At 70.8% G+C, this 461,373-nt stretch carries 350 protein-coding genes and 1 riboswitch; of the genes, 159 read left to right on the forward strand and 191 right to left on the reverse strand.

From position 1 onward, the window contains the following. Positions 1-298 precede the first annotated feature (298 nt). On the reverse strand, positions 299-673 hold the full coding sequence (locus J2847_RS04620) for a hypothetical protein (RefSeq protein WP_209777343.1): 375 nt from the start codon (positions 671-673) through the stop codon (positions 299-301). A gap of 19 nt (positions 674-692) precedes the next feature. On the opposite strand from J2847_RS04620, the gene J2847_RS34510 reads away from it, so the two are divergent. Continuing rightward, positions 693-824 (forward strand): response regulator, encoded by a 132-nt coding sequence (locus J2847_RS34510; RefSeq protein ID WP_267912491.1) that lies wholly within the window; start codon positions 693-695, stop codon positions 822-824. Between the two features lie 197 nt (positions 825-1,021). After that, positions 1,022-2,692 (forward strand): methyl-accepting chemotaxis protein, encoded by a 1,671-nt coding sequence (locus J2847_RS04625; protein ID WP_209777345.1) that lies wholly within the window; start codon positions 1,022-1,024, stop codon positions 2,690-2,692. 147 nt (positions 2,693-2,839) lie between these two features. Here J2847_RS04625 and J2847_RS04630 read toward each other — a convergent pair whose 3' ends face one another. The 4 genes from J2847_RS04630 to J2847_RS04645 all read right to left on the reverse strand — a co-directional run bounded on the left by J2847_RS04630 (position 2,840) and on the right by J2847_RS04645 (position 12,520). After that, complete coding sequence (locus tag J2847_RS04630; RefSeq protein ID WP_209777347.1) at positions 2,840-5,008, reverse strand: methyl-accepting chemotaxis protein; 2,169 nt, start codon at positions 5,006-5,008, stop codon at positions 2,840-2,842. Between the two features lie 440 nt (positions 5,009-5,448). After that, complete coding sequence (locus tag J2847_RS04635; RefSeq protein ID WP_233474291.1) at positions 5,449-8,814, reverse strand: PAS domain S-box protein; 3,366 nt, start codon at positions 8,812-8,814, stop codon at positions 5,449-5,451. 67 nt (positions 8,815-8,881) lie between these two features. Further along, positions 8,882-9,928 carry an HD domain-containing phosphohydrolase gene (locus J2847_RS04640; protein WP_209777348.1) on the reverse strand — a complete coding sequence of 349 codons (1,047 nt, stop codon included), beginning with the start codon at positions 9,926-9,928 and terminating at the stop codon, positions 8,882-8,884. A 210-nt stretch (positions 9,929-10,138) separates the two neighbouring features. Further along, positions 10,139-12,520 carry a hybrid sensor histidine kinase/response regulator gene (locus tag J2847_RS04645; protein ID WP_209777350.1) on the reverse strand — a complete coding sequence of 794 codons (2,382 nt, stop codon included), beginning with the start codon at positions 12,518-12,520 and terminating at the stop codon, positions 10,139-10,141. An 849-nt stretch (positions 12,521-13,369) separates the two neighbouring features. On the opposite strand from J2847_RS04645, the gene J2847_RS04650 reads away from it, so the two are divergent. From J2847_RS04650 to J2847_RS04660, 3 genes are all read left to right on the forward strand, one after another. Further along, positions 13,370-13,741: a VOC family protein gene (locus J2847_RS04650; RefSeq protein WP_209777352.1), complete on the forward strand. Its 372-nt coding sequence runs from the start codon at positions 13,370-13,372 to the stop codon at positions 13,739-13,741. 28 nt (positions 13,742-13,769) lie between these two features. Next, on the forward strand, positions 13,770-14,207 hold the full coding sequence (locus tag J2847_RS04655) for an EVE domain-containing protein (protein WP_209777353.1): 438 nt from the start codon (positions 13,770-13,772) through the stop codon (positions 14,205-14,207). Positions 14,208-14,323: 116 nt separating this feature from the next. Continuing rightward, positions 14,324-15,013, forward strand: a complete 690-nt coding sequence (locus tag J2847_RS04660; RefSeq protein ID WP_209777355.1) for a helix-turn-helix transcriptional regulator — start codon at positions 14,324-14,326, stop codon at positions 15,011-15,013. A gap of 111 nt (positions 15,014-15,124) precedes the next feature. Here J2847_RS04660 and J2847_RS04665 read toward each other — a convergent pair whose 3' ends face one another. Next, positions 15,125-16,453 carry a bacteriohemerythrin gene (locus tag J2847_RS04665; protein ID WP_209777357.1) on the reverse strand — a complete coding sequence of 443 codons (1,329 nt, stop codon included), beginning with the start codon at positions 16,451-16,453 and terminating at the stop codon, positions 15,125-15,127. 374 nt (positions 16,454-16,827) lie between these two features. Here J2847_RS04665 and J2847_RS04670 point away from each other — a divergent pair, with 374 nt between their 5' ends. The 11 genes from J2847_RS04670 (at position 16,828) to J2847_RS04720 (ending at position 32,655) form a co-directional block, all read left to right on the forward strand. After that, entirely contained in the window at positions 16,828-17,535 is a 708-nt protein-coding gene (locus J2847_RS04670; RefSeq protein ID WP_209777358.1) for a Crp/Fnr family transcriptional regulator, read from the forward strand. Positions 17,536-17,650: 115 nt separating this feature from the next. Then, a complete protein-coding gene (gene ccoG, locus J2847_RS04675; protein WP_209777360.1) occupies positions 17,651-19,117 on the forward strand; it encodes a cytochrome c oxidase accessory protein CcoG in 1,467 nt (488 codons plus the stop codon). A gap of 238 nt (positions 19,118-19,355) precedes the next feature. Beyond that, positions 19,356-19,667 carry a PepSY domain-containing protein gene (locus J2847_RS04680; RefSeq protein WP_209777362.1) on the forward strand — a complete coding sequence of 104 codons (312 nt, stop codon included), beginning with the start codon at positions 19,356-19,358 and terminating at the stop codon, positions 19,665-19,667. 423 nt (positions 19,668-20,090) lie between these two features. After that, complete coding sequence (locus J2847_RS04685) at positions 20,091-20,618, forward strand: hypothetical protein (protein ID WP_209777363.1); 528 nt, start codon at positions 20,091-20,093, stop codon at positions 20,616-20,618. 22 nt (positions 20,619-20,640) lie between these two features. Continuing rightward, complete coding sequence (locus J2847_RS04690) at positions 20,641-21,756, forward strand: TRAFAC clade GTPase domain-containing protein (RefSeq protein WP_209777364.1); 1,116 nt, start codon at positions 20,641-20,643, stop codon at positions 21,754-21,756. A 33-nt stretch (positions 21,757-21,789) separates the two neighbouring features. Continuing rightward, positions 21,790-23,589, forward strand: coding sequence for a hypothetical protein (locus J2847_RS04695; protein ID WP_209777366.1), 1,800 nt, complete (start codon positions 21,790-21,792; stop codon positions 23,587-23,589). Beyond that, complete coding sequence (locus tag J2847_RS04700; protein WP_209777368.1) at positions 23,586-25,688, forward strand: hypothetical protein; 2,103 nt, start codon at positions 23,586-23,588, stop codon at positions 25,686-25,688. The genes J2847_RS04695 and J2847_RS04700 overlap by 4 nt, the downstream gene beginning before the upstream one ends. A 20-nt stretch (positions 25,689-25,708) precedes the next feature. Beyond that, on the forward strand, positions 25,709-29,074 hold the full coding sequence (locus J2847_RS04705; RefSeq protein ID WP_209777369.1) for an ATP-binding protein: 3,366 nt from the start codon (positions 25,709-25,711) through the stop codon (positions 29,072-29,074). Between the two features lie 2,150 nt (positions 29,075-31,224). Continuing rightward, positions 31,225-31,683: an EndoU domain-containing protein gene (locus J2847_RS34775; RefSeq protein WP_325169330.1), complete on the forward strand. Its 459-nt coding sequence runs from the start codon at positions 31,225-31,227 to the stop codon at positions 31,681-31,683. An 8-nt stretch (positions 31,684-31,691) separates the two neighbouring features. Next, positions 31,692-32,051 (forward strand): hypothetical protein, encoded by a 360-nt coding sequence (locus J2847_RS04715; RefSeq protein WP_209777372.1) that lies wholly within the window; start codon positions 31,692-31,694, stop codon positions 32,049-32,051. A gap of 34 nt (positions 32,052-32,085) precedes the next feature. After that, positions 32,086-32,655 carry a hypothetical protein gene (locus tag J2847_RS04720; RefSeq protein ID WP_085554385.1) on the forward strand — a complete coding sequence of 190 codons (570 nt, stop codon included), beginning with the start codon at positions 32,086-32,088 and terminating at the stop codon, positions 32,653-32,655. Between the two features lie 6 nt (positions 32,656-32,661). Here the strand turns inward: J2847_RS04720 and J2847_RS04725 are convergent, their stop codons facing one another. The 7 genes from J2847_RS04725 to J2847_RS04755 all read right to left on the reverse strand — a co-directional run bounded on the left by J2847_RS04725 (position 32,662) and on the right by J2847_RS04755 (position 42,054). Continuing rightward, positions 32,662-34,110, reverse strand: a complete 1,449-nt coding sequence (locus J2847_RS04725; RefSeq protein ID WP_209777374.1) for a S41 family peptidase — start codon at positions 34,108-34,110, stop codon at positions 32,662-32,664. Positions 34,111-34,180: 70 nt separating this feature from the next. Further along, positions 34,181-34,714: a hypothetical protein gene (locus tag J2847_RS04730; protein WP_209777376.1), complete on the reverse strand. Its 534-nt coding sequence runs from the start codon at positions 34,712-34,714 to the stop codon at positions 34,181-34,183. A 49-nt stretch (positions 34,715-34,763) separates the two neighbouring features. After that, positions 34,764-35,408 (reverse strand): hypothetical protein, encoded by a 645-nt coding sequence (locus tag J2847_RS04735; RefSeq protein WP_209777377.1) that lies wholly within the window; start codon positions 35,406-35,408, stop codon positions 34,764-34,766. Between the two features lie 28 nt (positions 35,409-35,436). Continuing rightward, on the reverse strand, positions 35,437-37,335 hold the full coding sequence (locus J2847_RS04740; protein WP_209777379.1) for a formylglycine-generating enzyme family protein: 1,899 nt from the start codon (positions 37,333-37,335) through the stop codon (positions 35,437-35,439). A gap of 3 nt (positions 37,336-37,338) precedes the next feature. Continuing rightward, positions 37,339-39,234, reverse strand: a complete 1,896-nt coding sequence (locus tag J2847_RS04745; RefSeq protein ID WP_209777380.1) for an FtsX-like permease family protein — start codon at positions 39,232-39,234, stop codon at positions 37,339-37,341. Then, positions 39,231-39,968, reverse strand: coding sequence for an ABC transporter ATP-binding protein (locus J2847_RS04750; protein ID WP_209777382.1), 738 nt, complete (start codon positions 39,966-39,968; stop codon positions 39,231-39,233). The genes J2847_RS04745 and J2847_RS04750 overlap by 4 nt, the downstream gene beginning before the upstream one ends. A gap of 76 nt (positions 39,969-40,044) precedes the next feature. Continuing rightward, positions 40,045-42,054: a vWA domain-containing protein gene (locus J2847_RS04755; protein WP_209777384.1), complete on the reverse strand. Its 2,010-nt coding sequence runs from the start codon at positions 42,052-42,054 to the stop codon at positions 40,045-40,047. 457 nt (positions 42,055-42,511) lie between these two features. Between J2847_RS04755 and J2847_RS04760 the strand changes: the two genes are divergently transcribed. After that, complete coding sequence (locus J2847_RS04760) at positions 42,512-43,819, forward strand: formylglycine-generating enzyme family protein (protein ID WP_209777385.1); 1,308 nt, start codon at positions 42,512-42,514, stop codon at positions 43,817-43,819. Here J2847_RS04760 and J2847_RS04765 read toward each other — a convergent pair. Further along, positions 43,784-44,563, reverse strand: a complete 780-nt coding sequence (locus J2847_RS04765) for a hypothetical protein (RefSeq protein WP_209777387.1) — start codon at positions 44,561-44,563, stop codon at positions 43,784-43,786. The two genes, J2847_RS04760 and J2847_RS04765, sit on opposite strands and share 36 nt — an antisense overlap. Positions 44,564-44,964: 401 nt before the next feature. On the opposite strand from J2847_RS04765, the gene J2847_RS04770 reads away from it, so the two are divergent. From J2847_RS04770 to J2847_RS04830, 13 genes are all read left to right on the forward strand, one after another. Next, positions 44,965-46,662: a protein phosphatase 2C domain-containing protein gene (locus J2847_RS04770; protein WP_209777389.1), complete on the forward strand. Its 1,698-nt coding sequence runs from the start codon at positions 44,965-44,967 to the stop codon at positions 46,660-46,662. A gap of 80 nt (positions 46,663-46,742) precedes the next feature. Continuing rightward, positions 46,743-47,378, forward strand: coding sequence for a VWA domain-containing protein (locus J2847_RS04775; protein ID WP_209777390.1), 636 nt, complete (start codon positions 46,743-46,745; stop codon positions 47,376-47,378). A 48-nt stretch (positions 47,379-47,426) separates the two neighbouring features. Continuing rightward, complete coding sequence (locus tag J2847_RS04780; protein ID WP_209777392.1) at positions 47,427-48,752, forward strand: protein kinase family protein; 1,326 nt, start codon at positions 47,427-47,429, stop codon at positions 48,750-48,752. A gap of 283 nt (positions 48,753-49,035) precedes the next feature. Continuing rightward, entirely contained in the window at positions 49,036-54,066 is a 5,031-nt protein-coding gene (locus J2847_RS04785; RefSeq protein ID WP_233474292.1) for an AAA family ATPase, read from the forward strand. After that, positions 54,063-55,619 (forward strand): response regulator, encoded by a 1,557-nt coding sequence (locus tag J2847_RS04790; RefSeq protein ID WP_209777396.1) that lies wholly within the window; start codon positions 54,063-54,065, stop codon positions 55,617-55,619. Before J2847_RS04785 ends, J2847_RS04790 begins: the two co-directional genes overlap by 4 nt. Continuing rightward, positions 55,616-56,266: a response regulator transcription factor gene (locus tag J2847_RS04795; RefSeq protein ID WP_209777397.1), complete on the forward strand. Its 651-nt coding sequence runs from the start codon at positions 55,616-55,618 to the stop codon at positions 56,264-56,266. Before J2847_RS04790 ends, J2847_RS04795 begins: the two co-directional genes overlap by 4 nt. A gap of 148 nt (positions 56,267-56,414) precedes the next feature. After that, the gene (locus J2847_RS04800; protein ID WP_209777399.1) at positions 56,415-57,383 is read left to right on the forward strand and encodes a helix-turn-helix transcriptional regulator; all 969 of its coding nucleotides are present in this window, start codon (positions 56,415-56,417) and stop codon (positions 57,381-57,383) included. A 132-nt stretch (positions 57,384-57,515) separates the two neighbouring features. After that, positions 57,516-58,352, forward strand: a complete 837-nt coding sequence (locus J2847_RS04805) for an alpha/beta fold hydrolase (RefSeq protein ID WP_209777401.1) — start codon at positions 57,516-57,518, stop codon at positions 58,350-58,352. Positions 58,353-58,419: 67 nt separating this feature from the next. Beyond that, positions 58,420-59,106 (forward strand): hydrolase, encoded by a 687-nt coding sequence (locus tag J2847_RS04810; RefSeq protein WP_209777402.1) that lies wholly within the window; start codon positions 58,420-58,422, stop codon positions 59,104-59,106. Between the two features lie 106 nt (positions 59,107-59,212). Then, complete coding sequence (locus tag J2847_RS04815) at positions 59,213-59,497, forward strand: XapX domain-containing protein (RefSeq protein ID WP_209777404.1); 285 nt, start codon at positions 59,213-59,215, stop codon at positions 59,495-59,497. Positions 59,498-59,610: 113 nt separating this feature from the next. Further along, entirely contained in the window at positions 59,611-61,467 is a 1,857-nt protein-coding gene (locus tag J2847_RS04820; protein ID WP_233474293.1) for an amidohydrolase, read from the forward strand. 28 nt (positions 61,468-61,495) lie between these two features. Then, entirely contained in the window at positions 61,496-61,957 is a 462-nt protein-coding gene (locus J2847_RS04825; protein WP_209777407.1) for a DoxX family protein, read from the forward strand. After that, positions 61,954-63,579, forward strand: coding sequence for an MFS transporter (locus tag J2847_RS04830; RefSeq protein ID WP_209777409.1), 1,626 nt, complete (start codon positions 61,954-61,956; stop codon positions 63,577-63,579). Before J2847_RS04825 ends, J2847_RS04830 begins: the two co-directional genes overlap by 4 nt. Positions 63,580-63,601: 22 nt before the next feature. Here J2847_RS04830 and J2847_RS04835 read toward each other — a convergent pair whose 3' ends face one another. The 4 genes from J2847_RS04835 to J2847_RS34515 all read right to left on the reverse strand — a co-directional run bounded on the left by J2847_RS04835 (position 63,602) and on the right by J2847_RS34515 (position 89,531). After that, positions 63,602-65,242, reverse strand: a complete 1,641-nt coding sequence (locus tag J2847_RS04835; protein WP_209777410.1) for a cyclic peptide export ABC transporter — start codon at positions 65,240-65,242, stop codon at positions 63,602-63,604. 67 nt (positions 65,243-65,309) lie between these two features. Then, positions 65,310-72,812 (reverse strand): non-ribosomal peptide synthetase, encoded by a 7,503-nt coding sequence (locus J2847_RS04840; protein ID WP_209777412.1) that lies wholly within the window; start codon positions 72,810-72,812, stop codon positions 65,310-65,312. Positions 72,813-72,885: 73 nt separating this feature from the next. Then, positions 72,886-74,817 carry an asparagine synthase (glutamine-hydrolyzing) gene (asnB, locus tag J2847_RS04845; protein ID WP_209777414.1) on the reverse strand — a complete coding sequence of 644 codons (1,932 nt, stop codon included), beginning with the start codon at positions 74,815-74,817 and terminating at the stop codon, positions 72,886-72,888. 5 nt (positions 74,818-74,822) lie between these two features. Next, the gene (locus J2847_RS34515) at positions 74,823-89,531 is read right to left on the reverse strand and encodes a non-ribosomal peptide synthetase/type I polyketide synthase (protein ID WP_209777416.1); all 14,709 of its coding nucleotides are present in this window, start codon (positions 89,529-89,531) and stop codon (positions 74,823-74,825) included. Positions 89,532-90,439: 908 nt separating this feature from the next. On the opposite strand from J2847_RS34515, the gene J2847_RS04855 reads away from it, so the two are divergent. The 6 genes from J2847_RS04855 (at position 90,440) to J2847_RS04880 (ending at position 101,638) form a co-directional block, all read left to right on the forward strand. Continuing rightward, the gene (locus tag J2847_RS04855) at positions 90,440-93,724 is read left to right on the forward strand and encodes a serine hydrolase (protein WP_209777418.1); all 3,285 of its coding nucleotides are present in this window, start codon (positions 90,440-90,442) and stop codon (positions 93,722-93,724) included. Positions 93,725-93,850: 126 nt separating this feature from the next. Continuing rightward, a complete protein-coding gene (locus J2847_RS04860) occupies positions 93,851-94,438 on the forward strand; it encodes a YcjF family protein (protein ID WP_209777419.1) in 588 nt (195 codons plus the stop codon). A gap of 89 nt (positions 94,439-94,527) precedes the next feature. Then, positions 94,528-94,755 carry a hypothetical protein gene (locus tag J2847_RS04865; protein ID WP_209777421.1) on the forward strand — a complete coding sequence of 76 codons (228 nt, stop codon included), beginning with the start codon at positions 94,528-94,530 and terminating at the stop codon, positions 94,753-94,755. Beyond that, the gene (locus tag J2847_RS04870) at positions 94,752-96,230 is read left to right on the forward strand and encodes a prohibitin family protein (protein ID WP_209777422.1); all 1,479 of its coding nucleotides are present in this window, start codon (positions 94,752-94,754) and stop codon (positions 96,228-96,230) included. The genes J2847_RS04865 and J2847_RS04870 overlap by 4 nt, the downstream gene beginning before the upstream one ends. Next, on the forward strand, positions 96,227-97,564 hold the full coding sequence (locus tag J2847_RS04875; RefSeq protein ID WP_209777424.1) for an outer membrane beta-barrel protein: 1,338 nt from the start codon (positions 96,227-96,229) through the stop codon (positions 97,562-97,564). Before J2847_RS04870 ends, J2847_RS04875 begins: the two co-directional genes overlap by 4 nt. Before the next feature lie 48 nt (positions 97,565-97,612). Then, positions 97,613-101,638, forward strand: coding sequence for a non-ribosomal peptide synthetase (locus tag J2847_RS04880; protein WP_209777425.1), 4,026 nt, complete (start codon positions 97,613-97,615; stop codon positions 101,636-101,638). Positions 101,639-101,681: 43 nt separating this feature from the next. Here the strand turns inward: J2847_RS04880 and J2847_RS04885 are convergent, their stop codons facing one another. After that, complete coding sequence (locus tag J2847_RS04885) at positions 101,682-102,650, reverse strand: TauD/TfdA family dioxygenase (RefSeq protein ID WP_209777427.1); 969 nt, start codon at positions 102,648-102,650, stop codon at positions 101,682-101,684. A 279-nt stretch (positions 102,651-102,929) separates the two neighbouring features. Between J2847_RS04885 and J2847_RS04890 the strand changes: the two genes are divergently transcribed. Then, on the forward strand, positions 102,930-104,036 hold the full coding sequence (locus tag J2847_RS04890) for a hypothetical protein (protein WP_209777429.1): 1,107 nt from the start codon (positions 102,930-102,932) through the stop codon (positions 104,034-104,036). A gap of 15 nt (positions 104,037-104,051) precedes the next feature. On the opposite strand, the gene J2847_RS04895 is transcribed toward J2847_RS04890, so the two are convergent. Further along, the gene (locus J2847_RS04895; RefSeq protein WP_233474317.1) at positions 104,052-105,365 is read right to left on the reverse strand and encodes a glycoside hydrolase family 3 N-terminal domain-containing protein; all 1,314 of its coding nucleotides are present in this window, start codon (positions 105,363-105,365) and stop codon (positions 104,052-104,054) included. 5 nt (positions 105,366-105,370) lie between these two features. Continuing rightward, complete coding sequence (gene creD / locus J2847_RS04900; RefSeq protein ID WP_209777433.1) at positions 105,371-106,729, reverse strand: cell envelope integrity protein CreD; 1,359 nt, start codon at positions 106,727-106,729, stop codon at positions 105,371-105,373. 141 nt (positions 106,730-106,870) lie between these two features. On the opposite strand from creD, the gene J2847_RS04905 reads away from it, so the two are divergent. From J2847_RS04905 to J2847_RS34780, 3 genes are all read left to right on the forward strand, one after another. Next, on the forward strand, positions 106,871-107,563 hold the full coding sequence (locus J2847_RS04905; RefSeq protein ID WP_209777434.1) for a response regulator transcription factor: 693 nt from the start codon (positions 106,871-106,873) through the stop codon (positions 107,561-107,563). Next, positions 107,560-109,167, forward strand: coding sequence for a sensor histidine kinase (locus J2847_RS04910; RefSeq protein WP_209777436.1), 1,608 nt, complete (start codon positions 107,560-107,562; stop codon positions 109,165-109,167). Before J2847_RS04905 ends, J2847_RS04910 begins: the two co-directional genes overlap by 4 nt. A 135-nt stretch (positions 109,168-109,302) precedes the next feature. Next, on the forward strand, positions 109,303-112,164 hold the full coding sequence (locus J2847_RS34780; protein ID WP_209777437.1) for an autotransporter domain-containing protein: 2,862 nt from the start codon (positions 109,303-109,305) through the stop codon (positions 112,162-112,164). Between the two features lie 78 nt (positions 112,165-112,242). Here the strand turns inward: J2847_RS34780 and J2847_RS04920 are convergent, their stop codons facing one another. The 11 genes from J2847_RS04920 to J2847_RS04970 all read right to left on the reverse strand — a co-directional run bounded on the left by J2847_RS04920 (position 112,243) and on the right by J2847_RS04970 (position 123,912). Beyond that, positions 112,243-113,658, reverse strand: coding sequence for an FAD-binding oxidoreductase (locus J2847_RS04920; RefSeq protein ID WP_209777439.1), 1,416 nt, complete (start codon positions 113,656-113,658; stop codon positions 112,243-112,245). Between the two features lies 1 nt (position 113,659). After that, positions 113,660-114,382, reverse strand: coding sequence for an ABC transporter ATP-binding protein (locus J2847_RS04925; protein ID WP_233474294.1), 723 nt, complete (start codon positions 114,380-114,382; stop codon positions 113,660-113,662). Next, entirely contained in the window at positions 114,375-115,163 is a 789-nt protein-coding gene (locus tag J2847_RS04930) for an ABC transporter ATP-binding protein (protein WP_209777440.1), read from the reverse strand. The genes J2847_RS04925 and J2847_RS04930 overlap by 8 nt, the downstream gene beginning before the upstream one ends. Further along, positions 115,160-116,167, reverse strand: coding sequence for a branched-chain amino acid ABC transporter permease (locus tag J2847_RS04935; protein WP_209777442.1), 1,008 nt, complete (start codon positions 116,165-116,167; stop codon positions 115,160-115,162). The genes J2847_RS04930 and J2847_RS04935 overlap by 4 nt, the downstream gene beginning before the upstream one ends. Then, a complete protein-coding gene (locus J2847_RS04940; protein ID WP_209777444.1) occupies positions 116,164-117,042 on the reverse strand; it encodes a branched-chain amino acid ABC transporter permease in 879 nt (292 codons plus the stop codon). The genes J2847_RS04935 and J2847_RS04940 overlap by 4 nt, the downstream gene beginning before the upstream one ends. A 222-nt stretch (positions 117,043-117,264) precedes the next feature. Beyond that, a complete protein-coding gene (locus J2847_RS04945) occupies positions 117,265-118,395 on the reverse strand; it encodes an ABC transporter substrate-binding protein (RefSeq protein ID WP_209777445.1) in 1,131 nt (376 codons plus the stop codon). Positions 118,396-118,454: 59 nt separating this feature from the next. Continuing rightward, entirely contained in the window at positions 118,455-119,318 is an 864-nt protein-coding gene (locus J2847_RS04950) for an isocitrate lyase/PEP mutase family protein (protein WP_209777447.1), read from the reverse strand. Next, complete coding sequence (locus J2847_RS04955; protein WP_233474295.1) at positions 119,302-119,850, reverse strand: 3-isopropylmalate dehydratase small subunit; 549 nt, start codon at positions 119,848-119,850, stop codon at positions 119,302-119,304. Before J2847_RS04955 ends, J2847_RS04950 begins: the two co-directional genes overlap by 17 nt. 8 nt (positions 119,851-119,858) lie before the next feature. Continuing rightward, positions 119,859-121,115, reverse strand: a complete 1,257-nt coding sequence (locus J2847_RS04960; protein ID WP_209777448.1) for a 3-isopropylmalate dehydratase large subunit — start codon at positions 121,113-121,115, stop codon at positions 119,859-119,861. A gap of 25 nt (positions 121,116-121,140) precedes the next feature. Further along, positions 121,141-122,739, reverse strand: a complete 1,599-nt coding sequence (locus tag J2847_RS04965; protein ID WP_209777450.1) for an FAD-binding oxidoreductase — start codon at positions 122,737-122,739, stop codon at positions 121,141-121,143. 249 nt (positions 122,740-122,988) lie between these two features. Beyond that, positions 122,989-123,912, reverse strand: a complete 924-nt coding sequence (locus J2847_RS04970; protein WP_209777451.1) for an MBL fold metallo-hydrolase — start codon at positions 123,910-123,912, stop codon at positions 122,989-122,991. Between the two features lie 216 nt (positions 123,913-124,128). Between J2847_RS04970 and J2847_RS04975 the strand changes: the two genes are divergently transcribed. Then, entirely contained in the window at positions 124,129-125,013 is an 885-nt protein-coding gene (locus J2847_RS04975; protein WP_209777453.1) for an IclR family transcriptional regulator, read from the forward strand. 138 nt (positions 125,014-125,151) lie between these two features. On the opposite strand, the gene J2847_RS04980 is transcribed toward J2847_RS04975, so the two are convergent. Continuing rightward, a complete protein-coding gene (locus J2847_RS04980) occupies positions 125,152-125,349 on the reverse strand; it encodes a hypothetical protein (RefSeq protein WP_209777454.1) in 198 nt (65 codons plus the stop codon). Positions 125,350-125,357: 8 nt separating this feature from the next. Further along, positions 125,358-125,546 carry a hypothetical protein gene (locus tag J2847_RS04985; protein WP_209777456.1) on the reverse strand — a complete coding sequence of 63 codons (189 nt, stop codon included), beginning with the start codon at positions 125,544-125,546 and terminating at the stop codon, positions 125,358-125,360. Between the two features lie 139 nt (positions 125,547-125,685). On the opposite strand from J2847_RS04985, the gene J2847_RS04990 reads away from it, so the two are divergent. Next, on the forward strand, positions 125,686-127,074 hold the full coding sequence (locus J2847_RS04990; protein WP_233474296.1) for an MFS transporter: 1,389 nt from the start codon (positions 125,686-125,688) through the stop codon (positions 127,072-127,074). A gap of 61 nt (positions 127,075-127,135) precedes the next feature. Here J2847_RS04990 and J2847_RS04995 read toward each other — a convergent pair whose 3' ends face one another. The 3 genes from J2847_RS04995 to metX form a co-directional block, all read right to left on the reverse strand. After that, the gene (locus J2847_RS04995) at positions 127,136-127,708 is read right to left on the reverse strand and encodes a PRC-barrel domain-containing protein (protein ID WP_209777459.1); all 573 of its coding nucleotides are present in this window, start codon (positions 127,706-127,708) and stop codon (positions 127,136-127,138) included. Positions 127,709-127,815: 107 nt separating this feature from the next. Continuing rightward, entirely contained in the window at positions 127,816-128,418 is a 603-nt protein-coding gene (metW, locus tag J2847_RS05000; RefSeq protein ID WP_325169332.1) for a methionine biosynthesis protein MetW, read from the reverse strand. Positions 128,419-128,432: 14 nt separating this feature from the next. Beyond that, entirely contained in the window at positions 128,433-129,632 is a 1,200-nt protein-coding gene (gene metX, locus J2847_RS05005) for a homoserine O-acetyltransferase MetX (protein WP_209777461.1), read from the reverse strand. A gap of 137 nt (positions 129,633-129,769) precedes the next feature. Between metX and J2847_RS05010 the strand changes: the two genes are divergently transcribed. Beyond that, positions 129,770-130,678 carry a chorismate mutase gene (locus tag J2847_RS05010; protein WP_209777462.1) on the forward strand — a complete coding sequence of 303 codons (909 nt, stop codon included), beginning with the start codon at positions 129,770-129,772 and terminating at the stop codon, positions 130,676-130,678. Between the two features lie 65 nt (positions 130,679-130,743). After that, positions 130,744-131,835, forward strand: coding sequence for a histidinol-phosphate transaminase (hisC, locus tag J2847_RS05015; protein WP_209777464.1), 1,092 nt, complete (start codon positions 130,744-130,746; stop codon positions 131,833-131,835). Between the two features lie 52 nt (positions 131,836-131,887). Here hisC and J2847_RS05020 read toward each other — a convergent pair whose 3' ends face one another. From J2847_RS05020 to fliF, 10 genes are read right to left on the reverse strand one after another with little or no spacing between them, the layout of a single operon-like run. Continuing rightward, positions 131,888-132,241: a hypothetical protein gene (locus tag J2847_RS05020; RefSeq protein ID WP_209777623.1), complete on the reverse strand. Its 354-nt coding sequence runs from the start codon at positions 132,239-132,241 to the stop codon at positions 131,888-131,890. Next, on the reverse strand, positions 132,238-134,124 hold the full coding sequence (locus J2847_RS05025) for a hypothetical protein (RefSeq protein WP_209777624.1): 1,887 nt from the start codon (positions 134,122-134,124) through the stop codon (positions 132,238-132,240). The genes J2847_RS05020 and J2847_RS05025 overlap by 4 nt, the downstream gene beginning before the upstream one ends. A gap of 22 nt (positions 134,125-134,146) precedes the next feature. Then, the gene (locus J2847_RS05030; protein WP_085554330.1) at positions 134,147-134,944 is read right to left on the reverse strand and encodes a MinD/ParA family protein; all 798 of its coding nucleotides are present in this window, start codon (positions 134,942-134,944) and stop codon (positions 134,147-134,149) included. After that, positions 134,941-136,050 (reverse strand): flagellar biosynthesis protein FlhF, encoded by a 1,110-nt coding sequence (locus tag J2847_RS05035; protein ID WP_209777626.1) that lies wholly within the window; start codon positions 136,048-136,050, stop codon positions 134,941-134,943. Before J2847_RS05035 ends, J2847_RS05030 begins: the two co-directional genes overlap by 4 nt. Before the next feature lie 49 nt (positions 136,051-136,099). Continuing rightward, positions 136,100-138,271 (reverse strand): flagellar biosynthesis protein FlhA, encoded by a 2,172-nt coding sequence (flhA, locus tag J2847_RS05040; protein WP_209777627.1) that lies wholly within the window; start codon positions 138,269-138,271, stop codon positions 136,100-136,102. Positions 138,272-138,305: 34 nt separating this feature from the next. Beyond that, a complete protein-coding gene (locus J2847_RS05045; protein ID WP_209777629.1) occupies positions 138,306-139,841 on the reverse strand; it encodes a sigma-54-dependent transcriptional regulator in 1,536 nt (511 codons plus the stop codon). Between the two features lie 4 nt (positions 139,842-139,845). Further along, the gene (locus J2847_RS05050; protein ID WP_209777630.1) at positions 139,846-140,751 is read right to left on the reverse strand and encodes a motility protein A; all 906 of its coding nucleotides are present in this window, start codon (positions 140,749-140,751) and stop codon (positions 139,846-139,848) included. After that, positions 140,751-141,065 (reverse strand): flagellar motor switch protein FliN, encoded by a 315-nt coding sequence (fliN, locus tag J2847_RS05055; protein WP_085554326.1) that lies wholly within the window; start codon positions 141,063-141,065, stop codon positions 140,751-140,753. Before fliN ends, J2847_RS05050 begins: the two co-directional genes overlap by 1 nt. A 34-nt stretch (positions 141,066-141,099) precedes the next feature. Continuing rightward, positions 141,100-141,873: a FliH/SctL family protein gene (locus tag J2847_RS05060; protein ID WP_209777632.1), complete on the reverse strand. Its 774-nt coding sequence runs from the start codon at positions 141,871-141,873 to the stop codon at positions 141,100-141,102. A 41-nt stretch (positions 141,874-141,914) separates the two neighbouring features. Beyond that, complete coding sequence (fliF, locus tag J2847_RS05065; protein ID WP_209777633.1) at positions 141,915-143,576, reverse strand: flagellar basal-body MS-ring/collar protein FliF; 1,662 nt, start codon at positions 143,574-143,576, stop codon at positions 141,915-141,917. A 486-nt stretch (positions 143,577-144,062) separates the two neighbouring features. On the opposite strand from fliF, the gene J2847_RS05070 reads away from it, so the two are divergent. Continuing rightward, positions 144,063-144,581: a helix-turn-helix domain-containing protein gene (locus J2847_RS05070; RefSeq protein WP_209777635.1), complete on the forward strand. Its 519-nt coding sequence runs from the start codon at positions 144,063-144,065 to the stop codon at positions 144,579-144,581. On the opposite strand, the gene J2847_RS05075 is transcribed toward J2847_RS05070, so the two are convergent. Together J2847_RS05075 and J2847_RS05080 are read right to left on the reverse strand one after the other, a co-directional pair. Next, entirely contained in the window at positions 144,572-145,210 is a 639-nt protein-coding gene (locus tag J2847_RS05075) for a hydrolase (RefSeq protein WP_209777636.1), read from the reverse strand. The genes J2847_RS05070 and J2847_RS05075 overlap by 10 nt on opposite strands. A gap of 80 nt (positions 145,211-145,290) precedes the next feature. Continuing rightward, positions 145,291-147,423, reverse strand: a complete 2,133-nt coding sequence (locus J2847_RS05080) for an ATP-binding protein (RefSeq protein WP_325169333.1) — start codon at positions 147,421-147,423, stop codon at positions 145,291-145,293. A gap of 249 nt (positions 147,424-147,672) precedes the next feature. Between J2847_RS05080 and J2847_RS05085 the strand changes: the two genes are divergently transcribed. The 5 genes from J2847_RS05085 (at position 147,673) to J2847_RS05105 (ending at position 152,315) form a co-directional block, all read left to right on the forward strand. Continuing rightward, the gene (locus J2847_RS05085) at positions 147,673-148,107 is read left to right on the forward strand and encodes a response regulator (protein WP_209777638.1); all 435 of its coding nucleotides are present in this window, start codon (positions 147,673-147,675) and stop codon (positions 148,105-148,107) included. A gap of 232 nt (positions 148,108-148,339) precedes the next feature. Then, positions 148,340-148,975, forward strand: a complete 636-nt coding sequence (locus J2847_RS05090) for an exopolysaccharide biosynthesis protein (RefSeq protein ID WP_211114629.1) — start codon at positions 148,340-148,342, stop codon at positions 148,973-148,975. A gap of 25 nt (positions 148,976-149,000) precedes the next feature. After that, on the forward strand, positions 149,001-150,302 hold the full coding sequence (locus J2847_RS05095) for a hemolysin family protein (RefSeq protein ID WP_209777641.1): 1,302 nt from the start codon (positions 149,001-149,003) through the stop codon (positions 150,300-150,302). Between the two features lie 30 nt (positions 150,303-150,332). After that, on the forward strand, positions 150,333-150,785 hold the full coding sequence (locus J2847_RS05100) for a MaoC family dehydratase (RefSeq protein WP_085554318.1): 453 nt from the start codon (positions 150,333-150,335) through the stop codon (positions 150,783-150,785). Positions 150,786-150,974: 189 nt separating this feature from the next. After that, positions 150,975-152,315, forward strand: coding sequence for a DUF1835 domain-containing protein (locus tag J2847_RS05105; protein WP_233474297.1), 1,341 nt, complete (start codon positions 150,975-150,977; stop codon positions 152,313-152,315). 95 nt (positions 152,316-152,410) lie between these two features. Here the strand turns inward: J2847_RS05105 and J2847_RS05110 are convergent, their stop codons facing one another. Further along, positions 152,411-154,042 (reverse strand): alpha/beta fold hydrolase, encoded by a 1,632-nt coding sequence (locus J2847_RS05110; RefSeq protein WP_209777642.1) that lies wholly within the window; start codon positions 154,040-154,042, stop codon positions 152,411-152,413. A gap of 233 nt (positions 154,043-154,275) precedes the next feature. Between J2847_RS05110 and J2847_RS05115 the strand changes: the two genes are divergently transcribed. Further along, complete coding sequence (locus J2847_RS05115) at positions 154,276-155,892, forward strand: class I adenylate-forming enzyme family protein (RefSeq protein ID WP_209777644.1); 1,617 nt, start codon at positions 154,276-154,278, stop codon at positions 155,890-155,892. Between the two features lies 1 nt (position 155,893). Here the strand turns inward: J2847_RS05115 and J2847_RS05120 are convergent, their stop codons facing one another. Next, positions 155,894-156,739: a response regulator transcription factor gene (locus J2847_RS05120; RefSeq protein ID WP_233474298.1), complete on the reverse strand. Its 846-nt coding sequence runs from the start codon at positions 156,737-156,739 to the stop codon at positions 155,894-155,896. A 174-nt stretch (positions 156,740-156,913) separates the two neighbouring features. Beyond that, entirely contained in the window at positions 156,914-157,411 is a 498-nt protein-coding gene (locus tag J2847_RS05125) for a response regulator (protein ID WP_209777646.1), read from the reverse strand. 892 nt (positions 157,412-158,303) lie between these two features. Here J2847_RS05125 and J2847_RS05130 point away from each other — a divergent pair. Together J2847_RS05130 and J2847_RS05135 are read left to right on the forward strand one after the other, a co-directional pair. After that, entirely contained in the window at positions 158,304-159,068 is a 765-nt protein-coding gene (locus tag J2847_RS05130; RefSeq protein WP_209777647.1) for a response regulator transcription factor, read from the forward strand. Between the two features lie 199 nt (positions 159,069-159,267). After that, positions 159,268-160,431 carry a GNAT family N-acetyltransferase gene (locus tag J2847_RS05135; RefSeq protein WP_209777649.1) on the forward strand — a complete coding sequence of 388 codons (1,164 nt, stop codon included), beginning with the start codon at positions 159,268-159,270 and terminating at the stop codon, positions 160,429-160,431. Between the two features lie 98 nt (positions 160,432-160,529). On the opposite strand, the gene J2847_RS05140 is transcribed toward J2847_RS05135, so the two are convergent. The 4 genes from J2847_RS05140 to J2847_RS05155 all read right to left on the reverse strand — a co-directional run bounded on the left by J2847_RS05140 (position 160,530) and on the right by J2847_RS05155 (position 167,681). Then, positions 160,530-162,377: a carbohydrate-binding domain-containing protein gene (locus J2847_RS05140; protein WP_209777650.1), complete on the reverse strand. Its 1,848-nt coding sequence runs from the start codon at positions 162,375-162,377 to the stop codon at positions 160,530-160,532. A 183-nt stretch (positions 162,378-162,560) separates the two neighbouring features. Then, entirely contained in the window at positions 162,561-163,838 is a 1,278-nt protein-coding gene (locus tag J2847_RS05145; RefSeq protein WP_209777652.1) for an O-antigen ligase family protein, read from the reverse strand. Continuing rightward, positions 163,835-165,181 (reverse strand): lipopolysaccharide biosynthesis protein, encoded by a 1,347-nt coding sequence (locus tag J2847_RS05150; RefSeq protein ID WP_209777653.1) that lies wholly within the window; start codon positions 165,179-165,181, stop codon positions 163,835-163,837. The genes J2847_RS05145 and J2847_RS05150 overlap by 4 nt, the downstream gene beginning before the upstream one ends. Before the next feature lie 151 nt (positions 165,182-165,332). Then, positions 165,333-167,681: a hypothetical protein gene (locus J2847_RS05155; protein WP_209777655.1), complete on the reverse strand. Its 2,349-nt coding sequence runs from the start codon at positions 167,679-167,681 to the stop codon at positions 165,333-165,335. A gap of 967 nt (positions 167,682-168,648) precedes the next feature. Here J2847_RS05155 and J2847_RS05160 point away from each other — a divergent pair. The 4 genes from J2847_RS05160 (at position 168,649) to J2847_RS05175 (ending at position 172,821) form a co-directional block, all read left to right on the forward strand. Beyond that, entirely contained in the window at positions 168,649-169,869 is a 1,221-nt protein-coding gene (locus tag J2847_RS05160) for a glycosyltransferase (protein ID WP_209777656.1), read from the forward strand. A 53-nt stretch (positions 169,870-169,922) separates the two neighbouring features. Further along, a complete protein-coding gene (locus tag J2847_RS05165; protein ID WP_209777658.1) occupies positions 169,923-170,624 on the forward strand; it encodes a sugar transferase in 702 nt (233 codons plus the stop codon). A gap of 65 nt (positions 170,625-170,689) precedes the next feature. Next, on the forward strand, positions 170,690-171,970 hold the full coding sequence (locus tag J2847_RS05170) for a GNAT family N-acetyltransferase (protein WP_209777660.1): 1,281 nt from the start codon (positions 170,690-170,692) through the stop codon (positions 171,968-171,970). Between the two features lie 5 nt (positions 171,971-171,975). Continuing rightward, a complete protein-coding gene (locus J2847_RS05175) occupies positions 171,976-172,821 on the forward strand; it encodes a glycoside hydrolase family 16 protein (RefSeq protein WP_209777661.1) in 846 nt (281 codons plus the stop codon). Positions 172,822-172,890: 69 nt separating this feature from the next. Here J2847_RS05175 and J2847_RS05180 read toward each other — a convergent pair whose 3' ends face one another. After that, a complete protein-coding gene (locus J2847_RS05180; protein WP_209777663.1) occupies positions 172,891-173,325 on the reverse strand; it encodes a MarR family winged helix-turn-helix transcriptional regulator in 435 nt (144 codons plus the stop codon). A gap of 476 nt (positions 173,326-173,801) precedes the next feature. Here J2847_RS05180 and J2847_RS05185 point away from each other — a divergent pair, with 476 nt between their 5' ends. The 4 genes from J2847_RS05185 (at position 173,802) to J2847_RS05200 (ending at position 182,826) form a co-directional block, all read left to right on the forward strand. Further along, positions 173,802-175,472, forward strand: a complete 1,671-nt coding sequence (locus J2847_RS05185; RefSeq protein ID WP_209777665.1) for a glucosamine inositolphosphorylceramide transferase family protein — start codon at positions 173,802-173,804, stop codon at positions 175,470-175,472. Next, a complete protein-coding gene (locus J2847_RS05190; protein ID WP_209777667.1) occupies positions 175,469-176,581 on the forward strand; it encodes a glycosyltransferase in 1,113 nt (370 codons plus the stop codon). Before J2847_RS05185 ends, J2847_RS05190 begins: the two co-directional genes overlap by 4 nt. Positions 176,582-176,986: 405 nt before the next feature. Beyond that, positions 176,987-177,778, forward strand: a complete 792-nt coding sequence (locus J2847_RS05195; RefSeq protein WP_209777669.1) for a response regulator transcription factor — start codon at positions 176,987-176,989, stop codon at positions 177,776-177,778. A gap of 203 nt (positions 177,779-177,981) precedes the next feature. Continuing rightward, positions 177,982-182,826: an alpha-2-macroglobulin family protein gene (locus J2847_RS05200; protein WP_209778027.1), complete on the forward strand. Its 4,845-nt coding sequence runs from the start codon at positions 177,982-177,984 to the stop codon at positions 182,824-182,826. Here the strand turns inward: J2847_RS05200 and J2847_RS05205 are convergent. Next, a complete protein-coding gene (locus J2847_RS05205; RefSeq protein ID WP_209777670.1) occupies positions 182,750-183,073 on the reverse strand; it encodes a hypothetical protein in 324 nt (107 codons plus the stop codon). The two genes, J2847_RS05200 and J2847_RS05205, sit on opposite strands and share 77 nt — an antisense overlap. Before the next feature lie 295 nt (positions 183,074-183,368). Between J2847_RS05205 and J2847_RS05210 the strand changes: the two genes are divergently transcribed. The 5 genes from J2847_RS05210 (at position 183,369) to J2847_RS05230 (ending at position 190,177) form a co-directional block, all read left to right on the forward strand. Continuing rightward, a complete protein-coding gene (locus J2847_RS05210; protein WP_209777672.1) occupies positions 183,369-183,824 on the forward strand; it encodes a MerR family transcriptional regulator in 456 nt (151 codons plus the stop codon). After that, positions 183,821-184,957 carry a thiolase family protein gene (locus J2847_RS05215; RefSeq protein ID WP_209777673.1) on the forward strand — a complete coding sequence of 379 codons (1,137 nt, stop codon included), beginning with the start codon at positions 183,821-183,823 and terminating at the stop codon, positions 184,955-184,957. Before J2847_RS05210 ends, J2847_RS05215 begins: the two co-directional genes overlap by 4 nt. Positions 184,958-184,984: 27 nt before the next feature. Next, on the forward strand, positions 184,985-187,321 hold the full coding sequence (locus J2847_RS05220) for a 3-hydroxyacyl-CoA dehydrogenase/enoyl-CoA hydratase family protein (RefSeq protein ID WP_209777675.1): 2,337 nt from the start codon (positions 184,985-184,987) through the stop codon (positions 187,319-187,321). Positions 187,322-187,335: 14 nt separating this feature from the next. Further along, entirely contained in the window at positions 187,336-189,126 is a 1,791-nt protein-coding gene (locus tag J2847_RS05225) for an acyl-CoA dehydrogenase C-terminal domain-containing protein (protein ID WP_209777677.1), read from the forward strand. A gap of 409 nt (positions 189,127-189,535) precedes the next feature. Further along, a complete protein-coding gene (locus J2847_RS05230; RefSeq protein ID WP_209777678.1) occupies positions 189,536-190,177 on the forward strand; it encodes a response regulator in 642 nt (213 codons plus the stop codon). 150 nt (positions 190,178-190,327) lie between these two features. On the opposite strand, the gene J2847_RS05235 is transcribed toward J2847_RS05230, so the two are convergent. From J2847_RS05235 to mutY, 6 genes are all read right to left on the reverse strand, one after another. Next, on the reverse strand, positions 190,328-190,762 hold the full coding sequence (locus tag J2847_RS05235) for a CBS domain-containing protein (protein ID WP_209777679.1): 435 nt from the start codon (positions 190,760-190,762) through the stop codon (positions 190,328-190,330). A gap of 143 nt (positions 190,763-190,905) precedes the next feature. Beyond that, positions 190,906-191,607: an OmpW/AlkL family protein gene (locus tag J2847_RS05240; protein ID WP_209777681.1), complete on the reverse strand. Its 702-nt coding sequence runs from the start codon at positions 191,605-191,607 to the stop codon at positions 190,906-190,908. A 168-nt stretch (positions 191,608-191,775) separates the two neighbouring features. Further along, positions 191,776-192,240, reverse strand: coding sequence for a hypothetical protein (locus J2847_RS05245; protein ID WP_209777682.1), 465 nt, complete (start codon positions 192,238-192,240; stop codon positions 191,776-191,778). 58 nt (positions 192,241-192,298) lie between these two features. After that, positions 192,299-193,438: an NAD(P)/FAD-dependent oxidoreductase gene (locus tag J2847_RS05250; RefSeq protein WP_209777684.1), complete on the reverse strand. Its 1,140-nt coding sequence runs from the start codon at positions 193,436-193,438 to the stop codon at positions 192,299-192,301. Between the two features lie 30 nt (positions 193,439-193,468). Continuing rightward, positions 193,469-194,203, reverse strand: coding sequence for a DUF1194 domain-containing protein (locus J2847_RS05255; RefSeq protein WP_233474299.1), 735 nt, complete (start codon positions 194,201-194,203; stop codon positions 193,469-193,471). A gap of 26 nt (positions 194,204-194,229) precedes the next feature. Further along, a complete protein-coding gene (mutY, locus tag J2847_RS05260) occupies positions 194,230-195,288 on the reverse strand; it encodes an A/G-specific adenine glycosylase (RefSeq protein WP_209777686.1) in 1,059 nt (352 codons plus the stop codon). A gap of 315 nt (positions 195,289-195,603) precedes the next feature. Here mutY and J2847_RS05265 point away from each other — a divergent pair, with 315 nt between their 5' ends. From J2847_RS05265 to smc, 3 genes are all read left to right on the forward strand, one after another. Further along, positions 195,604-196,080, forward strand: coding sequence for a DUF721 domain-containing protein (locus tag J2847_RS05265; RefSeq protein ID WP_085554287.1), 477 nt, complete (start codon positions 195,604-195,606; stop codon positions 196,078-196,080). Between the two features lie 73 nt (positions 196,081-196,153). Continuing rightward, positions 196,154-196,804: a DsbA family protein gene (locus J2847_RS05270; RefSeq protein ID WP_085554286.1), complete on the forward strand. Its 651-nt coding sequence runs from the start codon at positions 196,154-196,156 to the stop codon at positions 196,802-196,804. Between the two features lie 16 nt (positions 196,805-196,820). Next, a complete protein-coding gene (smc, locus tag J2847_RS05275) occupies positions 196,821-200,282 on the forward strand; it encodes a chromosome segregation protein SMC (RefSeq protein ID WP_209777688.1) in 3,462 nt (1,153 codons plus the stop codon). Positions 200,283-200,284: 2 nt separating this feature from the next. On the opposite strand, the gene J2847_RS05280 is transcribed toward smc, so the two are convergent. From J2847_RS05280 to J2847_RS05380, 21 genes are all read right to left on the reverse strand, one after another. Continuing rightward, positions 200,285-201,943: an alpha/beta hydrolase-fold protein gene (locus J2847_RS05280; protein ID WP_233474300.1), complete on the reverse strand. Its 1,659-nt coding sequence runs from the start codon at positions 201,941-201,943 to the stop codon at positions 200,285-200,287. A gap of 19 nt (positions 201,944-201,962) precedes the next feature. Continuing rightward, positions 201,963-209,201, reverse strand: coding sequence for an amino acid adenylation domain-containing protein (locus J2847_RS05285; protein ID WP_209777689.1), 7,239 nt, complete (start codon positions 209,199-209,201; stop codon positions 201,963-201,965). A gap of 39 nt (positions 209,202-209,240) precedes the next feature. Next, the gene (locus J2847_RS05290; RefSeq protein WP_209777691.1) at positions 209,241-209,477 is read right to left on the reverse strand and encodes an MbtH family protein; all 237 of its coding nucleotides are present in this window, start codon (positions 209,475-209,477) and stop codon (positions 209,241-209,243) included. Between the two features lie 46 nt (positions 209,478-209,523). Further along, a complete protein-coding gene (gene dhbA, locus J2847_RS05295) occupies positions 209,524-210,285 on the reverse strand; it encodes a 2,3-dihydro-2,3-dihydroxybenzoate dehydrogenase (RefSeq protein WP_209777692.1) in 762 nt (253 codons plus the stop codon). 14 nt (positions 210,286-210,299) lie between these two features. After that, positions 210,300-211,163: an isochorismatase family protein gene (locus J2847_RS05300; protein WP_209777694.1), complete on the reverse strand. Its 864-nt coding sequence runs from the start codon at positions 211,161-211,163 to the stop codon at positions 210,300-210,302. Positions 211,164-211,193: 30 nt separating this feature from the next. After that, positions 211,194-212,882, reverse strand: a complete 1,689-nt coding sequence (locus J2847_RS05305) for a (2,3-dihydroxybenzoyl)adenylate synthase (RefSeq protein WP_209777696.1) — start codon at positions 212,880-212,882, stop codon at positions 211,194-211,196. Then, a complete protein-coding gene (locus tag J2847_RS05310) occupies positions 212,879-214,090 on the reverse strand; it encodes an isochorismate synthase (RefSeq protein ID WP_209777698.1) in 1,212 nt (403 codons plus the stop codon). Before J2847_RS05310 ends, J2847_RS05305 begins: the two co-directional genes overlap by 4 nt. A gap of 294 nt (positions 214,091-214,384) precedes the next feature. Next, positions 214,385-217,579 (reverse strand): efflux RND transporter permease subunit, encoded by a 3,195-nt coding sequence (locus tag J2847_RS05315; RefSeq protein ID WP_209777699.1) that lies wholly within the window; start codon positions 217,577-217,579, stop codon positions 214,385-214,387. A gap of 12 nt (positions 217,580-217,591) precedes the next feature. Further along, positions 217,592-218,716 carry an efflux RND transporter periplasmic adaptor subunit gene (locus J2847_RS05320; protein WP_209777701.1) on the reverse strand — a complete coding sequence of 375 codons (1,125 nt, stop codon included), beginning with the start codon at positions 218,714-218,716 and terminating at the stop codon, positions 217,592-217,594. 34 nt (positions 218,717-218,750) lie between these two features. Further along, complete coding sequence (gene entS, locus J2847_RS05325; RefSeq protein WP_209777702.1) at positions 218,751-220,037, reverse strand: enterobactin transporter EntS; 1,287 nt, start codon at positions 220,035-220,037, stop codon at positions 218,751-218,753. Positions 220,038-220,171: 134 nt separating this feature from the next. After that, complete coding sequence (locus tag J2847_RS05330; protein ID WP_233474301.1) at positions 220,172-222,175, reverse strand: TonB-dependent receptor domain-containing protein; 2,004 nt, start codon at positions 222,173-222,175, stop codon at positions 220,172-220,174. 285 nt (positions 222,176-222,460) lie between these two features. Continuing rightward, a complete protein-coding gene (locus tag J2847_RS05335) occupies positions 222,461-224,074 on the reverse strand; it encodes a PepSY-associated TM helix domain-containing protein (RefSeq protein WP_209777704.1) in 1,614 nt (537 codons plus the stop codon). Positions 224,075-224,114: 40 nt separating this feature from the next. Then, entirely contained in the window at positions 224,115-224,423 is a 309-nt protein-coding gene (locus tag J2847_RS05340) for a hypothetical protein (protein ID WP_209777706.1), read from the reverse strand. A 3-nt stretch (positions 224,424-224,426) separates the two neighbouring features. Beyond that, the gene (locus J2847_RS05345; RefSeq protein ID WP_209777707.1) at positions 224,427-224,708 is read right to left on the reverse strand and encodes a hypothetical protein; all 282 of its coding nucleotides are present in this window, start codon (positions 224,706-224,708) and stop codon (positions 224,427-224,429) included. 269 nt (positions 224,709-224,977) lie between these two features. Further along, positions 224,978-225,907 carry an SMP-30/gluconolactonase/LRE family protein gene (locus tag J2847_RS05350; protein WP_209777709.1) on the reverse strand — a complete coding sequence of 310 codons (930 nt, stop codon included), beginning with the start codon at positions 225,905-225,907 and terminating at the stop codon, positions 224,978-224,980. Next, positions 225,904-227,433: a tripartite tricarboxylate transporter permease gene (locus J2847_RS05355; RefSeq protein WP_209777710.1), complete on the reverse strand. Its 1,530-nt coding sequence runs from the start codon at positions 227,431-227,433 to the stop codon at positions 225,904-225,906. The genes J2847_RS05350 and J2847_RS05355 overlap by 4 nt, the downstream gene beginning before the upstream one ends. Before the next feature lie 45 nt (positions 227,434-227,478). Beyond that, positions 227,479-227,985 (reverse strand): tripartite tricarboxylate transporter TctB family protein, encoded by a 507-nt coding sequence (locus J2847_RS05360; RefSeq protein ID WP_209777712.1) that lies wholly within the window; start codon positions 227,983-227,985, stop codon positions 227,479-227,481. A gap of 67 nt (positions 227,986-228,052) precedes the next feature. Further along, positions 228,053-229,018: a Bug family tripartite tricarboxylate transporter substrate binding protein gene (locus J2847_RS05365; protein WP_209777714.1), complete on the reverse strand. Its 966-nt coding sequence runs from the start codon at positions 229,016-229,018 to the stop codon at positions 228,053-228,055. A gap of 62 nt (positions 229,019-229,080) precedes the next feature. After that, positions 229,081-229,731 (reverse strand): 2-dehydro-3-deoxy-6-phosphogalactonate aldolase, encoded by a 651-nt coding sequence (locus J2847_RS05370; RefSeq protein WP_209777715.1) that lies wholly within the window; start codon positions 229,729-229,731, stop codon positions 229,081-229,083. Then, positions 229,724-230,746 carry a 2-dehydro-3-deoxygalactonokinase gene (locus J2847_RS05375; RefSeq protein WP_209777717.1) on the reverse strand — a complete coding sequence of 341 codons (1,023 nt, stop codon included), beginning with the start codon at positions 230,744-230,746 and terminating at the stop codon, positions 229,724-229,726. Before J2847_RS05375 ends, J2847_RS05370 begins: the two co-directional genes overlap by 8 nt. Further along, positions 230,710-231,543: an IclR family transcriptional regulator gene (locus tag J2847_RS05380; RefSeq protein ID WP_209777718.1), complete on the reverse strand. Its 834-nt coding sequence runs from the start codon at positions 231,541-231,543 to the stop codon at positions 230,710-230,712. Before J2847_RS05380 ends, J2847_RS05375 begins: the two co-directional genes overlap by 37 nt. A 319-nt stretch (positions 231,544-231,862) precedes the next feature. Between J2847_RS05380 and J2847_RS05385 the strand changes: the two genes are divergently transcribed. Further along, positions 231,863-232,639, forward strand: a complete 777-nt coding sequence (locus J2847_RS05385) for an SDR family NAD(P)-dependent oxidoreductase (RefSeq protein ID WP_209777720.1) — start codon at positions 231,863-231,865, stop codon at positions 232,637-232,639. Positions 232,640-232,702: 63 nt separating this feature from the next. On the opposite strand, the gene J2847_RS05390 is transcribed toward J2847_RS05385, so the two are convergent. The 3 genes from J2847_RS05390 to J2847_RS05400 all read right to left on the reverse strand — a co-directional run bounded on the left by J2847_RS05390 (position 232,703) and on the right by J2847_RS05400 (position 235,658). Beyond that, positions 232,703-233,359: a DUF882 domain-containing protein gene (locus J2847_RS05390; protein ID WP_209777722.1), complete on the reverse strand. Its 657-nt coding sequence runs from the start codon at positions 233,357-233,359 to the stop codon at positions 232,703-232,705. Positions 233,360-233,459: 100 nt separating this feature from the next. Further along, positions 233,460-234,437 (reverse strand): alpha/beta hydrolase fold domain-containing protein, encoded by a 978-nt coding sequence (locus J2847_RS05395; RefSeq protein ID WP_209777723.1) that lies wholly within the window; start codon positions 234,435-234,437, stop codon positions 233,460-233,462. Positions 234,438-234,545: 108 nt separating this feature from the next. Continuing rightward, a complete protein-coding gene (locus J2847_RS05400; protein WP_209777725.1) occupies positions 234,546-235,658 on the reverse strand; it encodes a malate/lactate/ureidoglycolate dehydrogenase in 1,113 nt (370 codons plus the stop codon). A 32-nt stretch (positions 235,659-235,690) separates the two neighbouring features. On the opposite strand from J2847_RS05400, the gene J2847_RS05405 reads away from it, so the two are divergent. Continuing rightward, entirely contained in the window at positions 235,691-236,695 is a 1,005-nt protein-coding gene (locus tag J2847_RS05405) for a C-terminal binding protein (RefSeq protein ID WP_209777726.1), read from the forward strand. Positions 236,696-236,860: 165 nt separating this feature from the next. On the opposite strand, the gene J2847_RS05410 is transcribed toward J2847_RS05405, so the two are convergent. The 23 genes from J2847_RS05410 to J2847_RS05520 all read right to left on the reverse strand — a co-directional run bounded on the left by J2847_RS05410 (position 236,861) and on the right by J2847_RS05520 (position 270,905). Next, positions 236,861-238,108 (reverse strand): threonine synthase, encoded by a 1,248-nt coding sequence (locus J2847_RS05410; protein ID WP_209777728.1) that lies wholly within the window; start codon positions 238,106-238,108, stop codon positions 236,861-236,863. 3 nt (positions 238,109-238,111) lie between these two features. Beyond that, on the reverse strand, positions 238,112-239,023 hold the full coding sequence (locus tag J2847_RS05415; RefSeq protein ID WP_209777730.1) for an ABC transporter permease: 912 nt from the start codon (positions 239,021-239,023) through the stop codon (positions 238,112-238,114). Further along, on the reverse strand, positions 239,020-239,889 hold the full coding sequence (locus J2847_RS05420; protein WP_209777731.1) for an ABC transporter ATP-binding protein: 870 nt from the start codon (positions 239,887-239,889) through the stop codon (positions 239,020-239,022). Before J2847_RS05420 ends, J2847_RS05415 begins: the two co-directional genes overlap by 4 nt. A 4-nt stretch (positions 239,890-239,893) precedes the next feature. Continuing rightward, on the reverse strand, positions 239,894-240,973 hold the full coding sequence (locus tag J2847_RS05425; RefSeq protein WP_209777733.1) for an ABC transporter substrate-binding protein: 1,080 nt from the start codon (positions 240,971-240,973) through the stop codon (positions 239,894-239,896). A 288-nt stretch (positions 240,974-241,261) separates the two neighbouring features. Then, the gene (locus tag J2847_RS05430; RefSeq protein ID WP_209777735.1) at positions 241,262-242,434 is read right to left on the reverse strand and encodes a porin; all 1,173 of its coding nucleotides are present in this window, start codon (positions 242,432-242,434) and stop codon (positions 241,262-241,264) included. A 48-nt stretch (positions 242,435-242,482) separates the two neighbouring features. Next, on the reverse strand, positions 242,483-243,217 hold the full coding sequence (locus J2847_RS05435; RefSeq protein ID WP_209777736.1) for a hypothetical protein: 735 nt from the start codon (positions 243,215-243,217) through the stop codon (positions 242,483-242,485). Further along, positions 243,214-243,627, reverse strand: a complete 414-nt coding sequence (locus tag J2847_RS05440; protein WP_209777738.1) for an SET domain-containing protein — start codon at positions 243,625-243,627, stop codon at positions 243,214-243,216. Before J2847_RS05440 ends, J2847_RS05435 begins: the two co-directional genes overlap by 4 nt. Positions 243,628-243,670: 43 nt before the next feature. Next, the gene (locus tag J2847_RS05445; protein WP_209777740.1) at positions 243,671-244,828 is read right to left on the reverse strand and encodes an SDR family oxidoreductase; all 1,158 of its coding nucleotides are present in this window, start codon (positions 244,826-244,828) and stop codon (positions 243,671-243,673) included. A 55-nt stretch (positions 244,829-244,883) separates the two neighbouring features. Beyond that, positions 244,884-246,554: an ATP-binding cassette domain-containing protein gene (locus tag J2847_RS05450; RefSeq protein ID WP_209777741.1), complete on the reverse strand. Its 1,671-nt coding sequence runs from the start codon at positions 246,552-246,554 to the stop codon at positions 244,884-244,886. A gap of 7 nt (positions 246,555-246,561) precedes the next feature. Continuing rightward, entirely contained in the window at positions 246,562-247,890 is a 1,329-nt protein-coding gene (locus J2847_RS05455) for a prohibitin family protein (RefSeq protein WP_209777743.1), read from the reverse strand. A 1-nt stretch (position 247,891) separates the two neighbouring features. Next, on the reverse strand, positions 247,892-249,604 hold the full coding sequence (locus tag J2847_RS05460) for an ATP-binding cassette domain-containing protein (RefSeq protein ID WP_209777745.1): 1,713 nt from the start codon (positions 249,602-249,604) through the stop codon (positions 247,892-247,894). 7 nt (positions 249,605-249,611) lie between these two features. Then, a complete protein-coding gene (locus tag J2847_RS05465; RefSeq protein ID WP_233474302.1) occupies positions 249,612-250,364 on the reverse strand; it encodes a substrate-binding periplasmic protein in 753 nt (250 codons plus the stop codon). Positions 250,365-250,378: 14 nt separating this feature from the next. Beyond that, on the reverse strand, positions 250,379-250,549 hold the full coding sequence (locus J2847_RS05470; protein WP_179166138.1) for a hypothetical protein: 171 nt from the start codon (positions 250,547-250,549) through the stop codon (positions 250,379-250,381). A 75-nt stretch (positions 250,550-250,624) separates the two neighbouring features. Beyond that, entirely contained in the window at positions 250,625-251,131 is a 507-nt protein-coding gene (locus J2847_RS05475; protein WP_209777746.1) for a YcjF family protein, read from the reverse strand. Between the two features lie 395 nt (positions 251,132-251,526). Further along, positions 251,527-254,844, reverse strand: a complete 3,318-nt coding sequence (locus J2847_RS34520; protein WP_267912492.1) for a type VI secretion system protein — start codon at positions 254,842-254,844, stop codon at positions 251,527-251,529. Next, positions 254,832-255,560, reverse strand: coding sequence for a DotU family type IV/VI secretion system protein (locus J2847_RS05485; RefSeq protein WP_209777748.1), 729 nt, complete (start codon positions 255,558-255,560; stop codon positions 254,832-254,834). The genes J2847_RS34520 and J2847_RS05485 overlap by 13 nt, the downstream gene beginning before the upstream one ends. Next, positions 255,557-256,039 carry a hypothetical protein gene (locus J2847_RS05490; protein ID WP_209777749.1) on the reverse strand — a complete coding sequence of 161 codons (483 nt, stop codon included), beginning with the start codon at positions 256,037-256,039 and terminating at the stop codon, positions 255,557-255,559. Before J2847_RS05490 ends, J2847_RS05485 begins: the two co-directional genes overlap by 4 nt. Before the next feature lie 2 nt (positions 256,040-256,041). Beyond that, positions 256,042-256,449, reverse strand: coding sequence for a hypothetical protein (locus J2847_RS05495; protein WP_209777751.1), 408 nt, complete (start codon positions 256,447-256,449; stop codon positions 256,042-256,044). Between the two features lie 14 nt (positions 256,450-256,463). Then, the gene (locus J2847_RS05500; protein ID WP_209777753.1) at positions 256,464-259,574 is read right to left on the reverse strand and encodes an ABC transporter substrate-binding protein; all 3,111 of its coding nucleotides are present in this window, start codon (positions 259,572-259,574) and stop codon (positions 256,464-256,466) included. Positions 259,575-259,803: 229 nt separating this feature from the next. Then, a complete protein-coding gene (locus J2847_RS05505; RefSeq protein ID WP_209777754.1) occupies positions 259,804-261,180 on the reverse strand; it encodes an HlyD family type I secretion periplasmic adaptor subunit in 1,377 nt (458 codons plus the stop codon). Then, positions 261,177-262,856 (reverse strand): peptidase domain-containing ABC transporter, encoded by a 1,680-nt coding sequence (locus tag J2847_RS05510; protein WP_209777756.1) that lies wholly within the window; start codon positions 262,854-262,856, stop codon positions 261,177-261,179. The genes J2847_RS05505 and J2847_RS05510 overlap by 4 nt, the downstream gene beginning before the upstream one ends. Beyond that, entirely contained in the window at positions 262,853-264,208 is a 1,356-nt protein-coding gene (locus J2847_RS05515) for a TolC family protein (RefSeq protein WP_233474303.1), read from the reverse strand. Before J2847_RS05515 ends, J2847_RS05510 begins: the two co-directional genes overlap by 4 nt. Positions 264,209-264,407: 199 nt before the next feature. Next, positions 264,408-270,905: a hypothetical protein gene (locus tag J2847_RS05520; protein WP_209777757.1), complete on the reverse strand. Its 6,498-nt coding sequence runs from the start codon at positions 270,903-270,905 to the stop codon at positions 264,408-264,410. Positions 270,906-271,090: 185 nt separating this feature from the next. Here J2847_RS05520 and J2847_RS05525 point away from each other — a divergent pair, with 185 nt between their 5' ends. Further along, positions 271,091-271,654, forward strand: coding sequence for an NADPH-dependent FMN reductase (locus J2847_RS05525; RefSeq protein ID WP_209777759.1), 564 nt, complete (start codon positions 271,091-271,093; stop codon positions 271,652-271,654). A gap of 55 nt (positions 271,655-271,709) precedes the next feature. On the opposite strand, the gene J2847_RS05530 is transcribed toward J2847_RS05525, so the two are convergent. The 8 genes from J2847_RS05530 to J2847_RS05565 all read right to left on the reverse strand — a co-directional run bounded on the left by J2847_RS05530 (position 271,710) and on the right by J2847_RS05565 (position 279,472). Next, positions 271,710-272,543: an enoyl-CoA hydratase gene (locus J2847_RS05530; RefSeq protein ID WP_209777760.1), complete on the reverse strand. Its 834-nt coding sequence runs from the start codon at positions 272,541-272,543 to the stop codon at positions 271,710-271,712. Positions 272,544-272,566: 23 nt separating this feature from the next. Then, positions 272,567-273,634 carry an ABC transporter ATP-binding protein gene (locus tag J2847_RS05535; RefSeq protein ID WP_209777762.1) on the reverse strand — a complete coding sequence of 356 codons (1,068 nt, stop codon included), beginning with the start codon at positions 273,632-273,634 and terminating at the stop codon, positions 272,567-272,569. Further along, a complete protein-coding gene (locus tag J2847_RS05540) occupies positions 273,631-275,397 on the reverse strand; it encodes an ABC transporter permease (RefSeq protein WP_209777763.1) in 1,767 nt (588 codons plus the stop codon). The genes J2847_RS05535 and J2847_RS05540 overlap by 4 nt, the downstream gene beginning before the upstream one ends. A gap of 133 nt (positions 275,398-275,530) precedes the next feature. Beyond that, on the reverse strand, positions 275,531-276,586 hold the full coding sequence (locus J2847_RS05545) for an extracellular solute-binding protein (RefSeq protein WP_209777765.1): 1,056 nt from the start codon (positions 276,584-276,586) through the stop codon (positions 275,531-275,533). A 72-nt stretch (positions 276,587-276,658) separates the two neighbouring features. Continuing rightward, positions 276,659-277,423, reverse strand: coding sequence for an SDR family oxidoreductase (locus J2847_RS05550; RefSeq protein WP_209777767.1), 765 nt, complete (start codon positions 277,421-277,423; stop codon positions 276,659-276,661). Beyond that, positions 277,420-277,881 (reverse strand): MaoC family dehydratase, encoded by a 462-nt coding sequence (locus J2847_RS05555; protein ID WP_209777768.1) that lies wholly within the window; start codon positions 277,879-277,881, stop codon positions 277,420-277,422. Before J2847_RS05555 ends, J2847_RS05550 begins: the two co-directional genes overlap by 4 nt. Continuing rightward, complete coding sequence (locus tag J2847_RS05560; RefSeq protein ID WP_209777770.1) at positions 277,878-278,294, reverse strand: Zn-ribbon domain-containing OB-fold protein; 417 nt, start codon at positions 278,292-278,294, stop codon at positions 277,878-277,880. Before J2847_RS05560 ends, J2847_RS05555 begins: the two co-directional genes overlap by 4 nt. An 8-nt stretch (positions 278,295-278,302) precedes the next feature. Next, the gene (locus tag J2847_RS05565) at positions 278,303-279,472 is read right to left on the reverse strand and encodes an acetyl-CoA acetyltransferase (RefSeq protein ID WP_209777772.1); all 1,170 of its coding nucleotides are present in this window, start codon (positions 279,470-279,472) and stop codon (positions 278,303-278,305) included. A 418-nt stretch (positions 279,473-279,890) separates the two neighbouring features. Here J2847_RS05565 and J2847_RS05570 point away from each other — a divergent pair, with 418 nt between their 5' ends. From J2847_RS05570 to J2847_RS05585, 4 genes are all read left to right on the forward strand, one after another. Beyond that, positions 279,891-281,093: a CaiB/BaiF CoA transferase family protein gene (locus J2847_RS05570; RefSeq protein ID WP_233474304.1), complete on the forward strand. Its 1,203-nt coding sequence runs from the start codon at positions 279,891-279,893 to the stop codon at positions 281,091-281,093. A 107-nt stretch (positions 281,094-281,200) separates the two neighbouring features. After that, positions 281,201-282,127 (forward strand): LysR substrate-binding domain-containing protein, encoded by a 927-nt coding sequence (locus J2847_RS05575; RefSeq protein WP_209777775.1) that lies wholly within the window; start codon positions 281,201-281,203, stop codon positions 282,125-282,127. Positions 282,128-282,183: 56 nt separating this feature from the next. Continuing rightward, positions 282,184-283,689, forward strand: coding sequence for a malonate--CoA ligase (locus tag J2847_RS05580; protein WP_209777777.1), 1,506 nt, complete (start codon positions 282,184-282,186; stop codon positions 283,687-283,689). Beyond that, the gene (locus J2847_RS05585) at positions 283,686-284,195 is read left to right on the forward strand and encodes a thioesterase family protein (RefSeq protein WP_209777778.1); all 510 of its coding nucleotides are present in this window, start codon (positions 283,686-283,688) and stop codon (positions 284,193-284,195) included. The genes J2847_RS05580 and J2847_RS05585 overlap by 4 nt, the downstream gene beginning before the upstream one ends. A 54-nt stretch (positions 284,196-284,249) precedes the next feature. Here the strand turns inward: J2847_RS05585 and J2847_RS05590 are convergent, their stop codons facing one another. Together J2847_RS05590 and J2847_RS05595 are read right to left on the reverse strand one after the other, a co-directional pair. Beyond that, positions 284,250-284,993, reverse strand: coding sequence for a CBS domain-containing protein (locus J2847_RS05590; protein WP_209777780.1), 744 nt, complete (start codon positions 284,991-284,993; stop codon positions 284,250-284,252). A 189-nt stretch (positions 284,994-285,182) separates the two neighbouring features. Continuing rightward, positions 285,183-286,502, reverse strand: coding sequence for an MFS transporter (locus J2847_RS05595; protein WP_209777781.1), 1,320 nt, complete (start codon positions 286,500-286,502; stop codon positions 285,183-285,185). Positions 286,503-286,698: 196 nt separating this feature from the next. Between J2847_RS05595 and cyoA the strand changes: the two genes are divergently transcribed. The 7 genes from cyoA to J2847_RS05630 all read left to right on the forward strand — a co-directional run bounded on the left by cyoA (position 286,699) and on the right by J2847_RS05630 (position 293,672). Continuing rightward, complete coding sequence (cyoA, locus tag J2847_RS05600; protein WP_209777783.1) at positions 286,699-287,832, forward strand: ubiquinol oxidase subunit II; 1,134 nt, start codon at positions 286,699-286,701, stop codon at positions 287,830-287,832. Positions 287,833-287,845: 13 nt separating this feature from the next. Then, complete coding sequence (gene cyoB / locus J2847_RS05605) at positions 287,846-289,855, forward strand: cytochrome o ubiquinol oxidase subunit I (protein ID WP_209777785.1); 2,010 nt, start codon at positions 287,846-287,848, stop codon at positions 289,853-289,855. Then, positions 289,852-290,496, forward strand: a complete 645-nt coding sequence (gene cyoC / locus J2847_RS05610; protein WP_209777786.1) for a cytochrome o ubiquinol oxidase subunit III — start codon at positions 289,852-289,854, stop codon at positions 290,494-290,496. Before cyoB ends, cyoC begins: the two co-directional genes overlap by 4 nt. Then, a complete protein-coding gene (cyoD, locus tag J2847_RS05615) occupies positions 290,493-290,912 on the forward strand; it encodes a cytochrome o ubiquinol oxidase subunit IV (protein ID WP_209777788.1) in 420 nt (139 codons plus the stop codon). The genes cyoC and cyoD overlap by 4 nt, the downstream gene beginning before the upstream one ends. A gap of 14 nt (positions 290,913-290,926) precedes the next feature. Beyond that, positions 290,927-291,724, forward strand: coding sequence for an SURF1 family protein (locus J2847_RS05620; RefSeq protein ID WP_209777789.1), 798 nt, complete (start codon positions 290,927-290,929; stop codon positions 291,722-291,724). A gap of 66 nt (positions 291,725-291,790) precedes the next feature. Next, positions 291,791-293,098: an ATP-binding protein gene (locus J2847_RS05625; RefSeq protein ID WP_233474305.1), complete on the forward strand. Its 1,308-nt coding sequence runs from the start codon at positions 291,791-291,793 to the stop codon at positions 293,096-293,098. Further along, a complete protein-coding gene (locus J2847_RS05630) occupies positions 293,088-293,672 on the forward strand; it encodes a response regulator transcription factor (protein WP_411800561.1) in 585 nt (194 codons plus the stop codon). Before J2847_RS05625 ends, J2847_RS05630 begins: the two co-directional genes overlap by 11 nt. Positions 293,673-293,817: 145 nt before the next feature. Here the strand turns inward: J2847_RS05630 and J2847_RS05635 are convergent, their stop codons facing one another. Beyond that, positions 293,818-294,039: a hypothetical protein gene (locus J2847_RS05635; RefSeq protein WP_209777791.1), complete on the reverse strand. Its 222-nt coding sequence runs from the start codon at positions 294,037-294,039 to the stop codon at positions 293,818-293,820. Positions 294,040-294,478: 439 nt separating this feature from the next. Between J2847_RS05635 and J2847_RS05640 the strand changes: the two genes are divergently transcribed. After that, complete coding sequence (locus J2847_RS05640; protein ID WP_233474306.1) at positions 294,479-298,726, forward strand: beta strand repeat-containing protein; 4,248 nt, start codon at positions 294,479-294,481, stop codon at positions 298,724-298,726. Positions 298,727-298,753: 27 nt separating this feature from the next. On the opposite strand, the gene rnk is transcribed toward J2847_RS05640, so the two are convergent. Next, positions 298,754-299,215, reverse strand: coding sequence for a nucleoside diphosphate kinase regulator (rnk, locus tag J2847_RS05645; RefSeq protein WP_209777794.1), 462 nt, complete (start codon positions 299,213-299,215; stop codon positions 298,754-298,756). A 50-nt stretch (positions 299,216-299,265) separates the two neighbouring features. Next, entirely contained in the window at positions 299,266-299,658 is a 393-nt protein-coding gene (locus J2847_RS05650; RefSeq protein ID WP_209777795.1) for a GreA/GreB family elongation factor, read from the reverse strand. A gap of 316 nt (positions 299,659-299,974) precedes the next feature. Here J2847_RS05650 and J2847_RS05655 point away from each other — a divergent pair, with 316 nt between their 5' ends. From J2847_RS05655 to bfr (J2847_RS05700), 10 genes are all read left to right on the forward strand, one after another. Then, positions 299,975-301,234, forward strand: coding sequence for a Glu/Leu/Phe/Val family dehydrogenase (locus tag J2847_RS05655; protein ID WP_085554220.1), 1,260 nt, complete (start codon positions 299,975-299,977; stop codon positions 301,232-301,234). Positions 301,235-301,370: 136 nt separating this feature from the next. Beyond that, the gene (locus tag J2847_RS05660) at positions 301,371-303,029 is read left to right on the forward strand and encodes an ATP-binding protein (RefSeq protein WP_233474307.1); all 1,659 of its coding nucleotides are present in this window, start codon (positions 301,371-301,373) and stop codon (positions 303,027-303,029) included. 19 nt (positions 303,030-303,048) lie between these two features. Further along, positions 303,049-303,678: a response regulator transcription factor gene (locus J2847_RS05665; protein ID WP_209777797.1), complete on the forward strand. Its 630-nt coding sequence runs from the start codon at positions 303,049-303,051 to the stop codon at positions 303,676-303,678. Between the two features lie 134 nt (positions 303,679-303,812). Next, the gene (locus tag J2847_RS05670; RefSeq protein WP_411800562.1) at positions 303,813-304,265 is read left to right on the forward strand and encodes a DUF4126 family protein; all 453 of its coding nucleotides are present in this window, start codon (positions 303,813-303,815) and stop codon (positions 304,263-304,265) included. Continuing rightward, complete coding sequence (locus tag J2847_RS05675) at positions 304,262-305,653, forward strand: FAD-containing oxidoreductase (RefSeq protein WP_209777800.1); 1,392 nt, start codon at positions 304,262-304,264, stop codon at positions 305,651-305,653. Before J2847_RS05670 ends, J2847_RS05675 begins: the two co-directional genes overlap by 4 nt. 104 nt (positions 305,654-305,757) lie before the next feature. Then, entirely contained in the window at positions 305,758-306,636 is an 879-nt protein-coding gene (locus tag J2847_RS05680; protein ID WP_209777802.1) for a heme/hemin ABC transporter substrate-binding protein, read from the forward strand. Further along, positions 306,633-307,682 (forward strand): FecCD family ABC transporter permease, encoded by a 1,050-nt coding sequence (locus tag J2847_RS05685; protein WP_209777803.1) that lies wholly within the window; start codon positions 306,633-306,635, stop codon positions 307,680-307,682. Before J2847_RS05680 ends, J2847_RS05685 begins: the two co-directional genes overlap by 4 nt. Beyond that, complete coding sequence (locus tag J2847_RS05690) at positions 307,679-308,452, forward strand: heme ABC transporter ATP-binding protein (RefSeq protein ID WP_209777805.1); 774 nt, start codon at positions 307,679-307,681, stop codon at positions 308,450-308,452. The genes J2847_RS05685 and J2847_RS05690 overlap by 4 nt, the downstream gene beginning before the upstream one ends. 339 nt (positions 308,453-308,791) lie before the next feature. Next, entirely contained in the window at positions 308,792-309,274 is a 483-nt protein-coding gene (gene bfr, locus J2847_RS05695) for a bacterioferritin (RefSeq protein ID WP_085554216.1), read from the forward strand. Positions 309,275-309,285: 11 nt separating this feature from the next. After that, positions 309,286-309,762, forward strand: coding sequence for a bacterioferritin (gene bfr, locus J2847_RS05700; protein ID WP_209777806.1), 477 nt, complete (start codon positions 309,286-309,288; stop codon positions 309,760-309,762). A gap of 78 nt (positions 309,763-309,840) precedes the next feature. Here the strand turns inward: bfr (J2847_RS05700) and J2847_RS05705 are convergent, their stop codons facing one another. The 15 genes from J2847_RS05705 to J2847_RS05775 all read right to left on the reverse strand — a co-directional run bounded on the left by J2847_RS05705 (position 309,841) and on the right by J2847_RS05775 (position 327,832). After that, positions 309,841-310,257 (reverse strand): nuclear transport factor 2 family protein, encoded by a 417-nt coding sequence (locus tag J2847_RS05705; protein WP_209777808.1) that lies wholly within the window; start codon positions 310,255-310,257, stop codon positions 309,841-309,843. Between the two features lie 136 nt (positions 310,258-310,393). Continuing rightward, positions 310,394-311,425 carry a DUF6925 family protein gene (locus tag J2847_RS05710; RefSeq protein WP_209777810.1) on the reverse strand — a complete coding sequence of 344 codons (1,032 nt, stop codon included), beginning with the start codon at positions 311,423-311,425 and terminating at the stop codon, positions 310,394-310,396. Beyond that, a complete protein-coding gene (locus tag J2847_RS05715) occupies positions 311,422-312,225 on the reverse strand; it encodes an ABC transporter ATP-binding protein (protein ID WP_209777811.1) in 804 nt (267 codons plus the stop codon). Before J2847_RS05715 ends, J2847_RS05710 begins: the two co-directional genes overlap by 4 nt. Beyond that, positions 312,225-313,259, reverse strand: a complete 1,035-nt coding sequence (locus J2847_RS05720) for a FecCD family ABC transporter permease (protein ID WP_209778042.1) — start codon at positions 313,257-313,259, stop codon at positions 312,225-312,227. The genes J2847_RS05715 and J2847_RS05720 overlap by 1 nt, the downstream gene beginning before the upstream one ends. 5 nt (positions 313,260-313,264) lie before the next feature. Continuing rightward, positions 313,265-314,194: an ABC transporter substrate-binding protein gene (locus tag J2847_RS05725; RefSeq protein WP_325169335.1), complete on the reverse strand. Its 930-nt coding sequence runs from the start codon at positions 314,192-314,194 to the stop codon at positions 313,265-313,267. Continuing rightward, entirely contained in the window at positions 314,191-316,116 is a 1,926-nt protein-coding gene (locus J2847_RS05730; RefSeq protein WP_209777813.1) for a TonB-dependent receptor plug domain-containing protein, read from the reverse strand. Before J2847_RS05730 ends, J2847_RS05725 begins: the two co-directional genes overlap by 4 nt. Positions 316,117-316,233: 117 nt before the next feature. Beyond that, positions 316,234-316,458: riboswitch (cobalamin riboswitch) on the reverse strand. A gap of 69 nt (positions 316,459-316,527) precedes the next feature. Continuing rightward, positions 316,528-318,813 carry a methyl-accepting chemotaxis protein gene (locus J2847_RS05735; protein ID WP_209777815.1) on the reverse strand — a complete coding sequence of 762 codons (2,286 nt, stop codon included), beginning with the start codon at positions 318,811-318,813 and terminating at the stop codon, positions 316,528-316,530. Between the two features lie 278 nt (positions 318,814-319,091). Then, entirely contained in the window at positions 319,092-320,138 is a 1,047-nt protein-coding gene (locus J2847_RS05740) for an ABC transporter ATP-binding protein (protein WP_209777816.1), read from the reverse strand. Beyond that, a complete protein-coding gene (locus J2847_RS05745) occupies positions 320,138-321,139 on the reverse strand; it encodes an ABC transporter ATP-binding protein (protein WP_209777818.1) in 1,002 nt (333 codons plus the stop codon). Before J2847_RS05745 ends, J2847_RS05740 begins: the two co-directional genes overlap by 1 nt. 23 nt (positions 321,140-321,162) lie before the next feature. Beyond that, complete coding sequence (locus tag J2847_RS05750; RefSeq protein WP_209777819.1) at positions 321,163-322,221, reverse strand: D-TA family PLP-dependent enzyme; 1,059 nt, start codon at positions 322,219-322,221, stop codon at positions 321,163-321,165. Between the two features lie 64 nt (positions 322,222-322,285). Continuing rightward, a complete protein-coding gene (locus J2847_RS05755; RefSeq protein WP_209777821.1) occupies positions 322,286-322,669 on the reverse strand; it encodes a RidA family protein in 384 nt (127 codons plus the stop codon). Between the two features lie 36 nt (positions 322,670-322,705). Next, entirely contained in the window at positions 322,706-324,328 is a 1,623-nt protein-coding gene (locus J2847_RS05760) for an N-acyl-D-amino-acid deacylase family protein (protein WP_211114632.1), read from the reverse strand. Next, positions 324,328-325,230, reverse strand: a complete 903-nt coding sequence (locus tag J2847_RS05765; protein WP_209777823.1) for an ABC transporter permease — start codon at positions 325,228-325,230, stop codon at positions 324,328-324,330. Before J2847_RS05765 ends, J2847_RS05760 begins: the two co-directional genes overlap by 1 nt. A 39-nt stretch (positions 325,231-325,269) precedes the next feature. Next, on the reverse strand, positions 325,270-326,211 hold the full coding sequence (locus J2847_RS05770; RefSeq protein ID WP_209777825.1) for an ABC transporter permease: 942 nt from the start codon (positions 326,209-326,211) through the stop codon (positions 325,270-325,272). Positions 326,212-326,275: 64 nt separating this feature from the next. Next, positions 326,276-327,832 (reverse strand): ABC transporter substrate-binding protein, encoded by a 1,557-nt coding sequence (locus J2847_RS05775; RefSeq protein ID WP_209777826.1) that lies wholly within the window; start codon positions 327,830-327,832, stop codon positions 326,276-326,278. Positions 327,833-328,086: 254 nt separating this feature from the next. Here J2847_RS05775 and J2847_RS05780 point away from each other — a divergent pair, with 254 nt between their 5' ends. The 12 genes from J2847_RS05780 to J2847_RS05835 all read left to right on the forward strand — a co-directional run bounded on the left by J2847_RS05780 (position 328,087) and on the right by J2847_RS05835 (position 340,187). After that, the gene (locus tag J2847_RS05780) at positions 328,087-328,845 is read left to right on the forward strand and encodes an IclR family transcriptional regulator (RefSeq protein ID WP_233474308.1); all 759 of its coding nucleotides are present in this window, start codon (positions 328,087-328,089) and stop codon (positions 328,843-328,845) included. A 502-nt stretch (positions 328,846-329,347) separates the two neighbouring features. Beyond that, on the forward strand, positions 329,348-330,193 hold the full coding sequence (locus J2847_RS05785; RefSeq protein WP_209777829.1) for an alpha/beta fold hydrolase: 846 nt from the start codon (positions 329,348-329,350) through the stop codon (positions 330,191-330,193). Positions 330,194-330,267: 74 nt separating this feature from the next. Beyond that, complete coding sequence (locus tag J2847_RS05790; RefSeq protein ID WP_209777831.1) at positions 330,268-330,714, forward strand: Zn-ribbon domain-containing OB-fold protein; 447 nt, start codon at positions 330,268-330,270, stop codon at positions 330,712-330,714. Continuing rightward, on the forward strand, positions 330,711-331,856 hold the full coding sequence (locus J2847_RS05795; protein WP_209777832.1) for a thiolase family protein: 1,146 nt from the start codon (positions 330,711-330,713) through the stop codon (positions 331,854-331,856). Before J2847_RS05790 ends, J2847_RS05795 begins: the two co-directional genes overlap by 4 nt. After that, positions 331,856-332,683: an IclR family transcriptional regulator gene (locus J2847_RS05800; RefSeq protein WP_209777834.1), complete on the forward strand. Its 828-nt coding sequence runs from the start codon at positions 331,856-331,858 to the stop codon at positions 332,681-332,683. The genes J2847_RS05795 and J2847_RS05800 overlap by 1 nt, the downstream gene beginning before the upstream one ends. Then, positions 332,680-333,936, forward strand: coding sequence for a CaiB/BaiF CoA transferase family protein (locus J2847_RS05805; protein ID WP_209777835.1), 1,257 nt, complete (start codon positions 332,680-332,682; stop codon positions 333,934-333,936). Before J2847_RS05800 ends, J2847_RS05805 begins: the two co-directional genes overlap by 4 nt. Next, a complete protein-coding gene (locus tag J2847_RS05810) occupies positions 333,926-334,705 on the forward strand; it encodes an SDR family NAD(P)-dependent oxidoreductase (RefSeq protein ID WP_209777837.1) in 780 nt (259 codons plus the stop codon). The genes J2847_RS05805 and J2847_RS05810 overlap by 11 nt, the downstream gene beginning before the upstream one ends. A 72-nt stretch (positions 334,706-334,777) precedes the next feature. Further along, the gene (locus J2847_RS05815; protein ID WP_209777839.1) at positions 334,778-335,533 is read left to right on the forward strand and encodes an SDR family NAD(P)-dependent oxidoreductase; all 756 of its coding nucleotides are present in this window, start codon (positions 334,778-334,780) and stop codon (positions 335,531-335,533) included. A 20-nt stretch (positions 335,534-335,553) separates the two neighbouring features. Continuing rightward, entirely contained in the window at positions 335,554-336,105 is a 552-nt protein-coding gene (locus J2847_RS05820) for a type II 3-dehydroquinate dehydratase (protein ID WP_209777840.1), read from the forward strand. Between the two features lie 50 nt (positions 336,106-336,155). Next, positions 336,156-337,169: a TRAP transporter substrate-binding protein gene (locus J2847_RS05825; RefSeq protein WP_209777842.1), complete on the forward strand. Its 1,014-nt coding sequence runs from the start codon at positions 336,156-336,158 to the stop codon at positions 337,167-337,169. A 268-nt stretch (positions 337,170-337,437) separates the two neighbouring features. After that, entirely contained in the window at positions 337,438-339,324 is a 1,887-nt protein-coding gene (locus J2847_RS05830) for a TRAP transporter large permease (protein WP_233474309.1), read from the forward strand. Continuing rightward, complete coding sequence (locus J2847_RS05835; protein WP_209777844.1) at positions 339,321-340,187, forward strand: MBL fold metallo-hydrolase; 867 nt, start codon at positions 339,321-339,323, stop codon at positions 340,185-340,187. Before J2847_RS05830 ends, J2847_RS05835 begins: the two co-directional genes overlap by 4 nt. Before the next feature lie 72 nt (positions 340,188-340,259). Here J2847_RS05835 and J2847_RS05840 read toward each other — a convergent pair whose 3' ends face one another. The 8 genes from J2847_RS05840 to J2847_RS05875 all read right to left on the reverse strand — a co-directional run bounded on the left by J2847_RS05840 (position 340,260) and on the right by J2847_RS05875 (position 350,302). After that, positions 340,260-340,586: an antibiotic biosynthesis monooxygenase family protein gene (locus J2847_RS05840; protein ID WP_209777845.1), complete on the reverse strand. Its 327-nt coding sequence runs from the start codon at positions 340,584-340,586 to the stop codon at positions 340,260-340,262. Between the two features lie 70 nt (positions 340,587-340,656). Continuing rightward, a complete protein-coding gene (locus J2847_RS05845) occupies positions 340,657-342,678 on the reverse strand; it encodes a response regulator (RefSeq protein WP_209777847.1) in 2,022 nt (673 codons plus the stop codon). Then, the gene (gene cheB / locus J2847_RS05850; protein ID WP_209777848.1) at positions 342,675-343,757 is read right to left on the reverse strand and encodes a chemotaxis-specific protein-glutamate methyltransferase CheB; all 1,083 of its coding nucleotides are present in this window, start codon (positions 343,755-343,757) and stop codon (positions 342,675-342,677) included. Before cheB ends, J2847_RS05845 begins: the two co-directional genes overlap by 4 nt. Then, on the reverse strand, positions 343,736-346,042 hold the full coding sequence (locus J2847_RS05855; RefSeq protein ID WP_209777850.1) for a hybrid sensor histidine kinase/response regulator: 2,307 nt from the start codon (positions 346,040-346,042) through the stop codon (positions 343,736-343,738). The genes cheB and J2847_RS05855 overlap by 22 nt, the downstream gene beginning before the upstream one ends. A gap of 7 nt (positions 346,043-346,049) precedes the next feature. After that, positions 346,050-347,522 carry a HAMP domain-containing methyl-accepting chemotaxis protein gene (locus J2847_RS05860; RefSeq protein ID WP_209777852.1) on the reverse strand — a complete coding sequence of 491 codons (1,473 nt, stop codon included), beginning with the start codon at positions 347,520-347,522 and terminating at the stop codon, positions 346,050-346,052. A 16-nt stretch (positions 347,523-347,538) separates the two neighbouring features. After that, positions 347,539-348,120 carry a chemotaxis protein CheW gene (locus J2847_RS05865; RefSeq protein ID WP_209777854.1) on the reverse strand — a complete coding sequence of 194 codons (582 nt, stop codon included), beginning with the start codon at positions 348,118-348,120 and terminating at the stop codon, positions 347,539-347,541. After that, positions 348,117-349,760 (reverse strand): CheR family methyltransferase, encoded by a 1,644-nt coding sequence (locus J2847_RS05870; protein WP_209777856.1) that lies wholly within the window; start codon positions 349,758-349,760, stop codon positions 348,117-348,119. Before J2847_RS05870 ends, J2847_RS05865 begins: the two co-directional genes overlap by 4 nt. Next, a complete protein-coding gene (locus J2847_RS05875; protein WP_209777857.1) occupies positions 349,757-350,302 on the reverse strand; it encodes a chemotaxis protein CheW in 546 nt (181 codons plus the stop codon). The genes J2847_RS05870 and J2847_RS05875 overlap by 4 nt, the downstream gene beginning before the upstream one ends. A 195-nt stretch (positions 350,303-350,497) precedes the next feature. Here J2847_RS05875 and J2847_RS05880 point away from each other — a divergent pair, with 195 nt between their 5' ends. Genes J2847_RS05880 through J2847_RS05890 form a run of 3 tightly spaced genes read left to right on the forward strand, consistent with a single transcriptional unit; the run spans position 350,498 to position 355,438 of the window. Beyond that, positions 350,498-351,688, forward strand: a complete 1,191-nt coding sequence (locus J2847_RS05880; protein ID WP_209777859.1) for a PAS domain-containing sensor histidine kinase — start codon at positions 350,498-350,500, stop codon at positions 351,686-351,688. Next, on the forward strand, positions 351,666-352,049 hold the full coding sequence (locus J2847_RS05885) for a response regulator (RefSeq protein WP_209777860.1): 384 nt from the start codon (positions 351,666-351,668) through the stop codon (positions 352,047-352,049). Before J2847_RS05880 ends, J2847_RS05885 begins: the two co-directional genes overlap by 23 nt. A gap of 38 nt (positions 352,050-352,087) precedes the next feature. Beyond that, entirely contained in the window at positions 352,088-355,438 is a 3,351-nt protein-coding gene (locus J2847_RS05890; RefSeq protein ID WP_209777862.1) for an EAL domain-containing protein, read from the forward strand. Here the strand turns inward: J2847_RS05890 and dusA are convergent. Continuing rightward, the gene (gene dusA / locus J2847_RS05895) at positions 355,425-356,444 is read right to left on the reverse strand and encodes a tRNA dihydrouridine(20/20a) synthase DusA (RefSeq protein ID WP_209777864.1); all 1,020 of its coding nucleotides are present in this window, start codon (positions 356,442-356,444) and stop codon (positions 355,425-355,427) included. The genes J2847_RS05890 and dusA overlap by 14 nt on opposite strands. Positions 356,445-357,214: 770 nt before the next feature. On the opposite strand from dusA, the gene J2847_RS05900 reads away from it, so the two are divergent. The 7 genes from J2847_RS05900 (at position 357,215) to J2847_RS05930 (ending at position 365,753) form a co-directional block, all read left to right on the forward strand. Further along, complete coding sequence (locus J2847_RS05900) at positions 357,215-358,393, forward strand: ABC transporter substrate-binding protein (protein ID WP_209777866.1); 1,179 nt, start codon at positions 357,215-357,217, stop codon at positions 358,391-358,393. A 40-nt stretch (positions 358,394-358,433) separates the two neighbouring features. Continuing rightward, positions 358,434-359,471: a branched-chain amino acid ABC transporter permease gene (locus J2847_RS05905; RefSeq protein ID WP_209777868.1), complete on the forward strand. Its 1,038-nt coding sequence runs from the start codon at positions 358,434-358,436 to the stop codon at positions 359,469-359,471. Further along, entirely contained in the window at positions 359,468-361,273 is a 1,806-nt protein-coding gene (locus J2847_RS05910) for a branched-chain amino acid ABC transporter ATP-binding protein/permease (RefSeq protein ID WP_233474310.1), read from the forward strand. Before J2847_RS05905 ends, J2847_RS05910 begins: the two co-directional genes overlap by 4 nt. Continuing rightward, a complete protein-coding gene (locus J2847_RS05915) occupies positions 361,270-361,998 on the forward strand; it encodes an ABC transporter ATP-binding protein (RefSeq protein ID WP_209777870.1) in 729 nt (242 codons plus the stop codon). The genes J2847_RS05910 and J2847_RS05915 overlap by 4 nt, the downstream gene beginning before the upstream one ends. An 87-nt stretch (positions 361,999-362,085) precedes the next feature. Then, positions 362,086-362,901 carry a crotonase/enoyl-CoA hydratase family protein gene (locus J2847_RS05920; protein WP_209777872.1) on the forward strand — a complete coding sequence of 272 codons (816 nt, stop codon included), beginning with the start codon at positions 362,086-362,088 and terminating at the stop codon, positions 362,899-362,901. A gap of 159 nt (positions 362,902-363,060) precedes the next feature. Then, complete coding sequence (locus tag J2847_RS05925; protein ID WP_209777873.1) at positions 363,061-364,944, forward strand: feruloyl-CoA synthase; 1,884 nt, start codon at positions 363,061-363,063, stop codon at positions 364,942-364,944. Between the two features lie 47 nt (positions 364,945-364,991). Next, on the forward strand, positions 364,992-365,753 hold the full coding sequence (locus J2847_RS05930; protein ID WP_209777875.1) for an SDR family NAD(P)-dependent oxidoreductase: 762 nt from the start codon (positions 364,992-364,994) through the stop codon (positions 365,751-365,753). Between the two features lie 8 nt (positions 365,754-365,761). Here the strand turns inward: J2847_RS05930 and J2847_RS05935 are convergent, their stop codons facing one another. Next, positions 365,762-366,376, reverse strand: coding sequence for a MarR family winged helix-turn-helix transcriptional regulator (locus J2847_RS05935; RefSeq protein ID WP_209777877.1), 615 nt, complete (start codon positions 366,374-366,376; stop codon positions 365,762-365,764). Positions 366,377-366,542: 166 nt separating this feature from the next. On the opposite strand from J2847_RS05935, the gene J2847_RS05940 reads away from it, so the two are divergent. From J2847_RS05940 to J2847_RS05950, 3 genes are all read left to right on the forward strand, one after another. Beyond that, entirely contained in the window at positions 366,543-368,336 is a 1,794-nt protein-coding gene (locus J2847_RS05940) for an acyl-CoA dehydrogenase (RefSeq protein ID WP_211114633.1), read from the forward strand. 32 nt (positions 368,337-368,368) lie between these two features. After that, the gene (locus J2847_RS05945; protein WP_209777879.1) at positions 368,369-369,238 is read left to right on the forward strand and encodes an amidohydrolase family protein; all 870 of its coding nucleotides are present in this window, start codon (positions 368,369-368,371) and stop codon (positions 369,236-369,238) included. A gap of 153 nt (positions 369,239-369,391) precedes the next feature. Next, positions 369,392-370,093, forward strand: coding sequence for a GntR family transcriptional regulator (locus J2847_RS05950; protein WP_209777881.1), 702 nt, complete (start codon positions 369,392-369,394; stop codon positions 370,091-370,093). A gap of 6 nt (positions 370,094-370,099) precedes the next feature. Here J2847_RS05950 and J2847_RS05955 read toward each other — a convergent pair whose 3' ends face one another. Next, the gene (locus tag J2847_RS05955) at positions 370,100-371,902 is read right to left on the reverse strand and encodes a sigma 54-interacting transcriptional regulator (RefSeq protein WP_209777882.1); all 1,803 of its coding nucleotides are present in this window, start codon (positions 371,900-371,902) and stop codon (positions 370,100-370,102) included. Between the two features lie 352 nt (positions 371,903-372,254). On the opposite strand from J2847_RS05955, the gene J2847_RS05960 reads away from it, so the two are divergent. The 19 genes from J2847_RS05960 (at position 372,255) to J2847_RS06050 (ending at position 391,192) form a co-directional block, all read left to right on the forward strand. Next, positions 372,255-372,494, forward strand: a complete 240-nt coding sequence (locus J2847_RS05960; RefSeq protein WP_209777888.1) for a phenol hydroxylase subunit — start codon at positions 372,255-372,257, stop codon at positions 372,492-372,494. A gap of 80 nt (positions 372,495-372,574) precedes the next feature. Then, positions 372,575-373,585: an aromatic/alkene monooxygenase hydroxylase subunit beta gene (locus J2847_RS05965; protein WP_209777890.1), complete on the forward strand. Its 1,011-nt coding sequence runs from the start codon at positions 372,575-372,577 to the stop codon at positions 373,583-373,585. Between the two features lie 18 nt (positions 373,586-373,603). After that, complete coding sequence (locus J2847_RS05970; RefSeq protein ID WP_209777891.1) at positions 373,604-373,876, forward strand: MmoB/DmpM family protein; 273 nt, start codon at positions 373,604-373,606, stop codon at positions 373,874-373,876. A gap of 45 nt (positions 373,877-373,921) precedes the next feature. Further along, positions 373,922-375,439, forward strand: a complete 1,518-nt coding sequence (locus J2847_RS05975) for an aromatic/alkene/methane monooxygenase hydroxylase/oxygenase subunit alpha (protein ID WP_209777893.1) — start codon at positions 373,922-373,924, stop codon at positions 375,437-375,439. A gap of 40 nt (positions 375,440-375,479) precedes the next feature. Beyond that, positions 375,480-375,848, forward strand: coding sequence for a phenol hydroxylase subunit P4 (locus tag J2847_RS05980; protein ID WP_085554150.1), 369 nt, complete (start codon positions 375,480-375,482; stop codon positions 375,846-375,848). A gap of 28 nt (positions 375,849-375,876) precedes the next feature. After that, positions 375,877-376,941 (forward strand): NADH:ubiquinone reductase (Na(+)-transporting) subunit F, encoded by a 1,065-nt coding sequence (locus J2847_RS05985; protein WP_209777895.1) that lies wholly within the window; start codon positions 375,877-375,879, stop codon positions 376,939-376,941. A gap of 1 nt (position 376,942) precedes the next feature. Continuing rightward, the gene (locus J2847_RS05990; protein ID WP_209777896.1) at positions 376,943-377,341 is read left to right on the forward strand and encodes a 2Fe-2S iron-sulfur cluster binding domain-containing protein; all 399 of its coding nucleotides are present in this window, start codon (positions 376,943-376,945) and stop codon (positions 377,339-377,341) included. Positions 377,342-377,360: 19 nt separating this feature from the next. Beyond that, positions 377,361-378,281: a catechol 2,3-dioxygenase gene (locus J2847_RS05995; RefSeq protein WP_209777898.1), complete on the forward strand. Its 921-nt coding sequence runs from the start codon at positions 377,361-377,363 to the stop codon at positions 378,279-378,281. Positions 378,282-378,303: 22 nt separating this feature from the next. Further along, positions 378,304-378,726 carry a GlcG/HbpS family heme-binding protein gene (locus tag J2847_RS06000; protein ID WP_209777900.1) on the forward strand — a complete coding sequence of 141 codons (423 nt, stop codon included), beginning with the start codon at positions 378,304-378,306 and terminating at the stop codon, positions 378,724-378,726. Positions 378,727-378,766: 40 nt separating this feature from the next. Continuing rightward, positions 378,767-380,293 (forward strand): 2-hydroxymuconic semialdehyde dehydrogenase, encoded by a 1,527-nt coding sequence (locus tag J2847_RS06005; protein ID WP_209777901.1) that lies wholly within the window; start codon positions 378,767-378,769, stop codon positions 380,291-380,293. Between the two features lie 10 nt (positions 380,294-380,303). Beyond that, positions 380,304-381,092: a 2-keto-4-pentenoate hydratase gene (locus J2847_RS06010; RefSeq protein WP_209777903.1), complete on the forward strand. Its 789-nt coding sequence runs from the start codon at positions 380,304-380,306 to the stop codon at positions 381,090-381,092. Between the two features lie 7 nt (positions 381,093-381,099). Then, positions 381,100-382,032 (forward strand): acetaldehyde dehydrogenase (acetylating), encoded by a 933-nt coding sequence (locus J2847_RS06015; RefSeq protein WP_209777905.1) that lies wholly within the window; start codon positions 381,100-381,102, stop codon positions 382,030-382,032. Between the two features lie 14 nt (positions 382,033-382,046). After that, the gene (gene dmpG / locus J2847_RS06020) at positions 382,047-383,072 is read left to right on the forward strand and encodes a 4-hydroxy-2-oxovalerate aldolase (RefSeq protein ID WP_209777907.1); all 1,026 of its coding nucleotides are present in this window, start codon (positions 382,047-382,049) and stop codon (positions 383,070-383,072) included. Continuing rightward, the gene (locus J2847_RS06025) at positions 383,069-383,848 is read left to right on the forward strand and encodes a 2-keto-4-pentenoate hydratase (RefSeq protein ID WP_209777908.1); all 780 of its coding nucleotides are present in this window, start codon (positions 383,069-383,071) and stop codon (positions 383,846-383,848) included. Before dmpG ends, J2847_RS06025 begins: the two co-directional genes overlap by 4 nt. A gap of 4 nt (positions 383,849-383,852) precedes the next feature. After that, a complete protein-coding gene (locus tag J2847_RS06030) occupies positions 383,853-384,047 on the forward strand; it encodes a tautomerase family protein (protein WP_085554142.1) in 195 nt (64 codons plus the stop codon). A 134-nt stretch (positions 384,048-384,181) separates the two neighbouring features. Next, positions 384,182-385,066 carry a SphA family protein gene (locus J2847_RS06035; protein ID WP_209777910.1) on the forward strand — a complete coding sequence of 295 codons (885 nt, stop codon included), beginning with the start codon at positions 384,182-384,184 and terminating at the stop codon, positions 385,064-385,066. Positions 385,067-385,432: 366 nt separating this feature from the next. Next, entirely contained in the window at positions 385,433-386,998 is a 1,566-nt protein-coding gene (locus J2847_RS06040) for an ABC transporter substrate-binding protein (protein ID WP_317852925.1), read from the forward strand. A gap of 60 nt (positions 386,999-387,058) precedes the next feature. Beyond that, entirely contained in the window at positions 387,059-390,733 is a 3,675-nt protein-coding gene (locus J2847_RS06045) for a hybrid sensor histidine kinase/response regulator (RefSeq protein ID WP_209777914.1), read from the forward strand. Between the two features lie 15 nt (positions 390,734-390,748). Next, entirely contained in the window at positions 390,749-391,192 is a 444-nt protein-coding gene (locus J2847_RS06050) for a response regulator (RefSeq protein WP_209777916.1), read from the forward strand. A gap of 68 nt (positions 391,193-391,260) precedes the next feature. On the opposite strand, the gene J2847_RS06055 is transcribed toward J2847_RS06050, so the two are convergent. Together J2847_RS06055 and J2847_RS06060 are read right to left on the reverse strand one after the other, a co-directional pair. Further along, a complete protein-coding gene (locus J2847_RS06055; protein ID WP_085554138.1) occupies positions 391,261-391,512 on the reverse strand; it encodes a DUF4167 domain-containing protein in 252 nt (83 codons plus the stop codon). Positions 391,513-391,820: 308 nt separating this feature from the next. Further along, on the reverse strand, positions 391,821-392,675 hold the full coding sequence (locus J2847_RS06060) for a helix-turn-helix transcriptional regulator (RefSeq protein ID WP_209777918.1): 855 nt from the start codon (positions 392,673-392,675) through the stop codon (positions 391,821-391,823). A 101-nt stretch (positions 392,676-392,776) separates the two neighbouring features. On the opposite strand from J2847_RS06060, the gene J2847_RS06065 reads away from it, so the two are divergent. Together J2847_RS06065 and J2847_RS06070 are read left to right on the forward strand one after the other, a co-directional pair. Further along, positions 392,777-393,664, forward strand: a complete 888-nt coding sequence (locus J2847_RS06065) for an SDR family oxidoreductase (protein ID WP_209777919.1) — start codon at positions 392,777-392,779, stop codon at positions 393,662-393,664. Between the two features lie 268 nt (positions 393,665-393,932). Continuing rightward, positions 393,933-395,693: a methyl-accepting chemotaxis protein gene (locus J2847_RS06070; RefSeq protein ID WP_209777922.1), complete on the forward strand. Its 1,761-nt coding sequence runs from the start codon at positions 393,933-393,935 to the stop codon at positions 395,691-395,693. Positions 395,694-395,879: 186 nt separating this feature from the next. Here the strand turns inward: J2847_RS06070 and J2847_RS06075 are convergent, their stop codons facing one another. The 3 genes from J2847_RS06075 to J2847_RS06085 all read right to left on the reverse strand — a co-directional run bounded on the left by J2847_RS06075 (position 395,880) and on the right by J2847_RS06085 (position 398,946). After that, a complete protein-coding gene (locus tag J2847_RS06075) occupies positions 395,880-397,613 on the reverse strand; it encodes a SulP family inorganic anion transporter (protein ID WP_209777923.1) in 1,734 nt (577 codons plus the stop codon). 31 nt (positions 397,614-397,644) lie between these two features. Beyond that, positions 397,645-397,956: a helix-turn-helix domain-containing protein gene (locus J2847_RS06080; protein ID WP_209777925.1), complete on the reverse strand. Its 312-nt coding sequence runs from the start codon at positions 397,954-397,956 to the stop codon at positions 397,645-397,647. Between the two features lie 66 nt (positions 397,957-398,022). Further along, positions 398,023-398,946 carry a LysR family transcriptional regulator gene (locus J2847_RS06085; RefSeq protein WP_209777927.1) on the reverse strand — a complete coding sequence of 308 codons (924 nt, stop codon included), beginning with the start codon at positions 398,944-398,946 and terminating at the stop codon, positions 398,023-398,025. Positions 398,947-399,070: 124 nt separating this feature from the next. On the opposite strand from J2847_RS06085, the gene J2847_RS06090 reads away from it, so the two are divergent. The 3 genes from J2847_RS06090 (at position 399,071) to mgtA (ending at position 404,245) form a co-directional block, all read left to right on the forward strand. Then, the gene (locus tag J2847_RS06090) at positions 399,071-400,261 is read left to right on the forward strand and encodes a serine hydrolase domain-containing protein (protein ID WP_209777929.1); all 1,191 of its coding nucleotides are present in this window, start codon (positions 399,071-399,073) and stop codon (positions 400,259-400,261) included. Continuing rightward, on the forward strand, positions 400,261-401,460 hold the full coding sequence (locus tag J2847_RS06095) for an MFS transporter (RefSeq protein WP_233474311.1): 1,200 nt from the start codon (positions 400,261-400,263) through the stop codon (positions 401,458-401,460). Before J2847_RS06090 ends, J2847_RS06095 begins: the two co-directional genes overlap by 1 nt. Before the next feature lie 208 nt (positions 401,461-401,668). Continuing rightward, complete coding sequence (gene mgtA / locus J2847_RS06100; RefSeq protein WP_211114634.1) at positions 401,669-404,245, forward strand: magnesium-translocating P-type ATPase; 2,577 nt, start codon at positions 401,669-401,671, stop codon at positions 404,243-404,245. Positions 404,246-404,416: 171 nt separating this feature from the next. Here mgtA and J2847_RS06105 read toward each other — a convergent pair whose 3' ends face one another. The 3 genes from J2847_RS06105 to J2847_RS06115 all read right to left on the reverse strand — a co-directional run bounded on the left by J2847_RS06105 (position 404,417) and on the right by J2847_RS06115 (position 407,627). Next, positions 404,417-405,226 carry a transglutaminase-like domain-containing protein gene (locus tag J2847_RS06105; RefSeq protein WP_209777931.1) on the reverse strand — a complete coding sequence of 270 codons (810 nt, stop codon included), beginning with the start codon at positions 405,224-405,226 and terminating at the stop codon, positions 404,417-404,419. Positions 405,227-405,852: 626 nt separating this feature from the next. Further along, positions 405,853-406,227, reverse strand: a complete 375-nt coding sequence (locus tag J2847_RS06110; protein WP_209777933.1) for a response regulator — start codon at positions 406,225-406,227, stop codon at positions 405,853-405,855. 11 nt (positions 406,228-406,238) lie between these two features. Beyond that, the gene (locus tag J2847_RS06115; RefSeq protein ID WP_209777935.1) at positions 406,239-407,627 is read right to left on the reverse strand and encodes an ATPase domain-containing protein; all 1,389 of its coding nucleotides are present in this window, start codon (positions 407,625-407,627) and stop codon (positions 406,239-406,241) included. 387 nt (positions 407,628-408,014) lie between these two features. Between J2847_RS06115 and J2847_RS06120 the strand changes: the two genes are divergently transcribed. After that, positions 408,015-408,185 (forward strand): hypothetical protein, encoded by a 171-nt coding sequence (locus J2847_RS06120; protein WP_209777936.1) that lies wholly within the window; start codon positions 408,015-408,017, stop codon positions 408,183-408,185. 18 nt (positions 408,186-408,203) lie between these two features. On the opposite strand, the gene J2847_RS06125 is transcribed toward J2847_RS06120, so the two are convergent. From J2847_RS06125 to J2847_RS06225, 21 genes are all read right to left on the reverse strand, one after another. Beyond that, the gene (locus J2847_RS06125) at positions 408,204-409,421 is read right to left on the reverse strand and encodes an acyl-CoA dehydrogenase family protein (RefSeq protein ID WP_209777938.1); all 1,218 of its coding nucleotides are present in this window, start codon (positions 409,419-409,421) and stop codon (positions 408,204-408,206) included. A gap of 33 nt (positions 409,422-409,454) precedes the next feature. Continuing rightward, a complete protein-coding gene (locus J2847_RS06130; protein WP_209777940.1) occupies positions 409,455-410,447 on the reverse strand; it encodes an ABC transporter substrate-binding protein in 993 nt (330 codons plus the stop codon). Between the two features lie 38 nt (positions 410,448-410,485). Then, a complete protein-coding gene (locus J2847_RS06135; RefSeq protein ID WP_209777942.1) occupies positions 410,486-411,271 on the reverse strand; it encodes a class II aldolase/adducin family protein in 786 nt (261 codons plus the stop codon). Positions 411,272-411,298: 27 nt separating this feature from the next. Then, complete coding sequence (locus J2847_RS06140; RefSeq protein ID WP_209777943.1) at positions 411,299-412,258, reverse strand: D-isomer specific 2-hydroxyacid dehydrogenase family protein; 960 nt, start codon at positions 412,256-412,258, stop codon at positions 411,299-411,301. Between the two features lie 7 nt (positions 412,259-412,265). Then, positions 412,266-413,390 (reverse strand): LLM class flavin-dependent oxidoreductase, encoded by a 1,125-nt coding sequence (locus J2847_RS06145; protein WP_209777945.1) that lies wholly within the window; start codon positions 413,388-413,390, stop codon positions 412,266-412,268. A gap of 44 nt (positions 413,391-413,434) precedes the next feature. Further along, complete coding sequence (locus J2847_RS06150; RefSeq protein WP_209777947.1) at positions 413,435-414,472, reverse strand: ABC transporter substrate-binding protein; 1,038 nt, start codon at positions 414,470-414,472, stop codon at positions 413,435-413,437. A 28-nt stretch (positions 414,473-414,500) separates the two neighbouring features. Continuing rightward, positions 414,501-415,352, reverse strand: coding sequence for an ABC transporter ATP-binding protein (locus J2847_RS06155; RefSeq protein ID WP_209777948.1), 852 nt, complete (start codon positions 415,350-415,352; stop codon positions 414,501-414,503). Between the two features lie 6 nt (positions 415,353-415,358). Continuing rightward, positions 415,359-416,165: an ABC transporter permease subunit gene (locus tag J2847_RS06160; protein ID WP_209777950.1), complete on the reverse strand. Its 807-nt coding sequence runs from the start codon at positions 416,163-416,165 to the stop codon at positions 415,359-415,361. Between the two features lie 127 nt (positions 416,166-416,292). After that, the gene (locus tag J2847_RS06165) at positions 416,293-417,201 is read right to left on the reverse strand and encodes a LysR substrate-binding domain-containing protein (protein WP_209777951.1); all 909 of its coding nucleotides are present in this window, start codon (positions 417,199-417,201) and stop codon (positions 416,293-416,295) included. Between the two features lie 18 nt (positions 417,202-417,219). Next, positions 417,220-418,203: an ABC transporter substrate-binding protein gene (locus J2847_RS06170; RefSeq protein WP_209777953.1), complete on the reverse strand. Its 984-nt coding sequence runs from the start codon at positions 418,201-418,203 to the stop codon at positions 417,220-417,222. Then, positions 418,200-419,042, reverse strand: coding sequence for an HAD family hydrolase (locus J2847_RS06175; protein ID WP_209777955.1), 843 nt, complete (start codon positions 419,040-419,042; stop codon positions 418,200-418,202). The genes J2847_RS06170 and J2847_RS06175 overlap by 4 nt, the downstream gene beginning before the upstream one ends. Further along, on the reverse strand, positions 419,039-419,917 hold the full coding sequence (locus J2847_RS06180; RefSeq protein WP_209777956.1) for a TauD/TfdA dioxygenase family protein: 879 nt from the start codon (positions 419,915-419,917) through the stop codon (positions 419,039-419,041). The genes J2847_RS06175 and J2847_RS06180 overlap by 4 nt, the downstream gene beginning before the upstream one ends. 9 nt (positions 419,918-419,926) lie before the next feature. Beyond that, positions 419,927-420,961, reverse strand: a complete 1,035-nt coding sequence (locus J2847_RS06185) for an ABC transporter substrate-binding protein (RefSeq protein ID WP_233474312.1) — start codon at positions 420,959-420,961, stop codon at positions 419,927-419,929. Positions 420,962-420,981: 20 nt separating this feature from the next. Next, entirely contained in the window at positions 420,982-422,589 is a 1,608-nt protein-coding gene (locus J2847_RS06190) for a rhodanese-like domain-containing protein (RefSeq protein WP_209777959.1), read from the reverse strand. Positions 422,590-422,603: 14 nt separating this feature from the next. After that, a complete protein-coding gene (locus J2847_RS06195) occupies positions 422,604-423,233 on the reverse strand; it encodes a cysteine dioxygenase family protein (protein ID WP_209777961.1) in 630 nt (209 codons plus the stop codon). A 12-nt stretch (positions 423,234-423,245) separates the two neighbouring features. Beyond that, positions 423,246-424,040: an ABC transporter ATP-binding protein gene (locus J2847_RS06200; protein WP_233474313.1), complete on the reverse strand. Its 795-nt coding sequence runs from the start codon at positions 424,038-424,040 to the stop codon at positions 423,246-423,248. Then, the gene (locus J2847_RS06205) at positions 424,034-425,086 is read right to left on the reverse strand and encodes an ABC transporter permease (RefSeq protein ID WP_209777963.1); all 1,053 of its coding nucleotides are present in this window, start codon (positions 425,084-425,086) and stop codon (positions 424,034-424,036) included. The genes J2847_RS06200 and J2847_RS06205 overlap by 7 nt, the downstream gene beginning before the upstream one ends. 39 nt (positions 425,087-425,125) lie before the next feature. Continuing rightward, positions 425,126-425,752, reverse strand: a complete 627-nt coding sequence (locus J2847_RS06210) for a malonic semialdehyde reductase (protein WP_209777965.1) — start codon at positions 425,750-425,752, stop codon at positions 425,126-425,128. Between the two features lie 28 nt (positions 425,753-425,780). Beyond that, positions 425,781-427,115: a phenylacetate--CoA ligase family protein gene (locus J2847_RS06215; protein WP_209777966.1), complete on the reverse strand. Its 1,335-nt coding sequence runs from the start codon at positions 427,113-427,115 to the stop codon at positions 425,781-425,783. A gap of 38 nt (positions 427,116-427,153) precedes the next feature. Beyond that, entirely contained in the window at positions 427,154-427,351 is a 198-nt protein-coding gene (locus J2847_RS06220; protein ID WP_209777968.1) for a hypothetical protein, read from the reverse strand. A gap of 264 nt (positions 427,352-427,615) precedes the next feature. Then, positions 427,616-427,822 (reverse strand): hypothetical protein, encoded by a 207-nt coding sequence (locus J2847_RS06225; RefSeq protein WP_209777969.1) that lies wholly within the window; start codon positions 427,820-427,822, stop codon positions 427,616-427,618. A gap of 385 nt (positions 427,823-428,207) precedes the next feature. Here J2847_RS06225 and J2847_RS06230 point away from each other — a divergent pair, with 385 nt between their 5' ends. Genes J2847_RS06230 through J2847_RS06250 form a run of 5 tightly spaced genes read left to right on the forward strand, consistent with a single transcriptional unit; the run spans position 428,208 to position 436,251 of the window. Further along, positions 428,208-429,698: a thymidine phosphorylase family protein gene (locus tag J2847_RS06230; RefSeq protein WP_209777971.1), complete on the forward strand. Its 1,491-nt coding sequence runs from the start codon at positions 428,208-428,210 to the stop codon at positions 429,696-429,698. A 45-nt stretch (positions 429,699-429,743) separates the two neighbouring features. Continuing rightward, entirely contained in the window at positions 429,744-431,357 is a 1,614-nt protein-coding gene (locus J2847_RS06235; RefSeq protein ID WP_209777973.1) for an MBL fold metallo-hydrolase RNA specificity domain-containing protein, read from the forward strand. Next, the gene (locus tag J2847_RS06240) at positions 431,354-432,361 is read left to right on the forward strand and encodes an HlyD family secretion protein (RefSeq protein WP_209777975.1); all 1,008 of its coding nucleotides are present in this window, start codon (positions 431,354-431,356) and stop codon (positions 432,359-432,361) included. The genes J2847_RS06235 and J2847_RS06240 overlap by 4 nt, the downstream gene beginning before the upstream one ends. Beyond that, positions 432,358-435,120 carry a ribosome-associated ATPase/putative transporter RbbA gene (gene rbbA, locus J2847_RS06245; RefSeq protein ID WP_209777976.1) on the forward strand — a complete coding sequence of 921 codons (2,763 nt, stop codon included), beginning with the start codon at positions 432,358-432,360 and terminating at the stop codon, positions 435,118-435,120. The genes J2847_RS06240 and rbbA overlap by 4 nt, the downstream gene beginning before the upstream one ends. A gap of 3 nt (positions 435,121-435,123) precedes the next feature. After that, a complete protein-coding gene (locus tag J2847_RS06250) occupies positions 435,124-436,251 on the forward strand; it encodes an ABC transporter permease (RefSeq protein WP_209777978.1) in 1,128 nt (375 codons plus the stop codon). Here the strand turns inward: J2847_RS06250 and J2847_RS06255 are convergent, their stop codons facing one another. Continuing rightward, positions 436,252-436,905, reverse strand: a complete 654-nt coding sequence (locus tag J2847_RS06255; protein WP_209777980.1) for a BON domain-containing protein — start codon at positions 436,903-436,905, stop codon at positions 436,252-436,254. A 297-nt stretch (positions 436,906-437,202) separates the two neighbouring features. Between J2847_RS06255 and J2847_RS06260 the strand changes: the two genes are divergently transcribed. Both J2847_RS06260 and J2847_RS06265 read left to right on the forward strand, forming a co-directional pair. Further along, a complete protein-coding gene (locus tag J2847_RS06260) occupies positions 437,203-437,514 on the forward strand; it encodes a hypothetical protein (RefSeq protein WP_209777982.1) in 312 nt (103 codons plus the stop codon). Positions 437,515-437,914: 400 nt separating this feature from the next. Next, complete coding sequence (locus J2847_RS06265; RefSeq protein ID WP_209777983.1) at positions 437,915-440,209, forward strand: heavy metal translocating P-type ATPase; 2,295 nt, start codon at positions 437,915-437,917, stop codon at positions 440,207-440,209. A gap of 52 nt (positions 440,210-440,261) precedes the next feature. Here J2847_RS06265 and J2847_RS06270 read toward each other — a convergent pair whose 3' ends face one another. The 8 genes from J2847_RS06270 to J2847_RS06305 all read right to left on the reverse strand — a co-directional run bounded on the left by J2847_RS06270 (position 440,262) and on the right by J2847_RS06305 (position 446,520). Continuing rightward, positions 440,262-440,822 (reverse strand): cytochrome b, encoded by a 561-nt coding sequence (locus J2847_RS06270; protein WP_209777985.1) that lies wholly within the window; start codon positions 440,820-440,822, stop codon positions 440,262-440,264. Between the two features lie 239 nt (positions 440,823-441,061). Further along, complete coding sequence (locus J2847_RS06275; protein ID WP_143268266.1) at positions 441,062-441,295, reverse strand: hypothetical protein; 234 nt, start codon at positions 441,293-441,295, stop codon at positions 441,062-441,064. Positions 441,296-441,545: 250 nt separating this feature from the next. Further along, entirely contained in the window at positions 441,546-442,118 is a 573-nt protein-coding gene (locus J2847_RS06280) for an Hsp20/alpha crystallin family protein (protein ID WP_209777987.1), read from the reverse strand. 311 nt (positions 442,119-442,429) lie between these two features. Next, on the reverse strand, positions 442,430-442,885 hold the full coding sequence (locus J2847_RS06285; protein WP_209777988.1) for a baeRF12 domain-containing protein: 456 nt from the start codon (positions 442,883-442,885) through the stop codon (positions 442,430-442,432). An 85-nt stretch (positions 442,886-442,970) separates the two neighbouring features. Continuing rightward, positions 442,971-443,285, reverse strand: a complete 315-nt coding sequence (locus J2847_RS06290) for a c-type cytochrome (protein WP_209777990.1) — start codon at positions 443,283-443,285, stop codon at positions 442,971-442,973. Between the two features lie 23 nt (positions 443,286-443,308). Continuing rightward, positions 443,309-444,151 carry a Crp/Fnr family transcriptional regulator gene (locus J2847_RS06295; RefSeq protein ID WP_209777992.1) on the reverse strand — a complete coding sequence of 281 codons (843 nt, stop codon included), beginning with the start codon at positions 444,149-444,151 and terminating at the stop codon, positions 443,309-443,311. A 1,071-nt stretch (positions 444,152-445,222) separates the two neighbouring features. Next, positions 445,223-445,555, reverse strand: coding sequence for a DUF5335 family protein (locus tag J2847_RS06300; RefSeq protein ID WP_209777994.1), 333 nt, complete (start codon positions 445,553-445,555; stop codon positions 445,223-445,225). Between the two features lie 107 nt (positions 445,556-445,662). Further along, positions 445,663-446,520 (reverse strand): universal stress protein, encoded by an 858-nt coding sequence (locus J2847_RS06305; protein ID WP_209777995.1) that lies wholly within the window; start codon positions 446,518-446,520, stop codon positions 445,663-445,665. A gap of 442 nt (positions 446,521-446,962) precedes the next feature. Between J2847_RS06305 and J2847_RS06310 the strand changes: the two genes are divergently transcribed. Next, entirely contained in the window at positions 446,963-448,675 is a 1,713-nt protein-coding gene (locus J2847_RS06310) for a sensor histidine kinase (protein WP_209777997.1), read from the forward strand. Between the two features lie 195 nt (positions 448,676-448,870). Here J2847_RS06310 and J2847_RS06315 read toward each other — a convergent pair whose 3' ends face one another. The 3 genes from J2847_RS06315 to J2847_RS06325 all read right to left on the reverse strand — a co-directional run bounded on the left by J2847_RS06315 (position 448,871) and on the right by J2847_RS06325 (position 454,306). Beyond that, positions 448,871-449,710, reverse strand: a complete 840-nt coding sequence (locus tag J2847_RS06315; protein WP_209777999.1) for a universal stress protein — start codon at positions 449,708-449,710, stop codon at positions 448,871-448,873. A 259-nt stretch (positions 449,711-449,969) separates the two neighbouring features. Continuing rightward, the gene (locus J2847_RS06320) at positions 449,970-452,699 is read right to left on the reverse strand and encodes an HAD-IC family P-type ATPase (protein ID WP_209778001.1); all 2,730 of its coding nucleotides are present in this window, start codon (positions 452,697-452,699) and stop codon (positions 449,970-449,972) included. A 713-nt stretch (positions 452,700-453,412) separates the two neighbouring features. Continuing rightward, positions 453,413-454,306, reverse strand: coding sequence for a GntR family transcriptional regulator (locus tag J2847_RS06325; protein ID WP_209778003.1), 894 nt, complete (start codon positions 454,304-454,306; stop codon positions 453,413-453,415). A 201-nt stretch (positions 454,307-454,507) separates the two neighbouring features. Between J2847_RS06325 and J2847_RS06330 the strand changes: the two genes are divergently transcribed. The 7 genes from J2847_RS06330 (at position 454,508) to J2847_RS06360 (ending at position 461,237) form a co-directional block, all read left to right on the forward strand. Next, positions 454,508-455,662 (forward strand): mannitol dehydrogenase family protein, encoded by a 1,155-nt coding sequence (locus tag J2847_RS06330; RefSeq protein WP_209778004.1) that lies wholly within the window; start codon positions 454,508-454,510, stop codon positions 455,660-455,662. Beyond that, positions 455,659-456,342, forward strand: coding sequence for an amino acid ABC transporter permease (locus tag J2847_RS06335; protein WP_209778006.1), 684 nt, complete (start codon positions 455,659-455,661; stop codon positions 456,340-456,342). Before J2847_RS06330 ends, J2847_RS06335 begins: the two co-directional genes overlap by 4 nt. Positions 456,343-456,353: 11 nt before the next feature. Further along, positions 456,354-457,007, forward strand: a complete 654-nt coding sequence (locus J2847_RS06340; RefSeq protein WP_085554084.1) for an amino acid ABC transporter permease — start codon at positions 456,354-456,356, stop codon at positions 457,005-457,007. Positions 457,008-457,038: 31 nt separating this feature from the next. Next, positions 457,039-457,785, forward strand: a complete 747-nt coding sequence (locus J2847_RS06345) for an amino acid ABC transporter ATP-binding protein (protein WP_209778008.1) — start codon at positions 457,039-457,041, stop codon at positions 457,783-457,785. Positions 457,786-457,850: 65 nt separating this feature from the next. After that, positions 457,851-458,636: a transporter substrate-binding domain-containing protein gene (locus tag J2847_RS06350; RefSeq protein ID WP_209778010.1), complete on the forward strand. Its 786-nt coding sequence runs from the start codon at positions 457,851-457,853 to the stop codon at positions 458,634-458,636. Between the two features lie 58 nt (positions 458,637-458,694). Beyond that, positions 458,695-459,705 carry a zinc-binding alcohol dehydrogenase family protein gene (locus J2847_RS06355; RefSeq protein WP_209778012.1) on the forward strand — a complete coding sequence of 337 codons (1,011 nt, stop codon included), beginning with the start codon at positions 458,695-458,697 and terminating at the stop codon, positions 459,703-459,705. An 8-nt stretch (positions 459,706-459,713) separates the two neighbouring features. Beyond that, positions 459,714-461,237: a UxaA family hydrolase gene (locus J2847_RS06360; RefSeq protein ID WP_209778013.1), complete on the forward strand. Its 1,524-nt coding sequence runs from the start codon at positions 459,714-459,716 to the stop codon at positions 461,235-461,237. Positions 461,238-461,373: the final 136 nt, after the last annotated feature.

Genomic DNA, 461,373 nt, shown 5'->3' on the forward strand with positions numbered 1-461,373 from the left:
CGAGAGCTGGCGGTTCAAGAACCGCTCCTGATCCAAAGCCTTCCCCCCGTCCGTTGCCCGGGGGGCCCACAGGACCCTCCCACGCGCGCCGCTGCGTCAGCCAGGGGGGCACTGCGCGGCGCGCGCGGGCCCCTCCCGTGGACTCCCTGGACAACGGGCTTCTGCAACTGGAAGCGTGGCTGGAAATTGGACGCCGATGATGGCTGGTTTTTCGAGGCCGATTGACATCGGGATACCGGGAGGCGCGACCGCCCCCATGCTCATGACCGCCATATCCGCGGCTTGCTAATCTTTGGTGTCACCGTCCGCCGCCGGTGGAGTGCCGGTCGTCGTCGATGACCATTTGTGCCTGTTTCTTGCGCGCGATGCCGGCGCTTGAGAAGTTTGCAGTCCATATCGTCCAATCGGCGACCTGCAACCGTTTCCACAACATCGAGTAGCGGTGCGCGCGTTGGCTGTTGGAGCGAAAGGTCCAAGGCCTTTCCCTCGAAGACGCGGTCACGTGCGCCTTCCAGATGCCAGTGCATCCGCATCCGTGCCGTTTTTCGCCGTCGCGGGCTCCGATCCCCTCGAGGATGCCGCGATGCTCGTCGAACACTCCGGTCAGTCCGGCGTTGGAGCCCACCAGCGGCGCGCCGTGGAATTTCATGCCGACCGCGATCTGATTCTTCATCCGCCTGCTGTTCGCCGAGGTGCTCGCCGGGACCGGCCACGAGGCGATCCAGGCCGCCGACGGCGCCGAGGCCCTGGCCCGCCTGTCCCGCGACGTCGGCGCCATCGTCACCGACGTGATGATGCCGAAGATGACGGGGGCGATTGGGTGACGACGGCGTGCGGCCGTAGGAGGTTGGTGAAGATACCGGTGATCTTCATGAGCGCTTTGCCATTGCCGATGACCGCAACTTCCCCTGCCAGATTTTTCCTGGCAAAATCTTTTACCGCAGACCGGCTGGTGGATGCTGTGCAGCGGTCCCTGGGCAACTGGCCCCAGGAATGAATGTCCCCAACCTCCTGGTGTTGAATGTCCACGATCAAGGCCCGTCTCCTGATTGCACTCGGCGCGATCAGCTTTCTTCTTCTGGCGATCTCGCTGACCGGATGGATTGCGTTGAGCCAGTCCAATCAAGGAATCAGCGATGTCTTCAATCACCGTGTCGTTCCGCTGCGGGATCTGAAGGTCACCTCCGACCTGTACGGCCTGAACATGGTGGACACCGCCCACAAGGTCCGCAACGGCACGCTGACCTGGGAGCAGGGCGTCCAGTCGATCGATCAGGCCGTCGCCGAAATCGGCACGCGGTGGTCGGCCTACATGGGCACCGACATGGCCGACGACGAGAAGCGCCTTGCCGCCGAGGCGAAGCAGCGGATGGACAAGGTTCGCGGAAGCGTCGAGACGCTGCGCGCGCTGTTCCAGACCAAGGACAAGGCGGGCCTCGACCGGTTCGTCTCGACCGAGATGTATCCCAGCTTCGACCCGATCACGGAAGCCATCGGCCGTCTGGTGGAAATCCAGCTCGACGGCGCCAATCTCGATTACACCGCGTCGCAGGAAACCTACGCCCGCTCGCGCTGGATCCTTGGGACCGGGGTGCTTCTCGGCATCGCGGCGATCGCCTTTGCGCTGGTCACGACGCTCGGCCGTGCGATCCGGCCGCTGAACGGCATCGCCGCGCGGATGGAGCGGCTTGCCAAGGGCGATCACGGGATCGATGTCGAGGGAGCGGAGCGTCAGGACGAGGTCGGAACGCTCGCCCGCGCGCTTCAGGTCTTCAAGGAGGCGGCCATCGCCAACCGCCGGCTTGAAGAGGAGCAGCGGCTCGAGCAGCACGCCAAGGAGCAGCGCCAGAAGCGGATCGAGGGCTTCATCACGTCCTTCGATCGGACGGTGTCGAGCGTCCTCGGCGGCGTGGCGTCGGCCTCCACCGAGCTTGGCCGGACGGCCGAGGGCATGGCGTCGCTCGCCAGCCGGACCAACCAGCAGGCCACGGCATCGGCGGCGGCGGCCGAGCAGACCTCGGCCAACGTGCAGACCGTCGCCGCCGCCACCGAGGAGATGGCCGCGTCGATCCAGGAGATCAGCCGCCAGGTCGGCAAGTCCAACGAGATCGCCGCGACGGCGGTCACCCAGGCGCACGCGACGACCGGTACGGTGCGCGGCCTGGCCGAGGCGACCGGGCGCATCAACGCTGTCGTGCAGTTGATCCAGGACATCGCCAGCCAGACCAACCTGCTGGCGCTGAACGCCACCATCGAGGCGGCCCGCGCCGGCGAGGCCGGCAAGGGCTTCGCCGTCGTCGCCAGCGAGGTGAAGGCTTTGGCCAACCAGACGGCCAGGGCGACCGAGGAGATCGCCGCGCAGATCGCGTCGGTGCAGGCGGCCACCCAAAGCACGGTGGGCGCCATCGAGGGGATCGGCGGCACGATCACGACGATGAACGAGATCGCCGCGACCATCGCGGCGGCGATCGAGGAGCAGAACGCCACGACCGGCGAGATCACCCGCAACGTCCAGCAGGCCGCCCTGGGCACCGAGGAGGTCAGCGGCACCATCGCTCAGGTGAACCACGCCGCGACGGAGACCGGCACGGCGGCGACGCAGGTGCTCGGCGCCTCGGGCGAACTGTCGCAGCAGGCGGAGACGCTGCGGCGCGAGGTCGAGACATTCCTCGCCAGCATCCGGGCGGCCTGACCGCCGATCGCCACGCGCGCGGCATCGGCATCGGCATCGGCGACGGTGGTTCGTCCCGCAGGCGGACCGAATTCCAGGGGCAAGCTTCGCGCCGCCGAGCCCGGCGTCCCAGGATGCCGGGGCCGGGCTCGACGGCGCCTGTTCCGATCATGCCGCGGCGCGTTCCGTCTCGGATGCCGCGTTTCCCACCACCTGGGTCAGGACGCGTTGCAGGTCGGTGACGTTGCCGGCCACCTCCACCGTGCCCAGGCTCATCTGCTTTGCCTGCATTCCGGTCTGGATGGCTTCCTGCGAAACGTCGTTGATGCGGAGCGAGACCCCCCGCGCGACGTTGGACGCCTCCAGGATGTTGCGGCTGATCTCCTGGGTGGCCGCCGACTGCTCCTCCATCGCCGCGGCGATGGCGCCGGAGACCTGGTCGATCTGGGCGATGATGCCGCCGGTCTCGCTCACGGCGGCGACCGCCATGCCGGTTATGGCCTGGATTTCCTCGATCTGGCGCGCGATCGTTTCCGTCGACCGGGCGGTCTGGTTGGCGAGTTCCTTCACCTCATGCGCGACCACGGCGAAGCCTCTGCCGGCGTCCCCCGCGTGGGAGGCTTCGATGGTGGCGTTCAAGGCCAGCAGGTTGGTCTGGCTGGCGATGCGGTTGATGATGCCGACCACGTTGCCGACGCGCCCCACCGCATCGGACAGCTTCTGGATCCGTTCCTGGGTGTGTTCGCCGATTTCCACCGCCCGCCGGGTCAGGTTGCTGGAATGCGCGATCTGGGCGGTGATCTCCCGGATGGACACGGAGAGTTCTTCGGTGGCGGACGCCACCGTCTGGGCGCTGTCGAGCGCCTGGCCGGCCGCGGCCGACACATCCTGGGCGGTCGCGACGACGCGTTCCGCCGATTTGGCCATGCCGTCGGCGTCGATGGCCATCGACCCGGTGCGGCGCACCACCCGCAGAACGGCGTTGGCCGCCTCCTGCTCCACCATCTTCGCCATGTCGAGGGTCATCTGACGCTCCTCTTCGGCCTGCCGCTGGCGTTCGGTGCGCTCCTGGTTGGCGTAGGCGAGCTTGGCCTTGACCGCCCGGAGCTGCGACCCGCTGCGCGCGAATTCCAGAATGTCCGGATAAGGCATCGCGGACAGCAGGTCTCCGCGCGCGATGGCGTCCAGATGCCGCTCGACCTGCCGCTGCGGGCGCTGGACGCTCCTGAGGATCAGGGCGCAGGCGGCGGTGGCCATGACGAGGCACAGCAGCAGCAGGCCCGACACCAGAAGGACGCGCCGGTTCAGGTCGTCCGCCTCGGCCTCGAACAGGCTCCTGCCGTGCGGCACCTGCAACGCCGCCAACTCGCCAAGGGTCGCGTGCGCCTCCTCGAAGAGCGAAAGGGCGGTGTCCTGGAGATGGCGCGCGGCCGCCTCGGCCTGTCCGGCCCGCGCCAGCTCCGCGACCCTTTCCAGCCCCTGCGTCTCCAAGGCGCCCGCCTGATCGGCGAGCCGTGCCGCCAGCGATCTTTCCCGGTCCGTTGCCGCCGCGGCTTCGATCGCCCGCGCGTCACTCAGCCAGCTGATGCCGGACCGCATCGGCGAAAGCCGCTGGTCGGGGCCGGTGGCGCCGTCCTGGCGGCGGCCGATGAGCGGCAAGGCCGCCTCCCGCATGTCGTCCTGCATGCGGTCGCGGAGGGTGGCGATCCGGCTGAGCTGGACCACGTCGCCGTCGTAGAGCGAGTGCAGCGTCTGGTTGGCTCCGGACATCCCCGACAGACCGATCCCGCCGATCGCGCCCATGGAGGCCAGCGACAGCACCGAGGCGACGACCAGCTGTCCGCTGACGCTGGCGATCCGGGCCTTCAGGCGGGTGGCCGGACCGCGGCGGACAAGATGCCCGTCCACCAGTTCGTACTCCCCCCGCGTTCCGGAGCGGAGCTGGCGATAGACCTCTTCCGCACGGTCGATCTCCTCGCGTGAGGGTTTGGAGCGGATGGAGATGTAGCCGGTGATGGCGCCGTTCTCCGCGACCGGCGTGACGTTGGCCTTGACCCAGTAATGGTCGCCGTTCTTCGCCCTGTTCTTGACCAGACCCTCCCACGGGCGGCCGGCCTGGATGGTCTTCCACAGATTGCCGAACGCCTCCTGCGGCATGTCGGGATGGCGGACGAGGTTGTGGGGCGAATGGATCAGCTCCTGTTCGGTGAAGCCGCTGATCTCCACGAAGGCTTTGTTGACGAAGGTGATCCGCCCCTTCGTGTCCGTCCTCGACACGAGAAGCGTGTCCGCCGGGAAGTCGACTTCGCTGTTGGTTACCGGAAGGTTTCTGCGCATGGCGTTGGATCCTGGCTTCTTGCGGGGCTGCGTTTCCGCTCTGCCTCCCCAAGAGCAACGAACATGCCACTAGGATTTCTGAGGTCTTTGGCTATTTGGCGTTGTGCATCGCGTCAGAACCATGGAGAATGCATATCTATTTATGCTTATTATTTTTCCCCGACGGATATCGGCACATAAGAGGATTTGCAAAATGCGTTTCCATTTTGGTTTGCATTTTCGAAAACCGCTCTATATCGAATGGGTTCTGTCATTTCCACTTTGCGTTCTGATTGTTTCCAGTTTTTTGGAACAATAATCCAAGTCGGGGGCGGGGCGATACGGGTATGCTTCGAACGTCGATTGTGCATCCCGCTAACTTGTGCTTTCCCTTTCCTTGCGCGCAAGGGCCAACTCATGGAAACGGCGGTCTGTCCATCGCCCGCAACCATGGCGCCCCGTCAGCCCGTGACGGGCGCCGTTCCCTCCAGCGCGTCGAGCGTCCGGGCCAGCAGATCCTCGAGGCCGGCCACGAGCGGCCGCGCCTCCTCCAGGCAGGCGGCCTTCTCGATCTCCGCCGCCACGACGCCGAGACGCCTGGCTCCGACGTTCCAGGCCATGCCTTTCAACGAATGCGCGACACGGCGGTGCTCCACCTCGCCGCCGTCCAGCGCGCGGTGGAGCGTGACGATCTGCTTCCTCGCCGAGGCGGCCAGGCCGTCGATGGCTTCGCGCCACCCTTCCGGGCCCAGCACGCCGGCGATGGATTCGCTCTGCTCCTGATCGATGAGCGATTCCGGGCCGGGCGGGGCGGCCGGCGGCGCCTCCGCCTCCGCTGCCTCCCGCCCGGACAGGGCCGCCGCCATCTCCCGCCACAGGGCGTTTGGGCGGACGGGTTTCGTGACGAAGCCGTTCATGCCGGCGGCCAGGCATTCCGACTGGCTGCTCCTGGACGCCTGGGCCGTCAGCGCGATGATGGGAATCCGGCTGTTCCGGTTCTCCAGGCCGCGGATGCGGCGCGTGGCTTCCAGCCCGTCCATCCCCGGCATCTGGACATCCATCAGCACCAGGTCGATGTCGGTTTCCTCCGCCATGCGGACCGCTTCCCGGCCATCCGACGCGATGAGGACGCTGTGGCCGCCGCGTTGGAGGAGCCGCCTTACGATGTCCCGGTTGACCGGATTGTCGTCCACCGCGAGCACCCGCAAGGGGGGGAGCGCGGGCGGCGGCGCGTCGGCCTGGACGGCCCGGTCCCGGTCCGTCCGTTCCTGCGGCGTGGAAGCCAGACAGGTGATCGAGAAGGTGAACCGGCTTCCCTTGCCGGGCGCGCTGCGGACGCCGATGCCGCCCCCCATCGCGGCGCAGAGTTCCTTGCAGATGGCGAGCCCGAGCCCGGTTCCGCCGTAACGGCGGGTGATGGAGCTGTCGGCCTGGGTGAAGCGGTCGAACAGGGTCGCCGCCGCCTCCGGATGCAGGCCGATGCCGGTGTCCTCCACCTCGAACTCCAGCCTGAACCGCCCGCCCTCCAGATCCCCGCCGCGCCGGACCCTCATGACGACGTGGCCGGCCTCGGTGAATTTGAGGGCGTTGCCCACCAGATTGCAGAGGATTTGCCTCAGCCGCGCGGCGTCGGCCATCACCGCGTCCGGCACGGACGGCGCCAGCTCGACCGACAGCGCGATGCCCTTGTCACGGGCTCCCGGCTCGAACAGCTCGAGAACGGTTTCCAGGACCTGCGCCGGGTCGCAGTCGGCCTCCTCGATCGTGACCCGTCCGGCCTCCAGCTTCGAGAAGTCGAGGATGTCGTCCAGCAGCCGCAGCAGGGTCTCCGCCGAGCGCCGCGCGACGGTGGCGAGATGCCGCTGTTCGGGCGCGAGGTCATCGTCGCCGAGCAGGGCGAGCGTTCCGAGCACGCCGTGCATCGGCGTGCGGATCTCATGGCTGATGGTGGCCAGGAATTGGCTCTTCATGCGGTTGGCGTGCTCGGCGCTGTCGCGGGCCTGACGCAGGTTGTCCTCGATCTGCTTGGTCTGGGTGAGGTCCCTCAGGATGCCGATGAAGCAATCGCGGCCGTCGCTGCGCCAGCTGGACAGAGCAATCTCGACCGGCACGGTGGCGCCGTCCTTCCGCTGGATCGTCAGCTCGCGCTGCTCCATGACCGGCGACTCATGGCCGTCCGCCCGGCAGCGCTTCAGGAGGTCCAGCGGGATGGAGCGGTCGGGCTCCGGCATCAGCAGGGCGATGCTCCGCCCGGACACCTCCTCCTCCCGGTGACCGAAGAGGCGCTCGGCGGACGGGTTGAAGCCGATGATGGAGCCGTCCTGGTCGGTGGTGACGATGGGTTGTCCGACGGCCTCGAACATGGCGCGGTAGCGATGCTCGCTGGCCGCCAGCGACCGCTCGGCCCGGTGCCGCTTGGTGATGTCGGCCCCGGAGCCGCGGTAGCCCCGGAACGTCCCGGCCTCGTCGAACACCGGCTTGCCGCTGACCGACCAGACGCGTGTGCCCCCGGCCGGTTCGGGACAAGCGAACTCGAAATTGCGGAAGGGCCGATGCTCTTCCAGGCAGCGCTGGTGTTCCCGCCAGAACGCCTCGTCGCCCGGCTCGCGCAGGGCGATCTCGTCGCGCCGGCGGCCGAGAAAGGCCGCCTCGTCGGCCTCCCGCCCGTCGATGGGACCGGAAACGCTGGTGAAGCGGAAATCGGCGTCCATCTCCCAGAACCAGTCGGAGGCGGTCTCCGCGATGTCCTTCAGCTTCTGCTTGTTGGCCCGCGACTGCCGGATGGCCTCGTCCAGCGCCCGCTTGATGCGCTCCTGGACCAGGCTGTGCCAGGTGACCAGGCTGGCCAGGACGAGAAGCAGGACCGACGCGCCGCTGGCGCCGAGGACGTAGGCGCGCTGCCGGGTCCAGGTCTCGGCCATGAAGTCGGTTTCGGCGAAACCGGCGGCGACCACCAGCGGATAGGCCGTCAGGGTGCGGTAGCTCATCAGGCGGGTCACGCCGTCGATGGGGCTGGTGGTGCGCAGGAACCCTTCCGGAGCCTCCTGGACCGCCTTGTGGATGGCCGAGGGGGTGAAATCATGGCCGAGCATGCCGTCGGTGAGGATGTTGCGCGCCCGCAGGATGCCGTCGCGTCCGAAGATGACGATCACGCCATGCTCGCCGACATCGAGATCGTCGAAGATCCGGCTGAAATAGAACGGGTCGAGCGAGGCGACGATGATGCCGTCGAACGTGCCGTCCGGAGCGTCGACCCGGCGGCTCAGCTGGATCGACCATTTCCCGGAGGCGCGCCCGAACACCGGGCGGCTGATGAACAGGCCCTTGTGCGTCCCGTCCTTGTGGACGCGGAAATGCTCCCGGTCGGACAGGTTCACCTTGGCCGGCGCCCCCTCGACGCTGGTCTGCACCAGGTCGCCGTTGCGGTCCGCGTGGGCCAGCTGGAGCAGCAGGTCGGACTCCAGGGATGCGCTGCCCATCAGGTCGCGCAGCAGCGTGCCCTCGCTGTGGCGGTGCTGGAGGTCATAACCGACGACGTGGAGGACGCGGTCGGCGCTGGAGATGGCGCGGGTGGTCTGCTCGGCGATGATCCGCGCCAGGTTGGCGGTGTCCCTTTGCGCCCGCTGCATGGCGTCGTGCTGGTCCCGTTCGGACAGCACCCAGGTCGCGCACCAGGTCGAGGCCCCGAGAATCAGGGTGGCCAGCCACACCACCAGGATCAGCGTCCTGGAGCGCGCGGGATCGGTGGTGGAGCCGCTTCCGCCGGTCGCGGCCGTCGGCATCGGCCGGCTGGTCGCCGGGGAGGGAAGGGGGGCTGTGGTCGGCATGGTCGGTGTTCCGGTGGGGGGCGGCGTGTCGCGGACGGGCGAGGGGTGCGTTTTCGGGGCCGTCCGGTCAGGCCCGGGCCAGCAGTTCCGGGGAGGTGTGAAAGGTCTCGACCACGGCACCCCACCGCGCCACGAAGACGGCGACGCAGGAGGGGTCGAAATGGCTGCCGCTGTTGGCGAGCAGGAAGGACCTGGCGTCCTCCAGCGGCCAGGCGGGCTTGTAGGGGCGGGGCGAGGTCAGGGCATCGAACACGTCGGCGACGGCGACGATGCGGGCCGCGAGGGGGATGGCGTGGCCGCCCAGGCCTCTCGGGTAGCCGGAACCGTCGAACTTCTCGTGGTGGGCGTGGGCGATCTCGGCCGCCAAGCTGATCAGCCCGTGCGCGCTGTTGCACAGGATGGAGTGGCCGATGACCGGGTGCTGCCGCATCACCTGCATCTCCGGTTCCGTCAGCCTGCCCGGTTTGAGCAGGATGGAGTCGGGAATGCCGATCTTTCCGATGTCGTGCATCGGGGCCGCCTGGACGAGCGTGCGGCGCTCGTCGGCGTCGAACCCCAGCCCGTCGGCGATCAGGCCGGCGTAGGTGGCCATCCGCTCCAGGTGTCCGCCGGTTTCCGGGTCCCGGAACTCGGCGGCGTGGGCGAGCCGGCCGACCAGCTCCTGGGCCTGCTGGCGCAGCAGGGCGGTGGCGTCGTCGACCTGGACGCGGAGCATCGCCGCCTGGTCCTTCAGCAGGCGCTGTCCGGTGCGCAGCCGCAGGAGATTCTGCGCCCGGACCAGCAACTCGGGAACGATGATGGGCTTGGTCAGGAAGTCCGTGCATCCGCGCTCCAGGGCCGCCACCCGCAACGCGACGGAGGTTTCGGCGGTGATCATCACCACCGGGACGTCGGCCAGATGGCGCTGCTCCCGGATGCGCTCCAGCATCGCGAGCCCATCGAGCTCCGGCATGACCTGGTCGATGAGGATCAGGTCCGGGGTGTTTTCCCGCAACCAGCCGAGGGCCTCCACCGGGCTGGTGACGGCGACGGGCTCGGCGGCGTCGATGCGGCGTATGACGGAACTCGCGATGAGCAGCGCCGTGGCGTCGTCATCGACCAGCAGAACTTTCATGATCGGTCCTCCTTGCGAAGGGATCGCGGGACGGACGCAGATTGCCTCGCTGCCTGAGAGGCGTATGGGTCCTGTCGGCGGTTTGCACGGCACGCGGAGTGCCGCTCCCTGATTGAGCCATCCCACAGCAAGACCCGTGCCAATGGTTGCGGCCATGCGGGGACGGAGGGACGACGGCCGACCGGAACCGCCGGCGGCGGACGGCGGCGGTCAGGAAGCCGGCATGACGTCCCGAGTCTCGCGAACCGCGTCCATCTCGGCCAGCAGGCGGACGTGCTCGCGCGCGACGAGCGCCGCGTCCCCGGACCGACAGGCATGGCACAGCGCCCGCGCGGCCTCGACGATCCGGGCGTAGCCGAACATTCCCGCCGAGCCGATCAGCCGGTGTGACTCCTCGAACAGCGCGTCCGGGTCGGTGTCCGCCGCGGGGAAGGCGGCGCGCGCGCTCTTCAGCCAGTCGAGGAACAGGGATTGCAGTTCGTCGACCTTCTCCTGGCCGATGCTGGACACCATGGCATCCTGCATGCCCCGGTCGATCAGCGACGGCTTCCCCGCGGACTCCGGGGCGTGTCGCTTTTCAAGCCCGTGCTTGACCGTGGAGAGCAGCTCCTTGGGGAGAAAGGGCTTGGCGAGATGCCCGTCCATGCCGGCCGACAGGCAGTCCTCGATGTCGCTCTGGAAGGTGCTCCCGGTCAGCGCCCAGATCGGAACGCGCGCGTAGGCGCCGCCGAGCGCGCGGATGGCCCGAGTCGCCTCGATTCCGTTCATCACCGGCATGTGCGTGTCCATGAGGACGAGATCGAAGTCATGGCGCTGGATCGTCTCGATGGCCTCCCGCCCATCCAGGGCGGCGACCACCCTGTAGCCGCTTCTTTGCAGGATCGTCTGCGTCAGGAAACGGCCGACGCCGTCGTCCTCCACCAGCAGGATCCGTTCCTTCGGCCCCTCCTCCTCCGAAGCCGAGGCCGTGGCGGCCACGGGGCTCCCCGCCGGTTCCTCGGCCTCGTCGAAGGGAATGGCGAGCCAGAAGGTGCTTCCCTGACCCGCAACGCTCTCGAAACCGACGCGCCCCCCCATCCGTTCGGCGAGCAGCTTGCTGATCGACAATCCCAGACCCGTCCCGCCATACTCCCGCGCGATCGCCGGGTTCGCCTGCGCGAAGCGGTTGAACAGCCGCTCCTGCTGGTCGGGAGCGATGCCGATGCCGGTGTCCCGGACCGCGACCTTCAGAAGGATGCGCCCCTCCCCGTCGCGCTCCTGTCCCATCGACAGCCGCACCTCGCCGTTCGTCGTGAACTTCACCGCGTTGCTCAGGAAATTGTTGATCACCTGTTGCAGGCGGGTCGGATCCCCCCGAAGCCAGCGGACCGCGCCGGAGCTTTGGCCGATCGCCAGGGCGAGCCCCTTCGCATCGGCCATCGGCCTTACCAGGGCCATGGATTGTTCCAGGATCGCCAGGACGTCGAAATCGATGGATTCCAGCTCGATGCCGTTGGCCTGGATTTTCGAGTAATCCAGAATGTCGTTGACGATGCCCATCAGCATCCGTCCGGCGCTTCTCTGGCGGGTGACCAGTTCCTTTTGCTGGTCGTCGAGATAGGAGTTGGTCAGGAGTTCGGACAGTCCGATGATTCCGGTCAGCGGCGTGCGCAGCTCGTGGCTGACCATGGCCAGGAGGGCGGATTTCTCGTCGCTCTCACGATGGGCGTCGGCCAGATCGGCCGACAGGTTTTCCGTCGCGGACTCCATGCTGCGGACGTTGCGCCACCCCACCCACAGCCCGAAGGCGATCAGGAGGACAAGCACGCCGCCGCCGCCGAGCAGCAGCCAGCGCATCGAGCGGTAGGAGGCGTCCGCCATGCTCTGCGGAATGCCGATGACCAGATGCCATCCGGTGTCCTCCAGCGGCATGGTCAGGCTGTAGGCCGGGATTCCGTCCTTCGTGACCACCGTTTCCAGGCCGGTGCGGCCCGCCCGGATGTTCTGCACGATGTCGGGCGTGGGAGAGGATCCGACGTAGCGGTCGGCGTTCTCGCTGCGCGCCACGATGGTCATCCGGCGGTCGACCAGCGCCGCCAGCCATCCCTTCGCGGCGATCTCACGCAGGAGGTCGTTGAGTATCCGGGGGCTGAGAACCTCGGAGAGGACATACCGGACATTGCCGCCGCGCAGCACGGGAACCCGGATGGCGAACATGCCATTCGCCAGATCCCCGACCGTCGGCCTGCCCGTCTCCCAGACCCGCGTCAGGCTTTCGGTCTCCCAAATGGACGGCTTCCGTCCCTGCCCCAGCCGAAGGTTGAGAAGCTGCTGATCCCGATCGTTCAGAATGATGGTGTAGACGGACGGCCGTTCCTTCCACGCCAGTTCGGCGGCGGTCCGGAAACCTTCCAGGTCGGCGGCATCCAAGGTCTGCGAAACGGCGATGCCGGACAGATAGGCGAACTCCTGGTCGATGAGCCTCTGCACACGCTCGGACGCCTCCTCCATCTGGGACTTGAGTTGGTCGTGCAGCATCTCGCGCTGGATGTGGGACACGAACGCCAGAAGCAGCAGGACATAGGCGGCCAGGGGAAGGATGGACAGAAGCATCCAGCAACGCTTCACGCATTTCCTTTTCAGGATTCCCCAGAAAGAGCGGCGACCGGCACCGGAAAGCGCTTCTCTGGCTGTGGGCTGGAGCGTCATGATGGGTCCGCAGTCCTCTTTCCTTGCCACCGACCGATTCAGCCTGTCCGGCTGTCCTCGGATAGAGAGTCCGAAACTGTCCAGGGAATGAGGCCCATGGAATTGCCTCTCAAGCGTCGGCCATTAATTCGTACACAAATTAATGAATTTCTTAAAAGAGACCACAGAGGAACCAATTTCCTGACGCAACGCTGAACCAGAGGTGGTGAACCAACATAACAAGGATGCTATAATTTTATTTCAAAATGAGAATCGCTATGAACTTCTATCAATGATGGATGTGTGGATTAGAAGATATCGCGACTGATCTGTTAAATTTCATTAACAATGATCCTTTCCCTTAATTTCCGATAATTTTATCAGCATCGCTATCGATCATTCATTTCTCTATCACATAAACCGAATATTAAAGCAAGACCTTGAGGGAATGCCCTTTGCCGCAGGGCAGGCGCGGTCGCGTCAATACCGACCTTCGTCGAGGGATCCGCGTCCGGGACCGGGAGCGGCGGCGTGGCGGATGGCCTGGGCCGTCTTCGTGCCGGCGCCCGGACGGCTCGCCGTCCCGCTCGCGACCCGTCCCGCCAAGGGTTCCGGACAGGACGGGGCATCGGTCGGGCAGAGCGTGGCGACGCCGGGCCATCCACCATGCTGACAGAAATTGACAGCAGGGGAGGCTACGGTCGGTTTCACCGGACAGGGCGCGCCAAACGCCCCGCCGGCACGAACCCATCAGACAGCCAAAGGAAACGCGCCATGCTGAACGTCGATTTCGTCCTGCTGTACGTCGACAGCCCGACCGCGAGCGTCGCCTTCTACACCGACCTGCTCGGGCGTCCGCCGGTCGAGGCGTCGCCGACCTTCGCGATGTTCGCCATGGACTCCGGCCTGATGCTCGGCTTGTGGGCCCGGCACACCGTCGAGCCCAAGGCCGAGGTTCCGCCGGCCAGCAGCGAGATCGCCTTCGTCGTTCCCGACCCCGACGCCGTCCGCAGCACCTGCGCCGGTTGGGCCGCCCGAGGCCTGCCGATCGTGCAGGAACCCACGGCGATGGATTTCGGCCACACCTTCGTCGCGCTGGACCCCGACGGGCACCGCCTGCGCGTCTTCGCCCCGAACGGTCATTGAGCGGCCCTTGAGCGGCCAGGAAAGGGGAATGCCCATGGGGGTCCGCAATTGGATCGCCGTGGCCTCGGCCGAGCATGTCCGGCTCGGCCGCGCCGCGGGGTTCATGCAGGTCTGCCACGGCAAGGCGGCGCCGTTGCGCCGCCTTGGCCCCGGCGACCGTGTCGCCTACTATTCGCCGTCGGAGGTGTATCGGGGCAAGGACAAGCTCCAGATCTTCACCGCCATCGGTCTGGTGCGGGAGGGGACGCCCTACCAGTTCGACATGGGCGGCGGCTTCGTGCCCTTCCGGCGCGACGTGGACTGGCTGAAGGCGCGGGAAGCGCCGATCCGCCCTCTGCTCGACCGGCTCGACTTCACCGGCGGCACGCGCAACTGGGGCTACCAACTGCGCTTCGGCCTGTTCGAGGTCAGCGATCACGACATGCGGTGCATTGCCCGGACCATGGACGCCACCCTGCCCCCGTGAGCCGGCCGGTGCCGGCACGCCGGAACCGCGCCGCCGAAAACGGCGGGGGGCTCCGGTCGAGACTGGCGCCGCCACCCGGATCCCGGTAGGAATCGCCTGGAAGGGATGTCTCACCCATGTCGCGCGCCGAACGCCTTCTCGACCTCGTTCAGCTTTTGCGGCGGCACCGCCGGCCGGTGAGCGGACGGGCGCTGGCGAACGAGCTTGGCGTCAGTCTGCGGACGCTCTACCGCGACATCGCCGTCCTTCAGGCCCAGGGAGCGCGGATCGAGGGCGAGGCCGGCGTCGGCTACGTCCTCCAGCCCGGTTTCCTGCTGCCGCCGCTGATGTTCTCCGAGGAGGAGATCGAGGCCCTGGTGCTCGGATCGCGCTGGGTGGCCGGACGGACGGACGGGCGGCTCGCCGCCGCCGCCCGCAACGCCCTCGCCAAGATCGCCGCCGTGCTGCCGGTCGAGCTGCGCGACGGTCTCGACGCCTCGACCCTGCTCATCGGGCCGGGAGAGGCGGCCGCGGCGGGCGACGCGGAATTGGCGACGATCCGGCAGGCGATCCGCTCGGAGCGCAAGCTCGTCATTTCGTACCGCGACCGCGACGGGGCGGACAGCCAGCGGGTCATCTGGCCCTTCGCGCTCGGATTCTTCGACCGGGTGCGCGTTGTCGTCGCGTGGTGCGAGCGGCGGCAGGCGATCCGGCATTTCCGCACGGACCGCATCCGGGCTTTGACCGAAACGGAGACGCGCTATCCGCGTCGCCGTCAGGCGCTTTACAAGGCATGGCGCGAAGCCGAGAACATCGCGCCGCAATAGGCCGCGCGGGTCGGCGGGACGATCCGGCGCTTCATCGCGTGGCGCGGGGCGAATGGGCTGGGCCCCGGGGAGAGCGCGGCCTTCGACATCGTTCCGGTCGATCCGGGGCCTTCAGCGCGGCACATACGGCAGATAGGTCATGTCCTCGCCCTGGATGTGGCTGGTCAGCCAGTGGCCGAGGAAGCGGTGAAGCTCCTCGCCCAGGCCGGGGGTGAAGGCGACCATACGGCGTTGCAACCCGCGCACCTCGTCGAGCAGCGCCGCGTGGATCCGCCGGTGGTGGTCGAGGTCGGGGTAGCCGCAGCGCTCCAGCAGCGCCTCCTCCCGCGCGAAATGCAGCGCGGTGTAGCCGAGCAGTTCGTCGAGCACGAACTCCACCGCCGTGCGGTCGCCCTTGTTGTCCTCGTAGGCGATCTGGTTGACCAGCGCCAGCAGCACCCGATGGTCGCTGTCGATCGCCGGGATGCCGGTCTCCATTTCCGCAGTCCATTCGATGGTGCGGGCGCCGGCGCGCGCCTCCACCACCTCCAGCAGGGCCTCGACCACCAGCGGGTCGAAATGCCTGCCCGACTGTTCGCGCAGGTGCGCCGCCACCCGCTCCGCCGGCCAGGGCTCCTTGTAGGGCCGGCGCGAGGACAGGGCGTCGTAGACGTCGGCCGCGCCGACGATGCGGGCGGCCAGCGGGATCGCCTCGCCGGCCAGACCGTTGGGGTAGCCGGTGCCGTCCCAGCGCTCGTGGTGGCATTCGGCGATGGAGGCCGCCAGGCGGAACTGGACGCTGCCGGCCAGCATCGTCTCGGCCTTGCGCAGGATGGCGGCGCCGCTGGCCGCGTGGGTCTCCATCACCGCGCGCTCCTCCGGCGTCAGCCGGCCGGGCTTCAGCAGGATGGTGTCGGGGATCGAAACCTTGCCGACGTCGTGCAGGATGCTGGCGACCCCGACATGGCGCAGGAGATCGTCGTCGATGCTGCCGGGGTAGTCGCCGCGCGCCCACAGCCGCCGGGCGGTCTCGTGGGTCAGGCGGGCGACGCGCAGCACATGCTCGCCGGTCTCGTTGTCGCGGTGCTCGGCGAGGTCGGCCAGCGCCACCAGCGCGATCTTCTGCGACCGCTCCGCGCTGCGCTCGTCGCGGCGCTGGTCGGTGACGTCCTGGGCCGACAGCGTCCAGCCGCCGCCCGCCAGCGGGGCGAGCGCGAAGGCGGCGATCACGCCGCCGGCCGACGCGTGGTCGTGGAACCGCCCCGGCGATGCGCCGTCGCACGGCAGGCCGAGGAAGGCGGTGACGGCGCCCAGACTGGCGCTGCGCCCACGGTCGGCCGCCGGGACCAGCCGTTTCCACAGGGCGTGGAACGCGCCGTTGGCGTGGAGCAGCGCCCCGTCGGGGCCGTAGACCGCCGCCGGCTGGGCCAGCGAATCCAGCAGCGCCGCCACCCCCGTCATGCGCCGCGCCGCACCGGCGCGCGCCCGGCGGCCAGCCGGTCGCGGAGGTTTGTCACGCTTCGGTTCATCACCCTCGGCATGGCGTGGAAAAACCGGAAACCCCGTCGCAAGTGCCATCGCTCATCGTCGCTCCTGAACGATCGTTTTCCGATCGTACCGATCCATGCGGAGCATAGCGGCGCTTTCCGGGAGTCGCCAGAGATTCCCATGGAAAAAATGTGGGAATGCGGGCTCCGGCGGGGGCCGCGCGGCTCCCCTCCTCATCGGGGCCGCCGCTCCGGCCTTCCGGAAAGGCGGCCTTGCCAAGTGCGCGCTTGCCTGGAGGCGCGCGCTGCCGCAGGCTCCGGACCAGCACCACCGCTGGAGACCCTGTCGTGCATCGCTACCGGACGGATGCGGCTTGGCTGGGCACCGCCCGATGCCGGAACTGCGCGATACGGGATCTCGTCCTGTTCGGCGATCTGCGCGATCCCGACTTCGGCCTGATCCAGCTCCCCATCGACGAGCTGAGGATCGAGCCGGGCGCCGCGCTCTACCATGTGGGCGAGGATGGCGGGTCGCTCTACACGATCCGCAGCGGCCTGGTGAAGCTGGTGCAGTTCCTGCCCGACGGGACGCAGCGCATCGTCCGGTTGCTGCGCTGCGGAGCCGTGGCCGGGCTGGAGGTGCTGGTCGGCCGGCCCTACGAGCACACGGCGGTGGTGTTGCAGGAGGCCGAGGTCTGCCAGCTCCCGCGCGCGGTGGTCGAGCGGCTGAGCAAGGAGACGCCGCGCCTCCATGCCCGGCTGATGGAGCGCTGGTACCAGTCGCTTCACCAGGCCGACGACTGGCTGACCGCGCTGTCGACCGGCAGCGCCCGCCGGCGGCTGGCCCGGCTGTTCCTGAAGCTCGCCGCGGATTGCCCAGGCGAGCCCGTCCGGCTGTCCGGCCGCGAGGATCTGGGGGCGATGCTCGGTCTCGGCATGGAAACGGCGAGCCGGACCATCGCCGAGTTCAAGCGCGCCGGACTGGTGCGTGAGACGATGCCGAACGTCTTCGTCTGCGACGGGCCGGCGCTGGAGGCCGTGGACCGGGAGGGATAGGCGGAATCCGGCCTCCGTTCCGCGCGGTTTGCGGATTCGCAAAGGCAGGGGAGCCGCGGCGGCCTAGCGTGGCGGAGAACCCGCAAGGCGGGTCCGACACCAAGGACGAGCGACCATGACCGTTTCCAGCGCCAGCGAGCCGCGCGGCGATGCCGCGCCGCCCGGAGGTTCCCTCTTCGCCGAGCATGCGAAAATCTACCCCAAGTCGGTCAAGGGCACGTTCCGCCGGCTGAAATGGCTGGCGCTGGTCGTTCTGCTGACCATCTACTACGTCCTTCCGTGGCTGCGCTGGGATCGTGGCCCCGGAGCACCGGACCAGGCGGTGCTCGCCGACATCGCGAACCGCCGCCTGTATGTCTTCTTCATCGAGCTGTGGCCGCAGCAAATCTATTACCTGACGGGGCTCCTGATCCTCGGCGCGGTCGGGCTGTTCCTCGCCACGGCGCTGGCGGGCCGCGTCTGGTGCGGCTACGCCTGCCCGCAGACGGTGTGGACCGACCTGTTCCTGTGGGTCGAGCGGCTGATCGAGGGCGACCGCGGTGCCCGCATCCGTTTGGACAAGGCGCCGTGGTCGGCCGCCAAGCTGGCGAGGAAGACGGCCAAGCACACCGTCTGGCTGCTGATCGCGTTCGCCACCGGCGGCGCCTGGGTCTTCTACTTCACCGACGCCCCGACGCTGGTGGGCGACGTGCTTCACGGGCGCCTGTCGTCCGACGCGCTGCCCTTCGCCGCCCTGTTCACCGCGACCACCTACCTGCTGGCTGGCATGGCGCGCGAGCAGGTGTGCGTCTACATGTGCCCGTGGCCGCGCTTCCAGGCGGCGATGGTGGACGAGGACAGCCTGATCGTCACCTACGAGGAGTGGCGCGGCGAGGGGCGCGCGCGTCTGCGCAAGTCCCAGAGCTGGGAGGAGCGCCGGTCCGAGGGGAACGGCGACTGCATCGATTGCGGGGCCTGCGTGCAGGTCTGCCCGACCGGCGTCGACATCCGCCAGGGGCCGCAACTGGCCTGCATCGGCTGCGGTCTGTGCGTCGACGCCTGCGACGACGTCATGGCGCGCATCGGCCGTCCCGGCGGGTTGATCCGTTTCGACACGCTGAACGGGCAGATCGCCCGGAGCGGAGGAGCGACGCCAAGCTTCCGCCCGATCCGGCCCCGCACCATCGTCTACGCCACGATCCTCGTCACCGTCGCCGGCCTGATGATCGCCGGGCTGCTGTTCGGGGCGCGGGTGAACGTCAGCGTGCTGCGCGACCGGGCGCCGCTGTTCGTCTCCCTGTCGAACGGCGAGATCCAGAACGCCTATACGCTGAAGATCCTCAACATGGTCCGTGCCGGCCGGGACTATCGGTTGGAGCTCGTCGGCATTCCCGGTGCCGAGCTGAGCCTTGCCGGTGCGCCGGAGGGCGCTTCGCGCAGCCTTGCCGTTCACGCGGATCCGGACAGCGTCGCCACCCACCGCATCCTCGTCCGTGTCCGCGCGGAGGCGCTGAAGGGGGCGTCGACGCCGGTGGTGTTCGTCGTAACCCCATTGTCCGGAGACGCCGCCGTTCGGCACGAAACCGTCTTTCTTGCTCCCTGAGCCGCCATGGGCGTCCGCCGGACGGCGGTCGCCGGCGGTGCCCAAGCCGGTTGTCCAAGCCGGCTGCGCATGTTGGCGGCCCATCCCGGCGGCCTCCGCCCCGGACGTCGATGATGCGCCCGATGTCCGCGCCCGTTCACCTGAACCGAAGCTGAACGGGCCGTTCAGGGATGGTTCAAACGCGGTGCGGCAGGATCGGCGTCATTGGATGACAACGAACCGCAAGGAAGGACGCATCATGAACGCCGTCAAGCTCGCCACCGCCGCCCTGGCCACCCTCGTCCTCGGCGCGGGCGCCCATGCGCTGGCGCAGACCGCCACGCCGGCCGTCCCCGCACCGACCCAGACGCAGACCGCGTCCGTCGCGGCGCCGATGGCGATTCCGGAGCTGGTCAACCGGCTGTCCGGCCAGGGTTACAGCGACATCAGCGAGATCGAGCGCAAGGGCGACAAGCTCTACGAGGTCAAGGCCCGCGACGCCCAGGGGCGCAAGCTGGAGATGAAGGTGGACGCCCGCACCGCCGAGATTCTGCACAGCGAGCAGGATTGACCGTCGCCGTGCCGCTGTCAGGTCGGGCTGTCGGAGCCCGCCCGGACAGCGGCACCGTTCCGTCGCCTGTTTCCTGATGCCGGCGGACCGGCCCGTGTTGGGCCGCGCAAGGGTCCTTGGCCGATTCCGGTGTGCGCCCCAAGCCATGTCGCGCGGAATGTCCGCGCGCAGGCGAGTCGGTCAAGCCGGCCGGGCCAGGAGCCGGTGGAAGCCTCCGGCAAGGGTACAGTCCTCCCCTCGCCAGGAACCAATCCAGCCTCGGGCATAACATCCACCTGCCAAATTCCGGATAAAATTCATACATTCGAATTCATGAATTCGAATGTATGACTAAGGAAAATATTGAAATTCTTTTCATTGAAGATGAAAAAATTAGTGGATAGCATCCAGATATATTGAGCTTATCCATAGGAGACATCGCGAATGATGCCCGAGGATATCGCACGTCTGGTGCGCGAAGCCTGCTCGGAGATTGCCGAGGGCGTGACATTCGAGGACACCGGGGACGGCGAGGGGATGAGCACCGGCTTCCTGGTCGGGATGGACGGCGGCGAGGGCGACGCGGAGTCGTTCTCCGTGACCTTCGGAATCAACGCGCCGGCCTACGAGGGCACGCAGAACCGGGAGTATCTGACCATCTCGTGGTGGATACCCGGTGAACAGATGCTCTCCGCTTCCCCGCTCGGGGATCCGGCCCTCTTCCCCATGCTGAACGAACTGAACCGTGAACCCGGCATCAAGTGCCGCCTGGATCTCGATGAGAACCGCAACCTGCCGAACGATTTCATCGTCGTCGAAACGGAACTGCTGACCCATCGCCTGGATCGGCGGGCCATCGTCCATTCCCTCGACCGCCTGCTCGACTTCGTCAGCTACCACGCGGCGCAGATGCGCCGCCATCTCACCGCGGAACTCGACGGTTTGCAGACCACGGCGGCCAGCCGCGCCTGATCCTTTGCCGAAAGGGGCCATCATGAGCGCCAAGCAGCCGGCCGGGGCGGCGCCGACGCCGTCCATGTCGCCCGCGCCGCCCGCGTCGCGTCGTGTGCCAAAGGTTGGAATCGTCGGGCACAGCCAGGCGGGGAAAAGCACCTTTCTCGCCGTTCTTCTCGAGGCGCTGGTCCAGCGCGATTACCGTGTCGCCGTCGATCCGGCGAACAGCGCCTATCGCGATGAGCTGACCGGATTCATCAACTTCGGCTTCTTTCCGCCGAAGACCCCGCTCGACGAGAAGCACCGCCGCGTCAGCCTGCATATTTCGAGCGACGTCCACCGCGCCGGTCTGGAGGTCGAGTTCTTCGACCACGCCGGCGAGATCTTCGAACGCGATCCCGACCGTTCGATCGCCGGCTGGTCCGAGAGCCGGCGGCAGGACATCCTGAAGGATCTTCAGGCCTGCACGGGCCTGATCGTGCTGATGGACCTCGAAGCCGACCCGGATCTGCTGCTGCGCACCTTCACCAACACCGTGGTCGACCTGCAGGGGCTGCTGGTCCGGTCGGGCGGGAACGGCCAGTCGCAGCAGAAGCTGGAACTGCCGATCGCCCTGCTGTTCACCAAGGCCGACATGCTCGGCTGGCAGCGCCGCCAGCGCATCCGGGACGCGCAGCGCTGGATCACCGAGCAGAGCCGCTACCGGAAGCTGACCGATCGCGTCAACACCTACTGCGCGAACGCGCATTACTATTTCTGCTCGTCGACGGGCTGGATCGAGGGGCGCCCCAACATCTGCACCGTCGTGCGTCCCCGGCCGCTGCCCGGTTCCAGCGCGAGCCTCAACGTTCCGGAAACCGAGCTGCGCGGCGAGAACATTCCCGATCCGGCGCTGAGCGCGGGGGAGATCGCGCGGGCGGCCACGCAGGACAACAGCACGCGCCTGCGCTTCATGACGGAGCTGCCGGTGTTCAACGACCCGCTCCGGCTGATGGCCGCGTCGGATCTGAAGCGTCGGATCCCGCCCGAAGCCGACCGCCTGGGCGTCCTGACCCTGTTCGGCAGCCAGGGCGACGGCGGACGCCGCAACACCACCGTCACCGCCTGGAACATCGTCGAGCCGGTGTTGTGGGCCGCCGGCCTCGAAGCGCGGTGAGACCGGTCGCGCATCATCGCTGAAGGAGCGTCCATGAAACTCTACGCCATCCTGCCGCTGCTGGCGCTGACCGGCGTGGCGACGCTTCTTCCCGGCCTCGCGCGGGCCGACGAGCTTCTGGTTTCCGGACGCAACGCCGGCGTCGAGGTGGTCGCGGCGGGCGATCCCTGGTGCGCGCGCGTTGTCCGGGTCCAGCTTCGCCTGAACCCCAAAAGCCAGCTGGTGGGGAACGTGGCGCTGCAACAGCGTGTCGTCCAGAATCTCGGCCCGCGGATCGAGGCGGACTGCCCGGTCGCCGAAAGCCTGAGAGCGGAGGCCACCGACCAGCGCGGCGCCCCCCTTCCCGGCGCGGCGGCGCTGACGGCGCAGCGGTCCGGCGGCTGGGCTCCCGTCGTCGGGCCGGCGCCCCCGCCGGCCGCGGCGCCCTCCACGGCGGCGCCCGCAGCCGCAGCCGCGCCCGCCGCGGTCCCCACGCCGCCGCCCTCCGCGCCGCGTCCGGCTGCACCGGACCCCGGACCCGCCCCGTCGGCGCCCCAGGCCGCCGTCGCGGCACCGCCGCCGGTCGCCGCGCCCGCCGATCCCGCCCCCGTCACCTCCTTCGGTCTCGACTTCTGGCTGGAGATCGGCTTCGCGCTTCTGCTCGGCGGTCTGGCCCTGGGGCTGCATCTGGTTTCGACCTCCCAAACCGCGGACGCGTTCCTCGACCAGCCCCAGGCCCTCCGGTCGCTGCGCGAGGTGCTGTTCAGCCAGCGCGGCAAGGCGTCGGACGATGGGCGCAACCTGGTGTTCATTTCGGGCGACGAGATGAGCCAGGAGTTCAAGATCGCCCTGAAGCGCGGGGTCTTTCTCCATGACGGCAACATGCGCCGCTGCTGGATGGCGCATGTGCCGGTCCCGCCGGGCGCCATCGCGCGGGTCGGGGCCGCCGCCGTCTCCGGCTCCCGCATCCTGGACACCAGCCGGCTGATCACCCTGCTGGATGAGAATTTGGGGGCCGAGCTGACGGTTTCGGTCATCGAGCGCGGTGCCCGCTGGCAGGTTCCGTTGCAATCCCCGCTGGAAACCAGGGACGGCTACCGGGTCCGCCTCCATCTCGCCGTCCACAGCTGGGTGCCGGTGCCCGCCGACGATCCGAGGCTCGGCAAGCTGTTCGAGAATTACCGGCACTACCGCAGGCAGGTCGGCACCTGGGGGCTGGAGGCGTTGCAGACGATCTTCTCCACCCGGACCTACGACGAGATCATGCGGAACGGCGACGAGACGCTGGAGCAGATCAACCGCCGCTGGCTTTCGGAGAAGCGGCGGCTGCTGCCCGATCTCGACGGGGTCGTGGAAACCCAGTTCACCGGGCTCGTCGTCAAGCCGCGGCAGGAGGCCGAGGAAACCCGCTTCACCCGGATTTTCAACAAGATCAGCTCGATGGAGCGCATCCTGGACCAGCGAGTGCTCGAATCGAAGGTCCTGCTGGACCGGCTCACCGACCGCACGGTCCAGGCGATCAGCCGCATCGACGCCGCCATGGCCGCGCTGGACGGCCCGGTCGTCAAGGGCAGCGACGGGACGAGCGGCAAGCAGCCCTCCTTTGCCGAGGGCATGGTGGCGAACACCCGGCACATCGCCGGCACCATGACGCAATCGCGCGACGGCGACGCCCTGGTCCGGCTGGTGCGCACACCGTTCCAGACCGCCAGGACGACCTTCGAGCAGGCGGCCGACGAGTACATCGCGGCATGCGCCGACCTCGCCACCGTGGTCCGTGGCGTGCGCCAGGAACAGACGCGAAGCGTCGCCAAGGAAAAGGCCGCCGCCTCCAAGGCCGAGGAGTTCGCATGAGCCGCCCCCTGCCATTCTCCAGGCGGCCGTCCTGGGCGCCATCCTGGCGGGTCGACGCCGCCGTGGTCCGCTTCGCGATGACCGTGGCGCGCCTGCGCCTGTCGGTCCTGACGGTGTTCGCCGCCCTCTACGGCGTGCAGATCGTGCTGTCGGTCAAGGCTCCGGCCGAACTGGTCTGGCTGGCCCCCACGGGGGCGGCGCTGCTCGCCGCATGGGCCTTCCTGTGCTGGCAGGTCGCCCGGCGAAGCTGGCCGCGGATCGTCCATCTGGCCGATGTGATCCAGCCCTTCGGCCTCCGGGCGGCCATTCCGCTGCGGATGCGTCATCTGGCCGGTCTGGTCGCCGTCATGGCGGTTCCCGGCTGGATCGGGCTTCTGGGGGCGATCGTCTTCGCTTCGCTGGTCGTCCATTTCCCCTGGGACGGACGGACCGCCTTCGACAGCTTGCGGGCCTCGCTGAGCGGTCTGGCCGTGCTCTTCGCCGGCTGTGCGCTGATCGGACCGGGCGGGCTGGATCTGGTGCCGTTCCTGTCGGCCGGCGCCGCGCTCGCGGTGGCCGGCGGCCTGTATCTCGTCTCGATCGTGCTGTTCCTCGAGATCAACGACGGGCGCAAACCCGGAGGGGTCCGGATGTTCACCATCGAGCAGAGGTCGCTGGTCGGCGCGGTCCCGCCGCTGGCGCTGCTCGCCTTCCCCGACGCCGGTCTGGCCCTGGTCCTGGCCGGGGGCATGTTCGTGGTGATTCCGCTGGCCGTCCTGCTGGTGAATCTTCTCAGCCTGCGCGGGGCGCGGGCCGACGCACGCCGCAGCCTCGACACCGGGGACATCCGGATGCAGCTCAGGATCGGCGACAGCGAACTGCTGGGCCTGGAGGATGTGGTGCGCGAGAGCGACGGCTATTTCCGTCTCTGCGCCCCGCATTTCGCGCGCGTCGATCCCACCCGGGCCCGTCCGGGCGCCGGGCCGCGCGGGATCATCGGCTGGATCGGCGGAGGCGACGACGGCCCGCTGCCGTCTGCCCTGGGCGACGTGCTGGTCTTCCGCAATCTGGGATGCCGTCCGGGTCCCTTCCTGCGGCTGCACGACGACCGCTGCACCGCGGCGCGGCGGGCACTGATCCAGGCGGCGCCCGATCTCGATCTGCCCGGCCTCGAACAGCTGCGCGACGAGTTCGACGACGAATGGGACGTCCGCCTGATGTCGGCCAGCGTTCCGGCGGCGGTCGGCAAGCTGCCGTGGGAGCAGCATGAGCTGGTGGTGATTCCGGCCGTGTGGGCCGGGACCCTGGTGTACCCGCCCGGCACCGGCCTGCATGACGGCGACGGGCTGCCCTGCCACCTCGACGCCGTCCAGGTGCGGGTGCAGATCCGCCCGGCGATCCTTCGGGCGGCGGCCGATCCCGACGCCGCCGATGCCGCCGGGCGGGAGCTGCTCGCCGCGCTGCTGGCCAACCACCGCCGCATCCTGCCCGGCGTCTACGAGACCATGCACACCTGTCTGGTGCGCGAGCTGCGGAGGTTCGCCCTGCCGCTGCTGTTCGAACACGAGGATCGCGAGGTTCTGGCCGAGGACACGCTGAAGAGCCTGCCGCAGACCCTGACCCGCACCGTGGTGGAGTGCCTGCCGCAGCCGCTCGCCCGGCTGGTGGAGGTGCAGGTCCTGTCGGTCGCCCAGCCGGACACGACCATCCTGTCCGACCAGCAGCGGCAGACGATCGAGCGTCTGCGGACCGTCGAGAGGAACAAGAGCATCGAGCGCTTCCGCAAGCTGAACGATCTGATGTCCGTGATCCGCGAGTATCTCTACAAGAGCTCCCCCGGCGACGGGCGGTTGGCGAAGAGCACCGAGCAGTACAGCCGGCGCCAGGGGATCGTCCTCGACGTCCAGAGGGCGGCCGAGGAATGCCGCGTCACCCTCAACAGCCGCCTCCAGCAGGCGGGGGCCGGACAGGACACCGGGATGACGGACCGGGCGGTCGAGGCGATCACCGAAAGCTACCAGGAATTCCGCGCGTCCTACCTGCAACGCAGCGCCGAGATGGAGCACGCCTTCCAGGGGATCCAGGAAGCGTTCCTCGACAAGAGCGACAGCGCGCACTGACGGCGGGAGCGGGGGCGGCCATGCGGATCATCGAGCCCGGCATCCTGGCCGGTCGCACGCCGGACGCGGGGACACCGGCCGGGCATCCGCCCGGCGGCTGGGATCACTGCCGCTTCCTGACCTACGCCGGCGCGACCAGCGACGCCGACCTGCGGGAGGAGGTGGTGAAGCCGGCCTGCTGGGTTCCCGGCGTCCAGCATGTCGTCTGCGGCCTGGAGGTGCCCCATCTTCCCGAGCCGTTCGCCGGCGCGCTGACCGGCGGATCGCGGGCCGAGATCCTGCGGCAGAACCGCCGCCGTTTCCACGACCAGTTCGGCCGCGTCGTCGGCGCCCTCTACACGCCGGCGGTCTACCGGGCCAACGCCCACGAATGGGACGTCGGTCACCATGTCTTCGACATCCGCCTCCTCAACAGCGCGGTCGGTGCGCGGGACGGGGCGGGCGGCTCCCCGATGGAGAGGCTGGGCAGCGTCGCCCCGACCCAGCTGCGGCTGCTGATCCTGGTGCGGGTCGCGGTGCGCCTGCCGAGCGGTTCCCCGCCGGACGAGGCGCGCCTGCGCGCGCTGGGCCGCGCCGTGGATCTGGCGCGCAAGGCGTGCCGGCAGATCCGCGCGCTGGCTCCGCGCGAGCTGACCCTGCGCGACATCCACTGGGCGTTCGACACGGCCGATTCCGCGCAATGCCCGCCCGGCCCGGCCGCCGGGCGCGACGACAGCGTCCAATGCTGGCTGACGCCGGGGCAGGCCTGGCTCGGCCCGGCGGAGGAGGGGCTGGGCATCGCCGACATCCGGCGGTCCTACGCGTTGAACGTCCCGCTGCCGCCGCTGCGGCGCGACCGCTACATGGAGCAGTTGCAGCCGCCCGCCGGGCGGACGGGCGATGCGCTGTACGCCTTGCCCGTCCCGCTGCCGGCGACCGGCTCCTCGCTGATGGCGACGCTGGCCGCGCTGACCTCGACCAGCCGGCCGGCCGGCCTGTGCCTTCGCCTGCAACCGACGATCAAGACCGATCTGGAGGCGAAGGCGATGCACGAGCGCCTCAAGACCCTGATGGATCTGGGGATCGAGAACGCGGCGACCCGGCATCTGGCGGTCACCCTGCTCCAGGAGGAGCTGTTCCAGGCCGCCATCCAGGTGGCGTCGACCGACGCGGACGCGCTGAACGAGATCGCCGCCAGCTACACCGGCGAGAACAGGCCCGACGGCCCGACCCCGGTTCTGGAAAGCCCGCGGCGCTTCGCCCTGGTCTCGCCGCTGGCCGCGCCGGAACGGGCGGTCGCGGCGTTCAACCTGGGATTCCTGGAGTTCATGCCGTGGGGCGCGGTGTCGAACGAGCTGCACGAGCGGACGTTGCTCGCCGGCAACCGGCCGCCCCCGGCCCCCGGCCTCGCCTTCGTCGGTCAGGCGTTCGCCCTGGAAAACCAGGAGGTTTTCCTGGCGCGCGACGCCGAGTTCGACCCTCGGCTGGCGCGCCAGCGCATGCTGATCACCTTCGACGAGGCGGTCGGGCTGTGGCGGCTGCCCGTGGTGGATCCGGGCGGCCAGGCCGGGGTCGCCAGCCGCCTGCCCAACCCGTTCGAGCAGTTGCCGGAGGAGACGCCGGACGACGGCGACGCCATCAGCATGGGGGTCGTCCAGCACCGCGGGCGGGCGACCGGCCAGCATTTCCGCCTGCCGCTGATCCGGCCGAAGCGTGTCACGCCGAACCTTGCCGGCGTCGGCGACCGCGTGCTGATGGTGGCGGGCTCGCCGGGATCGGGCAAGACGAACTTCTGCCTGTCCTTCCTCGGCCAGCTCTGGGACAACCGCCCGCGCGGCGGTGCCGCGCCGCGCGCCAAGTATCCCTATCTGGTGATCGATCCGACCCGCGGCAACGAGTTCCGCCAAGTGATGCGCTACGCCGGCGACGACCTGCTGATCTTCACCGTCGGCGACGGCCGCTGCTCGGGCTTCCGGTTCAACCCCTTCATCGTGCCGCGCCAGGTCAGCGTGCAGACCCACGTCAGCCGCCTGATGTCGTGCTTCAAGGCCGCCTACCACATGTGGGATCCGCTGCCGGCGATCTTCGAGATGGCCATCAAGCGCGCCTACCAGGGGCGGCGGCGGCCGCTTTGGGACAAGCGCCATCCCGGCGCGCCGTGGCTGGCGGCGGAGGACTTCCCGTCCGGCCCCGGCGAGCCGTTTCCCGATCTGGACGACGTGATCGGCGCCATGGGGCGTGGTGGCAGCGGTGCCCCGGAAGAGGGGCCGGAGCTGTGGAGCGTCGACGGCCGGCCCACCGTGATGCACGAGCAGCGCGGCCTGTGGGGCGGCCAGACCGAGAACGCGGCGACCATCGTCGCCTCGACCTTCCTGCGGCTGGGCAGCCTGCGCGACAGCTTCGGCCACATCCTCGGGGTGGGGCGGGGCGCCGACCCGCTGGTCGACATCGCCAAGCTGCTGGAGCGGCCGGTGGTGCTGGAGATGGGCATGGTGGGCGACAGCCAGGCCCTGTCCCTGATCATGGCCTTCCTGCTGTCCTGCCTGCGCGGCACCATCGAGACCACCGGGCCGGCCCTGCGCGGCGCGGCGCGGGCCGCGGGCGGCGGCTGGCTCAACATGCTGGTCATCGAGGAGGCCCACCTCCTGCTGTCCGCCGAGGGCGGCGGCGGCGGGAAGGACGCGGGCAACTCCAAGGCGCAGGCCGCCGAGGACATCAACAACATGCTCGCCGAGGTCCGCAAGTACGGCCAGGGCGTGATGCTGCTGGACCAGCGGCCGGGGTCGCTGGTGGGCGGCGCGATCGACAACGCCTACGCCATCTGCATGCACCGCCTGAACGAGGAGAAGAGCTTCGCGCAGTTCAGCCAGCTCCTCAACCTCAGCGCCGACCAGCAGCGCTTCGCGCGGACGGAGCTGCGACCCGGCGAGATGATCACGCTGGACCGCCGCAGCGGGCTGCCGGTGCTGGTCCGCCCGCCCGACGAGGGGACCAGCGACGCCAAGCTCGACGACGCGAGCGTGCGCGAAGCGATGCTGGCGCGGCGCGAGGCGGTGCGTCTGGAGCCCGCGCCCCGGCCGGATCCGGGGCCGGCTCTGGGGCCGGCTCCGAACTCCCCGGAGCGTCCGCCCGCGGCGGAACCGGATCTGTCGGCGGCGATCGTCGCGCATGGGCTGGGCGAGCGGTTCGGCAGGCTGCGCGATCAGGTGGCGGGCCTGCCGGATGAACCTCCGGGCGGACGCGGCGCCTGGACCCTCTACGATTCGGCGGGCCGGCTCCGCTGGGAGCTGGGGCGGCATGGTGTGCGGGTCTCCACCCGCGACGTGCTGGCTCTGGCCGTGGCGGCGGCCGGCCGGCCCGACCCGCTGACCGATGCCTTGCTGGCCGCCGTGAAGGAAACCGCCTGATGCGCCCGCGCCCCCCTTCGCCCCGTCCGCCGGCCGCGCGGCCCGCGGCTGTCCGGCCACCGCCGCCACGGCCCCGCGCGCGGCCGGCGGCACGCCCTTCGGCGTCACGTCCGGCGCGCCACGCCCGCGTCACCCGTTCCACGGCACGGCCAGCCGCGGCGCGCCGTCCGCAGGCGCGTCCGGCTGCCGCGCGCAGGACCACGCCGCGGCCCCCGCGGCCCCGCAACTCCCCGGTCCGTGTCCAGGCGCGGCGCGGCCGGACCGTCCGGACCCGGCGGCCGGGTGCGGTGGCGACGCGCCCCCGCCCCCGACCGGCCCGCGCCCGTCCGACCCGCGCCACCCAACCGCGCCGGGCCGGGCCACGCCCGCCCGCGCGGCGCCCGTCCGCCCGTCCCGCGGCGGCGCGAGCCGCCAGACCACCCCGGCCGGCCACTCCGGGCGCTCGTCCGGCCCATGCCCCGGCGCCCCGGCTACGGCGCGAGCGGCAGGCCCGTACCCAGCCCCGCCCCCGCCTGCGCGGTCCCGGCCGGGCGGCGGCCCGGACGACGAACCGGCCGCGCCAGCCCCGGCCACCCGCCGCCCGCCGTCCGGCGGCGGTTCGGCCACCCCCCCGCCCGCCGAGCGGGACGGCTGCCCGTCCGGTCCGGGCACGGTCCGTCCGTCCGTCGCGCAGCCGTCCGGTGGCGGCGCGGCCACCCCGTCCGCCCGCCGTCCGCCGGGTCGATGACAGCCGGGTGCGCGCCACGCAGCGCCCTTCGGTCAGAACGGCCCGCCCACCCGCCCGTCCAGCGGCGCGCCGGCCGCGTCCGGCCCGGCCCAGCGTCTTGCGGCCCAGAGCCATAAGGCCGGGCCCCACACGGCAGCGATCGACGGGGCCGACGGCGCAGCGTGGGCGTGCCCGTCCGCCCCATGCCCGCCCGCCGGCCGGTCGGCCGGCGAGGATCCTTCCCTCGCAAACGCGCCGGGCGGCCACCCGGACGGTCCGCCCGCCGGCCAGCCTGCGGGCTGACCGTCCGCGCCCGGCGACGGCCAAACCCGCCCAGGCCCGCCGGGCCGCGGTCCGTTCCAACCCGGTTGCGCCGCGACGGGGCCAGACGGCGCGTCCACCGCAAGCCGCCGCGCCACGCCGCGCGCCACGGCCGTCGGCGGCGCGTCCTCCCCGGGTGGCGGCGCGCCCGGTGCGGCCGGTGGCCACGCGGGGAGCCGGCGCGCGTCAGGCTCCGCCGCGCGCGCGCCAGGCACGGGGGGCTGGGCAGCGGCCGGCCGTGCTGCGTCCCGCCGCCCGCCGTCCGGCGGCGGCGACCCGCCCGACCCGCGTCAGCCCCCCCCGCGTGCCACCGGCTCGCCCGCCGCGCCCGCCGGGCCGACGTCTCCCCGCGCCGTCGCGGCCGAGGCCGGCCATGGCGCAGCGGGCCCGGCCACCGGCCACGCGGGCGATCCTCGACCGCCCTCTGCGCTCCCGCCAGCCGGGAGCCGCCCGGCCACGCGTGATTCCACCGCGCGCGACCCGAACCCTGGCGCCGCGGCCACGGCGGACCCGCGTCCAGGCGCGGCCGGTTGCCCGGCCGGCGCAGGCACCGCGCCCACGATCCCGGACATTGCCGCTTCGACCGCCGGCCAGCCGTGGCTCCACCGCGCCACGGGTCCGGCAGACCCGGCCGATGCCGCCTCCTCCGGGGGCCCGGCAGGCGACCGCCCGCCCACCCGCCTCGGCCCGCCTGTCCGCCCCGCGAGCGGTCGCGACACGGATGGTCGGCGCTCCCGCCCCGGAGCGCCGGGCGGCGCTGGTCACCCGCCCGCTTCCCCATCCCCGTCTGGCCACCGCGACCGGCCCGCGTCCGCAAACCGCCGCCGGCGTTTCCGCGACACGTCCGGGGCGGGCACGGCCGCCGTTCGGCATGGCCTCTCCGGTGCACGCCACCGATGGGCCGCGCCGTCCGGGCGGCACGGCCCGCCCCGGCTCCGGCGTCAGCGTCGGCCATGCGACGACGGCGCCCCCGGCCGTCCCGCCCCCGACGGCCGGCGGAGGCGGGCCGCGCCCGCCGGGGGGAGGGCCGCCGCGCCCGCCCGGCGGAGGAGAGCCGCCGGAGCCGCCGCGGGGCGGCGGTTCGCCCGGGTTGGGCAGGGCGCCCCCGGCTTCCGGGACATCGGTGCGGGATGGAGCGGCAACGCCCCTTCCGAAGGAGATCGCTTCCTTCTTCCGTGGAATTCCACTGACGCCCGCGCTGGGGCACCATATCCAGCACGCGGAAGTAAGAGGCGAGGGCAACCGGCTCGTCGGATTCCACCACGCTCCCAACGGCGTGATGCCAAGCGGCATCACGACCGTGTCGCGCGAGGCGCCCGACAGGAACGGGGTGTACAGGATCGTCTACACTCATGCCTCGGCTCCCGGCGCCGGTTCCAAGGGGACGACCATGTTTCCCGACCGGATGTCGCATCAGGAGATCATGAATGCCGTCCGTCATGCCCTCGACAACCCGACCCACTGGAATGGAACATCCTACTTCGAAGGCCCGTCCGGTCATGGTTTCACCATAGGCGGCCATATCCGTGACGGCGTGATAGGAACCGCCTTCCCCATTTCCGAGACGCCGTTCAAGACATAGGTTTCACGATGCCCACGGAAAATCGACACAGCAACCTTGTGAACATCGGCGTCGACGACGCGGGAAGACTCGTTCTGTACCCAGCGGAAAAATCTCTGGATAATTTCGCCGATCTTTCTCTCTATATAAAAACTGATCTAAGCAACAGTATGGCTGTCAATATTATTTCGACAGAAATGTGCTCTGTCGAGAATGGATTAAAAGAAAAATCACAATACAGTGGTGATATGTATTATACAGATATATATAAAAATAAAGTCGTTGTCGGAAATCTATTCGAAGATGAACCGATGTTTGCACTGTCGTTTGATGAGATGATGGATATCATCATCGATCTGAAGAATGTCGCTGTTAAGCAGCGACCATGATTCCCCCCTTCGTCCGGCGGAAGGTCACCCGATCATGCTCTACCTTCTCTACATCTACGTGCGCGAGATCCTTGGCCGGAATGTGACGCGGCTGGTGACGTCGGAGCTGATCGTGGCCGTGGCCGTCGGGTTCCTGTACGGGTACGGCGTGCTGACGGCGGATCTGGTCGGGCACAACGTGCCGGTCGCGCGCTTCACCGAACAGGTGCTGGCCCTTGCCGGCATCGGCCTCGGCGCCTGCCTCACCGCCGTGACCATGGCGGTCCGCCTGTCCGACGCCGATTTCGCCGACTATCTCGCGACGGAGGTGCCGTCCGCGTCGGTGAATTTCGACGCCGTGCTGTTCAAGCTGTCCTGGACCGCAGTGGTGAACTGGGCGACGCTGATCCTCAGCACCGGCGTTCTGCTGCTGTCGCCGGGCAGCGCCAGCCTGTTCGATCCCCATCTGGCGGCGGGCTGGAAGATCATCATCGCGCTGCAACTCGCGCTGCTGGTCTACGGGGTCATGCTGCTCTTCGCGACGGTCCTGACCATCAGCGTCCTCGGCATCCAGCGCTGGCGCTGGCGCGAGAGCCGCCAATACGGCCGGGCCGGCGACGAATAGCGGGACTCAGCGGCGGCCCAGCCGGCGGCATTCAAAGAGCGTTCCGCGCGGCCACACGCCGGAAAGCCGGCTGCACAGGGCATCCGCCTCGGCCGCGTCGGCGAAGCCCTCGATCACGACCTGCCGCAGGGCGGAACGGCCGGGAGTGCCGCCGCCCGGCGCCGGAACGATGCGCACCTCGCGCTTCTCCCCCACCGCCAGCAGCGCCGCGCGCACCTGCTCCTGCCGGGTCCGGGCGTTGCCGTCCCTGCCGAAGGCCCCGAAGCCGATCGCCACCCCGTTCCCGGCCGTGCGCCTGGCGCCGCTTTCGGGCGGCGCTCCGACCGGGGCCGCCTTGGCCGGGATTGGTTCCGGCACCGGGTCGCGAGGGAGACCGGCGAGGATGGCCGGCAGGTCGGCGATCAGCGCGTCGGCGTGGCGGCGCTCCGGGGGCGCCGCGTGCGTCGGGGTGATGCCGGCGTGGTGGCAGCGCTCGCGGTTGCGGCCGGTCACCTCGGCGACCGGCAGCGACAGGTCGCCGCCGGTGGCGAGGTCGAAGCGCCGCAGGATCACGCATTTGCCGAAGGTGGTTTCCCCGACCACCGCCGCCCGTCCGCCGGACGCGAGCAGCAGGGCCGCGATCTCCGCCGCGCTCGCCGTCGCCGCGCCGACCAGCACGGTCACCGGCGTGCGCAGCCCGGCGGCCGGGGCCTCCGGATCCTGTCCGGCGATGATGGCGCCGTCGCCGTCGCGGGTTTCCAGATGGCCGAGCGTGTCGCCCGCCGGGAAGAACAGGCCGGCGACCGCGAAGGCCGAGAAGGGGCTGCCGCCGGGGCAGTAGCGCAGGTCGAGAACCACCCGCTTCCCCGGTGCCCGCCGGATCGCCTCGGCCACCTGCCATTCCGTCTCGCCGACGACAAAGGCGTGGATGCGGATGACGATGGCGTCACCGGCCGTCCAGCTCTCCAGCGCCGGTCCCGGCTGGCTGGAAACCGGCAGGGCGACGCGGAACGGCGCCCCCTCCCGCTCGTCGTCCCGCCGCAGCGTGAACTCCACCGGACCGCGCAGCCGTGGATCGCCCAGCCGCTTCACCGCCTCGCCCATCGACCGCACCGGGGTGCCGCCAATCGCCAGCAGGCGCGCCGCTTCCGGCAGGCGACGGATCGCGGCGCGGCGCGGCACCAGAAGCAGGCCGCGGCGGTCCTCGACCAGCGTGACGCCAAGGGAGACCGCCCGGCGCTCCGCCCGTTCCTCCTCCGGCCGAACCATCCCGTCGGAGATGGCGATCAGCGGATCGATCGCCGCCAGCGCCGCCGCGATGCCCCGGTCGAGGCCGTCATGGCCGCGTGGGGGCGGGGAGCGGACGTAATGCTCCTCCAGGAGGGCGCGCACCTCCGCCGGCCGGGATTCGGCGCCGGCCGGCGGGGCCGGGCCGAGGGCGCCAAGAAGAAGCGCGCCGACGACCGCGCCCAGCAAGCGCCGCCGTCTCCGGTCTCCGCCGTCCGGGCACCGGTTCCGGACGCCGGTCAGGGCGGCCATCCCGCGCTCAGGATGTCGGAGCGGAGCGCGGCTTCATCGCCCGCTCGTAGGCTTCGGCCTGCGCCCGCAGGCCGGCGATCTTCCGCTTCGCCTCGTCCAGCTGGCGGCTGCGCTCCGCCGGGTCGAGCGCCGGGTCGGCCTGGACGGCGGCGATCCGCTCCTGGAGCGCCGCGATCTGGCGGTCGAGCTCCGACGCCTGCGCCGCGTTGACCGCCGCACGGTCTTGCAGGCCGCGGATCCGCCGGCGCAACGCCGCGAGGTCGCGGTCGAGCGCCATCGCCTCGCGCGTCAACCTCGCCTTCTCCCCGGCGTGGCGGTCGCGGTCCTGCGCGAGCGACAGGGAGGTCCGCTGCTCCTCCCCCTCCCCCTCCCGGGCCTGCTGCAACTCCGCCCGCTGGGCGGCGACGTTCTCGTCATATTGGCCGGACCACAGGCCCGCCACGCCGCCGACGAACCCGCCGCGGCGGGGATCGTTGGAGACACACCCCGCCGTCAGCAGGGCAAGCCCCGCCACGGCGATCCGAACGCCCATCCGCGCCATCGCGATCCCTCCCGCAAGACAATTCGCAAATCAACGGGCCGAGGCCGGCTCACCCCCGGCTGCCGACGCTGCGAACCCGGGCGGAATAGGCCTGGAGCAGCTTCTTCAACTCGGCCTCCTGCTTGTCCAGTTGGCGCATCTCCCCCTGCCACGCGCTCAGTTCGGCGGCGTTCCTGCCCTTCTCGGCCTGGGCCTTCGCCAGCAGCGCCTTGCTTTCGGCCAGCTTCTTGCCCAACTGCTCGACCTGTTGCTGCGCCGCCTGGTGCTCGCGCTCGGTCTTCGCGCTCAGGTCCCGCTGCGAGGCGAGGATCACGCGGCCCTGCGCGGCGTCGCGCTTCTGCTTGCGGATCTCCTTGTCCAGGCGCGCGATCTCCGCCTTCAGCCGCCCGTTGTAGTCCTTGAGCGCGGCGTGGCGCTGCCGGGCGAGGGTGGTTTCCGCCTTGATCATCTCCTCGGTGTCGACGTAGGCCTGCTTCTCGTCGGCGACCAGGCTGCCGATCAGCACGCCCAGGCCGAGGCCCACCGCCGCGCCGATGGCGGCGCCGTCCCCCCCGCCCGCCAGCAGCCCGATGCCGCCGCCGATCGCGACGCCGATCGCGCCGGCCTCGACCAGGGTCTGGGTACGGTCGCTGGTCTGGCACGCCGTCAGCGACAACGCGACGACGGCGGCGACGCAAAGCCTCGATCTCACCATTGTGCCTCTCCTTGTTCCGTGAAGCCGTTCAGTGCGTTTCCCTGTATTCCCGAGCGAGATTCATGAACTGATTGCGCCAATCGTCCGGCGAAAGGCTTCCGCCGATGATGGAAAGCGCGTGCTGCCGGGTCGCCCGCAGGGAATGGGTCTTGATGGGGTCCGAGATGCCTTTCGACGCGAAATACGCCGCCGCATCGTCATGGGCGTCGTTGATGCAGGCGGCGTCCCGGTCGCTGACGGCGGCCAGTTGCCGGACGACGTCCTCGTAGACGGTGAACTCCGTCTCGAAATCCCGGAGGCTCTGGCCGTTGCGCCGCCCCATGGTGTCGAGGGTTTCCCGCGCGTGATCGTCGAGCGTGACGGCGCCGGAATGGATGGACGCCTCCAGCTCCGTCGCGGCCGTCTCGAAATAGAGCGCTTCCAGCAGGAAGCGGATCTGGTTGTCGGCCACGCTGCTTCCCGCCCGCATCAGCATGCGGCAGAGCTGCTTGTTCTCCTCGGCGATGCGGCGGTGGGCGGCGGCCAGCTTCTGCTCGACCTCCGCCACCAGCGCGTTCGCCCGGTCGCCGCGGGGCGGCGTGTTGGCGGAGGAGCGGAGCGCCTCCTCCGCCACCGCCTGGAGGCTGCGCACCGACAGGCCGAGCGGCGTGACGTCGCGGCAGCCCCTGGTCGCGGTTTCGGCCGCCAGGCTCTCCACCGTACGCACGAACCGGGTGGTCGGCTTGTTGACCGAGCCGACCACCGGCCGGATGCCGGTGAACGGATCCCGCCCCGGTCCGGCGAAGGTCGGCAGGCCCGAGGGTTCCCCCGGGGGATCGCCGGAGGGATTGGCCGGCGGCAGCCACGCGTAGGGGCGGAACTCCGACCGCAGCGCGTAGGTCAGCAGGCTGCTGTCGTTCTGCCAGCTCCCGCCGCGCGCGGTGATCCCCCCGGCCTTGCCCTGGCTCATCTCGGTCAGGAACATGCCGGCCGAGAGTTCCTGGACGTTGCCCAGGATGTCGAAGAAACCGCCGGGGGAGGGCAGGCGGTCGCCGCCGATGCGCCGCACACCGGTCACCAGATCGTCGTCGGCCACGGGGGCGCCCTCCTCGGAGCGGGAGACGGCGTAGCGGTGGAAGTCGGCCGGCTGCTGGTACGGCTGGCTCCGGGAATAGCTGCGGTCGCGCAGCGCCGGCAGCCCGCCGCGCGCCGCGTGCTCCCACTCGATCTCCGTGGGGAGGCGCAGGAAGCCGGGGGCGCCGTCCAGCGTCGCGGCGTTGGCGATGACGGTCAGGCAGGCCCGGTCGGCGTAGCACCAGCTGTTGTAGCGCTCGAAGAGCTGCTGGACCTCGGACAGCGACAGGCCGCGCGCCGGATGGGACAGCGCCAGCGTCCGGTTGGCGGCGAGCTGCCCCCGCGTCCATCCGGCGAGTTGCCGCGCCTCCGGCTGGCCCCGGGCGGCGTCCAGGCCGGCCAGGATGGACCGCAGGCCGGCGTCGATGTCGCCGTCTCCGGCGATCGCGGCGGCCTGACCCAGCGTCAGCTCGTACTTGCCGAGATAGTAGAACCAGTTCTCCGCTCCCTCGCCGGGCGGAAAGGCGCCGGCCACCGGCACCTTCTGCACCGGCGCGAACGGGTCGTTTCCGCTGCCGTTCCCCATCGTGACGAGACGGCCGCGGTCGCACCAGAAATGCGCGCCCGGCACCTCGACGCGACGGAACACCAACTCCAGCCGCCCGCCCGGCATCGGCAGATGCAGCTCCGTCTTCGAGGGAACGGTCGAGGGGCACGGATCGAACATCATCCGGTCGCCGCCGTCGGCCGGCCGGCACGCCAGCGTCTCCGCCGCCGCCTCCGCCGGCTGCGAAGCGGGGGCGGCATGCAGGGGGCGCCCGATCCCCGCCGCGGCCAGGCAGGCCAGGACACCCAGGGCGGCGCGGACGATCATGGCTCAGGCCTCCCGAAGCGCGACGGCCGGATCGATCCGGATCGCGAACAGGCCGGCGACGAACGAACTCGCCGCGGCGACGGTGACGGTGATCACGGACGCGAGCGCCAGATGCCCGGCCGGAAGGTGGCAAAGGCTGCTGCCGGGCGGAAGGCCCAGGGTGAAGCTGGTGTTGATGACGTGGGCCAGGGCGAGGAAGGCCCCCAGCGCCAGCGCGGCGCCCATGCCGGCGATGCCGACGCCCTGGCACATCGGGAAGCAGAACATCGCTCCCTGCCGCATCCCCATCAGGCGCATCATGCCCAGGTCCTTGCGCTTGCGCTGGACCGAGGCGTAGAGGCTGGACACCATGGCCGCGATGCCGCCGGCGATGCCGACGACGGCCACCAGCCAGAACAGCCGGGTCAGGCCGCGGTCCAGCATCGCCACCTTCCGGATCTCGCCGAGTTGAGCCACGGTGTCGATGCCCTCCTCCAGCAGGGCGCGGTGGAGGGGCTCGACGTCGTCGATCGTCGCGGCGTAGAGGCGGAAGCCCCGGTTGCCCGCCTTGGCGAGGACGAGGCCGCGCCGCTCCGGGTCGTAGACGACCCGCCGGTCGACGCCGGTGCGCAGCATGCCGAGCAGATCGGCCGGCACGATCAGGCGGTCGCCGTCGATGCGGCCGGCGACGCGCAGCGGCACGCCGGCCGACCCGCCGGCCGACAGGTTGCCGAACCGCAGCTCGACGGTCCCGGCGTCGCCGATGTCGAGCTCCGACGGGACCAGGGCCTGGGCGATGGATGGGAAGGACACCTCCGCGTTGCGGCTGGAGAAGGCCGGCCATGGCGTGGCCGGCAGGCCGGCGCGCTCCGCCGGTTCGGGGTCGGGCGACAGGCCCACCACGGCGACCGGGTGCCGGTGCGATCCGGCGGCGGAGGTCGCCGTGATCTCCGCCGCGCCGTCGGCCTGGGGCAGGATCAGCGCACCGCGTCCGCGCAGCTGGTCGGCGACGGTGCCGAGGCTGCTCCGCTGCACCGCCCCCGCCGCGACTCGCAGCCGGTAGACCGCTTCGGTCGCCGGCACCGTCAGCCCCAGCTCGGCCGCCAGTTCCGCCCTGTCGATGCGCCCGCCCTCGGTGAAGCCGGTGCCCAGCGTCAGCCGCGCCTCGTCGGCCGGGCTCAGCGGAGCGGGCAGCAGGAGGTAGGCGCGGTCGAAGCTGGGGTAGGGAACGGGCGTCGTGCCCGTCCAGCCACGCTGCGGAACCGCCTTGCCCTCGCGGAAGGTCTCGATGTCCTCGGCGAGGGCGAAGGGAACGTAGAGCCGCTCGATCGGGTCGGCCCGCGGGTCGAGCACGCCGGCCACCGTCAGGGCGGCGCGGACCGTCTCGCCCGCCCGCCGCTCGATCACCATCTCCAGGACGTCGCCGGCCGCCGCCCTCAGCTTTTCCGCCGCCGCGAAGCTCAGCACGCCTTCGCCCTCGGCGGGCGGGCGGGCGCCGTTGGCAGCGATCAGCGGGTCGTTCGCCGTGGTCGGCAGCAGGTCGACGAACTCCTGCCGCTCCAGGCCCGGCCGGCCGAGCAGCACGCTGGAGGCCCCGCGCAGGATGTTGGGGACGACGTAGGCGACGTCCGGGCGTTGCGCCATCCGTTCGAACCACCGGGCGTCGTACTCGCGGCTGCGGAGAGGCTCCAGCCCGCGGAACGCCGGATCCTGGACCAGGCGGGTGCGGTAGGCCTCCACCGTGCCGTGCTTCAGACCGAGCAGCAGCAGGATGGGCGTCATCACCGCGGCGACCGCCAGCGTCATGCAGGCCGTGAGGACCCATTCATGGCGCAGGTCGGCCAGCGCCAGGGCCGGGCCGAGCAGCCACGCGCGCTTGCCGCGCGGTGTCAGGGTGCCGATGCCGACCGCGCCGGTCATGACGGCCGGTCCGCCGGGGCTTCGACGCGGGCGCAGCGCGAGCGGACGACGCCGTCGCCGCCCGCGTCCACCGTGAAGCCGTAGATCCGGTCCGCCCGGCCGCGCACCAACTCGATGTCGTGGGTCACCATGACGACGGTGGTGCCCGATGCGCGGGCGAGCCCTTCGATGTCGGCGACGATCCGGACGGCGCGCGCGCGGTCGACCGCCGCGGTCGGCTCGTCGGCCAGGAAGATGGCCGGGTCGTGGACGAGAGCGCGCAGGATGGCCGCGCGCTGGCGTTCGCCCCCCGACAGCGTCTGCGGCATCTTGGCGAGTTCGCGATCGATGCCGAAGCGCGCGGCCATCTCCCTTACCCGCGCGCGGTCGGGCGGCAGGCCCAGGATGCGCAGCGGCAGCAGGATGTTGTCCTCCACCGTCAGGAACGGCAGCAGGCCGCCGGTCTGAAGGACATAGCCGAACCGGGCGGCGCGCAGGCGGGCCAGCCTGCCGTGGTCCCGCGCCCCCCAGATCCGCCGCAGGTCGCAGGGCGGATCGCCGAGGGTGAAGGCGTCGGACGCGGTCGGGCGCGACACCAGCGCCAGGATGTCGAGCAGCGTGCTCTTTCCGCAGCCGCTCTCGCCGACGATGGCGACGAACTCGCCGCGGTGGGCGTCGAACTGCGGGACATGGAGTTCGAACGCCGTTGTCGACCGTCCGGCCCCGAGGCGCTTGACCAGTCTCCGTAGGGTCAAGGCGGCGGCCGGCGATCGCGTTCGGGCCGCAGGCTCCGGAGTGTCCAGGATGTGCACGGCGAATCCCTTGGCGTGTTTACGGCAGATCGGTCAGGGGGATGGCGTAGACGGCTTCCAGGTCGCTGTGCCTCGGCGAGAGCTTGCGCCAGACCGCGTCGTTGCCGATCAGGCCCTTGTAGATCCGCAGCTTCCCGTCGAGTTCCCGCTCCATGTTCACCTTGTCGTCGACCGACATGCTGGCGTAGCGGCGGGGCGTCAGCCGCTGCGCCCCGGTGCGGTAGGGCAGGGAATCGATCCAGCGCGGCAGCAGGCTGGAATCCACCGTCTCCTCGGTCGCCATCACGCTGCGGGTGACGATCCCCTGCAGTTCCTGGAAGAAGTCGGAGTCCTTCATCTTCGACCGGCGCAGCGCCGTGACCACGCGTTCGATGGCGTTGGTCAGGTCCTCCAGATCCTTCTTCTCGACCAGCAGGCGGACCTCCAGCGCCTTGCGCGACGGATTGGCCATGTCGATGTCGACCGCCCAGCCGGTCAGATCGGTGGGCGGGGACGCGGCGTCGCCGAGATAGGCGACCAGGGCGGCGGCGAAGCTTTCGAGGCCACGGTCCCGGATGCCCGGATCGTTCGCCCCAATTCCCGCCCCAATTCCCGCCCCGGTCCCCCCGGCAGCCGGCATGACCGGCCGGCGCAGCACCGACACGTCCCCCCGGCGCACCTTTTCGATCTCGTCCTTCCACAGGGAGACGATCGCCTGCACCTCGTCGGCGATGGCCGCGCGGTTGGCCGCGGGGTCGCGCGGATTCAGCGTCACGCTGGCGTAGGATGGCATGGCCGGCCCCGGATTCTGCGCCATGGCCTTGAACTGGGCTTCGGCGATCGGATGATCGGCCTCCTGGCCGACCGGCTTGATGTGCAGGGCGTTGACGAAAACCCGCCCCGTGTCGGCCTGCGACCGGACCACCTGGGCGTTGACGTCGCGGTTCTTCGCGGTTCCCTGCTGGTTGCCGCTGGCGTCGCCGAGCAGCAGGACCATGCGCACCGCGTTCTCGCTCCACCGCGAGTTCACCGCCTCGAGCATTCCTTCGAACAGCGTCTCCGGCAGATCGCCACCATCGGCCGCCTGGGCCTGGGGGTCGGTGTCGAGCGTCAGCACCAGCGTCTCGGCGTCGAACAGCCCGGTGGCGGTCCAGTTCTTCACCGTCGTGAAGCGGCAGCCGCCGCACTCCTGCGGCACATCGGTGAAGCCGACCAGCCCGAAGCGCATGGTCGCGTGCCGATCCTTCGCCAGCGCCCGGATCATGCTGGCGACCGCGGCCTTCGCCCCGTCGAGGTAGGGCTGCATGCTGCCCGTCATGTCGAGGACGAACTTGACGTCGACGTTGAGGGTGTCCGCCGCCGTGCCCGCCGTGCTTTCCGGCATCAGGGCGTCGTGCAGCAGGTCGTCGAGATCGGTGCCCGGCGCGAGGCGTCCGGTGTTCAGGTCGGTTTGCGGAATCGCGGCGGCGAGCCTCAGGTAGCGCGCGCTCCGCTCGGCGGCCTGGAAGGATTCGAAGGCGATGACGGGCAGAATGTAGAAGTTGCTCTCGATGTTGATGAACCGCTTTGGTTCCACCATCACCAGCCCGTACTTCTCCTCCAGCTTCGTTTCGGCCGCGTCGACCGCCTGGATGAGGCGGGTCACCGTCCGCGCCCGGTCCGGCGCGCTCATCACCGCCCGCACCCGGTCCAGGCTGTCGAACATCAGGACCGGCGTGCGGGGATCCATGAGGTTGTCGCCGGGGTGGGTGTAGCTGACGATCAGGGCGTGCGGCCATTCGATGGCGTTGCCGGCCTCGATCCAGCCGAAGCTGTCCCGGACGGTGTCGCCGATCCGATACCAGCCCTTGGGATGGATCGGGTCGCTCAGGTCGACCCCGCGGCGGTCGAACACGAACCAGGGATTGAACGGGGGCAGGTTGCCGCGGATGACCTTCGCATCCCGGCTCGGCGATTCGTAGACCGTCGTCAGCGGACGGATCAGAACGCGGGCCGGCAGGTCGCTGCCCCGATTGCGGCAGACCGCCTGCCCCTGCGAACAGACCATCATGGTGTCGGTCGCGGCGCGCCCGGAAACCGGAAACGCGCCGATGAACGCCGCCACCATTCCCAAGAAGGCGAAAAGGGACAGCCTGTTCCATAAGCCCGCGCCGGCCATCGAGTCGTGCTCCCCAATTTGGAACTGACTGAATTCTCTTAAAATTTTTTTTATATCAATATTTGAACGCCTATTTGATAACATTTCCCTGGAAAAATATACAAAACCTATCTTGCAGAGCCCGATATTTAAGTCAAGTTATGTTTTGGAATTCTATAAAAATTCAATGAATACATTTGCATGATTTTGAAGGATGCAATGTTTTTCGTAAGCGGGGAGCGTGGGAATGAGGGCTTGAACTCGGGGAAATTCTGAATTCTTTTCATGTCCAGGCGTATCCGGTTCCTGGGTCTTGCGGCAGGCATGGGGCCGGATCCGGATCGCCCCGATCAACGCGGAACCGCGGCTCATGCCGGATCAGAACGACGCGAACGCTCCCGACGCGGAAAGGGTGATCGACCTCTACCGCTCGGCCATCGCCACGGCGCGGGCGGCAAGGCGTGAGGGCGCGCTGCGTCCGGGGGAGGCGCCCGACGCGGCCTTCGCCTGGACCTCTCCCGCAAGCCGAATCGCACAGGACGCGCCGGCGCGTCCGGCACCCAGGCCGCGCCGGCGGTTTCCCTCCCCCTGGCGCGCGCTTGCCGGCGGCTTGGTGACGGGGGCGTCGTCACGCCGCGCGAGGGTGAACATGGCCGCCACGGCCGTGGTGGCCGTCGCCGTCGTCGCGGCCGCCCTGCTGATTTTCGGCCGCTTCGACGAAACGCCGCTCCGTCCGCTTCCGGCGGGAGCCTTCGCCGATTGCGCGGCATGCCCGCCGCTCCGAACCATCGACGTGCCGCCGGACCGCGCCGCCCCCCCCAAGGCGCCCTTCGCCATCGGGGTCTACGAGGTCACGGTCGGCGAGTGGCGGTCCTGCGTGGCCGCGGGGCGATGCTCCGCCGTTCCCCTCGACCTGTCGGATCTCGGCAGCGACCGGGCGCCGGTGGCGGGGGTGACCATCGCCGAGGTGGACGACTATCTTCGCTACCTGACCGACACCACCTGCCGCCCCTACCGGCTGCCGAGCGACGCCGAATGGGAATACGCCGCCCGTGCCCGGACGGCGAAGGGCGCCTTGGTCAGTTGGCAGACCGGCGACGCCCCTCCCCGGCGGGAGGATTACTGCGCGCAGGCGAACCTCGCGGACCAGACGTTCGACGGCGAGGTGTCCTTCTCCACCGACCGGGCGGAACTCCGTGCGGCGTTCGCGGCGCGTGTCCCACGCGACGGCTTCACCGTGCTGGACTGTGCCGAATCGCCGGCCCGCTGCCGCCACGACACCGGCCGCTACCTCGTCACGGAACGGATTCTGCCGGCCGCCCCCGATCAACGCCGGCCGGGCCTGCTGCCCTGCACGGATGGTCATGCGTCGGTGGCGCCGGTGGGCAGCTTTCCCGCGAACGGTTTCGGGCTGCACGACGTCATCGGCAATGTCTGGGAGATCACCCGCGTCCCGCGGCTCGACGCGTCCTGCGGACTCCACGCCTTGCGCGGCGGGAGCTACATCAACGCGGGGCGGTCCGTCGACCTTGCCTATCGGGCGTGCGGCGTGGATCTCGCCGCCGACTCGAGTCGCCGGCCCTATGTCGGCTTCCGCGTGGTGCGCGAACCCGCCTTCGGCAACGACACGCCGCGCTGCCCGTCAGGCCAGCATCACGTAACAGAAAACGTGGATTGAGATGCAGAGGGCGAGAATCATCGCCGCCATCATCAGGGTTCGATAGACGACGAAGGTCGCCGCGTGGGTGAGGCTGGGAGGCGCCGGGCGGTCCCTCCCGTCCGTGGCGGGCCGTTCCCGGCGCATCCAGCGCAGCGGGGCGTTGGCAATCAGGACGAGCGAGGCGTCGGCAAAGACCATCTTCAGCGACACGGGGACCGTCAGGAACGGCTCCGCCATGCCGGCGATGCTTCCCGGAGCGGCCAGGGCTTGGTTGAGATAGCCGTCGAGAAGCCGGACGCCGACCGCGTAGAAGGCGATCGCGGCCATCACCAGCGAGCTGAACAGGCTGAGCCGCCTTTCATGGAACGCGTCGGCGCTGTCCCGGCAGGCCCGGCACAGCCGCCCATACAGGAGGGTGCGGACGCCGCCCTGCCGCATGGCCTCGCCGAAGGTCGCGGGCGGGGGCGATCCGTCGTCGGGATGCGGAGGGAACGGATGCAGGACGACAAGGAGCAGAATGCAGAGCAGGCCCGACAGGAGGCACAGGACGAGCGCGATGCCCAGGAACGTCGGGTCGTAGACCATGCGGTTGAGCGCCCGGAGGGCGCCCAGAAAGACATCGGGCGGCGCCTTTCCGGATCCATTCAGGATGCCGAGCAGAGTTCTAATCGTGTCATTCCATAAATTTCTATAATCAGTTATAAAATTCAATGATGATTTCAATACATAGAATATCGACGATGCCAACAGGAAAGTCATCATACCGAGTTTTGCGAAGTGTATTATCATTTTCTATTTCCAAGATTATGTGTTCAAGATAATACTATCTTGGTTTATAGGGTCATTAATCGTATTTATTGTATTTCATCACGATTTGTAGCGGTGGTGACGTTGGAAAAATCTTTTCATCCATATGTATGATTTCGTGTAATGTTGACCGTCACTATGGAATGTAATATGCCTCAATGAAGGCGCTCTTTTGCTATTAAAAAACGACAAGTCCTTTGAGGATTTTTCAAGATATTCCCGAGCGCCCATCGGACCGAGCGTTTGGCGGTGAGGCCTCCGGGAGACCAGCGGTGACAGGACCATCGTCGATAAGCACGCCAGCTTCCACGCCGGACACGGATGACCTCTTCGACCTGTTGTGCTGTTACGAAGGCATGGCCGCCGTCCCGGCGGAACGCGCGGATGCGTTGTGGACGGCGGCCAGGCAGGGCACGCCCGTCGAGGTCGAGGTCGAGGTCGAGGCGTCGGGCGGGGCGCTTCTGCTGCCCCGCTGCCGGAACCGCGACCGTGTGCTGCCCCAACCGCCGCTCGCGCTTCGTCTGTACGGGCATGAGGTGGCGGAACTGTCGGGCGGCGTGGCGGGCGGGCCCTTCGCGATCACCTGCTTCGGCCCGGAGCAGGACAAGAGCCGCAACGAGGACGCCGCCCTGTCGGCCGTCATCCGGGGCAAGGACGGCGATGTGTACAGCTTCGCCGCGGTGGCCGACGGCGTCAGCACGCGCACCTTCTGGGCCGAACGCGCCTCCCGGCTGGCCTGTGTCGCCGCCTATCGGGCCACCCGCACCTTCCTCTGGGAGCATGGCTTGAGCGTCGCCGGCGTGCGCGAGCATTTTCCCGGCCATCTGGCCAGGGTGGTGCGCGCGGCCTTGCACAGCGACCGGGACTGGCTGCGGTCGATGCCCGACGTCAGTCCGCCGGACTGGGCGCCGGACCTCTACCGCCGCTACGAGGAACGGGACGATTTCTGGTACAATTCAACACTGCTCGTCACATGCCTGGGCCGGGAGTGCGGCCTTGTCTATTGGGTCGGCGACGGCGCGGTGCTCATCGACAAGACCGCTCCGCAGACCGAGCCGGTGCGCAACCATGCCCTGCGGTCCGACGAAACCCTGGAAATCTCCAGTTTCGTGTCCCTGTCGGCGCCGATGGATTTCGTCGGCGGGCCGATCAACTACACAGTGAACGAGACGAGGGCCAGCGGCATCCGCGTTCTCCTCGGCAGCGACGGCCTCGACCGCACGCTGCAAAGCGGCGAAAGGTTGGGCGAGATCGGCCAATCGATCGCCGGGCGCCCGGACCCGCTTGGGGTCATGCAGGCGCTGTGGCAGGCTCCGGGCGCCGAGAGGGACAATTACAGCCTGGCCTGCGCCTCGTGGCCGCTGGATGCCGGCGGTCCGGGGAAGGACGGTGTCCAGCCACCGCCGGCGCCCGACGAAGCTCTGCACAGGCCCGCGCCGAGGGACGACGGCGGCCGGCCGGAAAGCGGGGACGCCGCCGCGTCCGGGCAGCCCGCCGCACCGTCGCCGGCCAACGCCGCGGAGCGCCACCAGACGGCGGATGCGGCAGGAAACGCCGGTGGGCGGCTCAATTTGGGAGAGGATTTAAAAATCCATGAGATAATATCCGACATAGAAAAGACATTTTTCCAAATATCAAAGATGTTCGATCATGAATTGCCAAACAAAGGGCGAAGTTTTGAATTTAAATTCCGCTGGGTTTTGATGCATAGGTATTTTACGGATAAAATTCATATCGTATGCGATGAAAACAGAGACAGCGATCTGATCGATAGGATAATGAGATCCGTGTACAGGAAATCGACGCCGTCCGTTGTCGATCATCCAAGCAAAAGTGCGGAATACGAGATCACCCAGGAAGGGTGCTACCGGAAGGTCATGTCCTATTTGCGAGGGGAGGCGACCGGCTTGCCGAAGCCGTTCGTTCCCCTTGGGAAGTACAGTCCGGATGTGCTGTGCCGCGAGTTGGAGGCGGCGTTGCGTGGCACGTCCCCACGGTCCGCGACGGCGGGGAACGCCGATCCGGTCAAGGCATCGGCGCGCGATCGATACTGATTCATCTTCATCGGCCCAATCGGCGGCGAATGACGGACGGTTGCCGATCATCGCCGCGCAAGCAACGCAGGAGCATACGGATGCCGGCATTACGGATAACCAGCAAGTCGCCGTGGCACGTCGTCTTCATCATCGACGATTCCGGTTCGATGTCCGGACGTCCATCCAGCGACGTCAACGAGGCCATGGAGACGATGATCGAGGAGATGCGCCTCCTGTCGCAGGGAAAGAAGCCGTATTTCAAGGTTTCGGTCATCGCCTTCGGCTCGAACTGCACGGTCCGGGCGACCGCGCAGTCGGAGGTCGACATCGACCTCGACGGGGTGACCGCGTTCGCCGGGCAGAGCGGATCGACGAACGCGGCGGCCGCGCTGTCGGAAGCGCTCGACATCCTGACGGCGCACGGGGGCGCTCCCACCGACTTCGAGCCGTTCGTCTTCTTCCTGTCCGACGGCGCTCCCGACAATGGTGCGCTGGCGCTGGCGACCGCCGACAAGATCAAGGGGCTCCAGATTCCCGCCGGCACGCCACGGATCGTCAGCATCGGCTTCGGCCAGCCGAACGACCAGTTCATGACCGCGCTGGCGTCCAACCCGGAACTCTACAAGAAGCTGCAAAAGAGCAGCGACATCAAGACCTTCCTGCCGGCCATCGGCACCATGGCGGGAACCGGCACGGGGGCCGACGGCGTGGCCAAGGCGATCATGGAGCTCTGAGGACGTCGCGCGCCGGATGCGCGGCATCCGCTTTGATCGGGGAATTCAATGAGCACATACTCATTCGCGGGCGCTCATCTGAAGAAGTTATACCAGCAGAAATTCTCGGCGACCAACATATCGAGCGGACAGGCCGTCGCGTTCACGGTCTATGACGAGAAACGCGCCCGCGCCAGGACCGGGCTGGAGGCCTACGGTGTTCTTGTCGACTGCCATCACCCGACCATCGGGACGCTGCCGTCCTTTCTGAAGATCTTCAAGCTCGACATCGCCGAACGTCAGGGGCGGACCGACTTCCTGGTCCGCTCCGGACTGGCCAAGAACCATGACTGGCTGTTCCAGGGGGTTCCCTACGCCTGGCTGCCGCGCTGCACCATCAACGGCATGGAGATCATCGGCCATGTCGCCATGCAGATCGGCGCCCGCTATGGCGGCGGCGCCGAGGATTTCGGCCGGCTGAAGGAGCAGGATGCCTGGGACGGCGTTCCCGCCAAGACGCGCCGCACCTACGCCGCGCATCTGTGCTGCGCCGTGGCGGCGCTGGAGACGATGAACATCGTGCACGGCGACCTGTCGTCCGGAAACATCATGATCGGACCGGGACCGGACGGTGAAACGGTGTGTTGCCTGTGCGACTTCGACGGTTTCCACCACCCCTCGGTTCCGCCACTGCCGCGGCTGGTCAACGGGATGCCCTGCCGCCCGCTCGGCACCGCCGGCTATCAGTATCCGGAGCTTCTGCAACGGATCGCCGCCGACCCGGCCGTGAGCGACGCCGGCATCATGGTCGAGACCGACCGGTTCGCGCTCGGCGCCCTGATCTGCGAGATGGTGGTGTGGTCGTCGTCGGTGGCGCGATGGCTGGACCGGTACGAGTTGCTGACGCCCGAGATGATCGTCCGGCAGGCGATCACCGATCTGCCGGACGAGGTCCGCGCGCTCTGGCCGCAGGGGTTCGCCCTGCTCGAGCAGGCCGCCAACGCCGGCGGCATCGCCGACATGCCCAGCCCGGAGGACTGGCTGTCCGTGCTGGGCGTCCATGTCCGTCCGCACCAGCCCTTCCGGAACCGGCCCTATGTCGAGTTCTACCGGCGCCGCGGCAACCGCACGACGCTGGCGGGGAAGGCCATGCTGTCAAAGACGGACAGCGGCGATTTCGCCAGCGTGGCCCCGATCCTGTCGGCGATCCGCTACCAGTTCGCCGACAGGAAGCTGACGCTGAAGGTTGCATGGCCGGAGCCGATCTTCCTGGTCCGGGACCAGCGCAGCCATCAGCTGGGCGGCGGTCCGCGCGACGTCCCGCTGAACGCCAACGACCGCCTGACCTCCAACTTCTGGGAACTGCGCGTCTTCGACGGCCAGCCGCAGGCGTGACGCCGGCCTCCTCGGTCCTGGCCGTCCCGCCCGCGTTCCCGATCTTCGCCGTCGACACCCCCGCGCGCATCGAAGGCGCCATCGCCGCGCTCCGTGGCCTCGCCCGGCCGATGCCGCCGGAGGATTGCGTCGCCTTCGCCGGCCGGCGGCATGGTCGCCGGCCCGTTCCCGTGACGGCGGCCCGACCCCATCTTGCCTCTGTCCGGGAGACGCCCGCCATGCCAGTGTGCGCGCTGCCCCGGTGGGGAAGGGCGGTTGCGTGGGTGCGAGCATGGATCATCCGATGGACTCCGGTCCCGGCGTCACCGTTCTGGGGAGCGATGGCGAGACCCGGCTGATTCGGATGACGCGTCCGGGCCAGCCCTTTCCCCTGCTGGTCCGGGCGGTGGAAGCGGATGGCCGGAGGGCGGCGGGTCCGGCGGCGCTCCTGCGGCGGGAGCATGACCTCGCCGGCCGCCTCGATCCCGCCTGGGCGGTCAAGCCGCTGCATCTGCTCCGCCACCGCGACCCGCCCGTTCTGACGATGGCGGATCCGGGCGGGCAGCCCCTCTGCGCGCTGGCGCTGGCGACGCTGACTCTCCAGCAGCGGCTCGCCCTCGCGGCGCGGATCGTCGAGGCGGTCGTGCCGCTGCATCGGCGCGGGCTGCTGCACCGCGATCTGCGGCCCTTCAACCTGCTGGTCGGCGACGACCGGACGGTGCGCCTGACCGGCTTCGGCCGGGCCGGGGCGCCGTCGGCCACGCCTCAGCAGGACATGGCGGAACTGCCCGCCCAGCCCGCCTACATGGCGCCGGAGCAGACCGGGCGGGTGGACCGGCCGGTCGACCGGCGGAGCGACCTCTACACGCTCGGCGTCACCCTTTACGAGCTGTTCACCGGAACGCTGCCCTTCACGGCGCGCGAGCCGACGGAGTGGGTCCATTGCCATCTGGCCCGCGCGCCCGTACCGCCCGCGCTGGTCGATCCCGCTCTGCCGTCGGCCGTTTCCGACATCCTGCTGCGGCTGCTCGCCAAGACGGCGGAGGACCGCTACCAGAGCGCCGAGGGGCTTCTGCGCGACCTCGCCGAGGCGGCGCGGCTGTGGGAAACCCAGGGCCGCGTCCCGTTCTTCCCGGTCGGCCAGCGCGACCGGCCGGAGGGGCTGGTCCAGCCGCCGGCGCTCCATGGGCGCGACGGGCCGGTGGCCGCCCTGCAAGCGGCCTTCGACCGTGTCGCCGAGCGCGGCCGGATGGGCGTCGTGCTGGTCGCCGGCCGGTCGGGGATCGGGAAATCCTCCGTCGTCCGGTCCCTGCGCGAGCAGGTCGTGCCGCCGCGCGGGCTGTTCGCCGCCGGCAAGTTCGACCAGAGCCGGCGCGACCTTCCCTACGCCAGCCTGGCCGACGCCTTCCGGGCGCTGGTCGACGGCATCCTCGGCCAGCCCGCCTTGCACCGCGACCACTGGCGGCGCGAGCTGCGCGAGGCCGTCGGCGACAACGGGGCGCTGATGACCGCCCTGATCCCCAACCTCGCCGGCCTGATCGGCGAGCCGCCGCCGGTCGCGGCGCTGCCGCCGCAGGAGGCGCAGAACCGCTTCGACCGCCTGTTCCGCCGGGTGCTCCAGGTCTTCGCCCGTCCCGAGCACCCGCTCGTCCTGTTCCTCGACGATTTGCAATGGCTGGACCGCGCCACCCTCGACCTGCTCGACCGCCTGCTTGCCCATGGCGGCCCCGGCCATCTGCTGCTGGTCGGGGCCTACCGCGGCGACGAGGTGGGCGCCGGCCACCCGCTGCTGGGGCTGATCGAGCGGGTGCGGACGGCCGGGCGCGACCTCGACCGCGAGGAGATCGATCTGGCCCCGCTGCCGCCCGCCGACCTGCGGCGGCTGGTCGCCGACAGCCTGGGCGTCGCACCCGACGAGGTGGCGGTGCTCGCCGACGCGCTGCACGGGCGGACGGGCGGCAACCCCTTCTTCGCGGCGCAGCTCCTGATCGCGCTGGAGCGTTCGGGCCACCTGCGCTTCGATCCGGCGGAGGGGCGCTGGGATTGGGACATCGACGCGGTCCGCGCGGCGCGGTCGGGCGACAGCGTCGCCACGCTGATGACCGAACGGCTCGGCCGCTTCCCGCCGGTGACGCGGGATCTGCTGGCCCGCCTCGCCGGGCTCGGGGCGAGCGTCCGGCTCGCCATCCTGGCGCGTGCCGGCGGCCTGCCGGCCGGCGCGGTCGAGCGGGCGCTGGAGCCGGTCGTCGCCGAGGGGCTGCTGCTGCGGACCGGGGAGGGCTACCGTTTCCTCCACGACCGGGTTCAGGAGGGGGCCGGCGCCCTCGTGCCGGAAGCGGAGCGGAGCGCCCTCCATCTTGCCGTCGCCCGCGCCCTGCGTGGCGGCCTCGCCGCCGGCGACGAGTCCGGGGAGGGGCTGTTCGAGCTGGTCGGCCAGTACGACCGCTGTCTTTCCCTGCTCGACGATCCCGGCGAGCGGGAGGAGGTGGCGGCGCTCCATCTGGCCGCCGGGCATCGGGCCAAGGCCGCCAGCGCCCATGGGGCGGCCCTGGCCTACGCGCTGCGCGGCCTGTCCCTGCTCGACGATCCGCCGTGCCCGGACCGGCGGCGCCGGGAGCACCAGGAACGGCTGGGCTTCGCCCTGGAGCGTCTGCGCGCCGAATGCGAGTTCCTGAACGGCGACCTGCCGCTGGCCGAACAGCGCCTCGGCGATCTCGTCGGGCGGGCCGCCACGCTGGCCGACCGCGCGGCGATCACCGCGCTGCTGGTGACCGTCCACACCGCCATCGACCGCAGCGACCGGGCCATCGGCAGCTGCCTGGCCTATCTGCGGGAGGTCGGGACCGACTGGCCGGCGCACCCGTCCGACGATCTGGTGCAGCGGGAGTACCGGCGGCTGCGGGCGGCCATCGGCGACCGGCCGATCGCCTCCCTGGCGGGGCTTCCCGCCGCCGACGATCCGGACAGCCGGGCGACGCTGGACGTGCTGGCCGCCGCGCTGCCGCCCGCCTTCTTCAGCGACCGCAATCTGGTCTGCCTGATCCTGTGCCGCATGGCGAACCTGTCGCTGGAGCGTGGCCGGAGCGACGCCTCCGCCCTCGGCTTCGCCTATCTCGGCATGGTCGCCGGCCCCTGTTTCGGCGACTACGCCGCCGGCTACGCGTTCGGCCGGCTCGGCCTCGACCTTTCGGAGCGGGAGGGGCGGACCCGCTACCGGGCGCGGGTGCTGATGACCTTCGCCTACCACGTCGTGCCCTGGACGCGCGACGTCCGCAGCGAGCGGGCGCTGCTGCTGCGCGCCTTCGACGAGGCGCGCGAGGCCGGCGACGTCACCTACGGCGGTTTCACCAGCGTCACGCTGGTCACCAGCATGCTGGCGGCGGGCGACCCGCTGGCGACGGTGCAGCGGACGGCGGAGACGCGGCTCGCCTATGTCCGGCAGGTCCGCTTCGGGCTGTGCATCGACATCCTGACCACCCAGTTGCGGGCCCTGCGCGCCCTGCGCGGCCTGACCGACGGCCCCGGATCCTTCGACGGTCCGGATTTCGACGGCGCCGCCTTCGAGACCCGGCTGCGCGCCAACCCCAGCCTGGACATCGCCCTCTGCTGGCACTGGATCCGCGTCCTTCAGGTCCGCTGCATCGCCGGCGAGACCGCCGCCGCCGTCGCCGCCGCCGAGCGCGCGGAACGGCTGCTGTGGACCAGCTCCGGCCATCTGGAGATGGCCGAGTTCCATTTCTACGGCGCGCTGGCGCGGGCCGGCCTGCTGGAGAGCGGCGCCCCGGACGGTGGTGTCCCGGACGCCGAGCGCTTGCGCCACGCGGCGGCCCTGGCCGGGCACCGCGAGCCGTTGCGGGCGTGGGCCGCCAACAACCCCGACGGCTTCGAGGCCCGCTTCGCCCTGGTCGAGGCGGAGGCGGCGCGGATCGACGGACGGAGCGAGGAGGCGATGCGCGGCTACGACCGTGCGGTGCGGGCGGCGCGGCGCACCGCCCTGCCGCATGTCGAGGCGCTGGCCAACGAGCGCGCCGCCGCCTTCTACCGCCGAATCGGCCTGCCGACGCTCGAACTGGCCTGCCTGCGGGAGGCCCGCGCCGGCTACGGTCGCTGGGGGGCGACCGCCAAGGTCCGGCAGCTCGACCGGTTGCATCCCGCCCTGGCGGCCGAGCAGGCCGAGGCGGTGCCGGAGCCGCCGCGCACCCTCGACGGGGCCGATCTGGCGGCGTTGCTGGAGACCCTGCGGGCGGTGTCCGACCAGGCGAGCGTCGAGCGGCTCACCACCACCCTTCTGACCCTGGTGCTGGAGCAGGCCGGCGCCAGCCGCGGGCTGCTGATCCTCGCCCGCGACGGTCGGCTGCGGGTGGAGGCGGAGGCGTCGACCGGCCTCGACGGCGTGTCCGTCCGCCTCGTGCAGGAGGACGCCGACCGGCTTGCGCTGCCGCACGCGATGATCCACGCCGCCATCCGCGACCAGGAGACGCTGATCGTCGACGACACGCGGCTGCCCGGCCCCTTCTCGGCGGACCCCTATGTCCGCGACGCCGAGGCGCGCTCCATCCTGTGCATGCCGCTGGTCCGCCAGACGCGGGTCGTCGGGCTGCTCCATCTGGAGAACGCGCTGGCGACCCACGCCTTCACCCGCCGGCGGGTCGACGTGCTGACCCTGCTGGGCGCGCAGGCCGCCGCCTCCCTGGAGACCGCGACGCTGGAGGAGAAGGAGGCGCTGCTGAAGGAGGTCCACCACCGGGTCAAGAACAACCTGCAACTGGTCACCAGCCTGCTGAACCTCCAGGCGAACCGGATCGAGGATCCGGAGGTGGCGGCCCTGTTCGCCGACAGCCGCGACCGGGTCCGCTCGATGGCGCTGGTGCACGAGAATCTGTACCGGCTCGGCAACTTCGCGCGGGTGCCGATGCGGACCCATCTGGAATCGGTGTGCGCCCATCTGCTGCGCGCCTACGCCCCGCGCACCGGGGCGGTCCGGCTGGACCTGGAGCTGGAGGAGCTGACGCTCGACCTCGACCGCGCGGTGCCCTGCGGCCTGATCGTCAACGAACTGGTGTCGAACGCGTTGAAGCACGCCTTTCCGGACGGGCGCGACGGGGTGCTGCGGGTCGCCCTTACCACCGATGGGGAGGTGTGCCGCCTGTCCGTCCGCGACGATGGCGTGGGCTTGCCCGGTGGCCGTGTTCCCGATAGGTTGGGAACCATCGGGCTTCAGCTTGTCGAGGATTTGACCGGTCAATTGCACGGACATTTGCAGCACAATTCCAGGACAGGCGCCGAATTCGTCGTCACCTTCCCTTTGAAGGGCTGGACCCGAGGGCATGAATGAGCGCGGCCCGCATCCTCATCGTTGAAGACGACCGCATCGTCGCGCGCGACATCCAGCAGCAACTCGCCCGGATGGGTCATGAGGTGGTCGGCACGTCGGCCAGCGGGGAGGACGCGATCCGGCTCGCCGGCCGCCACCAGCCGGATCTGGTGCTGATGGACATCCGGCTGGAAGGCGAGATGGACGGGATCGAGGCGGCCCGCCGGATCCGCGACACCCACCGCATCCCGATCGTCTTCCTGACCGCCTACGCCAACGACGAGACCGTGCGGCGCGCCAGCCTGACCGAACCCTTCGGCTATCTGCTGAAGCCGTTCGAGGAGCCGCAGATGCGCACCGTCATCCAGATGGCGCTCTACAAGCACGCGAGCGACGTCAAGCTGCGGATGAGCGAGCGGCGCTACGCCACGACGCTGGCCAGCATCCGCGACGGCGTCATCCTGTGCGACGCCGACGGCCGGGTCGGCTTCATGAACCGGGCGGCCGAGGCGATGACCGGCTGGACGGCGGCGGAGGCGGCCGGGCTGCCGCTCGCCACGGTCTTCGTTGCCGTGGACGAGGAGACCCACGAACCGCTGGAGGATTTCGCCGCGCTGGCCCTGCGCAGCGGCCCGCTCGCCCCGCCGGAGCGCCTGTCCAGGCTGCTGCCCCGCGCCGGGGCGCCGGAGTGCGCCGGAGTGGCGGCGGGCGGCGTGGTGATCGAGGAGCGCTGCTCCGCCGTCATCGACGACCGCGGGCAGGTGGCGGGCGCCATCCTGGTGTTCAGCGACCTGACCCAGCGCCGGCAGATCGCCGAGGCCCTGCGCAGGGCCGAGGCCGACCTCGCCCACATCGGCCGCCTGACCATGATGGGGGAGCTGGCCACGGCCATCGCCCACGAGGTCAACCAGCCGCTGATGGCGATCGTGACCAACGCCGGCACCTGCCTGCAACATCTGTCGAAGGCGCAGCCCGATCTGGCCAAGACCCGCGCCGTGGTCGAGCGGATCGTCCGCGACGCCCAGCGGGCCGGCGACGTCGTCCGCAGCATCCACGCCCTGGCCCGCCGCACCCCGGCCGACCCCGGCTGGGTCGACATGAGCGCGCTGATCGCCGACACGCTGGCGCTGGTGCGGGCGGAACTGCGCCGCGCGCGGATCCGGGTGGAGACCGACCTGATCCAGGGGCCGCCCTGGGTTCACGGCGACCGGGTCCAGCTCCAGCAGCTCCTGCTGAACCTCGTGATGAACGCCATCGAGGCGATGGCCGCGCCGGAGATCGACGACCGGCGGCTGCGCATCACCACCGACGCCGAAGCCGCCGGCCCCGGGGGCGGCCGCATCCGCGTCCGCGTCGAGGACAGCGGCGTCGGGATCGCCGAGGCCGACGCCGAAACCCTCTTCCGGGCGCTCTACACCACCAAGCCCGACGGGCTGGGCATGGGGCTGTCGATCAGCCGGTCCATCGTCGAGCTTCACGGCGGGCGGCTGGCCGCCGGGCCCGCCGTGCCGCGCGGAAGCGTGTTCGAATTCGTGCTGCCCGTGAAACCGCCTGCGACGTCCGGGAGGGAATGATGGGAACGAAGGCCGGGGACGGCGTGACCGTCGTCATCATCGACGACGACGAGGCGGTGCGCGAGGCGCTGGAGGGGTTGCTCGAGTCCGTCGGGCTGCGGGCGCGGAGCTTCGCGTCCGTGCAGCAGTACATCGATCTGGGCCCGGCCATCGACGCCGGCTGCATGGTGCTCGACGTCCGCCTGCCGGGGCGCAGCGGGCTGGATTTCCACGCCGAGCTCGCCCGCTCGCCCTGCCGCCTGCCGGTGATCCTCATCAGCGGCCACGCCGACGTGCCGATGTCGGTGCGCGCCATGAAGGCCGGGGCCTTCGAATTCCTGACCAAGCCGGTCCATCACCAGGAGCTGCTGGACGCCATCCACGCGGCGATGGCGCGCAACCGCGAGCAGCGCGACCGGGAACGCGGCCTCGCCGTCCAGCGCAGCCGTTTCGACAGCCTGACGGCGCGCGAGCGCGAGGTGGCGCTGATGGTGGTGGCCGGCCGGCGCAACAAGCAGATCGCCGGCGACCTCGGCCTCAGCGAGGCGACGGTGAAGCTGCACCGCGGGCAGGCCATGCGCAAGCTGGAGGCGCAGTCGGTCGTGGAGCTGGTGCGCATCGTCGACAGCCTGACGCCGTCCCAAACCCCCTCCCAGGCTCCATCCTAGACCAAGGTCTAGGACGGCTCGCCCCAGGCATGGCGAAACCCAATCTGCGTTCAGTAGTTTTACGCAACGACCATCGCTTACCCTGCGGCATAAGGAAGCAGCCGGCCGCCGGGGCCGGAGGCGTCCGGGCCGGACAGGGGAGGCAACGATGGCGACGGCGATGGCCGCTGGAAGCAATCTCGACCTGGGTTTCATTCCGGCGCCGGCCAAGCCGGAGGTGCTGATCCGGCGGCTCGGACGGGGAGCGGTGGGGATCGCCCGCGTCCGCTGCGACATCGACGGGCTGGGGCCGCTCGACTCCCCGGCGATCGAGGACGCCTTCCTGATCAGCCACCATCTGGCGCATTTCCATTCCGAGATCAGGGTGGACGGCAAGCCGGTGGCGAGGCCGCGCGACATCGCCGGGCTCACCACCATCCACGACTTCCGGCACGACATCGCCTGCCACATGCACAGCGCCTTCGACACGCTGACCTTCCATCTGCCGCGCGTCGTGCTGGAGACGGTCTTCCCGGACGACGGGCCGGAGCGGTTCGAGGATCTCGACATCGAGCCGAGCGGTTGCGTCGCCGACCCGACCATCGCCGCGATGGCGGCGGCCATCCTGCCGGCGCTCGCCGCGCCGGAGCGGATCAGCCTGCTGTTCCTCGACCATGTGAGCTGCGCCCTGGCGACGCACGTCGTCGCCGCCCATGGCCGGCTGTCCGCGGTCCGGACCGGCGGCGCGCTCGCCCCCTGGCAGGAACGGCGGGCCAAGGAGATGATCGCCGCCCGGCTGGACGGGGAGATCAGGCTGGCCGATCTGGCGGCCGAATGCCGGCTGTCGGTCGGGCATTTCGCCCGCGCCTTCCGCCAGACCACCGACACCTCCCCCCACCAATGGCTGTTGCAGCGCCGGGTCGAGCACGCCAAGACGCTGATGCGGGACGGCACGCGGACGCTGGCCGACGTCGCGCTCGCCTGCGGCTTCGCCGACCAGAGCCACTTTTCCCGCACCTTCCGCCGCCTCACCGGCGTCACGCCCCGCGCCTGGCGCCACCGCCACGCGGCGGTGGGCACGAGGGCGGGCACGATGGCGGGCGCCGTTCCGAGGTCGGCGGACAGTCGGCCGGTCTGACCGTCCGGCGCCGTCCGGCCGCCGGAATGCGCGGAACCTTCAAAAGCCGTTCCGAAGAGGCAATCCGCCCGGCCGGCCCCTCGCTAGCATCGCCGCCACGGATCGCGCAACCGAGGCACAAGGAAGCAGGCCATGCTCCAGGGCAGCTACGTGACCACCAGGGACGGTGTTCAGATCCACGTCAAGCAGTGGGGGCCGGACAGCGGCCAGCCGGTCGTCTTCAGCCATGGCTGGCCGTTGTCCGGCGACGCCTTCGAGGACCAGATGCTGTTCCTGGCCCAGCGCGGCTACCGGACGATCGCGCACGACCGGCGCGGCCACGGGCGCTCCTCGCAGCCGGGCTTCGGCAACGACATGGACCATTACGCCGACGACCTCGCGGCCGTCACCGAGGCGCTGAACCTCAAGGGTGCCGTCCATGTCGGCCATTCCACCGGCGGCGGCGAGGTCGCCCGCTACATCGGCCGCCACGGCGTGTCGCGCGTCGCCAAGGCGGTGCTGATCGGCGCCGTCACGCCGATCATGGTGCGGACCGCCTGGAATCCGGACGGCGTGCCGCCGGAGGTGTTCGACGGCATCCGCGCCGGCGTTGCGGCCGACCGCGCCCAATGGTTCAAGGATTTCACCCCGGCCTTCTACGGCTACAACCGCCCCGGCGCCAAGGCGTCGCAGGGCGTGATGGACGCCTTCTGGATGCAGGGGATGCAGGGCGGCCTGCTGGCGCAGTACGAGTGCGTCAAGGCCTTCTCGGAGACCGACCTGCGCGAGGATCTGAGGAAGATGATCGTGCCGACGCTGGTGCTGCACGGCGACGACGACCAGATCGTGCCGCTGGAAACCACCGGCAAGGCCGCCGCCGCCCTGCTGCCCAAGGGCACGCTGACCATCGTTCCCGGCGCCCCGCACGGCCTGTGCACCACCCACAAGGATGTGGTGAACGAGGCGCTGCTCGCCTTCCTCAAGGCCTGAGCGCCCACGCCTCCGCCCGGTTTCCCCAATCCCGACACCCCCAATCTCGACAGCAAGGGACAGAGACATGACCTTCCAGGCCAAGAAGCTGCTGAACGCCGACGACACCGTCTTCCTCTTCATCGACCATCAGCCGCAGATGTCCTTCGGCGTCGTCAACATCGACCGCCAGCAGCTCAAGAACAACACGATCGCCCTGGCCAAGACGGCGAAGCTGTTCGGCGCCACCACCATCCTGACGGCGGTCGAGACCGAGAGCTTCTCCGGCTACATCTGGCCCGAGCTGATGGACGTGCTCCAGCAGACGCCGATCGAGCGCACTTCGATGAACAGCTGGGATTCCGAGGGTCTGGTTGCCGCCATCAAGGCGACCGGCAAGAAGAAGCTGGTCATCGCCGCCCTGTGGACCGAGGCCTGCCTGCTGTTCCCGACGCTGTGCGCGCTGGAGGAGGGCTTCGAGGTCTACATCGTCACCGACGCGTCGGGCGGCACCTCGCAGGAATCGCACGACGCCGCCGTGCGCCGCATGGAGCAGGCCGGCGCCCAGTCGATGACCTCGGTGACCGTGCTGCTGGAGTTGCAGCGCGACTGGGCCAAGCGCGGCACCTACGACGGCGTCATGAACATCGTGCGCGAGCATTTCGGCGCCTACGGCATGGGCGTCGACTACGCCTACACCATGGTCCACAAGGCGCCGCAGCGCGGTGCCTATCCGCACAAGGTCGTCGGCGCCGCCAGCCACGAGCACGCCTGACGGTTTGAAGCCCCTCTCCCCGAGGGAGGGGGGCTTCCCGCTTTTTCAAGCAACGGCTTTCGGCTTCCCCAGCCGGTCGGGTGGCCAAGACCCAGGACGGAACGCCATGATGCCCTATCTCCTTTCCCTGGGCGCCGGCCTGCTGGTCGGCGTCATCTACGCGCTGATCGGGGTGCGCTCGCCGGCCCCGCCGACCATCGCCCTGATCGGGCTGCTCGGCATGCTGGTCGGCGAGCAGATCGTCCCGGTCGCCAAGCGGCTGATCGCCGGCCAGCCGGTGCTCGCCTTCATCCAGGGCGACTGCGCGCGCCACGTCCTTGGCCCGCAGGCCGGGAAGGACGTTCCGGCGGACCAGCGGCCCCCCGGCCATTCTCCAGGGGGCCACGCATGAGCGGGCCGACCCGCCGCCGGGCGATGGCCGGAGCCGCCGCGACCTCCCTGCTTGCCGCCCCTATCCTGTCCTCCCCTCTGATCACCCTCGGATCCCGACCCGGAAGAGCCGCCATGCCGTCCACCGACCTGATTCTCGTCAACGCCAAGGTCACCACGCTCGACCGCGCCAACCCGGTCGCCGAGGCGGTGGCGATCCGCGACGGCCGCTTCCTCGCCGTCGGCAGCGAGGCCGAGGCGCGCGCGGCCGCCCCCGACGCCGCCGTGATCGACGCCAAGGGGCGTCGGCTGATCCCCGGCCTGATCGACAGCCACATCCACGTCATCCGGGGCGGGCTGAACTACAACATGGAGCTGCGCTGGGACGGCGTGCCCTCGCTGGCCGACGCCATGGCGATGCTGCGTCGGCAGGTCGCCAACACGCCGGCCCCGCAATGGGTGCGCGTCGTCGGCGGCTTCACCGAGCACCAGTTCGCCGAGAAGCGCCTGCCGACCATCGAGGAGCTGAACGCCGCCGCCCCCGACACGCCCGTCTTCATCCTGCACCTCTACGACCGCGCCCTGCTGAACGCCGCCGCACTCCGCGCCGTCGGCTACGGCAAGGACACGCCCAACCCGCCGGGCGGCGAGATCGTGCGCGACGCGGCCGGCAACCCGACCGGCCTGCTGCTGGCCCAGCCCAACGCGACGATCCTCTACGCGACGCTGGCCAAGGGGCCGAAGCTGCCGCCCGAGTACCAGGTCAACTCGACCAGGCATTTCATGCGCGAGCTGAACGGGCTGGGCGTCACCAGCGTGATCGACGCCGGCGGCGGCTACCAGAACTACCCCGACGACTACGCGGTCATCGAGAAGCTGCACGCCGACGGCGAGATGACGCTGCGCATCGCCTACAACCTGTTCACCCAGAAGCCGAAGGACGAGCTGTCCGACTTCGCGAGCTGGTCCAAGCAGGTCAAGCCGGGCCACGGCGACGACACCTACCGCCTGAACGGCGCCGGCGAGATGCTGGTCTATTCCGCCGCCGACTTCGAGGATTTCCGTGTCGCGCGGCCCGAGATGCCGCCGAACATGGAGGCCGAGCTTGAGCCGGTCGTCCGCCTGCTCGCCGAGCAGCGCTGGCCGTGGCGGCTGCACGCCACCTACGACGAGACCATCACCCGCGCGCTCGACGTCTTCGAAAAGGTCAACCGCGACGTCCCCCTCCAGGGCCTGAACTGGTTCTTCGACCACGCCGAGACGATCAGCGACCGCAACATCGACCGCATCGCCGCGCTCGGCGGCGGCATCGCCGTGCAGCACCGCATGGCCTACCAGGGCGAGTATTTCGTCGAGCGCTACGGCGCCAAGGCGGCGGAGGCGACGCCGCCGGTGGCGAAGATGCTGGCGGCCGGGGTGCCGGTCGGCGCCGGCACCGACGCGACCCGCGTTGCCAGCTACAACCCGTGGGTCTCGCTGTCCTGGCTGGTCACCGGCAAGACCGTCGGCGGGCTCGGGCTCTACCCGGTCGCCAACCGGCTCGACCGCGAGACGGCGCTGCGGCTGTGGACCGAGGCCAACAGCTGGTTCTCCAACGACCAGGGCAAGAAGGGGCAGATCAAGGCCGGCCAGCTCGCCGACGCGGTGCTGCTCAGCGACGACTACCTGTCGGTGCCGGAGGACCGCATTCCGCACATCCGCTCGGTGCTGACCCTGCTGGGCGGCAAGCCGGTGCACGGCTCGGGCGATTACGGCCCGCTCGCCCCGCCGCTGCCCAAGCCGATGCCCGACTGGTCGCCGGTGGCCACCTTCGGCGGCTATCACCAGCAGCGGGATCCCAAGGTGACGCAGCGGCAAGCGGCGTCCTGCGGCTGTCAGTCCGGCTGCGCGGTGCACGGCCACGACCACGCGGCGGCGCTGGGCGCCAACCTGCCGGTGGCCGACGTCCGCGGCTTCTGGGGCGCCTTCGGCTGCGGCTGCTGGGCGGTGTGACGATGCGGACGGGAAGGGAGGCGCCGCGATGAGCGGAACATTGGGCCGGCTGTCCGGCGATGCAGGCCATGACGGCGCCCCGGCGCCGATCGCCGGGATCCTCGGCTGGCCGGGTCTCGACCTGTTGGCGCGGCTGGCGCTGGCGAGCCCCTACGCGGTCAGCGGCCTCGTGAAGCTGCTCGATTTCGGCGGGGCGACGGCGGAGGCCGCTGGGCTCGGGCTCGGCTCCCCGGCGCTGGTCGCGGCGGCGGTGATCGTCACGCAGCTGGGCGGTAGCGCGCTGTTCCTGACGCGCCGCTGGTGCTGGCTCGGCGCCGGGCTGCTGGCCGGCTTCACGGTGGCGGCGACGCTGATCGCCCACGCCTTCTGGACCTTCGAGGGGCTCGACCGGGCGCGGCAGGCCGCCACCTTCCTGGAGCATCTCGCCATCGTCGGCGGCTTCGCCGCGGCGGCGGCGCTGGTCCACCGGCGGGGGAGGACGACCTCATGACCGCCGACACCGCGCCCGAAGCCGGGACCAAGCCGCCGGCCTCCGCCTTTGCGCCGCTGCGCAACCGGCTGTTCGCCGTACTGTGGATGGCGACGGTGCTCGGCAACGTCGGCACCTTCATGCGCGACGTCGCCAGCGCCTGGCTGGTGCTGGAGCTGTCGGGCTCGCCGGCCATGGTGGCGCTGGTGCAGACGGCGGGGACGCTGCCGATCTTCCTGCTGGCGATCCCCGCCGGCGTGCTGTCGGACATCATGGACCGGCGGCGCATGCTGATCATGATCCAGATCGGGCTGGCCTGCGTCAGCCTGACCCTGGCGCTCCAGGCGGCGACCGGGACGGCCAGCGTCACCTCCATCGTCGGGCTGACCTTCCTCGGCGGCGTCGGCGCCGCGCTGATGGCGCCGGTCTGGCAATCCATCGTGCCGGAGCTGGTGCCGCGCGCCGAGCTGAAGGGGGCGGTCGCCCTCAACAGCCTGGGCGTCAACATCTCGCGCGCCATCGGCCCGGCGGCCGGCGGCGCCATCCTGACCGCCTTCGGGGCGGCGGCCACCTACGGCATGGACGTGGCGAGCTACGCCGTCGTGCTGCTGACGCTGCTGTGGTGGAAGCGGAAGCCCGACGCCCGCGACGACCTGTCGGAGCAGTTCGGCGGCGCGCTGCGCGCCGGGCTGCGCTACGCCCGCGCCAGCCGCGAGTTGCACCGCGTGTTCCTGCGCGCCGGCCTGTTCTTCGCCGCCGCGAGCGCCCTGTGGGCTCTGCTGCCGATCATCGCCGGCCGCATCCTCGGCGGCGGTCCCGGCTTCTACGGCCTGCTGCTGGGCGCGGTGGGGGCCGGCGCCATCGGCGGCGCCGTGCTGCTGCCCCGCCTGCGCGCCCGGTTGGGCCAGGAGGGCATCATGCTGGCCGCCGCCCTCGCCACGGCGGCGGTGATGGGGCTGCTCGCGCTCGCCCCGCCGCGCTGGGCGGCGGTGCCGATCCTGCTGGTCGCCGGCGCCGCCTGGATCGCCGTGCTGACGACGCTGAACGCCACCACCCAGGCGATCCTGCCCAACTGGGTGCGCGGGCGCGGGCTGGCGCTCTATCTGACGGTCTTCAACGGCGCGCTGACCGCCGGCAGCCTCGCCTGGGGCGTGCTGGCGGAGGCCATCGGCGTCCCCGCCACCCTGTGGGCCAGCGCCGTGGCGCTGCTCGCCGTGGCCGCTGTCCTGCGCCGCCACCATCTGCCGTCCGGCGAGGCCGATCTGACCCCGTCGAACCATTGGCCGGAGCCGGCGATCGCCGAGCCGGTTCCCGGCGACCGTGGCCCGGTGCTGATCACCATCGAGTACCGCGTCGCCGCCGCCGATCACGCCGCCTTCCTTAAAGCGCTCCACCGTCTGGCCGAGGGACGGCGGCGCGACGGCGCCTACGCCTGGGGCGTCAGCCAGGATTCCGGCGATCCGGAGCGGGTGCTGGAATGGTTCTTCGTCGAATCCTGGGCGGAGCACCAGCGCCAGCACCGCCGGGTGTCGCGCGCCGACGCCGACCTCCAGGAGGAGACGCGCGCCTTCCACCGTGGCGACACGCCGCCGGCCGTCGCGCATTACCTGGGCTTCCACAAGCCCGGCCGCGAAGCGTCGTGACGGCAAGCCCGGTGCGTTGCGGTCAGTGCGCGACGCCGCCCAGCGGCACCGGGGACAGGCGGCCGTCCTCCATGTGCAGATGGACGTCGGCTGTGTCGAAATACTTGTCGTCGTGGGTGATGGCCAGCACGGTGATGCCGGCCTGCCGCAGGCGGGGCAGGATGACGCGGTAGAACTTCTCGCGGAAGCGCGGATCCTGGTCGGCGGCCCATTCGTCGAAGACGCAGATCGGGCGCTTCTCCAGCAGCGACACGATCAGCGCCAGCCGCTTGCGCTGGCCGCCCGACAGCCGGGTGGTGCTGAACCGCCGGTCGCGCAGGCTGGATTTGTGGCTCATCTCCAGCAGCCTGAACAGCTCGTCGGCCTCGGACTGGTCGATGTCCGGCACGCCGTACAGCTCGGTGAACAGGTGGTTGTCGGAGAAGATGACCGAGAACATGTTGCGGTAGGCCGCCAGATTCTCCGGGCCGATGCGCTCCTCGTCGACGCGCAGGGCGCCGTCCACCGCCGGGTAGAGGCCGATCAGCAGGCGGATGAAGGTGGTCTTGCCCGATCCGTTGCCGCCGGTGATGAACACCACCGTGCCGCGCTCGATGGTCAGGTCGATGGGGCCGACCGCGAAGCCGGAATCGCCGGCCGGGGCGTGGTGGCGGAAGGTCAGGCCGTCCAGCACGATCCGCCGGAAGCCGTGGAAATGGTCGGCCTGCCGGGGATCCCCGTCGCGGTCCACGTCGATGCGCGACAGCCGCTCCTCCAGCTCCAGGATGCTCTCGGCGGCGGTGTTGGCGTTGGAGAAGATGGGCAGCGCGCCGACCACCGTGGAGACCGGGCCGATCATGAACAGGCTGGCGGTGGTGGTCATCACCACCGATTCGACGTGGGACTGGCTGAGGCTCGGCACGACGAACACCATCAGGCCGGTCAGCAGGAAGAAGGTCACCTGCGACATCACGAAGTCGTTGGCGTACAGGGTCTGGGTGCGGATCTTCAGGGTCGCCACGTCGGACGACACATGGGCCACCCGCTGGGCGATCTCCAGCGAGCGGGTGGTGCTCATCTTCACCTCCTTGAAGCCGTCGAGCATGTCGGTGAAGCCCTCCACCAGCTCGTTCTCGCGCGCGAAGGCTTGCCGGAGCTGGGCCTTGACCTCGCCCGAGCGCGCCAGATGGATGGCGGCGCCCAGCGTGGTGAAGGCCGCCGACAGCAGGAAGGCGGCCATCGACAGGGTCAGCATGTACAGCATGGTGAAGAGCACCAGCACCGCCGACTGCACGGCGATGATGATGTTGGGGGCGGCCTGGGAAATCACCTGGGTCTCGCGGCTGAGGCCGGCGTAGATCTCCGAGCGGCCGATCTCCTCGATCTCCAGGAACTCGGCGTGGCGCGCCCGCTCCAGCAGCCGCACCCGCAGCCGGTGGATCAGATGCTCCACCTGATTGCACACATCCACCATCAGCCGCTTCTGGGTGACGACGAAGATGGCGATGGCCAGCGAGAACAGCAGCAGGTTGTGCAGGTTGGACTGCTTGCTCGACACGTTCTGGGCGGCGACGTTGATGGTCGCGAGCACGGCGGCGTTGGCCAGCCCGGAGATCGCCGCCAGCAGCAGGAAGCGGAAGCGCAGGACGTCCGCGTCGCGCCGGAAGAGGGCTAGGAGTTTCATGCGGGCCGGGATCTCCGGAGGAACACGGGAAGGGAAGGGGAAGGGCCGGGAGCGTCCGGCCCCTCTTTCAGTCGGCGTGCAGCAGCGCGTCCAGATCGTCCAGGGACAGCCCCTTGTAGGTGAAGTCCGACGGCGTCGCCTCGCTGCCGCTCCGCGAGACGCAGTGGCGGACGATTTCGGCGAGGGCTTCGAGGAAGCCGTCCAGCAGCCCCTGCGCCGTCTCGCGCCCCACGGCGCTGTCGTAGTCCAGCCCGACCGTCAGCGCCCCGTCCACCACCATGGCGAGGATGTCGAGCGGGTGAGGGCGGCGGACCCGCGCGCCGAGCGCCCGGCCCGGCGCGTCCCAGTCGATGGCGAATCCCCCGCCCGGCTGGCCGGCAGCCGTGACGCCGCCCATCACGCCGCCCATCACGCCAAGGAAGTTGAAACCGATCTGGCCGGCCAGCGGCGCCAGTCCCGGCCCGGCCGGATGGCGGGTCAGCAGGCCGTAGCTCCAGCCCCGGTCGGGCACCTGCCGCAGCGACTCCTTGACCCGCTTGACCAGCGTGCCGATGTCGCCGGCCCCGCCGCCGTCCGTCCCGGAATCGAGCAGGAAGGGGTAATGGGCGGTGAACCAGCCCACCGTGCGGGTCAGGTCGGGAAGCGGAGCGGCGTCGCTGCCGGCGGCTGGCCATTCCCGGCCGTGGGATTCCAGCGTCACCAGCGTGCGCCGGCGGTCCAGCCGGCGGCTCAGCGCCAGCGCCAGCCCGGACAGCAGCAGGTCGTCGGTCCGCGTGCCGTAGGCGCGGTGGGCCGGACCCAGCAGCAGGGCGGTGGTGTCGCGGTCCAGCCGTCCCGAGACGCTCGCCATGTCGGCCATCCGCACCGCCGCGCGGCCGGGCGGCACCACGGCGAGCGGCTCGGGCGGGGCCACCGCATTCCAGTAGGCCAGCGCCCCGCTCCAGCCGGCGCCGCCGGCCATGTCGGCCAACGCCCCCGTGTAGTCGCGGTAGGAGGCGGTCTTGTCGGGAAGCGCCAGCACCGTTCCGGCGAGGGCGGCGGCGTAGGCGGTGTGGACGTCCTCCAGCAGGATGCTCCACGACACGCTGTCCACCACCAGATGGTGGGCGGCCAGCAGCAGCCGGTCGCAGGAGGCGCCGCGCGCCAGCAGGGCGGCGAACAGCGGTCCGCTGTCCAGCCGGAAACCGGCGTGCAGCCGGTCGGCGGCGGCGGCCAGTTCCGTGTCCTCGTCGGCGCCCGGTTCGGCGCCCGGTTCGGCGCCCAGCTCGACCAGCGTCAGGGACGGCCCGCCGTCGGGCGGCAGGATGACCGGGTCGGGCAGGGAAACGCCGTCCGAGGCCGCCGGAAAGACCGTCCGCAGGGCGTCGTGATGGCGCCACAGGCTGTCGAGCGCCTTGCGGAGCGCTTCGGCGTCGAAACCCGCCGTCGCCCGCAGCAGGACGCCCTGGTTGAAGTGATGGCGGTCCTCGTCGACCGTCTCGAAGAACCAGCGCTGGATCGGCGCCAGGGGCACCGGCCCGCTCACCGGCCCCTGGTCGGCGCGCAGCTTCAGCGGCTTCACCACCTGGGCGAACTGGGCGACGCTGGGATTCTGGAAGATGTCGCGGATCTCCGCCCCCAGCTCCAGCCCGCGCAGGCGGGAGACGATCTGGATGGCGCGGATGGAATCGCCGCCCAGCCCGAAGAAATCATCGTCCACGCCGATGTCGCCGCGTTCCAGGATCGCCCGCCACACCTCCAGAACCACCTGTTCCACCGGGGTGGCCGGATCGCGCCTGCTGGCCGCCGCCGGAGCGGCGGGGGCGGGCAGGGCGGCGCGGTCGAGCTTGCCGTTGACCGTCACCGGCAGCGCGTCCAACGGCACCAGATGGGCCGGCACGGCGTGGGAGGGCAGCCGGCGCGACAGATGGCGGCGCACCGCCACCGGTGTCACCGCGTCCACCCGTGGCACCGGACCGGCGGCGAACAGCCGCTCGTAGAAGGGGCTGGCGCGGAAGCCGTCGCCGAAATGGGCGCTGGCCACCCGGAACGGCACCGCCTCGGCGTCCTGGCGCTCGATCCGGCCGGTGACGGTGAAGTCGGGGTTGAGGCCGTTGCCGCATAGGCTGCGGGCCACGGTGAAGCGGACGCGGTCGCCCGGCCGCACCGCGACGCCCGCCTGGTCCAGGGCCTGGTCCAGCGGCAGGTAGACCGGCAGCCAGCTTCCCGGATTGTCGAGGATGTCCACCACATGGTCGGCGTCGACGTGGAGCTGGAGCCAGACCAGCAGGCCGGTGACCGGCCCGGCCCGCTCGATGACCAGCTCCCCGTCGTGGACGGCCTCCAGCGGCACGAGGCCGGTGTGGTCGAGATCCTCGAAGATCCCGGCGGTGGAAAGGATCGCCTCGCGCGGCAGGTTCTTGACGCAGACCCGCAGGTCGAAGGGGCGGCCGACCTCGGCGAAGATCCGCTCCACGTAATGGGCGGCGATGTCGGGGAAGCCGTAGGCGAAGCTGCCCTCCGGCAGGCCGACGGCGGCGATGCGGGTCAGGCTGCGCTGCGGCAGCATCCGCGCCGGATCCTTCAGGAAGCGGCGGGCGCCGTTGATGATCTTCGCCGCCCCCTCCGAGCCGCCGATGGCCCCTACGATCTCGGAGATGCAGAAATCCACCGGTTCCGGCAGCGTGATGGACTGCGCGTCGCCGTGGATCACCTCGATGCGGTCGGACAGGCCCAGCCGCTCGACGGTTTCCCGCGCCTTGCGCGCCGTGCTTTCCAACAGGTCGATGGCGTAGACCTTGCGGGCGCCGGCCTCCAGCGCCAGCCGCGCCAGGATGGCGAAGGGGCCGGTGCCGATGTCCACCACCGTGCGGCCCGGCAGATGGCGGGCGAAGGCGTCGCGGTAGCGGCGGTTGCGGCCCTCGTCGCCGGCCATGCTGGAATAGGCGACGTCGTCGTAGACGAAGAACTCCGCCACCGAGGGCCACAGCTCCACCCGTGCTTCTGGGCAGTAGTAGGCGGCCAGCGCCTGGGAGCCGTCGGCCCGCGTGACGGTGGCGACGGCGGCGTCGCGCACGCCCGGAACGCCGCGGAGCGCCTGCTCGACCTCGCCCAGCTCGATGCGGTGGCCGGACACCTTGACCTGCTCGTCGGCGCGGCCGAGGAAATCCACCGCGCCGTCGGGCCGCCAGCAGGCGAGGTCGCCGGTGCGGTACAGCCGCTCGCTCCAGGGGGCGGTGACGAAGCGGGCGGCGGTCTGCGCCTCGTCGCCCCGGTAGCCGCGGGCGAGGCCGGCGCCGCCCAGATGCACCTCGCCCGGCACGCCGACCGGCACGGCCTGACCCGCCCCGTCCAGGATGTGCAGGCTGGTGTTGGGCAGCGGCCGGCCGATGGGGATGCGGACGAGCGCCGCGTCGGCGCCGCTCACCCGGTGGATGGTGGCGCAGACCGAGGCCTCGGTCGGGCCGTAGGCGTTGAAGGCGCGCAGGCGGTCGGCGTAGTGGGTCAGGTCGGCCACCGGCGCCGCCTCCCCCGCCGTGATCAGCACCTTGAGGGTCGGCATCGCCGCCCGCTCCAGCGCCCGCAGGTAGGTGGGCGGCAGGGTCGCCACGGTGGTGCCGCTGGCCGCCAGGAACTCCAGGAAGCGCGGCACCGATTCGATGACCGCCTTGTCCGGCAGCACGACGGCTCCCCCGGCGAACAGGGCCATGAAGATGTTCGCCAGCGAGGCGTCGAAGGAGGGGGAGGCGAATTGCAGCACCCGGTCCCCGGCCCCCAGCCCGAAGGTCTCGATCTGGCCCAGCGCCATGTTGACGAAGCCGGCATGCTCGACCATCACCGCCTTGGGCTGGCCGGTGGAGCCGGAGGTGAAGATGATGTAGGCCACCTCGTCCGGCGCCACGGCGGGGAGCGGAAGGTCGGGGTCGGTGGCGCCGGGATCCAGGAGCGGAGCCACCGCCAGGGCCGGCGGGCTGCCGGGCGGGAGTGCCACCTCGTCGCCCGGCCGGTCCACCAGCACCAGCCGGCATTCGGCGCGCTCCAGCATGGCGGCGAGCCGGACGGCGGGATAATCGGGGTCGAGCGGCACATAGACCGCGCCGGCCTTCAGGATCGCCAGCAGGGCCACCACCGATTCCACCGAGCGGTTGGCCAGCACCGCCACCCGGTCGCGCGGCTCCACGCCCTGGCTGGCCAGCGTCCGGGCCAGCCGGCCGGTCGCCGCCTCCAGCGCGGCGTGATCCAGGCTGCGGTCGGCGCCCACCAGGGCCGGGCGGCCGGGGTGGCGGGCGGCCACCTCCGACAGCAGGGCGGCCATCGACAGGGATGGACGGTCGGCGGCCGGGCCGGCCGCGAAAGCGGCGATGGCGGCGCGCTCGGGGCCGCTCAGCAGGGGCAGGGTGCCGACCGGTGTGTGGGGGGCCAGCGCCGCCCCCTCGGCCAGCACCGCGAAATGGTCGCAGATCGCCGCGATGCGCGGGGCGTCGAACAGGTCTTGGTTGTAATTGAGATCCAGCACCAGCTCGCCGCCGTCGGTCTGGAAATGGAACACCAGATCGTAGCGGCTGAAGTTCCAGGCGTTCTCCGGCCCGAACGGCCGCGCCGCCGCGCCGTCGAGGGCGAGGTCGATCGCTCCGAAGGTCTGGACCACCACCATCACGTCGAAGACCGGCGAGCGGCTCATGTCGCGGGCGAGGTCCAGCTCGCCGACCAGACTGTCGAAGGGGTAGGACTGGTGGGCCAGCCCGTCGGCCACCGTGCGGCCGACCGCCGCCAGCAGGTCGGCGAAGGGGGTTTCGGGCTCCACCCGGTCGCGCAGGGCCAGGGTGTTGACGAGATAGCCGATCTGCCCGTCGAGGTCGGGGTGGTCGCGCCCGGCGACCGGGCTGCCGACGATGATGTCGCGCTGGCCGCTGTAGCGGTGCAGCAGCGCCTTGGTCAGCGCGGTCAGGGTGGCGAACAGGGTGGCGCCGTGGGCCTCGGCCAGTTCCAGAAGGCGGCCGGTGGCCTCGGCCGGCAGGCGCAGGCGGCGCGTGGTGCCGTTGAAGGTCTGCACCGGCGGTCGCGGCCGGTCGGTGGGCAGCTCCAGCACCGGCAGCGGACCGCCGAGCCGGTCCAGCCAGTAGCGGCGGTCGGCCTCCAGGGCGCCGTCCGCCAGCCGTCCGGCCTGCCACGCCGTCGCGTCGCGCTGTTGGATCGGCAGCGGAGGCAGGCCGGGGTCGCGGCCCTGGGTCAGGGCGGCGTAGACCGTGGCCAGCTCGCGCACCAGCACGCCCAGCGACCAGACGTCGCTGACGATGTGGTGGATGTTGAAGAGGAAGACGTGGCGCGGCGTGCCGTCCCCGGCCCCATTGTCGTCGGGCAGGCGGGCCAGCACGGCGTGGAGCAACGGCCCGCTTTCCAGGTCGAACACATGCTCGCGGTTGCCGGCGGCCAGCCGGTGGGCCTCCTCGTCCGGCCGGGCGTGCCGGCGCAGGTCGATCGTTTCCAGCCGCCAGGGCAGGTCGGCATGCACCACCTGCCGGGCCTGCCCGTCCTCCTCGCGGAAGCTGGTGCGCAGGGAGTCATGGCGGCGGATCAGGGTCCGGAAGGCCTGCTCCAGCGCGGCGGCGTCGACCGGTCCGCGCAGCTCGTAGGCTTCGGGCAGGTTGTAGGCGGTGGGGGCGATGCCCATGCGGTCGAGCCGCCACAGCCGCGCCTGGGCGGGCGAGGCCGGGTGGCTGGGGGCGTCGGGCACGCGCGGGATCGGCTTGGGGGCGGACGGGCCGCTGGCCTTGGCGCGGTCGATCAGGGCGGCGAGTTCGCGGATGGTGGAGTTGGCGAAGAAGTCCTTCAGCGCGACCTCGACGCCGCAGGTCTGGTAGATCTCCAGCACGGCGCGGATCGCCCGCAGGGAATCGCCGCCGAAGGCGTGGAAGCGGGTGGTCACCCCGGCGTCGGCGATGCCGAACAGCCCGTTCCACACGGCGGCCAGCGCCTTCTCGGTGGCGGTTTCCGCCGGGACATAGCCGCTTTCCTGGTAATAGAGCGCTTCCGGCCGCGGCAGGGCCTTGCGGTTCAGCTTGCCGCTGATGGTGGTCGGCAGGTCGGCCAGGGCGATGAGGGTGTGCGGCTGCATGCCGGACGGCAGGATGCGGTCGAGCGCCGCCTTCACCGTGTCCGCCGGCAGCGGGTCGGAGGAGCCGTCGGCGCGCACGTAATAGCCGGCCAGCAGCGGGCGCTGGTCGGCGCCGGCATGGACGGCGCAGGCCGCCTGCGCCACGCCCGGCACCTGCCGCAGGGCGGCCTCGACCTCGGCCAGCTCGATGCGGATGCCGCTGATCTTGACCTGGTTGTCCTGGCGGCCCAGGCATTCGACGGTGCCGTCGGGCAGCAGGCGGCCGAGGTCGCCGGTGCGGTAGATGACGTCCGGCTTGTCGGGGCTGAGGGGGTTCTGGACAAAGGCGGCGGCGGTCAGCTCGGGATCGCCGAGGTAGCCGAGCGAGCGGTAGGGCGTGCGGATGTGGATCTCGCCGATCTCGCCGGCGGCGCAGGCGCGGCCCTGGTTGAGGATCAGCACGGCGGTGTTGGGCAGCGGCTTGCCGATGGGCAGCACGCGGCGCGGGTCGCCGGACAACGCGCCCACCCGGTGGAACAGCTTGGCCAGCGTGGTTTCCGAGGGACCGTAGAGGTTGACCAGCTCCGCCCCGCCGCCGGCCACCGCCCGCCACGCCGCCACGTCGGCGCCCAGCAGCGGCTCGCCGGCGACCAGCAGATGGCGCAGATGGGGGAACGGGGCTTCGGCCGGGGCGCGGTGCTCCAGCTCCCGCACCAGCAGCCGCAGCACGGTGGGCACGCAATGGACCAGGGTCAGGCGGGAGTCCGCCATCCAGTCGACCAGCCGGTGGGGCTGGCCGCGCAGTTCGGGCGCCGGAACGCAGACGGTGCCGCCGGCCATCAGCGGCACCAGCACGTCGCGCAGGCTGACGTCGAAGGTGATCGGGGCCAGCCAGGAGCCGCGCGTCTCCGCCCCGAGCCCGAACTCGGCCAGCTCCCAGCGCAGGAAATGGCTGAGGCCGCGCTGCTGGCCCAGGATGGCCTTGGGCTGGCCGGTCGAGCCGGAGGTGAACATGACGTAGCAGCCGTCGCCCGGCCCCACGGCGACGCCGGGGTTGTGGTCGGGCTGTTCTCCGGCCGGGCCGTCGGCCGCCAGGATGACCGCTTCGGCCCCGGCGGCGGCGAGGCGCGCCTCCAGGGCGGGGCGGTTGGCGGAGTCGGTCACCACCACCCGGCAGCGCGCCTTGTCCAGATAGGCGGCCAGCCGGCGTTCCGGCAGGTCGGGCGGCAGCGGCAGGAAGGCCGCCCCCGCCTTGCCGGTTCCGAGCAGGGCGGCGATGCAGCCGATGCCGGGATCGAGGAACAGCCCGACGATGCCGGCGCCACCGCCGACCGCGCCGCCCGTCACCCCATGCGCCGCCAGCGCATGGGCGACGCGGTTGGCCTGCCGGTTCAGGGCGTCGTAGGTGATGCTTCGCCCGGCGGTCTCGACGGCGACGGCCTGGGGGCGGCTCTCGGCCTGGAACTCGAACTGCTCGAAATAGGCTTGGCGCTGCATCACACGGAAACTCCGTCAGGACTCGTAGGGCCGCCGAGGCGGGGCTGGAATGCGGAAATGCGGGGGAAGGGCCTCACCAGTCGGCCTCCATGTCCGCTCCGGCGTCGGCCGGTTGCGGTTGCGGGGCGGCGGTTCCGCCGAAGGCCGGCAGGTCGAAGGCGTCGAGGAACAGGCCGAAGGTCAGCACCACCATCAGCAGGTCGTCCTCGAAGGTCTGGTTGAGGTCGCGCCCCGGCTCGCGGTGGAGGCGCTTGAGGCGCTCCACCGTGCCGGGGTCGAAATAGCCGTCGCGGCGGATGCGCTCGGGCGACAGCAGTTCCTCCACCAGCGGCACGCCGTGGCGCAGCAGCGCGGCGCTGCTCGGGGCGACGAAGCTGAACTTCTTGCGCTCGACGATCTCCGGCGGCAGGTAGCGGCGGGCCAGCCGCTTCAGCAGGTGCTTTTCCTCGCCGCCATGGACCATCAGGGCGGGGGGGATGCGGCGGGCCACCTCGATCACGCCGATGTCGAGGAAGGGATAGCGGGCCTCCACCCCGTTGGCGAAGGCCACCCGGTCGCCATGGTCGGCCAGCAGATGGTCGGCCATGCGCAGCTTGAAATCGAGGTAGGAGCGCTTGTGGAAGGCGTGCCGCCCGGCCAGCCGGGCGACGTCCACCGGCGGCCGGTCCAGGCAGTCGAAGCCGGGGAAGCGCGCGGCCACGGCCGGGGAATAGAGGGCCCGCTTGATCTCGGCCGCCGCCAGATAGTTCTTCTCGTAGAAGAATCCCGCGTCGCCCCACAGCCGCTGGCGGAGCTGGGATTCCAGCAGGGCGTCGAGGTCGGCGGGGTCGGCGTCCGTCTCCCGGTGCTGGTCCAGCCGGTAGCCGACATAGCCGCCGAACAGCTCGTCGGCCCCCTCGCCGGTCAGCACCACCTTCAGGCCCCGCTCGCGCACCATCCCCGACAGGATCAGCGAGCAGGCGTTGTAGGATTCCCGCAGGGGCGCCTCGGCGTGGCGCACGATGTCGGCGAGATGGGCGTGGATCTGCTCCGGCCCGACGGCGGTCTCGTGGTGGAGGCTGCCCAGCCGCCGGGCCATCAGGCGCTGGTGGGGGCTCTCGTCGATGCGGCCGTCCCGGAAGGTGATGGAGAAGGTCTGGCGCCGCTCGCCCGGCGTCAGGTCGGCGGCGATGGCGGCGATCAGCGAGCTGTCCAGCCCGCCGCTGAGATAGGCGCCGACCGGCACGTCGGCCTGGAGCCGGTAGCGCACCGCCTGCCGCAGGGCGGCGTCCAGCTCCTCCACCCAGGAGTCCGCCGGACGGCTGTCGTCGATGGCGCCGGCCTCGGGATAGTCGAGGTCCCAATAGACCGAGCGCCGGCGCGCGCCGCTGGATTCCACCACCAGCACGGTGCCCGGCTCCAGGCTCTCCACCCCCTCGAACAGGGTGCGCGGGCTGACCGGGCCGGGGAAGGTCAGGATCTGGTCCAGCCCGGTCAGGTCCACCCGACGCGGCACCGCCGGATGGCGCAGCAGCGCCTTGATCTCCGACCCGAAGACCAGCCCCTCGGCGGTGTCGGCGAGGAACAGGGGAGCGATGCCGACATGGTCGCGGCCCAGCACCAGCCGGCGGCGGGTGAGGTCGTAGACGGCGAAGGCGAATTGCCCGTTCATGCGGGCGGCGAACTCCGGCCCGTATTCCTGGTAGAGGGCCGGCAGCACCTCGGTGTCGGCGCGGGTGCGGAAGCGGTGGCCGCGCCGCTCAAGCTCGGCGCGAAGCTCCCCGTGGTTGTAGATCTCGCCGTTGCACACGGAGACCACGGTGCCGTCGGCGCTGAAGACCGGCTGGTTGCCCGCCGCCAGATCGACGATGGCCAGCCGGCGGAAGCCCAGGCCGATGCCGGGGGCGGTGAAGAAGCCCTCGTCGTCGGGGCCGCGATGGACCAGCGCCTCGGCCATGGCCGCCAGTCGGTGGCGGGCCACCGGTTCCGGATTGCCGGGGGTGAAGAGTCCGAGAATTCCGCACATCGGCGTTACCACGCGTCCATCAGTTCGTCGTCGCCGCTGCCGTCGGGGAGGGCGGTGGCGGGCTGGGCTTGGTTGGGCGACGCCGTCGCGTCCCCGCCGCCCAGCGTTGCCAGGGTGGCGCCGGGGTCGGCCACGGCGCGGTGGGCCAGCGCGACGAACGCCCCGGCCAGCCGCTCGGCGGTCTGCGGGTCGAACAGGTCGGCGGCGTATTCCAGGGCCAGCTCGATCTCGGGCCGGTCCTCGAACATGAAGTTGAGGTCGTACTTGGCGCTGACGCTGACGTCGCGGATCGGCCGGGCGGTGATTTCCGGCAGCTCCAGCCGCAGGGGCTCGTTGTTCTGGAGGATCACCAGCACGTCGAACAGGGGCTGGCGGCCGGGCAGGCGCGGCGGGTCCAGCTCCTCGACCAGCCGGTCGAAGGGGTAGGACTGGTGGGTGAAGGCGTCCAGCGCCAGCGCCCGCTCGGCCGCCAGCAGGCCGGCGAAGCTCTGGCCGGGCGACAGGCCGAGGCGCAGGGGCAGCAGGTTCAGGTGGAAGCCGATCAGCCCCTCCAACTCGACCTGGGTGCGTCCGGCCACCGGGGTGCCCAGCACGATGTCGCCGTCGCCGGAGACCAGATGGAGCTGCGCGCGCACCAGCGCCGCGAGCACGACGAACAGGGTGGTGTCGTGGGCGCGGGCGAGCGCGTTGAGGGCGGCGGTCAGCGGGCGGTCGAGCCGGGCGTGGACGATGGCCCCGTCGCCGCCGGCCCGTTCCGGACGCGGCCGGTCGGTGGGCAGGGCCAGCACCGGCACGCGGTCCTCGAACAGCCCGAGCCAGAAGCGCCGCGCCGCCGCCAGCCCCGGCCCGGCGGCCTCGGCCGTCTGCCAGGCGGCGTAGTCCTTGTACTGGAGGGGCAGCGGCGGCAGGGTCGCGGCCAGGGCGGCCCCGGTGCGGGCGGGGTCGGCCAGGGCGGCGCGGTACAGCGCCTCCAGCTCGCGCAGCATCACCGTCACCGACCAGCCGTCCGACACCACATGGTGCATGTTCAGCAGCAGGGCGTGGCTGTGGCGCCCCTCCGGCTCCCGGGGCAGCTCCACCACCCGCACCCGCAGGAGCGGGCCGGTGCCGAGGTCGAAGACATGGCGCAGCTCGGCCTTGAGGGCGTCGTCGATGACCGCGTCGGTGCCGGCGCCGCCGTCCCGGCTGCGGTCCTCCGTCTCCAGGATGAAGCCGTTGGGCGGCGGGTCGATCACCTGACGGGCTTGGCCGTGCCGGGTGACGAAGCGGGTGCGCAGCACCTCGTGGCGGACCACCAGCGCTTCGAAGGCATGGGCCAGGGCGTCGAGCCGCAGGGGACCGTCCAGGAGGAAGCCGCCCACCATGTTGTAGCTGACCAAGTCCGGCTCCATCGACTGGAGCAGGCACAGGCGGCGCTGGGCGAAGGACAGCGGATAGCCGTCGGCGGAAGCGGCCGGCGGCGGGGCGGGGGCGATGCGCCGGTCCTCTTCCGTGCCGCGCGCGGCCAGCAGGTCGGCCAGGGCGCCCAGCGTCTGGGCGCTGAAGAAGTCCTTCAGGGTCAGCGGGCGGTCGAGCTGGCGGCGGATGCGGACGACCGCCTGGTTGGCCTTGAGGCTGTGGCCGCCCAGCTCGAAGAAATTGTCGCGCAGCCCGACGCGCCCGACGCCCAGCACCTCGCGCCAGATGGCGGCGACCGTCCGCTGCACGGGGGTTCGCGGTTCGTCGGCGACCCCGCCCCCGCCGCCGGCCAGCGGGCGTCCGGCCGCCGCCAGGGCGGCGCGGTCGATCTTGCCGTTGGCGGTCAGCGGGATCGCCTCCACGCCCAGCAGGCGCGAGGGCACCATGTAGTCGGGCAGCTTGTCGGAGAGGTGGTGGACGATGTCCTCCCGCGACAGAACGCTTCCCGGTTCGGCCGCCAGATAGGCCGACAGGCTGTCGCCGTCGGGAAGCACCACGGCGTCGCGGATGCCGGCATGGGCCAGCAGCTGGCGCTCGATCTCGCCCAGCTCGATGCGGAAGCCGCGGATCTTCACCTGATGGTCCAGGCGCCCCAGATAGACCAGCTCGCCATCCTCCGTCATCCGCCCCAGATCGCCCGAGCGGTAGAGCCGCTGGCCGGGCAGGGCCGGGTGCTCGATGAAGCGTTCGGCGGTCAGTTCGGGACGGTTCAGGTAGCCGCGCGCCACCCCGTGGCCCGTCACCAGGATCTCGCCGGTGACGCCCACCGGCAGCGGCCGCAGGGCCGGATCCACCAGCAGGACGCCGTAGGAGGGCAGCGGCGCGCCGATGACGCTGCGGCCGGCGGCGATCTCGTCGGCCCCGATGGTCTTGAACGTGACGTGCACGGTGGTCTCGGTGATGCCGTACATGTTGACCAGCCGGGTCTCCGGATGGCGGCGGTGCCAGTCGGCCAGCCGGGCGGGCTGGAGCGCCTCGCCGCCGAAGATCACCTCGCGCAGGCGGAGAGCCGGATCGGGGTGGGCGAGCGCGGCGTCGATCAGGCTGTGGAAGGCGGTGGGGGTCTGGTTCAGCACCGTCACCCCCTCGCGCGACAGGCAGTCCAGGAAGGCGGCGGCGTCCTGGGCGACGCGCTTGGGTACCACCACCAGCCGGCCGCCATGGAGCAGCGCCCCGTACATCTCCCACACCGAGAAGTCGAAGCAGGGGGAGTGGAACAGGGTCCACACATCCTCCGGCCCGAAGGCGAAGGGATGGCGGTCGTGGAACATCAGCTGCACGAGGTTGCGGTGCTCGACCATCACGCCCTTCGGCACCCCGGTGGAGCCGGAGGTGTAGATGACGTAGGCGAGATTCTCCGGCCCGGCGGCCGGGGCGGGGTTGTCCCCGGAAGCATTGTCCCCGGGACCCTCCGGCTGGTCCACCAGCAGGACCGGCCGGCCGAAGCGGGCGGCCTCCCCGGCGTGGGCGGCGTCGGTGACGATCACCTCCGCGCCGGAATCCCCGACCATGAAGCGCACGCGCTCGGCCGGATAGTCCGGGTCCATCGGCACATAGGCCCCGCCGGCCTTGAGGATGCCCAGGAAGGCGACCGGCAGCGCGATCGTGCGATCCAGATAGACGCCCGCCAGACGGTCCGGGCCGACGCCGTGGGCGCGCAGCGCGCGCGCCAGCCGGTTGGCCTGGGCGTTGAGGGCCGCGTAGGTCAGGGACCGGTCGCCGTCGGTGACGGCGATGCGGTCGCCGTGGCGCTCCGCCGCCGCCTCGAAGGCGGTCTGGATGGTGAGGTGGCGGGGGTAGCCGGCCACCTGGGCGGCGCGGGTCAGCAGCGACTCCCGTTCGCCCTCCACCATCAGGTCGAGGTCGGCCAGCGGCGTTTCGGGCGCGGCCGTCGCCGTCACCGCCAGCCGGCGGAAGCGTTCCAGGATGCGCCGGGCGCCGGCATCGTCGAACAGGTCGCGGTTGTAGACCAGGGTGGCGTCCAGCGTTCCGCCGTCGGCGTCGCGCAGGCTCAGCACCAGATCGTACTTGCCCCAGCCCAGGCCGGTGTCGACGATCCGCCCCCCGGCCGCCGCGAGCGCGGGCGCGCCGCCGGCGTCGTGGTGGAACAGCACGTCGAACAGGGCGGTCCGGCTCATGTCGTTCTTCGGCTTGATGGCCAGGACCACATGGTCGAAGGGCATGGCGGCGTGGGCCTCGGCCGCCCGCCGCCGACCGGCCGACTGGCGCAGCAGGTCGGCGAAGCCGGGGGCGGCGTCGAGGTCGGCGCGCAGGGTCAGCAGGTTGGCGTGGGGGCCGGCGGTCAGGTCGCCGGCCGGCTCGAACGGTTCGCCGATCACCACGTCGGCCTGTCCCGACAGACGGTGCAGCAGTCCCAGCCACAGAGCCCGCAGCGCGTCGGTGACGCTGAACGCGGCGGTGGCGCCGTCCCCCAGCCGCCGGGCCAGGGCGGCGATGGCGCTGGTGGTGACGGCATCGAGGGTCAGGGCCGTCCGGCCGGCGGTGTAGGTGTGGATGGCCGGACGCGGCCGGTCGGTGGGCAGCACCAGGGCCGTCAGCCCGTCCAGGCTGGCGCGCCAGAAGGCGCTGTCGGCCTCGCGGCTCTCCGCGGCGGCGGCGGGTTCGGCGAGCGCGGGCAGGACGGCGCCGGGATTGGCGCACAGGGCCGCCAACTCGTCGAGCAGGCGGTGCAGCGCGCGCTTGTCGGCCACGGCGTGGTGGGCGGTCAGGGCCAGGAACACCGCCCCGCCGTCCTCCACGCACAAGCTGGCGCGGACCAGGGGCGCGCGGGACAGATCGAAGGGTTCCCGGCTGGCCGTCTCGACCGCCTCCAGGCCGCCGCCGGCCGGGGCGGCGATGCGGGCGAGCGGCAGGGCGGCGTTCTCCGCCACCCGCAGCACCGGCCGCTCGCCTTCGGCGGCGATCTCGGTGGCGAGGGCGGTGCGCAGGGCCGGATGGCGGGCCGCCAGCCGGGCCAGGGCCGTCTCCAACCGGGCGGGATCGGGTGCGGCGGTCAGCCGGGCGACCACCGGCATGTTGTAGTAGGTCGGCCCCTGCGGGTAGAGGACGCCGCGCTCGAAGCGGTCGACGAACCACAGCCGCTCCTGGTGGGGCGACGGTTCGGCGGCCACCACCCCCGTGTTCGCCGGCCCCGTCACCGCCAACCCGGCGGCCGCCAGTTCGATCAGCGGCCGTTCGGGTTCGGCGGCGGCGGCGGTCAGCAGGGCGGCGAAGCCGACCATCAGCCGCTCGATGCGGGCGCGGTCGAACAGGTTGGTGTTGTAGGCCGCCTTGATGGCGATGCCGTCGGGGCGGTCGGTGACGTAGAGGGTCAGGTCGAACTGGGCGGTGGCGGTGTCGATCTCCTCGGCCCGCCAGCCGGTGCCCTCCAGCAGGCGGAGGATGCCTTCGCGGTCGTCCATCACCAGGACGATCTCGAACAGCGGGTTGCGGGCCGGGTCGCGGGGCGCGCCCACCGCCTCGACGATGCGGTCGAAGGGGGTGTCGCCATGCTCGAACGCCTCCAGCATGGTGGCGCGGGCGCGGTCCAGCAGGTCGAGGAAGCGGTCGGACGGGGCGACGGCGGTGCGCAGCGGCAGCGTGTTGACGAAGAAGCCGATGGCGTCCTCCAGCGCCGGGTGGTCGCGCCCGGCCCCGACCCCGCCGATCAGCAGGTCGCCGTGGCCGGTGACCCGGTGCAGCAGGCCGTAGAGCCCGGCGGTGACGGCCATGAAGGGGCTGGCGTCGCGGGCGGCGGCCAGCGCCCGCAGGGCGGCGGCGGTTGCCGCCGGCACGGTGACCGTCACCTGGTCGCCGTCGTAGGTCTTGACCGGCGGGCGCGGGCGGTCGGCCGGCAGTTCCAGGACCGGCGGCGCGCCGTCCAGGCGCTGGCGCCAGAAGGGCAGGTGGGTGTCCTGCCGCTCCGCCTGCCAGGCGGCGCAGTCGCGGTACTGGACCGGCAGTTCGGGCAGCTCGGCCAGGGGGAGGATCGGCCCGCCGTCCCGCTCCTGGCCGTAAAGGGCCAGCAGGTCGCGGATGAAGACACCCACCGACCAGACGTCGCCGATGGCGTGGTGCATCACGGCGACGATCCACGCGCCGGCCCCTTCCTCGCCGGTGAGCAGCGCCACCCGCCACAGGGGCGCCCGGCCCAGATCGAAGGGCGCGGCGACGATGGCGCGGGCGCGGCTTCGGGCCGCGTCTTCGCCGTCCACCTTCTCCACCGTCAGGACCGGAGCCGGGTCCGCCTCGACGATCTGGCGCGGCAGGCCGTCCCGTTCGACCAGGGCGGTGCGCAGGCTTTCATGGCGGCGCGCCAGCCGGTCGAGGGCGCGGCGCAGGGCCGGCTCGTCCACGCCGGTGCCGCTGACCAGGGCGAAGCCGATGTTGTAGGCGGTCAGGCCGGGGTCGATCTGCTCCAGCATCCACAGCCGGGCCTGGGCGTTGGACGGCGCGTAATCCGGCGCCTCGGGCAGGCGGGGGATGGGCGCGGCGTCGTCGGTGGCCCCGGCGGTGAGCAGGCGGGCCAGCCCGGCGACGGTCGGCGCCTCGAAGAAGCGGCGCAGCGGCACCGAGCGGCCGAACTCCCGCGCCACCCGCGCCAGGATGGCCAGCGCCTTGAGACTGTGGCCGCCCAGGTCGAAGAAGCTCTCGGTCACGCCCAGCTCGGTCAGCCCGAGCACCGACGACCAGACGGCGGCGACGCGCGCCTCCTCCGGGGTGCGGGGGGCGACGATCTCGCGACCGCGCACCCGTTCCGCGTCGCCGGCCCGCAGGGCGTCGGCGTCGGCCGGTCCGGCGGGCAGGGCGGCGAAGAAGGACGGGACATGGTCGGCGGGCAGGCGGGCGCGCAGGAAGGCCGCCAGCACCCCGGCCGGCACCTTGCCGTCGGTGAAGGCGGTCAGGCCGGCCTCCTCCAGCACCACCACCGCGCGGGTCACCGCCGGGTGTTCGGCGAGGGCGGCCTCGACGGTGCCGAGGTCGATCCAGCCGCGCGCGCCGCGCAGCAGCCGGCCGGCGCTGCCCAGCACCTCCACCGTGCCGTCGGGGCGAAGGCGGCCCAGCTCGCCGCTGTCCGACCAGCCGCCGCCCATGCGCCGCTCGACCGGCGCCACCACGCCGATGGCCGCCGGGGCGCCGAAGCCGTCGAGGGTGCGAATCCCCGATGCCTCCGCCGCCTGGATCGCCTTCTCGTCGGCCGGCGACAGGGGCAGGGAGCGGAGCGGGGCCTGCGGGTCGGCGGCCGCCCTGTCCAGCAGGGCGACGAGGGAGTCGAACCAGCGGGCGGCGGTGGCGGGTCCGGCCACGGCGGAATCATGGTCGAAATCGAACAGCGCCTCGCCGTTCAGCTCCAGAACGTTGAGGAACAGGTCCATCTTGGGATGGGCCACCGGCGGTGACAGCCAGTCCGCCTCCAGCCCGTCGAAGCCCATCCGCACGCCACGGTCGACGTTGAACAGCACGTTGATCGCCGGCGCCGGCCCGTCGGGCTCGCGGCGGAACAGGCGGCGGATGTCGCGCTGGGCGGCGGTCAGGTCGGCCTTGACCCGCTGGAGCAGGGCGGCGAAGGACTCGCCGGGATCGAGCGTCACCGCCAGCGGCAGCACCGCCGAGGCCGCGCCCACCATGTCGGGCATGCCCGCCTCGGTGTGGCCGGCCACCGGCAGGCCGACGGTGAAGCGGCGCTGGTCGGCCAGCCGGCCCAGCAGCAGGGCGAAGCCGGCGAGCAGGACCATCACCGGGCTGGCGTCCTGCGCCCGCGCCAGCGCCCTGACCCGGCCGTAGAGCGGTCCCGAGGGGCCGGCCGGTTCGCGGCGGTGGATGCGGCCGCCGCGGAAGGACGGGGTGCGGGCGTGGGCATCCTCGCGCGGCAGCAGCACCGGCGGGGCTGACTCGGCTGCCGGGGCCGGAGGCTGTTGCGGCAGGGCGGCGCTCCAGGCGACGAAGGCGTCGAAGGGCTGGGCGGGCGGCAGCGCCGCCGGCCGGCCGTGGCGCTCGGCGGCGTAGAGGGCCGACAGTTCCGACACCATCAGCCCCAGCGACCAGCCGTCGGCGACGATGTGGTGGACGGTCAGGGCCAGCGCATGGTGGCCGTCGCCGCGCCGCAGCAGGGCGGCGCGCAGGAGCGGTCCGGCCTTCAGGTCGAAGGGGCGGCCGAGGTCGGCCGCCAGCCACGCCGTCACCGCCGCCGCGTCCGCCACCGGATGCGCCGGCAGGGGAACCGGGGCCGGCGGGGCGGCGCGCCAACCCTCGCCGTCGAGCGCGGTGGCGCGCAGCGCCGGATGGCGGGCGGCCAGCGCGTCGAGCGCCCGCCGGAGGGCGGCCACGTCCAGCGGTCCGCGCAGATCCAGCGCCACCATCTCGTTGTAGGCCAGGGTGGCCTCCGGCCGGGACTGGATCAGGAACCACATCTCCTGCTGGCCGCGCCCCACCGGCATCGGCGTCCGTTCCAGAGCCGGCGCGCCGGCCGGCGCCGCCATGGCGGAGGCTCCGCTGGCGGGCGCGTGCGCGCGTCCGCCGCCGCGCGGCGGCAGCCAGCCGCCGTCCCGCATCTCCGCCACGCTGCGGCGCACGGCCTCGACGATGAAGGCGATGTCGGCGTCGCTGTGGGCGGTGGACAGGAAGCAGTTGCGCCCCTCCCACACGAAGACGCCGTTCTTCAGCAGATGGTAGTTGAGGATCTCCGTGTCGGCGGCGAAGTCGAAGCGGAACAGCGAGCCGAAATGGACGACGCGCACCGGCACCTCCTCGGCCTCGAACAGGGCGTTGAGGTCGGCGGCCATCGCGGCGGTGCGGGCGTTCAGGGTCTGCTGGAGGCCCGGACCGGCCTCCTTCAGGTGGCGCAGCATGGCCTCGGCCGCGGCCATGGCGAGCGGGTGGTTGTTGAAGGTGCCGGCGACGAAGGCGGTGCGGGCGCTGGGGGCGCTGTCGTCGCCGTAACGCCACAGGCCGCCGTCCACCGCGTCCATGAAGCGCTTCCTGCCGGCCACCACCCCCACCGGCATCCCGCCGCCGACGATCTTGCCGTAGGTGGCGAGGTCGGCGGTGACGCCGAAATGATGCTGCGCCCCGCCGGGATGGATGCGGAAGCCCATGATCATCTCGTCGAAGATCAGGGCGATGTCCTTGTCCGTGGTCAGGGCGCGCAGTTCGTGCAGGAACTCCCTCGGCTGCACCGCCGGGTCGCGGCTCTGCACCGGCTCGACCAGCACGGCGGCCAGTTCCCCGGCGTGGGCGCGGATGACGTCGAGCGCCGCCGGGTCGCCGTAGCGCAGCACGATGACGTCGTCCACCATCCGCTGGGGCGTGCCGTCGGTGACCGGCATGCTGGTCACCCGGCCGCCGTCGGCCCAGCCCACCGCCAGCACCCCGTCGAAGGTGCCGTGGTAGGAGTTGACGAACAGCACGATCTTCGTCCGGCCGGTGACGGCGCGCGCCAGCCGCACCGCCACCATCACCGCCTCGCTGCCGGTGGTGAAGAAGGCGACGCGCTCGGCTCCGGTCATCTCGGCCAGCAGGCGGGCGACCGTGCCGGCCCTGGCGGTCTGCGGCCCCAGCGGCGCGCCGGCCGCCAGCTCCGCCGCCACCGCCTCGCGCACGAAGGGCGGGTTGTGGCCCAGCAGGGTGACGCCGAACCCCATGGTGATGTCGACGTAACGGTTGCCGTCGACGTCCCAGACATAAGCCCCCTCGGCGCGGTCGACGTGCAGGGGGTAGGTCAGTTCCTTCCATTCCGGCCGGAAGCCGATGACGGCGCGGGGGTTGGCGTAGACGTCGCGGTGGCGGTCGGTGTGCTCCTTGGATCCGCTGGTCCGGGCGTTGTAGTCGACGGCGAGCCGGCGGACATGGGCCGCCTGCGCCTCGTTCCAGCCGTCGCGCTTGCCGGGCAGTTTCTTGAAGAGTCCCTTGATCTCCGGGGCGGTGCGCGCGGGGGGCGCGACCGCCGCCGGGGGTGGGGCTGCGGGTGCCGCCGCCGAGGCCGCCGGGGCTGCCGGGGCTGCCGGGGCCGCCGTGGGCGCGCCCTGGAGAACGGCGAGCTGCTGCTGGAACAGCGCGCTCATGGCCTCGATCTGGCGGGACAGCACCCCTTCGACACCCGGAACCGGGGCCGAGGTAGGGGCAGGGGCAGGGGCAGGGGCCGGGGTTGGGGCCACGGCCATGGCCGGAGACGGGGAGGCTCCCGGTTCCGGATGGGCGGGCGGGGGCAGGCGGGTCTCCACCAGCGCCGACAGGGCGTCCAGGGTGGAGCCGTGCTCCAGCACGTCGGCCAGGGCCAGCTCTACGGCGTATTCCCGGCTCAGCGCCTGCTGGAGCTGGACGATCAGCAGGGAATCCAGCCCCAGGCTGAACCAGCTCGCCGAGGGCGCGACCTCCGCCGGGTCGAGGCCGGCGATGCCCTTGAGGATGCCGCGGATCGTCGCGGCGATGCCGTCGCGGCGGGAGGATGTTCCGGTGGGGGTCATGGGGGCTGCCGTTGCGACGATGGCGTTGAGGGTGGGGGCGTTGAGGGTGGGGGCGCTGGAAACGGCAGCCACGGGGGCGCCGGTGCGGACGGTGGGAAGCAGGCGGGTGCGGCCCTGGAACGGATAGGTTGGGGCGGTGGTCCGGCGGCCGGGGCGGGTGGAGAACACCGCCGGCCACGACACCGGAACCCCCAATTCGAACAAGCGGCCCAGGGTCTCGTCCAGGCGCAGCGCGGGATCGGGGCCGCCGGCGCAGGCCAGCCAGGTGGCCTCCGGCAGGCTGGCGGCGGCCAGCGGCGCCAGTCCGGGACGGGCGCCCAGCTCGACGAAGACCGTGGCGGCGTCGACGGGCACGCCCTGGAGCGCCTCGTGGAAGCGCACCGGCGCGCGGGCGTGGCGCGCCCAGTAGGCCGGGTCGGACAGCAGCCCGGCTCCCGCCCGGCCGCCGGTGACGGTGGAGTGGAACGGCACGCGCGGCTCGCCGAGCGGCCGCTCCCGCGCCATCCCTTCCAGGTCCGCCAGGATCGGGTCCATCAGGGGCGAATGGAAGGCGTGGGACACGTCCAGCCGGCTGGTGCGCACGCCCCGGCCTTGCAGGATGGCGACCGCGCGCTCCACCGCCGCGCTTTCTCCAGACAGGGTGACGGAGGCCGGTCCGTTGACCGCGGCGACGCAGCCGACGCCCCCGGCCTGCGCCAGGGCCGCCTCGGCGGTGGCCGGGTCGCAGGCGGCGGCGGCCATGGCGCCGGGCGGCAGGGCCTGCATCAGCGCGCCGCGCCGGGCGGCCATCAGCAGGGCGGTGTCGGGATCGCAGACCCCGGCCACGGCGGCGGCGGCGATCTCGCCGACCGAATGGCCCAGCACCGCCGCAGGGACGACGCCCCAGGAACGCAGCAGCTCGGCCAGCGCCAGCCCGAAGGCCACCACCGCCGGCTGGGTGACGGCGGTGCGGGCCAGATCCCCGGCGGTGCCGGCGAACATCAGCTCGGTCAGCGTCCGGCCCAGCCGGTCGCCCAGCGTCCGCTCGGCCCGCAGAAGGCTGTCGCGGAAGACCGGCTCGCGCTCGAACAGTTCCCGTCCCGCGCCCGGCATCTGGGAGCCCTGGCCGGAAAAGGCGAAGACGACGCGGGGCGCGGGCGAGGCCGGTTCGCGGTTGCGCGGCACGCTGGCGGCCAGCCGGTCCACCAGCGTGCCGGCCTCGCGCCCGGCGACCGACAGGCGGTGGGGGAAGGCGGCCCGGCCAAGGGCGGCGGTGTGGGCGAGATCGTGCAGGCGTTCCGCGTCCGCGCCCCGCAACGCATCCCCGTAGCGGTGGGCCAGGGCCGCCAGATCGTCCTCGGTGCGGGCCGACAGGGCGATCAAGGCCGGCGGGGGCGTGCTACCGGCGACGGGATCGGTGATGGCGGTGCCGGCCGCGGGGGCGGCCTCGACGATCACATGGACGTTGGTGCCGCTCATGCCGAAGGCGCTGACCCCGGCCCGCCGGGGCCGGCCGCCGGGGGTGTCGGGCCAAGGGCGGGCGGCGGCCACGACCTCCACCGGAATCGTCGTCCAGGGGATTCGGGGGTTGGGGGTGCGCAGATGCAGCGAGGCGGGCAGGAGTCCCCGCTCCAGCGCCAGCACCGTCTTGCACAGGGCGGCGATGCCGGCCGCCGCCTCCAGATGGGCGATGTTGCTCTTGACCGAGCCGACCAGCAGCGGCCGGTCGGCCGGGCGCTCCCGGTTCTGGACGCCGGCCAGGGCCATCACCTCCACCGGGTCGCCGAGCGCGGTGCCGGTGCCGTGCGCCTCGACGTAATCGATCCCGCCCGGCTCCAGCCCGGCGTCGGCGAGCGCGGCGCGCAGCACCGCCTGCTGCGCCGCCCCGCTGGGGGCGGTCAGGCCGTTGGAGGCGCCGTCGTGGTTCATGGCGCTGCCGCGGATCACCGCCAGCACCCGGTCGCCGTCGCGCCGGGCGTCGTCCAGCCGCTTCAGCAGCACGGCGCCGCAGCCCTCGCCGCGCGCGTAGCCGTCGGCGGCGGCGTCGAAGCTCTTGCAGCGGCCGTCGGGCGACAGGGCGTTCATCCGCGACAGCCCGACCTGGAGTTCGGGCGCCAGGATCAGGTTGACCCCGGCCGCCAGAGCCAGCCCGCAATCCCCCGCCCGCAGCGCGCGCACCGCCAGATGCACCGCCGCCAGGGACGAGGAGCAGGCGGTGTCCACCGCAAGGTTCGGCCCCGCGAAGCCGTGGAAGAAGGACAGCCGGCCCGAGGCGACGCTGGGCGCCGTGCCGGTGAAGGCGTAGGCGCCGATGCCGTCGAGCGCGCCGCGCGCCTGGGCCTGGGCGTAGTCGGAGCCGCTGATGCCGGTGAACACCCCCACCGGGGCGCCGCGCAGCCCATGGGGATCGATGCCGGCATGCTCGAAAGCCTCCCAGCTCACCGTCAGCAGCAGCCGCTGCTGGGGGTCGAGCGCCTCGGCCTCCACCGGGGTCAGGTTGAAGAAGCGGGCGTCGAAACGGTCGAGCCGGTCGAGATAGGCGCCACGGTCGGTGGTGGCGCCGGCGTTGAGCGCCGCCGGCCAGCGGTCGGCGGGGAAGGGGCCGGTGGCGTCGGACCCCGCCGCCAGCCGCTCCCAGAAGGCGTCGGGACCGTCGGCCCCGCCGGGGAAACGGCAGCCGATGCCGACCACGGCGATCGCCCCATCCCCGGCGCTGGCCGGTGTCGGAACGGGAAGCGGGGTGGAGGACGGCTCCGGCTCCGGTCCGGTGGCCGCATGCCCGCCGTCCAGCGGAACGCCCATCAGATGGCCGGCCAGCCCGGCCAGCGTCGGGTGGTCGAACAGCACCGACACCGGCAGGACCACTTCCAGGGCGTGGTTGACGCGGTTGAGGAACTCGACCAGCCGTAGGGAGGTCAGCCCCTGCTCCATCAGCGGCGCGTCGGGATCGACGGCGCCCGAGGGGGTGAGGCGGGCCGCCAGCGCCGCCAGCGCCGCCAGCAGCGCCGCGCGGTCGCCGGAGGAGCGGGCCTCGCGCAGCGCCGCCCCCCGCTCGCCGGCCAGCCGCCGGAGGGTGGCGATCTGCTCGTCGAAGGCCCCGGCCGCGAAACGTTCCACCAAGTGGAAGCGGCGGACCTTGCCGCTGGTGGTCTTCGGGATCCGGGGCACCGCCAGGCAATGGTCGACGGGGATGCCGATCTTCCGGACCACCTGGTCGCGCACCTGCTCGGCCAGTGGGGCGAAGGCCTCCAGGCTCTTGCGGAACAGGATGCACAGGGCCAGCCCCTCGCGCCCCTCGCCGGGCAGCGGCACCGCGCAGGCCAGCACCATGTTCAGATCCAGCCCCGGCACCTCGGCCGCCACCCGCTCGATGTCCTGGGGGTAGTAGTTGGCGCCGTTGAGGATGACGACGTCCTTGCGCCGCCCGGTGACGACCAGCCGGCCGTCCCGCAGATAGCCCAGGTCCCCGGTGTCGAGCCAGCCGTCCCCGGACAGGACGGCGGCGGTGGCCTCGGGGTTGTTGCGGTAGCCGCGCATGACGCTGGGGCCGCGGATCTGGATGGTGCCGACCACCCCGTCGGGGCAGGGCTCGCCCTGGGCGTCGGCGATGCGCAGGCCCACGGTGGCCACCGGAACGCCGACATCGGCGAAGACGATCCGGTCCAGGCTGCCGGGGGCGTCGTCGGGCCGCACCCGCATGCCCGCCGACACCGTGCGGCGGTCGACCGCGTGGGCGCGCAGGCCGGCTCCCACCGGCGTCAGGCAGACGCACAAGGTGCCCTCGGCCAGCCCGTAGGCCGGCATCATCGCCCCCGGCGCCAGCCCGTAGGGGGCCATGGCGCGCTGGAAGTCGGCGATCAGGTCGCAGGCGATCGGCTCGGCGCCGTTCACCACCACCCGCACGCAGGACAGGTCCCAGCCGCGCGCCGCGCCGCCTTCCCCGCCCAACTCCCCGGCCCCTTCCCCGCCGCCCGCCGGGTCCAGATGCTTGAGCAGGTGGCGGTAGGAGTAGTTGGGGCCGCCCAGGATCGAGGCGCGGAAGTCCGAGGTCTTCTGCATCCAGATCAGCGGGTTGCGGATGAACAGCTTGGTCGGGATCATGGCGTGGTCGAGGGCGAAGACCACCGGCATGATGTGGAACCAGATGATGCCGAAGTCATGGGTCAGCGGCATCCAGTTCAGCAGCCGTCCCTCGGCCCCCACCGGCCCCAGATGGTCCATGATGGCGCGGACGTTGGCCAGCAGGTTGGCGTGCGCCAGGGTCACGCCCTTCGGCGTCCCGGTCGATCCGGAGGAGAACTGGATCAGCGCCACGTCGTCGGCCGCCACCGCCGCCGGCTCGGCCAGCCGTCCGTCCAGCGTGGCGGCCGGAGCGGCGATGATCCGCCCGGCCATGCGGGCCAAGGTGTCCGCGCCGTGTCCGCCGGCCGCCAGCCGCGGTTCGAGGGGCTGGTCGGACAGCAGCCACGGGCTGTCCAGCGCATCCAGCACGTTGAGGATCTTGACCACCCCCTCGTCGTTGGTCGGGGTGGAGACCGGCACGGCGACGATCCGGCCGAGGATGCAGGCCCAGAACACGGCGGTGAACAGTTCCTGGTCGTCGGTGGCCAGGACGAGTTCGTCCCCCTCCCGCACGCCCTGGTCCTGGAGCCGGCCCAGCCAGCGCCGGGCGCGGTCAAGCAGGCCGGCGTAGGGCAGGCGCCGCTCCTCGCTGCTCGACAGGACATAGGTGACGCCACGGCTGGTCGTGGCGCTCTCTTCGAGAGCTGCCGCCAGGGTCGAGGGGATCCGGTTGGGAGTGGAGCAGTCCATCATCGTCAGCGTCTGGGTTGCGGCGGTGCGAGGGGGTGGTCTCGTGCGGAATCTCGGTTGTCGTTAAAAACAACAATGACATGCAAATCATTTTGCCAACGCGCGTGTCTGGTATGAGTATACATGAGTTTCTTTCTGGTGAAAATCTTAGTTTTTCTTCGTAATGCTCAGATAAATATTCGGAATCTAAATCGATGATTCCGGTATTTACCGGGTAATCGGAGAATTATCATTGGGATCGGCGATGAGTTCGTGGATTTTCTGAAAAATATCCTTCGCGAATTGACGGAGGGTTGTCTCTTGATGGGCGGTGTTGGCGGTAAACACGATTGCTGAACGCATCGATCGGCCATCTCGGAGATTGTGGATTCCGCGCTGCGAGCGATCAATGGAGTATTAAAGACAAATTATACTTCTCAATGATTGTGATAATGCGCGCCACTACATTTCCTTTATTCTCTTTGTATAAACCTCGTTTCAGGAATGAGTTTTAAGCAATGAACGGTGAATTTCGAAATTCTCATGGCAATTCATGAATGTTATTGCATCGGTGCGCGCCTATGGATTTATACGATCATCTGCCATTTTAGAAAAGACTCTTGTTGTCATTTCATTGTTGCATGGTATATAGCAAAATCTGCATAGATAACGCGGATATGTCAATGCTAATGGCGGTTGATTTTATAAAGAATCGGTCATTCATTCGTATTCTTTGCCGTTTGGATGAGTAATTGGTTCCAATTCGGCGCGTGTTATTGAAACACATATGAAATATGTTCTGGAGGTGGATGGGGGTTTCTCTCCCAATAAGGCCGCTTCCTGAAAATTCACTGGACGATGGACCACTGCCGAAGCGGCTGGCCGCGTCCATCGGAAAACCTTCACCATCACTTCGGCCGGGGGGCGGTGTCATGGCGTGCAGCAAGGACGAGGTTTGCGAAAGGGGCAGGAGCCGGACAGGGATCCTGCGGGATCTGCTGCTGGCGGGTGTCGCGCTGTGCCCGCTGGTGCTGGGGGCGGCCGAGGGCCGGGCCGCCAGCCGGGAGCAGCTGGGGCCGGTGCTCCAGGCGGTGATCGACATGACCGTGTCCCAGGGCTCCTCGTTGCAGGGCGTGGGCGTGGGGGTGAGCTACGGCAACGGCGAGATCTGGCTGGGGGCCGGCGGCTACCGGGACATCGCCCGGACCCAGCCCCTGCAACCGACCGACCAGTTCCGCATCGGCAGCCACAGCAAGACCTTCACCGGTACGGCGGTCCTCCAGCTGGTGGACCAGGGGGCGATCCGACTCGACGACACGCTGGAGCGCTGGCTGCCCAACACCGGCATCCCGAACAGCGGCGCCATCACGGTGCGCAACCTGCTGAACATGACCAGCGGCATTCCGGATTACCTGATGGCCGCGTCGCTGCGCTATCCGAACATGTCGGTGCTGGCCGAATGGAGCCGCTTCGCCCTCGGCCCCCCCTACGCCACCGCCGACTACACGCCCGAGCAGCTGATCCAGGCGGTGGTCCAGACGCCCGGCCAGACCTATGGCGCGGTCGGGCAGATGAAGTATTCCAACACCAATTTCGCCCTGCTGGGAATGATCGCCCAGAAGGCGTCCTGCGCCACGGCCGGGGGCTGCCGCTCCATCGAGACCCTGGTGAACAGCGGCGTCATCCAGCGGCTTGGCATGGGGAGCACCCTGTTCCCCGTCGACGGGAACTTCACCGGCGTCCCGGTGCAGAACCTCCAGACCGTCATGCCCAGCGACGTGATGCCCGGAATGCCCGCCGGCTCCTACAACGTCACCAACGCCAACCCCAAGGTGCCATGGGCGGCGGGATCGATCCTGTCCACCCCCCTGGACGAGCTGACCTGGATTCGCCAGCTGGCGCTCAACAACCAGAACCTGCTGTCCCAGCAGACCCAGATCGAGCGGCTGACCAGCACGGTGCCCGGCAACGTCGCCTACATTCCGGTGCAGTACGGGCTGGCGATCTACCACATGCCCTCCACCGGAACCGGCACCCAGCTGGTCGGCCACAGCGGCCAGATCGGCGGCTACGTCTCGTCCATCTTCTACGATCCCCTGCTGGACGTCGCGTTCTCCATCAACATGACGGGCTACGCGACCGACGCCGCTCCCTGGTACCCGCTCTACGGCGGCAGCGCCTACGCCGACGCCCTCCAGGGCGGCAACTTCAACACCGTGCCGATCCTGTGGGCGCTGGACCGCAACCTTCAGATCGCCATGCAGGCCCAGGGGAACTGCACCGGCTGGGGAGGGGACGTCACCGCCGCGCCGGCCACCTGCGCCGGCGACAGCGTCCGCACGGCGGCGCTGGACGTGTCGGGTTCCCTGACCGTGCAGCCGTCCGGGCGGGGCATCACCAACGCCGTGATCACCAACATCACGGATCCCATCCCCCAGGTGGCCTTCGTCACCGTGCCGCGCCCCAGCATCGCGTTCTTCGGCAGCGGCATGGCCGGCATCAACCTGAATCCGGGCGCCTCCCTGATCCTCCAGCCCGGCTCGATCATCGAGATGACCGGGGTCAACTCCGCCGCCGTCCTCCTGGGGGGCTACAACACGGTGACCGCCTCCGGCACGGTCAACGCCTATGGGGCGGGCAGCTCCGCCTTCGGGCTTCTCGGCAGCGGCAGCACCCTGAGCATCGGCCCCTCCGCCAATGTGCTGGGCGACGTCCGGCTGGGCCGGGGGACCACCAACACGGTGATCGTGGACGGCGTGGTCGCCGGCAACATCGACATGACGAACACCAACACCCGGTTGCAGGGAAGCGGCCTCATCACCGGCACCGTCGGCGGCGGCGGCCGGGTGGCGCCGGATTACATCGTCGCCGGCGGGCTGGGCGGCGGCACCCTGCCCCAACTGACCGTCGGCTCCTACAACGGAAACAACACGGTGCTGGAGATCCACACCCGGCCGGGTGGGGTCAGCAACCGGCTGGTGGTGGCCGGCACCGCCGATCTGCTGGGCGGCACCCTGGAGCTGAATCCCGACTCGACGCGGCTGGACGGAATCTACACGGTGCTGACCGCCGGCACCGTCCTGAACCGGTTTTCCTTCGTCAACTCCATCGACCGCACCGCGGTGCGCGCCTATTACGGAGCGGGAGAGGTGACGGCGGCGGCGGTCAACGCGGTCAGCTTCGACATGGGCGTGCGCACCGCCAACGCCGGCATCGGCCAGCATCTGGGCGTTCTCCAGGACCGGGCGGCGCTGTTCGGCGGCTCGCCGTTGCAGGTGGCGGCCCGGCCCGGCGGCACCCTGTCGGACGCCGCCGGCTCGGGCATCGAGGGGTTCGTGCCGCGCCGGCCGGTGGAGCTGCGCGGCCCCCGTGGGGTCAACCTGTGGAGCGACGCCTTCTACCACATGGGCCGCTTCGACCAGGCCAACGGGACCGCCGGCATCCGCAGCCACGGCATCGGCCTGGCGCTGGGCGCCGACGTCGAGCTGTCCCGCAGCCTGGGCGTCGGCGCCATGGCCGCCTACCAGACCACGCGGGCCAGGGCGGGCGACGGCAACGACACGGAACTGGATTCCCGGGCCTACTACGCCGGCCTCTACGGCGTGGCGAAGCTGGACGCGGTGACGGTCGACGCCTCGCTCCTGGCCGGCATCGGCGACAACGACACCCGCCGCCCGACCATGGTCCTGGGCTCGGCGATGGCGGCGGCAGGCGATTACCGCGATCTGCGGCTGGCGGCCAAGCTGGGGGTCAGCCGCGAGGTCGACGCCGGTTTCGCCACCCTGGTGCCGCGGCTGGCGGCCTCCTGGTCGCGGGTGCAGGGCGATGGCTACGCCGAGAAGGGGGCGGGCGTCGGGGCGCTGGCGGTGGACAGCACCTCGTCCCAGCTGTTCCGCGCCGAGGCGTCGCTGGGCCTGCGCCGGGTCTTCGATCTCGGCGACGGCGACCTGGGCGGCGGCGGCCTGCTGAGCGAGCTGCGGGTCGGGGTGGCGCGCGACGTCGAACTCGAGGGGCGCACCGAATCGGGCCGGGTCATCGCCTACGACCTCCCCCTCAGCGTGGACGGCTACGCCGAGAACCGCTGGAGCGTCCCGGTGTCGGCCCGGGTCGAGGCCATGGCCGGCGAAACCGTCAGCCTGTTCGGCGCCTATGGCGGCGAATTCTCTTCCCGCTCGGCCAGCCACCGCTTCAACGCCGGCCTGCGGGTCCGCTTCTGAGGCCGTGGCGCGGGGGTCGCGCGGGAAACCATGGACGGCGGGCCGACGCTCCCCGGAGCGGCCGGCCCGCCGTCCGATCTGTGCAAGACCATGAGCGACTGCAACACGAAGGAGCTGGAACACGCCATGACCGAAAATCTGCACACAGACGTCAAGCCCGCCGGGGAGGTCGTTCCCGTCGACCGCCGCGCCAAGGCCGACGAGATCGTCCGCAAGCACGCCATCCTGGCCGCCGGGCTGGGCCTGATCCCCGTTCCGGTGCTGGATCTGGCGGCGATCAGCGGCGCCCAGTACAAGATGATCCGCGAGCTGGCGGATCTCTACGGGGTGCCGGCCTCCAACGACCGGCTGCGGTCGATCGTCACCGCCCTGCTCGGCGGCGGGCTGCCGTTCCTGCTGAGCACCGGGTCGCTGGGCGCCGTCGCCAAGTCGATCCCGGTGGTCGGCACGGTGGTCGGCATCGCGGTGATGCCGTCCCTGGCCGGCGCGGCGACCCTGGCGCTGGGCCGGGTGTTCACCGCCCACTTCCGGGCCGGCGGCAAGCTGCTGGACCTCGATGTGGACGAGTTGCGCGAGCATTTCCACAGGGAGTTCGAGGCGGCCAAAAGCAACCCGGACGACCATGGCGTGCCGGCGTCCCCGGTCGAGGTTCCGGTGGCGCCCGTCGCGGTGACCAAGCCGGCGGCCAAGACGCCGCCGTCCCCCACCGTCTGACCGGCGGCGCGGCAGGGTAAGGAAGAGCCGCCCGCCGCCCCGTGGGGCGCGGGCCGGACTGGCCCATTTTCGGCAAAGGACACGCAGGGATGGCTCATGTCGTCTACATCGCGCTCTGTCTCATGGTCGGTGCCTTCGCCATAGGGCAGCGCGGCGGCTTTTTCCTGTACTTCATCCTGTCGCTCGCGATGTCTCCCCTGGCCGGGCTGCTGATCCTGATCATCGCGACCTCGCGTCTCGACCAGGAACGGCGGTCGATCCTGACCGACCGCCCCCCGTCGGCGCCCCCACTGTCGCAGCAGACCTCCAGACCATGACCGACACCGCCGCCGCCCCGGAGACGTTCCGCGTCCGCTTCGCCCGCATCCCGCCGGTCCGCCGGCTGCGGGACTGGTACCTGCGCCACCGGCGCAACATCCTGCTCGGGGTGCTGATCGCCCTGTTCGTCGCCGTCTACCTCGCCCCGCTGATGGTGGTCAGCGTGCCGCCCGGCCATGCCGGGGTGCTCTACCGCCGCTTCGGCGGCGGCATCGACGTGCGCACGGTGCTTCAGGAAGGGGTGACGCTGATCTGGCCGTGGAACACGGTGACCGTCTACGACGTCCGTCTCCAGTACCGGCGGGAGGAGTACGAGGCCATCGCCCGCGACGGGCTGCACATCAGGATCGCCGTCAGTTTCCGCTACCGTCCCGATCCCGACGCCGTCGCCTACCTGCACAAGGCCGTCGGCCCCGACTACACCAACATCCTGCTGGTCCCGGAGGTCGGCTCCATCACCCGCCGCGAGGTGTCGCGGTATCTGGCGAGCGAGGTCTACGGCCCGCTGCGCAGCCAGATCCAGGACCAGATCTACCGCGGGGTGCTGGACCACACCGACGGCAACCTGATCGGCGGAGTCCGCTTCTCCCAGCGGACCGACCATTACGGCCTGTTCCTGGCGGTGCCCCCGGAGCAGGGCATCCCGCACGACGTTCCCAAGGGGCGGGGCGCGCCGCTCGGCTCCAACGGCGTGGCCGACACCTTCATCGAGCTGAACGACGTGCTGATCAGCGACGTGGTGCTGCCCGAGCGCGTCCGCGCCGCCATCGAGCGCAAGGAGGAGCAGGGACAGCTTGTCCAGGAATACGCCTTCCGCCTGGAGCGCGAGCGCTTCGAGAGCCAGCGCAAGGCCATCGAGGCGGACGGCATCCGCCAGTTCCAGGACAAGGTGCAGGAGGGAATCTCCGACAATTACCTGAAATGGCGCGGGATCGAGGCCACCCTGAAGCTGGCCGCCTCGGCGAACGCCAAGACGGTGGTGATCGGCGGCCAGAACGGCCTGCCGCTGATCCTCAACACCGGCGAGGGCGCCGTGCCGGCGCGGCCGGGGCACCCGCCGGCGACCGTGCCGCCCGAGATCGACAGCAGCGGCCTCGACCTGCCGGACCAGGAGCCGGGGAACCGGGACCCGATGCCGCCGCCCGGCAGCGATCCCCACGCCGACCCGCGCACCGATGTCCGGCCGGGCGCCAAGCTGGCCCTGCGCGGCGATCCGGGCCCGGCACCCGTGGCGGCGACGCCGCTCCGCACCGCCCCGGTCGAACCGGTGCTCTCGCCCCTGATGGGGTTGGAGGGCACCGCCGGTCTGCTCGGCAGCCTGGGCGGCATTCTCGGCACGGTGCTGGGGCCGGGCGAGCGGATCCCCGCCATCCGTCCGGATTCCGTCCGTCCGTCCTCCGTCCAGCCCCCGCCAACGCCGCCGATGGCGCCGCCCACCACCCGTCCGCCCCCCATGGGAGCGACCGATCCATGACCGGCGGCCTGCGGACAGGCCTCCTTTCCGTCCTGCTGGCGGCGCTGGCGGCCGGCGGGGCGGCGGCAGGAACCTTCGTCGAAGGGCCGCCGCCGGAAGCGGGCCAGCCTCCGGCGGTGGCCGTCCGCGACCCCGACGCGCAGCGCGGGGAGGCGACCGGCCGCACCGAAGCCACCCAGCCCCTGGACGTTCCGGACGGCGCCGCGTCCCTGGGCCTGCTGGGCGGGGCGCTCGCCGTGGCCCCGAAGCTGTCGCTGCACTCGGTCTACACCACCAACGCCCTCAAGGATTCCAGCCGCATCGACGGCGTCCGGCTGGTGACCGCGCCGGCCCTCACCCTGCGCACCGGCAAGGATCTGTTCGGGGGCGCCGCCGGAGGGGAGGCGACCGGCTCGGCCCGTCTGACCCGCTATCTGGCCGGCGGCGTGCAGAGCCTGGGGGAGTATCTGGCCGGCGGCTCCGTCTTCGTCCGGCCCGCCGACGGCCTCACGGTCACCGGCGGGATCACCGTCACCCGCCAGCAGCTCAGCCAGGGCAGCCTCAACGCCGTTTCCGGCGCTTCCAGCACCGTGCGGGAGGGAACCAAGTACAGCCTCGGCGTCAGCCACGCGCCCGGTCCGCTGGAAACCAGCCTGCGGCTGTCCCGCGACGAGCGCCGCTACGCCGCCGTCAGCCGCGGCGGGCAGACGATCGACCTGACCGGCCGCGACAACGACGAGACCATCGCCGTCGCCAAGCTGGCCTACAAGGGGGCGACGTCGTTCCAGCCGCACCTGCTGGCCTCGGTCAACCGCAACGTCTATGTCCGGGACACCAGCCGCCAGTTCTACGACCGGGATTCCCGGGGCTGGCAGATCGCCGCCGGCCTCCAGGCCAAGCCGCTCGCGGGGGTGAGCGTCTCCGGCCAGTTGGGGCTGCTGCGCCAGGATTACGACGATCCGCGCTTTTCCCCCGTGGTCGGGCCGGTGGGCAACGCCACCCTTCGCTGGGACATCGCCGCCGACTGGGCGGCGACCCTGGAGTGGAGCCGCATGGCGGCCGAATACGTCTACCCCGGCACGCCGGGAATCTTCGTGTCCGGCTATGGCGGGCGGCTGTCCCACCAATGGTCGTCCGCCCTGCTGCTGGAGGCCCGGCTGGACTCCACCGTGCAGCGGGCCATCCAGCTTCCCGTCACCTACCGCGAACTCACCGCCACCGTCGGCGGTGCCTGGACGCTCGCCCCTTGGGCCGTCCTGGAATTCGGCTACATGTACGACATCCAGTACACCTCCACCGGAGAGGACGAGTACACCGCCCACAGCCTCGGCGCCGGCCTCACCGTCTCGTTCTGAGGCGGTGGGCGGCATCCTTCCCTTCATCCCTGACCGGGTTTTCCGCCAATGATCACGCGCGATGACATCAAGGATATCTACCCCCTGACCCCGTTCCAGGAGGGAATCCTCTATCATGACCTGATCGACCAGGATGCCGTGGCCGGCGAGCCGAGGGCCTATTTCCAGCAGCTGATCTTCCGCATCCGGGGCCCGCTCGACCTGACGGCCTTCGAGGAGGCGTGGCGGCATGTGATCGGCCGTCACGACATCCTGCGCACGGTGTTCCGCACCGGCGGCCGCGACCGGCCGTTGCAGATCGTGCTGAAGCGCGTCGACTTCGCGCTGGAGCGCCAGGACAGGGCCGGCCTGACCCCGGCCGAACGGGACGCCGCCCTGGCCGGCTACGCCGCCGGGCAGCGGCGCCGGCCCTTCGCGCTCGACCGCGCCCCGCTGACGCGGGTGGGCTGCCTGAGCTTCGGTCCCGGCCCCGACGGGCGGGCCGATCATGGGGTGGTGTGGGACTTCCATCACATCCTGGTGGACGGCTGGTGCCTGGGCCTGCTCCAGGACGAGCTGGCCGACGCCTATCAGGCCTTCGCCGCCGGCCGCCGGCCGTCGCCGCGTCCGGCGCTGCAATACGCCAGCTTCGTCCAGTGGGTGGAGGCCCGCCGGGGCGACGGGCGGCTGGCCTTCTGGTCGGACTATCTGGCCGGCTACGAGACGGCGCTCGACCTGCCGGGCCAGCGGCCGGTGCCGCTCCCCGGCCCGCGCGACCCGCGCATCCACCGGCTGCGCCTGGAACCCGGCCTGCTGGCGCGGCTGGGCGAGCTGGGGCGCGAGCAGGGGGTGACCGCCAGCACCCTGGTGCAGACCCTGTGGGGGCTGGTGCTGGCCAAGCACAACAACACCCGCGACGTGGTGTTCGGCAGCGTCGCCTCCACCCGGCCGCCGGAACTGGCGGGCAGCGAGGCGATGGTCGGCCCCTGCATCGGCATGCTGCCGCTGCGCGTCGGCTTCGAGGCGGGCGAGAGCTTCCGTGGCCTGCTCCGCCGCACGCGCGACCGGATGCTGGACTGGCTGGACAACGTCCATTGTCCGCTGGCCGAGATCCAGGCGCGCAGCGGGCTGCGCAACGGCCTGTTCAGCCATTACTTCGTCTTCGAGAACTACCCGCTGGAGGAGCGCTTCAAGGGCGAGGCCCAGGAGCTGGCCCCCGGCGTGACCGTCGGCGACGTGTCGGTGTTCATGGCCAGCCACTATGATTTCCTGATCCGCGCCCTGCCACCGGACGCGGATGGGATGCTGGTGGAGTTCGAATACAACGCCCGCGTCGTCGATCCGGCCGCCGTCGAGGCGATGGCCGGCCGGCTGGGGCTGCTGGCCGAGCGCGCCGCCGGACGGCCGGACGAGCCCATCGACGCGCTGTCGCTGCTCGACGACGCCGAGCGCGCGCTCATCCTCGACCGCTGGAGCCGAGGCGCCGATCCCGTCCGCTTGGCCGCGACGGTGCCGGAGCGGCGCGCCGCGGTGGTGGCGGCCGGCGGCGACCGGCCGGCGGTGCGCGGCCGGCGGGGCGTCCTGTCGCATCGCCAACTCCAGGAGCGGGCCGAGGCGCTGGCCCGCCACCTGCACCACCAGCACGGCGTCGGCGTCGGCAGCGCCGTCGCGATCCACGCCGAGCCGGGCGAGCCGATGCTGCGGGGCATGCTGGCCTGCCTGCTGCTGGGCGCCGCCTTCGTCCCGCTGGATCCGGCCCTGCCGGCGCCCCGCGTCCGCCACATGCTGGCCGACAGCTACGCCGCGGTGATCCTGGCGGCGTCCCCGGCGGCGGTGGAGGCGGTCGCCGGGGCGCTGCCGGTGGTGGTTGTTTCCGAGGGGGATGTCGACGGGAACAAGGCCGGCACCCTGTCCGGCGCGCCGCTGCCGGCGGTGCCGGCGGACGCCCCGGCCTACATCATCTACACCTCGGGCACGACCGGGCTGCCGAAGGGGGTGCGGGTCGGGCAGGCGTCGCTGCTCAACTACGCCGGCTGGCTGAGCCGCGACCTCGGCATCGGTCCGGGAAGCGCCACCGCCCTGGTGACCTCGGCGGCCTTCGATCTCGGCTACACCGGCCTGTTCGGGACGCTGCTGCTGGGCGGTTGCCTGACTCTGCTGGACGAGGACGAGCGGCGCGATCCGGACCGGGTGATGGATGCGGTGGTCGGAGACCGGCTGAGCTTCCTCAAGGCGACGCCGTCCTACCTGAACATGCTGCTGGCCTCGCCGGCCGGCCGGCGCTTCGTCGAGGCCGAGGCGCTGGAACTGGTGCTGCTGGGGGGCGAGCCGCAGAATTTCGACGATCTGGGGCGGCTCCGGGCCTTGCGGCCGGGCTTGCGGATCCTCAACCATTACGGCCCGACCGAGGCCACCATCGGCTGCGTCGCCGGCCCGCTCGACGATCTGGCGGGGGTCTCCGGCGCTCCCCAGCGCATCGGCCGCCCGGTGGCCGGCGCCCGAATCCTGCTGTGCGACCACACTCTGGCCCCGGTGCCGCCGGGAGTGCCCGGCGAACTGGTGGTCGGCGGCCTGCCGCTGGCCCAGGGCTACATGAATCCGACCCCCGCCGACGCCGCCCGCTTCACCACGCTGCCCGCGCTCGGCGGCGCCCCGGTCTACCGCACCGGCGACTTCGCCCTGTGGCAGGCCGACGGCACCATCGTCTTCCTCGGCCGCCGCGACGACCAGATCAAGGTGCGCGGCCATCGCGTCTCGCTGAGCGGGGTCGAGGCGGCCCTGCGCGAGACGCCGGGCGTGAAGGACGCGGTGGTGCTGGCCGAACGCGCCGCCTCCCCCGACCAGGGAACGGAACTGACCGCCTACCTGATCCTCCAGGACGGCGCGGGTGCGGCCAGGCCGACGGCAGCGGGCCTGCGCGCCGATCTGGCCGGACGCCTGCCCGAACCGATGATCCCCGGCCGTTTCGTCACGGTCAGCCGCTTCCCGATGACCGCCAACGGCAAGATCGACCGCGCGGCCCTGGCCGGGCAGCGGCGGACGGACCGGCCGGCGGCCCCGGCCGACGCCGAGGCCGGGACCGCCTCCGCCACCGCCACCGCCACCGAGGAGACCTTGCGGGGCATCTGGCAGGAGATCCTGTTCGTCGAGCGGGTCGGGCTGGACGAGGATTTCTTCGCCCTGGGCGGCCACAGCATCAAGGCGATCCTGATGATCGCCAAGGTCCGCACCGCCCTGAAGAAGAGCTTCACCATCCGCGACCTGTTCGAGAACCCGACCATCCGCCGGCTGGCCGCGCGCCTGGACGCCATCGGCGGCGGGGCGGTCTCCCCGGCGGTCTCGCAGGCGGCGGCCCGGCCGTCGCCGCTGCTGGCGCTCCGCCCGGCCCCGGCGGGCGCTCCGGCGGCGCTGTTCCTGCCGCAGGCGCTTGGCACCGCCACCCTGTACAAGGAACTGGCGGCGGCGCTGTCGGCGGAGGTGGCCTGCTGGGGAGTGCAGTGCCCCGGCTTCGACGGCGACGAGCCCTTCGCCCCGTCCCTCGATGCCCTGGCCCGCGGCTTCGCCGCCCAGGCCGCGACGCTGGCGGGGCCGGGGACGGAGCCGCTGCGGCTGGTCGGCTGGTCCTTCGGCGCCCATCTGGCGGTGGAGACGGCCCGTCACCTGGAAAAGGCGGGACGGGCGGTGCGGCTGGTGCTGATCGACGCCGGGCCGCGCCCGGATGATGCGGGGGAGCCGCCCTTCACCGGCTTCGCCGAGCTGCGCACCCGGCCCTACTGGGGGCGCGTGCTGTCGATCCTGATGGACGGCCTGCCGGCGCAGGATGTGGCGAGGCTGGAGCGGTTGGTGCGTCACAACATCGCCCTGCTGGCGAAGCATGATCCCGCCGCCGACCCGATCGCCGCCGACATCCTGGCCATCGAGGCGATGGACAACCCCCGGCCGGCCGGGATGCATGGCTTCGCCGACCTGACCCGTGGGCGGGTGACGGTGCACCGGCTGCCGGGGGACCATTACTCCCTGTTCCACCCGCCGCATGTCGCCCGCGTCCTGGAGGTGCTGGACACCGCCCTGTCGGCCCGGCGCGTTCCGGCCTGAGCCCGAGGGGGCTCCCCCGGATGTGAGACCGGGGGAGCCGGCGTCAGACCAGGGCGCTGTGGGGATCGCTCATCGCCACCACCACGCGCCGCGCCCCGGTGAAGGGGGTGCGCCCGTGGGAATAGCGCATGTTGTCGATCAGCAGCACATCGCCGGCCAGCCAGGGAAAGGCCAGGGTCTCGGCGGCGAAGGCTTCCCGCACCGCCTCCAGATCCGCCGACGCGATGGGGCCGCCGTCGCCGTGGAAGGCGTTGCGGGGCAGATCGTCCTCGCCGAACATGGCGATCATGGCCTCCTGCAACTCGGCCGGCAGGCTGGAGATGTGGAACAGGTTGGCCTGGTTGAACCACAGCTCCTTGCCGCTGCCGGGATGGAGGGCGGTGCCCTGGCAGACATGGGAGGTGCGCAGGCGGTCGCCGCCCAGCCACGCGAAGTCCATGCCGTTGGCCCGGCAATAGGCCTCCACCTCGCCCGGAACGTCGGTCTGGAACACCGTCTGCCAGGGCAGGTCGACGCCGTGGCCGTAGTTGCGCACGTACAGGACGCCGCGCTCGCGGAAGCGGGCCATGCGTTCGGTTCCGATGCGGGCCGTCACCCGCTCCATGTCGGCCAGCGGCGTCTCGCCGCCGGTCGCCGCCGGCACCACGCACTGGAAGGCCAGCAGCATCGGCCAGTCGCGGTGATAGGCCATCTCGCAATGCTGGGGAATGGTGTGGTTGGCCGGGTATTCGGTGGTGGTGTAGACCTTGCCGTCGACGCGGGTGCGCGGCGTCGACTGGTTGACGTAGGTCAGCAGGTCTTGTGAAAAGAGCGAGAGGAAATCCTCCAGCCCGGCCACCGGCCGCGCCTCGAAGCCGCGCAGCAGCACCGCCCCGCGCTCGGCCAGCAGCGCCCGGATCGCGTCGCGGCGCCCGTCGGCCCAGGCGATCAGGTTGGTTCCGTCCGCCGGCGGCGTGACGACGGCGATGGACGATCCCGCAAACAGATCACTGACGGTCAACCCGCTGCTCATGGCCCGCTCCCATTGGTTGTCGATGGGCGAGTGTTTTTCGGATACTCGGTAATCGTCAAGATTTGTCGCAGTGTATGCGACAATAAATCATTGAATTCTGGGCGGATAAATCTTACGAATACATATGAACTCATGAAAAATGCAAGTATTGATGGCCGCTGTGGCGGCGGGTTCCGACCCCGGCCGGCTGCGGCACCCAGCCCGGCGGCCCATCCGCTTGAAGAGCGTTCCGGGCGCGACCATGGTTGAAGGGGGAGGCGGCGGAGGAACGGATCGGGCATGGCCGGAACGCGTGGAATTGGACGGGACGAGAGCGCGGCGATCCTCGCGGAGGCCCGCCGCATCGTCCTGGACGGCGACCGGGGGGCGCTGGCGCCGCCGGCCTCGCTGGCGGGTCTCGCGGAGGTCCTGGCCGACCGCTTCGATGAGACCTACACGGCCGAGCGCGTCGTCGATCTGCTCGATCCGGCGCATTGGCGTTCGCTGCGGAGGCGTCTCGCCGGCGAGGGCGCCGAGGTCTGGTTGCCGGCGGATGTCGCCGCCCGGCTGAAGGAGATCGCCGACGAGCCCGCCGACGCGATCCGCATTCTGCTGGAGGGCCGGCCGGGCCCGCCCGAGCCGGGCAGCGAGGAGCATTGCCGCAGCCGGCTCTGCGCGCCCCGGATTCGTCTTTCGGATCCCGGCCGCTGGGCATGCGCGGCCTGCGGGCTGGAAGGGGATGTCCAGCGGCCGTTCAACCCGGTGATCCGGGAGCGGCTGGCCGGCGAGCAGGACCGCATCGGCGATCTGCACGCGCTCGCCGCCGGAATCTACGAAACCTGGGGAGCGGGGGAGCGTTTCACCCTGGCGGAGTGCGCGGCGCGCCGTCCGCCCGGCGTCCGGGCCGACCGCGACCGGCTCAAGAGCCTGCTCGCCGATCTGGTGCAGGCCGGGCTGGTCGAGGAGGCGCCCGGCCCGCGCGGCGGTGCCGGCTGCCGGGTTCTCGACGAGCCGCCCGACTGGATCGCCGACGCCCTCGCCGAGCGCCGCGAGCAGCGCGCGGCGGAGGCCCGCTTGCGGGACGACCGGGCCACGGCGATCCGGCGCGCGCTGGAGGAGGGGCTGACCCACACCACGCCCGCAGGCGAGGTTGTCGAGGTCGCGCAGAGCGAGCGCGGGCTGGAACTCCGGTTCCCGGCGATCCCGTCCTGGGAACTCCGGGAGGAGATGAAGCGGCAGGGGCACTGCCGCTGGGACGGCCGCCGGCGCCGCTGGTGCCGGGCGTCGCCGGTCGCCGTCGTCGAGCCCTGGCTGGCGGCGGCGCTCGACGCCGGGGCGACGGTTGCCCCCCTGGGGACGGCGGACCCCGACGCGGAGGATTGGGCGCAGCCGGATTGGCCCGACTGACGCGCCGGTGGAGGATCAGCGCTCCGGCTTCGCCGCCACCTTGGCATCCGCATCCGCATCCGCCGGGGCCTGCGGCAGCCGCGCGCGGCTCGCCGCCAGCATGGCACCGTCCAGTTCGCCACGCTTCCCGGCTTCCAGGGCGCAGGCCATGGCCCGGTAGAACTGGCGGCCGTCGAAGGCCACCAGCAGGTAGTCGACGCCGGCGTTCAGCGCCTCGGCGACCGCCCGGCACAGCCCGTACTGGTAGACCGGCGTCATCACCAGATCGTCGGTGACGATCGGCCCGTCGAAGCCCCAGTCCCGCCGGATCACCCCGTCGATCACCAGCCGCGAATGGGAGGCCGGCCGGTCGGGATCGATGGCGGCGACGATCGCGTGCCCGACCATCAGCAGGGCTTGCGGGTCGTCCGCCAGCAGCTGGCGGAAGGGGCGCCAGTCCGTCTCCTCCAGCTCCGCGCGGGATTCGCGGATGGCGGTCCGGAAATGGTGGGTGTCCCGACCGGCGCGGCCCAGGCCGGGGAAATGCTTGACCGTCGGCCGGACACCGGCCTCCGACAGCCCGGCGGCGTAGGCGGCGGCGATCTCGGCCACCACTTCCGGGTCGTCGGCGATCGCTCGTTGCGTGATCCGGCTGTTGAAGTCCAGCGGATCGCGCGGACGGTCGTGGCGCAGGTCGAGCACCGGCGCGAAGTTGACGGTCACGCCGACCGACGACAGGTCCCGCCCATGGCCGGCCCCCAGGGCGTGGGCGGCGGCGCGGCGCTCGTCGGGCGGCAGGCCGGCCAGCGTGGACAGGGCTGGCCGGTGCGGCAGCCAGGGCGACAGCCGCGACACGATCCCGCCCTCCTGGTCGGCCGTCACCGTCAGGGGCGGCAGTCCGGCGCGCCGCCGGATGTCCTGCAAATGGCGGATCTCCGCGCCCAGCGCCTCGGCGGTGCGGCCGGCCAGATTGCGGCGGGTGACGAAGAGGCCGCCGATCAGCCCGTGGGCGGCCAGCGCCTCGACCTCATCGACCCGCCGGTAGCCGACGATGAAGTGCCGCCCCAGTTCGAGCGCCAGAGGCCCGCGCGCCGCCAGCACCGACGCCTTGCGCGTCTGGAACACGGCTTCCGCGCCGAGGGCGGACAGCGGCACCGCCCCCCACAGCAGGGCGAGCAGGAGGCGGTGGCGGAGCCCACGCTGCGCCCGGCCGCGAAGCTGGACCAGCAGGCCGCACAGCCCGGCCGCCACGATCGCCGGCAGCGACCAGCCGCGCACCGGCACCATGTAGGGGTCGTGGATGTTGGCCCCGGCGAAGGCCAGGACCAAGCCGCCCAGCCACCATGTCATGGTCCTCACGGCCGCTCTCCCCGCCAGTCCACGCGCTGGGTGACCGCCATGATGACCGACAGGGTCAGGAACAGCGCGACAGACCCCGCCAGCAGCGCGTAGCTTTCCAGGCTGAGCAGCACGTAGAGGAAGCCGAACAGGCCGGACAGGACCACGGCGAAGATCAGGGTGGACAGCAGCCGGCGGGTGACGGCGGCGGTGTAGGCCGTCGCCTGGCTCAGGACGAGGCCCGCGCTGATCCAGTAGCCGGCGGCGTAGCCCAGCGGCTCGGCGAAGGACACCAGCAGCAGGGCGAACAGCGTCATCGACAGCCCGAGCAGGCCGTACTGGACGACGTGGATGCGCACCGCCGACAGCAGCTCGAACAGCGCGTAGACGGTGAAGGACAGGACGATGAAGAGCAGCGCGTATTTCGACGCGCGGTTGATCATGCGGTAGGTGGGGACCGCTTCCAGCAGGGTCACGCCGATCGAGGGAAGGCAGTCGGGGTCCGGCGTTTCCGAGAGCCGGACGGTGGACCAGAGCTGCGGCCTCGAGAAATCCAGCATGCGCCAGCGCGCCTCGAACCCGTCGTCGGTCACGGTCGGGTCGGCGGGCAGCACGCTGCCGGTGAAGCTCGGCGTCGGCCAGGGGGCCTTGACGACCGCCGTGGTCTGCCGGCTGTACACGCTCTGCCGGAAGGCTTCGGTTCCGCGCAGCGTCACCGTCGCCTGGAACGGGATCTCGGCGTTCGCGGCGGCGGTGGCCGCCGTCAGCGCCGGGCGGGCGACGAGCGGCGCGTCGCTGCAATCGCCGGCGTGGGGAACCAGCTCGTAGCAGGCCCGCCAGGGGAGCGTCCGGCCGTCCCAGACGATGCGGTCCCCGGCCGTCATGCCCGTCAGCCCCGATGCTTGCAGCAGGACGACCGCGTCCTCCCAGAAGACCGCGCCGCCGGGGCCGGTGATGGCCTCCAGATCGGCGGCGGACGGGATCGCCAGCGTGCCGGTCATGTCCAGGGTCGTGGTGTAGACGATGGCGGAGAACAGGCCGCGCTTCTTCCGTTCGGGGGCCAGCACGGCCTGCGTGGACAGCTCGCGGGGGGCGATCTTCAGGTAGCCGCCGGTCTTGCCGTGGGCCGCCGTGTAGGGCACCGCCAGGACCGGCGCGTGGACGGTCTGGGCCGGGCTCCAGCTCCGCATGATCTCGGCCCGCATCTCGGCCTGCCGTTCCTCGCGCTCGTGGATGATTCCCGCGATCGGCACGCTTGCCAGCAGGGTCGCGAGCAGCAGCCCGGCGACTTGCAGGACCTTCGCGGGCCGGCGGCGTCGGTGCGGGGGGAGCGGAGCGGCGGGCGCCATCGGCGGATCGGGCGGCGCGGTCGTCATGAAGGACTCTCCGGGAGACGGTTGGAGGGGACAGGCCCGCACTGTGCCGCCGTGCCGTGCCGTGGCGATGACGCGGCCTTGCAGGGACGGAGGAAACTCCGTGCAGAACTTGTGCAGGGGATCGGGTAGAGTTGCGCCGCCATGCCCAAGACCCCCAAGATCCTGCTGATCGACGACGATCCCCACATCCGCGACATCGTCCGTTTCGCCCTGATGCGCGAGGGCTTCGCCGTGGTCGAGGCGGAGGACGGCGCGCGCGGGCTGGCGCTGGCCGCCGGCGAGGCTCCCGACCTGATCCTGCTGGACATCGCCATGCCGGAGATGGACGGCACCGAGGTCTGCCGCCGGCTGCGCCGCGACAGCCGGGTTCCCATCATCTTCCTGTCGTCGCGCGACGACGAGATCGACCGCATCCTCGGCTTGGAGCTGGGCGGCGACGACTACGTCACCAAGCCCTTCTCCCCGCGCGAGCTGACGGCGCGGGTCAAGGCGGTGCTGCGCCGCGTGGCGCCGCCCGAGCCGGCGGTTTCCGAGCCGGTTCTCCGCCACAACCGCCTGCGGCTGGAGCCGGAGGGGGTGCGCGCCTTCTGGGACGGGACGGAGGTGACGCTGACCGCCACCGAATTCGGCCTCCTGCGCACGCTGGCCGAGCGTCCGGGCAAGGTGTTCAGCCGTGACGCCTTGATGGACGGCGCCTACGCGACCGAGCGCTACGTCGCCGACCGCACCGTCGACAGCCACATCCGCCGGGTCCGCGCCAAGTTCCAGGCGGCGGGCGGCGCGCCGGTCGAGACCGTGCACGGGCTGGGCTACAAGCTGTCGGACTGCCGATGAGGCGGCCGTCCGGGCGGCGCCTGTCCATCGGAACGGTGCTGCTGGTCATGACGCTGGCGGCGCTGGTGCTGCCGCTGAGCGGGCTGTGGATCCTGCGCCTCTACGAGAGCGCCCTGATCCGCCAGACGGAATCGGAACTGATCGCCCAGGCCGGCGTCATCGCCGCCTTCTACCGCGACGGCTGGCGCCGGGCCGGCGGGTGGCCGGAAGGGCTCGGGCCGCCGCTCGACCCGCCCTGGACACGCCCGCCGGGCTTCGAGGCTCCCTGGACGCCCCGCTTCGCCGCGCTGGATCTGGCCGAGGATCCGGTGCTGCCGGCCGCGCCCGACCCGGTTCCGGCGCCCTCCGCGCCGGACCCCGCCGCCGTCGCCGCCGGGGAGTCGCTCGGGCCGATCCTGCGCGAGGCGCAGCGCGTCACCCTGGCGGGGATGCGGGTCACGGACCGCCAGGGAATCGTCGTCGCCAGCACCGGCGAGGAGCTGGGGCTCGCGCTGGACGGGCAGGAGGAGGTCCGCCGCGCCCTGGCCGGCGAGCCGGCCAGCGTGCTGCGCGAGCGCTCGGGCACCCGCGTCGGGCTCGACGGCGTGGCGGTTCCCGACCGCAGCCGGTCGCTGCGGGTCTTCACCGCCCAGCCGGTGCTCGATTCCGGCCGCGTCGTCGGCGTCGTGCTGCTGTCGCGCACGCCGCGCAGCCTTTCGGACACCCTGTACGGCAAGCGCTGGCACCTTGTCGGGATGACGCTGCTGCTGCTGGCGTCGGTGGGGTTGCTGGCGCGGCTGGGCACCGTCGCCATCGCCCGGCCGCTGCGGACCGTCACCGCGCTCGCCAAGCGCACGGCGGACGGCGAGCGCGGCGTGATGGTCCCGCTGCCGCGTCCCGTGGTGCGCGAGGTGGCCGAGCTGTCCGACGCGCTGACCCGGATGGCGGCGACGCTGGAGGAGCGGGCCGACTACATCCGCGACTTCGCCGCCCACGTCTCGCACGAGTTCAAGACCCCCCTCACCACCATCCGGGGCACCGTCGAGCTGTTGCGCGACCATCTCGACAGCATGCCCGCCGCCGAGCGGGACCGTTTCCTCGCCAACATGGATTCCGAGGCCGAGCGGCTGTCCCGGCTGGTCCGCCGCCTGCTCGAACTCGCCCGCGCCGACGTGATGACGGTGGCGGAGGATGCGGCGACCGACGCGGTGCCGGTGGCCGCCCGTCTGGCCGGACGCCACGGCGCCGAGACGTCGCTCCCGGAGTCGCTGCCGGTCGCCATGGGGCTGGAGGCCCTGGAGAGCGTCCTGGCGAACCTGATCGACAACGCGCGGCGCCACGCCGGTCCGGACGCGCGGGTCGCCGTCACGCTGCGCTCCGAGGCGCGGCCCGAGGGGGAGCGGGCGGTCCTGCTGATATCCGACGACGGGCCGGGCGTCTCGCCGGCCAACGCCGAGCGCGTCTTCAACCCCTTCTTCACCACGGCACGCGGCCACGGCGGCACCGGGCTCGGCCTCACCATCACGCGCGGGCTCGTCGAGGCGCATGGCGGAACCATCGCCTTGCTGCCGGCCGAACGCGGCGCCCTGTTCGAGGTCGTGCTGCGCCGCGCCGGTCCTCTGTGATCTTCGGGCCACGCGGTGGCGGTTCCGTGATTCGACGGGAACCACCAAGTGTTGCAGAACGCGGAAATGCGCTACAACGCCGAAGATGCGTTCGACACGCAATCATTTTCAAAATCCAGGGATCGAAACACGCCGATGACCACGCCGGACCTTTTCCTCCGTGGCCGCCTGGGCTGGCTGGGCGGGCTGCTTCTCGGCTCGACCGCCCTGGTCGCGGCAACCGCCGCCGCGCAGACCGCCGCGCACTCCACGGCCGCGGGCTTCGAGGACGCCGAATACCGCGCGGACTGGGGCTTGGCGGCGATGAACGCCTCGACCGCCTACGCGCGGGGCTTCACCGGCAAGGGTGTGCTGGTCGGCGTGGTCGACACCGGCATCGAGGTCACCCATCGTGAATTCGTGGGCAAGCTCGATCCGCGTTGGGCCAACTTCATGCTCAGCGACCTCAACGGCGATCCCGGCGATCCCAAGGATGTGGATGGGCACGGCACCCACGTCGCCGGCACCGTCGGCGCGCGGCGCGACGGCGCCGGCATGATGGGCGTCGCCTTCGATTCGCGCATCCTGGCGCTGCGCGGCATCCCGGCGTCCCCGCCGCTGGAGGAAACGGCGCTTCCCGGAACGCCGTCGGCGACCACGGCGGCCGCCATCGACCGTGCGGTGGCGCTTGGGGCGAGGATCATCAACGCCAGCTACGGCCCGTCCTTCGGCGATTCGCGGGAGGGGGCTCCCCTGCTGTCCACCACCCCGTTCGGACCGGACGACGTGACGGAGTACCAGGCGCTGCTGCGGGCGGTCCGGCAGGGGGTGATCCCGGTCTTCGCCGCCGGCAACGAGTTCGAGGGCCAGCCGATCGTCGCCCGCAACCCGACCAGCGCCGGCCTGCTGCCCTATGTCAGCCCGGCGACCAAGGGAGACGGCGTCTACCAGATCATCAACGCGGACGAGACGCCCAGCGCGGCGACCCATGATTTCAGCGCGCTGAAGGGGAGGCTGGTGGTGGTGGTCGCCACCGACCGCAACAACGTCATCGCCGATTTCAGCAACCGCTGCGGCGTCACCGCCGACTGGTGCGTGGCCGCACCGGGGGTGGACATCAACTCGACGGTCCCGAACGGGGGGTACGACCGGCTCGACGGCACCTCGATGGCCGCGCCCCACGTGGCGGGCGCCTTCGCCGTGCTGGCCGAGGCCTTTCCCGACCTCGCCGCGACCGAGCTGATCAAGACCCTGCTGACCACCACCACCGACCTCGGCGAGCCGGGCACCGACGCGGTCTACGGCCGTGGCCTCGTCGATCTCGGCAAGGCGTCGGGCGGCCCCGGCGAGATCGCGGCGGACGGCTTCCACGCCACGGTGGCGACCCGCGACGTCACCTTCTCCAACGACATCGGCGGGACCGGCGCGCTGCTGAAGGACGGCGGCGCCCGTCTGACCATGACCGGCCGCAACAGCTACGCCGGCGGCACCCGCGTGGCGGCGGGCACGCTGACGCTGAACGGGTCTCTGGCCAGCGCGGTGCGGGTCGATCACGGCGCGCGGCTGTCCGGCAGCGGGACCATTGGCGCCGGTCTCGTCAACGACGGCACCGTGGCGCCGGGCAATTCCATCGGGACGCTGACGGTGCGGGGCGACTATGTCCAGCGGGCCGGCGGCCGGCTGGCGCTGGAGGTGGACGGGACGCGCGGCGACGCGCTCGCCGTGGGGGGCGACGCCGTGCTCGACGGCGCCATCGACGTGGCCATCGTGGACGGTGCGAAGGTCGGGAATCTCGACCTGCGCGTCGTCAGCGCCGCCGGAACCCTGTCCGGCCAGCTCCAGGTCGGTGGCGTGACGCCTTTCCTGCGGGGCAGCGCCCTGTCCGGCGCCCACGACGTCACGCTGTCGCTGCGCCGCGACTTCGCGCTGCCCGCCGACACGGCCAACCAGCGGGCCGTCGCCGGCCATCTGAACGCCTCCTACCTCACCGGCGCGCAGGGCGATCTCGACCGCGTCTTCGAAGCGCTCGACGGGCTGGCCGGCGCGGAGGAGGGGCAGCGGGCGCTCGACAGCCTCTCGGGCCGCGAGCTGGCCTCGCTTGCCGTCGCCGGCCGGCACGCCCAGACGCTGTTCGCGCAACGGATCGGCGACCGGCTGGCCCAGCGCCGCGCCGGCCTGACCGATCCCGCCACCCCGTCGCTCTGGCTGTCGGGCATCGGCGGCCTGTCGAACACCCGGTCCGACGGCAACGGGCCAGCCCTGCGCAGCCGTGCCGCCGGCTTCGCGCTGGGCGGCGATCACGCCGTCACGCCGGATCTCGTCGGCGGCTTCGCGGGCGGCTACACGCGCGGGCGCCTGACCTCCGGGGAGGCGCGCGGCGACACCACGGCGTGGCACGCGGCGGTCTACGGCACGGCGACGCTGGGATCCGCCTTCGTCGACGGGCTGGTCGGCTACAGCCGCGGCGAAACCGACGTCAAGCGGCGGATCGCCGTCGGCGCGCTCGACCGCACCGCCACGGCGTCGCCGGCCTCCGACGGGGTGGGCGCCGCGATCGAGGCCGGGACGGCGCTGGCGTTCGGCGCCGTCACCCTGACGCCCTCGGCCCGGCTCGACTGGCAGCGCGTCGCGGTCGACTCCTTCACCGAGCGGGGGGCGGGTTCCGCCGGCCTCTCGGTGTCGCCGAAGGCGTACGATCTCCTGGCGCCGTCGATCGGCCTGTCGGCGCGCACCAGCCTGGAGGCCGGCGACACGCTGCGGGTGTCGCCGCAGGCCCGTGTCCGCTGGCAGCACAATCTGGGCGACGCGGCGCCCGGCATGAGCGCCGGGCTGGTCGGGGCGCCGGGCGCCGCCTTCGCGGCGGAGGGCAGCCGGCCGGGGCGCGACGTGGGTCTGTTCGGCGTCGGCCTCGACGTCGCGGGGGAGCAGGCCCTGCGCGTCAATGTGGGTTACGACCTGTCGGTGTCCCGCCACCAGACCGGCCACAGCGTGACCGCCGGTTTGAAATACGCGTGGTGACGGGAACGCGCCGCCGGTTCATGGCGGGGCGGGCCGCTTGACCAGCGCGGCCGGCCGGGGGGCTGGGGATGCCGCGCCCTACAGCAGCTTGCCCGGATTGAGGATGCCCTGTGGGTCGAACAGCCGCTTGATTCCGCGCATCAGCGCCATTTCGGCCGGCCCCTTGAGGTCGGCGAGGGACGCGCGCAGGCTCTGGCCGATGCCGTGCTCGGCGCTGATGGTGCCGCCCAGCTCCACGGCGCGGTCATGCACCGCCGCGTTGATCGCGCGGACGATCGGCTCCAGCGGCTCGCCGGAGGTCCGCAGCGCCTCGGGCAGGATCACCACCAGATGGATGTTGCCGTCGCCGATATGGCCGACCGCGACGATCCGGGCGTCGGGCCGCAGCGCCGCGACCGCCGCGCTGGCGCCGGCGACGAAGGCGGGGATTTGCGCGATGGGCACCGCCGTGTCGTGGCCGACGACGATGCCGCTCTTGCGGTTGGCCTCCGACACGCCGTGGCGCAGCTTCCACAGGGCGGCGGCCTGGGTCCCGCTGCGGGCGACCAGCGCGTCGGCGGCGGTGCCGTCCTCCAGCGCGCCGCCCAGAACCTCATCAAGCCGATCGGCCAGCGGCTGGCCGGGCAGCGTGTCGGTCACCTCGGTCAGCAGATACCAGGGCGTGCGCGTCTCCAGCGGGCGGATTGTGCCGGGGACATGGGCGAGCACGGCGGCGAGCTGGCTTTCCGACAGGATCTCCGCCGCGGTGACGCGGTCGCCGAGCGTGGCGCGCAGCCGGGCGAAGACCTCCAGCGCGCCGTCGAGGCCGGGCAGGGCGGCCAGCGCGGTGCCGCTGCTTTTCGGGCGCGGGAACAGCGTCAGCACGGCGGCGGTGACGATGCCGAGCGTGCCCTCCGCCCCGATCAGCAGATGCTTCAGGGCGTAGCCGGTGTTGTCCTTGCGCAGCGGGCGCAGCCCGTTCCACAGCGTGCCGTCGGGCAGCACCGCCTCCAGCCCGAGCACGAGGTCGCGCATCGGGCCGTAGCGCAGCACGGCGGTGCCGCCGGCGTTGGTGGCGATGGCGCCGCCGATCTGGCAGCTCCCCTCGCTGCCGAGACTCATCGGGAACAGCCGGTCGGCCGCCTCGGCCGCCGCCTGGACCTGCGCCAGCGTGCAGCCGGCCTCCACCGTCACGGTGTCGCCGGTGCGGTCGAGCGCGCGGATCCGGTTCATCCGCGTCAGCGACAGCACCAGCGCCGTTCCCGAGGCATCCGGGATGGCGCCGCCGACGACCCCGGTGTTGCCGCCCTGCGGCACCAGCGGGATCCGCCGTTCGGCGCAGAGCCGGACCAGCGCCGCCACCTCCGCCGTGTCGGCCGGGCGGACGACGGCGAGCGCCGCCCCCCGGTAGCGCCCGCGCCAGTCGGCCAGGAAGGGCGCCATGTCGGCGTCGCCAGTCAGGACATGGTCCGGCCCGACGATCGCCCGCAGGCAGGCGATGAGGCTGTCCATCATCTCACAGGCCAAGATAGGCGGTCTTGATGCGCGGGTCGGCCAGCAGGGTGTGGGCGGCCTCCTCCATCACGACGCGGCCGGTCTCCAGCACATAGGCGCGGTCGGCCAGCCGCAGGGCGAGGTCGACCCGCTGCTCGACCAGCAGCACGGTGATGCCGGCGCCATGCAGGTTCCTGATGGTGTCGGCCAGCGTGTCGACCATGATCGGCGCGAGGCCGAGCGACGGCTCGTCCAGCATCAGGCATTTCGGGTTGGCCATCAGGCCGCGCGCGATCGCCACCATCTGCTGCTGGCCGCCGCTCATCGTGCCGGCCTTCTGGGCGTGGCGCTCGGCCAGCACCGGGAAGAGGTCGTAGACCCAGCGCAGCCGCTCGGGGAACCCCATCTCGCCCGGCCGGCCGCGCAGGGCGCCCAGTTCCAGATGCTCCAGCACCGTCATCTCGGGGAACAGCAGCCGGCCTTCCGGGACATGGACGAGGCCGCGCTCGATGATCTGGTGGGGCGCCAGCCGGTCGATGCGCTCGCCCTCGAAGCTGATGCTCCCGCCCGACGCGCGCAGCAGGCCGGAGATCGCCTTCAGCGTCGTCGTCTTGCCGGCGCCGTTGGAGCCGACCAGCGTGACGATCTCGCCCGCCTCGACGCTGAGCGACACGTCATGCACCGCCTCGCGGTGGCCGTAGCTCACTTGCAGCTTTTCAACTTGAAGCATCGGGGGCTTAAGCATCGACCGTCTCCCGTCCCAGATACACGCGGATCACCTCGGGGTCGTTGAGCACCTGGGACGGCGGCCCCTCGGCGATCTTCACCCCGTGGTCGAGCACGAACAGCCGGTCGCAGACGGCGGCGACGACGCGCATGTGGTGCTCGACCAGCAGCACGGTCACGCCGCGCGCCCGGATGCGGCGGATCATCTCGACCAGCCGTTGGCCCTCCTCCGGGTTCATGCCGGCGGCCGGCTCGTCGAGCAGCAGCAGGCGCGGCTGGGCGGCCAGCGCGATGGCGATCTCCAGCCGGCGCTGCTCGCCGTAGGACAGCGCGTCGGCCAGCACGTCGGCCCGGTGGTCGAGGTCGCAGAAGGCGAGGTTCTCCATCGCCCGGCGGTGCAGATCGGCCTCCTCGTTGCGATAGGCCGCGGTGCGGAAGACGGCGGCGCCCCAGCCGGCCTTCGTCGTCCGGTAGGCGGCGCTGCGCACGTTGTCGAGCGTGCTCAGGCTGGGGAAGACGCTGGTGATCTGGAAGGTGCGCGAAACGCCGCGCTGGCCCATGGCGTGCGACGGCAGCCCGGTGCAGTCGGCGCCGTCGAAGCGGATGCGCCCGGCCGACGGCGGCAGCGAGCCGCCCAGCATGTTGAACAGCGTCGTCTTGCCGGCGCCGTTCGGGCCGATCAGCCCGACCACCTCGCCGGCGCGCACCGACAGGTCGACGTCGCGCACCGCCGTCAGGCCGCCGAACACGCGGGTCAGGCCGCTGACCGAGAGGATTTCCGCGTTCATGGCCGTGCTCATTTGGCGCCTCCTTCGGCGTGGCGGGGACCGCGCCAGCGGCTCCACAGGCTGACCAGACCGCCCGGCAGGAAGACCACGGTGCCGGTCAAGAGGGCGGCGAAGACCACCATGCGCAGCGGCCCGGCGACGCGCAGCGATTCCAGCAGGCCGATGTAGACCAGCGCCCCCAGGATCGGCCCGGCGATGGTGCCGCGTCCGCCGACGACGACGACGATGATCAGCGCCGCGACGTTGTGGACGCCCATGATGTCGGGGGTGATGACCTTGATGTAGTGGGCGTAGATGGCGCCGCCGACGCCGGCGATGGCGGTGGCGACGACGAAGCCGAGCAGCTTGGTGTGGAAGACGTTGACGCCGAGCGAGGCGGCCAGCGGCGCGTTCTCGCGCACGGCGATGAAGGCGCGGCCGGTGCGGCTGTTGACCAGCGCATGGCACAGGAAGGCGACGATCAGCACCAGGGCGAGCACGAGGTAGTAGGTCTCGCGCGCCTCGGCGAAGGTGATCGGCCCCAGCGACAGCGGCGGGATGTTGGAGATGCCCATCGGCCCGCGCGTCAGATCCACCCAGTGGTTGGTGACGGTGTAGAGGATCGAGCCGAAGCCGAGCGTCAGGATGGCGAACTGCGGCCCGACGACGCGCAGCGCCGCGTAGCCGATCACCAGACCGAACAGCGCCGCGACGATGCCGGCCAGCGGCAGCCCGATCAGCGGCGGCAGGCCGAGCTGGGTCGACAGGATCGCCGAGGTGTAGGCGCCGACGCCGACGAAGGCGGCGTGGCCGAAGGACAGCTCGCCGAGATAGCCGATGATGATGTTGAGGCTGAGCGCCAGCAGCGCGTACAGCATCCACAGCACCAGCAGATGCTCCAGATAGGCGTTGCCCGCCAGGAAGGGCAGGACGCCCAGCAGCAGCGCGCCGCCCGCGAGCCCCAGCGTGCCGCCGGGAATGCCGCCCGGAACGCCGGCGGCGGTGCCCCCGGTGGGGGCGGTGGTGTGAGTGCTCATCGCAGCCCCCTTGCCGTGCTGAACAGGCCGTTGGGGCGCCACAGCAGGACCGCGATGATCATCGCGTAGCCGATCGCCTCCATGAAGCCGAGGGAAATGTAGCCGCCGCCCAGCGATTCGATGACGCCGAGCAGCAGGCCGGCGAACAGCGCGCCGGTGACGCTGCCGAGCCCGCCCATGATCACCACGATGAAGCCCTTCAGCACCGCCCAGTTGCCGATGGTCGGGAAGATCATCACGGTCGGGCCGACCAGCGCGCCGGAAAGGGCGGCGAGGCCGCAGGCAAGCGCGAAGGTGTAGCTGTGGACCAGCCCGATGTTGATGCCGGTCAGGGCGGCGCCGTCGGGATTCTGCGCGGTCGCCCGCATCATCTTGCCGAAGCGCGAGTAGCGGATGAACAGATAGACCGCCACCAGCACTGCGACGGCGGCGCCGAACACCAGCACGCGCTGCTGGGTCAGGGTGACGGTGCCGATGTCGAGCACCTCGTCGGCGAAGGGGCTCTCGACGTATTTCGGGTCGGCGCCGAACAGCAGCTCGCCGCTGTTGGCGATCAGCAGGGCGAGGCCCAGGCTGGAAAGCAGGATGGTGAACTCGTGGTCGCGGCGCAGCGGCCAGAAGATCAGCTTGTTGGCGGCGACGCCGAGCGCCGCCACCACCACGGCGCCGAGCAGGGCGGCGGTGATGTAGTCCAGCCCCAACAGGGTTCCGGCAAAGTAGGTGAGGTAGGCGCCGAGCATGTAGAACTCGCCATGGGCGAAGTTCACGATGCGCAGCACTCCGAAGACCAGCGTCAGCCCGGTGGCGATGAGCACATAGGCCATCCCGTTGACCAAGCCGTTCGCGATCTGCTGGGCGAAGACGGTGACATCCATGGAGGTGGGAACCTTCCCTTGTCGGGGTGCCGGAGGGACGGAGCGAGAAGCCCTCTCCCGCCCCGGGAGAGGGAGGGGACCCGCCGCGCAGCGGTGGGGAGGGTGAGGGGCTATCGGGGCATGGATTGAAGCCGCACGCCCGATCGCCCCTCACCCTTCCCATGCTCCGCATGGGCCCCTTCCCTCTCCCGGGGCGGGAGAGGGAGACGGCACGGCCGGTCGTCAGTCGCGGACGGCGACGATCTGCTTGCTCTTGACCTGGACGAGGTGGATCGGCTGGGTCGCCTGGCCCTGGTCGGAGAAGCGGACGTTGCCGAGCACGGTCGGGATCTCGTTCGCCTTCAGATAGGCGGCGATCTTGTCGTAGGCGCGCGGATCGCCGCCGGTGCCGGCGATGCCGGCCGCGATGACCTCGACGCCTTGCGCGCCGAGCGCCGCGATGAAGGAGGGCTCGTTCTTGTAGGACTTGCGGTATTCCGCCAGCCACGGCTTCATCGAGGGCTGGCCGTTGTCCTCGACGAAGGGCGAGGCCGAATAGACGCTCTCCAGCGAGTTGCCCGACAGCTCGACCAGCTTCGGGTTCATGTTGCCGGCCGAGGCGATGACCTTGCCGCGGAAGCCGGTCTGCCGGACCTGCCGGTAGATGGTGGCGCCCTGCGAGGTGTTGATCGCCGCCACATAGATGGCGTCCGGGTTCATCGCCTTCAGCTTGGTCAGCGCGGTGGTGAAGTCCGTGTCGGTGCGGTTGTAGAACTCGTGGCCCTTCACCTCGATGCCGCACGCGCCGAGCAGCTTGGTGTAGTTCTCAAGCTCCAGCCGTCCCCAGTCGTCGTTGACGTTCATGAAGGCGACCGACTTCGGCTTGATCTGGTTGCAGATCGCCTTGGAGTAGAAGCTGGACATCATCGCCGATGTGGCGTTGAGGCGGAACAGGTACTTGTGGCCTTCTTCCGTCACCTTGGGGTGCTGCGAGCTGGTCATCACGGTGATGATCTTGTCGCGCGTGACCTCCTTCATCGACAGCGCCACGGCGCTGAACCAGCCGCCGATGATGAAGTCGACGTTGTCCTGCTCGATGGCGCGCTTGGCGGCGCTGACGCCGTCCTCGGGCGAGCCCTTGTCGTCGTAGGTGACCAGCTCCAGCTTGCGGCCGGCGACGCCACCCTTGGCGTTGAGGATGGACACCGCCGCCTGGGCGCCCTCCAGGCCGAGCTGGCCCTCGAAGGCGCCGGTGCCGCTCATCGGCCCGATGAGGGCGATGCGCACCGGCGGCTGCTGGGCCTGGGCGCCGGCCAGGGGAGCGAACAGGGCGAGGGCGGCCGCCGCCGCAATGAGATCGCGCCTTCCGAGCATGGTTTCCTCCGTTGATTGTCGCTTTGTTGAGTCGGGCCAGTGGGATGAGGCCGGCGCGTTCAGGCGCTCTTGAGATACTTCTTCTGCAGCTCTTCGATTTCCGGGAAGCCGATGAAGTCGATGAAGCTGTTGTGGTCGGTGACCGGGCGCGGCAGATCCTTCGTCGAACGCCGCTGCGCCAGAGCCGCCAGATTCTCCTTCAGCGCGGAGGCCACCGTCATCAGCGGCACCAGCGCGTAGGTCGCCATGCCGGCGACCTCCTCGACCTCGGCCGGCGACAGGTCCTTTTCCAGCCAGCCCAGCAGTTGGAGGGACAGCGGCACGCCGACCGCCTCGCGCATCGCGCGCAGCCCGTCGATTGAGCTGAAGCATTTGCTGATCGGCTGGATCATGTCGGCGCCGGCCTCGGCATAGGCGCGGCCGCGCTTCATCGCCTCGGCCGGATCGACGGCGTCGGTGCGGGCGACGATCAGCATGTTGGGATCCCGGCGGGCGGCGACGGCGGCCTGGATCTTGGCCACGCCCTCCTCCAGCGGGATCACCTCGACGCCGCCGACGCAGATCGGGCAGCGCTTGGGCGCCACCTGATCCTCCATGATGACGGCGGAGACGCCGGCCGCCTCGAACTCGCGGATCGTGCGCATCACGTTGATGGCGTTGCCGTAGCCGGTGTCGATGTCGGCGATGACCGGCAGCTTGACCGCCGAGACGACGTTGCGCACCACCGTCAGGTTTTCCGACATGGTGTAGAGCTCGGCGTCCGGCTGGCCGAGGAAGGAGGCGGAGACGCCGAAGCCCGAGGTCATCAGGGCGTCGAAGCCGGCCTGCTCGATGAAGCGGGCCGACAGCGCGTCGTAGGCGCCGGCCGACCAGACGGTCTTCCGCGCGAGAACGCGGTTGCGGAACTCAGGCCCCCTGGACATGCTCGCTTCCTTTCCGTTCGCGTTGTTCAGCAGCTTGGCGTTTCAGGTAGGGGACGAGGCCGCCGGCCTCGATCATCTCGGCGTCCGACTGCGGCGGCGGCTCGAAGGCGATCGTCGTCCCCTGGGTGACGTTGCGGATGGTGTGGGTGGTCCAATCCACCTCCAGCTCGTCCCAGCGTTGGACGAAGCCGAGGATTCCGGGGCAGCTCACCTGCGGGAAGCCCATGCTGATCTCGCCGCGCCAGTAGCCGGGCGAGAAGGATTCCGCGATCACCCCGGCGATGCCGAGATGGCGCATCGCCTTCATCGGCGGGTAGTGCGGGTGGCCGTAGCCGAAGTTGCCGGCCCCGACCAGCAGGTCGCCGGGCTTCACCTTGGCGGCGAAATCCGGGTCGTAGGGCTGCATGGCGAGCTTCGCCAGCTCCTCCACGTCGGTGATCTTGATGTTCTTGACGCCGACGATCTGGTCGACGTCGAAATTGACCTCGTCGAAGATGTAGGCGACGCGGCCGCGCAGGGGGGTCAGCGCCATGGCGGGCCTCACAGGTAGGGGCGCGGATCGGCGATCCGGCCCTCGATGGCGGAGGCCGCGACGACGGCGGCGTTGCACAGGTAGATCTCCGAATCCGGGCTGCCCATGCGGCCGCGCACGTTCAGCGTCCCGGTGGACACCGCGCGCTGGTTGGCGGTCATCGTCGCGATGCGGCCGAAGCAATAGTCGCAGCTCGGCGAGGAGACGAAGGCGCCGGCCTCCACCAGGGTGGAGATCAGCCCCTCGCGCGCCGCCGCCGCCATCAGCTCCTGGCTGGTCGGGATGATGTGCAGCGAGACGCCGCCCTTCACCTGACGGCCGCCGAGGATCCTGGCCGCGACGCGCATGTCCTCCAGCCGGCCGGACGCGCAGGAGCCGAGATAGCCGGCCTGGATGTCGAGCCCGAGGAAGTCGGTCAGGTCGCGGGTGTCGGCCGGGGTCGGCGGCACCACGACGATCGGCTCCAGCGCCGACAGATCAACCTCGTGCACCGCCGAGTACTCGGCGTCCGGGTCGCTCGACACCGGGTCGAGCCTCTTGCGCGCGCGCGGCAGGGCGTAATCGAGCCGCACCGGGTCGGGGTTGACGATGGCGGTCAGCGCCCCGGTGAACATCGCCAGACCGGTGATGGTCTGGAGACCTTCCGTGCTCATCGCCGCCGCCGCCGGCCCGCCGATTTCCAGAACCTGGAAGCGGCAGGAGCTGGGGCCGAGCACGCGGACCAGATGGTGAAACACGTCGCGCGCCATGACGCCGGGCCGCAAAGACCCGTGCAGGTTCACCCGCACGGTGTGCGGCACGCGCAGCGACACGGTGTCGCTGACGAAGGCCTCCAGCACGTTGCGGCGCAGCCCGATGGCGAGCGTGCCGAAGGTGCCCAACTGGCTGACATGGCCATCGAAATGGACGGCGAAGGCGCCGGGCGTCGCGTAGCCGACCTCGCAGGCGACCTGATGGCCGATGCCGCGCCGCTCGAACAGCGGCACATTGTTCTCCGCGCACCAAGTGCGGGTGTTGATGTGCAGCTCCTCTTCCTTGGCGGTGGCGGTCGGCACCATGTGGTCGATGAATATGCCGAAGCGCTCCGGCTCGGCGACCCGCTCGATGCCGAAATCCTCCTTCATGGTCTTGAAGTAGACGTCGGTGTAGCCGGGGAAGTCGTAGGCGAGGACGAAGTCCGGCTTCGCCTTGATGTCCTGGCCGGCGCGGACGGCGGGCAGTCCCGCCGCGCGCGCCAGGATCTTCTCGGTGATGGTGTAGCCCATGGCGGCGGTCTCCGTTCCGGTGCGCTCAGTCGAGGCCGAGTGCGCCGGGGTTCATCAGGCCCTGCGGGTCGACGGCGCGCTTGACGCCGTCGAGCAGCGCCCAGGTCTCGGGCGAAAGGATCTCGCGGAAGGGGTAGTCGCGGGCGACCTGCCAGCTGATGCCGCCAAGCCCGGCGTAGAGTTCCTGGGTGGCGCGGCGCAGTTCCGCCACCGCCTGCCGGGTCGCCGGGTTCGCCTTGCGGTCGCGCCAGGGGCGCACCACCTCCTCGCCCAGGCTGGCGGCGTGCAGCGGGGTGATCTCGTCGTCCCAGTAGAAGGCCGGCTCCAGGAAGAAATCGTTGCCGACCGTCATCGTCATCACCGAATAGATGATGCCGTGCGTCTCCATGAAGGCGCGCTTCTCCGCGAAGAAGGCGTCGTTCGCCTCGATCACCTTGGCGGCGTCGCCGAGCGGAAAGACGGCGTGGATGGGAACCCAGCGCTGGCCGTCGCGCCCCAGCATGCCGCGCACCGGCCCGAAGGGCTTGGAGCGCATCACCTTGGGGACGCTGTTCTCGATCTCGCTGCCATGGCGCTTGCCGATGGCGCGCAGCGTGTCCAGCGAATGGCGCAGCTCGCCGTCGGTGCGCCCCTCCACCACCAGATGGAGGGTGAAGTTGTGGGCCTTGAGGAAGGCGGTGCCGGCGGTCGCCACGCCGAGCGCGTCCTTGGCACCCTGGAGCAGCGACTTGCCGCCCATGGCGAGGTTGCCGAGAGTCTTCAGCCCGTCCGACAGCTTGTTGACGCTGGCCGAATGCTCGATCTTGGTGCGGTCGATGCCGAAGCCTTCCGAGACGCAGCGCGAGCGCGCCATCTCGACCTGGGCCGCGGCCATCGCCTGCATGGTCTGGAAGCCGAAGGACAGGAAGTCCACCTTCTCCGGGCGCGGGTAGAGGCGCAGCGTCGCCGCGACCTTCAGCCCCATCGCCCCGTTGTCGCCGAGGAAGATGCCGGTCAGGTCGGGCCCGCCGAAGCGGTTGAAGGGCTTGGCGCCGACGCGGCCGCCCGATCCGGTGGTGACCTTGCGGCCGTCGGCCAGCACCACGGTGACGCCGAGCACCGTCTCCGCCACCGTGCCGTGGACCCCGGAGCCGAAGAAGGCGCTGTTCTGCGACAGGGCGCCGCCGATGGTGGCGTTGATGCCCGACAGCGGCCCCCAATAGCCCGTGCGCAGGCCGGTGCCCTCCAGCGCCTCGTTCAGCGCCGCCCAGGTGCAGCCGGTCTCGACCGTGACGTATTGGTCGGCGGTGTTCAGCTCGACGACGCGGTTCAGCTTGCGGCCGTCGACGACGATCGAGTTCGGGTGCTTGGGCAGGTAGCCCTTGGTGTAGGACATCCCGCCGCCGCGCGGCACGATGGCGACGCCGGCCTTGGCGGCGGCGGCCACGGCGGCGGCGGCCTCGTCGGCCGTGCGCGGCAGGACGATGGCGAGCGGGGCGACGCCCGGCTGCCAGAAGACGTCGTTGGCGTAGAAGCTGCGGCTCTTCTCGTCGTCCAGCACGGCCTCGGCGCCAAGGGCGGCGCGCAGGTCGTCAAGCAGGGTGGCCGGCAGGGTGGCCGAGCCTTCGAGGGCGGCGATGCTCATCGAAATGTGCCTCTGCGTCAGAGTGTCGAAAAACTCGGGTCGTTGGATCAGCGTGATGACGTGGCGGTGGCAACTTGGCCCTCTCCCCCCGGGGAGAGGGTTGGGTGAGGGGGAGGCATCGCGTGCCGCAAACCGGAAGCTGTGGCTGAGTCGGTCTTTTTCCGCCCTTCCGGCCGTAACGCCCCCTCACCGGGGCCTGCGGCCCCACCCTCTCCCCGGGGAGGAGAGGGTTAAGTTTGCGGACAGCGCTCACACCGTCCCGTTCAGCGGCTCGAAGCGGAAATCCTCGCCGCGGCGGCGCACGAAGCCGGTGTGCGGCGCGCCGAAATGGGCGGGGAAGACCAGCGCCTCGCGGTCGGCCGCGAAGTCCAGCAGGCGGCGGCGCGTCGCCACCGCTTCCGTCTGGTCCTCGCAGAAGCGGCTGTTCCAGTTCGGCCGGGTGATCTGCATCGGCTGGTGCAGGCAGTCGCCGGTGAAGACCGCGGCGTGGCGGTCGGACTCCAATTTGACGAAGAGTTGCCCCGGCGTGTGGCCCGGTGCCAGCTCGACCTCCAGCCCGTCGAGGATGCGGTCGCCGCTCTCGATCAGCTCGACCTGTCCCGCCTCCCACACCGGCATCACGCTGTCCTCCATCACCGGGCCGTTGCCCGGCATGGTGACGAGGCCGCCGGTTGGCGAGCGCCAGTGCGCGAACTCCTTGGCGCCGTAGATGTAGCGGGCGTTGGGGAAGGTCGGCACCCAGCGGCCGTCGACCCACTGCGTGTTCCAGCCGACATGGTCGATGTGCAGGTGGGTGTTGATGACCAGCGTCACCTCCTCGGGGTGCACGCCGGCCTCCTTGAGGCGCTGGAGGTAGGGCTTGTCGAGCATGTGGAAGCGCTCGAAGCCCGGCGTGTCGCGGTGCTTGCCGTTGCCGCAGCCGGTGTCGATCAGGATGACGTGGTCGGCGGTGCGGATGAGCCAGGAATGCATGCTCGACATCAGGCGGCGCGACGCCGGGTCGAGGAAGTTCGGGGCTGCGAGATCGGGATCCGCCTCGAAGATGGCCTCCTCATAGGCCGGGAACAGGAAGGCCGGATCGAAGCCCGGCGTCAGCATCTCCTCGATCCGCGTGACCGTGAAGGCGCCCAGCGAAATGGTGTGGGGGGTCTGGGTGTGGGCGATGGTGGTCATCCGCCTCCCCTCCTGCCGTTTGTTCTGTTTGTTCGCAAAGGAAACCATTTGCCATGAAGAGTGTCAACAGGCAAATATGGTATCACTCTGCAACACCGATGAGCGGAACCGACATTGGGCTTGCACAACGGGGCGCGACGAACGAATGCTACCGGAACGGGATGAAACCGACCGGTTCGGGACCCGGCGGCTCGCCATCCACGAGAGGTTTTGCGTATGGACAAGGATCAGGACGACACCCAGGGCGCCGAGCAGGCCACGGAACAGGGGGCGGAGCAGGGGACGGAAAAGAACGGGCTGAGCGTCCGCGCCGTGTCCCGCGCGCTCGCCGTGCTGCGCAGCTTCTACCAGGAGGGGCCGTCGCTCTCGCTGACCGAGGTCGCGGGGGCGGCGAAGCTCGACAAGGGCACGGCGCGGCGCATCCTGCTGACGCTGGTGCAGGACGGCTTCGCGGTGTTCGACGCGCAGACTCAGAAATACAGCCTCGGGCTGGAGATCCTGAAGCTGGCCGGGGTGGTGCCGGAGCGGCGCGATCTGCGGCAGATCGCCGCCACCGTGCTGTCGCGGCTGGCCAAGGCCACCGGCAGCACGGTCTTCCTGTCGGTCTATCACGACGGCGCCGCCATCTGCCTCGACCAGTTCCACAGCGACCGCTCGGTCGAGGTGCGCTGGTGGATCGTCGGCGGGCAGCTGCCGATGAACTGCGGCGCCGCCCCGCGCGTGCTGCTCGCCTATCTGGAGCAGGAGGAGGTGGCGCGGGTGCTGGCGCGCGGCACCACCCGCCTGACGCCCTACACCACCACCGACCCGGCCGTGCTGCTGGAAGAGCTGGAGACGGTGCGGCAACGCGGCTGGGCGGTGGCGGTGGACGACGTCTACGAGGGCCTGTCGGCCATCGCCATGCCGGTCTTCGACCCCGACGGCGCGCTGGTCGCCTCGGTGAGCCTGACCGGCCTGACGCCGCACATCATCCGCAACGGCCAGCCGGCCTTCCTGGAGGAACTGCGCGGCGCGGTGCGCGACATCTCGGCCAACCTCTACCCTGGTCGGGTGCCGCCCCTGCACCGGGCGGCGCGGGCGCAGTCGGCGCTCGGCGATTGAGACGGCAACGGCCGGAGCGATCGCTCGCTCCGGCCGTCGTATCGCTGCGCGACACTGATTTCGGTGAATGGACTTTGGCCGCTCCGGCCACGCTCCCGGCCCTTTACCGTCCGGCGGGCGAGGGGCGAAGGGTTTCCGTCAGCTCTTGGTCCGGGGATCGTGGGTGTGGTGGATGTCGCGCTCCCCGCCGCCGCCGGAGATGTGGCTGCGCTCGGTGTTGGTCGGCTCGCCGGGGCGGGGGTGCTTCTCGGCGGGGGGCTGCGGCTTGTCGGCGTTCTGCTGGCTGCTGCCGGGGCCGCCGTGATGGCGGTCGGTCGCCTCGTGTCGCTTCGTCATGATGGCTCTCACCGGTCCTGTTGAAGGCCTTGATGGGTGGTGTTCTGGGCGGTGTTGCCCTGACGGTCCTGCTCCTTCAGGTTCGCCGGCGGCGAACGGTTGTCGGCCGCCGTGTCGGCCGGGGCGCTCTCCGGCACGCCGGCCGGACCCTTGTCGCTGCGTCCGGCGGGCGGGACGGGGGGGATGTGCTTGGTCATCGAAGCCGCTCCTGCGGTGGAAGACAGTGCCTCTCCAACAGGGGCTCGACGGGGCGGGTTCCCCGTTCCGCCGCCGCAACGCTTGCATGCGAAGAAATCGGGAGGGTGGAGAATGATCCGCCCCTTATGCTCCCGGCCCATGCCGCACAGCCCATCGCCCGCCCCATCCGCCGCCGTTCCCGCCGCCGACGGCCTTCCGGTTCCGCAGCGTTACTGGGCGATGGCGGCGATGACGGCGGCGCTGGTCATGGCGGTGCTGGACGGCGTGGTCGCCACCATGGCCCTGCCGACGATCCAGCGCGAATTCGCCATCGACGCGGCGCAGTCGATCTGGGTGGTGAACGCCTACCAGATCGCCGTCACCATCTCGCTGTTCCCGCTCGCCTCGCTGGGCGACATCCTGGGCTACCGCCGGGTCTACTGGGGCGGGCTGGCGGTGTTCACCGTGGCGTCGCTGGCCTGCGCGCTGGCGGATTCGCTGCCGCTGCTGACGGCGGCGCGGGTGCTCCAGGGACTCGGCGGCGCCGGCATCATGAGCGTCAGCCTCGCGCTGGTCCGCCATATCTACCCGACGGCCCAGCTCGGGCGCGGGGTGGGCTACAACGCGCTGATCGTCGCGGTGACGACGGCGGCGGGGCCCAGCGTCGCGGCGCTGATCCTTTCCGTCGCCTCCTGGCCCTGGCTGTTCGCCGTCAACGTGCCGATCGGGCTGGCGGCGCTGGTGGTCGCGGCGAAGGCGCTGCCGCACTCGCCGCGCTCTGTCCACAGCTTCGACACGGCGGGCGCCGCGCTGAACGCGCTGACGCTCGGGCTGGCGATCCTCGGCTTCAAGGGGCTGGATGGCAGCCAGCCGCACTGGATGACCGGGCTGGAGCTGGCCGGTGCCCTGGCCTTCGGCGTGGCGCTGGTCCGGCGCGGGCTGTCGCAGGCGGCGCCGCTGCTGCCGGTCGATCTGCTGCGCCGGCCGGTCTTCGCCCTGTCGGTGGTGACGTCGGTCTGCTCCTTCGCGGCGCAGAACATCGCCTTCGTGGCGCTGCCCTTCTTCTTCGAGGACGTGCTGGGGCGCAGCCAGGGCGACACCGGCCTGCTGATGACGCCCTGGCCGGTGGCGGTGGCGCTCGTCGCCCCGCTGGCCGGACGGCTGGCCGACCGCTACGAGCCGAGCCTGCTGAGCGGCGCCGGGCTGGCCCTGTTCGCCGCCGGGCTGGCGTTGATGGGGGCGCTGCCGCCCGACCCGGCCTTCTGGGACGTGGCGTGGCGGATGGCGCTGGCCGGCTTGGGCTTCGGCCTGTTCCAGACGCCCAACAACAAGGTGCTGGTCAGCAGCGCGCCCAAGGAGCGCAGCGGCGGGGCCAGCGGCATCCAGGCGACCGGCCGGCTGCTCGGCCAGACGCTGGGAGCGGCCGCCGTCGGGCTGCTGTTCAGCGGGCTGGGCAAGGCCGACGGCACGGTGTGGTCGATGGCGCTGGGCGCCGGCCTGTGCCTCGTCGCCTGCCTGACCGGCAGCCTGCGCCGCCGCGTCCGCTGAGCGGCGGCGCTTCCGGCCGCCGGCGCCGTTGGATCATTCCCCGCGTATCATTCCCGGCGGATCATTGGCGCCGGATCAGCGTGCGCTGGTCGATGCCGTAGGCGAAGCCCGGCGCCTGGGCGAGTTCGGCGGCGTCCATGTCGAGCGTCGGGGTGCCGTCCTCCATCTTCAGCGCCGTCACCGGCACCGTCACCATCCTGGCTCCCAGCCCCAGCACGTCGTTGGGGGCGAGCACGACACGGGCGATGCGCCCATCCGGCTCCGCCATGGTGAAGTCGAGGATCCGGCCGCCGACCTGACCGTCGCGGGTGCGCAACTCGGTCCCGACCATCGCCTGGGCCTGCGGCGCCGTCAGCGCGTCCGGCGGCAGCGAGGCGACCGGCGGCGACGGGTTCCGCACCTCGTCGGAAGGCGCCGAGCCGCTGACGCCCGACGGCGAGGCCAGCGGGTCGGTGGTCGGCCGGTCGTCGGGGCGCGGCGCGGTCATCAGCGGCGGCGGCGCGGCGGTCCCCGACGGGGCGGCCATCTGGGCGGTGGTGTCCGGGGAGGCCTGCGCGGGGGCCGTCTGGGCCTGGGCGGCTCCCGTCAGTAGCAGGGCGGCGGCGGGCAGGGCGAACAGGAGGGGGCGGGGCATGGAGCGGACCTTCCGGTTGGGAAAAGGCTTTTTCCCTAAACACCGGAAACGGGTCCGGGTTGCCGGCCCGGCCCCCGGCCTCGCGCGATTCCGTTCCCCCGCGCCGCTCAGTCGCGCTTCAGCAGGAAGACGCCCTGTTCGCCCAGCAGGTTGGCGAAGCCCGAATGCGCCCGGCCGGTGACGCGGCCGGCGCGGTCGAGGATGCGGGCCTGCTCGATGCGGATTCCCATCTCCCCGGTCAGCACGACGAAGTCGCGCAACGTGCAGAAATGGATGTTGGGCGTCTCCCACCACTGGTAGCCCAGCTTTTCCGTCACCGGCATCCGCCCGGTCAGCAGAAGCTGGAGCCGGACGCGCCAATAGCCGAAATTGGGCACCGAGACGATGGCGCGCCGGCCGATGCGGCACATCAGCTCCAGCACCTCGCGCGGGTTGCGCATCGCCTGGAGGGTCTGGCCGAGGATCACATAATCGAAGGCGTCGGCCGGGTAGTCCTTCAGGTCGGTCTCGGCGTCGCCCTGGATCACCGACAGGCCCTGCGCCACGCATTGCCGGACGCCGTCCATGCTGAGTTCGATGCCGCGACCGTCGACGTTCTTCGCGTGGGTCAGATAGTCGAGCAACGCGCCGTCGCCGCAGCCGACGTCCAGCACGCGGCTGCCCGGTTCCACCATCTCGGCGATCAGCTTCAGGTCGTCACGGATGTCCACGGTCGATCGAATCCTCAGCGGGCGCGGCGGCGGACGGTCAGGCCGCGATGCTCGGCGCAGCCCTCCAGGAAGCCGTGGATGACCTGATGGAACTCCGGCTCGTCCAGCAGGAAGGCGTCGTGACCCTTGTCGGTCTCGAACTCGACGAAGCTGACGTTGGCGGCGACGGCGTTCAGCGCGTGGACGATGGCCCGCGATTCGGAGGTCGGGAACAGCCAGTCGCTGCTGAAGCTGGCGAGGCAGAAGCGCACCGGCGTGGTCTTGCCCCCCGGCCGGAAGGCGTTGGCCAGCGTTCCGCCCGCGTCGGCGGCGAGGTCGAAATAATCCATCGCGCGGGTGATGTAGAGGTAGGAGTTGGCGTCGAACCGCTCGACGAAGGCCGCCCCCTGGTAGCGCAGGTAGCTCTCCACCTGGAAATCGGCGTCGAAGCCGTAGGTGACTGCCTTGCGGTCCTGGAGGTTGCGCCCGAACTTGCGGTGCAGCGCGGTTTCCGACAGGTAGGTGATGTGCGCCGCCATGCGGGCCACCGCCAGACCGGACTCCGGGCGGGTGCCCTCCAGCAGATAGTTGCCGCCGCGCCATTCGGGGTCGGCCATGATCGCCTGCCGCCCGACCTCGTGGAAGGCGATGTTCTGCGCCGAATGGCGGGCGGCGGTGGCGATGGGGCAGGCCGCGAACACCGATTCGGGGTAGGCGACCGCCCATTGCAGCACCTGCATCCCGCCCATCGAGCCGCCGATCACGCAGAACAGCTGGTCGATGCCGAGATGCTCGACCAGCAGCTTCTGGGCGCGCACCATGTCGCCGATGGTGATGACCGGGAAGGACAGGCCGTAGGGCTGGCCGGTCGCCGGGTTGATGTCCTTCGGGCCGGAGCTGCCCAGGCAGCCGCCCAGCACGTTGGAGCAGATGACGAAATAGCGGTCGGTGTCGACCGGGCGGCCGGGGCCGACCAGCATTTCCCACCAGCCGGGCTTGCCGGTGACCGGATGCTTCTCGATGACGAAATGGTCGCCGGTCAGGGCGTGGCAGATCAGGATCGCGTTGGATCGGTCGGCGTTCAGCGTGCCGTAGGTCTGGTAGGCGATCTCGAACGGGCCCAGCTCGGCGCCGCTGTCCAGCCGCATCGGGGTGGTCACGCCCAGCCGGACCCGCTGGCCGGGCAGGGGATCCGCGTCGGCGGGAACGACGACGGAGGGTTGGGACGCGGGCATGGGCGCTTGGAAGCCTTGGGCGGGACGGGAACCGTATAGCTACGAAGCCGGGCTTCGGAGTGTCAACGTTTTCTTTGATTTTGCGGCGCATGCGGACTACTACTATCCGGCTTTGCCTCCGACGGTTTTGTGAATCGATGTCTCCCGCCCGGACCCCGCTCGACGATTTGCGCCGCGAGATCGACCAGATCGACGACGCGCTCCACGATCTGCTGATGCGCCGCGCCGCGGTGGTCGAGCGCATCGGCGCCGCCAAGGGCGCGCCGGGGCAGGCCATCTATCTGCGTCCGGCGCGCGAGGCCTCGATCCTGCGCCGCCTTATGGCGCGCCACACCGGAACCTTCCCGGCCCAGGTCGTCGTCCGCATGTGGCGGGAGATGATCACGGCGCTGACCCGCATCCAGGGCCCCTTCGCCGTCGCCGTCCACGCACCGGAGGACAAGCGCGGCTTCTGGGACGTCGCCCGCGACCATTACGGCAGCTTCGTGCCGATGACCGCCGTCAACACCCCGGCGGCGGCGTTGCGCGCCGTGTCGGACGGCACGGCGACGGTCGCGGTGGTGCCCTATCCGGCCGAGGACGACAACGACCCCTGGTGGCGCTTCCTGGTCTCGGCCGACGCCAACCGGCCCCGCGTGGTGGCGCGTCTGCCCTTCGGCGGGCGCGGCAACGCCCGTGGCGAGAACCGCGACGCGCTCGCCATCGCCGTGGCGGCGCACGAGCCGACCGGCGACGACCGCACCCTGCTCAGCATCGAGATCGGCGGCGACCTCAGCCGCGGCCGGCTGAAGGACATGCTGGAGGCCTGCGGCCTGCCGCCCGTCGGCTTCTGCTCCTGGCATTCCGGCGGGGGGCATTCCGGTGGGGGGCACGCCGGCGGCGGCCATGGCGGCGGCCATCACGGCGGCCCCTCCATCCATCTGGTGGAGATCGCCGATTTCGTCGATCCCGCCGACCCCCGCCTGACCGCGCTGGTCGAGCGGTCCGGGGACATCCCGGTGCGGGTCAACACCGTCGGCGGCTACGCCGTGCCGCTGCCGCTGTAAGCGCTCCCAAACCCACAACTCCCAAACCAGCCACGCCTCTTTTTGGATTCGGAAGGTTCCACGCCATGACTCAGCCGAACGGCCCGGTGCCGCGTCCGGGGATTCTCGACATCGCCGCTTACGTCGGCGGCGAGCATTCCGGCCACATCCGGCTGGCGTCGAACGAGGGCGCGCTCGGCCCCAGCCCGCGCGCGGTGGAAGCCTACACGAACGCCGCCGCCACGCTGCACCGCTATCCGGACGGCGCGTCGGCCGCCCTGCGCGGCGCCATCGCCAAGCGCTTCAACCTGGACGCCGACCGCGTCGTCTGCGGCGCCGGATCGGACGAGATCATCAGCCTGCTGATCCGCTCCTACGCCGGGCCGGGGGACGAGGTGCTGTATTCGCAGCACGGCTTCCTGATGTACCCGATCGGCGCCAAGTCGGTCGGCGCCACGCCGGTGACGGCGCCGGAGGACGGGCTGACCGCCAGCGTCGATTCGCTGCTGGCCCGCGTCACCCCGCGCACGAAGATCGTCTTCCTCGCCAACCCCAACAACCCGACCGGCACCTACCTGCCGGCGTCGGAGGTGGCGCGGCTGCACGCCGGGCTGCCGGCCAACGTGATCCTGGTGATCGACGCGGCCTACGCCGAATACATGAACCGCGAGGACTACACCGCCGGCGAGGAGCTGGTGGAGCGTTTCCCCAACGTGGTGATGACCCGCACCTTCTCGAAGATCTTCGCGCTGGGCTCGCTGCGCATCGGCTGGGCCTATGGCCCGGCGGGGATCGTCGACGTGCTGAACCGGGTGCGCGGGCCGTTCAACGTCTCGACCGCCGCCCATGTCGCCGGCATCGCCGCGATCGAGGACGTCGATTTCCTGGAGCGTTCGCGCCGCCACAACGAGACGTGGCGGGAGTGGTTCGCGGCCGAGGTCGAAAAGCTCGGCCTGACCGTGCATCCCAGCGTGACCAACTTCATCCTGGTCGATTTCAAGGGGCAGCCCGCCGGCAAGGACGACGCCGAGGCGGCGCGCCAGCTTTTGAAGGCGCGCGGCATTCTGGTCCGCCAGATGCCGGCCTACGGCCTGCCGAGCTGCCTGCGCGTGACCATCGGCACCGAGGCGGAGATGCGCGCGGTGGTCGATGCGCTGAAGGCGTTCCTGGAGGGGTGATGGTCCGTGCGGGGGTGGGGATGTCAGCCGACGCCCCACCGCCTCACAGGCCTCAAATCCGCCGCAGCCGCGCCACCAGCGCCGGGTTGTCCCAGTTGGGCTGGCGGTCCTCGATCACCACGCGGTGCGGGAAGGGCGCGTCGCGTTCCAGGGTGATCTCCACCCAGCGCGGCACCAGCTCGTTGTTCAGATCGTCGAGCACGGCCATCGCCAGCGCCTCCAGCCCGTCGGGAAACCCGGCCGGCTCGCCCAGATAGGCGGTGAAGCCGGCGGGTTCCAGCACCAGCGCGTCCGGCACGAACCGCACCGTCAGCCGCGTTCCCGCCCTCGGCTCGCCGCGCAGCTCCACCAGGAAATCGTGGCGGCTGTCGGGGGAGGGGTGCGTGATCAGCCGCTCGCGCCTCACGCCGACACCCCGAGCGCGCTCTTGCCGGCACGGGTCAGCTTCACCCAGCTCTTGGCCCCCGATTGGAAGGACAGCCCGCCGCTGTAGCCGACCGCGCGGACGCTGTCGGCGAAGACCTGGATCAGCTCCACCCGCAGATCCGGCGGCAGGGGAACATGGCTGCGCAGGATCAGGTCGAAATGGTTGGGCCGCACCAGACCGTCCAGCTGCATCGGCCCGAGGCGGCTCATCTCGACGTCGATCAGGAAGCGGCTGCCGGGCTTGCCCCTCTCCTTGCCGTCGCCGCCCTCCTCCTCGTCGCCCTTCAGCGGGTGGATGTGGAGCTTGATCGGCTTCGGCCCGTTGGCGTCCATCATCGGCAGCGTGTAGGGCCGCCAGTCGCCGGGCATCGGTTCGGCCGCCTCGCGTTTCAGCCCCTCGAACTCCTTGTCGAGGCGGGCCAGCAGGTCGCCGCGGCCGGAGCGTTCCAGGGCCGAGCCGGCCTCGTCGCCCAGCCAGCCGCGCGCGTCGCCGCCGCGCATCGCCGACAGGAAGAAGGTCAGCGCCGCCGTCAGCTTACGGTTCGGCTGCGGCATGGTCGCCAGCATCGAACGGGCCAGCGCCGGGTCGGCCGCCGCCAGCGTCGCCATCAATTGCCGCATCGCCGGCCAGTCGCGCTCGCTCATCGGTCCAAGCTCGCCCCCCGGCAACGGGGCGGCGGCCTGCGCCGCCCGCCGGGCCGCCTGGGCGGGATCGGCGAGCGCAGCCGTGACCTTGGCGCCCTGCGGCAGGCTGGCCTGGACGTTCAGGGCCAGCATGCCCTGCCGGGTCGCCAGCACCGGCTGGCCCTGCGGGGTCGTGCCCGCCACCGTCCCGCGCAGGATCGGCGCGTCGGCGGCGAGGTCGGCCATCGAGTCGGCGACCGGATCGGCCGGCGAAGGCTGGGGCTGGCCGCCGGTCGCGGATTGTCCCTGATCCGGCGTGGGGCCTGCTCCGTTGTCGGGCTGGCCGGGCGGCTTGGGTTGCTGGGGCGGCGGGGTGACGGTGAGGATCCTCAGCGCCACCGTCGCCCCACGCGGCAGGTCGGGGGCTTCCGGGGGTGCCCCCGGATTCGCCGCTTTCAAGCTGGGCGTCTCGGCGCCTGGATGCGCGGCGTCGCCGCCCAGCTCGACCGGAACGTCGAGCATCGGCGCGGTGGGAAGCGGGGAGGCCGCGGGCGCTGATCCGGCCTGGGCCGGTGCCGCGACCGGTGCCGCCGTCGGCGGAGCGGCGGCACCGGTGGCCGGAGCGGGGCTTCCCGCTTGTGGTGCCGCGACGAGGGTGCCTGGAACGGCGGGCTGCACCGGGGGCAGGGCGCCCGCCGGGGGCTGGAGCGGCCTGGTCGCCGTGGCCGAGGCCAGCACCAGCGCCGGCACGACGGTGCCCGGCAGCAGCGCCGGCAGGGCGGGCACGGTCGGCGGTGTCGGGGTCGGCAGGATGACGGCGGGCGCCCCGGCGTTGCCCGGCGCGGGAGCGGCGGGGGCTTGGGCGCCGGTGTTGCCGGTGGTGGCGCCGCCGCTCGCGGTGGTGAGGCTTTGCAGGAGGATCAGCGCGGTCGGCTTGGCCTGGAGCGTCCCGTTGGGCGCCGTCTGGCCCGGAGTGATCTGGAGCGTCACAGGCTTGTCGGCCGGCAACGGGGTCGGGCTGTCGATCCGCACCTCGCCGGCGGAGGTACGGATCCGCGTCAGCCCTTCCGGCGTCTCGCCCAGCACGGTGCCGGTCAGCACCACCGGCCGGGCGATGTCCTGGAGCCGGTCCGGCAGTGCGACGACCGTCGCCTCCCCCACCGGAACCGGCGCCGGAGCGGCGGCCGGTGCCGCAGGGGGAGCGGCCGGCGCGACCGGCGGTGGGATGGCGCCGCCCATCGGCCCCTCCGGCCCGGCCCGCTCAGTTCGAGCTGGCGAGCAGCCGCTGGACGATGGACTGCACGTCGCGGGCGGCGTCGCTGGTCGGCGAGCGGGTCAGCAGCGGGGTCTGGCTGCGGATGGCGTCGCGCACCTTCAGGTCGCGGCGGATGATGCCGGCCAGCGCCGGCTTGTATTTCAGGAAGTTCTGGCAGGCCTTCAGGATGGTGCCGTAGGTCCGCTCGCCGTCCTTCACGCTCTGCGCCATGTTGACGACGATGCGCAGGTCGGCCGACGGGTTGGTGGCGTGGGTCAGCTTGATGAAGGCGTAGGCGTCGGTCAGCGAGGTCGGCTCGTCGGTCGTCACCACCAGCGTCACCCCGGCCGGTCCGGACAGGGTGCGCACCGTGCGGTCGACGCCGGCCCCCATGTCCATCACCACCCGGTCGTAGCTCTTGGCCAGCTCCAGCAGGTCGTTGCGCAGGCCGGACAGGCGCTGGCTCGGCAACTGCGCCAGCGTGCCGGAGCCGGAGCGGCCGGCGATGATGTCGAAGCCGGTGTCGGGGAAGCGCTGCGCCGCCTTGGACAGCGTCACCTCCCCGTTGATGACGGCGCCGAGGTCGTTCCGGGGCGAAAAGCCCAGCTGGATGTCGACGTTGGCGAGGCCGAGGTCGCCGTCGAACAGCAGGGTGTTCAACCCCGCCTTGGTCAGGGCGTGGCTCAGCGTGATCGAGAACCACGTCTTGCCGACGCCGCCCTTTCCGCTGGCCACGGCGATGACGTTGGCGCCGCGCAGCGGGCGAACGTTCTTGAGGGCGGCCGGGAACACCGGATCGGTCATGGCAGGGTCCTCGACGAGGGGGAACTGGCGGCTTTGGCCTTGGTTGCGGTCTTGGCGGGTTTGGCAGCGGGTTTACTGGCAGGCTGGGCGGCGGATCTCGCGGCTGGACGGCCGCGCGGCGCCGGTTCGGGCGCCGTGTCCTCCCCGGCCTCCTCGGGCGGAAGCATCATCCGTGCCAACGCCAGAGGGTTGAGCGGGGTCAACCCCTCCGCCACCTTCGACGACACGCTGGCGTCGCAGAAGGCCATGCGCGCGCGGCTGGCGATGGTCAGCAGGCTGCCCAGACGCCGGGCCATGTCGACCCGCGTCACCAGCATGCGCCGGACGCCGAGCGCCTTGAAGGCCATCGCGATGTCGGCGGCCTCCAGCGCGTCGAGCCCGGCGGGCAGCACCAGCACCGGCTCGACCTCGCCCGCCGACAGCAGCGCGCGCAGATCGTCCATGTCCTCGTGGCTGAAGGGGTTGCGCCCGGCGGTGTCGACCAGCACCAGATCGGTCTTGCGGTGGACCTCGAAGGCGCCGGCCAGCGCGTCGGGATCCTCGACGGTCGCCAGCTTCAGCTTCATCAGCCGGGTGAAGGCGGCGAGCTGGTCGACGCCGCCGGCGCGCACCGTGTCGGTGGTGATGACGCCGACCGAGCGCTTCTTGAAGACGGCGCGGGCGGCCAGCTTGGCGGCGACCAGCGTCTTGCCGGAGCCCGGCGGGCCGACCAGCACCAGCGGCTTGACCGCCGTGCGCCCGTCCGGCAGGGGGGCGAAGGTGTAGAGGGAGTCCAGCGCCGAGCCGAGCGCCAGGCAGGCGTCGTCGGTGTCGAGCCCCGAGGCGGCGTCGATGAGCTGCTCGGCCAGCGCCGCCGGCACGCCGTGGCGGTGCAGGGCGTCGGCCACCACCTCGCCGACGTCGATCTCCGGCTCGGCCGGCTTCACCGGCTGGCGCGCGCGCTCCTGCGCGATCAGGAGATCCTCCTCCTCCACCGCCGCCGTGACGCGGACGCCGCCGCCTTCCTCCTCGCGCGTCGCGACGATGATGGCGTCGTCGCCCAGCGACTGGCGCACCATCCGCATGGCTTCGGACATGGTCTTGGCGTGGAAGGACTTCAGCCTCATGGGCGGAGCCTTCCAGGGTCAGGCGGGTGGCGGCGCGCGGCGTGCATCGTCAGATCTGCCCCAAGGTCTTGATCCGCGCCTTGGGATGGATCTCGTTCTGCGACATGACCACGGTCGCCGGCCGGAACCGCTCGACGATCGAGCGGACGAAGGGACGGATCAGCGGGCTGGTCAGCAGGACGGGGGTCTCGCCCATCATGGCGTGTCGCTCGAAGGTTTGGCGGACCGAGGTGATGAACTGTTGCAGACGGGAGGGGGCCATCGTCAGCTGCCGGTCGTCGCCATCCCCCACCAGCGACTCCGCGAACGCCTGCTCCCAGTCGGGCGACAGGGTGACGAGCGGGATGAATCCCATCTCGTTGGTGTTCACGTCGCAAATCTGCCGGGCAAGGCGGGACCGCACATGCTCGGTGATCTGGGTGATGCTGCGAGTCTGACTGGCCGCTTCCGACACTCCTTCCAGAATGGTTGGAAGATCCCGGATCGAGACGCGTTCGGCAAGGAGATTCTGCAACACCCGTTGCAATCCGCCCACAGTGATCTGATTCGGCACCACATCGGCGATCAGCTTCTGGTGTTCCTTGTCGGTCTCGTCCAGCAGCTTCTGCGTCTCGGTGAAGGACAGCAGCTCCGGCATGTTGTCCTTGATCAGCTCGGTCAGATGGGTGGTGACCACGGTCGAGGGGTCGACCACGGTGTAGCCCTTGAACAGCGCCTCCTCGCGGTAGCCGGGCTCGATCCAGATGGCGGGCAGGCCGAAGGTCGGCTCCACCGTCTGCTCGCCGGGCAGGCTCATGGCGTCGCCGCGCGGGTCCATGACCAGCAGCATGTTGGGCCGGATGTCGCCGCGCCCGGCCTCGATCTCCTTGACGCGGATGATGTAGGTGTTGGGCGGAAGCTGGAGGTTGTCCTGGATGCGCACCGCCGGCATGACGAAGCCGACCTCGCCGGCGATCTGCCGGCGCAGCCCCTTGATCTGGTCGGTCAGCCGGTGGCTGCCGGCCTGCGGCTGGTTGATCAGCGACAGCAGGCCGTAGCCAAGCTCCAGCCGGATCAGGTCGATGGCCAGCGCGGTGGCGATCGGCTCGTCGGCCATCTGGGCGCCGCCCGGACCACCGCCGCCGCCGCTCTGCGCCGCCGCCTCGGCCGCCGCCGCCTCGGCCTCGGCGGCCTCCTTCTTCGCCTGGAGCCGGGGCAGGTACCAGGCGGCGCCGCCGACGGCGGCAACCACCGGCAGCAGGGTCATCATCGGCATGCCGGGCAGCAGGGCCAGCACGCCGACCGCGCCCGCCGCCAGCGCCAGCGCCTGGCTGTGGCCGGTGAGCTGGCCGACGACCGCCTTGTCGGTCGAGCCGCCCATGCCGGCCTTCGACACCAGGAAGCCGGCGGAGATCGAGATGACCAGCGCCGGGATCTGCGAGACGAGGCCGTCGCCGATGGTCAGCTTGGTGAAGGTGTCGAGCGCCGTCATCACCGGCATGTCGTGGCGCAGAACCGCGATGGTCACGCCGCCGATGATGTTGATGAACATGATCATCAGGCCGGCGACCGCGTCGCCCTTCACGAACTTCGACGCGCCGTCCATCGAGCCGAAGAAGGCGCTCTCGTCCTCCAGCTCCTTGCGTCGCGCCCGCGCCGTGCCCTCGTCGATCATGCCGGCCGACAGGTCGGCGTCGATGGCCATCTGCTTGCCGGGCATCGCGTCCAGGGTGAAGCGCGCCGCCACCTCGGCGATGCGGCCCGAGCCGGCGGTGATGACCTTGAAGTTCACGATGGTCAGGATGGCGTAGATGATCACGCCGATGACGAAGTCGCCGCCCATGACGAGGCTGGCGAAGGCCTCGATGACGTGTCCGGCGGCCGACGTCCCTTCATGCCCCTGCGTCAGGATCAGGCGCGTCGAGGCCATGTTCAAGGACAGGCGCAGCAGCGTCGTGATCAGCAGGATCGTCGGGTAGGAGGAGAGCTGGAGCGGCTTCTCGATGAACAGCACCACCATCAGGATCAGGATCGAGATGGTGATGTTCAGCCCGAGCATCAGGTCGAGCATCACCGCCGGCAGCGGCATGATCAGACCGACGACGACGATCAGGATGCCGATCGCCATCACCACGTCGCCGCGCTTCAGCGACGCCTTGATGACGCCGTACATCTCGCCGAACGCGGCCATGTTGCCGGTCGGGCCGGGCGGGCCGCCTGGGTTGTGCTCGGTCAGGGCCATGGGGGTATCCGCCGTTCAGCCGGTGCCGCGCGGGTTACGCCAGGGCCCGCTGGTCGCCGCCGGACCCCTCGCCGGGGGCCGGAACCGTGCTGCCCTCGTCGCCGTACTGCTTGAGCTTGTTGCGCAGCGTGCGGATCGAGATGCCGAGGATGTTCGCGGCGTGGGTGCGGTTGCCCAGGCAGTGGGTCAGCGTCTCCAGGATCAGGTCGCGCTCGACGTCGGCCACCGTGCGGCCGATCAGCCCCTGGAGCGTGCCGCCCCCCCCGGCGCCGGCGCCGTAGGCGCCGCCCCTGGCGCCCTTCGGCCCGTAGCTGGTCGGCAGGGCGGTGGGCGGGGCCACCGTCAGCGGCGTCGGCAGGGCCGGGGGCTGCTGCGGGGCGGCCGGGACCGTGCCGCCGGGGCCGGCGAAGGGGTTGGCGACCGGCGAGTTGGCCGGGATCGAGGAGTGCCCGCCGCCTTCCGGGGCCAGCAGCTGGCTGGTCAGCATGATCGCCTCCGGCCCGACCTCCTCGCCGCGCGACAGCAGGACCGCGCGGTGCATGGTGTTCTCCAGCTCGCGCACGTTGCCGCGCCAATGGTGGGCGCGCAGCATCAGCAGGGCGTCGTCGTTCAGCCGCTTCTCGCCCAGCCCGTTGGCCTCGGCGTATTTCTTCAGGAAATGCGCGGCGATCATCGGGATGTCGGCCGGGCGTTCGCGCAGGGCCGGGATGGCGACGCTGAAGACGTTGAGGCGGAAATACAGATCCTCGCGGAAGTTGCCGGCGCGGACCTCGGCCTCCAGGTTCCGGTTGGAGGTGGCGATCAGGCGGACGTTGACCTTGACCGGCTGCGAGGAGCCGATGCGGTCGATCTCCTTCTCCTGGATCGCGCGCAGCAGCTTGGCCTGGAGGCGCGGGTGCATTTCCGACAGCTCGTCGAGCAGCAGGGTGCCGCCGTTGGCCTCCTCGAACCGGCCGAGCCGGCGGGCGACGGCGCCGGTGAAGGCGCCCTTCTCGTGGCCGAACAGCTCCGATTCCAGCAGGTTCTCCGGGATTGCGGCGCAGTTCACCGCGACGAAGGGCTCGGCCGAGCGGCGGCTCTTGCGGTGGATGTAGCGGGCCATCAGCTCCTTGCCGGTGCCGCTCTCGCCGGTGACGAGGACGGAGGCGTCGCTCGGCGCCACCTGGTCGGCCAGCCGCAGGGTGGCGAGCATCGCCGGATCGGAGCAGACGATGGAGTGGCTTTCCTCGGCCACCGCCTCCAGCACCGCGGCGATCAGCTCGGCGTTGGGCGGCAGCGGCAGATATTCCTTGGCGCCGGCGCGGATGGCGCGCACGGCGGCGGCGGCGTCGGTGCCGATGCCGCAGGCGACGACCGGGATGGTGATCCGTTCGGCCTTCAGGCTGTCGATGAAGGTGGCGATGTCGAGCTTGACGTCGATCATCACCAGATCGGCGCCGGCGGCGGCCCGCAGCGCGGTCAGCGCCCCCTCGATGCTGTCGGTGTGCGACACCTTGGCCCCGCGCTTCATGGCGATCTTGCCGGCGGCGGTGATGTAGCCTTCCAACGTTCCAACGATCAGCAGACGCATAGCCTTACGCTCCCACTCTCGGGGCTTCCCGGTCGAAATACTGGATCCGCTTTCCAGGCGGCAGGACGGCGTTCAGGAGCATCTCCAGACGCCGGGGATTCTCTTGGCGCGCGATGGACACGGCGCCGATGGTGTAGAGGGTCTTGACCAGCGCGTCCTCCTCCGCCGCCCGCTCGACCTTGGCGGCGAGCGGGGCGAGGACGACGTTGCCGAGCACCGCCCCGTAGAAGGTGGTCAGCAGCGCAAGCGCCATCGCCGGGCCGATCGCCGACGGGTCGTTCAGGCTGCCCAGCATCTGCACCAGCCCGACCAGCGTGCCGATCAGACCCATGGCCGGCGCCACCTCCGACGCGCGGCGCAGCACGCCGGCGCTGCGGCCGTGGGCCCCGGCCGACGCCTCGACCTCGCCGGTCAGCATGCGCTCCATCACGTCGGGGGGCAGCCCCTCGGTGATCAGGGTGACGCTGCGGTGCAGGAAGGGTTCGGCCCGCAGTTCCGGCAGGACGTTCCTCAGCGTTTCCGGCCCGGCGCGCCGCGCCGCCTCGGCCAGCAGCAGGACCTGCCGGGCGACGCCCTTGGGGTCGAGCGTCTGGTGGATCAGCACGGCCGCCGCGTTCTTCCAGGCGACGGCGACGTCGCCGAGCGAGAAGGAGGCCGTCGTCACCGCCAGCGTGCCGCCCAGCACGATCATCAGCGAGGGCGGGTCGAGGAAGGCGCGCAAGGAGCCGCCCGCCGTGATGGCGACCAGGATCACGCCCCCCGCCGCCGCCAGCCCGACCAGCGTCGCCACGTCCAGCCCGCCGCGCAGCCGCACGCTGCGCGGCGGGCTGGATGGGGGGGCGGCGGGCGGCTGCTCCGGCCGGGGGGCCGGCCGGCCGCGCTGGGCGGACGTGTCGGAGGCGTTGGCCATCAGCCGCGGTCCGACTTGATGATTTCGGTCATGGTCACGCCGAGCCGGTCCTCCACCACCACCACCTCGCCGCGGGCGACGAGGCGGTTGTTGACGTAGATGTCGATGGCCTCGCCGACCTTGCGGTCCAGCTCCACCACGGCGCCGCGGCCCAGCTTCAGCAGCTGCGCCACCTGCATGGTCGACTTGCCCAGCACCGCCGAGATCTGGACCGGGATGTCGTAGACGGCCTCCAGATCCTTGGCGACCCCGGAGCTGCCGTAATCGTCCTCCCCCGGGTTCAGGTCGTTCAGCGAGAAATTGTCGCTCGGCATATCGGTCTCCGGCCTCCTTGTGTCCAGCCTCCCGTCAGACGGGGGCCGGAGTCTCCAGCATGCGGGCGGCGCAACGCTCCACCTCAACCATCAATTGGGCCGTGTCGCGCTCCATGCCACCCTCCGCCCATTCGATCCGGCAACTTCCGGGTGCGAGCCCCGGATCGCCGAGCACCATCAGCCGGGCGCCGAAGCCGCGCGACGCGATGGTGGCGTCGAGATGCTCGCGCACCAGATCCATGGTGTCGTCGGCGACGCGGATGACCAGCCTCGGCTCGTCGATCAGGTCGGTCAGGCAGGCGCGGACCATCGCCTCGACCTCCATAGCGCCGCCGCGCCGCGTCCATTCGGGCATCAGCTTGCGCACGATGGCGAGCGCCAGATGGACCGGCTGGTCGGCGCGCATGGCGTTGGCCGCCTCGCTCTGCGCCAGCAGATGCGCCACCCCGTTGCCGAGCTGGTCGAGCGCGTTGGCGATGCGGGCGTTGACCTGCTCCTCGATCTCGGACTTGCCGCGCTCGTAGCCGGTGTTCTGGCCGGCGACCAGCCCCTCGCCGAAGCCCTTGCCGTAGCCGGCCGCGGTGCCTTCCGACTTGCCGGCGGCGAAGCCCTCGGCGTGGCCCTGGGCGCGCGCCGCCTCGATCTCGGCCTCGCCGAAGGTTGGGGCGGGGGGCGGTTCCGGTTCCGGCTCCGGTTGGGGGAGCGGATCCTCCACCTCGGGCAGCAGGTCGTCGTCGTCGACATGCGTCATCCGCGGCACGGCGTCCACGTCGAACGACTCGTCGAACAGGAACTTGCGCACGCTCATCGGCGGGCCCTCCGGCCGTCATGGGGAGAGGCGGGCATGACTCAGCTCTCCTGATACAGCCAGTTGCGCAGGATCGACACCGCCTCTTCCGGGTGCTTGTCGACGATTTCGCCGACCTTGCGCAGGGAGGAGGCGCGGACGCGGCCCTCGACGCGGTTGATGTCGATCATCTGCTCCAGCTCCTCGTCGGCCTGGGCGGCCTCCAGCGCCAGATCCTGGGCCAGCGCCCCGGTCGGGGCGGCGAGCGCCGCCGGCATGCCCGCCTGGTCGGTCAACAGGCGATCCATCTCATCCTCCTCCTGCATCTCGGCCTTCTCGAAGGCGCGGGCGATCAGGGGGCGGATGACCAGCAGGATGATGAGGACGGCGACGATGCCGAGCACGACCATCTCCGCGATGCGGAACAGGTCGTCCTTGGCGAGGCCCATGAACAGCTCCTCCGGCTTCTGGATGTCGTCCTCGGGCGACCAGAAGCGCATGTTGACGACCTCCAGCGTGTCGCCGCGCACCGCGTCGAGCCCGACGGCCGAGCGGACGAGCGCCTTGATGCTCTCGACCTCCTGCTCGGTGCGCGGCTGGTAGGCCGGAGGGGCGTCCTTGGAAAGCTGGTAGGTGCCGTCGACCAGCACGGCGACCGACAGGCGGCGGACCTGCCCGGTCTCGCGCACGTGCGACTTCACCGTCTTGGTGATCTCGTAGTTGATCGTCTCCTCGGCGCGGTTCGACTTGTTCGAGGAGAGCGGGCCGGCGTTGTTGCCCGACTGGGCGGTCGGCAGGTTCTGGTCGACCGTCACCGGGGCCAGCGGATCGCGGTCGCTGCTGTCGCTCGATTCGTTGACGGTCTGGGTCGAGCGGACGACCTGGCTTTCCGGGTCGAAAATCTCGGAATTGGTGGTGATGCGGTCGAAATCGAGGTCGGCCGACACCTCCGCCCGCACCTTGCCGTAGCCGAGCGTGCGGCCCAGCAGATCCTCGACGACGCGGGCGAGTCGCGTCTCGTAGGCCTGCTTCTTCTCCTCGGCGTTGGCCATCATGGCGTCGGGCGTGTCGCTGCCGGTGCCGCGCGCCAGCAGCTTGCCCTTGTCGTCGACGATGGAGATGCGGCCGGGGTCGAGGTTGGGCACCGAGGCGGCGATGAGTTGCTGGATCGCCTGGATGTTCTCGCGCGAGAGCTGGGCGCCGGGGCGCAGCTTCAGGAAGACGCTGGCGGTCGCCGGGTTCTGCTGGCGGGCGAACAGCTCGCGCTTGGGCAGCACGAGGTGGACGCGGGCGTTCTGCACCCCGTTCAGGGTCTGCACCGTGCGCGCCATCTCGCCTTCCAGCGCGCGCAGGTGGTTGATGTTCTGCATGAAGCTGGTGGCGCCGAAGCCTTCCGACTTGTCGAAGAGCTCGTAGCCGATCGAGCCGCCCGACGGCAGGCCCTGCGCCGCCATCTTCATGCGGACCGGGCCGACCTGATCGGCGGGCACGGTGATCCGGGTGCCGGTCTTGTCCACCGTGAAGGGGATCTTGGACGCCTCCAGGCTCTTGGCGATGGCCGCCGCCTCGGAGGGCTGGAGTTCGGCGTAGAGAAGCTCCATCTCCGGCGTGGAGAGGCGCGTCGTCAGGTAGACGAAGAATCCGATCAGGAGGAGACCGACGCCGCCGATCGCCGCGAGGCGCGCGGGGCCGAGATTGCGCAGGGTCTGCAAAAGGTTGTTCACGCGCCATCCCCGATCGGGTTCCGTCCCGGCATTCCCACCTCAAACCGTCAGCTTCGCGATTGCGAAGGCAAGGTTTGCAAGTTCCGCGCCGGTCCTGTGCATCAAACAGGCATGCTGCGTCGTCTTGATGAAGAGACGGTTAATTGGCGGCAATTTTTGCCCAGTGCCCGGCAAAACATGCCTAGTGTCCCACAAATGTTGCCGATCGGGCACGGGCCGTCCGGCGATGCCACGTCCGAAAGCGGACGCTGAAAGTCCCCTGCGCGAATCCGGCGTAGGCGTCCCGACCATTGGTCAAGTATCGGGAAATTCCATCCATCCAAACGGAGTAAACGCCTCAGCCCCGGTTGACATCACCCCGGCCGTGACATAGCTGAGTTGTAATTCATGCCCGCATCCGACCAAATCGATTTGTGTCCGGGACGGTCCCGGTGCTTCGGACGACCGGTGCGATGGCAGGCCTCCATTTTGCACAAGGGGAACGCCATGAAAAAGCGTGGTCGCGAGAAGAGGGAAGGGTTGAACGACGTCGATGTCTTCGTCGGCCAGCGCCTGCGGGAGTTGCGCATGCTGGCGGGTCTCAGCCAGAGCGACGTGGCGTCGGCGCTCGGCCTGACCTTTCAGCAGTTGCAGAAATACGAGCGCGGCTTCAACCGCGTGTCCTCCAGCCGGCTGTTCAAGCTCGGGCAGTTCTTCCGGGTGCCGGTGTCGGTCTTCTTCGAGGGGCTGGAAAGCCGGCCGGCGACCGAGGACGCCGAGGCGCAGATCGTCCGCACCGACGATTCCGACACCACGCTGCGCTCGCGCGAGGCGCTGATGCTGGCCCGCTACTACCAGAGCATCCGCGACCCGCAGGTGCGCGGCGCCATCCGCGAGCTGGCCGAGCGTTGCGCCGAGCAGTCGGAAGCCGCCGAGGCCGCCGGCGTCACGGTGGCGCCACCGCCGGAGGCGCGGCGCGGACGCGGACGGCGCGGCGGCGCGCAGAGTTCGGCCGGTCAGGCCTGAGGTCCGGGGCGGGGCTTCCGGCCGCCGGTCTTCCGCTTGGCGGACGGCGGTTGGCCGGCGGGTTCGGCCAGATGCCTGAGCTGCTCGTAGCGTTCCAGGAACAGCGCGCAGGCGCGTTCCGGACCGACGGGTCGGATCGTCTCCGCGGCCGGCGGCGGCAGGTGCCCCCAATCCATCCAGGCGGGGGGCAGCAGGTCGCGCAGCTCGGTCGCCATCGCCACCAGATCGGCCCGCTTGACCTCCGGCAGGTGGGAGCGGAAGCCGAAGCGCCGGGCCAGCGCCGCCTCCAGCGGGGCGAGCTTGCGGTTGATCTCGTCGCGGCCGAGATAGACCTTCAGCGGCGACGGCCAGTCGCCCTGCACGAACTCGATGCTGTCGTGCCACAGCGCCGAATAGGCCAGCGGTTCCGGCACGAGGCGGGACACCATGACGCTGTGCTCGGCCACCGAATAGAAGGCGCTCGTGGCGCCGCACCAGCGCGGCTGGAAGGCGAGCGCGCGCGCGACGTCCTCGACCGGCAGGCCGGTGGCGTCCGGGTTGGCCAGATCGAGCACGAAGCCGGATGCGGTGAGGATCGAGGTGCGGCCGCTGGGCTTCTGGAGAAGGTCGAGCTGAATCGCGCGGGGCATGGGAGCGGAATTTCCAGGAAATCGTGGAGGATGAACGGCTGGAGGCGGGGGAGGGGGCAGGCGCCGACTGAAAGCCCCTCTCAATCGCCGCCACCGGATTCGGGATTCAGGACCATCCGGCTGGTGGCGGCGACCACCGTTTCCAGCACCGGCAGAAGATCCGCGATGGCTTCGGGATCGTCGTGCCGGTCGTTGACCGCCCGCGCGATGGCGGCCATGCGCGGCGTCCCGAAATTCGCCGCGAGGCCGGCCAGGGTGTGCGCGGCCTGCCGGATCTCCTGCGGGCGGTCGCCCTGAAGGGCGGCGCGGATGGCCGACAGTTCCCGCATCGCGGTTTCCGGCAGCATGCGGAGCATGCCGTCCAGGCTGTCGCTGCCCAGCGCCAACCGCAGTTCGGCCTGCTTCACCCGGTCGATCAGCGGCAGGCGCGAATAGCCGCCGCCGTCCGGCACCGGCCGGCCGGGAGCCGGCACGACGCGCCCCTCGCGCGATCCGGTCGCCAGATCGACGATGACGGCGTTCAGGTGCTCCCAATCGATCGGCTTGGTCAGATAGGCGTCGAGGCCGGCGGCGAGATGGCCGTCGCGGTGCTCCGGCAGGGCGTCGGCGGAGACGCCGACGATGGGCGTCCGCGACGCCGGGCCGTCCATCCGCCGGATCGCCCGCGTGGCCGAGCGGCCGTCGAGGATCGGCATCTCCATGTCGAGCAGCACCGCGTCGTAGTCGTTGGCCCGCACCGCGTCCACCGCCGCCTGCCCGTCCGCCACGGCGTCGACCCGATGGCCGATGCGGGTCAGCATCGTGGTGATCAGCATCCGGTTGATGTCGTTGTCCTCGGCCAGCAGCAGGCGCAGGGACACCGGGCTCGTCGGCTGCAACGCCGGCGGGGGGAGGGCGGGGTGGCGGTGGGCGGCGAGTTCGCCGGTCGGCGGCGCCTCCGCCAGCTGGACCTCGATCGTGAAACGGAAGACCGAGCCGCGGCCGGGGGTGCTCGTCACCGCGATGGTGCCGCCCATCGCCTCGACCAGCCGCTTGCAGATCACCAGCCCCAGCCCGGTTCCGCCGTACTTCCGGCTGGTCGAGGCGTCGGCCTGGACGAAGGCGCCGAACAGGCGGGCGCGCTGCTCGTCCGTCATGCCGATGCCGGTGTCCTCCACCTCGAAGCGCAGGGTGAGCGGGCGGCTCGGGTGATGGCCGGAGCCCTGGTCGACGCCGGGCGGGGCGGGCGACCAGACGGCGATCTCGATGCCGCCGCGGTCGGTGAACTTGATGGCGTTCGACACGAGGTTGAACAGCACCTGCCGCAGCCGCGTCGGATCGCCGCGCACATGGCGCGGCGTGTCGTCGGCGATGGAGGCCGACAGGTTCAACCCCTTGGCGGCGGCGCGCACCAGGAAGAGCTGCACCACGTCATCGACCAGGCGCGGCAGCGAGAAGTCGATGGCCTCCAGCGTGAGCTGCCCGGCCTCGATCTTCGAGAAGTCCAGCACGTCGTTCAGGATGCTCAGCAGCGTGTCGGCCGACGAGCGCAGCGTCTTCGCGAAGGCCCGCTGCTGGTCGTTGAGGTCGGTGCCCATCAGCAGGTCGCCCATGCCGATGACGGCGGTCATCGGCGTGCGCAGCTCGTGGCTCATCATCGCCAGGAAGCGCGACTTGGCCCGGCTGGCGTTCTCGGCGGCGATCCGGGCCTCGTCGGCCTCCTCGCGGGCGCGGTCGAGATCCTCGGCCAGGGCGAAGGTCTCGGCGGCGAGCCTGGTGAGCTGGTCCTGGGCGTCGCGCAGCTCGCGTTCGGAACGGTGGCTGCGGGTGACGTCGGAAAAGGAGCCGGCGAACCAGCGCACCCGGCCGTCCGGTCCGAAGATCGGGCGCAGCGACAGCGCGTTCCAGAAGGGCGTGCCGTCCTTGCGCCGGTTGAGGATCTCCACCGACACCGCGCGCCCGGCGGCGATGGCGGCGCGGATTTCCGCCGCCGTCGCCGGGTCGGTGTCCGGCCCCTGGAGGAAGCGGGGGTTGCGGCCGATCACCTCCTCCATCGCGTAGCCGGTCATCTCCAGGAAGGCGCGGTTGCAGTAGACCAGCGGCGTGTCAGGCAGCGTCGGGTCGGCGACGGCGATGCCGGCGCCCGTCGCCTCGACCACGGCGGCCAGCATCTCGGCCGTCGGCGGACACGGCGTGGCGCCGGGCGTCTGGAAGGGGGGGGCGGTGGTCGGCAAGGGGCGGTCCTGGGAGCGGTCCTGACGGCGGCGGCGGGCTGGTGGCCGGGATGCCGACAGGATACGGCGTCGCGGCCGTCAACGCCACCGCCGCCGGTCATCGTTGGCTCGGCGGATCGTTGCAAAACTCCTGGACAACACGTCCGGAGAAGCATTCTGTTAACGTCTGCGCAACGATGCATCACGAGGATCGGTTCGGCCGGGGCTGTTTTCCGGCCTCGGACGATGCACCGCATTTCGGAGAACGGGATGATGCTTGAGGCCGGCAACGGGACCCGCCGCGTTCGGACGATCCACGACCTGGGCGTCCTGCTGATCGAGGACGACGACTTCACGCGCCGCCTGATCTCCCGCCTGCTGCACGACATCAGGCTGCGCGTGGTGTTCGAGGCGGCGGACGGCGTCCAGGCGCTCGACATCCTGCGGAAGAACGGCGACGACGTCGACATCGCCATCTGCGACCTGGAGATGCCGCGCATGGGCGGGCTGGACCTGCTGCACGCCCTGCGCACCGCCACGGGCAACCCGCTGGCCGAGCTTCCGGTGATCGTGCTGACCAGCCACCGCGAGGCGGAGGTGGTGAAGCGCGCCATCGCCTACGGCATCTCCGGCTATCTGGTGAAGCCGGTGTCGAAGGCCGACCTGATCAAGCGCCTGACCTTCACCCTGCAAAAGGGGCAATAGCGCGGAGTCACGGCCGGTGCGCTTGCCGGCCCCCCGAACGGTCGAGGACCTCAACCCGCGCTGGCGCTTTGCCCTGCCATCCTGTAGAAGGGATTCCCTCGCCGTTGCGTTGCGAAAGGTCCATGGGCCCGCATTTCCCGTCTCCCGGCCGCTCCCGCCCGTCTCCACGGCGCCGGGGATCGTCGTGAGCCAAGACCGACCTCCGGGCCGACCTTCGGGCCGATCTCCGGGATTGTCCGACGCCAGCCGTGCCGACCGGGACGCGTCCCACGGCCGCGTTTCCGATCTTCTGAACGAGTTCCTGGCGCGCGACCACGGCCCGCGCATCGCGCTCGGCGACGTGATGGCGCTGCTGGGCGACCGCGCCTTCGGCGCGCTGCTGCTGATCCTGTCCATTCCGAACATCCTGCCGGTGCCCGGCCTGTCCACCGCGACCGGCCTGCCGATGATCCTGATCGGCGCCCAGATGGCCGCCGGGCGGTCCGGCCCCTGGCTGCCGCGGCGCATGGCGGCGGTGACGCTCGACCGCGACGCCTTCCTGGCGGTGATGCGGCGCGCCGAGCCCTGGGCCGGGCGGGTCGAGCGCCATCTGCGCGAGCGGCTGCCGCAACTTGTCGGCGCCACGGCGGAACGGCTGCTCGGGGTCGCGGTGATGATCCTGGCCGGCATCCTGGCCCTGCCCATCGTCTTCGGCAACCAGCCGCCCGCCTTCGCCATCGCCCTGATCGCGCTCGGGCTGATCGAGCGCGACGGCGCCTTCGTCCTGGCCGGCCTGATCGCCGGCCTTCTCGCCATCGCCATCATCGCCGCCGTCCTGCTCGGTCTCGGGCAGGCGGGGACGGTGCTGTGGCAACATCTGTTCGGTTGAGGGAGCGGCCTTCGGGCACGACGCCATGATCTGGGAACTGCTGGTCATCTTCCTGCTGATACTGCTCAACGCCTTCTTCGCCATGTCGGAGATGGCGCTGGTGTCGGCGCGTCGCGCCCGGCTCCAGCAGATGGCCGAAAGCAAGGGCGCCCATGGCGCCCGCGCCGCGCTGGAGCTGTCGGAGGATCCGGGCCGCTTCCTGTCCACCGTGCAGGTCGGCATCAGCCTCACCGGCATCATCGCCGGCGCCTATGGCGGCGCGACGCTGGCGGAGCGTTTCGGCTCGGTGCTCAACGAGGTGCCGTGGATCGCGCCCTACGGCCAGCCGGCCGCCTTCGCGCTGGTCGTCGCGGCGATCACCTACTTCTCGCTGATCATCGGCGAACTGGTGCCCAAGCGCATGGCGCTGGTCGACGCCGAGCGCATCGCCGCCTTCGTCGCCGGCCCGATGCGGGCGCTGTCGCGCATCGCCTCGCCCGTCGTCTGGCTGCTCGGCGTGTCCACCGACACGGTGCTGAAGCTGCTGCGCCTGCCCACCGCCCGCGAGCAGACGGTGACGGAGGAGGAGGTCAAGTCCCTCATCAAGGAGGGCACCCAGACCGGCGTGTTCGAGCCGGCCGAGCGCCAGATGATCGAGGGCGTGCTGCATCTGGCCGACCGCAGCGTGCGCTCGATCATGACGCCGCGCCCCGACCTGATCTGGCTCGACATCAACGACCCCGCCGAATCGGTGGGGCGCGAGATCCGCGAGAGCGGCTATTCGCGCTTTCCCGTCTGCCGTGGCGACGTCGACGAGCTGGAGGGCATCGTCTCGGCCAAGGCGCTGCTCGACCAGTCGCTGAACGGAGTCTCCTTCGACCTGAAGGCGGCGCTGGCGGAACCGCTGGTCGTCCATGACGGCACCCCCGTGCTGCGGCTGCTCGACCTGTTCAAGCAGGCCAGCGTCCACATGGCGGTGGTGGTCGACGAATACGGCAGCGTCGAGGGCATCGTGACGATGACCGACATCCTGGAGGCCATCGCCGGCGAGCTGCCCGAGCACGGCCACGAGGGCGAGGCCTCGGCGGTCCAGCGCGAGGATGGCAGCTGGCTGGTCGACGGCATGACCCCGATCGAGGAGGTCGAGGCGCTGGTCGGCGTGAAGAACATGAAGGGCGAGGGCGATTTCCACACGCTGGCCGGCTTCCTGCTCGACCGGTTCGGGCATGTGCCGACGGCGGCCGAGCATTTCCACTGGAACGGCATCCGCTTCGAGGTGGTGGACATGGACGGGCGCCGCATCGACAAGGTGATGATCCAGCTCAATCCGGAGCTGTCGGAAGGCTGAGGCGGGAACGGGAGAGGGAAGGGAACGGGGATGAGCGGCCGCTATTTCGAGGATTTCCGCGTCGGCGACGTGGTCGAGACCGAGGGAATGACCCTCACCGACAGCCAGATCATGGATTTCGCCCAGCGCTTCGACCCGCAGCCCTTCCATGTCGACGCGGTGGCGGCGGCGGACGGGCCGTTCCAGGGGCTGATCGCCAGCGGCTTCCACACCCTGTCGCTGACCTTCCGCCTGCTGCGCGACACCGGGATCATCACCGGCACCAGCCTGGGCGGGTCGGGGGTGGACGAGCTGCGCTGGCTTCTGCCGGTGCGCCCCGGCGACACGCTGCGCGTCCGGATCGAGGTCGCCGAGACCAGGCCGTCGCGGCGCGGCGACCGTGGAACGGTAAAGCTGGCCTACGCAACGCTGAACCAGCGTGGCGAGACGGTGATGACCTGCTTCATGCACCACATCATCGCCGCGCGGACGGTGGCGGTGTGAGCGGGCACCGCTTGGCGGCTGCCCGGCGGGCTTGACGGATCCGCCCGCGTCCGTACACTCGGGCGCGGGTCTGGTCGGCCCCTCCCGTCCGCGGAAAGGGCTGCGCCCGCGACCACAGAGCCCGAGGCCGAGTTTCCCCTCCCTTTTCTGTCTGTCGGCGGACACGGATGCGCATGAAAAGGGATCCTCATGTCCGACCAGAACCGGCGGCCGGGTTGGCCGTTCCGCCTCGACCTTGAGCAGCAGAGGACGCGCGCCAAGGAACTGCTCCGCGCGCTCCGCGCCGGCGACCCCGAGGCCGTGGCCCGTCTCCGGGAGCATCACCCGAACGCCGCCGCCATCGCCGCCACCATCGCCGCCGCCATCGCCGCCGATGGGCCGCCGCGACTCGCCGACGCCCAGCTCGTCATCGCGCGGGAACTCGGCAGCCCGAGCTGGGCGCGGCTGAAGACGCACATCACGGCCCTGCGACGGGCCCAGGACGCGATCGAACGGACGCTCAACCATGGAGCGCCGCCGCCGGACGCCGGTCCGCGAACCCTGCACCTCCGCTGCGGTTCCGACATCCGGAGCACCCTGGCCGGGGCGGGTTTCGTCGGCGATTTCCTGGAGCATTCCGACCCCTGCGCGTTCGGGCCGGTGCCGGCGGGCGACGGCCTGTCCGCCATCCGCGCACGCTTCATCGTCGAGGCCGACGACGGCCTTTCGGACTGGGTGACGGAGGCGGCCATCGCCGAAAGGATGGAGCGGGAGGAGGCGGGGCTGGCGCGGGCCGCCCGCGACTACGAGCGCGTCGTCCTCTGGTGCGAGCACGACAGCTACGACCAGTTGGCGCTGGCTCGCTGGCTCGCGCGATTCCATGAAACCGGGGCTCCGGCGGTGCTGGAAATGGTCGCGATCAACCATTTTCCCGGCGCCGCGCGCTTCATCGGCCTCGGGCAGTTGCCGCCCGAGGCGATCCGCATGCTGTGGCCGACCCGCCGCCCGGTGGCGGTGCCAGCCCTGGCGGCGGGCTGGCGCGTGTGGAACGCGCTGCGCCGCGACGACCCGTCCGAGCTGGCGGCCATCGCCCGGTCGACTCCGGAGGGCTTGCCGGACATGCCGGGGGCGCTCCGCCGCCATCTCCAGGAGTTGCCCTGGACCGGCGACGGGCTGTCGCTGACCGAACGCATCGTCCTCCAATCGCTCGCGGAGGAGGAACTGACGGTCGGGCAGGCCTTCGCGCGGCTGATGCGCCAGCGGGATCCGCTGCCCTGGCTGGGCGACCTGATGTTCCTGTGGATCGTCCGGACCATGGCGAAGGCCGGGGAGCCGCCGCTGGCGATCCTGGACCAGGGGACGGACCAGCCCTGGCCGCGTTGGCGGCTGGCGATCACGCAGGCGGGGCGGGCGATCCTGCGGGGCGAGCGGGACGGGCTGTCGCTGGCGCCTGCGGTGCGCTGGGTCGGTGGGGTCCGCGTCGCGCCGGGCGTGCCGGGCTGGCGCTGGAACGACGCGGACGCGCGGGTCGAGCGGAGACCGCCGCTCTAAAGTTTCGTGCGTTTAATAAGAAACGCACGAAACTTAGCCTTTTGATGACGAGCGGATTCACGCTCCAAACCGATTCCGGTTTTACGCGATCCACTCTAGCCGCGCAGGAAGGCGTCGTAGGCGCCCAGCGTCTCCGCCATCGCCGTGTCCTCCTGATCGGGATACCAGACCGTCGCCGGGGTTCCGGTGACGACGGTGCCGGCGGGGGCCAGTTCCCTGGCCTCCGCCAGCCCCTCGACCAGCATGTCGGTGGGGCCGGCGCAGATCAGCGTCGGGCGGGTCAGGCGGGGCAGGGCGGCGCGGGTGTCGTAGCGGAAGGCGGCCCGGTAGGAGCGGTCGTAATGCGCGCCGCTCTTCAGCAGGCCGACCACCCAGTCGTGCAGCACCTCCGGGGTGGGAACGCCCAGCGCGCGGCCGGCGGCGCGCTCCTGCCGGTACCACGGCCAGAACAGGAACATGTCGCGCCGCATGTTCCAGGCCTGGAGCAGGTGCAACCCCCAGCGGTCGGGCCGCAGCGGCGGGAAGTAGTTGTCCAGGATGTCGGCGTTGAAGCCCGGTGGAATCAGCACCGGCGCCTCCAGCACGACGCGGCCGACCCGCTCGGGATGGCGGACCGTCAGTTCCAGCGCCACCAGCGCCCCGGTGTGCGTCCCCCACAGGTCGAAGCGGGCGAGCCCCAGCGCGTCGGCCACCGCCAGCGCGTCCTCGGCCAGCGTCTCGATGTCCACCGTCCGCTCGGGCTTGTCCGAATCGCCGTTGCCGAGATAGTCGGGGGCGATGACCTCCCGTCCGCCCGCCAGACCGCGGATCAGCGGCAGCAGCGGCGCCGACGATCCCGGCGCCGACTGGAAGGCGAGCAGCGGCGTGCCTCCCGACGCATCCCCCGGCCCGGCCCGGCGCAGATGCACCCGCCCCTTGGGCGTGTCGGCGTGATCGTGCCAGACCGCCGCTGGCTCCGCGAAGGGCCGGGTGGTGAAGGGTTGGGCGGCGAAAGGTTGGGTCGGCGGCAGCGGTCGGCCGGCCGGCAGCTTGGCCCGGACGGCGGCGAGCAGGGCCGGGATCTCCTCCAGCCCCGTCCGCTGGGGAGCGGAGCCGCCCGTGCGCGCGCGGCGCGGCATCGCCCCGGCGCAGGATGCCCACAGCGCCGCGTAGCGTTCCGGCTTCACGGCGGCGGCGACCACCGTGGCGTCGAGCCCGGCCGCGTCCGGCAGCGGGTCGCCGGTCAGGGAGGGGCGGCGCGGGTCGCGCGGGTCGAGGATGTGGGCGTCGCGCAGATGGGCGCACAGCACGGCGAGGTGGGTGCCGTCGGCACGCGGCGCCAGCGGCGGCGGTTGCAGGCCGCGTTCGGCCCAGGCCTCGGCGGCGTCGGCGTTGGCGAGCAGGACGGCCGCCGGCGGGATGGCGAGGGCGTCGACCAGCGCGACCGCCAGCGGCGCCGTCAGATCGAAGGCCAACAGGGCGCAGGGGCCGATTCCGGCGGTGGTCGCCGCCTCGGCGACGAGCGCCGCCAACCCGTCCACGCCGTCGGCCCAGGCGTTGGCGGAGCCGCCGATGCCCGGCAATTCGACCACCGTGACCGTCCAGCCGGGCAGGCGCCGGGCCAGATCGCCGGCACGGACCGACGCCGCCATGATCAGGCCGGGCAGGACCAGCAGGTCTGGGCCGCTGCCCTCCCGCCACAGGCGCAGCTGTCCGGACGCGGTGGTCACGTAATGGGGCTTCGGCATGTCCTCCCTCCTTCTCGATGGTTTGATTGTCTGGCGGATCGTGTGTCGGCAGGCCGTCCCGGGGTGGCGCTCCGGCTGTTGTTCGATGCCAGGATTGTGCCGTTGTTTGACACTCAGTTCATAGGATGACATAATTTTCGAAAGAGGGACAAGCCCGACGCGCCGGACGACCCTATGCCGATCCGCGCGCGGGCGCCGGAAATTCATGAAAAATCAAAGAGGAGAGACGCAGGATGGCGTGGCCGGACGGTGAGGGCTTTCCCAAGCGGCGCGAATTGCTTTTCGGCACCCGCCTCGTGCCGTGCTACAGCGAACGGCCCGCCACGCTCGACGCGATGCTCCGCGCGGCGGTGGCGCGCGCGCCCGGCAACGAGGCGGTGGTCGATGGCGAACGGCGCTTCACCTATCGGGAGCTGGACGCGCTGGTGACGCGGGCCGCCGGGGCGCTGGTCGCGCGCGGCGGCGGGGCGGGCGACCGCGTGGCGCTGGTCCTGACCAACCGGGCGGAGTTCCTGATCGCGCTGTTGGCGGCGGCGCGCATCGGCCTCGTCTCGGTTCCCGTCAGCGCCCGCGAGCAGCGGCCCGGCATCACCGGCATCCTGGCCGATTGCGGGGCGAAGTTCCTCATCCACGACGCCGCCCTGGCCGACCGCATGCCGGAGGAGGGCGCTGTGCCGTCGCTCGTGCTGCGCCTGTCCGTCGGCGGGGCGGCCGGGGGAGCCGAGCCCTTCGAAAATCTGTTGTGCGAAGCGGAGCGCACCCTGCCGGAGGTCCCGCGGAACGAGGAGGACACCGCCGTCATCCTCTACACCTCCGGCACCACGGGCAAGCCGAAGGGCGCGCTGCTGGCGCACGTCAACATCATCCACTCGGCGATGCATTTCGAGGAGTGCTGGCGGTACCGCGACGGCGAGCGGGCGGTCCTCGCGGTGCCGGCGTCGCACGTCACCGGGCTGGTCGCCGTTCTTCTGGCGATGGTCCGCGTCGCCGGCTGCGTCATCCTGATGCCGGCCTTCGACGCGAACGCGTTCCTGGCGCTGGCCAGCCGCGAGCGGATGACCACCACGGTGCTGGTGCCGGCGATGTACAATCTGGTCCTGCTGCGCGGCGACGTCTCGCGGCACGATCTGACATGCTGGCGGATCGGCGGCTTTGGCGGCGCCCCGATGCCGGAGGCGACGGTCGAGGCGATGGCCGAACGGCTGCCCGACCTGCATCTGTTGAACGCCTACGGCTCGACCGAATGCGCGACGATCATCAGCGTCGTGCCGGTCGGCCGCACGCGGGACGGGCTCGACACCGTGGGGATGTGCGTTCCCTGCGGCGACCTGCGCATCGTCGGCGAGGATGGCCGGGAGTGCCCGGCGGGGGAGACGGGGGAGGTGTGGATCCGCGGGCCGATGACGATCCCCGGCTATTGGAACCGCGAGGACGCGACGCGCGCCGGCTTCGTCGACGGGTATTGGCGGTCCGGCGATCTGGGGGCGCTCGACGCGCGGGGCTGGCTGCGGCTGTTCGACCGCAAGGGCGACGTCATCAATCGGGGCGGCTACAAGATTTACAGCGTCGAGCTGGAGAACGCGCTGGCCCGCCATCCGGACGTCGTCGAGGTGGCGGCCGTCGCCCATCCCGATCCGGTGCTGGGCGAGAAGATCCACGTCTTCGTCACCACCGCCTCGGCGGCGCTGACCGCCGAGGATGTGCGGGTGTTCTGCCGCGCCGCGCTGGCCGAGTACAAGGTGCCCGACCATGTGACGCTGCTTCGGGAGGCTCTGCCGCGCAATGCCAACGGCAAGGTGACGAAACGGGTGCTGCGCGACCGGGTAATGGGCCGGGTGGCGGGAGCGTAGGTCAGGCCGCCTCGGCCTGCAACGCGCCGGCCGTCTCGCTGGTCCAGCGGTAGCCGAAGCCCGGATAGTTGCCGATGCTGTCGAACTCGGCGTCGATGGCGCGGAACTTCTGGCGGATGCGCTTGATGAAGGCGCGGACGTTGGCGCGGAAGCCCTGGCCGCCGTGGCCGGCCATGAAGCCCGGACCATGGACCAGGTCGTAGATCTCGCGGTAGGAGACGTCGGCGTCCGGCCGGGTCGCCATCAGCTTGACCATGTTGAACTCGGTCAGCGTCAGGTCCAGGCGCTGGCCCTTCCACAGGGCGCGGCTCTGGTCGAGCCGCAGCTCCAGGTCGCCGATCACCTGCATCGCCGGCCCGGTTTCGGCCGGCGCGTCGCCGTTGGCGACGGGGCCCCGGGTGCTGTCCATCGCCAGCGCCATGCGGCGCAGCAGGATCGGCAGGCGGCGGGTCTTCTCGACGAAATCGACGGCGCCGTTGGCCAGCGCCATCTCCTCGGCGGCGTCGTGGACCTTGTCGGCGAGGCAGATCACCGGCGCGCTCAGGCCGCGGTCGCGGGCGTCGCGCAGGATCGCGGCGGCGTCGGCGCCGGGGATGTTCCAGTCGAGCAGCACGATGTCGGTCTGGCCGCCGTTGGCGAGATAGTCCAGCGCCGGGCCGCTGCGGTCGAACAGGCGGACGTCGTACCCCTGGTCGGCCAGCGTGGTGCCCAGCGCCTCGCGGAAGCGGTCGTCGGCGTCGACCAGGGCGACGCGGGCGATGGCCTCGGCCATGCGGGCGGTGCTGGTGTTGGCGCTGGCGGCGGCCGGGGCGAAGGAAGAAAGGTCGGTGATGGTGGCGGTCGTCATCGGCTTGCTTCTCGCGTAGGTTGGGGTGGGCGGGGCCGGTGTGGCGCCAGTGCCCGCGTCGGTTGCCCAACAATGCGGCCGTTAAGGTTAATGAGCTTTTAAAGTCACATCCGCTACCACTTCTTTGCAACCAAACAGTCACGGAACAGGCAGCGGACGGGGCGAGCGGCCGTATCAGCCGTCCGGCAAATTCAGCCGCTCGCCCCTGTGCAGACGGCGGATCGCGTCGATCAGGGCAGCCAGGGAGACCGCGACGGACAGGACGCCGCTCAGGCCCGACCGCCGTCCCTCCTCCAGCAGGGGGGGCCGCATCCGCTCGGTCAGCACTGCCACCGGCGGGTGGGGCCGCTCGGCCAGCAGGGCCTCGATCACCCGGCCGATGCGCCCGACGCTCGGGCCGGAACGGCCGATGGCGACCAGCACCACGTCGGCCCGGCCCAGCACCGCGCGCAGGTCGGCGAGCGCCTGCGCGCTCGTCGCGTGCCACGCCGACAGGCCGCTGTCGCTGCCGTTGATGGCCTTGACCAGGCTTTCGCCGAACAGAACCCGGTCGTCGATCACGCCGAGCAGGAGAGGGGCCGACGACGCGTTTCCGTCCCCCCGTCCCGGAGCGTGCCGTGGCGTCGACGGACGGTCGGCGGCCGTCAGGCCGCACAGCATGACACTTTCCACCGACGTCCTGCACACGCGACCGCCCCCTTCTTCCGGATGCCGACCGTCTTCCGTACCGGGAAACCCACGCAGGCGCGCTGGACGCCACCCTGACCCGTCGAGGCTGCTGCGAAACCGATCCTCCCTTTCCCGGCCGTCATCCCCGCGAAGGCGGCGATCCGACCCTGCCCATTGGTTCCGCCTGGAAGGACCCGTCTCCCCGTCTTCGCGGGGATGGCGGAGGGAAAGGCGGATCCCGGTTCCGACGGGGATCGAGGCTGCGGAGCCGGTGCCTGCGCACGCGGGTGGGGACGATGGAGGATTCCTCGTCCGCCCAACTCTTCGTCCGTCCAAGTCTTCCAATGCAATAATACCGCCTTGATTCAAGTAAACTTCCGGACGCTTTCCCGTCAACAGCAACATTCCGCCGATCCGTCGTCAAAGCTGACTAAGCCAATCCCGATGACGGCCATCCGTTTTGACCCCGCTCGATCGCCAGGCATTTTCGGGCAAAGCCGTTCCGGGTTCCGCACGGCACGCCCCCGGTGCCGGGCGGGGCGCGGTCGCCGGCCGTCCCTACGTCGGAATTGGTACGGGCAGCCCCCTTCTCCCTGGCGAGCTTCACCGAACTGTGCATTTACCGCCTAACCTTCCCTCAGTACAGTGACGATGCCAGGGAGTGATCACTCATGATCATCACCGATCATGATAGGGAAGACGGCAGCCGGACAAATCCGCTCAAAGACGAATGGGAGAATCACCAGATCGATTTTCTCTGATCGGACTTTGGGTGGGACGGGAATGTTCCTATCGAAAGGGGATGGCGGGGGCGTCACGGAAGATTCGAGGTATCGCGCCGCAAGGAAAACCATACCGCCGGGGGGCCGGCCACATCGAAGGGAGAAGGGCGACGATGAGCAGCATCAGCATCCATGACGACCCGGCGGCCAGGGCGGGGGGGCTCGGCGGGCCGGCGGCACGGACGAGAACGGACCGCATCCTGGTCGTCCTGGTCGACGAGAACAGCCTGACGCGGGACTGCTTCGCGCTCAGCCTCGGCACGCTTGGCGAGGGGATGACGGTGATTCCGGTGGCGTCGCTGCGGGAGGCCGGCGACCTCATGGCCAGCGGGGAGCGCATCGACGTCGTCCTCTGCCACATCGGCGCCGACCGCGCGCTGGGCGAGGCGCGCACGGCGGCGCTCCGGGAAGACGGCGCCCCGGTCCGCAACACCCCCCTGATCATCATTTCGGACCGCGACGACATCGACCTGATCCTGGAATGCCTCGGCCTTGGGGTGCGCGGCTACATCGTGTCGAGCCTCGGTCTGGGCGTCGCGCTGGAGGCCATCCGGCTGGTGGTGGCGGGCGGCACCTTCGTGCCGGCCTCGTCACTGCACAAGCTCACCCGTTTCGGCGGCCCGCGCGGCGAGCCGGCGGCGTCCGCCCAGGCCAGCATGGAGGGGCTGACGCCGCGCGAGCTGGCGGTGCTGAAATGCCTGCATGAAGGCAAGTCGAACAAGCTCATCGCCTACCAGCTCGGCATGTGCGAGAACACGGCCAAGGCCCATGTCCGCAACATCCTGAAGAAGATGGGCGCCACCAACCGGACGGAGGCCGCCTATCTAGCCCACCGCTGCCTCCTCGACAACGCGCCCCCGGCGGCGGCCCCGGCCTGATCCCCCTGCCGGCGGAGCGGTCCGGGCGGGCGGCGGCCCGCCTCCGCTCTTGCGACTAGTCAGGAATGCGCAGGACTTTTAAAATATTCGCGCGGTGACCACGACCTTTTTTCTTCGGTACACCCATCCGCTTCTTTGGCCGGAGGCGGGGATGTGTCCGATAGTCTCGGGCATCTCCGCCACAGCCGAGGGCCATCCGATGACAGGCTCCAGAATCGACGTGGTCTCGGACATCCGGGGCCTCGCGGCTCTCCGGGACGACTGGAACGACCTCGCGGCGGGCGGAAATCCGCTGCTCCGCCACGAATGCGCGATGGCCTTCACCGAGGCCTACGGCCGCCTCTACGAACCCCGCGCCGTGGTCCTGCGCGACGGGAGCGGCGTCCGCGCCATCGCTCCGCTGGCGGCGCCCCGCCTCACCGGCAGCTCAACCCTGCATCTGATGGGGCAGCCGCTTCACGAGCCCGCCTCCCTGCTGTACCGGGACGGGGCGGCGCTGGAGGAGCTGTTGGCGGCGCTGGTCGGCTGGCGCCGGCCTTTCCTGCTGCACCGGCTGCCGGCCGACCGGCCGGAAACCGGGCTGCTCCAGGCGGGGCCGCCGCGCCTGACCCGCTGCTTCACCCGGACCGGGCTGGACAGCGCCTGGGTGCCGCTCGGCATGCCCTGGGCTGGTTTCGAGGCGGCGATGGCGTCGCGCCACCGCAGCGCCGTCCGCCGGAAATGGAAAGTCGCCGAGAGCCGCGGCGCTGTCGAATTCGAGGCGCTGGCACCCGACGAGGCGCGGGCCGAGGCCGTCCTGCGCGCCTTCTTCCGCATCGAGCATTCCGGCTGGAAGCGCCGCGACGGAACCTCGATCCTGTCGAACCCGCCGATGGAGCGCTTCTTCCTGCTCTACGGCCGGGCGGTGGCCCGGCTCGGCATGCTTCGGATCTTCTTCCTGAAGATCGGCGGGGAAACCGTCGCCGGCCGCGTCGCCGTCGAGCACGGCCGCACCCTGTGGGAGCTGAAGATCGGCTATGACGAGCGCTGGAGCGAGTGTTCGCCGGGCATCCTGCTGACCCACGCGACGCTGCGCTACGGCTGCGAGAACGGCCTCGCCGCCCATGAATTCCTCGGCGTGCTGGAGCGCTGGGAAAACCTGTGGTCGCCGCGATTGCATCGGTACAACGCGCTGCGCGTCTACCCGGCCACCCTGCGTGGCGGCGTCTCCTTCGCCTGCGACCTGACCGAGGTCGCGGTGCGGCGGTCGCGGATCAGGGCCGCCGCCGCCTGCCGAACCGCGCTCGACCGCCTGTCGGCGGCCTGGCCGGGGGCCCGTCCCGGCGCCCGCTTCGCTCCGATGGAGCCGCGCGAGGAGCGTTGAAGGCGGTGGGGGAAGGCGGCGGGAAAAGGCGGGGCGGAATCGAGAGGAAGGCCGGCAGCGGGTGCTGCCGGCCTCAAGTTTCTTCCAATGACCCGTGATCAGGCCGCGTGGGCGAGGTGCGCGGTGTCCAGGTGGCCGAGCGCGTAGGCGCTCAGCTCCGCCGCCGACGCCGTCAGGCCCGTCGCCATGTCGTGGTGGCTGTCGAGCGCCGCCGCCTCGGCCGCCGGCGCCTGCTGGGCGGCGAGGTGGGTCCACATCGCGTCCGACACCGAGGCCGCGGAGGCCATCGCCGCCTTGGCCGCCGGGAAGAAGGACTTGTCGGCGTTCACCACCAGCGTCCCGTCCCACCACATGTCGGCCTGCCCCTTGACGACGTCCTTGCCGTCCAGCGCGTACTTGTCGTAGCTGACGATGCTGTCGGTCGGCGACACCGCCTTGCCGTTGATCGTGATCTTGCTCACCGTCAGGTTGCGGTCCTGGCCGGCGGCCCAGCCGTCGTTGTCGTACTGCACCTGCACCTTGTGCGCCTGGTCGGCGGTCAGGTTGGTGGTGAAGCTGTAGTCCTTGGCCGTCGTGCCGGTGGTGGCCTCGCCGACCTGCTTGCCGTCGACCAGCAGCTTGAAGTGGGCGTTCACGCCGCCCGCCGGGGTGCCGGTGGCGTTGACCGTGATGGTCGAATCGCCGTTCGTCGGCGTGGTGGCCGCGCCGGCCGGGAAGTCGGCCTTGCCGGCGTTGACCACCAGCGTGCCGTTCCACCACAGGTCGGCCTGGCCCTTCACCACGTCCTTGCCGTCCAGCGCCCCCTTGTCGTAGGTCACGGCGCTGTCCGTCGCCTTGTAGACGTGGCCGTTGACGCTGACGGTGTTGACCTTCAGGTTGCGGTCCTGGCCGGCGGCCCAGCCGTCGTTGTCGTACTGCACCTGGATCTTGTGGGCCTGGTCGGGGGTGACGTCGGCGGTGAAGGTGAAGTTCTGCGCCGTCGTGCCGGCCGTGCCCTCGCCGATCTGCTTGCCGTCGACCAGCAGCTTGAAGTGGGCGTTCACGCCGCCCGCCGGGGTGCCGGAGGCGTTGACCACGATGGTCGCCTTGCCGGCCGTCGGGCTGGTCGGCTCGGTCGGGGTGGTGGGCGTCGTCGGCGTGGTGGGGGTGGTCGGAGTCGTCGGGTTGGTGGGCGTGGTCGGGGTGGCGCCCGGCCCGTCATAGCCCTCCTGCGGCGTCACCTCCTTGGCGCTGGGGTCGTAGGAATAGGCGCGGATATAGTCCACCTGCTTGGTCGCGCTCATGGTCGAGGCGGCCGGCTGGATGTCCTTGAACACCGCGAGGTTGGTGATGATGTTGGTCGGGGCCGAGGGCGAGCCCGACGCGCTGGCGACCTTCACGCCGTCGATGTACCAGGTCGTGCCGGTGGGACGGATGTCCACGCCGTAGGTGTGGAAGTCCGTGGTCGGATCGAAGGGCAGGTCGTAGATGCTGCCGCCGCCCGAGCCGGCGTGCGAGGTCAGGTAGATCTTCGACTTGTTGTCCGAGTAGTATTCGTAGGCGTCGGTTTCCTGCCAGGAGTTCACGCCGGGCGCCTGCCAGGTCCAGAAGGCGGGCCAGAAGCCCTTCTCCGCCGGCATCTTGGCGCGTTCCTCGATGTAGCCGTACTGGAAGGTGAAGGACGGCGAGGTGGTCAGCAGCGCCGAGGTCCAGTCGTAATGGGTGCCCGAGGCCGAGGTGTAGGACTCGCGCTTGGCGGTCAGCGACAGAATGCCATCCGAGACGGTGGCGTTCTTCATCTGGTTCCACTCGAGCTGCCGGTTGCCGAGGTTGCCGTGGCCGCCATCCGCTTCGGCGCTGGAGCTGTCGGTCCATTTGGTCGTGTCGACCTTGGTGCCGTTGAACTCGTCGTCGAAGACGAGCTTCCAGGTGCTGCCAGCCGGGGCCTGAGGGGTGAGGTTCGCCATATCACCGAGTCCTTTGCGAAGTCTGTCGTCAAGTGCTGTTTGCTTGAGACAATATCGCCGCGAACTTATCTAAAATGTTGTGATGCATCCGGGAGACAGTTGGGACGCCTCGCGAAGCCTCCAATCCTGGATTTTCCTCGAATTGTCACGGAACGGTTCAGCGTCCGTAAACCAGTGTGGTCCCTACGGGCCGGGCCGCCGGGATGCCGTCCAGCGCGGCAGCAGGAAGACGACGAACCACAGAAGCGTCGCCTGAAGGCGGTTGGTGCCCGCGGTTGGGATGAAGGAGTAGGGGATGGCGATGCTCCACAGGGCGATGATGGTGATCGCCCGGTCGCGCGCCGTCGCCAGGGCGTCGCGCATCAGGGTGCCGTAGAGCGCGACGAAGATCGCGGCGGCCGGAAGCCCGAAGGGGATGGCGATGTCCATCAGGATGTTGTGCGCGCTGTCCACCTTGGCCTCGTACTGGAACAGGTAGGTGAACCAGGGGGCGTAGAAGTCGTGGAAGGCGGTGCTGCCGACGCCGAACAGCGGCGCGTCGCGCAGGATGGCGAGGCCGGTCTCCAGCAGGAAGGTGCGCTCCAGGTTGCTCGGCGTCTCCAGGTCGGAGCCGTAGATGGCGTCCGACGGCATGTAGACGGTTCCGACGATCGGCATCAGCGGCAGGGCCAGCAGCACGGCGACCAGCAGCGCCGTGCAGAGGCGCCGGCCGACGACGCGCCCGCCGATCCGGTCGGCCAGGACCCAGCCGAAGCCGAGCACGATCATCAGCAGCGTCGTGCGCGACAGCGTCACGGCGCAGGAGATCAGCGAGGTGGCGCAGGCGAAGCGCCAGAGCCGCAGCTGCCCGCGCGACATCACCGGGCGCAGCGCCCAGGCGACCAGCAGGCAGGCCGTCGGCGCCGGGGTGATCCATTTGAAGGAATCGGCCGACTCGTTCAGCGAATAGCCGGTGTCGACCCCGCCCAGCTCGGCGAGGCTGATGGTGAAGAAGAACAGCCATTTCGACGCGTACATGCCGACGCACATCTTCATGAAGGGAAGCTGGTCCTCGGCGGTGGCGAACAGGATGATCGGCAGCAGCAGCACCGGAAAGCGGAAGGCGGTCTTGGCGATCCCGTCCGCCCCGGTTCCGGCCATGACGTCGGCGAGCACCGTCCACAGCGCGAGCGCGCCGATCAGCGCCAGCCCGACAGCGTGGAACCGGCGCTGGCGCGGGTCGGCCGGAAGGCCGGCGCGCGCCAGCAGGGCGGCCAGCATGACGAACTCGCCGAACTTGACCGGCGCCACCGTCTCCACGGCCATGGAGACCAGATCGGCCGCCAGCCCGAACAGGAACCAGGAATCGGTCAGGGTCAGGGCGCGCCCCGGCGCCACCGCCGCCCCCGGCCGGGAGGCGGGCACGGCGGCGGCGACCGGCCCGGCCGGGGGCGGCCCGCCGGTCTTCAGCAGGGCGCTCATCCCACGCCCCGCGTGGCCGGGGTCAGCGCCGTCGCCGCCGGGCGGCGGAGCCTCCAGGCGATCGCCGCCAGCGTCGGCAGCAGCACCACGACGGGGTAGGCGGCGACGCCGCCCCAGACGATGCCGGCCGGGCCGAGATGCTCCGCGAGGACAATCTTGGCGGCGACCATCACGACGGTGGCGACGGTCATGATGCGGGCCAGCGCCGGGACGAAGGGGGTGTTGCAGGCGCAGGCGCTGGTCGCCGCGCCCAGCGCGTAGAGCGGCAGCCAGACGGCGCAGGCCAGCATCAGGCCGGCGGGAACGGCGATGCCCGCCCCGACCCAGAAACGCAGGATGTCGTTGCCGAACCCGGCGAGGGCGGCCGCCAGCGGCAGCGCGATCAGCAGCGCCATCGCCAGCGAGCGGCCGAGGATCCGCCACACCTCAGCCACCCGTCCGCCGGCCAGCGGGGCGGCGTAGAGCGGCCAGTAGGGGACCAGCATCATGCCGATCACCGCCTGGAGCGAGGTGACCAGCTTGATGGCGACGCCGCACTGCGCCGCCACCTCGCCGCCCAGCGCGTAGAGCGCGATGATCGCGTCGGTGCCGATGCAGACGAGGGTCGCCACCGAGATGACGAAGAACAGCGCCCCCGAGCGCAGGAAACGCAGCGCCAGCCGGAAATCCGCCGCCTTGGCTGTGGGGGCGATGGCGAGCCGCCCGCGCCGGAAGAACAGGATGGTGTTGACGACGTTGACCACCACCGGCGGCACCGTGATGGCCAGCGTCAGCGCGATCATCCCGCCGCCGGCGACGCAGGCGACGGCGACCGACAGCACCATCAGCCCGGTGGCGACCGTGTCCCAGAAATAGTGGATGTGGCTTTCGTGGCAGGCCAGCCGCATCTTGCCGACCACCCCGACCGGCGCCAGCAGGCCGAGGCAGACGACGGCGATGGTCAACGCCAGCGCCCCCTCCCGCGCGGTGGCGGACTGCTGGACCGGCAGCCACTGGTCGATGGGCAGCGTCGCGTGGGCCAGCAGGCTGCCGGCGACGATCAGCGCGCCGAAGGCGAGCAGGATGGCGTAGGCGGTGGCGATGCAGCGCCGGGCGCCGGATTCGTCCCGCGTCTCGATGGCGAGCCCCAGCCGGTTGACCAGATCGCCGCCGATGCCGAGGTCGATGACGCCGCCGAAGGCCATCAGCCCGGTGACGGCGATCCACAGCCCGAACTCCTCGGCGTCGAGGTGGTTGGCGACCAGCGGGATCGTCAGCGCCGTGCAGGCCGCCTGGGCGATCCTCCCGGTCCCCGCCGTGAGCGCCGTCAGGAAGGGCGTCGGGCGCCGTGCGAAGGGTTTCATTCGGTCCCTCGACCTGTCTTTTGCGGGAAAGTGCGATGCCCTCGGGAGATTCACGCGGAATCCCGAGGCTTGTCCGGGGATGCCCGTGCCTGGCACGGGCATGACGGGTCGGAAGGGCGGGGTGGCCGGTTTCGATCCGGTCACGGCCCCCTCACGACGCGCCGACGCCCGGATGGCTGGCGTAGCCGTAGCTCTGGACCTGCGGCTGGTAGAGCGCCTGCCGGCGCATGTCGACCTGGGTCAGCACCACGCCGATTCCCTGGAGGCCGCTGCTGCGCAGGCTCTTCAGCGCCGCCTGGGCGACGTTCGGCCGCGTGCTGTCCCAGCGCAGCGCCAGGATCATGTGGTCGGCGAGCGGGGCGATGATCCGCGCGTCGGACACGCTCAGCACCGGCGGGGCGTCGAGGACGATCAGGTCGTAGCAGCGCCGGGCCTCCAGGATCAGCCGCTCGAAGTCCAGGCTGCGCAGGATGTCCTCGGGATGGGCGTCGCCGTCGCCGGCCGGGATGAAGTCGAGGCCGGTGTCGGGATCGGTGTGGACCAGCCGCTCGAGGCCGGCGAAGCCGGCCTCGAGCGAGCGCAGGCCGGCGACCGGCCGCGGCGGCCTCGCCGACAGCAGCCGGGCCAGGGTCGGGCGCCGCATGTCGCACTCCACCACCAGCGTGCGGATGCGCGACAGCGCGGCGCCGCGGGCGAAGGAGGCGGCGAAGACCGACTTGCCCTCCCCCGGGATCGAGGAGGTGACGAGCACCACCTTGGGGGCCAGCCCGTCGACGCTCTGCTGGACGCCGGTGCGGATCTGGGCCAGCGATTCGCTGTAGGCGCTGGAGCGGTCGCGCGCCACCAGATCGACCGGCCGGCTGTTGCGGCCGCCGTTCCGCCCGCCGCCGCCCCGCCGGGTGTCCAGCGTCATGCCGAGCACCGGCACGCCGAGCAGGGCCTCGGCGTCGGTTTCCGTCCGGATTCCCGCCCGCCGCCGTTCGAGCAGCAGCGCCAGCAGCCCGGCCAGCACGGCCGAGACGACGACCCCGCCGGCCACCAGCAGCGCGCGCGGCGGGAAGGCGTCCTCCGGCACCGGCGCCTCGGAGACGATCCGCGCGTCGGGCGTCTCGGTGCTCTGCTCGGCCAGCGTCTCGCCGGCGCGGTGCAGGAAGGATTCGTAGAGGCTGCGGTCGGCCGCCGCCCGGCGCTGGAGTTCGCGCAGGGCCACCATGTCCTCCTCGGCGACGCCGGCGTTGGATTGCAGGGCCTTCAGACGCTCGCGCGCGGCGGCCTCGCGGCGGGCGGCGGTGTCGACCTCGCCCTGGGCGTTGCGGATGATGCGCTCGATCTCGTCGGCGATCTTGCCGCGCAGGTCGCGCAGCGCCGCCGTCGCCGCGACCACCTCGGGGTGGTTGCCCATGTAGCGTTCGCGCAGGTTGGCGAGCCGCTGCGTCATCTCGGCCTCGCGCTCGCGCAGGCGCTCGATCAGCGGGGATTTCAGCACGGCCGAGCGCGAGGCGGCGCCGTTCGCGTCCTGGGCGGCGCGCCTCAGCTCGGCAAGCGCCGCCTCCTTGTCCGCCCGGTCGGCGGCGATCTGCGACAGCTCCTTGCCGACGCCGCCGAGCTGCTGGGCCGCCAGCGTCTCGCCGCCGACCTGGAACAGCCCGTGGTCGGCGACGTAGCGCTGGACCGCCATGTCGCTCTCGCGCGCCTGGCGTTCCAGCGCCTCCAGCCCGCCCTCGATGCGGCCGTTGGCGCCGCGGATCAGCGCGCGCTTGAGGTCGAGCTGGTCCTTGATGTAGGCGGCGGCATAGGCGTTGGCGACCGCCGCCGCGAGCGTCGGGTCGGTCGAGCGGTAGCGGATGTGGAAGACGTAGGAGCGGCCGTCGACCAGGATCTGGATCCGCTCCTGAAGGGTCTTCGCCACCCGGTCGAGGAAGACGTCGGCGTCGGGGAAGCCCTCGGGCGCCGCCGCCGCCGGGGCGGGAACGTCGGGCAGCAGGCCGGCCGGCAGCCAGGGCGACAGAGCCGCGCGCAGGCGCGCCGTCTCGTTGCGGAGGCGCAGGCCGATGCCGTCGCCCATCCCGTCGCCGAGCGCGCCGCGTCGCCGCGCCGGATCGAGCCGTTCGGCGACCTTGCGGGCCAGCGCATGGGATTGCAGGACGTCGGTTTCCGACTTCACGACGGCGAGGTCGGGGGGCAGGCTCGACACCACGTTGGCGAACTGGAACACCTGCCCCTTGCGGGGTTCGATCATCACCAGCGCGGTTGCCGTGTAGCGCGACGGCACCAGATCGGCGGCGAGCGCGAAGAGTCCGCTCAGCGCGGCCGTCACGGCGACGATCAGCAGAAGATAGCGGCGGAACGCCAGGGCCACCCACCCCAGCCCGGCGTCTCCCGGCCCGGCGTTCCACGACGCGCCCGTCCGCGCGGGGTTCTGTTCGATCACCAGCTCATGGTCGAAGCTGTTCCTCCTTGCGGAAAGCGGGCGACGTCTCTCGTCCTGACTGATTGCCATGTGAACACCCCTTGTTTCCCCAGCGGATCTCCCAGCGGATGGCCGGTGCGTCCGGCGTCGCCGCTGAAGGCATCCCGGTGGATCGTCGTTCCGACGCCGCACTCGGGAACGCCGGCAGGGCCGGCGTCGCGCGCCCCCGTCCGCCGTCCGGGCGGTTCGGTTCCCGGCATGGCGCACCAAATGATGGGCGTCGGGAAAATGAAATCAGGGCAAATCGGCGAATGCCGACAGAGGGACTGTATCAGCAGGGCGCGCCTGTTTAAAGATTTTGATCTTTTTTCATTTCGGCTACCGCAAAGAGTACGGGCGATCAACGATGCCTACGCCAAGTTTTTCATGGAATTCTCCATCTCATCATTTTGGCTGGATGGGAGTGGGGGAGGTATCGTCCCTTCTGACGAGAGGTGGGAAGCGTCGTCCGATCCGTGGGGGCGGGCATCGTCCTTTGTCGGGCCTGTCGCGGAAACGGCGTCCCTGGCCGGCCCGGCCCCGTCGTCCCGGAACGCGCAACCCGCCCCCGATGCGCTCCGCGTCCCCTTTGGCCTTCGATTGGGTGCCGCCGGCCCTCCGGAATGAGTATTCAAAAAAGACGATGGTGGGGTTCTTTGAAATCAATTCGAATGAACTTCCATAATTCAATAAAATTCTTGTCGGCAATCCGGACGAACGTAGAGTGATTATTGATAAATATGCATGGTCTAAATTATAACACAAATATACGGCGTGACTTCTGGCCGATCGGTACGGGAATCGTTCTTCAAAATAAAAGGACGAAATCCAAGACCAAAGTTACCGGGCAGGATTTTGATCCCCTTTTCGGCCCCGTTTTCGGTCCCATGAACGATGTCCATCCATTCAGCATTCATGGCGATCATTCGGAAGGCTGAAGTGCCGCAATGATGGACTTCGCTTCCTGCCGGAATGCCCGACGTCCGTGGCCGCGCCGTGATGCAAAGGAGGAACAGCGATGACTTATGGTGTGCTGCGCTCCGACTGTCCTCTTCGCGAGGGCGGCGCGCAAACCCATCAGCGTACCGATCCCCAAGGCCGTCCCCGGATACTCCACGTCACCGAGTGCTTTTCGACCGGCGTGCTGACGGCGCTGGCGATGATCTGCAAGGAGCTGCAAGGGGATTTCTCCTTCTCGATCCTGTACGGACGGCGCTGGGAAACCCCGGCGGACTTCGAGGCGATGTTCCCTCCGGAAACCGTCTTCCAGCCCTGGGACGTCTCGCGCAGCCTCAACCCGCTCAAGGACGTGGCGGCGGTCCGCCAGCTCCGCCGCACGGTGCAGGCGCTCGAGCCCGACCTGATCCACGCCCATTCCAGCAAGGCCGGCGCCCTCGTGCGCCTGGCGTTCCCGCGCGGCCGTCCGTCGGTGATCTACACCCCGCACTGCTACGCCTTCCTGCGCGGCGGCCGGGCGCGGCCGTCGAACCGGCTGTTCTGGGCGGTGGAGTGGCTGCTGGGACGCACCGCGCACACCACCGTCGCCGTCGGGCGGACGGAATACGCCTACGCCCGGCAGGTCGCCCGGCGCGCGGCGATGATCCCGAACATGATCGAGCTGGCCCAGTTCGGCGATGGCGCGGGCCGGACCGCTTCGGCGCCGGACGCCGCGCCGTTGCCGGGCCGCCGCCGCACGGTGGTCAGCGTCGGCTCGATCCGCCCGCAGAAGAATTTTCCGCTGTTCTGCGAGGTCGCCGCCCGGCTGGCCGGCGAGGCCGTCGATTTCCTCTGGGTCGGCGCCGGCGAGGTTCCCGCCGGCTGCGCCGTGCCGGACAACGTCGCCATCACCGGCTGGCTGCCGCACGACCGCGTCGCCGGCATCCTGCGGGACGCCGACATCTACATTCAGACCTCGGTGTGGGAGGGGCTGCCCATCTCGGTGCTGGAGGCGATGTCCTGCGGGCTTCCGCTGGTCGTCACCCCGGCGGACGGCAACCGGGAGCTGCTGACCAGCTTCGTCAACGGCTTCGTCTGCGACACGGCGGCCGAGTTCACCGAGGCGATCCGGCTGCTGTGCTGCCACGCGCCGATGATGGAGCGCATGGGGCTGGCGTCCCGGCGGCTGGCCGAGGAGTACGGGGCGGCGCGCGTCGCCATGCGCTGGGTCGATTTCTACACCCACGAGATCGCGGAGCGGGCCGGCCTGCCGCAGGCCGCCCTCCAGGCGCGGCTGCAATAGCGCCGGGCCGGCCGCCACGACCGGGTGCCTGACCACGGACAATGGGGGGAGACATGTCCATAACCCTGCACAACCATCCGCCCCGCCGCTCGGGCCGCCGCCCGGACCGGGCGCGGCGCCGGGAGGCCGCCGGCCCTCCGGCGCTGTACGACAACGCGCTCAAGCGGCTGGTCGACGTCGTCGGGGCGTCGGCGCTGCTGCTGCTGTTCGGCCCCTTGATGATCCTGCTGTGGCTGCTGGTGCGGCGCGACGGCGGGCCGGGCATCTACCGGCAGCCCCGGCTCGGCGCCGAGGGCGTCCCGTTCGACTGCCTGAAGTTCCGCAGCATGTGCGTGGATTCCGAGGCGGCGCTCCAGCGCCAGCTCGCCCGCGATCCCGCCGCCGCCGAGGAGTGGCGGCGGACCCACAAGCTGAGGAACGACCCGCGCGTCACGCGGATCGGCCGTTTCCTGCGGCGCAGCAGCCTGGATGAGCTGCCGCAGATCCTCAACGTGCTGCGCGGCGACATGAGCCTCGTCGGGCCGCGCCCGATCGTCGCCGCCGAGGTGGCGCGCTACGGGCGCTACTTCGCCAGCTACAGGAGCTGCCGGCCGGGCATCACCGGCCTGTGGCAGGTGAGCGGCCGCAGCGACACGCGCTACCGCCGGCGGGTGGCGCTGGACCACGCCTACCGCCGGAAATGGCGGCTGCTCCTGGATGCGCGGATCATCCTGGCGACGCCGATGGTGATGATCCGGGGGTCGGGCGCCTACTGACGTCGAGCGCCTTGGACTCCGGACTTGAGAACCCAACCGCGGACCGAACTTGGCAGGGGGGTGGCATGCTTGGTTTCAAAGCCTCGTCGACGGGACGAACGGCGGCCCTGGGGCTGGCGGCGGAGGGCGCGGCGGCCGCCGCCGCCGCTGGTGAGGCCACTGGTGAGGCCGCCTGGGCGGGCGCGGTCCGCATCCGCTGCTTCGACGCGTGCGAGCCGCTGCGTGAGCGCTGGGAATGGCTGGAGGCGCGGTCGGACGGCTACGCCTTCCAGAGCGTCTTCTGGGTGGCGGCACTGCTGGACACCATCGGCCGCGACCCATCGGTCCGCCCGGTCATCACGCTGGTCACCGATGCGGATGGGAAGGGCGGGGAGGCGCCGGCCCTGATCCTGCCGCTCATGCTGCGCCGGACGCATGGCGTCGCCACCCTGCGCTTTCTCGATTTCGGGGTCACCGACTACAACGCTCCGCTGATCCGCGCCGACGTCGCCTGGAGGCTGTCGCGCGGCGGATTCCCGGATCTGTGGCGCCGCATCCTCGCCGCCATCGGCGCGGCGGCCGGACCGGTCGACGTCGTCCGGCTGGAGAAGATGCCCGAGCGGATCGGCGGCCTGCCCAATCCGCTGCTCCAACTTCCCAGCAGCCCGCAGGACATGAGCTATCAGGCACCGCTGAACGGAGGGTACGACGATTTCCTCAAGCGGCGTTCCCACGGGCTGATGGCGGATTCCCGCGCCAAGCAGCGGCGGCTCTCCCGGCAGGGAGCGGTCGAGTTCCGCATCGTCCGCGACCCGGCCGAGGCCCGGCCGCTCGTCGAGGCGATGATCGCGCAGAAGTCGCGCCGCTACCGGGACACCGGGGCCGAGGACATCTTCCGCAACCCGGCCTGCGCCGCCTTCTACCATGCGCTGGCCGCCGATTGCGGCGAGGGCGGGCGCGGCCATGTCTGCGCCCTGACGGTGGACGGCGAGCCCGTCGCCGTGCATGTCGGCATGGTGGCCGGCGACCGCTTCTATTGGCTGATGCCCGCCTTCGACGGCGACCGCTTCGCGCGCTTCTCGCCGGGGCGGCTGTTGCTGCTCAACCTGATCCGCTGGGCCTGCGACCGCAAGCTGGCGGTCTTCGACTTCACCATCGGCGGCGAGCGCTACAAGCTCGACTGGACCGAGGAGACGATGGCGCTCCACGCGCACGGCGCGGCGCTGACCGCGCGCGGACGGCTGCACGCCTGCGGCTTCACCCTGTGCGTCAACGCGAAGACCGCCCTGCGGACGCGCCATCCCGACGCCTTCCTGGCGCTGAAATCCTTGCAGGCGCGGCTGCTGCGCCGGCCGGTGGCGGAATGAGGCGGGTGGCGACCCTGGCGGCGCTGGCCATCGGCCTGTCGGCGTCGCCGCCGGCGGGACCGGCGGCGGCCCTGCCGGAAACCCGGCCGGGGCAGGCCCCCTGGCGGCTGGTCTTCGCCGACGAGTTCGACGGCGACCGGCTCGACGACGCCCGCTGGGCCACCGCCTACGACCGGCCCGGCGGGATGGCGCGCTCCAACTGGGACAACGGCGAGGCGCAATGGTACCGGCCGGAGAACATCGCCGTCGGCGACGGCCTGCTCCGCCTGGTCGCCCGGCGCGAGGAGACGGCGGATCCGCTCGGCGGTCGCCGCTTCGCCTTCACCTCCGGCATGATCACCAGCAAGCCGTCCTTCTCCTTCCGCTACGGTTACATGGAGGCCCGCATGAAGCTGCCGGCGGGCCGCGGATTCTGGCCGGCCTTCTGGACCTGGCCGCGGAACGAGCAGTGGCCGCCGGAAATCGACGTCATGGAGTTCTACGGCGACGACCGGACCCGCATCCACCTGACCCTGCACGGCCCGGAGGGGGAGAGCGCGTCCACCGTCCTCCTGCCCGACTGGACCGCCGGCTGGCACGTCTTCGCCGTCGACTGGCAGCCGAACCGGGTCACCTGGTACGTCGACGGGCTGGTGCGCAAGACGACCAGCCGGTCGCCCGACCTGCCGATGTACCTGATCGCCAACCTTGCCGTCGCCAATGGCAGGCGGGCGCCGGCCCCGGACGCCGGCACCCCGTTTCCGGCCGATCTGGCGATCGACTACATCCGCGTCTACGCGCGCGGAACCGCCGCGACGGCGGAAAGCCCGGTGGCGGAGAGCCCGGCGGAGAAGCCGGCGGCGACGCCCTGACCGCCCTGACCGGCGCGATTTGACCGGCTTATGGCCTCTGGCCCGGCTTCCGGCGATCAGCGGTGGTCATCAGCGGTGGTCGCGGCGCACCGCCTCGAATCGGTCGAGGAAAGCGGCGAGCCCGCGGGTCAGCCCCTCGATCCGGTCGGGCGGCAGGTCGCGCAGGGCGGCGAAGAGGTCGAGATGCGGATCGTGCCGCAGCGCGTCCGCCCCGCCGGGGGTGATCTCGATCCGCTCGACGGTGTCGTCGTCGCGGTCCGTCCGCAGCTTCAGTAGCCCCTTCTCCATCAGGACGCGCACCGTCCGCGCCACCGTCCCGCGCTGCAGATGCTGGAAGCGGGCGAGGTCGGCGACGGTGTGGGCCTCGGCCGGGGCTTGCCGGAAATAGCGGAGCGCCGCCCATTGCGCGGGGAACAGGCCCTCACGGTGGCCGACGGCGTGGATGGCGCGCGAGGTCTGCTCGATGAGCCGCGCGGTGTTTTCCAACGAAGCCATGTCGATCATGGGGCCTACCGGGTCATTGGCTGAGGAGCTTGCGGCCCGTGGCTCGGAGATTCCGTCTCCGGGGCTCGGTCGATGGCGAGTCGGGCGTGTCCAGATCGGGATCGTGCTCCCATCGTTCTTCCAAGCATAGCACGTGTATATGATGGCAAATCCATCAATTGTTTGCCGATACTTCGGCCTAATCACTTGAGTTGATAAAATATGCATCCTCTAATTATTTATTTTCTGTCGCCATCCTCCGGATTGGTCGCTCCCGTCCGTCATGACGATGGCGGGACCCGTCAATCCGGGTCTGGCACCGGAAAATCCGGGGGCGGCGCATGAGCGGGCGATGCCCGCCTCGACTTCCGGCGATCCGCATTGTCCACTCAACGGTGGTAATGAATATTGCCGGGTATTTGCGGGTTTTCATCATCAGTACCATGAAGCCGACGAGCATTTTGTGAACACCCGGTTTTCTTTGGAGTTCAGCGCCAATGACGGTCAGGATTCTGCTGGTGACCGATGCCGGCGACGTGCGCCGCTGGCATCGGTCCATCGACGAGGAGCTTCGCACGGTCGCCGCTGTGCGGACCGTCGGGCTGCGGATGGAGACCGTTCCGACGGAGCGTCGGCCGGACCCGTGGGCGGCCCTGCCGGCGCGGGCCCTGCCGCGCGCCGTTCCCGACCTGCGTGCGGCGGCGCGGCCGTCCTGGCCGGCCCTGTCGCCGTCCGATCTGGCGGATTTCGGGCCGGCCTCCACCGATCTGGTCATCGATCTGACCGCCGGGCGGCGCGCGACCCCGCCGCCCGGCGTCCCGGTCTGGAGCCTCGTCACCATGGACGGGCGGGCCTTTCCGCGGGGTTTCCCCTTCCTGGAGGAGGCGTACCGGGCCGGAAGCGTCGCGACCATCGTCCTGGCCGAGCGGCGGGGGCCGGGGGAGGCGGACGGGATCGTCGATTCGATCACGCTGTCGCCGACGCGGCGTTCCTACGCCGCCTTTCTGCGCGAGGCGCTGGGCCTGTCCCGCTCGATGCTCACCGCCCGGAGCGCCGGCCGCCCGGCTCCCGCCGCCTTCCCGCGCCGTGCCCCGCCGGCCCCCGCGGAGGGGCGGCGGGAACCCGGCGCCGCCGCTTTGCTGCGCTTCCTCGGTCGCGGCCTCGTCGACCATGTCTGGCACCAACACAAGGACAAGCTGCTGATGGAGGAGTGGAGGATCGGTTATCTCGACCGGCCGATCGGCTCCACCCTGGCCCAGACCGGCATGGCCGACGCCCGGTGGCTCGACGTCGGCCGGCTCGGCGGGTATGCGGCCGACCCGTTCGGGCTGCCCGGCGCCGACGACCGGCTCTATTGCGAGGTCTACAGCTGGGCGACCGGGCGCGGCGTCATCCGCGAGATGGCGGTGTCCGGCGATTCCGGCGCGCTGGGGGCCCTCCAGGACTTCGGCTGCGACGCCCATATGTCCTACCCGTGCCTGTTCGAGGAGGGCGGCGAGCTCTACTGCGTGCCCGAGCAGCTGGAAACGCGCGCCGTCACCCTCTTCCGCCACGACCGCGCCGCCGGGCGGTGGCGCCGCTTCGCCACCCCGCTGACCGGCACCCGCGCCGCCGATCCCGCCTTCTTCGTCTTCGGCGGGCGCTATTGGATCGCCTACACCGACGTGGACATCGACGGTTACAACAACCTGTGCCTGCTGCACGCGGAGTCGCTGGCCGGTCCCTGGCGTCGTCACGACCGCTTTCCGGTGAAGATCGACGTGCGGTCGGCGCGGTCCGCCGGGACCCCCTTCTGGCATGACGGGGCCCTGTACCGCCCGGCGCAGGATTGCAGCCTGACCTATGGCGGGGCCATCGCGCTGAACCGGATCCGCGTCTGCACGCCGGACGCCTACGAGGAGGAGGTGGCGGCGGTTTTGCGCCCGGACCCCGCCGGCCCGGCGCGGCACGGGTTGCACACGCTGTCGCGCTGGGGCGGGCGGACCCTGATCGACGGCAAGCAATACGCGTTCAGCCTGCCGGTGCTCGGCCGGAAGGTGATGAGAAAGCTGTCGGGACGCCTCGCCCGTCCCGTTCCGGCGGTGGCGGGAAAGGGGAGCGGGCCGGGGGTTGGGGGTGCGGGCGAGGGGCCCGCGCCGCAGGCATTCAGCGAACGGGGTGGAGCATGAAGATCCTGTACCTCATCAACTCCTATGCCGACGGCGGCGCCGAGCACGGGCTCGCCACGCTGGTCGAGAACGGGTTCTTCCAGGGGCACGACCTGTCGGTCCTGGCGCTCTGCAAGGGGACCGGCTGGGCCTGCGAGCGGCTCCGCGCCGCGCTGGGGCGCACGCGCGTCGGGTATCTCTACGAGGACGAGGACGTCGGCAACGCCGTCCTTGCCCGTGCCATTCCCCGGCTGGTCGGCGCGCTCATGGACCGTCGGCCCGACGTGCTGTTCCTGTCGCTGCCGCAGGCGAACTTCGCCGGGCGCCTCGCCGCGCTGGCCTTTCCGGCGATGCGGGTCGTCGCCTTCGAGCACACCGTCGATTATCGCCGGCGCAGCGCCGGCCTGCTGATGCGGCTGACGGCCGGCCGCGTGAACGCCGTCTTCTACGACGCCCCCGAAACCTGGGCGTCGATCCGCCGCGCCTACGGCGCCGGGTGGAGCGGCCCGGCGCTCTACGTACCGCTGACGGTGCTGCGCTGCCGCGAGGACGAGCCTTGCCGGCCCGGCCGTGGCGAGCCGGACGGCGGAGTCCTGCGGATTCTCACCACTGGCCGCCTGATCGCCCAGAAGAACCAGGAGAACCTGATCCGGGCGATCCGCCTCGTGGTCGATCGCGGGCACCGCGTCGTCCTCGACATCGCCGGGGAAGGCGAGGAGCGGGGGCGGTTGCAGACGGTGATCCATGAACTGGGCCTCGAACGCCACGTCACCCTGCTTGGTTTCATCCGTGACTGCGCCCCGCTGCGCCGGAGCAGCGACATCTACGTCCAGGTCAGCGTCCGCGAGGGGCTGTGCATCGCCGTGCTGGAGGCGATGGCGGAGGGCATGCTGGTGGTGGCGACGGACGTCGGCGGCATCCGCGATTACGGGGTGGACGGCGAGAACATGATCAAGGCGGCGGGAACCGAGCCGCCGGCGATCGCCGATGCCCTGATCCGCGCCATCGACGGGCTGAAGGACAGTGGCCGCATCCGGGGGAACGCCCTGGACACCATCCAGCACCAGTTCACGGAGGCGGCCATCACCGGCGCATGGTCGACGGCGCAGTCGGCCCTGTGCATGCGTTGACGCTCCACTCCCGCGCCGTTCACATCGTGGCGCGCTGTCAACCGGAGCGCGGTATCCTCCCACCGCAAGTGATCGCTAAGGGAACGGACCGCGTTTCGGCAGTCGGGGCGCAATCGAAGATTAGGGAGATGACTGTGGCATAGCCACAATGGGCCCTGTTCCCTCTTCCCATCTGCCCAGATCAGGTTCCGGAATGACCTGTGTATTTGCCCATATTAGACATCGGAAAGGCCATTGTCGTAATCTATAGTGGCTACGGATATGACGGTGTGTTTCCGGTTTTGCAGGAAGCGGCGAACCGCCACGCGCCAGCCCGGCGACGGCCAAACCTTCCAGAAGAAGGGTTGCCGGTGCGGCGGTGATCGGACGCAAACCCCGTCTGTTCCGAAAGCGAGGGGGAGCCGCATGCAGTCTGACAGGAGAGTCCTCGAGCCGCCCGGCACGCCCGGCGGCCGCGCCCCGGCCATGGCGAACCATGCGGAGGGATCGGCCTACGGTCTGCCGGTCCGGCCCGGCGCGCGGTCGATCCGCGCCCTGCTGCTGGACGGGACGCCGCTGACCCGCGAAAGCCTGTCGATGAGCCTCAGCCTGTGCGACGGCGGGTTGCATGTGGCGACCGCCGCGACGGAGGCGGAGGCGGAGGCGGTGATCGGCGCGGCGCCGCCGCCCGACGTCGTGCTGTGCAACCTGAGCGGCACCGCGCCCGACGATCCGGAGATTCGTGGGCTGCTGGAGCGGCTGCTGGGGCGGCTCGGCGCCATCCCGCTGATCGTGCTGGCCGAGTATGAGGACACCGCCGACGCGCTGGCCCTGTTCCGGCTGGGTGCCCGCGGCTACATCGCCACCAACCTCGGCCTGTCGGTGGTGGTGGAGGCGGTCCGGCTGGTCGGCAATGGCGGAACCTTCATTCCGCCGGCCTTCCTCGGCCGTCTCATGCAGGACCCGCTGCCGGGCTTTCCGCCGGGCGGCGGGGCGGTGGCGCCGTCCGGCCATGAGGCGCCGCCGGGCGATCTGACGCCGCGCCAGATCGCCGTGCTGTCCTGCCTGCGCGAGGGCAAGGCGAACAAGATCATCGCCCACGAACTCGGCATGCGCGAGAGCACGGTGAAGGTCCATGTCCGCAACATCCTGAGGAAGCTCGGCGCCACCAACCGGACCCAGGCGGTCTATCTGACCTTCAACCGCCCGTCCGGCTAGCGGCGGCGTCCAGCCGGCGCGCGGGGCGGATCCGGCGTTCGGGCCGCCTGCTTTTTCCCGACGGCCGCCTCTGCAAAGACATGGCGAAACGACAAGGGGTTGGGCATACTCCGGCCGGTTTTCGATCAGGGTCCGAGCCGACGCCAGGGCTGAACCGCTCCGCGCCGCGCCGGTCCGTTCCGGGGAATTGGGGCTTGTCTCGTATGCTGCGTGCGCTGGCGCCTGTCTGTGCCGTTCTTGTCGCGTCCACCGGGGCCGTTCTTGCCGCCGACCCGCCGGCCGAGCCGGTGCCCTTCGGCGTCGCCGGGGTCGAGGTGGTGGCCGAGCGCGACGCGCCGCAGGCCTGCTTCACCTTCACGGACCGGCTGGAGCGCTCCCGCGCGGTGAGCTTCCGCGATTACGTGGAGGTCCAGCCGCCCGTCGAGGGCGCCGCCGTGGCGCGCGACCGCACGCTGTGCGTCGAGGGGCTCCAGCACGGGCAGAAATACCGCGTCACGCTGCGCGACGGGCTGCCCGGCGCCGACGGCAAGCGGCTGCCGGCCGCCGACGCCCGCGACGTCGAGGTGCCCAACCGCAAGCCGTCGCTGGCCTTCCGCGGCGCCGGCTACATCCTGCCGCGCGTCGGCGGCGAGGGGTTGCCGCTGCGCTCGATCAACCTCGACCGCGCGAAGCTCCAGGTGCTGCGCATCGCCGACCGGGCGCTGGTCGAGAAGATCTATTTCGGCCGCATCACCCAGCAGATGACCGATTACGACATCGGCGAGATCCTCGACCGTTCCGGCCAGGAGGTGTGGCGCGGCGAGATGGGGATCGGCAACCAGCCCAACAAGGCCGTCACCACCGCCTTCCCGATCGACGGGGTGCTGGGCAAGCTGGAGCCGGGCGTCTACGTCGCCGTGGCCGGCGCCGACGAGATCAAGCCGGGCGGCTGGGAGCAGAAGGCGACGCAGTGGTTCGTCGTCTCCGACCTCGGCCTCAACACCATCCTCGGCGAGGATTCGCTGGTCGTCTTCGCCCGTTCCGTCCAGACGGCGGCCCCCGCCGCCGGGGTCGAGCTGCGCCTGGTCGCCCGCAACGGCGCCGAGCTGGGCAAGGTGCAGACCGGTCCGGACGGGCTCGGCCGCTTCGACGTCGCCGCGTTGCGCGCCGCCGGGACCGAGCCGGTGCAGGCGCTGTTCGCCGCGCGCGGCGCCGGCGATTTCGGCGTGCTCGACCTGACCGCCGGCGGACCGGGCCCGGCCGACCAGTCTCCCGGCGGCCCGCCGGCCGCCGGCCAGCCGCCCGGCGCTCCGCCTTCCGGGCAGCCCGCCGCCGCCGCCGCCCGCCCGGCGCCGGGGCAGCCCGACGCCTTCCTCTACACCGAGCGCGGCATCTACCGTCCCGGCGAGGCCGTCCAGGTGACGGCGCTGCTGCGCGACGCCGACGTCAACCCGCCGGCCGCCGCGAAGCCGCTGACCCTGCGCATCCTGCGCCCCGACGGCTTCGAGGCCGAGCGCCGCAGCCTGACCGACGCCGGGGCCGGCGGCTACGCCACCCGCATCGACCTGCCGATGAACGCCTATCCCGGCACCTGGAGCGTCACCGCCCACGCCGAGGGGGAGAGCGGGGCGTCCGGTTCCTCCGGTCTGGGGCCGGTGCTCGGCCGCGCCGAGTTCCTGCTTGAGGATTTCGTCCCGCCGCGCATCGACGTCACGCTTGCCTCGCCGACGCGGGAAATGACGACCGAGGGCGCCGCCACCCTGTCGCTGGACGGGCATTACCTCTACGGCGCCCCCGCCGCCGGGCTGCCGGGCGAGCTGGCGGTCACGCTGCGCGCCGCCGGCAATCCCTATCCGGAGCTGCCGGGCTACCGCTTCGGCCTCGCCCAGGAGGAGGTGAAGCCGGTGCGCAGCGAGCTGCCGGGCTTCATCACCGACGCCGCCGGGTCGGCGACGCTGGCGATCAACCTGCCCAAGCCGCCGGACAGCACCCGTCCGCTGGAGGCGGTGGTGCGCGCCACCCTGTTCGACATCGGCGGGCGTCCGGTCGGCCGCGACCTCGTGCTGCCGGTGCGCCACCAGCCCTTCGCCATCGGCATCAAGCCGCGCTTCGAGGGCGACGGCGTGCCGGAGGGGGCGACCGCCGGGTTCGACGTGATCGCCGTCGGCCCCGACGGCAAGCCGGTCGACCGCGCCGACCTCTCCTACGACCTGTTCGAGGAGGAGTACGATTACGCCTGGTTCGAGGCGAACGGCCGCTGGGACTACAAGGTCACGGTGCGCGACCAGCGGGTGACCGGCGGCACGCTGGCGCTCCAGGCCGCCGCCCCCGGTTCGGTCGAGGCGCCGGTCGCCGCCGGCCGCTACCGGCTGGAGGTGTTCGATTCCAAGACCGGCGTGGCGAGCAGCCTGCGCTTCGCCGCCGGCTGGTGGATGACGCCGACGGCGGGCGACCGCCCCGATCAGGTCGACGTCACCGTGATGATGCCGGCCCACACCGGCGGCGAGACCGCCTGGGTCCATGTCAAGCCGCCCTACCGCAGCCAGGTGCTGGTCGCCGTCGCCGACCGCGCGGTGAAGCACGCGGTCACCCGCGAGATCGGGCCGGAGGGCGCCTTCTTCGAAATTCCGGTCGATTCCGGCTGGACCGGCGGCGCCTATGTGCTGGCGACCGCCTTCTCGACCCCCGATCCGCAGGATCCGGCCTCGGCCAAGGGGCCGCCGCGCCGCGCCGTCGGCCTGTCCTGGCTGGCGATGGACCCGGCCCCGCGCACGCTGGGCGTCCGTCTGGCCGCCCCGGCCGAGAGCGAACCGCGCCGCAACCTGACGGCCGAGGTGACGGTCGAGGGCGTCGCGGCGGGCCAGCCGGCCTTCGTGACGCTGGCGGCGGTCGACGAGTCGGTGTTGCAGCTGACCGACCAGCCCTCCCCCGATCCGGCGGCGCATTACCTCGGCAAGCGCCGGCTCGCCGCCGAACTGCGCGATTCCTACGGCCGCCTGATCGACCCGGCCGGGCTGGACTCCGCCCGCCCGCGCGGCCCGGCGGCTCCCCGCCTGCGCCAGATCGCCGGGCTGGTGCCGCCCAAGTCGGAGCGGGTGGTTTCGCTGTTCTCCGGCATCCTGCCGGTCGGCGCCGACGGCAAGCTGTCGGTTCCCTTCGAGCTGCCCGACTTCCAGGGCCGCCTGCGGCTGATGGCGGTGGCGTGGAGCGGCGGCAAGCTCGGCCGCGCCGACGCCAACGTGCTGGTCCGCGACCCGCTGCTGGCCGACGCCGTGCTGCCGCGCTTCCTGGCGCCCGGCGACTCGGCGCAGGTGCTGGTGACGCTGGACAACCTCAACGGTCCGGCCGGCGACTACCGGGCGGAACTGACCGCCGGGGGGGCGGTGGCGCTCGACAACGGCACGCTGGAGGTGCCGAACCTCGCGCGCGGCAAGCGGGCCGCCGCCGGGCGGGTGCTGACCGCCTCGTCCGTCGGCGCCGGGCACGTCACGCTCGACGTCACCGGTCCGGGGGGCTTGCGCGTCACCCGCCGCTGGGACGTGACGGTGCGCCCGGCCGCGGCGTCGGTGTCGCGCCACAGCTTCGCCGCCTTGGCCACCGACAAGAGCCTGACGCTTCCCGCCGACGCCACCGCCGGGCTGCGGCCGGAGACGGTGGCGGTGGGCGCGCTGGTGGCGCCGCTGCCCGACCTCGACGTTCCGGGCCTGCTCCTCGCGCTCGACCGCGCCGGGGTGGGTGGTGCGGAGCAGACCGCCAGCCGCATTCTGCCGCTGCTGTCGATGAGCGACGTCGCCGCGACGCTGGGCATCGCCCCCGAGGACCGCATCAAGGCCCGCGTCCAGCGCGGCATCGACCGGCTGCTGACCTTCCAGCGTCTGGACGGCGCCTTCGCCGCATGGTCGCCGCGCGGCGACCTCGATCCCTGGTTGACCGCCTACGCGGTCGACGTGCTGGGCCGCGCCAAGGCCGCCGGCTACCGCGTGCCCGACCAGCCCTACCGCAAGGGGCTCGACTGGCTGAAGCAGGCCATCGACAACGCCTGGGTCGAGACCGCCGACCTGCCGGGCCGCGCCTACGCGCTCTATGTTCTGGCGCGGGCGAAGATGACCGACGCCGGGGCGGTGCGCTATTTCCAGGAGACCTACTGGGACCGCTTGCAGACCGATTTCGGCCGCGCCCAGATCGCCGCCGCGACGGCGCTGCTCGGCGACGCTCCCCGCGCCACCGAGGCATTCGCCAAGCTGAGCGGCGCCCGCATGGTCTCCGCCAGCTTGCGCGACCACGGCTCGTCCCTGCGCGACGAGGCCGGGGTCGTCGCCCTGATGGCGGAGAGCCGGGCGGTGGAGCGCGACCGGCTGTTCCAGGCCGCCGACCGGGTCGCCAAGACCTTCGCCGCCGTCCGCACCACCAACCCGCAGGAGCAGGCGTGGCTGTTGCAGGCCGCCAAGGCGCTGATCGACCGCGCCCAGCCGATGAAGCTGGTGGTTGGCGACCAGACGGTGGAGAACGCCAAGCCGCTGTTCCAGCGCATCGATCCGGCGGCCGTGCCGGCGGTGCGGAACGCCGGGGGCGAGGTGCGGCAGACCGTCTCGGTGGTCGGCGTGCCCGAGCAGCCGGCGGGGGCCGACGAGCAGGGGATGACCATCGCCCGCCGCGTCTTCGACATGGCCGGCCGGCCGGTCGATCTCGCCGGGGTGCGCCAGAACGACCTGCTGGTGGTGATCCTGGAGGGCGAGGCCAAGGATCCGCTCGACCATGCGGTGCTGGTCAACGACCCGCTGCCGGCCGGATTCGAGATCGAGAATGTCCGGCTCGCCAACAGCGGCCAGCTCGGCAACCTGTCCTGGCTGGGCGAATTGTCGGCGGCGTCGCATGTCGAGTTCCGCGACGACCGCTTCCTCGCCGCCGTCGACCTGCCCAAGCAGACGCCGCGCTTCCGGCTGGTCTATCTGGTGCGGGCGGTGACGCCGGGCGACTTCGCCCTGCCGGGCGCTACCGTCGAGGATCTCCAGCGCCCCCACCTGTCGGCCCGAACGGCGCCGTCGCGGCTGCGGGTGCTGGGCGAGTAAAGCCCAGCGGGGATGAAGGCGGGGACGGGCGGCGGGTGGCCGTCCCGGTCCCCTCCTCGTCGTCCGGATCGCCCAGCTCGCGCCGGACGGCGCGCCGGTGCGACAGGACGCTCAGCGCCACCGCCACCAGCGCGCAGAGCGCGGTCAGCGCGACGTAGAAGGCCAGCGCCACTCCCACCGTCAGCGTGCCGACCAGCACCATGGCGAGAATCCAGACGCCCAAAGACACGATGGCGCGCGATGACATGGGTTGTCTCCGTTCCCCTGTCCCAACTCCGCTGTGAGCGGGCGGTCCCGATCCCTATTTGAACGTTGACCCGGTTGTGCCGCCCACGCGGACGAGCCTGCCATAGGCACGTCGCGCGCGCGGGCGCGGCATCCTGTCACTGCGCGGGCGCGCCGCACCCGCTCGGCCGGGGGAACGGTTCGGCCGCCGGGCGGAAGGCAGGGGTGGGAACTGGTTGGTGGACTCAACAAGAGCGTTGACAGCATACGGGAGTCACTTTACCTTTACGTAAACGTGAGGCGAGGGGCGGGGCGCGATGCGGATGGAGATCGGCGGCGGAGCGACGGGACGGGGGGCGGACGACCGCTGCCGCTCGATCGGCGAGCTGGCCGAGGAGTTCGGGCTGACCCACCGCACCATCCGCCATTACGAGGAGGAGGGGCTGCTGGCGCCGGCGCGCGACGGCCAGGCCCGTGTCTACGCCCATCGCGACCGTGCCCGGCTGGCGCTGATCTGCCGCGGCAAGCGGCTCGGCTTCAGCCTCGCCGAGATCAAGGATTTCCTGACCCTCTACGACGCCGACGACGCCCAGGTCGAGCAGATGCGCTACGCGCAGGCGCTTGCCCAGGGCCGCATCCAGGCGCTGGAGCGGCAGCTCCAGGACGTCCAGCAGACTCTGCTGGAGTTGCGCACCCTCGACACCCAGATCTCCGAGCATCTGAGCCGCCAAGGCACCACGGAGACGCATCCCATGGAGGAGAAGCACTCATGAAGTCGGTCGTCATCGCAGGCTACGCCCGTTCGCCCTTCGCCTTCGCCCACAAGGGCGAGCTGACCAAGGTCCGCCCCGACGACCTGCTGGCCCGCGTCATCGCGGCGCTGGTCGAGCGCACCGGCCTGAACCCGAAGGATGTCGAGGACGTCGTCGTCGGCTGCTCCTTCCCCGAGGGCGAGCAGGGGCTGAACGTCGCCCGCACCGTCTCCTTCCTGGCCAAGCTGCCGCTGACCGCCGCCGCCACCACGGTGAACCGCTATTGCGGCTCGTCGATGCAGGCGATCCACCAGGCGGCGGGCGCCATCCAGATGGGCGCCGGCGAGGTCTTCGTCTGCGGCGGCGTCGAATCGATGACCCGCGTGCCGATCATGGGCTTCAACCCGATGCCGAACCCGGCCCTGAAGGACGCCTATCCGGAAGCCTACTGCTCGATGGGCGTCACCGCCGAGAACGTCGCCCGCAAGTACGGCATTGCCCGTGCCGACCAGGAGGCGCTGGCCGTCACCTCCCACGCCAAGGCCGCCGAGGCGCAATCCACCGGCCGTCTGTCCGATGAGATCGTCGGCATCCAGACCCCGGCCGGTCTGGTCGAACGCGACGGCTGCATCCGCCCCGGCACCACCGTCGAAGGCTTGAGCGGCCTGAAGCCGGCCTTCACCGCCGACGGCTCGGTCACCGCCGGCACCTCCTCGCCGCTGACCGACGGCGCCTCGGCCGTGCTGGTGACGACGGAGGAATACGCCCGCGCCAACGGCCTGCCGATCCTGGCGAAGATCCGCTCCATCGCGGTGGCCGGCTGCGAGCCGGAGCTGATGGGGCTCGGCCCGGTCCCGGCGACCCGCAAGGCGCTGGCCCGCGCCGGCCTGTCGATCAACGACATCGACCTCATCGAGATCAACGAGGCCTTCTCGTCCCAGGCGATCGCCTGCATGCGCGACCTCGACATCGACCCGGCGACGATCAACCTCGACGGCGGCGCGCTGGCGCTCGGCCACCCGCTGGGGGCCACCGGCGCCCGCATCACCGGCAAGGCGGCGGCGCTGCTGAAGCGCGAGGGCAAGCAGTTCGCGCTGGCCACCCAGTGCATCGGCGGCGGCCAGGGCATCGCCACCATCCTGGAAGCGGTCTGACGGCGGCATAGGGAGGAGACAACGACCATGAAGATCGAACGCGCCGCCGTCATCGGCGCCGGTGTGATGGGTGCCGGCATCGCCGCCCATTTCGCCAACGCCGGCATCCCCGTCGTCCTGCTCGACATCCCGGCCAAGGAGGGCGACCGCAGCGCCATCGCCAAGGGCGCGGTGGCGAAGATGCTGAAGACCGACCCGGCCCCCTTCATGCATCCGAGGAACGCCAAGCTCATCACCACCGGCAACCTCGAGGACGACCTCAACCTGCTGGCCGATGTGGATTGGATCGTCGAGGCGATCATCGAGAATCCGGCGATCAAGGCCGACCTCTACAGGCGCATCGATCCCGTCCGCAAGGAAGGCTCGGTGGTGTCCTCCAACACCTCGACCATCCCGCTCGGCGTGCTGACCGAGGGGCAGAGCGACCGCTTCAAGCAGGACTTCCTGATCACCCACTTCTTCAACCCGCCGCGCTACATGCGGCTGCTGGAGATCGTCGGCGGGCCGCAGACCCGCGCCGACGCGCTGGCGGCGATCGCCGACGTCGGCGACCGCCGGCTCGGCAAGGGCGTCGTCCACTGCAAGGACACGCCGGGCTTCATCGCCAACCGCATCGGCGTGCTGTGGATCCAGGCGGCGGTCAACGCCGCCATCGATCTCGGCCTGACGGTGGAGGAGGCGGACGCCGTCGGCGGCCGTCCGATGGGCATTCCCAAGACCGGCATCTTCGGCCTGATGGATCTGGTCGGGCTCGACCTGATGCCGCACATCGCCAAGAGCATGCTGGCGACCCTGCCGGCCAACGACGCCTACCGTGGCGTGATGCGCGAGCACGCCGTCATCACCAGGATGATCGCCGAGGGCTACACCGGCCGCAAGGGCAAGGGCGGCTTCTACCGCATCAACAAGGCCGGCGGCGGCAAGGTCAAGGAATCGGTGAACTTGCGCACTGGCGACTACGCCCCGTCGGAGAAGGCCCGGCTGGAGAGCGTGTCGTCCGCCGGACGCGACCTGCGCAAGCTGTGCGAGCACCCCGACAAGGGTGGCCAGTTCGCCCGCCGCGTGCTGGCGCAGACGCTGGCCTACGCCGCCAGCCTCGTGCCGGAGATCGCCGACAGCATCGTCGCGGTCGACGAGGGCATGCGGCTCGGCTACGCCTGGAAGCAGGGGCCGTTCGAGTTGATCGACCGCCTCGGCACCGGCTGGTTCGCCGAGCTGTGCAAGGCCGAGGGCATCCCGGTTCCGGCGCTGGTCGAGACCGCCGCCGGCCGGCCCTTCTACCGGGTCGAGGGCGGCAAGCTCCAGCACCTGACGACGGCGGGCGTCTACGACACCGTGGTGCGCCCGGACGGCGTGCTGCTGCTGGCCGACGTCAAGCGCGCCGCCGGCAAGCCGGTGTGGAAGAACGCCTCCGCCAGCCTGTGGGACATCGGCGACGGCGTGCTGTGCTTCGAGTTCACCAGCAAGATGAACGCGCTGGACGGCGACATCATGGCCGCCTACGGCAAGGCCATGAAGCTGATCGGCGACGGCAAGAGCGGGGCCTGGAAGGCGCTGGTCATCCACAACGAGTCCGACAACTTCTCGGTCGGCGCCAATCTGGGCCTCGCCCTGTTCGCGCTGAACATCGGCCTGTGGCCGCAGATCGAGGAGATGGTGGAGGCCGGCCAGCGCACCTACCGCGCGCTGCGCTACGCCCCCTTCCCGGTGGTGGCGGCGCCCAGCGGCATGGCGCTCGGCGGCGGCTGCGAGATCCTGCTGCATTCCGACCATGTCCAGGCCCACGCCGAGACCTATGTCGGCCTCGTCGAGGTCGGCGTCGGGCTAATCCCGGCCTGGGGCGGCTGCACCGAGATGCTGGCCCGCCACGCGAAGAACCCCAAGGCGCCGCGCGGGCCGATGCCCCCCGTCGCCAAGGCGTTCGAGATCATCAGCACCGCCACCGTCGCCAAGTCGGCGGCCGAGGCCAAGGAGCTGCTGTATTTCCGCGCCACCGACGGCATCACCATGAATCGCGACCGCCTGCTGGCCGACGCCAAGGCCAAGGCGCTGCAACTGGCGGAGACCTACACGCCGCCGGAGAAGGACAGCTTCGTGTTGCCCGGTCCGACCGCGCGCGCCGCTTTGGAACTGGCGGTCGAGGGCTTCGCCCTCCAGGGCAAGGTGACGACGCACGACAAGGTGGTCTGCGCCGCGCTGGCCGAAATCCTGAGCGGCGGTCCCGACGCCGACGCCTCCAAGCCGCTCGGCGAGGACGAGCTGCTGGAGCTGGAGCGCAAGGCGTTCATGGATCTGGTGCGGACCAACGGCACCATCGACCGGGTCGAGCACATGCTGACCACCGGCAAGCCGCTGCGGAATTGAGGGGGGATTGAGAGATGCCGATCTACAAGGCTCCGCTTGAGGACGTGCGCTTCGTCCTCGATGAAATCGTCGGGCTGGACAATCTGGCGGCGCTGCCGGGCTACGCCGACGCCACCCCCGAGCTGGTGGGCCAGGTGCTGGAAGAGGGTGCCAAGCTCTGCGAGGAGGTGCTGTTCCCCCTGAACCAGTCGGGCGACGGCGAGGGCTGCCATTTCGAGAACGGCGTCGTTCGCACGCCGAAGGGCTTCAAGGAGGCCTACACCACCTACATCGAGGCCGGCTGGCAAGGGCTGGCCTGCGACCCGGCCTATGGCGGGCAGGGGCTGCCGAAGCTGGTCAACACCATGCTGGAGGAGTTCATCTGCTCCGCCAACCTCAGCTTCGGCATGTACCCCGGCCTGTCGCTCGGCGCCTACAACGCGCTGGCGATGTACGGCTCGGACGAGCTGAAGGCGCGCTTCCTGCCGCGTCTGGTCGACGGCACCTGGTCGGGCACCATGTGCCTGACCGAGCCGCATTGCGGCACCGACCTCGGCATCATCCGCACCAGGGCGGTGCCGGCGGAGGACGGCTCCTACAAGATCACCGGCACCAAGATCTTCATCTCGGCCGGCGAGCATGACCTGACCGAGAACATCCTGCATCTGGTGCTGGCCCGCCTGCCCGACGCCCCGGCCGGGACGCGCGGCATCAGCCTGTTCCTGGTGCCGAAGTTCATGCCCAAGGACGACGGCACGCCGGGCGAGCGCAACGGCGTCGCCTGCGGCTCCATCGAGCACAAGATGGGCATCAAGGCCTCCTCGACCTGCGTCATGAACTTCGAGGACGCCACCGGCTGGCTGGTCGGCGAGCCGCACAAGGGCATGCGCGCCATGTTCGTGATGATGAACGCGGCCCGTCTGGCCGTGGGCATCCAGGGGCTGGGGCTGGCCGAGGTCAGCTACCAGAACGCCGTCAACTACGCCCGCGAGCGGCTCCAGGGCCGTTCGCTGTCGGGGGTGAAGGCGCCGGATAAGCCGGCCGACCCGATCATCGTCCACCCGGACGTGCGCAGGAACCTGCTGACCGCCCGCGCCTACACCGAGGGTGCGCGCGCTCTCGGCGCCCTGGTGGCCTACAAGCTCGACGTCGCCGAGAAGCACGCCGACGCCCGCACCCGCCGCGACGCCGACGAGTTCGTGCAGCTGATGACGCCGATCGCCAAGGCGCTGTTCACCGACATCGGCTTCGAGGCCGGCAACATCGCGGTGCAGGTGCATGGCGGCCACGGCTTCATCTGGGAGACCGGAGTCGAGCAGTATGTCCGCGACGCCCGCATCTGCCAGATCTACGAGGGCACCAACGGCATCCAGGCGCTCGACCTCGTCGGGCGCAAGCTGCCGCAGGACATGGGCCGGCTGCTGCGCCACTTCTTCCACCCGGTCGGCCGCGACATCGAGGCGGCCATGGAGGACGACGAGCTGGGCGAGTTCGTGCTGCCGCTGGCCAAGGGCTTCGCCAAGCTCCAGCAGGCCACCGCGCTGATCGCCCAGAAGGGGCTGAAGGATCCGGAAGAAGCGGGGGCGGCGGCGACCGACTACCTGCGCCTGTTCGGTCTGGTGGCGCTCGGCTGGATGTGGCTGACCATGGTGCGGAAGGCCAAGGCGAAGCTGGCCGCCGGCGAGGGCAACGCCGCTTTCCTGGAGGCCAAGATCAAGACCGCGCGCTTCTACATGACCAAGCTGCTGCCGCAGGTGAACGCGCTGTTCATCACCATCACGGCGGGCGCCGCCCCGCTGATGGAGATGGACGAAGCGGCCTTCTGACCGCCGGTCTCCTTACGGTTTCCAGGGATGCGTTTCCTTCCACCGCCTCCGGCGCCAGCGCGCCGGAGGCGGCTTTTTGTTTGGCTTCCGAATGGTATGGAAAATAAGCGGTTGCCCCTTTTGGCATAAGTTCTAGAATGGTGGTGACACTTTTGTGCCATGGGACAGGCTTCGGCGGGTTGCCTTTTTGCCAATGGGTTAGGCATGTGACAAAAGTTAATTTCTGGTTGTGGATAACTGACGGGGCGTGTTACATCTGATTAGGCATTACGTTCGGCCTGGGCCTGCTATATCCTTTGGATTTTATGAATAGGCGGGTCGAGCAGTTCTTCGCTCTTTTTGTGGCCGTTGCCTGACGTGAAGAGCCTGCCTTCAAAGAGTTGCAAGTGTGTGTGCGGGAGTTTGATCGATGAAGATCCTGATCGGTGACGATCATGTGCTGTTCCGGGAAGGTCTGCGCCGGCTGCTGGAGCAGCTGAAGGAGGGCGCGACCTTCGGGGAAGCGAGCAACTTCGACGAGCTTCTGGCGCTGGCGGGAGCGGGCGAGGCCTATGACCTTGTCCTGACCGACCTGCGCATGCCGGGCTGGCCCGGCTTCAGCGGCATCGAGGCGCTGCGGGAGAAGCAGCCGGGCGCCAAGGTGGTCGTGGTGTCGGCGTCGGAGGCGCACAGCGACGTGCGCGAGGCGCTGGAGAACGGCGCCGCCGGCTACATCCCGAAATCCTCCAGCGTGAAGATCATGCTGAGCGCGCTCGACCTGATCTTCTCGGGCGGCGTCTATGTGCCGGCGACGGTGCTGCGCGAGGGCGCGGAACCGGAAGCCCGCGTGGTCGTGCCGCCGGCCGACCCGCAGCTGGAGCAGCTCCTCACCCAGCGCCAGCGCGAGGTTCTCGACCGGCTGCGCGAGGGCAAGTCGAACAAGCAGATCGCCCATGAACTGGGGCTGTCGGAAGGCACCGTGAAGATCCACATGACCGCGATCTTCAAGTCGCTGGGCGTGCGCAACCGCACCCAGGCGGCGATGGCCTTCCCGCAGTCGCACTCGGCCTGACGGAGCGGCGGCCTTTCCATCGGAGTCCGTCCAAGGGACCATGGAACGGCCCGATCCTCTGACGACACCCTGCCTTTGAATAGGAAACGGCGCCGCCTGTCCCGCTTCAGGGGACGGGCGGTGCCGTTTTCATGCGCGCGGGGCCGCCGTTCAGCCGATTCCCGCGACGAAGCCGCGCAGCGACTCGACCTCGAGCTCGGCGTCGTCGATGCGGGCCTTCACCACGTCGCCGATGCTGATGACGCCGACGATCCGGCCATCCTCCAGGATCGGGATGTGGCGGACGCGGCGGTCGGTCATCACCGCCATCAGGTCGGCCACGGTGTCGGTCGGCTGGCCGGTGATCAGTTCCCGCGTCATCAGATCGGCGGCCGGGCGCGACAGGGCGGCGGCGCCGTCGCGGGCGATGGCGCGCACGATGTCGCGCTCCGACAGGATGCCGGCCGGGTGGCCATCCGGCTCGACGACCAGGACGGCGCCGATCCGATGCTCGGTCAGCAGCTGCGCGATGGCGCCGACGGTGTCGGCCGGTGTGGCGGACACGATGCGATGGCCCTTGCGCTTCAAGACGGCGGCGACGTGCATAGGGTGGGGCCTCCCTCCGGTTTCCCATTGAGAGACCATGGTCCGTCGAAGCCGTGTTGCAAGGGAAGCCGCACAAAAGGAAGGGCCGGCCACCCCGAAAGGGGTAGCCGGCCCGTCTTTCTCAACCCGGCGGGGCGGATCGCTTAGAAGCGGTAGCCGACGCCGATGCCGATCAGCCACGGATCGATCGTGACCTTGGAGTTCACGTCGACGCCGAGGTTGGTCTTGGCCTTCCAATCGGTCTTCAGGAAGATCTTCTTGACGTCGAAGTTCAGCGACCAGTTGCCGGCGATGGCAACGTCGACACCGGCCTGGAGGGCCCAGCCGAAGCGGTTCTCATAGTCGGTGTCGATCACGGCGAGGCCGGCCGAGTTGACGCTGTTGGCGGCCTTCTTGTTGTAGAACAGGGTGTAGTTCAGGCCGGCGCCGACGTAGGGGCTGATGCGCTCCTTCGGCAGGAAGTGGTACTGCACCGTCAGGGTCGGCGGCAGCAGGGACACCTTGCCGGCTTCGACGCTGCCGCCGAGCGCGGGCAGGATGTTGCCCTTGACGCGATGACGGCTGGTGCCGGCGATCAGCTCGGCCGCGATGTTCTCGGTGAAGAAGTAGGTGAAGTCGACTTCCGGGATGTAGTCGTTGCCGATCTTGGCGTCGCCGATGTCGGCGTTGAGCGCCGGGGCGTTCAGCCTGCCCTTCTCCTGCGGGATCACGGCGAGGCCGCGCGCACGGACGACGATGTCGCCGGCCGACTTGCCCTTGAAATCCTGAGCGAGCGACGGGGAAGAGATGGCGACCAGAGCCGAAGTCGCCAGCAGGGCGGCGGCGGCGCGCGACAGGATGCTCATGGGGAGTGCTCCAGGCGAAATGCGTTGTTTCTGATTTGTGGCATCAGCCGATGGAGGTATTACCAGACTCGCCGTGGGGCTACTATGGGTGTCGGGGCAGAGCACAACCGATCCCGCCCCGTTGCAGCAGCTCTGCAACAGTGACGAGTTGTCGCATAGACAATCAAATCAAGGGTTTGAGGGCGCCGAAACGGATGGCGCCTGCGCCAGACAGTTCTGGATGATGGCGTAGCATTGGCCAAGTCGTGTGGCGCCACCCGACGATCCGCCGTAAGTCACGCGCTCCACCACACCGTTGCGCAAACTGAAGGTTGCGTCGCAGTCGAAGCTGTAGACTTCCGATCCATAGGCCGGCCAGCCCCAGCCATAACCGTAATGCGGTCCCCAGCCGGTCCCGTACAACCCGACGCCCGGACTGGGGTAGGAAGCGATGCGGACGCTGCGGTAGGTGAAGAACTCGCGGTTGTCGACCGTCGCCTGCCGGTCGGGAACGCCGGCGCAGGAGAGCAGCGTGGCCTTCGGCATGCCGACCAGCGCGGTCTGCGCCATCAGCGCCTGGTCGGCGGCCGGGTTGGCGCAGGCCGCCAGGGTGCCGACGACGAAGCCCCAGCGCAGCAGATGACGCATCGACATGACGACCCTCCCTTTCGGCACCCGTCCTTTCGGCACCCGCGTCGCCACATGGCGCAGGCTAGCGCAGGCGGGACGGCGACAAATCCCGCTCGGTCACGCCCAGCGCCCGGACGTCGGGCGGCAAACCGCCGCCGGTGGCGAGCGCCGCCGCCGTGCGGCCCATGGCGGGTGCGGTCTGGATGCCGTAGCCGCCCTGGCCGGCCAGCCAGAAGAAGCCTTCGGCCTGACCGTCGAAGCCCACCACCGGCACCCGGTCGGCGACGAAGCTGCGCAGGCCCGCCCAGCTGTGCGCGAGTCGGTGAACGCGGAAACGCGACGCTTGTTCCAGCCGGTCGACGGTTTCGGCGATGTCGATCTCCTCCGGCTGGACGTCGCATGGCGCCACCGGGGTCTCGTCGGCGGGGGAGGCGAGCAGGCGCCCGGCGTCGGGCTTCACGTAGAAGCGCTCGCCGACGTCGCAGACCATCGGCCAGCTGTCCAGCCCGGTCTTGTCGGCGGGATCGGCGAAGACCGGATCGAAGGTGATGGCGGTCCGCCGTTTCGGCACCAGCCCGATCGGCCGCACCCCGGCCAGTTCCGCCAGCGCGTCGGCCCAGGCGCCGGCCGCGTTGACCAGCACCGGCGCCGCAAAGCCGCCAGCCGGCGTGTCGACCACCCACAGCCCGTCGCGCCGGGCCAGCCCCGACACTCCGGCGTCGGTGACGATTCGGCCGCCGCGCGCCTTCAGCCCGCGCAGATAGCCTTGATGAAGGGCGTGGACGTCGATGTCGCGCGCGTCGGGCTCCCACACCGCGCCGACGGCATAGTCGGGGCGCAGGAAGGGGGCCATCGCCAGCGTGCGTTCGCGGTCGAAGCGCTCGACCGAGGGAGTCAGGCTGCGGCCGTCGGCGAACTCCTTCTCCAGCAGGTCGGTCTGGTCGGCGCGGCCGATCAGCAGCACGCCGCGCGGCGTCAGCAGCGGATGGTCGGCGAAGCCGGCGGGGGGCGCCGTGTAGAAGTCCCAGCTCGCCACCGTCATGGCGCGGACGGTGCGATGCCCGTAGGTCTGGGTGTAGAGCGCCGCCGAGCGGCCGGTCGAATGATAGCCCGGCTGCGACTCGCGCTCCAGCACCGTCACCCGGCCATGGGCGGCCAGTTCATAGGCCGCCGACGCGCCGGCCATGCCGGCTCCGATCACCAGGAAATCCGCCCGTTCCACGCTTGCTTGCTCCTCTCGGCCCGGTTCTTCTTATGGGGTGCCCGTGCCCTGCCGGGGCAGGTGGTCGGGCAGCGACACCATTTCAAGGATCAGCTTCTGCCGCAACGCCTCGATGAAGCTGGCGCGGTCCATCGCCGATTTCGCGAAGCTGCCGGGGCCGCCGATGACGTGCTCCTCGAAATACTCCTCCAGCCAGGGGAATTCGTCGAGGATCGCCAGCCCGTTGACGATGACGCCGCGCCTCGTCACGCGGTCGCGCGCCGTCGCCGGGTCGAGGCCGCTGTTGGAGAAGCCGTTGGACACGAGGTCGATGACGCGGCGGGGTGCGTTGCCGCCGCCATCGCCGCCTTGGGCGAACAGCTTGGCCGCCTCCTCGATGGCGCTGCCGATGGCGGTCGAGTCGCCCTGGAAGCCGCGCGGGGTGGCGTCGATGCGGTCGGCGAAGCGCCGGGCGTCCTCGGGGGTCTTCAGCAGCGTCCAGGGGATCAGCACCTTCAGGCTGTGCGGGCCGGAATAGGCGGTCAGCGTCACCAGCGCCCCGCCGGCCGACAGCGCGTCGGCCACCGACGGGTCGCGGAAGGCGGCGGCGTGGCCCTGGAGCTGGAATTCCAGGTCGCCCTGGGTGATCGAGGCCGAGCCGTCGAGCGCCAGCACCAGCGCGACGCCGGCCCCGGATGCCGGCTTCGGGTCCGGTTTCGGTTCGGCGGCGGCGGGGCCGGCCATGAGGGCGAGGGCGGCGAGGACGGCAAGCAGGACGCGCGGCATGGACACCCCGGAGACGGAGACGGACTCTAGGCGTTGGACAGCGCGTGGCGGACCACCTTGACCATCACCGACGGCAGGGCCTGATCGCCCAGCCGGTCGATGGGCACCCACAGCCCGCCGGCCGCCCTCCAGCCTTCGCCGGCCTGGGCGGCGACCACCCCAAGTTCCAGGTGAAAATGGCTGAAAGTGTGGCGGACCACCCCCGGCAGCCGGCGCCAGGGGGCGGGCAGCGGCTGTTCCGCCGACACCGCCGCCTCGTCCGGCGCCTCCGGCCCCCAGCCCGTCGAGGGCACCTCGGTCATGCCGCCGAGCAGCCCGTCCTCGGCCCGGCGGCGCAGCAGCACGGCGCCGTCGGGGTTCAGCAGCCAGTAGGCGACGCCGCGCCGGGTCGGCTTGTCGGCCTTGGCCGCCTTGCGCGGCAGAGTCTCGGCGATGCCGGCGGCCCGCGCGTCGCACAGCCCGGCCCAGGGGCAGAGCATGCATTTGGGCTTGCGCGGGGTGCAGACGGTGGCGCCGAGATCCATCATCGCCTGGGCGAAGTCGCCGGGCCGCTCGTCGGGCGTCAGGGTGGCGGTCAGCCGGCGCAGCGTTGGCTTGGCGTTGGGCATCGGCGTCTCGACCGCGAAGATGCGGGCGACGACGCGCTCGACGTTGCCGTCCACCACCGTCGCCTTGCGGCCGAAGGCGATGGAACTGACCGCCGCGGCGGTGTAGGCGCCGATGCCGGGAAGCTCCAGGAGAACCGCCTCGCTCTCCGGAAAGACGCCGCCGTGGCGTTCGACCACGGCTTGCGCGCATTTGTGCAGGTTGCGCGCCCGCGCGTAGTAGCCGAGCCCGGCCCAGGCGACCAGCAGATCGTCGAGCGGGGCGTCGGCGAGGTCGCGCACCGTCGGCCAGCGTTCGGTGAAATTGCGGAAATAGGGGGCGGCGGCCGGCACCGTGGTCTGCTGGAGCATGATCTCCGACAGCCAGACCCGGTAGGGATCGGCGGTCTCGCCGGGCTTGGCGCGCCAGGGCAGGTCGCGGCGGTGACGGTCGTACCAGGACAGGAGCCGCGCGGCGGCCTCGGCGGAATCACGGATCATGGGGGGAATAGATAGAGCCCTCGCGGCGTCGGGAGAAGGGCGAAGGCGTTCGCTCTACGGGGAGAGGTTGCGACGGTGGGCTTGCTTCAACACGGATTTTGCGGATTTCACGGATGTCTTTTTTCGGGCCGACGGATCGCCGGCGCTCCGTCTGGAGGCATGTTCCGTGAAATCCGTGGCAAATGCGTTCGCCGCTCCGGCGCTTGGTCCCGGTCGGCCGGCGCTGGGAAAGCGCCCCCGCTTGCGCTACGGTGCGGCCACCCCACATGACCCGGCAGGAACGGCGCGGGCACGCCAGAGGAGCATCGGCAGCGAATGAGCGGACCACGGCGCATCGGACAGACGGTGCCGGAGGTGGCGGGCAAGGTGCTGGGCAAGCGCGGGCTGGCCTTCGGCGCGCTGATCACCGACTGGCCGGCCATCGTCGGTCCGCAGCTCTCGCTGCGCACGGCCCCCGACAAGCTGAGCTTCCCGCGCGGCAAGCGCGAGGAGGCGACCCTGCACATCCGCGCGATGGGCGCCATCGCGCTGGAGCTTCAGCACCTGGAGCCGCAGATCATCGAGCGCATCAACAGCTTCTTCGGCTACCGCGCGGTGGCGAGGATCAAGCTGATCCACGCCGCGCTGCCCGCCGCCCCCTCGCCGATGCTGCGCCAGCGCGCGCTGACGATGGACGAGGAGATCTCCGTCACCACGACGCTGGCGGCGGTCGAGGACGAGGAGCTGCGCGCCACGCTGGAACGGTTCGGCCGGTCGCTGCTGGCCCGTCCGGCCAAGCGGCCGGGGCGCTGAGGGCCGCCGGCGCTTGCCGGGGCGGCCGGTCATTGTCTATACATCGACAACATCTGGTAAGGATGAAGGCATCGTGAACCGCAAGATTTTGGGACTCGCCGGGCTTCTCGCCGTTGGGATCACCGCCACGCTGGGCGGGGCCGGGCTGACCGCCGCGCCGGCCTCGGCGCAGGCCGCCGCCCCGCTGCCGCCGCTGGACCAGCTGCTGGCCGAGCGCGTGCTGGGCGATCCGAAGGCCCCGGTGACGATCCTCGACTATTCGTCGATGACCTGCCCGCACTGCGCCGTCTTCCACACCGAGGTGCTGCCGAAGATCAAGGAGGCCTACATCGACACCGGCAAGGTGAAGCTGGTCTTCCGCGACTTCCCCTTCGACAAGGCGGCCTTGAGCGCCAGCATGCTGGCCCATTGCGCCCCGACCGAGCGCTACTTCCCGCTGACCGACGTTCTGTTCAAGAGCCAGGCCCAGTGGGCCCGCGCCGCCGATCCGGCCAAGGCGCTGGCCCAATACGGCAAGCTGGCCGGGATGAGCCAGGAGACCATCGACGCCTGCTTCGCCAACACCCAGCTGGCCGACGGCATCCTGAACAGCCGCATGGTCGGCCAGAACCAGCACAAGGTGGAGGCGACCCCGACCTTCATCCTCAACGACGGCAAGGAGAGGGTCGAGGGCGCGCAGTCCTTCGAGGTCTTCGCCAAGGCCATCGACAAGCTGCTGAAGTAAAAAAGGTCGTTTCCCGGTGCAGTTCACGCGTCTCCGCCTGTCCGGCTTCAAGTCGTTCGTCGATTCCACCGATCTGGTGATCGAACCCGGGATGACCGGCATCGTCGGCCCCAACGGCTGCGGCAAGTCGAACCTGGTGGAGGCGCTGCGCTGGGTGATGGGGGAGACCTCTGCCAAGCGCATGCGCGGCGACGACATGGACGACGTCATCTTCGGTGGCACGTCCAACCGCCCGGCGCGCAACCTGGGCGAGGTGGCGCTGGTCGTCGACAACCGCTCGCGCACCGCGCCCGCCGGCTTCAACGAGCTGGACGAGCTGGAGGTGACGCGGCGGATCGAGCGCGGCTCCGGCTCCGACTACCGCATCAACGGCAAGCTGGTGCGTGCGCGCGACGTCCAGCTTCTCTTCGCCGACAACGCGTCCGGCGCCAACTCCCCGGCACTGGTCAGCCAGGGCAAGGTCGCCCAGATCATCGGCGCCAAGCCGCAGGACCGCCGCAGCCTGCTGGAGGAGGCGGCCGGCATCACCGGCCTGCATTCCCGCCGGCACGAGGCCGAGCTGCGGCTGAAGGCGGCGGAAGGCAACCTGACCCGCCTCGACGACATCATCGGGGCGATGGACACGCAGCTCCAGAGCCTGAAGAAGCAGGCGCGGCAGGCGGCCCGCTACCGCAACCTCTCCGAACACATCCGCAAGGCCGAGGCGGTGCTGTGGCACCTGCGCTGGCTCGCCTCGCAGGCCGACCTCGAACGCGCACACGCCGCCTTCGCCGCCGCCGAGGGCGCGGTGCGCGAGCTGATGCTGTCGGTCAATCATCTCACCACCCGCCGGACCGAGGCGGCCGCCGGCCTGCCCGAGAAGCGCCAGGACGAGGCGCGGGCGGCGGCGGCCCTGCAACGGCTGGTCATCGCCCGCGAGCAGCTCGACGCCGAGGAGCGCCGCGTCGCCGAGCAGCAGCGCGCCCTGCATTCCCGCTTGAATCAGATCGCCGGCGACCTCGGCCGGGAGGAGGCGCTCGCCGCCGACGCCGGGGAGGCGCTGGCCCGTCTGGTGGCCGAGCGCGACCGGCTGACCGAGGCCCAGGCCGACGAGGAGATGCTGGAGGAGGCCGCGCGCGAGGCGCTGGCCGAGGCGCGCGAGGCGGTCGACGGGCTCGACCGTGAATTGACCCGGCTGACCGAAGCGGTCGCCGCCGACGAGGCCCGCCGGGCCGCCACCCAGCGGCAGGCCGGGGAGCTGGAAACGCGCGTCGCCGGTGTCGCCAGGCGGCTGGCCGAGCAGCAGGCCCAGCGCGCCGCCCTGGAGGCCGAGATCGCCGGCCGGCCCGACGTGACCGAGGCCGAACTGGCGGTCGAACTGGCCGAACAGCGCCTCGAGGAGGTCCGCGAGGCGGCGGAAACCGCCGAACGCGCCAAGGCCGACGCCGAGCCGGCCTTGGCCCGCGCCCGCGAGACGCTGTCCCTTGCCGAATCCACCCGCGCCAAGCTGCGCGCCGAGGAGCGCGCGCTGGCCGAGCTGCTGGCCGCCGGGTCGAGCGGCCTGTTTCCGCCTCTGGTCGACGCGGTGACGGTGGACCCTGGGTATGAGGGAGCGCTGGCCGCCGCGCTGGGCGACGCGCTGACCGCGCCGCTCGACGAGGCGGCCCCGGTGCATTGGCGCCATTTCCCGCTGCACGACAGCATGGCCGCCCTGCCGGCCGGGGTCGAGCCGCTGGCCGCCCGCGTCGACGGCCCGGCCGCCGCCGCCCGCGCGCTGGCCCACATCGGCGTGGTCGGCGACGCCGCGACCGGCGCGGCGCTGGCGCCCGCGCTGGCGCCGGGGCAGATCCTGGTCAGCCGCGACGGCGGGGCGTGGCGCTGGGACGGCTTCACCGTCCAGGCCGGGGCGCCGACCGCCGCCGCCGTCCGCCTCAAGCAGCGCAACCGGCTGGCCGAGCTGCGCGGTGAGCTGGACCTGTCCGATGAGCGCGTCGAGGCGGCGCGCGAAACGCTGGACGCCGCCAAGCGCGCCATCGAGGACGCCGTTCTGGCCGACCGCCGCGCCCGCGAAGCGGTGCGCGAGAGTTTCGCCGCCGTCAACGCCGCCCGCGACCGCCACGCCAAGCTGGCGCGCGAGGCCGACGCCGCCGCCTCGCGCCTGTCGGCGCTGGTCGAGGCGATCGAACGGCTCGACGCCGACCTTCTGGAGGCCACCGCCCGGCGCGACGAGGCGCTGGAACTGCTCGACGCGCTGCCCGACGCCCGCGAGGGGCGGGAGCGGGTCAGCGAGCAGCGCACCGTGCTCGCCGAACGCCGCGCCGCGCTCGCCGAGAAGCAGAACGGGCTGGATCGTCTGACCCGCGAGGCGCAGTCCCGCCGCCAGCGTCTGGCGGCCATCGCGGCGGAGGTCGCCTCCTGGGACACGCGCTCGGCCGGGGCCGGCGGGCGGGTGTCGGAACTGCGCGAGCGTGCGGCGGCGGCGGAGACCGAGATCGCCCAGCTCGCCGGCCGTCCGGCGGCGATCGCCGCCGAGCGGCAGGAGCTTCTCGACCGCACCGCCGAGGCCGAGCGCGCCCGCAAGCGCGCCGTCGATGCCTTGGCCGAGGCCGAAGGGCGGCTGGCCGAGAGCGAGAAGGCCCTGCGCGACGCCGAGGCCGGGCTCGCCGATTCCCGCGAGGCCCGCGCCCGCGCCGAGGCGGCGGTGGCGACGGCGATGCAGCAGGCGCAGACCCTGACCGAGCGCATCGCCGAACGGCTGAACTGCGCGCCGCAGGACACCCGCGCCGCCGCCGAGCTGGCCCCCGGCGAGGAGCTGCCCGAGGCGGCCGGCGTCGAGGCCCGGCTCGACAAGCTGACGCGCGAGCGCGAGGCCATGGGGCCGGTCAACCTGCGCGCCGAGATCGAGGCGGCCGAGCTGGAGGCCCAGATCGGCGGCCTGCATGGCGAGCGCGAGGATCTGACCGCCGCCATCGCCCGCCTGCGCCAGGGGATCGCCAGCCTGAACCGCGAGGCGCGCGAACGCCTGGTCGCCAGCTTCGACACGGTGAACCGCAATTTCCAGGATCTGTTCACCCGCCTGTTCGGCGGCGGCAAGGCGCATCTGGAGCTGGTCAACGCCGAGGATCCCCTGAGCGCCGGCCTGGAGATCTACGCCAGCCCGCCGGGCAAGAAGCTTCAGGTGCTCTCGCTGCTGTCGGGTGGCGAGCAGGCCTTGACGGCGCTGTCGCTGCTGTTCGCGGTCTTCCGCTCCAACCCGGCGCCGATCTGCGTGCTCGACGAGGTGGACGCGCCGCTCGACGAGGCGAATGTCGGGCGCTTCTGCGATCTGGTCGAGGACATCGCCCGCCAGGGCGACACGCGCTTCCTGATCATCACCCACCACCGCCTGACCATGGCGCGGGTCGACCGGCTGTTCGGCGTGACGATGGCGGAACGCGGCGTGTCGCAGCTCGTCAGCGTCGACCTGACGGCGGCGGAGGAGCTGCGCGGGGTGGCGTGAGGCTATCGGCCGGCTCCGGCTTTCCCCGATTCCCGGAACGCCCCGTCCCGCCCGAACAGCGCCAGCAGCCCGTCGCCGAGCACGCCGCGCCACGCGTAGTAGTCGTGGCCGGCGGCGTATTCGCGGTAGGCGACGTCGTACCCCTTCGCTTCCAGCACGTCGCGCAGATGGCGCGAGCTTTCCAGGATGCCGAGATCCCCGGCGCTGCCGGATTCGAACAGGCCGGCGCTGAGGAAGAAGCGGACCGGCGCCCGTTTTCCCGTCGCGACCAGCCCGGCGACATGCTCCGGCCGCTCCCGTCGGGTGCCCTCGGGGTGCCACCAGAAGGAACCGGAAATGGACAGCGCGTTGCCGAAACGCTCCGGGTGGGCCAGCGCCGCCGTCGCGGCCGCCAGCCCGCCATAGCTCGACCCCGCCAGCACCGTGCGCTCCGGCCGGGGCGTAAGCCCGGTCCGTTCGGCCAGCCAGGGCAGCAGTTCGTCCGCCAGCATGGCGGCGAAGTCCGGGTTGCCCGGCAGCTCGCGCGCCCGCGTCTCGGCGCTCGGGTTGGCGATGAAGGCCGTCACCACCGGCGGCAGCCGGCCGTCGGCGGTCAAGCGGTCGAGGATGGCGGGAGCCCGCACCCGGTCGCGGTAGTCGGGACCGTCGAACAGCAGCAGCAGGATGGTGTCGGGCCGTGCGGGATCGAAGCCGGCGGTGGTGTGGATCGTCACCTCCCGGCTGTTGCCGAGCCGGCGGCTGTCGAAACGCCGGCTGTCGAAACGCCGGTCGTCCGGGCTGCCGGCTGGCGCCGCGTCGTCCGGAACGCCCGGCTGCGGCGGGGCGGCCGGCAGATCGACGACGGACCAGCGGTTGAAGCGGTCCGGCGCGTCGGACGGCCAGGAGCGCGGGTTCAGCGGGTCGGCCTGGGTCTGCGCCAGGATCGCCTCGCGGCAGGCCCGGCAGCTTGCCGGGAAATCGGGGACGTCGGGTGCGATCTGGTAGGACAGCCGGGTCGAATCCGGGACGACGAAACTCTTGAACCAGACGTCGCTGGTCCCGAGCCGCTCCAGCTGCTCATGGTCGGAACTCGGCCCGCCGAGCAGCCGGACGTTCTGCCGCGCGCCGCGCGCCAGGAAGGTCATCACCAGCGTGCCGGGGCCATGCGGCTCGGTCAGCGGCGTTCCCGTCCGCGCCACGCGCTCCCAGAAAGCGTCCGTCGTTCCTCCCCGCTCCAGCGCCCCGGCCAGGGCGGCGATGGTCGGGCTGTCGAAGACGCGCGGATTCGGGAACTGGCCGTCGCGTCCGATCCGCCGGGTGAGGGTCAGGCTGTAGGCCCCGGCCTCCCGCCCGCTGATGCGGAGCGCCGCGTGGGCCGGCTCGGCGACGAAGCGGAAGCTGGCGCGCCCGGTCGAGCCGCCCAGCAGCAGCCGGAGCGGCCGGCCCCCGGCATCGACCAGCCGGAGATCGACCGGCAGCGGGCCGCTGTCCAGCAGCCCCTCGACATAGTCGCCCTCCGCCAGCGCCAGCGGGTGGGTGCCGCCGTCCGGTGTCCCGGAAAGGGAGGCCGCGACGGGGCTGTCGAGGGCGACGGGGGCTCCCGCCCCGGCGGCGGGAGGGATCAGCCCGAGCATGAGGGCCACCAGGAGGGCGCCGGAGAGGGCGGGGCGTCGTGCGTCCATGATGCGGCGGATCGAGGCATCACGACGCCGCCCGCGCAAGGGGCGGGGCGGGGGCGTCGGCCCTCTCCGCCTCCGCGATCACCCGGTCGAGCAGCGGCCCGACGACGCGCAGCGACGAGGGCGAGATGATGTCCTCGTGCGAGCAATGGTCGAGCCGGTGGACGGCGAGCCGCGCGACCCGGCCGGTCCAGCTCCCCTCCGGGTCGATCTCCGGCGGGATCGACCTCTCGGCGACGAACAGGGTCAGTTCGCCGTCGTAGGCGGGGGTTGTCGCCTTGGACAGCAGGGCCACCGCGTCCTTGTAGTTGTCGAAGATGTGGCCGAACATCTCCGCCTTCTCGCGGCGCAGATCCTCGTCCATCACGTCGGCCATGGCGTCGGCGATGAACTGCTCCTGCTCGCGCTCGGCGCCGAGGTTGGCGTCCTCGCGCCCCAGCCCGCTCCAGTCGTGCGCCTCCGCCGGGTAGGTGTCGAGCAGCCCGAGGAAGGCCACCCGCTCGCCCAGCCGCCGCAGCCGCACCGCGAGGCCGTAAGCGACGGTGCCGCCCAGCGAATAGCCGAGCAGGAAGTAGGGACCTTGCGGCTGCACCGCGCGCAGGATGGCGAGCTGGCGGTCGCACACCTCGTCCATCGTCGCGCTGAGCGCCACCGGGCCGTTCGGCCGGGGCGATTGCAGGCCGATGATCGGCCGGTCGCCCGACAGGTAGCGCGACAGCACGCTGTACTGCCACGCGATGCCGGAGCCGGGATAGACGCAGATCAGCGGCGGACCGGAGCCGTCGCGCAGGTGGATGACCGGCTCGAAGCCGTTGCGGGCGAGGTCGCCGGCCAGCTCCCCCCTGGCCAGATGCGCGGCCAGCCGGGCGACGGTCGGCGTCACCATGATCTGGCCGACGGCGATCTGCCGGCCGAGGTCGCGGCGGATGCGCGCCGCCAGCCGCATCGCCAGCAGCGAATGGCCGCCGATGGCGAAGAAGTCCTCGTCGGCGCCGACCCGCCCGACCTCCAGCAGTTCGGCGAAGATCGCCGCCAGCCGGCTTTCCAGCCCCGGCGCCGGCTCCCGCCCAGCCGACCCGGCGCGGGCCGCGTCGGGCGGGGGCAGCGCCTTGCGGTCGAGCTTGCCGTTGGCCGACAGCGGCAGCGCGTCGAGCCGCACATAGGCGGCCGGCACCATGTGGGCCGGCAGCGCCGTCTCCAGCGCGGCGCGCAGGGCGCCCGTGTCGAGATCCGCTCCGGCGGCGGGGACGACATAGGCGACGAGCTGGCGCTGGTCCATGCCGGGCTTGACGGTGCGTTCCCCACCGAGCGCCACGGCCTGGACGACCGCCTGGGCGATGCCCGGAGTCCCCTCGATGACGCTCTCGATCTCGCCCAGCTCGATGCGTTGGCCGCGTATCTTGACCTGATGGTCGGTGCGGCCGAGATACTCGACCTCGCCGTCGGGCAGCCAGCGGGCCATGTCGCCGGTGCGGTACATGCGGCGCCCGTGGTCGAACGGGTCGGCGACGAAACGCCCGGCGGTCAGGCCGGGCCGCCCGAGATAGCCGATGGCGAGCTGGTCGCCGCACAGATACAGCTCCCCGGCCGCGCCGACCGGCACCGGGCGCAGCCGGTGGTCGAGGATGCGGAGCTGCGTGTTCCACACCGGCCGGCCGATCGGCACGCCGGCCCCCTCGGTCGGCAGGGCGCCGAAGGCCGGACGGTGGGTGACGTCGACGGCGGCCTCGGTCGGGCCGTAGAGGTTGTGGAGTTCCGCCGCGAAGCGCCCGGAGAACTCGCGGGCCAGCGTCTTGCCCAGCGCCTCGCCGCTGCAAAAGACGCGGGTCAGGCTGGCGCAGACCGGGATGGTGTTGGCCGGAGCGTCGGGCCCGAACAGCTCGGTGACGGTCGCGGTGAAGACCGCCAGCATTGAGGGCACGAAATGCATCGTGGTGACGCGGTGTGCGTCGATCAGCCGGACCAGGGCGGCCGGATCGCGGTGGGCGTCGGGCGGCGCCATCACCAGCCGCGCGCCCACCATGTGGGACCAGAAGAATTCCCACACCGAAACGTCGAAGCCGCAGGGTGTCTTTTGCAGGATCACGTCGTCGGCGCCCAGCGGGTACTCGTGCTGCATCCACAGGATGCGGTTGACGATGGCCCCGTGCGAGACCGCCACCCCCTTGGGCCGTCCGGTGGTGCCGGAGGTGTAGATGACGTAGGCCGGGTGCTCCGGCGTCAGCCCGTCGGCCAGCACGGAAAGGTCCGTTTCGGCCTCGTTGTCGGCCAGGGCATCGGCCAGCGCGTCGAACGCCAGCACGGGAACCGTGCCGCCGAACAGCGGGCGGGAGGCCGTGTCGGTCATCAGCGCGCGCGGCTTGGCGTCGTCCAGCATGAAGGCCAGCCGTTCCGCCGGATAGCCGAGGTCGAGCGGCAGATAGGCCGCCCCGGCCTCGATCACCGCCAGCAGCGACAGGCTGAGCCGCGCCGAGCGCGGCAGCCCGACCGCCACCACGTCGCCGGTCCGCACACCCATCGCCCGCAGCCGGCCGGCGAGATGCGTCACCTGCCGCCGCACCTCGCGGAAGGTCAGGCGGTGCGTGTCGTCGATCAGCGCCAAGGCGTCCGGCGTCCGCGCCGCCTGGGCGGCGAGCGCGCCGCGCAGCGTCAGCGGCGGCACCGGCCGCGCGGTGGCGTTGACCGCCGCGACGAGGGTGCGTTCCGCCGCCGTCCACAGCGGCAGGGCGGCGACCGGGGTTTCCGGCCGGGTCGCCAGCGCTTCCAGCACGCCGAGGATCCGCCCGGCGAGAGCGCGGGGATCGGCCACGGCGCCGCGATTCTCGACCAGCAGCGTCAGCTCGCGGCCGGGCAGCACCAGCAGGGCCAGCGGGTAATGGCTGTAGCCCCGGTTGTGGATTCCGGTGATCGCCACCCCGTCGAGGTCGAGGCCGAGATAGTCGCTGTCCGGGTAGTTCTCGACCACCAGCAGGGTGTCGAACAGCGGGCCGCCGCCGGCCAGCGCCTGGATCTCGGCGAGGCCCAGACCGTCATGCTCCATCAGCTCGACATGGCGGTCCTGGATGCCGGCGATCTGCGGCCAGAGCGGGGCGGCGGGGTCGAGGCGGACGCGGACCGGGACGGTGTTCAGCAGCAGCCCCACCTGCTCGGCGATGCCGGCGACGGCGCTGGAGCGACCGGACAGCGGCGTGCCGAACACCACGTCGTCGCGCCCGGCCAGCCCGCTCAGCGCCAGCCCCCACACCGCCTGCATCAGCGCGTTGACGGTCAGGCCGTCGCGGCGGACGCGGGCCAGCAGGGCGTCGGTCAGCGGCGCCGGCAGCGTCACCGCGCATTCCTCGACCGTGGCGGCGGGGGGGGCCCGGTCGAACAGGATGGTCGGCGTCGCGCCGTCGAGCGCCGTCCTCCACACCGCGCGGCTGGGCTCCCGGTCGCGGGCGAGGAGTTGCCCGACCACCGCCGGGTAGCCGACCGCCAGCGGCGGCAGGGGCGTTTCCGGACGGCTGTAGGCGGTCAGCAGGTCGCGCAGGATCAGCGGGGTCGACCAGCCGTCGACGATCAGGTGGTGAATGGCGATCAGCAGCCGGTGGCGCTCGGCGCCGTCGCGGACCAGCACGGCGCCCAGCAGGCCGAGGGCATGGCCGGTCGCCCCGTCGCGGGCCACCAGCTCCGCCTCGATCCGCGCGTGTTCCGCCGCCCGCTCGGCCTCGCCGAGCGCCGAGAGGTCGTGCTCCCGCCACGGCCAGAGCGGCCGGTCGCCACCGGGAAGCATCGGGGGCAGCGCCGGGATCAGGAACAGCGGCTCGTCGCGCCCCTCATGGTCGAACAGCCCGCCGAGCTGCGGATGGCGGCGCAGCACCGCGTCGAGCGCGCTTCGCAGCCGCCCGACGTCCAGCGGCCCGTCGAGGTCGAGCCGGGTGATCGCGTTGTAGACGCTGGCCCCGTCGCCGAGCTGGGTCTGGAACAGCATGCCCTTCTGCAAGGGCAGCAGCGGCACCGCCGCCGCGAGCGCGCCATGACGGGCGGTTAGCGCCGCCAGCTCCTCCGCCGGCAGGGCGAGGGACGGTGCCGCCGCCGGGACGGCCGGGGACATCGGCGTCAGCGCCAGCGCCATGCGCCGGGGCGCGCGGCCGGCGAAGACGTCGCGCGGCCGCAGCAGGAAGCCGTGGGCGCGCAGCTCGCTGCCGAGCGCGATGGCGGTGATGCTGTCGCCGCCCAGCGCGAAGAAGTCGGTCTCGGCCCCGACGGCCGTCCGCTTCAGCACCTTGGCCATCGCCCGGAACAGCAGCGCCTCCGCCGGGGTCGCCGGGGCGGATTCGCCCTGCGACGCCGTGGGGGCGGGCAGGCGGGCCTTGTCCACCTTGCCGTTGACGTTCAACGGGAAGGCGTCGAGCACCACCAGCGCCGAGGGCACCATGTAGTCGGGCAGCGTCTCGCGCAGCCCATGCAGCAGGTCGCGGGACCGGCCGGCCCGCTCCGCCTCCGCCACCCCCGGCACGACGCAATAGCCGACCAGCCGGTGGCTGTCGTTCACCGCCTCGGCCAGCACCAGGGCGCCCTCGACGCCGGGCAGCCGTTGCAGGGCGCCCTCGACCTCCGGGATCTCGATGCGGTAGCCGCGCACCTTGATCTGGTGGTCGGCGCGGCCGATGAAGGCGACCTGACCCTCGCCGGTCCAGCGCACGAGGTCGCCGGTGCGGTACATCCGCTCGCCCGCGCGGAAGGGGTTGGCGACGAAGCGCTGGGCGGTCAGGCCGGGCCGCCCGACATAGCCGGCCGCCAGCCCGGCCCCGGCGATGTACAACTCGCCGACCGCGCCGACGGGGACCGGTTGCAGGTGGCGGTCGAGGATGTGGACGCGGACGTTGCCGACCGGCCGGCCGACGACCGGGCCGTCGGAGGCGTCGACCGGCGCCCGCAGCGTGTCCACCGTGTTCTCGGTCGGGCCGTAGAGGTTGCAGGCCATCAGGTCCGGGTGGCGGCGGAGGTCCGCCCACAGGGCGGGCGAGGCCGCCTCGCCGCCGATCAGGATCAGGGTCGGGTGGTGGCGGCCCGGCGCCATCAGGTCGCAGGCCAGCATCTGGGCGCAGAAGGAGGGCGGCAGGTCGAAGGCGTCGATGCCGCGCCGGCCGGTCTCCTCGGCCAGGGCATAGGCGTCGCGCCGCATCTCCTCGTCGAAGACGTGCAGCTCCTGCCCCAGCAGCATCCAGAAGATCTGGAGCCAGGAGGAATCGAAGGCGAAGGAATGGGTGTGGGCGGCGCGCAGCGCCCGGCCGGGGTGGCGCCGCGCGAAGGCGGCGAGCGCCGGGCCGTAGAGCGTGCCGCTGTGCGACAGCAGCAGGTTCAGCAGCGCGCCATGGGTGTTCATCACCCCCTTCGGCCGCCCGGTCGAGCCGGAGGTGAAGATGATGGTGGCGACGGTCTCCGCCGTCAGCGGTCCCGTCCGCTCCGCCGCCGCGACCGGTGCGCCCGGCAGCGCGGCGCAGGCGGCGAGGATCTCGGGGTCGTCGAGGCACAACGCGCCGAGCCCGTCCGGCAGGCGGTCGGCGACCGCCGTCCAGGAGAGGGCGCAACGCGGGCCGGCGTCCTCGCACATCATGGCGAGCCGCTCGGTCGGGTAGTCGAGGTCGAGCGGCAGATGGGTGGCGCCGCTCGCCAGCACGGCGAGCATGGCGACCACCGCGTCGGCCGAGCGCGGCACCGCCACCGCCACCACGTCGCCGGGGCCGATGCCGTGGGCGATCAGCAGCCGTGCGACGCGCGCGACACGGTGCGACAGTTCGCCGAAGGGAATCGCCGTGTCGTCGAAGACCAGGGCGGTGGCGTCGGGCGTCTCCGCCGCCTGCCGGTTCAGCACATCCACCAGGGTGGCGGGCTGCGACGGCGGGGCGAAGACCGGCCCGGCCGACCAGCCGGCGATGGCGGCGGCCTCGTCGGCGTCGAGCAACGGCAGGCGGGCGGGCGGTTCGGCGCCGGGACGCAAGCCGGCGTCGAGCAGGTGGATCAGGCGGCGGGCGTGGCGGACCAGATCCGCGCGGTCGTAGCGGCTGCGGTCGGCGCGCAGCTCCAGCGCGACGCGCTCGCCCTGGGTCAGCAGCCCGAACTCGAAATCATCGACCGGGCCGGTGGCCAGATGGTGGGTGATCGCGGCGATGCCGGCGAAATCCAGATCGTAGTCGAACATCCGGTAATTGACGACCGGGCCGTACAGCGCCTTGCCCGAGCCGACCTGACCCAGATCGCGGGGGATACGCTCGGCGTCGTAGCGCTGGTGGCGGCGCGCCTCCTTCAGCGCGGCGCGGACGCGGCCGGCGGCGTCCAGCAGGCTCGCCGCTCCCGTCAGCTCGATGCGCACCGGCAGCACGTTGACCACCGGCGCCACCGAATGGATCGCCACCGACCCCATCCGCCGCATGAAGGGCATGCCGACCACCGGCGCCGGCTCGCCGGACAGCCGGTGCAGGTAGACGGCGATGACGGCCATCAGCAGGTCGGCCACCGCGACGTTGCCGGCCTGGGCGTGGTCCCGCAGGGTGGCGGCGAGGGCCGGCGGCAGGTCGGCGGTGTGGGCGACGACCTCCGAGGTCGCCTGCTGCTCGGTCGGCTTGGCGCCGCGCGCCGACAGGGTGAGGGGCGGCGGAAAATCGCGGCAGCGCCCGGTCCAGAAGGCGCGGTCGCGGGCGAAGGCGTCGGACGCCGCGTAGGCTGCCTCCTCCTCGACCACCGCCGCGACGGGGACGAAGGGGGACTCGCCGGCGGGGGTGTCGGCGCACAGCGCGCTGTAGAGGCTGGCGATGCGGCGGGTCAGCGCGTTGAAGCTGAAGCCGTCGAGCATGATGTGGTGGTAGCGCTGGTACCAGATCCAGCGCGGAGCCTCTGTGGACGACAGGTCGAACAGGATGTGGCGGCACAACGGGCGCTCGCCGTCGGCGCTCAGATCCCCGGCGAGGTCGGACTCCATCAGCGTCCGTGCGGCGGCCTCGGGATCGGGCGCCGCCGTCAGGTCGATGCGTTCCGGTTCGGGGACGGTGCGGCCTTCATTTCCCACGGTCTGGACCGGAACGCCGTCCCGCTCGCCGAAGCGGGCGGTCACGGTGTCGGCCTCGGCGAGCCCGAGACGGATCGCCCGCGCCAGCCGGTCGGCGTCGATGGGGCCGGGCAGCTCGATGGCGTGCGCGATGACGTAGGCGTTCTTGGCGACGGCGACGTGATCCGCCAGCCAGATGCCGAGCTGCGTGCCCACCAGGGGAATGTGCCGCATGGCCGTGTCCTGTTCGTCGTGTTGTACGGAGCCGGGCGATCAGGCGCCGGCGGGGGCGAGGCCGGCGGGGGTGAGCCCGGCAGGGGTGAGCCCGGTCCAGGCGGATTCGACGTGCTCCAGGCAGGCGGCGCGTTCGGCCGGCCCGAAGACGGTCCGCCAGCCCTCCGGCACGGCGGCGAAGACCGGCCACAGGCTGTGCTGCCGGGCCTCGTTCACCAGCACGAGGAAGGCGAGGCGGTCGTCGTCGAACGGGTTGACGTAATGCTCGTTGGTCATGCGGTCCTCGGATCCGTTGGGGTGTTGGCGGAGCGCTCGGAAAGCGTCACGCCGCGAGCGTCGCGCCGCCGTCGACCAGGATGTCGGCGAGCGTGATGTGCCCGGCGGCGGGGGAGGCGAGGAAGGCCACCGTCTCGGCGATGTCCCGCGGGGTCGCCAGCTTGCCCAGCGGGATGCCGACCTTGTACTGGGCGGGATTGCCGCGGATGGTGGCCGCCGCCCCCTCCGGCCCGGTCCACATGGCGCGCTGCATCGGCGTGTCGGTGGAGCCGGGCGACACCACGTTGCAGCGCACGCCGTACTCGGCCAGTTCCAGCCCGGCGGTCAGGGTCAGGCTGGTCAGCGCCGCCTTCGACGCCCCGTAGGCCGCCATGCCGACGCGGGGCACCCGCGCCGCGTTGGAGGAGACGCTGACGATGCAGCCCCGGCGGTTGCGCTTGAAGGTCGGAATCGCCGCCCGCATCATGTGGAACGGGCCGGAGAGGTTGACCGCCAGGCTGTCCGCCCAATCCTCCCCGCTCAACGCGTCGAGCGCGCCGAGCCGCAGGATGCCGGCGACGTTGACCAGCACGTCGGGCTCGCGGCCCTCCGCGACCAGCGCGCCGCAGGTCTCCGCGACGGCGGCGGCGTCCGCGATGTCGAGCGTCACCGCGCGGAAGGGCCGGCCGCCGGCTTGGTCGGCCGCGTCCCACGCCCGGTCGAAGCCGACGACCGCGGCGCCGCGCGCGTGGAAGATCTCCGCCACCGCCAGCCCGATGCCCTGGTTGGCGCCGGTCACCCAGACGGTCTGCCCCTGGAAGAGCGTCATGTCGGCGCTCCCGCTCAGGCCGGGACGGCCAGCTTGGCCCGCAGCAGCGCCCACCAGCCCTCGATGGTCGGGCGCGCCGCCAGATCGGCGAAGCCGATCTCGATGCCGGCCGCCTTCCAGCCGTTGACGAGCTGCATCACCGTGATCGAATCCAGCCCGAAATCGAGCAGATTGTCGGTGTCCCCCGGCGCTTCGTCGAGCGCTGCGGCCAGAATCCGCCGCAGCCCCTCCTTCGTCAGCGCCTCGGGCGCCGGCTCCAGCAGGGCGCTGGAATGGAGGGTGCGGCCGGCGTTGCGGGCGACGTAGCGCAGCGCCATCAGATGGTCCTCGCGCGTGAAGTCGGCGATGGCGTCGGCGATCAGGAAGGGCTTGATGCCGCGCATGAAGGCCTCGACCGCCGTCTGCATCACGCCGATGTGGCCGTAGACGCCGCAGATCAGCAGCTGGTCGCGCCCGCTCTCCGCCATCATCTCGGCGAGCGGCGCGCGGAAGAAGGCGCTGTAGCGCCATTTGGTCAGCACCCGGTCGTCGGCGTCGGGGCGGAGCGCCTCGACCACGCCGGCCAGCGCCGGCTTGGCGGTCAGCCCCGGTCCCCACAGGTCGTTGAGCAGCCCACGGTCGGCGTCGGACTGTTCGGCCGGCTGGGCGGTGTAGACGACCGGCACGCTCTGCGCCTTCAGGTGGCGCTTGAGCTTGGCGATGGTGGCGATGCAGGAGTCGATGGCCGGGTTGGCCGGGCCGTAGAACTCCACGAAGTAATCCTGCATGTCGTGGATCAGCAGCACCGCGCGGGCCGGATCGACGGTCCAGGACACCTTGTCCTGGGGCAGTTCCCCGGACGTCGGCAGGGCGTAGGGGGCGATGGATCGGATGGTCATGATGCGATGGTTCCCGTGGAGACCGGCCGTTCAGGCGGGGACGGAGGTTTGTTCGGCGATCGTCTGGGCGGCGTCCTGCTTCAGCCGGTCGCGCAGACTCTGCTTGTCGATCTTGCCGACCGCCGTCTTGGGCAGCTCGGCGACGAAGACGAAGCGGTCGGGCAGCTTGTAGTCGGCCAGCCCGCGCTCGCGCAGGAAGCGCCGCAACTCCGACGGCCGGGTGTCGGACGGCGCGAGCAGGAAGGCGCAGGAGCGCTCGCCCATCAACGGATCCGGCATGGCGACCACCGCCGCGTGGCGCACCGCCGGGTGGCCGGCCAGCACGTCCTCGACCTCCTGCGCGTCGATCTTCTCGCCGCCGCGGTTGATCTGGTCCTTGCTGCGGCCGCAGACGATCAGGTTGCCGTCGGGGGTCCGGCTGACCAGATCGCCGCTGCAATAGAAGCCGTCGGCGTCGAAGACGCGGGCGTTGTGCAGCTCGGCCTTGTAGTAGCCCCGGAAGGTGTAGGGGCCGCGCGTCCACAGCTCCCCCGCCTCGCCGGGGGCGACCGGATGGCCGGCGGGGTCGAGGACGCGGACCTCGTCGTCGGCGCTCATCGGCCGGCCCTGGGTGTTGACGATGGTCCAGTCGTCGTCGTCGAGCCGCGTGTAGTTGACCAGCCCCTCGGCCATGCCGAAGACCTGCTGCAAGCGGCAGCCGAGCCGCTCCGGCACCCGCTCCGCCACCGCGGCGCTCAGCTTGGCGCCGCCGACCTGGACGACCTCCAGGCTCGACAGGTCGCGGTCCGTGCGGCCGGCCTCCTCCAGCCAGAGCGACAGCACCGGCGGCACCAGCGCCGCCCAGGTGACGCGGTGGGCCTCGATCAGCGCGAAGCAGGTCGCCGGGCCGGGATCGCCCGCCATCACCACCGCGCCGCCGGCCAGGAAGACGCCGAGCGCGCCGGGCGAACTGAGGGTGAAGTTGTGCGGCGCCGGCAGGGCGCAGAGGAAGCGGCAGGAGGAGTCCAGGCCGCAGACCTCGACGCTCTGGCGGACGCTGTAGAGATAGTCGTTGTGGGTGCGCGGGATCAGCTTCGGCGTCCCGGTGCTGCCGCCCGAGAGCTGGAAGAAGGCCAGCCCGGTCGGGTCGATGGCGGGATTCGGGGTGGCGCCCTCCGTTGCCGCCAGCGGCGCGCCGTCGGCCCAGGCGAAGCCGCCCAGGCATTCCTCCGGCGTCCGCTCCGCCCCGTCGAGCAGCAGCACCCGTCCCGGTCCGACGCTTTCGCCCAGCGCCGCCAGCAGCGAGCCGGGCCGTTCCCCGGCCGGATCCTCGGCGACCAGCGGGTGGCTGCGCGCCAACACGGCGACGCGCGGCTCGATCTGGCGGGCGTAGGCCAGCAGCTCGAAGGCGCCGTGGTTGTTCAGCGCGTTGACCGGCACGGCGCCGCATTTCAGCAGCGCGAAGAAGACGAGGTGGAATTCCGCGCGGTTCGGCAGCTGGACCAGCGCCGTGTCGCCGGGCCGCAGCCCGCGCGCCTGGAACGCGCAGGCCAGCCGGTCGGACAGGCGCTCGACGTCGGCGTAGCGGAAGCGCCGTTCGCCGCACAGGATGGCCGGGGCCAGCGCGGCCTCGCCGGTGTGGCGCGAGATCACGCTGGTCAGCGGCTCGTCCCGCCAATAGCCCTTCGCGCGGTAGAGGGCGGCCGTCTCTTGCGGCCAGGGGGTGTAGGGAACGCTCACGACGCCAGCTCCACCGAATTGCCGGCCTTGGCGGACGCGTTCACCCCGAACAGGTTCAGCATGGTGGCGAGCTTCGCGGCGGTTTCCGCCCATTCGGCCGAGGGGGTCGAGTCGGCGACGACCCCGGCGCCGGCGTAGAGCCGCAGATGCCGCCCGCTGACCACGCCGCAGCGGATGGCGAGCACCCATTCGCCGTTGCCGGCGCTGTCCATCCAGCCGACCATGCCGCCGTACCAGTTGCGGGAATAGCCTTCGAGCAACCCGATCGCCTGCTGGGCCAGATCGGTCGGCGTGCCGCAGATCGCCGGGGTCGGGTGCAGCGCGTGGGCGAGGCGCAGCGGCGACACCATCGGGTCGGCCAGTTCGCCGCTCAGCTCGGTGGACAGGTGCAGCATGGTCGGCGTGCGGATCACGCTCGGCTCCGGCGGCACGGTCAGGGCGGTGCAGTGGCCGGCCAGCGCCGCGCGCACGCCGTCGACGACATAGCGGTGCTCGATCTGGTCCTTGGCCGAGCCGAGCAGCGCCTGGATGCGCCGCTTCTCCTCCTCCGCCGACGGGCTGCGCGGGGCGGAGCCGGCCAGCGGGTTGCTGACGATGCCGCGGCCGGTCTTGCGGATCAGCAGCTCCGGGCTGGCGCCGATCAGCGTCTGCCCGTAGGCGACGGGAACCGAGAAGACGTAGGCGCCGGGATTCTGCCGGAGCAGCGCGTGCATCAGGCGGCGCGGCGCGAAGGGCTGGCGCGCCTCGATGTCGAGCGGCCGCGACAGAACGACCTTGCGCAGATCGGTCGAGCCGATCAGGGCGAGCGCGCGGGCGACCGAGGCTTCGTAAGCGGCGCGGTCGATCGTCTCGGCGACCGTGGCGATGTCGGGCGGGGCGTCGTTGGCGGCGTCGGGCACCAGGCGGGCGGCGTCGACGAACGCGTGGCGGCGGGGGATGAAAAGCTGCGCCGGCAGGCGGCCGTCGAAGGGCACGGCGCCGACCAGGATCGGGTTGTCGATCCCCTGGGCCCTGCGCTTGCGGAAGGCGCGCTCCAGCGCCGCGTCCCACGAGCCGTCGGCGTAGGAGCGGTCGTCGAGGGCGACGGGCAGCCGTTCGTCGACGCCGTACGCCTTCAAGACCCGTCCCCTCGACGCGAAGGCGAAGTCCGGGTCGCGGCGGTCGCCGCCGGGCGGCACTTCCCCGGCGGGCAGATGAATAACGTCCATGGGCACCGAACCTCCACTGGCCGTCCGCAAGCGTGGGACGGGCCGATGTCAACGTGGGTCTGGGAAGCGCGCCGCTGTCGGAACTGGATGGGCGCGCGGAAAACCGCCCGGCGTGGCCGGCGGCGCAATCTTGGAGGAACGCGTATATATGCAAATGATTCTTATTATCATAATAGGAAAAACCCCTATTGCGCGCAAGTGAATAATGGATGACTCGCAATGGGACGTTTCATCGGGAGGATCTCGCTTTCCGGGTCCGGGCCTCACCCGGTCCGGTGGCGGCCTTCCGACTGTCTAGGGCGTGCCGGCCTGAGGGCGCGTCCGGCGCGTGGCGTGGCCGGCGAGGGCGCGCAGCCGTTCGGCGGCGCGGAAGACCAGCGACAGCGTGACCGGCAGCACGCTGATGGTCACGAGGCTGGAGAACAGCAGCCCGAACAGCACCACCAGCCCGATTCCCCGGTACAGCTCGGTGCCGGCGCTGGGAATCAGCACCAGCGGAATCAGCCCGAAGATGGCGGTGACGGTGGAGATCATGATCGGGCGCAGGCGGGTGCGCAGCGCCTCCTCCACCGCCTCGGCGATGGCCATGCCCTTGGCGTTGCGGTTCTCCGCGGCGCGCTCGACGATCAGGATCGGGTTGTTGACCACCGTGCCGACCAGCACCAGGAAGCCCAGCATGGTCAGCACGTCGAAGGGCTGCGACGGCAGGCCCCACGGCGCGGCGGCGGCGTTGTAGAGCCACAGCCCCACCAGCCCGCCGCCGATGCCGGTCGGCACCACCGCCATGATGATCAGCGGGTAGCCCCAATGGGCGAAGACCGCGACCAGCACCAGATAGGCGATGGCCGCCGCCAGCAGGAAGCCGCCGGTCATGGCGGAGCGGATCTCGTCGAGCGAGCCGCCGGCCCCGCTGATGCGGGTGACGATGCCGTCGGGGATCACCCCCTCGGCGCGCAGCCTGGCGACCAGTTCGTCGCGCACCTGGGCGATTCCGGTCTCCAGCGCGACGGCGGGCGGCGGCATCAGCGTCAGGGTGACGGTGCGCAGCCCGTCGATGCGCGCGATGCTCGACGACCCGACGGTCTCCCGCAGCTCGGCGAGGCTGGACAGCGGCACCGGCGCGCCACGTCCGGTGTGCAGCACCAGATTCTCGAAATCGGAACGGTCGCGCCCGGCCTCGCCGGAGACCCGCAGGTAAATGTCGAGCTTCTCGTCGTTCAGCATGTATTCGTCGGCGAAGGCGCCGTCCGAATAGGCGCGCAGCGTGTAGCCCAGCTCGGTCAGGCCGATGCCGAGGTCGCTGGCGCGCTCCCAGTCGGGGTGCAGCTCCAGGAAGGGCTGGGACATGGCGAGCGTCGGCGGCGACGGGTCGCTGTTGACCTGCCCGCCGGCGAACAGCGCGCCGGCGCGGTCCAGCACCGTCAGCGCGGTGGCGTAGAGCGTCCTGACGTCGCCGCCGCTCAGCTCCAGCCGGATCGCCCGCGAGCCGCCGGCGTTGCCGGAAAAGATCGAGCCGCGCGCCGCGAAGCCCCGCATGCCGGGGATCGAGCGGAGCTGGCCGGTGATCGACCCGATCAGCGCCTGGCTGTCGGCGGCGGATGCCGGTTCGGAGACGAAGCGCAGGAAGCCGGGGCGGATGAAGCTGAGATTGACGGCCAGCGGCGGGACGCCGCCGGCGGTGCCGCCCGCCGGATCGGCCCCCGGATGAACACCGACCTGTCTGCTCAAGGCCGGGTCGATCCGCTCCCAGATCCCGAGCATCGTGTCCATGTTGTAGCCGGGCGGCGCCGACATGAAGCTGAAGACCGTCGCCTCCTCGCCTTCCGGCAGATACTCGGCCGGCGGCACCATGTGCAGGAGGACGCCCGCCACCGCCGCGACGGTCAGGCCGAGCAGCGCCAGCTCCCGCCAGACGCCGCGCAGGATCCAGCGCACGCCGGCCGCCGTCGCCGCGGTGAAGCCGGCGCCGAAACGGCCGAGCCCGCCGCTGCCCGGCAGCGTCGGCGCGATCGACCAGCGGGCGGCCGCCATCGGCACGATGGTGACGGACACCAGCATCGACACGACGATGGCGCCGGAGATGGCGACGGCGATGTCGGAATAGAGCTGTCCCGCCTCCAGCTGGAGGAACAGCACCGGCAGGAACACCATGACGGTGGCGAGCGTGGAGGACAGGATCGCCGGCCACACCTCGCGGACGCCGTCGAGCGTCGCGGCGGCGCGCGCCTTGCCCTGCTCCAGATGGCGGCTGATGTTGTCGAGCGCCACGATGCTGTTGTCGAGCGTCATGCCGATGGCGAGCGCGATGCCGGACAGCGAGATGACGTTGATGCTGCGCCCCGACGCCGCCAGCACCAGCAGCGTCGCCAGCACGCAGACCGGCATCCCGGCGGCGGCGATCACGGTCGCCGGCAGCGAGCGCAGGAACAGCAGCAGCACCAGCGCCGCCAGCCCGCCGCCGAGAACCAGATTCTCGACGACGTTGCGGATCGCCTGCTCCATGTAGCGCACATCCTCGGACAGCAGCCGCATGGTCAGGCCGCGTTCCTTCAGGGCGTGGCGGTTCAGATCCTCCACGGCGTCGCGCACCGCGTCGCGCACGGCGATCACGTTGGCGCCGGCCTGCTTGCCGATGCCGATCAGCAGGGTCGGCCTGCCGTCGGCGAAGGCGAGGCTGCGCGGTTCCTGCGTCGCCATCGCCGCCTCGCCGATGTCGCGCAGCCGGATGTAGGCGTCGCCCTCGCGCGCGACGATCAGCTCGTTCAGCGCGTCGAGATCGGCGAAGCGGCCGATGGTGCGCAGGAAGTAGCGGCGCTTGCCGAACTCCTTGTCGCCGCCGGAGACGTCGCGGTTGCGCTGGCGGATGGCGTCGCGCACCAGGGTGACGTTGAGCCGCCGCGCCGCCAGCTTCAGCGGGTCGAGCCGGACATGGATCTCCTGCGCCGCGCCGCCGATCACCTCCGCCGCCGCCACGCCGGGCAGCCGCTCCAGCCGGGGACGCAGGACGTTCTCGACCCAGTTGGTCTCGCGCTGGATCGGGCCGGCGTCGGCGGTGCCCGGCAGCCGTTCGACGCCGTAATAGAGAAAGGGGTCGTCGGAGGCCGACTGGGCGAGGATGCGCGGGCGGTCGACCGTCTCCGGGTAATCGGTCACCTGCGACAGCGCGTTGTCGATGTGGATCATCGCCTCGTTGACGTCGACGCCCGGCGGGAACTCCAGTTCGACGCTGCCGCTGCCGAACTCGGCGCTGGAGGACAGGCGGCGCAGGCCGGGGATGGCGCGCAGGTATTTCTCCTGCTCGACCAGGATCTCCTGCTCGACGTCCTGCGGCGTGGCGCCGGCCCAGCTGGTCTCGACGCTGACCACGCGCGGGCTGACGTCGGGGATCATCTGCACCGGCAGGCGCAGCACCGACACCACGCCCAGCAGGCACAGGATCAGGATGCCGATCAGGACGGTCAGGGGATGGGCGAGGACGAGGCGGACCATGCGTCTTTCCCCTCAGCCCAGCGTCTCAGGCACGACCGGCTGGCCGGGGCGCAGCCCCTCGTTGCCCTGCACGACGACCAGATCGTCGGGACGCAGGAAATCGCCGCCGTCGGGGGCGGCGATCTCGACCCAGCCGCCGGCATGGCGGCCGGTGCGCACCTCGACCGGCCGGGCGGTGGCCGGGGCGCCGTCGCCGCCCGATCGCACCACCCAGACGCGGGCGCCGCCGTCGGCCTTGCGAACCACCGCGTCGGCGGGGACCTGCAAGGCCGCGTCGTCGCGGCCGTGGTCGAGCGCGAAGACCACGCGGGCCGACATGCCCGGCATCAAGGCGCCCGTCGGGTTGGGCAGGCCGATATGGACCAGGAAGCTGCGGCTGACCGGATCGGCGGCGGGGACGATCCGCTCGACGCTGGCCGCGATGCCCCCGGCTCCGTCCCGGTTCCCGCCGCTGCCTTCGGCGGCGAGGACGGTGACGGGGGTGCCGGCGGCGATGCGGCCGAAATGGCGTTCCGGCACCGCGACGTCGACGCGCAGCGGGTCGGTACCGGTCAACCGCAGCACGGCGCCGCCGGTGCCGACCCATTGGCCGCGCTCGGCCTGGCGGCCGGTGACGGCGCCGGCGAAGGGGGCGGCCAAGGTGTGGTGCCGCAACCGTTCGCCCTGGATGGCGACGGCGGCGCGCAGCTGGCTGACGCGCGCCTCCTCGATGGCGGCCTGCGCCGTCTGGGTCTGCGACTTCGAGCGTGAAACGCTCTGGGCCCCGGCCAGCGTCTCCGCCTCGCGGGCGAGGCGCCGGGCGTCGCGGTGGAGATGCTCGGCCTCGCGCAGGGCGTGCTGGAGCCGTTCCAGCTCCAGCCGCGCCACCGTGTCGTCGAGCCGCAGCAGCGGCTGCCCGGCCTCGACCCGGTCGCCGGCCTCGACCAGCAGCTCGGCGACGTGGCCCTCGACCTGCGGGGTCAGCGCGCTGCTGCGCGGCGCCACGAGGTTGCCCGGCAGTTGCAGCGTCTGGCGCAGCGGGGCGGCGACCACCGCCGCGACCTTCACCCGCATCTGCGCCGCCGCCGGAACGGCGGCGGCCGGCAGGACCAGCAGGCCCAGGGACAGGCACAGGATGGTCGGCAGCGCGGGCTTCATGATGCGGTTCCGTGGAATGGTGAGGTGGTTCGGTTCAGTCGCCCTGCGCCCCGGCCAGCGCCGGGTTGGCCAGCGCCGGGTCGGTCAGCGCCGGGTCGGTCAGGGGCGCCCGCCGCACGGCGGGGAGCAGGGCGGTCATCAGCCCGCAGAGCGCCAGCGCCGACAGGCCGAACAGCAGGATGCCCCCGGCCGGCGACAGCAGCGTCGCCAGCAGGCCGAGGCCGAGCGTTCCTGCGCTGTCGCCGAAGACGTCCTGCGCGGTCCACAGGCTGTTGACGCGGCCGAGGAAATGGTCGGGCGTGTGGCCCTGCACGATGGTGTATTGCAGCAGCGAGGCGATCGAGACCGCGTAGCCGAACAGCACCAGCGCCGGCAGCGCGACGAACAGGCTGCCGCCGGCCCCCAGCGCCGTCACGCAGGCGAAGGCGCCCATGCACACGAGGCTCATGGTCAGGCCGGGCCGCGCCACGCGCGTCGCCCAGCCGCTGAGCGCCGCCCCCAGCGTCGCCCCGACCGGCACCGCCGAATAGAGCAGCCCGACCGCGAAGGCGCCGCCGCCATAGACGTCCTGCGCCAGCGCCGGGAACAGCACGCGGATGGCGGTGGTGAGAGTCATCAGGCTGCCGAGCCCGACCACCCCCAGCACGACCGGGTGGCCGAACAGGAAGCCGAAGGCGTCGGCCAGCATGCGCAGCGGGTGCCGGATCTCCCCGGCGTCGGGCATCATGCGCGGCAGTCCCAGCAGGGTCAGCACGGTCAGGCCGGTGCCGACGGCGGTGCCGACATAGGCCCAGCCGACCCCGGCCGAGGCGATGACCAGCCCGCCCAGCGCCGGCGAGACGATGGTCGCGAAGCGCATGGTCAGCATGCCGAGCGCGCGGGCCTGCATCAGGTTCGCCCGCCCGACGATGTGCGGCATCGCCGCCATCAGGGCGTTGACGCCGAGCGCGCCGAAGAAGCCGTCCCAGAAGGACAGGGCGTAGACCGCCGCCAGCGACGGCGACGGCAGAAAGCTGTTGACCGCCAGCCCGACGAATCCCAGGCCGCAGACGCTGCGCGCGATCAGGATCAGGCGGCGGCGGTCGTGCCGGTCGGCGAGCACGCCGCCCAGCAGCAGGCCGATGAACATGCCGACGCCGTCGCAGGCCACGGCCAGCCCGACCGCGGCGCTGGAGCCGGTCATCCCGTAGACCTGGACCGGCACCGCCACCGCCAGCAGCCCGAGCCCGAGCAGCGAGATCGTGCGGGCGACCAGCAGGCGGCGGAACTGGACGTTGGTCCGCAGCAGGCTGCAATCGACGAAGAGGTTCGACAGCGTCATCGGCCAAGCTCCGCCGCGTTCGGTGTTGGGTATGGAAAGGGACGCGGCCCCATCCCGCCGCCGGCCAGGATGGGGAACCGGAACAGGACGTTCGGGACGGGGCCGCGAGGCGGTGCCGGATCGGAACCGCCGGATCAGAACCGATAGTTGGCGCTGACGTAGTAGTTCCGCCCCAGCTCGTGGGTCTGGAAGCGCGGGGTCTTCTCGGTCAGGATGACGTTGGTGATGTTCTTGACGCCGGCCTGGAGGCGGATGGCATCGTTGACGTCGCCGGTGACGCCGAGGTCGAAGGTGGTGTAGCCCGGAACCTTGTTGGTCACGTTCGTGCCGCCTTCGAACTGCGGGCCGGTGTAGTGGGCCGACGCCGCCACGCTCAGTTCGTCGAGCGCCTGCCAAGTCAGGGTGCCGTGGGCCTTGTGCGCCGGACGGTTCTCCAGCGTGCCGCCGGTGATCTTGTTCTTGGCGTGCAGGTAGGCGTAGTTGCCGTTGAAAGTCAGGCCGGAGACGATGTCGAACGAGCCGGCGATCTCCAGACCGCTGAGATCGACCTTGTTGATGTTGGTGTAGTTGCGTTGGACAAGGACCGGATCATAGGTCGGGTCGATCATGTCCTTGACCTTGTTCTTGAAGACGACGGCGTTGACGTCCCAGGTCTTCTCGCGGATCTCGAAGCCGACCTCGTAGTTGGTGCTCTCTTCCGGCTTCAGGTTCGGGTTGCCCGAGAGGAAGCAGCGGCCGCCGCAGCTGATGACCCGGTATTCCGGGTTGAGCTGGTAGGCGTCCGGCGCCTTGTAGCCCTGGCTGACGCCGGCCTTCAGCGACATCTTGTCGGTGACGCGGTAGACGACGTTGGTCCGGCCGGTGAACTGGCCGCCGAAGATCTCGTGGTGGTCGTAGCGGCCGCCGACGGTGACGATCAGCGCGTCGGTCAGGTTGACGGCGTCCTGGAGGTAGGCCGCCTTCTGCGTGATCTCCGACTTTCCGCTCACCACGTAGGTGGCGGGATCCTCGATGGTCTGCTTGCGGTACTCGGCGCCGGCCGTCAGGTTGTTGAAGCCGAGCGCGAAGTTGGTGCGGCCGTGCAGGAACAGGTTCTTCTCGGACAGGGACCGTTGCCGGGGCGCGTTGTAGCTGGAGTTGTAGTCGTCGATGTCGGCGTTCTCGTAGTTCGCCTCCAGCATCGTGGTGCCCCAGCCCCATTTGCCGGTGTGGCTGAGGGCGAAGGTGTTCCGCTTGACGTCCTGGTCGCTGTAGGACGGGACGGCGTCGTAGATGTTGTACGGGCGTTCGTCGTGGTTGTAGGCGTAGGAGAAGTCCAGGATCTGGCTCTCGGTCGCCTCCCAGCGCAGCGCGGTCCGCATGTCCTTGAGATTCTTCTTCTCGTAGATCGGGACGGTGCCGTTGTTCTTGGAGCCGTGGTACCAGGGCTGGCGGTTGTACAGCTCGCCGGCGATCGAGGCCGACAGCTTCTCGGTGATCGGGCCGGCGCCGTACAGATTCAGGCGATACTGGTTGCCGTCCTTGCCGGGATCGACCAGACGGTATTCGGCGCCGACGCTGCCGGTCCATTTGTCGGACGGCTTCTTGGTGATGATGTTCACCACGCCGCCCATGGCGTCCGAGCCGTAGAGCGCCGACATCGGGCCGCGCACCACCTCGACCCGCTCGATCGCCGACAGCGGGACCGCGTGGTAGTCGAAGTCGCTGCCGCGCCACAGGGCGTCCGACGAGGAGATGCGCTTGCCGTCGACCAGCACCAGCGTGTAGTTGGCGCCCAGGCCGCGGATCACCACCTCGTCGCGGCCCAGATTGTCGGCGTTGTCGTTGATGCCGACCGTCTGGCGCAGGATGTCGGGCAGGCCGTTGGACGGGCCCTTGTTCTCGATGTCCTCCGACGTGATGACGGTGGTGAAGGCCGGCGCGGTCAGCGTGCTCTGCTCCGTGCCGCTCGCCGTCACCGTCACCGGCCCCAGCGTCTGGGTGGCCTGCGACGCATCGCCCTGGGCGAGCGCCGCCGGGCTGAGGCCGGCCAAGGGACCCGCCACCGCCGCCGCGATCAGAATCTTGCCAAGCCCGGCGCCCGCCGTTTCCGCGCGCGCCTCTTCCTTTGCACACGCCCCCGCTGTGCAGTCGATCATGTCCGTTTACCCCTGTTTGATGCACTTAATAACGCAAATGCGAATCAATCGCATATTCCCGCAGTGCTTGTTATCTCATATCCATTTTCGCAGCAAGGATTATGACGTTCGGCTTCGAAATAAATTTGCAATCCATTGCGCTGAAAATCCGCTCCTCGAAAAACGGATGCTTCATCAGAGCGGTGGAACAGGCATCTTCACTGTCGAAGTCACAGGGGCGGCCAAACCCAGCCATCCGTATCGACCAATCTATATTAGATAATTTTTATGGATTGTCGGTTTTGGTCATTCGGCTGCTTTCATGCCAACAGGGCTGGCGATTCCCGACCAGACGCTGTCGCGCGGCCCCTGCTGGACGCGGCGTCCGGTGGCGCGCGCCAGACCGGCGAACCCGGCGGCGCCGGCCAGCGCGACCAGATCGACGGCGATCAGGTCGGCGGAGGCCCACAGTCCCAGGCCGGGCACGGCCAGGGCCAGCAGGCTGGTGAGGGGAATGGCGGCGGTCGTGGCGGCGGCCATCCACAGCAGCTCGCTTCCGGCCCGGGCGGCGCCGCGGGCGAAAGCCCAGGCGCAGGAGGCGAGGAACACCGCGTAGTAGACGCCGTAATGCCAGGCGTTGAGGTCGGTCACGAGGCCGTTCAACCATTTTCCGGCGGCGATGGTCAGGGACAGCCCGCCGACGCAGCCCAGGCAGACGCCGACGGTGCCGGCGGCGAGCAGGGCGGTCGAGCGGCTCTGCGTCACCGGCCCGCCGGCCCGCCGCTCGGTCCTGCGGCGCGATTCGATCCACAACAGGTTGCCCGAATAGAACAGGAAGGCGCCCGCCAGACCGAGGAGGAAGTAGGTCCAGCGCACCACGCCGCCACCGAAGCTGCCGAAATGCAGGGCGAAGAAGGCCGACACCATGGCCGACCAGGAGCCCTGGTGGCCGGGCATGTATTCGGTGTCGATGATGGTTCCACGGGTGGCGCTCATCAGCACGAAGCCCTCGCGGCGCACCAGATGGCGGGGGTCGCGGCCCCAGACGCGCACCGTGGCGCTGCGCGTGTTGGCGTCGTGGTATTCCAGGGCGATCGGGGTGAAATCCGGGGAGAGCGCCTTGGCGCGCGCCAGGAATTCGGTCGGCGGCAGCATGGCGGCCGGCGTCGGATCCTTCCTCACCGCGCGGAAGGGGCTGCTCTCCATCATCACCGCCCGCATCCGCCCGCCATAGACCGCCTCGTCGAGCGCGTCGTAGATCTGGTCGTGCAGCCCGAACACCACCGCCGACAGGGCGATGACGATGTGGAAGGGCAGGCTGACGATGCCGACGATGTTGTGCGCGTCGAGCCACATCCGCTTCAGGTTGCGGCCGACCCGCAGGACGAGGAAATCCTTGACCAGCGAGGGCAGCAGCACGATGACGCCGGAGACCAGCGCCACCACGTAGAGCGCGCTCGCCACCCCGGTCACCATGGTGCCGATGTCGAGGTCCCCGGGAATGCCGACGGTGCGGTGAACGATGTCAACCAGCATGCCGACCCCCGACGGATCGAGCTGCTCGATCCCGACCGTGCCGTCGGGCTGGAGCGTCGCCGACCAGGGGGCCGGATCGTAGCGCATCGCCTCCCAGATCAGGCGCAGCGGCTGTTCCCCGGCCACGCCGCCGTCGCCGTGCTCCAGCGCCAGCGTGAAGTCCTTCGCCGCGTTGGGGCGGAGCGCCAGGGTGGCGGCGATCAACTCGTCGGCCCGCTCCAGCGCCAGCGGCGTCACCGCGGAGGGCGGCGTGACCCAGCGCTCCAGCGGTTCCTTGAACATGGTCAGGGCGCCGGCGTAGAAGGCGATGAACAGGATCAGCCCGGTCACGATGCCGGTCCAGCTGTGGACCGTCCGGTAGAGGCGGACAATGTCGGCGCGCATGGGCGGGCTCTCCGGAATTCAGGCCGTCGGGGGCGGGCGGTCATTGGGCGAGGGTGCGGGCGGCGTGCAGCGCGGCGTAGGCGAGCAGATTCGCTCCCCCCAGCCAGAGCCAGGCGCGCAGGCCGCTGCGGAACAGGAAGCAGAAGCTGACGACGCCGAGCCAGACCGGCGCCACCATCCACATGTTGAACTGGATCTTGTTCAGCGCCCCGGGACCGCCGGGACCGGCCCAGGCGAACAGGCCGGAGATGGCGATCGCCAGGGTGAAGCCGAGCAGCGTGCCGGCCAGGCTCTTGCTCCACCAGTCGGGGCGGATGGGCGGACGGGCGCGCGGGGTGGCGGCGGTCATCGCTCACGCCCTCTTCGACAGGACGGGCAAGGCGACGGCGACGAAGGGCAGGGCGGTGAACAGCGCCATCGCCACGGTCAGGCTGGTGAACAGCGCCGTGACCGGATGCTGGACCATCGACCACAGCAGGCCGCCGGACAGCAGCGCCATGCCCCCGACGAGGCGGCCGGGCCAGGCCGGCCAGGTCTCCCTCACCCATTGCTGGCGCGGCGCCGCGAGGTACACGCTGAGCGCGCCGGCGGCCGTGCAGGCAAGGGCCAGAAGTTGAATGATGGCGTCAGCCATGGAATCCGCCTCCACGCGAACCGCGACCGTTTCAAGCGATGAACATTCCAGCCCTTCTGCCTACTCCTGGCTGAAATCGCAAGTGATTCTTAATTGCGTGTGCGGTGCGTCATGGTGCCGCGGATGGTTCGCCGGGGAAACCGTGGCGGCGGAATCTCCGGCCGGCTCCGTTGGCCGGGATGGCGGCCGCAATGGAAAAAGGGCCATGACCGCCGCCGGTCATGGCCCTTCCGAGGGGATGGAACTGGTCTTTTCCCCGGCTCCCCGATTCAGCGGGTCAGGCGCGGTTCGGGCAGGCCCTGGGCGCCGGGATCGAACATCAGGACGCGCCCGCCGTGCGGATCGTCGGCCAGATCGGCCGGGCCCCGGCTGAGCGAGGTGACCAGCAGCGTCCGCAAGTCCTCGCCGCCGAAGGCGCACATGGTCGGCTTGCGCATCGGCACCTCGATGCGGCGGTCGAGCTCGCCGCGCGGGGTGAAGCGCTTGATGCAGCCCTCGTCCAGGCAGCAGATCCAGTAGCAGCCGTCGGTGTCCACCGCAGCACCGTCCGGCCGCCCGGTCATCGCCCGCATGTCGACGAAGGGGCGCCGGTCGCCGGCGGCGCCGGCGTCGGGGTCGTAGTCCCAGGCCCAGACCATCCGCACGTCGCGGTGGGTGTCGGACGCGTAGAGCGTCCGCCCGTCCGGGCTGAAGGCGGAGCCGTTGGGGATGATGAAGCCGGCCAGCCCGGTCTCGACCAGCCCCTCGGCGCGGGTGAAGCGGTACCACGCGCCGGACGTGTCGCCCTGCGTGATGTCCATCACCATGCCGGACACCCACAGCCGCCCCTGGCGGTCGCAGCGCCCGTCGTTGAAGCGCATGCCCTCCTTCGGGAAGGGGCTGTCGGCGAGGCGGGTGAGCACCGCCTCGCCGCCGGCCTTCGGCAGTTCCGCGTCGAAGAGGCCGGTCTGGCAGGCGACCACGACTCCGCCATCCGGGCCGGCATCCGGCCGCAGCACGAGGCTGCCGACCAGTTCGGGCAGCGTCCAGTCGCGCCGCACGCCGCTGGACGGATCCAGCCGGTGGATGCGGCGGCCCGGGATGTCGATCCAGGTCCAGGTGCGGTGGTCGGCGTCCCAGACGGGATTCTCGCCGTTGCCGTTGCGGAGATCCGGTTCGATGACCGAATCGAGGCCGATGGTGGTGACGGCGACGGTCATTTCGCCGGTTCCGCCCGTCCCGTGGCTCCCCCGCCGGACGCCGCCGCCCGATCGGCCCGCCAGCGCTTCACCAGCGGCAGCAGCATCGTCAGGATGGCGACGGTCAGCAGGATCGCCGTGATCGGCCGGCTGTAGAGGAAGTCGTAGCTGCCGCCCGACAGCGACAGGGCGCGGCGGAAGTTGGCCTCGGCCATCGGCCCCATGATCAGCGCCAGCACCACCGGCGAGGCGGGGAAGTCCCATTTCTGCATGAAGTAGCCGGCGACGCCGGCGGCCAGCATGATGCCGATGTCGAACAGGCTGTTGTTGATGGCGTAGGTGCCGACCACGCAGAGCGCCAGGATGACCGGCGTCAGCACCGACTTCGGCATCTGTAGGATGCGGCCCATGAAGCGCAGCGAGCCCAGCCCCAGCACCAGCATGCCGACGTAGCAGAAGATCATGCCGGCGAAGAGGGTGAAGACCAGATCCGCGTGTTCCTTGAACAGCAGCGGCCCCGGCTGAAGCCCCTGGAGGGTCAGGGCGCCCAGCATCACGGCGGTCACCGCGTCGCCGGGGATGCCCAGCGTCAGCATCGTCAGCAGCGCGCCGCCGGTGCAGCCGTTGGCGCCGGCCTCGCAGGCGGCGACGCCGCCCAGCTCACCCTTGCCGTAATTCTCCGGCGTCTTGCTGAAGCGTCGGGCCTCGTTGTAGGCGACATAGGCGGCGATGTCGGAACCGGCGCCGGGAATGATGCCGATGACGATGCCGAGCACCGAGGAGCGCGACACGACGCCGAGCAGCGCCTTGTAGGTCGCCCAGGGCGGAATGATGCGGCCCAGCGCCGCCGCCATGCCGAGCCGGACCTTCGGGTCCTCCAGCGACTTGAAGGCTTCGGCGGCGGCGAACAGACCGATCATCACCGGAATGAAGGGGACGTTGAACAGCTCGGTGTAGCCGCCGGTGAAGCGCGGGAAGCCGCCCATCGGGTCGAGCCCGACGGTGGCGATCAGCAGGCCGAGGAAGCCGGCGATCAGCCCCTTGACCACCGACTTGCCGGAGATGCTGGCGATGATGCTGAGACCGAAGACGGCGAGCGCGAAGCTCTCCGAGGCGCTGAACTCCAGGGCGAAGCCGGCGAGCACCGGCGCCAGGAAGATCAGCACCAGGATGCTGGCCATGCCGCCCAGGAAGGAGGACAGGGTGGCGGTGCCGAGAGCGATGCCGGCCATGCCCTTCTTGGTCAGCTCGAAGCCGTCCATGGCGGTGGCGGCGGCGGCCGGCGTGCCGGGGATCTTCAGCAGGATGGCGGTCACCGACCCGCCATAGACGCCGCCGAAGAACACGCCGGAGATCATCAGCAGGCCGGACACCGGATCCATGCCGAAGGTGAAGGGCAGCAGGATGGCGACGCCCATCGTCGCGGTCAGGCCCGGAAGGGCGCCGATGACGATGCCGAGCGCGACGCCCACGAGGGAGAGAAGCAGCGCCATCGGGTTGGCGGCCAGCGTCGCGACGCCGTTCATCAGCATGCCGAGTTCATGCATGGCGGCGCTCCTTCGTGGTCATGGGGGTGGAATGGAGGGCGAGGGTCATTCGAACAGGCTCCCCACCGGCAGCGGCACCCCGAGGGCGCTCTGGAAGGTGACGTAGATCAGGGCGGTCACGGCGACGGCGATCACCGGATTCCACAGCGGGCTGCGCTGGCCCATCAGCCACATCAGCGCGGCCATGTAGACCACCGTGGCGAGGGCGTAGCCGACATAGGCCATGGCGACCAGGCAGACGGCGGTGGCGAGGATGCCCAGCGCCACGCCGACATAACCGATCACGCCCACCGGCGGGGTGTCGTCGACGATCGTCGGCATGCGCAGCGTGTTGGCGATCAGGATCAGGCTCAGCACGATCAGCATGGAGGCGTGGATGACCGGGAAGCGGGCCGGGCCGACGTCGGCGGCCAGCAGGGTCTTGGGGAAATCGCCGGTGGAGGCGATGGCGGCGGCGGCCACCGCGATGAGAATGACGGCGATCACCAGATTGGCGATCTTGGTGGACAAGGGCGCGCCGGCCCCGCCGCCCTGGACAGGTGCGTTGCTCATGTGTCGGACTCCTCAGGAAGAAGCGGCGTCCCGGCGGCTCCGCACCGACGGGACGCCGCAACCCCTGTTACTTGGCCATGCCGAGCTTGGTCATCAGGTCCTTGAAGAAGGCGTTGTCCTTCTGCATGGCGGTGCCGAACTCCGGACCGTCGGCGTAGGCCCAGGTCAGGTTCATCTTGGCGAGCTGCTCACGGAAGGACGCCTCCTCGGCCGCCGCCTTGCTGGCGGTGCGCAGGGTGTCGACGATCGCGGCCGGGGTCTTCTTCGGAACCACGATGCCGCGCCAGGTGGCGACTTGCAGGTCGATGCCCTTCTCCTTCAGCGTCGGGACCTCCGGGAAGGCCTTGGAACGCTCGTCGGCCATCACCGCCAGCATGCGGAGCTGGCCGCCGGCGACCTGGCTCGACACCTCGGCCGGGCTGACCGAGACCGCCTCGATGTGACCGCCCAGCAGGGAGGTCACGGCCGGGTTGGCGCCGTCGAACGGGATGTGGTTGAAGGTCAGGCCGGTCCTGTTCTGCAACGCCTCGGCGGCGAGGTGCCAGATGGCGCCGGTGCCCGAGTTGCCGATGCGGACCTTGCCGGGGTTCGCCTTGGCGTCGGCCAGGAACTCCTCGATGGTCTTCCAGGGGGCGTCGGCCTTGACGGTGATGGCGCTCGGCTCGGCGTTCAGGCGGGCGATCGGGGTGAAGTCGTCGACCGAGAAGCGGGCGACGCCCAGATGCGGCAGCAGGGTGATTTCCACCGTGCCCATGCCGACCTTGTAGCCGTCGGCGCGCGCGGCCATGATCTCGGTCAGGCCGACCGCGCCGCCGCCGCCGGTCTTGTTGACGACGCCCATCGACTGCGGCAGGTGCTTCTTCACGGCGTCGGCGTAGGCGCGGGCGACCAGATCGGTGCCGCCGCCGGCCGCGTACGGCACGGTCAGCTCGATCGGCTTGGTCGGGTACTCGGCGGCCTGCGCGCCGACCATCAGGCTGGCCGAGGCCAGGGCACCGACGACGGCGCCGGTCAGAAAGCGATAACCCTTCATAAGCGTTCTCCCAGGAACTTTGCTTGGTGGAGGACAGAAAAGACAGGCGGACGGCGTTGCCGTCAGCGCGGGTTCAGCGCCGTCCAGGACGCGACGAAGGCGTCGGCCCGTTCGGCGATCTGTTCGGTGGTCATGCCCGGCTTGTAGAGCGCCGATCCCAACCCGAAGCCGGCGACGCCGACCTCCAGGAAGGGCTGCATGGTGTCGGGGGCGATGCCGCCCACCGGCAGCAGGCGGGTGCCGACCGGCAACACGGTGCGGATCGCCTTGACGATGGTCGGGTTGATCTGCTCGGCCGGGAACAGCTTCAGCGCGTCGGCGCCGGCCGCCAGCGCGGCGAAAGCCTCGGTCGCCGTGGCGACGCCGGGCACGCAGGCGAGGCCGGCGGCCTTGGCGGCGCGGATCACCGCGGTGTCGGCGTGCGGCATCACCACCAGATCGGCGCCGATCTCCTTGAGGCGGGCGACCTGGGCCACCTCCAGCACGGTGCCGGCGCCGACCAGGGCGTCGCGCGGCAGGATGCGGCGGATGGCGGCGATGCTGTCGAACGGATCGGGCGAGTTGAGCGGCACCTCGATCAGCCGGAAGCCGCGCTCGTAGAGGGCGCGCGCGGCGTCCTCGCACTCGGCGGGCTTCAGGCCGCGCAGGATGGCGACCAGCGGCAGGGCGGCGAAGGCGGCGTCGACGCGTGCCTTCAAGCTATCGTCAGACATGGGTGTCCTTTCCGGCCGGCGGCGCGATCAGGCCGGCGGCGATGGCGAACTGGAACAGGCCCCTGGGGGCGGTGTTCTCGAGCCGGGCGGTGGGCTCGATGCCGAGCAGGCCCAGGCCCTGGACGTAGCGGCGGCACAGCGCGCCGTCGCCGATCAGCAGCAGCGGCCGGCCGCTGCCGGGCGCCGCGCCCCCCAGCGCCGCGCCCGTCCGGGCGAGGCCGGAGATCATCTCGTGCCCGATCAGCAGGCCGGACAGGAAATCCTTCAGCAACTCCGGCGCCATGCGCTTGGTGATGCCGAGCGTGCGCGCGGCGAAGATCTGATGGGTCAGGTCGCCCGGCCCGCTGGCCCGCGCCGCCCGGACGCCCTCGGCGAAGGCGGCGTCGCGGGCCTCCGCGCCGGCTTCCACGTCCGTCGGCATCAGGCGCCCGAGGATCGAGTGCTTGGTCAGCACGGCGAAGACCTCGCCGGTCATGTAGGTGGCGAAGCGGGTCATCCGCCCGTCCCGGATCTGGACCCATTTGGAGTGGGTGCCCGGCAGCACCATGCAGGATTCGCGCGCCCAGTCGGGGCGGTCGGCCAGCACGCCGGCGATCTGGATCTCCTCGCCGCGCAGGATGTCGGGCGGCGCGTCGGGCGGGGCGTAGGTGACGCCGGGTGCTATGAGGATGCGGACGCCGGCCGCGCTGTCCACCGCGATGGCCCTTGATGCCAGCGTGCTGGTGTCGGCCGGGCAGGCGACGTAGGGCGCCTCGGCCCAGCCCTGGGCGCTGCCGACCATGCCGCCGGCCACCACCGGCACGCTCGCGTTGGCCGCCAGCCAGTCGCCGCACAGGCCGGCGAAGGCCTGCTCGAAGCCGGGCAGGCCGGGCTGCGGCAGGTTCTGGATGCCGTGCGCGTTGGCGCGCTGGTCCAGCACCGCGCCGGCGCCGTCCATGAGGAATCCACGCAGACTGGAGGTGCCCCAGTCCAGCGCGATTAGGGCAGCCCCGTCGCGCTTCCGTCCTGTTTCCATCCCAATTCCCTTGATATCGCGTCGGCGGCCGCGCGGACGACCGGTCCGAGTTCCGCCATCCGTTCGTCCGGCATGTAGGGCACGGCGCTCGCCACGCTGATCGCGGCGACCACCTGGTTGCTGATGTCGCGGACCGGCGCGCCGACGCAGCGGACGCCGATCTCGTTCTCCTCCAGGTCGAGCACCCAGTCCCGCCGCAGGAAACCCGCCATCAGCTTTTCGTATTTCGGCCAGGGCTGCGGACCGGGCCGGCCACCCACCGTGTCCGGCGCCGTCGCCACCGCGTCGTGCAACTCGCGCCAACGCGACGGCGGCATCCCCAGCATCAGCGCCTTGCCGATGCCGGTCGAAGCCAGCGGCATGCGCAGGCCGACGCGCGAACGCATCTCCAGCCCGCGCGTGCTCGGAATCTTGTCGAGGTAGAAGACCTCGTCGCCGTCGACCACGCCGAGATGGACGGTGTCGCCGGTCCGCTGGGCCAGCGCCTCGATGTGGGGCCGGGCGAGCGCCACCAGCGGGCGCTGTTCCAGCGCCTTCATGCCGAGCTGGATCAGCTTCGGCCCCAGCAGATAGCCCTTGTAGGGGACGTGGTGCAGATAACCCTCGGCCACCAGGCTGTTCAGCATGCGGTGGACGGTGCTGCGCGGCGTGCCCAGCCGCGCCGCGATCCCCTTCACCTCCGTCGTGCCCGTCGCCACGCACTCGATCGCCGCCAGCCCGCGGAGCAGGGTCTGCGTGCCGGCGGCCTGCCGCTTTTCAGGCGTGGCCGGATCGATCGTCTCAGCGGGCCGGGTCATGGGGTCGGTTCTGGTGGGCATTCGTGTCGCCTCGATGACGGGACCTTAGTGGCCGCGTTGTATGTTGTCAAATCCAACATACACGCTACCACATAGTGAGACATTTGTGGATCGGACGATCTGACGCAGCGGTGTCGGGAAACTTGACCCGTTTGCCGTGTCTCCCTAACATCCTGCTGATATTGAGCAATATCTCTCAATATATGAGACATTAGGCGTTTGGTCCGCCGATCGCCCCACGCCGCGTCCAGCCGGACGCAGGGCGGGGGGACGCGGCCCGCGCCTGCGTTTTCCAACGATGGGAAGGAAGGGCTCTCGCATGTTCGGTGATCTGAAAGGCCGGCGCGTTCTGGTGACGGGATCGACCCAGGGAATCGGCTTGGCGGCGGTGGAGGCGTTCGCCCGCCACGGCGCGCTGGTCGGCATGAACGGCCGCAAGGCGCCGGCCGATCTCGACTCGACTCTGGCCCGGTTGAACGCGCTGGACGGCGAGGTCGCCTTCCTGCCCGGCGACGTGTCGTCCAGCGAGGGGGCCAAGCGTCTGGTCGAGGATTTCGTCGCCCGCTTCGGCGGCATCGACGTGCTGATCAACAACGCCGGCGGTCTGGTCGGCCGCAAGCCGCTGGAGGAGATCGACGACGACTTCTTCGACGCGGTGACCGACCTGAACGCGCGCTCGGCCCTGATGGTCACCAAATACGCCCTGCCGCACCTGAGGGATTCGGCGAAGCGGAGCGGCACCACCGCGTCGGTGATCCTGGTCGGCTCGGTCGCCGGCTACACCGGCGGCGGCCCCGGCGCCGGGCTGTACGGCGCGGCGAAGGCGTGGCTGCACAACATTCAGAAGAACTGGGTGACCTTCCACACGAAGGACGGCATCCGCTTCAACACGGTGTCGCCGGGCACCTTCGACACCGCCTTCCACGCGGACAAGGACACCGACACCAAGGCCCGCATCGGCGCCGGCTTCCCGATGGGCCGCTTCGGCCGTCCGGAGGAATGCGCGCCGACCTTCCTGTTCTTCGCCTCGCACGCGTGCAGCGGCTACATCACCGGCCAGATCCTGGACGTGAACGGCGGCCAGTACATGCCCTGATCCGGGCATGGGTCAAGGGCGCGCCCGGTCGCCGGGCGCGCCCTTGCCGATCGGGAGGAGCCTTTACCGCCGGCCCAGAAGCTGGCGGCGGGCCAGCGCGCGGTGGATCGCCCGGCGCTCGGCCATCGTGCGCGGGCGGCCGCGCACGCCGCTGGCGAACAGGCCGTCCAGCCCTTGGCCGAACATTTCCCAATTGCGCACCGGCCCGCTGTCGATGTGCAGGAAATGGGAGCGCGGGTACCAGCCGACCCCGCCGCGCTTCAGGTCGAGCGCGCTGCGGTGGGCGTCGGGCAGGCGCGCCGGAAAGGTGATGTCGAGCGCCCGGCCGAGCAGATGCTGGCTGCGCTCGGCGACCCCGAGGCTCCTGGCCGCCAGCTTGGCGTTGGTTTCCGGGGTGCGGTAGGCCGACAGGATCGACGCCTTGCTCTGGCCGACGATCTCCATGATGTCGGCCAGGAAATCGAGAACCCCGACATCGACCGGCCCGGTCTTGTTGGCGTGGTGGTCGCGCAGCACCTGGGCGAGATCGGCCATGGCGTCGGGCAGCGGGCCGGACTCGTCGCGGTAGGGGCCGTCGAACGTCTCGCCCGTGTGCTCGTTCCGCAGCGACAGCCGGCGCGGGGGCGAGGGCACGGCCAGCGCGCTGCCGGGCAGCAACACCAGGGCGCCGCAAGCGGCGAGCAGATCGCGGCGCTTCAGGGAAAAGGGGATGCGGGGCATGGCCAGGGGATTTTGCTTCCGGAAAGGAACGTCCCCAAACTCGGCAAATTGATTTTAAATCGCAACTGGAAACGTAGGGACCTCTCTCGAAAGGGGACGTTCACGCCGCCAGATGCGCGCGCACCGCAAGGGCGGCGCGGGTGACGGCGCCGTCGGCCGCCTCGACCAGCCGGGTCATGTTGGCGAAGGAGTGGGGCAGGGACTCGTGGACGGTCAGGTCGAAGGGCACGTCGGCCGCCGCCAGCCGCTCGGCCAGCCGCAGGCTGTCGTCGCGCAGGCAGTCGAGCCCGGCGGCGAGCAGCAGCAGCGGCGGCAGGCCGGACAGGTCGGCCAGCAGCGGGGCGGCGCGCGGGTCGCGGGTCGGTTCGGCGTGGCCGAGATACTGCTCCCAGTACCAGCGCATCCGTGCCGTGGTCAGGCCGTAGCGCCCGTCGCCGAAGCGGCGGTGCGAGGGCGTGTGGAAGTCGTGGGCGAACATGCCGTAGAACAGCAGCCCGAAGGACACGCGCGGCTCGCCCGGCGCGCGGGCGGCGAGCGCGGCGCCCAGCGCCAGATTGGCACCGGCGGAATCGCCGCCGACCGCGAGGCGCCCGCCGTCCAGCCCGTGCGCCGCGCCCTCGCGCGCCACCCAGCGCAGGGCGGCCAGAGCCTCGTCGTGCTGGTGCGGGAAGCGGTGCTCCGGCGCCTTGCCGTAGGCGACCGCGACCACCGCCGCGCCGCTGCGCAGGGCGAGCAGCCGCAGCAGCCGGTCGTGGGTGTCCACGCTGTTGACCGCGAAGCCGCCGCCATGGAAATAGACCAGCACCGGCAGGGGACGCTCGTCGATGGCGGGCGGGCGGTAGAGCCTCAGCCGCAGCGGCCCGGCCGGGCCTTCCGTCTCGATGTTGCGGGCGGGGATCGGCGGGGCATCCCGGTTCAGGAAGAGGTGCGCCCGCTCCGCCGCCGCGCGCGCCTGATGGAGCGGCATGGCGAGCGGGTCGGCGGAGACCAGCCCTTGCGCCCGCATCGCCTCGTGCAGCGCCACCACCTGTGGATCCAGGCGGTCGAGCGTGAAAAGCTGGTTGCTGCCGTCCGGCATGGCGTCCTCCCGGTGATCGAGCGATCAGTGGAAAGGACGCTACGCGGCTTTATTTCTACTGTCAATATAGACTATATTTCCAGATAACAGCAAAATTGAAACGTGAAATCATTCCCCCCAGCCATGACCGAGCAAGCCCGCCACGTCCAGTCCGAATCCGCCGCCGATCCGGTGCAGCGCCGCCAGCGTGTCGGGATCGAGCGCGATGCCCTGCTCGGCCACGCGGGCGGCGTGCTCGCGCTCGGGATCGCCGGGGATGCGGACGCGATCGGTGCCGGGGGCGGGCGGCGTGTCCTCCATGTGGTCGAGCACGGCGTCGGTCAGCGCCTGCCAGCCCGGCCCGGCGACGCGGGCGGGGTCGAGGATGAAGGCCAGAGCGTTGTTGACCACCCGGCCCGGCCGCAGATTCTCGGGCAACGCCGGCAACCCGGCGGCGATGGTGCCGGCCAGGATCTCGCAGGCGAGCGCCAGCCCGTAGCCCTTGTGGCCGGAATTCCGCCCGCCGAAGGGCAGGATGGCGCCGGTCGGCTCGCGGAACATCACGCCGGGGTCGCCGGTCGGCCGTCCGTCGGGATCGACCAGCAGGCCGTCGGCCAGCCGTTCGCCCTTCGCGGCGGCGACCCGGCATTTGTTGGCGGCGACGGCGCTGGTCGCGAAATCCAGCAGCAGCGGCGCGTGGTCGGGGGTTTCCGGCACGGCGACGCAGATCGGGTTGGTGCCGAGGCGCGGGCGCGCCCCGCCATGGGGGGCCGCCAGCGGCCGGCTGACCACGTTGACGAAGAAGATTCCGATCAGCCCGGCGGCGATGCACTGTTCGCCATAGGCGCCGACCCGGCCGATGTGGTGGGCGTTGCGCAGCGCCAGGATGGTGGCGCCGCTGCCGGATTTCGCCCGCGCGATCGCCAGATCGGTCGCCTCGCGGGCGATCACCTGCCCATAGCCGACGTCGCCGTCCACCACCAGGAAGGGCGGCTCGTCGCGCAGGATGCGGGCGTGGCGGTTGGGGGTCAGGTATCCGCGCTCCAGGCTGGTCATGTAGACGGCGATCTGGCACACGCCATGGCTGGCGTGGCCCTTGGCGTCGGCGTCGACGAGGTTGGCGGCGACGATGGCCGCCTCCTCCGGATCGCTGCCCGCGCGGCGCAGGATGGCGTCGAGCGTCGCGGTCAGGCGGGCCGGGGAGAAGCGGGCGGCGGCCGGGGTGGTGGAGGACGGGCTCATGGGTTCACTCGCAACGATAAGGCTGGGATGAGATGACGGATGGCAAGCGCTGGGTCGTTGGCGTGACCGACCACATGATGGGGCCGCCGGATCGGGAGGCCGCGGTGCTCGGCGATGCGGTGGAGATCGACTTCTTCGACACGCGCCGCGAGGAGGATTTCGACCCGGCCCGGCTGGCGCGGCTCGACGCGCTGCTGGTCTGGGGGGCGCCGGTGACGCGGCGCAGCGTGCCGCACCTGACGCGATGCAAGGGCGTGGTGCGCTTCGGCGTCGGCTACGACAGGATCGACGTCGCGGCGCTCGCCGAGGCCGGCATCCCCTTCGCCAACAACCCCGATTACGGGACGGAGGAGGTCGCCGACCACGCGGTCGCGCTGATCCTGTCGTTGCAGCGCCGCCTGTGGGAGCATGATTCGCGCGCGCGCTCCTACACGGCGACGTGGCAGACCAACACGCTCACGCCGCTGCTGCGCGGCTCGCGGGCCACGGTGGGCGTGGTCGGGGTCGGGCGCATCGGCACGGCGGTGGTCAACCGGCTGAAGCCCTTCGGCTACCGGATTCTCGGCTTCGACCCGAACCAGCCGGCCGGGCACGAGAAGGCGGTCGGCTACCACCGCGTCCGCCGTCTCGACGATCTGCTGGGCGAATCGGACATCGTGACCTTCCATTGCCCGCTCGACCGTCACACGCGCGGGCTGCTGGACGCCGGGCGGCTGGAGCGCTTCAAGCCGGGCGCCATCCTGGTCAACACCGCGCGCGGCGAACTGCTGGACGGGCTCGACGGGCTGGAGGCGGCGCTGCGCAGCGGGCGGCTCGCCGCCGCCGGGCTCGACGTGCTGCCGAGCGAGCCGCCGGCCGCCCACCCGCTGCTGACCGCGTGGCGCGAGCGGGCCGACTGGCTGGCCGGCCGTCTGGTGGTCACGCCGCACAACGCCTTCCATTCCGACGCCGCCGCCGTCGAGATGCGGACCAACGCCGCCGAGACGGTGCGCCTGTTGCTGGAGGAGGGGGTGTTGCGGAACAGGATTCTGGAGTGAGGCGCGCAATTCCAGGGCTGCCGCTTTTTCCTTTCGTCATGGCCGGGCTTGTCCCGGCCATCCACGTGCTGCCATCTTCTGATGGTTTGCGGCCGTGGATGCCCGGCGCAAGGCCGGCCATGACGCCGTTTGGGGAAAGCGACGCGAGTTCGGCCGATCGCCCCCTCAGAACGCCGACCAGTCGATCGGCCGGTGGCGGTCGAGCGTCCGGTGGACCGGCGGCAGCGGATATTTCAGCCCGGTGGCGCAGTTGAACAGCACCGCCCGCTCGCCCCTGGCCACCCGGCCGTCGGCGAGCGCCCGCTTGTAGGCGGCGTAGGTCGCCGCCCCCTCCGGGCAGAGCAGGAAGCCTTCTTCCCGCGCCGCCTCGTCGAGCGCGGCCTGGATGGCGGAATCGTCGACCGCGATGGCGAAGCCGCCGCTCTCGCGCACCGCGCGCAGGATCAGGAAATCGCCGACCGCCTGCGGCACGCGGATGCCCGACGCGATGGTGTGGGCGTCCTCCCAGCGCGGCGCGTGCTCCTCCCCGGCCTCCCAGGCGCGGACCATCGGGGCGCAGCCCGACGCCTGCACCGCGACCATGCGCGGGCGCTTGGAACCGATGAAGCCGATCGCCTCCAACTCGGCGAAGGCCTTCCACATGCCGATCAGGCCGGTGCCGCCGCCGGTCGGGTAGAAGATGACGTCGGGCACCTCCCAGCCGAGCTGCTCGGCCAGCTCCAGCCCCATCGTCTTCTTGCCCTCGATCCGGTAGGGCTCCTTGAGGGTGGAGACGTCGAACCAGCCGACCCTGGCCTTGCCCTCGCCGACGATTCGGCCGCAATCGTCGATCAGACCGTTGACCCGGTAGACCGTGGCGCCCTGCAACTCGATCTCGGAGACGTTGACCTCCGGCGTGTCGGCCGGGCAGAAGACGGTCGTCCGGATGCCGGCCCGGCTGGCGTAGGCGGCCAGCGCCGCGCCGGCGTTGCCGTTGGTCGGCATCGCCATGTGGGTGATGCCGAAGCCCTTGGCCATCGACACCGCCATCACCAGCCCGCGCGCCTTGAAGGAGCCGGTGGGCAGCCGCCCCTCGTCCTTCACCAGCAGCTCGGCCGCGCCCAGTCTGGCGGCCAGCCTGGGCAGCGGCACCAGCGGGGTCACCGCCTCGCCCAGGCTGACGATGTCGGCGGCGCGGCGGACCGGCAGCAGCTCGCGGTAGCGCCACAGATCCTGCGGGCGTTCGGCCAGCGCCGCCTTGGTCAGCGCGCCCTTCACCCCCTCCAGGTCGTAGCGCACCAGCAGCGGCTTGCCGGCCCTGGACAGGTTGTGGACCGTGTCGGCCTCGTGGCGTTCGCCGGTGTGGCCGCACTCCAGGTGGGTGACGAAGGTCGGGCGTTCGGTGATGAGATTGGCGTCAAAGCGTGGCGGCATAATTCAGCGAACCATTCCCCATGCGCGCACGGTGTGCGCCTCGATCCAGCGGAAGACGACGTTCTCGACCAGCAGCCCGATCAGGATGACCGAGGCGAGACCGGCGAAAACCTTGTCGGTGTAGAGCTCGTTGCGGTTCTGGAAGATGAACCAGCCCAGTCCCCCCTTGCCCGAGGAGACGCCGAACACCAGCTCGGCGGCGATCAGGGTGCGCCAGGCAAAGGCCCAGCCGACCTTCAGCCCGGTCAGGATCGCCGGGAAGGCGGCCGGGATCAGCACGGCCAGCACGTAGCGCGGCCCGCGCAAGCCATAGTTCCGCCCGGCCATGCGCAGCGTCTCCGACACCGCGGTGAAGCCGGCGTGGGTGTTCAGCGCCAGGGGCCACAGAACGGCGTGGACCAGCACGAAGGTCAGGCTGACCGCCCCCAGCCCGAACCACAGCATGGCGAGCGGCAGGAGGGCGATGGCCGGCAGCGGGTTGAACATCGAGGTCAGAGTGGAGAGCAGATCGTCGCCGATCCGCGTCGACACCGCCAGCGTGGTCAGCCCGATCGCCAGCACCACGGCGATGGCGTAGCCCTTCAGCAGGATCGACAGCGACACCCAGGCCATCGACAACAGATTGTCGCGCAGCACAGCGTCCCACAGCGCCGCCGCGGTGGCGGAGACGGTGGGGAACATCAGCGGGTTGTCCTGCCACAGCGCCGCCGCCTGCCAGACCGCGGCGACCACGGCGAGCAGCAGGGCGCGGCGCAGCGCGGTGACGTTGGCCAGCTTCTCCCACGGCGACAGCGGGCGGGCGACGTCGCCGATCGCCCCGGTGGCGGCGACGCCGCGCTCGTATTCCGGACGGATCGGTGGGGTTGGGCGGGGGACGTCGGGGCGGGAATCGCGGGCGATCGACAGGTCGGTCATGACCGGGCTCCCACTCCGTCGGCTTCCACCTCGTCGGCGAACAGCATGGTGTGGATGCGGCGCGCCGCCGACTGGAAGGCCGGGCTGCCGGTGGAGGACAGGTCGAAGCCGTGGCAGTTCACCTCGGCCTTCACCTGTCCGGGGTGCGGCGACAGCACCAGGATGCGCGAGCCGACGACCAGCGCCTCCTCGATGGAATGCGTGACGAACAGCATGGTGAAGCGCACGTCGTCCCAGAGCTGGAGCAGCTCCTCCTGCATCTTGCGCCGGGTCAGCGCGTCGAGCGCGGCGAAGGGCTCGTCCATCAGCAGGATGTCGGGCTCCATCGCCATGGCGCGGGCGATGGCGACGCGCTGCTTCATGCCGCCCGACAGGGTGTGCGGGTAGGCGTCGGCGAATGTCGACAAATTGACCTTGGCGATGGCGGCGAGCGCCTTCTCCTCCGCCTCGCGGCGCTTCGCCTTGCCGCTGGCGAGCAGCGGGAACATGACGTTCTGCTTGACCGTCTTCCAGGGCGGAAGCTGGTCGAACTCCTGGAAGACCATCATGCGGTCGGGGCCGGGCTGCGTCACCGCCTGCCCGTTGAGCCGGATCGCCCCCTCCACCGGCGCCAGGAAGCCGCCGACCGCCTTCAGCAGCGACGACTTCCCGCAGCCGCTCGGCCCCAGCAGGACGAAGCGCTCGGCCTGGAAGAGCTGGAAATCGACCCGGTAGCAGGCCGTCACCAGATGGTCGCGCGTCTTGTACTGCAAGGTCACGCCCGACACGTCGAGCAGCGGGCGGTGCAGGGCGGCGTCGGGCAGGGCGTTGTCCACGGGGTAAGCGATGGCGCTGGGGTCGATGGCGGCGCGGGAAAGGGCGTTCATGGCGTCAGCTCCCGGTTTCGCCGTGGAGATCCTCGAAGAAGGTGTCCTTCCACGAGGCCGGCTTGTTCTTGATGGCGCCGACCTTGTGCATGAAGGCGGCGAACCGCTCGATCTTCTGCGGTGCCACCGTGTACTGGATGTCGGGATCCCTCAGCAGCGACAGCACGAAGGCGCGGTCGAGGTCGCCCTTGTTCTGCGCGAGATAGGCGTCGGCGGCGGCCTCGGGATCCGTGTTGATGATTGCCACGGCTTCCTTCAGCGCGTCGAGGAAGGCCTTGTAGGTCTTGGGATTCTTGGCGCGGAAGGCTTCCTTGCACCAGATCAGGTTGAAGGTGTGCGGCCCGCCCAGCACGTCGTAGGAGCTGAAGACCTTGTGGATCTTCGGGTCCTGGAGCTGCTGGTACTGGAAGGGCGGGGCGGAGATGTGGCCGGTGATCTCGGCCGAGCCCGACAGCAGAGCCGCCGTGCCGTCCGGGTGGGGCAGCGAGACGGTCAGCTTGTCGAGCGCGTCGAACCGGCCCTCGCCGAAGGCCTGCTCGGCGGCGATCTGGAGGATGCGCGCCTGGACCCCGACCTTGACCGCCGGCAGGGCGATCTTGTCCTTGTCGGTGAAGTCCTTGACCGTCCTGACGCTCGGGTTGGTGGTGGTGAGGAACAGCGGCATGCTGTTCAGCGCCGCGATCGACTTGACGTTGGCGCTGCCCCTGGTGCGGTCCCAGATGGTCAGCATCGGGCCGACGCCGGCCGAGCCGAGGTCGATGCTGTCCGACAGCAGCGCGTCGTTCATCGCCGCGCCGCCCGAAAGCTGCGCCCAGTCGACCGTGACGTCGATGCCCTGCGCCTTGCCGTGCTTCTCGATCAGCTTCTGGTGGCGCAGGACGTGCAGCGGCAGGTAGCCGAGCCCGAACTGTTCGGCGATGCGGATGGTGCCCTCGGCGGCGGCCGTGCCGGCGAGCGACCCGAACAGCACCGCGGCGCCGACGGCGGCCAGCAGCGCGCGGCGGGCGCGTCCGGGACGGTGGGCGGCGGCAGAGCCGGCGTCACGGTTCGGAGTGGTGAAAATCGTGGGTCGGATGAGCGGCATTCGGCGGTGGTTCCCTGCGCGTCGGCATAAAAAGCAAAATTGCCGTGTGATTTGTGATTGAGAACAGGATGAGGAACAGGAAATCACGAGTCAATTTAAAATCTACAAACCTACATGCATATAGGTTAATTCCTTTGAGGCAATCCGATGGTGGAATGCGGGCCGCGCACTGGCGGCGTGGCGGGCAACGGCTTGGAAGGGTTGGCGAATGGCCCAAAAGAAAAAGGGCCCGGCCGTTTCCGGCCGGACCCCTTCGTCCGTCGCTCGCCCGTGTCGGGCGGGATGCGCTCAGAAGGCCAGACGGGTGTCCAGCATCAGGATGTGGGCGCGGTCGTTCAGGTCGGTGCCGATGACGGAGGCCGACGACAGGGACGAGCGGACATAGTCGTACTCGACGCCGGTCGTCATGCCGGGGGCGACGGTCCAGGTGACGCCGGCCTGCCAGATGTCGGCCTTGGCCGGGATGCTCATGGTCGCCGAATCGTTGCCGAGCGCGCGCAGGTAGTTGGCGGCGAACACCAGCGGGCCGCTGGTGTACTGGGCGCCGACGATCACGTTCTGCTGGGCGCGGGAGTCGGTGATGCCCTTGGCGTAGCCGCTCTTGCCGCTGTAGGCGTAGCTGGCGCCGACCTTCACCGGGCCGTAGCCGATGTTCGCCCCGACATGGACCGAGTTCAGATCCTCGTAGGACTGGCTCGTCACCCCGTCGGACTGCCGGACGGCCTTGCCGGTCTGGTAGAAGGCGCTGGCCTCGATGGTCAGCTCGTCGAAGACGGCCTGGTAGGCGCCGCCGGCCTCGACCACGTCGTGGAAGGACAGGGCGTCGCCCAGCGCATCCACTTTGCGGCGGTTGACCGAGCTGTTGGAGTCGCCCAGCCGCGGGGTGTAGGACGCCGCCAGCTGGAACCCGTAGAGGGACGGGGTGATGTAGATGAGCTTGGTGCCCGGATCGTAGGACACCAGCGTGCGCAGGCTGGTCGCCGCCAGCGGCAGCGCCGCGTAGGTGGTGGAGCCGTGCAGGAACAGGATGCCGTTGCTGTCGGGGCTGCCGGCGATGCCCTCCAGGTTGGGGCCGATGATGCCGTACTCGTCCGACAGGCCGTTGATCACGCCGGCCTGCACCGTGCCGAAGGCGCCGGTGGCGTAGAGGAAGGCGCGGTCGTTCTCCACCGTGCGTCCGGCCACGGACGGGTCGCCGTTGCCAGCCAGCAGACGCAGGCGCGCGCCGTACTGGAGCCCGTCCTCGGTGGTTGCCGCCGGGTTGACGGTCAGGCGGAAGCGGTTGGCGAACTCGCTCGACCGCAGGCCGTCGTCCTGCCGCTGGTTGATGTAGGCGGCCTGGAAATACGCGTCGCCGCCGACGATGACTTCGAAGTTGGGCTCGGCCGAGGCCGGGGCGGACAGGGCGGCGCAGGCGGCGCCGGCGAGGAGGGCGGCGAGGAGGCGGGCGGACAGGCGCATGGCGGCGGTGATTCCGGATTCGGGTAGGGACGGAAGGCGGATGGACGGTCAGGCGGCGGCGCGGACGGTGAACCAGCGGCGGCCGAAGCCGGTCAGGTTGGCGTCGTCGAGCCGGGCGAGGCAGAGGATCTCCACGCTGTCGGCCCAGCGCGGGTTGATTCGGCGGAACTGGGCGACCGCCGGGCTGTCCAGCTTGGCCTCGCTGATGGCGCGGGCCTCCTCGGTCAGGCCGTAGCCCTGCCAGTTCCAGTCCACCGTGCCGGTCTCCGCGTCGTAATACTGGGCGAAGCACTCACGCCCCACCCAGTCGCGCACCGCCCGGTCGAGCGGGCCGGGCGGCTGGTCGGCGTGCGGCGCGTGGCCGGTGAACAGCATCGGCATGTAGCGGTAGGAGCGGTAGCCGACCGCGCTGTAGCTCCAGTACCAGAGGCGGCCGGAGCGGTCGGCGCGCGCCCGCTCCATCATCTCGGCGACCATCGAGCGCACCAGCCCGTTGGAGCCCCAGTGACGGCGCTCCAGGATGCAGTGGGCGGTGTGGAGGACGCCGACGGGAGTGCCGTCGATCTCCGCCTCGCGCCTGTAGACGGTGGCGAAGCCGACCAGCGCGCCGGTCTCCGGCTCCTCCTGGAGGACGCAATGGTCGAGGTCGGCGAGCTCCTCGTTGAAGTAGTTCTCGCCGTAGCCCTCGAACCAGACGCTGAGCAGGGCGAACATCACCGACCGCCGCTCGGCGGTCAGTTCGGCGGGGCCGACGATGCTGGTGCGCAGCGGGCGCGGGTTCATCCGGCCTCCGCGCCGAGATAGCGCGAGGCGCCGGCCGCGCGGACGTCGGCGCAGATGTCCTCGTAGTTGCAGGTCAGCTCCTCGCCGGCGGCGATGTCGCGCAGCGCCACGAAACGCCGCCAGTCGCCGGGGTCGGCGCGCCCCATGCTGGGCTCGTCCGCGTGGTTGACGAAGCGTGCGTTGTCGCCGAGCAGAAGGATGCCGAGCCCCTCGATCACGCAGCCGTGCGCGTTGACCAGCCGCACCACCTCCGGGTAGTCGGCCAGCAGCGCGCCCTCGGGATCGAGCAGATGGTCGATGCGGGCGTCGAAGGTCCACATCGGCGTGCCGGCGGCGACCGGCTCCTCGGTGAAGAGGCCCAGCCCGTGGATCGGGCTGGAGTCGAGGCGGGTGGGGATCAGAAGGGGCATGGCGTCCGTCTCTTCAGGAAAGGCGTGTCGGGCCGACGTCGTATCAGGCGGCGACCGGGGCGGCCATCAAAGCCTCGTCGAACTCGAAGCTGCTGGCGTCGTCCACGAACTGCTCGCCGATGGTGGCGTCGCTGCTCGCCAGGCAGGTGCCGAGGTAATCGACGAAGCGCGGCGGCGGGGCGAAGCCTTCGGCCAGCAGGCGGCTGTTGTCGAAGGCGATGTCCTGCGCGACGAAGCGGTGGTACTTGCGGGCGCCGACGGCCATCGTCCGGTTCAGCAGCGTGCGCTCCGGGAAGGCGGCGCGGAAGGCGGCGTCGAACGGCTTCCAGCCCTCCGGCCCCCGGTAGTCGAAATGGACGTAGGGACGGCCGGTCCCCTCATGCCCATGGGCGCGGAAGCCCGCCTGGAAATCGGTCCAGGTGGTGCGGGCGGCCTCGCCGGAGGTGACGTGGTAGAGCGTGTGCTTCAGGTCGGGCTTGCGCAGCAGGTCGTGCAGGCGGGCCGAGGCCCAATCCACCGGAATGATGTCGATGTGGCCGCCGGGCAGGGCCGGCAGGATGCCGGTGCGGTCGAGCAGGCGGTAGAACCAGAAGATGCTGGCGCTGGGCCGCACGCCGAGCTGGGTGTGGCCGACGACGATGGACGGGCGGGCGACGATCAGCGGCAGCTCGGGGAAGGCGGCCGCCAGCGCGCGCTCGGCCGCCGCCTTGCTGCGGGTGTATTCGGCGATGTGCGGGGCGCCGTGGCCGGGGGCCTGCGCCTCGTGCACCATCTGCATGTGCGGGGCCTCGCCGCAGCAAAAGGCGGTGCCGATGTGCAGGAAGCGCTGGAGGTGCGGCATGCGCCGCGCGCGGCCGGCGAGCGCCAGCGTGCCGTCGACGTTGATCTCCCACACCGACTGGCGGCTGTCGAAGGAGGTGTCGGCGGCGACGTGGACGATCTGCGTCACCTGGTCCAGGCGCGGGTCGGTGCTGGTCGCCAGCGACTGGAGGTCGCCCGGCAGGATCTGGCACAGGCGGGCGGCGGCCTCGGCGGTGGCGCGGTCGCTGTGGCGGTTCAGGTTGGTCGCGAGACGGGCCCGGCAGGCCGCTTCGTCCGCGCCGCGGATCAGCAGCAGGCAGTCGGCGGCGGTGCCGTTGCGCACGGCGTCGAGGTAGAAGGAACCGCCCAGGAAGCCGGTTGCGCCGGTGAGGAGAAGCATGGTTGGACCTCGGTCTCGCTTTGAGGTTGCGGGAGGGAGTGGGATGGCTGCCGGCTCAGGAGGTCGGCAGCGGTTGGAGTTCCGGCGCCGCCAGCACCGGCGGGTCGATGCGGCGGATGCCGCCCTGTTCGACCTGGAGCTGGACGTCGGCGGCGTCGAAATAGGCGTCGTCGTGGGTGACGGCGATCACGGTGATGCCGCGCGCCTTCAGCCAGGGGAGGATCTCGCGGTAGAACTTGCGGCGGAAATAGGGGGACTGGTCGGCCGCCCACTCGTCCAGCACCAGAACCGGCTTGCGCTCCAGCAGGGCGGCGATCAGCGCGAGGCGCTTCTTCTGGCCCTGCGACAGCTCCACCGTGGTGAAGGCGCGGCCGTCGAGCGCCACCTTGTCGGACATCTCCAGCAGGTCGAGCAGTTCCTCGGCGAAGCCGTCCTCGGTCGACAGGGCGCCGTAGAGCTGGCGGGTGACGTGGCTGTCGGAGAAGACGACGGCGAACAGGTCGCGGTAGGCGGCCAGCGAGTCCGGTCCCACCGGCGCGCCGTCCACCGCCAGCGATCCGCGCTGGATCGGGTAGAGGCCGAGCAGCATGTGGATCAGCGTGCTCTTGCCGGCGCCGTTGTGGCCGGTGACGAAAACGATGTCGCCGCGCTCCACCGTGAGGTCGACCGGACCGACGGTGAAGGAGCCGACTCCGTCGCGACCGGCGTGGCGGAACACCGCGCCGTCGAGCGCCAGGGTGGAGAAGCCGGTGAAATCGGCCGCCGGTGCCGGCTTCTGCGGACCCTTCGCCGGGGGCGGCGCCTTCAGCTCCGCCTCCACCGCCAGGTAGGAGCGGGCGGCGGTCTCCGCCGCGAGGTAGGAGGGGTAGGAGGCGACGATGGTGATGACCGGGTAGGCGATGAAGGCGGCGGCGTGGCCGGACAGCACGACGGTGGCGACGTCGGTGGTGGTGACCGCCGGCAGCAGGAAGATGATCCCGGCCAGCGCCGCGTAGTAGGTCAGCTCGCTGATGGTGAAGTAATGGCTGTATTCGGCGCCGAAGCGGTGGCGCTCCTGCTTCAGGGCGTTGGCGCAGGCGGTGGCGTCGGACAGCGCGTTGGCGGCGCGGCGGCGGTTCAGCTTGCATTCGCGCAGGGTTTGCAGGATGTGCTCCGACCGCTCGGTCAGCGCGCCCTCGGCCTCGTGGATCGTCTCGGACAGCAGCTCCAGCCGGATGACCGAGCGGCCGATCAGCACGCCGCCGAGCACCAGGAAGCCCAGCACGATGAGCACCGCCGCCCCCGACAGCGAGGCGAGGTAGAGCAGGCACAGCACGATCGCCGCGACCGACTGGAAGCTGATGACCAGCGTCGGCACCGCCTGCGCCAGCAGTTGAAGCTCCGGCCCCGCCACCTGGGCGAGCCGGCTGGAGCCGACCGCCATGGTGTCCGGCAGGTCGGCGGCCAGCGCGCGGCGCAGCAGGTCGACGCGCAGCACGGCCAGCGCCGCCTGGAGCCGCTTGGACGCGGCGTTCATCATCCAGCCCTGCGACATCCGCCACAGGAAGGCCGACAGCAGGAAGACGATCAGCAGCCGTTGCAGCTCGTTGGCGTCGTGCAGGGCCAGCAGCGCGTCGTTCAGCGAGGTCAGCAGGGCGAGGTTGAGCGCGGCCGCCAGCACCGCCAGCAGCATCAGCGGCTGGATGTTGCGCAGTGCGTCGCGTCTCAGGAGGCGCCAGAGGTCCATCGCCGCCTCACTTCGGCTGGATCATGTCGAGCAGGCGGGCCGGCGACATCTTCGACAGGATCGGCGCGGAGGCCGCCGTCTTGGTTTCGCCACCGGCCGGCGCGTCCGGCTTGACCGCCGGGGTCGGCGGAGCCGCCGCGTGGCCGGACGGGACCGGGCCGGGGGCCGGGTTGGTCGCGCCGGTGTTCAGGCTGGGCATCTGGCCGACCGGCGCCTGTCCGGGCGTCCCGTCGCCGGTCAGCGACGGCAGTTGCGACACCGGCGGCACCGCGACGCTGGTCGGCACGCCGGGAATGGAGGGATTCAACGCGGCGGACGGGGCGCCGGGGGCGGCGCCGGCGGCGAGCGCTCCCGCCGGCGCCGGGAGGGGGTTCTGGCCGTTGGCCGCGTCGAGGATCAGCGGAAGCCCGCCGCTGGCCGCGTTGCCGATCACGACGATCTTGGCGTTGGGCGAGTGCGCCAGCTCCAGCGTCGCCTCGATGCCGCGCCAGCGCAGGTAGTTCTCGGTCAGGTTGGCCTGCACCGTCTCCTGGAAGGCGCGGATGCCCTGGCCCTCGAGCTGCTTGCGCTGGCTCTCGAACAGCTCGCGCTGGAGGCGGAACTGGTATTCCTGCGCCGCCTGGTCCTGCTGGATCTTGCGCTCGATGGAAGCCATGATCGCCTCGGGCAGCGAGACGTTGCGGATCAGGATGTCCTGGATCAGCAGATAGCCGGTCTTGGTCCGCCCGTCGGGCTTCGGCACGTTGTCGGCGCCGATGAGCTGGGCGTACATCACGCGGTCGGCGACCTGCTCGTAGGCTTCCGTCTGCACGCGCAGGCGGCGGTGGGCGTACAGCTCGTCCGCCTTGAAGCGCGACACGATCTCGCGCGAGACCGAGCCGACCTCCGGCACCAGCAGCACCTCCAGGTAGCGGTTGCCGACATGCTTGTGCAGGGCGGCCAGCGTCTCCGCGTAGGGGCGGTAGCGCACCGTGATCTCGATGCTGACGTTCAGGCCGTCGTTGGCGATGGCCGAATAGGAGCGCGTGTCCTCCTGGAGGCGCAGGTCGTAGATCTCGATCTTGTCCCACGGGAAGATCACGTGCACGCCTTCCGCCAGGGCCGGACCCATCTGGGTGCCCTCGTGGAAGCGCTTCCACAGCACGCCGCCGTGGCCGGCGGGGATGAAGACGACGATCGACGGGGCGAAGTAGAGGAAGATCAGGATCCCGACCAGCAGCGTGCAGAGCAGGGACCGGCGGTGCTCCTCGTACCAGAAGGCGAGCTGCGCGCGCAGGCGCGACTTCGGCTTCGGCAGCGCGTCGGCGTCGTCGGTTGCGAAGGCCTGGTCAGCCATGTCACGCGGTCTCCTGCAAACAATCCTGGATGGGGCGGGGCGCCGCCGCGGGGGCCGGCACGCTCATCCGCCCGTTGGTCATGCGGATGGTGACGTCGCACACCGACGAGACGTCGCCGTCGTGCGACACGAAGATCACGGTGCGGCCCAGCGACTGGAGCTTGCCGATGATCTCGTTGGTGAAGCGGGTGCGGAATTCGGCGTCCTGGTCGGACGTCCATTCGTCGAGGATGATGACCGGCCGCCCCTCCGCCACCGCCACGGCGAGCGCCAGACGGCGGCGCTGGCCCTTGGACAGCTCGCGGTTCAGCAGCCCCTCGCCGTTCTCCGGCACCAGATGGGCGATCTTCAGATAGTCGAGCATCTCGCGGAACAGTTCGGCGTCGAAGCCGGGGCCCTGCGGCAGCCGGGTGAAGATGTGGTGGTCCTGGAACACGGCGCAGAACAGGTCGCGGTAGGATTCCAGCCGGTCGGTCTCCACCGGCTGCCCGTCGAGCAGCACCTGTCCCTCGTCGGGGCGGAACAGCAGCGGGATGACGCGCAGCAGGGTGGATTTGCCCGACCCGTTGGAGCCGACGATGCCGACGACGCTGCCGGCCGGGATGGTCAGGTCGACCGGGCCGATCTCGAAGGGTTCCGGCCGCAGACCGGCGCGGTAGGCGAAGCGGATGCCGCGCAGCTCGATGGCCTTGAAGCGGCGCGGCGCGCGGGCCAGCCGCGACGGCGCGTATTCCGCCGCCGGCATGGTGGCGAGCAGGGCGGTGAGCTGGCTCGCCGCGTCCTCCGCCGCCACATAGTCGGGCACGGCGTTGAGGAACTTCGACAGCGGGCGGGCCAGGAACAGGATGACCGAGGTCACCAGCGGCAGCTCGGCCACCGACATCGCGCCCATGCGCGGGAAGATGAAGACGAAGACCGCCGAGAAACCGATGATGATGGTGGCGATCCACGAGAACAGGTCGCCCAGGTTGCGGCCGTGGCGGCGCTTCAGCTCTTCCCACTGGGCGATGTCGGCCTCGACCGCCTGGCCCAGCTCGTCGCGGCGCGCCTTGCCCAGCTTGATCTCGGCGTTGCCGCCGACCAGTTCGGAGAAGCCCTGGAGCATCCGGATCTCGGACTCCTTGGCCTCGCCCAGCAGCGCGCGGGTCTTCTGCGCCTCGCGGACGTACCAGCCGCCGACGAACACCGCGGCGACCAGCAGCAGCGTGGCGCCGACGGTGGTCAGCGTCCACAGGTAGAGGTAGGCGACGGCCGCGACCAGCATCATGTTGGAGGCGATCGACAGGTTCGGCAGCAGCGCGGCGATGCGCTCCAGATGATAGTTGCCGAGGTCGAAGGAGCGCTTGGCCTGGAGATCCAGGATGTCGGCGTGCCCGCCGAGCGTGACGTGGTGCAGGAAGCGGCGGCGCACCTCGGCCAGCGCGCTGAAGGCGGTGGTCAGCAGCAGCGAGACGAAGCGCTTGCTGAAGGCGTAGGCGACCAGCAGCGACAGGCAGAAGACGAGGAAGGGGGTGTCCAGCACCTCGCCGCGCAGCCAGCCGCTCAGCTCGGCGCTGAGGCTCATCAGGCTGATCAGGTTGGCGACGGCGGCGGTGCAGCCGGTCAGCACCAGCCGGGTCAGGATCGGCCGGTCGGCCAGCCCGATCAGCGGCAGCAGGGCCGAGGCGGGCCTGCTGGGCGGACGCTTGCGTGCGCCCGTGGGGTTCGTGCTCATCGGGGCCTCACTCGGCCAGCCAGGAGTCGACGATGCGGGCGATGGTGCCGTCGTCGCGCAGCTTGACGAAGGCGGCCTGGAGCTTCTCGGCCTTCTCCTTGCGCGCCTTGGGCAGCGCGATGTAGCGGGGGATCAGGCCGAGCGGCTTCGACAGGACGCGCACGTCGCGCAGCCGCCCGTCCTGCTTGGCCATGAAGTTCAGCACATGCAGGTCGCCGACGATCACGTCGACCCGGCCCAGCATCAGCCGGCGGAAATTGACCACGTTGCTGCTCGACGCGACCTTTTCCAGATAGGTCGCGGCGTCGAAGTCGGGCGCGTAGGAGAAGCCGTCGACCACGCCGATGCGGTAGGGCGTCAGGTCCTCCAGCCGGTCGAAGGTGATGCTGGAGTCCTTGCGCACCATGAACACGGTGGTGCCGGTGCGGAAGGGGCCGATCATGTTGTACTGGGCGAAGCGGGCCGGCGAGGCGATGAACTGGAAACCGACGTCGGCGGTGTTCTCGTCCATCGAGCGGACGACCTCGCTCCAGGACAGCGGCCGGTACACCGGGGTGATGCCAAGCTCCTTCACCAGGGCGGCGACGATCTCGGTGTCGATGCCGGTGCGCTTGCCGTTGAAGGAGTAGTTGTAGGGCGGGAAATGGTCCTCGGACGCGATGGTCCAGTATTCGGCGCGCGCCGGAGCCGCCGCCAGGGCCGCCGCCGCGAAAAGCGCCAGCAGCAGCGCCGCCAGCAGGCGTGTCGTCGTCATGGCCATGCCCGCCATCTCCGTCACGCCTCCGCCGGCTTCTTGCGGCGGCCGGTCAGGAGGATCATGACAAGGAGGGCGCCGGGCGGGGTCAGCACCACCGCCAGGAAGCCGTAGAGCAGGAAACCGCCGCGGCGGCCGATCCCCAGAAACCCGACCAGCAGGCAGAGACCGATGTAGATCAGCTCGAACACGGTGATGCTTTCCTTGTTGCCCGGCGTCCCGCCTTGGGGTCGGCGCCGGCTGCGCCGGCCCCGATCAGCGTCGGATCAGCCGGCCTTGCGGGCGGCGTCGCCATCCATCTGCGGCGCCTCGACCGGGGCGTCGGCGGCCTCGGCGTTGGCCTTGGCAGCCTCGAACTCCTTGCGGAAATGCTCGCGCATCGTCTCGACATCGAGGTCCAGCAGCGTGCCGCCGGTCTCGAAGTGCTGGGCGAACACGCGGCCGAGCGCCTGGGTCGCGGCCAGCGACAGCGCGGGCATCACCGCCACGCCGAGCGCCGTGCCGATGAACGGGACGGCCTTGACGGCCGAGCCGAGGACGCTGGAGCTGAGGGCCCCCGGCATCACGCCGCCGAGCAGGGCGCTGAGGATGGCGCGCGTGCGCTCCTGGGCGAACTCGACCTCGTACAGCTTGGCCAGCTTGTGGATCAGGTTGAGCTGCGCCGCGCTGACGGCGGCGACGTCGGCACCGGGCACGGGGATGAGGCCGAACGCGCCGGAGGCGTAGCTGTGGTACTTGATCAGGTCCTGGGCGCGTTTCTTGCGGTCTACCATGATCCGAAACCTTTCAGGGGAACGGTGGGTTGTGTCATGCCGGTGGAAGTCAAAGCTCGAAGCACACCTTTCGGAATGCCCTGGCCAGGAACGTGGGGCGTTCCAGGCGAAGAAGAGCGCCAAATGTCAATTTTCTGTCGACTGATTGGCAAAGGAATGACGTCTGCCGCAGGTTGGCGGCCCCAATATTCGTTGCATTCTGGATTGCCGTACGCCGGGCGTATCAATTCCGCCGACGCTCTCAAAACAGTATCACCGTGATACGTTTCGATCGCTTAACAACAGATTAAATTCCTCTCAGGGTTAACGCAACCTCTTGTGACCGTTGTTGTTTGTTGTGACGAATTGTAACGCTTAAATATATTTTCCTTCCGTCTAAGAAAATTTCCCGACTTTTACTGGGGGAAACGGATCGGCAGATCGGGAAGGCGCAGCGGGGCGCTTCCGCGCGCGCCGGCCCGCACCGAGGCGGCGATGAACAGCACGGTGTCGCGCGCCGGCTCGCCGCCGATGGTCTGGGTGGGCAGGGCGATGCGCAGGACACCGCCGGACCCGGAGGCGCCGGCGGCGCCGCCCTCTCCGCCGGCCGTCCCGCGACCCTTCAGCAGGCGCAGCAGGGCCCAGGGGCCGCGCTCCACCATGGTCACGGTGTCGCCGGCCGCCGCCTCGGCCGCGCTGGCCGCCGCGCTCTTCGGGCGGTAGGGCGAACCGGCGGCCCAGCGGAAGCTCAGCATCAGCGGCTGTCCGACCTTCCAGAGCAGCGGCTCGGCGCCGGTGCCGGTCCCGACCGAGCTGGTGCCGGAGCGGGCCGACCAGTCGATGATGTGCTCGGCTCCGATTTCGCGCGCCCGGTTGACGCCGTAGGTGAGGTCGACGCTCATCACCGCCGAGCGGGCGACCGCCTCCATCAGCGGCCGCGCCGCCTCCATCCGTTCCAGGAAGGCGGCGAGTTCGGGGGAGGCGCCGCGCGTGACGGCGGCCCGGTTCTCGTCGAGCGTCTGGTAGAAGCGGCGGACGTCCTGCGGATCCGCGTCCGGCGCGCTGCGCGCCAGATCCGGGCGCACGAAGGGGAAGCGGCCGGCCAACGTCTGCGAGAAGCTCGCCGCCAGCTTCGCCACGGCGGCGGAATTGTCCGGAACGGCCGGCGGCGGAGGCGCCGCCGTGACCGTCGTCGTCGTCGTCGGCGGCGGCGGCGGCGGCCCGGCCGGTGCCGGTGCCGGTGCCGGTGCGGGGGGTGGGGCCTCCGCCACGGGCGCGGGCCGGGGAGGCTCGGGCCTGATCGGCTCGGGCTTGGCTGGCTCCGGCTTGGCCGGTTCGGGTTTGGCGGCCTCGGGCTTGGCGTCCACCGTACGGGCCGGTTCGGGCTTGGCTCCGCCCGTCTCGGGCGGCGGGGGCTGGGTCGCTGGGGCCGCTGGGGCGGGCGGGAGGGTGGCGGCCATCCGCTCCGGCAGCGCGTCGATCCCCGGCGCCAGCGTCGGCGTGCCGCCGTCGTCCGGTGCCAGCAGGATGCGGCCGACCGTCGGGGCCTCCAGGGCGAGCGCCTCGGCGCGCGCGGCGGTGGCGGCGGCGGTCAGCGCCTCGCCGATGCGGGCGGCGGCGTCGCGGCCCGGCAGCTCGGCCACCGACGCCTTTTCCAGCGCCAGCTTGATGCTGTCCGGCAGGCCGTGCGCCGGAGTCCGCAATGCCGCCGCGATCGGCCAGCCCGCCGCTTCGGTCACCGCGTCGACAAGGCGGCGAAGCTCCACGACGTCGTCGCCCGACGGGGGTTCGGGCGGGTTGGCGAGGCGCTCGGCCAGGGCCTTGGCCCGCGCCAGCAGGGGGTTGCGGGCGTAGAGATCCTCGGCCAGCGGAGTGGCGAGCTGGACGGATTCCGCGCGCACCGCCGCCGCGATGGTCCGGGCGTCGAGGTTCGGCAGGTCGGCGCCGGCGGCGATGCGGGTGATGAAGCCGTCGGTCGCCTTGACCGGCGGCTTGACCACGCCGTCGAACACGCTGGCCGACAGGAGGTACAACTCGTCGGCCCCGCTCGACTGGCGGAAACGCTGGTAGCGTTCCAGCGCGTCGCGCCGGCCGGCGACGCGGTCGAGCTGGCCGACGAGCCGGCGGAAGCTCGGCAGATCCTCGGGCCGGCGCGGGTTGACCGCCGGCGGCAGGTCGGCCAGCGTGCCGCTGGGCAGCAGCGCGTCGCGGATCGGGCGCAGCACGGCGCGGCGCACCGTGACCGAGGCGAGGCGCCGCTTGTCCTCGTCGAAACCGCCGAGCAGCGAGGTCGGCAGCAGCGGCGTGGCGAGGCGGTCGCGCTCCATCAGCCCGGTGGCGGCGATCACCTGGGACACCATCTCCCCGTTCACGCCGTCGCGCGACAGCAGCGCCCGGCGCAGGTCGCCGACGCCCGAGGCGACCGCCGGGACGCCGGCCGACACCCCGGCCGCGCCCTGCCACGCGACGACCGACAGGCCGATGACCGAGGCCGCCAGCGCGCCCTGGGCCTGCCGGCGGCGCGTCCGGGCGCGGCGGTAGGCGGCGTCGGTGGGACGGCCGTAGCCGGCCTCGGCGAAGGCGCGTCCGGGCAGCAGGTCGCGGGCGAAGACCGGGCGGCGCCCGCCGATCGGCGGCGTGTGCGCGCCGGTCAGCGCGATGCCGCGCAGCGGGAAGGGCTCGTCCTCCTCATCGCCGCCCAGCGCGCCGTCGAGGAAGAGGGCCAACGGGTGGCGCAGCGCTTCCAGGCTCGCCGGCAGCAGCGGCAGGCGCGGTGCCGCGGTGCCGGCGGCCAACGCGTCGGCCTCCAGAAGGCTCAGGTCGCCGCGCAGGGAATCGAACGCCTCGTCGACCGTGCGCGGGTCGAAGGGCAGCGTCCAGTCCCACGGGTTGGTCCAGCCGAGCACGCTGTCCAGCATGGCGGCGGGCACGGCGGCGCACAGCTCGGCGAAGCCATCCAGCGCCTCGGCGCGGACCACCACGACATGCACCGGGCAGACGATGCCGAGGTCGTCGCGCAGCGTGCGCAGGCGGGCGCGCAGGGCGGCGCCGCGCTTGGCCAGCGCGTTGCGCGGACCCTCGCGCTCGGCGGCGGCGCGCAGCTCGTCGGCCCCGACCATCAGCAGGACGCCGTCGAGCGGCCGGCGCATCGGCCGGGCGCGCATCGCCTTGACCAGCGTCGGCCAGGACTCGCTCAGCCGCGACCCGTCCGCGGAATCGGCGCCGGCGTGCAGGATCGCCGCGCCCTCGCAGAACCACCAGCAGCCGGTCTCGCCGTTGCCCTCTTCCGGCCAGCGGACGTGGGTCGGATCGGTGGCGAGCAGCGCCGGCCCGCCGACCCCGAAGGCGAGGAACCACGGGATGTCGCCGCGCTTCAACGGGCCGCGCATCTGACGGGTCAGGATGTCCAGCCCCTCGTTGTAGACTCGGGCGAGCGGCGGCGCGCTGGCGGTGGCGCGCGACGGTGGCGGCGCCTCCGCCCGGACGCGCAGGGGGGCCGCCGGCCGGGCCTTGCGCTGCGGTGTCTTCCTGCGGGCCGCCGGGGCCTTCTTGCGGCGGAAGCGGGCCAGCCGGGGCCAGACCGCGCGGCCGGCGCGGTAGAGGATATAGAGCGGCAGCGCCGCGAGCGCGTAGGGCAGCAGCGGCAGGACGTAGGAGAGGGACGAGAAGACGGCGGCGATCGCCGACCCGATGGTGGAGAGCACCAGCTCCAGCGTGAGGATCAGTAGGACCATGACAGACCCATGTCCTCCACCGCGGCGCGGGCGCCGCGCAGGTCGCGTTGAATGGTGTCGACCATGCCGGCCCACAGCAGGTGGGACACCAGCAGGAACAGCGCCACGCTGCCGCCCACCGCCCACCACCAGCGTTTCGCCTCCGGCCGGGCGTAGCCGGGCACGGCGCCCCCGGCGGGCTCGGCGGCGCGCGGGCTGGCGAGGCGGGTTTCCGTCCGCTCGCCGGCGACGGCGCGGTGGAGCGGGGGGCGCCGCGCCGACGCCTCGGCGTCCTCGGGGAAGCCCAGCGACAGCACGGCGAGATAGACGGCGGCGAGGTCGCGGTCGGCCTTGGCGCCCTGGCGGATCAGGTCGTCGGCCTGGACGAGCAGGGTCTGCATCGTCGCGTTGGCGCCGAACAGCCGGGCGGCGATCACGGCGTCGGCCGGCCTCGTCTGGGCCAGCGCGCGGTCGGCCAGCATCGCCATGGCGAAGACCGCCTTCACCACCGTGCCGTGGGCGGCGGGGCCCCGCGAGGCCGCCGCCTCGCTCATGGCGTGCAGGGTCGCGACGAGGCGTTCGGCCGCCGTCCCGTTCGGCCCAACGCCCGGCCCTGCCGCGACCTGCGGCTCGGCGCAGGCCGCGAGCAGGTCGGTGTGGAAGGCGCGGAACAGCGTCATGGTTCCGGAGACCGCGTCCTTGCGGACGGGGGAGAGGACCGGGGCGGTGGCGTTCATTGCGGCGCCCCTCCTTCGAGCGGGCCGGCGGTGAAGCCGTCGCGCTGGAGCTGGACGTCGAGCGCGGTGGCGCCCGCCACCGACCGGCGGTGCGCGCCCGACGTGGCGTAGAGCGCGTAGACGATGGTTTCGACCGGCGTGGCGGCGAAGGGCGGCAGGCTGTGCAGCAGCACGCTCTGGCCCGGCACCATCTCCCACGAGGCGATGGCGATCCGGCCGGCGGCCTCGAGGCGCAGCGCGGCGCGGCCGCGGAACCATGCGGCGGCGTCGAGCCCGTCGAGCCGGCGGGCGAGCGCCGGGTCGGCGACCCGCACCACGTCGACCGCGACCGGCCGGCGCCCGTTGGCGTCGGGGTCGGCGGCGATGCGCAGCACCGGGGCGCCGGCCGTCTCCGTGGCGGAACCGGCGGGGCTGCCGGCGGAATTCCCCATGGCGCAGCCGCCGAGCAGCAGCGCGAGAAGCATCGCGGCTCGCTTCATCCTCAGCCTCCCGCGCCGGGGGCGGATTCGCCGGCGCAGACATAGCCGGCCGGCGTGTGGCGGTACCAGTTGCCGGCCGCGTCGGCGCAGGGCGCCAGCACGCGGTCGTTGCGCTGGGGCGCCGCCGGGGCCGCGTCGCCGCTGGCCCCCCCGTCGCCGGTCCCGCCGAGCACCGGGCGGTTGGCGAGGGTGAAGCTCTCCCCGTCGTCCTCGACGATCATCACGTAGCGGGCGCGCTTGGACGGGTAGCGGATGCCGATGTCGTACTCGCCGTCGGCGACCCGCTCCAGGATCGCGGCGGAGTTGGTCGAGCCCAACTGCGCGCAGCCGGAGCCGGCCAGCAGGACCGGCAGCAGCGCGGCGGCGGCGAGCAGCGCGCGGGTGGGGCGGCGGTTCGTGGACCGGTTCATGGGCATGCTCCTGCTCAGGCCGGGATCGCGGCCGGCTGGCCGGCGGCGGGCTGGGTGGCGGCGATGACGGCGCCGCCGCCCTCCATCAGGTCGGGCGGGGTCGGGTCGATGCCGGCCTCGGCCAGCGCCTGGTAGACGGAGCGCCAGACCAGCTCCGGCACCGCGAAGGTGGCGTCGTGGTCCTTGACCCAGAAGAACAGGTTGTACTTGCACAGCCATTGGCCGTTGACGCCGCGGAACCCGTCGTAGCGGACGAAGGGCAGGCCGCCGGTGGCGCTCGACATCACCTTGTCGGCGGCGCGCAGCGCGTTGGTCAGCAGCCCGCCCATGCGGCCGGGGTCGTGGCTGGCGTCGGCGAAATACTCCAGCTTCATCGCCACCCGCTCGACCGAGCTGAAGTTGATCACCGTCGCCTCCGACACCTTGGCGTTGGGCATGGCGACGATGTAGCCGGCGACGTTGCGCACCCGCACCGTCCGCCACGTCATGTCCACCACCACGCCGCGCACGAGGTCGGTGATCTGGATGGTGTCGCCGATCTGGAACGGCCGCTCGATGTTCAGGATGATGCCGGAGAAGACGTTGGCGATGTTCGCCTGGATCGCGAGGCCGATGACCATGCCGACGATGCCGGACGCCGCCAGCAGGCTGGTGATCGGCTGCTTCAGCACGAAGGCGATGATGCCGCAGCCGGCGAAGCCGAAGATCACCAGGGTGGAGAAGCGGCGGACGATGCCGGGGATCTTGCGCTGGGTGCGGATCTCCAGCGGCGTCCAGACGAAGCGCTCCAGCGTGCGGTCGAGCAGGATGGCCGGCACGATCCACCACAGCACCTCGAACCCGTTCACCACCATGGCGATGCCGCTGGCCGGCAGCGCCGCCACCGCCTGCTCCAGCGCGATGTTGCCGACCGCCATCAGCAGCAGCGGCCAGGACAGGATGCGCATGAACAGCGTCTGGATCTTCCAGAACTGGCCACGGTCGCGCCGGTCCATCACGGCGGCAAAGACCGCCAGCACCAGGCTGAAGATGGCGATGTAGACGAAGAAGTCGCGGTGGATGAAGTCGCGCGCCGCCGGGGCGTCGGGCGTCACCACCACGCCGAAATCGACGCGCGAGAAGTCGGGCTGCGGCCGGCCGAAGCCGACGTAATTGGGGTCGCCCTCGCTGCCCACCGTGGTGACGTCCTGGGCGATCCAGGCGCGCGACAGCCGCCAGCCGGGCGACGGCGCCAGCACCCGCTTGGCGCGCAGCTGGTCGAGCAGGGTGGAGCCTTCGCTCTCGCCCTCCAGCGCGCGGTGCAGGCGGTCGGACAGGCTGGCCTCGGCGACCGACGCGGTCTCCGCCGCCGCCATCGCTTTCAGCTTCTCGACGAAATCGTTGGTGTCGACCAGCGACATGCCGAGCACGTCGGTGACGAACATCACGTTGTTGCGGTTCTGCGTCCGGTGGCGGAAGCTGACGCCGACCGCGTGGCTGCCGTAGGGCGGCCGCTGGTCGGAGAAGTCGAGCGCGAAGCGGCCCTCGATCTTGTAGGCGACGTAGGTGGTGACCTCGCCCTTCTCCTCGCGGTAGGGCTTGCCCAGCTCGATCGGCTTGACCGCGTTGGTGAACACCACGTCGGCCGGGTTGAAGGCGCCGCGATAACGGAACCAGACCGTCAGGTTCAGCGTCGCCTCGTTCCTGTCCGGGCTGAGGTCGCGCACCTCGTGGAGCTGGACGCCGGTGTAGATGACGTCCGTCTTGTACATGAAGCGGTCGTTTACGTAGAGCGCCCGGCCGCGCGTGACCTCCTCCAGGAAGTTGGAGACGCCGGCCTCGCGGATCGGCTGGAGCTGGGTCAGCGCCGCCACCGGGTTCAGGCCGTTGTAGGTCGCCATCATCACCGGCAGCGTCGCCTGTCCCTTCGCGTCGAAGGTCCAGGTGCCGACGCTGCCCTGGAAGGCGGTCTCGCCACGGTCGTGGTCAGCGATGGCGCGGCGCAGCGCCTCGCCGTCGGGCTTGTCGCTGGCCGGCTTGGCGGTGTCGGGCAGGGTCCTGGCGATGGCGGTGGCGATCAGGTCCACGCCGTCGCCCGCCAGCGCCGCCGCCCAGTCGGGCACCGCGTTGTAGCGCTTGACGTATTGCCCGTAGAAGCGCTGCGCGCGTTCGTTGGCGGTGTCGAACAGCACGGGAGAGGAGGTCAGAAGGCCGTGGCCGTAGGCTTCCGGCGACAGGGCCTTGGGGTTGGATTGGGCCTGGGCGACGATCTCGGTGCGGAAGGCGGCCGTCGCCATTTCCGAGGTGCCGGCGATCAGGTTGCGCACCCCGGCGTCGCGCAGCGCCGCGACGACGCGGGCGCTGTCCACCGCCGAGCCGATGACGACGACGGCGCCGGTCGGCATCCGCTCCTTGACCGACTGGGCGAGCGCCGGCAGGGCGCCGGCCCCACCGCGGCCCGGCGCGTAGCTCCACTGGTTGACCAGCTTGGTGCCGAAGCGCTGGAGGATGGTGTCGAACTGCCCGGCGAGCGTGGCGGCCTGCTCGCTGTCCTCGCGGACGATGGCGACGGTCGGCTCGCCGACCACGTTGCGGACGTAGTTGGCGAGGAAGCGCGTCTCGTTGCTGCGGTCGAGGTTGATGCTGAACAGCCAGGGGCTGGGAGCGTTGTCGGCCGGGCGGACCAGCGGGCGCGGCGCGATCAGCGGGATCCTGCGCTGGGCGTAGATCGCGGTGGCGCTGTCGGCGGCGTCGGGGCTGTGGCCGATGACGGCGATGACCGAGGGATCGGTGGCGATGCGCCGGGCGATCTCCAGCGACTTGGCCTTGTCGCCCTCGTCGTCGAAGGGCTTGATCAGGACCGGCCGGTCGCCGATGCCGCCGGCCGCGTTGATGGCGTCGGCGCGCAGCGCCGCCCCCTTGCGCAGAGCCAGACCGAGGGCCGCGTCCGGGCCGCTGAGCGGGCCGACGACAGCGATGGCCAGCGGCTCACGGCTGCGCTCGCCGAGGAATCCGGCGCGCACGACCAGCGACACCAGCACCGTGACGAGCAGCGCCGAGGCCAGGATCAGCGCGAAACGCGCTTTCTTGGTCAGGTGCGACCAGCTCAGCGGCCGACGGGAGCGGGGCTGGAGCGAGCTCAGCATGGGGTGGGCCTCTTGCGGTCCGGATGGGGGATGTGGGTGTGAAGCTCCCTCTCCCGCCCCGGGAGAGGGAAGGGGCCCGCGGCGAAGCCGTGGGAAGGGTGAGGGGTGAGCGGGGCATGGATCGGGTCGCACGCCCGACAGCCCCTCACCCTCCCCACGCTTCGCGCGGGTCCCCTCCCTCTCCCGGGGCGGGAGAGGGCCAGAGTGGCGGGAATTGCAAAGGCCATCCTCACCGCTCCTGCATGGCGTTTTGCAGGCCGTTCAGCACCGGCGAGAACACGTAGTCGAGGATCGTCCGCCGCCCGGTCAGGATGCTGCACGTCACCCGCACGCCGGGGAACAGCTCGTAGGTCTTGCCGGCGTAGTCGAAGCGCGTCACCGGCAGCTCGACGCGGACCTTGTAGTAGGACTGCTTGTTGGCATCGAGCAGCGTGTCGGGGCTGATCGTCCGCACATGGCCCTCGATGTGGCCGAAGCGCGAGGCGTCGCCGCCGGCCAGCGTCACCACCACCGGCTGGTCGGCGCGGACATAGCCGATGTCCTGCACCGGCAACCGCGCGTCCACCACCAGCTTGCCGTCGCGCGGCACCAGTTCCACCACCGTCTCGCCGGCCTTGACCACGGCGCCCTTGGTGGAGACCGCCAGCGTCTTGACGATGCCGTCCATCGGCGCCCGCATCGTGCTGCGGTCGAGGCTGTCCTGGTAGCGGGTCAGCCGCTGCGACAGCTCGGCGTGGTTGCGCCGCGCCTCGTCGAGCGCGTTGCGGCTCTCCTCCTCGTACTTGCGGCCGATCCACACCAGCTTGCCGCGCGATTCGGCGAGCGCCGCTTCGGCCTGCGCCATCGTCGCGCGGTCCTCGGCGATGGCGCCGGTGATGCGGGCGTCGTCGCGCAGCAGCTCCAGATGCTTCATGCGGTTGGTGATCTCGCGCCGCAGCAGCGTCTCGCTGATCTCCAGCTGCTCGCGGATCAGCCCCTGCGCCACCTGCGAGCCGACGATGCGCGCCTTGACGGCGGCCATCTGCTGCTCGCGCTGGACGCTGTCCTGGCGCTGGATCTCGATGTCGGAGGCCAGCCGGTCGCGGCGGGCGCGGAACAGGTCGCGGGTCTGCGCCACCAGATCCGGCCGCTCGCGGACGAGAGCGTCCGGGAAGGTGATGGACTCGCGGCGCGCCACCTCGGCTTCCAGCCGGGCGATGTCGGCGGCGAGCGAGCCGAGGCGCAGCCGCAGCTCCTCCAGGTCGGCGCGGGTCTTGGTCTGGTCCAGCTCGACCAGCACCTGACCGGCCTTCACCGAATCGCCCTCCTGCACCAGGATGTCGCGGACGATGCCGCCCTCGAAATGCTGGACCGACTGGTTGTAGGCGAGCGGCACCACGTCGCCGGGGGCGCTGCTGGTGACGTTCAGCTCGGCGATCGAGGCCCAGCCGACGGCGGCGAACAGGGCGGCGGCGGCGACCGCGAACAGCCCGTCGCCGAAGCGGCCCTCCGCCTCGTCGGAAACGACCGCCGCCGCCGGCAGGGCCGGGGCGGCGGCGACGGGGCCGACGGGCAGCGCCGGGCCGGCGGCGACCGGCTTGCGGGTCAGCATGGGCAACGGCTTCATGACGCCACCATCCCGGCCGCGTCGCGCACCTGCGCCGCACCCGGCGGTTGATCGAGGTCGAGCACCAGCGTGGCGCCCTGGAGGATGCGCGGATCGTGCGAGGCGATGACCACCGTGTGACCGCTGCGCGCCAGTTCGATCAGCGTGCGGTAGACGGTGGCGGTGCCCTCGGAATCCAACCCGTCGGTCGGCTCGTCGAGCAGGATCAGCCGGCCGCCGACCGCCAGCGCGCGGGCCAGCGCCAGCCGGCGGCGGTGGCCGATCGGCAGCTCGTGCCCGAAGTTGCGCAGCGGCGTGTCGAGCCCCTGGGCGCAGTCGGCCACCGTGCGGTCGGCCCCGGCGCGATGCAGCACGGCGTGCAGCTCCGTCTCCGACAGGCGCGGGTTGGCGAGCAGCAGGTTGTCGCGGATGCTGCGGTTGAGGAAGGTCGGCTCCTGCGGCAACATCCCGATCTGCTGGCGCCACCAGGAGGGGGCGAACTTGCGGACGTCCACCCCGTCGGCCAGCACGGCGCCCTCCTGCGGATCGGCGAGCCCGGCGATCAGCCGCAGCAGCGTCGATTTGCCCGAGCCGTTGCGCCCCTTCAGCACCAGGATGTTGCCGGCGGGCAGCGACAGGTTCAGCCGGCGCAGCAGCGGCGTGACGCCGCCCGGCGGGGTGTAGGTGAGGTCGCGCAGCTCCAGCGTGCCGGCGTAGCGCGGCAGGGTCGTGCCGGTCGGCGGCTCGACGGCGGTGCGGGCGAACTGCTCCAGCCGGGCCTGCGCCTGCCGGGCCATCGCCCAGGATTCACCGATCTGCGCCAGCCGGGTGAAGGGGGCGAGCGCGCGGCCGACCAGCAGATTGACGCCGATCAGCGAGCCGACGTCCAGCTCGCCGCGCACGACCAGCACCGCACCGGTGGCGATCACCGCGACGCCCTGCAACGCCTGGAGGCTTTGCGCCGCCGACTGGGCGCGGCCCTGGCGCATCGACATGCGCTCGCGCAGGGTGCGCAGCGCCTTGGCGGCGCGCTGCCAGTCGCCGAGCAGCGGCTTGGCGCCGCCGAACAGCGCCACCGCGTCGCGCCCGACCAGAGCCGAAGTGACGAGGCCCTGGGCGTCGGCCCCGGCCTGGGCGAGGTCGCGGCCGACCGCCCGCATGTCGGACTGGGCCAACAGACCGGCGCCGATCGACAGCAGGGTGAAGACCACGCAGATCAGCGCCAGCGGCCAGGAGATCAGCGCCACCACCAGCACGAAGCCGAGCGCGAAGGGCAGATCGAACAGCGTCGCCAGATTGGCCGAGCCGAAGGCGGCGTCGATCTGGTCGGGCGCCCGCATCGCCTCGCGGCGGGCGGCGTCGCCCTCGGCCGAGCCGGCGCCGCTGCGCGCGGTGAGCAGGATGCCGAAGGCGCCGGTCGCCATCCGCTCATGCTCGGAACGGCCGATGCGGCCGGCGATGCGCAGGCGGACGTGGCGGAACAGATGCTCGAAGGCGATCGACAGCACGACGCCGACGGTCAGCGCCGCCAGCGTGGAATCGACGCCGTGCGTCACGTACCGGTTCAGCACCAGCATCGTGTAGAAGGAGGAGGCGAGCCCCAGCAGGTTGGCCGCCAGCGACGCCGCGAAGACGCGCCCGGTCAGCCGCAGGTTGGAGCGCAGCCGCAGGGCGAGCAGCCCGATGGCGCCGGTCATGGCTGTCTCCCGGTGCCGCGCCGGCGGTTGCCGTTGTTGGTCGGCGGGGGTGGTTCCGGCTTGTCGGGCGCGAAGCCGCCGCGTCCCATCGCCGCCAGCCGGGGCATCGGCTTGGTCTGGATGTCGGCGGCGCTCAGCCGGCCCATCGCCGCCAGCAGCCGGTAGCCGGCCAGCACCAGCTCGGTCTCCGCCGCCGCCGCGTCGCTGCGCGCGTTGATCAGCGTCGTCTCGCCCGACAGGATGTCGATCAGCGAGCGGGTGCCCAGCTCGCGTTCGGCCCGCGCCACGTCGAGGAAGCCGGCGGCGAGGCTCGCCTGGTCGTTCAGCAGCTGCACCTGGGCGCGGGCGCTCTCCAGCCGGTTCCAGCTGTTGCGCACCGTCTCCAGCACCGTGCGCTCCTGGTCGGCCCAGGTGGCGTCGGCGGCGCGCAGGTCGGATTCGGCGAGCCGCACGCTGTTGAGCGCGGTCAGGCCGGTGTTGAAGGAGAAGGTGACCTGGAGCTTGAACAGCAGTTCGTTCTGGATGCCGGGCTGGCCGGCGACGTCGCGCTTGTGGTTGCGCTCGACGAAGCCCTCGATGCGCGGGTAGAGGGTGCGGCCGCGCACCGCCGTCACCGCCTCCTGCGCGGCGGCGGTGGTCAGCGCCAGTTCCTGAAGGCGGGGGTTGTGGCGCCGGGCCTCCTCCACCGCGGCACCGATGCTCGGCGGCAGGGCGGCGCGGGCCATCGCCAGCGTCTCGGCGCCGTCCAGCCGGAAGGCGACATGGCCGAAATAGGCCTGGAAACGGCTCAGCGCGTTCTGCATCCCTTCTTCCGCCGCGACGCGGCGGGCCTGGGCGCCGGCGAGCTGGCTCTTGGCCTGCAACACGTCGGTGGAGAAGCCGAAGCCCTCCTGGAGCCGCACCTCCTCCAGCCCGGTCTGGCGGCGGATGTTCTCCTCCGACTGGCGGGCGAAGCCGAGAAGCTGGTGGGCGCGGACGAGGTTGGCGTAGGCGGTCAGCCCCTCGACCAGCAGTTCCTGCCGGGTGCGCTCGACCGCGATGTCGGCGCGCACCACCGACACCTGGGAGCGGCGGATGTCGGCGTTGGTGGCGTCGAAGTCCCAGATGAGCTGCGTCGCCCGCACCGAGAGCTGGGCGGCGTTCAGGTCGGTGTTGGGCAGCCCGGCCGGCTTGGTGGTGGTCTCGCGCCCGCCGTTGGCCGACAGGCTCAGCGTCGGGTACCAGCCGCCATGGCTGACGCGCAGCGCGTTGCGCGCGGACTCGGCGGTGGCCTGCACCCCTTGCAGGCGGTCGTGGGTCTCCGTAGCCTTGGTGATCAGCGACACGACCTCGTCGCGCGGGGCGGCAATCAAGGGTTGTATCGCGACGGCAAGCAGAGGAAGCGTGACCGCAGCCAGAAGGGAGAGCTTGTGCATGGAGGCCCTGGGTTTCACCGTCGGCGTACGCTGTGTGGGGTGCCGCGATCGCGACCATAGCCGACGATATAGACCGTCATTTAAGACAAATCGGTGTCTTGATATCTAGGGGAAACCCTTAAAATCGTTAACATTCTCAGGCATTTCCGGACGCATGCACGCCTGATGGGTCGTGGGGCTGCGGATGGTGTCCATTGGGGTCATGAACTTCGGCGGTCCACCCCGTTCCGTGGAGGGCCGGGATGTCCACTGCAACCGGAGCGGCGTTGGGCAGGCCGAGGCCGGAGGAGAGCAGGGCGGCGAAGTCGGTGCCGTCATGGCCGCCGGTGAAAGGTTGCGGCTGGGACTGATTCGGCACCTGCGCGGCAACCTGTATCTGGGCCACCTGCGCCTGGGCCACCTGCACCTGGGCCGCCTCCGCCGGCTTGACGTCGAAGGCGACGCCGGCCGCCGCGTGGGTGCTGCCGTCGGCCATGGTCACGCTGGTGGTGCCGAGGATGCGGTTGCCGGCCAGCGTCGCGTCGCTGGCGGTCCAGGTGGTGGCGATGGAACGGATGCCGGCCTCCGCCAGCGTCCGCAGCTCGCCCGTCTGGCTCACCCCGTCGGCGTTGTGGTCCTGCCAGACCTGGAGCGTGGCGAAGGCGGCGTCCGCCGCGTCCAGCCGGCCGTCATGGTTGTCGTCGAGCGAGGCCAGCGCCTCCAGGCTGCTGTTGAAGCCCTTGCCGAACTGCTCGGACACCAGCTCGCGCGCGTCGTCGATCCGGCCGTTGTGGTTCTCGTCGCGCACCAGCAGGGCGTTGCCGGCCCCGACCCAGCCGGTCTGATCGGCGACGCCGTCGCCGGTCACGTCGAACCGCACGCCGTCGGCCAACGAGCGCAGGGCCAGCCCGTTGCCGGTCAGGTCGAGCACGATGGGGTCGCTGGCGACGGTGGTCAGCTTGATGTTGTCGACCGTCAGGATCGGGTTGACGCTGTTGTCGCCGGTGTCGGACGCGCCGAAGCCGAGCGACAGGGTGCTGCCGGCCGCGAGCGTCGCGGTGAAGGTGCCGCTGCCGCTCGCCGCCTTGGCCAGGATCGTCACCAGGCCGTTGACGCTGACGAAGGCGAAGTCCTGGTAGGAGCCGCTGTCGGTGAAGGTGAAGGACCAGTGGAAAGTCAGCGTCGTCGCCTCCGTCACCGTGACGGTGCTGGCCAGCTTCATCGCGTGGCCCGCCGATGGCGTGACCTCGGCCTTCGCGGCGATGGATCCGTGGGCGAGGCCGAGGAAATCCTCCAGCTCGGTCGGAGTTTTTCCACTGGCCGAGGTGACGGTTCCCTCGTGCCCGTCGCCGGTCGCGCCGACCGAGCTTCCGCCGGTGGAGGTCCAGCCGGTCAGCCCGTTGTCGAAGGAGCCGTTGGGGATCAGCACGCCGGGGTGCAGGGTCACGCTGTCGGTGGCGCTGGAGAAAGCGCTGCCGTCGGTGGTGTCGACCGCCACCTTGGTGCCGTGGGTTCCCGTCGTCTGGTCCCAGGCGCGGATGGTCAGGGCGGCGTTGACGGTGCCCGGCACGCTGGCGTTGGGCTGGAAGTAGAGCCGGTCGTTCGCGCCCAGCAGCAGGGCGGAATCGCTGTCGTTGACCGTGCCGACGAGGTGCCAGGTGGCGCCGCCGTCGGTCGAGTACCACCAGTGGCCGTAGCTCTCGTTGGTGCCGACCAGGGCGATGCCGGCGAGGGCGTCGCTGTCGCCGTCGGTGACGTTCGCCGGGCCGGTGCCGTTCAGCCCGACCAGCTTGGACACGGCGATTCCGGCGGTGCCGGCGCCGGGGGCGGTCAGGGCTTCGCCCGCGGTGGACAGTTGCAGGTCGGTGTCGGCCAGCACCGGCGAGGCGTTGGGCGGCTTCACGGTGACGGCGACCGAGGCGGTCGCGGTCAGCGGCCCGCCGGCTCCGCCGCCGCCCTGGTCGTCCACCAGGATGTGGATGCTGTCTGCGCCGGTGTAGGAGGTGGCCTTGTAGAGCAGGCCGTTGGTCGCCCCCAGCAGGCTGTTGATGACGGCGAGCGTCGCCCGCACCGTCACGCTGTCGGTGCCGTTGCCGGTGATGACCGCGTCGAGCCCGCCGCCGTCGAGCGTCAGCGTGCCGTGCCCGGCGGTCAGCGTGACGATCAACGGCGTCGAGCCGGCGTCGATGTCGGAGACCGACAGGCCGGTGACGGCCACCGCGACTCCCTTCACCGCCGTCAGCGCCGAGGTGCCGGCGGTCACCTGCGGCGCGTCGTTGACGGGGGTGACGGTTCCGGTCAGGGCGATGGTGTCGGCGCCGTAGGCGGTGCTGCCGCCGACCCCGGTCGTCGTCAGGTCGACATGGCCGCCGGTGGCGACGGTCGCGGCGGATTGCTCGATCAACCGGACGGTCAGGGCCGGGGTGGTGCCGTTCCAGTCGGCCGCCGGCACGAAGCGCAGCTTGTCCGCCGCCGCGACCACCAGGGCCGACCCCGCCGACACCGCGCCGACGGCGGCCCAGGCGGTGCCGGTCCAGTATTGCCAGACGCCCTCCGCCGGCGTGGCGGCGTTGCCGACGATGGCGACGCCGGCGAAGCCGTTGGCGGTGGAACCGCCGGCCACCGCGTCGGCGGCGTCGGAGAACAGGGCGCCGAACAGGCTGGTGACGGTGGCGCCGGCCGGGTCGGCGGTGTCCTCGGCGATGGTGGGCAGGGTGGCGGTGGTGCCGGTGGCGACGGGCGCGTCGTTGACGGCGGTGACGGCGCCGGTCAGCGCGATGGTCTCGGCGCTGTAGCGGGTGCTGCCGCCGCTGCCGGGCAGCGCCGTCCGGCTGCCGCTGACGATCGCGCCGTCCGAATCGTCGACCAGCCGCAAGGTCAGGGCCGGGGTGGTGCCGTTCCAGTCGGCGGCGGGCAGGAAGCGCAGCTTGGCGTCGGCGGACAGCAGCAGGGCGTTGCCGGCGCTCGCCGCGCCGACGTCGGCCCAGGAGCCGCCGGTCCAGTATTGCCAGAGCCCCTGCGCGGCACCGGCGGCGTTGCCGACGACGGCGACCCCGGCGAAGCCGTTGGCGGCCGAACCGCCGCTCACCGTGTCGGCCGGGTCCGAGAACAGCGCGGCGAACAGGGTGGAGACGGTGGCGCCGGCCGGGTTGGCGGCGTCCTCGGCGATGGTCGCCAGCGTGGCGGTGGTGCCGGTGGCGACGGGCGCGTCGTTGACGGCGGTGACGCGGCTGTCGAGCGTGATGGTGGTGGCGCTGTAGGGGGTGGCGCCGCCGACGCCGAGGCTTCCCAGGTCGATCCGTGCCCCGCTGGCGCCCAGTGTGGCGGAGCTGTCGATCAGCCGAGCGGTCAGCGAGGGCGGCGTGCCGTTCCAGTCGGCGGCGGGCAGGAAGCGCAGCTTGTCGGTGGCGAGGACGACCAGGGCGTTGCCCTCGCTCACCGCGCCGATGGCGGTCCAGGCGCTGCCGTTCCAATATTGCCAGACGCCCTGCGCCGGGTCGGAGGCGCCGCCGACGATCGCCACGCCGGCCAGCCTGTCGGCCCCGGTTCCGCCGAGCGCGTCCCTCGGGTCGGAGAACAGCGCCCCGAACAGCGACGACACCGTGGCGCCGGCCGGATCGGCGGTGTCCTCGGCGACCGCCGTCAGCGTGGCGGTGGTGCCGGTGGCGACGGGCGCGTCGTTGACGGGGGTGACGGTTCCGGTCAGGGCGATGGTCTCGGCGCTGTAGCGTGTGCTGCCGCCGGTGCCGGCGTCCAGGCTGACCCGGCTGCCGCTGGCAATCACCCCCTCGGAATCGTCGACCAGCCGCAGGGTCAGGGCCGGGGTGGTGCCGTTCCAGTCGGCGGCGGGCAGGAAGCGCAGCTTGGCGTCGGCGGACAGCAACAGGGCGTTGCCGGCCGACACCGCGCCGATGGCGGTCCAGGCCGAGCCGTTCCAGTACTGCCATTCCCCCTGCGCGGCGGTCGACGCGTCGGCGACCACCGCGACCCCGGCGAAACCGTCGCCGGCCGCGCCGAACACCGCGTCGGTCGGGTCGGAGAACAAGGCGGCGAACAGCGACGAGACGCTGGCGCCGGCCGGGTTGGCGCTGTCCTCGGTGACGGCGTCCAGGGTGGCGGTGAGGCCGGTCGCCACCGGGGCGCCGTTGACCGGCGTCACCTCCAGCGACAATTGCCCGACCTCCGCCGACAGCGGCGAGGTTCCGCCCGTTCCGGTCAGCGCGGCCAGCGTGCCGAACCCGCCGGCCCACTCGTCGTTCACCGCGCGCAGGCCGAGCGCCGGCGCGGTGCCGGAGGCCCCGGCGGCCGGCAGGAAGCGCAGCAGGGCGTTGCCCGGCAGGATCAGCGCCGACGCGTCGCTGACCGTCCCGATCGCCAGCCAGCTGGATCCGTCGGCGCTGTATTGCCAGACGCCGAGCGCCGAATTCCCGTTCGCCACGACGGCGACGCCGACCACGCTGCTGCCGGCCTCGCCGGGGCGGAACATCGCCTCGATCAGGTGGAAGACGGTGAAGCCGGCCGGCGCCGCCGTTCCCTCGGCCACCGCCAGCGCCTTGGCCAGCGCCGCCGCGTCGAAGCCGGCCGCCAGGATGGGGGATGGCGCGTGATGCGCGCCGGGGATGGCGGGGGTGACGGCTCCGGGCGTCGTTCCACTGTTGGAGGCCGCATTCTCGGCCGCCTGCGTCACGCTCTGCACGATCCGCTGCTGGGTCTGGGCGGCGACCGCGAAGGCGTCGGCGGTGACGGTCTTGGTTGCCGGCGCGGTGCTCGCCGGCTGCCCGCCGTTCGTCGCCGGGGTCGGGGCGGTGCTGTCGCCGGAGGTCGTGGCCTTGTTGCCGCCATCGGGCGTGGCGAAGCTGACCGGCTTCATCGCGGGACCGGCCAGATCGGCGGATTTGCTCGGCGCGGCCGACTCCCGGGGGGATCCGTTTTCCGAAGAGGAGGAGTTCGCGGAAGCGGGCGCGTCGGCGGCCTTGTCTCCGGCATCCTTGCCGTCCTTGGCCTCGTCCTTGCCGGCGTCCTTCTCGCCCTCCTTCCCAGCGTCGGTCTTCTCCCCGCTGTCGGCGACCTGCGTGGCGGGCTCGGCCTTCGCGCCGTCGGCCGTGGCCTTGCCTTCGCCTTTCGCATCGGCCTTGCCGTCCTTCTCGCCCTCGGCATGCGCCTCCGGGTTGGCGGGGGCGGCGAGGTCGGCCAGCGCCTGGTTCTCGGGCGAGACGGGAACCTCGCTGGCCTGGCTGTTCTGCTGGGCCATGTCGGCGGCCTGACGGGCGGCGGCGAGCGCCTGCCCCGGCGAGCGGCCTTCCGCCAGCGCCCGGCCCAGGGCGTCGCCGAAGGCGCCGCCGCCGCCGACCGCCTGGACCGCCTGCTGCACGTTCTGGCCGCTGGCGAGCGCCGCCACCAGCCCGTCGCCCTTCACGCCGCGCGCCGATTCCGCCGCCATCGCGCTGGCCGCCGCCACGTCCTGACGCGCGGCGCCGAGCGCGCCGGCGACCTCCTGGCCGGCGGACAGCGCGGTCCCCAGCGCGTGGCCGAAGCCGCCCGCCGCGTCGAGGCCGGCGGCGGCGGCGAAGGACTTCACCGTTTCCGTCACGTTGCGCCCGGAGGCGAGCGAGGCGACCAGCGCGTCCGCCGGCTTCGGCGCCACGCCCGCGGCGCTTTCCTGCGCCGCCATGTCCGCCTGCGCCCTGGCCGATGCGCCGAGCGCCGCGTCCGGGGCGGTGCCGCGCGCCAGCGCGTCGTTCAGCACGCTGGCGAAGGCGGCGCCCTCGCCGGCGCCGCGCAGGGCGTCGGCGCTCCCGGCGGCCAGGGCGGTCATCAGCCGGTCGCCGCCGGACTGCTCGACCAGGATGGATTGCGTCTGCGCGCCGCCCTGCTCCGCGCGTTCGGTGGCCGCCGCGACGGCGCTCGCCGCGTCCGCGCCGCTCGACAGCGCCCGCTCCAGCGTCTCGGCGAACAGGCCGGCGCCGTCGCCGCCGAGCGTCTTGACCGCGTCCGTCACCGCCACGCCGGAGGCCAGCGCGGCGGTCAGCTTTTCGGCGGGCGAGAGGTCCACCGTCGCCGCGGCGGGGCCGGCGGGCGCCGGAGCGTTCAGCGCCTGCGCCAGCGCCGCCATCGGATCCGCCGAGCCGGCCGGGCGGGCGAGCTGGTCCATCACCCCGTCGAACAGCGCGGTGGCGAGGCTGGCGGAGGGCGTGCCGTCCGCCGAACCTTGCGTGGCCGTGCCCTGAGTGGCCGTGCCCTGAGTGGTGGCCGTGCCCTGCGCGACGGCCCGCGCGACGTCCTGCCCCTGGGCCAGGGCGGTGGCCAGCTTCTGCTCGCCGGTCAGGCCGGCGGCGTCCTGCACGGCCTGCGCCATGCGCGCGGCGGTTCCGCCGGTGATCCGGCTGGCCTCGGCGATGGCCGCTTCGGGCGACGCGGCGCTTCCCATCCCGGAGGCGAAGCTCTGCACCCAGCCGTCGGCCAGCCTGCCGGCGTCCGTTCCCGACACGCCTTGACCGGCCAGAGCGGCGGCGAGCTTCTCCTGCACCGCCTTCAACCCGCCGACATTGCCGCCGAGCAGCATCGACGCGGCTTCGGAGGTCAAATCGTCGGGAAAACTCAGCAGTGGGGCGGAAGCGTCGGCGGTGGTGCGGGCGGTGTCGTGGGTGTCTGGCACGTCGTCCCTTTCGCCGTCCCGGCGGTCACATTCGGCAATGTGGTCACTTTGCCGCAGTCTGTTGAAGAAATCCTGAACATCCTTGTAACGATTTGGATCGGTTCCCGTCCGGTTGACGCCTGTGGCCGGAGCCTGGAAATCTGTCATGATCGTTCCTCGCACCGTCCGGCAGAGGGAGGAAATGGATGACCAGATTGATCGGGCTTTCGGGCAGCCTGCGCCGCGGATCGCTGAACACGGCCCTGCTCAGGGCGGCGGCGGGGCTGATGGCCGACGGCGACGAGCTGACCGTCGACACCATCCACGGCATCCCGCTCTACGACGGCGACGTCGAGGCGACGGACGGCATCCCGGCGGCGGTGAGCGCGCTGAAGGAGGCCATCGCCGGGGCGGACGGTCTGCTGCTCGTCACGCCCGAATACAACAATTCGATCCCCGGCCCCTTCAAGAACGCCATCGACTGGCTGTCCCGCCCGCCGGCCGACACCAGGCGGGTGTTCGCCGGCAAGCCGGTGGCGGTGATGGGCGTCTCGCCGGGCGGGTTCGGCACCGTCCTCGCCCAGGCCGCCTGGCTGCCGGTCCTCCGCACGCTCGGGGTCGATTTGTGGACCGGGAACCGGATGGCGGTCTCCCACGCCGGCAAGCTCTTCGGGGAGGACGGCACGCTCGCCGATCCGAAGACCGTCGAGCAGTTGCGGAGCTTCGTGCAGGGCTTCGCGGCCTTCGCGCGGTCGGCATCCGGGGGGTGAGAGCCGGCGTGTGAAGGCCGTGGCGCGTCAGCGCCCGGAAATCACCGCCGGACGCTTATCGCCCGCTCCAGGCCGGGCGGCGCTTTTCGAAAAAGGCGGCGATGCCCTCCTGGTAGTCGGCCGACAGGTAGCAGCGGCGCAGCAGGTCGGCGTCGATGTCCGGCGGCAGCCCCTGGTCGCGCAGCCGGCGCAGCCCCTCGCGCGTCGCCCACAGGGTCAGCGGCGCCAGGGCGGCCAGCTCCTCGGCCACGCTCTGGCCGTGGGCGGTCAGCTCCTCCTCGCCGGCGGTGACGTTCCGCAGCGCGCCGGCCGCCGCCAGTTCGTCGGCGGTCAGCAGGCGGGCGCTGAAGATCATCTCCTTGGTCCGCGCGGTGCCGAGCACCGCCGACAGCCGGGCGAGATTCCTGACGCTCAGGCAGTTCCCCACCGTGCGGGCGATGGGAAAGCCGAAGCGCACCGACGGCGAGGCGATCCGCACGTCGCAGCAGGAGGCGAGCAGCGCCCCCTCGCCGACGCAGGCCCCCGACAGCACGGCGACGGTCGGCACGCGCACGGCTTCCAGCGCCATCGCCGCCGCCTCGGCGCGGATCTCCAGGATGGTGAAATCCTCGGGCGACGCGACCGCTTGCAGGCAGGACAGGTCGGCCCCGGCCATGAAGGCCGGCTTGTCGCCGGTGGCGCCGGTCAACGCCAGGGCCTTGATCCCCGGATCGGAATTGACCGCCCGGCAGATCTCGATCAGCCGGTCCTCCATCCACGGGGTGATGGCGTTGCGGGCGTGCGGACGGTTGAAGATCACCCATTGGACCGCGCCGCGGCGTTCGGTCAGGATCTCGGGCGGCGCGCCGGGGGAGGCGCCCGTGGCGGCGCCGGTCGTCGGGTCGGTCATGTCGGTTGGTCCTTGAGAGGCGGTCAGGCCGCCGGGGCCAGGATCTGGCAGGCGTCGATGGGGAGATGGACGGTCGTCGCGGCGCCCGGTCCGTAACGGTGCTCCGGCGGCACGAAGGCGCGGATCGTCCGGTCGCCGCCGATGTCCACCAGCACGTCGCGGTGCTCGCCGAGATAGGCGGAGCGCACGACGGTGCCGGGCAGGCTGTTGCAGGGCAGGCCGCCATCCCCGCCCAGCCGCACCTTCGATGGCCGGACGCAGAGCGCCACGGACCCGCCCTTCGCCGCGCCGCTGCGGTCCGGGGCGGTCAGCACATGATCGCCGACGCGGATGGCGCCCTCGCCCTCGCTGGTGCCGGCCAGCGTGTTGTTGGAGCCGATGAAGCCGGCGACGAAGGCGTTGGACGGCCGCTCGAACACCTCTTCCGGGCTGCCGAGCTGCTGGACGATGCCGGACTGCATGACGGCGATGCGGTCGGCGGTGACAAGCGCCTCCGACTGGTCGTGGGTGACGTACACCGTGGTGATGCCCAGCAGGTCATGGACCTGCCGGATCTCGAAGCGCATCTCCTCGCGCAGATGGGCGTCGAGGTTGGACAGCGGCTCGTCGAGCAGCAGGATCGACGGTTCCACCACCAGCGCGCGGGCTAGCGCCACGCGCTGCTGCTGGCCGCCCGACAGCTCGGACGGGTAGCGGTCGCGCAGAGGATCCAGCCGGACGGTGCGCAGCGCGCGGGTCAGCCGCTCGGCGACCTCGGCCTTGGGCAGGCGGCGGATGGTCAGGCCGAAGGCGACGTTCTCGGCCACCGTCTTGTGCGGCCACACCGCGTAGTTCTGGAACACCAGCGAGATGCCGCGCTTTTCCGGCGGCAGCACGCCGCGCGGGGAGGAGAGCAGGGTGTCGTCGGCCCAGATCTCGCCCTCGGTCGGCGCCTCGAAGCCGGCCAGCAGTTGCAGCGTCGTCGATTTCCCGCAGCCGGACGGGCCGAGCAGCGCCAGAAGCGTGCCGTTGGGAACCTGGAGGTCGATGCCGCGCAGCGCCGTGTAGTCGCCGAAGCTCTTGCGCAGGTTGGTGATGCGGATGCCGCTCATGAGGGAACTCCGGCCGCCGTGGCGGTCTTGCGGGAGGTGCGCCGCGCGCCGGTCAGCCCGGCCAGCGGGCGGGCGATGGCCACCAGCAGCAGCGTGATCAGGAGGAGAAGGACGCTCATCGCGCAGACGGCCTCGTAATTGCCGCCGTCCTTGGCGTTGTAGATCAGCGTCGTCATCACGTTGGTCTTGGGCGTGATGAGGAAGACGGCGACCGACAGCTCGCGGATGATCGGGATGAAGACCAGGAACCAGCCCGACACCAGCCCACCGCCCATCAGCGGCAGGGTGACGGCCAGGAAGGTCCGCGCCTCGCCGGCGCCCAGGCTGCGGGCGGCGCGCTCCAGTTCCGGCCCGATGCCCTTCAGGATCGACCCGCCGTGGGCATAGGCGATCGGCAGGAAGGTGGCGGCGAAGGCGGCGATCAGCAGCAGCGGCGTGCCGTAGAGGTTGAAGGGGGCGCGGGTGTAGGCGGCGAAGAAGCCGACCGACAGCACGATGCCGGGGATGATGATCGGCACCGTGGCCACCGCCCCCAGCAGGGAGGCGCCGGGCATCATCCGCCGCTCGACGATGTAGGCGACCAGCGTGCCCAGCGCCACGCACAGCGTCGCCCCGAGCGTCGAATAGACCAGCGAGTTGACGATGGCCGTGTGGGTCTCCGAATTGCCGAAGATCGCCCACCAGTACCAGTAGAGGGACAGGTTCTCCCAGCTCAGGCCCAAGCCCCAGGCGCGGGTCAGCGACACCAGCAGCAACGCTGCGTAGGGCAGGAAGACGGCGACCGTCGGCAGCAGCAGCGCCAGGAACAGGGCGGGCCAGCGCCAGGCGCCCAGATGGATCTGCCGCCCGGCGCGCGTCTTGCCGGAGATGGTGACGTACTGCTTGCGGCCGAGGTAGCGGCGGCGCATCCAGAACAGCGCGCCGGTGACCAGCAGCAGCGGCATGCAGTAGGCGGCGGCCAGATAGATCTCGGGCGGGAACAGCTGGTAGAACTCGGCCAGCTTGGTGGTGACGACCGGGATGCCGGTCGGCGTCAGCAGGAAGGCCGGGACGCCGAACAGCGTCAGCCCCTGGATGAAGGAGAGGATGAAGCTGGCGATCACCGCCGGGGCGGCCAGCGGGATGGTGATGCTGACCATCGTCCGCAACACGCCGCAGCCGAGCGTCGTCGCCGCGTCCTCCAGCTCGACCGCCATCTCGTCGAGCGCGCTCGACACCATGGTGAAGCTGTAGGGCACCGTGTAGATGCCGCAGACGAAGACCGCGCCGGCCATCGAGTAGATGTTCAGCGGTGCCCCGGCGCCCTCGCCGGCCAGCCAGCGCCACGCCGTGTTGAGCCAGCCCGAATTGGGCGCGGCCAGCAGGATCCAGCCGGTGGCGCCGATGAAGGACGGGGTGACGAAGGCGGTCAGGGTCAGGACGCGGATGCTGCGGCGGAAGGGCAGGTCGGTGCGCGACACCAGCCAGGCCAGCGGCACGCCGATGCCGACGGCGATCAGCGCCGTGGCGGCGGCCAGGACCAGGGAATTGACCAGCGGCTCGATCAGATCGGCCGACTGGACGACGCGCGCGTAGTTGTTCAGGGTCCAGGCGCCGGTCGCGTCGTCGTGGAGGCTGTTGAAAAGCACCCAGCCGAAGGGCTGGACGACCAGCAGCACCAGGAGAAGGACGACGGCGCCGAGGATGGTCGCCTTGACGAGCGGCACGCGGGCCATGACGGGACGCGCCACGGCGTCGCGGGAACTGGTTGAGATGACCCCCATTGGGTCCGCCTCCCGTTGCCAAGGATGGGCCTTGCGGCCCAGCATGATGGAGTGTTCCCGAACCGGCGACCGGGTGGCAACCGCCGCCGGCGGGGAAAGCCCTCTCCCGGGGCGGGAGAGGGGGCCGAAGCAACTAGCGCACCAGTTCCTTCCACTTGGCGATGCCCTCGGCCACCTCGGCGGCGAGGTCGTCGCCGGTGTTGCGGAACCACTTCATCTGGTCCAGCGAGCGGCCTTCCGCCCAGGCGACGTCGGTGCGCAGCGTCGGCCAGAAGTTCCTCGACAGGATGTCCGACACCTCCTTGGAATAGAGGAAGTTGGTGAAGAGGCGCGCGGCGTTGGGGTGGGGCGCCTTGGCCGGGATGCCGGTGAGGCCCAGGTTCAGGATGGCGTCGTCGGTCGGCACGCTGACGTCGATCGGGTTGCCGGCCGCCTTCTGGGTCAGCGTGTAGCTGAAGGGCGCGCCCGATCCCACGACGCGCTCGCCGGCCAGGATGTCGGTGACGGTGTCGACGTTGGACTGGCCGACCTTGGGCTTCTGCTGGCCGAAGCGGCGCAGGTAGTCGTCGCCGTACTTGCGGCGGATGGCGACCACCCAGCTCGCCACGTCGCCGGAGAAGGCGGGGCTGCCGGTGGTGATCTTGCCCTTCCACTGGTCCTCCAGCAGCGCCATCCAGCTCGTCGGCGGGGCAGCGACCTTGCCCGGCGCGTAGTTGATGCTGGTCAGGCTGATGGCGCCGACATGATACATGGCGTCCTTGTCCAGCCCCTTGAAAGCGGCGGGCAGCATGGCCGCGTCGGGCGGCTCGTAGGCGGCGAGCGCGCCGATCTTCTTCAGCTCGGTGTAGTGCAGCAGGTTGGTGGTGCCCAGCGAATCGCACTCGGCGACGCCGTTCTGCAACTCCAGCCGCAGGCGGGTGTAGACGGTCTGCGAGGCCTGGCGGAGAAGCTGCACCTCGATGCCCGGATACTTCGCCTTGAAGGCGTCGCGGATCGCCTCCATCGTCTGCTGCTCGTAGGAGCCCCAATAGAGCGTCAGCGCGCCTTCCTTGCGGGCGGCGGCGTAGAGCGGGTCGTCCTGCGCGGTGGCCAGCCGGGCGAAGCCGGTGCCGGCGAGGCCGCCGGACAGCAGCGCCGTCCCGACCAGCCCGCCCGTCTTCAGAAGCCCGCGGCGAGAGATGTCCGTCATGTTCGTCGTCCCTGTTCGGTTGTTGCGTGAATGCCGTTTCGGCTTTGTTGGTCGCCCTGTGGGTCGTTGTGTTCAGTAGTCGCCGGTGGTGGCGCCGCCGTCGGCGACGATGGTCTGGCCGGTGACGTAGGCGGCGTCGTCCGAGGCCAGGAAGGCGACGATGGACGCGATCTCCTGCGGCTTGCCGAGCCGGCCGATGGGGGTCTTCTCCACCCATTGCGCGCGGATCGCGTCCGGCACGCCCTCGACGATGCTGGTCTCGACCACGCCGGGCGCCACCGCGTTGACCAGGATGCCGCGCCGGGCGCCTTCCAGCGCCGCCGTCCGCGTCAGCCCGACGACGCCCGCCTTGGAGGCCGAATAATTGGCCTGCCCGAAGGTGCCGAGCATGGCGGTCGAGGCGATGTTGACGATTCGGCCCCAGCCCCGGTCGCCGACCAGCTTGAAGGCGGTCTGGCAGCCGAGCCAGGTGCCGCGCAGGTTCACGTCGAGGACGGTGGTCCATTCCGCGTCGCTCATCTTGACCAGCGAGCGGTCGCGGACGATGCCGGCGACGTTGACCAGGATGTCGACGGCGCGGACGGGCTCGGGCAGGGCGGCGACGGCCGCCTCCCAGCTCGCCCGGTCCGACACGTCGAGTTGCACCGCGTGAGAGACCGCTCCACCGTCGCGCAGGGCCGAGGCGACCCGTTCGGCCGGCTCCAGCCCGATGTCGGCAACCACCACGGCGGCACCCTCGGCGGCCAGCCTCTCGCACACCGCGCGGCCGATGCCGCCGCCGCCGCCGGTCACGAAGGCCGTCCGGCCCTTCAAGCGATCCTGTAGGCTCATGCTCATGCCGTCACCCGCCCTGTCACCTGGCGCCCGATGGAGAACACGTCCTCACCCTCCTGCACCGTGCCGCCGCTCTGGTTGCGCACGGTGATGCCGACGCGGACGATGCCGCGGTCGGGCTTCGACGCGCTGGGGCGGACCTCCAGCACCTCGGCCTCGTACTGGATGGTGTCGCCGGCGAAGACCGGGCCGACGAAGCGGCGGCGGGTCTCCAGGAAGGCCAGGATCGCCCAGTCGTCGATGGCCGAGCGCAGGCCGGTGCTCATCGAGTGGGTGAGCATCCCGTGGGCGATGGTCCGCCCGAAGCCGTTGGCCTTGGCCGCCTCGGCGTCCATGTGCAGCGGGTTGAAGTCGCCGGTCAGCCCGGCGAACCAGACGATGTGCGCCTCGGTCACGGTGACGCGGGTGGACAGCGCGCGGGCGCCCGGTTCGATGTCGTCGAGGTAAACGGATTCGGTCATGCGTCGCTCGCTCCTGCGTCGCTGGGGGGCCGGAAGATCGGCAGGCTGATGGTGTCGTCCAGGCGGTGGAAGGCGACGGCCAGCGGCAAGCCGCTGCGCAGGTCGGCCTCCGCGACGCCCTCGATCCGCGAGAAGACGGCGACGCCCTCCTCCAGCCGGACCAGGGCGCAGGTGTAGGGATCGCCGCGCGTGTTGCCGCGATGGACGACGGAGTGGGAGAGCAGCTCGCCGCGTCCGCTCGCCTCGACCCATTCGGGGGTGGCGTGGGGGGCGTGGATGGAGTGGGCGCGCGGGTACCACTGGTACAGCCCGGTCTCCGGGCAGCGCTGGATCAGGAAGCGTCCCTCGCGCGCCGCCTCCCAGAAGGGGGCGGAGGTTTCGTCGAGGGTCGGCAAGGTCGTTATGGCGGTCATGGCATCACCTACACGGTGAGGATGGCGGTGGCGGCGGAGCAGAAGGTCCCGCCCAGCCCGTGGGCCAAGGCAACCTCGGCGTCCGGCACCTGGATGCCCGGCGCGTCGCCGCGCAGCTGGCGGACGCTTTCGATCAGCGTGAAGATGCCGCGCTTGCCCGGATGGTTGGACGACAGGCCGCCGCCGTCGGTGTTGGTCGGCAGGCTGCCGCCCGTGGCCGACAGCTTGCCGGCCGCGACGAAGGCGCCGCTCTCGCCGCGCCCGCAGAAGCCCAGATCCTCCAGCGCCAGCATCGGCGTGATGGTGAAGGCGTCGTAGATCTGCGCCACGTCGATGTCGGCCGGCGTCATCCCGGCCATGGCGAAGGCGCGCGGGCCGGACAGGGCGGCGGGGGTGGAGAGGTCGTCGGGGATCTGGCTGTTCTGCGTCCGCGCCACGGCGGCGCCGTAGCCGGCGAGATGGACCGGGCGGCGCTTCAGGTCGCGCGCCCGCTCGCGGCTGGTCATCACCAGCGCCCCGCCGCCATCGGTGACGACGCAGCAGTCCAGCCGGTGCAGCGGCGAGGCGATCATCGGCGAGGCCAGCACGTCCTCCACCGTGATCGGCTTGCGCAGCCGGGCCTGCGGGTTGGCGGCGGCGTGTTCGCGGAAGGTGACGGCGACCTGGGCGAGCTGCTCCGGCGTCGTGCCGTAGAGGTCCATGTGGCGCCGGGCGAACAGCCCGTAGGTGGAGATCAGCGTCGGCGCGTAGGGGATCTCGTATTGGCCCGGCCCGGCCGGGAGGACGAAGGGGTCGAAGGAGGGCGTGCTCAGCGGCCACCAGCGCGGGCAGGCGGCGTAGCTGATGACCACCACCTCGGCCAGACCCGTGGCGATGGCGGCGGCGGCCTGACCGGCTTGCAGGATGTAGGAGCAGCCGCCGACGTCGGTGCTGTTCACGTAGGTGGGCTGGATGCCAATGTATTCGGCCAGCTCGATGACGTCCATCGTGCCGCCGCCCTCGGCCCAGTCGCCCGACGCGGCGCAGAGCCCGTCGACATCCTTCAGCGTCAGGCCGGCGTCGTCGAGCGCGCCCAGGATGCATTCCATCTGGAGGGCGAAGGGGTGGACGCGCGGCGCGTCGCGGCGGGGGGATTCATAGGCGCCGACGATGGCGGTCTTGCCCGAAAGCTCCTTCACGGCCCTGGTCGTCCTTTCACGGTTGCGGGAACCCGGCACCGGCACGATGGCGCCGGCGAGCAAAGAGGCTCCGTTGGACAAGTATCGGAAGACGAGACGACCGGCCGGCACGGGAAGCGCGAAGAACTCCCGGAACGCCCTCTAGACTTCGGTCGCCGCCGGTCCGCTCCCGGCACAATCGAGAATACCGGACACCCTCCGTGTCACAAGCAGAAAAAAGTCTGCGCTCCGGTGCATGGAGCGCACCAATGACCGGCCCGCGTCCGGTGCCTTTCCTGCACCGGATTGGGCCAAACTAAGCGATTGTTTTCGCGGCGCCGTGGCGCAAGCCTTTGGGCATCGCATTCCCGCCGGCGCCTTGCGGCGCGGCCCCGTCCGGCCCGGTCCCCCGGTGCCCGGCAGCCCCGAAGGAACCTTCATGACCGACACCGAAACCCAACGCCGGGGCGGCCCGCTGGCCGGCGTGCGCGTTGTCGATCTCACGCACATGCTGGCCGGCCCCTACAGCACCTGGCTGCTCGGCGCGCTGGGCGCCGACGTCATCAAGATCGAGCGTCCGGGCAAGGGCGACTTCACCCGCGTCATCGCCCCCTTCAGCGACGACGAGAGCATTTACTTCATGAGCGTCAACCGCAACAAGCGGAGCCTTACGCTCAACTTGAAGGAGGAGAAGGGAAAGGAGATTTTCAAACGCATCGTCGCCTCCAGCGACGTGCTGGTCGAGAACAACCGGGCCGGCACGATGGACCGGCTGGGGCTCGGCTACGAGGATCTGAAGGCGGTCAACGGGAAGCTCGTCTACGCCTCGATCTCCGGCTTCGGGCAGGACGGCCCCTACCGCCACCGGCCCTGCTTCGACGTGGTGGCCCAGGCGATGTCCGGCATGATGAGCATCACCGGCGAGCCCGGCGGCCAGCCAGCCCGTGTCGGCGCCTCGATCGGCGACATCGGGTCGAGCCTGTTCGCCGCCATCGGCATCCTCTCGGCCTTGCAGAAGCGGGCCAGCACGGGGGAGGGCAGCTTCATCGACGTGGCGATGCTGGATTGCCAGCTGGCATTGATGGAGAACGCCATCGCCCGCTACCTCAACGCTGGCGACGTGCCGCGCGCGCTGGGCAGCCGCCATCCGCTGATCGCGCCCTTCCAGTCCTTCCCCACCGCCGACAAGCCGATCGCCGTCTGCGTCGACACCAACGAGCAGTGGGAACGGCTGGTCGGCGCCATGGGGCTGGAGCATCTGCTCTCCGACCCGCGCTTCCTCACCGGCTCCGAGCGCAACGCCAACCACGCGGAGCTCGAGCCGCTGCTGGTTCCGGTCTTCGCCACCCGGACGCGCGACGAGTGGCTCGACCGTCTGGAGGCGGCCGACGTGCCGTCCAGCCCGATCAACAGCGTGCCCGACGCGCTGGCCGACCCGCAGGTCATCCACCGCAGCATGGTGGTGGAGGTGCCGCCCGGCTCCGGCAAGCGCTTCGCCGCCGTGCCGATCCACATGCAGGGGGCGCCGCTGGCGGCCGAGGCCCCGGCGCCGCGCCTGGGCGAGCACACCGACGCCATCCTGGCCGAGCTGGGCTTCGCCGCCGCCGACATCGAGGCGCTGCGCCGCGACGCGGTGGTGTGATGGGGGAGGAGCGGGGAGCGGAGGAAAGGGGCGGCGACGGGACGCGTGCGGCGCTGGCGAAAATGCTTCATGATGCCATCGGAATCGTCCCGTCACCCCAAGCTCCGATGGCCCAGCCCCGCATGGCGCGCCGCCTTCCTCCGCTCCTCGCGCTCCGCGCCTTCGACGTCTTCGCCCGGCTGGGCACCGTGCGCGCCGCCGCCGACGAGCTGGCGGTGTCGCACACCGTGGTGTCCCGCCACATCCAGAACCTGGAGCAGTCGGTCGGCGTCAAGCTGGTGGCCAAGTCGGGACGCGGCCTGTCCCTGACCCGCGAGGGCACCCGCTTCGCCGCCCAGATGCGCCGCGCCTTCGACCTGATCGCCGAGGCCAGCAACGAGCTGCGCAACGGCGGGATCGAGGCGGTGCACATCTGCTGCCTCGCCGGTCTGGCCTCGCGCCGGCTGCTCGGCCGCCTGCCGGAGCTGGAGGCGGCGATGGCCGGGCGCGAGGTGATCCTGCAACCCACCTCCGCCCGCCCCGACTTCAGCCGGGGCGAGGCCGACGCCGAGATCATGTATCTGGAGGACGGTGCCGCCTCGGTCGCCGAGGGGCTGCGGGCCGAGATGTTCGCCAAGCCCCGCATCCTCGCCATCGCCAGCCCGGAGTTCAAGGCGCGCTATCCGGACGTGCGGACGCCGGCCGATCTGGTCGGGCTGCCGCTGATCCACGAGCAGTCCACCGGCATGTGGGAGGCGTGGCTGGAGGAGGCGGGCGTCGGCGACCTGCCCCGGCTGCGCGGCCCGCGCCTGTGGCAGGCCCACCTGACCATCGAGGCCGCCCGGCTCGGGCGCGGGGTGGCGCTGGTCAGCGACCTGCTGGTCATCGACAACCTCGCCAGCGGCGAGCTGGTGGAGATGGTCGGCAGCGACGTCACCATCGGCGGCTACTACTTCATCGCCCCGGCGCAGAAATGGAACACGCCGGTCATCGCCGCGATCCGGCAATGGCTGCGCGAGGTGTTTCCGCCGCCGGACTCCCAACCCATCGCCTGACCCCTCACCGTTCGGAACAGCGCCCTCCGGCCCCTCTGACCATCGCGGAACCGACCATGACCGACAGCCTGTTCGACCATCTGCTGAGCCCGTCCACCGACCCGGCCCGCCTCGCCATCGAGACCGCCGATGGCGCCCGCCTGTCCTACGGGGACCTGCGCGCCGCCACCGGCCGCATGGCGAACGCGCTGGTCGCCGAGGGTGTGCGCCCCGGCGACCGCGTCGCCGTGCAGGTCGAGAAGTCGGTCGCGGCGCTGGTCCTCTACCTCGCCTGCCTGCGGGCCGGGGTGGTCTATCTGCCGCTGAACACCGCCTACACCCCGGCGGAGCTGAGCTATTTCGTCGGCGACGCCGAACCCGCCCTGGTCGTCTGCGACCCGGCGCGGCTCGACGCCACGACGGCGCTGGCCGGGAGCGTCCCGGTCCGCACGCTGGACGCGCAGGGCAGGGGCAGCCTGACCGACGCGGCGGCCGGCCGGCCGGAGGATTTCGCCACCGTCGCGCGCGGTCCGGACGATCTGGCCGCCATCCTCTACACCTCCGGCACCACCGGGCGGTCGAAGGGGGCGATGCTGACCCAGGACAACCTGCTGTCCAACGCGCGGGTGCTCCAGACCGAATGGCGCTTCGGGCCGGACGACGTGCTGCTGCACGCCCTGCCCATCTTCCACACCCACGGGCTGTTCGTCGCCTGCAACCTCGTGCTGCTGTCCGGCGCCTCGATGGTGCTGCTGCCGCGCTTCGACCCGGCGGATGTCCTGGCCCGGCTGCCGGCCGCCACGGTGATGATGGGGGTGCCGACCTTCTACACCCGGCTGCTCGGCCAGGAAGGGCTGACGCCGGAGGCCTGCCGGACGATCCGCCTGTTCGTCTCCGGCTCCGCCCCGCTGCTGGCCGAGACGCACCGCGCCTGGGAGGAGCGCACCGGCCACCGCATCCTGGAGCGCTACGGCATGACCGAGACCGGCATGCTGACCTCCAACCCCCACGACGGCGACCGCGTGGCCGGCACCGTCGGCTTCCCGCTGCCGGGGGTCGACCTGCGCATCACCGACCCGGCCACCGGCGAGCCCCTGGGCGGCGACGCCATCGGCGCCATCGAGGTGCGCGGCCCCAACGTCTTCAAGGGCTACTGGCGGATGCCGGAAAAGACCGCCGCCGAGTTCCGGCCGGACGGCTTCTTCATCACCGGCGACCTCGGCCGGGTCGACGAACGCGGCTACGTCCACATCGTCGGGCGCGGCAAGGACCTGATCATCAGCGGCGGCTTCAACGTCTACCCCAAGGAGGTGGAGGGCGAGATCGACGCGCTGCCCGGCGTGCTGGAGAGCGCGGTGATCGGCATCCCGCACCCCGACTTCGGCGAGGGCGTCGTCGCCGTCGTCGTGCCGAACGGCAAGGAGCCCGTTACCGAGGCCGGCATCGTCGCCGCCCTGAAGGACCGGCTGGCCCGCTACAAGCTGCCCAAGCGGGTCGTGCTGGTGGCCGAACTGCCGCGCAACAGCATGGGCAAGGTGCAGAAGGCGGAACTGCGCAACCTCCATGCGGGGGTGTTCGGATGAGCGGCCCCGTCCTGCCGCCCCTTCCGGCGGAGATCCTGACCTCCGGGCCGTTGCGCGTCGCGGAGGAGTGGATCGACCTCTACGGCCACATGAACATGGCGCGCTACGTCGCCCTGTTCGACGAGGTGGGCTACGCCCTCCAGGAACGCTGGGGGCTGGGGGAGAGCTACACCCGCGAGACGCGGATGGGCCTGTTCGTGGTCGACGTCGCGATCAGCTACCGGCGGGAGCTGACCGCCGGCACGCCGCTGACGCTGGCGCTGCGCCTGCTGGAGGCCGACGACAAGCGGCTGGTCAGCCTGATGGAGCTGCGCCGCGGCGACGACGGCACGCTGGCCGCGACGATGGAGCAGCTCTCCATCCACGCCGACCTGACGACGCGGCGGGTGGTGCCCTTCGCGCCGCCGGCCGCGCGGCGGCTCCGGACCTTGGCGGAGCATCACGCCGGCCTGCCCCTGCCGGACGGCTTCCGCCGCCGGCTCCGCTGCCGGCCGCCGGCGGACTGATCCTTCACGCCGGCGAGGCGCCGTCCTGCCCGCTCTCCGGGGGGCGAGGGCTTTTCAAGCCCCGGTCTTCTCCCCGGCCTTCTCCGTCGCCTCGTCCTCCGGACCGCCGAGCACCACGCCGGAGTTCGGCTCGACCCAGACGAGGCGATCCTCGACGCGGCGGACGCCGGGGATCGCCTCGGCCATCACCCGCAGCGCCCGGCGCTGGCGGTCGTCGAAGACGACGCCGCGCAGATCGACCACCCCGTCCGTCACCGTCACGACCAGGGCGGAACTGGGCGCCCAGCGCTGCGCGCCCAACTCCGCCAGGAAGCCCTCGCGGATGCGCGCGTCCCCACCGTTCGCGGCGGCGGCGATGGCCGGACGGGCCAGCGTGCGCAGCAGGTCCGAGCGGCTGACGACGCCGACGATCCGGCCGTCGCGCAGCACCGGCAGGCGCTTGACGCGATGCTCCTCCATCAGGGCGACGGCCGCGCCGAGGTCGGCGTCCTCGTCGACCGTGACGACCTTGCGGGTCATGACGTCCTCGACCCGGCGGCCGTGGGTGTGGATGTATTCGTCGGCGATCTTTCCCGGCCCGACCAGGAATTCCAGCCAGCGCGGGCGCTGCCGCTCGGTCCCGCACTCGACCCGGCGCAGGAAGTCGCCCTCGGTGACGATCCCGGCCAGCCGGCCGTCGGCCTCGACCACCGGAATCCCGCTGATCCGCTTCCCGATCATCAGCGCCACGGCCTCTTCGACGGAAGCGCCGGGCCCGACCGTGAGCACCGGGCTGGTCATGACATCCAGGACTTTCATGATGCGGGTTCCCCTGTTTCTTCTTGGGACATTGCGTCACCCCCTGTCCTGCGCCCGCCGGCCGGACGCGACAACCGCGCTTTCCGGTTCCCAGCCATGCCCGCGTGCCGGGTGTGGAAAACGAAAAGGGCGGCGGCCAATGACGGCCGCCGCCCTTTTCGTTTTCCCGTCCGGATCACCGGATCCCGGTCACTGGAGCAATGTCTTGTTGGCCCAGAGGGCGGCCAGGGTGACGAGGGCGCCCGACAGCAGGTAGCCGCCGGCCGCCAGCAGCCCGAACTGGCTGGACAGCAGCAGCGCCGCCAGCGGCGCGAAGCCGGCGCCGAACAGCCAGGCGAGGTCCGACGTCAGGGCCGAGCCGGTGTAGCGCGACTGCGGCGCGAAGGTCGAGGCGATGACGCCCGACGACTGCCCGAAGGACAGGCCGAGCAGAACGAAGCCGATCACCATGAAGACGGTCTCTCCGGCCGCCCCGCCGTCGAGCAGTTGCGGGGCGAAGCCGCTGAACACGGCGATCACCGCGGCGCAGCATCCCAGCAGCGTCCGCCGCCCGACGCGGTCGGCGATGGTGCCGGACAGCACGATGGCGATGACGCCGAAGACGGCGGCGACCGCCTCGATGACCAGGAATTCCGCCGGGGGGTTCTTGGTGAACAGGAAGATCCAGGACAGCGGGAAGACCGTGACCATGTGGAACAGGGCGAAGCTGGCGAGCGGGGCGAAGGCGCCGACGACGACCTTCTTGCCGTCCGTCGCCAGCAATTCGCGGATCGGGACCGGTTGCAGGTCGCGGCTTTCGAACAGCCGGGTGTATTCCGGCGTCACCACGATGCGCAGCCGGGCGAACAGCGCCACCACGTTGATCGCGAAGGCGACGAAGAAGGGATAGCGCCAGCCCCAACCGAAGAAATCCTCCGGCGACAGGTTGCCGGCGAAATAGGCGAACAGCCCGCTGGCGACGATCAGGCCGAGCGGGGCGCCGAGCTGCGGGATCATCGCGTACCAGCCGCGCCGGCTCTCCGGCGCGTTGAGCGCCAGCAGCGAGGCCAGGCCGTCCCAGGTGCCGGCCAGCGCCAGCCCCTGGAGGACGCGCAGGAAGCCCAGCAGCCAGGCGGAATAGCCGCCGATCCGCTCGTAGCCCGGCAGGAAGGCGATGGCGACCGTCGAGGTGCCGAGCAGGAACAGCGCGATGGTCAGCTTCGTTCCGCGCCCATAGGCGCGGTCGACCGCCATGAAGATGACGCTGCCGAGCGGCCGCGCCACGAAGGCGAGCGCGAAGATGGCGAAGGACCACAGCGTTCCGGTCAGCGGGTCCACATAGGGGAAGACGAGCCGAGGGAACACGATGACCGACGCGATCGCGTAGACGAAGAAGTCGAAGAATTCGGAGGTCCGGCCGATGATGACGCCGATCGCGATCTCGCCCGGATTCACCCCGTGGTCGCGGGCGTTGATCCGTCGCGCGTCCCGTTCAGCCGCAGTCGATTCAGCCGTTGTCGATGGCCCCATGGTCTCAGCACCGGTTCGGCAGTTTCAATGGAACATGCGCCGATGCTGCGTGTCGCGCAACGGCGGCACGCATCATGTGTCCGGTGGCGCGCCATCGCGGCATTGGACAAATTGTCCAATGTCCTCCCTGGCGCGTGGGAGATAGCTGTCTGCCTGAAGCAAACCCCGAAGCAAACCTTTGTTAACAGGTTAAGCCTTGAGCCGTTCTCGCCTCCTCGCCCTGCTGCCGCTGACGGCGGCGCTGAGTGGCTGCGATCTGGTCGTGCTGAACCCGTCCGGCGACGTGGCGAGTCAGCAGGGCCAGCTCGTGGTCGTGTCCACCCTGCTCATGCTGCTCATCATCGTTCCGGTGATGGCGCTGACCGTGCTGTTCGCCTGGCGCTATCGCCAGTCGAATACCAAAGCGCGGTACGAACCGGAATGGGACCATTCGACGCAGCTCGAGCTGGTGATCTGGGCGGCGCCGCTGCTGATCATCATCGTGCTGGGCGCCCTGACCTGGATGACCACGCATCTGCTCGACCCCTACCGGCCGATCGAGCGGATCGCGGCGAACCGCCCGGTCCCGGCGGAGGCGAAGACGCTGGAGATCGACGTCGTGGCGCTCGACTGGAAATGGCTGTTCCTCTATCCCGAATACGGGATCGCGGCGGTCAACGAGGTCGCGGCGCCGGTCGACCGGCCGATCCGCTTCAACATCACCTCCTCGTCGGTGATGAACTCCTTCTACATCCCGGCGCTGGCGGGGCAGATCTACGCGATGCCGGGCATGCAGACGCAGCTGCACGCCGTCATCAACCAGCCCGGCGCCTACAAGGGCTTCTCGGCCAACTACAGCGGGGCCGGCTTCTCGGGCATGCGCTTCACCTTCCACGGCATGGTGGACGGCGGCTTCGAGCGCTGGGTGTCGGAGGTGAAGGCCGGCGGCGGCGCGCTCGACCGCAACGGCTACCTGCAACTGGAGCGGCCGAGCGAGAACGAGCCGGTGCGCCGCTACGGCACCGTCGAGGCCGGGCTGTTCAAGGCCATCCTCAACATGTGCGTCGAGCCCGGCAAGATGTGCATGAACGACATGGCGGCGATCGACGCCAGGGGCGGCCTCGGCATGGCCGGCATCCACATCACGATGCCGCTGCTGTACGACAAGCACGCCCGGCGCGGCGCCGTCTTCGGCCCGGAACCGCGCGACGTCATCGGCATCTGCACCGTCGCGGAGCTGGTGCCGGAGCTCGTCCCGGATCTGGTGGCCGATCTGGCCGCCCCGGAGCCGGCTCCGGAACTGGCGGCTCCCCTTCTCGGCGCGGGCCTGCCGCGTCCGTCCACTCCTTGATGCGGCAACCGGCATGTTCGATCTCTCCGTCGTGACGAAGGCCATCTTCGGGCGTCTCAGCCTGGAATCCTTCCCGATCCACGAACCCATCCTGATCGTCACCTTCATCGCCGTCCTGCTGGGCGGCGGCGCCCTGGTCGCCGGGCTGACCTATTTCCGGCTGTGGGGCTACCTGTGGCGCGAGTGGTTCACCACGGTGGACCACAAGCGCATCGGCATCATGTACATGATCCTCGGCCTGATCATGCTGCTGCGCGGCTTCGCCGACGCCATCATGATGCGGCTTCAGCAGGCGATGGCGTTCGGCGGCAGCGAGGGCTACCTCAACGCCCACCATTACGACCAGATCTTCACCGCCCACGGCGTCATCATGATCTTCTTCGTGGCCATGCCGATGGTCACGGGGCTGATGAACTACATCGTGCCGTTGCAGATCGGCGCGCGCGACGTGTCCTTCCCGTTCCTCAACAACTTCAGCTTCTGGATGACGGCGGGCGGCGCCGTGCTGGTGATGATGTCGCTGTTCGTCGGCGAGTTCGCCCGCACCGGCTGGCTGGCCTACCCGCCGCTGTCGGGCATCGGCTACAGCCCCGACGTCGGCGTCGACTACTACATCTGGGCCTTGCAGGTGGCCGGTGTCGGGACCCTGCTGTCCGGCGTCAATCTGGTCTGCACCATCGTCAAGATGCGCGCCCCCGGCATGACCATGATGAAGATGCCGGTCTTCACCTGGACCTCGCTGTGCACCAACGTGCTGATCGTCGCCGCCTTCCCGGTGCTGACGGCGGTGCTGGTGCTGCTGTCGCTCGACCGCTATGTCGGCACCAACTTCTTCACGAACGATCTCGGCGGCAGCCCGATGATGTACGTGAACCTGATCTGGATCTGGGGCCACCCGGAGGTCTACATCCTGATCCTGCCGGCCTTCGGCATCTTCTCGGAAGTCACCTCGACCTTCTCGGGCAAGAAGCTGTTCGGCTACACCTCGATGGTGTACGCGACGGTGGTCATCACCATCCTGTCGTACCTGGTCTGGCTGCACCACTTCTTCACCATGGGCTCGGGCGCCAGCGTGAATTCCTTCTTCGGAATCACGACGATGATCATCTCGATCCCGACGGGCGCCAAGATCTTCAACTGGCTGTTCACGATGTACCGCGGCCGCATCCGCTTCGAGTTGCCGATGATGTGGACGGTCGCCTTCATGCTGACCTTCGTCATCGGCGGCATGACCGGCGTGCTGCTGGCGGTTCCGCCCGCCGACTTCGTGCTGCACAACAGCCTGTTCCTGATCGCCCACTTCCACAACGTCATCATCGGCGGCGTGCTGTTCGGCCTGTTCGCCGGCATCGTCTACTGGTGGCCGAAGGCCTTCGGCTTCAGGCTCGACCCGTTCTGGGGCAAGCTGTCCTTCTGGTTCTGGGTGATCGGCTTCTACGTCGCCTTCATGCCGCTCTACGTCCTGGGCCTGATGGGCGTCACCCGCCGCCTGCGCGTCTTCGAGGATCCGTCGCTCCAGATCTGGTTCCAGGTCGCGGCCGTCGGCGCCTTCCTGATCTTCCTGGGCATCGCCGCCTTCCTGATCCAGATCGCCGTCAGCGTCCTCAGGCGCAACGAGCTGCGCGAGACGAGCGGCGACCCGTGGGACGGCCGCACGCTGGAATGGGCGACCTCCTCGCCGCCGCCCGACTACAACTTCGCCTTCACCCCGGTGATCCACGACAACGACGCCTGGTGGGACATGAAGAAGCGCGGCTACCTGCGCCCGCAGGACGGCTTCAAGGCGATCCACATGCCGAGCAACACCGGGGCCGGCATCATCCTGGCGGGCCTGAGCGTCGTCCTCGCCTTCGCCCTGATCTGGTACATCTGGTGGCTGGCGGCGGTGAGCTTCATCGGTCTGCTGGTGGTCGCCATCGGCCACACCTTCAACTACAGCCGCGACTTCTACATTCCCGCCGCCGAGGTCGTGCGGACCGAGAATGAACGGACCCGTCTCCTCTCCGGGCAGGTGAAAGCATGACGACGACCATGACGACCGCCCACGGAACCGCCCAGGCCGGGCAGGCTCCGGTCTTCTACATGGTGGACGAGCACGAGCATCCCGAGGGCCACAGCACCCTGCTCGGCTTCTGGATCTACCTGATGAGCGACTGCCTCATCTTCGCGGTCCTGTTCGCCACCTACGGGGTGCTCGGCGGCAACTACGCGGCCGGGCCGTCGCCCAAGGATCTGTTCGACCTGCCGCTGGTGGCGCTGAACACCTCCATGCTGCTGCTGTCCTCGATCACCTACGGCTTCGCCATGCTGACCATGGAGAAGGGGCGGATCGGTCCGACGCAGGGCTGGCTGGCGATCACCGGGCTGTTCGGCCTCGCCTTCCTCGGCATCGAGCTGTACGAGTTCGCGCACCTGATCCACGAGGGGGCGACGCCGCAGCGCAGCGCCTTCCTGTCCTCCTTCTTCACGCTGGTCGGCACCCACGGGCTGCACGTCACCTTCGGCATCGTCTGGCTGGTGACGCTGATGGTGCAGGTCTCCAAGCGCGGGCTGACCGTGGCGAACCGGCGGCGCCTGATGTGCCTGAGCATGTTCTGGCACTTCCTGGACGTCGTCTGGATCGGCGTCTTCACCTTCGTCTATCTGATGGGAATGCTGCGATGACCCCTCACGCCCACCAGGGCCACGCGCACCACGACCATGGCGCCCACGGGCATGGCGACCACGGTCATGACGCCCACGGCCATGACGACGGCCACGCCCACGGCACGCTGGGCAGCTACACGATCGGTTTCGTCCTGTCGGTGATCCTGACGGCGATCCCGTTCTGGCTGGTCATGAACAACGTGCTCGACAACACCCAGACCGCGCTGGTCATCATGGGCTTCGCCGTCGTGCAGATCCTGGTCCACATGGTCTATTTCCTGCACATGAACAGCCGCTCCGAGGGCGGCTGGACGATGCTGGCGATGATCTTCACCCTGATCATCGTGGTCATCACCCTGACCGGCTCGCTGTGGGTGATGTACCACCTCAACACCAACATGATGCCCGGCCACGACATGGGCCGGATGCCGTGACGGGCGCGGCGGGCATGGCGGACTCCCCCCCGGAAAGCCGGACGGCCGCCCGGGCGGGGCGGCCGCGCCCGCTGTGGGCGCTGGTCCTTCTCGGCCTGCTCGCCGCGCTGGGCATCGCCGGCTTCACGGCGCTCGGCGTCTGGCAGGTCGAGCGCCGGGCCTGGAAGCACGACCTGATCGAACGGGTCGAGCAGCGGGTCCACGCCGGCCCCGCCGCCGCTCCCGGCCCCGAGGCCTGGGGCGGGATCAACGCGGCCGACGACGAGTACCGCCGGGTGGCCGTCGCCGGCCGCTTCCTCAACGACCGCGAGACGCTGGTGCAGGCGGTCAGCGACCTCGGCGCCGGCTTCTGGGTGCTGACGCCCTTCGAGAGCCGCGAGGGCTTCACCCTGCTGGTCAACCGCGGCTTCGTGCCGCCGAACCGGCGCGACCCGGCGACGCGGGCGGACGGCCAGATCGAGGGCGAGACGACGGTCACCGGCCTGCTGCGCCTGACCGAACCGGCGGGTGGATTCCTGCGCAGCAACGACCCGGCCGCCGACCGCTGGCATTCGCGCGACGTCGCCGCCATCGGCGCGGCACGCGGTCTGTCGGGGCTCGCCCCCTACTTCATCGACGCCGACGGGGCGCGGGCCGGCCCGAACGGGACGGTGAGGAACGGACCGGTCGGCGGCCTCACCGTGATCCGCTTCCCCGACAACCACCTCGTCTACGCGCTGACCTGGTTCACACTGGCGCTCATGCTGCTCGGCGGGGCCGTCGCCGTGTGTCTCCACGAACGCCGGCTCCGGCGTGGCCGTCGTCAATCCTGACGTGCGTTCATCGGAGTTGCCGGGGGCTCCCGTTCGGACCCCACAGCGCCCATATAAGGGCGGGGTTTGGACGATCTGACGAGGAGCGGAGCGATTCCCGCGCGTGACACGGCCGACAAGAAGAACCTGTTTCTTCTTGTTCAATTGCGCTGGCTCGCCGTCGTCGGCCAGGCGGTGACGATCCTGATCGTTCATTACCACATGGGCATCGCGCTGCCGCTGGCGCCGATGGCCGTGGTCGTGCTGTTCCTGGTCGGGCTCAACGTCGCCAGCCTGCTGCATCTGCGCCGCACCGCCGCCGTCACCAACATCCAGCTCTTCCTGGAACTGCTGATCGACGTCGCCGCCCTGACGACCCAGCTCTATCTCAGCGGCGGGGCGACGAACCCCTTCATCTCGCTCTACCTGCTCCAGGTCACCATCGGCGCCGTGCTGCTGGAGGCCTGGGCGGCCTGGACGCTGGTGCTGGTGGCCACCGCCTGCCTGACCTGGCTGACCGGCTCCTACCGGCCGCTGGAGCTGCCCTACGGGCATGAGGGCAACCTCCTCAACCTGCACATCCAGGGCAGCTTCGTCGGCTTCGTGCTGGCGGCGAGCCTGCTCGTCCCCTTCATCACCCGGATCAACCGCAACCTGCGCGCCCGCGATTCCTATCTGGCGGAGCTGCGCCAGCGCTCGATGGAGGAGGACCACATCGTCCGCATGGGGCTGCTGGCCTCCGGCGCGGCGCACGAGCTGGGGACGCCGCTGGCGACCCTGTCGGTGATCCTGAACGACTGGCGGCGCATGCCGGCGATCAAGGCCGACCCGGACATGGTCGAGGAGTTGTCGGAGATGCAGAGCCAGATCGACCGCTGCAAGAGCATCCTCACCGGCATCCTGATGTCGTCGGGGGAGGCGCGTGGCGAGGGCACGGTGCGGACGACCGTCAACGCCTTTCTCGACGAGCTGGTCGCCGAATGGCGGGCGAGCCGCTCGCCCGGCCGCCTCGACTACGACAACGCTTTTCCCGGCCGGGAGGGCATGGTCTGGGACCTCGCCCTGAAGCAGGTGATCTTCAACGTGCTCGACAACGCGCTGGAGGTCTCGCCCAACTGGATCGGCATCGCGGTCGGCCGGCAGGGCGACAGCCTCATCGTCGCGGTGAACGACGCCGGTCCGGGATTCGAGGACGGCATGCTGGCGGCGTTCGGCACCCCCTACCGCTCGACCAAGGGGCGGCCGGGCAGCGGGCTCGGCCTGTTCCTGGTCGTCAACGTCATCCGCAAGGTCGGCGGCACCGTTTCGGCGAGGAACCGTCCCGGCGGCGGCGCCTCCGTCACCCTGACCCTGCCGCTGGCAGCCCTTTCCCCGCGAGGCGGCGATGGCGATTGAGCGCGGGCCGGACATGGATCCGGCCGAACCGGACGCGGCCGAGGAGCTGGAGCGCCGGCTGGTGCTGGTGGAGGACGACGCCTCCTTCGTGAAGGCGCTGCGGCGCTCCTTCGAGCGGCGCGGCTACACGGTCGACTGGTGCGACGGGCTCGACAGCGTGCGGACGCTGCTGGAGACGGTGCAGCCGGGCTACGCCGTGGTCGACCTGAAGCTCGGCAGCGGCTCCGGCCTCGAATGCGTCAAGGAGCTTTACGCCCACGACCCGGACATGCGGATCGTCGTGCTGACCGGCTTCGCCAGCATCGCCACGGCGGTGGAGGCGATCAAGCTCGGCGCCTGCCACTACCTCGCCAAGCCGTCCAACACCGACGACATCGAGGCCGCTTTCGAACGGACGGAGGGCGACACCTCGGTGGCGCTGGCCGGGCGGACCACCTCGCTGAAGAACCTGGAGTGGGAACGAATCCACGAGACGCTGGTCGACACCGGATTCAACATCTCGGAAACCGCCCGGCGTCTCGGCATGCACCGCCGCACGCTCGCCCGCAAGCTGGAGAAGAAGCGGGTGCCGTAGCGGTTCCGCCGCTCGCCGCTCGCGGAAAAATGGCCCCAACGCGAACGGGGCCGGCGCCGGCCACCCGTCGCGGATGGTCGGCCCCGGCCCCGGCCACACCGGCCCCGCCCACACCGGGGCGATCCGGCGGGAAGCGTTTCTGACGTCAGCGGCGGATCATCGTGACGCCGCCGACCGTCTTGTCGAGGAAGGCGATCACCGCTTCGGGCTTGCTGCTGCCGACGGTCGAGGCGGCGCAGGACATCCACCAGCGGGCCATGGGTGTCGACCAACCATACCGATCGGCGATGGCCTCGACATCGGACAGGGTGCCGCGCGGGATGGCGGCAACCTTCGACGTAGCCACGGCGGTCTCCATGATGCTCATGTTTCCTCCTTCCGATGGGACCTGGCAAGTCCCTTGCGCCGTACCTTAGTCCCCAACCGGCCCGAGGGGCAGAGCCGCGAAGCGCTTACTCCGGGCTATGTCTTTGGGTGCGGGGTCGCCAGGACCCCTGCCGTTCGGTGCCCCGGCGGTCCGGCCCTCCGCTGAGTGTCGGCAGATAAACAGGCATAGCGCGGAAGGGTTGCATCGCCGGACCGGAAAAATTCGGCCGGGGGCGGCCCGGCCGGCCGGCGACAGGACCTGTCCCACATCCGAAAGATTGTTCCGTTCGCGTCCAAAGATCGTGTCCCAGCCGACGGAAGGAGCGAAGGAATCGCTTCCGCCAGGACGGATATCGTCCGGGCGGGACGATTGCCAGAAGCAACCATTGAGGAAAGATTTGCAACCGTCTCAACAACACGTTGCTGATGGAGCCAGAAAAATGGCCGTTCTCTGGGGTGGAGCCGGTGCCGACACGTTGACCGGCGGGGCGGAGGAAAACACGATCGGCGGGGGCGCCGGCAATGACCGGCTGACCGGCAACGGCATGCGCGACCAGATCTTCGGTGGCGACGGCGACGACACGATCACCGGGGGCGGTGGCGACGATTACATGGAGGGCGGCGCCGGGCGCGACACCTTCGTTCTGCGGCCGGGGGACGGCTGGGACTACATCGGCGATTTCCAGGCCGGCGCCGGTGGGGACCGGCTCGACCTCACCGCCTGGACCGGTATCACCGACTTCACCGCGCTGATGGCCCTGGCCGCCACCGACGGCAACGACACCGTCCTCACCTTCAGCCCCACCGCCAGCGTCCGTCTGTCCGGCGTCGCCCGCTCGGCGCTGACGGCCGACAACGTGCTGCTGGCGGCCGGCGGCGGCACCCCCGGCAATCCGCTGCCCGGCTCCTCCGTCGGAGGCACGCTGAGCCTCGGCCCGGCGACGGTCAGCGTGGCGGAGGGCAGCGGCGGCGGCACGACCAGCTTCCTGTTCACGGTGACGCGCAGCGGCGACGTCTCGGCCGCCGCGTCGGTCACCTGGTCGGTGGCCGGTTCCGGCGCCTCGGCCGCCGGGGCGGCCGACTTCGCCGGCAACGCGCTGCCGTCGGGGCTGCTGACCTTCGCGGCCGGGCAGAGCACGGCGACCATCGCCGTCCCGGTGCTGGCCGACACGGCGGTCGAGACGGACGAGGGCTTCACCGTCACCCTGTCGGCGCCCAGCGCCGGCTGGACCATCGCCGCCGGCAGCGCCGCCGGGGTGATCGTCAACGACGACGCGGCGGCCGGCGGCGGCGCGCCGGGGCAGGTCCTGACCGGCACCGCGGCGCGTGACGAGCTGTACGGCACCGCCGGCAACGACACGATCATCGGCGGGGCCGGCAACGACTACATGGAGGGCGGCGCCGGCTCCGACCGCTTCGTCATCAACGCCGGCGACGGCTGGGACGCCATCGGCGACTTCCAGGCCGGGGCCGGCGGCGACGTGCTGGATCTCAGCGGCTGGAGCGGTCTGGGCGGCTTCCAGACGCTGATGGCCTCGGCCACCGAGGACGCCGGCGGCACGGTGCTGAACCTCGACGCCTCCACCGGCGTGCGGCTGATGGGCGTGACCAAGGCGTCGCTGACCGCCGCCAACCTCCGGCTGGGCGACGAGCCGGAACCGTCCGCCGGGCCGTCCATAACCTCGATGGGGTGGACGGCGGCGGCTTTCGATTCGACGGCGGTCGTCCGCGCCAGCACGGCCACTGATGGAGGCCAGGCGGTCCAGCCCGCCATGAACGGGGCGGTCTCGGCGGACGGCCGCTTCGTCGCCTACATCATGACCTCCAACAGCACCAACGGCCAGACCGAGCTGTTCGTGAAGGATCTGCAAAGCGGCACGCGGACGCGGATCGACGTCGGGGGCAGCGACATCGACCCGTCCTTCTCGGACGACGGCGGCCGGCTTCTCTACAGCAACGGCGGCGTCATCAACATCCTGACCCTGGCGACCGGCGAGCGCGCGAGCGTCAACATCGGCTCCAACAGCGCCAGGGACATCCGGCTGACGGCTGACGGCCGGACGCTGGTCTACACCAACGCTCCCCCGCCGGCCCCCCACAGCACGCCGGTGACACAGGTCGTCCACCGCGACATGGTGACCGGCGTCAGCACCACCATCGCCGGCACCGGGACCTTCACCAACCATCCGGACACCTATTCCCCCGTCCTGTCGCCCGATGGCCAATGGCTGGCCTATTCCGAGGCGGGGATGCTCAACCTGCGGAACCTCCAGACCGGGGTCCAGGAACGGCTCGACGGCGCGCCCGCCGGCACGGCCAGCGGCGGCACCGCCAACGCCTTTTCCCAGGACGGCCGCTATGTGCTGTTCACCAGCGCCTCGTCCAGCCTGGTCGCGGGCGACACCAACGGGGTGACGGATCTGTTCGTCCGCGACCTGCAAACCGGCGCGATCACCCGGGTCAGCACGGCCGCCGACGGCAGCCAGGCCAACGGGGCCAGCAGCGGCGGAGTCTTCGGTCCGGACGGGAAATCGGTGCTGTTCACCAGCGCCGCCTCCAACCTGGTGGCCGGCGACCGCAACAACGCGCAGGACGTGTTCCTGAAGGACCTGGAGACCGGCGCGGTCCGCCGGATCAGCACGGCCGCCGACGGCGCCCAGCTCAACAGCGGGGCGACCCTGGTGGGGGCGAGCGCGGATGGCGGCCGGGCGGTCCTCGCCACCGCGGCCGGCAACATGGTCGGCAACGACATCAACGGTGTCGCCGACCTCTTCGCGGTGGATGTCGGCAAGCTGGCCGCCGACGGCCAGGGAGAGCCCGGGCTGGTCGGCCTGTCGCTCGGCTTCACCGCCGGTGTCACCCAGGCGACCATCGATTGGGGCGACGGACAGACCAGCAGCCAGACCATCGCCGGCACCGCCACCGGTCTGACCGCCGGGCACCGCTACCGCCAGACCGGGAGCTTCACCGGCACCGTCACCCTGACCGGTGCGGACGGCGCCAGCGTCAGCGACGGCTTCACCGCCCAGCTCGCCGCCGATCCGCAGCAGATGCGGCTGATCAGCGCCAACGCCGACGGCACGGCCTCGGCCCAGGGCGGCTCGGCCCCCGTGCTGTCGGGCAACGGCCGCTACGCGGCCTTCTCCGGCACCGGCTCCGACGGGAACGGCGGCGTCGTGAGCGGGGTGTTCGTCCGGGATCTCCAGACCGGCACGGTGACGCTGGCCAGCGCGGCGGCCGACGGAACGGCGGGCAACCTGTCGGGCAGCGCCACCGCGCTGTCGCAAGACGGGCGCTACGTCGTCTTCACCAGCAGCGCGAGCAATCTGGTGGCGGGCGACACCAACGGCCAGAGCGACGTCTTCGTCAAGGACATGCAGACCGGGGCCATCGTCCGCGCCAGCACCGCCAGCGACGGAACCCAGGGGAACGACCGCAGCACCCTCGGCTCGGTCAGCGCCGACGGGCGTTTCGTGGCCTTCGCCAGCGACGCGAGCAACCTTGTGGCCGGCGACACCAACGGTGCGCAGGACATCTTCGTGAAGGACTTGCAGACCGGCACCCTGACGCGGGCCAGCGTCCGCGCGGATGGCGGCGGCGGTCTGCTGACGGGGTCGGGTGCCGTGCGTCCCAACAGCTTCACCCCCGACATCTCGGCGGACGGCCGTTACGTGCTGTTCAGCGGCTACGCGTCCGATCTGGTGGAGGGTGGCAACGGCGGCGGCGGCGCGAACCGGAGCGTCTTCCTGAAGGACATGCAGACCGGCGCGGTCACCCGCGTGAACACGGCCGCCGACGGCACCCGCCTGGACGTGATGAACGACATCGCCCTGTCGGCCAACGGGCGCTACGCCGCCATCGTCGGCTACAGCGACGCAAACGGCGCGCAGAGCGCCTCCACCAACATCCTCGTGAAGGATCTCCAGACCGGCGCCGTCGCCATGGCCAACACCGGCGTCGACGGAACGAGGGGCAACAGCGGCTGCTACGAGGTCGAGCTGTCGGACGACGGCCGCTACGTCGTCTTCACCAGCACCGCCTCCAATCTGGTGGGGGGCGACGTCGCCGGGACCAACGACACCTTCATCAAGGACATGGTGACGGGGGAGATCACCCGCGCGCGGGCGGCCGGGCTGCTGCCGGACAGCGGTGACGGGATCGCCACCGGTCTTTCGGTGTCCGGCGACGGCCGCTACATCGCCGGGGAGAGCCGGAACGACGCTCTGGTGCTCGGCGACGGCAACGGCCGGCAGGACGCCCTGCTGTTCGACCGTCTGGCCCCCGCCGCCAGCCTGACCGGCGGTGCCGGCCGCGACGTGCTGGTGGGCAACGTTCTGGACGACACCCTGACCGGCGGGCTGGGGGACGATTTCCTGTCCGGCGGGCTGGGGGACGATTATCTGCTCGGCGGGGCCGGCAACGACGTCCTCGTCGGCGGCGCCGGGGACGATACCCTGTTCGGCGGCGCCGGGGCGGACGTCTTCGGCTTCGGCATCGCTTCCGGGATCGACCGGATCGGCGACTTCAACGCCGCCGAAGGGGACCGGTTGCAGATCGGCGTCGGCGTGACCTGGACCGTCACCGAGGTCGGCTCGAACGCGCTGGTGAACCTGAGCAGCGGTGGTCTGGTCGAGTTGGACGGCATACGGCCGAACCAGGTCTCGTCCTCCTGGTTCATCACCGGCTGACGGGGCCGGCCGCGGGGGTGCCCGCCCTCAGGCGGGCTGCCCCTGCGCCGTCTCCGCCGGCGCCGCCTGGGACACCGTCTTGACGCTCAGGCGGCGCCAGGTGCCGGCGCGGTTCCGCCAGCCGATGCTCTGGCCGGCGCGCAGCCCGATCAGGGCGGCGCCGACCGGGGTCATCACCGACAGGCGGGAGCGCGCGGCGTCCTCCTCGCGCGGCCAGACCAGCGTGACGCTGTGGCGCTGCGCGGTGTCGCACTCCTCGAAGGTGACGTGGGAGCCGATGGTGACGGTCGTCTTCGGCAGCGCGTCGTCCGCCACCACGCAGGCCCGCTCCAACTCGCGCTCCAGATACTCGGCCACCTCCGACTGGCGGCCCCGCACCGCGAAGGCCAGCTCGTACAGCCGTTCGTGAACGCTGTCGGTCAGCGTGATGGCGGGCAGGGGGCCGCGCGGCGCGCCGTTCCGGGAGTCGGGATGCGGTGGTGTGGTCATGGTCGGGTCCTGTGGGTCGGCAAGGCGATGCGAGAAAAACGGGGAGGCGGTCAGGCCGGGAGGACGCGCTCGACCGACAGGCGGCGGGTGGTCCCGTCGGCGTCGAGGTAGGCCATGCGGTCCCCCTCGCGCAGCCCGATCAGCGCCGCCCCCAGGGGCGAGGCCACGGAGATCCGGCCTTCCGTGGCGGGCTGGTCCGGGTAGACCAGCACTCCCCATTCGGCCGAAACCCCCTCGGCGCGGCGGAACAGCGCGCGGCTGCCCATCCGCACGACGGTGCGCGGCAGGTCGGCGTCGGGGCGGACGATGGCGCGCTCCAGCTCCCGCGACAGGACGGCCGACAGCTCGGGCGCCCGAGCGGCGAGCCCCTCCGCCGCCCGCAGCAGGCGGCCGTAATCCGCGCGTCCGATCCAGATCAGCGGATGGTCAGCCCCCTCGGTCATCGGTGTCCTCGCATGGGTGGGAGAAGAGTGTCGTCGGCCAGCGGCAAATACTGCCCATGGCCTGGAACGGCTTCCATCCGTAAGACTACGGAAGGCCGGGCGTTGAAGGTTTTCTCGAAAAAACATCATTACTTATCAATATCTTGAACGAATTCCGTATTGTTACGGATATTTCGGTCCGGGTTTTTCCTGAGTAGAAGGAACCGGCCCGCGCACCCAGGGGGCGGCAAGGGGAACCCTGCGAAGGGACTGCCCGCCCCCGTCCGGCGCGCCGGGCCGATCCGACACTTGACCGATTTGATTGAGGGACAACGCGATGGACGATTTGCTTGCGGGGGCGCTCAGCCGTCTGGACGAAGCGGCGAAGCATGTCGAGGTGGATTCCGAGGTTCTCGAAAAGCTGAAATACGCCAAGGAGACCTTGAGCGTCCGCCTGTCGGTGCGGATGGACGACGGCTCGCGCCGCTCCTTCCCGGCCTGGCGCTGCCGCTACGACGACACCCGCGGCCCGACCAAGGGCGGCATCCGTTTCCATCCGGGGTCCAACGTCGAGGAGGTGACGACGCTCGCCTTCTGGATGACCTTCAAGTGCGCGGTGATGAACCTGCCCTACGGCGGCGGCAAGGGCGCCGTGAAGGTCGATCCGCACAGCCTGTCCAAGTCCGAGCTGGAGCGGCTGTCGCGCGCCTACGTCCAGGCCTTCGCCGGCATGATCGGGCCGGACCGCGACATCCCGGCGCCGGACGTCTACACCAACTCGATGATCATGGGCTGGATGGCCGACGAGTACAGCTCGATCGTCCGCCAGCCGAGCCCGGCGGTGATCACCGGCAAGCCGCTGCCGCTCGGCGGCTCGCTGGGCCGCGACGACGCCACGGCGCGCGGCGGCTACTACCTGCTCAAGCATCTCGAGGAGGAGCTGGGGCTGGCGAACTCGGGCAAGCGCGTGGTGGTGCAGGGCTACGGCAACGCCGGCCTGCACATCGCCCGGCTGCTGCACGCCGACGGCTACCGCATCGTCGGCCTGTCGGATTCGCGCGGCGCCATCGTCTGCGAGGACGGGCTCGATCCGGACGCCGTGCAGGCGGCCAAGGCGCGCGGCGGTTCGGTGACCGCCTTCGCCGGCGGCGGGGTCCGGGTGGTGGATGCCGACGCGATGCTGGCGATCCCCTGCGAGGTGCTGGTCCCGGCGGCGCTGGAGGACCAGATCCACGCCGGCAACGCCGGCTCGATCAAGGCCCGCATCGTGCTGGAGCTGGCCAACGGCCCGGTCACGCCCGAGGCCGACCGCATCCTGGAGGGCAAGGGCGCCATCGTGCTGCCCGACATCCTGGCCAACGCCGGCGGCGTCACCGTGTCCTATTTCGAGTGGGTGCAGAACCGCCAGGGCTATTACTGGAACCTGAAGGAGATCCACGAGCGTCTGCGCACGATCATGGAGACCGAGGGCCGCCGGGTGTGGGACATGCGGGAGTCCAAGGGCATTCCGATGCGGACCGCCGCCTACGCCCACGCGCTGGAGCGTCTGGCGAGCGCCATCGCCGCGCACGGCACGCAGCCCTTCTTCATCGGCTGAGGCCTTCCTGTAGGCGCTGATGCAAGCCCCTCTCCCCTCGCGGGAGAGGGGCTGTGTTCCAGAACAGCCCCACCGCGCCGGGTGGTGGTGTATCCTGGCGGCCCTTCACGAGCGTGGACCGAAAGAAGCGTGTGAGATGCCGTCGATGCCTGTCACCCGGCCGGCCGGGGCCTTCCTGTCGGCCAGCCCGTCCGGCCGGGACCTGCTGCTGCTGTCGCTCGCCTTCATGGCGGTCTATCTGCCGCTCGACTGGCTGACCTTCATCCACCCGCGCCCCAGCCTGAACATCACGCCGTGGAACCCGCCGGCCGGGCTGTTCATGGCGCTGCTGCTGTGGACGGGGGCGCGCGGCCTGCCGGTGGTGTACGTCACGCTGGTGGTCGCCGATCTGGTGGTGCGCGGGCATCCGGCCTCGGCCGGCTCGCTGCTGGCGTCAAATCTCGCCATCGTCGCCGGCTATGGGGTGGCCGCCCATGTCCTGCGCCGCCGGGTGGCGATCGACCCGGCGCTGGAGCGGGTCCGTGACGTCGGCTGGCTGGTCGGCGTCGCCTTCCTCAGCGCCGCCGCCGTCGCCCCGGTCTTCGTCGGAATCTTCGTGCTCGACGGAGCGATCGCCGCCGCCGACCTGCCGCTGCTGGCCTTCCAGTACTGGCTGGGCGACGCCATCGGCATCGCCGTGATGACCCCGTTCCTGCTGATCCTCCACCAGCCGGGGCGGACGCCGGCCTGGAGGCTGCCGAAACCGCCCTCGGCGGCCCAGACGGCGGCCACGGCGGCGGCGCTGCTGGTCGTCTTCCTGCCGGTCGGCGACGGCCGCTTCAACCTGTTCTACGTGCTGTTCCTGCCGCTGGTCTGGGTCGCCGTCTCGCACGGGCTGCCGGGGGCGGTGCTGACCGCGCTGGCCATCCAGAGCGGCCTGATCGCCGGGCTGCAACTGATCGGCTTCCCCCTGCACGCGGTCGTCTACCACCAGACGCTGATGCTGGCGCTCGCCATCACCGCGCTGTTCCTCGGCGCCCTGGTCAGCGAGCGCCGCCGGGTCGAGGCCCGGCTGCGCGAGCATCAGGCCGAGCTGGCCCACATCGCCCGGCTGGCGGTGACCGGCGAGATGGCGTCGGCCCTGGCGCACGAGCTGAATCAGCCGCTGCTGGCGGCGATCAGCTACACCCGCGCCGCCCAGCGCGTGCTGGAGGGCTGCGAGGTTCCCCCGCGCGCCCACGAGCTGATCGACAAGGCGGTCGCCCAGGCGGAGCGGGCCGGCGAGGTCATCCGCGGTTTGCGCACCTTCCTCGGCAAGGGCTCGCCGCAGCTTGTGCCGGAACCCGCCGCCGGCATCGCCCGCGAGGCGGTGGCGCTGGTCCGCGCCGACGCCGCCTACAACCGGGTCGAACTCCGGCTGGACATGGCGGAGCCGCTGCCCGACGTTCTGGCCGACCGCATCCAGATCGAGCAGGTGCTCCTCAACCTCGTCCACAACAGCATCGAGGCCATCGCCGCCGCCGACAGCCCGGTCCGCGAGGTCGTCCTGCGGGTCCGCTCGGCACCGTCGGAGGGCGTCACCTTCGAGGTCGAGGACAGCGGCCCCGGCGTGCCGGCCGACATGGTGGACCGGCTCTATTCCCCCTTCGCCACCACCAAGCCGGCGGGGATGGGGCTGGGGCTGCCGATCTGCCGCTCGATCGTCGAGAGCCACGGCGGCCGGCTGTGGCTGTCGCGCAACTCCGGGCCAGGGCCAGGGGCGGGGCCGGCGGCGGCGCAGGGCGCTCAGTTCCGCATGTTCCTTCCAGCCGCCTGACCGCACCGCGAGCCTGTTCATGACCGATCCCACCGATTCCGCCGCCGCTCCCGAACCGGTCGTCTTCATCGTCGACGACGACGAGGCGGTGCGCGACGCGCTGGCGGCCCTGGTCGAGGTCGCCGGACTGAGCGTCCGCACCTTCGACAACGCGCTGGAGTTCCTGCACCGCCACGGCCCCGACCAGCCGGGCTGCGTGGTGGCCGACCTCCGCATGCCCTTCATGGACGGGCTGGAGCTTCAGGAGGAACTGGCGCGGCGCGGCTCGGGCATCCCCGTCATCGTCATCACCGCCCATGGGGAGGTCCGCGCCGCCGTCACCGCCCTCCAGGCCGGGGCGGTCGATTTCCTGGAGAAGCCGTTCGACGACGACGTGTTCCTGCGCCGGGTCCACGAGGCGTTGCAGCGCGACGCCCGCCAGCGCCGCGACCGTTCGGCGGCGGAATCGGCGCTGGCGCGGCTGGCGCTGCTCAGCGCGCGCGAGAAGGACGTCGCCGGGCTGATGGTCGAGGGCTGCACCAACAAGGCCATCGCCAACCGGCTGGGGATCGGCGTCCGCACGGTCGAGACGCACCGGGCGAACATCCTCTCCAAGCTCGCCATCCGCACGGTTCCGGAGCTCATGCGGCTGTGGATGCACCTGGCGTGAAGCGCGCTGTGGGCGGGCCGCCCGGCCGCTCGCCCGAAAAGAGAGTCCGGCGCCGATAAGAGGCTGGCATTTCCCCGCCGCGCAGGCACACTGACCGGCGGCTTGCCTGTTGCGGGGGTCGCGGGATGATTCCGTTGCTTGCGCTGTTGATCGGCATCGTCACGGGGCTGCGCGCCATGACCGCGCCGGCCGTGGTGAGCTGGGCCGCCCATCTCGGATGGATTCCGCTGACCCACGACGGGCTCGTCTGGCTCGCCCATCCCTGGGCGCACCGCATCCTGACGGCGCTGGCGGTCGCGGAGCTGGTCGCCGACCAGCATCCCTCGACGCCGAGCCGCACCGTTCCCGTGCAGTTCGGCACCCGGATCCTGGCGGGGGCCCTGTGCGGGGCGGCGCTGTGCGGCGACCAGTGGACCCTGCTGATCGGGAGCGTCGCCGGGGCGGCCGGCGCCGTGATCGGCACCCTCGGCGGGCGGGCCGCCCGCGCCCGGCTGGCCGGGGCGTTCGGCAGCGACCGGCCGGCGGCGCTGATCGAGGACGCGGTCGCCATCGCCGGCGCGATCCTGATCGTGAGGATGATCCCATGAGCGGTCCACAGAGTCGCCGTTTCGACGCCATCGTCATCGGGGCCGGGCAGGCGGGGCCGTCGCTCGCCGGCCGGCTGACCGGGGCGGGGATGTCGGTCGCGCTGGTCGAGCGCCATCTGTTCGGCGGCACCTGCGTCAACACCGGCTGCATGCCGACCAAGACGCTGGTCGCCAGCGCCTACGCCGCGCATCTGGCCCGGCGCGGCGCCGAGTATGGGATTCTGTTCGACGCGCCCCCGCGCATCGACATGGCGCGCGTCAAGGCCCGCGCCGACACGGTGGCGGCCAACGCCCGCGCCAACGTCGAGGCGTGGCTGCGCGGCATGGCCGGCTGCACGGTGATCGCCGGGCACGCCCGTTTCGAGGGGCCGGACCGGATCCGCGTCGGCGGCGAGTTGCTGACCGCCCCGCGCATCTTCGTGAATGTCGGCGGCCGGGCGGCGGTGCCGGATCTGCCGGGCGTGCGGGACGTCCCCTACCTCACCAACCGCTCGATGCTGGAGCTCGACCGGGTGCCGGAGCATCTGGTGGTGATCGGCGGCAGCTACATCGGGCTCGAATTCGCCCAGATGCACCGCCGTTTCGGCGCCCGCGTCACCATCGTGGAGAAGGGCCCCCGCCTGATCGCCCGCGAGGATTCCGACGTGTCGGACGCCGTCCGCGCCATCCTGGAAGCGGAGGGAATCGCCGTGCGCACCGGGGCGGACTGCATCCGCCTCGCGCCGCGCGGCGAGGGCGTGGCCGTCGGCGTCGATTGCCGGGCGGGGGATCCGGAGATCGTCGGGTCGCATGTCCTGCTCGCCGTCGGGCGGCGGCCCAACACCGACGATCTCGGCCTCGACGCGGCGGGGGTCGTCACCGACGCGCGCGGCTACATCCAGGTCGACGACAGCCTCGCCACCAACGTTCCCGGCATCTGGGCGCTCGGCGACTGCAACGGCCGGGGCGCCTTCACCCACACCGCCTACAATGATTTCGAGATCGTTGCCGCCAACCTGCTCGACGGGGAGCGGCGGCGGGTGAGCGAGCGGGTGCCGGCCTACGCCCTCTACATCGACCCGCCGCTCGGCCGCGTCGGGCTGACGGAGGCGCAGGCGCGCGCCACCGGGCGGCCCCTGCTGGTCGCCCGGCGCCCGATGAGCCGGGTCGGGCGGGCGATCGAAAAGGGCGAGACGCAGGGGTTCATGGCCGCCGTCGTCGATGCCGAGACCAAGCTCATCCTCGGCGCCGCGATCCTCGGGACGGGCGGCGACGAGGCGATCCACGGCATCCTCGACGTCATGAGCGCGAAGCTGCCCTGCACCAGCCTGCAACGGGCGGTGCCGATCCACCCGACCGTCTCGGAGCTGATCCCGACGCTGCTCGGCGACCTGCGGCCGGCGGGCTGAGCGGATGCCGGCAAATTGCGAATGACTTGCACTATCAAGTAGTGACGGCTAGGCTGAACGACCGCGCAGGAGCCTGAGACGCGAATGGCCGGGAGGATGCGAGGATGATGGCGGAAGCTGTGCTGCGTCGCCGGACGCTGCTGGCCGGTCTGGCGGTGCTGCTGGTTCCGGGGGGAGGGCTGTCCCTCCGCGCCGCGTCGCCGGAGCGGATCGTGTCGCTCGGCGGCGCCGTGACCGAGACGGTCGAGGCGCTGGGCCGCGGCGGCGAACTGGTCGGGGTCGACCGCAGCAGCCTGTACCCGCCCGCCCTGGTGAATCCGTTGCCCAAGGTCGGTTATTACCGCACCCTGGCGGCGGAGGGCATCCTGTCGCTGAACCCGACCCTGGTGCTGGCTTCCGACGACGCCGGCCCGCCCGCCACGCTGGAGCAGTTGGAACGCGCGGGCGTCCGTCTGGTCCGCCTGCCCGAGGCGGTGGACGCCGAGGGTGCGGTCCGCATGATCCGCGCCATCGGCGCCGCGCTGGAGCGGCCGGCCGAGGGCGAGGCGCTGGCCGCCTCGCTGGAGCGTGATCTGGCGGCCCTGTCGGCGGCCCAGGCCGCTCGTCCGTCGGGACCGCGCGTGCTGTTCGTGCTGGGCGTCGGCAACGGCCCGCCGATGGTCGGCGGCCGCCGCACCGGGGCGGAGGGCATCATCCGGCTGGCCGGCGGCCGCAACGCCATCGACGGCTTCGAGGGCTACAAGCCGCTGTCGCCCGAGGCGGCCCTGGTCGCCGCCCCCGACCTGATCCTGACCACCGACCAGTCCCTGGCCCAGCTCGGCGGGCCGTCCGTTCTGCTGGCGCGGCCCGAACTGGCGGGGACGCCGGCCGGGCGGGCCGGGAAGGTCGTCGCCCTCGACGCCCTCTATCTTCTGGGTTTCGGCCCGCGCACGGGGCGGGCGGCGCGCGACCTCGCCAAGGCGCTGGCGGGGAAGGGCGGGTGACCGAGCTGGCCCTGCCGCGTCCCGCGACGGCCTGGGGACGCCGGCGGGCGGCGGCCCTGGCCGTCCTGGCGCTGGTGACGGCGCTCACCGCCTTCGCCTCGCTGCTGACCGGCGCCATGGCGATCGGGCCGGCGACCGTCTGGGCCGTCCTGGTCGACGGGGCTGGCGATCTCGGCCAGCGTGCCGCGATCCTCGATCTGCGGCTGCCGCGCACGCTGCTCGGTCTGCTGGTGGGGGCCGCGCTGGGGATGGGCGGGGCGACGTTGCAGGGGCTGTTCCGCAACCCGCTGGCCGACCCGACGCTGGTCGGCGTCTCGGGCGGGGCGGCCTTCGCCGCCGTGTCGGCCATCGTGCTGGGCGACGCGCTGCTGGCGACCGCACCGTGGCTGGCGCCCTGGTCGCGCTGGTTCATCGCCTTCGCCGCCTTTCTCGGCGCCGTGGCCGCGGCGCTCTGCGTGCTCGGGCTCGGGCGCGGCGTCGCGACCACCATGCTGCTCGCCGGCATCGGGGTGAACGCGCTCGCCATGGCGGGCATCGGCCTGTTGGTGTACGCCGCCAACGACCGGCAGCTTCGCGACATCACCTTTTGGAATCTCGGCAGCGTCGGCGGCGCCTCATGGCCGGCGGTGGCCGTGGTGGCCCCGCTGGTGCTGGCGGCGGCGGCGGTGATCCTGTCCTGCGCGCGCGGGCTCGACGCGCTGACGCTGGGCGACCGCGCGGCGGCGCATCTCGGCGTGCCGGTCGAGCGGCTGGGGCTGGTGGTGGTCGGCGGGGTGGCGCTGGCGGTGGGCGCGGCGGTGTCGCTGTCGGGGATCATCGGCTTCGTCGGGCTGGTCGTGCCGCATCTGGTGAGGCTGTGCGCCGGGCCGGACCACCGCACCCTGATCCCCGGCTCCGCCCTGCTGGGGGCGACGCTGATGGTCGCGGCCGACTGCCTGGCCCGCACCATCGTCGCCCCGGCCGAACTGCCGGTCGGTCTGGTCACCGCGCTGATCGGCACCCCCTTCTTCCTCTGGCTGATCCGCCGCCGGGGGAGCGCCGCATGATCGAGGCGCGCGGGATCGACGTCCGCCAGGGCCGGCGGCGGGTGCTCCACGGGGTCGACGCCACGGTGCGGGCTGGGCGGGTGCTGGCGCTGCTCGGTCCGAACGGAGCCGGGAAATCGACGCTGCTCGCCGCCATGGCCGGCGACCTGCGGCCCTCGGCCGGAAGCCTGACCTTCGAGGGCCGGCCGCTCGCCGCGTGGAGCCCGCGCGATCTGGCGCGCCGTCGCGCCGTCCTGCCGCAGCACGCCACCGCCGCCGCCGATTTCCTGGTCGAGGAGGTCGTCGCGCTCGGCCGGCTTCCCTTCGCCCGCAGCGCCGAGGCGCTGGACGACCGCGACGCCGTCGCCGCCGTGCTGCGCGACAGCGGGGCGGATTCGCTGGCCGGCCGCCGCTACGGCGCGCTGTCCGGGGGCGAGCGGCAGCGCGTGCAGTGGGCGCGGCTGCTGGCGCAGCTCTGGTCCCGCGCGCCGCGCCCGGCCGCCGTCCTGCTCGACGAACCGACGGCGGCGATGGACATGGTGCACCAGACCGGCGTGCTGCGGCAGGCGGCGGCGTTGGCCCGTCGGGGGTTGGCGGTGGCGGTGGTGCTGCACGACGTCAACGCGGCGGCGCTCCACGCCGACGACGCCCTTCTGCTGCGCGACGGGCGGGTCGTCGGCGCGGGGCCGGTCGGGGGGCTGTTGCAGCCCGGACCGCTCGCCGATTGCTTCGGCGTTCCGGTCGAACGCCTGACCCGTGCCGACGGCCGGCCGGCCTTCGTGGTGGGCTGATAAGGAATCCGCCGGCGAAACCTCCGTGTCCCGCCGTCGAAGGCGGGGCCGTCGGCGGCCGCTCCGGCCCTTCGCGGATGCGTCTGCGACTGACTGTCAGCAGTATTGGATCGGGCTGAAGGCGATAGTCATTCTCAATGACTGCCGATTGAGCCATTGCTTACAATATCGGCAGTCCGGCGATGCGGCGGTTCCTTCGCACCGTCACGGGATGCTGGGCGGTGTGACAAAATGATACTCATTATCATTTTGAAGTTGACGATTGTTATTTGATGTGTATTGAAAATCGCGCGAAGCTGTGTGATGCTCCTTTCCAACGGATATTCGGGAGCATCGACCATGCAAGGAAATCAGGGAGTCATAGACCGACTCAACAAGCTGCTGACCGGCGAGCTGAGCGCCGCCGACCAGTATCTTGCGCACTCCCGGATGATGGAGAACTGGGGCTTCAAGGCGCTGTACGACCGGATCGCCCACGAGCGCCATGACGAGCTGGAGCACGCCGACAAGCTGATCCGCCGCATCCTGTTCCTGGACGGCACGCCCGACGTCGCCAGCCGCGACCCGCTGCGCATCGGCAAGGACGTGCCGGAGATGCTGCGCAACGACCTGACGCTGGAGTTCGAGGTGGTGGCGGCGCTGAAGGAAGCCATCGCCTATTGCGAGCAGGTCAAGGATTACGACACCCGCCGCATCCTTCTCGACCTTCTCGTCGACACCGAGGAAGACCACGCCCATTGGCTGGAGCAGCAGATCGGCCTGATCGACCGGATGGGCCTGCACAACTATCTGCAATCGTCGGCCGGCACGCCGTCCACCTGAGGAGCAAGGTCATGAAGGGCAACCCCGACGTCATCGGCCAGCTGCAAATCGTCCTCAAGGACCAGCTCACGCTGATCAACCAGTATTTCCTGCACGCCCGCATGCTGAAGAACTGGGGCCTCAAGGGTCTCGGCAAGTGGGAGTACCACGCCTCCATCGAGGTGATGAAGAGCGCCGACGAGGTGATCGAGCGCATCCTCTTCATCGAGGCGATCCCCAACCTCCAGGATCTCGGCAAGCTGCGCATCGGCGAGGACGTGCCGGAGATGCTGGAGGGCGACCTCGGCGCCGAGCGCGACGCGCGCGACCGTCTGGTCGCCGCCATCGCGGTCTGCGAGGAGAAGGCCGACTACGTGTCGCGCGAGGAACTCTCCGAGATCCTCGAGGAGACCGAGGAGCGGATCGACTTCCTGGAGACGCAGATCAGCCTGATCGGCAGCATCGGTCTGGAGAACTACCTCCAGACGGCGATGGGCGAGATCGGCTGAACGGCGTCCGCCGACGGATGACGGCCTGAGGAACGGCCGGCGCGGAACGAATGCCGCGCCGGCCTTTTGTCGTCCGGCCTACGGGCCGCAGGGAGGGCAGGCGGCTTCCAGCAGGGCCTCGTCGTCGCAGCGCTCCTCGAACCGCTGGATGAGGCCGTCGCGCAGGATCCAGCGATGCTCGGTGGTGACCTCCACCGGCTTTCCGGTGGCGTTGTTGACGGCCTCGACCCGGTTGCGGGCGACGATCCGGCCGTCCTCCTCGCCGATGGTCCGCATGTCGTGGCGGGTGATGGTCCAGTCCCGCGCCAGCCCCTCGAAATAGCGGCGCACCCCGCCCGGCCCGTGGAACGTGCCGGAGAAGGAGGCCAGGGCCGGGGAGCGGTGCCCGGACACCCATTCGACGTCGGGTGCCAGCCGTTCGAACAGCGGGGCGATGTCGCCGACGCTGTAGCGCTGGTAGAGGTCCCGGAGCAAGTCGATGTCGGTCTGTGCCATCCTCGTGCCTCCCTGCGACGATGAGGCTCCATCCTACGGCCGGGTGGCCGCTCTTGCGGAGGCAATTTTTCCGGGAAAAAGGAAAAGCCGAGCCTTCGTTTTCCGGATCGCCCGCCTCCGGCCCGCGCCGGGCGCGTCAGTGACCGGACGGAGCCGCGTCCGGGTCGGGGTCGGGCCGGTCGAAGCGGGCGCTCCACTCGGCCAGCCGGGGAGCGGGCGCGCCCATGGCCGCAACCTGCCGCAGGGTGGCGCGCACCGTCATGCGCTGGAAGCGGTCGAGCCCCGACTCGGCGGCGGGTGGCTCGCCGCGTTCCAGCCGGCCGCGGATGTCGCGCTTGAGCGCCGTCAGGGATGGATCGCCCCAGCGCTCCAGCAGGGTCTGGAAGGCGGCGTGGCGGGCGTCGTCGAAGGGGATCGGCCGGCCCATCAGGTCCTTCAGCGGGTGCGGCGGGAAGAGATGCGCGCAGGGCGTCCAGCCCTCGGGAATCGGCGCGGTCGCCGCGTGGGTGCGGCGGGCCGCCAGCAGCCGGGGGAGGACGTGGGTGTGCGGCCCTTCCGGGCTGCGGCCGTCGGGGGGCGGGATCGGCTGGCTCACCTCGATCCGGCCGAAGCGGCAGACGAAGATCCGTTCGGGGCTGAGCGCCGGCCACGCGTCGCGCAGCGGGCTGTCCGGGTCGAACATCGGCAGGCCGGCTCCGGCGCGGATCCGCTCGATCACACGGGGGTCGGCGGAGCGCACGCAGGCATCGGTCTGCGGCAGGTCGAGCCCGAGGTCGAACAGGATCGCCTCGCGGTCCTTCGGGTCGATGGCGTCGCTGTCCGGCCCCAGCTCGGTCACCACGCGGCGGCCGGCCATGGCGCAGGCGCCGGCGGGCAGGCAGAGGGCGACCGACTGGCTCCAGCCGGTGCCGGCGGCGGTTTCGAAGGCGAAGGGGCGCAGGGCGGGATCGAGCCGGATCCGCAGGCCGCCGCGCGCCGTGCGCGTCTCCAGCAGCACGGCGCCGTCGGCGTCGCGCTCGCCGAGCCGCACCGTTTCGCCGGGGTCGCGCATGAACTCGGCGACGGCGCCGAAGGAGCCGAGGCTCCAGGCGGTGTCCGGGTCGCCGACGGCATGGCGCAGCAGGGCGGCCAGTCCGGACGGGCCGGGATGGGGAAGGGCGTCGGTCATGATGGGGGCGTGTCCTTCGGGGAAGCGGAGGAAAGGGCGGTCCAGGGCAGCAGGAAGGGCTGGCCGTCGACCGCGCCGCGATGCACGGCGATGCCGTAGGAGTCGCGCAGGCGCTCGTCGGTGAGGACGGCCTCGGGCGGGCCGTCGGCGCGGACGGCGCCGTCGGCCAGCAGGATCAGCCGGTCGCAGAAGCGGGCGGCCAGCGCCAGATCGTGGAGCACCGCGACCACCCCGGTGCCGGCCCGCGCGGCGTCGCGCAGCAGGGCCATCGTCTCCAGCTGGTGGCGCGGGTCGAGGGCGGCGACCGGCTCGTCGGCCAGCAGCAGGGACGCCTCGGTGGCGAGCGTCCGCGCCAGCAGCACCCGCAGGCGTTCGCCGCCCGACAGGGTGCCGACGATCCGGTGGCGCAGGGACAGCGTGCCGGTGGTCGTCAGGGCGCGCTCCACCGCCGTCCGGTCGGCGGCGGTGATGCCCCCCAGGGTGCCGCGGTGGGGCAGGCGGCCCAGCATCACCAGCGCCTCGGCGCGCAGCGGCCAATGCACCGGCCCGTCCTGCGCCAGATAGGCGATGCGGCGGGCCAGCGCGCGGCGGCCGATCCGGGCTGCGCTCTCGCCGTCGAAGGTCACGCTCCCGGCGGCCGGCGGGGCGAGGCCGGCGAGGATGCGCAGCAGCGTCGTCTTGCCCGCTCCGTTCGGGCCGATCAGCCCGGTGAAGCGGCCGGCCTCGATGCCGAGCGTCACGCCGGACAGGATGCCGCGTCCGCCGGCGGTGGCCGAGACGGCGGTGGCGTCGATGCGCATCACGCCTCCTCGCGGCGCAGCCGCCAGATCAGGGCGATCAGGAAGGGCGCGCCGATCAGCGCGGTGACGACGCCCAGCTTCAGTTCGGGCCGGGTCGGCAGCAGGCGGACGGCGATGTCGGCGGCCAGCGTCAGCGAGGCTCCCGCCAGCCCGCTGACCAGCAGCAGCCGGCCCGGCCGCGCGCCGACCAGCGGGCGCAGCAGGTGCGGCGCCACCAGCCCGACGAAGCCGACGGCGCCCGTCACCGACACGGCGCTGCCGACCGCCAGCGCCGCCCCGGCGATCAGCCGCATCCGCAGCGCCGCGAGGTCGAAGCCGAGGCTGCGCGCGGTGTCCTCCCCCAGCGTCAGGGCGTCGAGCGCGCGGGCGGCCGACAGGGTCAGCGCCCAGCCGGCCAGCATCGGCGGCAGCACCAGCCGAAGCTGGTCGGTGCCGCGGTCGGCCAGCGAGCCCATCAGCCAGAAGACGATCTCCAGCGCCGCGTAGGGGTTGGGGGCGAGGTTGAGCGCCAGCGCGGTCAGCGACCCGGCGAGGCTGTTGATGGCGATGCCGCCGATGACCAGAGTCGTGGTGCCGGCGCCGCGCGCCGCCATGACGTTCAGCAGCAGCGCCGCCGCCGCCGCCCCGGCCATGCCGCCGAGCGGCAGCGCCAGCGCCAGGGTCGCCGACAGCCCGCTGTAGAAGACGATCACGGCGCCCAGCGCGGCGGCGCTCGACACCCCGACGAGGCCCGGCTCGGCCAGCGGGTTGCGCAGCCAGCCCTGCATCGCCGCCCCGGTCAGGCCGAGGCTGAAGCCGACCAACAGCCCGAGCGCCGCGCGCGGCAGCCGCAGTTCGGCCAGCACCAGGGCCGTCAGGGTGGCGCGGCCGTCCAGAAGGTCGCCGAACGCGGCGCCGAGGTCGAAGGGGACGTAGCCGATGACGACGGAGGCCAGCCCCAGCGCCGCCGCCAGCAGCGCCAGCCCGGCGACCAGGGCCGGGTAGGGAACGCGCTCGTCCAAGGGAAGGGGGGCGGCGTGGAGGGTGTCGCTCATTGTGCTCATGGCGCGGGTTCCCGGCCGGCGGCCAGCAGGTCGGCGGCGTCGGCGATCTGCGGACCGGCGCAGGTCCACAGCCGCGAGGGCAGGGCGATGGTGTGGATCCGCGCCGACAGCGCCTCGACCGCCGGGTGGTGCAGCATTGCGTGGGCCAGCGAGGGCGGCGCGTCGGGGGCGGCGTCGATGATCAGCCGCTCGGCGCCGCCGAGAATGATGGCCTCCAACGGCAGGGCGCCCTGGCTGCCCAGCGGCAGGCGGTCGGCCAGATTGTCCAGCCCGGCGCGGGTCATCAGCGCGTCGACCAGCGAGCCGGAGCCGGCGACGAAGCCGTTCGGTCGCAGCACCACCGCCGTCGGGCGCCGCTCCGGCGCCGTTGTTGTTGTGCGCCGCTCCGGCGCCGTTGTTGTACGCCGTTCCGGCGCCGTTGTTGTGCGCCGTTCCGGCGCCGTGGCGGCCAGCGCGTCGAGGCGTGCGGTCATGCCGGCGACCAGCTCCTCGCCGCGCTCCGGCTCGCCGACCGCCTGGGCAACGGTGCGGATCTGCTCCGCCACCCCCTCCACCGTCTGCGGGACGTCCAGCTCCAGCAGCGGGATGTCGAGCCGCCTCAGCAGCCCGACCGCCGTGCGCGTGGTGTATTTTCCGGCGAGCACCAGATCGGGGCGAAGCGGCACGACCTCCTCGGCCAGCCCACGGTTGACCGGGACGGCGGCGGCCTGCGCCGCCACGGTGGAACCGCGCGGGTCGCGCGCCAGCCACGTCACCGAGGCGACGCGCTCCGGCCCGACCAGCCGCAGCAGCAGCTCGTCGGCGCAGAGATTCAGCGAGACGATGCGCTGCGGCTTGCCCCGCGGCGCGTCGCCGCCGGCCAGCGCCGGCCCGCCCGCGAGGGGCAGGACGGCGGCGGCCAGCCCGAGCAGGTGGCGCAGCCTCACAGCGCCAGCCGCAGCCCGACATAGCCGGCGCGGCCGGGGGCGCCGTAGGTCCAGACCTCCTCGTAATGGCGGTCGAACAGGTTCTCGACACGGGCGAAGACGTCGACCTGCTCGGTCAGCCTGTAGGAACCCGCCAGATTGACCAGCGTGTAGGGCGCCAGATGGACGACCTGCCGGTTGTAGGCGGCGTCGTAGGCCCAGTCGCTGGCCCGCCCGTTGTAAACGATGCCGAGGTTGGCGTTGGCGCGGTCGTCGAGGAAGCGATAGTTGACGTTCAGGCTGGCGAGCTGCCTGGGCCGGCGCACCAGCTCGGTCCCCGTGGAATCCTCGCCGTCGGTCAGGGTGTAGGAGCCGCGCAGCACCAGCTTGTCGACCGGCTCGACCGACAGCCCCAGCTCGACGCCGCGCACCCGCGATTCGCCGGGCATGTTGACCGAGGTCCGCCCGGTTCCGGTGATCAGGTCGCGGATGCGCTGGTTGAAGTAGGTGGCGTCCAGCGACGCCCGCCTGCCCCAAAGCGGCTGGTCGAAGCCGGCGTCCCAGCCGCGCGCCTTCTCCGGCTTCAGGTCCGGGTTGCCGGCGTAGGTGGCGGTGTAGCCGTACAGCTCGAACAGGGTCGGGTTCTTCACCCCGGTGCCGTAGGAGGCGCGCAGCTTGGTGCCGGTGGAGTCGATCAGATACGCGGCGGTCGTGCGCCAGGTGGTGGCGTCGCGGAACAGGTCGTTGTCGTCGTGGCGGACGCTGCCGGTCAGGGTCAGCCGCTCGAACAGGCCGAGCTTGTACTGGCCGACCAGCCCGGTCGAGCCGATCGAGCGGTCGAAGTTGGAAAAGCTGCTCTTGCTGATCGCCTTCTCGTCCTCATGCTCGACGGCGGCGGTCAGCACATGCTCGGCCGGGCCGCCGGTCAGCGTCAGGTTGGTCTGGTAGTCGAGCTTGGTCTTGCGGCCCTCGTAGGAGCTGGTGACGGTCTTGGCGGAGTCGCGGTAGTCGCGCTGCTGGTTGCCGTGGGAGACGCCGGCGATGTGTTCCCAGCGCCCGTCGAAGAAGGCGACCTTGCCCTGGAGCCGGCCGAAATACTGCTCGCCGCTGGTGTCGGTGCCGCTGTCCACCGCGCCGCGCCCGCCGACGAAATCGTCGGTGTCGGCGCGGAAGCGGGTGTAGCGGCCGACCACGCCGATCTCGCTGTTGTCGGTCGGGCGCAGGGCGAAATTGCCGGCCAGCGTGCCGTTGCGGTAGCCGTCCTTCTCGGGATTGCCGCGCCGCCTGTCGGCGACGGAGACGCCGTCGCTGATCACCCCCTGGCCGCTGAGCGCGGCGTCGTAGCGCTCGTTCCCGGCGGCGACCGAGGCGCGTCCGGCGAGCGTGCCGAAGGAGCCGCCCTCCACCGCCGCCTTGGCCGAGAGCGGCCCCTTGCCGCGCCTGGTGACGATGTTGATGACGCCGCCGACCGCGTCGGAGCCGTAGAGCGCGCTCTGGGGCCCGCGCAGCACCTCGACCCGCTCGACGTCGCCGGCCAGCAGGTTGGCGAAGTCGTATTCGGAGCCGGAGGACGGGTCGTTCATCTCGATGCCGTCGACGATGACCAGGGTCTGGTTGCCTTCCGATCCACGGATGCGGACCTGGGTCAGCGTGCCGACCGGGCCGGTGCGGTTGACGGCGACGCCCGGCACCTCGCGGAGCACGTCCGACAGGACGCTGGTCTGGCGCTGTTCCAGCTCCTCGCCGGTGATGATGGTCAGGGCGCTGCCGGTCCCGGCAGCCGGGGTGGGGACGCGGTTGGCCGTCACCGATAGCGCCGGCAGGGCCACAGTGGTGCCTTGGGTGGCGGTGTCTTGCGCCAAGGCGGAAAGGGGGAGGAAAGCGCCGCTGAACAGGATGGCGAGCGGCAGCGTCCGGACGGGACGCGGGGCGAAGGCGGGCATGGGGACCTCGGGCGGGACGCCGGTGGCACGTCACCGCGAACAGAGTCCCATCGAATCCCCGCGCAGACGGAGGCCCGACCTGACGACCTCCGGTGCACCCCGCCCGAACGCGTTCGCGTGTGACCACGACTGACGGCAGGTCTCCTGGCTCGCGGGTTCTCGTCGTTCCGTCGCCTTCCCAGGATGCGCGATCCCAGTGGCGTGATGACGGACGACTCGCCGCTCACAGTTGCGGGGGCAGCCTCGGCATGAAAGCGGTCGCGACGCCTCGCGGCGCCGACCGGACTCCCGACCGTGTTCCCTTTTCAGCCCTTGCGGGCAACCGTCGGGGAGGGACCGTAGGGGGTGGTCGCGAACGGGTCAACCCTTTTGAGGGGGGCGGCTTCCGCGTGTGCCCCCCTCCGGCCGGCTTCAGGCGGCGACGCTGCCCTGCGGCAAGCGGTCGAGCAGGGCGGTGATGCGGGCGCGGGTCGCCGCGTCCAGGCGGAACTGGAACCGGGTCCGCCCGTCCACCGCTCCCGCGATGCGGGCGTTCACCGTCGCCCCGCCGTCGATGGACAGCTCGACGGCGGTGCCATCCGGGATGGCGAGCACCTGCTCGATCGCCGCGCCGCCGAGCGACAGGTCGTGGGTGCGGCACCGGATCTCCTGTCCGGCCACGCTTATGCGGATCGGCAGCTCCACGACGTAGCGGATGAAGGCGCGCCGCTCCCCGGCGTGCGACACCGCCGACAGGAAGTTCTCCACCTCGCCGCGCAGCGTCTCGGCCTGCCGCGACAGGTCGCTGGCCGCCGCCAGCACCTGCTCGGCCGCCGCCCCGGTCACCGTCGCCGTCTCGCTGACGTTGCCGATGTTGGACGACACCTCGCGGGTGCCGGTGAAGGCCTGGGTGACGTTGACCGCGATGTCCTGGGTCGCCGCCCCCTGCTGGCCGACGGCGTCGGCCATGGCGCCGGCGGCGGTGTTGACCTCCGAGATGATGCGGGCGATGCCGGTGACGATGGCGGCGGCCTCGCGCGAGGCCTCCTGCACCGAGGCGACCTGGGTGCTGACCTGCTCGGTGGCCTTGGCCGTCTGGCTGGCGAGGTTCTTCACCTCCGAGGCGACCACCGCGAAGCCCTTGCCGGCCTCCCCGGCGCGGGCCGCCTCGATGGTCGCGTTCAAGGCCAGAAGGTTGGTCTGGCTGGCGATGTCGTTGATCAGGCTGACCACCGCGCCGATCCGCTCGCCGGCCTCCGACAGGCTGCCGACGATGGCGCTCGCCCGGTTGGCCTCCTCCACCGCCTGCCGCGCGGTGGTCGAGGACAGGTCGATGTGGCGGGAGATCTCGGCGCCGGTGGCGGCCAGCTCCTCGGCGGCGGCGGCCACGGTCTGCACGTTGGCGGCGGCCTGCTCGGCGGCCGACGCCACCGCGGTGGAGCGCTCGCTGGTTTCCGCCGCCGCGCCGCTCATCGACTGGGCGGTGGCGTGCAGCTCGGTCGAGGCCGTGGCGAGCGAGCGCAGCATGCCGCTGACGCTGCGGTTGAAGTCCTGGGTCAGCTGGTCCATGGCGGTCTGGCGGCGCTCCTTGGCGGCCGTCTCGGCCTGCTGTTGGGCCTCCAGCTTCTGGCGCTCCAGCGCGTGTTCCTTGAAGACGCCGACGGCTCCCGCCATGGCGCCGATCTCGTCGCGGCGGTCGAGGCCGGGGATGGCGGTCTGGAGATGCCCGTCGGCAAGCCCGCGCATCGCCGTCGTGATCGCCTGGAGCGGGCTGGTGATGCTGCGGCCGACCAGCACGGCGACGACGGCGCTGACCAGCACGGCGCCCACCACCGTGACGGCGAGCCAGATGAGGGCTTGCAGCACGATCTCGGCGGCCAGCGGCGCCAGCGCGTCCTGCTGGGCCTTGGTGGTGCGGGCGAGGTCGCCGACGATGGCGGCGATCTCAGGGCCGATGGCGCCCAGCACGTCGACGACGATCCTGTTGCGGTCGGCGACCGCCTTGTCGAGCGCCGTGACGGCGGCGAGCAGGGCCTTGGCGTCGGCGGCCAGCGCGGGCGCCGCGCCGGCGGCGGCGTCCGCCAGGGCGGGGAGGCCGGCAAACTCCTGGGCGGGGGCGCCGTGCGGCTTCTTCTCCAGCTCGACCAGGAAGAGGGCGGCGACGCCGCGCAGGCGTTCGACCTCGGTGGCGAGGCGGGCGGCGTCCAGCACGCGGGCGTGGTTGCCTTCGGCCTCGGCCTTGGCGGCGGCGGCCCGCGCCTCGCGGGTCAGACGGTCGGCCAGCGTCTTGGTCTCGGCGTAGGCGGCGTTGCCGGCGTCCTGGAAGGTGACCGAGCGGTCGAACTCGGCGCCGTAGAGCGCCACGCGGTCGCGCAGCGTCGCCAGCTTGCCGCGCATCTCGTCGCTGTCGGCGCCGCGGGCGGCCTCGTCGACCATGGCGACGGCGCGGGCGGTCGAGGCGTCGGCCTCCTTCACGAAATTGGCGCCGCTCTTGCGCAGGTAGTCCTTCACGAAGTTCCGCGTGGTGATGACCTCGGCCTCGACCCGCGCGATGGTGGCGTTCAGCCCGGCGCGGTCGCGGTAGGCGGCGAAGACGCCCTCGACGGAGCGTGCGCTGGTGATGCTGAGGACGCTGACCAGGATCAGCACCGCGATGACGGCGGCGTAGCCGATCCACAAGCGGGGGCCGATCTTCAAATTGCGCACGAAGGTCGTCATGGGCGTGTTCCTGGGACGAGCGGACGGTGATCGGACGGGCGCGTCCCCCATTGGACGTTCGTATGACCGATCGGATGGGGTCTGGATAGCAGACCCGCTCAACCGGAGAACGGTAAAATATGCTTCATATTATAGCCAAATTGACGCAGATCGTCCGCGGCCGCGCGTTGCGGAACATTCTGTCCCGCGCTGCGCAACATCGGTGAATACCGGCCGGTGAATGCTGTCGTTCGCGCCTTGGCGCGGCCTTCTCCGCCCCGCCGGGGCGGGGTGGAGGATCACGCCGCCAGCGCCGGAATGTCGTCGCGGATGCAGGAGACCTGATGCCCCGGCGCCACCTCGCGCAACGTCCGGGCGGCGGGCTCGGCGCAGGCGGGCAGGGCGAAGGGGCAGCGGGTGCGGAAGACGCAGCCCGACGGCGGGTTCATCGGGCTCGGCACGTCGCCTTCCAGCAGGATGCGCTGGCGCGGGGCGTCGGGGTCCGGCGTCGGTGCCGCCGACAGCAGCGCCAGCGTGTAGGGGTGGCGCGGCCGTTCGTAGAGCGCGTCGCTCGGCGCCAGCTCCATCATGCGGCCGAGATACATCACCGCCACGCGGTCGCTGATGTAGCGAACCACCGCGAGGTCGTGGGCGATGAACAGCACCGCCAGCCCCAGCTCGCGCTGGAGGTCGCGCAGCAGGTTGACCACCTGGGCTTGCACGGAGACGTCGAGCGCCGACACCGGCTCGTCGGCGACGATGAAGTCGGGCTCGACCGCCAGCGCGCGGGCGATGCCGATGCGCTGGCGCTGGCCGCCGGAGAACTCGTGCGGGAAGCGGTCCATCGCGTCGGCGGTCAGCCCGACCTTCTCCAGCAGCGCGGCGATGCGGTCGCGGCGGTCGGCCGCCGTGCCGATGCCGTGGATGACCAGCGCCTCGCCGATCACGTCACGGACGCGCTGGCGCGGGTCGAGGCTGGCGTAGGGATCCTGGAAGACGATCTGCATGCGGCGGCGCTGCGCCCGCATCTCGGCTTTGGACAGGCCGGTGATCTCCTGCCCGTCGAAGCGGATCGAGCCGGCGCTCGGCTCCAGCAGGCGCAGGATGCTGCGGCCGGCGGTGGTCTTGCCGGAGCCGGACTCGCCGACCAGCCCGACCACCTCGCCCCGGTGGATGTCGAGCGACAGATCGTCCACGGCGTTGACCCAGCCCTTGGGGCGGCGCAGCAGCCCGCCCAGGATGGGGAAGCGCTTTTGCAGGCCACGGATGCGGAGAAGCGGCTCGCCGGTGCGGGCGGCGGGACGGGAGGCGGCTTGCGTGTTGGCTTGCGTGTCGGCGGCGGTCATCAGATTTCCCTCCAGCGGCGGCAGCGCACGGCGTGGCCGGGGGCCACCTCCTCCAGCGCGGGTTCGGCGGTGGTGCAGGCGGGCTGCGCGTGGGCGCAGCGCGGCGCGAAGGTGCAGCCGGGCGGGCGCGCCACCGGGCTCGGCACGTTGCCGGGGATGGCCTCCAGCCGGGCGGCCTCGCCGCGCCCCTGGCCGAGATGCGGCATGCAGGCGAGCAGGCCGCGCGTGTAGGGGTGCTTGGGGGTCTTGAAGAGGGAACGGACGTCGCCCTCCTCGACGACCCGGCCGGAATACATCACGGCGACGCGGTGGGCGAGTTCGGCGACGACGCCCAGATTGTGGGTGACGAACAGGATCGCCGTCCCGGTCTCGGCCTGGAGCCGGCGCATCAGGTCGAGGATCTGCGCCTGGATGGTGACGTCGAGCGCGGTGGTCGGCTCGTCGGCGATCAGCAGGGTCGGCCGGCAGGCCAGCGCCATGGCGATCATCACGCGCTGGCGCATGCCGCCCGACATCTGGTGCGGATACTCGTCGATGCGGCGCTCGGCGGCGGGGATGCCGACCGTCTTCAGCATGGCGAGCGCCTCGGCCCTCGCCGCCTTGCGGTCGAGTCCCTGGTGCAGGCGCAGCGCCTCGCCGATCTGGTCGCCCACCGTGTAGACCGGGTTCAGCGAGGTCATCGGCTCCTGGAAGATCATGCCGATCTCGTTGCCACGGATCGAGCGCATGGTCTTTTCCGTCGCGTGAGCGAGATCGACCACCGAGCCGTCGCGGCGGCGGAACAGGATCTCGCCGCCGGCGATGCGGCCGGGCGGCGACTGGATCAGCCGCATCGCCGACAGGCTGGTGACCGACTTGCCGCTGCCGGATTCGCCGACCACGGCCAGCGTCTCGTTGCGGCGGACCTTGAAGGAGACGCCGTCCACCGCCTTCGCCACACCCCGGTCGGTCGCGAAATGGGTGGACAGGCTGCGGATGTCGAGCGTGGTGTCGGCGTCCATGGCGGGCGTCCTTTGTGGAGGGATCAGCGGGTGCAGCCGCGCGCGGCGACCGGCCAGTCGCCGACCAGTTCGCCGCCGCGCGCCACCGCCATGCGGTCGTGCAGGTTGCTGACGACGCAGACATGGTTGGGCAGGATGCGGACCCGTTCGCCGATGGTGGGCTTCACGGCGCAGCGCGACAGGTCGACGACGGCGTGCTCCTCGTTGAGGCGGACGATCACCGCGTCGGGGTAGTCGAGGATCAGCCCGTAGCCCTCGCCGGCCGACGGCGGCACGCGGTCGCTCGACAGGGTCTTGGAGCCGCTGTCGAGAACGGCGCGGTCCTCGGTCGGGCGGCTGACCACGGTGGCGCGGACATGGACGGCGCACTCGTCGAGCGTCGCCACCCCGGCGGCGACGGTGGCGCGGTCGTGGTAGATGTAGGTGCCGACGCGCAGTTCCGTCACGCCGGGCAGCTCGTGGGTGTCCCAGCAGCCGGGCGTGCCGCCGACCGACACCGTTTCGATCGGGATGGCGGCCTCGCCGAACAGGGCGCGGGCGGCGCTGACGAAGGGCACCGTCTGCGGCCCGCGCGGGTAGGTCATCAGGCCGCGGAAGGCCAGCGGGCCGTTGCCGTGGGCGCGGCGGGCGAGCGCCAGCGCCTCGTCCGGGGTCTGCACGCCGCAGCGGCCGTCGCCGCTGTCGAACTCGATCAGGATGCCGATCTCCACCCCGGCCTCGTGGGCGGCGGCGGCCACGGTGTCGAGCGCCACCGCGTTGTCGAGCGACACGGTCAGCCGGGTCTTGCGCGCCAGCTCGGCCAGCGGCGCGACCTTGGAGGCGCCGACGATGGGGTAGGTGATCAGGATGTCGGCGCAGCCGGCCTCGGCCATGACCAGCGCCTCGGAAATCTTCTGGCAGGTGATGCCGACGGCGCCCAGCTCGATCTGGCGGTGGGCGAACTGCGGCAGCTTGTGCGTCTTGATGTGGGGGCGCAGCGCCAGCCCGTGCCGGTCGCAGTAGGCCTGCATCTTGGCGAGGTTGTGCTCCACCCGGTCGAGGTCGATGACGGGAACGGGGGTGTCGAGATCGTCGACGCGCATGGCGCTGCTCCTGAACGGGAAGACAATCCCTCCCGCCGGAACGGGAGGGAGGGGAACGGCAAGGTTACGCCGCCGGCAGGACGGCGACGCAGTCGATCTCGACCTGGATGTTGTTGAGCTGGCAGCCGACCGTGGTGCGGGCCGGCGGCGCGTCCGGGAAGAACTCGGTGTAGAGCGCGTTGTATTCCTGGAAGCGGGCGAGGTCGGACAGGTAGCTGTTGACCTTCACCACATGGGCCAGATCGGTGCCGGCGGCCTTCAGGATGATCTCCAGGTTGCGCAGGGTCTGGCGCACCTCGCCGGCGAAGTCGGCGGGCAGCTCGCCGGTTTCCGGGTGGTGCGGGCCCTGGCCCGAGACGTAGACGAAGCCGTTGGCGACGATGGCGTGGCTGTACTGGCCGGCGGGCTTGGCGCCCTTTTCGGCGAAGATCGTCTTGCGGTTGGTCATGGTGGTCTTCTTTCTTCGAGGGCTGATGCTGATGAATCAGGCGCGGGTGAGCGTTTTGCCGGGCCGTGCGCCGGTGTGTCCGCCGTCGCGCAGCACGAAGGCTCCGGCGACGAGGACGTCGGTGATGCCGTGCGGCGGCTGCGTCGGATCCTGGAAGGTCGCGCGGTCGCACACGTCGGCGGTGAACAGGGTGAGGTCGGCGGCGAGGCCGGGGCGGATCAGGCCACGGTCGCCGAGCCCGAAGCGCTGGGCCGGAACGGCGGTCATGTGGCGCACCGCCTCCTCCAGCCGCAACGCTCCCTCGCCTCGGATCGCGCGGGCGAGGTAGCGGGGAAAGCTGCCGAAGGCGCGCGGGTGCGGCTTGCCGGTCTCGCGCGGCAGCCCGTCGGAGCCCAGCATGTGCAGCGGGTGGGAGAGCGCGGTTTCGAGGTCGCGCCCGTCGAGCTGGAACATGACGATGTTCGTGCGCCCCCGGTCGGCGGCGATCAGCCGGGCCAGCGTCGCGAAGGGAGTCTCGCCCCGCGCCTCGGCGATCTCGCTCAGCGACAGCCCCTCGACGGCGCGCAGGGACTCGTCGCCGACGCCGCCGATGCGGACATTCTCCCAGCCGATCAGGCGGATCTTGGACTCCCAGCCGGCGTCGTCGGGCGCCGTGCCGTCCTCCACCGCGCGGCGCAGGGCCTCAAAGCCGGCCTCGTCGGCCAGCCGCGCCAGCAGCGCCTCGACCCCGCCGGACAGCGCCGAGGGCGGCAGCAGTTGCAGGATGGTGCTCGACCCGGCCGGGTAGGGGTACATGTCGAAGCTGACGTCGACGCCGTCGCGCCGGGCGGTCTCCAGCCGGTCGACGGCGCGCGGCAGGCTGCCCCAATAGGGCCGTCCGGCAGCCTGGAGGTGGGAGAGCAGGCCGCTCGCCCCGCCCGTGGTCAGCAGGTCGAGGAACTCGTCGACCGAGGCGATCAGCCCGCCCTCGTAGGAGCGGACATGGGCGGCCAGCAGGGCGCCGTGCTCGGCCACCACCTCGGCCAGCCGGACCAGCTCGGCGCGGTCGGCCCAGGCGCTCGGCGGGTAGACGAGGCCGAGCGACAGGCCATGCGCCCCCTGGCGGAGCTGGTCGGTGAGCAAGGCGGCCATCGCCTCGCGCTCGTCGGCCGTCGCCGGGCGGTTCTGCCAGCCCATGACGGCCAGCCGCAGCGCCGCGTGGCCGACCAGCGAGACGAGGTTGATGGCGGTGCCGCGCCCGTCCAGCGCCGCGCGGTAGGCGGCGAAGTCGGCGAAGCTCTCCTCCGCGCTCACAGGGCCGAGCAGGCTGCCGAAATGCTCGCGCAAGGGGACGGCGCTGTCGGGCCGCTGCGGGTAGAGCCCGAAGGAGCAGTTGCCGACCACCACGGTGGTGACGCCCTGCGCCACCTTCTCCGGCCGGCCGGGCCGGCGCAGCTGGATCAGGTCGTCGTGGCAGTGGGCGTCGATGAAGCCGGGGGCGAGGTAGCGGTCGTTCGCTTCCACGACGTCGGCGTCGCCGGGAACCAGTCCGCTGCCGATCTGGGCGATGCGGCCGTCCGCGATGCGCACGTCGCCACGGAACCACGGAGCGCCGGTGCCGTCGAGGATGCGGGCGCCGCGCACCAGCACGCGGGGATTCACGGGGGCTGCGTCGCTCATCACGTCACCTTCTGGAGCCGGGGGTCGAGCGCGTCGCGCAGCCCGTCGCCGACAATTTGCAGGGCCAGAACCGTCACCACGATGGCGAGGCCGGGGAACAGGACCAGCCAGTCGGCCTGCTGGAAATACTGCTGGGCGCCGGCGATCATGTTGCCCCATGTCGGGGTGGTCGGCGGCACGCCGACGCCCAGGAAGGACAGCGCCGCCTCGGTCAGGATGGCGTAGGCGAAGATGAAGGTGGCCTGGACGACCAGCGGCGACATCAGGTTGGGCAGGATGTGCAGGAAGACGATGCGCGGGGTCGAGGCGCCGAGCGCGGTCGCCGCCTCGACATAGGGCATCTCGCGCACCACCAGGGCGGCGGCGCGGACCACGCGGGCGACGCGCGGGGTGTAGACGATGCCGAGCGCCAGCACGACGTTGAACAGCGAGGGGCCGAGCGCGGCCATGAAGGCGATGGCGAGCAGGATGTCGGGGAAGGCCATCAGCGCGTCGGTCAGTCGCATCAGCACGCCGTCCAGCGGGCGGACATAGCCGGCGAGCAGCCCGATCAGGGTGCCGAACACCGCCGCCACCACGACCACCAGCAGCCCGACCAGCAGCGAGAGCTGGGCGCCCTGCATGATGCGGGACATCACGTCGCGGCCGAACTCGTCGGTCCCGAACCAGTGGGCGGCCGACGGCGGCTTCATCCGGCTGAGGATGTCCATCTTCATCGGGTCGTAGGGCATGATCCAGGCGGCCGAGGCGGCGACCGCCAGGATGGCGGCGAGCAGCATCAGGGCGACGACGACCAGCGGCCGGCGCAGCAGCTGGCGCAGGATCAGCGCGGCCGGGGAGCGGCCGGGCGCCTTGGGCGCGGACGGCGCCGGGCTGGCGGAGGCGGCGGGAAGGCTTGCCATGGCTGTCCCTTTCTCGGTAGCGGACATCTCGGCGGCGGATCAGTAACGGACCCGAGGATCGACCACCGCGTAGAGCAGGTCGACCGACAGGTTGATGAGCACGTAGATGGCCGAGACCACCAGCAGGGCGCCCTGGATCACCGGATAGTCGCGGCGCAGCACGGCCGAGACGATCAGGTTGCCGACGCCGGGCAGGCCGAAGACGGTCTCGGTCACGATGGCGCCGGCGATCATCACGGCGGCGGTCAGGCCGATGACGGTGAGGATCGGGATCATCGCGTTGCGCAGCGCGTGCTTCAGCACCACGACCAGCGGCGACAGCCCCTTGGCCCGCGCGGTGCGGACATAGTCGTCGCCCAGCACGTCCAGCATGCTGGTGCGGGTGAAGCGCAGGATCAGCGCCGAATTGGGGATGCCGAGCGCGATGGCGGGCAGCACCAGATGATGCAGCCGCTCAGCAAAGCTGGCGTCGGGCGGGCCGTAGCCGGCGACCGGGAACCAGGGGAGATCGACCGCCAGATACTTGATCAGCGTCAGCCCGATCCAGAAGCTCGGCACGCTGGCCGCCAGCATGGCGAGCCCTATGGAGGCCTGGTCGATCCAGCGCCCGCGCATCGCCGCCGACAGGATGCCGACCGGCACGCCGATGACCACGGCGATGCCGACCGACATCAGCGTCAGCATGGCGGTCAGCTCCGACCGCTCGGCCAGCGCCTGGGCGACCGGCCGGTTGAGGAAGATCGACTCCCCCAGGTCGAGGCGGGCGATCTGCTGCAAATAGATCAGGAACTGGCCGAGCAGCGGCTGGTCGAGCCCGAGCCGGCCGCGCAGGGCGGCGATGTCCTCCGGCGTGGCGGAGGAGCCCAGCATGACCGCGGCCGGATCGCCCGGCACGACGCGGGCGATCACGAAGACCACCGCCGCGACGATCAGCATGACCACCATCATTCCGGCGAGCCGGCGCACGATGTAGACGAACATGGCTGTGATTCCGGCCCGGTTGTTAACCCCTCTCCCGGGGCGGGAGAGGGACCTTTTCAAAGCGTCAGTTCGACAGCTCGGCGTTCCAGAAGAACGGCCAGGGCGCCGGGGTGTAGTTCTTCAGCTTGTCGCTGGCGGCGGCCAGATTGTAGAAGTCGCCGACCTTGATGCTCGGCACCTCGCTGTAGAAGAGCTTCTGCAACTCCACCCACTTGCCCTTGCGGGCGGCGGCGTCCGGCTCGCGGTTGAAGGCGGCGAGCGCCTCGCGCTTCTCCGGCGTGTCCCACCAGCCGGGGTAGCTGGGGTTCAGCACGGTGATCAGCGACGGCTCCGGCACGAAGGTGTGGTAGGTGAAGAAGGCGTCCCACGCCTTCTCGTCGCCGCGCTTCTGCAACAGCGTCGCCCAGTCCAGCACCTGGAGATCCACCGTGTAGCCGGCCGCCTGCAACTGCGCCTGGGCGACCAGGCTCATCTTGTACAGGAAGTCGTACTGGGTGGAGGTCATGATGCGGATCGGCTCGCCCTTGTAGCCGGCGCTCTTGCGCAGCTCCGCCGCCTTCTTCGGGTTGTTGTCCGAATAGGGCTTGGCGCTGGCGGCATCATAGAACGGCGTGCCGGGGCTGTAGATCGACCCTTCCGTGGCGAAGAAGGCCGGATCGCCGAAGCCGGCCAGCATCATGTCGCCCGGCGTCAGGGCGGCCAGCACCGACTGGCGCAGCGTCTGGTTGGCCAGCACGCCGGTCTTGCTGTTCATGATCATCAGCGGGAAGCCGAAGGGCTTGACGATGACCGGCTTGACGCTCGGCGAATTCTTGAAGCGGCCGAGCATCTCGGCCGGCAGGCTGTCGGCGAACTGGTACTGGCCGGCCAGCATGCCGGCGACGCGGGTCGCCGCGTTGGGAACCGGCACGAAGCGGACCTCGCCGATCTTGGGCGCCCGCGCCCCGCCGTAACCGCTCGCCGGACCCTGCGGCGACGTGTAATTGTCGAAGCGGACCAGGCGGATGTGCTGGTCGGGCTTGTGCTCCAGCAGCTTGTAGGGGCCGGTGCCGATGAACTGCTTGAGGGGCGCGGCGCCGTCGATCTGCCCCTTCGGCACGATGGCGGCGGCGCCGTTGTTCATCGCCAGCAGCGCCAGCAGCGGCGTGAAGGATTCCTTCAGCGTGACGGTGACGGTCGAGGCGTCGGTGGCTTTGATGCTCTCGATCATCGGCGCGGTGGTCTTGCCGCGCGGCGACAGCCTGGTCCAGCGCTCCAGCGAGGCAACCACGTCCTCGGCGGTCATCGGGCTGCCGTCGTGGAAGGTGACGCCGCCGCGCAGCGGGAAGGCGTAGGTCTTGCCGTCGGCCGAGACCGTCGGCTGGGCCGAGGCCAGCAGCGGGACGATCTTCCACTCGGCGTCGAAGGTGTAGAGCGTCTCGAAGACGTGCTGCGTGATGATGCTGACGAGGTCGGAGGTGACGCCGACCGGATCCAGCGTCGGCGGCTCGCCGATCGTCGCGACGGTGACGACGGACTGCGGCTGCTGCGCCAGAGCCGACCCGACGGTCGTGGTCAGCGCGCTGCCGATCAGGGCGGTGCCCAGCAGGGCGGTGTAGAGGCTGCGGGTGAACGGTTTCATGACGACTCCCCTCCGCGAATGGACCGGTCTCGGTGCCGGTGCTGCGTGTCGTCCGGATTGCTCCCTGCGTTCCGTCGCGAGCGTTCCGCTTCGGCTGTTCGATTTGTCCGATATTTCGGACATCGATCTTGTATTCCGGACAAGAGGACGGTATATCGGACAAAGAGCGCTGGCAAGGCGAAAGTTGGCGTGTTAAGCGATGTGTGCAGTCGCAACACGGTGACGCACACGGTATCGGGGTGGAGATGGACGGCATGGCGGATGTGAAGACGGGCGCGCGGGCGCGCGGGATCGACCGCGTCATCGCGCTGATGGAGCATCTGCACCGGCTGCGCACCCCGACGCGGATCGCCGACATCGCGCGCGACACCGGCACGCCGCGCTCCACCGTCTACGAGCTGGTGAACACGCTGGTCGAGGCGCGCTGGCTGGAACTGCGCGACGGCGACGGCACGGTCTATTTCGGGCCGGCCATGCACTACTACGGCAGCGACTATCTCGACAGCGTCGACCTGATCCGCAAGGCACGCGGCGAGGTCACCCACCTGTCGGAATCGGTGGGCGAGACGGCGCAGTTCTGCATGCTGGACGGCGACAAGTACCTTGTCGTGCTGAACGAGCCGGGCCGGCGCATGTTCCGCCTCAGCTCCGAGATCGGCATCAAGGTGCCGATTCCCTGGACCGCGTCGGGCCGGCTGCTGGTCGATCACATGACGCCGCAGGAGATCCGCGCCTTCATCCCGGCGGAGGATTTCACCCTGCCGGACGGCCGCAAGATCGTCGAGGCTGAGTTCCTCCACGACATCGCCCAGGCGCGCGAGGCCGGCTTCGTCCGCACGACGGCGCTGGTCGACCGTTTCACCACCTGCATGGCGGCCCCGGTGCGCGATCCGGCCGGGCGCTGCATTGCGACGATCTGCTTCGTCGTGCCGGCCGACACCGAGGCCGACCAGCAGGCGATGATGATCGACGCGTTGAAGGCGAGCGCGGCGCGGCTGTCCGGCGCGCGCTGAAAGTCGGGCGCCGAAGAATGCCCTCTCCCGCCCCGGGAGAGGGCATGGAGCCGACGGCCACAGGCCGGACGAGCGCCGAAGGCGATCGTAGTGCGGAATGCGGTCGCGAGACTTGCGAGCGACCTCGGGACCCGCCGCGAAGCGGTGGGGAGGGTGAGGGGTGATCCAAGGATCAGACCCACCTGTTTCTTGGAGAACCCTTTACCCTTCCCATGCTGCGCATGGGCCCCTTCCCTCTCCCGGGGCGGGAGAGGGAGCTTCGGTTGCCGGCGTTAACGCCCACCCACCGCCTCCCGCGGTTGACTCCCATCCAGCCTTTTAAATCCCCAAGCGGCACCCGTTCGCCGCCACTGGCGGAGCCATGCTTCGGACGCAGGGCGGTCCGTCTCCCCATACAATTCCCGCCGCAACAGTCGCTTGACAGAACCATTTCCGGCCCCCTAAATTCTTTCCATACAACGGAATTAGATTCCGTTTATCGGAATTTTAAGCGGAGGGCGGTGTGGACAGGCAAGGCTGGATCGTGGCGGAGGATGGCGCCCGCCTGCACCATGTCGAGCGCTCCACCGGTGGCGCCGCCGACGCGGCCGCCGGGCCGGTCATCCTGCTGCATTCGCTCTTCTTCAGCGGCGCCATGTTCGACGACCTGCTCGACCGGCTGCCCGCCGGGCTGCGCTGCGTCCGCCCGGACCACCGGGGGCAGGGGCGCAGCGAGACGGGCCGCAACGCGCCGAGCATCGAGCGGCTGGCCGACGACACCATCGCCCTGATCGAGGCGCTCGGCGGCAGGCCCGCCCACCTCGTCGGCAGCTCGATGGGCGGCTACGTCGCGCTCGCCGTGCTGCGGCGCCGGCCCGAGCTGGTGGCGAGCGCCGTCCTCTCCTGCTGCACCGCGCAGCCCGAAATCCAGGTCGAGCGCTTCGCCGCGCTGGAGAACGCCCTGCGCACCAAGGGCGCCGCCGCGCTGGTCGACGCGATCGCCGCGACCATGTTCGGCACCCGCTTCATCGAAGGCGGCATCGACGGCAGCGGCGAGAGGCTACAGCGCTGGCGCGCGGCCTTCGCCGAGGTCGACGACCGCATCGCCGACGCCGTCCACGGCGTCGCCGGCCGCACCTCCTTCGTCGAGAGCCTTCCCGCCATCCGGGTGCCGCTCCAGCTCGTCAGCGGCGCGCTCGACGCCGCCAAGCGGCCGGACGACATGCAGTTCATCGCCGACCGGGTATCCGGCAGCCGGCATGTGACCCTGGAGCAGTCCGGTCACACGCCGCCCGTCGAGGACCCCGACGCCTTCGCCGCGATCCTGCGGCGCTTCTGGACCGACATCGGGCTCGTCCCCGCCGCCTGAAACGGCCTCGGACAAGCTCCCCGCCTCGCCGCTTTCCATTCAACACGGCCATTCAACACGGAAAGATGCCTTCCATGCCTTCTGATCCAGCCGTGGCCCCGACCTCGGGCGCCGCGTTCGGGGAGGACGCTCTCCCGTTCCGCGACCTCCAGGCCGCACCGTCCGCCCAGTTCGAGATCGTCGACGGCGCGGTGCTGCTGAAGGGAAGCCTCTGCCGCTCGTCCGGTTCCAAGGCCTTCCCGGCCCGCCGCGTCTGCCTGGACACCGGCGCCACCGACATGGAGCCGATCCTCATCGGCCCGCGCGGCTCGCTCTATTCCTTCTCGACCGTCCACGTCTCCTCGGCCCGGCCGACGCCCTATTCGATCGGCTACGTCGATTTCGAGAACGGCGTGCGCGTGCTGGCGCAGGTCGATGTTCCGGCCGGCGCGACGCTGGCCTGCGACAGCCCGGTCGAGCTGCGCGCCGAGGGCGACCGCTGGTTCGTGGTTCCCGTGGATGGAAAGGGTCTGGGGCAATGAGCGAAGCCTACATCGTCGGCGCCGCGATGATCCCGATGGGGAAGCATCGCGAGTCCAGCTACTCCGGTCTGGCGATCCCGGCCGTTCTCAACGCCCTGCGCTCGGCCAACATCACGCCGAAGGACGTCCAGGGCGTGGTCTGCGGCCACGCTTTCGGCGGCATGCTGACCGGCCAGCGCATCGTCAAGGAGATCGGCATCGGCGGCGTTCCGGTCATGAACGTCGACAACGCCTGCTCGGGCGGCGCCACCGCGCTGCACCTCGCGGTCAAGGAGATCGCCGCCGGCCGCCACGACGTCATGCTGGTGATCGGCGTCGACAAGCTGACCCAGTTCGGCGGCGGCACCCTGCCGCTGGTCGCCGAGGATCCCGAGGTGCAGCAGGGCATGGTCATGCCGGCCCTCTACGCCATGCGCGCCCGCCGCTTCCTGCACGAGCGCGACGCGACCACCGCCGATCTGGCCGGGGTCAGCGTCAAGGCCCGCCGCCACGGCGTGAAGAACCCCTACGCGCAGTTCCGCAGCGAGGTGACGGTGGACGAGGTTCTCGCCTCCCGCTTCATCGCCGAGCCGCTGACCCTGATGCAGTGCTGCCCGACCGGCGACGGCGCGGCGGCTGTGGTCGTGGTCTCCGAGGCCGGGCGCAAGAAGCTCGGCCTGCCGGCGGTGCGCGTCGCCGCCTCGATCCTGCATTCGGGTTCGGCGACCGCCGGCTTTCGCAACATGCTGCGGCCGGAGATCACCTACCATTCGGCCCGGGACGCCTACGAGGCGGCCGGCATCGGCCCGCAGGACGTCGACGTCGTCGAACTGCACGACGCCTTCACCATCGCCGAGCTGGTCTATTACGAGGCGCTCGGCCTCTGCGCCCCCGGCGAGGCGGCCGGCTTCCTGCGCGCCGGCAAGTCGACCTACGGCGGCGACGTCGTGGTCAACCCGAGCGGCGGCCTGCTGTCCAAGGGCCACCCGGTCGGCGCCAGCGGCGTCGCCCAGGCGGTGGAGCTCTACTGGCAGCTCACCGGCCAAGCCGGCGCCCGCCAGGTCGAGGGCGCCCGCGTCGCGCTGGCCCATGTGACCGGCGGCGGCATCGCCGGGCTCGACCACGGCGCCTGCACGGTCCACCTGCTCCAGGCGGTGCAGTGATGGCCCCCCCTCCCGCATCCGACCAGACCAAGACGGGTGACACCGCCACCGCCGGCACCGGCGGGGCGGCCGGCACCGGCACGGTCAGCCGCGCGCTGATGCTCCTGTCGGTCCTGGCCGACGCGGGAGGGGAGGTGACGGTCAAATACGTCTCCGACACCATGCAGCTCTCGCCCTCGACCGCCCACCGCCTGCTTCAGCTCATGAAGGACGAAGGGTATGTCGAGGCGGTGCCGCGCAACCGCACCTACGTCGTCGGCCCGGCCTTCTACCGGGTCGCGGCGAAGGTGGTCGGCTCGGTGTCGCCCGTCACCATGGCCCAGCCGGTCGTCGAGGCGCTGGCCCAGCGCTTCGACGAGACGGTGCTGTTCGGCCTCTACCTGCGCACCGAGCAGGCGATGAGCTTCTCGGCCCGCGCCGACGGCAGCCAGCGCCTGCGCTACCAGATCGACATCGACAAGCCGCTGTCGCTGGTGTGGGGCGCCTCGGGGAAGGCCATCATGGCCCATCTGCCAAAGGAGACCATCGCCGCCATCCTCGCCAAGGAGGGGCCGTCGCCGGCCACCGGCGCGCCGGTGCCCGCCGCCGACGCGCTGGCGGCGGAGCTGGCCGCCATCCGCGCCCGCGGCTTCGCCGTGTCGGAGAGCGAGAAGCTGCCCGACGCGCGCGGCGTCGCCGCCCCGGTCTTCGGCGCCAGCGGCGTCTGCGGCTGCCTCTGCCTGACCTCGCCCAAGCAGCGCATCGCGAGCCTGTCGATCGACGCGATCGGCGGCGAGATCGCCCGCGCCGCCCACGACCTTTCCCGCACCCTTGGAGCCTCGACATGAGCGAGCCGCAAGCCACGGCGAAACCCCTCGCCGGCTATCGCGTCGTCGATCTCACCACCTTCCTGTCCGGCCCCTTCTGCACGCAGATCCTCGCCGACCTCGGCGCCGACGTCGTCAAGATCGAGACGCCGCAGGGCGATTCGAGCCGCGCCATCCCGCCGCACTTCGTCGGCGACGACAGCGCCTATTACCTCGGCATCAACCGCAGCAAGCGCAGCCTCGCCGTCGACATGAAGCAGCCCGACGGGCTGGCCCTGGTCCTGCGGCTGATCGCCACCGCCGACGTGGTGGTCGAGAACTACCGGCCGGGCGTGGCCGCCCGCCTCGGGCTCGACATCGCGGCGCTGCGCGCCGAGCGGCCGGGCCTGATCTGGGCCTCGGTCAGCGGCTTCGGCCAGACCGGGCCGTGGCGCGACAAGCCGGCCTACGACATGATCGTCCAGGCGCTGTCCGGCGTCATGAGCCTGACCGGCGAGCCCGGCCGCCCGGCCGTCCGCCTCGGCATCCCGGCGGGCGACATGGTCGCCGGCATGTACGCGACGATCGCCATCAACGCCGCGCTGGCCGAGCGCGAGCGCAGCGGGCAGGGCCGGGTGATCGACGTCTCGATGCTCGACTGCCAGCTCGCCATGCTGTCCTACCAGAGCACCTACGCGCTGGTCGCCGGCACGGTTCCGCAGCCGCAGGGCGCCCGCCACGACAGCATCCCGACCTACCGCTCCTTCGTGGCGCGCGACGGCCGCGAGCTGGTGGTCACCGCCAACACCGAGCGCATGTGGGAAGGGCTCTGCCAGGGGCTCGACCGCGCGGCGCTGCTGTCCGACCCGCGCTTCGCCAGCGCCAAGCTGCGGCTGGCCAACCGCGAGGCCCTGTGGCCGCTGCTGGAGGAGGCCTTCCTCGCCCGCGACGCCGCCGACTGGATCGCCCCGCTCGACGCCAGGGGCGTGCCGGTCGCGCTGATCAAGACGGTGCCGGAGGCGCTGTCCGACGCGCGCGAACACGGCCGCGGCATGATCCTGCCGCTGACCGACGCCGCCGGCACGTCGATCGACGTGGTCGGCAACCCGATCAAGTTCGTCGACGAGGGCGGCTTGGCGGAGGATCCCGCCCGCTACCCGCCGGTGCTCGGCGCCGACGCCGAAAGCGTGCTCGACCAGTGGCTGGGGATCGGTTCCGCCGATGTCCGCAAGCTGTTCGACGCCCAGACCCTGGTCCGCCGCACCCCCGTTCAGGACAACCGCGATGTCGCTTGATTTCTCCATCAGCATGAAGGGCCGGGTCGCGGTCGTCACCGGCGGGGCCGCCGGCATCGGCCAGGCGGTCGCCGCCGAGCTTCTGCGCCAGGGCTGCGTCGTCGGCGCCGTCGACCGCACAGCCGACGGCGTGCCGGACGGCGTGACCCCGCTGGTCGCCGACGTGCGCGACCAGGGCGCGCTGAACGCCGCCATCGGCGGCTTCGGCGAGCGGCACGGCCGCATCGACTTCCTCGTGAACAACGCCGGCGTCAGCTTCGTCGGCACCATCGAGGATGGCAGCGAGGAGGACTGGGCCCGCCTGTTCGACATCAACGTGATGGGGCAGATGCGCTCGACGCGGGCGGCGCTGCCGCACCTGCGCAAGTCGGACGCCGGCGCCATCGTCAACATGTCGTCCTGCACGGCGATGAACGGCCTGCGCCAGCGCGCCCTCTATTCGGCGAGCAAGGGCGCGGTGCAGTCGATGACCATGGCGATGGCCGCCGACCTGATCGCCGAGGGCATCCGCGTCAACTGCATCGCCCCCGGCACGGTCGACACCCCCTTCATGGCCGAGCTGGCGGCGCGCGCCCCCGATCCCGCCGCCAAGCGCGCCGAGTTCGCGGCGCGCCAGCCGAGCGGCCTGATGGTCGATCCGCTGGAGGTGGCGCTGGCCGTCGTCTTCCTGCTGCGCCCCGGCGCCAATGGCAGCGTCGGCACCTGCCTCACCATCGACGGCGGCATGGCCGCCCTGCGCGTTCCGCCGCGCCCCGTGACTCAACCCTGATTGCATACTCGGATAATCATGGCGCAAGCCGATCCAACCGGCCGCCGGTCCGGAATCCCCAAGGAGCGTGTTATGGACTTCAACGGTAAGACCGTCATCATCACCGGCGCCGGCCAGGGCATCGGCCGCGCCTACGCCCAAGCCTTCGCCGCCGCCGGCGGCGCCGTCGTCGTCGCCGACCTGAACGGCAAGCAGGCCGAGAGCGTCGCCGCCGAGATCACCACGGCCGGCGGCCGCGCCATCGCCGTCACGGTGGACGTCGCCGAGAAGACCAGCGTCGCCGCCATGGTCGAGCGGACGCTGGCCGCCTTCGGCCGCATCGACGTGCTGATCAACAACGCCGCCATCTTCTCCACGCTGAAGATGAAGCCGTTCGAGGAGATCGACGCCGACGAGTGGGACCGCGTGATGGCGGTGAACGCGCGCGGCGTGTTCCTGTGCTGCCAGGCGGTCGCCGGGCCGATGCGCCAGGGCGGCTACGGCCGCATCGTCAACATCTCCTCCAGCGTCGTCGTCACCGGCCGCAAGCACTACGCCCACTACGTCGCCTCCAAGGGCGCCGTCGTGGCGCTGACCCGCGCGCTGGCCACCGAGCTGGGCGAGGACGACATCACCGTCAACGCCATCAGCCCGCACGGCATCGTCACCGAGGTTCCGCGCGACACCATCAAGCCCGAGCAGTGGGACGCGATCATCTCGGCCCAGGCGCTCAAGCGCAAGGGCGACCCGAGCGACATGATCGGCGCGACCATGTTCCTCGCCTCCGACGCCGCCAAGTACATCACCGGCCAGACGCTGAACGTCGACGCCGGCCTCCGCTACAACTGATCCGTGGAAGGATGGCCAACATGACCGCCCCCAGCGCCGCCCTCGACGCTTCCGTGATCGGCCGCCGCAGCGCGCGGCGCCACCGCATCGCCGTCATCGACGGCCCGAACATGTCCAACCTGGGCGCCCGCAGCAAGAAGGTCTACGGCGCCATCGGCTCGCTCGACGAGCTGAAGGCCTACGTCCGCGACTTCGGCGCCCGCATCGGCGTGGACGTGGAGAACTTCTCGTCGAACCACCAGGGCGACATCCTGGAGTTCATCCACGCCTCGGCCGACCGGGTCGACGGCTACATCATCAACCCGGCGGGGCTGACCACGGTGGGCGAGGGCGTGCGCCACGCGCTGGAGGACACCGGCCGTCCGACCGTCGAGGTGCATTTCGCCAACATCTCGGCCGGCGCCGGCGCCTCGCGCGGCCTTGGCGGCGGCTCGATCCGGTCGAGCTTCACCCACACGGCGACCGGCCTGTGCATGGGCCTGCGCCACTACAGCTACGTCGCGGCGCTGACCGGGCTGGTCCTGGCGCTCGACGACGAGGGTTTCCTCGGCGCCGATCTGCCGGCGCTCTGAGCGACACCCGAGCCGATCAAAATCAGCGAGAAAAACAGGAGGAACCCCCGATGATCAACCTTTCCCGTCGCGCCCTGATGCAGTCGGCCGCCGTCGCCGGTGCCGTCACCATTCTGTCGCGCCCGGCCCGCGCCGCCGCCGAATACACCTTCAAGATCGCCAGCGACATCCCGGCGAGCCACCCCTGCAACGTCCGCGCCCAGGAAGCGGCCGACCGGATCTTCAAGGAGACCAACGGCCGCGTCGAGATCAAGCTGTTCCCGAACAACCAGCTCGGCAGCGGCCCGGACATGCTGAGCCAGCTGCGCTCCGGCGCGCTGGAGATGTTCATCTACTCGACCCAGCTCGTCGCCCCGCTGGTGCCGGCGACGGCGCTGCCGGGCATCGGCTTCGCCTTCAAGGACACCGACGCGGCGCTGGGCGCGCTCGACGGCGACCTCGGCGCCTATCTGCGCAAGCAGATGGAGAAGGTCGGGCTGATCGCCATGCCGCGCATCTGGACCAGCGGCTACCGTCAGGTCACCACCAGCACCAAGCCGATCGTCACCCCGGCCGACCTCGACGGGCTGAAGATCCGCGTGCCGGCCAGCCCGATGTGGGTGTCGCTGTTCAAGGGCTTCGGCGCCGCCCCGACGGCGATCAACTTCGCGGAGCTCTACACCGCGTTGCAGACCAACCTGGTCAGCGGCCAGGAGAACCCGCTGGTCGTGCTGGAGACCAACCGTCTCTACGAGGTGCAGAAGTTCTGCTCGATGACCAACCACATGTGGGACGGCTACTGGGTGCTGGCCAACCGCCGCGTCTTCTCGTCGCTGCCGGCCGACCTCCAGGCCATCGTCACCAAGCATTTCGACGCCGCGGCGCTCGACCAGCGCGCCGACATGGCCAGTCAGTCGGCCAGCCTGCGCGAACAGCTCACCGCCAAGGGCCTGACCTTCAACGACATCGACATCGCGCCCTTCCGCAAGAAGCTCCAGGAGGCCGGCTACTTCGCCGAGTGGAAGCAGAAGTTCGGCGACGAGGCCTGGTCGGTGCTGGAGAAGTACACCGGCCCGCTGAGCTGATCCGCACGGTCCTTAGAGCGCCGAACAGAATTCCGTTTTCGCCATCGGTGCCCAATGGAACCGTCATCCCCGCGAAGGCGGGGATGACGAGTCGAGAGACGACTCAAGGTTCTGTTAGGCGCTCTTAGCTGACCGACGACCCTCTGGGTTGCTGACCGACGACCCTCTGGGTCGCTGACTGCCGACCCTCTGGGTCGTTGACCGACGACGCGAGCGGCGCCCCCTTGGGGACGCCGCTCCCGCCCTCTCCCGAACCGGGGAACTGACCATGATGACATCCTCGTCCAAGGCGCCGCCCGGTCTCGCTCTCGCCGAGACGACGGGCCTGCCGCGGATTCTCACCCTCCTCGAAGCGGGACTGGGCCGGGTCGTCGAGACCGCCGCCGGCCTTCTCGTGCTTGCCGAAGTGGTGATCCTGCTGGCCGGCGTCGTGTCCCGCTATGTCTTCCACGCCCCGCTGGTGTGGTCGGACGAGCTGGCCTCCATCCTGTTCCTGTGGCTGGCCATGCTCGGCTCGGTGGTGGCGTTGCGCCGTGGCGAGCACATGCGCATGACCGCCATCGTCAACGCCGTCTCGCCGGGCGCCCGCGCCCTCTGCGAGGCGGTCGGGCTGGTGGCGGCGCTGGCCTTCCTGGCGCTGATCTTCCACCCCGCCTACGAATACGCCGCCGACGAGATCTACATCACCACCCCGGCGCTGGAGATCCCCAACGTCTGGCGCGCCGCGGCCCTGCCGGTCGGCGTCGGGCTGATGGTCGTCGTCGCGGTTTCCCGCCTGCTGCGCCAGCCCGATTGGAAGCGCACCGCGCTGGCCGCCGCCGCGGTGGTCGCCGTCTGCGCCGCCGCCTACATGGCGCAGCCGGCGCTGAAGACGCTGGGCAACCTGAACCTCGTCGTCTTCTTCGTGATCTTCGTCGGCGCCACCGTGCTGGCCGGCGTGCCGATCGCCTTCTGCTTCGCGCTCGCCACCTTCGGCTATCTGGCGCTGACCACCTCGATGCCGCTGACCATCGTCGTCAGCCGCATGGACGAGGGCATGAGCCACCTGATCCTGCTGGCGGTGCCGCTGTTCGTCTTCCTCGGCGTGCTGATCGACATGACCGGCATGGGCTTCGCCATGGTGCGCTTCCTCGGCAACCTGCTGGGGCATGTGCGCGGCGGCCTGTCCTACGTGCTGGTCGGCGCCATGTACCTCGTCTCGGGCATTTCCGGCTCGAAGGCCGCCGACATGGCCGCCATCGCCCCGGTGCTGGTGCCGGAGATGGAGAAGCGCGGCTCCAAGCGCGGCGACCTGCTGGCCCTGCTGTCGGCCACCGGCGCCCAGACCGAGACGATCCCGCCCTCGCTGGTGCTGATCACCGTCGGCTCGGTCACCGGCATCTCGATCGCGGCGCTGTTCGCCGGCGGCCTCGTGCCGGCGCTGGTGCTCGGCATCTGCCTCTGCTTCGTCATCTGGTACCGCCATCGCGGCCTGACGGGCATCACCGCCCCGAAGGTCGGGCTGCCGGAGATCGGCCGCTCGCTGCTGATCGCGCTGCCGGCCATCATCCTGCCCTTCCTGATCCGCGCCGCCGTCATCGAGGGCGTGGCGACCGCGACCGAAGTCTCGACGCTCGGCATCGTCTACGCCGTCGTCGTCGGCCTCCTCGTCTACCGCAAGTTCGACTGGCGGCGGATCGGGCCGATGCTGGCCGACACCGCGTCGCTGTCGGGCGCCATCCTGCTGATCATCGGCGGGGCGACGGCGATGGGCTGGGCGCTGACCCAGTCGGGCTTCTCGACCAGCCTCGCCAACTTCATGGGCTCGCTGCCCGGCGGCGCCACCACCTTCCTCGGCATCTCGCTGATCGCCTTCGTCATCCTCGGCAGCCTGCTGGAGGGCATCCCCGCCATCGTGCTGTTCGGACCGCTGATGTTCCCCATCGCCAAGCAGCTCGGCATCCACGAGGTGCATTACGCGATGGTCGTCGTCATCGCCATGGGCATCGGCCTGTTCGCCCCGCCCTTCGGCGTCGGCTACTACGCGGCGGCGGCGATCGCCAAGATCAACCCGGACGAGGGCATGAAGCCGATGGTGGCCTACATCCTCGCCATGATCGTCGGCCTGATCATCGTCACCCTGTTCCCGATCCTGTCGACCGGCTTCATTCCATGACCACCAGCGCGTTGAACAGCGGCCGCCATTCGGTCCGCGTCGGGGAGTTCCGGGTCACCGCGCTCAGCGACGGGCTGATCCGGGGCAACTTCGGTCTGGTCGCCGGCATCGACGCCGACGACGCCCGACGGCAGGAGCTGTCCGCCGGGCGGTCGGAGCCGCCGCTGATCAACGTCAACGCCTTCCTGATCGAGCGCGGCGACGCGGCGATCCTGGTCGACACCGGCTGCGGCGAGAGCTACGGCCCGGATCTCGGCCGGATCGAGGGGCATCTGGCGGCGCTCGGCGTCAGGCCCGAGGCGGTCGGCACCGTGCTGCTGACCCACCTGCACGGCGACCACGCCAACGGCCTGCTGACCGCCGACAAGCAAAGCCGCTTCCCCAACGCGACGCTGGTCATGCACGAGGCGGAGCCGGCCTTCTGGCGCGACGACGCGCTGGTCGCGGCGGCCCCGCCGCGCGCGGTGGCGGCGGTGACGACGGCGCGCGCGGTCCTCGACCTCCACCGCGACCGGCTTGAGTTCGCGGTCGAGGGCGAGGTGCTGCCCGGCCTCCATCTGGTGGCGGAGCCCGGCCACACGCCCGGCCATTGCGGCTGGCTGGTGGAATCCGGCGGCGAGCAGCTGCTGATCTGGGGCGACATCGTCCATCTGCCGGGCATCCAGTTCGCCCGGCCGGAAGCGGGGATGATCTTCGACATCGACCGCGACAGCGCGGAGGCGACCCGCCGCCGCCTGTTCGACCGCGCCGCCGCCGACCGCCTGCTGGTCGCCGGCATGCATCTCGACTTCCCCGCCTTCGGCGTCGTCGAGCGGCTGGCGGGCGGGGCGGGGCCGGACGGGTACCGCTTCGAGCTGACCTGAAGGGCGGAAACCGGGATGTGGAAAGGGGAGCGACGGTGACGCCGTCGCTCCCCTTTTTTCATTTGGCCGCCGTCACGCCGCCGGATTGCGGGGGACGGTCTGGATGACCTCGAAGCCCTCGAACTCCGGGTGGCTGAGGTAGAGCGGCTTGGAGGAGCCGGCGCCGCCATGGGCGCTGCGGAACGCCTCCGACCGCGTCCAGTCGAGGAAGCTCTGCTCCGATTCCCAGACCGTGTGCGAGGAGTAGAGCCGGTGATCCTCCCGGTTCGGGCCGCGCAGCATGTGGAACTCGACGAAGCCCGGCACCTTGTGCAGATGCACCTCGCGGTTCAGCCAGACGGCCTCGAAGTCGCTTTCCGCCCCGTGCCGGACCTTGAAGCGGTTCATCGCGATGTACATGGCGTCGATCCTTGTTCCTGGGGAAATTCCGTCGGGTGCAGGATAGGTCCGCCGCCCGGCTTCGGCAATCTCAGGCGGCGGGTGTCTCGGCCGGCGCCTCGGATGCCTCCGCTCCCAGCGGCGAGCGCAGGGTGAAGTGGAAGGCCGCCCCCTCGCCGACGGCGCCCTCGGCCCAGATGCGCCCGCCGTGGCGGTGGATGATGCGCTGGGTGGTGGCGAGGCCGACGCCGGTCCCCTCGAACTCGGTGGCCGAGTGCAGCCGCTGGAAGGGGGCGAAGATGCGGTCGACCTGCGTGGGGTCGAAGCCGGCGCCGTCGTCCCGGACCGTGTAGATGGTGGCTTCTCCGTCTTCCCCAGGCCCGGAGGCGGAGAAGGCGATGGTCGCCCGCGGCTTGCGCGACGAGTATTTCCACGCGTTGCCGATCAGGTTCTCCAGCGCCGCCCGCATGAGCTGCCGGTCGCAGGCCGCCGTCACCCCCTCCTGGATGTCGAAGACGACCTCGCGCCCGGCGTCCCGTTCCCGCAGCCCGGCGGCGATCTCGGCGACCAGCGCGCTGAGATCGACCGGCTCGCGGCCGATCTCGCCCCGGCTGACCTTGGCGAGCCGCAGCAGATCCTCGATGAGCTGCCCCATCCGCCCGGCCGCCCCCCGGATGGCGCCGAGCAGATAGGCGCCGTCGGCGTCCAGCGTCGCCGCGTGGTCGCGCGCCAGGATGTCGCCGAAGGCCGTGATGGTGCGCAGCGGCGCCTGGAGATCGTGCGACACCGAATAGCTGAAGGCCTCCAGCTCCTTGTTGGCGCGCTCCAACTCGGCCGACAGCGCCGCCCGCGTCTGGGCGAGCCGCTGGGCGGCGCGCGCCTCCACCGCCTCGCGCGCCTTCTCCGCCAGTTCCTCGCGGACGCGGCGGTTCTCGTCCTCGAAGTATTTCCGGCGGATCTGCGCGCGCAGCCGGGCGTGGACCAGCTCGAAGTCGCTCGACTTGACGATGTAGTCGTCGGCCCCGGCGTTGAAGGCGGACACCATGGTGTCGCTGTCCTCGCAGGCGGTCAGCATGATCAGCGGGATGTCGCGCCACGCCAGCGTGTTCTTGATGCGGCGGCAAGTGTCCTGCCCCGACATCCCCGGCATGATCAGGTCGAGCAGGACGCAGTCGACGTGCTGGGCCGCCAGCAGGGTCAACGCCTCCTCGCCGGAGGAGGCGAGGATCACCTCGTAGCCGTTCTGGCGGATGCGGGCGCCAAGCTCCTGGAGATAGCTCGGGCTGTCGTCCACCGCCAGCACCCGTTTCGGCCCGAACAGGCTGCTCAGCTCCGGTCCGGCGGTGGCGGCGGGGCCGACCCCGCGCAGCATCGCCTCCAGCCGCGACAGGATGACCGCGACCGGCTCGCCCTTGTTGAGGAACATGTCGGCGCCGGCCTCCAGCGCCACCACCTCGAAATGGGCGGCGTCGGCGGCGGTCAGCAGCAGGCAGGGGGTGCGCCGCAACGCCGCGTCCAGCTTCAGCCGGCGGATCACCGCCATGCCGTCGATGTCCGGCAGATGGGCGTCGACCACCACCGCGTCGGGCCGCGCGGCGGCGACCGAGCGCAGGCCGTCCTCGCCCGTCGGGGCGAGCAGCACGCGGTAGCCCGCCCCCCTCAGCGTCTGGCGGAAATGCTCGCGGAAGGTGGCGCTGTCGTCGATGACCAGGACCAGCGGGCGGGCGTCCGCCGCCGCCGAGCGCCGCCGGCGCAGCAGCTCCTCGACGCGCGAGACCACGTAGCCGCGGTCGTAGGGCTTGCCGACATAGTCGTCGGCGCCGGTCCGCATGCCGCGCACCCGGTCGCTGACCTCGGCCTCGGTGGACAGCATCAGCACCGGCAGGTCGGCGGTCGCCGGGTCGGCGCGCAGTTCCCGCAGCAGCTCGATCCCGTCGCCGTCGGGCAGCAGCACGTCGAGCAGGACGGCGACGAACGCCCCGGTGGCGATGGCCGCCCGCGCGCTTTCGATCGTGGCGCGGGCCACGCAGGTCAATCCGGCCGCCTCCAGCGCCTCCTGGAGGTCCATCCGGACCGTCAGGCTGTCGTCGACGATGAGGACGGGGCCGGTCATCGCCACGCCCCCGGTGGCGGTGACAGTCCGGCGAAGTCGCGTAAGGCCGGGGCGAAGGCGTCGAGCGGCAGCATGCGGTCCACCGCGCCCAGCCGCTGGGCCTCCTGCGGCATTCCGAAGATCACCGAGGTCGCCTCGTCCTGGGCCAGCGTGGCGCCGCCGGCCTCGTGGATGGCCTGCATGCCGCGGGCGCCGTCCCGTCCCATGCCGGTCAGCAGGCAGGCGACGGTGCGGGACCCCATCTCGCGCGCCACCGATTCGAACAGCACATCCACCGACGGGCGGCAGGAATGGCGCTCGGCGTCGGCGGTCAGGCGCAGCCGGCCGTGGTCGACCACCAGATGGCGGCCCGGCGGAGCGATCAGCACCACCGGCTGGCCGCGGCCGGGCAGGAGCTCGCCGTTCTCGGCGTAGCGGACGTGGATCGGCGAGTGGGAGTTCAGCCATTCGGCGAAGGCGGCGGCGAACAGCTCGCCGATGTGGATGACGATCAGGATCGGCAGCGGGAAGTCCGCCGGCAGGTTGCGCAGCATCTCCAGGATGGCCGCCGGCCCGCCGGTCGAGGCGCCGACGACGACCAGCGAGGGCCGGACCGGCTCGGGCGGCGCCGGCGGGGCCGCCGGGGCGGCCGCGGGCGGGAGCTGGCCCAACCCCAGCCGCAGGCGCGGGTGGGTGATGACCTTGATGCGGGACACCAGCTTGACGGCGGCGAGGAAGCCGCGCTCCCACACCCCGTCGAACGCGTCGCCGGTCGGCTTCTCCAGCACGTCGACCGCGCCGGCCGCCAGCGCGTCGTAGGTCTTGAACAGGTCGCCGCGGTTGCTGGAGGATGAGACGATCAGGATCGGCGTCGGGCGGTAGGCCATGACGTATTCGGTCACCGCCAGCCCGCTCATGGTCGGCAGCACGATGTCGAGCGTGATCACGTCGGGGCGCAGCTCCAGGCAGAGGTCGATCGCCTCCCGGCCGTCGCCGGCCTCGCCGACGACCTCGATGTCGGGGTCGGCGGCCAGCACCTCGGCGAGGTGGCGCCGGACGGTCAGGGAATCTTCGACGATCAGGGTGCGGAGCTTTGCCATGCCTGTTCCACCTGTGGCCCGTTCGGCCGGTTGCCGGCCGGCTGGCCGGAGATTGGACGGTCGCCCGCCGGAGCGCCGATCAGCTGGCGGATGCGCAGCAGCAGGCGGCCCTCGTCGAACTCGCTCTTGACGATGTAGTCCTGCGCGCCCGCCTCCTCCGCCGTCCGGCGGTCCCGGTCCGAGGACAGCGAGGTGACCATGATGGCCGGGACATGGCACAGGGCCGGATCGCGGCGGATGCGGCGGATGAACTCGTAGCCGTCGATGCCCGGCATCTCGACGTCGACGACGTACAGGGCGTGCCCGCCCGCCCGCGCCTTGTCGAGCCCCTCCTCGCCGGAGCTGGCGAGGTCGACGTCGTAGCCGGCGGTTTCCAGGATGCTGCGTTCGAGCATGCGGGTCGTCAGCGAATCGTCGACCACCAGCAGCCGGCGGCGTTCCGTCGGCCTGGCCGGTGGCGGGACGCCCCGGCCGTCGCGGGCCATCGCCACCAGCCCGGCGGGGTCGAGGACGAGGCGGGGGGTGCCGTCGGCGTCGAGGGAGGCGCCGGCGACCCAGGGAACGCTGCCGCAGGCCGCCGGCAGCCGCCGCATGACGACGGTGCCGGCGCCGAGCAGCCGGTCGACGCCGACCGCCGCCCGCGCGCCGTGCGCCTCGACCACCAGCAGGGTCGGCGCAGCCGCTGGAGCGTCCGGAAAGGCAGCGTCCGGAAAGGGGGCGTCGGGGAAGGCGGCGTCCGGTGACGGGGCCCCGCCGTCCGGCCACAGCAGCGTCGGCAGATGCAGGCAGGGAAGCGCCTCGCCGTCGATCAGCAGGGCGTTGCCCGGCAGCGGCGACGCCGTGTCCCCGGCGATTCCCTTCGCGGCGCGGCGCACCGCGTCGAGCGGGATGGAGACGGTGAAGGGGCCGGCGGCGACCTGGAGCACCGTCAGCGACGCCAGCGAGACGGGAACGCCGATCTCCACCACGGTTCCGCGCCCGGCCTCGGTGCTGGCGGTCAGCCCGCCCTTGAGACGCTGGACGGTGTCGTGGACGAGGTCGAGCCCGACGCCGCGCCCGGCCAGGGCGGTCACGCTGCGCGCCGTGGACAGGCCGCCGCGGAAGACCAGCGTCACCGCCTCGTCCAGGGTCATGGCGGCGACCGTCTCGACCGGCCGCGACGGGTCGCGCCGCAGCGCCGCCGCCCGGATGGCCGCGAGGTCGAGGCCGCGGCCGTCGTCGCGGCAGCGGAAGACGACCCGGTGGCCGCGCCGCTCGATCCGCAGCTCCACCAGCCCGGCCGCCGGCTTGCCGGCCGCCGCCCGGTCCTGCGCGCTTTCCAGCCCGTGGGCGACGGCGTTGCGGACGACCTGCACCAGCGCGTCGCGCACCCCGTCGAGCACGTCGGCGTCCACCAGAACCTCGCCGCCGCCGGCGGTGAAGCGGACCGGCTTGCCGAGCTGTTCGGCCGCGTCCTGCACGGTGCGTTCCAGCGCCGGGACGATGGTCGCCGCCGGGATCAGGCGCAGCCGGCGGACGGCGTCGGTCGCCCGCCCGAGGTCGCGGGAGGTCCGCTCGACCGCCTGCCCGAGATCGTCGCGCAGCCCCCTCAGGGCGTCCCTCAGCCGCCCGGCGAGCGCCCGCACCCGCGCCGTCGAGGAGTCCGGCCCGCGCCCGTCGCCGTCCCGGTCCGGCGCCAGGGCGGCGGCCAGGCTGTCCGCCAGGGCCAGGCTCTCCCTGATCGCCGCGGCGCTCCGCCCGAGCGTCTCCAGCGAAACGCCGGCCTGGGCGACGCCGCCCAGGATGCCGTCGAGATCGTCGATGCCGATCCGCAGCGTGCGCAGCGGCTCCCCCGTCCCCGTTTCCCCTCCCGTCCCCGGCTCCGTCCCCGGCCCGGCCCCTGTACCCGGCGCCGGGGGGGAGGGGCGGGCGGCGGGCGATGGCCGGGGCGCCGATGGTCCGGTGGGGGGGGCTGGCGGGATGGCCGCGGCCGGGTCGTCGATCGCCCGCAGCCGCGCGGTCATCGCCTGGACCAGCGCGCGCAGCGCGGCGCAATCGTCGGGCTGGACCTGGGCCTCGCTCTCGCGGAAGGGAACCAGCAGATCCTCGACCCGGTGGGCGGTGTCGGCGATGTCGGTCTGCCGGACCACCCGCGCCGCGCCCTTCAGGGTGTGGGCGAGGCGCAGCATGACGCCGACCGGCTGGCGCGCCGGGACGCCCTGCTCCAGGGCGAGGATGCCCTGGTCCAGCCCGTCGATCAGCTCGCGGGCCTCGATGCGGAAGAACCGATAGGGGTCCTGCGGCATCCTCCGTTCACCCCTTGGCCTGGGTCTGGACGAGCTGGAGCAGCGTCTGCGACAGGCGGGCGAGGTCGGAGGCGGTCTGGACGGTCTGGAGGGCGCTCGTCTCGGCCTCCTTGGTGGCCTGGGCGACGTTCGCCGTGGCGATGTTGACCTGCTCGACGGCGGTGGACTGCTGCTTGGTGCTGAGCCCGATCTCCCGCGCCGCCTCCGTCGTGGTGCCGACCATCGAGACGATGCGGCGGAAGCCGGAGGCCAGCTCGCCGAACTGCCGGGTGCCGGTCTCCACCGTCTTGACGCCGTTCTCGGTCGCCATGATGGTGGTGTGGACGGCGGCGCGCACCTCCTCGATCAGGCCGCGGATCTCCTTGGTCGAGTTGCCGACGCGGTCGGCCAACTTGCGGATCTCGTCGGCGACGGTGCCGAAGCGGCGCCCGGATTCGCCGGCCCCGGCCGCCTCGATGGTGGCGTTGATGGCGAGGATGTTGGTCTGCTCGGCCAGCTCGTTGATGATGTCGAGGATGCCGCCGATCTGCTGCGACTTCCGCCCGAGGTCGAGCATGTGGGAGACGATGAGGTCGACCTGCCGCTTGATGCCGCCGATCGCCTCCTGGGCCTGCTCCACCGTCTGGTTGCCGTTGTTGGCGTTGACCGCGGTTTCCTCGGCGATGCGGGCGACCCGCTGGGCGCTCTCGGCGATCTGCTTGGAGGTGGCCAGCAGCTCCTGGACGGTGACGGTGATCTCGTTCATCGCCGTCGCCTGCTCGCGCGAGCCGCTGGCCTGCTGGCTGGCGGCGCTCTGCAACTCGGTGGAGGAACTGCGGATGTGCTGGACGGCCGATCCGATCTGGCGCTTCAGCGTCCGCGTCAGGCCGAAGGCCAGGGCCGAGCCGGCCAGGATCGCCAGCGCGCCGAGGGCGGTCGCCAGCAGCGTCGCGGAGCGCGACCAGGCCACGGTGTCCCGCCAGTTGGCGTCGAGCAGCGTCTCCTGCCGCTGGGTGAAGGCGTCGATCGCGTTGCGGGTGTCGCGGGCCTTCGGGCGCAGGTCGCTCTGGAAGCTGGACGCGACGCTGTCGAGCGGGACGCCCGACTGGCGCAGCTGCACGAAACGCTGGACCTCGCTCCAATAGTCGGCCTCCCGGCGGACGATCGTGGTGAACGCCTCCTCGTCGGCCCGTCCGGAGATCAGGCTCTGCATCGGGGGCAGCAGGTCGAGGAACTCCTTGCGGGAGGCGGAGACGAAGGCCAGCGTCGCCTCGTCGGGAACCAGCAGATAGCCGCGCACGGCCGAGGTCGTCTTCTCCGTCGCCGAATCCATGTCCTTGGCCAGCATGACCAGCCGCGCGTGCACCGACAGGGTCTGTTCCGCCTTGTCGAGGACCGCCGTCAGGGTGACGGCGGTGGCGAGGCTGGTCAGCACCGTGACCATCACCATGCCGGCGAAGCCGAGCCCGATCTTCCGTCCAAAGCTCCAGGTGCGTTCCATCTGCGGCATCCCTTCTTCAGGCCTTGCGGGTGTCCTGGGCCGTCGCGCGCAGGGCCGCGGCCAGCCGGGGAAGGTCGATGACCAGCCGCGGCGGCTCCCCGTCCCGCCGCAGCACCTGCCGGACATGGGGGCGCGGCCCGGCGGAACCGGCCTCGTCCAGCGCCTCGCGGGCAACCGCCACATGCCCGTCGAAGCGGTCGAAGGCGAAGGCGAGCGGCTCCTCCCGCCCGTCGTCGCGGCCGGCGAGGGCGAACCAGCGCGGCGCGTCCGGCGTCCTCTCCAGCCCGAGCAGCGCCGCCAGCCCGAAGACCGGAACCAGCCGGCCGCCGATGCCGGCCACCCCCAACAGCCCGGCCCGCCCGCCGGGCAGCGGCACGACCGGCCGCGCCGCCTCCAGGCGCGCGAGGTCGCGGAGGGCGAGCGCGTAGGGCTCCGCGCCGAGGCGTATGGCGGCGAATTCCTCGGTTTGCGCGGCCGGGCTTTGCCGGGGCAGGGCGAAGGAGCGGTCGAAGGCGTCGCGCATCGCGCGGAGGGCGGAGCGGGCGGCGGCCGTCTCGGAATCGGGGTGGCCGGAATCGGAAGGGCGGTCGCCGCTCATGCCGGCCTCCCCGTGGCGAGGAGTTCGGCGCGGCACAGCCGCAGCAGCGTTTCGCGGTTGAAGCCGCCGCCGAACAGCAGGATGCGGGACGCATCCTCGCACTCCAGCAGGGTGATGGCCTGGCGGAAGGCGCGCCGCGCCGCATCGGGGCGCCGGCCGGCCCGCGCCAGCCGGCCCATGTGGACATGCGGCATCGCGAAGCCGGGGTCGAGGTAGGCGGCGGTCCGGGCATGCTCCCAGGCCGCGGCGGGGTCGCCGTCATGGTCGGCGCAGAGCGCGATCAAATAGTGGGCTCCGGCGTTGCGTCCGTCCCGCGCCAGCAGCCGGCGGCAGACCTCGCCGGCCAGCCGGACCGCGCTGCGCTGGGTCAGCGCCACCGCCAGCAGGAGCTGGGCGTCGGGATGGTCGCGGACGTCGGGCGGCAGGGCGTCCAGGGCCCGCACGGCGTCGTGATGGCGCTCCTGGTGCAGCAGGCTGCGGACGGCTTCGAGCTGCCGCGGGGCGGCGGGCCGGGCGGGGAGGGCGTCGGCGGTCGCGACGCCTGCCGGGGAGGGGGCGGACCGTTCCGGCCGCTCCGCTTCACGGGGAGCGGGGGGGAGGGCCGCCAGCAGGGCGGTGATGCGGTCCGCCGCCTTGGCGATCTCGTCCGGCCAGGAGGGAGCCGGCTCGCACGGGGGAGGCCCCGCCACGGCCGGCGGAAGCGGAAGGTCGGGGGGGCGGACGCCTTCCGTCCCTCCCGGCGCGGCCGGGCGGCGGTAGTAGAAGCTGTCGTGCGTGTGGCAGAGATCGAAATCCTCGCTGATTCCACGCAGGGTTTCCGCCGCGCCGAGGAACAGGAAGCCGCCGGGAGCCAGCGAGCGCGCCAGCCGGCCGACCACCGCGCGCATGGCCGGGACCGTGAAATACATCAGGACGTTTCGGCAGAAGATGATGTCGAAGCGGTGCTCCGCCCAAAAGGCCGGATCCTCGTCCATCAGGTTGCGGGTTTCGAAGGCGACCATCGCCCTGATCCTCGGGTCGAGATGGAGGGCGCGGCCGACGTTCCGGAAATGCCGGGCGCGCTGGTCCTCCGGCGTCGCCCGCAGCGCCCATTCGGAATAGACGCCGTGCCGCGCCCGTGCGATCTGTGCGGCGTCGATGTCGAGTCCGGTGACCGCGATGTCCCAATCCCCCCCGGCGAGGAGGGGGTGGACCCGCGCCGCCATGGCCAGGCTGTAGGGCTCCTCTCCGCTGGAGCAGCCGGCCGACAGGATGCGGAGCCGCCGGGAGCCGGCGGAGGATCGGGCGCGCTCGGTCAGCGCCACCTCGCTGAAGGCGGTGATCTGGTCGATGTGGCGGAAGAAATAGGTTTCGTTGACCGTCAGCCGCTCGGCCAGCGCCCGCAGCTCCGGGTGGTCTGGCGGCGCCCGCTCGAGCAGGGCGAGGTAGGCCCCGGCGTCCGGGCAGCCGGCCGCCCAGGGCCGCGTCGACAGCAGGTCGGCGAACTGGTCGCGGCGTTCGTCGGCGAACGCCATCCCCAGGCGGCGCGCCAGGATGTCCCGCAGGCGCTCCGCCGCGTCGGAGTCGCGTCCGGAGCTGTCGGGGGCGCCGCTGTCGGGTGCGCCGGTCTCGATCATTCCGGTGCGTCGGGGAGCCGTCATGAGGGAAGGACGTCCGTGGCGCGGGGCTCCGGCATGCCGCTCGCGGGTAGGGCGGCAGGAGTCCGGAGGAGGGTGGCCGGAAGCAGGCGGGTGGCCTCCAGCACCATCAGCAGCGCGCCGTCGAGGGTGCCCAGCCGTCCCACCACGTCCATGGGCATGCCGGCGAGCAGCGGCGGCGCCGTCGTCAGGCTGCGCGCCTCCAGCCGCCGGACGCCGATCACGCGATCGACCGCCAGGGCGACGCTGCCTTGGTCGTCCTGCCCCCCGGTCCGCAGCGTGACGAAGCGCCGCACGTCCCCGGCCGCCATGGAAGGGGCGGCCATGGTTCCGCCGGGAAGGCCGAGCAGGGCCGACAGCACCACCACCGGGGTCGGGACGCCGCGAATGACCGACAGCCCCGCAACGAAGTCGGGACAGCCTTGCAACCGCTCGATTGCCATGGGCCTCATTGTTTCCACGACACTCATGAGTGGCACCGCGCACAGCGTTTCGCCGGTACCGATCAGAAGGCTTTGAACCGTTTCGGGCGAAAGTGCGGCCATGCGGCAATGCCCTCGTTATTTCTGAGGGAATTAAAATTGCGCGACGGCCTATTATCCCTATGGCAGGCTATCAGGTAAACGTTAAATATAGATTGTGAATCATGCTTTGCTCATCGTACCGTTGTCTCGTTGCAGCCCTTTCCGCATCGCATATGTCATAAGATGTCTCGTTAGGCGTTTTGTCGGGGATAAAGTATGACCAATGTCAGGGCGAAAGCGGGTTGTCCTGAAACCGCTGCCGGACTCGATTCGGGCGTTGATCAACCGCAGGACCTACACACGCATGCGATTATTGCGTGTGACAGGAATGAAACGCTGCGGTCATGGTCCGATGCCGCGCGACGCCTCTGCGGCTACGAGGCGCGGGAGATCCAGGGGCGGCCGCTGTCGCTGCTGCTCCCCTCCGGGGCGGAGGGGGCGGATACCGGGGCGGAGCCGCTGCGCCTCATGATGGAGCGGGCGCTGCGGGACGGTTTCTGCCAGGGCATGGCCGCCTTCCGCCACAAGGACGGAAGCACCCTCCTGCGCCCGGCGCTGGTCACGCCGACGCGCGGCGAGGCCGGCGAGGCGTCGGGCTTTCTGATCGCCGCCGCCCCGTTCGACATCGCCGCCGCCCAGGAGACGATCCAGGCGCTGCGCACCAGGGTGAAGGTGTTCGACGCGCTGAATCAGGCCAAGGACCGTTTCCTCGGCCGCCTGCTGCACGACATCCGCACGCCGGTCGGCGGCATCACCGGCTTCGCCGCCACCCTGCTGATGCGGCTGCCGGGCCCGCTGACCGCCGACCAGGAGCGGCAGATCGGCATCATCGAGACCTGCGCCCAGGAGCTTCTGACCCAGATCAACGGCCTGCCGGACGCCCTGCGCATCGAGACCGGCACCATCGAGCCGCGGCTGTGCCGGGTGTCCTGCCGGGCGGTGGTGCAGGAGGTGGCGCGGGAATGGCGGGACGCGGCCCGCTCCAAGGGGCTGACCTTCGAAACCGCGATCCCGGACGGCGAGGTGGTGCTGCGGACCGACCCCCGGATCCTCGAGATGATCCTGAGCCGTCTGGTCGCCAACGCGGTTCTCCACACCGAGCGCGGCGGGATCTCGCTGGCCTGCGAGCGGCCCGCCGCCGGGCAGCGCGAGGTCGCCATCCGCATCGCCGACACCGGCCCCGGCCTGTCCGCCGAGGATCAGGGCAAGCTGTTCCAGCCTTTCACGCAGCTGGTGTCGACCGCGCCGCGCACCCGGCGCGGGCCGGGGCTCGGCCTCTATCAGGCGCGGCGGCTGGCCGGCCTGGTCGATGGCCGCGTGCTGTGCGACAGCGCCCTGGGGCGGGGCAGCGTTTTCAGTCTCGTTCTACCGTTTGGGGGCGATCATGGCGCGCATCCTGGTGATTGACGACAATCCGGACAACATGGAGCTGATGACCTATCTGCTGCGTGCGGCCGGCCATCAGACCGTGCGGGCCGCCGACGGAATCGCCGGCCTGGAGGCGGCGACCGGCCAGCCCGCCGACCAGCCGGTGGATCTCATCGTCTGCGATTCCCACCTTCCGGGGATGGACGGTTCCGCGGTGGTCCGCCGCCTGAAGGCGGATCCGGAACGCTCCGCCATTCCGGTCCTGGTGGCCACGGCGTCGCGCGGCGGCGACGACGTGGCGAGGCTTCTGGCCGACGGCTTCGACGGGTTCATCGCCAAGCCCATCGTGCCGGCGGATTTCCTGCGACGGATCGAGCAGTTCCTCCCCGCCATGGCGTGAAGGGGGCGGGGCGGGGGCGTGTTGGGGGAGCGCTGGGGATGGCCCGGATTCTGGTGGTCGACGACCACATCGTCAATCGTGAGTTCCTGACGGTCCTGCTTGGCTACGCCGGTCACGAGGTGTTGTGCGCCGCCGACGGCGCCGAGGGGCTGGCCCTGACCCTCGCGCACGGCCCCGAGCTGGTCATCTCCGACGTGCTGATGCCGGGGATGGGCGGGGTCGATTTCGCGCTCGCCCTGCGCGCCGACCCGCGCACGACGGCCCTGCCGGTCATCTTCTACACCACGACCTACCGGCTGACCGAGGCCTACGCGCTGGCGGCGAGCTGCGGCGTGACCATGGTGCTCGCCAAGCCGTCCGACCCCAAGACCATCCTGGCGACCGTCGCGCGGGCGCTCGGGCTCGACGAGCGGCGCCAGCCGGCCGTGACCATGCCGGGGACCGCCCCCGCCCCCGGCTACCTGAAGGAGCTTGCCGACCTCCAGGGACGCATGAAGGAGGCGCTCGACCGCGGGCTGGCCGAGTATGGCGAGACGCTGGACGGCCCGGCGCGGGGGCGGCGGCCCGATCCGGCCTTCGAGGCGGTGCAGGGGATGAGCATGCGGCTGTTCGCCCTGCTCGAGCTGGCGCTGGCCCTGCCGGGCGAGAGCGAGCGGCCGCAGCTGCTGCGGCTGTTCTGCCGGGCCGCCCAGGACATCATGGATTGCCGGTACGTCGTGATCGGCTTCCTCGACCGCGAGGGGCGGGTGATCGCCGACTGGTGCAACCGCGGGCTTTCCGAGGAGGGGGCCGTGCGCCTCGCCAGCCTCGACTGGCGGACCAGCTTCCTGCGCGGCGTGCTGGTCGACGGCGAACGCCACCGCGACCGGGGCCGGGCCGGCGGGCCGGTGACCGACGTCCTGCCGGGTGTGCATGGCCCGGCGAACGGCATCCTGGTGATCCCGGTCCGCTCGGCGACGACGGCGCCGGGCCTGCTCTACCTCGCCGACAAGGTGGGGGGCGAGGGCTTCGGCGAGGAGGACGAGATGTTCGCGGTCATGCTGGCCGCGCAACTGTCGCTCGTCCATGGCGGGCTGGCCCAGCACGAGGAGGTGCGGCGCCACGCCGCCCAGCTCGAGATCGAGGTGGTCGAGCGCGGCCGGCAGGGCGAGCGTCTCGCCCGCCTCACCCGCCTCTACGCGGTGCTGAGCGGCATCAATTCGCTGATCGTCCGTACCCTCGACCGCGACTGCCTGTTCCGCGAGGTCTGCCGCATCGCCGTCGTCGAGGGCGGCTTCCGCTGCGCCTGGGTCGGAACCCTCGACCCCGCCACGCGGGCGCCCCGCTTGGTCGCGCAATGGGGCGACATGGCGGAGATCGACATCGCGGTGCGTCTGCCGGGCGGCGGCGCCGACACGCCGGCCAGCCGGGCGCTGCGGGAGATGCGCCCGTTCATCTGCAACGACTGCGTCAACGAGCCGGGGCTGGCGCCCCTGCGCGACGCCCTGCTGGCGCATGGCCACCTGTCGAAGGCGGTGTTCCCGCTGCTGGTCGGCGACCGTCCGGTCGGCGTCATCGCCTTCGCCGCCGGCGAGCTGAACTTCTTCGACGAGCAGGAGGTCCAGCTTCTCGACGAGCTGGCGGGCGACATCTCCTTCTGCCTGGAGTGCATCGAGAAGGAGGAGAAACTCAACTACGTCGCCTTCTACGACTCGCTGACCGGCCTGCCGAACCTCACGCTCTATCTCGACCGGCTCGACCAGCTCATCCAGGCGGCGCGGCGCGACGGGCGGACGCTGCGCGTCCTGGTGGCCGACCTCGCCGGCTTCACCCAGCTCAACAGCGAGGCGGGCCGCCATGTCGGCGATTTCGTGCTCAAGCGCACGGCCGACCGGCTGGGCGCCGCGCTGGGGGATCTGGGCTGCGTCGCCCGCTGCGGCTCGGACATGTTCGCCATCGCCGCCTTCGCCGACGGGGTGGGGGTGGCCGATACGCTGGTCGAAACCCTGCTGGCGGCCATCGAGCGGCCGCTCGACCTGCCGGACGGGTCGTTCCATGTGACGGCGCAGATGGGCGGCGCGCTGTTTCCCAACGACGGCGGCGACGCCGAGACCCTGTTCAAGCACGCCGAGGCGGCGCTGGGGCAGGCGAAGGCGTCGGCCCAGCGCTTCCTCTACTACGCCGCGGAGATCAACGAGCGCATCGCCCGGCGACGGGCGCTGGAAAGCGACCTGCGCACGGCGCTGGAGGCCCGGCAGTTCGTTCTGCATTTCCAGCCCCGCGTCAGCCTGGCCAACGGCCACATCGAGGCGGCCGAGGCGCTGGTCCGCTGGAGGCATCCCGAGAAGGGGCTGATTCCGCCCGGCGCCTTCATCCCGCTCGCCGAGGAGACCGGGTTGATCGTGCCGCTCGGCGCCTGGGTGATCGACGCCGCCTGCCGGCAGCAGGCCGCCTGGCTGCGCGAGGGGCTCGACGTGGTGCCGCTGGCGGTCAATCTGTCCGCCGCCCAGCTCCGCCGCGGACAGGTGGAGCGCACCCTGGCCGACGCCCTGCGCCGCCACGGGATCGACGCCGCCCTCATCGAGTGCGAACTGACCGAAACGGCGCTGATGCAGGATTCCGATGAGGCCGCCCGCGTGCTGCGCCGGCTGCGCGAGATGGGGATCTGCCTCGCGCTGGACGATTTCGGGACCGGCTATTCCTCGCTGGCCTATCTGAAGCGGTTTCCCTTCGACATCGTCAAGATCGACCGCTCCTTCGTCAACGACGTCACCCGCAACGCCGACGACGCGGCCATCGCCACCACCATCATCGACATGGCCCACCGGCTGAAGCGGCGGGTGGTGGCCGAGGGGGTGGAGACGGAGGCCCAGCTCAGCTACCTGCACCGCCAGGGCTGCGACGAGATCCAGGGCTACCTGTTCAGCCGGCCGGTGGAGGCCGCCGACTTCGCCGACCAGCTCCGCCGGAACCGGACGCTGGCCCTGCCCAAACCGGAGGGCGCCGACGGGCAGACCCTGCTGCTGGTGGACGACGAGCCCAACGTGCTGACCGCGCTGAAACGGGTGCTGCGGCGCGAGAACTACCGCATCCTGACGGCGGCCAGCGGCGAGGAGGCGCTGCGCATCCTGGCGCTGGAACCGGTGCAGGTCATCGTATCGGACCAGCGCATGCCGGGGATGTCGGGCGCCGAGTTCCTCGGCATCGCCCGCGACCTCCACCCCGACACCATCCGCATCATCCTGTCCGGCCACACCGACCTGGAGGCGATCATGGAGGCGGTCAACCGCGGCTCCGTGTTCAAGTTCCTCACCAAGCCCTGCGACGACGAGACGCTGCGCCGCCATGTGCGCGACGCCTTCTACCGCTACCGTCCGGTCCCGGAAAGCGGGATGGTCACGCTGGCGTGAGCTGCCCCTCCGCCGTGTCGGTGGCCGTGTCAGGCCCCCCGCCGCGCACCAGGGCGGCGGCGGCGAGCAGCAGGTCCGGCCCGGCGCCGGGGCGGTGGGCGTTCTCGCTGATGTGGCGGCGCCACGCGCGGGCGCCGGGCAGCCCCTGGAACAGGCCCAGCATGTGGCGGGTGATCGCCGACAGCGGCGTCCCCCGCGACATCCGTTCCTCGGCATAGGAGGCCATCGCCGCGACCGCCGCGTGACGGTCGGGGCCGGGGGCGCCGCCGAAGACGCGGCGGTCGGCGTCGGCCAGCAGATAGGGGGTTTCGTAGGCGGCGCGGCCGATCATCACGCCGTCGAGACCGGCCAGATGCTCCTCGGCCTCGTCGAGGCTGCGGATGCCGCCGTTGATGGCGATGGTCAGATGCGGCCGCTCCTGCTTCAGCCGGTGGACGAGGTCGTGGCGCAGCGGCGGGATGTCCCGGTTCTCCTTGGGGCTGAGTCCCTTCAGCCACGCCTTGCGGGCGTGGACGATGAAGTGCGTGCAGCCGGCGGCGGAAACGGTGCGGACGAAATGGTCGAGCGTCGGCCATTCCTCCATCTCGTCGATGGCGATGCGCGACTTGACGGTGACCGGGATCGACACCGCCTCGCGCATGGCGCCGACCAGCCGGGCGACCAGATCCGGTTCCGCCATCAGGCAGGCGCCGAACCGGCCGGACTGGACGCGGTCGCTCGGGCAGCCGACGTTCAGGTTGACCTCGTCATACCCCCATTCCTCGGCGATCCGCGCGCAGGCGGCCAGATCCGCCGGATCGGACCCGCCCAGTTGCAGGGCCACCGGATGCTCGGCCGCGTCGAAGCCGAGCAGCCGCTCGCGGTCGCCGTGCAGCACGGCGCCGGTGGTCACCATCTCGGTGTAGAGCAGCGTGTTCTTGGACAGCAGGCGATGGAAGTAGCGGCACTGTCTATCGGTCCAGTCCATCATCGGCGCAACGGACAGTCTGTGTGCTTGAAAAGTCATGGATTTTCCAGTGTCTTCAATCCGTTGGGTCGCGCGGGGCGCACACGGGGCGCACGCCAGCCTCGCTGGATCGAGAACGGCCAGCCGCTTTTGGTCGGGACCGCGCGGCACGGGGCGCCGGCCCCGTGGCCCTTGGGATCGATATCGGGATGATCAAGCTCGTTCTGTCTCACGCTGCGGCCGTTCATGGGGTGCCGGTTACGATCGAGCCGGCCAATCTAGCCCGAATTGCGCTTGAGCGTCCAGGGATTGTCGGAAAGGCGGCCGGGCGTGACCGACGTCCGACACGGGATGGACGTGATCGGCCTGTTGCATTTCTTGATGATGACCCACGCCGGGGCGTTCCAATGGGGCGCATCGTCCGCCTTGCTGCGGCAACAGCAAGGCGGCAGGAGGAAATCCGCACGGTGCGTTGCCAGACATTGAGCCCCGGACATTGAGGCCTGGACGCCAAGGCTCCCGATAGCCGGCGACGCGATCCATTCGGGGGCCTGACCGCCAACGGCCCGTCACAAAAGCAAGTGCCGTCCCGGCGGTCCGGTGTTGGGCGTGGGGCGCGGATCATCGCTCCCATCCACGGGCAGCCTCCGTCCGCAAAACCCGGGAGCGACGCCGCCTGGGGGCTTTACCGTCATAATTATAACTGTTATATTAAATCACAATCATGGCGTCGAGCGACTTCCGTCGCGTTCATCCCGGCGCCTGCGGACCAGCAAGGCCGGCGCCGGGAAGCCGTTCCAAAAAGCAATCGCCAGAACCGGAGGAAACGCATGTCCGATCTCCACCCGCCCGCCCGCCGCGACGGCGTCCGCCCGCGCTTGCGCCGCGCTCTGCTGGCCGCCGCCGCCGTGGCGCTGCTGCCCGGCGCGGCGGCGGCCGACATCACCATCGGCCTGATCGTGCCGGCCACCGGCTCGACGGCGGCGCTCGGCATCCCGGTGAAGAACACGGCGACCCTCTTCCCCGAGGAGATCGGCGGGGAAAAGGTCAGGCTGGTCGTGGTGGACGACGCGTCCGACCCGACGACGGCGACGACCCAGGCCCGCCGCCTCATCACCGAGGAGAAGGTGGACGTCATCCTCGGTTCGGTGATGACCGGCGCCGCCATCGCGGTGGCCGGGGTGGCGCGCGAAAGCGAGGTGCCGCAGCTCGCGCTGTCGCCGATCGACCTGCCCGCCGGCAAGGACAACTGGACCTTCCGCCTGCCGCAGAACGTGACGCTGATGGCCCGCGCCGTCGTCGCGCACATGAAGGCCGCCGGCGTGAAGACGGTGGGCTTCATCGGCTTTTCCGACGCCTGGGGCGATTTCTGGCTGCGCGACCTGAAGGCGCTGGCCGGCGACGGCGGCTTCAGGCTGGTGGCGGAGGAGCGCTACGCCCGCGCCGACACCTCGGTCGCCGGGCAGGTGCTGAAGGTGATGGCGGCGCGGCCCGACGTGGTGCTGGTCGGCGCGTCCGGCACGGCGGCGGCGCTGCCGCAGCTGGCGCTGCGCGAACGCGGCTTCAAGGGCGTCATTTACCAAACCCACGGCGCCGTCACCCACGACCTGATCCGCATCGGCGGCGCGGCGATGGAGGGCGCCATCCTCGCCTCCGGCCCGGTCATGGTGGCCGAGCAGCTTCCGGAATCCAGCCCGGTGCGCGCCGTGGCGCTGGATTACGTCACCCGGTACGAGGCGAAATTCGGCGCCAACAGCCGCACCCAGTTCGGTGCCCATGGCTGGGACGCCGTCCAGGTGCTGAACCGCGTCGTGCCCGCCGCGTTGAAGACGGCCAGGCCGGGCACCAGGGAGTTCCGGTCGGCCCTGCGCGACGCGCTGGAGAGCGAGCGGGACATCCCCGCCTCCCAGGGCGTCTTCAACTTCACCAAGGACGACCATTTCGGCCTCGACGAGCGCGGCCACGTGCTGCTGACCATCGAAAAGGGCCAATGGAAGCTCCTGAAGTAAGGCCGAGGCCCCCCGCATCCGACGTCCCGGAGGTCATTCCTTGGACCCGACCATCGCCCTGTTCCTGGCCCAGGACGGCGTGACGAACGGCGCGATCTACGCGCTGCTCGCCCTGTCGCTCGTGCTGGTCTTCACCATCACCCGCGTGATCTTCATCCCCCAGGGCGAATTCGTCGCCTACGGCGCGCTGACCCTGGCGGCCTTCGAGCGGGGCGTGCTGCCGCAGACCGCGTGGCTCGCCCTGCTGCTGGGGGCGGCGGCCTTCCTCGACGACCTGATCCGCTTGCCGGACCGACGGTCGCCGCGCCGCGTCCTCGCGGCGCTGGCGGGCGACGTCGGCTTTCCCGCCGCCGTCCTGGCGGCGGCCTGGTGGGCGGCGCCCCGGCATCTCGGGCCGCTGGCCGAGGTGCCGCTGACGCTGGCGATGGTCGCCTCGCTCGGCCCCTTCCTGTACCGGCTGGTCTTCCGTCCGCTGGCCGAGGCCCCGGTCCTCGTGCTGCTGATCGCGGCGGTCGGCGTCCATCTGGCGCTGGTCGGGCTGGGGCTGGTCTTCTTCGGGGCCGAGGGCTTCCGCACCGCGCCCTTCAGCACCGCCGTGATCGAGGCCGGGCCGGCGACGATCACCGGCCAGAGCCTGTGGGTCCTCGGCGTGACGGGCGGCCTGATCCTGGCGCTGTGGGCCTTCTTCGGCCACACGCTGACCGGCAAGGCGTTGCGGGCGACGGCGGTCAACCGGCTGGGCGCGCGGCTGGTCGGCATTCCGACGGCGGCGGCCGGGCGCATCGCCTTCGTGCTGGCCGCCTTCATCGGCGCGCTGTCGGGCGTGCTGATCGCGCCGGTGACGACGGTCTTCTACGACACCGGCTTCCTGACCGGACTGAAGGGCTTCGTCGCCGCGATCATCGGCGGGCTGGTCAGCTTTCCGCTGGCCGCCGCCGCCGCCGTCCTGGTCGGGCTGGTCGAGGCCTTCGCCTCCTTCTGGGCCAGCAGCTTCAAGGAGGTCGTCGTCTTCACGATCATCATCCCGGTCCTGCTGTGGCGCTCGCTGCGCAGCGGCCCGGCGGAGGACGAGGAATGAGCGCGCTGTCGATGAGCCGCCTCCCGGCGACGGGCGGGCCGGTCCGCTTCGCCGGGCTGGCGATCCTGGCGGCCGGCGCGGCGCTGCCGCTGCTGCCGGGGGTGCCGGAATTCTGGATCACCCTGTTGAACGCCGTCGGGTTGTCGGCGCTGGTCGCGATGGGGCTGGTGGTGCTGACCGGGGTCGGCGGCCTGACCTCCTTCGGGCAGGCGGCCTTCTGCGGCTTCGGCGCCTACACGACGGCGGTGCTGTCGACCGTCCACGGCGTCTCGCCCTGGCTGACGCTGGTCGCGGCGCTGCTGCTGACCGGGGCGGCGGCGCTGCTGCTCGGGCTGCTGACGGTGCGGCTGTCCGGCCATTACCTGCCGCTCGGCACCATGGCCTGGGGGATCAGCCTGTTCTACCTGTTCGGCAACCTCGACGCGCTGGGCCGCCACGACGGCATCTCCGACATCCCGCCGCTGAGCGTCGCCGGCCACGCCCTCTACGACGGCCGCTCGGTCTATTACGTGATCTGGGGCATCGTCGCGCTGGCCGCGCTGGCGACCGTCCGCCTGCTCGATTCGCGGGTCGGGCGCACCATCCGGGCGCTGCGCGGCGGCGTCCTGGCGGCCGAGGCCTCCGGCGTCGACACCGCGCGGGCCAAGCTGGTCGCCTTCGTCTACGCGGCGCTGCTGGCGGCGGTGTCCGGCTGGCTGTTCGCCCATGTCCAGCGCGCGGTCAACCCGACGCCCTTCGGGCTGAACGCCGGCATCGAGTATCTGTTCATGGCGGTGGTCGGCGGCGTTTCCCACATCGGGGGGGCGGTGCTGGGGGCGGGGCTGGTGCTGCTGCTGAAGGACCAGTTGCAGGTCGTCCTGCCCTGGCTGTTCGGCGGTTCGGGCAACTACGAATCCATCGTCTTCGGCGGGCTGCTCGTCCTGCTGCTGCAACACGCCCGCGGTGGGCTGTGGCCGCTGGCGGCGCGCCTCCTGCCGGCCCCCGCCGCGCCGGCGGTCGATCCCGCCGCCGAGCCCCTGCCGCGCCGGAGCCTGCCGGAGCGCGGCCGTCCGCTGCTGGAGATCGACGACCTCCAGAAGAGCTTCGGCGGGCTGGCGGCGGTGCGCAACGTCGGCTTCTCGGTCGCGGCCGGGGAGATCGTCGGGCTGATCGGCCCCAACGGCGCCGGCAAGAGCACGACCTTCAACCTGATCACCGGCGTGCTGCGGCCCTCGGGCGGCGCCGTCCGCCTGCTGGGGAGCGGCATCGGCGGGCTGCCCGCGCGCGCCGTCGCAAGGCGCGGCGTCGCCCGCAGCTTCCAGCACGTCAAGCTGCTGCCCGAGATGAGCGTGCTCGACAACGTGATGCTGGGCGCCCATCTGCGCGGCCGTGCCGGGGTGCTGCGGGCGGTGCTGCGCCTCGACCGCGCCGAGGAGGCCCGGCTGCGCCGCGAGGCGGCGGTCCAGCTCGAGCGCTGCGGCCTGGGCGACAGCCTGCACCGCCCCGCCGGCACGCTGGCGCTGGGCCAGAGCCGGATCGTCGAGATCGCGCGGGCGCTCTGCCTCGACCCGCTGCTGCTGCTGCTCGACGAGCCGGCCGCCGGCCTGCGCCACGCGGAGAAGCAGGCGCTGGGCGCCCTGCTGCGCCGCCTGCGCGAGGAGGGCACCACCATCCTGCTGGTCGAGCACGACATGGATTTCGTCATGGGGCTGGTCGACCGGCTCGTCGTCATGGAGTTCGGCGCCAGGATCGCCGAGGGCGTGCCGGCGGACATCCGCAACGACCCGGCGGTGCTGGACGCCTATCTCGGGGGGATCGAATGAGCGAGCCGCTGTTCGCGTTGCGCGACCTGTCCGTCGCCTACGGCAAGATCGAAGCCGTGCGGCGGGTGTCGCTGGAGATCGGCGTCGGCCGGATCGTCACCGTGGTCGGCGCCAACGGGGCGGGCAAGACCACCCTGCTGAACGCCGCCATGGGCATCCTGCCGGCGCAGGGCGAGATCCGCTTCCAGGGGCGGCCGGTCGGCGGCCTGTCCATCGAGCGGCGGGTCGCCGGCGGCATCGCCCTGGTCGCCGAGAAGCGCGAGCTGTTCACCACCTTGTCGGTGGAGGACAATCTGCGGCTCGGCGCCTACACCCGCCCGCGCGGCGAGCGCGTCGCCGACGCGCTGGAGGAGGTCTACGCGCTGTTCCCCCGCCTGAAGGAGCGGCGGCGCCAGATGTCCGGCACGATGTCGGGTGGCGAGCGGCAGATGCTGGCGATGGGCCGCGCCCTGATGGCGCGCCCGAAGCTGCTGATGCTCGACGAGCCGAGCCTTGGGCTGGCGCCGCGCATCGTGAAGGAGATCCTGCGCCTCGTCTCCGACCTGCGCCGCACCGGGGTCGGCATCCTGCTGGTCGAGCAGAACGCCCGGGCCGCCCTGCGCATCGCCGACTACGGCTATGTGATGGAGACCGGGGCGGTGACGCTGCAAGGTCCGGCGGAGACCCTGGCCAGGGATCCCCGCGTCATCGAGAGCTATCTCGGCTTTTCCGACCGCGCCGCCTGACGGTGGCGGAGGGCGGTCCGCTTGACGGCGGCGTCCGTAATAGTTATAATTCATAACAATAATGCAAAGTAACAGAAAGGCAGTCCGATGGGCTTGGGCGAACATGTGGGCGAACGAATCCTGGAAGGGGCGTTGCCCTCCTCCCTGCGGGCGGAACAGCGGGGCGAGGTCGCCGTGCTGACGCTGGCGCGGCCGGAAAAGCGCAACGCGCTCAACGACGACACCATCCTCGGGATCGAGGCCTTCTTCCTGTCCCTGCCGGCGGCGGTCAAGGCGGCGGTCGTCGCGGCGGAGGGCGACAACTTCTCCGCCGGGCTCGACCTGTCGGACATCGCCGAGCGCTCCACCGTGGATGGCGTGGCGCATTCCATGATGTGGCACCGCGCCTTCGAGCGGATCGAGTTCGGCCGCGTGCCGGTGGTCTCGGTCCTCAAGGGGGCGGTGGTCGGCGGCGGGCTGGAACTGGCCTGCGCCACCCACATCCGCGTCGCCGAGCGCAGCGCCTACTACGCCCTGCCGGAGGGGCAGCGCGGCATCTTCGTCGGCGGCGGCGCCTCGGTGCGGGTGCCGCGCCTGATCGGGGTCGCCCGCATGGCCGACATGATGCTGACCGGCCGGGTGCACGACGCCGAGAGCGGCTACGCGCTGGGGCTGTCGCAGTATCTGGTCGGACCCGGCGAGGGGCTGGCCAAGGCGCTCGACCTCGCCGCCCGCATCGCCGCCAACGCCCCGATCACCAACTTCGCCGTCGTCCACGCGCTGCCCCGCATTGCCGAGGCCGACCCGCGCCAGGGCTTCATGATGGAATCCCTGATGGCCGCCATCGCCCAGGGCAGCGACGACGCCAAGGACCGCCTGCGCGCCTTCCTGGACAAGCGGGCGAAGAAGGTCACCGAATTCTGAACCGCCGGTTCTGAAACCGCCGGGAAGGCCGGGGACGGCGAACGACCGCCCGCCCGGCCTTCCCACCACCCCAACCACCGCAGCGATGCCGGGAGCGGCGACAAGACCGCGACCAAAGCCCGGCCGTATTCTGGAGCCATGTTCCGGGGAGGAACACCCATGACCAAACCGATGCGCGCGATCCGTCTCGGCCAGCCGGGCGTGATCGTGGACCGCCGCGACGACGGCACCCTGCTGGTGCGCGGCGACGCCCCGCTGGAGCCCCATCCCGACAAGCTGACCCTCTGCCTGGAACGCTGGGCGCGCGACGCCCCCGACCGGGTGTTCCTGGCCCAGCGCCGGCCCGACGGCGGCTGGCGCGAACTGACCTACGCCGGAACCCTGGACCGGGTGCGGCGCATCGCCCAGGCGCTGCTCGACCGCAACCTGTCGGCCGAGCGCGGCATCGCGATTTTATCGGGGAACGGCATCGAGCACGCGCTGCTCGGGCTGGCGGCGCAGTATGTCGGCGTTCCCTACGCCCCGGTCTCGACCGCCTATTCGCTGGTCAGCACCGATTTCGGCAAGCTGCGCCACGTCCTCGGCCTGGTGACGCCGGGGCTGGTCTTCGCCGCCGAGGGGGAGCGGTTCGAGCGCGCGCTGCGCGCCACCGTGCCCGCCGGGGTCGAGGTGGTGGTCGGCGACGCGCCGTCCTCCAGCCCGACATCCTCCACCTTGCCGGCGACGCCCTTCGCGGCGCTGACCGCCAGGGCCGCCACCCCGGAGGTGGACGAAGCCCACGCCCGGGTCGGTCCCGACACCGTGGCGAAGCTGCTGTTCACCTCGGGTTCGACCGGGCTGCCCAAGGGCGTGATCAACACCCAGCGCATGCAGTGCAGCAACCAGCAGATGTTGCGTCAGGTCTTCACCTTCCTCGCCGAGGAACCGCCGGTGCTGGTCGACTGGCTGCCCTGGAACCACACCTTCGGCGGCAACCACAATTTCAACATGGCGCTCTACAACGGCGGCACCTTCTGCATCGACGAGGGCCGGCCGGTTGCCGACGGCGTGCTGCCGACCGTCGCCAACCTGCGCGACGTCGCCCCGACGATGTACTTCAACGTGCCCAAGGGCTACGAGGCGCTGGTCCCCCATCTGCGCGCCGAACCGGAGCTGCGCCGCCGCTTCTTCAGCCGCCTGAAGGCGCTGTTCTACGCCGGGGCCGGGCTGTCGCCCTACATCTGGGACAGCCTGGAGGAGCTGGCGGTGGATTCCTGCGGCGAGCGGATCGTGTTCGTGACCAGCCTGGGATCCACCGAGACGGCGCCCGCCGCCCTGATCGGCAACCGCGCGGTCGACCAGCCGGGAATCGTCGGCGTTCCGGCCCCCGGCGTCGAGGTGAAGCTGGTGCCGTCGGGCGAAAAGCTGGAACTGCGCCTGCGCGGGCCGAACGTCACGCCCGGCTACTGGCGCCAGGACGCGATGACCGCCAAGGCGTTCGACGAGGAGGGCTTCTACCGGATGGGCGACGCCCTGCGCTTCTTCGACGACGCGCGGCCCGAACTGGGCTTCGTCTTCGACGGGCGCATCTCCGAGGACTTCAAGCTGGCGACCGGGACCTGGGTCAGCGTCAGCACGATGCGGGCCGGCGTGCTGCGCCATTTCGCCCCGCTGGTCAGCGACGTGGTCATCGCCGGGCACGACCGCGACGACGTGGCGATGCTGATCGTGCCGGACGTTCCGGCCTGCCGCGACCATTGCGCGGACTTCGCCCGCGACCTGCCCGACGCCGAGGTTCTCCGCCGTCCGGAGGTGCGCGCGCGCTTCCAGGAGCTGCTCGACGGTTTCGCGCTGACCGGCACCGGCAGCTCCAACCGCATCGGCCGCGCCATCCTGCTGGAGGAGCGGCCCTCGCTCGACGCCGGGGAGATCACCGACAAGGGGTCGCTCAACCAGCGGGCCGTGCTGACGCGCCGCGCCGCGCAGGTCGAGGCGCTCTACGCGCCGGTGCCGGGGCCGGACGTGCTGGTCGCCGCCCGGCACATCTCCCAAGGCAAGGGCTGACCAGGGCAAACGCCGACCAGGGCAAACGCTGAAAAGGACGCAACGACATGATCATCGAGGGACAGGCGGCCGTCGTCACCGGCGGCGGTTCGGGGCTGGGCGCCGCGACGGCGCGGGCGCTGGCGGGTGCCGGGGCCAGGGTGGCGCTGCTCGACGTCGACGCCGACGCGGCGCGGGATCTGGCGCGCGAGCTGGGCGGCGTCGCCCTGCGCTGCGACGTGACCGATCCGCGGGCGGCGGCCGACGCGCTGGCCGAGGCGGGCGCCGCCCATGGGCCGGCCCGCGTGCTGGTCAACTGCGCCGGCATCGGCACGGCCAGGCGCATCCTCGGCCGCGACGGCCCGCAGCCGCTCGACGCGTTCGCCCGCATCGTCCAGGTCAACCTGATCGGCAGCTTCAACATGCTGCGTCTGGCCGCCGCCGCCATGGCCGGGCTGGAACCGCTGGCCGACGGCGAGCGCGGCGTCGTGGTGTCGACCGCCTCGGTCGCCGCCTTCGAGGGGCAGGTCGGGCAGGCGGCCTACGCGGCCTCGAAGGGCGGCATCGTGTCGCTGACCCTGCCGGCGGCGCGCGAACTGGCGCAGTTCGGCATCCGGGTGCTGGCCATCGCGCCGGGCCTGTTCCTGACGCCGATGATGCGGACCCTGCCCGACGCGGTGCAGGCCAGCCTGGGCGCCTCCATCCCCTTTCCCAGGCGCCTGGGAAAGCCGGAGGAGTTCGCGGATCTGGTCCTGCATTGCGTGGCCAACCCGGCCCTGAACGGCGAGGTGATCCGGCTCGACGGAGCCCTGCGCCTGCCGCCGCGGTGAGGGGCGGGTTACGGAGGGGATGCCTTGGGTGCGCGCGGCTTGCGCGGCTTGGCCGGCGGGGCCTCGGCCGCATCCCCCTCGTCGGCCAGGCCGGGCCCGCCGAACTCCACCAGCCGGCCCAGCAGCTCCAGCAGCCGGGTCCGCCCCTCCTCGCCGATCTGGTCGCGGATGCGCTGCTCGTGCTGCGTCCACAGCGCGTTCAGCTCCTTCACCAGGACGGCCCCCTTGGCGGTCAGGTGGAGCGCGTGGGAGCGGCGGTCGGTGGTCGCCAGCTTGCGCTTGACGAGGCCGCGCGCCTCCAGGGAATCGAGGAGGGGGACGAAGTTGGTGCGCTTGATGCTCAGCGCGTTGCTGACCTGCGACTGCCTGAGGCCGGGGTTGCGCCCGATGATGGTGAGGACGGAGAACTGCGCCGGCCGGATGTCGGCCTCCGCGAAGGTCCGGTTGAAGTCGTTGAACACCGCCATCTGCGCCCGCTTCAGCAGGAAGCCCACGGCTTCGCTCAGCAGGCCGAGATCGATCGTGTCGGCTGGCGCCACGTCCTGCGGGGGGGCGGCGGGAAGAGCGGTCGCGGGCGCCTTCGGGCGCCGGACCTGCGGGCGCTTCGGGGCGGGTTCGGTCATCGGTCGGGGACTCGTTTTCACTGTCGGCGGGGGTGGCCCGGCGCCTTGGGGACGGCAGGGACCCTAGCAGATGCAGGGTGGATGTGGTATCGCTATTAATGTTATAGATCATTACAGTGATGACGAATCATAAACGCGCGAACGCGCTCCGGGGAGGGTTGGCATCATGGGTTTCAAGGCGCCGGTGGACGACATCCTGTTCACGCTCCGGCATGTCGCCGGGCTGACGGAGGTGATGCGCGACGGCCTGTTCGACGGTCTCGACGACGATCTGGCGCGCGCCCTGCTGGAGCAGGCCGGGGCCTTCGCCGAGGGCGTCCTGGCGCCGCTGAACCGGCCGGGCGACCGGATGGGCGTCCGCTTCGCCGACGGCGCGGTCCGCACGCCGCCGGGCTTTCCCGAGGCGTACCGCCGCTGGGCCGAGGCCGGGTGGAACGCGGTGGCGGCGCCGGAGGACTGGGGCGGGGCGGGGCTGCCGGTGATGCTGAACACCGCGGTGATGGAAATGCACACCAGCGCCTGCATGGCCTTCGGGCTGGGGCCGGTGCTGACCCAGGGGGCGGTCGACGCGCTGCTCGCCCATGGCGACGCGGCCCTGCGGGAGCGCTGGCTGCCCCGGCTGGTGTCCGGCGCGTGGACGGCGACCATGAACCTGACCGAGCCGCAGGCCGGCTCCGATCTGGCGCTGCTGCGCACCCGCGCGGTGCCGGCGGGCGACGGCACCTACCGCATCACCGGCCAGAAGATCTTCATCACCTGCGGCGAGCACGACCTGACCGACAACATCGTCCATCTGGTGCTCGCCCGCCTGCCCGACGCGCCGGCGGGAACCAGGGGGATTTCGCTGTTCCTGGTGCCCAAGCGGCTGCCCGGCGATGGCAGCGCCAATGGCGGCCCCGGCGACGGAGCGCCGGGGGCGATGAACGACGTGCGCTGCGCCGGGGTCGAGCACAAGCTCGGCCTGCACGCCAGCCCGACCTGCACCATGGTCTTCGGCGATGGGGAAGGCGCCGTCGGCTGGCTGGTCGGCGAGGAGAATCGCGGGCTGGCCTGCATGTTCACGATGATGAACCGCGCCCGCCTCGCCACCGGCCTGCAAGGGGTGTCCATCGGCGAGCGCGCCTGCCAGCAGGCGCTGGCCTACGCCAGGGAGCGCCGGCAGGGCCGGGTGGGGAGCGATCCGGAAGCGCGGCCGATCATCGAGCATCCCGACGTGCGGCGCACGCTGCTGACCATGCGCGCCCTGACCGCCGCCGCGCGGGCGGTCGCCTACGTCACCGCCGAGGCCATCGACCGGGCCGAGCGCGGCGGCGACGCGGCGGCGCGGGAGCGCGCCGACCTGCTGACGCCGGTGACCAAGGCCTTCTGTTCCGAGGCCGGGATCGAGGTCGCCTCGCTCGGCATCCAGGTCCATGGCGGCATGGGGTTCGTCGAGGAGACCGGAGCGGCGCAGCATCTGCGCGACGTGCGGGTGACCTCGATCTACGAGGGGACCAACGGCATCCAGGCCATCGATCTGGTGACCCGCAAGCTGCCGCGCGGCGGCGGCGCTGCGGTCCGGCGGCTGCTGGCCGATTGGCGGGGCATCGTCGAGGCCGCGCGGCGGACCGACGCCGCCGCCCTCGGGGCGTCCGCCCCGCGGCTCGGCGAGGCGCTCGACGCGCTCGGCGCGGCGACGGACTGGCTGTTGGCCGAGGGGCGCGCGCCCGACGACGCGCTGGCCGGGGCCAGCCCCTTCCTGCGCCTGTTCGGGCTGGCGGCGGGCGGGGTGCTGCTGCTCAAGGGGGCGCTGGCCGCGCTCGCCCTGCAAGGGGACGGGGACAGGAACCCGGCGCTGCGCGCCACCGTCGCCACGGCGCGCTTCTACGCCGAGAACCTCGCCACCGCCGCGCCCGGCCTCGCCCGGACGGTGACCGGGGGCGCCGCGTCCCTGCGCCTCGGTCCGGATGTCTTCGCCTGACCTCTTCCTCGCCCGACTTCGGAGCCGCCGCCATGAACATCGACGATCTGGTCGCCATCGACATCCACACCCACGCCGAGAAATCCTGCCGCGCGCCGTTGCTGGAGGAGGCGCTGGCGATGGAGGAGGCCAAGGCGAAGTATTTCAAGAACGACCTCGGCCAGCCGGGAATCCCGGAAATCGCCGCCTATTACCGCCAGCGCAAGATGGCCTGCGTCATCTTTCCGGTCGACGCCGAATGCTGCACCGGCCTGCCGCGCGTGCCCAACGACGAGGTTGCCGAGCAGGTGGCGCGGAACCGCGACGTGATGATTCCCTTCGCCAGCATCGACCCGGCGCGCGGCAAGGTCGGCATCCGCGAGGCGCGGCGCCTGATCGAGGAGTACGGCGTCCGCGGCTTCAAGTTCCACCCGACCATGCAGGGCTTCTTTCCCAACGACCGCATGGCCTACCCGCTGTACGAGGTGATCGCCGAGCACAGGCTGCCGGCGCTGTTCCACACCGGCCAGACCGGCATCGGCGCCGGCATGCCGGGGGGCGCCGGCCTGCGCCTGAAATACTCCAACCCGATGCACATCGACGACGTGGCGGCGGATTTCCCCGACATGCCGATCATCCTGGCGCACCCCTCCTTTCCCTGGCAGGAGGAGGCGCTGGCGGTGGCCACCCACAAGCCGCAGGTCTACATCGACCTGTCGGGCTGGTCGCCGAAATACTTCCCGCCGATCCTGGTCCAGTACGCCAACACGCTGCTGAAACACAAGATGCTGTTCGGCTCGGATTTCCCCCTGATCACGCCCGATCGCTGGATCGCGGATTTCGAGACGCTGCCCATCAGGGACGAGGTGCGCCCCCTCATCCTCAAGCACAACGCCGCCAGGCTTCTCGGTCTGGGGGGATGATGTCGGCGCCTCCCCTCCCGCCGGGGCTGTGGCGACGTCAATCAGGTTGCCGCCGGTTCCGGCCCGCCATACTTTGAGGTTGACCGATCCGTCGCCCTTGCCGGCGACGGATCGGCTGCCCCATCGTCATGCAGAACCGCGGCGACGCCCTCGATGCCCCATCTGACCCTCGCTCCGAGCGAAGCCCCCGCGTCCACCTACGACTGGATCGAGGGGGAAATCCTGTCCGGCCGGCTCGCCCCCGGTTCGCGCATCGACCTGAAGGGGGTGGCCGGCGACCGTGCCGTGCCGGCGGCGGAGGTCCGCGAGGCGGCGCTCCGCCTCGCCTCCGAGGGGCTGGCGTCGCTGGAGGAGGGGACGATCCTGCGCGTCACCCCGGTGTCGCTGGCCGATCTCAAGGATCTGACGGCCTCGCGCATCGTCATCGAAACCGAGATGCTCCGCCAGTCCATCGCCGCCGGCGACGCGGCGTGGGCCGACGGCGTGCGCGCCGCCTTCGAGCGGCTGGCGGCGGTCGAGCCGCTGCTGGCGGACAACCCGCGCGATTTCCTCGACGACTGGGAGCGCTGCAACCAGGGCTTCCACGCCGCGCTGGTCGCCGCCTGCCCGCTGCGGCGCCTGATGCGCGTCAACGAGCGGCTCTACAAGCAGCACCAGCGCTACCGCCGCCTGTCGCTGCTGGGCCGCGCCTCGCCCCGCGACGTGCACGCCGAGCATCTGGCCCTGTACGAGGCGGCGCTGGCCCGCGACCCGGACCGGGCGGCCGCCGTGCTGGCCGACCACATCGGCTGCACCGTCGATCAACTGGCCAACGGCATCCGCGACGGAAGCTGGTTCGGCCTGCCGTCCGGCTGAGCGGGCTCAGTCCCGGCCCTTGCGGTAGCGGTAGGCGAGCTGCGCGCGGGTCAGGCCCAGCGTGCGGGCGGCCTCCGCCAGGTTGCCGCCGGCCCGCTCGACCGCCGTTTCGATCAGGCGGGCCTCCAGAAGCTCCAGCGGAATTTCGTTGGCCAGGACGCTGTCCACCAGCGAGTCAGGGCCGCCTGCCGCCGCTCCGGCCGCCATTGCTCCGGCCGCCATTGCTCCGGCCGGTGGATCCGGGGCGGTCCGCCCGTCGATCAGCGACCCGTCCTGGCCGACGCCGTAGAAGGGCGAATGGACCTCGTCGCCGCAGGCGAACAGATGGCCGACGTCGATCGGCGCGCCGTCCTCCGGCGCCAGGATGACGGCGCGCTCGATGATGTTCTCCAGCTCGCGGACGTTGCCGGGAAACTCGTAGTCGATCAGCCGGTCCATGCCGCGGTCGGTGACGCCGGCGACCGGCCGCTTGTGGCGGTCGGCGTATTTCAGCAGGAAATGCCGGACCAGCAGCGGGATGTCCTCGCGCCGCTCGCGCAGCGGCGGGATGCGCACCGGAAAGACGTTCAGCCGGTAGAACAGATCCTCGCGGAAATTGCCGCGCCGGCTTTCCGCCCGCAGGTCGGCGTTGGTCGCGGCGACGACCCGGACGTCGACCCGGCGGGTCTCGGTGCCGCCGACCCGCTCGACCTCGCGCTCCTGGAGCACGCGCAGCAGCTTGCCCTGCGCCGCGAGGTTGAGGGTGCCGATCTCGTCGAGGAAGATGGTGCCGCCGTGGGCGCGCTCGAACCGGCCGGGGCGGGATTGCAGCGCCCCGGTGAAGGCGCCGCGCTCCACCCCGAACAATTCGGATTCGATCAGGTTTTCCGGAATTGCCGCGCAGTTGATGGCGACGAACGGCATGGCGGCGCGGTCGCTCGACGCGTGCAGGCTGCGGGCGAACATCTCCTTGCCCACCCCGGTCTCGCCGAGGAACAGCACCGACGCGCTGGTGCGCGCCACCTTCTGGAGCAGATGGTGGGCCGCCAGGAAGCCCGACGACAGGCCGATCAGCCCCGGCTGCCGGCGGGCGTCGGCGGGCTGGGCCGGCAACCCGGTGAAGGCCGGGGGAACGGAGGGGGCGGCGGCCCGGTACAGGCTGCCCAGGCTGTCGGGTTGCAGATAGATCAGGTCGGGGTTGGGATCGTCCCACTCGTGCACCGGCTTGCCGACGATCCGGCAGTGGCGGCTTCCGGTGGCGCGGCATTCCACCTCGCGGTGCAGGATCGGCTGGCCCATGAAGATGCTGGTGTAGCCCGAGGCGTAGCCGATCTGCATCCAGCACACCGGCTCGGCGCTCATGCCGAAGGCGGCGATGTGGGCGTCGACCTCCGACGAGCCGTGCCAGAGGAATTCGCCGTAATAGTGGCCGGATTCGATGTCGACCTCGACCCGCACCGGCTCGACATGGACGACGCCCTCCAGCGCGTGCATCTGCGGGCCGACGTAGAAGGCGTTCAGATCGTCGCCGGGCCGGATGCGGCGGGCGAACTCCGCGTCCTTGCAGCCCGACGCGTAGCCCATCCGGGTGAACAGCCCGCGCGCCGCCGCCAGCCCCAGCGCGCCGACCAGCTCGCGCCGCAGGTCGGCCAGCGCGCTGAGATGGATCAGCAGCATCCGCTGGTCGCCCAGCCAGATGCGGCCGTCCTTCGGGCAGAAGCGCAGGCGGGCCGACAGGTCGGCGATGTCGGGCAGGCGGGCCGTTGCCTCCGCCGCCACCTGCGGAGGCATCAGGGGCACGGAGGAGGCTGGGGTGGATGACGAGTTCACGCGGCGCTCCCCGTTGCGGATTGGCCGCCGGTCATGCGCCGGCTTCGGCGGTCCGGCGGCGTTCGGCCGGTCGCGCCGACAAAGCTACGTGACCGCCCGATCCGGCGCAACGCGCGCCTGACGGATGATCGATTCATCAAATAATCACCTGCCCGGACCATGCCGGAGGGCGGGATTGACGATTTCATCAACGGACCGCCGCCGCCGGTTCGGCCCCGATCCGCGCCGCCTCCGGGCAAGTCCGATCAAGCCCTTGAAATACATTGGTGTTCACGGAAATCGCGGACGCTCGAAGCGCTTGGCACGGCGCTTGCCAATAGGCTCGGCACGGGAAACGCCGGAAGGAGCGAGCATGGCGCATTCAATGACCGCCTACGTCCGGGTCATGGCGATTCGCGACGGCCGTTTCGTCGAGTTCGCCTACGCGCTCGGCGACGACGACCTGTCGGTGGAGCTGATCATGCCCTTCGCCGCCTTCGACGAGTTCTGCCGCCGCGAAGGGGCGGTGATGCTGGGCCCGGCCGAAGCCGCCGGGGCGCCGCCGCCCGCCGGCCCCGGCCTGTACCGGCCCCCGGCGGGCGCCGGCGGCTGACGCGAGACCGAACCAACCCGGCGGAACCCTCCCGCCGCCGGGAGCCGCGCGCGACAAGGGGAGGGCCAAGGAGGAAACGCGTGACCATCGAGATCAAGACCCTGAAGGTCGAACCCCGCCGCCAGACCTTCGGCCACGTCGCCCGGCGTCTGGGCGCCGACAAGCCGGCCTCGCGCTACGACGAGGCGACGATGGACGTCCAGGCGACGGCCAACTTCCATTACAAGCCGCTGTGGGACGCCGAATTCTGGCATTACGACGAGCGCCGCACCGCCATCCGCATGCGCGACTGGTACGCGCTGCGCGATCCCCGGCAGTTCTACTACGCCAGCTACAACATCGCCCGCGCCGCCCAGCACCAGGGCACCGAGCGCAATTTCGACTTCGTCGAGAAGCGCGGGCTGCTGGCCCTGCTCGACCCGGCGTGGCGGGAAACGGTGGAGGGCTACCTGCTGCCGCTGCGTCACATGGAATGGGGCGCCAACATGAACTGCGCCAACATGTGCGACCGCGGCTACGGCACGGCGGTGACGGCCCCGGCGATGTTCGCCGCCGGCGACCATCTGGGGATGGCGCAGATCGTCGGCCGCATCGGGCTGGCGCTCGACGGCAACAGCGGCGCCTCGCTCGACGCCGCCAAGCAACGCTGGATGGAGGCCCCGGACTGGCAGGAGCTGCGCCGGCTGACCGAGGATTCCCTGGTGATCGGCGACTGGTTCGAGCAGTTCGTCGCCCAGCATCTCGCCATCGACGGGATGCTCTACCCGCTGGTCTACGGCCGCTTCGACGCGGCGGGTCAGGCGCTGGGCGGCACCGCCGTGTCGATGCTGACCGGGTTCATGACCGAGTGGCACGCCGAGCACGGCCGCTGGGTCGACGCCGTGGTCAAGACCGCCGCCGCGGAATCGGCGGAGAACAGGGCGCTGCTCGGCGGCTGGCTCGGCGCCTGGAGCCGCCGCGCCGCCGCCGCCTTCGCCCCGCTGGCCGCCGCCGTGCTGGGTCCGGAGGCCGGCGCGGATGCCATCGCCGAAACCGCTGCCGCCATCCGCGCCCGCGCCGTCCGCCTCGGCCTCGACCCGCTTGCCGCCTGACCGGAAGGACCGCGTTCCATGTCCCGCACCGTCTCCATCACCTTGCAGAACACCGACGACGCCCGCCCGATCATCGAGGCGATCACCGAGGACAACCCCGGCGCCACCGTCCACAGCTATCCCGGCATCGTCAAGATCGACCGCGAGGGCAGCCTGACCGTCCACCGTGCCTCGGTCGAGACGCGTCTCGGCCGCGACTGGGATCCGCAGGAAATCCACCTCAGCCTGGTGTCGATGGCCGGGAACCTGGACGAGGACGACGATTATTTCCGCCTCGCCTGGGCGCACTGAACAAAAAAGCCACCGGGAAAAAAGCCACCGAGAGGAAACGCCGCGATGAACGCGATCAACAAGCTGGGGCTGAAGCAGCGCTACGCGCTCCTCACCAACGGCCTGGACTGGGAACCGTCCTACCAGCCGAAATCCGCGATCTTCCCCTACGCCGAGTTCGAGGGCATCAAGATCCGCGACTGGTCGAAATGGGAGGATCCCTTCCGCCTGACCATGGACAGTTACTGGAAGTACCAGGCGGAGAAGGAGCGCAAGCTCTACGCCGTGCTGGACAGCTTCGCCCAGAACAACGGCCAGACCGGCCTCAGCAACGCCCGCTACGTCAACGCCGCCAAGCTGTTCCTGACCGGCATCACCCCGGCGGAGTATCAGGCCCATCGCGGCTTCGCCCATGTCGGCCGCCACATCCCCGGCGTCGGCCCGCGCATCGCCGCGCAGATGCAGTCGCTCGACGAGCTGCGCCACGCCCAGACGCAGATCCACACGCTGAGCCACTACAACAGGTTCTTCGACGGCTTCCACGAGTTCAGCCACATGCACGACCGCGTGTGGTACCTGTCGGTGCCGAAATCCTTCTTCGACGACGCGCGGACGGCCGGGCCGTTCGAGTATTTCATCGCCATCGGCTTCGCCTTCGAATATGTGCTGACCAACCTGCTGTTCGTGCCCTTCATGTCGGGCGCCGCCTACAACGGCGACCTCGCCACCGTCACCTTCGGCTTCTCCGCCCAGTCGGACGAGAGCCGCCACATGACGCTGGGCATCGAGGTCATCAAGTTCCTGCTGGAGCAGCACCCCGACAACCTGCCGATCGTCCAGAAATGGGTCGACAAATGGTTCTGGCGCGGCCACCGCGTGCTCGGCCTCGTCGCCATGATGATGGACTACATGCTGCCCAAGAAGATCATGTCCTGGCGCGAGGCGTGGGACATCTACTTCACCCAGGCGGGCGGCGCGCTGTTCGCCGATCTGGCGCGCTACGGCCTGCGGCCGCCGAAATACGCCGACGTCGCCACCGCCGAGGCCGAGCATCTGTCGCACCAGAACTGGTCGGTGTTCTACCAGTACACCCAGGCCGCCGCCTTCCACACCTGGCTGCCGACGCCCGGGGAGATGGACTGGCTGTCGGAGAAGTATCCCAACAGCTTCGACCAGCACTACCGCCCGCGCTTCGAGATGTGGGCGGAGATGGAGAGGGACGGCAAGCGCTTCTACAACAACGCGCTGCCGCAGCTCTGCACGGTCTGCCAGATCCCGATGGCCTACACCGAGCCGGGCGACCCGACGACGATCTGCTTCCGCCATTCCGAGCACAAGGGCGACCGCTATCATTTCTGCTCGGACGGCTGCAAGGACATCTTCGACGGCGAGCCGGAGAAGTACAGCCAGTCCTGGCTGCCGGTTCACCAGATCTTCCAGGGCAACTGCGGCGGCGCCTCGATGGAGGAGGTCCTCGCCTGGTACAGGCTCAATCCCGGCGCCGACAACATGGACCAGGCGGGATCGCCCGATCAGGCCATGTGGGACCAGTGGATGCGGATGCGCGACCGCGTCGCCGGCTAGCCGCGACCCTTTCCAAGAAAAAATCACCGGAGGAAACGCCATGGCCGTCGTCGCCCTGGACGAACACTACGCCGACAAGATCGAGATCCGCGACCGCGTCGAGAATTTCCACGGCAACATCGTCGTCTACCTGCATTGGGAGGAGCATCTGAGCTTCTGTTCGGCCGTCGCCTTCCCGTTCCCGCCGGCGATGCCGTTCGGCGCGCTGGTCAAGGACATCCTGCCGGCCACCTACGGCGCCCACCCCGATTTCGCCGCCATCGACTGGGACGCCGTGCGCTGGACCGTGGACGGCCGGGAGACGGCGCCCGACCCGGCGCGCAGCCTCGCCGAGAACGGCGTCGGCCACAAGTCGCTGCTCCGTTTCCGCACGCCCGGTCTGCACGGCTACCGGGGAACGCGGAGCTGACGGTGGACGGACGGGGAGGGATGCCGCGATGAGTCACACGCTGACGATCGAACCGACCGGCGAGAGCGTCGCCGTCGAGGAGGGCCAGACCATCCTGGACGCCTGCCTGCGTCAGGGAATCTGGCTGCCCCACGCCTGCGGCCACGGGCTGTGCGGCACCTGCAAGGTCGAGGTGGCCGACGGCGAGGTCGATCACGGCGACGCCTCGGGCTTCGCGCTGATGGATTTCGAGCGGGACGGCGGCAAGACGCTGGCCTGCACCGCCACGCTGCGCTCCGACGTCACCATCGAGGCCGACATCGACGACGAGCCGGACGCCCGCCGCTGCCCGGTGCGCGACTTCACCGGCACCGTGGTCGGGCTGGAGGATCTGACCCACGACGTGAAGGGCGTCACCATCGAACTCCCCGGCGACGGCATCGCCTTCCAGGCCGGGCAGTATGTCAACCTGACGGTGCCCGGCGTCGAGGGCGCGCGGGCCTTCTCGCTCGCCAGCCCGCCGTCGCGGCCCGGCCGGATCGAGCTGCACGTCCGGCGGGTGCCCGGCGGCCGGGCGACCGGCTGGATCCACGACACGCTGGCGGTCGGCGACCGGCTGCGGCTGTCCGGCCCCTACGGCCGCTTCTTCGTGCGGAGCTCGGCGGCGGTGCCGTCGATCCTGCTGGCCGGCGGCACCGGGCTGTCGAGCCCGAAGTCGATGATCCTCGACCTTCTGGAACGGGGCTGGACGCAGCCGATCCTGCTGATCCACGGCGTGCGGGCGCGCCGCGACCTGTACGACGAGGCGCTGTTCCGCGATCTGGCGGCGCGGCACCCCATCCTGACCTACGTTCCGGTCCTTTCGGATCCCCGGCCGGACGACGGTTGGGAGGGGGAGACCGGCTTCGTCCACGAGGCCCTGCAACGCCGCTTCGACGGGCTCTACGCCGGGCGCAAGGCTTACCTCTGCGGCCCGCCGCCGATGGTCGAGGCCTGCATCCGCACCCTGATGCAGGGCCGGCTGTTCGAGCGCGACATCCACACCGAGCGCTTCCTGACCGCCGGCGACGGCGACGCCGGGAAGGTCCGCAGCCCTGTCTTCCGGAGGCTGTGAGATGGCCGTCGCCACCCACGCCATCCGGCTCGACGGGAATCCCGGCGGTGATTCCGGCGGCGCCCCGTCGGCCTTCCCCTGCCGCGGCGACGAGACGGTCGTCGCCGCCATGGAGCGCCTGCGCCTTCCCGCTCCGGGACTGCGGCGGACGCCGGGGCGGCCGATCCCGGTGGGCTGCCGGCAGGGCGGCTGCGGGGTGTGCCGCGTCCAGATCCTGTCCGGCTCCTATCGGTTGCAGCCGATGAGCCGGGCCCATGTCAGCGAGGCGGAGGAGCGCGCCGGCTATGCGCTCGCCTGCCGCCTGATCCCCGAAAGCGACCTCGACCTGCGCTGCGCCCGCAGGACGGGGGCGGCCGCCACCGGCGCGCCCGTCCCGGCGCAGCCGATCACAAACACGTAAGAAACAGGAGGAACACCCGATGTCCGTCAAAGGCGTGCTGCGTCCCGGCTTCATCCAGCTCCGCGTGCTCGACATGGCGGCGGCGCTGACCCACTACGTCGACCGGCTGGGGCTCAACCTCGTGTCCACCGGCGACGACGGCCGCGTCTACCTGAAGGGCTGGGACGAGTTCGACCGCCACAGCGTCATCCTGCGCCAGACCGACACGGCCGGCATGGACGTGATGGGCTTCAAGGTGCGGACCGAGGACGACCTCGACCAGTTCGCCGAGCGCATCCGCGCCTGGGGGCTGGCCGTCGACACGGTGGCGGCGGGCGAGCAGCCCGGCGTCGGCCGCCGCATCGGCGCCGTCCTGCCGTCCGGCCACCGGATCGAGCTGTACGCGACCGTCGAGCTGTCGGGCAGCCACCCGCCGATCCACAACCCGGACGTCTGGCCGGAGGAGCCGCGCGGCATGAAGGCGACCCGCTTCGACCACGCCCTGCTCTACGGCCCCGACATCGACAGGAACCTGCGCTTCTTCGAGGAGGCGCTGGATTTCGCGCTGGCCGAGAAGATCGAGCTGCCCGACGGCGTGCTGGCGATCTGGCTGACCTGTTCCAACAAGGCGCACGACATCGCCTTCGTGAAGCATCCCGAGCCGGGCAAGTTCCACCACGCCGCCTTCTTCCTGGAATCCTGGCACGACGTCGGCCACGCCGCCGACCTGATGAGCCGCTACAACATCTCCATCGACATCGGTCCGACCCGCCACGGCATCACGCGCGGCCAGACGATCTATTTCTTCGACCCGTCGGGCAACCGCAACGAGGTCTTCGCCGGCGGCTACATCCACTACCCCGACAACCCGACCCGCGTCTGGGACGAGAACGAACTGGGCAAGGGCATCTTCTATTACGAGAAGGCGCTGAACGAACGCTTCCTCAGCGTCGTGACCTGAGGGGGCGGCCATGGAACGCGCCATGGAACTGACGGTCCGTCGGGATTGCATCGCCCACGAGGCCGCCTGCGCCGCCGTCCTCGCGGCGGTGCGCGAGGGCGCCGCCCTGGGGGTGGCGGTCAACGCCGCGGTGGTGGATTCCGGCGGGACGCTCGTCGCGTTCCTGCGCGCCTCCGGGGCGTTCCTCCACTCCGCCGCCATCGCCCAGGACAAGGCCTTCACGGCGGTCGGCTTCCGCATGTCCACCGCCGATCTGGGCCGGCTGATCGCCGGCAATCCCGACCTGCGCGACGGGCTGATCCGCCGCGACCGGCTGACCGCCTTTCCCGGCGGGCTGCCGATCCTGGCGGACGGGCGGCTCATCGGCGGCATCGGGGTCTCCGGCGCGTCGGAGGAGCAGGACTGCCGCTGCGCGCGGGCCGGTCTGGCCGCGCTGGGGCTCTGACCGCCGCGCATCACGACACAACAAGGACGCAAGACCCATCATGACCACCTCCACCCTGTCCCGGACCGGGCCATGGCCCGATGGCGCTCAGCCCGATGGCACTCCACCCAAGGAGATTCTCCACTTCATCGACGGCGCCTACGTTGCCGGCGGCGGCGGGCGCCGCTTCGAGAACCGCTCGCCGGTCGACGGCTCGCTGGTGTCGCTGGTGCACGAGGCCTCGCGGGCCGACGTGGACGCCGCCGTCGCGGCGGCCCGCGCCGCGCTGTCGGGTCCGTGGGGGCGCCTGACGGTGCAGGAGCGGGTGGACCGCCTGCACAAGGTCGCCGAGGGCATCCTGCGCCGCTTCGACGAGTTCCTCGCCGCCGAGATCGCCGACACCGGCAAGCCGCGGTCGCTGGCCTCGCACATCGACATCCCGCGCGGCGCCGCGAATTTCGCGGTCTTCGCCGACGTGGTGAAGAACGTCCCCACCGAGTTCTTCGAGCTGGCGACCCCCGACGGCGCCGGGGCGCTCAACTACGCGAGGCGCGGCCCCAAGGGCGTCATCGCCGTGATCAGCCCGTGGAACCTGCCGCTGCTGCTGATGACCTGGAAGGTCGGGCCGGCGCTGGCCTGCGGCAACACCGTCGTCGTCAAGCCCTCGGAGGAGACGCCGACCACCGCCGCGCTGCTGGGCGAGGTGATGAACGAGGCCGGCATCCCGCCCGGCGTCTACAACGTCGTCCACGGCTTCGGCCCGGACTCGGCCGGCGAGTTCCTGACCACCCACCCCGGCGTCGACGCGATCACCTTCACCGGCGAGACCCGCACCGGCGAGGCGATCATGAAGGCCGCCGCGACCGGCGTCCGCGCCGTGTCGTTCGAGCTGGGCGGCAAGAACCCGGCGGTCGTCTTCGCCGACTGCGACCTCGACAAGGCGATCGAGGGCACCCTGCGCTCGGCCTTCGCCAATTGCGGGCAGGTCTGCCTGGGCACCGAGCGGATCTATGTCGAGCGCCCGATCTTCGACGCGTTCGTCGCCCGGCTGAAGGCGGGGGCCGAGGCGCTGGTCCCCGGCCACCCCTTCGCCGCCGGCACCAGCCTCGGCCCGCTGATCAGCCGGGAGCACCGCGACAAGGTGCTGTCCTACTACGCCCGCGCCATCGCCGACGGCGCCACGCTGGTGACCGGCGGCGGCGTTCCCGACATGCCGGCGGAGCTGGCCGGCGGGTCCTGGGTGCAGCCGACCATCTGGACCGGGCTGCCCGACGACAGCGCCGTGGTGCGCGAGGAGATCTTCGGCCCCTGCTGCCACATCCGCCCCTTCGACAGCGAGGAGGAGGCGGTGGCGCTCGCCAACGACACCCCCTACGGGCTGGCGGCGGCGGTGTGGACGGAGAATCTGGGCCGGGCGCACCGGGTCGCCGGCCGGATCGCCGCCGGCATCGTCTGGGTCAATTCCTGGTTCCTGCGCGACCTGCGCACCGCCTTCGGCGGATCCAGGCATTCGGGCATCGGCCGCGAGGGCGGCGTCCATTCGCTGGAATTCTACACCGAACTGAAAAACATCTGCGTCAAGCTGTGAGGGCCGACCGATGAGCGAACACTCCATCCGAACGGCCGCCGACCGGCTGTTCGAGGCGCTGGGCAGCGGCACGCCCTGCGACCCCGTCCGCGAGCTGCTGCCCGACGGCGATCTCGCCGCCGCCTACGCGGTGCAGGAAACCAACACCCGGCGCGGGCTGGCGCGGGGCAGGGCGCTGTCGGGCCGCAAGATCGGCCTGACCTCCAAGGCGGTGCAGGCCCAGCTGGGCGTCGGCCAGCCCGACTACGGCATGCTGTTCGCCGACATGGCGGTGCCCGACGGCGTCGAGATCGCGCGCGACCGGCTGATCCAGCCCAAGGCGGAGGCGGAGGTCGCCTTCGTCCTCGGCCGCGACCTGGACGGCGAGCACGTCACGGCCGCCGACGTGATCCGCGCGGTCGACTGCGTTCTGCCCGCCATCGAGATCGTCGACAGCCGGGTCGCCGGCTGGAACATCCGCATCCTCGACACCATCGCCGACAACGCCTCGTCGGGCCTCTACGTGCTGGGCAACGAGCCCAAACCGCTGGCCGGCCTGGATCTGCGCCTGTGCGGCATGGTCATGGAGATGGGCGGCGAGCCGGTGTCGACCGGCGCCGGGCTGGCCTGCCTCGGGCATCCGCTGAACGCGGTGCTGTGGCTGGCGCAGACCATGGCGCGGGTCGGCCGCCCGCTGAAGGCCGGCGACACGGTGCTGTCGGGGGCGCTGGGGCCGATGGTTCCGGTCGCCTGGGGGTCGGTCGTCGAGGCGCGCGTCGAGGGGCTCGGCTCCGTCCGCGCCGCCTTCGCCAGGGAGTGAACGGGTCATGAGCAAGGTCAAGATCGCCATCCTCGGGTCCGGCAACATCGGCACCGACCTGATGATCAAGGTGATGCGGCACGCCAAGCATCTGGAGATGGGCGTCATGGTCGGCGTCGATCCGGAATCCGACGGCCTGGCCCGCGCCCGCCGGATGGGCGTCGCCACCACCCACGGCGGGCTGGAGGGGCTGATGGCGATGCCGGAATGGCGCGACGTCGCCGTCGTCTTCGACGCCACCTCCGCCTACGCCCACAAGGCGCACAGCGCCGCCTGCGTCGCGGCGGGCAAGCAGGTGATCGACCTGACCCCGGCGGCCATCGGCCCCTACGTCGTGCCGCCGGTCAACCTCGACGCCCATCTCGACCGGCCCAACGTCAACATGGTGACCTGCGGCGGTCAGGCGACCATTCCGATGGTCCACGCGGTCGCGCGCGTGTCCAGGGCGGTGCCCTACGCCGAGATCGTCGCCTCGATCTCCTCGCGCTCGGCCGGTCCGGGCACGCGGGCCAACATCGACGAGTTCACCGAGACGACCGGCCGCGCCATCGAGACGGTCGGCGGCGCCGCGCGCGGCAAGGCGGTCATCGTGCTGAACCCGGCCGAGCCGCCGCTGATCATGCGCGACACCGTCTTCGTGCTGTCCCAGGGCGCCGAGCCGGCGGACATCGAGGCCTCGGTCGAGGCGATGGTCAGGGAGGTGCAGGGCTACGTCCCCGGCTACCGGCTGAAGCAGGCGGTGCAGTTCGAGCGCTTCGGCAACAACGATCCGGTGCGGATCCCCGGCTACGGCGAATTCTCCGGCATCAAGTCCTCGATCTTCCTGGAGGTCGAGGGGGCCGCCCATTACCTGCCGGCCTACGCCGGGAACCTCGACATCATGACCTCCGCCGCCATGGCCACGGCCGACCGCTGGGTCGAGCGCCGGTCCGCCGCCTGAAGGGAGCCTCCCGCATGAGCAAACTTTACATTCAGGACGTGACGCTGCGCGACGGCATGCACGCGCTGCGGCACCGCTACGACCTGCCCACCGTGGTCGCCATCGCCAGGGCGCTCGACGCCGCCCGCGTCGACGCCATCGAGATCACCCACGGCGACGGGCTGTCGGGCGGCTCCTTCAACTACGGCTTCGGCAGCCACACCGACCTCGACTGGATCGAGGCGGTCGCCGGGGCCGTCGGGCACGCCAGGGTGACGGTGCTGCTGCTGCCCGGCATCGGCACGCGCGACGACCTGAACGCCGCCTTCGCGTCGGGCGCCCGTTCCGTCCGGGTCGCCACCCATTGCACCGAGGCCGACGTCTCGCGCCAGCACATCGAGCACGCCCGCAAGCTGGGCATGGACACGGCGGGCTTCCTGATGATGGCCCACATGATCCCGACCGACCGGCTGGTCGAGCAGGCCAGGCTGATGGAATCCTACGGGGCCGACTGCGTCTATGTCGTCGATTCGGCCGGCGCCCTGCTGCCCGAACAGGTGGGCGAGCGGGTGCGGGCCTTCCGCGCCGCGCTGAGGCCGGAGACGGGGATCGGCGTCCACACCCACCACAATTTGACGCTGGGCGTCGCCAACGCCATCGCCGGGGTGCAGGCCGGCGCGACGCGCGTCGACGCCTCGCTGGCCGGGATGGGTGCCGGGGCCGGCAACGCGCCGCTGGAGGCGCTGGTCGCCGTGCTCGACCGCATGGGGCTGGACCATGGCTGCGACCTGTTCGCCCTGATGGACGCCGCCGACGATCTGGTCCGCCCGCTCCAGGACCGGCCGGTGCGGGTGGACCGCGAAAGCCTGTCGCTCGGCTACGCCGGCGTCTATTCCAGCTTCCTGCGCCACGCCGAACGGGCGGCCGGGACCTACGGCCTCGACACCCGCGCGATCCTGGCGGAGCTCGGCCGGCGCAAGATGGTCGGCGGGCAGGAGGACATGATCGTGGACGTGGCGCTGGATCTGCTGAAGGCGCGTGACAAGGAGATCGTGGCATGAACGGCATCGTGACGGGTTTGGGGGAACTGGCGCGGATCGCCGACGACGCGGCGCGTCTGGCCCACGCGATCCCGCAATTCACCGACGGCATGGCCCTGACGGTGGACGACGCCTACGCCGTGCAGGCGCTGTCGCTGGCGCGCCGCGCCGCGCGCGGCGAACGGCGGGTCGGCATGAAGATGGGGCTGACCAGCCGTGCCAAGATGGCCCAGGTCGGCGTGGACGAGATGATCTGGGGCCGCCTGACCGACGCCATGCAGGTCGAGGAGGGCGGGACGATCCGGCGCTCGGCCTACGTGCACCCGCGTGTCGAGCCGGAACTGGCCTTCCTGCTGAAGGCCCCGCTGGCCGGGCGGGTGACGGCGGCCCAGGCGCTGGCGGCGGTCGAGGCGGTGGCCCCGGCGCTGGAGATCATCGACAGCCGCTACCGCGACTTCAAGTTCGCGCTGCCCGACGTGATCGCCGACAATTCGTCGTCGTCCGGCTTCGTGGTCGGGCAATGGCGCCGGCCTGACCTCGACGTCGGCAATCTCGGGCTGGCGCTGCTGGCCGACGGCCAGCCGGTGCAGGTGGGATCGACCGCCGCGATCCTCGGCCACCCGGTGCGCTCGCTGGTCGCGGCGGCGCGTCTGGTCGCGCAGTGGGGCGAGCGGCTGGAGGCCGGCTGGATCGTGCTGGCCGGCGGCGCCACCGCCGCCCATCCGCTGGCCCCCGGCATGGCGGTGCGCGCCGACATGCAGGGGCTGGGATCGGTGTCCTTCCAGGTGGGGGAGTGAGGCGATGCCGATCATCGACGTGACCATCCTGGCCGGGCGCCCGCCGGAGAAGCGGCTGGCGCTGATCCAGGCCCTGACCAGGGCGGCGGTGGAGAGCTTCGACGTGCCGCCCGAAGGGGTGCGGGTCCTGCTGCGCGAGATCCCGCCGGAGCATTTCGCCGTCGCCGGCACGCCCAAGAAACCGCTGGTTCCCGGCTGACCGGCCCGGCCGGCCACCCCGGCCGATTCCCCCGGCACGCACAGGATCACCACGAACAACAAGACCAGCCGCCCGGCCGGCGCCGCGATGCCGCGCGCCGGAACGGGACGGCGCACGGCATCGGAGGAAGCATCGTGAAGATTTGGACATCGCTGGTCGCCACGGCGGCGCTCGCCCTCTCGCTGGCGTCGGCGGCGCCCGCCGGGGCGACCGAGGCGGAGACGCAATACCCCAACGGGGCGGAAGGCTTCATGGCCGGCGCGGTGCCGCCGCCGGGGGTCTATTTCCTGAACTACCTGACCCACTACACCACCAACCGGCTGAACGACGGATCGGGCGACAGGGTGCCGGTGCACTTTCGCCTGAACGCCACGGCGGAGGTCGCGCGCTTCGTCTGGACCAGCGACGTCCAGGTGCTGGGCGCCAATTGGGGCATGCACATCCTGACCCCGCTGGTCAATCTGGAGTATGAGCTGGGGCCGAACTCCGTCCATCAGTTCGGGCTGGGCGACATCACCATCGACCCGGTGATCCTGTCCTGGCACTGGAAGAACTTCCATCTCGCCACCGGCCTCGACGTGATCCTGCCGACCGGCCGCTACGACAAGGCCAAGCCGCTGAACATCGGCGCCAATTATTGGGGGTTCGAGCCGCTGGTCGCCGGGACCTACCTGTCCGACGACGGGTTCGAGGTTTCGGCCAAGCTGATGTACACCGTCAACACGAAGAACACGGCCACCGACTACCGCTCGGGCCAGGCGTTCCACATGGACTACATGGTGGGCCAGCACATCGGCGACTGGACGGCCGGCGTCGGCGGCTACTGGTTCCGGCAGACCAGCGACGACCGGCGGGCGGGTGTCGGCATCGGCAACCGCGGCCGGGCCTTCGCCGCGGGGCCGGCGGTGAAATACGACGTCGGCGGCGTGTCGCTGATCGGCCGCTGGCAGCACGAGTTCGCCAGCGAGAACCGGCCGCAGGGCGACAAGTTCTGGTTCAAGTTCGTCACCGCCCTGTAGGCGGGCTTTTCCCGGACCGGACCCGTGATCGTGGCGCGGCACGCTTTGGCGGGACCGGTTCCAGGGCTTCGAAGCGGTTGCCGCGCTTCCCGGTGGAGCCCGGCCGGCTTCTTGCCGCTTCTTGCCGCCGGATGCGGAGACCGGTTCACCGCGCCATCGCTCCCGTGCTGTGGACAAAAACTGTCGCGGGAGAGCAACAAAACGTGTTAATCACCATTATTGGGCGGCTTTATTTCGCATGACGCCACCAAGGGTGATGGTTGGACACCGGGCATCGCCTTTTTTCAATGAAAAGAAGGGCGCGAATTCATGCAAGCGAAGCGCAATGGCCTGAGAAAATCCATTCTCCCATTGGGTGTAATCGCGTTGCTGGGCGCAGGTTTCGCGGCGCCGTCACAGGCGGCGAAGACCCTGGTCTTCTGTTCGGAAGGCAACCCTGACTATCTCAGCCCGCCGCTCGCGCGGACCACCACCAGTTTCGACGCCATCACGCCGGTCTTCGACACGCTGGTCCGTTTCGATCCCGCCACCCAGACCATCGTGCCGGGGCTGGCCGAATCCTGGACCGTGTCGCCGGACGGGCTGGTCTACACCTTCACGCTGCGGACGGACGCGGTCTTCCACGGCACCGCCGACTTCAAGCCGAGCCGGGCACTGAACGCCGAGGACGTGCTGTTCAGCTTCCAGCGGCAATGGCGGGCCGACCATCCCTACCACCGGGTCAGCGGCCTGACCTACGACTACTTCCGCGACCTGTCGATGCCGGCGCTGCTGAAGAGCATCGAGGCGGTCGACGCGCGGACGGTGCGCTTCACCCTGAACCGTCCGGAGGCGCCCTTCCTGGCCGATCTCAGCATGGTGTTCGCGTCGATCGCCTCGGCGGAATACGCCGAGCACATGCTGAGGAAAGGCACGCCGGATGAGTTCGACCGCGCGCCTCTGGGCACCGGCCCCTTCCAGCTGGTGTCCTACCAGAAGGGCGCCACCGTCCGCTTCAAGGCGTTCGCGGAGCATTGGGGCGGCAAGCCGCCGCTCGACAGCCTGGTGTTCTCGATCACGCCGAACGCCGCCGTCCGGCTGAACAAGCTCCAGTCCGGCGAATGCCACGTCATGCCCTTCCCCAACCTCGCCGACCTGCCCAAGGTGGAGGCCGACCCCAACCTGACGCTGATGCGGCAGGAGGGGTTCAACGTCGCCTTCATGACCTTCAACGTCCAGAAGAAGCCGTTCGACGACGTGCGGGTCCGCCGCGCCGTCAGCATGGCGATCGACAAGGCGACGCTGGTCGAGGCGATCTACGGCACCGCCGGGCGGACGGCCAAGAATCCGCTGCCGCCCACGACCTGGGCCTACAACGACGCCATCGTCGATCTTCCCTACGACCCGCGGCAGGCGGTCCGGCTGCTGGCCGAGGCCGGCTACCCGGAGGGCTTCGCGACGGAGCTCTGGCACATGCCGGTGACCCGCCCCTACATGCCCGACGCCAAGCGCGCGGCCGAGATGATGCGCAACGACCTTGCCAAGATCGGCGTCCGGGCGACGCTGGTGACCGACGACTGGTCGGTCTACATGAAGCGGCTGATGAACGGCGACCACCAGGCCGGCATGATCGGCTGGACCAGCGACAACGGCGACCCCGACAACTTCCTCTACACGCTGCTGAGCTGCGAGGGCGCCCGCCCCGGCGGCGGCAACATGGCGAAATGGTGCGATCCCGATTTCGAGAAACTGATCGTCCGCGCCAAGCAGACGACCGACACCGCCCTGCGCACGACGCTGTACCATCAGGCCCAGGAGGTCTTCAAACGCGAGGCGCCCTGGCTGCCGCTCGCCCATTCGATGGTCTTCATGGTGGTGCGCAAGGAGGTCCGGGGCTACCGGATGCATCCCTTCGGCCTGCACGTCTTCCGCAGCGTCGACCTGGACCGCTGACGCCGTGGCCCGCGCGCCCCTGATCCACGCCCCTGATCCACGTCCCATGACACGCGCCCGATGACCCGCGCCGGCATCGCGCAACGGATCGCCGCCGTCGGCGGCGTGCCCGTGCTGGTCGCGGCGGCCATCGCGGTCGCCGCGTGGTTCCTGCTGGCCCAGGCCGACCGGGCGCGGCAGTCGGCGGTCATCGCCGGCACGGTCTACCGCGAGCTGATGGGCGCGGCGGCGGCGCGGTCGGACTACCTGCACGCGGCCCCGGCCAGACGCGCGCCCCAGGCCGCGCTGTTCGACGCGCGGACGGCGGAGGCCCGCCGCCAGCTGGACGCGCTGGCGGCGCTGGCCGGCGACGGCGAGCTGACGGCGGCGGTCGCCGCCAACCGGCGGACGCTGGGCGGCTACGCCGAGCGGATGGAGCGGTTCAAGGCGGTCACCGAAGGGAACGACGCCCTGATCGCCACCATGGCGCAGCAGGCGGCGCGGCTGGTCGAGATCACCGACAGCGCCCGCCAGCGCCAGCGCATCGCCAACATCCGCTTTTCCGAAAGCATCGCCGAATCCGATCGGCGGCTGCGCCTGAACCGGGACGTGCTGGACCACGCGCGCGGCCTGCGCAACGCCCTGGCCGGTCTGTGGCGCTACGAGGCCACCCGGCTGGCGGCGGTGGACGAGGCGGCGACCCAACTCGACATCAACGTCCTGACCGCCCGTCTGCAACTGACCGCCAAGGCCCTGGACGAGGCGATGGCCGGCATGGCCGGGCAGCCCGCCACCGGGCAAACCGCCCCTGGCCAGGCCGACTCCGGGCAGCCGGCGGCCCCGGACAGTTTCGCGGCGGTGACGGCCGATCTGGGGCAGGCGCTCGCCGCGCGGACCCCGGTGCAGGGACTGGCGCGGGCGCTTGACGGGCGGATCGACCAGATCATCAACATCCACAGCACCGCCTACGCCTCGGTCCAGGACGAGCTGACCGAGCTGACCGGCCACGCGGTGGAGGCCAACGAGACCGAGCAGGAGGTCCAGAACATCGCCGTCGCGGTGCTGAAGCTGACCGGCCGCACCGCCGACGCCGTGGTCCAGCGCGACACGGCCGCCGCCACCCGCATCCTCGGCGACGCCGCCCTGCTGGAGGAGACCATGGCGCGGCTGCCGATCCCGCCGCTGATCCAGGGCGACATGATCGACGCGACGGACAGCTGGCGCCGCAGCCTGACCCTGGCGAAGGACGGGCTGGCCCGGCAGGAGGCGATGATCGCCGAGATGGACGCCGACGCCGGGACGATGGCGGCGGGCGCCCACCGGCTGAACGACGCCTTCGGCGACAACGCCGAACGGATCGGCGCCATCCTGCGCAGCATCCTGGCGCTGGGGGCGACGGCGGGGCTGCTGCTGGCCGCGACGGCAACCCTCCTCGTCGCCCGCTCGATCACCCGGCCGATCCAGAGCCTTCAGCGGCAGATGGTGCGTCTGGCCGAAAGCCCGCTGGCCGGCCAGCACCCCGCCGAGGCCATCGCCGAGACCGACCGCCGCGACGAGCTGGGCGCCATGGCGCGCGCCGTGCAGCTCTTCGTCACCGAGATCGGCCAGCGCGAGATCGCGCTGCATCAGGCCCGCGACCAGGCGGTGGAGGCGACGCTCGCCAAATCCTCGTTCCTGGCGATGATGAGCCACGAGATCCGCACGCCGATGAACGGCGTCACCGGCATGGCGGAGATGCTGGGCCAGACCGACCTGACCGACGAGCAGCGCGGCATGGTCGGCGTCATCCGCAGCTCGGCGCGGGCGTTGCTGACGATCATCAACGACATCCTGGACTTCTCCAAGATCGAGGCCGGGAAGCTGGAGATCGAATCCATCGCCTTCTCGCTGACCGAGGTGGTGGAGGACGCCGCCGAGCTGGTCACCGGCCGGGCCGAGGAGAAGGCCCTCGATCTGGTGGTGCTGATCGACGACGGCGTTCCCGACCAGCTGCTGGGCGACCCGACCCGGCTGCGGCAGGTGCTGATAAACCTCGCCGGCAACGCCATCAAGTTCACCGAGAGCGGCCATGTCGCCCTGCGGGTCCGGCGCCTGCCCGGCGGCGACGACGCGGCGGAAAGCGCGCGGCTGCGCTTCACCGTGTCCGACACCGGCATCGGCCTGACCGGGGAACAGCGCGCCCGCCTGTTCCAGCCCTTCCAGCAGGCCGACAGCTCCACCTCGCGCCGCTTCGGCGGCACCGGGCTCGGGCTGACCATCTGCCACCGGCTGTGCGCGCTGATGGGCGGCGCGATCGGCGTCGATTCGGTGCATGGGGAGGGCTCGACCTTCTGGTTCGAGCTGCCCTTCCCGATGGTGGCGCCCGAACCGCTGGCGCCCGCCGTCGCCATCGCCGACGCCCGCGTCGTCGCGGTCGGCTTCGACGGCCCCCGCCGCGCCGCCCTGGAGGGCATCCTGCGGGCCGGCGGCGTCGGCTCCGTCGCCTGGGTGGGCTACGACGACGACCCGCTGGCGCGGATCGCGGCGGTTTCGGCGGGCCCGGCACATGAGAGCGCACAGGAGGACGCACAGGAGGGCGCATCGGAGGAGACGCCGGGGGTGGCGGTCATTCTCCACACCGCCGGGACCACCGACGCGGCGATGGCCTGCGGCAAGCGGATCGTCGAGGCCGGTATCCGGCCGGCGCCGAAGGTGATGCTGACGGCGTCGCGGCTGCTGGTCTCCTCCCTGGGCGAGGCCGACCGCATCGGGCTGTTCTGCACGCTGACCCTGCCGCTGCGCCGCCAACGGCTGTGGCAGGTGCTGGCCGCCGTCCTCGGCCGCGCCAGCCTGGAACGGCGCGGCGGCGCGCAGGACGACGACGCGGCCGGCTGGACTCCCCCCCCGGTGGAGGAGGCCCGCGCGGCGGGCTGCCTGATCCTGGTGGCGGAGGACAACCCGATCAACCAGACGGTGATCCGCCGCATGCTGAACCAGCGCGGCTACGCGCTGGAGATGGCCGACGACGGCGTCCAGGCGTTGGCGCTGCACCGGCCGGGCCGCTACGGGCTGCTGCTGACGGATTTCCACATGCCGGAGATGGACGGCTTCACCCTGACCCGGATGCTGCGGCAGCGCGAGGAGAGCGAGGGGATCGATCGCCTGCCCATCGTCGCGCTGACCGCCGACGCCCTGCCCGGCACCGAGCAGCGCTGCCTGGAGGCCGGGATGGACGGCTACCTGACCAAGCCCATCGACTCGCGGCTGCTGGCGGCGGTCCTCGACCGTCATCTGCCACGGGCGCGGGCGCTGCGCCGCCGGGCGCGGCCGGTCGAGCGCCTTGCGCCGCCTTCCCCCACGGCGGCTCCGGCCCGGACATGGCGGGACGCCGACATCGATCCGGCCATCTTCGACCTCGCCCAACTGGCCGGGAACTTCGCGCCCGGCGATCCCGACGCCATCGCCTTCCTGGAGCGCTTCCTCGAGATGGTTCCCGGCCTGATCGGGACGGCGGCCGGCCGGCTGGCCGACGGCGACGCGGCGGCGGCCCGCGACGCGGTCCACACCCTGAAGGGAGCGTCCCTGTCCATCGGGGCGGCCCGGCTCGGGCAGTTGGCCGCCGACGCGCAGGATTGCCTGGACGCGGGCGATGCCGACACCGCCGCCCTTCTCGTCGATCTGCTGGCGCCGACGCAGGAGGAACTCGTCGAGGCCACCGCCGCCTTGCGGGAATTCACGGCCGGCATGGCGCCGTGCCGGGAAACGGAAACGCGTTAGGGAACGGAAACGATCATGGCCTCCATCGACTACTCGAAGCTCCGCGTCCTGGTCGTCGAGGACGACGCCTTCACCCGCGACCTGATCCGCAAGGTCCTGAAGGACATCGGGGTGCGGTCCCTGTCGGAAAGCGCGAACGGCAAGGACGGGCTGATGGAGGTGGTGCGGACGCGGCCCGACATCGTGTTCTGCGACATCCACATGGCACCAATGAACGGCCGCCAGTTTCTCCAGGCGGTGCGCGGCATCAAGGTGAAGGACGTGAACCGGACGCCGGTCGTCTTCCTGACCGCCGACGCCGACATCAGCCATGTCCGCTTCGCCAAGGAGCACCAGGTCAATGGCTATCTGGTCAAGCCGATCAGCCTGACGAAGCTTCGCGACGCCATCGACCTCGCCATCGGCAACGCCAACGCCCAGCGCGAACAGGAGGGCGTGGCGGAAAACGGGCTGTCCTGACGGCGTTTCCGGACGCGGGTGGGCGGCTTCCCGCATCGGCGTCCATCGTCTTGCGCCGATGATTCCGATCAGGATTGTCCGCGCGACACCCGGTACCAGTGCTCGGCGTGCTGGCGGCAGAATTCGGCCTCCACCGGATCGCCGTTGCGCGCCGCGTCCTCGGCGCGCGACAGCCACTGCGCCTGCTTCTGCTCCGGCGACCCGCCGACGCGCGGTGGCTGCTGCGGCCGGCTCGGCTGGAAGGAGGGCGGGGAGGCGGCGTCGGACCGGCGGCGGCCGGCTTTGGCGCGAAAACGCGGGGTCTGGGATCCGGGGGCCATTGGCTCGTGCCTGGGGAATGCGATGCCCAGCCGACGGAGGCTTGGGCGGGGTGGAGTCTAACGGCGTGGCGGAGCGTTGTCACCCGTGGCGGTGCCGGTGTCGAGGAAAGGCTTGGCCGACCGGTCGCTGCTCGACAAGGCGCCATCGGTGCGTGGCGATGACAGGCTGATGGTGCTGGCGGCCGGCATTGCCCGGGCGAATCCGACGCTGCCGCTCCGGGCGGTCGGCGCCCAGCCGGGACGATGCGGGGGGTGACTCCGCGCGGCGGGGCGCCGTTGGGCGGTGGCGGTGGCGGCGGCGGCGGCGGTCAAGGGCTTCCCATTCCGTTTTTCCGACCGATCAGCGCACGGATGCGCTCCTTGACCCGTTCGTCCAGCGGGTTGTAGACCAGCAGCCCCAGATCGGGACGGCCATCGACGGCGAAAGCCGAATATTCCATCGCGAAGCTGCCCAGTTCCGGATGCTGGAGGTGCTTGACCCCCTCGCCCGGCGCATGAACGTCGTTCTCCTTCCAGAACCTGGCGAAATCCGCACTCGCCCTGCACAGCTCGTCAACGAGCTCGGCGATCTCCTTCACGGCGCCGGCGCGTGCGGCATCGACGCGGAAGGCGCCGACCAGGAACCGGGCCACGCCCTCCCAGTCCTTTTGCTTGGATTGGATCGCCGGGTTGCAGAACACCAGCCGCAGGATGTTCCGCTGATCGGGGGGAAGCGTGCCGTAATCGGTCAGAACCACCGCGGCGGCGGGATTCCAGGCCAGCACGTCCCAGGTCGCCGTCTTGATGAAGGCTGGACAGGCGTCGAACGCGTCCAGCAGCCGTTGCAGACGGGGGCTGACGCCTTGCGCTGGCCTGTAGCGCATCTCCGGCGGCCGGCCGAGCGCCAGAATGAACAGATGCTCCCGCTCCAGGTCGGTGAGCATCAGGCTGCCGGCGATCCGGTCCAGCACGTCGGCCGATGGGGCTCCTCCCCGTCCCTGCTCCAGCCATGTGTACCAGGTCGGGCTGATGTTGGCGCGCTGCGCCACCTCCTCCCTGCGCAGTCCCGGCGTGCGGCGGCGTCCGGAGAAGCCGAAGGCCGCCGGATCAAGCCGTGTGCGGCGGTCCCGCAGGAAGGCGGCGAGCGAACTGGGCGTGCTGGTCTGTCTGGAGCCGGTCCGCATGGCGATCCTGGTAGCCGCTATACTAGGAAAACGTCACTACTTTAACAGGATATCATGCGGCGTCAGAGTGGAGGCGACGGAATTGGAAAGGTGATTTCCCCATGCGCGTTTTTCTCACCGGCGCCACCGGCTTCATCGGCCGGGCCGTGCTTTCCGAACTGCTGAAGGCCGGTCACCAGGTTATCGGCCTGACCCGGTCGGCGGAGGGCGCCCATTCCCTCGCAGCCGCCGGTGCCGAGGCGCACCACGGCACGCTGGAGGATTTGGCGAGCATCCGAAGCGGTGCCGAAGGAGCCGACGCCGTGATCCACGCCGCGTTCGACCACGACTTCTCGCGTTTCGCCGAGAATTGCGAGAAGGACCGCCGGGTGATCGGCGCGTTGGGCGAGGTGCTGAAGGACTCGGGCCGCCCGCTGCTGATCACCTCCGGGATTGGCATGGGCGGTGCCGGCGATGGCCAGCCGGCCCGCGAGGATGTCTTCAACGATGCCCACCCCAATCCACGCATCGCTTCGGAGCGGGCCGGCAACGACCTGCTGGATGCCGGCGTCAACCTGGCCGTGATGCGGCTACCCCAGGTTCACGACACGCGGAAGCAGGGGCTGATCACTCCGCTGATCGCGATCTTTCGCGAAAAGGGCGTCGCATCCTACATCGGAGAGGGACGCAACCGCTGGTCCGCCGGTCATTTGAACGACGTCGCCCGTCTCTATCGGCTGGCGATCGAGGCGGCGGAGCCCGGCGCACGCTACCACGCGGTCGGCGAGGAAGGGGTCGAGATCCGCGAGATCGTGGAAGCCCTGGCCCGCGGCCTGGGGATTTCGGCAGTCTCCATCCCGCTGGACAAGGCGGCCGAACATTTTGGCTGGATGGCGATGTTCGCGGGCGCCGACATGGCGGCGTCCAGCGTCCTGACGCAGGCGAGGCTCGGCTGGCGTCCGGAGGGGCCGGGCCTCATCGCCGACCTCGATGCGATGCGCCATGCCTGACACGGGGGGGCCGGACCATCGCTGCCCCGCCCATTGTGGGCGGCCGCCTCGCGGAAGCCCACGAAGATCCGCTTGGCGACGCCCTTCCGGCCCAGCCGCACCGGGCGCACTCGGTGGGGCTCCGCCGCAATCTGTCCGGGAAACGGGGCCGCCCAACAATCAGGGCAAGCCGGCAAAATATCCCGTCATCCGTTACGGAATATCAATGCATGTATGACACACATGTTCCAGCAGTCGGTCCTGTCCGAATTGGAACCGTGGGGAGTACATGATCGGGAACCTCAGCATCAAGGGTAAGATCGGCCTGATCCTGGCGGTCAGTCTGGTCGGCCTCACGGCGATGGTCGGCATCGCGCTCAGCAACATGCGCGACCAGATGTTCGCGGACCGCGAAGCCAAGGTGAAGAACCTGGTCGAGGTCGCCTACGCCCTGGTCTCGCATTACGAAGCCGAGGCGAAGGCCGGCCGCCTGCCCGACGAACAGGCGCGGAAGGCGGCCTTGGCGGCGCTGTCGCAGCTCCGCTACAACGCCACCGACTATTTCTTCGCGCTCGACGCCAATGGCATCACCGTGGCGCACGCCAACCCGCAGCAGGTCGGCAAGGACCTGACGGGCGCCAGGGATCCCAACGGCGTTCTCTTCGTCCGCGCCATGGTGGACACCGCCCGCGCCGCGCCGGAGGGCGGCTTCGTCCGCTATTCCTTCGCCAAGCCGGGAGGCGATCCCAACACGCCGCAGCCCAAGCTGGCCTATGTGCGCGCCTTCGCGCCATGGGGCTGGACGCTGTCCACCGGCATCTACATCGACGACGTGAACACCGCCTTCGCCACCGAGGCGTGGCGCCAGGGTCTCGTCAGCGCCGTGGTGATGCTGGCCGGGGTCCTGGCGACGCTGCTGATCGGGCGGGCGGTGGTGAAGCCGATCCCCGGCATGCAGGCGGCGATCGCCGCGGCCAGCGCCGGCGACCTGAGCGGCACCGCCGCGGTCGACGGCGACGACGAGATCGCCGCCATGGCCCGCGACTTCAACGGGCTGATCGGCACGCTGCGCGACAGCATTTCACGGGTTGGCGAGGCCAGCGCCTCGGTCTCCTCCGCCTCGGTGGAGCTGAACGCTTCGGCCGGCGACATGAGCCGCAACGCCGAGCGCATGAACGAGAAGGCCGACAGCATCACCCAGGCGGTGACCCAGGTGGTGCGCGCGGTCGGCGAACTGTCGACGGTGGCCGAGGAGCTGGCCGCCAACGCCGAGACCGTCGCCGCGGCCGCCGAGGAGATGGGCGCGTCGATCAGCGAGGTCGCCCGCCACGCCGCCGGCAGCGCGCAGGTGGCGCACCGCGCCTCGGCCGCCGCCGCGCAGGCCGGCAGCGTGTTGCAGGCCGCCGATGGCGCCATCAAGGAGGCGGTCGGCAACATGCGCGGGCTGGCGCAGGCCAGCACCGAGATCGGCCAGGTCATCAAGGTCATCTCCGACATCGCGCAGCAGACCAACCTGCTGGCCTTGAACGCCACCATCGAGGCGGCGCGGGCGGGCGAGGCCGGCAAGGGCTTCGCCGTGGTCGCCAACGAGGTGAAGAACCTCGCCACCCAGTCGGCAAGGGCCACCGAGGAGATCGAGCAGAAGATCACCTCGACCCAGGAGCAGACGGAGAAGAGCGTCGTCTCCATCGACGAGGTGGCGCGCATGATGGAGCGGGTGAGCGGGACGCTCGCCTCGATCAACGACGTCATCGGCGAGATCGACGAGATCGCCGCGTCGATCGCCCACGAGGTCCAGCAGCAGAGCGCCGCCACCGCCGAGATCGGCCGCAACGTCTCGCAGGTCGCCACCGCCGCCAAGGAGGTCGCCCGCGACACGGTGGAGACGTCGGGCCAGGCGCGGGTGGTGAAGGACGCCGTGGAGTTTCTCGCCCGCATCGCCGGCGACACCGCCAGCGGCGCCACCCAGACCTCGGCCGCCGCCAATGAACTGGGCCGCCTCGCGACCGGGCTTGACGAGATGGTTTCGCGTTTCAAGCTGCGGGCGTAGGACGCCGGGCTCGCCACGTCCGGGCCGGCCGCCTCCCTCGCTTGCATCATGCCGTGGGGGCGGGCCGGCCGTAATCCTGGGTATGGCCGCCGTGAAAGGCCACGCGCCCCGCCTGGAAGCAGCGGAAGGAGCTGGTGTCCTGGGCGTCGGGAATCCGCTTCGACGGAAGGGGCCGGGCGGGACGCGTCACCGGGCGTGAAAGGACGCGATCTCCGGGGGCTGGGCCAGATCGCGGCGGGCGATGGCGACAGCTGCGTCCAGGGTATGGGCGAAGGCGACGCCGGGAGCGTTGCCCAGCCCCATCGCGTCGAGAACACGCTGGGGCTCCTTCGGCATGCCGGCAAGGACCACCGCCGTCTCCGTGCGACGGCAATGCTCGACCAGATCGGACAGCGCGCCGACGCCGGTCGCGTCGATCAAGGGAACGGCCCGCAGATCCAGGATGAAGATCTTCGGCGGGGGCCCGATCTGGTCGAGCACCTCGCTCAACCGGGTGGCCACCCCGAAAAAGAAGGGGCCGGTGATCCGGAACAGCACGGCGCCGTCAGGCAGGTCGGTCCGCGGATCGTAGACATCGCCGGCGGGCCGATCGAAATCATCGGCATCCTCGTCGATCAGCCTGACCTGGTTCTGGATTTCGACGGCCTGGGCCATGCGGTGCATGAAGGCCAGGGCGGCGACCACCACTCCCACCTCGATGGCCACGGTCAGGTCGACCAGCACGGTCAGCCCGAAGGTCAGCAGCAGCGCCGCCCGGTCCGCCAGCGGCGCAGACATCAGATGCCGGAAGCGCTCGACCTCGCTCATGTTCCAGGCGACCACGACCAGCACCGCGGCCAGGCTGGCCAGCGGCACGAAGGACGCCAGCGGCGCCAGGGCGAGCATGAAGGCGAGCAGGAAAACCGCGTGCAGCATGCCGGCGAGCGGCGAACGGGCACCGGAACGGATGTTGGTCGCGGTGCGCGCGATGGCGCCGGTGGCGGGCAGCCCGCCGAACAGTCCGGAGGCGATGTTGGCGATGCCCTGGGCGACCAGCTCGCAGTTCGAGCGGTGGCGGCGTCCGGTCAGGCCGTCGGCGACGACGGCCGACAGCAGCGATTCCACGCCCGCCAGGAAGGCGATGGTGAAGGCGCTGGGGACGAGCTCAGGAATGCGCGACCAAGGTACGCTGGGCCAGGCCGGCACCGGCAATGAGCTGGGAATGCCGCCGAAGCGCGAGCCGATGGTGTCGACGGGCAGGCCGAGCGTCCAGACGGCCAAGGCGCCGCCGCCCACGGCGACGAGGAAGCCGGGCAACCGCGGGGCGAAGCGCCGCAGCCCGAGGATGACGGCCAGCGACCCGGCGGCGACCGCCAGGGTGAGCGGGTCCAGACTGTCGCGGTGCTCCCAGAACGCCAGCCATTTCGCGAGGAACTCGGCGGGGACCGTCTCGATGTCCAGGCCGAACAGATCCTTCACCTGGCTTGAGAAGATGATGACGGCGATGCCGGCGGTGAAGCCGGTCACGACCGGCTGCGGGATGTATTTGATCCAGGTGCCGAGCCGAAGGAACCCCGCGGCGACCAGCATGGCCCCCGCCATCAGGGTGGCGACCACCAGCCCGTCGAAGCCATGCTGGGCGATGACGTTGAAGACGACGACGACGAAGGCGCCGGTCGGACCGCCGATCTGAAAGCGGCTGCCGCCCAGGGCGGAGATCAGGAAGCCGGCGATGATGGCGGTGTAGAGCCCCTTGTCGGGCGTCGTGCCCGAGGCGATCGCCAAGGCCATGGCGAGCGGAAGGGCGACGATGGCAACGGTCAGCCCGGCGACGACGTCGTTCCGCAGGGCCGCCGGACCATAGCCCTGGCGGAGCACGGTGATGAGCTTCGGCACGAACAGGTGCCAATGTGGTGTGGGTTTGGAGGCCGCTCCCGTCATGCGCTATCTCCAGAGAGGATGGAGCCTGGGGTCAACGCTTCGCCGTGATGGGTTCCACGGGGGCCGCGTCCGTGGCCTTGGCGGCCGGTTTCCGGTCCACCGCCCTGAAACGGACGCCGCGCCCGCTGCCCTGGCTCGGCGTGTTCTCCCCGATCAGTTCGATTCCCGCCGCTTCGAGCGCGCTGACCACCTTGACCAGGGTATCGACGATGCCGCGGACGTTGCCCCCGCTCGCCTCCATGCGCTGGATGGTCGGCAGCGACACGCCGGCGGCCTCGGCCAGGGTTTTCTGGTCGATGCCGAGGAGCGCCCGCGCGGCTCTCAACTGGGGTCCCGTTATCATGGTCTGCTCTTCATGTCCCGAGCTGCCGTATCGCCACTTTAGACGGTAGGAGTGATGCATGGAACATCACAATTGCGGTTTCGTGATGTCGGTCTTGCCCCCCTTCGTCGGGAACACCCTGGCGCAGAGGAAGTCCACCAGCGCCCGTACCTTCGGCGAGGGATGCTTGCTCGCCGGCCACAGCACGTGGAAGAGGCCGGTGCGCTCGACGTGATCGGTCAGGATCGGTACCAGCCGTCCATCGGCCAGTGGCTCGCGGATGGCGAAGTCCGGCAGGAAGGCGATTCCCAGCCCTTGCAGCGCGAAGCAAACGCGCGTCTCGATGTTGTTGCAGATCATTGAGGTGGGCAGTTGCAGTTCGGGCTCGCCGGGCGTCTGCCGCAGCGCCCAGACCTCCAGCTTGCCGCTGTTGGGAAAGCGGTAGTGCAGGCAGGTTTGCTGAAGCAGATCGGCGGGGGTTCGCGGCATGCCCCGCCGCGCCAGGTAGTCCGGCGAGGCGACCAGATGCATCTGGAAGCTGCCAAGCCGACGCGCCGACAGCCGCGAATCGGCCGGCTCGCCCGTGCGCACCACGGCGTCGAAGCCTTCCTCGATGACGTCGACCATGCGGTCGGTGAAATCCAGGTCCAATTCTATCGCCGGATAGGCGCGCATGAACTCGCCGAGCACTGGCAGCACCAGCGAGCTGACCAGCGGCAGGCTCACCCGCAGGCGGCCGCGCGGCGCGGCCGTGAGCTGCGACAGCTCCAGCTCCGCGGCTTCGATCTCGGCCAGGATGCGACGGCTTCGCTCCAGGAACAGCGTGCCCTCGGCCGTCAAGGTGACGCTGCGCGTGCTGCGATGGAACAGCCGCACGCCCAGCTTCTCCTCCAGCCGCGCCACGCTCTTGCCCACCGCCGAGGCCGACACGCCCAGCAGCCGGCCAGCGGCGACGAAGCTGCGGGTTTCGGCGACCTGCACGAACACCATGAAGCCGTTCAGGCTGTCCATGATCGGCTTCCCCGGAGCAATTACGGACTTCTTGTTCCGCACAACAAGGAAATACAGCCTACTTTTTCTTTAATCGAGAGATTTCTATCGTCGGGGCATTGCCAATCGCATTGAGGCACCCGCCATGACGAACCCGCCCTTTCCTCCGCATCACGCTGTTCCGTCCACCCGTCTGTCGGCCCGCGTCCAGGCCGTCGTCCAGCAGGCGATCGACGACCGGCGACTGGTCGGTGCCGTTGTTCTGGTCGCCCGTGACGGCCAACCGATCCACCAGCAGGCCGCTGGTCTGGCCGACCGCGAAAGCGCGCGGCCGCTGACCGTCGGGACGGTGTTCCGGCTGGCCTCGGCGAGCAAGCCCATCGTCGCCACCGCCGCGCTGGTTCTGGTGGCGCAGGGACGGCTCGACCTGGACGCCGGCATCGACACCTGGTTGCCCGACTTCCGCCCCTCGCTGCCCGACGGCCGCCCGGCGCGCATCACGGTGCGGCAGCTGCTCAGCCACACGGCGGGGCTCGGCTACCGCTTCCTCGAAGCCGACGCGAATGGCCCCTACGCTCAGGCAGGCGTGTCGGATGGCATGGATGCGTCCGGCATCACCCTTGAGGAAAATCTGCGTCGGCTCGCCAGCAAGCCGCTGCTGTACGAGCCGGGCACGGCCTGGGGCTATTCACTGGCAACCGACGTGCTGGGCGCGCTGATTGCGCGCGTCGACGGCGCGCCGCTGGACGAGGCCGTGAAGCGGCTGGTGACCGGCCCGCTTGGCATGGCTGAAACCGGCTTCGCCGTCCGCGATCCCCGGCGCGTGGCAACCGCCTATGTGAACGATGCGCCGCAACCGCACCGGCTGGCCGAGGGCGAGACGGTTTCGCCCTTCGAGGGCGCCGTCGGCATCGCCTACAGCCCGGCCCGCATCTTCGACAGGTCGGCGTTCCCGTCGGGGGGCGCCGGCATGGCGGGCACCGCCGGGGATTTCCTGCGCCTGCTGGAAACCCTGCGCCAGGGCGGCGGCGCGCTGCTGCCCGGCGAACTGATCGGGGAGATGGGGCGGGACCAGACCGGCGGGATGGAGCTGCCCAACGCTCCGGGTTTCGGCTTCGGCTTGGGCTTTTCGGTGCTGCGCGACCCTCGGCTCGCCGCATCGCCGGAGTCGCCGGGCACCTGGCGGTGGGGCGGCGCCTACGGCCATTCCTGGTTCGTGGATCGGGCGCGGGGCCTGAGCGTCGTCGCCTTCACCAACACGCTGTACGAGGGCATGTCCGGGCGCTTCGTCACGGATCTGCGCGATGCGGTTTACGGCGCGCCGGAGGTTCGGTGATGACGGTCGCCGGCAATGACCGCCTGCCGTTGGCGTCCCTGCTGGCGCTGGCGATGGCGGCCTTCATCACCATCCTGACCGAAGCGCTGCCGGCCGGACTGCTGCCGCAAATGGCGCAGGGGCTGGCGGTGTCCGAGGCCTGGGTCGGCCAGACGGTCACGATCTATGCCATCGGCTCCCTGGTGGCGGCGATTCCGCTGACCGCGGCCACGCAGGGCGTGCGCCGCCGCCCGTTGCTGTTGACGGCCATCGCGGGCTTCGTCGTCGCCAACACCGTCACGACGCTGTCCGGCAGCTACGCGCTGACGATGGTGGCGCGCTTTCTGGCGGGCGTGTCGGCCGGGTTGCTGTGGGCGCTGCTGGCCGGCTATGCCGCGCGCATGGTGCCCGAGCGGCAGAAGGGCCGCGCCATCGCCATCGCGATGGTCGGCACCCCGCTGGCGCTGTCGCTGGGTGTGCCGGCCGGCACCTTCCTCGGCGGCCTGCTGGGGTGGCGGACGTGCTTCGGCCTCATGAGCGCCCTGGCGCTGCTGCTCATCCTTTGGGTGCGCGTGGCGGTGCCGGATTTCGCCGGGCAGGCGGCGGGGGAGCGGCTTTCGCTGGGGCGTGTCTTCACCCTGGACGGTGTGCGTCCGGTGCTGTTCGCGGTGCTGGCCTTCGTGCTGGCGCACAACATCCTCTACACCTACATCGCACCGTTCCTGGCGGCGGCGGGCATGGCCGAGCGGACGGATCTGGTGCTGCTGGTGTTCGGCGCCGCCTCGCTGCCGGGCATCTGGATCATCGGCGTGCTGATCGACCGCCATCTGCGCGCGCTGACGCTCGCCAGCACGGCCGTGTTCGGCTTGGCCGCGCTGGCGCTCGGGATGGCGGGTGGGGTGCCGGCCGTGGTGTTCGGGGCGGTGACCGCCTGGGGCCTGGCCTTCGGCGGCGCGGCGACGCTGTTCCAGACGGCGCTGGCGAAAGCGGCGGGAGACGCCGCGGACGTCGCGCAGTCCATGCTGGTCACCGCCTGGAACACGGCGATCGCCGGCGGCGGCATCGTTGGCGGCCTGCTGCTCGGACGGCTGGGCGTCGGTGCGTTCGCGCCGGCCTTGCTGGTGTTGCTGACGGCGACGCTGGTGGTGGTGTGGGTGGCCGGTTCCCGGGACGACTCGCGTCAGCCCCGGCCGGGAAGCATCAAACAGCGGTATCGCTGATGCTTCTTCACGGTTGCCTGGAAGGGGTCGGTCATTTCGACGCACTGGTGGCGTGCATGGAAAAATGTCCCTTGCGTTCCGCGTGTTGCGAACGGCCCCGTCCCGTCGGCGGCGAAGGCCCGACGGCGGTCTAACCCGTTCGCAGCATTCCCCTGTCCCGGCCGTTCCTCTAATGTGGGGATCGCCGCCTGGCCCGGAGGGCAAGCCGTTGGTCGAGGACAGCGTCACCGACGAAAGCTGGAGCCGGCAGCCGATCGCGGCCGTCCTGGAGACGCTGGGCGCGACCCCCGCCGGGCTGAGCCGAACCGAGGTGGAGGCCCGCCGTCGACGGCACGGTTTGAACCAGCCGCGGGCGCCCCGGCGCCGCCCATTGTGGTTGCGGTTCCTGACCCGCTTCCTGAGCCCGCTGGTGCTGATCCTTCTGTTCGCCAGCGGCCTGTCGGCGGCCACCGGCAACCTCGCCAGCTTCGTGATCGTCCTCGTCATGGTCGTGCTCAGCGTCACCTTGGACTTTGTTCAGGAAATGCGGGCCGAGAACGCCGTGGAGGCGTTGCGCCGCACGGTCGCCGTGCGTGTCCAGGTGCGCCGGGACGGCGTGGAGGTGTCGGAGCCGGCGGATCAACTGGTCCCCGGCGACGTGGTGCGCCTGGCCGCCGGCGATCTGGTTCCAGCCGACGGCCGCCTCCTTGAAGCGCGCGACTTGTTCGTCAACCAGGCCATGCTGACCGGGGAGCCCTACCCGGTGGAAAAGCGCGCCGCCGCCCCGGCCGGCGATGCCGGCGATGCCGGCGAGGCACCGGCCGCCGTCTTCATGGGGACCTCGGTCATCAGCGGCAGCGCCGTCGCCGTGGTCTGCCGGACCGGCGACGCGACGGCCTTCGGCCAGTTGAGCGGCACGCTCCAGGCGCCTCCGCCGCCCACCGCATTCGAGCTGGGCATCCGCCAGTTCGGCTTCCTCATCCTGCGCCTGACGATCTTCCTGGTGCTGTTCGTGCTGGCGGTGAACGTGCTGTTCCACCGGCCCTGGCTGGAGTCCCTGATGTTCGCCCTGGCGTTGGCGGTCGGGCTGACGCCGGAACTGCTGCCGATGATCGTCACCGTCACGCTGGCGCGCGGGGCGATGCGGCTGGCAAAGCGCCGGGTCATCGTCAAGCGGCTGGCCGCCATGCACAACGTCGGCGCCATGGACGTGCTGTGCACCGACAAGACCGGGACGCTGACCGAGGCGACGATCCGGATGGTCCGGCACCTGGATTTCCGCGGCGCGGAGAATGAGCGGGTCTTCCGTCTCGCCTATCTGAACAGCCATTTCGAGAGCGGCATCAAAAGCCCGCTGGACGAGGCGATTCTCGCGTTCCGCGACCTGGATGTGTCCAAGTGGCGCAAGATCGACGAGGTGCCGTTCGACTTCGAGCGGCGGCGCGTCTCCGTGCTGGTCGGCGATGGCGCGGAGCGGCTGCTGGTGGTCAAGGGGGCGCCGGAGGACGTGCTGCGGCAGTCCACCCATTACGAGGGGGAGGGGGGTGTCGAGCGGCCGCTCGACCCGGCGGCGCGGGCGGAGCTGGACGCCCTGTTCCAGAGGCTGGGGGAGGACGGGTTCCGGGTGCTGGCGATCGCCTCCAAGGCGATGGGGCCGGAGCACGCCTCCGCCGCGCTGGGAGACGAGAGCGAACTGGCCTTCGCCGGCTACGCGGTCTTCCTCGATCCGCCCAAGGCGAGCGCGATGACGGCGCTCCATGAACTGACCGGAGCCGGGGTGGCCGTGCGCATCCTGACCGGCGACAACGAGCGGGTGACCCGGCATGTCTGCGCCGAACTGGGCCTGACCGTCACCGGCCTGATCACCGGGGACGATCTGCGGGCGATGAGCGAGGAGGCGCTGCGCGCCCGCCTTCCCAAGGTCAACGTGTTCTGCCGGGTGACGCCGGCGCAGAAGGAGCGCGTGCTTCTGGCCTTCAAGCGCTCCGGCCGGGTGGTCGGTTTCCTCGGCGACGGCATCAACGACGCCTCGGCCCTCCATGCCGCCGATGTCGGCATTTCGGTGGACAGCGCCGCCGACGTCGCGAAGGAGGCCGCCGGCCTCATCCTGCTCGAACAGGATCTGTCGGTGGTGCATGAGGCGGTGATGGAAGGGCGCCGGACGGTGCAGAACGTCACCAAATACATCCTGATGGGAAGCAGTTCGAATTTCGGCAACATGTTCAGCATGGCGGGGGCCTCGCTGTTCCTGCCCTTCCTGCCAATGCTGCCGACCCAGGTGCTGCTCAACAACCTGCTGTACGATGCGTCGGAGGCCGGCGTCCCGCTCGACACTGTGGAGGCGGAGGCGCTGGCCCTGCCGGCGCAGTGGGACCTGCGGCTGATCCAGCGCTTCATGCTGGTGCTGGGCCCGGTCAGCTCGCTGTTCGATTTCCTGACCTTCTACGCCCTGCTTCACCTGTTCGACGCCGGCGAGGGGCTGTTCCAGACCGGCTGGTTCGTGGAGAGTCTCGCCACCCAGGTCCTGGTCATCTTCGTGATCCGCACCCGCCGCAGCCCTTGGCGCAGCCGGCCCAACGCGGCGCTGGCCGGGTTGACGCTGGGGGTGGCCGTCATCGGCGCGCTGTTGCCGCTGACCCCGTTGGCGTCCTTCTTCGGCTTCGTGGCTCCGCCGGCGTCCTTTTATCTGTTCCTTGTGGCCGCCGTCGTCACCTATCTGGTCCTCGTGGAGATCGTCAAGCGGCTGTTCTTCCGCTATGTCGCGCCACGGCCCGGCGTGCCGCGCCGGGCCGCGTCGCGGCGCTGATCCCGCGGTCTTCTCATGCGCGCGACGCGCAAGAGGCAACGGACGGCCTGCGCTCGGCTGCGACTTCGGCCGCGTCCCGGCGAACGGTCTTGGCCGTGTTGCCATCGAACCGGGCCGCCGGCCCCCGGGGATGCCGGCGGCGCCGTCCACGGGGCCGGATCGGGCGGCTGATCAGGCGGCCACCTCGTCCGTCCAGACCCGGAAACCCGTCAGCCTGTTGGGGCCGAAGGTGTGGGTGAGCGGCACGTCGGCCGCGTCGCGCCCTTGCGCGATCAGGATGCGTCCGATCCGGGGGGCGTTGTTCCGCGGGTCGAAGACATGCCAGCGGCCGCCGAGATAGACCTCCATCCAGGCGGCGAAATCCATCGGGGCGTAGGGCGGCGGCAGGCCGATGTCGCTGATGTAGCCGGTGCAGTAGCGCGCGGGAATGTTCATGGCGCGGCAGAAGGCGATGGCGAGATGGGCGTAGTCGCGGCAGACCCCGCGCTTCTCGGCGTAGGTCTGGGCGGCGGTGCGGGTCGGGCGCGAATGCTCGTAGCCGAAACTCACGTGCGTGTGGACGAAGTCGCAGATCGCCTGCACCCGCGCCCAGCCCGGCGGGGTGCCCGCGAACAGCCGCCACGCCTCGTCCGACAGGACATCGGTTTCGCAATAGCGGCTGCCCAGCAGGAACAGCAGGGTGTCGGCCGGCAACGCGTCGACGCGGTGCTGTTCGGCGCCGGGCTCGGCCGCGTCGGGGGTTCCGCTGTCCCGGATGATGCTGTCGGCGCCGATGGTGACGGAGCCGGCGGGCGCCACCAGCCGGCTGCACCAGTTGCCGAAGCTGTCGCGGTAGCCCTGGATCGGCGCCGGCACGCTGGTGACGATGTGGTCGGGCCGTTCCAGGTCGCCGACGCGCGAATAGTGCACGTTCAGCATGACGATCATCGGCGTGGGGGCGGGAAAGTCGAAGTTCAGCTGGTAACCCAGGCGTATGCGCATGATGGCCCTTCAATGAAATCAGTGTGCCGGTGACGAGGCGTGTCGGCGCCGATCCGTGGCTGGAAGGGATCGGGGCTTAGAGTGCCGAACAGAATTCCGTTTTCAGCATCGGTGCCCAATGGGGCCGTCATCCCCGCGAAGGCGGGGATGGCGAGTCGAGAGACGACTCAAGCTTCTGTTAGGCGCTCTCATGGGGCCGGGCTCATGGGCCGGGTTTCGTATCGGGTTTCGTATCGAGGGCCGGAACCCTCGGATGACGGTCCCGAACCGGCAACGGTCGAGAGCCGCGGCGTGGAGAATGGTGGAGGGCTCGCGCGGCACGATCGGACCTCCCGGCACCTCTTGCGGGATGTTGATCCGATACCAGCACATCTGAATGGATTTGGATAGCACTCAACGCCCTGGCCGCCCGGCGTGCCGTGACGCTGGTCAACGCGGGCGGCCGGGAGAGACGGCCGCTGCGGCGACAGCCTATGCCTGATTATGCACCGCTGGGGTTCACCCAATCCCGCGGTCGGGATCAACCGCGGCAGGTCAGGGCGTCCATTGATGGCACGCGTGCCGTCGCCCTGGAATCCGCCCGGGAGGCGATCGACGCCGCCTGCAATCCGACATTCGGCTTGGGGTCACGCGCCGCCGGCTTCGCCGGCGTCACCGGCAAGGATCCGCCGTACCGCCGCGACCAGCGAGACCGGTCGGAAAGGCTTCTGAAGAAAGGCCGTGGAGAGTGAGCGCGCCGAGGGCGACAGAGGCAAGGCGCTCATGAGGATGACCGGAACGGCCTCCATCCCGGGGCGGTTCCGCGCCGTTGCCACCCATTCCTCTCCCCCCATGCGCGGCATCATCATGTCGCTGACGATCATGGTGATATCGGGGACGAGAAGAGCCAGCGCCTCGGCGCCGTCCGACGCCTCGATCACCTGATGGCCATCCTCGACCAGCAGCTCGGTCAACAGCATCCGGATGACCGCTTCGTCCTCAGCCAGCAGAATCTTGGCCACGCGCGTTTCCCTCAGCCAGCCAAGACGATGCCGGTCGGTCCGATGGTGTAGGTGGTCAGTCGGGTGTCGAAATCGCGGTCCGGCACCTTGACGATGGACAACATCTTGTGAATGTTCTCGTTGCGCTCGACCAGCCGCATGGTCAACAGATTGTCGATCAAGGGTGACAGCTCCGCCACACCCAGGGGTGCCGGCGCCGGGGAGTACCCATCCCCCGTCATCGCCGAGGTGTAGAGGGTGGTGACCGCCAACGCCCGCAGCTCGTTGCCCAGCGCCGTCAGGAATCGGCCCATCCGCCCGCTCTCCACCAAGTTCTGCTGGAACCCGGCGATCCCGTCCACCACCAGCCGCCGCGCCCCGCTGCGTTCCAACTCGTCCAGCAGCCAGGCGGCGACCTCGTCCACCAGGATTTCCGTCGGCGAGCACCAGTGCAGGTGCAGCACACCGGAGGCTTCCAGCGCGGCGACGTCCACGCCGATTCCCCGGGCCTTGTGACGAAGCCGGTCAGGACTTTCATAAAAGCCGAGGAACAGGCACGGGGCTTCGGACGTGGCGGCGCCGGCGAATTGCAGGGCGGCGACGGTCTTGCCGGTCCCCGAGGGCCCGGTGAGCAGGCTGGCGGAGCCGATGGCCAGCCCGCCCTTCAGCATGCGGTCCAGTTTGGTGATGCCGGTGCTGACGAAGGTTGGGGCGGAGGAGGGCTCCGGTTTGCGTCCGGCCAGCCCTTCCAGACGTGGGTAGACCTCGACGCCGTGTTCGGAGATGCGGTAGTGGTGACGGCCGCGCACGGCGTTGCCGCCGCGGAACTTGTGCACCTCCAGCTCTCGGACGACGCGACCCTCGGCCCGGACATCGGTCATTTCGAGCCAGCCATCGACCATGGTGTATTCCGGACTGCCCGGTTCACGCTTGGCGTTGGTGAGCAGCAGCAGCGTCAGCCCCGTGACATGGGCGTGGGCTTGCAGCTCGTGCACCAAACGGCGGAAGGCGTGGCTTGAGCCGGCAGCCTCCTCGGCGGCGAACAGGCCGTCGAGCACCACCAGCTCCGCCTTGTGCCGCTCGGCCTCCGTGCGCACCAGACGCGACAGGCCGGACAGGCCGTTCTTCTCCAACTCGGGGTAACCGCTGACGTAGGTGAGGCGCCCTGCCACGATCTCCGGATCGAAGAAGGTCATCTGGCCAAGATGGGCCATCATGCGGTCATGTCCTTCGGACAGCAGCGTGATGTAGACGACGCGGCCGTCCTCTCGGATGCGGTGGCTGGCGATCTGGTTGGCCAGGACCGTCTTACCGGCGCCGGGGAAGCCTTGAAGGATATAGGCGCCACCGCGCAGCAGCCCGCCATCGAGGATCAGATCGAGGCTGGCAATGCCGGTGGGCAGGCGATCGAGCTTGCGCATGGTTCCCTGAAGCGGTTCAAGCGGTGCGTGGCGCCGGGGAAACATACAGGAAAAGGCAATGGCTTGGCTCACCGCAATTGCGGCCCGACATGCCATTCCGAAGGACCGGAGGATGCCGTGCGCGGAACCCGTCGGACATTGGCCGGTTTTCCGGGCATGGCGAAGACCCAGGACGATGTGGACGCGACAGCGTCCCTTGAGCGGCTCCGGCGGTGCCAGGCGATCCTGGACCAATTCGCACGAATCACTTCCGAGACGCGGCGGTCGGATCAGCTGCTTCAAGTGGTCTGCGTGCAAGCGGCGCGGGTCGTGTCCCGAGGCGTGGTGTAGGAGCCTGGGCGCTCCTCATTCCTCGAAGCGGTGTTCGTCGAGCAGGCGGGCCTCCCCGTGGAGGAAGGCTGCGACCTCCGCCAGGGGGGACACGATCGAGCTGCGCTGCGCACCGCGCTCCGCGCCTGCTGCAACCGTTTCAACGAGGCGCTGGGGGTCGAGATCGAGGAGGGCGCCCTGACCCTGCCGCTGGCCCGAGGTGCAGGGTTGGGCATTCGGTCGCAATGACCGTTGTAATCCGAGACTTCAGCCTGTAAGGGCAGCGCGGCCGGCGCCGGTCAGGATCATGTCGTTCTGCGGTGCATGGACGCGGGCGCACAGCACATCGCGGTGATGGCGCTCCAGTGGGTTGTCGCGCGACAGACCGGGATTGCCGGTGATCTCCAGCGCCCGCGCCACCGCGTCGATGGCGTTGTTGGTGACGGTGTATTTCACCAGCAGGCTGTCACTGGACGTCGGCGGGGTACCGCCATCCACCGCCACCGACAGGGAGCGCAACAGCACGCGGTTGGTCAGCAGCAGCGCCTCAATCCCGCCCAACGCCTCTTGAAGACGGGGAACCGTCGCCAGCGAGGCTCCGGCCAAGCCGGTTGGCTTGCGCGCGTGCAGGAAGCCGACCAGCCAGTTGCGGGCGGAGCGGGCGACGCCGTCATAGACGCCGCTGAACAGGGTGGCCATCCAGGCGGTGGCTACCGCGTCGGGAGCCGCCCAGCCGGCTGGCGGGCGAAGCGCGCCGGCATGGTCGTCGGGAACGAAGACATCGGTGAACACCACCTCGTGGCTGCCGCTGGCCCGCATTCCGATATGGTTCCAGGTCTCGCGCACCTCGATGCCCTGTTCGGCAAGGCCAGTGCCGCGCGGAACCACCCAAGTGCCGACCCGTGGCTCGGCCTCGTCGGTGCGGGCCCAGACGCCGAGCCAGGACAGCGCCGGAATGCCGGTGGAATAGATCTTGGTGCCGGAGATAAGCCAGCCGCCCGGCACCTTGCGCGCTACGGTGGCCGGCAGGCCGCCACGGTGGGGCGTTCCCAGCTCCGGTTCCACCCGCAGGATGTTGATCAGACCGCCATCGGTCGCCGCAGAACGGGCGATGGGCTCGCGCAGCGCCTCCGCCCAGGCGGGACCGCGCCAGAGCTGGCTGTGGATGACATAATGCAGCACCAGAACCAGCGCGGTGGACGGCTCGCCGCGCGCGATCCCGTTCACCACCGCCAGCGCGTCGCGCAGCCCGCCGCCCTTGCCCCCGAACGCGGTGGGGGACACCAGCGCCAGCAGCCCGGATTCCCGCAGCCGGTCGAAATTCTCGAAGGGGAAGCTGGCGGCGGCGTCATGCTCGGCGGCGCGCAGGGCGAACTCAGCGGCCAGATCGGCGATGAGCGACGGATTGGCCAGAGGGGCGGTGCCGGCCTCGCCAAGGACGGCGCCAAACGGGGCAGCCGGGAAGGGCGGATCGTCGAAGGGCATGGCGGGCGGCTCCGCGGTGAGGGAAGAAGGAGATCAGGCGAGATCGACCGTGATCCGCCCGGCGAAGCGCTGGCTGTCGGTGGAGCGCTTGATGACCGACACGCTCTTCAGTTCGTCGGTGTAGAGTGCCAGCTGCTGGCGCAGTTCGTCGCCGATGGGGGTGACGTTGTGGGCGTGGCTGCGCAGCATCGCCTCCAGCTCCTCCACCGGGAATTTCGGGGCGAAGGGGGCGTAGGCCGCGGCGGCGGCGCGCGGATCGGCATAGGCGGCGTGCTGCGCTTCGATCAGCGCGGTGGTCAGCGCCTTGGCCGCCGGGCGGTTGTCGCGAAGCAGGCTGCCGCGCACGCCGACGAGGCAGCAGGTGCGGGTGGCGAACTCGCCGCAGACATTGTTGGTGATCTCCACCATCTGCGGATTCTTGGTCTGGCTCCAAACCAGCGGGTCGCCGTCGGCGATGGCGTGGATTTCCCCCTTCTCCACCGCCAGACCCAGCAGGTCGGCGGGGAACTGACGCCATTCGACGTCCTTGTTGGGGTCGAGGCCGAACTTGGTCAGCACGACCGAGAAGAAGTTCTTCGACGGGCTGGCCATGTCGCTGACGCCGATCACCTTGCCCGGCAGGTCGAGCACCGTCTTCACTCCCGCCGCCTTGGCCCCGAACAGCCGCATGCAGCCGCCATGCAGGCCGGCGGAGATCTTCACGTCGAAGCCCTGTTCCAGCGGCTTCAGCCAGCGCAGCGCCATGCCGACGCCGGCATCGGCCTTGCCGGTGGCGATGGCCTCCAGCAGTTGGTCGGTGGAGCCGGTGAAGTTGACCAGCTCGACCTCCAGCCCGTGCTTCTTGAACAGGTCGAGCTGGAAGGCCAGCGGCACGGCGGAGAAGCAGACCGCACCCGCGTTCCAGGACAGGCGCAGCGGTTCCGCCGCCACCGCCCGGCGGCGCAGCACGAAGGGGGCGGCGAGGGCGACGGCACCGGCGGCGATCAGGCCGCGGCGGGACAGGGAAAGGGCCGGTTTCGCAATCATCGGTCAGGGGCTTTCGCGAAGGATGGGGCGGGGCGGGGTCAGTCGAGCAGATCGGGTTCGGCCGCGACGATCCATTCCCAAAGCGGGTGGAAATTGTAGGCGCCGCCTTGGTGGGTGCCGACCTGGGAACGGGTGAGCAGGGCCGTCTCATGGTCGATGGGCTGGGGCCGGCCGGCGGCCTCCGCCAGCAATTGGGTGTGGGCGGCGTTGTCGGCACTGATGAACCACCAGGCCGCGGCCTCCACGCTCGGGCCGACGGTCAGCAGCCCGTGGTTCTTGAGGATCGCCAGCTTTTTGTCGCCCAGCGCCTCCACCAGCCGGTTGCCCTCGCCTTCGGTCAGGACGACGCCGGAATAGGGATCGAAGATCACCTGATCCTCGTAGAAGGCGGCGGCATCCTGGCTCAGCGGGGCGAGCGGCAGGCCAAGCGCCGACCACGCCTTGCCATAGGTCGAATGGGTGTGGGCGGCGGCGATCACGTCGGGCCGCGCCCGGTGGATGGCGGAATGGATGGTGAAGCCGGCCTGATTGATGGCGCGGTCGCCCTGAAGGATGTTGCCGTCGCCATCGACCAGATGCAGGTCCGACACCCGGATGGTGCGGAAATGCTGGCCCAGCGGGTTGATCCAGAAGCGGTCGGGATATTCCGGATCGCGGGCGGTGACATGGCCGGCCAGCCCCTGGTCGAAGCCATAGCGGCCGAACAGGCGGAAGGTGGCCACCAGCCGCTGCTTGCGGTGCTGCCGCTCCTCCTCGACGCTGCTGTGGCTGACCGGATCGACCGGCGGCCAGAATTTGCGCGGTCTCGGCTGGATGTGGGTCATCGGAAAAAGGCTCCGTCGGGAAAGGGGTCAATAGCCGGCGCGGGCATTCACCACGTCGCGCAACGGTCCGCCGCGCGCGTAGGCGTCGAGATTGGCGAGGATGCGGTCGCCGAGCCGCCGGTCGAAATCGGGGTCGGACCATGAGACATGCGGCGTCAGGCGGATGCCGGGGTGGCTGTAGAAGGGATGGCCGGCGGGCAGCGGCTCGGGATCGGTGACGTCCAGCGTGGCGCCGGCGATCCGCCCGTTATCGATGGCGGTGAGCAGCGCCTGCTGGTCGACCAGCGCGCCGCGCGCGACATTGACCAGATGCAGCCCCGGCTTGGCCTGGGCCAGCAGCCCGGCGCCGACCAGCCCGCGGGTGGCGGCGGTCAGCGGCAGGGCCAGAACCAGATGGTCGCTGGCCGCCGCCAAATCCTCCAGCCGGTCGAACGGCTCGACGCCCGGCTCCGGCACCACCCACCCCGAACGGCGCACCGCCCCGACGGTCAGACCGAAAGCGCTCGCCCGCTCGGCGACGGCCCGGCCGATGGCGCCGAAACCGGCCAGCCCCAACCGCTTGCCGGACAGTCCGCCAAGCGTCTCGCGCCGCCAATCCTCCGGTCCTTGCAGGCGGATGGCGTCCCACCGCTTCTCGAAGGACAGGATGGCGGTCATCACGTAATCGGCGATGGCGACCGCCGACACGCCTCGGGCGCAGGTGACGATGTGCCGTCCTTCCAGCAACCAGGGAGGATAGAAGTCCATGCCGGTGGAGGCCGACTGGATCCAGCGCAGGCCTTCACCCCAGCCCGGGGGCAGCTTGGCGGGGGCCGCGTCCCACCCGATCAGCGGCCGGGTCAGCAGCACCTCGACCCCGGCCGGCAGATCCCAGGGGGCGCGCCCCACCCCATGCGCCAGCACCGTCGGCCGGCAGGGGTGCGCGGCGATGCGCGCCCCCACCACGGGGCCAAGCTGGTTGAGGATCAGCGGGGAGCGGGTCGCCACCTTGCTCTCACTCCGCCGCGACGGCCTGGGCGCGCTGGCGCTCGGCCACCAGCTGGCGGACGCGCGGCAGCAGTTCCCGGCCATAGGCGATGGCGTCGGGCAACGGGTCGAAGCCGCGGATCAGGAAGGTGGTGACGCCGAGATCGTGGTAATCCAGCAGGGCGTCCGCCACCTGATCCGGCGTGCCGACCAGCGAGGTGGAGTTGCCCTTCGCCCCGGTCAGGCCGGCGATGGCGGTCCACAGGCGCTTGTCGTGGCGGTGGCCCTTGTCTGCGATGGCCAGAAGGCGGCGGGCACCCTCGTTGTTCGGCGGCTCGCCGCGGCTGAAGCCGGTCTTGTCGAGCAGCGCCTTGGCCTTTTCATAGATGGCGTCGGCCTTGGCCCAGGCGGCCTCCTCGGTGTCGGCCAGGATCGGGCGCAGCGACAGGCTGAAGGCCGGCTGCGGACGGCCCGCCTTGGCGACGGCGGCGCGCACGCGGGCCAGCAGCTCGCGCACCTGATCGTGGGTCTCGCCCCACACCGCATAGGTGTCGGCGTGGCGCCCCGCCACCTCGACGGCGGCGGACGACGCGCCGGCGATCCACACCGGGATGCCCGACGGGTTGTAGGGCTTCACATGGGAGAATGCCTTCTCGACGCGGTAATATTTGCCCTCGTAATCGAAGGGGGTGTCGCTGGTCCATTCGGCGCGGACGATGTCGAGGAATTCCGACGTGCGGGCGTAGCGGTCGTCCTTGTCCTCCACGACATTTCCATCGCGGGCCAGCTCGCCGCGCTCGGCGCCGGTGATGACGTTGATGGCGACACGGCCGCGGCTCAGCTGATCGAGCGTGGCGAATTGGCGGGCCAGGATGGTCGGAGCCTGGAAGCCGGGGCGGTGGGCGATCAGCACGCCCAGCCGGTCGGTGACGTTGGTGATGTGTTGGCTGACCTGCAAGCTGTCGGGGGCATCGGCGTGGAAGGCCTGAAGCACGGCGTCGAAGCCGCCCAGTTCATGCGCCTTGGCCGTCGTCTCGATATAGTCGCGGTCGACCACCGGCCCCTGGCGCGGGATGATCTCCGACGAATTGTGGTTGCCGACGAAACCGACGAAGCGGAGCGGGTGGGCGATGGAGCTGTGGGCGGTGGTCATGGCGGCGGTCCCCTTTTTGCGTGACGAGGGCGTTGGGAGAGGATTCAGCTGAGCGGACGCGACAGGATGTCGGTGAAGCGGCGGTCGAAGGCCGGAGCGATGTCGATGCGCTTCGGCAGCACGCCCAACTGGTGGAAGATGTCGGCGACATTCTGGGCGGAGGCGATGTCGGCGTCGGTGATCGGCGCCAGATCGCGCTGGCGCGAGTTCTTGCGCAGAATCTCCAGGTCGGTTTCGGCCGGCACGCCGATGGCGGCGGAATGAACCTGTGCCCAACGCTCCAGATTGGCGGCGCGCCAGGCAAAGGCGCGGCGCAGCCGCAGGAGATAATCGCCGATGGCGACGGATTTCCCCGCATCGGCCAGCGCGTCGGGTGAGGCGAGATACAGGTAATTGCCCGACAGATAGCCGTTGGAGGTGACCAGGACCCTGGCGCCCTTCTTGATGGCGAAGGGCACCGAATAGCCGTAGATCGCCCAGGCATCGAGGGCGCCCTGTTCGAAGGCGGCCTGCCCCTCCGACGGAGTCAGGCTGATCGCCTGGATGTCGGTGAAGCGCAGGCCCGCTTCGCCCAGCATTTTGGCGAGGTAATAGTGCGTGGTGGTGGCGCGGACATAGCCGACGCGCTTGCCCTTCAGGTCGGCGACCGATTGGATCGGGCTGCCCGGCGGCACCAGCACCACCTGCCAGTTCACATCGTCCTTGATGACGGCGACGATTGACAGGCGGACGCCGGCGGCGATGCCGAAGGCCGGCGGAATCTCGCTGCTCGACCCGACATCGATGGAGCCGGCATTGATCGCCTCGACGATCAGGTTGCCCGACGCGAATTCAGCGAACCGGGACTGGTAGCTGGACCCGGTGTTTCCGGATGCGTCCAGCACCAGCCCGTCCGCCGCCTTGTAATCGGCGATGCGCAGAACGGTTGGGGAGGTCGGGCCGGATGCGGCCTGTGCAAGGGTGGGCGACGACAGGGTGGGCAGGCCACCGAGCGCCAGCGCACCGCAGGCCCCTGCGGCACCACGCAACAGGCGGCGGCGACCGATGGGGGGAGAGGGAAGGCGAAGGAGGTCGGTCGTCATGGCGGGCGGGATCCGTCGGCGGTGAGGGTCACAGGCTGGGCGCGGCGGCCGCACCGGCGGGCAGGGCGAAGCCTCCCGGTGCCGGATTTGCGCCGGCCGCCCTGGTCTCGACGGGTTGCGGTTCCCTTGCGGCCAGATGCTCCTCATCGACGCCCAGTTCGGCCAGCAGGCGGGAGCGCAGCGCGATGAAGCCGGGATCGCCGTGGCGGCGCGGTCGGGTCAGCGGGATCGGGATGTCGGCGGCGATCCTGCCGTTTGCCATCATCACGGCGCGGTCGGCCAGCAGCAGCGCCTCGTCCACATCATGGGTGACCAGCAGGACGGCGGGGGCATGGGCGTGCCACAGCGTCTCGACCAGCGCTTGCATGCGCAGCCGGGTCAGCGCGTCCAGCGCGGCGAAGGGCTCGTCGAGCAGAAGCAGGCGCGGTTCGCGGACCAAGGCGCGGGCCAGCGCCGCCCGCTGAGCCTCGCCACCCGACAGGGTCAGCGGCCAGGCGTGGGCGCGGTGGGACAGCCCGACCTCCGCCAACGCTGCGAGGCCGCGCGCCTCGGCGTCGGCGTGGCGCAGGCCGAGCGTGACGTTGCGCAGCACCCGCATCCAGGGCACCAGACGCGGCTCCTGGAACACCACCGCGCGCTCGTCCGGCAACTGCACGGCGCCTTCCGGTGCCGGGTCCAGCCGCGCCAGCGTGCGCAGCAGCGTGGACTTGCCACAGCCGGAGCGGCCGAGCAGGGCGGTGAAGGAGCCCGGCTGGAGGTCGAGCGACAGGCCGTCCAGCACGGTGACGGCGCCGAAATTGCGGACGAGGCCGCGGACGCTGACGACAGGCCTGGTGTCGGACTGGGAGGGCGTGGAAATCCGGGGAAGGGCGTGGCTCATGGAGCATCACTCCTTGATGAAGGCTGGGCGCCAGACCAGCGTCGAGCGTTCGATGACGCGGACGATCAGGTCGGCGAGCAGGCCGAGGATGGCGTAGACGATCAGGGCGACGATGATCACGTCGGTGCGCAGGAATTCCCGCGCCGTCATCGCCAGATAGCCGATGCCGCTGGAGGCGTTGATCTGTTCCCCCACCACCAGGCTCAGCCACGCCACCCCGAGCGCATAGCGCAGCCCGGTCAGGAAGGCGGGCAGGGCACCGGGCAGGATGACCTGGGCGATCAGCTCCCACCGGGTCAGACCAAGGGTGGAGACGGCTTCCACCACCTTGGCATCGACGGTGCGGATGCCGGCGAACAGGTTGAGGTAGATCGGAAAGGCGGTGCCGAGCGCCACCAGGGCGATCTTCGGCGTCTCGCCGATGCCGAACCACAGGATGAACAGCGGCACCAGCGCCAGGTGGGGCAGAGTGCGCAGCATTTGCAGCAGGGCGTCCAGCGCATCCTCTCCCCGCCGCGACAGGCCGGCGATCAGGGCGCAGACGGTGCCGGCCGACACGCCGATGGCAAGCCCGGCACTGACCCGAGCGAGCGAGACCAGCAGATGCACCGCCAGCTCGCCACTGACCGTCAGCTCCCAGAAGGCGCTCAGGATTTGGCTGGGCGAGGGAACGGAGCGGGTGGAGATCCAGCCCAGTCCAACGCTGGCCTGCCACAGGACGAGAAGAGCCAGCGGCACGGCACAGCGGCGCAGGCCCGCCGGAAGGGGCAGGGACCGGCGCCCCGTCCCCCTGGTCGCGGTGACTGCCGTCATGGTTCCTCCCGAGGCCGTTCGATTGCGGTGGCTGCGGGAGAAAGAATATCCCTATTCGTGAAATAGGAAAAACAAAAAACACAAAAGGAATTGTTGAGGAAAATTTAAGTAACAAATAATTTTTGTATTATCTGATCCCAGCGTCGCGCAGGACCGTGGCCAGCGAATCCGCAAGAATGCCGTGCAGGCGGTCAACGGCTGGGTTTGCGGCCGACGGGGCGCGATGCAGTTCCAGGGGAACCGATCCCAGTTCCGGTAGGCCATAACGCGGCTCAAGGATTGCCAGCGAGTCCGGCAGGCCAAGAGGCGTGCGGACGGTCACGCCCAGCTCGGCCTCCACCGCCGCCCACAGGCCCGACAGGCTGGGGCTGGTGAAGGTGATGCGCCAGGGGCGCCTGTCGTCGTCCAGCCGCTCGATGCCATGCTGGCGGAACATGCAGGGCGCGTCGAGCAGGGCCAGCGGCACGGGCGTTTCCGGGTCGGCGCGGAAACCGCCGGGCGCCACCCAGGCCACCGGCAGATGGGCCAGCGTCGCGGCGGCGCCGGTCGCCGAGCCGCCTGGAGTGCCGCCGATCTCGCCGAAGGCCAGGGCGAGATCGAGGGCACCCTGCGCCACCCGCTCGCGCAGTTCGCGTCCGCGGCCGACCTGTGCCTCGACATGGATGCGCGGATGGGCGCGGTGGAAGGAGCCGAGCACGGCGGGCAGCCAGCGCTCCGCCAGATCCTGGGGAAAGCCGACCCGCACCGTGCCGTCCATTGCCCGGCCACGGGCGGCGGACAGCGCCTCGTCATTCAGCGCGACGATGCGGCGGGCATAGCCAAGCAGCAGGTCGCCGGCATCGGTCAGCGCCACCGTGCGCCCGGCCTTGCGGAACAGCGGCTGGCCGACCTGCGCCTCCAGCTTCTTCATTTGCAGGCTGATCGCCGACTGGGTCCGGCCGAGCCGTTCGGCGGCGCGGGCGAAGCCGCCATGCTCCATGGCGATCACCAGCGCCCGCAGCACATCCATGTCGAGGTTGGTGGGAAGCAACGCCACCGGATCGTCCCCTTCCCATCAGACCGGCAGCGCGCCGTTGAAGCTGGGATCGAAGATCGCCGCCGCATCCAGCCGCTTCGGGATGATGCCGAACTCCCGCCAGAGATCGGACGTGGCCTGCTGCTCGGCGATGACGGCGCCGTCGAGGGCGACCGGCCGCGCCCGTTCGACGCCGAAGGTGTGACGGGCGATGGCGGGATCGACGCCGACCGTCCTGGCCCAAATGTCGGCATAGGCGTTGCTGTTCTCCAGCGCCCAAAGCCGGGCGGCGGCGAAGCGGTGGATCAGATCGACCAAAGCCTCGCGCTTGGTGGCGATGGCGTCCAGCGTGGCGGATTGGTAGGACAGGCCGCTCATCAGCCCGGTGCCGGTGACGACCGCGCGGGCGCCGTCCACCAGCAGCGCCTGCGATACATAGATGCCCCAGCTCGACCAGGCGTCGACGGAGCCGGCGGCCAGGGCCGACTTGGCGTCCGACGGCAACAGGAAGGCGATCTTCACGTCATCCGGCTTCAGCCCGTTCGCCTTCAGCGTCGCCAGCACGAGGTAATGGCCGATGGAGCCGCGCCCGGTGCCGATGGTCTTGCCCTTCAGGTCGGCGACGCTGCGGATGGGCGAGGCGCCCGGCACCAGGATGGTCGTGCTCTGCGGGTTGGATCGTACGGCACCGATGATCTTGGCCGGGGTGCCGGCGGCCAGCGCGAAGGTGGTCGGCGCGTCGCCGGCATAGCCAACCTCGATGGCTCCTGCGTTCAGCGCCTCCAGCAACGGGGCGGCGGACGGAAACTGGCTCCATTCGATGCGGTAGGGCAAATCGGAGAGAAGCCCGGCGGCCTCGATCACCGACTGCACGCCGCCCTTCTGGTCGCCGACCTTCAGCACGGTGCCGGCCGGAATCGCCGCCCGCGCCTGTCCCGGGGACAGGAGGCCGGCGGTTGCCGCGCCGAGGCCGAGGCCGAGGGCATGGCGGCGCGACAGGGCGATGCGGTTGCCAAGGCTCATGTATGGTCTCCTGCGGAGCGGGGCTCCGGAAAAGGGAAGGGCTTTGTCCGCGCGGCGAGCAGCGCGTCGGCGAGTTCGACGAAGCCGTCGCCGCCGGGACCGCGCGTGATCCAGGCTGGCGGCCTGGGAAGATCGGCCAGGAAGTCGGTCACCGTGCTGACGCCCACTGAGGTCGGGAAATGGGCGAACATCGGTGCGTCGTTGACCGAATCGCCGGCATAGGCGATGGCGTCCGCTTCCGCGTCGATGTCGAGGCGGTGGATTTCGCGCATCACCCGGCGTGCCATGCCCAGTTTGTCGTAACCGCCGAACCAGCCGAGGACCCACAGCGAATTCACGGTCACCTCCGCTCCTGCCGAGCGGTAATGCCGGACCAGCGCCGCCCGCAATCCCGGATCGGCGGGGACGCGGAAGGCGAGGCTGCACAGGCGGAAGGGCTGGTCGCTGGCCAGCTCCACCGCCGGCAATTCGCCGAGGATGGCCTGGCGCAACCGCTCCAGCCGTTCGGTCGCAATCGTCCGTTCCGCGTTCCCATGCCAGAACCGGCGCTCGACGTCGCCGTCGGCGGTGCGGCGGAGGAACAGGCCGCCATTCTCCGCGATCACGCCGTCCACCGGCCACATGCGCGCCATCTGGTCGGCCCAGCCTGCCGGCGCGGCGGTGACAGGCAGCACCGGAATGCCGGCGTCCCGCAGCCGCTCGATGGCGTCATAGGTGCGGGCCGACAGGCGGCCTTGGTGGGTCAGCGTGTCGTCCATGTCGGTCAGGACGAAGCGCACGCGGGCCAGCGCCGCTGTCGGTGCCCTTGCCAGCGGGCGCAGGGTGGCGATGACGCTCATGCCGCCCCCGTCAGCCGCCGGGCCACCGGCATGGCGATCTGGGTGCGGTGCATGAGGCGGCGCTGGCCGTTGGGGAAGGGATCCCGGCGATGCATGGTCCAGCGGTTGTCCCACATCACCAGATCGCCGACCCGCCAGCGATGATGCCAAGCAAGCTCCGGCCGTACCGCCGCTTCCCAGATCTCGTCGAGCAGGGCTTCGCTCTCCGCCACGGACAGGCCGGGGATGTGGGCATGGGGACGGCGGCCCAGCAGGAGCGCCCTGGCCCCGGTCGTGGGGTGGGCGATGACCAGCGGATGCACCGTGCCGGGCGAGGTGGCGACATCGGTTGGCGGGGCGAAGCCCTGGCGCAGACAGCCGCCGCTGTTGGTGGTGCTGTCATGCTTGATCGACAAGCCTTCCACCCGCCGCTTCAGCGCATCGGGCAGGGCGTCGTAAGCGGCGAACATGCTGAGGAAGCCGGTGTCGCCACCCTCGGCCGGTATCTCCAGCGCATAGAGGCCGCTGGCGTAGGGCGGCGTCTCCAGATAGGTCATGTCGGCGTGCCACACCGACTCCCCCGCTCCCAGCGCGCCGATTGGCCGGCCATTCTCCGTGATGTTGGAGATGACGTAGACCTCCTCATAGCCCGGCGCGTGCAGGCGGCCATTCTCCGTGATCGGCGCCTTGTCGAGCGGGCCGAAATGGCGGGAGACGCGGACGAGGTCGGCGTCCGACAGCGCCTGGTCGCGGAAGACCAGCACCAGATGGCGGTCCAGCGCCTGGGCCAGTGCCGACACGGTGGCCGGGCCGAGCGGCCGGGACAGGGCGAGGCCGCGGATTTCGGCGCCGAGCGTCGGCGAGACCGGGTGGATGGCGAAGTCTGCATCGGGCATGGCGGGACCTCAGCTTCCGGCTCGGTCGTGGATATCGGCGAAGAACAGGTCGCGCCAGTCGGCCGGCCGGTTGCGGATGGAGCCGATGCGGGCCATGAAGTCGGTGAAGGTGCCGATGCCACGCGGGGCGAGGTCGTAGGAGATCTCCGGATGGGCGATCATCGCCGCGACCTCCTCCACACCCAGCTTGGAAGTCTCGATGCGGATGTAGGCGCGGGCGGCCTCCTGCGGGTCGGCCTTGATCAGTGCAACCGATTCCTCAAGCGCCGCCAGCACCGCCTTCGTCAGCTTCGGGTTGGCGTCGTGGAAGGCGGCGGAGGTCCACAGCGCGCTGAAGGAGGCCGGACCGCCCAGCACGTCATAGCTGCTCAGCACCTTGTGGATCTTCGGATCGCGCAACTGCTGGTCCTGGAAGGGCGGGCTGGTGAAATGGGCGGTGATCTCGGTCTTGCCGGAGAGCAGGGCGGCGGTGCCGTCGGGATGGGCCAGCGAGACGGTCTGAGGGTCGAGCGTCGCATGCTGGCCAGGGCCGAACGCCTGCTCCGCCGCGATTTGCAGCACGATGGCCTGATAGGAGGCGCGTACGGACGGGACGACGATGCGGTCCTTGTTGGTGAAGTCCTTCAGGCTCTTCACCTCCGGCCGGTTGGTGTTGAGATAGGCCGGCTGGGCGTTCAGCGCCGCAAGGCCGCGGAGGTTGACGTTCCCCCTCGTCTTGTCCCAGGCGATGATGAAGGCCGGCACGCCGGCCGCGCCGAAATCAGCGTTGCCGGACAGGGTCGCCTCGGTGATCGTCGTCGGGTTGCCGAGTGGGGTGTAGCTGGCCTTTACCTCCCCCAGACCGGCGGCGCGCGCCTGCGTCTCCACCAGCCCCTTGTCCTGCATGACATGGAGCGGCAGGTAGCCGAGGCCGAGATTGCGGGCGAAGCGGACCTCCGTCGCCTCCGCCCGCACCGGGGCCGGCTTAAGGCCGGCACCCCCGACGGCGAGCAGCAGCGCCGTGACCAACAGGGTCCGGCGCGGGATGGGAAAGGGCATGGTCATGGCGGGTCTCATCGAAGCCATCAGACGACGAAGAAATTGTGGGCGGCGTCGCGCTTGAGCTGATTGACCAGCTCCAGCTCCCAGTCGATGTAGCCCTGCATGGCGGCGGCGCTGTTGTCGGTGCCTTCGTAGGGGCGCTTGTAGATGTCGTCGGGTTCCCCTCCCAGCCGGTCGAGGTCGGTGCTGAGCGGCAACCCTGCGGCGACCCAGCCCTTGGTGCCGCCCTCCAGCAGCAGCGGTCGTTGGCCGGCGGGAAAGTCGGCGACCGCATAGCGGGTCAGCGTGCCGTCGCCGCAGGTCAGCACCGGCCGGACCCCCTTGGGCAGGCGGGCGATGATCCCGGCCAGCCGGGCGCGGGTGGAGAAATACGCCCCCGGAACATGGCCGGCGCGGTAGCGCGGGCTGCGGGTGATGTCGATCACCGTCGCCTCGCCATTCTCCAGCAACGCCAGCAGGTCGCGCGGCGCGATGCTTTCCGCCCCGACCTCCGGCACCGGCGGCAGGATACGGCGGTCGGGACCGCTCTCGCTGCCCAGGGGCGAGACGTCGCCCTCCAGGACATGCACCTCCCAGCCGAGCTGGGCAAGCCAGGAGGCGGTCATGTCGGCGCGCGGACCGCCGCCGGCGGCGGGATCATCGGTCAGCACGATGCGGGCGCCGCGTACCGCGACATGCTCGTCGGTCGCCTGCACCAGCTGGCCGCCGGCCGCATGGCGGAAACCCGGCAGATGGCCGGCTTCATATTCCTCCGGCGTGCGCACGTCGAACAGGTGCAGCGTGTGCCGTTCGTCGCCGCGGAAACGGCCGAGCGTCGCCGCATCGATCCGGCCGACCCTGGCACGGTCGGCGACCGCGCGAGCGCGCCGGCGGCCGGCGTCGTCGCCTTCGGCCGACAGGACGGCGGGAAAACGCCCCTCGCGCCCGTTGTCGAGAGCCAGCCCGGCCAATGTCCAGCCGATGGTGCCGTTGCGCAGGGCGGCGACCCGGTTGGGGATGCCGGCATTCACCAGCGACTGCGTGCCGATGATCGACCGCGTGCGGCCGGCGCAGTTGACGACCACCAGGGTCTCGGGATTTGGAGCGATGTCATGGACGCGCTTGACCAGCTCCGCCCCCGGCACGCTGATGCCGCCGGGAATCGACATGGTGCGGTATTCTTCGAAGCGGCGGGCGTCGAGGATGACCAGATCGGCCTTGGCGTCGATCAGCGCCTTGACCTCCGTCGCCGGCAGCGACGGGGTGTGGCGGTGATGCTCCACCCATTCGCCGAAGGCCTTGCTGGGGACATTCACGTCCCGGTAGATCTCGAATCCGGCGGCGATCCAGCCGGCCAGCCCCCCCTCCAGCAAGGTCACGTCGCCATAGCCCAGCGCCTGGAGACGGCGGGCGGCGGGTTCGGCGTAACCTTCCCCGTCGTCATAGACGGTGATCGGCACATCGCGGCGCGGCAACAGGTCGTAGGCCAGCAGCTCCACCCGGCTGAGTGGGACGGAGACCGCGAACAGCGGGTGGGCCAGCGAATAGGGGCCTTCCTCCCGCGCGTCGAGCAGGGCAACCTCGTCGCGCTCGATCCAGGCGCGGCGGATGTCGGCGGGGCGGCGGGTGGCAAGCGGTGCTGCTGCGGTCATGGTGCGTGGAATCCTCAGGCGGCGTGGGGGACGGGCTGCGAGCGGTCCCACAGGTTGGGCAGGGCGGTGTTGGCGTAGCCGGAGATGAAGAGCTTGCGCTGGCCGGTCAACGGGTCGAACACCGAACGGCGGACGGCGCCGATGTTGCCGCCATAGACATGGATGCTGATTGAAGGCCGGTCGGGCAGCGCGTTGGAAATGGCATGGACGTCGCCGATGCGGGGCGATACCGCCTCCACCGCCCCGGCCTCCAGGATCTCGGGCGGATGGGCGATGGGCGTGCCGCCGCCCGCTTGCAGGTCGTAGCGCTGCGAGCGTTCCGACCCGCGCAGGATGCCGACGAGGCCCCAGACCGTATGGTCGTGGATCGGCGTCCGCTGCCCCGGCCCCCAGACGAAGCTGACGACGGAAAAGCGCTCATATGGATCGCAATGCAGCAGATACTGCCGGTAATGCACCGGATCGGGCTTGGCATAGGCGTCAGGCAGCCAGTCGTCGGTGGCGATCAGTCCGGCCAGCAGGGCGCGGCCGGCGTCCAGCACGGCGGCCTCGTCGTCGCCGTGCCGCTCCACCAGCCGCGTGAAATCGGCGATGAAACCGCGCAGGCGGGGCAGGTTGGGGGTGGTTGTCTTGTCGTCGGGCATGGTCGCAGGGCCTCACCAGGTCTCGGCAAGGCCGAGCAGTTCGAGAATGCGGTGGCGCAGTTCGGTCAGAACCGGATCGCCGCGGTGGCGGGGATAGGGGCGGTCGATGGGCAGGTCGGCCTTGATGCGGGCCGGGCGCTCGCTGAACACGATCACGCGGGTCGCCATGAACAGGGCCTCCTCGATGTCGTGCGTCACCAGGAGGCCGGTGAAGCCGGCGCGGCGCCACAGTTCGACCAGTTCGCTCTGCATCGCCAGCCGGGTCAGGCTGTCGAGCTTGCCCAGCGGTTCGTCCAGCACCAGCAGGCGCGGATCGTTGACCAGCGCACGGGCCAGGGCGGCGCGCTGGGCCATGCCGCCCGACAGCTGGTGCGGATAGGCCTTCTCGAAGCCGGTCAGCCCGACCAGCGCCAGCGCCTCGTCCACACGATGGCCTTGGCTGCGCAGCAGCCCGCGCGCCTCCAGCCCGAGGGCGGCATTGTCGCGCACGGTGCGCCAGGGATAGAGCGTCGGGTCCTGGAACACCACGACGCGCGACGGGTCGGGGCCGGCGATCGGGCGGCCGTCGGCCAGGATGCGGCCATGGCTGGGCGGCTCCAGCCCGGCGATCAGGCGCAGCAAGGTGGATTTGCCGCAGCCGCTCGGCCCCAGCAGGGCGACCAGCTCGCCCGGCTCCACCCGAAGCTCGACCCCGTCCAGCACCGGCAGCGGCGCGCCATGCAGCTCGAAACTGTGGCTGACCGCCTGCACGTCGATGGTCATTCCGGCGGTCATTCCGGCGGTGTCGGTGTTTTCCAGCGCTACCATTTCAGCATTCCCTTCTGCCAGGCGAGGAGATGGTCGCGGACGTGGAACAGCAGCGTCACCAGACCGGAGCAGACCAGTGCCATCACCAGCAGGGCCGCATACATGTTGCCGTAGGCGGCCCAGCCCTGGGCCCATTGCAGGTACCAGCCGACTCCCGACTTCACACCCAGCATCTCCGCCACCACGAGAACGGCGAAAGAGGCTCCCAGTCCCATGAACAGTCCGACGAAGACATGCGGCATCGCCGCCGGAACGGCGACCTTCAGCACCAGGAAACGCTGCGAGGCGCCCAGCGTGCGGGCGATGTCGTAATAGGCGCTGTTGACGCCGGCCACGCCGGACCAGGTGAGAATGGTCACCGGCACGCCGCTGGCCAGCGCGATCAGGAAGACGCTGGCGCTCCAACTGGTGGGGAAGGCGAAGAAGGCGATGGGCAACCAGGCGGTGGCCGGCAGCGGGCCGATCAGCCGCAGCACCGGATGGACCCAATAGCCGACCGCGCGCGACCAGCCGATGGCGACCCCCGCCACCACCCCCAGAGCCGATCCGACGGCATAGCCGGTGACCAGCAGCCGCAACGATGCGGCGAAGCAGTCGAGCAGCCGGGGCCAGTCGTCGAGATAGACCTCCAGCAGCGCCTGCGGCGGGACGAAGAAGGGGCGCGGGAGAAGGTTGAGCTTGGCGGTCAGGATCTCCCAGCCGATCACCCCCAGCGCCAGCGCGATCAGCCAGGGCACGGATGCCGACAGCCCGGCGGTGGTGGCGGCCAGCCAGCCACGCGGGGCGGGGCGGAGGATCGCGCTCAACGGCGCCGCCAGCGCCAGCAGCCCGGCGGCCACCAGCAGCAGGCTGGCAAACTCCCCCGTCCGTTCCCACTCCTGGGCGTCGGGCGCATCCGGCCACAGCGCGGTCATGCCCGATGCGGCGAACCACAGCAGGGCGGCGGCGGAAAAGCGCAGCGGAAGGGCGGAGGGAATGGGGGCGCCATTCGGCAAGGCTCCGCCGGTGGCCGCCGGCAGGGCGGCGGCCGTGTCGTTCACGCTCATGATGGGTCTCCGGTTCGGCCGGTGGTTACGGCGTTCGGATCAAAGGATCACCACGGTTGCCGACGCATCCAGCCGCGGGGCGCGCGGGCGTGGGGGTGGACTGTCGGCATGGCCCAGCGCCACCAGGATGTTGGAGCGCAGGCGGCCGTCGGGGAAGAATTCCGCATCCACCGCGGCGGCGTCGAAACCGGACATCGGGCCGGCATCCAGCCCCAGCAGGCGGGCGGCCAGGATCAGATAGCCGGCTTGTAGTGTGCCGTTGCGCAATGCCGTGGATTCGGCCAGCCCCGGGTTGTCGACGAACAGGGGCGACGGGTCGTAATGCGGGCTCAGCAGCGGCAGATGGTCGAAGAAACGGGTGTCGTAGGCGACGATGGCGATGGCGCCGGCCGTCAGCTTGGACTGGTTGCCGCGACTCAGCGCCGGCCGCAGCCGCTCCTTGGCCCCCGGCGTGGTCAGAAAGACGAAGCGCGCCGGGCTGCCGTTGAAGGCGGTGGGTGCCAGTCGGACCAGATCGTAGAGCCGATGCAGCGTCTCCACCGGGACCGGCCGGTCGGACCAGGCTTGAGGGGTTCGGGCGCTGAGGAACAGGCGGTCGGCGGCCAGGGTCAGATCGTCCGGCAACCGCTCTGTGGTGTCGGGGATGGGAAGGGGTGTGTCCGGCATCGAAGCAGGCTCCTTCAGGGAAAAGAGATCAGGACCAGACATGCTGGCGGCGGTCGTCGATTCGTTTGGCCTTGTGGACGGCGCGGGGTAGGGTGTCGGGGGCCAGAAGCGCGACCTCCGCCCCGACGCCGGTCGCGGCCTTCAACTGGCGGCGCAACCGGGTGCGAAGCTCCTCAAGGTTGCCGTTGAAGCCCTGGCGGTGCTCGGCCTCGACCGTCAGGCGGTCCAGCCGATCGACCCGTTCCAGCACCAGCCGGTATTCGCCGGTCAGGGCGGGATCCTGGCGCACCACCGCCTCCACGTCGCCGGGGAACAGGTTGACGCCCTTGACGATCAGCATGTCGTCGAGGCGACCATGCACCCCCTTCAGCCGCAGCGAGGTGCGGCCGCAGCGGCAGGGCTCCGTCGTCACCGACACCACGTCTCCAGTGCGGAAGCGGATGATCGGACGGGCGCGCTTGCGCAGCGTGGTCAGCACCAGTTCGCCGCGTCCGCCTTCCGGAACAGGTTCCTGCGTCCCCGGGGCCAGCACCTCGACCAGGATATGGTCCTCGGCCCAGTGCAGCCCATCCTTCTCCACGCACATGCCGGCGCAGGAGCCGAAGATGTCGGACAGGCCGTAATAGTCATAGACCTCCGCACCCCACAGAGCCTCGATCCGCCCGCGTGTCTCGGGGATGGAACCGCCGGGCTCCCCGGCCACGAACAGGCGGCGAACGGCAAGATCGCGGGCAGGGGCGATGCCCTCGCGCTGGGCGGTCTCACCCAGATGCCAGGCATAGGACGGCGTGGTCCACAGGGCCGTCGCCCGGAACTGGCCCAGCACCCCCAGCAGCCGTTCCGACGGCAGCGTCCCCGCATGGATGCTGAGCGCGCCCAGCTTCTGCGCACCCAGAACGCAGGGACCACCGACGAACAGCGAGAAGTTCAGGGCATGGGCATAGCGATCGGTCGGGCGCAGGCCGCTCGACCAGAACTGCCGCGCCTCATAGTCGATCCACTCCTCGAAATCCTTGGCGGTGAAGGGCGAGGCGGTCGGCACCCCGGTCGACCCGCTGGAGGCGGAGATATAGACGATCTCCCGTTCCGGCACGGCCACCAGATCGCCGAAGGGCGGCACCGCGATCTGGCGGTCGCGGATGGTCGCCTTGTCCAGGAAGGGAAAGCGCCGCAGATCGTCGAGCGTGCGCAGGTCCGAGGGGAGCACGCCGCGCGCGTCGAAGGCCGCGCGGTAATAGGGCGAGCCGTCATAGGCGTGCCGCAGATGGTCTTTCAGCAGATCGAGCTGCAATTGCCGCCAGTCGGCCCGGCTTTGCGTTTCCAGTCCGGGGTGCCAGTAGGCGTCGTCGTCCTGAACCGCCACTTTCGTCTGTTCCTTCAAGAATGAGAGCGCGCGATCGATCAGGCCAAGGCCGCCAGCGACGCCAGGAGGATCACCGAAACGATGCCGAGGCCGAGAGGCAGCAGGCCGCCAGCTTCGGTGGTATCGATCGGCGATTCCGCCAAGCTGTCCGGAGGCGGCAACAGTGGCAGGACCAACGCACCCGACGGGCAGAGCGACGCCATCGCCATCCGCTCGAAATCATCCAGACCCTTCATGGCAAAGCTCCTGATCAGATGGTGGGAAGCGGGCGGCGGTCGCATCTTCCGGCTGTCGGCCGGTCGCCTTCCAACGGCCTGCGCATATTTCAACAGATGGGTGTCGTTTAATTATCTTATTGCCTATAGAAAAATAGGAAAATGACGCGAGGTCAAGAGCCGGCTTTGGGTTGGCCAATGTTTTTCATGGATGCCTCTGTTTTCCAGCCGGTGCATGCTCTTCAGCCCGGCCTTCCATTGCGGCCCGGTATCGCGGCTTCGGCTTCAATGGGCAATTGGCCGCAGATAAATTAAATAATACAACAAAATAAAAGCGTTCTTTCTGTGGTGGCGGCGTGCTTCTTCCAGATCATCGACTGGAACAGCGCAACGGCCTCGCGTGCCTTGACCGTGCCGCGGCACGCCACCCTCGACGGCTGCGACCATCGCCGTCTCCGTTTTGGTCAGAGCATTCCGGCCGATGGTGAGCAAGCGCGCGATCGTCCGCTCTGTCGGTGTGCGGCCAAGCGTTCCGGTCGGCGCCTGGTGGGAGCGCCGTCGGCGGGGCGCCCATTCACCGACGGCACGCAGGCTGTTCCGACACCCGTTCTCTTCTTCAACTGTTGCCGGAGGTCCGCTGCGTTGTGTTGTCCGGCGGCCCATTGTGCATCCAGCCAGGGGAGCAGCCGAGCTCCACAGTTTCCATTCCTATATCTTGACCCAGGTCAATGCCGCCGCGGGGGAAGGGCCCATGCTGGAAGGGTCGGTGCACAGGGACGACGGGAGGTCCCATGGGTGGCGAGACTGTCCTGGATCGGCCGGAGGACCGGCCTTTGCTCCGGCCGGCCGTGCGGCGACGCCGGGGCGGAAGCCGGCCATGCTGACGCTCCGGCATCTGGCGATCGACACCGTGCGGGAGAACGTCGCCTTCCTGAACCGCAACTGCACCCGTTACCACGCCGAGGAATTCCTCGGGCTCGGACGGGTGGAGGTGCGCGGGGAGACGCGGTCGCTGTTGGCCGTGCTCAACATCGTCGACGATCCGGCAATCCTCGGCCCCGACGAGATCGGCCTGTCGGGGCCGGCCTTCCGCCATCTCGGCCTGCCCGAGGGCACGGAGGTCCAACTCGTCCCGCCGACTCCGCCGGAGAGCTTCGAGTTCGTGCGCGCCAAGGTTGAGGGCCGGCCGCTCGGCGAGGCGGAGGTCGCGGCGGTGATCCGCGACATCGCCGGCCATCGCTACGCCAAGATCGAGATCGCCGCCTTCCTGATCGCCTGCGCCAGCTTCATGACCACGGCGGAGGTGCTCGGCCTGACCCGCGCCATGATCGCGGTTGGGGCACGGCTGGACTGGAAGGGCGTCACCCCCATCGCCGACAAGCATTGCATCGGCGGGGTGCCCGGCAACCGCACCTCGATGATCGTGGTGCCGATCGTCGCCGCGCATGGGCTGCCGATCCCGAAAACCTCGTCGCGCGCCATCACCTCGCCCGCCGGCACCGCCGACACCATGGAGGTGCTGGCCAACGTCGACCTGCCGATGGAGCGCATGCAGGATCTGGTGCGCGAGGCGAAGGGCTGCCTGGTCTGGGGCGGCCATGTCCGGCTGTCGCCGGCCGACGACATCCTGATCTCGGTCGAACGGCCGCTGGCCATCGACACCCGCGAACAGCTGGTCGCCTCCATCCTATCGAAGAAGGTGGCGGCGGGGGCGAGCCATCTGCTGATCGACATTCCGGTCGGCCCCACCGCGAAGATCCGGTCGGCCGGTGAGGCGGTGCGGCTGCGCAAGCTGTTCGAGCATGTCGGCGACCAGCTCGGTCTCGTTCTGGAGGTGGCGATCACCGATGGGTCCCAGCCGGTCGGCCGCGGCATCGGCCCGGTGCTGGAGGCGCGCGACGTGATGGCGGTGCTGCGCGGCGCTCCCGATGCCCCGCCGGATCTGAGGGCGCGGGCGCTGCATCTCGCCGGCCGCATCCTCGAATTCGATCCGGCGGTGCGGGGTGGTGCGGGGGAGGGGCTGGCGCGCCGGCTGCTCGATTCCGGTGCGGCGCTGGCGGCAATGGAGCGCATCATGGCGATGCAGGGCCCACCGCCCGCCGCGGCCCGCCTCGGATCGCTGGTGGCCGAAGTGCCGGCCGCCGCCGACGGAGTCGTCGGGGCGTTCGACTGCTACCGGATCGCCCGCATCGCCCGGCTGGCCGGCGCGCCGAACGACAAGGGGGCCGGTATCGACCTGCTGCGCAAGGTCGGCGACCCGGTGCGCAAGGGGGAGCCGTTGTACCGCATCCACGCCGGTACCAACGCCGATTTCACCTTCGCCCAGGCCCACGCCGCCGAGGGGTGCGGGGTCGTCCTTGTGACCTGACGCGCCGGGCATTGGACGCCGGGCATTGGAGGAGGGAGAGGACGCATGCCGTTTGCTCTGACTTTTCACGGCGCGGCGGGAACCGTGACCGGCTCCTGCTTCCGTCTCGACACCCCCGGAGGCGCCATCCTGGTCGATTGCGGGATGTTCCAGGGAACCAAGACGATCAAGGAGCTGAACTACCGCCCCTTTCCCTTCGATCCCACGGCGATGCAGGCGGTCCTGCTGACACACGCCCACATCGACCATTCCGGGCTGCTGCCGAAGCTGACGCGTTCGGGATTCCGCGGACGGATCCACGCCACCGCCGGAACGGTGGACCTCCTGGAGTTCATGCTGCCCGACAGCGGCTACATCCAGGAGACCGAGGTCGAGCGGCTGAACCACCGCAACCGCCAGCGCGGCCGCGCCGCCGTCCAGCCGATCTACACGCAGGACGACGCCATCCGGTCGCTGCGCCGGCTGCGGCGGGTCGATTACGACCATTGGGTCGCGATCCTGCCCGGCCTGCGCGCCCGCTTCTGGCGCGCCGGTCACATCCTGGGTTCCGCCTCGATCGAGGTCGAGGTGGCTGGGGGATCGGGGGAAAAGCCGGCCACCATCCTGTTCTCCGGCGATCTCGGCCCCGGCGGCAAGAGCTTCCACGCCGACGCCGAGGGGCCGGAGCGGCCCGACTGGCTGGTGCTGGAGACGACCTACGGCGACCGCGACCGCGCCGATCTGGACGAGACGGCCCGCCAGTCCCTGCTGCGCGACGAGGTGAAGGCCGCGCTGGCCGCCGGTGGGACGCTGGTCATCCCGGTCTTCGCCGTGGAGCGCACGCAGGAACTGCTCTACGACCTCGACCGGCTGTTCGACACTGGGCAACTGTCGCCGGTGGACGTGTTCCTCGATTCCCCGCTCGCCGATGCGGTGACGGGGGTGTTCCGCCGCCATCTGGGCGATCTGGAGACCGAAGGCGACCCCTTCACCCGCGCCAATTTCCACCATGCGCGCAGCGTCTCCGAGAGCCAGCGGCTGAACACCATCAATGGCGGCGCCATCATCATGGCGGCGAGCGGCATGTGCGACGCCGGCCGTGTCCGCCACCATCTGAAGAACCGGCTGTGGCGGCCGCAGGACAGCGTGCTGCTGGTCGGCTATCAGGCGCCCGGCACCCTGGGCTCCCTGCTTCAGCAGGGTGCGCCGCGTGTCCGCATCCATGGCGAGGAAATCCAGGTCCGCGCCCGCATCCGCTCGATCGACGTCTATTCCGGTCATGCCGACCGCTCGGCCCTGCTGGCCTGGGTCGCGGCGCGCCAGGGCGTCGGGCGCGGGCTCTTCCTGGTGCATGGCGAGGAGGAGGCGCGCGCCTCGATCCGGCAGGCTCTGCGGGAGCGCGGCTGGGCGGATGACACGGTCGTCCTGCCCGCCCTGGACGACACCGCCGACCTGAGGGCGGCGCGGCCGCGGATCCGGAGCGCGGCGCCGGCCCGGCTCGCGCCCCCGGCCCTGGCCGGCAGCGACTGGCACAACCGCTACGCCCAGGCGTTGCTGTCGCTGAGGCGGGCGCTCGACACGGCCCCCGACGACGCGGCGCGCGAGCGCATCCTCGCCGGCGTCCAGGCGGCGCTTGGCGCCGGCCCGTCCGCAGGAACGCCAGGAGGGACGCGGCCATGACCCTGAAACGCGCTGTCGTCGCTGCCGTGCTGCTGGTGCTGCTCGGCGTGGCGGGGCTCTACGGCTATCGGGCGACGCAGGGCAACCGGCTGCCAAGCGGTTTTGCCTCCGGGAACGGGCGGATCGAGGCGAACGAGATCGACGTCGCCACCAAGTTCGCCGCCCGCGTCCTGACCATCCCCGTCGAGGAGGGTGATCTGCTGGAGGCCGGGGCCGTCGTCGCCACCCTGGACACCCGCGACCTCGAAGCCCAGCTCCGCTCGGCCGAGGCGCTTCTGCGCCAGTCCCGTCAGGCCTGCGACGAGGCCGACGCGCTGGTCGCCCAGCGCGCCAGCGAGGCCGCCTTCGCCGCCAAGGAGATGGAGCGGGCGCTGGTGCTGTTCGGCAAGGGCCATGTCGCGCAGCAACGGGTCGATCAGGCGCGCAACCAGGTCGGCACCGCCGACGCGGCGCTCGCCGCCGCCCGAAGCCACGCCGCCAGCGCCGTGGAGGCCATCGCCGCCGCCGCCGCCGAGGCCGACCGACTGCGCGACCTCGTCGGCGAAGGGGTGTTGAGGGCGCCGCGCAAGGCGCGCATGCTTTACCGCCTCGCCGAACCGGGCGAGGTGCTGGCAGCCGGCGGCAAGGCGGCGACGCTGCTCGATCTCGGCAACGTCTACATGACCTTCTTCCTTCCCACCGACATGGCGGGCAATCTGGCGCTGGGGGCGGAAGCGCGCCTCCTGCTCGACGCCCGGCCCGATCTGGCGATCCCGGCCTCGATCACCTTCGTCGCGCCGCGCGCCCAGTTCACCCCCAAGCAGGTCGAAACCCGGACCGAGCGCGACCGCATGATGTTCCGAGTCAAGGCCCGCGTGCCCGAGTCGCTGGTCGCCCGCTACATCGAGCGGGTCAAGACCGGGGTCACCGGCGTCGCCTATGTGAAGCTCGACGCCGCCGCCGCCTGGCCGGACTGGCTGGAATCGCGCCTGACCCGGCCGGAGGCGGACAGGGCCGGATCATGAGCGCCGCGGTCGAGTTGCGGGCGGTGAGCCACCGCTACGGCGGCACCCTGGCGCTGGACGGCGTCGGGCTGGAGATTGCGGCAGGGGAGACCGTCGCGGTGATCGGTCCGGACGGCGTCGGCAAATCGACGCTGCTCGGGCTGATCGCGACGGCGAAGAAGCCGCAGGCCGGCGAAATCCGCGTTCTCGGCACCGATGCGTGCGACCGGCGCGGGCGGGGGCGGCTGCAACCGCGCATCGCCTACATGCCGCAGGGGCTGGGCCGCAACCTCTACGCCGATCTCAGCGTCGCGGAGAATTTGCAGTTCTTCGGCCGGCTGTTCGGGCTGGACGCCGGCCGCCGCCGCACCCGCATCCGGGATTTGCTGGAGGCAACCGGCCTCGCCCCCTTTCCCGACCGGCCGGCCGGCAAGCTGTCGGGCGGCATGAAGCAGAAGCTCGGCCTGTGCTGCGCCCTGCTGCACGACCCCGACCTGCTGATCCTCGACGAGCCGACCACCGGCGTCGATCCGTTGTCGCGCCGCCAGTTCTGGGAGCTGATCGACCGCATCCGCGCCGGCCGGCCGGGCATGACGGTGCTGGTCGCCACCTCCTACATGGACGAGGCGGAGCGCTTCGACCGCGTGATGATGATGAACGCCGGGCGGCTGCTCGCCGCCGACACGCCGGCCACGCTGAAGGCGCAGCACGGCGCCGAGACGCTGGAGGACGTCTTCGTCGCCCTGCTGCCCGAGGCCGCGCGGCGCGGCCATGCCAAGCTGGTTGTGCCGCCGCGCCCGCCCGAGGCCGACGGCGCCGGGCCGGCCATCGAGGCGCGTGGCCTGACCCGCCGCTTCGGCGGTTTCACCGCGGTGGAGGACGTCAGCTTTCGGATCGGCCGGGGCGAGATTTTCGGCTTCCTCGGATCCAACGGTTGCGGCAAGACGACGACCATGAAGATGCTGACCGGCCTGCTGCCGGCCAGCGCTGGAGAAGCCCGCCTGTTCGGCGCCCCGGTCGATGCCGGAGACCGCGAGGCGCGGCGGCGGGTCGGCTACATGGCGCAATCCTTCTCGCTCTACGGCGAGCTGACGGTGAACCAGAATCTCGCCCTGCACGCCCGGCTGTTCGGGTTGGACGCCGACAAGGCCCGTCTCGATCGGTTGACGGAACGGTTCGGGCTGGCGGCCTATGGCGACGCGGTGGCCGACCGGCTGCCGCTTGGCGTCCGGCAGCGGCTGTCGCTGGCGGTTGCCGTTTTGCACGGGCCGGAGCTGCTGATCCTCGACGAGCCGACCTCGGGGGTCGATCCGGTGGCGCGCGACCAGTTCTGGCGCGATCTGGTCGCCCTGTCGCGCGACCAGGGGGTGACGATCTTCGTCTCCACCCACTTCATGAACGAGGCGGCGCGCTGCGACCGCGTCGCCTTCATGAACGCCGGCCGGGTCATCGCGTCGGGGCCGCCCGACACGCTGCGCCGGCAGCAGCGGGCCCAGACGCTTGACGACGCCTTCATCGGCTTCATGCGGCAGGCGGAAAGGGGGGAGGGTGCCGTCGATGCGGAGCCGCCCGCCAGGCTGGCGGTGGAGGTCGCGCCGGCGGGCGTCCTTCCTTCCGGCGGGCCGGGCCTCGGCGGCGTCTCGTTCCGCCGCCTGCTGGCCTACGCGTGGCGGGAGTCTCTGGAGTTGCGGCGCGACCCGGTGCGGCTGACGGTGGCGCTGCTCGGCACGGTTCTGCTGATGCTGGTCTTCGGCTTCGGCATCACCATGGACGTCGAGAATCTGCGCTTCGCCGTCCTCGATCACGATCGTTCGCCGGAAAGCCGCGCCTATGTCGAGCAGTTCGAGGGCTCGCGCAGCTTCGTCGCCACCCCGCCCGCCGCCGATCCCGCCGCGCTGGCGGCGCGGCTGCAACGCGGCGAGGCGGCGCTGACCATCGAGATCCCTGATGGCTTCGGCCGGGACCTGCGGCGCGGCGGCCTCGGCGGCGGTGACGGGCGGGCGCCGGAGCTCTCGGTTCGCATCGACGGCGCCATGCCCTTCCGGGCCGAGACCGTCCAGGGCTACGTCGCCGGCCTGCACCAGCGCTTTATCGAGGACCGGGCGCGGGAGGCCGGGGTGACGCTCCCGCCGGGGGCGGCGGTGCTGGAGACGCGCTACCGTTACAACCAGGCCTTCCGCAGCGCCGACGCGATGGTTCCGGCCAACATCGGGCTGCTGCTGGTCTTCATCCCGGCGATCCTGGCGGCGCTCGGCGTGGTGCGCGAGAAGGAGCTGGGTTCGATCACCAACCTCTACGTCACCCCGGTGACGCGGCTGGAGTTTCTGCTCGGCAAGCAGCTCCCCTACATTGCGCTGGCCGGCTTCAACCTGCTGCTGATGATCGCGATGGCGGTGGCGCTGTTCGGCGTTCCGGTGAAGGGCAGTCTGGCCGGGCTGCTCCTGGGCGGTCTGGTGTATGTGTGCGCGACGACGGCGCTGGGGCTGCTGATCTCGGCCTTCACGACGACGCAGACCGCGGCGGTGTTCGGCACCGCCATCGCCACGATGATGCCGGCCACCCAGTTTTCCGGTCTGATGCAGCCGGTTTCGACGCTGGAGGGGCCGGCCCACGCCATCGGCACGCTGTTCCCCACCACCTATTTCCTCAAGCTGTCGGTCGGCGCCTTCACCAAGGGGCTGGGCTTCACGGAACTGCTGCCCTTCATCGCCGCGACCGCCGCCTTCATCCCGGCGCTGCTGGCGCTGGGCGTCCTGTTCCTTCCCAAGCAGGAGCGCTGAGCCATGGAGCGATTCCTGCGCAACAGCCTGACCCTGGCCCGCAAGGAATGGATCAGCCTCCTGCGCGACGGCTTCATGCTGGGCTTCGTGATCTACTCCTTCACGCTGTCGGTCTACAGCCAGGCGACCGGCATCTCGCACGAGCTGCGCAACGCCGCCATCGCCGTCGTGGACGAGGACCGTTCGGCCCTGTCGCAGCGGCTGCTGTCCAGCTTCCACGGGCCGGAGTTCCAGACCCCCGTCCTTCTCCGCCACGGGGAGGTCGATCCCGCCATGGCGGCGGCGCGCTACACCTTCGTGCTCGACATCCCGCCGGACTTCCAGGCCGACGTTCTGGCCGGCCGCAGTCCGGCCTTGCAATTGCTGATCGACGCCACGGCCATGATGCAGGCCGGGATCGGCGCCGGCACCATCCAGGGCATCCTGGACGACGAGATCGGCCGTTTCGTCCGGCGCGAGGCCCCGGCGGCGGCGCCGCCGATCTCCCTCCAGGTCCGTGTCGCCTTCAACGAGGCGCTCGACACCCGCTGGTTCACCGGCACCATGTCGGTGGTGAGCAACGTGACGATGCTGGCCGTGCTTCTGGCCGGCGCCGCCCTGATCCGCGAGCGCGAGCACGGCACGCTGGAGCATCTTCTGGTCATGCCGGTCCGCCCGGCGGAGATCATGGCCGCCAAGGTGCTGGCGAACGGGACGGTGATCCTGGCGCTGACCGTGGTCGCGCTCCAAGGTGTGCTGCGCGGCGTGCTGGGGGTTCCGCTCGCCGGGTCGGTGCCGCTGTTCCTGGCGGGGACGGCGCTCTACCTGTTCTTCGCGACGGCGCTCGGCATCTTCCTCGGCACGGTGGCGCGCTCGATGCCACAATTGGGGCTGCTGTTCATCCTGATCGTGCTGCCCATGAACATGCTGTCCGGCGGCTTCACCCCGCTGGAAAGCGAGCCCGGATGGTTGCAGACCGCGATGCAGCTGTCGCCCTCCACCCATTACGTCGCCTTCGCCCAGGCCATCCTGTTCCGTGGCGCGGGCATCGCGACGGTCTGGCCGCGCTTTGCCGCCACGGCCGGCATCGGTGCCCTCTTCTTCGTCTGGAGCCTCGCCCGCTTCCGCCGCCACCTCGCCACGTTCCACTGATCAATATCCGCTGATCGCAAGCCGGTCGTCGACGGCCTTCACACCCGGCGCCGACCAGGCGGCACGTTCGGCGATCTGCCGCTCGTGCCATGCGCGGACCCTGCCGTTCAGGGTGACCTGACCGTCCCTCACCATCACCGTGATGGTGTCGGCGTCGATCTGCGCGCTGCGCTTCAGGGCTTCCTGGATGCGATGCCGGATGTCGGCGGCGTTCGCCTGCGGCTTGACGGCGATCTGGTTGGCGACACCCTTGACGTGATCGAGCCGGTGCAGGGACTCACCCGCCGCCGTCTTCTGGAATTGCCATTCGACCTCGCCGGTCAGGGTGATCCAGCCATCCTGGACCTTGACCTGGACGGCATTCCTGGGAACGAGCACGTCCCAGTCGAGCAGTTGCACGGCCCGCTGGGCAAGGTGTTCATCGCAGAGCATGTCGGCGCCGCGATGCCGGACCTCGATGTCCTGGACCAATCCCCTTATCCCCTTGACCCTCCGGACCGCTTTTTCGGCGGCGATCTTTTCGGCATGGGTCGCCACATGGCCCGTCAGGGTTGCGATGCCATCGGTGACGCTCACACCGACGTCGGCGGCGTTGATGCTCGGCTCGAACGACAGTTCGTCGAGAACATGCTTGCGCAGGGCAAGGTCGGTCATGGCGCCCTCCTTGGTGGCTCAAAAATCCTTGGTCGATGACTGGGGTCGATGACTGGGCTCACCTTCCTCCACCGCGTCCGGTCGCGGTTTGACGCAGGTTAAGAAGGCATCCGCCGAACCCGGCCGAATCACCTGGATGCCGCCGGTTGCGGTCTCGTCCTTTCCCATCCGCTGCGACCAGATATCCGCGCCGGCGGGGGTGGGACCTGCCGGACCTTGATCGAGGTTAAGTCAGGGCTGCGCCGTGTGCGGCAGACTGCTGCCGGACCGGAAGGGCACTCGTTCGGAGACACCAGCATGAACATCACCATCGACGACTGCATCGGCATGTGCGGCCTGACCAAGGACGAGGTGGACGCCATTGCCGAGCATGAGCGTCTTCCGGAGATCGTTGCCGCGGAACTCGGCTGTTATCTGGTCCGGGACAGCGCCGGTCGCACCCGGATCCGCCGCATGATCGAGGACGACATCGCTGCGGCCACGGCGAAGGGGCGCCATCGGCACGCGGCCGTGCTCAAACTCGCGCTGTGCCATTTCCTGAGCGAACACGAGGCCGACGAGCGTCCGGCCTTCGGGTCCGGGGAACCGGAATCGACCAGCGGCGGCTGAGGCCGGTTCGGGGCGGGTGGTCACCGGCCGAAAGCTCGATCCGGCCCGGAAGGCGTTCCCGAACGCAGCCTGACCGAGGACATCGACCATGGCGACCCAGTGGCATCCGCCGAGAGCCGCTGATCGGGCCATCGTTGCGTTCTCATCAAGAGCGCCGAACAGAATTCCGTTTTCGTCATCGGTGCCCAATGGAAGCGTCATCCCCGCGACGGTGGGGATCCAGGCTTTTCCCATGGGTTCCGCTCGGAAAACTCTGGATCCCCGCCTTCGCGGGGATGACGAGGCGAGAGACGACCCAAGCTTCTGTCAGGCGCTCTAAGGGACCGGCGCTTTTCCGCCTGAGCGGGGTGCTGGACGGCATGATGCGAGCGCTGCCGGGTTCGACGCCAGGGAGTGTGCCATGGCTGGTGCCTTGACCAGAAGCCTCGCGCTCCTCGCGATGGCGGCGGGCGGACTTGTTTTGGGAGCCCTCGGTTGGTGGAAGGGGGAAGATGCCCTGGCCATATGGGCATGGTCGGCGGGAACCATCCCGGTCCTCCTCGCCCTGACGATCCATATTCTTCAGTCGATGCGCCGACGGGAAGCGGGGCTCGACATCCTTGCCGTTCTGGCCATGGCGGGCGCCTTGGTGCTGGGCGAGCACCTCGCCAGCGTCGTCATCGCCCTGATGCTGGCCAGTGGTCGGGCCCTGGAGGCGTATGCCGGCAACCGCGCCCAGAGGGAAATGACGGCGCTGCTCGGGCGAGCCCCCCGCACCGCCCGCCGGTATGTCGGCGAGCGGATCGAGACGGTGGCGCTCGACGGGATCAAGCCAGGCGACCGCCTTCTGATCCGCACAGGGGACGTGCTTCCGGTGGATGGCACCGTGGCTGCCGGACCGGTCGTGCTCGATGAGTCGGCCCTCACCGGCGAGCCGCTTCCGATCCGGCATGTTGCGGGAGAAACGGTGCGGAGCGGCACGACCAACGCCGGAGACCCTTTCGATCTGATCGCGGTGACGACGGCGGACGAAAGCACCTATGCGGGAGTCGTGCGTCTTGTCGAAGCCGCCCGGGCCTCCAAGGCGCCTGCCGCGCGTCTGGCCGATCGCTACGCCCTTCTGTTTGTTCCGTTGACGCTCGCTGTCGCAGGGCTGGTCTGGCTGCTGACCGGCGAGGCGCATCGGGCGCTGGCCGTGATCGTCGTGGCGACGCCATGCCCGCTGATTTTGGCTGTGCCCGTGGCGATCGCGTCCGGGATGTCGCGCTGCGCGAGACGTGGAGTGCTCGTCAAGGGAGCCGGCGCGCTGGAGGCTCTGGCCACCGTCCGGACTCTCCTGTTCGATAAGACCGGCACCCTGACCGGCGGTCGCGCGCGCGTCATAGCCGTCGAGACGGGCGACGGCTATGCCTCGTCCGACGTCCTGAGACTGGCGGCATCCCTGGACCAGGCGTCACAGCACGTCCTGGCGGAGGCCATCATCGCCGCGGCGCGCGCCCGTGGCTTGCCGCTGGCCTCACCGTCGGAGGTGGTCGAACATCCCGGCTTCGGAATTGCGGGCTTGGTGAATGGCCACCGCGTCGTGCTCGGCAGCTTCGATTATGTGTCGCGGCATGGGTCCCAGCCCCCTTGGTCCGCCCGACTTCTCCGCCGGATGGGGCACGAGGGGGTGGCCGGGGTGTTCGTCGGGTTGGGCGGTGCGATGGCGGGCGCGATCCTTCTCGCCGACGAGATCCGCCCGGAAGCCCCGCGGTCCCTGCGTCTGCTGCGCAAGGCCGGGGTACGGCGCGCGGTCATGGTGACCGGCGACCGCCGCGACGTGGCCGAGGCCATCGCGGCAGCCTTGGGTCTGGATGGCGTGGTCGCCGAATGCACCCCATCCGACAAGGTGAGGGCGGTCGCGCGGGAGCACAGCCGGGGTCCGACCATGATGGTGGGCGATGGCGTGAACGATGCGCCCGCGCTTGCGGCGGCCGACATCGGCGTGTCCATGGGTGCGCGGGGAGCGGCCGCGTCGTCGGAAACGGCCGATGTCGTTCTTCTCGTCGATCGGCTCGACCGGCTGGCCGAAGCGATGCGGATCGCCCGCCGGTCGCGGCGCATCGCGCTTCAGAGCGTGCTCGCGGGGATGGGGATGTCGTTCGCCGCCATGGGCGCCGCGGCGTTCGGTTTCCTGCCCCCGCTGGCTGGCGCCATGCTTCAGGAGGCCATCGACGTCGTCGTGATCTTGAACGCCTTGCGCGCGCTCGGCCCTGTCCGTCCGCGTGGTGCAAGGACCACGCTGTCCGAAACGGAGGCGCGGCGCCTGAAGGCCGAGCACGACAAGCTCGTGCCGCTTCTCGATCGGATACGCTTTGCCGGAGACCAGCTTGCGGGCGGAATCTCCCCGCCGCCTTCGGAGGAACTGGTCACGTTGGGCGCTCTGCTGCGGGATCGGCTGCTGCGGCATGAGCAGGAGGACGACGCCACCTTGTACCCGCAGCTGGCCAAGCTGCTCGGAGGCGAGGACCCGATGGCGGCGATGAGCCGCGAACATCGGGAGATCGGACAGCTTGTCCGTGTGTACAGCCGAATGGTGGCGGATCTGGGGAGCGGCCCTCCCGACGATTTGGCTCTGCGCGATGTCCAGCGCGTTCTCTACAGCCTCGACGCCATCCTGCGCCTCCATTTTGCCCAGGAGGAGGAAATCTACCAGGCCCTGACCGACGCCGCCTGAACGGGCCGCAGCGCAAGGGAGATGGCCTGGGGGAGATGATTGCCCGCCGCAATCACTTTCCTGGCAGCATCCGCCGCATCACGTCGTCACGCAGGAGGAAACGATGGTAGAGCGCCGCAACAACATGCAACCCCGCCGCGGCCAACAGGACGTAGCTGAGCGCCACATGGACATCCCCGGACGATCGTCCCAGCGGTGAGCCGTCCGCCACCAGCGAAGGCAACGGGACCGCCGAGAACAGGGTTACCGTCCAACCCCGGGCGGAGGCGTTCATCCAACCCAGCACCGGGACGATCACCAGCAGCGCATACAGCAGCCAATGGACGAGCGCCGAGATCAGGTTCTGCCATCCCGGCAGGCCCGCGGGCGGTGGCGGAGCCGGATGGGTCAGTCGCCACAGCAACCGGCAGAGCAGCACGAACAGGATCAGCGCCCCCACCGAAAGATGCAGGTTGATCAAGGTTTCCGGCTGGGTGCCCCGGTGTATTTCGGGCATCGTCCAGCCAAGAGCGTATTGGGCGGTGAGCAGCGCCACCATCAGCCAATGCAGGAACACCGCCACCGCCGTGTAGCCGCTGAATTCCTGGCCTGCGCCGGACCCGCCCTGTCGCATCGGTTCCTCCCTGTCGCGGCCTCGCCGGGCCGGCCTGCGCCGCTGGCGCGTCGGTGCCGAAGTCAACACCGGCGACCCGCTTATGACGACCGCGGAAGCCCGCGTCCGCCGACCTCCCACCCCGCGAACCGGCGTTGGAGTCTGCTCCGGATCGGCGCACCCCGCAAGCTTTGAAGGGCTCCGGCCGATCCCGACGGCCCCGTACCGCAAGTTCGCCCCCTGCTCGATCGCACACCAAGCTATGGCCGGGCGGCGGAGCGGTCGGCGATCTGTCTCAGGCTGCCGTCCGCGCGTCTGGCGAAGACCTGCACATGATGGCCGAGATCGCACACGCGTTCGGCATCCTTGAGGGCGGCTTTCAGGGCGTCGCGCCGGGAGCCGAAGTTCCCGCCGCAATCTCCGCCCTGCATGCGCACGGTCCACGCCTCACGCTGCCGTTCGACGATATAGTTCAGGTGCAGATAGCAATCCATGATGTCACCCATACGCTGAAGAGGCCGGTTGATCAGCCGGCTTCGGCAAGTTGCGTCCCCGGCAACGCCGCTTCCCCCGCTGCCGGCTCCGTATGCCGGTCGGCTCGCGCACATCGTGGGGCGGCGTGTGCACCACCTTCTCGAGTTCTCCGTGCGGCAGACCGTGGGGTCGGACAGCGCGCTCCGCCGCGAAGCCTGCCGGTGAGGGAAGGCGAGCGCCGGAGGGCCGGCGTTCGCCTTTCCAGCTGTCTCATGCCTGCTTGATGTCGATCTGCCGCCTGGCCGGTTGGCTCGACTCGGTCTTGGGCAGGGTGAGCGTGAGGACGCCGTCCTTCATGCTGGCCGCGATGCGGTCGCGGTCGACGTCGGCGGGCAGGCGGAACGTCCGCGCGCACAGGCCGTAGCGCCGCTCCGAGAAGGTGCGGCTGGCGCCCTTCTCCTCCTTTTCCTCCCGCTTCTCGGCCTTGACGGAGAGGACGTCGTTCTGGACCGTGAGGTCAATCGACTGCGCGTCCATTCCGGGGAGTTCCATGGTCACCCGGTACTCGCCCTCGCGGTCATCGACCTCGGCCGGCGGGGCGAAGGCCATGCCCTCCAGCCCGGTGCGCAGCAGCGGTTCCAGATCGAACGGCGCCCGCCGGCTCCAGGGCAGGTGCAGCATGGACGAGGCTTCGTCGAACAGCCGGTCGAACTCGTCGCGCAGGGCGAGGATCGGGTTCCGGTTGTGGACGGCGATCTGCTGCGCCGCCGTGCCCGTCGAGGCGACCTCCTGCCGGGGCTTCTCCTCCTCCCGAGGCTTTGCCGTCACGTTTGCGTCTGCCATGTCGTCCTCCTGGGTTCGGGTGACTCGTGTGCCGCCTCCTGTATCGGCCCGATGCCGGGGGCGCCGGTTAACCTGGATCAAGCGGGTCGGCGGTGGGGGCCGGCAAGGAGGGGGTAGACCTCCCTCCAGTGTCCACGGGCCAGTGTCCACGGGCCAGCGTTCACGGGCCGGGCCGCTGCGCAGGTCATGCAGGGGCTGCGGCACCGGGAGAGACTGCGCCCTCATGAGCACGCTCCGCGAAACGGGAGCCGGGCCTCGGCTCTTCCGCGGTTCGGCGCCGGTGCCGGCCGGTCGGGGAGGACGGACCGGCGTCATCCGCGCAACAGAGGCTTCAGGCGTGCGGGAAGTGTCTGGTCCGATGTGCCGAGCAGATCCTTGGCCTCCTGCCGGGTCAAGCGCAGACGGGCCTGAGGGTTCAATGCCCGCCGCAGGGTCCGCAAGGTCGCGGAGGGGGCGACGAGGATCAGGGAATCGAACATCCCCTGCGTGGCGGCCTGATTGACGAGCGCGGCAACGCGCTGCTCGAAGGCCGTCGCGGCGATGTCCTGGGCGGAGGTTCCCCGCTCCGTCGTGGGTTGTCCCGTTGCCGCGTACGCGGGCGTGCCGGGCGCGCGGCGGTCCGGCTTTTCGGACTCCGGCATCCGCAGGTCGATCGCGGCCTCGCGGGTGAGTTCCTCATAGCCATGGTCCGGCCCGGGCCGCCGGCGCAGGAGGACGGCGCCGGTCTGGTTGGCCAGAATTATCCAGGTGCTGTCGCCTCGGTGCATCGGCGGGTCTCCTCGACGGGGATTCGACCAGCCGCGACGGGGGCGTGCCTTAACCTGAGTTATCCGCCGCCTTGTGCCGCATCGCTCACCGCGCCAGGCTTTCCAGATAGGCGACGACCGCGTCGATCTCGCCGCGCGTGAGGCCCATGTTGGGCATCGGCGGGTGAGGATCGGCCAGCCAGCCGCGGATGCGATCCGGGCCGCGGCCGCGGTCTTTGGCGATGCTGTCCAGGGTGGGCGCCGCGTCCGTTCCACCGCCCTGCGCTCCGGACACATGGCAGGACGAGCACCAGCGCTCGACGATCCGCCGCCCCACGGCCGGGTCGGCCGTGGCGGCGGCCTGGACGCCGGGCGAAGCCAGCAGGAGCGCCACGGCGATGACGCCGATCCTTCCGTTCATCGCAACTCCCTCCCAATGCCGGTTCAGGCCGGTCGGGCGGCGAATCCGGTCGCCTTCGACAGGCCGGCCAAGGGAAGGGTGGAATCCAGTTGGGCGACCTCGGCAAGCCGTCCGGTGTCGAGGAGAACCAGCTGCCCTTTCCGGAAGTCCAGAAGCCCGGCCTGGCGCATCCGCTTCAGGGTGCGGCACACATGCACGGAGGTCAGCCCCGTGGCACCGGCGATGTGGTTCTGGTTGATGGGAAGATGGATGGCCGCCCGCTCGTCTTCCCACCGGGCAATGATGCGTTGGTGAAGGTCGAGCAGCAGGTTGGCGATCCGGCCCTGGGCCGGCTGTTGTCCCAGCGCGCCGACATGGTTCCAGGCGGCGAGCGCCTCGCGCGTGACCGTCGCGGCGAAGTTCATGGCCAGTTGCGGCGATCCGAAGCAGGTCCTGAAGAAGACCGAATGCGTGATGCTGCACAGCGTCACGTCGGTGATCGCCTCCGCCCCGTAGGCCATGCCGTCCGCCTCGTTCCCCTCGAAGCCGAGGAGATCGCCGGGCAGCACGAAGCGGATGATCTGCCGGCGGCCGTCCTCGAAATGCTTGTGGGTCAACGCCCAGCCGCTCCGGACGATCAGGACGGATCCGAACGCCTCCCCCTGATGGAACAGCGTGCTGCCGGCCCGGCGGGTCTGGATGTGCGGGCCATGGGGAAACAGGCGGTCGAAATCCGTGTCGTCGATGTGGCGGCAGACGCTGTGCTCGCGAGCGGGGCAGAGCGTGCATTGGCTTTGTTTTCCGGCGGCGCAGGGGGAGCGGCTCAGGAGATCGCAGGGCTGGAGTGTGTCGGTGTCGCCAAACGCGGGGCTTGTGTCGTGGCTCATGGCTGAGACCTCCCGGTCTGCCGTCCGCCGATCAACCGGTGGATGGCTTCGGCTGCTGGACGTCGGCGGGCCGTGGTTCCAGCGATCGCTTCCCATGATCGCCCACGATCCGGCCGCGTCGCTGCTTCGCAACATCTAGACACGCCCGACGGCTCCGTCCAGCGCTCTGACGTGGTAGGTTTTTCCGGGATCGAAAAAGATCATTGAAGTTCTTCAAGTATTTTCTCTCGCCATCCGATGCTAACCACAAATAGACCGAAGGGCGGCTGGGCATCGTTTCTGCGCTCGTGAAATTTTTCCACGAACCTTCCGCTGTTTCGTTTCCGGGTCTATTTCAAGTCAGCGCCCGCGCAGCGGAGGCGGCACGACAAGGCCGGAGATCAACCTTTCGTCGTGTCCCGTGGCCGAGGCCCCGCGCGCGGGGGCCGATGGTCCGACCGGGCTTAGAGCGCCTCACAGAGCCTTGAGTCGTCTCTCGACTCGTCATCCCCGCCTTCGCGGGGATGACGGCCCCATTGGGCACCGATGGTGAAAACGGAATTCTGTTCGGCGCTCTTAACCCAGGTCAATGCACCGCCGGTCGGAACGGCCATCTTCGTCCCATCGGCGTGTGTCGGGTTCTCGGCCGTGTGGAGCGGGCCGTGAGGAACGCGTCTCCGCCGATCCGGGCTCCCCGACCGCCGGATTCGGGACATCACGCGGGGTGTGCCATGGTCATGATGAAGGCGACCGTGTTTCCGCATCGGTGACATGGTGGCGGTGTTCGCGCAAGGGCCGATCGGCCTCTGCGCCACCGCCGGGCGAGGCTGAAGGGGGCGGCGACGATCATCGGGGCGGCAAGGAGCGGATGCGCCGCCTGCTCGCCGTCGTCGCCTCGGGCCGCGTCGATCTGAAGCCGCTGGTCACGCACCGCTTCACGCTCGACGCGATCGAGCAGCCCATCGGTTGTTTCGATGAAGCCGGAACCCTTGTCGGCGAAGGGCTGGGCGACGCGGCCGTGCGGCGGTGCCGGTTCGGACCGGCCATGCCCTTTCCCGCGCCTTCTACCAGGGGCGTGGCAGCACTTCGGGGCTACCGATGGGGAACCGCGTGGGTGCCGATCCGCAGGATGGTCTTGCGGCCGTCGCCATCGATCGTCTCGATGGTGACGACACCGTCCGGCGCACGGGCGACATGAAGCTCCTGCGGTTTCTCGATGCGATGATCCAGGCCTTCGAGCAGGACATCCAGCTGCCGCTCTCTCGGATCGTAGCTTATTCCCAGCAGGACGACGCCATCGGCCACGCGTTGGGCTCCGAGGTCCGGCGCGATCACCTCGATCGAGCTTGGCCGGCCGCGAAACAGGTTCGCGTTGGCATCGAAGTAGCGGGGCCAGTTCTGTTCGGCGATGCGCGTGGTGACCATGGCTCACCCCTCGGGAGGTCGGTGCGTCTGCGGCTCGGGCAGAATGCGCGCGTGTCCGGTGGCGGCGATTGACGCAGGTTAAGCCGGAGTCGGGCGCGGGTGCCCGGTCAGTGGGTCAGCAGCAGCGCCTTGTTCGGATGGCGGAGCATGAAACGGGTCACGCCACCGAACACGGTCTCGCGCAACCGGCTGTAGCCATAGGCACCCATGACGATCAGGTCGGCGCCGAGTTCGTCGGCGCGCCGGATCAGCCCATCCCCCAAATCGTCCAACCCGGTGCGCACGGCGGCGAACTCGGCGTCCACGCCGTGCCAGCGCAGATACCGCAGCAATCCCGCGCAGTCATGCGGGTCCACCGATCGTGGTTCAGTGGACAGCACGAAGACGCTGTCGGCACGATGGAGGAACGGCAGGCCGGCGGCGACGGCGCGGGTCGCTTCGACGCTGCCGTTCCAGGCAATGGACACCGACCGTCCGAGCGGCGCGGAGTGTTCGGGCGGAACCAGCAGCACGGGCCGTCCGGTGCCGAACAGCGCCGCCTCGACAGCCGCCTGCTGTCCGGGAAGGGTGCTGTGGCCGAAAACGATCAGGTCGGCCTTGCGCCCCTCGCGGGGAAGCAGGGCATCCGCCGTGCCGCGGATCGTCCGCCATGCCGCCGACGGCCCGTCCCGTTCGGGCTGTCCGGAAACGGTCAGTCCGCTCAAGGAGGTCGTGGCCCGCTCGAACAGGCCGTGGGCCCGCTCGCGGATCGCGGCGTTCTGGGCGCGCACGGTGCGCGTCATGTCCAGGATCACCGGCTCGGGCAAGCCCTGGGCGAGGAGCGGTAAGGTGTCCTCCGGACGCGGATCGATGTAGAGGGCGTCGACGTGCCCGTTGAACTCCCGCGCGACGGCAAGCGCTGCGTGCAGGGCGTGACCATCCGTGTCGCTGCCGGTCATCGGTGCCAGTATCACATGGTACGACATTCTGCCTCCTTTCACCGCCCCATCGCGGTTCGCGACGGACGCTCGCAGGCAGGAGAGCCGCCAGCGTTCCGTTGGAGTGAAGAGAGCAGACACGGACCATGTCTGGATTGATCGAGATTAAGACATAAGCAAAATTGCCATGCTTACAAAAATTTCTTAAATGTATGTTCGCAAGCTGCGGTCATGGAAGGAGTGTTTCGCAAAACCAGCAATATGTCTCCGCAAGTGTTTAATAAAATGTTGGAGCGGATTCGTCGTGATTTGACTCTCTCTGGAGTCTTGTGGCGAGAGTGGAATCGGCATATTCTGTTTGGCGTATGATATTGAAGTAAATGTATTTTGCATTCTACGATAATTTACTGCATGTGCGCTTGGTGCCCGTGGCGTAGCGTGACGATGGCGCAGCCTTGTCTTTGGATAATCGGTGTCACGGAGGAATCCGATGGATGTGGCGACAGTCCCGGGTGCTCGACCGGCCTCCCCCGTTGCGGCAAGGCGCAACATCGCCTCCGCGCTCCTCAGCATGATGGGGCCGCCGCTGGCGGCCATGGCCCTGGTCACCGTCGGCCTGATCGCCTGGAATTTTTCCCACCAACGCGGGTTCGCCGAGGCGGAGATGGTGAGAACCGCCAGGGCTCTGTCGGTCGCGCTCGACCGCCAGTTGCTCGTCACCACCAGCGCCCTGGAGAGCCTCGCGGTCGCTCTGGCCGACGACCGGGACCCCGAGCATGCCTACCGCATGGTGCAGGACGTCAAGGCCCGCCATCCCTATTGGTCGCATGTGACACTCCGCACGGTTGCGGGCGATGTGCTGTTCACCACCGCCGTCCCGTTCGGAACCTCCATGCAGGGCGGCAATTCCATGGATGCCCTGGTGGAGAAGGCCGTGGCCACCGGCCGGCCGCAGATCTCGAACCTCCTGTATGGGCCGATCGCCCAGCCCCCCGTTGCGGCGGTGCTCGTGCCCGTTTCGCGGAAGGATGGTTCCGCCGATGCACTGGTTGCGGTGGTGACCACGGCCAAATGGCAGGAGCTTTTGCGTGAGGAGGGGGGCGCCGAGGGCTGGGTGGCCGGAATCATCGACCGCAACGGCATCGTCGTCGCGCGGACGCGCGGCGCCGAGCGCTTTGTCGGCAAGCCGGCGCCGGGCTGGGTTCTCGACGCGATCGGCAAATCGCCGGACGGCTGGGCCGAAGGCCCGGCTCTGGAGGGCGAAGCCCTGTCGCTCGCCTTCTCCCGGTCGGCGGTGTCGGGATGGAGCCTCGCCTTCGCCGCTCCGGCCAGCCTGTTCGAGCAGCCGATGCGCCGGTCGCTGTGGCTGGCGGCGGCCGTCAGCGGCGCCACGATCCTGGCGGCCCTGGTCTTCGTGCTCGCCTACGCCCGCCGGCTGTCGCGGTCGATGGCCGGGCTGGCGCGGACGGTGGATGTCCTGCGACGGCCGGGGGGCGCTCTGCCGCCGACTCCGGTCTCCGCCTCGGCGGAGTTGGCGTCGGTGTACGAGTCCATGCGGGACGCCAGCCTGTACCTGCTCCGGGTGGAACAGGAACGCGCGACGGCGATGCGCGAACTCCAGCACCGGGTGAAGAACGACCTTCAGGCCATCATGGGCCTGATCGCCATGGAGCGTTTCCAGAGCCCTTGCGCCGGAAGCTGCGCCGTGCTCGATGAGCTGGAAGGGCGGATCGAGGCGTTGCGCCTCGTCCACAGCCGGCTCTACGACGCCCGGCGGGTCGGAACGGTCGAACTGGGCGGGTACCTGCAGGAGCTTTGCGGCAACGCCGTCGCCCTGTATGGCCGCAGCCATCCCGGAGGCATAACGCTGGCGGTGCACGCCGACGACGTCGAGGTCGGCCATGACGTCGCCGTTCCGCTCGGCCTGATCGTCAACGAGTTCGTCACCAACAGCGCCAAGCACGCCTTTCCGCAACGGCCGGGGCGGATCATGCTCGATCTGACGCTGATGGAAACGGGGCATGTGCGCTTGCTCTTGGCCGACGACGGGATCGGCCTGCCGGTCGAGCGCGCGCGGTCATCCGGTCTCCAACTGATCGGGCTGCTGGCGCAGCAGGTTGGCGCGGAACCGGAATGGGCGGTCGGCGCGGGCACCAGCCTGCAACTCTCCTTCCTGGTCGCGGCGGTGGCCGAGGCCGCCTGAAGACCCGTTGCCGTCATCCAGCCGTGTTTCGATGTCGTGGTCTGCCGCCAGCCTGGCCGGCCGAAGGGTGGCCTCGATCCAGGTCGACGCCGGACTTTCGACCGGGGTGCCCAGGGCTTGGCACGACCTCGCAAGGCCGGCGGTCGGCCTGTTGAACCGGGTCCTGCGCCAACGCAAGCAGGTTGGAGGGACGGCCTAATGGGACATAAGGACCGGTACCGTCATGCGCTTGAGCATGGCGCGGGTCATGCCGCCGAGCACCAGTTCGCGCAGCCGGGAATGGCCGTAGGCGCCCATGACCAGCAGATCGGTCCCGGAGTCGGCCATTTGGTTGAGCACCAGATCGGCCGCATCGAGCTCGCCGCTCCGAAGGCACAGGGTGTCCACGGACGCGTTGTGGCGGGCCAGATGGCGGGCGATGTCGGCGCCGGGATCCTCGCCATGGCTCCCTGCCGCCTCCGGGTTGACGGTGAGGACCTGCACCGACCGCGCCCTCTCGATGACGGGCATGGCGTCCGCCACCGCGCGGGCGGCCTCCCGGCCTCCGTCCCAGGCCACCAGGACACGCTCGCCGATCGTCGGGAAGGTTCCGTAATGGGGAATCAGCAGAATGGGGCGGCCGGACGACAGCAGAAGCAGTTCGGCGTCATGGTTGTCGATGTCGGAAGCTTCGTCGCCTCCGGGCTGGCCCAGGACGAGAAGATCGGCGTACCGTGCGTGCAGCGCCAGCCGGTCGGCGATCATCGCCGGAGGGCAATCCATGAGGCGTTGCCCGGTCGCGCAGCCCTGCCGCGCGAGCACCGCATCAAGCGCCGCCGCCGCGCGCTCCGCCGTTTCGGTCGCACCTCTTTCGAGGGCCGCCATGACGGACGCGGGGGGCGGTATCTCGGCGCTGAAGCGGAACTGCGGCTGCACCCGGATCACGAGCCCGGTCAGATGCGCGTCGAACCGTTCCGCCAGCCGAGCGGCGGCTTCGATCCTGCGGACACCGGTCGGGGAATGGTCGAAATGGACCAGGATTTCCTTGTAGGACATGACGGGTCTCCCGCTTCGTGGCTTCTCTCGCGGGAAGGATGGGCCGTTTGCCGGCGCCGGCCTTTACCTGGGTCAAGATGGCCGCGGTGCATCGGCATTCTCCGTGGGATGCCACCGGTCCGCGTGATCCGCGTAGAGGCGCCGAGCCTCCCGTCCGGTCAGCGGACGGATCGGGGCCGCGCCAAATCATTCCATGCGGGGGGCGTGGGCTGCCGCTCGTCTGCCCGCTGATAGGCCGCCGCCATTCTTTGTCCCGGCTTCAATCCCTCCTCTGGAACAACGCGCGCCGGACGAATTTCTCCAGTTCGAGGACGGCGAACAGGGCGGCGCCGGTGGCAAGGATCGCCACGCCGTCGTCGATGCCGACCGCGCCGATGTCGAAGAAGCGCTGCATGATGGGAGCATGGGTGAAAACAAGCTGGAGCGTCACGACCGCGCCGACGGCCGCCAGGACATGGGGCGTGCCCCGCAGACCGATGGCCGTGAAGGAGGGGACGCGCAGATAACGGACGCTGAAGAGATAGAACACCTCCATGCAGACCAGCGTGTTGACCGCGACGGCGCGGGCCTCGGCCAGGCTGGCGCCGCGGTCCAGGGTCCAGTGGAAGGTTCCGAAGATGCCGAGCAGGAACAGAAGCGAGACGAGAACCGTCCGCCAGACCAGGAAGCCGGACAGGATCGGTTCACCGGGCGGCCGGGGCGGCCGGGTTATCGCGCCGGCCTCCGGAGGCTCGAACGCCAGCGCCATCGACAGGCCGATGGAACTCACCATGTTCACCCACAGGATCTGCACCGGCGTGATGGGCAGCGTGGTGTCGAGCAGGATCGCCGCCACGATGCCGAGGGACTCGCCACCGTTGATCGGCAGCAGGAAGAGGATCGCCTTCATCAGGTTGTCGTAGACGGTCCGGCCCTCCTGGATCGCCGCGACGATCGAGGCGAAGTTGTCGTCGGCCAGAACCATCAGGGCGGCCTCCTTGGCGGCCTCGGTGCCCTTCCGTCCCATGGCGATGCCGACATCGGCCTGCTTGAGCGCCGGGGCGTCGTTCACGCCGTCCCCCGTCATTGCGACGACCGAGCCGTCCGCCTGGAACGCCCGCACCAGGCGCAGCTTGTGCTCGGGGCTGGTGCGGGCGAACACGTCGACGTTCGGCGCGGTCCGGCGAAGCGCCTCGTCGGACAGGCGGTCGATGTCCGATCCGGTCAGGACGTCCTGCGGGTTGGCGAGCCCGAGGTCGCGGGCGATGGCCCGCGCCGTGTCCGCATGGTCGCCGGTGATCATCTTGACGCGGATCCCGGCCGACCGGCAGCGCGCGACCGCTGCGACGGCCTCGTCGCGCGGCGGATCCGCGATGCCGAACAGGCCCAGCAGCGACAGACCACCCTCGACGTCGTCGAAGCGCAGGAGCAGCCGCCCAGCCGGCATCGGCTTCCAGGCAATGGCCAGGACGCGCCACCCCCGTGAAGCCATCCCGACGACACGCGACCGCCACAACGCGGCATCCGGGGCCGTTCCGTCACCCAGCTCCGCCTGACCGTCGCGGGGCTGGAGCTCGCACATGGCCAGGACCTGTTCGGGCGCTCCCTTGACACAGACGAAGGCGGTTCCGTCATGGCCGTGATGCAGCGTCGCCATGAATCGGTGCTCGGGCTCGAAGGGGATGATGTCGGTGCGTGGGAACAGCCTCCGGAGCTCGTCCGGATCGATCCCCGCCTTGCAGCCGAGCACGACGAGGGCGCCCTCCATCGGATCGCCCTCGATCCGCCAGCCCCCGCCGTTCCGCCGAAGGCACGCGTCGTTGCACAGCACCGCCGCCCGAGCGATTCCGTCCAGGTCCGGCACCTCGCCAGGATCGGCAAGGGGCAGGTCATCCTGCCGGAAGCCGCCGCGCGGGCTGTAGCCGGCACCGTCGACCTCGTACTGGCCGGAGGCCGTGGCGAGCGCCTTGACCGTCATCTCGTTGCGCGTGAGGGTGCCGGTCTTGTCCGAGCAGACGATCGACACGGAACCGAGCGCCTCCACGGCCGGCAGGCGGCGGATGATGGCCTGGCGCTTCGCCATCCGGGTGACACCGACCGCCAGCGACACGGTCAGGATGGTCGGCAACCCTTCCGGGATGGCCGCCACGGCGAGGCTGACCACGGCCATCAGCGTGCCGGCCGCCTCATGGCCGCGGACCAGGACGCCGAGAGCGAAGACCAGGGCCGCGCCGGCCAGCACGCTTCCGGTCACCCAGCGCGCGAGCGTGCCGACCTTCTCCAGGAGCGGTGTCGTGAGCGTCCGCACGGAAGCGAGCAGGCTGGTGATTCGCCCGATCTGCGTGCCCGCGCCGGTGGCGACCACCACGCCCAGACCCTGGCCCGCGACGACCAGCGTCCCGGAGAAGGCCATCGACGCTCGGTCGCCCAGCGGGCTGTCCAGGGCGACCGGCTCCACGCTCTTGGCCGCCGCCACCGACTCGCCGGTCAGCGCCGCCTCATCGATCCGCAGCCCGCGGGCGCGCAGCAGGCGCAGGTCGGCGGGCACCCGGTCGCCGGGTTCGATCAGCACGGCGTCGCCGGGCACCAGACCGGCCGCCGGGACGGCGCGCCTTCGGCCGTCGCGGAGGACGGTCGCTTGGGGGGCGAGCATGCCGCGGATCGCGTCGAGCGCGCGTTCGGCCCGGCCCTCCTGGAGAAAGCCGATGCCGGCGTTCAGGACGCAGACGAGCAGGACGACCACGGCGTCGGTCCAATGCCCCAAGGCGGCGGTGACGGCCGCCGCCGCCAGCAGGATGCGGATCAGCAGAGTGCCGAACTGGGACAGGAACCGGCGCAGCGGGCCGCGAACCGAGGCGGCGGGCATGGCGTTGGCGCCGCAGGTACGCAGACGGTCGGCCGCCTCCCGCTCCGAGAGTCCGTCGGCTCCGGTGCGGAGTTCGGAACAGACGGCGGACGGGTCGATGGCGTGCCAGCACCGCGCCGGGACGGTGGATGGATCCCGCGGCATGCTTCGGTCCTTGTTCGATGGATGGAACGGATGCCTGTCGCGATGATACCGGCCGCAGTGTCCGCCACCGCCGCCGGCCGGCCCTTGACGCAGGTTAAGAGCGCCGAACAGAATTCCGTTTTCGCCATCGGTGCCCAATGGAACCGTCATCCCCGCGAAGGCGGGGATCCAGGCTTTTCCCATGGGTTCCGCTCGGAAAACTCTGGATCCCCGCCTTCGCGGGGATGACGTGTCGAGAGACGACTCAAGCTTCTGTTAGGCGCTCTAAAGGCTGGTGATTCCGCCGTGTCACCCATCCCCTTGACGGTGGCAGAAGAGAGGAGTGCCTGCCGGGAGGAACCACCGCGCCGCGGTCTCGATCAGACGGCATTCAGGCCGCCGACCGTCGCCTCCCGGTACCAGTTGATCCGGTCGCCCCTCAGGAAATCGTCGCGCGGATGCCGTGGCACCGCTTCGCCGAACCAGCCGCGAGGGATGTTCGGGAACAGCTTGAGCCCTCCCTCGATGAAGCGCTGTGGCGGGATGGCCGCCCGACAGTCACGCGATCGTGGACAGCGATCCGGACGGCTTGGCGTCGTTGACGACGCGTCTCTGGCTTTCGAGCGGCCAGACGCCGGGAAGGGAAGCCAGGAGGGTCGGGAGTCCGATCCGGCGTCCGTACGGAACGGGACACCATGACAGGGCGTCCATCGTTCCGCCTGGAAGTCCAATTCCTACCTTCGCACCTCCATGGAGCGGAGCAGGCTCGCGCGAGCGGTGTCCAGATGGGTGCGGCAGGCGGCCATCATCCGCTCCGGGTCGCGGCTTTTCAGGCCCCGGATGTAGGCGAGATGCTCCTGGATGGCGACCGCGTTGCGCTCCTTCTCGTCGCGCTTGTTCCACGGGTAGTGGTAGTGGAAGACCATGGAGATCACGTCGAAGAACATCTCCATGAAGCGGTTGGGCGCCGCCTCGTTGATCAGGCTGTGGAAGCGCTGGTCCAGCTCCGAGAATTCCATGAAGCGCTGGTCGATGTCCTTCAGCAAGGCGACATGCTGCTCCTCGATGCGGTCCAGCTCCTGCCACAGCGGTGATTTCGCATCGAGTTCGATGAAGCGCCGGGCCGAACGGAGTTCGAACATCTCGCGCACCTCCGTCAACTCCTCCGCGAACTCCTCGGTGAAACCGCGGAAGACCCAGCGGCTGTTCGGGCGCCGCTCCAGCAGACCGAAATAGCTGAATTGGTTGAGGTGCTCGCGGATCGCCGAGTTCGAGGTGCCGAACTGGCGGGCGAGGTCGAGGCCGCTGATGTGCTGGCCTGGCTTGCAGTCGCCCTGCTGGATCCAGGCCATGAACTTCTTCTCGACGGTGGTGGCGACCGATTCCGTCTCGGTGTCAGGGTAGTAGTCGGTGGGGGCCGGGTGGCGCAGGATCCGCTTCGCGCGCTTGTCGATGCCGATCAGCCCGGCGGCGGTCAACCCGTCGAGGACGGCGCGCACCGTGGTCCGACTGACGTCGAGTGCAGCCGCGAGTTCGTTCTCCGACCCCAGATCCCCGCCCAAGGTGCGCGTGGCGACCAGATCCAGGCACTGGTTGTAGCTGCGCTTGTAGAGGGTGTTGGTCTTCATGCCGTGGGTTCCACCCTGTTTTTTCTCATTGGTTTTTTCCCATAAAAAACAGATTGACCCTCTCTCTTCTCCTATGTTTGTTATCCGTAACGAACAGGTGACGTCAACAATCAAGATGACGGACGAGCGGCGGTGCGGACGGTTCCAGCGGAAACCGGAGCACCGGCGAACGCTCCGCCGTCGAGGGGAGATCTCCGGACGATGACCGGCCGCATCCTACAATTCGGCACCAGCCGCTTCTTGCAGGCCCATGTGGATCTGTTCGTCCACGAGGCGCGGGAGGCCGGCCAGCCGGTCGGGCCGATCGCGGTGGTCCAGGCGTCGGGCTCGGCGGAGCGGGCAGGGCGCGTCGCCGCCTTCGGCCGTCCCGGCGGTTTTCCCGTCATCATCCGCGGCATCGAGAAGGGCGCTCCGGTGGAACGCCGGATCCAGGTGACCAGCGTCGACCGCGGCCTCGCCGCCGCCCGCGACTGGGAGGAACTGTCGGCGCTGTTCGCCGGTGAGACGGATGCCGTCGTCTCCAACATGGGCGACACCGGCTACGAGGTCGCCGCCGCCGACCGTCATCCGGCGCTGCTGTCCGGCACCGCCGTCCCGCACTCCTTTCCCGGCAAGCTGCTGGCTCTGCTGCACCGGCGCTGGCGCGACGGCGGGCGGTCGCTGACGGTGCTGCCCTGCGAGCTGGTCAGCCGCAACGGCGAGGTCCTCGCCGCCATCCTGGCCGGGCTGGCGCGGGACGCGGGCGCGCCGGCCGGTTTCCTCGACTGGATGGCCGGGTCGGTGACCATCGGCAACACGCTGGTCGACCGCATCGTCTCGCAGCCGCTCGACCCGATCGGCGCCGTGGCCGAGCCCTACGCGCTGTGGGCGATCGAGCGCCGGCCCGGCCTGTCGGCCCCCTGCGGGCACCCGGCGATCGTGATGACCGACGATCTGGAACGCTTCGAGCGGCTGAAGCTGCACATCCTCAACCTCGGCCACAGCGTGCTGGCCGACCTGTGGATGGCGGAGCGGCGCGACCCGGACGAGACGGTGCGCGCCATCCTGGCCGACGGCCGCGTCCGCGACCGGCTGGAAAGCCTCTACCGCACCGAGGTGGTGCCGGGCTTCGCCGCGCGCGGCATGGCGGCGGAGGCGGAAGCCTACGTCGCCACCACGCTCGACCGCTTCCTCAACCCCTTCCTCGACCACCGCATCGCCGACATCGCCCAGAACCACCCGGCCAAGGTCGGGAAGCGCATCGGCGACTTCCTCGCCTGGGTGTGTGGCGCCGGTTCCGCCCGCCACGCGACCCCGCTGCTCGACGGTGTGCTGGGGGCCGTTCTGGCCCGGCCTGCCGAGGGGATCCGCTCATGACCTACGAATTCGACTTCTCGGTCCTTCTCCCCTTCTGGCGCGAATTCGCCACCGGGGTGTGGCTGACCCTGCAATTGTCGGCTCTGGCCACGGTGCTCGGCTTCGTGCTCGGCACGCTGTGCGCCATCGGCCGGGCCGACGGCTCGCCCGCCGTCAAATGGGCGGTCGCCACCTACGTCGAGGTGATCCGCAACACGCCGCTGCTGGTGCAGATCTTCCTGGTCTATTTCGGCATCGCGACGCTGGGCGTCCATGTGTCGGCCAACATGGCGGCGGTCATCGCGCTGGTGGTCAATGTCGGCGCCTACACCTGCGAGATCGTGCGCGCCGGGCTGGAATCGGTGCACAAGGCGCAGTTGGAGGCGGCCGACTGCCTGGGGCTCAGCCGGGTGCAGACCTACTGGCACGTCGTGCTGCGGCCGGCGGTGGAGCGCGTCTATCCGGCGCTGACCAGCCAGTATGTGCTGCTGATGCTGGCCTCCTCCATCACCTCGCAGATCTCGGCGGAGGAACTGACGGCGGTCGCCAACCGCATCCAGTCCGACACCTTCCGCAGCTTCGAGACCTACATCGTCGTCGGTGTCCTCTACCTGCTGCTGTCCTTCGTCGTGCGCGCCGCCTTCTGGGGCTTCGGCATGGTCGTCTTCGTCCGCCGGCGCAAGCTCGGCACGGCGCTCTGAGGGGAAAGGTCATGCCCGGTTTCAGCTTCACCCATCTCGAATTCCTGGCCTGGGCGGCGCTCTGGACGGTCGGGCTGTCGGTCATCGCCTTCGTCGGCGGCGGGCTGCTCGGCTTCGTCGTGGCGCTGGCCCGCGTCTCCGCCAGCCGGTCCCTGCGGATCGCCGCGATCGTCTACATCCAGCTCGTCCAGGGCACGCCCCTGCTGATCCTGCTGTTCCTGATCTATTTCGGCGTCGCCATCGCCGGCTTCGACGCGGTTCCGGCGATCATCGCCGCCGGGGCGGGGCTGACCGTCTACTCGTCGGGCTTCCTCGCCGAGATCTGGCGGGGCTGCATCCAGTCGGTGCCGAAGACCCAGTGGGAGGCGGCCGAATGCCTGGCGCTGACGCGCTGGCAGCGGATGACGCGGGTCGTCCTGCCGCAGGCCCTGCGCCTCGCCACCGCGCCGACCGTCGGCTTCCTGGTGCAGATCGTCAAGAACACCTCGCTGGCCTCGGTCGTCGGCTTCATCGAGTTGTCGCAGGCCGGCAAGCTGATCAACAACTCGATCTTCGAGCCCTTCACGATCTTCATCGTCGTCGCCGTCTTCTACTTCGCCCTCTGTTTCCCGCTCTCGACCTGGAGCCGCAGCCTGGAAAGGAAGCTCAATGTCAGCCGTCGCTAAGCCCGCGCGTCTCCGGGAGGACGAACAGCCCATGCATGCCCCTGTTTCCGCCAAGGCTGTCGTCAGCCTGTCGAACGTCCACAAGAGCTTCGGCGCGCTGAAGGTGCTGGACGGCGTGTCCTTCGACGTCGGCCCCGGCGAGGTCACCGCCATCATCGGCCAGTCGGGGTCGGGCAAGTCGACGGCGTTGCGCTGCATCAACGCGCTGGAGACGATCCAGGAGGGCAGCATCCATGTCTGCGGCCACGCCGTCCACGACCCGGCGCTGGACCGCCGCGCGCTGCGCCGCGACGTCGGCATCGTGTTCCAGAGCTACAACCTGTTCCCCCACCTGACGGTGGAGCAGAACATCATGCTGGCGCCGACCTGCGTGAAGTCGATGTCCAAGGCCGAGGCCCGCGAGCTGGCCCGCGAGGTGCTGGCGCGCGTCGGGCTGGAGGCCAAGGCCGAGCAGTATCCCGAGCAGCTGTCCGGCGGGCAGCAGCAGCGCGTCGCCATCGCCCGCTCGCTGGCGATGAAGCCGAAGCTGATGCTGTTCGACGAGGTGACCTCGGCGCTCGACCCGCAGCTCACCGGCGAGGTGCTGAAGGTGATGGAGAGCCTGGCGGCCGGCGGCATGACGATGATCCTGGTCACCCACGAGATGGCTTTCGCCCGTCGCGTCGCCTCGACGGTCATCTACATGCACCAGGGCAAGGTGTGGGAGAGCGGTCCGGGCTCGATGCTCGACCGCCCGCAAACCGAGGAACTGCGCGGCTTCGTCGGCAGCGGGCTGTGAATTCCTCCCTCTCCCGCCTCGGGAGAGGGCAATTCGAATCGCAACAAATCCAAACGGAGGAAACCATGAACCGCAGACACCTGATCGCCGCGGCCGGCATCGCCATGCTCGCCAGCCTGACGGCCCCGGCCTTCGCCGACAGCCTCGACACCATCAAGGCCAACAAGAAGATCCGCGTCGCCATCGACCTCGGCTCGCCGCCCTTCGGCATGAACGACAGCGCCATGCAGCCGACCGGCTCCGACGTCGAGACCGCCAAGGCGCTGGCCGCCGATCTCGGCTACGCGCTGGAGATCGTCCAGGTCACCAGCCCGAACCGCGTGCCCTTCCTGCTGACCGGCAAGGCCGACATGGTCATGGCCTCCTTCAGCATCAACGAGGAGCGCAAGAAGGTCATCGACTTCTCCGCCCCCTACGGCGTCATCCAGGTCGTGATCGCCGCGCCCAAGAACGTCGCGATCACCGACCTGAAGGACGTGGTCGGCAAGCGCCTCGGCACGACGCGCGGCTCGACCAACGACAAGGAGGCCACCACCCAGGCCCAGGGCGCCGAGATGGTGCGCTACGACGACGACGCGACGCTGATCACCGCGCTGATCTCCGGTCAGGTCAACATCATGGCCTCCTCGCCGCAGGTGATGGCGGCGGTCAACGCGCGCCGGCCGAACGACCCCTACGAGGTCAAGCTGGTGCTGAAGACCAACCCCTACGCCGCCGGCTTCCGCAAGGGCGACGACGCGCTGCGCAAGGTGGTCGACGATTGGATCGCGACCAACCTCGCCAACGGCAAGCTCAGCAAGATCTACGAGACCTACAACGGCGTCCCGCTGCCGGCCGAGATGCCGAAGTGACGCGAACCGGGCCGGCCACGGCGCCGGCCCGCCCCCATCCGACAGGAGTTTCAGGACAATGAAGGCGTTGATCTGCGAGGAACCCGGCCGCTTGGCGGTCATCAGCCGGCCCGACCCGGTGCCGGGCGCCGGGGAGGTCCTGGTCCGCATCCGCCGCGTCGGCGTCTGTGGCACGGACTTCCACATCTTCCAGGGCAAGCACCCCTTCCTGGCCTATCCCCGCGTGATGGGGCACGAGCTGTCGGGAACGGTGGAGAGCGCGCCGGAGGGCAGCCGCCTGAAGGCCGGCGAGAACGTCTACATCGTGCCCTACCTGTCCTGCGGCGTCTGCGTGTCCTGCCGGCGCGGCGTCACCAACGCCTGCCAGAACATCCAGGTCGTCGGCGTCCACCGCGACGGCGGCATGGCCGAGTATCTCTGCGTTCCCGAACAGAACGTTATCCCGGTCGGCGGCGCCTCGCTCGACGAGGCGGCGATGATCGAGTTCCTGGCGATCGGCGCCCATGGCGTGAAGCGCGGCGGCGTGACCGCGCAGGACCGCGTGCTCGTCGTCGGTTCCGGCCCGATCGGCATCGCCGCGATCATCGCCGCCAAGGCGCGCGGCGCCGACGTCACCGTCATGGACATGCGCGAGGATCGGCTCGCCTTCACCCGCGACAGGCTGGGCGCCGACCATCTGCTGCGCGCCGACGCGGAGGCCGAAGCCGAGGCCAAGCGGCTGACCGGCGGCGACTTCTACGACGTGGTGATCGACGCCACCGGCAATTCGGCGGCGATGCACCGCGGCTTCGGCCTCGTCGCGCACGCCGGCCGCTACGTGCTGGTCAGCGTCGTGCCGGGCGAGATCACCTTCTCCGATCCCGAGTTCCACAAGCGCGAGACGACGCTGCTCGCCAGCCGCAACGCCCAGCCCGACGATTTCGCCGAGGTCGTCCGCTTCATGGAGGCCGGCAAGGTGCCGTCGCTGGCGCTGAACACCCATCGGGGCGCGCTGGCCGACGGGCCGGAGCTGTTCAAGGAATGGCTGCGCCCGGAAACCGGCGTCATCAAGGCGATCCTGGAGGTTTGACGCGCGCCATGGCTGCTCTTCCCATCCTCCGCCTGCACGCGGCCGACAACGTCGCCACCGCCGTCGAAGCCCTGGCCCGCGGACAGGAACTGCCCGGCGGGCTGACCGCCGGCGCGGCGATCCCACGCGGGCACAAGATCGCCACCGCCGCCATTCCGTCGGGTGCGGCGATCCGCAAGTTCGGGCAGGTGATCGGCTTCGCCAGCGGCGATATCGCGGCGGGGGACTGGGTGCACGAGCACAACGTGGCGCTCCAGGAGTTCGAGCGCGACTACGCCTTCGCCGCCGAGGCGCGGCCGGACGAGCCCCTGCGGCCCGGCGAGGAGCCGGCGACCTTCCAGGGCTTCCGCCGCGCCGACGGGCGGGTCGGGACGCGCAACTGCATCGGCATCCTCAGTTCGGTGAACTGCTCGACCACCGTGGTCGACTTCATCGCCGACGAGGTGACGCGCTCGGGCATCCTCGACCGCTACCCCAACGTCGACGGGGTGGTGGCGCTGAAGCACGACACCGGCTGCGGCATGGCGGGGAAGGGCGAGGAGTTCGACATCATCGCCCGCACCCTGTGGGGCTACGCCAGCCATCCGAACTTCGCCGCCGTCCTGCTGGTTGGGCTGGGTTGCGAGGTTCTCCAGATCCCGCGCCTGAAGCAGGCCTACGGCATCGTCGAGGGCGAGCATTTCCAGAGCCTGATCATCCAGGAGAGCGGCGGCACCCGCAAGACGGTCGCCGCCGGCGTTGCCCGCGTGATCGAGATGCTGCCCTTCGCCAACGCGGCGCGACGCGAGACGGTCCCGGCGTCGGAGCTGACGCTGGCGCTGCAATGCGGCGGCTCCGACAGCTATTCGGGGCTGACGGCCAACCCGGCGCTGGGGGCGGCGGTCGACATCCTGGTGCGCCAGGGCGGCACCGCGATCCTGTCGGAGACTCCCGAGATCTACGGCGCCGAGCATCTGCTGACCCGCCGCGCCGAAAGTCCGGAGGTCGGGCAGCGGATCGTCGAGCTGATCGACTGGTGGACGGCCTACGCCGCGCGCACCGGCGGCGAGCTGAACAACAACCCCTCCCCCGGCAACAAGGCGGGCGGACTGACGACCATCCTGGAGAAGTCGCTGGGGGCGGTTGCCAAGAGCGGCACCTCGACCCTGCGTGGGGTCTACCGCTACGCCGAGCGGATCGACCGCAAGGGCTTCGTCTACATGGACACGCCCGGCTACGACCCGGTCGCGGCGACCGGGCAGGTGGCGGGTGGCGCCAACATGCTGTGCTTCACCACCGGACGCGGCTCGGCCTACGGCTGCAAGCCGACGCCGTCGATCAAGCTGGCGACCAACTCCGACCTCTTCCACAAGATGGAGGAGGACATGGACATCAACTGCGGCGACATCATCGACGGCGTGACGATCGAGGAAAAGGGCAGGGAGATTTTCCGGCTCATCCTCGACATCGCCTCGGGTGCGCGATCGAAGTCGGAATTGCTCGGCTATGGCCGCAACGAGTTCGTGCCCTGGAAGATTGGCGCCGTCATGTAGAGGGACTGAGGGAGCCAGCACCCGAAGAAAAATGCAGCGAGGGCGAAAAAAGCGCTTGCGGGGTTCGGTCTGTCCGCCTATAAAGCGCCTCCCGACGCGAACGACGCCGACGCGGTCCACGAGGACGGCAGGCAGC

The sequence above is a fragment of the Azospirillum agricola genome (genome assembly GCF_017876095.1).
GTDB classification, from domain to species: domain Bacteria; phylum Pseudomonadota; class Alphaproteobacteria; order Azospirillales; family Azospirillaceae; genus Azospirillum; species Azospirillum agricola.

Bases quoted from the DNA above. Each gene is read 5' to 3' on its own strand.
- J2847_RS04625 (WP_209777345.1), top strand. From the start codon at position 1,022: ATGTCCACGATCAAGGCCCGTCTCCTGATTGCACTCGGCGCGATCAGC.
- J2847_RS05495 (WP_209777751.1), bottom strand. From the start codon at position 256,449: ATGAACCGGTCCACGAACCGCCGCCCCACCCGCGCGCTGCTCGCCGCC.
- J2847_RS05900 (WP_209777866.1), top strand. From the start codon at position 357,215: ATGTCCGATCTCCACCCGCCCGCCCGCCGCGACGGCGTCCGCCCGCGC.
- J2847_RS05940 (WP_211114633.1), top strand. From the start codon at position 366,543: ATGGGTTTCAAGGCGCCGGTGGACGACATCCTGTTCACGCTCCGGCAT.
- J2847_RS05980 (WP_085554150.1), top strand. From the start codon at position 375,480: ATGGCCGTCGTCGCCCTGGACGAACACTACGCCGACAAGATCGAGATC.
- J2847_RS05590 (WP_209777780.1), bottom strand. From the start codon at position 284,993: ATGAAAGTCCTGGATGTCATGACCAGCCCGGTGCTCACGGTCGGGCCC.
- cyoC (WP_209777786.1), top strand. From the start codon at position 289,852: ATGACGACGACCATGACGACCGCCCACGGAACCGCCCAGGCCGGGCAG.
- J2847_RS06090 (WP_209777929.1), top strand. From the start codon at position 399,071: ATGACGAACCCGCCCTTTCCTCCGCATCACGCTGTTCCGTCCACCCGT.
- J2847_RS05225 (WP_209777677.1), top strand. From the start codon at position 187,336: ATGCCGATCTACAAGGCTCCGCTTGAGGACGTGCGCTTCGTCCTCGAT.
- J2847_RS05420 (WP_209777731.1), bottom strand. From the start codon at position 239,889: ATGAACGCCCTTTCCCGCGCCGCCATCGACCCCAGCGCCATCGCTTAC.
- J2847_RS05870 (WP_209777856.1), bottom strand. From the start codon at position 349,760: ATGACGGCTCCCCGACGCACCGGAATGATCGAGACCGGCGCACCCGAC.
- J2847_RS05735 (WP_209777815.1), bottom strand. From the start codon at position 318,813: ATGACGACCTTCGTGCGCAATTTGAAGATCGGCCCCCGCTTGTGGATC.
- J2847_RS04760 (WP_209777385.1), top strand. From the start codon at position 42,512: ATGCCGGATCAGAACGACGCGAACGCTCCCGACGCGGAAAGGGTGATC.
- J2847_RS04740 (WP_209777379.1), bottom strand. From the start codon at position 37,335: ATGATCGTCCGCGCCGCCCTGGGTGTCCTGGCCTGCCTGGCCGCGGCG.
- J2847_RS06145 (WP_209777945.1), bottom strand. From the start codon at position 413,390: ATGACCACCGCCCACAGCTCCATCGCCCACCCGCTCCGCTTCGTCGGT.
- J2847_RS04840 (WP_209777412.1), bottom strand. From the start codon at position 72,812: ATGCAGCGCCAAGCCTATTTCGAGCAGTTCGAGTTCCAGGCCGAGAGC.
- J2847_RS05920 (WP_209777872.1), top strand. From the start codon at position 362,086: ATGGGCTTGGGCGAACATGTGGGCGAACGAATCCTGGAAGGGGCGTTG.
- J2847_RS05355 (WP_209777710.1), bottom strand. From the start codon at position 227,433: ATGCATGAACTCGGCATGCTGATGAACGGCGTCGCGACGCTGGCCGCC.
- cheB (WP_209777848.1), bottom strand. From the start codon at position 343,757: ATGGCAAAGCTCCGCACCCTGATCGTCGAAGATTCCCTGACCGTCCGG.
- metX (WP_209777461.1), bottom strand. From the start codon at position 129,632: ATGCCCGCGTCCCAACCCTCCGTCGTCGTTCCCGCCGACGCGGATCCC.
- J2847_RS05085 (WP_209777638.1), top strand. From the start codon at position 147,673: ATGATGCTTGAGGCCGGCAACGGGACCCGCCGCGTTCGGACGATCCAC.
- J2847_RS04920 (WP_209777439.1), bottom strand. From the start codon at position 113,658: ATGATGGACAGCCTCATCGCCTGCCTGCGGGCGATCGTCGGGCCGGAC.
- J2847_RS04785 (WP_233474292.1), top strand. From the start codon at position 49,036: ATGGACTCCGGTCCCGGCGTCACCGTTCTGGGGAGCGATGGCGAGACC.
- J2847_RS04770 (WP_209777389.1), top strand. From the start codon at position 44,965: ATGGCCGCCGTCCCGGCGGAACGCGCGGATGCGTTGTGGACGGCGGCC.
- J2847_RS04930 (WP_209777440.1), bottom strand. From the start codon at position 115,163: ATGAGCACGGCCATGAACGCGGAAATCCTCTCGGTCAGCGGCCTGACC.
- J2847_RS06210 (WP_209777965.1), bottom strand. From the start codon at position 425,752: ATGCCGGACACACCCCTTCCCATCCCCGACACCACAGAGCGGTTGCCG.
- J2847_RS05915 (WP_209777870.1), top strand. From the start codon at position 361,270: ATGAGCGAGCCGCTGTTCGCGTTGCGCGACCTGTCCGTCGCCTACGGC.
- J2847_RS05835 (WP_209777844.1), top strand. From the start codon at position 339,321: ATGACCACCAGCGCGTTGAACAGCGGCCGCCATTCGGTCCGCGTCGGG.
- J2847_RS05680 (WP_209777802.1), top strand. From the start codon at position 305,758: ATGATGGCGGAAGCTGTGCTGCGTCGCCGGACGCTGCTGGCCGGTCTG.
- asnB (WP_209777414.1), bottom strand. From the start codon at position 74,817: ATGTGCGGAATTCTCGGACTCTTCACCCCCGGCAATCCGGAACCGGTG.
- hisC (WP_209777464.1), top strand. From the start codon at position 130,744: ATGACTCAGCCGAACGGCCCGGTGCCGCGTCCGGGGATTCTCGACATC.
- J2847_RS05740 (WP_209777816.1), bottom strand. From the start codon at position 320,138: ATGACCGCCGCCGACACGCAAGCCAACACGCAAGCCGCCTCCCGTCCC.
- J2847_RS05150 (WP_209777653.1), bottom strand. From the start codon at position 165,181: ATGAAACCCTTCGCACGGCGCCCGACGCCCTTCCTGACGGCGCTCACG.
- J2847_RS05630 (WP_411800561.1), top strand. From the start codon at position 293,088: ATGGCGATTGAGCGCGGGCCGGACATGGATCCGGCCGAACCGGACGCG.
- ccoG (WP_209777360.1), top strand. From the start codon at position 17,651: ATGACCGTTTCCAGCGCCAGCGAGCCGCGCGGCGATGCCGCGCCGCCC.
- J2847_RS05035 (WP_209777626.1), bottom strand. From the start codon at position 136,050: ATGAGGCTGAAGTCCTTCCACGCCAAGACCATGTCCGAAGCCATGCGG.
- J2847_RS06030 (WP_085554142.1), top strand. From the start codon at position 383,853: ATGCCGATCATCGACGTGACCATCCTGGCCGGGCGCCCGCCGGAGAAG.
- J2847_RS04990 (WP_233474296.1), top strand. From the start codon at position 125,686: ATGCCGCACAGCCCATCGCCCGCCCCATCCGCCGCCGTTCCCGCCGCC.
- J2847_RS05525 (WP_209777759.1), top strand. From the start codon at position 271,091: ATGACCAGATTGATCGGGCTTTCGGGCAGCCTGCGCCGCGGATCGCTG.
- J2847_RS05505 (WP_209777754.1), bottom strand. From the start codon at position 261,180: ATGAAGCCGTTGCCCATGCTGACCCGCAAGCCGGTCGCCGCCGGCCCG.
- J2847_RS05060 (WP_209777632.1), bottom strand. From the start codon at position 141,873: ATGAGCGTGCGCAAGTTCCTGTTCGACGAGTCGTTCGACGTGGACGCC.
- J2847_RS05970 (WP_209777891.1), top strand. From the start codon at position 373,604: ATGTCCCGCACCGTCTCCATCACCTTGCAGAACACCGACGACGCCCGC.
- J2847_RS04680 (WP_209777362.1), top strand. From the start codon at position 19,356: ATGAACGCCGTCAAGCTCGCCACCGCCGCCCTGGCCACCCTCGTCCTC.
- J2847_RS06005 (WP_209777901.1), top strand. From the start codon at position 378,767: ATGACCACCTCCACCCTGTCCCGGACCGGGCCATGGCCCGATGGCGCT.
- J2847_RS04945 (WP_209777445.1), bottom strand. From the start codon at position 118,395: ATGCTCGGAAGGCGCGATCTCATTGCGGCGGCGGCCGCCCTCGCCCTG.
- J2847_RS05370 (WP_209777715.1), bottom strand. From the start codon at position 229,731: ATGTCTGACGATAGCTTGAAGGCACGCGTCGACGCCGCCTTCGCCGCC.
- entS (WP_209777702.1), bottom strand. From the start codon at position 220,037: ATGACGCTGTCGAACCTCTTCGTCGATTGCAGCCTGCTGCGGACCAAC.
- J2847_RS05975 (WP_209777893.1), top strand. From the start codon at position 373,922: ATGAACGCGATCAACAAGCTGGGGCTGAAGCAGCGCTACGCGCTCCTC.
- J2847_RS05880 (WP_209777859.1), top strand. From the start codon at position 350,498: ATGACCAATGTCAGGGCGAAAGCGGGTTGTCCTGAAACCGCTGCCGGA.
- J2847_RS06360 (WP_209778013.1), top strand. From the start codon at position 459,714: ATGGCTGCTCTTCCCATCCTCCGCCTGCACGCGGCCGACAACGTCGCC.
- J2847_RS05865 (WP_209777854.1), bottom strand. From the start codon at position 348,120: ATGAGCGGCGACCGCCCTTCCGATTCCGGCCACCCCGATTCCGAGACG.
- J2847_RS05860 (WP_209777852.1), bottom strand. From the start codon at position 347,522: ATGGAACGCACCTGGAGCTTTGGACGGAAGATCGGGCTCGGCTTCGCC.
- J2847_RS04640 (WP_209777348.1), bottom strand. From the start codon at position 9,928: ATGAAAGTTCTGCTGGTCGATGACGACGCCACGGCGCTGCTCATCGCG.
- J2847_RS04825 (WP_209777407.1), top strand. From the start codon at position 61,496: ATGAGCGGAACATTGGGCCGGCTGTCCGGCGATGCAGGCCATGACGGC.
- J2847_RS04830 (WP_209777409.1), top strand. From the start codon at position 61,954: ATGACCGCCGACACCGCGCCCGAAGCCGGGACCAAGCCGCCGGCCTCC.
- J2847_RS06175 (WP_209777955.1), bottom strand. From the start codon at position 419,042: ATGAGCGTCATCGCCACCCTGCGCCCGCTGGCAAGGGCACCGACAGCG.
- J2847_RS04810 (WP_209777402.1), top strand. From the start codon at position 58,420: ATGACCTTCCAGGCCAAGAAGCTGCTGAACGCCGACGACACCGTCTTC.
- J2847_RS05580 (WP_209777777.1), top strand. From the start codon at position 282,184: ATGACCGACAGCCTGTTCGACCATCTGCTGAGCCCGTCCACCGACCCG.
- J2847_RS04730 (WP_209777376.1), bottom strand. From the start codon at position 34,714: ATGGCGCGGATGGGCGTTCGGATCGCCGTGGCGGGGCTTGCCCTGCTG.
- J2847_RS06220 (WP_209777968.1), bottom strand. From the start codon at position 427,351: ATGAAGGGTCTGGATGATTTCGAGCGGATGGCGATGGCGTCGCTCTGC.
- flhA (WP_209777627.1), bottom strand. From the start codon at position 138,271: ATGGCCCTGACCGAGCACAACCCAGGCGGCCCGCCCGGCCCGACCGGC.
- J2847_RS06135 (WP_209777942.1), bottom strand. From the start codon at position 411,271: ATGACCCACATCCAGCCGAGACCGCGCAAATTCTGGCCGCCGGTCGAT.
- J2847_RS06205 (WP_209777963.1), bottom strand. From the start codon at position 425,086: ATGAGCGTGAACGACACGGCCGCCGCCCTGCCGGCGGCCACCGGCGGA.
- J2847_RS05400 (WP_209777725.1), bottom strand. From the start codon at position 235,658: ATGAGCCCGTCCTCCACCACCCCGGCCGCCGCCCGCTTCTCCCCGGCC.
- J2847_RS05995 (WP_209777898.1), top strand. From the start codon at position 377,361: ATGTCCGTCAAAGGCGTGCTGCGTCCCGGCTTCATCCAGCTCCGCGTG.
- J2847_RS06170 (WP_209777953.1), bottom strand. From the start codon at position 418,203: ATGAGCCTTGGCAACCGCATCGCCCTGTCGCGCCGCCATGCCCTCGGC.
- J2847_RS04720 (WP_085554385.1), top strand. From the start codon at position 32,086: ATGCTCTACCTTCTCTACATCTACGTGCGCGAGATCCTTGGCCGGAAT.
- J2847_RS06325 (WP_209778003.1), bottom strand. From the start codon at position 454,306: ATGAAGACCAACACCCTCTACAAGCGCAGCTACAACCAGTGCCTGGAT.
- J2847_RS05745 (WP_209777818.1), bottom strand. From the start codon at position 321,139: ATGGACGCCGACACCACGCTCGACATCCGCAGCCTGTCCACCCATTTC.
- J2847_RS04795 (WP_209777397.1), top strand. From the start codon at position 55,616: ATGATGGGAACGAAGGCCGGGGACGGCGTGACCGTCGTCATCATCGAC.
- J2847_RS04815 (WP_209777404.1), top strand. From the start codon at position 59,213: ATGATGCCCTATCTCCTTTCCCTGGGCGCCGGCCTGCTGGTCGGCGTC.
- J2847_RS05720 (WP_209778042.1), bottom strand. From the start codon at position 313,259: ATGAGCGACACCCTCCACGCCGCCCCCCTTCCCTTGGACGAGCGCGTT.
- J2847_RS06235 (WP_209777973.1), top strand. From the start codon at position 429,744: ATGCCGTTTGCTCTGACTTTTCACGGCGCGGCGGGAACCGTGACCGGC.
- J2847_RS05475 (WP_209777746.1), bottom strand. From the start codon at position 251,131: ATGGTAGACCGCAAGAAACGCGCCCAGGACCTGATCAAGTACCACAGC.
- J2847_RS05875 (WP_209777857.1), bottom strand. From the start codon at position 350,302: ATGGCCGCACTTTCGCCCGAAACGGTTCAAAGCCTTCTGATCGGTACC.
- J2847_RS05960 (WP_209777888.1), top strand. From the start codon at position 372,255: ATGGCGCATTCAATGACCGCCTACGTCCGGGTCATGGCGATTCGCGAC.
- J2847_RS05195 (WP_209777669.1), top strand. From the start codon at position 176,987: ATGCAGTCTGACAGGAGAGTCCTCGAGCCGCCCGGCACGCCCGGCGGC.
- J2847_RS05315 (WP_209777699.1), bottom strand. From the start codon at position 217,579: ATGGTCCGCCTCGTCCTCGCCCATCCCCTGACCGTCCTGATCGGCATC.
- J2847_RS06075 (WP_209777923.1), bottom strand. From the start codon at position 397,613: ATGACGGGAGCGGCCTCCAAACCCACACCACATTGGCACCTGTTCGTG.
- J2847_RS05215 (WP_209777673.1), top strand. From the start codon at position 183,821: ATGAAGTCGGTCGTCATCGCAGGCTACGCCCGTTCGCCCTTCGCCTTC.
- J2847_RS05550 (WP_209777767.1), bottom strand. From the start codon at position 277,423: ATGAGCATGAGCCTACAGGATCGCTTGAAGGGCCGGACGGCCTTCGTG.
- J2847_RS06250 (WP_209777978.1), top strand. From the start codon at position 435,124: ATGGAGCGATTCCTGCGCAACAGCCTGACCCTGGCCCGCAAGGAATGG.
- J2847_RS05510 (WP_209777756.1), bottom strand. From the start codon at position 262,856: ATGACCGGCGCCATCGGGCTGCTCGCCCTGCGGCTGCGCTCCAACCTG.
- J2847_RS06195 (WP_209777961.1), bottom strand. From the start codon at position 423,233: ATGCCCGACGACAAGACAACCACCCCCAACCTGCCCCGCCTGCGCGGT.
- J2847_RS05115 (WP_209777644.1), top strand. From the start codon at position 154,276: ATGGCGTGGCCGGACGGTGAGGGCTTTCCCAAGCGGCGCGAATTGCTT.
- creD (WP_209777433.1), bottom strand. From the start codon at position 106,729: ATGACGACCGCGCCGCCCGATCCGCCGATGGCGCCCGCCGCTCCGCTC.
- J2847_RS05445 (WP_209777740.1), bottom strand. From the start codon at position 244,828: ATGCTTCTCCTCACCGGCGCAACCGGCTTCCTGGGCGGTTCCTTCTAC.
- J2847_RS05460 (WP_209777745.1), bottom strand. From the start codon at position 249,604: ATGAGCACGAACCCCACGGGCGCACGCAAGCGTCCGCCCAGCAGGCCC.
- J2847_RS05595 (WP_209777781.1), bottom strand. From the start codon at position 286,502: ATGGGGCCATCGACAACGGCTGAATCGACTGCGGCTGAACGGGACGCG.
- J2847_RS04820 (WP_233474293.1), top strand. From the start codon at position 59,611: ATGCCGTCCACCGACCTGATTCTCGTCAACGCCAAGGTCACCACGCTC.
- J2847_RS05365 (WP_209777714.1), bottom strand. From the start codon at position 229,018: ATGAAGGGTTATCGCTTTCTGACCGGCGCCGTCGTCGGTGCCCTGGCC.
- J2847_RS04960 (WP_209777448.1), bottom strand. From the start codon at position 121,115: ATGGGCTACACCATCACCGAGAAGATCCTGGCGCGCGCGGCGGGACTG.
- J2847_RS05535 (WP_209777762.1), bottom strand. From the start codon at position 273,634: ATGAGCGGCATCCGCATCACCAACCTGCGCAAGAGCTTCGGCGACTAC.
- J2847_RS04755 (WP_209777384.1), bottom strand. From the start codon at position 42,054: ATGATGGTCTGTTCGCAGGGGCAGGCGGTCTGCCGCAATCGGGGCAGC.
- J2847_RS04870 (WP_209777422.1), top strand. From the start codon at position 94,752: ATGACCGACACCGCCGCCGCCCCGGAGACGTTCCGCGTCCGCTTCGCC.
- J2847_RS05025 (WP_209777624.1), bottom strand. From the start codon at position 134,124: ATGGGCGGCGCCATCCCACCGCCGGTCGCGCCGGCCGCTCCCCCTGCG.
- J2847_RS05620 (WP_209777789.1), top strand. From the start codon at position 290,927: ATGGCGGACTCCCCCCCGGAAAGCCGGACGGCCGCCCGGGCGGGGCGG.
- J2847_RS05885 (WP_209777860.1), top strand. From the start codon at position 351,666: ATGGCGCGCATCCTGGTGATTGACGACAATCCGGACAACATGGAGCTG.
- J2847_RS05290 (WP_209777691.1), bottom strand. From the start codon at position 209,477: ATGACCAACGAGCATTACGTCAACCCGTTCGACGACGACCGCCTCGCC.
- J2847_RS04865 (WP_209777421.1), top strand. From the start codon at position 94,528: ATGGCTCATGTCGTCTACATCGCGCTCTGTCTCATGGTCGGTGCCTTC.
- J2847_RS05540 (WP_209777763.1), bottom strand. From the start codon at position 275,397: ATGGGGGTCATCTCAACCAGTTCCCGCGACGCCGTGGCGCGTCCCGTC.
- J2847_RS06310 (WP_209777997.1), top strand. From the start codon at position 446,963: ATGGATGTGGCGACAGTCCCGGGTGCTCGACCGGCCTCCCCCGTTGCG.
- J2847_RS06115 (WP_209777935.1), bottom strand. From the start codon at position 407,627: ATGCGCAAGCTCGATCGCCTGCCCACCGGCATTGCCAGCCTCGATCTG.
- J2847_RS05990 (WP_209777896.1), top strand. From the start codon at position 376,943: ATGGCCGTCGCCACCCACGCCATCCGGCTCGACGGGAATCCCGGCGGT.
- J2847_RS05010 (WP_209777462.1), top strand. From the start codon at position 129,770: ATGTCTCCCGCCCGGACCCCGCTCGACGATTTGCGCCGCGAGATCGAC.
- J2847_RS06125 (WP_209777938.1), bottom strand. From the start codon at position 409,421: ATGCCCTTCGACGATCCGCCCTTCCCGGCTGCCCCGTTTGGCGCCGTC.
- J2847_RS06190 (WP_209777959.1), bottom strand. From the start codon at position 422,589: ATGACCGCAGCAGCACCGCTTGCCACCCGCCGCCCCGCCGACATCCGC.
- J2847_RS05375 (WP_209777717.1), bottom strand. From the start codon at position 230,746: ATGGAAACAGGACGGAAGCGCGACGGGGCTGCCCTAATCGCGCTGGAC.
- J2847_RS34515 (WP_209777416.1), bottom strand. From the start codon at position 89,531: ATGATGGACTGCTCCACTCCCAACCGGATCCCCTCGACCCTGGCGGCA.
- J2847_RS05390 (WP_209777722.1), bottom strand. From the start codon at position 233,359: ATGCCCCGCATCCCCTTTTCCCTGAAGCGCCGCGATCTGCTCGCCGCT.
- J2847_RS06305 (WP_209777995.1), bottom strand. From the start codon at position 446,520: ATGTCGTACCATGTGATACTGGCACCGATGACCGGCAGCGACACGGAT.
- J2847_RS05545 (WP_209777765.1), bottom strand. From the start codon at position 276,586: ATGACGGACATCTCTCGCCGCGGGCTTCTGAAGACGGGCGGGCTGGTC.
- J2847_RS06280 (WP_209777987.1), bottom strand. From the start codon at position 442,118: ATGGCAGACGCAAACGTGACGGCAAAGCCTCGGGAGGAGGAGAAGCCC.
- J2847_RS05245 (WP_209777682.1), bottom strand. From the start codon at position 192,240: ATGTCGATGCGTCATCTGCTGCGCTGGGGCTTCGTCGTCGGCACCCTG.
- J2847_RS04955 (WP_233474295.1), bottom strand. From the start codon at position 119,850: ATGGCGCTGACCCCCCTGCGCGGCCGCGTCGCCTACATCTTCGACGAG.
- J2847_RS06000 (WP_209777900.1), top strand. From the start codon at position 378,304: ATGGAACTGACGGTCCGTCGGGATTGCATCGCCCACGAGGCCGCCTGC.
- J2847_RS06130 (WP_209777940.1), bottom strand. From the start codon at position 410,447: ATGATTGCGAAACCGGCCCTTTCCCTGTCCCGCCGCGGCCTGATCGCC.
- J2847_RS05640 (WP_233474306.1), top strand. From the start codon at position 294,479: ATGGCCGTTCTCTGGGGTGGAGCCGGTGCCGACACGTTGACCGGCGGG.
- J2847_RS05145 (WP_209777652.1), bottom strand. From the start codon at position 163,838: ATGAGCGCCCTGCTGAAGACCGGCGGGCCGCCCCCGGCCGGGCCGGTC.
- J2847_RS04630 (WP_209777347.1), bottom strand. From the start codon at position 5,008: ATGCGCAGAAACCTTCCGGTAACCAACAGCGAAGTCGACTTCCCGGCG.
- J2847_RS05585 (WP_209777778.1), top strand. From the start codon at position 283,686: ATGAGCGGCCCCGTCCTGCCGCCCCTTCCGGCGGAGATCCTGACCTCC.
- J2847_RS05945 (WP_209777879.1), top strand. From the start codon at position 368,369: ATGAACATCGACGATCTGGTCGCCATCGACATCCACACCCACGCCGAG.
- J2847_RS05190 (WP_209777667.1), top strand. From the start codon at position 175,469: ATGAAGATCCTGTACCTCATCAACTCCTATGCCGACGGCGGCGCCGAG.
- J2847_RS05345 (WP_209777707.1), bottom strand. From the start codon at position 224,708: ATGGCTGACGCCATCATTCAACTTCTGGCCCTTGCCTGCACGGCCGCC.
- J2847_RS05925 (WP_209777873.1), top strand. From the start codon at position 363,061: ATGACCAAACCGATGCGCGCGATCCGTCTCGGCCAGCCGGGCGTGATC.
- J2847_RS05070 (WP_209777635.1), top strand. From the start codon at position 144,063: ATGAAAAAGCGTGGTCGCGAGAAGAGGGAAGGGTTGAACGACGTCGAT.
- J2847_RS05430 (WP_209777735.1), bottom strand. From the start codon at position 242,434: ATGCGCCTGTCCGCCCGCCTCCTCGCCGCCCTCCTCGCCGGCGCCGCC.
- J2847_RS05755 (WP_209777821.1), bottom strand. From the start codon at position 322,669: ATGACCAACCGCAAGACGATCTTCGCCGAAAAGGGCGCCAAGCCCGCC.
- J2847_RS05805 (WP_209777835.1), top strand. From the start codon at position 332,680: ATGAGCGAGCCGCAAGCCACGGCGAAACCCCTCGCCGGCTATCGCGTC.
- J2847_RS06330 (WP_209778004.1), top strand. From the start codon at position 454,508: ATGACCGGCCGCATCCTACAATTCGGCACCAGCCGCTTCTTGCAGGCC.
- J2847_RS04880 (WP_209777425.1), top strand. From the start codon at position 97,613: ATGATCACGCGCGATGACATCAAGGATATCTACCCCCTGACCCCGTTC.
- J2847_RS05410 (WP_209777728.1), bottom strand. From the start codon at position 238,108: ATGCCGCCACGCTTTGACGCCAATCTCATCACCGAACGCCCGACCTTC.
- cyoD (WP_209777788.1), top strand. From the start codon at position 290,493: ATGACCCCTCACGCCCACCAGGGCCACGCGCACCACGACCATGGCGCC.
- J2847_RS04745 (WP_209777380.1), bottom strand. From the start codon at position 39,234: ATGACCGGCGCGGTCGGCATCGGCACCCTGACACCGCGCGGCAAGCGC.
- J2847_RS05240 (WP_209777681.1), bottom strand. From the start codon at position 191,607: ATGAGCATCCTGTCGCGCGCCGCCGCCGCCCTGCTGGCGACTTCGGCT.
- J2847_RS04780 (WP_209777392.1), top strand. From the start codon at position 47,427: ATGAGCACATACTCATTCGCGGGCGCTCATCTGAAGAAGTTATACCAG.
- J2847_RS04925 (WP_233474294.1), bottom strand. From the start codon at position 114,382: ATGCTTAAGCCCCCGATGCTTCAAGTTGAAAAGCTGCAAGTGAGCTAC.
- cyoB (WP_209777785.1), top strand. From the start codon at position 287,846: ATGTTCGATCTCTCCGTCGTGACGAAGGCCATCTTCGGGCGTCTCAGC.
- J2847_RS05665 (WP_209777797.1), top strand. From the start codon at position 303,049: ATGACCGATCCCACCGATTCCGCCGCCGCTCCCGAACCGGTCGTCTTC.
- J2847_RS06180 (WP_209777956.1), bottom strand. From the start codon at position 419,917: ATGCCCGATGCAGACTTCGCCATCCACCCGGTCTCGCCGACGCTCGGC.
- J2847_RS05350 (WP_209777709.1), bottom strand. From the start codon at position 225,907: ATGACCGTCGCCGTCACCACCATCGGCCTCGATTCGGTCATCGAACCG.
- J2847_RS05810 (WP_209777837.1), top strand. From the start codon at position 333,926: ATGTCGCTTGATTTCTCCATCAGCATGAAGGGCCGGGTCGCGGTCGTC.
- J2847_RS04860 (WP_209777419.1), top strand. From the start codon at position 93,851: ATGACCGAAAATCTGCACACAGACGTCAAGCCCGCCGGGGAGGTCGTT.
- dusA (WP_209777864.1), bottom strand. From the start codon at position 356,444: ATGACTTTTCAAGCACACAGACTGTCCGTTGCGCCGATGATGGACTGG.
- J2847_RS06060 (WP_209777918.1), bottom strand. From the start codon at position 392,675: ATGCGGACCGGCTCCAGACAGACCAGCACGCCCAGTTCGCTCGCCGCC.
- J2847_RS04805 (WP_209777401.1), top strand. From the start codon at position 57,516: ATGCTCCAGGGCAGCTACGTGACCACCAGGGACGGTGTTCAGATCCAC.
- J2847_RS05360 (WP_209777712.1), bottom strand. From the start codon at position 227,985: ATGAGCAACGCACCTGTCCAGGGCGGCGGGGCCGGCGCGCCCTTGTCC.
- J2847_RS05110 (WP_209777642.1), bottom strand. From the start codon at position 154,042: ATGCCGAAGCCCCATTACGTGACCACCGCGTCCGGACAGCTGCGCCTG.
- J2847_RS05930 (WP_209777875.1), top strand. From the start codon at position 364,992: ATGATCATCGAGGGACAGGCGGCCGTCGTCACCGGCGGCGGTTCGGGG.
- J2847_RS06300 (WP_209777994.1), bottom strand. From the start codon at position 445,555: ATGGTCACCACGCGCATCGCCGAACAGAACTGGCCCCGCTACTTCGAT.
- J2847_RS05465 (WP_233474302.1), bottom strand. From the start codon at position 250,364: ATGGCCATGACGACGACACGCCTGCTGGCGGCGCTGCTGCTGGCGCTT.
- J2847_RS05310 (WP_209777698.1), bottom strand. From the start codon at position 214,090: ATGGACGTTATTCATCTGCCCGCCGGGGAAGTGCCGCCCGGCGGCGAC.
- J2847_RS05170 (WP_209777660.1), top strand. From the start codon at position 170,690: ATGCTTGGTTTCAAAGCCTCGTCGACGGGACGAACGGCGGCCCTGGGG.
- J2847_RS05450 (WP_209777741.1), bottom strand. From the start codon at position 246,554: ATGGACCTCTGGCGCCTCCTGAGACGCGACGCACTGCGCAACATCCAG.
- J2847_RS04885 (WP_209777427.1), bottom strand. From the start codon at position 102,650: ATGAGCAGCGGGTTGACCGTCAGTGATCTGTTTGCGGGATCGTCCATC.
- J2847_RS05165 (WP_209777658.1), top strand. From the start codon at position 169,923: ATGTCCATAACCCTGCACAACCATCCGCCCCGCCGCTCGGGCCGCCGC.
- J2847_RS05845 (WP_209777847.1), bottom strand. From the start codon at position 342,678: ATGACCGGCCCCGTCCTCATCGTCGACGACAGCCTGACGGTCCGGATG.
- J2847_RS06065 (WP_209777919.1), top strand. From the start codon at position 392,777: ATGCGCGTTTTTCTCACCGGCGCCACCGGCTTCATCGGCCGGGCCGTG.
- J2847_RS06315 (WP_209777999.1), bottom strand. From the start codon at position 449,710: ATGTCCTACAAGGAAATCCTGGTCCATTTCGACCATTCCCCGACCGGT.
- J2847_RS05135 (WP_209777649.1), top strand. From the start codon at position 159,268: ATGACAGGCTCCAGAATCGACGTGGTCTCGGACATCCGGGGCCTCGCG.
- J2847_RS05560 (WP_209777770.1), bottom strand. From the start codon at position 278,294: ATGACCGCCATAACGACCTTGCCGACCCTCGACGAAACCTCCGCCCCC.
- J2847_RS05050 (WP_209777630.1), bottom strand. From the start codon at position 140,751: ATGGCCAACGCCTCCGACACGTCCGCCCAGCGCGGCCGGCCGGCCCCC.
- J2847_RS05675 (WP_209777800.1), top strand. From the start codon at position 304,262: ATGAGCGGTCCACAGAGTCGCCGTTTCGACGCCATCGTCATCGGGGCC.
- J2847_RS05155 (WP_209777655.1), bottom strand. From the start codon at position 167,681: ATGGCAATCAGTCAGGACGAGAGACGTCGCCCGCTTTCCGCAAGGAGG.
- J2847_RS04980 (WP_209777454.1), bottom strand. From the start codon at position 125,349: ATGACGAAGCGACACGAGGCGACCGACCGCCATCACGGCGGCCCCGGC.
- J2847_RS06295 (WP_209777992.1), bottom strand. From the start codon at position 444,151: ATGAGCCACGACACAAGCCCCGCGTTTGGCGACACCGACACACTCCAG.
- J2847_RS04765 (WP_209777387.1), bottom strand. From the start codon at position 44,563: ATGATGACTTTCCTGTTGGCATCGTCGATATTCTATGTATTGAAATCA.
- J2847_RS06320 (WP_209778001.1), bottom strand. From the start codon at position 452,699: ATGCCGCGGGATCCATCCACCGTCCCGGCGCGGTGCTGGCACGCCATC.
- J2847_RS05320 (WP_209777701.1), bottom strand. From the start codon at position 218,716: ATGAAGCCCGCGCTGCCGACCATCCTGTGCCTGTCCCTGGGCCTGCTG.
- J2847_RS06070 (WP_209777922.1), top strand. From the start codon at position 393,933: ATGATCGGGAACCTCAGCATCAAGGGTAAGATCGGCCTGATCCTGGCG.
- J2847_RS04690 (WP_209777364.1), top strand. From the start codon at position 20,641: ATGAGCGCCAAGCAGCCGGCCGGGGCGGCGCCGACGCCGTCCATGTCG.
- J2847_RS06095 (WP_233474311.1), top strand. From the start codon at position 400,261: ATGACGGTCGCCGGCAATGACCGCCTGCCGTTGGCGTCCCTGCTGGCG.
- J2847_RS05130 (WP_209777647.1), top strand. From the start codon at position 158,304: ATGAGCAGCATCAGCATCCATGACGACCCGGCGGCCAGGGCGGGGGGG.
- J2847_RS05650 (WP_209777795.1), bottom strand. From the start codon at position 299,658: ATGACCGAGGGGGCTGACCATCCGCTGATCTGGATCGGACGCGCGGAT.
- J2847_RS06105 (WP_209777931.1), bottom strand. From the start codon at position 405,226: ATGCGCATACGCCTGGGTTACCAGCTGAACTTCGACTTTCCCGCCCCC.
- J2847_RS05205 (WP_209777670.1), bottom strand. From the start codon at position 183,073: ATGTCATCGCGCGCCATCGTGTCTTTGGGCGTCTGGATTCTCGCCATG.
- J2847_RS05485 (WP_209777748.1), bottom strand. From the start codon at position 255,560: ATGAACGCCACCGCCCCGGTCCTCTCCCCCGTCCGCAAGGACGCGGTC.
- J2847_RS06340 (WP_085554084.1), top strand. From the start codon at position 456,354: ATGCCCGGTTTCAGCTTCACCCATCTCGAATTCCTGGCCTGGGCGGCG.
- J2847_RS06045 (WP_209777914.1), top strand. From the start codon at position 387,059: ATGACCCGCGCCGGCATCGCGCAACGGATCGCCGCCGTCGGCGGCGTG.
- J2847_RS04970 (WP_209777451.1), bottom strand. From the start codon at position 123,912: ATGACCACCATCGCCCACACCCAGACCCCCCACACCATTTCGCTGGGC.
- J2847_RS05255 (WP_233474299.1), bottom strand. From the start codon at position 194,203: ATGCCGCGCGTCCTGCTTGCCGTCCTCGCCGCCCTCGCCCTCATGGCC.
- J2847_RS04790 (WP_209777396.1), top strand. From the start codon at position 54,063: ATGAGCGCGGCCCGCATCCTCATCGTTGAAGACGACCGCATCGTCGCG.
- J2847_RS05890 (WP_209777862.1), top strand. From the start codon at position 352,088: ATGGCCCGGATTCTGGTGGTCGACGACCACATCGTCAATCGTGAGTTC.
- dhbA (WP_209777692.1), bottom strand. From the start codon at position 210,285: ATGACGCTCTTCCAGGGGCAGACCGTCTGGGTGACCGGCGCCAACCAG.
- J2847_RS06085 (WP_209777927.1), bottom strand. From the start codon at position 398,946: ATGGACAGCCTGAACGGCTTCATGGTGTTCGTGCAGGTCGCCGAAACC.
- J2847_RS06255 (WP_209777980.1), bottom strand. From the start codon at position 436,905: ATGACCGACCTTGCCCTGCGCAAGCATGTTCTCGACGAACTGTCGTTC.
- J2847_RS05415 (WP_209777730.1), bottom strand. From the start codon at position 239,023: ATGACCGACCTGTCGATCGCCCGCGATTCCCGCCCCGACGTCCCCCGC.
- J2847_RS05285 (WP_209777689.1), bottom strand. From the start codon at position 209,201: ATGCGGCACATTCCCCTGGTGGGCACGCAGCTCGGCATCTGGCTGGCG.
- J2847_RS05780 (WP_233474308.1), top strand. From the start codon at position 328,087: ATGGCGGATGTGAAGACGGGCGCGCGGGCGCGCGGGATCGACCGCGTC.
- J2847_RS05395 (WP_209777723.1), bottom strand. From the start codon at position 234,437: ATGCCGGACGGCAGCAACCAGCTTTTCACGCTCGACCGCCTGGATCCA.
- J2847_RS04660 (WP_209777355.1), top strand. From the start codon at position 14,324: ATGTCGCGCGCCGAACGCCTTCTCGACCTCGTTCAGCTTTTGCGGCGG.
- J2847_RS04950 (WP_209777447.1), bottom strand. From the start codon at position 119,318: ATGTCCAGGGGGCCTGAGTTCCGCAACCGCGTTCTCGCGCGGAAGACC.
- J2847_RS05210 (WP_209777672.1), top strand. From the start codon at position 183,369: ATGCGGATGGAGATCGGCGGCGGAGCGACGGGACGGGGGGCGGACGAC.
- J2847_RS05840 (WP_209777845.1), bottom strand. From the start codon at position 340,586: ATGTACATCGCGATGAACCGCTTCAAGGTCCGGCACGGGGCGGAAAGC.
- J2847_RS05935 (WP_209777877.1), bottom strand. From the start codon at position 366,376: ATGACCGAACCCGCCCCGAAGCGCCCGCAGGTCCGGCGCCCGAAGGCG.
- J2847_RS05030 (WP_085554330.1), bottom strand. From the start codon at position 134,944: ATGACCGATCCGGTGTTCCCGGCCGCCCTCAAGAACGTTCGCCCGCTG.
- J2847_RS06150 (WP_209777947.1), bottom strand. From the start codon at position 414,472: ATGACGACCGACCTCCTTCGCCTTCCCTCTCCCCCCATCGGTCGCCGC.
- J2847_RS06055 (WP_085554138.1), bottom strand. From the start codon at position 391,512: ATGGCCCCCGGATCCCAGACCCCGCGTTTTCGCGCCAAAGCCGGCCGC.
- J2847_RS05180 (WP_209777663.1), bottom strand. From the start codon at position 173,325: ATGATCGACATGGCTTCGTTGGAAAACACCGCGCGGCTCATCGAGCAG.
- J2847_RS06260 (WP_209777982.1), top strand. From the start codon at position 437,203: ATGAACATCACCATCGACGACTGCATCGGCATGTGCGGCCTGACCAAG.
- J2847_RS05280 (WP_233474300.1), bottom strand. From the start codon at position 201,943: ATGGACGCACGACGCCCCGCCCTCTCCGGCGCCCTCCTGGTGGCCCTC.
- J2847_RS04635 (WP_233474291.1), bottom strand. From the start codon at position 8,814: ATGCCGACCACAGCCCCCCTTCCCTCCCCGGCGACCAGCCGGCCGATG.
- J2847_RS06240 (WP_209777975.1), top strand. From the start codon at position 431,354: ATGACCCTGAAACGCGCTGTCGTCGCTGCCGTGCTGCTGGTGCTGCTC.
- J2847_RS06275 (WP_143268266.1), bottom strand. From the start codon at position 441,295: ATGGATTGCTATCTGCACCTGAACTATATCGTCGAACGGCAGCGTGAG.
- J2847_RS05160 (WP_209777656.1), top strand. From the start codon at position 168,649: ATGACTTATGGTGTGCTGCGCTCCGACTGTCCTCTTCGCGAGGGCGGC.
- J2847_RS04875 (WP_209777424.1), top strand. From the start codon at position 96,227: ATGACCGGCGGCCTGCGGACAGGCCTCCTTTCCGTCCTGCTGGCGGCG.
- J2847_RS04735 (WP_209777377.1), bottom strand. From the start codon at position 35,408: ATGGTGAGATCGAGGCTTTGCGTCGCCGCCGTCGTCGCGTTGTCGCTG.
- J2847_RS05120 (WP_233474298.1), bottom strand. From the start codon at position 156,739: ATGACGACCGCCACCATCACCGACCTTTCTTCCTTCGCCCCGGCCGCC.
- J2847_RS04620 (WP_209777343.1), bottom strand. From the start codon at position 673: ATGAAGAATCAGATCGCGGTCGGCATGAAATTCCACGGCGCGCCGCTG.
- J2847_RS04645 (WP_209777350.1), bottom strand. From the start codon at position 12,520: ATGCTTCTGTCCATCCTTCCCCTGGCCGCCTATGTCCTGCTGCTTCTG.
- J2847_RS05200 (WP_209778027.1), top strand. From the start codon at position 177,982: ATGCTGCGTGCGCTGGCGCCTGTCTGTGCCGTTCTTGTCGCGTCCACC.
- J2847_RS05730 (WP_209777813.1), bottom strand. From the start codon at position 316,116: ATGCCCGCCTTCGCCCCGCGTCCCGTCCGGACGCTGCCGCTCGCCATC.
- J2847_RS05950 (WP_209777881.1), top strand. From the start codon at position 369,392: ATGCCCCATCTGACCCTCGCTCCGAGCGAAGCCCCCGCGTCCACCTAC.
- J2847_RS05660 (WP_233474307.1), top strand. From the start codon at position 301,371: ATGCCGTCGATGCCTGTCACCCGGCCGGCCGGGGCCTTCCTGTCGGCC.
- J2847_RS04975 (WP_209777453.1), top strand. From the start codon at position 124,129: ATGGACAAGGATCAGGACGACACCCAGGGCGCCGAGCAGGCCACGGAA.
- J2847_RS05815 (WP_209777839.1), top strand. From the start codon at position 334,778: ATGGACTTCAACGGTAAGACCGTCATCATCACCGGCGCCGGCCAGGGC.
- J2847_RS04835 (WP_209777410.1), bottom strand. From the start codon at position 65,242: ATGAAACTCCTAGCCCTCTTCCGGCGCGACGCGGACGTCCTGCGCTTC.
- J2847_RS05795 (WP_209777832.1), top strand. From the start codon at position 330,711: ATGAGCGAAGCCTACATCGTCGGCGCCGCGATGATCCCGATGGGGAAG.
- J2847_RS05335 (WP_209777704.1), bottom strand. From the start codon at position 224,074: ATGCGCGCCGACATTGTCCGCCTCTACCGGACGGTCCACAGCTGGACC.
- J2847_RS05185 (WP_209777665.1), top strand. From the start codon at position 173,802: ATGACGGTCAGGATTCTGCTGGTGACCGATGCCGGCGACGTGCGCCGC.
- J2847_RS06080 (WP_209777925.1), bottom strand. From the start codon at position 397,956: ATGATAACGGGACCCCAGTTGAGAGCCGCGCGGGCGCTCCTCGGCATC.
- J2847_RS05455 (WP_209777743.1), bottom strand. From the start codon at position 247,890: ATGGCTGACCAGGCCTTCGCAACCGACGACGCCGACGCGCTGCCGAAG.
- J2847_RS05235 (WP_209777679.1), bottom strand. From the start codon at position 190,762: ATGCACGTCGCCGCCGTCTTGAAGCGCAAGGGCCATCGCATCGTGTCC.
- J2847_RS06335 (WP_209778006.1), top strand. From the start codon at position 455,659: ATGACCTACGAATTCGACTTCTCGGTCCTTCTCCCCTTCTGGCGCGAA.
- J2847_RS05220 (WP_209777675.1), top strand. From the start codon at position 184,985: ATGAAGATCGAACGCGCCGCCGTCATCGGCGCCGGTGTGATGGGTGCC.
- J2847_RS05300 (WP_209777694.1), bottom strand. From the start codon at position 211,163: ATGACCATCCGATCCATCGCCCCCTACGCCCTGCCGACGTCCGGGGAA.
- J2847_RS05045 (WP_209777629.1), bottom strand. From the start codon at position 139,841: ATGCGTCTGCTGATCGTTGGAACGTTGGAAGGCTACATCACCGCCGCC.
- J2847_RS05330 (WP_233474301.1), bottom strand. From the start codon at position 222,175: ATGATCGACTGCACAGCGGGGGCGTGTGCAAAGGAAGAGGCGCGCGCG.
- J2847_RS06290 (WP_209777990.1), bottom strand. From the start codon at position 443,285: ATGAACGGAAGGATCGGCGTCATCGCCGTGGCGCTCCTGCTGGCTTCG.
- J2847_RS05230 (WP_209777678.1), top strand. From the start codon at position 189,536: ATGAAGATCCTGATCGGTGACGATCATGTGCTGTTCCGGGAAGGTCTG.
- J2847_RS05770 (WP_209777825.1), bottom strand. From the start codon at position 326,211: ATGTTCGTCTACATCGTGCGCCGGCTCGCCGGAATGATGGTGGTCATG.
- J2847_RS05855 (WP_209777850.1), bottom strand. From the start codon at position 346,042: ATGCCGCAGGACCCCTATCGGTTCTTCCGCATCGAGGCCCGCGAGCTG.
- J2847_RS05800 (WP_209777834.1), top strand. From the start codon at position 331,856: ATGGCCCCCCCTCCCGCATCCGACCAGACCAAGACGGGTGACACCGCC.
- J2847_RS05775 (WP_209777826.1), bottom strand. From the start codon at position 327,832: ATGAAACCGTTCACCCGCAGCCTCTACACCGCCCTGCTGGGCACCGCC.
- J2847_RS06015 (WP_209777905.1), top strand. From the start codon at position 381,100: ATGAGCAAGGTCAAGATCGCCATCCTCGGGTCCGGCAACATCGGCACC.
- J2847_RS06265 (WP_209777983.1), top strand. From the start codon at position 437,915: ATGGCTGGTGCCTTGACCAGAAGCCTCGCGCTCCTCGCGATGGCGGCG.
- J2847_RS05910 (WP_233474310.1), top strand. From the start codon at position 359,468: ATGAGCGCGCTGTCGATGAGCCGCCTCCCGGCGACGGGCGGGCCGGTC.
- J2847_RS04940 (WP_209777444.1), bottom strand. From the start codon at position 117,042: ATGGATGTCACCGTCTTCGCCCAGCAGATCGCGAACGGCTTGGTCAAC.
- J2847_RS06025 (WP_209777908.1), top strand. From the start codon at position 383,069: ATGAACGGCATCGTGACGGGTTTGGGGGAACTGGCGCGGATCGCCGAC.
- J2847_RS05750 (WP_209777819.1), bottom strand. From the start codon at position 322,221: ATGCGCGTCGACGATCTCGACACCCCCGTTCCCGTCATCGACCTCGAC.
- J2847_RS04715 (WP_209777372.1), top strand. From the start codon at position 31,692: ATGCCCACGGAAAATCGACACAGCAACCTTGTGAACATCGGCGTCGAC.
- J2847_RS05140 (WP_209777650.1), bottom strand. From the start codon at position 162,377: ATGGCGAACCTCACCCCTCAGGCCCCGGCTGGCAGCACCTGGAAGCTC.
- J2847_RS05820 (WP_209777840.1), top strand. From the start codon at position 335,554: ATGACCGCCCCCAGCGCCGCCCTCGACGCTTCCGTGATCGGCCGCCGC.
- J2847_RS04775 (WP_209777390.1), top strand. From the start codon at position 46,743: ATGCCGGCATTACGGATAACCAGCAAGTCGCCGTGGCACGTCGTCTTC.
- rbbA (WP_209777976.1), top strand. From the start codon at position 432,358: ATGAGCGCCGCGGTCGAGTTGCGGGCGGTGAGCCACCGCTACGGCGGC.
- J2847_RS06155 (WP_209777948.1), bottom strand. From the start codon at position 415,352: ATGAGCCACGCCCTTCCCCGGATTTCCACGCCCTCCCAGTCCGACACC.
- J2847_RS04890 (WP_209777429.1), top strand. From the start codon at position 102,930: ATGGCCGGAACGCGTGGAATTGGACGGGACGAGAGCGCGGCGATCCTC.
- J2847_RS05690 (WP_209777805.1), top strand. From the start codon at position 307,679: ATGATCGAGGCGCGCGGGATCGACGTCCGCCAGGGCCGGCGGCGGGTG.
- J2847_RS34520 (WP_267912492.1), bottom strand. From the start codon at position 254,844: ATGGTCCTACTGATCCTCACGCTGGAGCTGGTGCTCTCCACCATCGGG.
- J2847_RS05265 (WP_085554287.1), top strand. From the start codon at position 195,604: ATGAGCGGACCACGGCGCATCGGACAGACGGTGCCGGAGGTGGCGGGC.
- J2847_RS04965 (WP_209777450.1), bottom strand. From the start codon at position 122,739: ATGAGCATCGCCGCCCTCGAAGGCTCGGCCACCCTGCCGGCCACCCTG.
- J2847_RS05760 (WP_211114632.1), bottom strand. From the start codon at position 324,328: ATGAGCGACGCAGCCCCCGTGAATCCCCGCGTGCTGGTGCGCGGCGCC.
- J2847_RS04935 (WP_209777442.1), bottom strand. From the start codon at position 116,167: ATGAGCACTCACACCACCGCCCCCACCGGGGGCACCGCCGCCGGCGTT.
- J2847_RS04665 (WP_209777357.1), bottom strand. From the start codon at position 16,453: ATGACGGGGGTGGCGGCGCTGCTGGATTCGCTGGCCCAGCCGGCGGCG.
- J2847_RS05440 (WP_209777738.1), bottom strand. From the start codon at position 243,627: ATGCCCCTTCTGATCCCCACCCGCCTCGACTCCAGCCCGATCCACGGG.
- J2847_RS04855 (WP_209777418.1), top strand. From the start codon at position 90,440: ATGGCGTGCAGCAAGGACGAGGTTTGCGAAAGGGGCAGGAGCCGGACA.
- J2847_RS05405 (WP_209777726.1), top strand. From the start codon at position 235,691: ATGACGGATGGCAAGCGCTGGGTCGTTGGCGTGACCGACCACATGATG.
- J2847_RS04905 (WP_209777434.1), top strand. From the start codon at position 106,871: ATGCCCAAGACCCCCAAGATCCTGCTGATCGACGACGATCCCCACATC.
- J2847_RS05425 (WP_209777733.1), bottom strand. From the start codon at position 240,973: ATGCCGCTCATCCGACCCACGATTTTCACCACTCCGAACCGTGACGCC.
- J2847_RS06355 (WP_209778012.1), top strand. From the start codon at position 458,695: ATGAAGGCGTTGATCTGCGAGGAACCCGGCCGCTTGGCGGTCATCAGC.
- J2847_RS05075 (WP_209777636.1), bottom strand. From the start codon at position 145,210: ATGCCCCGCGCGATTCAGCTCGACCTTCTCCAGAAGCCCAGCGGCCGC.
- J2847_RS04985 (WP_209777456.1), bottom strand. From the start codon at position 125,546: ATGACCAAGCACATCCCCCCCGTCCCGCCCGCCGGACGCAGCGACAAG.
- fliN (WP_085554326.1), bottom strand. From the start codon at position 141,065: ATGCCGAGCGACAATTTCTCGCTGAACGACCTGAACCCGGGGGAGGAC.
- J2847_RS04895 (WP_233474317.1), bottom strand. From the start codon at position 105,365: ATGACATGGTGGCTGGGCGGCTTGGTCCTGGCCTTCGCCGGGGCCAAC.
- J2847_RS06345 (WP_209778008.1), top strand. From the start codon at position 457,039: ATGCATGCCCCTGTTTCCGCCAAGGCTGTCGTCAGCCTGTCGAACGTC.
- J2847_RS05100 (WP_085554318.1), top strand. From the start codon at position 150,333: ATGAGCGGCCGCTATTTCGAGGATTTCCGCGTCGGCGACGTGGTCGAG.
- J2847_RS05985 (WP_209777895.1), top strand. From the start codon at position 375,877: ATGAGTCACACGCTGACGATCGAACCGACCGGCGAGAGCGTCGCCGTC.
- J2847_RS06200 (WP_233474313.1), bottom strand. From the start codon at position 424,040: ATGGTAGCGCTGGAAAACACCGACACCGCCGGAATGACCGCCGGAATG.
- bfr (WP_085554216.1), top strand. From the start codon at position 308,792: ATGCAAGGAAATCAGGGAGTCATAGACCGACTCAACAAGCTGCTGACC.
- J2847_RS04685 (WP_209777363.1), top strand. From the start codon at position 20,091: ATGATGCCCGAGGATATCGCACGTCTGGTGCGCGAAGCCTGCTCGGAG.
- J2847_RS05490 (WP_209777749.1), bottom strand. From the start codon at position 256,039: ATGAAGCGAGCCGCGATGCTTCTCGCGCTGCTGCTCGGCGGCTGCGCC.
- J2847_RS04995 (WP_209777459.1), bottom strand. From the start codon at position 127,708: ATGCCCCGCCCCCTCCTGTTCGCCCTGCCCGCCGCCGCCCTGCTACTG.
- J2847_RS05655 (WP_085554220.1), top strand. From the start codon at position 299,975: ATGGACGATTTGCTTGCGGGGGCGCTCAGCCGTCTGGACGAAGCGGCG.
- J2847_RS05530 (WP_209777760.1), bottom strand. From the start codon at position 272,543: ATGACCGACCCGACGACCGGCGCCGCCACGGGCGCCTCCCCCGGCGCG.
- J2847_RS05570 (WP_233474304.1), top strand. From the start codon at position 279,891: ATGACCGACACCGAAACCCAACGCCGGGGCGGCCCGCTGGCCGGCGTG.
- J2847_RS05385 (WP_209777720.1), top strand. From the start codon at position 231,863: ATGTTCGGTGATCTGAAAGGCCGGCGCGTTCTGGTGACGGGATCGACC.
- J2847_RS04650 (WP_209777352.1), top strand. From the start codon at position 13,370: ATGCTGAACGTCGATTTCGTCCTGCTGTACGTCGACAGCCCGACCGCG.
- J2847_RS04700 (WP_209777368.1), top strand. From the start codon at position 23,586: ATGAGCCGCCCCCTGCCATTCTCCAGGCGGCCGTCCTGGGCGCCATCC.
- J2847_RS06285 (WP_209777988.1), bottom strand. From the start codon at position 442,885: ATGCACCGAGGCGACAGCACCTGGATAATTCTGGCCAACCAGACCGGC.
- J2847_RS05105 (WP_233474297.1), top strand. From the start codon at position 150,975: ATGTCCGACCAGAACCGGCGGCCGGGTTGGCCGTTCCGCCTCGACCTT.
- J2847_RS34780 (WP_209777437.1), top strand. From the start codon at position 109,303: ATGACCACGCCGGACCTTTTCCTCCGTGGCCGCCTGGGCTGGCTGGGC.
- J2847_RS05715 (WP_209777811.1), bottom strand. From the start codon at position 312,225: ATGCGCATCGACGCCACCGCCGTCTCGGCCACCGCCGGCGGACGCGGC.
- J2847_RS04695 (WP_209777366.1), top strand. From the start codon at position 21,790: ATGAAACTCTACGCCATCCTGCCGCTGCTGGCGCTGACCGGCGTGGCG.
- J2847_RS06350 (WP_209778010.1), top strand. From the start codon at position 457,851: ATGAACCGCAGACACCTGATCGCCGCGGCCGGCATCGCCATGCTCGCC.
- J2847_RS05435 (WP_209777736.1), bottom strand. From the start codon at position 243,217: ATGAACCCGCGCCCGCTGCGCACCAGCATCGTCGGCCCCGCCGAACTG.
- J2847_RS05635 (WP_209777791.1), bottom strand. From the start codon at position 294,039: ATGAGCATCATGGAGACCGCCGTGGCTACGTCGAAGGTTGCCGCCATC.
- J2847_RS05340 (WP_209777706.1), bottom strand. From the start codon at position 224,423: ATGACCGCCGCCACCCCGCGCGCCCGTCCGCCCATCCGCCCCGACTGG.
- J2847_RS06230 (WP_209777971.1), top strand. From the start codon at position 428,208: ATGCTGACGCTCCGGCATCTGGCGATCGACACCGTGCGGGAGAACGTC.
- J2847_RS06160 (WP_209777950.1), bottom strand. From the start codon at position 416,165: ATGACGGCAGTCACCGCGACCAGGGGGACGGGGCGCCGGTCCCTGCCC.
- J2847_RS05830 (WP_233474309.1), top strand. From the start codon at position 337,438: ATGATGACATCCTCGTCCAAGGCGCCGCCCGGTCTCGCTCTCGCCGAG.
- J2847_RS05380 (WP_209777718.1), bottom strand. From the start codon at position 231,543: ATGACCCGGCCCGCTGAGACGATCGATCCGGCCACGCCTGAAAAGCGG.
- J2847_RS06010 (WP_209777903.1), top strand. From the start codon at position 380,304: ATGAGCGAACACTCCATCCGAACGGCCGCCGACCGGCTGTTCGAGGCG.
- J2847_RS05710 (WP_209777810.1), bottom strand. From the start codon at position 311,425: ATGACCGACGCCCTTCCCCATCCCGGCCCGTCCGGACTGGCCGCCCTG.
- bfr (WP_209777806.1), top strand. From the start codon at position 309,286: ATGAAGGGCAACCCCGACGTCATCGGCCAGCTGCAAATCGTCCTCAAG.
- J2847_RS05500 (WP_209777753.1), bottom strand. From the start codon at position 259,574: ATGCTGAGCTCGCTCCAGCCCCGCTCCCGTCGGCCGCTGAGCTGGTCG.
- J2847_RS05825 (WP_209777842.1), top strand. From the start codon at position 336,156: ATGATCAACCTTTCCCGTCGCGCCCTGATGCAGTCGGCCGCCGTCGCC.
- J2847_RS06185 (WP_233474312.1), bottom strand. From the start codon at position 420,961: ATGACCATGCCCTTTCCCATCCCGCGCCGGACCCTGTTGGTCACGGCG.
- J2847_RS05555 (WP_209777768.1), bottom strand. From the start codon at position 277,881: ATGACCGAATCCGTTTACCTCGACGACATCGAACCGGGCGCCCGCGCG.
- J2847_RS05705 (WP_209777808.1), bottom strand. From the start codon at position 310,257: ATGGCACAGACCGACATCGACTTGCTCCGGGACCTCTACCAGCGCTAC.
- J2847_RS04800 (WP_209777399.1), top strand. From the start codon at position 56,415: ATGGCGACGGCGATGGCCGCTGGAAGCAATCTCGACCTGGGTTTCATT.
- J2847_RS06050 (WP_209777916.1), top strand. From the start codon at position 390,749: ATGGCCTCCATCGACTACTCGAAGCTCCGCGTCCTGGTCGTCGAGGAC.
- J2847_RS04910 (WP_209777436.1), top strand. From the start codon at position 107,560: ATGAGGCGGCCGTCCGGGCGGCGCCTGTCCATCGGAACGGTGCTGCTG.
- J2847_RS04655 (WP_209777353.1), top strand. From the start codon at position 13,770: ATGCCCATGGGGGTCCGCAATTGGATCGCCGTGGCCTCGGCCGAGCAT.
- J2847_RS05575 (WP_209777775.1), top strand. From the start codon at position 281,201: ATGGCCCAGCCCCGCATGGCGCGCCGCCTTCCTCCGCTCCTCGCGCTC.
- rnk (WP_209777794.1), bottom strand. From the start codon at position 299,215: ATGACCACACCACCGCATCCCGACTCCCGGAACGGCGCGCCGCGCGGC.
- J2847_RS05790 (WP_209777831.1), top strand. From the start codon at position 330,268: ATGCCTTCTGATCCAGCCGTGGCCCCGACCTCGGGCGCCGCGTTCGGG.
- J2847_RS04705 (WP_209777369.1), top strand. From the start codon at position 25,709: ATGCGGATCATCGAGCCCGGCATCCTGGCCGGTCGCACGCCGGACGCG.
- J2847_RS05095 (WP_209777641.1), top strand. From the start codon at position 149,001: ATGATCTGGGAACTGCTGGTCATCTTCCTGCTGATACTGCTCAACGCC.
- J2847_RS06270 (WP_209777985.1), bottom strand. From the start codon at position 440,822: ATGCGACAGGGCGGGTCCGGCGCAGGCCAGGAATTCAGCGGCTACACG.
- dmpG (WP_209777907.1), top strand. From the start codon at position 382,047: ATGAGCAAACTTTACATTCAGGACGTGACGCTGCGCGACGGCATGCAC.
- mutY (WP_209777686.1), bottom strand. From the start codon at position 195,288: ATGATCCGTGATTCCGCCGAGGCCGCCGCGCGGCTCCTGTCCTGGTAC.
- J2847_RS05765 (WP_209777823.1), bottom strand. From the start codon at position 325,230: ATGGCAAGCCTTCCCGCCGCCTCCGCCAGCCCGGCGCCGTCCGCGCCC.